This is a genomic window from Aquabacter cavernae (assembly GCF_003993795.1).
Lineage (GTDB): Bacteria > Pseudomonadota > Alphaproteobacteria > Rhizobiales > Xanthobacteraceae > Aquabacter > Aquabacter cavernae.
This window is the reverse complement of record NZ_RWKV01000017.1, coordinates 172,339-502,704: the sequence shown is the minus strand read 5'-3', so window position 1 is coordinate 502,704 and position 330,366 is coordinate 172,339. Positions and strand designations below refer to the sequence as shown.

Genomic DNA, 330,366 nt, shown 5'->3' with positions numbered 1-330,366 from the left:
GCGCCAACGCCATCGAGTTCGGCCTCGGCGCGGCGCTCTGGACCACGGATATCGCCAAGGCGAAGCAGCTTGCCCGGCGCATCGAGGCGGGTGCGGTCTTCATCAACGGCATGACCGCCTCCGACCCCCGCCTGCCGTTCGGCGGCATCAAGAAGTCCGGCTATGGGCGGGAGCTCGGCGTCTACGGCATCCGGGAATTCGTGAACATCAAGACGGTCTGGATCGGACCGGCAAGAGCCTGATCCGATCAGGTCGAACCGACCTGATCGGTGAATCAGTCTCTAAACCATTGGATAGAGACCGCGTTTATCCAATCAGCCTGCGAAGCTGGCTGATTGGCGCGGGCTCAAGCGTGAGGGAGCCTATCCATGTCTGACCGCAAGGCCGTGATCCTGCGCCCGTCCGAAATCCCCGCGCGGGTGCGGGGCGGGGGCGCCAAGACCATCCCGCTCGTGACGCGCAAGACCGGCGCGCGGGACTTCATCAACGGCATCACCATCTTCGAGCCCAACGCCGCCATCCCGCTGCACAGCCACAATTGCGATGAGAGCGTGCTGATGCTGGAGGGCAACGCCATCGCCGAGATCGACGGTGTCCGTCATGAGGTGACGGCGGGCGATGTCACCTTCATCCCCGCCAACATCCCCCACCGCTTCATCAACCGCTCCGACAGCGAGGGCATGAAGATCCTGTGGACCTACGCCTCCATCGACGCCACCCGAACCCTCGTGGAGACCGGAGACACGCGCTCCATCGATGAGGAGCACAAGGCACCAATCGCCTGACGCCAAGATCAATCCATATCAATCCTAGGGAGAAACCATGAACCTCATGTCCAAGGGCCGATCCGTTCGGCCGCATTCCATGACGCGCCGGGCCCTCGGCCTTGCCGCGTTCGCGACCCTGGCCGCCGGCATGCTGCCGGGGACGGCGAGTGCCCAGTCCTATCCGGCGCGCGACGTCACCTTCGTGGTCGGATATGCGCCGGGCGGGACGGGCGACGTGATCGCCCGCATCATTTCCGAACGCCTCGCGAAGAAGCTGGGCAAGCCGGTTGTCGTGGACAATCGGCCGGGCGCCAGCGGCTCCACCGCCGCCACCTATGTGGCGAAGGCGCCGGCGGATGGCCTCATCCTGCTGGCGGGCCAGACGGCTGAAATCTCCATCAATCCCTTCTTGATGAAGCTGAGCTACGACCCGCAGAAGGATCTTCAGCCCATCGCGCTGGCCGCCATCGTGCCGCTGGGCCTCGTCACCCCGGAGAAGGCGCCGTATTCGACCGTTGCCCAAATGCTCGAAGTGGCGAAGGCGACGCCGGGCGGGCTGACCTTCGCGTCTTCGGGAATCGGCACGCCCAGCCATTTCGCCACCGAGCTGCTGAAGCAGAAGACCGGCGCGAACTTCACCCATATCCCCTACAAGGGCGCCGGCCCCGCGCTCAATGACATCCTGGGCGGGCATGTGGACCTGTTCTTCTCGGGCCTTCCGGCGGCGCTCCAGAGCGTGCGGGCAAACCGCATGAAGCTGATGGCGGTCTCCTCCGTCAAGCGCAGTGCCGCCGCTCCCGACGTCCCGACCATCGCCGAGGCCGCCAATATTCCCGGCTTCGATATCACCCTGTGGGTCGGCTTCTTCGCGCCCAAGGCCACCCCGACGGAGGTGATCACCCTGCTCAACAAGGAGATCAACGAAATCCTCTCCTCCACGGAGGTGAAGGAGCGCTTCCTCGCCGAGGGCGCTGATATTTCCGTCCTGTCGGTGGAGGAGACGAGCGCCTTCACCAAGGCCGAGAGCGCCAAGTACAAGGCGCTGATCGATCAGATCGGCGTCAAGCTGGAGTGATCGGGTATATCTTTCAGTGCTTTAGGCCCCGGTCGGCGTCCCGCCACCGGGGCCTTTTCGTTTCTGCCTCCTCCCTCGCCGGAGCGGCGCGCGGCGGTCTGCCCGGCTTCCGCCACGCCGAAGATGAATGCCTCCTGTCCGGATTATTAAGAGTTGGCCATGTTGCTTCGCAGGCCAAAGTTCACGCTTGACCCAATTTAGAACAGGACTAAGTTCCCGCCATCGAACGACGAGCACACGTCGAACAAAATCTCCGCAACGAACCGATGCGGATTGTTGAATTCTCATCCGGGTCTTAATAATCTGAGTTGAATGCGAGCGCTCGCAGTCCTCGCCGGATGAAATAGAGGGCCATAGCTACATGGTCCGGTATGGAGGCTTAAAATGGTTAGCGCGAAGCTTGAAGCCAAACTCAACGAACTCCTGAACGGTGAGATGGAGGCTCATCACATCTATCTGCAGTGCGCCGCCTGGGCGTCAGAGCAGAAGTTCGAGGGTGCCAAGGCTTTCCTTCTGGTGCACGCTGCCGAAGAGCGGACCCATATGATGAAGTTCTTCACCTTCCTCGATGACCTCGGCGCCCCCATTTCCTTCAAGGCGCTGCCGAAGCCGGTGGTCGATGCCAAGACGATCCGCGAACTTTTCCTGCGTGTGCAGGAAGAGGAGCGGAAGGTGTCGAGCCACATCTTCGAGGCCATCGACATGGCCCGCGCCGAGCACAGCTACGAGGCCGACCAGTTCCTGCAGTGGTTCGCGGCCGAGCAGCACGAGGAAGAGAAGCTGTGCCGGACCATTCTCGACAAGATCGACCTGATCGGCGAGGGCCCGAACTCGAACTACTTCGTCGATCTCGAATTCGGCAAGCTGGCCAAGGCCGGCTGATAAACGACAGGCTGATAAAAGACCGGCCGATGCAAGGCTGGCTAAAGCCAAGTTGATTAATGTCATGAAGGCCCGTCTCTCCACGAATGAGAGGCGGGCCTTATTCATTGGAGCATGTGCCTGAACGCTGACCCTTCACCGTTCCGTCGCGCTTTTCGTCTCGCATCTGGCGGAATGATATCTGGGAAAGTTTTTAAAGTTTCACTAAATAACAGGCAGAATAGAATTCGCTTAGATGGCGGTTTGTATTTAAATCGTTAAATTTAGAATTTCTCTAGATATTTTCTATATATAAAAAGATCACATCTCCTCAATCTCTCTTGCCGCGCGAATTTACACGCTGCATTCTAAGTAGATTGAATTTTGGGGTTGTGGAATGTCGAACACTGCAAATGGCGCAAGTCCGGGGGCGCCGAAGCGCTCTGCTCTTCTCGTATACCTTGCCATCATGGGCCCCGGGCTGGTGGTGATGCTGGCCGACACGGATGCGGGCAGCCTTATCACCGCCGCGCAAAGCGGCGCGCAGTGGGGCTATTCGCTGCTATCGGCCCAGATCATACTGATCCCCATCGTCTTCATGGTGCAGGAACTCACCATCCGCCTGGGCGTCGTGACCGGGCAGGGTCATGGCGAACTGATCGAGTCCCATTTCGGCCGGGGCTGGGCGTGGCTTTCGGTCTCGACCCTTATCGTGGCCTGTGCCGGCGCCATCGTCAGCGAGATGAGCGGCATTGCCGGCGTGGGGCTGATGTGGGGCGTCCCCATGTGGGCCTCCACGGGCGCCGTGACCGTCTTTCTCGTTGGGATGGTCGCCACCGGCTCCTACTTGCGGGTGGAGCGGATCGCCATCGGCATCGGCCTGTTCGAACTGGTGTTCCTCATCACCATGGTGATGTCCAACCCCGATCCGAGGCAAATGGCCGAGGGGCTGGCCACCTTCCCCATCTCGAATCCCAGCTACATGCTTCTGGTGGCGGCCAATATCGGCGCCGTCGTCATGCCGTGGATGATCTTCTATCAGCAGTCCGCCACGGTCGATAAGGGCCTGACGGTGGAGCATATCAAGCAATCCCGATGGGACACGGCCATCGGTTCCGTGGTCACCCAGTTGGTCATGATCGCCATGCTGGTGACCACCGCGGCGACGCTGTGGGCCAACCAGGAAGGCGGCGTGGATCTCAACACGGTGGAGCAGATCAGCGACGCCATCACCCCGCATCTGGGCTATGACGCGGGCCGGATCCTGTTCTCGCTCGGCATGGTGGGCGCCTCGCTGGTGGCCGCCATCGTCGTCAGCCTGACGGCGGCGTGGGGCCTGGGTGAAGTGACCGGCTATCGCCGCAGCCTGGGCGATGGCGTGAAGTCGGCGCCCTGGTTCTATGTGGTCTACATCCTGGTGCTCGCGGTGGGCGTCGGCATCGTCCTGTCGGGCGTCAACCTCATCGACGTGAACATCGCGGTGCAGGTGCTGAACGCCCTGCTGCTGCCGGTGGTGCTGGGCTTCCTCGTGATGCTGTCCATCAAGGCCCTGCCTGAGCAGCACCGCCTGAAGGGTCGCTACATGTGGACCGTCATCATCGTCTCCACCATCATGTGCGCCTTGGGTGTCTATTCAGGCATCATGGGCATCTTCCAGTCCTGAGATGCCTGCGGGCCGGTCATCCGACAGGGGTGACCGGCCCGCCGGCCGAAATGTCCGTGCTCCCGGCGCACGCCCCGGCTATTCTGCACCTGCAGAAGTCTCCGAGAGGGTGGAATGGCACGGCCCGCCGATCTGAAAGTGATTGTCCTCGACCATCTGAATATGGCCGTTCCGGACGGATATGCCGGATATGGCTTCTATCTGGTGGATGACGAGATGCGGATCCACGCGGGCCCCTTTCGCACCCGGGGCTTGGCCAGCGAATTTCTCGAAGACCTTTGGGACCTGCCCCGGACAGGATGAGTCCTCTTAAGATGCGGCAGGACGGTTCGTCGTAGCGACGGCTGAGGGCGGCTTCCTGCCGGCTAGTCCTGCGCGGCATCCAGCGTGAGCGGGCCCGTCACCTCCAGGCGAACCCGGCCCCGGCCGATGCGAACGATCTGGATGGGTGCCTGCTTCTCTTCGAGCCGGCGGCGCAGCAGCAGGAGCCGGGTTTCGAGATTGTCCTTGATCTCCGGCATCCGGCCGCCCAGGGCCAGCCGCATCTCCCGATTGGTGAAGGCGTCGCGCCCGTCCTTCAGGTGCCATTGGAGCAGCAGCCGAAGCAGGGCACCCGCAACGCCCTTCACGATATAGGTGCCATCCACGAACACGCTGTCATCGACCCGGTGATGGACGACCCGTATCTCCCGGCCGCCGATGGCGGACCGGGCGGGGGGCGCGGCCTGCGCCGGCTGGGCCGCCGCATGTTCGCTCAGCCGCAAGGCACTGGTCGCGTGGCCCGCCAGGATTTCCAGGACCGCCTCATCTTCCTCCCGGAAGGCGAGCCGTTCCGTGCATTCAATGAAGAGCACCCCCGTCACGATGCCGCGCACGATCATGGGGACGGCGATCTGGCTCATGGCCATGGGCAATTCCGGAAAGGCGACGACGCGCGTGGCGTTTTCCGACGTCTCCGCCTCCAGGCCGATCGCTCCGCCAAAGCGGCGCACACGGCTCATGTCGTTCACCTTGATGGTCTGCCCGCTGGCTGCCGCGGCACCGATCAGCCCATCGTCGCCGGCAATTTCCGACCCCAGCCCCGAGCGCTCGTAGCCCATGCTGCCGGTGGTGACGAGGCTGCCGCGCGCGCCATCCCGGATCAGGACCAGCGCATTGCCGTATCCGAGCACGCCACGGACGCCGGAAAGCAGGCTGTCGATGATCCCGCCCGCCTCGCTCTGCCGCTCGATCGCTCGTATGGCCTCGGAAAGGGCCGGCAGGCTGACGGGATCGCGGCGGCGGGCCGATGCGGTTTCCACGGGGGAGGGCACGGGCTCGATCCGGTGCACGCGGAAAATGTCGGCGCTCCGCAGCCGCATGACCTCGGACATTCCCACCTGGGCGCTGCTCGCCTTCAGTTGAAGCGCGATCCTGTCGAACAGGGGGCCGGTGTCCACGGAGCGCACGAAGGCGACGTTGAGCAGGAACTGGTCACCCGTGAAGCCATCCACGACGATGAGCGTGACATGGCTGTTGGCGCGGATGTTTGCCGCCGTCTTGGCGAAGAACTGGTTGGACAGCGCCACATGGTCTTCGTCCACCCGCACCACATGGGAGAGATAGGAGATGTTCGGCATCCCATCGGCCGCGGCGGTGGCGATGATGGACGGGATGACGCCCTCGAAGCAGGCGGACAGGTTGGATAGCCGCAGGCTCATCGCGCTCTCGCACCGGCCAGCATGCCGGCGAGCGGCCCGGGCGTCTGGATATAGATCTCGCTCACGGTGATCCGGGTGACGCGCGCGTCGCGGGCGGTGAGCCACGGCCCGATGATCTGCCGGGGCACGCCGAGGGATTGAAGCTCGTTCGTCGCCGCGCTCATGAAGCGCTCCGCGCGATCAAGGTCGTGCGCCCCGGTGTCCAGCAGGCTGGCGGTGCCCTTGAGCTGGAAGCTCACATAGTCCGATGGGCTGACGAAGGTGGCGGCGACCCGCCCCGTCTGCCGGATGTCCGCTTCCAGGCGCGGCCATTGCCAGGCGGAGAAGATGACGTCGATGGTCTGCCTGTCGTCCAGCACATCCAGGCCCACGCCGCGCCCCGCCGACGGGCGTCCGTCCGCGTCGGACCCGGCGATGATGCACATCAGCGGCCGTTTGAAAAACGCAAGAAGCGTGTCGTCGAGCTGCACCGCAATCCCCGTCGCCCGCGCGAAGTCTGCTTAGTGAACTTTTAGGATATCGGGCGCGCCTTGCACATTCATTTAGGAACGCCCGCTTTTCCGCGTCGCTATAGAGACCTCGCTCCGGGCGGGCAGGATTGGCGGAAAATAAGGCTGAATATTAGCCCGTCTCAGCCGCGAAAGTCCGTCATCCGCAGCAGCATCGAGACTGCGATCGCGGTCCACCATAAGGAGCGAAGGATGACGGACGTACCCGGAAGCAATGAAGAGATGACCCTGACCGCCGATCAGATCGCGCTTTATCTCGCAAGGGTCGGCATGGAGCGACCCGCCGCATGCGACATCGGCAGCCTGACACGGCTTCACCGTGCTCACCTCATGAGCTTCACCTGGGAGGCGCTGGACGCCTTCATGGGCTGGCCGGCCTCCATCACCCCATCCTGCGTCTTCACCAAGATGGTGGAAGGCCGGCGCGGGGGATGGTGCTTCGAGATGAACGGCCTTTTCGGTGCCGCGCTCGCGGCTTTGGGCTTCCGGGTGACGCGCCTCTGCGGCGGGGTCAATCGCGAAAAGCTTGGCGATGTTGCCATCGGCAACCACCTGACGCTGCGCGTGGATCTCGACCGGCCCTATCTCGCCGAGGTCGGCGCGGCGGATGCGATCCTTGATCCCGTGCCGCTTGAGGTGGGGGCCATCAGCCAGCGCGGTTTCGACTTCTCAATCACGCCGGTGGGCGGCGGCTGGATGCGGTTCAACAACCATGCCCACGGTCTTGCGAAAAGCATCGACTTCCGGCCGGACCATAGCGACGAGGCAGCGATGGCGGCGGCGCATGGCTGGCTGATGCAGGATGCCGGCTCGCCCTTCACCCATGCGCTCGCTGTGCTGCGCCACACGGAGGAGGGCTATGTGGCCTTGCAGAATGACTGCCTGCGCCGCGTGACCGCGAACAGCATCACAGAGCAGCGCATCATGAGCGCCGATCATCTCGCCGATACGTTCGCGACTGTCTTTGAGATCGACGTTCCCCAGGTCGGACATGTCTGGGAGAAAGTCCGCAGCATTGGACGCCAGAAGGCCGCCTGAAACGGCGCGGGGCGCTAGAGTGCTCCGCTCAGGACGGGGACGTGGGTGTTCAGGAAACGCGGCACGTCTTCCGCCTGCATGGGCTTGGCGAAGCAATAGCCCTGGCCGAAATCACAGTCCACGGAGTTGAGATACTTGGCCTCGGCGGCCTTCTCTATGCCCTCGGCGGTGGTGGAGATGCCGAGGCTGCGGCTCAGCGCCAGGATGCCGGAGATCAGCTTCTTCGCGTTCGCGTCGGTGTTCATGGAGCGCACGAACGACTTGTCGATCTTCAGCTTGGTGACCGGGAACGTGCGCAGGTTCTGAAGGCTGGAATAGCCGGTGCCGAAATCATCCAGGGCAACGTCGATGCCCATGGCCCGGAAGCGCGTCAGGATCGCATTGGCGGTCTTGTCGTCGTCCACCAGTGCCGTCTCGGTGATCTCGATCTCCAGCCGTTGGGGCGGAAAGTTGTGGCTCTTCAGCGTCCGCAGGATCTGGTCGGGCAGCGCGGTGTCCTTGAGCTGCATGGCCGAAAGGTTCACGGCGATCTTCAGCCGCTCGGGCCATTGGGCGGCGTCCTGGCAGGCCCGCTTCAGGATCGATTGGGTGAGCGGGCCGATGAGGCCCGTATCCTCGGCGATGGAGATGAACACTTCCGGCGAGATGAAGCCCTGCATGGGGTGGTTCCAGCGGGCGAGCACCTCGAAGCCCACCACCGCCCCGTCCTTCAGCCGCACCAGGGGCTGATAATGGGGGACGATGGCGTTGGAGGTAATGGCGCTCTGCAGGTCGCGCTGGAGCCGCCGGGACTGCTTCAGTTCCTGGTCCAGGGCCGGCTCGAAGAAACGGTAGGAGCCCGCATTGCGCTTGGCGCGGTAAAGCGCGGTTTCCGCCGAGCGCATCACCTCGCCCTCGTCAGTGCCGTTCTCGGGCGTCACCGCGATGCCCACGGTGGCGCCCAGCCGCACCTCCAGGCTTTCGAACTGGTAGTTCGCGGACAGGTGGGAGATGAGCTGCTGGGCCAGCTTGCCGAGCGGCTCAACCGAGCGCGGGCGCGGCATGAAGACGGCGAACTCCTCTCCGCTCACGCGCGCCGCGACGGCATCGGAGGGCAACAGGCGCTTCATGCGGTTGGCGATCTCCAGCAGCAGCTTGTCGCCCATCTGGAGACCGTGCAGGTCGGTGATGATCTTGAAGCGGTCGATGTCGATCAGCAGCAAAGCGTAGCCGGTGCTTCCCGCCGACACGGCGAGGCGCTTGCGCATATGCTCGCGCAGCATGCGGCGGCTCGGAAGGCCGGTGAGCGGGTCGTACCGGGCAAGCGCATCGGCCTCCTCGCGCGCCTTGATGACGTCGATCCGCGCGCGGTCGAGGCGGCGTATGAGGCGAAACAGCAGCAGCGCCGGCCCGATCTGGCTCAAGGCGGCGAACGCGACGGCGGTGATGATGAAGCGCCAGCGCGACGGCTCGCCGCCTCCCGCGTCCACGGGAATGCCGAACCGGGGGAGAATATGATCCTGGAGCGCGAACTCCCACCAGGTGGATGTGATGCCCATGATCGCCAGCATGGCCGCGAAGGACAGCAGCACGGAAACCGGCGTCACGAGAGGGCGCGCGCGGCTAGTACTCAAGGCGACCTCCCTCCTTCGAGTAGGCATTTCGGATCGGCATTGCGTTCATATCACCCTTTCCCGCAGGCCAGAGGGAGTGAACGCAAAGCCTGTTCCGCGCGACGGGTAAAACACTGTCCCGTCTTGTCAGCCTTCATTGAGCCAGGCGGGCTCATGGGACATTGATCCAGATGCGTATGGGTGTGCGATTGTCGGCGGCGATGGTCGTGAAGCATAGCACAAGCCAACGGCACCCATCTGCTTGATGGGGCTGGAAAAGCGTTCGATTTGGATCCTTTGGCCACACGACCGGGGGGAAAGGCGGGAGGTTGTGGACGGGGGAGGTACCAGCCCGCCGTCGACAGGGCTTTTCCGATGCCGAGGGCAGCATGGCGTGCAGGCCAACCGGCTGTCAGGAAAGCCGTTGGACGATGTGACGCGCGCGTGGACCGGAATGGGCTTGCCCGCGGGATCGTCGCTGACCGGGAGCGGGGGTCGAAGACACCGGGAAAAGACGCCGGCTGATCCTGTCGCGAACCGGCCTGCGACAGGGCGGCAGGCGCGCCGGTGGCGCGCCTGCTTAAGCCTGCTCAGGCGGCGGGGGCCGCGAGGGAGGCCATGTCGATGACGAAGCGATACCGCACGTCCGCCTTCTCAAGACGCGCGAATGCCGCGTTGATCTGGTCCATCCGGATCATCTCAACGTCGGGCAGGACACCGGTCTTGGCGCAGAAATCCAGCATTTCCTGCGTCTGCGCGATGCCGCCAATGGGCGAGCCCGCGATGCGGCGGCGACCGAGCAGCAGGGGCACGGTGCTGGGCTCCGTCAGCGGGCCGATCTGCCCGACGATGACCAGTGTCCCATCGATATCCAACAGGGGAAGATAGGGATTGATGTCGTGCTTCACCGGCACGGTGTCGATGATCAGGTCCATGCCCGATGCCGCCTGCGCCATGGCTTCCGGGTCGCTGGACACAAGCAGCCGGTCGGCACCCAGGGCCAATGCATCCGCTTCCTTGTCCTTGGTGCGGCTGATGGCGGTGACGTCGGCGCCCAGCGCCGCGGCCAGCTTCACTGCCATATGGCCGAGCCCGCCGAGCCCGATCACACCGACGCGGCTGCCGGGACCGACCCCCCAGGTGCGCAGCGGCGAATAGGTGGTGATGCCCGCGCACAGGAGGGGCGCCGCCTTCGACAGGTCCAGCCCTTCCGGCACCCGCAGCACGAACTCCTCGCGGGCCACGAGATGCTTGGAATAACCGCCATAGGTGGGAGAGGTGGGCTCGCAGGAGAAGCGGTCCGTGTCGCTATAGGTCTGGACGTTCCCCTTACGGCAGAGCTGCTCCAGCCCCTTCCGGCATTGATCGCAGTCCTGGCAGGAATCCACCATGCAGCCGACGGCCACGGCATCACCGACCGCGTGCTTCTTCACATCGCTGCCCACCGCGATGACCCGGCCGACGATCTCATGGCCGGGCACGAGGGGATATTGGCTCCAGCCCCAGTCATTGCGGGCCTGATGCAGGTCGGAATGGCAGACGCCGCTATAGAGCACCTCCATGGCCACGTCGTTTGGGCGCAAAGCGCGGCGCTCGAAGTCGAAGGGCGCGAGCGGGGAGGTTGCGGAGCCGGCCGCATAGCCGATGGTCTTCATCGCTTTTTCCTTTTGTCGGTCGCGAAGCCTGCCTGCCGGTGGCCACGGGGACCGGCGGCGCCTTACTGAAAAGGGAGCTTCCCAGTTCATGTCTATCAGCTTCGGTTTTGTGAATTAATCGTCGCAAACGGCATGAAGCTATGTCCCGAATTCATGAATTCGGGTCGCTCATGATGCCGGACCAAATCCCGCTGCGATCGCGGCGGTAACAGGGCAGCTCTGGAGACCTGCCTGACGGTCGCCGCCTTCTGTCCTGTCATGGCGGCCCGCGGGTTTGCCCGGCAGGGCAAGTCCTGAGATGGTGGGCGGGATTGCGGATGCCGGGCCGGCTTAGAGCCTGGCAATCCCTCGTGCCCGGAATAAACATGGGCCGAGCGGATATTAATATTGCAGGGCGGGGTGTGTGTTGTTTGTGACGTATAATTTCAAGGAACAGGTGTAATGGGGATATTTTTTATTGTCTCCAAGCGGCGTCCAGCGATTTTCTCTCCTGAAGGTTTCCGACGGGCGTGGGCGCTTCTGGGCGTTTATGCTCTCCTGGCGTCCCTGGCTTTCTGCGCGGGTGCTGCCGCCACTCCGCTGCTGCTATCGACGGGCGACGAAACCGCCGCCGCGTCCGGGCATCTCTCGGTGTTGCGCGATGACAGCGGAACCATGACGCTGGACGATGTGATGGCGCGGCGCGACGCCTTCACGCCCATTCCCGGCACCTTCAATGCGGGCCATTCGCTGAACGCGGCATGGTGGCTGCGCCTGAGCGTGGAGACGGGGGACGACAGCGGCGGCATGTGGCTGATGCAGATGTCCGCGCCCTATACGGACTATATCGACGTCTATGTCCCCACTGCCGCCCAGGATGGCAGCCCCCGCATGGCCCGGAAGAAAACCGGCAGCCTGATCCCCCTGTCCGAGCGCGAGTTCTTCTCCCACGTCTTCGTCGTGCGCATCGACCTGGAGAACCGCGACCGCAAGGACATCTATATCCGCATGGCAGGGTCTCGCTCCCTGTCCGCCGCGCCGGTCCTGTGGCGTGTCTCGCCGTTCCTCAGCCAGTTGACCTTCAACCTGTTCCTGGTGGCCTACATCGTGGGCGCGGCCAGCCTCACCGCGCTCGGGGCGGTGATCTTCGGGGTCTGGCTGCGCTCGCCGCCCTTCATCTGGTACGGAGCCTATCTCGGTTGTGCCGCCTTGGTGATCCTGGGCAATACGGGGTTCGCTACCCTGCTGCTTCACCCGCTCTCGCCGGCCATCGTGCTGCGCATGCAGGGCATATGGGGGTGCTGCGCCATCATGACGGCGGCCTTCGTGGTGCGCGCCATCTTCTGCGCCGAGGGGGAGCATCCCGTTCTCGGCCGGGTGGTCACGGCCACCGGGCTGTTGTCCGGCCTTTACGTGATCGCATCCGCCTTCGGCTATTACGGCTCCATCTCGCCCTATCTGCACATCAACCTGCTGATCCTTTGCGTCATGCTGCCCTGGCTGGCGGCCATGCGGGTGAGGCGGGGTGAGCCGGCGGCATGGTGGTATTTCTTCGGCTTCACCACCTATGCCCTGTCCGGCGTCTGGTTCACCCTCATGGTGCTGGGCGTGTTGCCCGCCAGCGGCATCGGCGTCAGCGGCTACCAGATCGCCAGCATCTTCAACATGGTGGCCATTCTGGTGGGCCTCGCCACTTCGGTGCGGGCGGGAGCCCGCGAGCGGCGCGACCTTCAGGCGGAAGTGCTGCGGGCGTCACAGCGCAAGGAGCGCGAGTTGGAGGAGGCGGTGGCCCAAAGGACGCTGGCGCTGGAAGGGGAGGTGGAGGCCCGCCGCTCGGCGGAGGGCGCGCTGCGCGTTGCGCTGCGCGAGCAACGCCACTTCCTGACCATGGTGAGCCATGAGTTCCGGACCCCTCTGGCGGCCATCCAGGTGGCCATCGCCATCGTGGAGCCGAAGGTGGCCGGGCTGGAGGAGATGGTCCGGCGCGAGGCGCGCAAGATCGCCCGCACGGCGGCGCGCATGTCGCACCTCATCAATGCCTTCCTCACCGAGGAGGTGCTGGACAAGAGGGTGATGCAGCTGCGCTGCGTGCCCACGGACATTTCCGCTTTGGTGGTGGAGGTGGTCCAGGACTGCGGCTTCCAGGGGGAGCGCGACATCCAGGTGTCCCCGGCTTCGGACGATCCAACCGACACCCTGCTGGACGTGGACGACACCCTGCTGCGCGCGGCGGTGGAGAACCTGCTGACCAATGCCGTGAAATACAGCGAGGGCGCGATCCACATGGGCGTGTCCGCAAGCTCCGGCGGCCTCTCCATCACGGTCGCCGATTGCGGCCCGGCGATCCCGGAGGCAGATCTGCCATTCGTTTTCGAAAGGTATTATCGTGGGGAAAGCGTGGGGTCGCAAACGGGTCTAGGCATCGGCCTCAGTATCGTCCAGAGGGTCGCCTCTGCCCATGGGGGAGAGGTGCGGGTTGAAAGCAAGGCCGGTGTAGGGAATACATTCACAATCTGGCTTCCCTACGCCGCCGGGGGTGAATTATATCCCTCGGGTGCAAACTGACGCCTCGGCGCTCGATGGATCATCGGATACCCGGCCATGTCGATTCGTGTTCTGCTGGTTGAAGACGACATCGATTTCCGCGTCGGGCTGGAGAGTTTCCTCACCAATTCCGGGCATGCGGTGCGCGCCGTTGCCAGCGTCCCGGAACTGGCCCGGGAACTGGAGGCACATCCTCCGCACATCGTTGTGCTGGATCTGAACCTGCCGGGGCCGGACGGATTTTCGGCGGCCTTCACCATGCGCGAGCGTGCCTCCATCGGCATCGTGGTGCTCACGGGCCGGACGGGACGCGAGGACCGCTTCCGGGGCTTGTCCATCGGCGTGGACCATTATCTGACCAAGCCGCTCGATCCGGCGGAGCTGGATCTCATCATCCGCAATCTCCACCGCCGCCTCCAGGGCGAGGGGACGGGCCCAGCCCGGCGGGATGGGTGGGCTCTCAATTCCGCCCAGTGGGCCCTGGTGAGCCCGGCGGGTGCGAGGCTCCGCCTCTCAAGCGCCGAGTACCTGCTCATTGCGCGCCTTGCCGCGCGGCCGGGCAAGCCGGTGCCGAGGTCCGAACTGCTGCATGACAACGAGCACCGGGATCCTGCCAATGGGGGGCGGAGCCTCGATGTCCTGGTCTTCCGCCTGCGCAAGCGAGTGGAGAGCGAGTGCGGCTGCAAGCTGCCGGTCTTTTCCGTGCGCGGCGTCGGCTATGTCTTCGACGAGGGCATCGAAATTCTCACGGACTGAGATCCGCGCGTCCGTGGAGCCGCGAATCGTGCGGAGCTGGGCGTGGCATGCATGCAGCGCGCGCTGCTTATAGATGCCGGCTTTTAGATACCGGCTTTCCTTGGCTACCGTTCCGTTCGCGAAAAACTCCGCCGCGCCTCTCATTTGAAGCGTTCGTGAATGCGTGTTGTCTTGATTCCGTTGCGTTATGTTGCCAGAAAAGTTTTAGGTAGAAACATTCATAAACAAAATTTGCCTCTGAAAGAATTGTAAGGAAGAATTCGGTGGAGAAATATACTCAAAAATACTTTTCTTTCACCGGGCGCGGAAATCGCTTTCTGAACGGGGTCTGCACGGCGGCGCTCCTGAGCGGGTCTGCCCTGCTGGCCAATGGAGCGCAGGCGGGCGAAAAGATCATCGATCAGGTCCATGCGGGCAAGGACGGAGAGGCTTGGCATTGGGTCACCAATGCGGATCGCTCACGCACCGCGGTCAACCCGACGCCCGGCGAGGATGCGCCGGGTGTCTCAGTCACCGACCAAGGCATGGCGACCACCTCCGCGACCTCCATGGCGGTGGATATCGGCGCACGGGGCGGGATCGGCGCCATGGGGGGCTCCTACCATTTCAGCATGGGCGGCCGGGAATATTACCTGCCGGGCCAGAAGGGCGGCAGCGCGGGCGATGTGGACGCCACCCTCGCGGGCACCGTCTCCGGCAAGGGCGCGCAGACCACCGGCACGGCGCTGTTGTCGATCTATTCCATCGGTGGTGACGGTCGCGTGGGCTATCTCGGCGAGATCGGCACGGGCGGCAGCGCGGGCAAGGTGACGCTGTCCGCCACGGGTGCGTACTCTACCGAGGGCGCGAATTTCTCCGCCATCTGGGCGCGCTCCACCGCCGGCCAGACCGGGCGGAACGAGAAATATCGCGATATGGGCGACTACCGGATGGGGACCGGCTCCTATCTCCAGACCGGCGTGGATGCGGCCTATGCACACCTCTTCCCCGGCGCCACTGCGGGCGAAGTGAGTGTTTCGATCCGGGGCGAGGACACCCGCGTTTCCACGGCCGGTGCCACCGCGCCTGCGGTCATCGTGGAATCCATCGGCGGCGCGGGCATCGACGGCGCCACCGTGCGGCGCATCCTGCCGGGTGCCGGTGCGGCGGGTCCGGTGTCCTTCTTCAATGAAGGCACGATCACCACGGACGGCGCGAATTCGGCGGGCGTGCTCCTCCAGTCCGTAGGCGGGCGCGGCGGCACGCAGCTGTTCGGCGCCAGCGACGACAGCGCCACGGTGGGCGCGACCGGCGGCGGGCGCGGCGGCAATGGCGGCAATGCGGGGTCGGTGGAGGCCGTGCAGAACGGCACCATCGTGACCCAGCAGGACTATTCCTTCGGCCTTGCCGCCTATTCCATCGGCGGTGCGGGCGGCGACGGCGCGCTCGGCTATCGGCGGGATGGCGGCAGCGGCGGCAATGCCGGGAATGGTGGCTCCGTCTTCGTCGATCACAACGGCAGCATCGAGACGCACGGAATCGGCTCCATCGGCCTTCTGGCGCAGAGCCTGGGCGGCGGCAGCGCCGTCAATGCCTTCCAGACCAGCGCCGTCAAGCCCGGTACGGCCGCGTCCGCCGGCAAGGGCGGCGGCAGTTCGGGCGTCATCTTCGCCGACAAGGGCGGCCGCGGCGGCGCGGGCGGCGACGGCAAGGCCGTGAGCATCAGCCAGTCCGGCGACATCGTCACCTACGGGGCCGGTGCCTTCGGCCTGCTCGCCCAGAGCGTGGGCGGTGGCGGCGGCAAGGGCGGCAATTCCAGCAATACGATCGGCTGGCAATTGGGCACGGCGGCGGGCGGCGATGGCGGCGGCGGCGGAAACGGCGGCGATGTCCTCGTGATCCTCAGTGCGGACGAAACGTCCGACACGCCCTCCATCACCACCTTCGGCAAGTCCGCCAGCGCCCTCATCGCCCAGAGCATCGGCGGCGGCGGCGGGGCGGGCGGCACGGCCAAGACCACCACGGGCGGCGGCCTCGCCATCGCCTTCGCCATCGGCGGGTCGGGCGGCGATGGCGGAAACGGCAGCGCGGTGCGGGTGGATAGCGCGGGCGCCATCGTCACCGAGGGCCGCTCGGCCATCGGCATCGAGGCCACCAGCATCGGCGGCGGCGGCGGCAAGGGCGGCGACGCTTCGGCCTATGCCATCGCCGCGACCCCGCCCAAGACCGTCCCGGCGGTGGCCGTGAGCTTTGCCGTGGGCGGCTCGGGCGGCAAGGGCGGGAGTGCTGACACGGTGAGCGTGACGAACAGCGGCAGCGTCGCCACCCATGGCGACCTGGCGCTGGGCATCCGGTCCATGAGCGTGGGCGGCGGCGGCGGAGACGGGGGCGTGGCCACCTCGGTGGCCGACATGCTGGGCGTCTACCAGAACGTTTCCATCACGGTGGCCTTGGGGGGCACGGGCGAGGCGGGCGGCGATGGCGGGACCGCCAGCGCCATCAATAGCGGCCAGATCTACACCACCGGCCAGTTCGCCACCGCGCTCCAGGCCGTGAGCCTGGGCGGGGGCGGCGGCGAGGGGGGAATGGCGTCCGCCACCACCTCCAAAGGGGTCTCGGTGGATAAGTCGTTCTCCTATCTGAACAGCGTGCTGCCCACCGCGGAAATCTATTCGGTCAAGGCGACCATCGGCGGCAGCAGCAAGGGCGGGGGCAGCGGCGCGGCCGTTGAACTCACCAATTCGGGTGTCATCCAGACCACCGGCACCGGATCGCGCGGCATCCTGGCCCAGTCCATCGGCGGGGGCGGCGGCAATGCGGGCGGCTATCTGGGCGGCTCCAGCGGCGATCTCAACGTCCAGGTGTCCCTGGGCGGTTCCGGCGGCGCGGGCGGTGCGGGCAGCACGGTGAATGTCCGCAACGAAAGCCGCGGCGTGATCGTCACCCAGGGCGACGGCTCGGTCGCCATCCATGCCCAGAGCATCGGCGGCGGCGGCGGCACGGGCGGCTCGGCCAGCAGCACCAAGGGGGCGAAGGCGACCGTCGCGCCCACAGTCAGCGACTACATCTTCAAGGCGACCGACGCGATCTTCACGGCCAACAAGGTCCTGGCGGGGCAGTTCGCCAACGAGGTGGACCTCTTCAAGAAGGAGGGCAACACCCAGAAGGGCGTCGGCTATGCCAAGCACGCCTTGAAGGGCCTCAAGGCGGCCATCGAGACCGGGACCAAGAGCGGCTCCGGCACCGCTGCGGCCATCGCCGAGGCCTATCTCCAGGGAACCGCCGTCGGGGGGCTCAGCTACGTCACCAGCGAGTTCAATTCCAGGATCAAGGCGCTTCTGAAGGACAGCTTCAACGTCAAGCCGGGCTCGGTTCCTGCCTCGGCGACGGTGGACGTGAAGATCGGCGGCAGCGGCGGGAGCGGCGGCTCCGGCAACACCGTCACGGTGTTCAATGCGGGCACCCTGCTGACCTATGGAAACGTGGCGCACGGCGTGCTCGCCCAGTCCATCGGCGGGGGTGGGGGAACCGGCGGCGGGGCCGTGACCATCAGCCCGGACATACTGAACCTGAAGATGGACGTGGGTGCCAAGGGCGATGCCGGCGGAGGCAAGGGCGGCGATGCGTTCGCGGAAAATCGCGGCCGGGTGGAGACCTGGGGCGGCGCTGCGTTCGGCTTGTTCGCCCAGAGCGTGGGCGGCGGCGGCGGCGTCGGCATCGCGGCGGCCAATGCCTCGGCCGGAAACGTCTCGCTGACCACCGTGTTGGGCGGCACCCCCAGCCGTTCGGCCTCCGGCAGGTCTGTCGGGTACATCGTGCGGGCGGAGAATAGCGGCGAGCTGAACACCCATGGCAAGGATGCCCACGGCATGGTCGCCCAGAGCATCGGGCTCGGCGGCGGCGCCTATATCCTGAACCGCGAGAACCCCTATACGATCGATGCCATCGCCGCCACGCAGGACGACAAGGATGCCCTGCTCGATCTCACCTACCTGCTCGAGCAACTCGGCATTTCCAACCTGCTGACGGCGGGGACCAAGAATCCCGACACGGTGCCCGTCGTGTCCGTGACGGCCAGCCTCGGCGCGGTGGGCAAGGCGGAGAATACCGTTGTCGGCGACGGCGGCTCGGTCACTCTAAAGAATTCGGGCTCCGTCTCTACGGAGGGTGCCGGCGCCGTGGGCATCCTCGCCCAGAGCATCGGCGGCGGTGGCGGCCTCGGCGCCATCGCCAATACCGGGACAACCACCAACACCATGCTGAAGCTCGGTGGGAACGGCAGCGTGCAGGGCAGCGGGGGGACGGTGAGTGTCGCGCTCGCCGAAAATGCCTCCGTCACCACCCTTGGTGCGGGTGCTGCGGGCGTGATCATCCAGTCCATCGGCGGCGGCGGCGGGTTCGGCGGCAGCAATCCCGACGGGGTCATCACCTCCCGGCTGGGGGGCACGCTGACGCGCCCGACGGTCAGTAACGGCACCACCACCGTGGTGCGCGAAGAATTGCGCGGCAATGGCGGGAGAAGCGAGGTGCATTTCGGCCGGAATGCCAGCGTCACCACGTACGGCGCGGGCGCGGTCGGCGTGCTCGTGCAGTCCATCGGCGGCGGCGGCGGGTTCAGCGGCTATGGCGGCACGGGAAGCTCCACCATTCTCGGCGGCGCCATGGGCTATTACGGCAATGGCGGGCCAAGCCTGAATGTGAGCGGGAATGGCGGCGCCATCAACGTGAACTTCCAGCATGACGCGAAGATCCAGACGGCCGGCACCGATGCCCCCGCGCTCCTGCTGCAATCCATCGGCGGTGGCGGCGGTCTCGGCTCTGGAAAGTTGCATGTCTATGGCGTGAACGACGAGACCTCTTCGATGCGCAACACCTACCGGAATGTGGCCGCCAGCCTCGGGACGGGCGGCGACATCACGGTGAAGACGAGGGATTTCGGGCACCTGTCGATCCAGACCACCGGCGCACGCTCCCACGGTATCGTGGCGCAGAGCCTGTCGGGTGGCGGCGGCTATTCTCTGGGCGCCTCCATCCCGCTCGCCAAGGGGCCGGATTCCTCCACTTACCGGCCTTCGAGCTGGGGGACGCGGGCCTATGAGAGCGTGACGCCCAGCGGCACGATCCTCATCGAGATCGAGGGCCGGATCGTTGCCACCGGCGCGGATTCCTACGGCATCTTCGTCCAGAATGGGCGGCAGAACACGGACGGGTCCATCCTGTCCCTGTTCCACCTGCCCAGTTCCAGTGCCTATGTTCCCGGCCTGACGGATCCCTACAATTCGCCCTCCCGTGTGGCGACGCCGTGGAGCGGGAAGACCTATGTCACCCATAGCGGGGTGTTGTGGGGCGGCTCGGGAGAGGGCGCGGCGGTGCGCATCGACGGCGGCGACAGCAATATCCACTTCCTGCGCGGTGCCGTGGTGGGCGCTGAATCCGGCAAGGCGGTGGTGACCGCGTTCGGCAATGACCGGCTCGTCAATGACGGCCTGCTGGTGGGCGACATCAATCTGGGCGGCGCGCAGTCCAAGAACGAGTTCACCAACGAGGAAACCGGCATCTATCAGAGCAAGGCCGGGACGGGTACGCTCACGCTGTTCGCGAAGGGCACCAGCAGCGCCTACGGGCCCATGCGGAACATCGTCCAGGAGACGAGCGTGTTCACCAATAAGGGCACGCTTTCCATCGGTGGGATCGACACACTTGGCACGCTCCAGGTCAAGGGCGGCGAGACGCGGCTTGGCGGGACCATGGTGGTGGACATTCAGGATATCGGGCAACGGGGCGTGCAGAAGGCCGACCTGCTGCGGTCGGACGGCACCGTGCGCATCGACGGCGTCACCTACAGGCCCAATGCCACGGCGATCACCAACAATGGCTATGTGATCATCGCCGCGCCGAACGTCGTCGTGGATCGTGCCGCGACGGTGGCCTATAACCCGGCGAGCCCCATCCGGTGGCTGATCAGCGACTGGTCCGTGGGCGTCGCGATCCAGCCGGTGGCCGATTTCGGGCGCGGCGCGGCCGGCCTGAACCTCTCGACCACCGATCGCTCGCTCATCACCTCCCTGCAGAAGGCCTGGGACACGCGGGTGGACGACCCCGTGGTCGCCGCGCTGTTCGGTTCGTTCGCGGGCATCTCGTCCCAGCAGGACTATCAGGCGGCCCTGGGCTCGCTGTCGGCGGAGGGCCAGCAGCAGCCGGCGGTCCTGCAGACCGTGGGTGCGCGCGGGTCGCTCTCTGCGGCGCAGAGCTGCCCCATCTTCATCGATGAAGGGGTGACGCTGGGCGAAACCGAGTGCATCTGGAGCCGCATCACGGGCTCGCGCACGACCCAGACGGAATCCAGCACGAGCATGGGCTTCTCCCAGGACGGCGTCAGCTATCGCATGGGCGGCCAGTGGGAAGTGGCGCCGGATTGGTTCCTCGGGGCCACCGCCGGCTATGGCATGACCTGGGGCCAGAGCAGCGACGGGTTCACGCGCTCCAACGGCAATGCCGGGGACGTCTCCGTCGCGGTGAAGCATCAGGCCGGGCCGTGGTACTTCTCGGTCGCGGCGCATGCCGGATATGGGCGGTATGAGTTGAACCGCGTGTTCGACATCGGCGCGGACACCTGGATCGCGCAGACCGATTCCGACGTGTGGACCGGGGCCGTGCGCGGGCGCGTGGCCTATGAGTTCGGGTTCGGCACCTGGTATCTGCGGCCCTATCTGGACCTGGACGCCATCTACACCCACGTTCCGGGCTATGCCCTCTCGGGCGAGGGAGCGACGCTCAGCGCGGCGAGCGTGAGCGACTGGACCTTCGCGGTCTCGCCCATGCTGGAGATCGGCACCCGCGTGGATCTGGGCACCACCGGCTGGCTGCGCCCCTTCGCCAGCATCGGCATGACCTATTATGCCGAGCGCGACATGACCCAGAGCGTCAGCTTCGGTGATGGCCAGGGCATGGAGCTGGACTTCGAGTCCGTCTCCACGGTGCCGGAATTCCTGCTCGACCTGGGTGCGGGCCTGCAATTCTTCGCCATGGACAAGTACGAACTGCGCGGCGAGTACAAGGCGCAGATCGGGGACAATTTCCTGAGCCAGGAAGGCAGCATCCGCATGTCCGTGCGGTTCTGAGGACGGGTCCATATGGACTGCCCCGGCGCCGTTGCGCGCCGGGGCAGTCCGCTCACGCGCTTTCCGGAGCGCCCGCGTCGGCCTCGGTGCCCAGCGCGCCGGCGAAGCTGGAGAAGAACTGGTCCGCCAGTTTCTTGGAGGTGGACTGGATGAGGCGGCTGCCGAGCGAGGCCAGCTTGCCGCCGATCTGGGCGTCGGCCACATAGGTGAGGACCGTTTCCTCCCCCTCGCTCGCCAGCGTCACCTTCGCGTCGCCCTTGGCGAAGCCCGCCACGCCGCCATTGCCCTGGCCGACGATGCGCAGTCCCTCGGGGGGCACGATGTCCTGAAGCTCGACGGTGCCCGCGAAGGTGGCCGAGACCGGCCCCACCTTCAGTTGCACCTTCGCGGTGAAGGTGTTCTCACCCGTCCGCTCCAGCTCCTTGCAGCCGGGAATGCAGTGGCGGAGCATCTCGGGGTCGAGAAGGGCCGCCCACACGGCCTCGCGGGGGGCGCTGATGCGATATTCGCCGGAAATGTCCATGGGGTCTCCGATAGGTCACACCGCGCAGTAGCGGTCCTGGATGTCCTTGTCCGCGAGCAGCGCCGCGGCCGAGCTTTCGTGCACGATCTCGCCCTGGTCGATGATGATGGCCCGGCTCGCGAGCTTCAGCGCCCATTCCACATTCTGCTCCACCAGAAGCAGCGTGGTGCCCTGGTCGCGCAGGCGGCGGAACAGCACGCCCATCTCCTCCACCAATACCGGCATGATGCCTTCGGACGGTTCGTCCAGCAGGATCATCTTCGGCTTCGAGATCATGGCGCGGGCGATGGCCAGCATCTGCTGCTCGCCGCCCGACATGGTGGTGCCCTGCTGGTTGAGGCGCTCCTTGAGGCGCGGGAAGCTCTCCGCGATCTCGTCGATGGCCGCGCGCTCGTCGGTGCGTCCGGCGGCCACGAGGCCGAGCTGGAGATTCTCTCGCACGGTGAGGCTCGGCACGATGCGCCGTTCCTCCGGCACATAGCCGAGGCCCATGCGGAAGCGCTCATGGGAGCCCTTGCTCAGAATCTCCTGCCCGTCGAAGCGCACATTGCCTGTGGCGCGGGGCATGAGGCCCATGACCGAGCGCAGCGTCGAGGTCTTGCCCGCGCCGTTGCGCCCCACGAGGGCGACGATCTCGCCCGCCTCCACCTCGAAATGCACGCCGTGCAGGATATGGCTCGCGCCGTACCAGGCATTGAGGCCGGAAATCTCAAGCATAGCCATCGTTCTGTCCCAGATAGACGCGCCGAACTTCGGGGTCGGTCTGCACCGCCTGCGGCGTGCCGTCGGCGATCAGGCGTCCGTGATGGAGCACCAGAATGCGGTCGGACAGGCCGAGGATCATCTTCATCTTGTGCTCGACCAGCAGGATGGTGCGCTCCGTGGCGAGCCGCTCCAGCAGCGCCACCATCTCCTTGGTCTCTTCCGGCCCCATGCCCGCCGTGGGTTCGTCCAGCAGCAGAAGCTCGGGATCGGCCACCAGCGCGATGGCGATCTCCAGCGCCCGCTGCTCGCCATGGGCAAGGTCGGAGGCGACGCGCTCGCGCTTGGCATGGAGGCCCACATGGGCGAGCGCGGCGTCCGCCTTTTCCACCAGTTCCGGATAGGCGGAGCGGTTCATCACCAGATTGTAGCGGGTGCGCAGCGCCTGGGCGGCGACGCGCACATTCTCCTGCACCGACAGCTTCGGGAACAGGTTGGTGATCTGGTAGGAGCGGGCGATGCCCAGATGGGCGAAGCGGTGCTGCTTGGTGCCCGCCAGTTCCTGCCCCTTGAAGCGGATGGACCCGGTGGAGGGGGGGAGCACGCCGGAGAGCACGTTGAAGAAGGTGCTCTTGCCCGCGCCGTTGGGGCCGATGACGGCCGTCACCTTGTTGCGCTCGAAGGACGCGCTCACCTCCGCCAGGGCGACGAAGCCGCCGAAGGTGCGCCCGACATTTTCAACCTGCATGAGTGCGGTTGTTTGCGTTGTCATGGGCGGTTCCTCCAAGCAATGAGCGTGCCCCAGATGCCCTTGGGCAGGAACAGCACGAACAGGATGAAGACGACGCCCACGATGAGCTGCCAGTGGGAGGTCCAGAGCGAAGCCACGTCCTCGATGAGCAGGAAGACAAGGGCGCCCACGAACGGCCCGAAGAAGCTGCCCGCGCCGCCCAGCATGGTCATCATCACCACGATGGAGGAGGTGTGGTAGTGCAGCGCGTCCAGCGGCACGATGGACAGGTGGATGGCCGACATCGTGCCCGCCACGCCGCACAGGGCGCCGGAGAGGATGAAGGACAGGAGCTTGGTGCGCTCCACGTCATAGCCGCAGGCCCGCGCCCGGGTCTCGTTCTCGCGCACCGCCTCGATGGCGGCGCCGAACGGCGAGTTCAGCACCCGCGAGACGAACCACAAGGCGAGCGCCGCGAACACCATGAGAAAATAGTATTTCTGCATGGGGTCCAGCAGGTTCACCGTGAAGCCCAGCACGTCGGCCTTGGCGACGGTGAAGCCGCGCAGGCCATTCTCGCCGCCGGTCCAGTTCGAGGCCTGGAGCGCCGTGTAGTAGACGAGCTGGGACAGGGCCAGCGTCACCATGCAGAAATAGATGCCGCGGGTGCGGATGGACAGCGCGCCGATGACCGCCGCGAGCACGCTCGACCCGGCCACTCCCACCAGCATGGCGGGGAACCAGCCGAGGCCGAAATGGGCGATGGCCATGCCGGTGATATAGGCCCCTCCGCCGAAGAAGGCGGCATGGCCGAAGGAGAGCAGCCCGGTATATCCGAACAGCAGATTATAGCCGACGGCGAACAGGCCGTAGATCAGCACGTTCACCGCGAGGGCCTGGGAGGGCAGCACCCAGGGCAGCACGCACAGCACCGCGATGGAGAGCGGCACGCGCCAGCGGCTGAGGAAGCCCGCCTCGCCCACCGCCTGCGGCGGGCGCAGGGCGGCGGGAGCGGCGTGGGAGGTGGAGGACATCTTGGTTTCTCCGCTCACGCGCCGACGCCGGGCCGGCCGAACAGCCCCTGCGGGCGGACGAGAAGAATGAGGGCCATGAGGCCGAACATGACGATGGTCGCCATTTCCGGGGCGAACAGGGCGGTCATGGAGACCGCGACGCCCACCAGGAGCCCGGCCACCACCGCGCCGAGGAGAGAGCCCATGCCGCCGATGACGGTGACGACGAACGCTTCCGCCAGAACCAGCGTGCCCATTTCCGGGCTCACATTGCGCATGGGCGCCGCAAGCACGCCGCCCAGCGCGGTGAGGCCGACGCCGAGGCCGAACACCAGCAGCCAGAGGCGGCTCACGTCCACGCCCAGCACCCGCATGATCAGCGGATCGCGCGCGCCGGCCCGCACCACGAGGCCGAACCGGGTCTTCTCCAGCGCCACCCAGAGCAGGACGAGGATCACCGCCACCACGCCCAGCACGAACAGCCGGTAGAGCGGGAAGTAGCCGATGCCGAGATCCACCACGCCCTGGAGGCTTTCAGGGGCGGAGAAGGGAATGCCGTCCGTGCCGAAGGTGATGCGCACCGCCTCCACCAGCACATAGCCGAGGCCGAAGGTGAGCAGCAGCGGATCGTCCGGCGTGCGCTTGTAGAGCGGGCGGATCAGCACCCGCTCCACCAGCATGCCGAAGGCGCCCACCGCGATGGGGGCGATGAGCAATGCCCACCAGAAACTCCCGGTGAGCGAGGCCACCCACAGCCCGGCATAGGCACCCACCATGAACAGCGCCCCATGGGCGAAGTTCACGATGCCGAGCATGCCGAAAATGATGGTCAGCCCCAGGGCGACCATGACGAGGATCGCCCCCAGCGCGAGGCCGGAGAAAAGCTGCATGAGAAAGAGTTCAAGGTCCATGGTCAGCTCTCCGGCTGTCTCCTCTGGAGGCTGATCAGTGAATCAGCCTCTCAATCACTGATGGAGAGCGGTCCGCGCGCCGCGAAGCAGAGCCTGCTTCGAGGCGTGCGGACCGCGCTCCGGGGAAGCGTCAGGTGGGAAAGCCCAGCTCGGCGCAGGAGCGCAGCATGTCTTCCGAGCCGGGATCGTTGGCGACGATCTCGAACAGGTCGTCCGCGCCCTTCATGTCGGCCTTGGCCTTGGAGCGCAGCACCAGCACCGACTGAACGGCCTGGTGGTCGCACTTGCGGAAATATTGCGGGCCCTTGGCCACGTCGTATTTCAGCTCCTGGAGGGCGGCGATCACCTTGTCGGTGTCGGTGCCCCCGGCCTTCTGCATGCCCAGCAGCAGGGCGGTGACGCCCGTGAAGCCGTAGGCGCCGTAATCGGTGGGAATGGCGCCGCCATACATCTTGCGGAAGGCGTCGTTGAACGCCTTTGCGGTGGGCACGCTGTTCTCCAGCTCCCAATAATAATTGGCGCCGCCCACCACGCCCTCGAACACGTCGGGCGCCACGGCGATGCGCTGGTTGTGGAGCAGCACCGGCACCACGATCTGCATCTGCTTCTTCAGGCCGAAATCGTTGGCCTGCTTGATGGCGTTGGCCTGGTCGCGGCCGAAATTGCAGATGGCCAGGATGTCCGGCTTCATGGAGCGGATGCGCGGCATGAGGGTGGAGTAGTCCGGGGCGCCGAACGGGTGGAGGATCTCGCCCACCACCTCGGCGCCGATGGCCGCCGCCGCGCGCTTGAAGCCGCGCAGCATCTCGTGGCCATAGGCATAGTCGGCCACCAGGAAGGCCACCTTCGAGCCCTTCTTGAAGGTCGCCTTGGCCACCGCCGCGGTGGTCATGTGCGGGTTCAGCGCCTCATGGAAGGTGTAGCGCGAGAAGTCCTTCACCTCGTTGATGGTGTCGGACTGGCTGATGGAGACATAGAGCATGTTGCGGGCGCGGGTGACTTCGTTCACCGCCAGCTGCACGGCGCTGGAGAGCGCGCCCACCACCGCATGCACCTTGTCCTTCTCGATGAGTTCGAGGGTGCGGGTCGCGGCCTCGCCGGCATTGAGCTTGTCGTCGCGCACCAGCAATTCCACCTGGCGCCCGGCAATGCCGCCCTTGTCGTTGATGAGCTTCACCGCCAGTTCGGCGCTGCGCACCTGGTCCTTCGCCTCGGCGCCGAACGGGCCGGTGAGGGGCGTGGGGAAGCCGATGCGCACGGTCTCGGCCTGGGCCCGTACGATGGCCGGCATGGCCAACACGCCGATGCCGGCGCCCATGCCTGCGAGAAGGGTGCGTCGCGAGACGCTGAAAGTCAGTCCGTCTTTCCTGTCCGTCATGGTTTCCTCCCGGCAGTGGTCTGCCTTTGCGTTTTTCGGTGTGGTCGTTTTCGGTCGGCGTCAGAAGCGCCCGAGCGCCTTCAGGATGCGCGCGGGGGTCATGGGAACCTGGGTGAGGCGCGCGCCGAGCGGGCCGAGCGCGTCATTCACCGCGTTGAGCGCGGCGGCGGATGCGGCGGCGGTGCCCGCCTCGCCGCAGCCCTTGGCACCAAGCTCGGTGTCGAGCGTCGGCGTCTCCACATGGTCGATGAGGATGTCAGGCATCTCGCACGACATGGGGACCAGATAGTCGGCCAGCGAGCCGTTGGTGAGCTGGCCGCCCTGGTCGTAGAGGCATTCCTCGAAGAAGGCCGCGCCCAGGCCCTGCACCACGCCGCCGCGCACCTGCTCTTCCACCAGCAGCGGGTTGATGATGCGGCCGCAATCCTCCACCACGAAGTGCTTGAGGATTTTGACCAGGCCCGTCTCCGCATCCACCTCCACATGGCAGCCGTGGATGCCGTTGGTGAAGGCGAAGGGATAGCCCTTCGGTGCGAAATGATGGGCCACCGTGAGCTGCGCTTCGGCGCCGTCCGGCAGGGTGTCGGAGCGGAAATAGGCGATGCGCGCCACCTCCGCGAGGCTCATGCGCACGGTGCCGTCCCGGTCCACCACTTCCGCGTTCACGAGGTCGAGGTCGGCGGGCTTGGCCTGCAGGATGCCGGCGGCGAGGCTCAGCACATTGGTCTTCAGCTTGCGCGCCGCCTGCAGCGCGGTTTCCCCGCCGATGCCCGCGCCCCGGCAGGCCCAGGTGGCGCCGCCATGGGGCGTCACGGCGGTGTCGCCGGTCATCACCCGGATGATGTCGCGCGGCACGCCCAGATGGTCCGCGATGACCTGGCCGACAATGGTCTCCGTGCCCTGGCCCTGCTCGGTCACGGAAATCTGGCAGCGCACCTCGCCGGAAGGCGTCACCGCCAGCACCGCGCCGTCCTGCGCGGAGATGCGCGCGCCGCCGATGCCGTAGAAAGCGGGCGTGGGATTGGTGATCTCCACGAAGGTGGCGATGCCGATGCCCCGCAGGATGCCCCGCGCGCGCAGCTCCGCCTGTTCGGTGCGCAGCCGCTCATAGTCCATGAGCGCGCGCAGCTTCGTGAGGCATGCCTCGTGGGAGAGCTTCTCGAACTTGTAGCCGCTCAGCGAGGCGCAGGGATAGGCCGTGTCCGGGATCACGTTCTTCGCCCGGATCTCCAGCGGGTCGAGGCCCGTGACGCGCGCCGCCTCGTCCACCAGATGCTCGGTGACGGCGCAGGCGATGGGATGGCCCACGGCCCGGTATTGGCTGGTCTGCACCTTGTTCTGGAACACCACCTTCAGCCCGGCGCGATAGCCCTCCAGCCGATAGGGTGCGCCGATGAGGCGGATGACCTGGTTGCCTTCCACCACGCTGGTGCGGGGATAGGTGGAGAAGGCGCCGATGCCGGTCTCGTCCTCCACGTCCATGGCGAGCAGCGTGCCGTCCGCCGCGACCGCAGCGCGGGCATGCACCCGGTGGTCGCGGGCATGGATGTCGGAGACGAACGCCTCCAGCCGGTCGGCCACGAATTTCACCGGGCGGCGGCACAGGATGGAGAGGCCCACCACCGCCATGTCCTCGTTATAGACGTGCAGCTTCACGCCGAACGAGCCGCCCACATCCGGCGCCACCACGCGCACGCGGGCTTCCGGGATGCCGTAATGGCGGGAATAGAGGTCCTGGAACTGGAACGGGGTCTGGGTGGCGTGATGCACGGTGAGGCGATGCTCGCTGGCATCGTAGTCCGCGATGATGGCGCGCGGCTCCAGGGGCACGCCGGTATGGCGGCCGAACAGGAAATCGGCCTCCACCACATGGGCGGCGCTCGCGAACACGGCGTCCACGCCGCCGGAATCCAGCGCCGAGCGGAAGCACAGATTGTCCGCGAAATCCTCCGTCACCTTGGGGGCATCGGGGGCAAGGGCGGTGTCGAGATCGGCGAGGACGGGCAGTTCCTCGTAATCGATCATCACCAGTTCGGCGGCGTCCTCCGCCTCGGCGCGGCTGTCGGCCACCACGGCCACCACGGCCTGTCCGCTCCACACCACCTTGTCTACGGGAAGGGGAAGCTGGGGGGCGGACTTCATGCCCTTGAAATGGTCGAGCGTGCCGGTCCAGGGCGTGCAGAGCTTCGCGATATCCTCACCCGTCGCCACGAGGCGCACGCCGGGCGCGGCGCGGGCGGCCTCCACATCGATGGCGCCGATGCGGGCATGGGCATGGGGCGAGCGCACGAACGCCGCGTGCAGCATGCGCGGCAAGGCGAGGTCGGTGACGTAATTGCCCTTGCCGGCCAAGAGGCGCTTGGCATTGGGACGGGACATGCCACGGCCCACATGGGCGGGGCGATCGAAGGCCGTGGAGCCGTGGACGGGCGCGTTCATGCGCAGCCCTCCCGCTCGCGCAGGGCGCGCTCGATGGCATCCACGATGGCTTCGTAGCCGGTACAGCGACAGTAATTGCCGGACAGGGCGTCGCGGATGTGCTCGCGGTCGGGCAGGCCGCCCTTTTCCAGGATGGCGTGGCCGGTCACCAGCATGCCGGGGGTACAGAAGCCGCATTGGAGCGCGTTGCGCTCATGGAAGGCGCGCTGCAGGTCTTCAATGGCGCCGCGCTCGGTGAGGCCTTCGACGGTCTCGATGGCGGCGCCGTCCGCCTGGATGGCGAAGACGAGGCAGGAATGCACGGGCTCGCCGTTCATGAGCACGAGGCAGGCGCCGCACGCGCCCATCTCGCAGCCCGTATGGGTGCCGGTGAGCTGGAGGTCGGTGCGCACGAAGTCCGCCAGCGTGGTGCGCGGGGCCACCATGCGGCTGACGGCGGTGCCGTTCACGGTGAGGGTGACGGGCAGGAAATCGCTCATGGGGGATGCGCTCATGGGGTTTCTCCCAGGCGCTGGAGCAGGCGGCCCAGAAGGACGCGGGCGAGGTGGCGGCGCATGGCGGCGGGGATGTGCTCGTCGTCCGGCGGATCAAGGTCGTCGTCGAGGGCGCGCTGGGCGTCCGCGATGGTCTTGGCATCCAGCAGGCGACCGGCGAGGGCGGCTTCCGCGCCCGGCGCGCGCACCGGGGTGGAGCCCACGGAGAACAGCGCGATCCGCGCGCTTTCCACCAGTGCGCCGTCCATGTGCGCCAGGATGCCCGCACCCACCATGGCATAGTCGCCGCGCCGCCGGGCCAGCTCGTCGAAGGCCCAGCGGTGATGGGGGCCGACGCTCGGTACATAAAGGGCGGTGAGGATGTCGCCCGGCTCCAGGGCGGTCTGGTAGAGGTCGATGAAATAGTCGTCGGCGGGCACGCGGCGGAAGCCGTCCTCGCCGAAAATCTCCATCTGCGCGCCCATGGCCAGCATCATGGCGGGGAATTCAGAGGCCGGGTCGGCAAGGGAGACGGAACCGCCCAGCGTGCCGCGATTGCGGATGGCGGGATGGGCCACGAAGGGCGCGGCGGCGTTCAGAAGCGGGGCATGGCGCGCGATGAGGGGATGGGTCAGCGCGTCCGCATGGCGGGTCAGCGCGCCGATGCGCAGGGTCTCGCCCTGCAGCTCCACGCCGCGCAGGTCCGCAATGCCCGACAGGTCCACCAGCACGGCCGGCGCCTGCAGGCGCATGGCCAGCGCCGGCACCAGGCTCTGGCCGCCGGAGATGTAGCTCGCGTCGCCATCCACCGCGAGGAAGGCCGCACGGGCCTCTTCCACGGTGCGCGGACGCTCATAGCTGAAAGCGCGGGCCTTGATGTGCCCCTCCCGATGTCTCTTCCCTGCGGCATTGTTTTGTGACCGCTTGGTTACAAAATGGGTGGAGAAGTTCCGAACTGTCAATAGGCTTGAGTGCGATCGCCCCACCTCGAAGCACTTCGGCGCTTCGAGGTGGGGCGTGAATCGCTCTCAATCAATCAGTTGGAGGCTGGTTCACCTCTCATCAGGTTGGTTCAACCTGAGAGGATCAGGCTCCTGGAGGGATTCCATGCTGCAAAGCAAATCCCCGCTTGGTCGCTCTTCGTGGTTGCGCTATCGCAGACGGACAGTTGAGACACCCGTGCGCGTCGAAGAGGTCGAGGTTTGGACGACACAACCGGTGCCCCCGCAGAGCGCCCCAGGCGCCGTCACATGCGCGCGGCGGATCGAGAGCAGGCCATCATCGAGGAAGCGGTGCGCTTCTTCGCCGAGCACGGTTTCGAGGGCCAGACCCGCGAGCTGGCCAAGCGCATGGGCATCAGCCATTCGGCCATCTACCGGCACATTCCCAGCAAGGAAGTGCTGATCGAGCGGGTCTATGAGCACGTCTATCTCAGCCGCTGGTCGCCCGGCTGGGGCGCGCTGGTCACCGACCGGACGCGCACGCTGGAAGCCCGCCTCACCCAGTTCTATCTCGAATATGTGGAGCGGGTGTTCGACTATAACTGGGTGCGCATCTTCGCTTTTTCGGGCCTGAAATCCTTCAACATCACAAGCCGTTACCTCGTCATCGTGCGCGATCAGATCATCCTGCCCGCCTGCGCGGAGCTGCGCCACGAGCTGAAGCTGCCGCCCCCTTCCGAAGTGCCGGTGAGCGAGCGGGAGGCCGAGCTGTTCTGGGGGCTGCACGGGCGCATCTTCTACCTCGCCATTCGCCGCTACGTGTACGGCACGCCCACCCCTGACGACCTCACGCCCATGGTGCGCGACGCGGTGCGCCAGTTCCGGCGCGGTGCCCCGGCGGTGCTGAAGGACATTCTGGCCGAGGGGTGAGGTCAGCCGGTGAAGTGCGCCCGGTTGGCGCGCACCTCACCCGCGATGAAGCGGTCGGTCTCCGCGATGCGCCGCAGGTCCCGCATGTCCGCATGCACCACCAGCCAGTAGGTGCGCTCGAACCGCATGTCGGGGAGGATGCGCACCAGATCGGGATGGGCTGCGGCGGCATAGTCGTGCAGGATGCCGATGCCCGCGCCCGCCTTCACCGCCTCCAACTGGCCCACCGCGCTCGCGCACTCGAACCTGTGCCCGGCCACGTCCGACAGCGCGTCCATGTAGTCGAGGCCGGAACTGTAGGCGAGATCCTGTACATAGGTGATGAGGGTGCGCCCCGAGAGGTCCGCCTGCGTGTGCACCGGGCCGGTGGCGTCCAGATAGGTGCGGGAGGCATAGACGCTGAGCGAATAGTCCGTGAGCTTGCGCCCGAACAGCCGTCCCTCGTGGGGGCGGTCCAGGATGATGGCGATGTCCGCCTCGCGCTTCGAGAGCGAGAAGGTGCGGGGCAGGGGCACGAGCTGGAGCACGAGGTCGGGGTGTTGCCCGGCGAAACGGGCGAGGCGCGGGGCGAGGAAATAGGTGCCGAAGGCGTCCGGCGCGCCGATCCGCACGGTGCCTTCCAGCCGCAGGTCCGTGCCGCCCAGCGCAGACTGGGCTTTGAGCATCTCGCTTTCCACCCGCTCGGCCACGGGCAGGAAGCGCTCGCCCACGGCGGTGAGGGTGCAGCCGGTGGGGCGGCGCTCGAACACCTTGGCGCCGAAGTCCGCTTCCAGCCGGTTCAGTCGCCGCGTGACGGTGGCGTGGTCCAGGTCAAGGCGCTGGGCGGCCTGGAGAATCTGCCCGGCGCGCGCGACGGCGAGGAAGATGCGGGCATGGTCCCAGTTCATGGCACGCCTTTTTCCGCGGAATGACTGCTCCTTGGTAGGCGTTGATCCGCGCTCTTTCCAGAGCTTTTGTGCCTGCCACCTCAGGGAGGATGTCATGCAGACCATCGGCCACTTCATTTCCGGCAAGCCCGTCAGCGCGCCCGGCGGCGCGTCCGCCGCCACCTTCAATCCGGCGACCGGCGAGCAGGCCGGCACCGTGCTCCTCGCCGACGCCGCTCTGGTGGACGTGGCGGTTTCCGCCGCTGCCGCGGCCCTTCCGGCCTGGGCCGCGCTGCCGGCGCCCGCCCGCGCCCGCGTCATGTTCCGGTTCAAGGACCTGCTCGAAAAGCACATGGACGAGCTGGCCGGCATCATCACCCGCGAGCACGGCAAGACCTTCGACGACGCCAAGGGCGAGCTGGTGCGCGGCATCGAGGTGGTGGAATTCGCCTGCGGCATCCCGCATCTGCTGAAGGGCGAGTTCTCCGACCAGGTGGGCCGGGGCATCGACACCTTCTCCATGCGCCACCCGGTGGGCGTGTGCGTGGGCATCACGCCCTTCAACTTCCCGGCCATGGTGCCGCTGTGGATGTTCCCGGTGGCGCTCGCCTGCGGCAACACCTTCGTGCTGAAGCCCTCCGAGAAGGATCCGTCCTGCGGCCTGCGCCTCGCCGAGCTGCTGGCGGAAGCCGGCCTGCCCGCGGGCGTGTTCAACGTGGTGAACGGCGCCAAGGAGGCGGTGGACGCCCTGCTGGCCCATCCCAAGGTGGCGGCCGTGAGCTTCGTGGGCTCCACGACGGTCGGCGAATATGTCTATCGCACCGCCAGCGCCAACGGTAAGCGCGCTCAGGCGCTCTGCGGGGCGAAGAACCATCTGGTGGTGATGCCCGACGCCGACCTCGACAAGACCGTGGATGCGCTGATGGGCGCGGGCTACGGCTCGGCGGGCGAGCGCTGCATGGCGGTGTCCGTGGCGGTGGCCGTGGGCGGCGTCGGCGACGCGCTCATGGAGAAGCTGGTCCCGCGCGTGCGCGCCCTCAAGGTGGGCCCGGGCATGGACAAGGACAGCGAGATGGGTCCGCTCGTCACCAAGGAGCACCTGGCCAAGGTGACCGGCTATGTGGCCGACGGCGTGGCCGAAGGCGCGGACCTGGTGGTGGACGGGCGCGGCCTGAAGCTCCAGGGCCATGAGGGCGGCTATTACATCGGCGGCTGCCTGTTCGACAACGTGACCCCGGACATGAAGATCTACAAGGAAGAGATCTTCGGCCCGGTCCTCGCGGTGGTGCGCACCGACACGTTCGACGAGGCTCTGAAGCTGGTCAACGACCACGAATACGGCAACGGCGCCGCCATCTTCACCAATGACGGCGGCGCGGCCCGCGCCTTCGACTATGGCGTGGTGGCCGGCATGGTGGGCATCAACGTGCCGATCCCGGTTCCGATCGCCTATCACTCCTTCGGCGGCTGGAAGCGGTCCATCTTCGGTGATCGCAACGTCTATGGCCTGGAAGGCGTCGGCTTCTACACCCGCGTGAAAACCACCACGGCGCGCTGGCCGTCCGGCGTGCGCACGGGCGCCGAGTTCGTGATGCCCGTCCTGCGCTGATCGCGCGGCGCTGAAATAAAAAAAAGCGAGCGCCGGAAAGTCTCCGGCGCTCGCTGCGTTTCAGGGCCCCATTCAGGGCAGGGGCATGGAATGGGCGATGCGCCTCAGGCGCCTTCGCCCTCCGGCGCGGGGGCGAGGAGGGCGGTGCTCTTTCCGCCCTTCTTGGCCACATACATGGTCTTGTCCGCGATGCGGACCAGCTCCGCCTTGTCGCTGGAATGGAACGGATAGACGGCGACGCCGATGCTTGCCCCCACGGTCACCGTGACCTTCCGGTCGTCCGACGACACCGTGTAGGGAATGCTCAGGGTCTGAACCAGATCCTCGGCCTTGTGCAGGGCGATATCGGGCGCCGGTATGGCGGTGATGAGCACCGCGAACTCGTCGCCGCTGAGGCGGGCGATCACGTCCTCCTGGCGCACCGTGGCGCGCAGGCGATGGGCGATCTCCACCAGCAGCATGTCGCCCACCGTGTGGCCGAACCCGTCATTCACCTGCTTGAACCCGTCAATGTCGATATAGAGCAGCGCGAACTGCCCGCCATGGCGGTCCGTGAAGGCGGCCTCGCGCCCGAGATGGTCGAGGAAGAGGATGCGGTTGCCGAGGCCGGTCAGCGCGTCGTGCGTCGCCATGTGGCGGATCTGCTTCTCGATCCGCCGCCGTTCCTCGATCTCGTTTTCCAGCTGGCGGTTGCGCTTCTCCAGCTCTTCCAGCGCGGCGGTGAGGCGCAGCTTGCTCACATGCAGGTCGAGGAAGACCGTGACCTTGGAGAGCAGCACCGCGTCATTGATGGGCTTGGCGATATAGTCCACCGCGCCGAACGTGTAGCCCTTCAGCCGGTCCAGGTCGTCCAGATAGGCCGCGGTCACGAAGATCACGGGGATGGAACAGGTCCTGGGATCATCGGCCAAGTGCTTCGCCACCTCGAACCCATCCATGTCGGGCATGTGGGCGTCGAGCAGGATGAGCGCGAAATCATGGTCGAGGCATAAGACGAGGGCATCGTTGCCCGAGCTTGCCACGTAAAGGTCCGCCTTCACATGAGCCAGCAGTCGCCGCATCGCCGCGAGGTTCGCGGAGATGTCGTCCACCACCAGGATCTTGGGGCGCGGGGAGGTATCAGCAATGGAGGATGTAGGTAAGTTCATGGCCGGACATAAGAATTGATATGGGCTGCAAGGATGGCCGTGGGCGCGCAGATGTCGGCCCCGGCCTGTTCAATAGCGGCGAGCGGCATCGTGGGAACGATGGCCTCGTTCGGGTCCTGCACCAGAGCGAGCCCGCCCAGGCGCCGGATGGTCCGTAATCCCTCGGCGCCGTCGGCATTGGCGCCGCTGAGGACCACTCCGACCAGCTCGTCCCGATAAACCTCCGCCGCGCTGACGAACAGCACATCGATGGACGGTCGGGAAAAGCGGATCCGTTCATCGACAGAATAGGCGAAACGGCGATCCGGTTCGATAAGAAGATGGTAGCCGCTTGGGGCAACATGTACGACGCCCGGTTCCACCGGCATGCGCTCTGCGGCGATACGGACCGGAAGCGTGCAGGTGCGGGCAAGTCCTTCGGTCAAAAGGTCACCCATATTCTCCCCCACATGGCTCACGATGATGAGCGGCGCGGCAAGGCCGGGCTTCAGCAGGGGGAGCAGGTCATGCAGGGCCTGGGGGCCGCCCGCGGAACTGCCGATCACAATGACTGTCATGGCGGTTCGACCGGGCTGCGGAGGCGGAAAACGGATGGCGCCCCTTCCACGGGGCGGAACAGCGATGCACCCGCGACGCGCAAATTCTCGCGGTCGCCGACGCAGAGGAAGCCGCCGCGCACCAGCGTATCCGCAAACAGATTCAGCACGCGGGCCTGCAGGCGGTCGTTGAAATAGATCATAACATTGCGGCACAGGATCAGATGCGCCTCGCAGAATACACCGTCAGTGACCAGATTGTGCTCCGCGAACGTGACATTGTCGATAAGGCCCCGGTCAAGTTTCGCCCGCTCGTAACGGGCGTGATAATGGGCCGAGAGGCTCTGGGTGCCGCCGCTCTCAAAATAACGCCGGCTGGCATCGCGCATGTCCGACAGGGGGAAGATGCCTTCCTGGGCGCTGGCGAGCGAGGTTTCGGAAATGTCGGTGGCGAAGATCCGGCTCTTTTCGTAGAGCCCGGCTTCCTTCAGCAGGATCGCCAGGGAATAGACCTCTTCCCCGCGTGCACAGCCCGCCTGCCAGATGGTGATGCGGGCATAGGAGGCCAGAACCGGGAACACATGGGCCTTCAGGGCCCGGAAGATGGCCGGATCGCGAAAGAAGTCGGAGGCGGGCACGGACAGGCCGCCGATCACCTCGCCGATGCGCTCGGGCGAATGGAGAACGAGGGCGGTCAGCGCGCTGATGGTGCCGGTGCCGAACTGCTGCGCCAGATTGCGCACGCGGCGTGTCAGCGAGGTCCGGCCATAGTCACGGAAGTCATAGCCGTAGCGCCGGAGCATGGCCTCGATGAAGAGGTCGACCTCGATGGCTTCCAGCGCCAGATGGTCGTCTTCCTCGGTCATCTGTTGGGCAGCCAGGCGCGGATCATGGACAGAAGGCGCGGCACGTCGATGGGCTTCGACATATAGTCGCTCGCCCCCGCCGCGAGGCATTTCTCGCGGTCATCCTTCATGGCCTTGGCGGTGAGCGCGATGATGGGCAGCTTGGCGAAGATGCCGCCGCGCTTGCGGATCTCGGTCATGGCCTCATAGCCGTCCATGACCGGCATCATGATGTCCATGAGCACGATCTCCAGCTCGGGATGGGCATCGAGCTGCGCCAGCGCCTTGGCGCCGTCCTGGGCCAGGGTCACCACCATGCCCTTGCCGCGCAGCACCTTGGCCAGGGCATAGATGTTGCGCATGTCGTCATCCACCAGCAGCACCTGGCGGCCTTCCATGTCCCCATCGGGATTGGCGGGCAGGGCCATGGGCTCGTGGCGGACGCTGTGCAGGAACAGGCTCACCTCGTCCAGAAGGCGCTCGGGCGAGAGCGCGCCCTTGATGACGATGCTGTCCGTATAGCCCCGCAGGCGCAGGCTTTCCTCATTGGTGAGGTCGCGGCCGGAATAGATGACCACGGGCACCTGCCGGGGGCGCTCCGCGAGGCGTTCCAGCACATCGAAGCCGGACATGCCGGGCAGGCCGAGGTCGAGCACGATGCAGTCCAGATCGGTGTCCTCGATGCGCTCCACCGCTTCCTCGCCGCTGGCGGCGAAGACCACCTGCGTGCCGTCGCGCGACAGCAGCTTCTGGACGGCGATGCGGGAGGTCTCGTCGTCATCCACCACGAGGACGCGGCGCTGCCGGTCGGCGGCGAAATGGGTGAGGGCGGCCAGGGCCTCGGAAAGCTGGTCGGAGCTGACGGGCTTGGTGAGGAAGCCGATGGCGCCCATCTGCCGTCCGCGCGGGGCCTCCTCCAGCGCGGAGACGATGTGCACGGGAATATGGCGCGTGGCCGGATCCTGCTTCAGGCGCTCGATGACCGTCCAGCCGTCCATCTCGGGCAGCATGATGTCGAGGAGGATGCCCGTGGGCTTGTAGGCGCGCGCGAGGTCGAGCCCGCTCTGGCCGTCTATGGCCGCCAGCACCTGATAGCCCTTGCGCCGCACGATATTGGTGAGCGTGCGGGCGAAGACGGGGTCATCCTCGATGACGAGGATGCGCGCAACGTCGTCTTCCAGCACGTCCCGGTCATCCGCCACGGCGCGGACGGTGCGGGGCAGGAGCGGCTTCGGCGCGGGCCCCGTGGACGGGGCGGAAGCAGGGTGGTCGAATGCGTGCGCGGCCATGCCCTCCACCGATCCCACGGGCAAGGTGAGGCGGAAGGTGGTGCCTTCGCCCTCGGTGCTCTGCACGGTGAGGGTGCCGCCCAGCAGGGTGGCGAGGCTGCGGGAAATGGCGAGCCCGAGCCCGGTTCCGCCGAACTGGCGCCGGGTGCTGGCATCCACCTGCTCGAACGCCTCGAAGACGGCGTCGAGCTTGCCCGCGGGAATGCCGATGCCGGTGTCTGTCACGTCGAGCGCCAGGCCCTTTCCGTCGTCGGCGGCGGAGAAGGTCACTTTCACGAAGCCCTGGGCGGTGAACTTGAAGGCATTGCCCAGCAGGTTGTTGGTGATCTGCTCCAGCTTGCCGTCGTCGGTGATGATGGTGTCGGGCGTCCCGTCGGTGGATTGGATGGAGAAGTCGATGCCCTTCTCCTGCGCCACATGGCGGAAGTTGCGCTCCATGCGCTGGGCGAAGGCGGAGATGCGCACGGGCTCGCGCGCCAAGTCCATCTTGCCCGCCTCCACCTTGGACAGGTCGAGGATCTCGTTGATGAGGCGTAGCAGGTTCGAGCCGCTGGAATGGATGATGGAGGCGGATTCCACCTGCTCCTCGTCCAGGTTGCCGGAGCGGTTCTCGGCAAGGTCCTGGGAGAGGATGAGCATGCTGTTGAGGGGGGTGCGCAACTCGTGGGACATGTTGGCCAGGAACTGGGACTTGTACTGGTTGGCCCGCTCCAGGTCCGCTGCCTTGGTCTCGGTTTCCCGCTGGAGGGCCTCCAGGCGGCTCTTCTGCTCGGTCACCGCATCCGAATGCTGCTTCAGATCCTCGTTGGACTTCTGCAACTCCTGGGCCTGGACACGCAATTCCTCCTCGGAGGCGATGAGGCGCTGGGACTGCTGCTGGAGCTGGTCGTTGGTGACGCGCAGCTCTTCCTGCTGGACGCGCAACTCCTCCTCGGCCGCCTGCAGCTCCCGGGCCTGGCGCTGGCTGCTGTCCAGCAGTTCCCGGGTGCGCAGGGCCCGCATGAGATTGTCCATGGACAGGCCGACGACGATGGAGGCTTCCTCCACGAGGCGCTGGCGCACCGCGTCGAACGCCTCGAAGCTCGCCAACTCCAGCACGCCCAGCAGGCGGTCCTTCACCAGGACGGGCACCACCAGGATCGCGCGCGGGCTGGCCTCGCCGGTGCCGGAATGGATGCGGACGAAATCCTCGGGCACCGGCGAGAGGAGGATCGGCTTGCGCTCCAGCGCGCACTGTCCCACCAGCCCCTCGCCGATGCGATAGTCGGTGGTGAGGTGGCGCCGCTCGCGATAGCCGTAGGTCCCCAGCAGGTTCAGCTCGCCCTTGGTCTCGTCATGGGAGAAGAACACGGCCACACCCGCCTTGAGGCGGGGCGACAATTCCTGGAGCAGCACATTGCCGAAGGTCCGCAGGTCATCCGCTTGCTGGACCTTTGCGGAGAGGGCGGCGACGCCCGTCTTCACCCAGTCGTCATTGTAGGTGGCGACCGACATGTCCTTGAACACGCCGAGCGCGCGGCTGATGGTGCCCACCTCATCGCTGCGGTTCTGGTAGGGGATCTCGATGGAATGGTCGTGCCCGGCCAGCCGCTCCATCAGTTCCGCCAGATGGCGCAGCGGGCGGGCGATGAAGGCGCTGGCCATGAAGAAGGCGGCGATGCCGGCGATGAACATCAGCACGAGCGCGATGACGTTGATGTAAGTGAGCTGGGTTTCGCGCTCCTGGAGTTCTTCCCGCGCCGTCTTGAGGCGGGCATCCGCCACCTTGATCACGGTGTCCAGCGAGGCGACGATCCTGCGGCTGCCTCCCTCCTGAGTCTCGGCCATCAGGAAGGCGGCCAGGGACAGGTCGCGCTCGCTGGGATTGGCCACGCCGGCGCGCAGCCGCTCCGCCAGTTGCAGCAGGGGCAGGGCGGCGCCGCGCGACCATTGCTCGTTCGCGGTGGAGGCGCGCTCCACGGGCTGGTACAGCGCCGGGTCGTTTTCCAGCATATGGCGAAGCTCGGCAAAGGCCGTGCCCACCTCCACATTCGCGGCATCGAAGGTCTTCTGCGAGGTTTCGGTGCCCTCGAACACGAGCCGCAGCAGGGCAACCTGCCGGCGTGAGATGGTGCGCGCCGTGATGTTGGTCTGGTTGATGGCCTGGGCGAGATATTCGCCTTGCCGCTGGGTTTCCATGGCGGTCTGCACCGCAAGGGTGCTGTAGCCGAGGACGACCAGCAGAAGCCCGATCAGAAAGGCGATGACGACGGCCAGCTTCCACTGCACAGGCAGGTTGGCCATCCAGAAGCCGCGCGATTGTGTCTTCTGCATTTCCCTCTCCGGCCTCTCGCAACCGTTGGACGCTGTCGTTTTCCGCACCCCCTGCCCATCTGCCGGGGTGCCGGGCGCAATGTGTAGAAAAAAGGTTCCGGCAACGCGCACCCCGTTGCCGTGGGGCGCACTATGCCTGGATTTCTTCGGTGTATCCAACGAACCATGTCGGTATGATTTAAATCCGCTTCCTGCGGCTTTCAGGCGAATATTTCCGTGTATTTAATCCAGGATTGCATGTGCGGACACGCCAATGCCGCCCCGCTCCCGGCCGCGTGGGCGGAAGGCTAGGGGGCTGCATGTCCGGGGTAATTCCGGCCCGGAGAAGATCGGCGGCGGGGCTTGCGTCAGCGTGCGGTACGGGCCGACGGTGCGTCGGCTTCAGCCGGGGAAAGAGCGCACATTGTAGCCGGGCGGCTGCGCGCGCTCATAGGCGGCTGCGGCGCGCACCACGTCCGCTTCGCTATAGGTGCGCCCGACGATCTGCAGGCCCACTGGCATGCCATCGGCGGCGATGCCCGCGCACACCGCGCCCGCCGGCTGGCCCGTGAGGTTGAAGGGATAGGTGTAGAAGACCCACGAGACGAGGTTGCGGTCGGGCAGGGAGGGGGGAATGTCCAGTCCCGCATCCAGTGAGGTCACGGGCAGGACCGGCGAGACCAGCAGGTCGTAGCGCTCGAAGAAGAGCCGCATCTTCTCGCGTAGGGCGTAGCGCTCGAACACGCTGGTGTAATAGGCCCGCATCTCCTGGGAGAGGGCGCCTTCCAGAACATCAGCCACGGCGGGATCCAGCAGGTCGCGCTGGGTCTCCACGAAGGACCGTAGGCGGATGCCGACGCCCGCATAGAATTCGGCGGTCCACAAATCGGCGGGGTCGGTGTCGAAGACGGTCTCCACCTCCTCCACATGGCAGCCGAGATCCTGGAGCGTGCGGGCCGCCCGGCGGGTGATCTCCACCACTTCCGGGTCGGGGCGGGCGTAGCCCAGCGTGGGGCTGTAGGCGACGCGAAGCCCCGCCACCGATGCCTTGGCCGCGCCCAGCACGTCCGGCACCGGCCCCGCGACGCCGAACGGGTCGCGCCGGTCATGGCCGGCAATGGCCGAGAACAGGAGGGCCGCATCCTCCATGGAACGTGCGATGGGCCCCACATGGGCAAGGGTCGGGGTGGCGGAGGCGGGCCAGACGGGGACGCGGCCGAAATGCCCCTTCAGCCCGGCAAGGCCGGTGAAGGCGCAGGGGATGCGGATGGAGCCGCCGCCGTCCGTTCCCAGCGCGAAAGGGGTGATGCCCGCCGCCACGGACGCCGCCGCCCCCGCGCTCGATCCGCCGGGGGTCTTTGCGAGGTTCCAGGGATGGCGGGTGATGCCCGTGAGGGGGCTGTCGCCCACCGGCTTGCAGCCGAATTCGCTGGTGGTGGTCTTGCCGATGAGAATGCCGCCCGCCGCCTTCGCGCGTTCCACGGCGGGGGCGTCGGCGGCGGCCACGTTCCCGGCCATGGTTTTCGAGCCGGAGGCATAGGGCTTGCCGCCCACCGCCATGAGGTCCTTGGCCGAGAAGGGCAGGCCGTGGATGAGGCCGAGGGGAGCGCCCTTCATCACCGCATCCTCCGCCACGCGGGCGGCAGCCATGGCTTCCTCGGGCACGAGGAAGAAGAAGGCGTTGAGGCTGTCCTGCGTCGCCTGCGCCTTGTCCAGCGCGCGGCGCGTGAGGTCCACCGGGGAGATCTCCCGCGCGGCGATGCGGCGGCGCAGCTCCATGGCGCTCATGGTGTCGAATTCGGCGGACATGGCAGCCTCTCCGGCGTGTTCGGATGGATCGGGTCTTAATCCGTCTTCCCGTCGGTGCCGGGGCCGGATGGCGGGACAGTCCGCCACCCGGCCCCGGATTGCGCCGCCGTCAGGGCATGAGGCGCAATCCGACGGAAGGAAGGTCCGCTCAGGACTCCAGCAGGGCGAAGGCGCGGACCGGGGAGCCGGAGCCGCCCTTGAACTTCAGCGGTGCGCCGAAGAACTGGAACTCGCCCTTGCCCACCAGCTCTTCCAGGTTCACCAGCCACTCCCAGTGGCTCATGCCGAGGTCACGGCACAGGCGGTGCTGGGCGAAGATGTTGTCCGTGGGCTTGTCGGTGGAGGGGCCTTCCACGCCATGCATCTTGGAGCCGCGCTCATGCAGCCACTTGGTGGCCTCGGCGGTGAGCAGCGGGTTCTTCCAGACGGAATCCAGGGACGGATAGTTGCGGTTGTGGAAGCCCGTGCACAGAAGCACGATGTGCCCGTCCACCTTCACGCCGGCCGCCTTCTCCGCCGCTTCCATGTCGGCCACGGTGATATCGCCGAGATCGGGGATGTGGCGCAGGTCGAAGCACACCGCCTTGCCCATGAACATCTCCAGCGGCATCTCGTCGATGGGCGCGCCATCGGGATTGACGTGGCGATAGGCGTCCACATGGGTGCCCACATGGTCGAGCATGGCGATGAAATTGGTCTGGAAGGTCATGGCGTCGCCGGGCACGCCGAGGTCGAACGACTTGGAGCTTTCGTGGCTGAGATGGGTGGTGATGACCGGCCGCTGAAACATCTTATGGGCCGGCATGTTGTCCTCGATGAGGAGGGAGAGGTCGATCACTTTCTTGGCCATGTCAGGCTCCTTTGGGCAGGCTTGGGGTGAAGAAGGCGAGGGGGGTCGTTCGCCCGGAAGGGACGTTCCGGCGGCAGGGCCGCCAGGGTTCGGGATCAAGGACCCGGCGGCTGGCCGCCGGGCGGATCGCGCTTTGAGCCGGATGTGTTGAGATGGAATCGCTCTGCGATCCCGTCTCAACACTGAATCCGCCTCATTTCAAAAAGTGAGAGAGCGATTCACCGTTCAGGTGGAAGCAGACTGCTTCCATCTGAACGGATCGCGCTCTAGGCGGCGCGCGGAGCCTTCTTGCCGAGGAAGGCGGCCATCACCTCCGGGTCGCGGGCCAATTCCGCGGCGGGGCCGGAGCGGGCGACGCGGCCATTGGCGATGACATAGGCCGCGTCGGCGATGGCGAGGGCATAGGAGGCGAGCTGCTCCACCAGCAGGATGGTGAGCCCGGCCTTGTTGAGGTCGGTGAGCACGCCCATGAGCTGGTCCACGATCTTCGGCGCGAGGCCCAGCGACAGCTCGTCGATGATGAGTAGCTCGGGATCGCCCATGAGGCCGCGTGCGATGGCGAGCATCTGCTGCTCGCCGCCGGACATGGAGCCCGCCTGCTGGGCGAGGCGTTCCTTCAGGCGCGGGAACAGGGTGAGGACCCGCTCCAGCGCCGCGCGCGCCTTCTCGCCCTTCAGGCCGCCATGGGCATAGGCGCCGAGGATCAGGTTGTCCTCGACGCTCTGGTCGGGGAAGAGGAGGCGGCCTTCGGGCACCATGACGAGGCCGCGCGCCACCTTCTTGTGGGCAGGCAGGCGCGTCGTGTCCTCGCCCTTGAAGGTGACGGTGCCGCCGGAGGGGCGCACGAGGCCGGAGGCGCCGCGCACCAAAGAGGACTTGCCCGCCCCGTTATTGCCGATCACCGCCACCAATTGCCCGCGCCGCACGGTGAGCGAGATGTCGCGCACCGCCACCGCCGCGCCGTAGCGCAGTTCCAGGCTCTTGATGTCCAGAAGGGTCTCGCTGATGGGTCCGCTCATGCCACCTTCTCCCCTTCCGCGCCGTGGAGCGAGGTGCCGAAATAGGCCTCGATCACCTTGGGGTCGTCCTGCACCACGCTGGGCGTGTCGCTGGCGATGACCTGCCCGTAGTCGAGGACGGTCACGGTGTCCGCCACCGCCATGATCAGGTCCACATGGTGCTCGATGAGCAGCACCGAGATGCCCAGCGACGCAATGCGCCGGATGACCGCCTCGAGGTCGTCGATCTCTTGGGTGGTGAGACCGGCAGCGGGCTCGTCCAGCAGCAGCAGGCGAGGCTTGGCGGCAAGCGCGCGGGCGATCTCCAGCCGCCGCTGGAGCCCGAAGGGCAGGAAGCGGGCAGCCTCGTTCGCGTAGTCTTCCAGCCCCACGAAGGCCAGCAGGCCGATGGCCACCCGGCGCGCCTCCGCCTCCTCGCGCCGCATGCGCGGGGTGCGCAGCACCGCATCCACCACCGAATAGGTGAGGCGGCGCTGATAGCCGGCGATGACATTCTCCAGCACGGTCATCTCGCCGAACAATTCCGTGTTCTGGAAGGTGCGGGAGAGGCCGACGCGGGCGATCTGGTGGGACTTCAGGCCGGTGAGCGTCACCCCGTCCAGTTCACAATCGCCCTCCGCCGGACGGTAGAAGCCGGAGATGGTGTTGACGAAGGTGGACTTGCCGGCACCGTTCGGGCCGATGAGCGCATGCACCTCGCCGCCCTTCACCCGCACGGAGGCGTTGGACAGCGCGGTGAGGCCGCCGAAGCGCACCGTGAGGCCGCGCGCCACCAGTTCCGCGGCCAGCGCCTTGTCCGGCTGGCGCAGGCTCTCCTCGGCGGGCACCGCACCGACGATGGAGACGGCCCGGGCGGTCGGCCGGAACCGCTTCACCAGTCCGGCGAGGGTGCCCAGGATGCCCTTGGGCAAAGCGAACATGACCAGCAGCAGCAGCGCGCCATAGGCAAACTTCTGCCAGAGGGCGAATTGCTGGAGCAGTTCCGGCAGGTAGGTGAGGAGATACGCCCCCAGAACCGGCCCGAACGTGGTGGCCGCGCCGCCCAGGATGACCATGAGCAGGAAGCGCACGCTGTCGGAGAAGGTGAAGATGTCGGGGGAGATATAGGCGTTGAGGAAGGCGTAGAAGGTGCCCGCGAGGCCCGCCGTCACGGCCGCCACCACGAAGGCGAGGGTGCGCACGCCGGTGGCGTCGATGCCGAGCGCCCGCGCCGCCGTCTCGCTCTGCGACACCGCCAGCATGGCGCGGCCGAAGCGCGAGGTCTTCAGGTTGTGGGTGGCGAGGGTGGCGAGGAACAGCGTCACCGCCAGCACGCCGTAGAAGGCGTAGCCCGACAGGCGCCAGCCGAAGGCGTTGGGGGCGGGGATGGAGGTGATGCCCGTGGTGCCGCCCGTGAGCGACTGCCACTCGATGGCGACATTCTCCACGATGATGCCGAAGGCGATGGTGACCACGGCGAGATAGACGCCGCGCACGCGCACCGTGGGATAGGCCAGCAGCACCCCGAACAGCCCGGCCACCACGGCGGCGGCGAGCGAGGCCGAGATCATGTCGAACCCGGCGCGGGTGGCGAGGATGGCGCCCGTATAGGAGCCGAGCGCGAACAGGCCGGCCTGGCCGAGGGAGACGAGGCCCGTGAGCCCCACCAGAACGTTGAGCCCGACCGCGATCACCCCATAGATGAGGAACAGCATGAAGAGCCGCAGCTCGTATTCGTTGCCGGCCATGACCGGCACGGCCACGAGCCACGCCGCGAAGGCGAGGAAGCCGAGAGTATGGAGGTGTTTCATACCTTCATGACCTCCTTCTTGCCGAAGAGGCCCTGCGGGAAGGCGAGCAGGACCAGGATCATGACGGAGAAGCCGATGATCTCGCGGGCCGCGGTGGAGATGTAGCCCTCCACGAATTTCTCCATGACGCCGAAGGCGAGGCCCGCAATCACCACGCCGGGGGCCGAGGTGATGCCGCCGATGATGGCCACCGCGAAGCCCTTCAGGCCGATGAGCGCGCCCATGGTGGCGGAAGCCTGGATCACCGGGGCCACCAGCACGCCCGCCGCCGCGCCGAACAGGGCGGACAGGCCGAAGGAGAAGGCGACGATGCGGTCCACGTCGATGCCCACCAGCGCCGCTGCGCGCTTGTCATGGGCCACCGCCTGCATGGCACGGCCGATGAGGGTGCGCTTCTGCATGAGCTTCAGGCCCGCCATGGCGATCAGCGCCACCACCGGGATGAGCAATTCCTGCGGATAGACGCCCGCGCCGAAAATATGCACCGCCTGCGCCACGCCGGGGGAGGGCAGGGCGCGCGAGAAGCCGCCGAACTGCATGGTGGCGAGGCTCTCGATCATGATGCCGACCGCGATGGTGGTGAGCATCCAGCCGATGGAGGTGGCGCCGCCCAGGAAGGGGCGCACCGCGAAGCGCTCCAGCAGCACGCCGAACACGCCGCCCGCCACGATGGCGAGGAGGCAGGCGAGCCAGAGCGGCAGCCCCACGTCGATCCCGATCACCGCCAGGACGGCGCCGATCATGAGCGTGTCGCCATGGGCGAAGTTCACCGCCTTTGCCGCGCTCCACATGATGTGGAAACCGAGCGCCACCAGGGCATAGATGCCGCCGATGGCAAGGCCCGAGAGGGTATATTGAAGGAAGGTTGTCATCGCGCCGCCCGTGTGATGGCTGCCATGGATGTGGGGTTGGGGGCGCCCGCCGGGCGAGGCCCCCTCCCCACCCCTCCCCCGCAAGCGGGAGAGGGAGCAGGGCGCTCCGGCAGGCAACATGGTGCCGCGCCGAGGCATATGTGTGAGGACTTCCGATACCGCGCGACCGGTTCCCTCTCCCGCTTGCGGGGGAGGGATAGGGAGGGGGAAGGCGAGGTCTCGGAGGTGAGCGGGAGGGCCGGAGCGGCCCGCCCCCTCAGTTCGCCTTGCCGTACTTGGTCTGCTCCAGGGGCAGCAGCTTGCCGTCCACCCACACCGTCAGCTTGTAGTATTTGGGCAGGATGGCGTCCTGGCGCTCCGGGTCGGAGGCAACGAAGGCGGGTTTATATTCCGCGACGATGCCGTCCATGTTCACCGTGTAGAGGGCGTCATGGACCTTCTTCCAGTCGAAGGCGCCGGCCTTCTTGATGGCGTCGGCCAGGATATAGACCGCGTCATAGGCGTTGGCGACGCCGGAGGGCATCTTCACCTCGGACGGATCCTTCAGGTTGTACTTGGCCTTCAGCTTGTCCCAGAGGGCCTTCTTCTTGGGATCCATGTCGCCCATGAAGGTGAAGGTCTGCACCACCTGCACGCCGTCTGCCAGCGGGCCGGCCAGTTCGCCGAGATTACCGGCGATGCCCCAGGCGCCGATGACGGTGGGCTTGTAGCCGACCTTGTCCATGGAGCGCAGGATCTGGTTGCCTTCCCGGTCCAGGGCCCAGAACAGCACCACGTCGGCGCCCGCGTCACGGGCGCGGATGACCTGGGGGCTCATGTCCGGGTCGTTCCAGTTGAAGGTCTCCAGGGCCACCAGTTCCTTGCCGGCCTTGGCCATGGCGTCCTTCACGTCCGGCACGGCGCCGTTGCCCCAGCCGGTATTCTCATAGAAGAACGCGATCTTGCCGGTCTTGGAGGCTTTCAGCGCCTGCTCCACCAGGAAGCGGGCCACCCACTTGTCCTTCGCCGAGACGCGGAACATGTAATTGGGGTTGGCGCCGTTCTCCACGGCCTTGGTGTTGGCGGCGAGCACGCCGAGATAGGGGATGCCGATCTCGTTCACCACCTGGGCCTGGGCCACCGCCACCGTGGAGTGGTAGCCGCCGAGGATGGCGACGCACTTGTCGGACATGGCGATGCGGCGGGTATTATCCACGCCGCGCGGCGGGGCGCCGGCATCGTCATACTGGACGAAGCGCAGCTTCTGCCCGAGCACGCCGCCCTTTTCGTTGATCTCGTCGATGGCGATCTCGGCACCCATCTTGATGGCCATGCCGCCGAAGGCGGCGGGGCCGGTGATGGCGGCCGAATTGCCGATGCAGGGTTGCTGCTGGGCAAGGGCCGTACCGGACGACAGGGCGAGCGCGAGCGTTGCGGCCAGGACGTGGCCGCGCAAAATCTTATCCGGAAGCATTGTGTTCCCCTGCTGGTCTACAGGATTTCTGACCGTGGTTCGGCCTATTCGTCTCATCTGCGAAGACAACGCTCGATCATAAGGGGTGCGATGACAAAGACCGAATTCCAATCATTGATATAGGTAGAACCTATTGATTGGCATGATAGGCAATTCGTATCTCTGGAATTATGATATAAATATATGATTTTATTAGATAATTTTTTCCGACATGCGCATAGTTTGTGCACATGATGATTATTCAAGCAAGTTGACAAATTCCTCCGACCTTCCAAATGATGCGGCATCAGACAGGTGGCGTATGGACTTTCGACAGCTCAAATACTTCGTTCAGATTGCAGAGAACGGAAATTTCTCGCGGGCGGCGGAGGTCCTTCGGATCTCGCAACCATCCCTCAGCCAGCAGATGAAGCATCTCGAAGAAGAGCTGGGCGTTGACCTTCTGGTGCGCCACGCGCGCGGCGTGACCACCACCGAGCTTGGACAGCAATTTTACGACCATGCCCGCCGCATCCTGCAGGAGGTGGACCGGGCGAAGGACGTGATCCGCTCCCAGTCCACCAATCCCTCGGGCCGGGTCTCCGTGGGCCTGCCCACCTCCGCTTGCCGGGGCTTGTCGCATCCGCTGTTCCAGGCCATCGCCCGGCGCCAGCCCAACATCACGCTCCATCTGGTGGAGGCCATGACCTCCTATCTGGACGACTACATCCAGGCCGGGCGCCTGGACGTGGCGCTGCTCTATGACCACAAGGCGTTCGAGCATGTGGCCTGGACGGAGATGATGAGCGAGGACCTCATGCTCTGCGTCGCGCCGGACCATCCTTTGGCCAGCCGCGATGCCATCGGCTTTGGCGAGTTGCTGGAGCATCTCGTGGTGCTGCCCGGCCGCCCCAATGTGCTGCGCACGGTCATGGAGCAGCATGCCGCCCGGCATAACGGCACCCTCAACGCCATCGATTGCGACAGCCTTCCGGCCATCGTGAAGATGGTGTGCTGCTCGGGGCATGCGGCGGTGATGCCCCATTTCGCCTTCACCGAGGAGATCGGCCACGGGCAGGTGGTGGCGCTGCCCATCGTGGATCCCACGCCCTCCTGGCGCCTCTCCGTGGTGGTCTCCCAGCGCACCATGAATGTGCGCGGCAGCCAGGCGGTGGCCGAGGTGCTGGCGGACGTGATCGCCGGCATGGTTGAAGCGGGCGCCTGGCGTGCGCGCCTTCTGGGCGGGAAGACCCGGGCCGAGCTGATGCGCCATTCGGCGCGATAGCGCCTGCCTCTCCTCTCCCCTTCTGGCGCCCGGCGCCGTTCTGCGGAAAGATGCCGGAATCAGGGAGCCAGAGCCTTGGGGCCGCAGCGCCTCGGAGGCAGGAACGGAGGGGTCGGTGTCGGATAGCCTGCGGGGCATCCGCCTGTTTGTGGCGGCCTATGAGGAACGCTCCTTCACGGCTGCCGCCAAGCGCGAGAACGCCACCCAGTCGGGGGTATCCCAGCATATCCGCAAGCTGGAGGAGGGATCGGGGGTCCGCCTGTTCATTCGCGGCGCCTCCAGCGTGAGCCCCACGCCCGCGGGCGACGGCTATTACCGCAAATGCCTGGACATTCTGCGCGTCCATCAGGAAGCCGAAACCGCCCTGCATGCCTACGACGAGGGCTTTTCCGGCGAGATCCGCGTGGGCATTCCCCCCACCTTGATCCGCCGGGCCATCGCGCCCGCGCTCTCGCGCTTCCTCGATCTCAACCCCAACATCATCGTCGATGTGACGGAGGCGGAAAGCGCCATCCTCACCCGGCAGGTGCTGGCGGGCGAGCTGGACTTCGCGGTGGTGCCCGCCTTGCCCAATCCGCTGGGCCTGAAGGTGGGGCGTTTCCTGCGCACGCCGGAGGTGCTGGTCTCCTCCAAGCAATCGCGCCTGGAGCCCCTGGTGCCCATCCGCCTCAGGGATCTCGGCCCCATCCGCGTGGTGCTGCCCAAGCCGCAGAACACGCGGCGCACCACCCTCGACACCTATTTCGTGTCCGCCGAGGCCCGCATCCAGCGCTATGTGGAGCTGGACGCCATGCTCGGCACCCTCGACATGGTGCTTTACGGCGACTGGTTCACCATCCTGCCGGGGGTGATGTTCACCCCGCTCAACAACCAGGACCGCTTCAAGCTCAATCCCTTGTGCGATCCGCCGCTGTTCACGGAACTGGTGGTGATCGAGCCCGCCCGCCGTTCCCTGGCGCCGGCAGCGGAAGCCTTCTGCGCGCTGCTGAAGCTGGAGAGCGAACGCATCAACGCCATCTGGACCGAACCGGCCGCCTGACAAAAAAAAGGCGGCCGACGGGCAAGGCCGCCGACCGCCAGGAGGACACGAGGGAACCTGCGCGTCAGACGACTTCCGCGAGGCGGGCCTTGAGCCCCGCCACATCCTTGGCCTGGTTGTAGTCCTGGCTCAATTTTCCGTCGCCCACGGGGCTCTTGCAGGCGAAGAACACGGCGGGCGCTTCCACCACTTTCAGGCCGTGTTCCACATTGCGCGGAATGTGCACGATGTCGCCCTGGCCGATCACCTTCGCCTCGCCGCCGAGGATGAAATTCACCTTGCCGGAGAGCATGAGGATGAACTGCTCCTCATTGGGGTGGAAATGCGGGTCGGGGCCTTCGCCCATGCCGTAGGTGACGATGCCGATCTTGATGAACTCGCCGGCCACCATCTTCTTGGGCGGGCCGAACGTGTCCTCGGAATTGTCCATGTTGTCGATGCTGTAGAAGGGCATGGAAGCCTCCGTGGGTTGGAAATGCGCCGGAGGCGTCAGGAGATGTACTTGATGCCGTGCAGGCCGTGGGAGCTGTCCTTGCAGGTGAAGAACAGCGCATCCTGGCCGGGGCTGGCGCCGCCCTGGTGCACGGTGTTGGCGGGGATGTAGATCACATGGCCCGGCCCCACCTTGTGGGTCTGGCCTTCCAGGCGCATCTCGAACTCGCCTTCCACCACGAAGATCCACTGCTCGTTGGGGTGGGAGTGGGGCTCGCCCATCTTGCCCGCGGGGGCCCGCATGAGGGCCACGATCATCCGCTCGCCCTCCACGCATCCGCCATAGACCGGCGAATAGTCGGGGCCGCCCATGATCTCGTTCACGCGGCGCATGTCGAAGACGAATTCTCCGTCACGGGCACGGTGGGCGCCGGGCGTGCGGGCGCTGGTGTCCTTGGTGGCGACAGCCTGTTCCATCGGTTTCTCCTTGAGATGGGGTGGGGATCGGAAAAGCGGCGCCCATGCCGGCGGCTCCGGTTCGGTGCCGCTCAGGTCAGGCATCGCCGCACGGGCTAGGCGTGAGGCCATGAGCCGGGCTCATGGCCGCGCCGGGATCAGTCCAGCGCCACCTTCACGTCGGTGACGATGCGCCGCCACTTGGCGAACTCGGCCTTCTGCCAGGTCTGCGCGTCGGCGAGCGACTTGGAGGTGGAGATGATGACGCCCGCCGGCTGGAGGATCTTGGCCGACTGCTCGGAATGCATCACCGAAGTGGCCGCCTTGAAGAGCGTATCCACGATGGGTTCCGGAGTTCCGGCGCGCACATAGAGCGCCTGCCACTGCATGGTGCCGATATCGGCGAAGCCGATTTCCGCCATGGTGGGCACGTCCGGCATGGTGGGCAGGCGCTTGTCCGAGACAACGGCCAGGGCACGCAGGCGGCCGGCCTTCACCATGCTCTCGGCGGTGGCCGCATTGACGAAGCCGTACTGGGTCTCGCCGGAAATGAGGCTGGTCACCATTTCCGCGGCGCCGCCCTTCAGGGGCACATGCACCACGTCGATGCCGGCGGCCCGGTTCAGGATCTCGGTGTCGAAATGAGGATAGCTGCCGAGGCCGCTGGTGGCGTAGTTCAGCTTGCCGGGATTCTTCTTCGCATAGGCCACCAGTTCGGCGAAGGTCTTCGGCTCAAAATTGACCGTGGTGGCGACGAGCGCTCCGGGCACTTCCGCCAGCTTCGTGACGACCCGCATGGACTCGTCATAGTTGAAGGTCATCTTCTTCGAGAAGAGCAGCGGCGTGATCGTGTTGGTGGAGACGTTGCCGATGAACAGCGTGTAGCCGTCCGCCGGCTGGCGCACCACGTCCTGCATCCCCGTCAGCCCGAACGCGCCGGGCTTGTTCATGACCACGAAGCTCTGGTTCAGCGTCTTGCCCAACTGGTCGGCGAGGGTGCGCCCGACAATGTCGGTGGCCCCGCCCGGCCCGTAGGGCACGACGATGGTGACCAGCCGGTCGGGATAGGTCTGCGCGCTTGCCGCGCCGGCAGCGAAGCTGCAGGCGGCGATGGCGACGGCCGCATGTGTCAGGCCCTGTTTCAGGGCGCGGTGAATGGCGTTCATGTTCCCTCCGTTGCGCCTTATCTTGTCTCGCCAGGCTTTGAATGCTCCGGCGCGAAGGCGTCATCTTGAAAATGATCTCGAAAGACATAGGGGATACACCCGTTTATCAATCGATCATTGGTTGTGACGGTAGGAATTTTGAGGAAGAAGCGCCAATTATATTTTTTGGCTCTGCCGATCACGGATGGTTATGCTGCGCAGCGGAAAAATCGCTGCCCGCGACACGGCAATTAGAGGGGCCTCGCTGTGGGGCGGGCCATCATGGTGCTTGCAGGCGCGCGGCTGCGGCTGCGAAGTGAAGCGCCGGGCGCGGTACGATTCCCGCCGGGCAGCAACGGCAAAGGCAGGCGGCATTCCATGCGCACCATGAATCTCCAGACCGTGAGCTTCCTCACCGTGGTGGTGCTGGTGACGGTGCTCTTCTTCTGGCTGCTCGTGCCCTTCTACGGCGCGCTCCTATGGGCGGTCATCCTCGCCATCCTGTTCAATCCGCTCCAGAACTGGCTGGTGCGGGTGCTGGGCGGGCGGACCAATCTGGCGGCGGGCCTGAGCGTGCTCGCCTGCATCTGCATCGTGATGATCCCCGGTGCGTTCATCCTCGCCTCCCTCGCCCAGGAGGCGACCTCCCTCTACAACCAGATCGCCACCCGCACCTTCGATCCGGCGCAGATGGCGGATCGTTTCCGCGGCGCCCTGCCGGAATTCCTGCGGGATCTGCTGCCGCCGTTCAGCCTGGACGGGTTCCGCCAGATCGAGGCGCGCCTTGCCTCCATGCTGGGGCAGGCGTCGCAGGTGGTCGCCGCCAGCGCGCTGAGCATCGGCCAGGGGACCGCCCAGCTCTTCATCAGCCTGGGGGTGATGATCTATGTGCTGTTCTTCCTGTTCCGCGACGGGACGGGGCTGGCGCAGCGGATCCGCGAGGCGAGCCCGCTGAGCCCGCGCCACACGGACGACCTGCTGGGCAAGTTCTCCGACGTGATGAAGGCCACGGTGAAGGGCAATGTGATCATCGCCGTGATCCAGGGCGCCATTGGCGGCGTCGCCTTCTGGATGCTCGGGATCGAGGCGGCCCTGCTGTGGGGGGTGCTCATGGCCATGCTCTCCTTGGTGCCCGCCGTGGGCGCCTTCCTCATCTGGGGGCCGGCGGCGCTCTACCTGCTGGCCACCGGGCAATATCTGAAGGGCACCATCCTTCTGTGCATCGGCCTGTTCGTCATCAGCCTCATCGACAACCTGCTGCGCCCGCCTCTGGTGGGGAAGGGGACGCGGCTGCCGGACTATGTGGTGCTCGTCTCCACCCTTGGCGGACTGTCGCTGTTCGGTATGAACGGCTTCGTGGTGGGCCCCCTGATCGCCGCGCTGTTCGTGGCGGTGTGGTCGCTGTTCGCGCAGGATCAGGGGCGGGCTGGGCAGCCCTGAGGGCCGCGCCTCACCGGATTTGCGGGCGGCGGGCGGAAAACCAGCCGATCAGGATGGCCGCCACCAGCACCACGATCTGCGCGGCGAGGAAGGGCGGTTCGCTCTGGGTGGGCGCCAGCGGCTGGAGCGCGGGCAGCTTCTGGAAGGACTGCACCACCAGCACCACCAGATTGAGATACAGCGCCAGCGTCGCGGTCACCGCATAGAGGATGGTGGCGATGCGGCTGCGTCCGCGTGCCGGCAGGGCGGCGAGGGCCGCGGCCAGCAGCACCAGGGAGACCACGCCGAACACGAAGGCGGGCGTGACCACGCTGAACGGGAACAGGAAGCCCGTGATGCTGGTGAGCGCGGTGGTGATGAGGAAGGCCGCCTGCCAGCCGGGCAGCCAGCGCCCGGCGGCGAGGGCAGGCATGGCCACGAGACCGGTGGCGATGCCCAGCAGGCTGACCGCCACATGCACGGTCAGCAGGGTTTCGATGGAAAGCCCGGGGATCATGGGAAATCTCCTTCCAGATATCGCCGCATGCGGCGCGTTCAGCCCTTGATGAAGGCGAGCAGGTCGGCGTTGAAGCGGTCCTGGTGGGTCTGGGTGAGGCCGTGGTCGGCGCCCGCATAGACCTTGAGTTCCGCATGGGGGACGAGCTTGGCCGTGGCCAGCGCCGAGGCGCCGATGGGCACGATCTGGTCGTCATCGCCATGCAGGACGAGGGTGGGCTTGTCGAAGCGCTTGAGGTCCGCGTGGAAGTCGCTTTCCGAGAAGGCGCGGATGGAGTCGAGCTGGCCCTTCAGGCCGCCCATCATGCCCTGCAGCCAGAAGCCCTCGCGGATGCCCTCGGACACCACCGCGCCCGGCCGGTTATAGCCGTAGAAGGGGATGGTCAGGTCCTTGAAGAACTGGGAGCGGTTATCGAACGTGCCCTTCCGGATGCCGTCGAACACCTCCAGCGGCAGGCCGCCGGGATTGGCCTCGGTCTTCAGCATGAGGGGCGGCACCGCGCCGATGAGGGCGATCTTGGCGACCCGGTCCGTGCCGTGGCGGCCCACATAGCGGGTGACTTCGCCGCCGCCCGTGGAATGGCCCACCAGGATCGCGTCCTTCAGGTCGAGCGCGGTGATCAGCTCGGCGAGGTCGTCGGCATACTGGTCCATATTGTTGTTGTCCCACACCTGGTCCGAGCGGCCGTGGCTGCGGCGGTCATGGGCGATGGTGCGGAAGCCGTGGGCGGCGAAGAACACCATCTGGGCGTCCCAGGCGTCTGCGCTCAGCGGCCAGCCATGGGAGAAGACGATGGGCTGGGCGTCCTTCGCGCCCCAGTCCTTGAAGAAGATGCGGGTGCCGTCCTTGGTGGTGATCGTGGCCATTGTGGTGATCCTTCAGGTGCTTGTGATGTCCGGGGGAACCGTTCGTTCCATGCTTGAAGGATTACGCGGCCTGCCTGATCATCGGGATTGGCGGAGCCGACATTAGGCGGGCCAAAACCGACAATGGGGGTTGGGATGGGCGAAGGCGGGCAGGCGATGCCGAAGGCCGAGGTGGGCATGGTGCTCTATCCGGGCTGCCAGACCGCCATGATCCACGGCATGACGGACCTTCTGGACATTGCCGGCTATTTCTCCGCCCAGCGCGGCGGCCCGCGCCTGCGCATCAGCCATTGGCGCATGGAGGGCGACGGGGACTGGAGCCGCGCCCACGACACCCATCCCGAACTCGCCGCCACCGAGACGCGCGCGTCAGGCCCGGCGGTCCTGGTGGTGCCCGGCCGCCTTACCGGCCCCATGGAGGCGGAGGAGGCGGCGCCTTATGCGCGCTGGCTGCTGGACCGCCACGCCCAGGGCACCACGCTGGCCGCCAATTGCGGCGGCGTCTTCGCGCTGGCGGCCACGGGGCTCCTGTCGGGGCGCCCGGCCACCACCCACTGGCTGTTCGCCGACACGTTCCGCGCCCGCTTTCCGGACGTGCGCCTCGACACTGACCGGATGGTGGTGGAGGACGGCGACATCGTCACGGCGGGCGGGCTCATGGCCTGGACCGATCTCGGCCTGCGGCTGGTGGACCGGCTGCTGGGCTCCACCGTCATGGCGGAGACGGGCAGCTTCATGCTGATCGATTCCGCAGGCCGCGAGCAGCGCCACTATTCGCGCTTCGCCCCGCGCCTCACCCATGGGGACGAGCCGATCCTCAAGGTGCAGCACTGGCTTCAGGCGCGTGAGGCGAAGGGGGTGAGCGTGCCCGAGATGGCCGGTATCATCGCCATGGAGGAGCGCACCTTCCAGCGCCGCTTCAAGGCCGCCACGGGCATGAAGCCCACCGAATATGCCCAGCATCTGCGCATCGGCAAGGCGCGCGAATTGCTGGAATTCACCCGCCGCTCCGTGGAGCAGATCGCCTATGCGGTGGGCTATGAGGATGCCGCTGCCTTCCGCAAGCTGTTCCACCGCATCGTCGGCCTCACACCCGGCGACTATCGCAGCCGCTTCGCGGCTCTGGCGACGGGGTGAGCCGGAGCCTCAGGCGAGCACCGGAAGGTCGATGCGCACCGCGCCCGGCAGGTCGCGCACCTCAGTGTCCCGCAGCGGCCCCACCCAGGTGGCCATCTGGAAGCGGCCGGGCCGGTCGAGGCTGGTGAGCCCCAGGTGCCAGACGCCCGGCGCGTAGCATAGCCCCTGGTCGGGCGCCGCGATGAAGGCGGCAAGGCTGGCCATGTCCATGTTCCCGTCCGCCAGCGTTCCCGCCACCACGATCAGCGCGCGACAAGGGGAGAGCGGCAGGAAGACCTGCGCGGAATAAGGATGGCATTCCAGCGCGCGCACCAGGATGGGCGCGGGCCGCACGTCCACCTCGAACACCGAGAGACACAGGCGCGCCTGCGGATCGCTGACGGGCAGGTCGAGGTGGGTATCCCGGCGCACCGCGAGCCCGTCATTCACCACCGCCGGAGCGCCGGGCGCGAACACCTGCCCATAGGGGGCGAACGCGGCGGCGGTGAGCGGCCGCGCCGTAAGGGACAGCGTGTCGGAGGTCGAGGCGAGGGGATCGGTCACGGGGCGCCTTTCTGTGTCGCCCCAGGGGTGCGCGGGCGCGGGGGCCGCGTCAAGCCACCGCCACCACCGCCATCATGCCCGTGGCCATGTGGTAGAGGTGGTGGCAGTGCAGGAACCATTCGCCCTTCGGCCCCGCATCGAAGGCGATGGTCACGGGCATGTGGGGCGGCACCACCACCGTGTCCCGCATGGCCCCCGAAAGCCTGCGCCCGCCGATGCCCACCACCTGGAAATGATGGCCGTGCAGATGCATTGGGTGGCTCATGCTGGTGGGGTTCATGAAGGTCATCTCCACCCGCTCGCCCTGGCGCACCGCGAACGGGGCGCCTTCCCCATAGATTTTCCCATTGAGGGTCCAGCGATAGCCCGGCTCCTCTCCCAGCAGGATGGGGAAGCTGCGGTCCGCCTTGCGCGGGGCGAGGGGCTGGGTGGCGGCAAGGCGCGCCTCGAAGGCGAGATCCACAAGGCCCTGCGCCCGCTCCGCTTTGTCCGAGAGCCGGGCGATAGAGGCGCCCGCGCTGGCCAGCACGACGCCCGTGCGCTGGTCCGAGGCTTCCACCTGCGCCAGGACGGGGAAGGCGCCCCCGCCGGCCGGAACATCCACCAGGAGGTCGATGCGCTGGCCCTGGGCGAGGGGAAAGGCGTCGGCCGTCACCGGCGCGCAAGGCGTGCCGTCCACGGCGATGCAACGCGGCGCGAGGCCGGGCACGGAGATGAAGAAGGCGGTAGCCGTGCCGCCATTGATGATGCGCAGGCGCACCCGACCGCCCTTTTCCACGCGCACCACCTCGGGGTCCGCGAGGGTGCGGCGGTTGGCGAGGAAGGCGTCATAGGTGACATCGTTGGCGTGGGTCGTCATGCCCCCGCCCGCCATTGCGCCATGGTTCATGGCGCCGCCGCTCATGGCGCCCATGCCCGGCATGGAATGGCCGGAATGGTTCATGCCCGCCATCCCCTGTGCGGGCGATGCGTTCCGCGTGCCTTGCGCGGGGGCCATGCTGTGGCCCATGGCCCCGTGACCGGCATGGGGGTCGGGCGCGGCCGCCGCGCCATGGGCGCCGTGGGCATCGGCTCCGCCCAGCCCCGCCAGGATCTCCTGCGGGCTGCGGAAGGAGAAATCGTGCAGCATCACCACCACGTCCTGCACGTCTCCCGCATCCGCTTCGCGCGTGACGAGGGGAGCGGCCAGCAATTGCTGTTCGCTCAGGGTGTGGGAGTGCATCCAGTGTGTTCCGGGGGTGAGCACGAAGTCCACGCTGTCCGTGCCGCCGGGCGCCAGTTCGCCGCCACCGGGACGGGCCCGGTCCTGGTCCGGCGGGGCCAGAAGCTGGCCGTGCCAGTGCATCACCAGCGGCGTCTGCGTCCCGTTCAGCAGCGCGCCGGAGAGACGGTCCCCCGCCTTCGCGAAGATGCCTTCGCCGGAGGGGCCGTTCACGGCGAATACCTTGGCGGCCTTGCCGTTCACGTCGAGGGTCACGCTCTCCACCGCCAGCAGGGGCGCCGCGACGGCCCGTCCCCACCCGCCCGCCAAGGCGAGCGCACCGGCCCCCGCAGCCAGGACGGCGCGGCGGGAGAGAGCGGGGGAGGGGATGTGCGGGGTGAGGGGGCGTGTCATGGGAGATGTCCTTCGCCGGTTCACGGCGTGGTTCCAAAAGGGGCGGCGGTCAGGAGGCCGGTGGAGAGCAGCGAGCCGTGCGTGCCTCTGGCCTTGGGGGGCTGACACGAACAGGTGGGCATTCAGCCGGCTTCCGTCGAGCAGGGGCAGGCCGAGGAGGGAGAGGTGCTGAGCGCCGCCCGCGCCGCCGACGACATCGCAGCGGCGAAGGTCGGGTCGAGATCCAAGACGGGCGCTGTCCTCTCCCGACGCGCCGTTCCGGGACGCCAGAGGGTTCATGGCCCCCATGGGCATCGAGACCGCCGCCGGACAGATGGTGCGCCGCGTCCTTCCGGGCCTCCGGCGGCGGCGGCGCCACGGCGCGCCGCAGGGACAGGATCTGCCCGGCAAGGTGGGGGACATGGCCCGCGTGGCGCTCATGCTTCATGGTGTGCTCGTAGGTCCACAGGCTCAGCGCATGCACTCCGGCAATGCCCGCCGCCGCCACGGTAGTGCGTGCGGCGAGGGTGTCCAGAGGGCGGAAGACGGCACCGATCGTCGCCGCTCCGCCGGCGGGGCGAACAGATAGCCCGCGCCCGCTTGTTGCACCGCGGGAACCCATCCCCGCCGGGACTGTTGGTCCGGGGGGAGGGGCGTGACCGGGAGATCCCATGGACCGCTTCCAACAGACGCTCGATGCCCTGGAGGGGGCGCTCGCCTGGGTGCCCAGTTGGGCGGTGAGCCTCGTCCTGTTCGCCCTCGCCGTCCTGCTGGCCTATTGGGTGCACCGGTTCGTGTTCCGCATCCTCACCCGCTGGGTGGGCGGCATGGACCTGTTCTGGCGCTCTCTGGTCTCGCGCACGGAGGGGCCGACGCGGCTGGCGGCCATTACGGTGGCGCTGGGCATGGCGGCCAATGCGGCCCCGCTCAGCTTCCGCGAGACCGGCATCGTCCAGCAGGGCCTGCTGCTGTGCTTCATCGCGCTGGTGGCCTGGACGGCGAACACGGTGCTGCACATCTGGGTGACGGTCTATCTGCGGCGCTTCAAGCTGGACGCCGAGGACAATCTGCTCGCCCGCAAGCATGTGACGCAGACCCGCATCCTGCGCCGGGTGGCGGGCACGCTCATCTTCACCATCGCTCTGTCCGCCGCGCTCATGTCGTTCGAGGATGTGCGCCAGTACGGCGTCAGCCTGCTGGCCTCTGCGGGCGTCGCGGGCCTCGTGCTGGGCCTCGCGCTGCAGCCCGTCCTGAAGAACCTGTTCGCGGGCATCCAGCTCGCCGTCACCCAGCCCATCCGCATTGATGATGCGCTGCTGGTGGAGGGCGAGTGGGGATGGGTGGAGGAGATCACCTCCACCTATGTGGTGCTGAAGCTCTGGGACTGGCGGCGCCTCATCCTGCCGCTCAGCTACTTCATGGAGAAGCCGTTCCAGAACTGGACGCGGGAGGGCTCGGCGCTGATCGGCACGGTGATGATCTATCTGGATTATGCGGTGCCCATCGCGGAGGTGCGCCGCAAGGTGGAGGAGATCGCGGCGGGCTCGCGCCTGTGGGACCGGCAGGTGGTGAACGTGCAGGTGACGGATTTCCGCGAGAGCGTGATGGAGGTGCGCATCCTGGTGAGCGCGAGCAATGGCGGGCGGGCGTTCGACCTGCGCTGCGAGGTGCGCGAGAAGCTGATTGCCTTCCTCCAGGAAGCCTATCCGCAGGCCCTGCCGCGCCTGCGCACCGAATTCGCGCCCGCCGAGGCCGCGGCCTTCGGGGCGGCGTCAGCCATGCGCGGCTGAACGCTCCGTCGCCCGCATGCGCGCGGCCGGAGCGGCGCCGGTGGAGCGACGGATCACCAGCTCAATGGGCAGTTCCACCCGCGCCGGCTGCTCCTGGCCCTTCAGCCGCGCCAGCAGATGGGCGGCGATGGCGCGGCCCAGCTCCGTTGTGGGCAGGTGCACGGTGGTGAGCGCGGGATTGAGGTGGGCGGCGATCTCCAGATTGTCGATGCCCGCGATGGACACGCGCTCAGGCACGGGAACACCCTCCGCCTGCGCCTCCAGCAAGGCGCCGGCGGCCAGCAGGTCGTTGCCGCAGATGATGGCGGTGGGCGGCTCGGCGCGGGCCATCAGCTCCGCGAGGCCCGCGCGCCCGCCGGTGAGCGTGAAGGAGGTCTCGATGACGCTGGAGGGAGGCAAATCGAGCCCGCGCGCCGCCAGCGCCGTGCGTACGCCCTCGACACGCATGCGGGCGCGATCATTGGCGCGGGTATGGCCGGAAATCATGCCGAAGCTGCGGTGGCCGAGATCCAGCAGATATTCGGCCACGAGCCGCCCCGCGCGCAGATTGTCGAAGCCGATGGAGGGCACGCGCGGATCGAACGACCAGCTCAGGACCACGGGCACGGGCGCGGTGGTGAGCAGCGACCATGTCTCGTCCAGATGGTCCGCGCCCACCACCATGAGCGCATCCACGCCGCGCGCCAGCATGGCCCGAACCGCCGCCGCCTCCAAAGCGGGGACATAGTCGCCGGCGGCCACGAGCAATTGGTAGCCGCTGGCGGCCAGCTCCGTCTGCATGGCCTGGATGGCGCGGGCGAAGATGGCGTGGTCGAGGGTGGGCACCACCGCGCCGATGGTCAGCGTCTTGCCCGAGGCGAGCGCGCGGGCCGCCCCTCCGGGCACGTAATTGAGCCGGGCGATGGCGCCCTGGACGCGCGTGAGCGTCTCCTCCTGGAGAAGGTCGGGACGGGACAATGCGCGCGAGACGGTGGCGGTGGAAACGCCCGCCAGCCGCGCCACATCTTCGAGGGTTGCCTTGGTCCGCCGGTTCATGAGCGCCGTTCTGCTTGGGTCTTAGGGCCGGGTCCGACCGGGAGAGTGTGCCGATCTTTGCATGCGCTTTCAATCGGCCATTACACCAGCCTTTTCATTGGGTGCCGGGAAAACCCCGCTTGACAGGCAGGGTTCCGATGATAGCTTTCATGTAAGCGCTTTCATCGCGGTTCTCACATGAGCCCCGACGCGCCAACGCTCCCGCAGATGGAGCGCGCAAGGATTAGGGAGGTTTCATGCCGCTCAGCCGAAGATCGGCGGTGGGAGTGACGACGCTTGCCGTCGTGGCGCTCGCCTGGGTGCTGCTCACGGGCGTTTCGGGCCTCGTGTCGCCCGGCCGTTTTCCCACCCCCGCAGACACATGGGCTGCCGGCATCCAGGCCATGATGCGCGGCTATGGGGACGCCACGCTCGTGGTGCATGTCCTCCAGTCGCTCAAGCTGGTGGCCCTGGGCTTCCTCGCCTCCATCGCCGTGGGCGTGCCGCTGGGCCTGCTCATGGGCTGGAGCAAGACCGCCGAGGCGGTGCTGAACCCGGTCTTCATGCTGCTGCGGCCCATCCCGCCGCTGGCCTGGATCCCGCTCGCCATCCTGTGGTTGGGCCTGGGCGACGGCGCCAAGATCCTGGTCATCTTCTTCGCGGCCTTCGTGCCCTCGGTCATCAATACGCAAGTGGGCGTGAAGACCATTGAGCGCCCGGTGATCGAGGCGGCGCGGATGCTGGGCACGCCGCGCTGGCGCTTCGTGCGCGAAGTGCTGGTGCCCGGGGCTTCCCCCATGATCTTCACCGGCCTGCGCCTCTCGCTGCAGGCGAGCTGGACCACGCTGGTGGCCGCCGAACTGGTGGGCGCGCTGGCCGGGCTCGGCCACATGCTCAACCTCGCCCAGCAGGACCTTTATCCCGGCATGATCCTTGTCGGCATGGTGTGCGTCGCCATCTTCGGCGCGCTCACCACGGCGCTGCTGGGCGCCGTGGAGCGGCGGGCCCTGGCGTGGAAAAGGACGCGGGGAGGGGCGGCATGACCGACGTCATGGATCCCGCCCGCCGCCTTCTGCTGGGTGCGTGCGGCCTCATCGGCTTCTTCGGCCTGTGGGCGGCCATTTCGGGAAGCGGGCTCGTGGCCCCCACCTTCTTGCCCGGCCCGCTGGATGTGGCCCGGCGGCTGGTCTTTCTCCTCACGGAGAGCTTCGCGGGCGGCACGCTGCTGGTCCATCTGTGGTCGAGCCTCCAGCGCTTTGCGGCGGGTTACCTGCTGGCGGCGGCGGTGGGCGTGCCGCTGGGCCTGCTCATGGGGCGCTTCCGCACCCTGGACGACATCGTCTCGCCTTTGTTCGACGGCCTGCGCTTCATCGCCCCCATCGCCTGGGTGCCGTTCGCGGCCCTGTGGTTCGGCACGGGGTTCGGCGGGCCGGTGCTGATCATCTTCTCCGGTGCCTTCCCGCCCTGCCTGCTCAACGCCTATCGCGGCGCCAAGCATGTGGACCCGCGCTATCTGGAAGCCGCCGAGATGCTGGGCACGCCCAGCGGGCGGATCATCACCGAAGTCCTGCTGCCCGCCTCTGTGCCCTCCATCATCGCCGGTCTGCGCATCGGTGCGGGGCTCGGCTGGCAGTCCCTGGTGGGTGCGGAGCTGATCGTCGCCTCCACGGGCGTCGGCTACCTCATGGTCCAGGCGCAGAGCGCCGTCTCCACCACCACCGTGATGGTCGGCATGGCCGCCATCGGTTTCATCGGCGTCCTGATCGACGTTGCACTGCGCACCATCGAGGCGCGTATCCACCGCCGCCTCGGCGGAGCTTGAGAGGACGAGATGAGCAGCATCCGCTTCGATGCCGTGGGCAAGAGTTTCGGCGGCGGGGTCCTGACCCTGCAGGACATCAATCTCGACGTGGCGGACAAGGAGTTCGTCGCCATTGTCGGCCCCTCCGGCTGCGGCAAGACCACTTGCCTGCGCATGGCGGCGGGCTTCGATTTCCCCACCAGCGGCCGCGTGCTGGTGGGCAATAGCGAGGTCACCAAGCCGGGGCCGGACCGGGCCGTGGTGTTCCAGCAATTCGCCCTCTTTCCCTGGAAGACGGTGACCGAGAACATCGAGCTGGGCCTGCGCAACAAAAGCGTGGCGCGGGACGAGCGCAAGGCGCGGGTGGCGGACGCGGTGGCCATGATCGGCCTTGGCGGATACGAGAATTCCTATCCTCACCAATTGTCCGGCGGCATGCAGCAGCGCGTCGCCATCGCCCGCGCCTATGTGCTGGACCCCCAGGTGCTGCTCATGGACGAGCCCTTCGGGGCGCTGGACGCCCAGACCCGCGTGGTGATGCAGGAAGAACTGGTGCGCCTCGCCCGGCTCAATCCGCGCACCGTGCTCTTCATCACCCACGGCGTGGAGGAGGCGGTCTATCTGGCGGACCGTGTGGCCATCATGACCCGCCGTCCGGGGCGCATCAAAGAGATCGTGGACGTGAAGTCGGTGCGCATCGCCGAGCGCTGGGACAGCCACAGCCGCATCGAGGACGTGATGGACCTGGAATCCTTCGTCCATCTGCGCACCCACATCTGGAAATCACTGCGCGAGGAAAAGGCGGGCGCCGACCATTGAGGCGCCTGACCAGAACAGCCGGAAAAATCCGGCACACCGGGAGGAAAGAAAGATGAAGCTGTTTTCGGTCAGGCATTTTGCCGCCAAACATGTCGCCGCCACCTTCGTGTCGGCGGCCCTCGTCCTCTCCCCCGTGGCGGGTGGGGCCGAGACGCTGAAGAAGATCAACATCTCCTACCAGCCCTCGCTCTATTGGGCGCTGCCCTTCTACATCGCCGCCGAAAAGGGCTGGTGGAAGCAGGTGGGCCTCGACCCCACCTTTGTCACCTTCCCGGCGGGCGCGCCCCAGGTGGCCGCCGCCCAGGCAGGGTCCTGGGATGTGGGCGGCACGGGCTCCGTGCCCGCCGTGCTGGGCGCGGCCCGCTTCGGCCTCGTGACGGTGGGCATCACCAACGACGAATCCAAGACCAATGCCATGATGACCCGTGCCGACAAGGTGGAGGCCATCAAGAAGGACCCCGCGTCTCTCAAGGGCCAGAAGCTGCTGCTCACCACCAATTCCACGGTGGATTACGCGGCCCGCAACTGCCTCGCCAAATGGGGCCTGAAGGCGGGCGAGATGCAGTTCGTCAATCTCGGCCAGGCGCAGATCATCTCCGCCATGATGGCCAATAACGGCGACGTGGTCGGCGTCTGGGCACCCCACACCTACACGCTGGAAGAGAAGGCGGGCGCCAAGGTTCTGTGCTCGGGCGCGGATGCGGGCGCCATGGTGCCCGGCGCCCTCGTGGCGCGGCCCGCTTTCGCCAAGGACAATCCCGAGGAGGTGGCGAAGGTGCTCGCCGTCTATGTGCGCGGCTGGAGCTGGGCCAAGGCCCATCCCAAGGAGGCCCGTGAGATGGCCAAGCGCTTCTATGCGGCCGGCGGCGTGGAAGCCTCCGACAACGCCATCGACCAGGAATTCGCCCTGCGCCCCACCTATAGCCTCGCCGAGGAAAACCGCCTGATGGACCGCGCCAAAGGCGCCTCGGAACTGGACGGCTGGCTCTCGCGCATCGGCGGCTTCATGGCCGAGGTGGGCACCATCCCGGCCTCGCCCGATCCCAAGACCTATGTGGACGACAGCTTCATGAAGAAGGTCGCCGCCGCCCCGAAGCTGAAGGCGTTCGCCACCGAGTTCGACAAGACCAACTGACACCCGGGACCCGCGCGGCACCCATCGACCCCGGTCGAAGGCCGGAAGGTCGATGGGACGGGCCCCCGGACGGCATTTCAAAACACCGAGCGCCTGCGCGCGATGGACGCGATGGAGAGGTCAAGATGACCATTGAGTATCTGAAGCGAGCGACCAAGACCCCGGAAACGGAGACGGGCACGGCGCGCGAGGTCGTCACCGCCATGCTCGCGGAGATCGAGCAGCGCGGCGAGGATGCGGTGCGTGACTATGCCCTGAAGCTGGACAAGTGGGACGGCCCCATCATCGTCACCCGCGAGGAGATGGAGCGCCGCGCGGCGGAGGTTCCGGAAGGCGTGCGGCGGGACATCGAGTTCGCCGCCGCCCAGGTCCGCCGCTTCGCCGAGGCCCAGCGCGACAGCGTGAAGGACTTCTCGGTGGAACTGGTGCCCGGCCTCACGGCGGGCCAGCGCCTCGTGCCCTGCAACGTGGCGGGCTGCTATGTGCCCACCGGCCGCTATGCCCATATCGCCTCGGCCTACATGTCCGTCGCCACCGCCAAGGCGGCGGGGGTGGAAACGGTGGTGGCCTGCTCCACCCCGTTCCGGGGCGGCAGCATCCATCCTTACGTGCTCTATGCCATGAAGGTGGCGGGCGCGGACGTGGTGATGACGCTGGGCGGCGTGCAGGCCATCGCCGCCATGGCCTTCGGCCTGTTCACCGGCAAGCCGGCGGACATCATCGTGGGGCCGGGCAACAAGTTCGTGGCCGAGGCCAAGCGCATGCTGTTCGGCCGTGTGGGCATCGACGTGTTCGCCGGTCCCTCGGAAGTGGCGGTGATCGCCGACGAGACCGCCGATCCCATGATGGTGGCGGTGGACCTGGTGGGGCAGGCCGAGCACGGCCATGAGAGCCCGGCCTGGCTGTTCACCTCCTCCCGCGCCATCGCCGACGAGGTGATGCGCCTCGTGCCGAAGCTCATCGCCGACCTGCCCCCCACCGCCCGCGACGCGGCCGGCGCCGCCTGGCGGGACTATGGCGAGGTGGTTCTGTGCGACACCCGCGCGGAGCTGGTCGAGGTGTCCGATCGCTATGCCAGCGAGCATCTGGAGATCCATGCGGCGGACCTCGACTGGTGGCTGGCCAACCTCACCAATTACGGCTCGCTGTTCCTGGGCGAGGAGACCACGGTGGCGTTCGGCGACAAGACGTCCGGCCCCAACCACATCCTGCCCACCAAGTTCGCCGCCCGCTATTCGGCGGGGCTTTCGGTGCATAAATTCCTGAAGCCCCTCACCTGGCAGCGCATGGACCGGGAAGCCTGCAAGTCCATCGCCCAGGTCACCGTCCGCATCTCGCGGCTGGAAGGCATGGAGGCCCATGCGCGCACCGGCGACCACCGGCTCGCGAAATATTTCCCGGGCCACAATTTCGATATGGGCGCGGCGGTGGACGCCTGAGCCATGTTCGAGATCTCCTCCCTTTTCGACCTCTCCGGCCGCACCGCTCTGGTGACGGGGGGAAGCTCCGGCATTGGGCTCGCCATCGCGCAGGCGCTGGCGGGGGCCGGGGCGGGCGTGATCCTGGCGGCCCGGCGGGTGGCCGAGCTGGAAACGGCGGGCGCCGCCTTGCGTGATGCAGGGGCCGACTGCCGCTGGCTGGTGGCGGACCTTGCCGCGCAAGGCGCTGCCGAGGCTCTCGCTACAGAGGCGCTTGCCGGAGGGCGGGTGGACATCCTCATCAATGCGGCGGGCATGAACCTGCGCCAGCCCTTCACGGACGTGACGCCGGAGGCATTCGACCTGCACCACGCCGTGCATGTGCGCGCGCCCTTCCTGCTCACCCAGAAGCTGGCGCCCGCCATGGCGGAGCGGGGCTGGGGGCGGATCATCAACATCGCCTCCCTGCAATCCTTCCGCGCCTTCCCCAACTCGGCCCCCTACGGCGCCGCCAAGGGGGCCATCGCCCAGCTCACCCGGGCCGTGGCCGAAGCATGGTCGCCGCGCGGGATCACCTGCAACGCCATCGCCCCCGGCTTCTTCCCCACCGCCCTCACCCAGGCGGTGTTCGATGACGAAGCCCGCGCCGCCCACAATGCGGCCCAGACCGCCATGGGGCGGAACGGACGGCTGGAGGATCTGGCGGGACCGGCCGTGTTCCTGGCTTCGGATGCCTCCGGCTACGTAACCGGCCAGATCTTGGCCGTGGACGGTGGATTTACGGCGAAATAAGCGGAAACAAGCGATGAAAGCCCTGGTCTATACCGGTCCCAACCGGCTCGAACTGCGCGAGGCGCCGGAGCCGGTGCCGGGCAATGACGAAGTGCTGGTGCGGGTGGAGGCGGTCGGCATCTGCGGGTCAGACATGCACGCCTATCACGGCCATGATGCCCGCCGCCCGGCGCCGCTCATCCTTGGCCACGAGGCGGCCGGGCGCGTCGCCACGGGGCCGCGGGCGGGCGAGCGGGTCACCGTCAACCCCTTGGTGACATGCGGGTCTTGCCCCTCCTGCGAGGCCGGGCGGCCGCATCTGTGCGCCTCGCGGCAGATCCTCTCCATGCCCCCGCGCCCCGGCGCCTTCGCCGAGCTGGTGCGGGTGCCCGAGCGCAATCTCGTGACCGTGCCGGAGCATTTCCCCATGGCCCACGCGGCGCTGGCGGAGCCGGTGGCGGTCTCCTATCACGCGGTGAAGGTGGGCTCGCGGCTTCTGGATTGTCCTTTGCCCGCAGCACGTTGCCTGGTTCTGGGCGGCGGCGCCATCGGCCTTGCGGCGGGCCTCGTGCTCGCCATGCAGGGGGCGGCGGAGATCTTCGTGGCCGAGCCGCATCCCGGCCGCCGCGCCACGGTGGAGCGGGCCGGGCGCTTCCTCTGCTACGCGCCCCGCGAGGCGGGGGAGCCCGACGACGGCTCCATGGACCTCGTCATCGACGCGGTGGGGGCGGTGGCCACCCGCGCCGCCGCGAGCCGCCTCGTGCGGCCGGGCGGAGTCATTGTCCATGCGGGTTTGCTGCCGGGCGAGGACGGTTTCGACGTGCGCAGGATCACCCTCCAGGAGATCATCGTCACCGGCACCTATTGCTACACGCCGGCCGATTTCCGGGCGACCGTGGGGGCGCTGGTCTCGGGCCGGCTGGGGGATCTCTCCTGGATCGAGGAGCGCGATTTCGCCGATGCGGTCGGGGCTTTCGCGGACATCGATGCGGGGCGGACCGACGCGGCGAAGGTGGTGCTGCGTCTTTAGTGTCTGAGCGGGAGCTTGTGGAGCGGGCCGCGCGGCGATACGGATTTGCCTCGGAACTGGGCCGGTGTTACCGCGTCGGCCGCTTTTGTCTCTCCAATTCCGCCGGCTGTTCCCATGAATTCCTCCGAATTCCTCTCGCGCCTGTCGTCCCTCCTCGATCCGCGCGGCCTCCTCACCGCGCCCGACGACATGGCCCCCCATCTGGTGGACTGGCGCCGCATGTTCCACGGCGAGGCGCTGGCGGTGGTGCGGCCGCGCACCGCGCAGGAGGTGGCCGCCGTGGTGGCCGCCTGTGCTGAGGCGGGGGTGTGCATCGTTCCCCAGGGCGGCAATACCGGCCTTGCCGGCGGGGCGGTGCCGGCGGGGGAGGGGGGGCAGATCGTCCTCTGCCTGTCCCGCCTCAACGCCATCCGCTCCGTGGACAAGGTGGGCATGCTCATGGAGGTGGAGGCGGGTTGTGTCCTGCAGACCGCCCAGGAAGCCGCGACCGCCGCCGGGCGCCTTCTGCCGGTGAGCCTCGCGGCCGAGGGCACGGCGCAGATCGGCGGCATCGTCTCCACCAATGCGGGCGGCATCAATGTGCTGCGCTACGGCATGACGCGCCAATTGGTGCTGGGGCTCGAAGTGGTGCTGGCGGACGGCACGCTGGTGAACGGCCTGCGCCATCTGCGCAAGGACAATGCGGGCTATGACTGGAAGCAGGTCTTCATCGGCTCGGAAGGCACGCTGGGCATCGTGACGGCGGCGGTGCTGCGCCTCGTGCCCGCGCCTCGCCACAAGGTGACGGCGCTGCTCGCCGTTCCCGGCCCCGAGGCGGCCCTTGCTTTGCTCTCGCGGGCGCAGGATGAGATCGGCGACCAGGTAAGCGCCTTCGAGCTGATCTGCGCCCTCTCCTTCGATCTTCTCGCCCGCAATTGCGACCTGCGCTCGCCCATCGGCGCCTCCCCTTGGGTGGTGCTCATGCAGGCGGATTCCTGCCTCTCCGGCATCGACGAGGCCATGGAACAGGTGCTCACCGGCGCGCTGGAGGCGGGCGAGGCCACGGACGGCGTGGTGGCCTCCTCCGAGACCCAGGCCCGCCAGCTCTGGGCCCTGCGCGAGCACATCACGGAAGCCGAGCTGCGGGAGGGCGTGAGCGTGAAGCACGACGTGTCCGTGCCCATCGCCGACATGCCCGCCTTCCTCGCCGAGGCCGAGGCCGAAATGGCCCGCGCCCTTCCCGGCTGCCGGGCCAACATGTTCGGCCATCTGGGCGACGGCAACATCCATTTCAACGTGCTGATCGCCGAGGGCACGGACAAGGCGCTGGTGAACCGCACCGTCCATGACGTGGTGGCGAAATATGCCGGCTCCATCTCCGCCGAGCACGGCATCGGCCGCTACCGCGCGCCGGAACTGGCGCACTACAAGCCGGCGACTGAGCTCGCTCTCATGGGCCGGCTGAAGACGGCGCTGGACCCCGAGGGGCGGATGAATCCGGGGAAGGTTTTGGGCTGAGGGGATGCTTTACTGAGCACGGCTTCTTCCCGGCCTTTCCGTTTCCCGCTTCTAACCCTTGCGCGACAGCCCCCTCCCAACCCTCCCCCGCAAGCGGGAGAGGGCTTTTCCGTGCGTGACGTGACGCGCGTTTGTCCCCTGCGCGGCGAAGTCCCCTCTACTGCGCCTCATGGACCGCCTGAAGACGGCGTTGGACCCTGAGGGGCGGATGAATTCGGGGAGGGTTTTGGGCTGAGGGGAGAGTGGCGCTCGGCCTTTCCGTTTCCCTCTTCTAACCCTTGCGCGATAGCCCCCTCCCAACCCTCCCCCGCAAGCGGGAGAGGGCTTTTCCGTGCGTGACGTGAGGCGCGCGCTCATCCCCTGCGCGACAAGGTCCCCTCTCCCGCTTGCGGGGGAGGGCTAGGGAGGGGGAAGTCCAGGGGAGGGCTAAGGAAGCGGGAAATGGGGAGAGTTTGAACGGTGCTTCCGGGACAGGACCGGGCGCCCGGTCATGTATCCCGTCGCTTAGCCCGCTCCGCGCGGACGCCCCCCCATCAAACCCCCGCCACCGCCTCCAAACTCCGCCGCAATGTCGCGATGGCCGGGTTGGTGTTGGCGGGGCGCCAGATGGCGTGGAGTTCCACGATGATGCGCGGGGGCAAGGCGATGGGGCGGACCACCACGCCCCGGAAGCCGAGATTGCCCGCCGCGCGGGGCACCAAGGCAAGGCCCAGCCCCGCGCGCACCAGTCCGAGGATGGAGTGGATCTGGCTGATGTGCTGCACATAATGCGGCGTCACCCCGGCCTGGGTGAAGATGGCCGCCGCCAGATCGTAGAAATAGCGGGATTCATAGGGCGAGTAGGTCACCATGGGCTGCCGGTCGAGATCGGCGGCGGACACTTCCGGTGCCGTGGCGAAGGGGTGGCCCTCGGGGGCGGCCAGCAGCAGGGGTTCGCGCACCACGCACAGGCCCTCGAACTCCCGCCGGTTGAAGGCGGGCCGCACGAGGCCCACGTCGATGCGGCCCGAGGAGAGGGATTCCAGCTGGTCCGTTGAGACCATCTCCTTCAGCACGAGATCGATGCCCGGCGAGCGTGCCCGCACATCCTGGATGAGGCGCGGCAGGAATTCGTAGCCGGACGCGGCCGTGAAGCCGAGCGTGACAGAGCCGCCCTCGCCGCTGGCGGTGCGCCGGGCCGCCAGCGCCGCGCCTTCCGCGAGGCGCAGCAGGCGGCGCGCCTCGGGCAGGAAGCTGTCGCCCGCCCGCGTCAGCGCTACCGAGCGGCTGGTGCGCTCGAACAGGCGCACGTCCAGCGCATGCTCCAGAAGCTGGATCTGCCGGCTCAAGGGCGGCTGGGTCAGGTTCAGGCGCTGGGCCGCACGGCCGAAATGCAATTCCTCGGCGACGGCGACGAAGCAGCGGAGATGGTTGAGTTCGAACATCGATACAAAAATGGCATCGATCCATCCAGAGAACAACTCAAAGGTGCATCAAACCGTGCCTAACATGCACGCTGGATCGTAAACGATGCGTCCCAATTCCAAATCATGCGTGCGCAATGCACCACCCGGGAGAAACGCCAATGACCCTTCGCCTTTTCAAGGCCGCTGCTGCGGCCGTGGCTCTGTGCGCCGGCCTTGCCGCCGCGCCCGCCTTTTCCCAGTCCTTCGAGCGCCCCGTGCGCATCGTGGTGCCGTTCGCGCCCGGCGGCACGTCCGACATCCTCGCCCGCCTGATCGCGCCCAAGCTGCAGGAAGCGGTGGGCCAGCCGGTGGTGGTGGAGAACAAGCCCGGTGCCGCCGGCAATATCGGCGCCGACGCGGTGGCCAAGGCCCGTCCGGACGGCCACACCTTGCTGCTCATGGATATCGGCTCCCTGGCCGTGGCGCCGAGCCTGTTCCCGGACCTCTCCTATAATGTGGAGGCGGACCTCGCCCCCGTGGGCATGGTCATGTTCGGCCCCTATGTGCTGGCGGTGAACCCCTCCGTGCCCGCCAAGAACGTGGCGGAGCTGGTGGCCTATGCGAAGGCCAATCCCGGCAAGCTGGCGGTGGCCAATTCCGGCGTCGGCGCGCTGAACCACATTACCGCCGTGGCGCTCGCCCGCTCGCTGGGCATCGAGTGGAAGAACGTGCCCTATAAGGGCGGCGCCGCCGCCTCCCGCGCCGTGGTGTCGGGCGAGAGCAACGTCATCATCAACGGCGTGACGGCGACCCTTCCCTTCGTCACCAGCAAGCAATTGGTGGGTGTCGCGGTGACCGGCGAGAAGCGCCTGCCCGCGCTGCCGGACGTGGAGACCTTCAAGGAGGCCAAGCTGCCGCTGGATGACGCCGGCACCTGGCAGGCCATCCTCACCACCGGCAAGACCCCGCCGGAGGTGGTGGCCAAGCTCAATGCCGAACTCCAGAAGATCCTGGCCCTGCCGGAAATCCAGGAGAAGATCGCCGAGCAGGGCGGCATGGTGCGCCCCGGCACGGCGGATGCCGTGAAGACGTGGCTCTCCACCAACACCAAGGCGTGGGGCGAGATCATCCGCGCCGCCGACATCAAGGTGAACTGAGGCGCCTCGACGTGACCCAGCGCCGGATCGACTGGCCGGACCTTCTGTTCGGCCTCTTCCTCATCCTCGTGGCGGCGGGCACCTTCGCCGCCACGAGGAAGCTCTCCCACGGCACGGCGGCGGACATGGGGCCGGGCTACATGCCCCGCGCCATCGCCCTCGGCCTGCTCGGCTTCGGCCTGTTCTTCGCCGGGCGGGGGCTGGTGCGCGCCCATGCGGGCATCGCGCGGGTGCATCTGCGCCCCATTCTCGGCATCGCGGCCTCGGTCGCGGCCTTCTCGGCCCTGGTGGAGACGGCGGGCCTCGCGCTCGCCTCCTTCGCGGCCATCGTCATCGCCGCTTTGGCGAGCCGGGAGAGCCGCATCGTGGAGGTGCTGCTGTTCGGCATCGGCGTTTCGGCGGGGGCGGTTCTGCTGTTCGTGAAGGCGCTGGCGCTGCCGGTGCCCATCTGGCCCTGGTAGGCGCCCCATGGAACTGTTCGACAACCTTCTTCTGGGCCTCGCCACGGCGCTCCAGCTCAACAATCTCGTCTATTGCCTCATCGGCGTGGTCATCGGCACCGCCATCGGCGTGCTGCCGGGCATCGGCCCCATTCCCACGGTGGCGCTGCTGCTGCCCTTCACCTTCGGCCTGGAGCCCGCCTCCTCGCTCATCATGCTGGCGGGCATCTTCTACGGCGCCCAATATGGCGGCTCCACCACGGCCATCCTGGTGAACGTGCCGGGGGAAACCTCCTCCGTGGTCACCTGCCTCGACGGCCACGAAATGGCGAAGCAGGGCCGTGCCGGTCCCGCGCTCGCCATCGCCGCCATCTCCTCCTTCTTCGCGGGCACGGTGGCCACCATCGTCATCGCGGTGCTCAGCCTGCCGCTGGCGGCGCTGGCGCTGAAATTCACGGCGGTGGAATATTTCAGCCTGCTGGTGCTGGGCCTGTTCGCGGCGGTCATCCTGGCCCACGGCTCGGTGTCCAAGTCGCTCGCCATGGTGCTGCTGGGCCTGCTCATCGGCACGGTGGGCATCGACGTGAATTCCGGCGTGGCGCGCATGACCTTCTCGGTCCCCGCGCTGGCGGACGGGCTGGACTTCGTGCCGGTGGCCATGGGCCTGTTCGGCCTCGCCGAGATCATGGCCAACCTGGAGCGGCCCGAGACGCGGCAGGTGGTGAGCCAGAAGCTGCGCGACCTCGTGCCGTCCTGGACCGACCTGAAGGCGGCCTTTCCCGCCATGGTGCGCGGCACCTTCATCGGCTCCGCGCTGGGCGTGCTGCCGGGCGGGGGCGCGGCGCTGCCGCCTTTCACCGCCTATGCGGTGGAGAAGAAGCTGGCGCGCGATCCCTCGCGCTTCGGCAAGGGCGCCATCGAGGGCGTGGCGGGGCCGGAGGCGGCCAATAATGCGGGCGCGCAGACCAGCTTCATCCCGCTGCTGACCCTGGGCATTCCCGCCAATGCGCTGATGGCGCTGATGATCGGCGCGCTGATGATGCAGGGCATCCAGCCCGGCCCGCAGGTGATGACCGAGCAGCCCCAATTGGTGTGGGGCGTCATCGCCAGCATGTGGACCGGCAACCTCATGCTGCTCATCATCAATTTGCCGCTGGTGGGGGTGTGGGTCTCCATGCTGAAGATCCCCTATCGGCTGCTGTTTCCCGCCATCGTCCTGTTCTGCTGCATCGGCACCTACGGCATCTCCAACAGCGTCTTCAATGTCTGGCTCATGCTGGGCTGCGCGCTGGTGGGCTACTTCTTCATCAAGGTGGGCGTGGAGCCCGCCCCCCTGCTGCTGGGCCTCGTGCTGGGGCCGCAGCTGGAGGAGAATTTCCGCCGGGCCATGCAGCTCTCGGATGGCGACCCGAGCGTGTTCGTCACCCGGCCCATCAGCGCCGTCCTCTTGGGCATCGTGGTGCTCATGCTCGCCGCCATGCTTTCCCCCACCATCCTGCGCAAGCGCAAGCAGGCGCTCGCCGAATAGGCCGCTCCTCAGAAAAGGACACTGCCCGTGGACCTGCCCGTCAACACGTTCAAGCACGCCATCCATGCCGGCCGGCAGCAGATCGGCTTCTGGAACAGCCTCGCCACCCCCACCGCCACCGAGATCCTGGCCGGGTCCGGCTTCGACTGGCTGCTGCTGGATGCCGAGCACGCGCCCAATGACGTCGCCTCCATCCTCGGCCAGCTCCAGGCGACCATGCGTGACACGACGCACCCCGTCGTGCGGGTGCCGCAGAACGATTCCGTCGTGCTGAAACGCTATCTCGACATCGGCGTGCAGAGCTTCCTCATACCCATGGTGGACACGCCCGAGCAGGCGGCGGCGGCGGTGGCCGCGACCCGCTTTCCGCCGGACGGGTTCCGGGGCTTCGCCGGGGCGAGCCGCGCCTCCCTGTTCGGGCGGGTGAAGGATTATCACCGCCGGGCGCACGAGGAGATCTGCCTGCTGGTGCAGGTGGAGACCCGCCTTGCCCTCGACAATCTGGAGGCCATCGCCGCCGTGCCGGGCATTGACGGCGTGTTCATCGGCCCCGGCGATCTCTCCGCCGATCTCGGCCATCTGGGCGACCAGGGCCATCCCGACATGGTGGCGTTGATCGAGGCCACGATCCGCCGCATCGTGGCGGCCGGGAACCGGGCGGGCATCCTCACCGGCGACGAGGCGCTGGCGCGCCGCTATATGGCGGCGGGCTGCGTCTTCACCGCGGTGGGCATCGACACCGGCCTGCTGGCCCGCACGACAGAGGCGATCGCGCGCAAGTTCAAGGCCTGATCATCGGGCGACAGACAAGGATAGGAAATCGCATGAAGGTGGGTTTCATCGGGCTCGGCATCATGGGCGCGCCTATGGCGGAACATCTTATCGCCGCCGGCCACACGCTCTATGCCCAGTCCCGCTCCGGGGTGCCGCAGGCCCTCGTCGAGAAGGGCGCCATCGCCTGCGCCGATGGCGCCGAGGTGGCTGGGCATGCCGAGATCATCTTCCTCATGGTGCCGGACACGCCCCATGTGGAGGCGGTTCTGTTCGGCGACAGCGGTGTCGCGAAGGGCCTGTCGGCGGGCAAGATCGTGGTGGACATGAGCTCCATCTCGCCCGTGGCCACCAAGGAGTTCGCGAAGAAGATCAACGCGCTCGGCTGCGACTATCTGGACGCCCCGGTCTCCGGCGGCGAGGTGGGCGCCAAGGCGGGGTCGCTGACCATCATGGTGGGTGGGCCTGAGGGTGCGTTCGAGACCGTGAAGCCGCTGTTCGAGAAGATGGGCAAGAACATCACGCTGGTGGGCGGAAACGGCGACGGGCAGACCACGAAGGTCGCGAACCAGATCATCGTCGCGCTGACCATCGAGGCGGTGGGCGAGGCGCTGCTGTTCGCGTCCAAGGCGGGCGCGGACCCGGCCAAGGTGCGCCAGGCGCTCATGGGGGGCTTTGCCAATTCGCGCATCCTGGAAGTGCATGGCGAGCGCATGGTGAAGCGCACCTTCAATCCCGGCTTCCGCATCGAACTACACCAGAAGGACCTGAACCTCGCTCTGGACGGCGCGCGGGCGCTGGGGCTCTCCTTGCCCTCCACGGCGCTGGCCCAGCAGCTGTTCAGCGCGGTGGCCGCCCATGGCGGCGGCGGGCTCGACCATTCCGGCATGGTGAAGGCGCTGGAACTGCTGGCCAACCACACGGTGGCCCCGGACGCCTGAGGCGTCCTAAGCCTTCAGGCGATAGCCGACGCCGGGCTCGGTGATGATGAAGCGGGGATCCGCCGCGTCGTCGCCGAGCTTGTCGCGGATGTGGCCCACCGCGATGCGCAGATAGTGCGTGTCCTCCACATGGGCCGGTCCCCACACGGTGGTGAGGATCTGGCGATGGCTCACCAGCCGCCCCGCATGGCGCATGAGCAAAGCGAGAACGTCGAATTCCTTGCGGGTGAGCTTCACCTCCGTGCCGTCCACCGCCACCGTGCGGGCGGAGAGGCTCACGCGCAGGGCGCCCGCCTCCAACTCTGAAGGCTCCGCCTTGCCCGCCGCGCGCTTGCGCAGCAGCACGCGCAGGCGCGCCAGAAGCTCGCCCGTGGCGAAGGGCTTGGTCACATAGTCGTCGGCGCCCGCATCCAATGCGGCGATCTTCTCGGTCTCCCCGTCGCGCACCGACAGGATGAGGATGGGCACCTGCGACCAGTCGCGGATGGCGGCGATCACCGCCTTGCCGTCCATGTCCGGCAGGCCGAGATCCAGCATCACCGCATCCGGCGCCGAGGTGGCGGCGCGCTCCACGCCCAGGCGCCCGCGCTCGGCCTCCAGCATCTCGTAGCCCGCGCTGGCGAGCACGATCTTCAGGAAGCGCCGGATGGGCGCCTCGTCCTCGATCACCAGGATGCGCGGGGCGGTCTCGCTCACGGGCCGTCCTCCCCAAGCGGGGGAGGCGCCAGCGGCAGGCGGATGGCGAGGCGCGTGCCGTGGCCGTTCGGACCCGGCCCCGCCGTGACGCTGCCGCCATGGGCCTCCACGAGCCCGCGCACGATGGCGAGCCCCATGCCGGTGCCCCCCGGCGCCCCGTCTCCGCGCGCGGCGCGGTGGAACAGGTCGAACACCTTTTCCCGGTCGCCCTCCGGAATGCCCGGCCCGTCATCGCTGATGCTGACCACCGCCTGCATCCCCTCCACCTCGGCGCCGATGGTGATGGCGCTGCCCTCGGGGGCGTATTTGGCGGCATTGTCCAGCACGTTGGCCAGGGCCTGGCCGATCAGCACCGGGTCCACGTCGATCATGGGGAAGTCGCGGGCGATGCGGATGTCGATCTCGTGCCGCCGCAGGATACGGGCGAGGTCCGTGCGCACCCGGCCGATAATCTCCTTCAGGTCCACCGCCGCGCGCTTGGGCTTGAGGTCGCCATGGCCGAGGCGGGTCATGTCGAGGAGGTTCTGCACATAGCTGTCGAGGCGCCGGGCCTCGTCCAAGGCGGTGAGCGCGAGCGCCTGCCGGTCCTGTGGGGCCAGGGCCTCGCCCCCTTCCGCCAAAGTGGAGGCGGCGCCGATGATGGAGACCAGCGGCGTGCGCAGGTCGTGGCTCACGGAATTCAGCAAGGCGGCGCGCAGCTTGTCGCTCTCGGCGGCGATGCGCGCGGTGGCGAGGTCATCCGCCAGCCAGTTGCGCTCGATGGCCACGGCCACCTGATCCTCCACCGCCAGCAGCAGGCGCTTCATTTCCGGGTCGGTGGCGCGCTTGAGGTCGAGGAAGCGCACGCCGATGACGCCGAAGGGCTGCGCGGCGGTGGCCAGCGGCACGAACAGCCACTCACTGTTGGGCAGCGTGCCGGTGCCCGCGCCCGCTGGCTCGGCATGCGCGAACGCCCAGCGCGCGGCGCCCAGCGCGGCGGGGTCCAGATCTTCCTCGATGGAGGGATGGCCCTGCACCTGTTCCAGCGCCCCGGCGGCGTCCGGGGTCATGATGACGATGCGCGCCTCCAGCACCTTGGCGCTGTGGGCGGCGGCGGCCCAGAGCACATCGTCGGACTTGGTGGCGGAGGCGATCTTGCGGGCGAAGTCGAACAGGGTTTCGGTGCGCTGCTGGGCGGCGCGCATGCTCTCGATCTGCGCCCGCAGGCGGCTCTCCAGGAGGCCCGTCACCACCGAGGAGATGACGAACACCATGAGGCCCAGCACCGCCTCGTACTGCTCCACGGCGAAGGAGTAATAAGGCTGCGTATAGAAGAAGTTATAGGCCAGGAAGCCCAGCGCGCTGCCCAGCAGCGCGCCCGTCAGCCCGTGGCGGAACGCCACCACCTGCACCGCCACCAGATAGATGACGGCAATGGAGGCCACCGGCAGCAGGGACCAGAAGGGCCATGCGAAGACGGTGGCGAGGGTGATGGCGAGACATGCCTCCAGGGTCGCGGCGCTGAAGCGGGACACGGACGGAGGTGGAGAGAAGGCGGGCGCGGCGCGGCGCTTGGCCTCGGTCTTCGCACTGGCCGTGACCACCACCACCTCGAAGTCGGTGGCGCCGTCCAGCAGCTTTTCGGAAACCGGCTCGCGCAGCAGCGACATGAGCTTCTGCACGATGCCGCGCGGCCAGCGGGCCCGGCCGATGACGAGGCGCGTCACGTTGCGGGTGCGCGCATAGCGCAGGATCTCGCCCGCCGCGTCGGATTCGGCGCGCAGCGTCACCGTTTCCGCGCCGAGCGTCTCGGCCAGGTGCATGGCGTCCTGGCAGGCATGGCGGGCGGTGGCGTTGAGCCCGTCATGGCGGGGGGTGAGGACGGTGGCGACGATCCAGGGGATCTTCATGCGGTCGGCCATCTGCTTGCCCGCCCGCACCAGGGTCTTGCCCACCGGCGCCTCGTTCACGCAGACCAGCAGCCGTTCCTCGGCGGGCCAGGGGCCCTGCACCGCATTGTCCCGCATGAAGGCGAGCATGTCCGCGTCCACCCGCCCGGCGGTGGTGCGCAGCGCGATCTCGCGCAAGGCGGTGAGCTTGCCCTTGTTGAAGAAATTCTCCAGCGCCCGGCCCACCTGCTGGGGCAGGTAGACCTTGCCCTCCTTCATGCGCCGGATGAGGTCTTCCGGCGGCAGGTCGATCAGCTCGATGGCGTCCGCGCGGGCGAGCACCGCATCGGGCACGGTCTCCTGCACGCGCACGCCGGTGATCTGTGCCACCGTGTCGTTCAGGCTCTCGATATGCTGGATGTTGAGGGTGGTGAGGACATCGATGCCCGCATCCAGCACCTCCATCACGTCCTGCCAGCGCTTGGGATGGCGCGAGCCGGGGGCGTTAGTGTGGGCGAATTCGTCGATGAGGGCGAGGCGGGGCTTGCGGGCGAGAAGGGCGTCGATGTCCATCTCGCCCAGCGTCTGGCCCTTATAGTCGATGCGCCGGCGCGGCAGGATTTCCAGGTCCGCCAGCAGGCCCGCCGTCTCGCTGCGCCCGTGGGTCTCCACCAGCGCCACCACCACGTCGAGGCCCGAGCGCTTCTGCGCGCGGGCCTCCTCCAGCATGGCGAAGGTCTTGCCCACACCCGGCGACGCGCCGAGGAAGATCTTCAGCTTGCCCCGCGAAGAGGGCGTCGGATCTTCCGCGTGCGCCGCTTCCAGGAAGGATTCCGGCGACGGGCGTATGTCGGGCGTGCTGACCATCGTTTACGAACCGGCGCCTCCGGGCGGGAGCTTGTCGAGCGCGAGATTAAGCTCGAGCACATTCACCCGTGGTTCGCCGAGGATACCAAATTCCCGGCCTTCCACACGGCTGTCCACCAGGGTGCGCACCGCGGCGGGGGCGAGCTTGCGGGCCGTGGCCACCCGCTCCACCTGCGCATAGGCGCCGGCGGGGCTGATATGGGGGTCGAGGCCCGAGCCGGAGGCGGTCACGAGGTCCGCCGGCTGGCGGCCGGGGCCCAACGCCTGGGCGCGGGCGGCCACCGCCTCCGCCAGCGACTTGCTGGTGGGGGCGAGGTTGGAGCCCGTGGAGGCGGCGGCGTTATAGGGCTGCTCCACGGTCTTGGACGGGTCGTTGGGATCCGTGCCCGAAGTGGCCGAGGGGCGGCCGTGGAAATAGCGGTCCGAGGTGAAGGACTGGCCGATGAGGCGCGAGCCCACCACCGTTCCGTTGACCTCGACCAGCGAGCCCTTGGCCTTCGCCGGGAAGACCGCTTCGGCGATCCCGGTGATGGCGAGCGGGTAGGCGATGCCGGTCAGCAGCGTGAATACGGCCAGGAGAACCAGGGTGGCCCGGATCTGAGACATGTCTCTCTCCTCAGACGAGGTGGAGCAGATCGACGATGAGGTCGATGAGCTTGATGCCGACGAAGGGAACGATGAGCCCGCCCACGCCATAGATGGCGAGGTTGCGCGAGAGCAGCGCCGAGGCGGAGGAGGGCTTGTAGGCGACGCCCTTCAAGGCGATGGGGATCAGCGCGATGATGACCAGCGCGTTGAAGATGATGGCGGAGAGAATGGCCGACTGGGCCGTGCCCAGCCCCATGATGTCCAGCGCCGCGAGGCCCGGATAGGCGGCCACGAACAGCGCCGGGAGGATGGCGAAGTATTTCGCCACGTCATTGGCGATGGAGAAGGTGGTGAGCGCCCCGCGCGAGATGAGCAATTGCTTGCCCACCAGCACGATCTCGATGAGCTTCGTGGGGTCGCTGTCGAGATCGATGAGGTTGCCCGCCTCCTTGGCGGCCGGGGTGCCGGAATTCATGGCGACGCCCACGTCCGCCTGGGCGAGCGCCGGGGCGTCGTTGGAGCCGTCGCCGCACATGGCGACGAGGCGGCCGGACGTCTGCTCCTTGCGGATCAGTTCCAGCTTGCGCTCCGGGGTGGCCTCCGCGAGGAAGTCGTCCACGCCCGCCTCGGCGGCGATGGCGGCGGCGGTGAGGGGATTGTCGCCCGTGATCATCACGGTGCGGATGCCCATGCGCCGCAGCTCCGCGAACCGCTCGCGGATATTGGGCTTCACGATGTCCTTCAGATAGACCACGCCCATGATGCGGGTGCCGCTGGCCACCACCAGCGGCGTGCCGCCGGCCGAGGCGATGCGCTTGATGACGCCTTCCACCTGGGCGTCCAGGGGCACGCCCGCCATCTTGCGCATGGCATCGCCCGCGCCCTTTCGGATGGCGGTGCCGTCCGGCAGGTCCACGCCCGACATGCGGGTCTGGGCGGTGAAGGGCACGAAGGTGCCGGAGGTGGCCCGCCCGTCCTCGGCGAGGCCGAACTTGCGCGCGGCGAGATCCACGATGGACTTGCCCTCGGGCGTGTCGTCGGCCAGCGAGGCGAGCCAGGCGGCTTCCGCCAGTTCCTGCTCGGTGACGCCGGGGGCGGGCTCGAAGGCATCCGCCATGCGGTTGCCGAAGGTGATGGTGCCGGTCTTGTCCAGCAGCAGCACGTCGATGTCGCCCGCCGCCTCCACCGCGCGGCCGGACTTGGCGATGACGTTCGCCTTCACGAGGCGATCCATGCCCGCGATGCCGATGGCCGAGAGCAGGCCGCCGATGGTGGTGGGAATGAGCGTCACGAACAAAGCGATGAGGTAGATGGTGGGAATGGTGGTTCCCGACCACGCCGCGAAGAAGGGCAGCGTCACCACCACGAACAGGAACACCAAGGTGAGGCTCGCCAGCAGGATGTTGAGGGCGATCTCATTGGGCGTCTTCTGCCGCTTGGCGCCTTCCACCAGCGAAATCATCTTGTCGAGGAAGGTCTCGCCGGGACGGGCGGTGACCTTCACCACCAGCCAGTCGGAGGCGAGCGTGGTGCCGCCCGTGACCGAGGAATGGTCGCCGCCGGATTCGCGGATCACCGGGGCGGATTCGCCCGTGATGGCGCTCTCGTTCACGGAGGCAACGCCCTCGATCACCTCGCCGTCCGTGGGGATGGTGTCGCCCACTTCCACGAGGATGATGTCGCCGGGCTGGAGCAGGTCCACCTCGCGCAGGGTGAACTGATCGCGCCGGGCCGGGTCCGCCAGGAACTTGGCGCGGGCGGTGGACTTGGTGGCGCGGAACGCATCCGCCCGCGCCTTGCCGCGCCCTTCCGCCACCGCTTCCGCGAAATTGGCGAACAGCACGGTGAACCAGAGCCAGACGGCGATCTGGAAGCCCACCCAGAAGGCCGGGCCGCCCCGGATGCCTTCCTGGATCACCAGGAAGGTGGCGAGCACCGAGACCAGCGCGGTGGCGAAGATGACCGGGTTTCGGGCGAGGCCGCGCGGGTCGAGCTTGCGGAACGATTCCACGATGGCGGGCTTGAGGATTTCCGGCGCGAACAGGCCGATCTCGTTGGGAGCATGCTTGGACATGGGTGCGCTCCTCAGAAAGTGGTGCCGGCGAGCATGGAGACCTGCTCGGCGATGGGGCCGAGCGCGAGCGCCGGCAGGAAGGTGAGGGCGCCGACGATGAGGATGGTGGCCACCAACAGCACCACGAACACCGTCCCGTGGGTGGGGAAGGTTCCGGCGGTGGGCGGGGCGGGCATCTTCGTGCCGAGCGAACCGGCGATGGCGAGGATCGGCAGCATGTAGCCGAACCGGCCGAGCAGCATGGCGAGCCCCAGGAACGTGTTGTGCCAGGGTGTGTTGGCGTTGAAGCCGGCGAAGGCCGAGCCGTTGTTTCCGGTGGCGGAGGTGTAGGCGTAGATCAGCTCCGACAGGCCGTGGGGCCCTGCGTCCTGCACCGAGCTTTGGGCGGTGCCCACCGCGATGGCGAGCCCACCCAGCACCAGCACGCCGATGGGCATGATGAGCAAGGTGAGGGCGGCGAGCTTCACCTCCTTCGCCTCGATCTTCTTGCCCAGATATTCCGGCGTGCGGCCCACCATGAGCCCGGCCAGGAACACCGTGATGATGACGAACAGCAGCATGCCCGTGAGGCCCACGCCCACGCCGCCATAGACGATCTCGCCCAGCTGCATGTTCAGCATGGCCACCATCCCCGCCAGCGGGGTGAGGGAATCATGCATGGCGTTCACCGAGCCGTTGGAGGCGGCGGTGGTGGTGGCGGCCCAGAGCACCGAGCCGATGAGCCCGAAGCGCTGCTCCTTGCCTTCCATGTTGCCGGTCACCGGCTCCACAAAGGCCGCATGCAGCGGGTTGCCCGCATGCTCGGCCGCATAGAGGGCGGCGAAGCCCGCCACCAGCAGCACGCCCATGGCCGCGAACAGCGCGAGGCCCTGGCGCCGGTCGCCGATCATGCGCCCATAGGTGAAGCAGAAGGCCACCGGGATGACGAGGATCGCCAGCATGGAGAGATAGTTGGTGATGGCGAGCGGGTTCTCGAACGGATGGGCGGAATTGACGTTGAAGAAGCCGCCGCCGTTCGTGCCCAGCTGCTTGATGGCGAGCTGCGAGGCCACCGGGCCGATGGCGATGGTCTGCTTGGCGCCTTCCAGCGTGGTGGCGTCCACCGAGCCCGCCAGCGTCTGCGGCATGCCCAGCGCGGCGAACACCACCGCCAGCACCAGCGACAGGGGCAGCAGGATGTAGAGCACCGAGCGGGTCATGTCGGTCCAGAAATTGCCGACCGTGCGCACCTGACGCCCCGCAAAGCCCCGTGCCACGGCGGCGGCGAGCGCCATGCCGGTGGCGGCGGAGAGGAAGTTCTGGGTGGTCAGGCCCACCATCTGGCTGAGGTTCGACATGGTGGTCTCGCCGCCATAGCTCTGCCAGTTGGTGTTGGTGACGAAGGACACCGCCGTGTTGAAGGCGAGGTGCCAGGACAGCCCGTCAAAGCCCTGCGGGTTCAGCGGCAGCACGTTCTGGAACATGAGGATGGCGAGCAGCAGCGCGAAGCCCGCCGCGTTGAACAGCAGCAGGGACACCGCATAGGTGCACCAGGACTGCTCCCCGCCGCCCCCCGCGGCGCCCAGAAGGGTCTTTTCCACGGGCGCGAGGAAGGTCACGTCCCCGGTATAGACACGCGCCATATAGAGGCCGAGCGGAACGGCCAGCGCGACGAGAACGACGGCATAGAGCGCCGCCTGCAACAGGTCAGCCTGCATCGCGACCTCCTCAGAAGCGTTCGGGCGCGAGCAGCGCGGCCAGGAGATAGAAGAAGAGCACCGTGGCCAGTCCCAGGCCCAGGGCGATGTCGAGTGTCATGAACTGCGAACCCTCGCGTGGGGAATAACTTCATACCTACGTCCACCGATCGTAAAGCTGCCATGACGAAACGGGGAGAGGGACGTAAAGCCCGCATAAAAAAAGGCTGCGCCCCATCTTGAGCGCAGCCTTTCAGCTCGTTTGAGGCGCCGTCAGACCGGCACGATTGCAGGGGCGTCGGCGGGGAAGCGGCCGACCGTGGCCGGGTCGATATTGAGGTGCTGGGCCACCATGGGCCAAGGCGTGTGGGCGAGCCACTGGGAGAGCGACACGTTCTGGAACTGGGGCGCGCGGAACACCTCCAGGAAGACGAGGTCGGTGTCTCCCGTATTTCGGATGAAATGGCCGAGCGATTTCTTCACATAGCCGATGTCACCGGCCTTGAAGTTCTGCGTCACGGCCTTGGGGCCGGTATTGAACACCGTCATGCTGGCCTGACCGGCGATGTAATATTGCCACTCGTCCGCATTGGGGTGCCAGTGCATCTCCCGCATGCCGCCGGGATGCACCCGCACCAAGGCGGCGGCGATGGTCAACGACGCCTTGAAATTGCTGCTGTCGGCGATGCGCACCTCGCCGCCCTTGGTCTTCTTCACCGGCGCGAGGCCGGAGAGGGAGAAGACGCTGGGATTGGGCATGGCCCCGGTGCCCGCCTGGGCCTGCGCCCGGTCCTGGGCGAGCGGGCCGGGCATGGTGCCCTGGAAGATGTAGAGGTCGTGCAGCGGGATCTTGGCGAAGGTGTCCGCCGGCACGCCGAAATTCAGCGCCAGCACCTCGGGCGGGGTGTGGGCGAACCACTCATTGACCAGGAGCGTGTTGTATTCCGACGCCATGCCGTCGTCGAAGCACAGGATGAACTCGGCCCCGTCCTCGCCGATGCCCTGGAGCGAATGGGGCAGGCCGGCGGGGAAATACCACAGGCCGCCTTCGCCCACGTCCTCCACATTGGCGCGGCCCTGGCCGTCGATGGTGGTGATGCGCACCGCGCCGCGCGTCACATAGGCCCATTCCGCCGCCTGGTGCCAATGCAGCTCGCGGATGCCGCCGCGCGTGAGGCGCATGTTGACGCCGGAAATCTCCGTGGCGATGGCGAAGTCCGACTGGGTCACCTGGCGCGCCCAGCCGCCATTCTGCACGCGGCGCGGGGCATTGTTGAAGGAGGCCCAGAACATGGGCATGTCGCCCACATCCGTGGGGGGCGGGGAGAAGGCGTCGGGAAACTGCGAGGCGAGCGCCGGGTTCTGGGGACCGGGATCCGTGGCGCTGGAGGGATTGCCCGTGGTGTTGATCACGCCCTGGGGCGGCTCGTTGGGGTTGCCGTAGCTTGCCGCGTGGGCCGCGGCGCCCGCCGCCACCAGCCCGCCGGCCGCCAGAATGCTGCGTCTCGTGATCCCGTCCATCTCGCCCGTTCCTTCCGGCTGAATGCGTAAGGCGGATTGAACCGCGAACCGGCGTCAGGCGGAAGACGGGGCGCGGGACAGGGTCGTGTGCCGGTTAGGCAAGGGTAAAGACGGGTAAAAGAGTGCGGCCACCACCATGAATTCTCCCGAATTGGCCTGCATCTCCGTTCCCATGCCCGACGATGCCCTTTCCTCCCTGAAGCGCGGCCTCGACCGCATCCTCCCCGCCGCCTGGCGCTCGGACGTTCCGGTGGTTCCCGTGGTGCGCCTGTCCGGCACCATCGGCATGGGCGGCCCGCTGCGCCCGTCCATGACCCTGGCGAACACGGCCAAGCCCCTGGAGCGGGCCTTCGCCGTGAAGACGGCGCCCGCCGTGGCGCTCCTCATCAATTCGCCAGGTGGGGCGGCGGTGCAGTCCCGCCTCATCCACCAGCGCATCCGGTCGCTGGCGGAGGAGAGCGGCAAGCACGTCTTCGCCTTCGTGGAGGACGTGGCGGCCTCCGGCGGCTACATGATCGCCTGCGCGGCCGACGAGATCGTGTGCGATCCCTCCTCCATCGTCGGTTCCATCGGCGTGGTGAGCGCGGGCTTCGGCTTCGAGCGGCTCATCGACAAGATCGGCATCGAGCGCCGCGTCTACACCGCCGGGACCCGCAAGGTGATGCTCGATCCCTTCCAGCCCGAGCATGCGGAGGATGTGGAGCGCCTGAAGGCGATCCAGCGGGAAATGCACCAGATCTTCGCCGGGCTCGTGAAGGCGCGGCGCGGCGACACGCTCACCGCCGACGACGAGACGCTGTTCTCCGGCGAATTCTGGGTCGGTACCCAGGCGCTCGGCCTCGGCCTCGTGGATGATCTCGGCGACCTGCGCGCCGTGCTTCGGGCGCGCTATGGCGCGAACGTGCGCACGCCGGTCATCTCGTCCGGCGGCTGGTTCTCCCGCCGCCTCGGCATAACGTCGCTGTCCGGCGGCTCGCCGGGCGGGTCGCTGGGGGCGGGGTTTGCCGAAGGGCTGGTGTCCGCCGCCGAGGAACGGGCGGTGTGGGCCCGCTATGGTTTGTGAGGCCGGAAAGGCCGGGGAGGAGAGAATGCCGCCGTTTCTGATTGCCGCCGCCGGTCTTATGGGGGCTGTGGCCCTGACGCGCTTCGTCCTGCGCGAGAGCCGTCGGGTGAGCGCGAAGGTGGATATCTTCCGCACGCCTCCGGGCACGCAGGAGGACACCGGGATTCGTCTGGAGCGGGATCCGGTGACGGGCGCCTATCGCCCCCGCGCCGGGAATTGACGCCGGAGCCCGCGACATGGGACGGCGCGGCGAGGAAACAAAAGATTACAGCGAATTCACTGAAACCGGTGCCCGCCCTGGATTATTCTCGGGGCGGGTAAGGCACGGATTTTCGCTGAGATGCTGCAGAAGCTCGATCCGGGGGGCACGGCGGTGATGCCGCCGAAGAAGCGCCTCTCGCGCGCACGATTTTACTGGGCGACGGGCGCGGTTCTCGCGGCCCTGGCCGGAGGCGGCGCCTATTATCTCTATGGCGGGGAGGCCGGCAGCACCGGGGCGCAGCTCTCCACCGCGCCGGCGGTGAAGGGCGATATCGAGCAGAACGTCACCGCGCTGGGCACCATCAAGCCCAAGACCTATGTGGATGTGGGCACCCAGGTGTCCGGCCAGCTGCGCAAGGTGATGGTGGAGATCGGCGACACCGTGAAGAAGGGCGACCAACTCGCCCAGATCGACCCCACCGTCTACCAGACCCGCGTGCTGGGTGATCAGGCCCAGCTTGAAAACCTGAAGGCCCAGCTCTCCCAGCAGAAGGCCCAGCTGGACCTGGACAAGCTGCGCGACAACCGCGCCACCCGGCTGCTCGCCTCCCAGTCCGGCAGCCAGGACACGGCCGATGCCGCCGCCGCCACCGTGCGCATCGGCGAGGCCAAGGTGCTGGCGCTGGAAGCCCAGATCAAGCAGACCCAGGCCACGCTGGACGGCGACCTCGCCAATCTCGGCTACACCAAGATCTTCGCGCCCATGGACGGGGTGGTGGTCTCCACCTCCGCCACCGAGGGCCAGACGCTGAACGCCAACCAGACCGCGCCCATCGTCCTGCGCCTCGCGGACCTCGACACCATGCAGGTCTGGGCCCAGGTGGCCGAGGCGGACATTCCCAAGGTTAAGGTGGGGATGTCGGTCTATTTCACCACGCTCGGCATGCCCGACCGCCGGTTCCAGGCGAAGGTGGTGCAGGTGCTGCCGACCCCCGAGACCGTCAACGACGTGGTGCTCTACAACGTCCTCATCGACGTGCCCAATACCGAACGCCTGCTCATGACCTCCATGAGCGCGCAGGTCTTCTTCATGCTGGGCAGCGCCAAGGACGCCATCATCGTTCCGTCCGCCGCCGTGCGCCCTTCGCGCACCGCCCGCCGCGAGGTGCGCAACGAGGCCACCGTGCGCGTGCTGGTGAACGGGCAGGTGGAGACCCGCCAGGTGAAGACCGGGCTCGCGGGGCGCAACCAGATTCAGATCACGGACGGGCTGAAGGAGGGCGACCTCGTGGTGACCTCGCCCGACCCGGCGGCCCAGCAGGCGAACCGGCCGCCCATGCCGCCGAGGATGTTTTGACCCTCGCCGACACGCGCGAGGGCGCGGCCCGCGCCGCCCCGGCAACGGCCGAGCCGCTGCTGGACATCGCCCATGTGAGCCGGGTCTATCCCTCCGGCGACAGCGTGGTGCGGGCGCTGGACGATGTCTCGCTCACCATCATGCCAGGCGAATACGTGGCCATCATGGGCCAGTCCGGCTCGGGCAAGTCCACGCTGATGAACATCATCGGCTGCCTGGATCGGCCCAGCATGGGTCGCTACACGGTGATGGGCCGCGACGTGGCGGACCTGGACGCGGACGAACTGGCGGCGCTGCGCTGCCGCACCTTCGGCTTCGTCTTCCAGCGCTACAATCTCCTGCCCTCCATCACGGCGGAAGAGAATGTGGAGATCCCCGCCATCTATGCGGGGCGGTCCAAGAGCGAACGTGTGGATCGCGCCCGCGCGCTGCTGGACCGGCTCGGCCTGCTCTCGCGCGCCGAGCACACGCCCTCCCAGCTCTCGGGCGGCCAGCAGCAGCGCGTCTCCATCGCCCGCGCGCTCATGAACGAGGCGCCCGTCCTTCTGGCGGACGAGCCCACCGGCGCGCTGGACAGCCATTCGGGCGCGGAAGTGCTGGCGCTGCTCGCGGACCTGAACCGCGAAGGGCGCACCATCATCCTCATCACCCATGACCCGGAAGTGGCCGCCCATGCCCGGCGCGTGGTGCGCCTGCAGGACGGGCGCATCCTGTCCGACGAGCGCAACGATGCGGCGCCGCCCGCTGCCGCACTGGCCCAGGCCACCAGGCCGAGCCTGAAGGTGCGCAACAATTTCCTCCCCGATCTGGGCGAGGCGGTGAAGATGGCGTTCCGCTCCATGCGGGCGAACCTGTTCCGCACCATCCTCACTTTGCTGGGCGTCATCATCGGCGTCGCCGCCGTCATCGTCATGCTGGCCATCGGCCAGGGCTCCAAGCAATCGGTGCTGGACCGCATCGCCTCCATGGGCACCAACCTTCTGGTGGTGCGGCCCGGCGCGCCGGGCATCCGTTCCACCGGCTCCAACGCTTCGCTGACGCTGGAAGATGCGCAGGCCATCGAGGCGGAGATCGGCAATGTGGTGGCGGTCTCGCCCGAGCGGTCCACCACGGCGACGGTGCGGGTGGGCGCCATCGACTATGCCACCTCCATTCAGGGCACCGGCCCGGGCTATGTGACGGCCCGCGACTGGGGCCTTGCCGACGGCACCATGTTCACCGACCGGGACGTGGACGGCTACGCCCCCGTGGTGGTGCTGGGCAAGACCGTGGCGCGGGTGATGTTCCCCGATGGGCGCAGCCCCGTGGGGCGCTACATCCTTATCAAGAGCGTGCCCTATGAGGTGATCGGCGTGCTCGCCCCGCGCGGGGCCAACGCCTTCGGCATGGACCAGGACGACGTGGTCCTCATGCCCGTCACCACCGGCTTCATGCGGGTGTTCGGCCGCCGCTTCCTCTCCGCCGCCACCATTGCGGTGGCGGACACGACGCAGATCGACCAGACCCAGCAGGATATCGAGGTGCTGCTGCGCCAGCGTCACCGGGCGGAGGATTTCCAGATCCGCAACACCTCCTCCATCCTGGAGACCGCCACCGCCACCGCCGATACGCTGACGCGCCTTCTGGGCTCGGTGGCCGCCATCTCGCTGCTGGTGGGCGGCATCGGGGTGATGAACATCATGCTGGTGAGCGTGACCGAGCGCACGCGGGAGATCGGCATCCGCATGGCCACGGGCGCGCGGCGGGCCAATATCATGCTCCAGTTCAACACCGAGGCCCTGGTGATCTGCGGCGCGGGCGGGCTGGCGGGCGTGCTGCTGGGGCTCGGCGTGGCGCTGCTACTGAAGCATCTGGGCGCGCTGGTGGTCTTCACCCTCGGCCCGCCCTTGCTGGCCTTCGGCTGCGCCTTCCTCACCGGCCTCCTGTTCGGCTATCTCCCCGCCCGCAAGGCGGCGGGCCTCGATCCGGTGGCGGCCCTCGCCTACGAGTGAGCGCGTTTCCCGACACGGCCGCTCGATCTCCCTCTCCCGCCCGAACTCGGCTGTTGTCGAGTTCGGATAGCTAACGTGCCGAAGTCGGAAACATCCGACTTCGGTGCGGGGGCGGGGCGGGGAGGGGGCATAGCCGCTTGGCACGGCCCCTTCAGGCATCCCACGTCGCCCACGCCCTGCACGCAGGGAAGACTGTCGATCAGCAGATCGGGAAACCCGCAGCGCCGCGCGTCAGGAGCGCGGCGGGGAGCAGGTGACGGGGGCCGAGAGCGGCGCGCCCGAGGGGGCGATGGCCGCGGCGGCCGCGCGGGCCCGCGCTTCCTGCTGGCCCCGCATGGCTTCCTGGCGGATGGAATAGAGGCCCGCGCCCACCACGAGGATGGTGCCCGCGACGCCCCACATGTCCGGCAGGTGGTTGAAGATCACATAGCCGTAGAACAGCGAGAAGGGCACCAGCACGTAGCGCAGCGGCGAGATGGCGGCCACCGGCGCATTGCGGAAGGCGAACACCATCAGGATGTTGCCGAGCGCGAAGGTGAGGCCCGAGCCCAGGATGCACAGGGCCGGGAACAGGTCCGGCACGCGCCAGGTCTCCCACAGGGCGAAGACCGCGCTGGCGAGCGCGAGGCAGACGGCCGTGGAGAAGGCCACCACCGTGCCCGGCACCACCATGGAGATGCCGCGCGTGGAGATATCCCGCAGCGAGCCGCAGAAAGCCGCGAGCAGCGGCAGCAGCGCGAACACGTCGAAGGTTGACGGGGAGGGGCGGGTGACGATGAGCGCGCCCGAGAAGCCCACGAGGATGGCGATCCAGCGCCGCCCGCTCACGCTCTCGCCCAGCAGCGGCACCGCGAGGGCCGTGGTGAGCAGGGGGGCGGCCATGTAGATGGTCGTGCTGGTGGAAATGGGCAGGACACTGAGCGCCAGCACATAGGTAAAGGTGGTGACCCCGTCGAGGCCGGAGCGCAGCGCCACCCGGCGCTGGCCCGCCAGGAGGATGGCCCGTCCGTCGCCCATGGCGATGATGACGACCAGCAGGACAAGGGCACCCGCCGCCGAGCGCAGGCTGATGATCTCGCCCATGGGCAGCTCGGCGAGCGCCAGCTTGATGAGCACGTCATTGGTGATGAACATGCTCATGGCACAGATCATCGCGACGATGCCGCGCAGGGGACCGGCGGGGATCACGGGCGGGCTCCGACGCGGCCAGGAACGCGGCGCGCGGAAGAAGGCGGGAAGGGGAGGGACACGGGCTACAGGTCCGTCACAGGTCGGCCTGCGGTTTTTAACCGATTTATCGCGCAACCCGATTTGCGGATTTGGCTGGGCGGAAAAATGAGCCCGGCGCGAACCGCATGGATGCGCCCCAAGTCCGCCGCATTTCCAAATGGCAGGTTAATGTAGGGGTGCCGGGGTTTCCGCGTCCGCTTCCCCATCCCGTGTCGCGGCACTGTCCCGCGTCCGGGTGCTGCCGCGCGGCGGGCGGCCGAACCGGGCGATGGTGGCGAGATTCTCGGCCATGCCCAGCAGGCGGGCGCCCCGGCGCAATTCCTCGTCGAGCCGCGCCATGGTGCGCGATAGGCCGGGATCCTCGTCCTTCAGCCAGATCTCCAGCAGGCGGGCGAACATCACGGCGAGGCCACGCGCCTTCAGGTCTCCGCGCAGGCCGGTGGCGTCGATGCCCGCCGCCGCCAGCATCCAGCGTTGCGAGCGGGTGGACGCGGACAGGAGCCTGAGTGCGAGGCGCGGATCGTAACGGGCCGAGCGCAACAGCGAGGCCACCGCCTCCCGGTGGGGCTCCAGCGCGTCGAGGCGCCGCATCAGCACCTCGAACAGGCGCTCATGGGCGGGTTCGCCCAGGTCCAGCCCCTCGTCCGGTCCCCCTTCCGCCAGCACCTGCCGGTCCGTGTCCCGCAGGAAGGCGTCCAGGAGATCGTCCGTGGTGGCATAGGCCGCCCGCAATTCCGAGAGCGGCAGGCCCGCATGCTCGGCGAGCTGGGGAAAGCTGATGCGCTCCAGGGGCGTATAGGCCAGAAGGTCGAGAAAGGCGCGCAGGCTCGCCTCGCGCAGGGTTTCGGACGCCATGGACGGGCTCCTTGCCACCTTGGGACGTGTGCGGTCCGCCCCCTTCGAGCAAGTGGGCGCTCAGCCCGACACCCGCAAGGGCCGGCCCGGCGGGCGGTCTTCAAAGAGGGACAGGCCGCCCGGACGTTTCAGCCCGGGCGGCGTCCGGTCAGTAGGCCAGTTCGACCGAGCGGCGGGTGGCGGCGGCCACGGCATCCGTGAGCAGCGGGCCGAAGCCGCGCGTCTCGTCCATCAGCACGCCCAGCGCCGCAGCGGTGGTTCCGGCGGGGGAGGTGACGTTCTCGCGCAAGGTCGCCGCCTCGGTGCCGGACTGGATCATGAGGGCGCCGGCACCGGCCACGGTGGCGCGGGCAAGGCGCTCGGCAAGATCGGCGGGAAGGCCCGCCGCCGCACCCGCCGCCGCCAGCGCCTCGGCCAGCAGGAACACATAAGCGGGGCCGGAGCCGGAGACGGCGGTGGCCGCGTCCATGAGGGCTTCGTCCGCGATCCATTCCACGGGGCCGAGCGCGGAGAGCAAAGCGTCGGTCAAGGCGCGCCCGTCCGCCGTCACCTGCGCGTTGGGCACTGCGACCGTGATTCCCTGGCCGATGGCGGCGGGCGTATTGGGAATGGTGCGCACCACGGCGGCGCCATGGGGCAGGGCTTCGGAGATGAAGTCCAGGGTGCGGCCGGCCATGATGGAGACCACAAGGGTCTCAGGCCCCACCAAAGCGCGCACGGTCGCCAGCACCACCGGCGCCACCTGCGGCTTCACCGCCAGCACCACCACGGCGGGGGTGCCGATCTCGGAAAAATCGGGATTGGCCCGCGCGCCCTTGGCGGTCAGGTCGGCCGCGACCTCGGGCCGCAGGTTGGGGTCGAGCACGACGGTGTGCTTGGGCGGCAGGCCGAGCTTCAGCCAGCCCTCCAGCATGGCACCGCCCATCTTGCCGGCACCCACCAGGACGACGGGACCGTTCAAGCTCTCAAGGGATCGAATGGGCATGGAACAGCCTGGATGAACGCGGGCGCCGCCATCAGGCGGCGCCGCGCGTGGGGAAGGATGTTCCTTCTTAAGCTTCTCCGACGGTATCGAAAAGCGCCGTCTCCATGGCTTCGCGCGCGGTCTTGCCGGCCCAGACCACGAATTGGAACGCGGGATAAAAGCGTTCCACCGCGTCCATGGCGGCATCGAGGATGGCCTCGCACTGCCGGTCCGAGGCGGTCGCCCCGCCCGCCAGCACAAGGGCGTGGCGGAACATGATGACCCCTTCCTGGTCCCACAGGTCGAAATGGCCGACCCACATCTGCTCGTTGATGAGGGAGAGCAGCTTCAGGACCTCCGGCCGGCGCCCTTCGGGCACCTTGAAGTCGAAGGCGCAGGCGAGATGCAGCGACTCGATCTCGCCCATCCACTGGAACGAGACATGGCAGTCCGTCCAGCGGCTGTTGAGAGAGAGAGTGATCTCGTCCTCGTCGGAGCGCTCGAAGGACCAATCATGCACGGCGGCGAGCCGTTCGACCAAATCGACGGGATTGGCCGGTGCTTCGGCTTCGATGTCTTCGATGTCAATGAGAGACATGCCTCGACCTCGCGGTTGGAGGGGCGCGGAGACGGTCGAACGGCGGTACTCGACGGCACTCAAACCAGGGTCGGCCGGCCAGGCTTCATGCGACCTAGAACGTGCGACCCGTAACTTGCGCGACGCAGCGTACCCGCGGCTCCACCGCCCCCAGGGGCCGGTGTGCCGTGACGACCTGCGCCCCGTCGCGCATCGCGCGACGATCCGGCTCCGAATCGCCACCTAATCACTATATCGCGCCGCAACGCCGTGCCACTACGACATATTGCGGCGCCCGCATCTTTCCCCAGAACAGCTTAAGATCAGCTGACCTCGGGGGGCATGCCCGGAACGGGGGCGGGGGAGCCGAGGCGGGCTTCCAGCTCGGCGATGCGGGCGGCGAGGCGCTCATTCTCCAGCCGCGCCTCGGCCACCATGTCCTTCACCACGTCGAATTCCTCGCGCTTCACCAGGTCCATGTCGCGCAGGAAGCGCTCCATCTGGGCGCGCATGGCGGTCTCGGCTTCCCGGCGCACGCCCTGGGCCACGCCCGCGGCGTCGTTCACGAGGCGCGCCATCTCGTCGAAAAGCTTGCCTGTGGTCTGGGTCATGGGAGCCTCGCTCGGGCGGTTGGTTGAGATGGGCTGGAGAATGGGGGCGGGGCCTGCGGATCGCAAGGGGCGGGGCGCCGCAGCGGCGGCGGCATCCCCTGCCCAGAATTCTGTGCGGCGCATCCCGGCCGGGGAACGCGCAGACCGGCCCACATCAGGCGCGCGGCGCCGCAAGGTCTCCCAGCGGCCCGGCGGCGAGGTTTGCCGTGAGGCGGCGCAGGAGCCAGGTGGTTTCCTCCAGATGGTCCATGGTCTGCCAGATCTTTTTCTGCTGGTCCGCCGGCAGGTCCGGGGCCTCCTTCAGGATGTCGTCGCGCATCTGGCGCAGCGCGTCGGAGCGTTCGGAGGTCAAGGCGCGGATCGCGGCAAGGGAACCCGCATCGAAGGTCTCCAGCCGGGCGATGACGGCGGCGAGCATGGCGTGCGTCTCGTCCGCCAGCCGGGAGGCGATGGTCGTGAGCGCGGGCGCCTTTGCCAGATCCTCCAGGTTTCCGGCCATGGTGCCGAGGGCGGCGTGCAGGCCGTGCAGGAGCTGGTTGGAATTCCACAGGCCCATCAGCGCATCCTGCTCTGCGGGCGTTCCGGGGTTCTGCAAGGCGTGCTTCAGGAACACATCCAGGTCCCGCGCCAGTTCGGTGCCAGCCTGGCGCAGGTCCTTGGGCGAGGCGTTCGCGGCGGTGGCCGTGGTCTCGTCATCCGCCGGCGTGACGCCGGGATTGTGGCGCACGCGGTCGAGGAAGTGCGGCAGCCGGCGCACGAGGCGCCGCTGCTCCTGCTCGGCCAGCTTCAAGGCCGTCACCGACAGGCTTTCCGCATAGGCCGTGATGAACATGGGCTTGCTGAGGTTTTCCGCCTCCGTGGGCGGGCTCAGCCGCTCGATCAGGGCGAAGAGGGGGCCGTTAATGGTGGAGGCCGCCACCGCCGAGGAGATCTGGAACATCCAATGCACGGCGGTCACCTGCAAAGCGGCATCGGCCGTGATGCTGGTGACGAAGGCGAGAAGGAGGGGGATGCCCGTATAATGCTCGATGGTGAACAGCGGCAGCAGGATCGCCGCGCCCAGCGATTTCAGGACGAATTGGTAGAGGTTGAGCTGGCGCGCCGTGCCCTTCAGGCCGGACCCTTGCGCCAGCGTCATGAAGCCGGTGCCGAAATTGGCGCCCACCACGATCAGGCAGGCCTGGTCCATGGACAGCACGTTCGCCGCCGCCAGGGCCACCACGACCACCGCCACCGTCTGCCCCTGCACCACGGCGGCAAGGACCGTTCCCGCCAGGAAGCCCCAGAAATAGAACTGGTCGGCGAAGGCCAGGACCGCCTTGAGCGTTTCGGACTCCCGCAGCGAGCCGGAGGCGCCGGTTATCAGCTGCACGCCGTAGAGCAGCAGGAACAGGCCCAGTATGGCCGCGATGAAGTTGCGATAGCGGGCGTCCCGGTCATAGCCCAGCAGATAGGCGAGGCCGATGAGGGCGATTCCGCTCATGACCACGAGGCCGATATCGAAGGAGGCCAGGAGCAGCCGCAGGGTCGATCCCGCGGAGGACCATGTCACGATGGGCATGGCGGAGCGGACCGTGGCCGCGCCTGCCGAGACCAGCCCGATGACGATGAAGGTCACCGCATTCGTGCTCTGGATGGTGGCGCCCGCCAGGATGCCCACCAGCGAGGCGCGCAGCGGATGGCCGGTGGCCCGCGCGACGAGGCGCTGAAAGCCGGGGCCGACCACCTGTTTCATGTTGGCGGTGAGAAACTGCGTTCCGATGAAAATGAAGCCGAGCCCGCACAGCAGCCCAATCACCACAGCCATGTAAAACCCCGCCCCCATGCGCGTGAGCGCCCCAGGCATCACGCCAACCGGCCCGTGCCCCTGAGGGACGCGATCCAAGGCCGATGCATTGTCGGCGCTTCGGCGGCAAGTGAAAAAGCAAGGTTCAGGAAAAGGCAGGGGTCAAGAGAAGGCAGGGGTCAAGGGAAGGACGGGTTTCAGCGCGCAGGCCGCCTCATCCTGATCGGCCCCTTGGGTCCGTATCCAAGACGGATCGGCGTTGAGGGGGGACTCTCTCCCATTGCGTACGGACCCTACGGCTTCATGATGTCCCCGTCATAGAGCATCCGGTAATGCAATTGCCCGCCGCTCTTGAAGGGCTCGAAGCCGTTTTCGAGAAAGGCCGAGACGAGGTTGGCGCTCACCAGCAGGATGAAAACAGCCGAGACCGGGCCTGCGCCGGGCGGTCGCCATGTTGGGTCCTCGCATGCCCGCGTCCGGCCTGAGGCGGCCTGGAAGGCGAGGGCGAGCACGCAATAGACCAGCGCACCCGTTAGGACCACATAGGTCCAGTCATACATGTGGAGCCCGAAAAACGCGGTTCCCGTGGGCGGCGTGCCCGGAAGGACATGGACGAAGACCTGGAGCAAGGCGGTGAGGCTGCCGAACAGGGCGCCGACCGCGCTCAGCACATGGTTCCATGGGCTCGTGCCGAACCGGACGTTGAGGAGCAGCCCGGCCCCGAACACCATGAAGCCGAGGCGCTGGAGATTGCACAGCGCACAGGGCAACTCCCCCAGCACGATTTGGTAGTAGAAAGCCATCACCAGCGTGAGGCAGACGCCCGCGAGGGCCAGCAGGTCGAACGTGCGCGCGGTTCGCATCACCAGGCCCCATAGGTGGAGAGGACCGGCATGTGGTGCGAGCCGTGATAGACGGCCCACACCGCCAGCAGGAGCGCGGTCGCGCCCCAGGCCGCCCGGGCCAGGCGCTCATGGCGCAGCGAGAGCAGGGCGGCCCCGAACGCCACCAGGAACGGGATGAAACCCATGAACATCGCGGCGCCTCCCTCCATGTGCCGGGCTTCTGCGCGCTGGCCTGGGAATGCGGGCCCACGCGGCATGCTGTGAGACAGAGTGTTCGCCGTGCCTCGCGGCCCCGATCCTGCCGCCGCTCCGGAAGGGGACGATCAGGCGAGCTTAAGTTGCAGCTTAATCCGGTGGCTCGCCAAGGTCGATTCACCTCTCGCCTCCGCAAACACCGGGTGGGCGTGGCGTCTCCATTCAACAGCGACACGGGACGCGGCCTCGGGGATGCGGCGCGGGCGCGCAAGAAAGCGCGCGGTGTGAAGGGCTGGGCAATCGGGAAACACCCGTTTACGATCCGCGCCCTTTCCAAGGTCCCGCAGAATCAGTTCGAGGTCATGAAGTATCGGTCAGATATCAGCGGCTTGCGCGCTCTCGCGGTTCTCCCGGTCGTTCTCTTTCACTTCAACGAGCAGTGGCTTCCCGGCGGCTTCGTCGGCGTGGACATCTTCTTCGTCATATCGGGTTACTTGATTACCTCCATCCTCGCGGCGGATCTTCGCGAGGGGCGGTTCAGCCTGCTGCGCTTCTACGACCGGCGACTGCGGCGCATCGTGCCCGCCTTCGCGGCGGTGGCACTGGTCACGGCGCTCATCAGCCTGTTCATCCTGCCGCCCGGATTGCTGGAGGATTTCGGCGCCTCGCTGCGCTCGGCCTCCATCTTCTTCGCCAACCGCTATTTCCTGTCCGTCACCCATTATTTCGGCGCGGCGCCGGACGAACTGTTCCTGCTGCACACCTGGTCGCTCTCGGTGGAGGAGCAGTTCTATCTGGGCTGGCCGCTGCTGCTGGCCGTCCTGTTCCATCCCAAGCTGCGGCGCTTCCTGCCCTATATCCTCGTGGTGCTCATGCTGGTGTCGCTATACGTGGCGACGCGCAACGCGGTGCTGCGGCCGGTGGCGGGCTTCTACAATTCCAACGGGCGCTTCTGGGAGCTTCTGCTGGGCGCCTTCCTGGCGCTCGGCTATCTGCCGCGCCTCAGGAGCGCGCGGGTGGCGGAAGGGGTGGCGGGGCTCGGTCTCGTGCTCATCCTCGTGTCCCTCGCGCTGTTCGATCCGAAGAAGATCCTGTTCCCCGGCGTGAGCGCGCTCGTGCCCACGCTGGGTGCCCTGTTCATCCTCTGGGCCGGAGAGGAGGGGCGCACCACCCTGGTGGGGCGGCTCCTGTCCTTCGGGCCCGTGGCCGGCATCGGGCTCATCTCCTATTCGCTCTATCTGTGGCACTGGCCGGTCATCGCCATTCACCGCTACCTCACCTTCCGCGCGCCCGGCCCCTTGGAGTGCGTGCTGCTGTTCGCGGTGATGGTGGCCGTCTCCGCCTTCTCCTGGCGCTTCATCGAGGCGCCGTTCCGGCGGTCCGGGCCGTCCACCACGCGCGGCGAATGGGTGAGCGTCGGGGTCGGCGTGGGCGCTCTCGCCGTCCTGGTGGCTATCGGCACCCTGTTCACCGCCACGGGCGGCCTGCCGGGGCGCGCGAGCGCGAGCTTCCTGAAGACCGAGGCCATCGTGAACACCTTCTGGAAGGGCCGGGAGGCGTGCCTCATCGGGCGGACCAAGGATCGCGAGACGGCGTGCCGCTTCGGTGATCCGCGCCCCGATGCGCCCTATTTCATCATGTGGGGCGATTCCCAGGGCGACCAGCACGGCCCGGCGCTGGACGCGGTGGCGCAGAAGATGGGCATGGGCTTCCTTCAGTTCTCCCGCGCGGGCTGCGCGCCGCAGGCGCCGGACCCGGAGGGGAGCGGATGGCAGAGCAATGCCGTCCAGCAATGCAATGCCTCCCGCGCCGAGGCGATCCGGCGCATCGTGGAGGATCCCAAGGTGGCCTTCGCGGTGATTTCCGGCCGCTGGACCAATGAGACGTCGCTGGATGTGGCCATGGCGCGCCTTGCCACGGCGGTGGAGGCCATTACGGCGGCGGGCAAGCCCGTATTGCTGGTGGCGCCGCCCGGCACCTTCCCCAATGGCGGCGGGCGCTGTCTCGTCCGGCGCGCCTTCATGGGCGCGGATGACAGCATGTGCGGCACCACCCGCGCCGCCTCCGACGCGGAGGGCCGGGCGACCGAGCAGGCGCTGGAGGCGCTGGCGAAGGGCCACAAGGACGTGGCGGTCTTCATGCCCCGCGCCCTGTTCTGCGACGAACAGAGCTGTCATCCCCGCACGGGCGACGTGCCGCTTTATTATGATGGCGGCCATCTGAATGTGGAGGGCTCGCTCTTCCTCTCCAGGGCCTTGGAAGAGGCGCTCGGCGCGCTGCGCAAGGCGACGCCCTGACAAGCTGAAGGCAGCGTGCGGCCACGACGCAGGCCGTGGCCGATGGTGGACTCCTTAGAGTGCTCCAGCCTTTCATGGCAACGCTGGAGCACTCTATCTCTTTGTTTTTGCACGGTTCCTTTACGCGAACCGCTTCACACTTCGCTCGGAAGCGCTCTAGCGTCCCTCGCGCACCCAGCTCAGGGCCAGCAGGCCCAGGAGGAGCAGCAGGCCGGAGAGGCCGGCGAACAGCGGGAACAGGCCGACGCCCGTCACCACGCTCACATCCCGTGTGCGCAGGCCCATCCAGTCGGCGCCCGCAAGGCGCTCGCCGGAGGTCACGGGCACCACGCGCGGCACGGAGCCGGAGAGGTCCGCGAGCCGCCACAGTCCGCCGCCGGTGGCGGTGGCGACCGGGGCCAGCACGTCCTTGGTGCTGGTGACCTCGGCGAACTCCTTCGGGTTCAGCGGGCCGATATTCACCAGGGCGTTCAGGTCCCCGTTGGCGGCGCGCCACAGGCCGAGCTGGTCGGCGGGCGTGGTGGCGCGCCATAGGCCCGGCTCCACCTGTGTCAGGGTCAGCGTGCGCTCGGGGCCCACCGGCGGGGTCACGCGGGCGGGGGGCACGCTGTCGCCCATGGTCTGGCGCTCCACCACCAGGTCGCGGCCGGAGGTGGTGAGCTTGAGGCGTTCTTCCTCCAGGTCCGGCTCCTTCATGAGCCAGTGGGAGAGGCGGCGCAGCAGGTCGATATAGGGTCCGCCGCCCTCATAGCCGCGCGCCCAGAGCCAGAAATGGTCGGACAGGAGCAGGGCCACGCGGCCTTCGCCCACCCGGTCCAGGATCAGGATGGGCTTGTCGCCCGGCGCGGACATGACGGAGACGCCGGAACGGGCATCGGCATCGATCACCCGGAAGAAGCGGCTCCATTGGGGCGGCTCGGCCTGGGCGCCGGGCAGGGAGCGGGTGACGGGATGACGCTTGCCGGGATCGGTGAGGCGGGCGTGGAACGGCACCTGGGTGGTCTCGCCCGTGGGCATGCCGGGCAGGATCTCTTCCAGCGGCGTGTTGTAGAGCGAGCCGGGCTCCACATAATCGGTGCCCGCCGCCACCAGCACCGCGCCGCCATTGCGCACATAGCGCACGATATTGTCGAAATAGACCTGCGGCAGCACGCCCTGCTGGGAATAGCGGTCGAAGATGATCAGGTCGAAGTCGCGGATCTTGGTCTGGAACAACTCGCGCGTGGGGAAGGCGATCAGCGACAATTCATTGATGGGCGTGCCGTCCTGCTTCTCCGGCGGGCGCAGGATGGTGAAGTGGACGAGGTCCACATTCGCATCGCTCTTCAACAGGTTGCGCCAGGTGCGCTCGCCCACGTTGGGCTCGCCCGACACCAGCAGCACCCGCAGCTTGTCGCGGATCCCGTCGATGGAGACGGCGATGCGGTTGTTGACCGGCGTCAGCTCGCCTTCCAGGCCCGGCGCCTCGATCTCCACGATGTTGGGGCCGGCATGGGCGATCTCCACGTCCACCGTGGCGTTCTGCCCGGCAGTGACCACGGGGCGGGCGATCACCTCGCCGTCGCGCCGCACGGTCACGCCTACGCGGGCGCCGGGAGGGGCGCCTTCGTCGGTCACGCGGAAGGTGAGGCTCTGCTTCTGGCCCACGATGCCGAAGCGCGGGGCCTTCTCCAGGCTCACGCGCCGGTCGCGCTCGCCCGCGCGGCCGCTGATGAGGCCGTGGACGGGGGCGGAGAAGCCAAGCGCGTTGATGTCGGCGGGCACGTCGTGCACGCGCCCATCGGTGATCATGACGGCGCCTGCCACCCGCTCGGGCGGCACGTCGGAGAGGCCCGCCGAGAGGGCGCTGAACAGGCGCGTGCCGTCGGTCTCGCCGTCGCGGGCATTGGCCTCGATGTTGCGCACCTCAAGGCCCGGAATGCGCGCCAGCCGTTCGGCCAGCGCGACGCGGGCGGCTTCCGTCTGGGCGGTGCGCTCGCCGAAATCCTGGCTGGTGCTCTTGTCCACCACCACCGCCACCACGGAGGAGAGCGGCTGGCGCTCTTCCTGTGTGAGGGAGGGATTGGCGAGCGCCGCAAGGCCCGCAACCAGTGCCAACGCCCGGAAGACCGCGCCGCGGGTGCGCGAGGCCAGCAGCAGTCCGGCCAGCACCGCCGCGACGGCGGCGGCGGCGGCCAGGACGGGCAGCGAGACGAAGGGGTCGAAAGCGAGGCCGTAGGTCATGGGCCGTCCTATTGTCCGAGCCGTTCGAGCAGCGCGGGAACATGCACCTGATCGGCCTTGTAATTGCCTGTCAGCACGTACATCGCGATGTTCACGCCGGTGCGGAACGCCATCTCGCGCTGGCGGGGCTCGCCGGGCGTGAGCGGCAGAAGCGGCTCACCGGTCTCGTTCACCGCCCAGGCTCCGGCAAGGTCATTGCCGGTGATGATGACGGGAGAGACGCCGTCGCCCGCGCGGGCGGGGCGCTCGTCGCCGTCGCGGGCGGCGGGCAGCGCTTCCACCCAGGTGGGCGCGCCGGTGAAGCGGCCGGGGAAGTCCTTCAGGAGGTAGAAGGCCTTGGTGAGGACGTGGTCGCGCGGAACGGGCTCCAGCTCGGGAATGTCCAGGGCCGAGAGGATGTCCCGCAGGCGGCGGGCGGCGGGGGTGAGCGGCGCGTTGGGGCCGCCGGAGGTCTCCAGGGCATCGCGGGTGTCGAAGATGACCGTGCCGCCCTGCTTCATGAAGGCGTTCACCCGCGCCAGCGCCGCCGCCGAGGGCATGGGAGCGTCCGGCAGGATGGGCCAGTAGAGGAGGGGGAAGAAGGCCAGCTCGTCGCGGGTGAGGTCCACGCCCATGGGCTCGCCCGCCTGGAGGGCGGTGCGCTGGCCAAGGAAAGTGGCAAGCCCGCCGAGCCCCGCGCGGCTGACGTTGTCCACCTCCGTGTCCCCCGTCACCACATAGCCGAGGCGGGTCTGGCCGGTGGCTTCGAGGGCGAAGGGATCGGCCGCCTTCTGGGCATTGGACTGGGCGAAGGCCGGAGCGGGCAGGCCCGTGACGAGGAGCCCCGTGCCGACAGCCAGGGCGGCGATGAGCGCGGCGGAGGCGGCCCGGCGGCGGCCGAGGCGGGCGAGGCCGCCGGCCAGGAACAGCACGGCCAGGGCATCCAGCAGCAGCAGGAGCATGGCGGCGATGAGGACAGGCCCGCGCAGGTCGCGCGGCTCCCCCACGCGCAGCGGCTCCACCGTGCCGCCGAGCGGGGCAAGGTCCAGCGGCACCAGGCGGTCGGCTGGCAGGAGGGCATTGAGCGCCACCATGCCGTCCGGCGGGCCGTAGAAGCCGGGCGGATGCTCGGCCGCGGCGCGGCCCGCATAGCCGGAGGCAAGCGGGCGGGCGAAGGGACCGGCGGGCTCGAAGGCGCCGAAGCCGTTCAGCAGGCGATTGGGGGGCAGGCTCGCCTGTGTGGCGGGCGCGGGCGAACCGGCGGCCGGCGCCTCTTCGGCGAGGGCGGCCGTGTCGGCAAGGGCGATCACACGGCGCAACATCTCCACGAATGTGCCAGAAAGCGGCAGGTTCGACCAGGAGGTGTCGGCGGTGACGTGGAACAGGACGAGGCTGCCCTGTCCGCGCCGCGTGCCGGTGACCAGCGGCGTGCCGTCCGTCAGCGTCGCCCAGGTGCGTTCGCCGAGCGCGCCGTCCGGCTCCGCCAGAACCTGACGGGTCACGGTCACGTCGTTGGGCAAGGGCACGTCATGGAAGGGGCCTTCCGCCGTGAGGCTGCCCAGCGCCTGGGGGGTCTCCCAGGAGAGCGAGCCGCCCAGCACCCGCCCGCCGCGCCGCAGGCGCACGGGCAGGAGGTCGTCCTGGGCATTGGCGAGGCGCGGCCCGGCGAAGCGCATGAGCACGCCGCCATCCTCCACATATTTCAGCAGCCTCTGGCGGGTGGCGGGCGGAATGGTGCCCACGTCCGTGAGGACGATGACCGGCACGCGCTGGTCGATGAAGCGGTTGATGGCTTCGCTCGGCGCGCCGCCCTCCGCCTGCCGAATGTCCGCGAACGGCGCGAGCGCGCGGGAGAGATAATAGGTGGGGGCGAGCAGCGGCTGGCCGGTATCGGCCGAGGCGCCGGAGACCAGACCCACCGCGCGGCGGCGCCACCTCTTGTCGAGCAACTGCACCGCGCCGGCCGAGGCTTCCCCGGTGATTTCCAGCCGGGCGATCTCGTTGCGCAGTTCCACCGGCATGTCGAAGCGCGCTTCCGCTTCCGTGGCGCCGGGCTCGAAGGCGAAGGGCGCGGTGCCCAGCGGCAGGCCCTTGAGGTCGCGGGCCTCAACATGGCCGGCACGGGCACCGCCCGTATCGGGGCGCAGCACCTTCACGGTGAGGGCGCCGGCGGCATTGTCGGGGGCGGTCAAGGCGAGGGGCGTGGCAAGGCCGCCCACCAGCACCACGGGCGGGGTGGCGGGCTTCAGCGCGCCCAAAGCCTCGGTGAGGGCGGGGGCATCCTTCAGGTCGGCGCCGTCGCTGAGAAACACCAGCCCGGCCTGCGGCTCGGCCGCCAGATGCCGCGCGGCAAGGTCCAGCGCCTCCCGCCGGTCGGGCAGATAGGCGACGGGCTTCAGCGAGCGCAGCCGGTCGCGGGCCTGGGCGGGCAGCAGCAGCGAGACATCCTTGGGCACGTCGCCCGTGGGAATGAGCGCCACGCCGCGCCCTTCGGTCTCCGCTTCCATCACGAGCCCGGTGGCGGTCTCGATCCGGGCGTCCCAGGTGGCGGCGGCGGCCCATCCCTGGTCGATGAGCAGCACCAAGGGGCCGCGCGGCCCCGGCGCGGCGGTGGGCGGGTTCCAGATGGGCCCGGCGGCGGCCAGGATGACCAGGGCCGCCAGCAGCAGGCGCAGCACAGTGAGCCACCAGGGCGTGCGCGCGGCGGTCTCTTCCTTCGGGGGAATGTCCAGCAGCAGCCCGGTGGGGGGGAACACCACTTCGCGGGGCTTGGGCGGCACCACGCGCAGCAGGAACCAGAGCAGGGGCAGAGCGAGGAAGGCGGTGAGGATCAGCGGCGTCGCGAAGCCGAGGGGAAGCCCCATCATGAGGCAACATCCTTCATGGGCGGTGTGGCGGCGCCTCCGGCGCCCATGCGCGCGTGCAGGGACAGCAGAAGCTCGCTGGCGGGCCGGTCGGTGCGATGCACGGTGAAGCCCCATCCCATGCGCTGGGCTTCCTGGCGCATGGCGGCGCGGTGGTCGGCGAGGCGGGTCTGGTAATCGGCGCGCCACGTCTCGGCGCGGCCCACGGTCAAGGCCGCCGCCTGGCCGGGCGCGCGGAATTCCACGCGGCCGGAGAAGGGGAAGGCCTCTTCGGACGGGTCCACGATCTGCACCACATGGCCGTGCGCGCCGGTTCCGGCGAGCCGGGCGATGGCGGCGCACACCTCCTGCGTGGGGCTGAAGAAGTCGCCCAGAAGCACGATCTCCGACAGCGGCGAGGGCGCGAAGCGGGGCGGCAAGGCGGGGGCGTTCGCCACATGCATCACAGATTCGGCCATGCGCTCCACGATGCGGCGGGAGGCGGAGGGGCGCATCAGGTCGGGAATGCCGACACGCTCGCCGCCCTTCACGAGAAGGTCCGCCAAAGCGAAGGCGATCACCAGCGCGCGCTCCAGCTTGGGCGGGTTGCGGCCGGAGGAATAGTCCATGGAGGCGGACAGGTTCGGCCAGATCCACACCGTGTGGGCGGCCTCCCATTCGCGTTCGCGCACATAAAGATGGTCGTCCCGCGCGGAACGGCGCCAGTCCACGCGGGCGGCGGGCTCGCCATCCACGAAGCGGCGGTATTGCCAGAAATTCTCGCCCGTTCCCACGCGACGGCGGCCGTGCAAGCCATGCTGCACGCTGGAGGCGATGCGCCGCGCCTCAAGCACGAGGCGGGGCATGGCGGCGGCGAGCGCGGCGGATTGCCGGGTCGCGCTATCGAGCGTCTGGCGGGCCTCGTCCACCATGCCGGCCTCAGCCGAGCCGGTCCGCGAGGCGCCGGATCAGGGCGGGAACGGTCTCCCCTTCCGCCCGCGCGGCGAAGGTGAGCGCCATGCGGTGCTTGAGGACAGGCTCTGCGAGGGCGGCCACATCGTCCAGCGAGGGCGCATAACGCCCGTCCAGCAGAGCGCGGGCGCGCACCGCCAGCATGAGCGCCTGACTGGCGCGCGGGCCGGGGCCCCAGGCGATGAGGCGGGCTTCCGGCCCTTCGCCGCCGGGACGGGCGGAGCGCACCAGAGTGAGGATGGCTTCCACCACCGATTCGCCCACGGGCAGGCGGCGCACCAGGCGCTGGGCGGCCAGAAGATCCTCCACGCTCAAGGTGGCGCGGGGGCGGGTCTCCTCCGCGCCGGTGGTATCGAACAGGATGCGGCGCTCCGCGTCCCGGTCCGGATAATCCACGTCGATTTCCATGAGGAAGCGGTCCAGCTGGGCTTCCGGCAGGGGATAGGTGCCTTCCTGCTCCAGCGGGTTCTGGGTGGCGAGGACGTGGAAGGGCTTGGGCAGATCGTGCCGCTCGCCGGCCACCGTCACATGATATTCCTGCATGGCCTGGAGCAGGGCCGACTGGGTGCGCGGGCTGGCGCGGTTGATCTCATCAGCCATGAGCAATTGCGCAAAGACCGGGCCGCGGATGAAGCGGAAGGCGCGCCGTCCCTCGGCGCTCTCTTCCAGCACTTCCGCGCCCAGGATGTCCGAGGGCATGAGGTCCGGCGTGAACTGCACGCGGCGGGCGTCAAGGCCCAGCACGGTGCCCAGCGTTTCCACCAGCTTGGTCTTGGCAAGGCCCGGCACGCCCACCAGCAGCGCATGCCCGCCCGCCAGGATGGTGATGATCGCCCGGTCCACCACCGCCTCTTGCCCGAAGATCACGGCGCCGATGGCGGCGCGGGCCGCCGCGATGCTGGCCGCAGCCGTTTCCGCATTGCGGACGATCATCTGGTCGAGGTCGAAGGTTTCGCTCTGGGCCGACATGCACATCTCCCTTGAGGAGCCCGACGCTGCCGCCGAAAGACGGCAGGACGAGGTCCGACCGATCCATGCAAGAAACACCGCATGGAGCCGGATGGGCAGCTTACGCTATGTTCGGGGTGCGTCGAGACGCCCGAATGCCTATCTGGAAGGCGGTACGCTCAACTCCTTGCGAGGTTCTGATTGTGGCGGACGGCGAGAGCGGGGACACATCCGGGGCTGCGGCCGGGGGGCGAATGGACAGCCTGATGGCCGCCGTTGCTGCCGCCGGCGGGCGCGGCCCGGCGCCCGTGGAGCGCTGGAACCCGCCTGATTGCGGGGATCTCGACATGCGGATCGCCCGTGACGGCACCTGGTTTTACGGCGGCACGCCCATCGGCCGGCAGGCTTTGGTGCGGCTGTTCGCCTCCGTCCTGACGCGGGAGGGGGAGCGATTTGTTCTGAAGACCCCGGCCGAGAAGGTGGGCATCCGGGTGGATGACGCCCCTTTCCTGGCTGTGGATATGGCGCGGGAAGAGGGAGAAACGGGCGCGACCCTGGTCTTCCGCACCAATCTGGATGACCTCGTGCGGTGCGGGGAGGGGCATGATTTGCGCTTCGCGCCGGGGGAGACGCCGGGAGAGGTGATTCCCTACCTGCATGTGCGGCGGGGTCTGGAGGCGCGCCTGACGCGCGCCGTTTTCATGGAATTGGCGGAGGCGGGCGAGGTGCGATCCGTGGAGGGGCAACCCATGTTCGGGGTCGCGTCGGCCGGGCGTTTCTATCCCATGATGCCCGCCGCGCAATTGGAGGTGTCATGAGCGAGGCGACCCTGATGGGACCGCTGGAGGATTTTCTCGTCCGCGCCCGGCGTGGGCTGCGGCAGACGCCGCCCACCAGCTTCGCGCGGGCGCGCGTCCAAGACGTGAATGGCGACCATGTCCTCGCGCCCGATCCCGCCGCCGAGGTCTTCGAGCGGGAGCCGCGCCATGCGGCGGTGCTGGTGCCCGTGGTGGCGCGGCCGGAGCCCACGGTGCTGCTCACCCTGCGCGCCACCACCCTCTCCACCCATGCGGGCCAGATCTCCTTTCCCGGCGGTCGGCTCGACCCGGAAGACAAGGACGAGATGGCCGCCGCCTTGCGCGAGGCCTGGGAGGAGGTGGGCCTCGGGCCGCAGAGCATCGAGCCCCTGGGCTTCCTGGACGGCTATCTGTCCGGCACCGGCTTCTGGATCACGCCCGTGGTGGCGCGGGTGGAGGCCGGCTACAGCCTCACCATCAATCCGGCCGAGGTGCAGGAGGCGTTCGAGGTGCCGCTCTCCGTCCTGATGTCGCCGGACAGCTATGAACGCCATTCGGCCATGCGCAACGGCGTCATGCGCCATTTCTATGCGGTCCCCTATGAGGGCCGCTTCATCTGGGGCGCCACTGCGGGGATGCTGCGCAATATGTATGAGCGGATGTACGCGGCATGATCCGGACCATTCTCATCGAAGGCGCGCTGTTCCTGGCGCCGTTCGTTTTCTACGCGGTCATCCTGCTGGCGACCCGTGGTTCGCTGGTGCCCGCCAACTGGTCGGCGCGGGCGATGGGTGTCTGCGCCCTGCTGGCGGTGGCCTTCATGGCGCTCGGCCTCGTCCTCTTCGAAGGGGAGGGCAGCGCGCCGCCCGGCAGCCGCTATGTTCCGGCGGAGATCCGCGACGGGGTGTTCCAGCCCGGCCATTACGAATGAGTGACGCGCCTCTGCCCTTCCTGGCGGATCCGCGCCTTGCCCGCGTGCTCGACGCGCTGAACGGGGCGGGCGAGGAGACGCGGGTGGTGGGCGGGGCGGTGCGCAACGCGCTTCTCGGCCTGCCGGTAAGCGACATGGACCTCGCCACCACCGCGCTGCCCACGGAGACCATCCGCCGGGCGGAGGCGGCGGGCCTCAAAGCGGTTCCCACCGGCCTCGCCCACGGCACGGTGACGGTGGTGACGGAGGGCACGCCCTTCGAGGTGACCACCCTGCGGGAGGATGTGGAGACGGACGGGCGCCACGCGGTGGTGCGGTTCGGCCGCGACTGGGCGCGCGACGCGGCCCGGCGGGACTTCACCATGAATGCCCTGTTCGCCACCCGCACGGGCGAGGTGATCGACCTCGTGGGCGGGCGGGCGGACCTCGATGCCCGGACGGTGCGCTTCATCGGCGTGCCCGAGCAGCGCATCCGGGAGGATTATCTGCGCATCCTGCGCCTGTTCCGCTTCCATGCCGCCTATGGCGCGGGGGAGCTGGACCCGCCCGCTCTGTCCGCCGCCATCCGGTGCCGGGCGGGGCTGGCGGGGCTCTCGCGGGAGCGGGTGGGCGCGGAGATGCTGAAGCTGCTGGCGGCAGGCCGGGCGGCGACGGTGCTGCGCGACATGAGCGATGCGGGGCTGCTGGTCCCGGTCCTGGGGGGCGTTCCGGCCCTCGGCGCGCTGGAGCGCCTTGTGGAGATCGAGCGCGATCTCGGCCGGTCGCCCGATGTGGTGTTGCGTCTCGGTGCGCTGGCGGTGCGCGTCACGGAGGATGCCGACCGGCTGCAGGCGCGCCTGCGCCTCTCCAAGACAGCGCACCAGCGCCTCGCACGGGCCGCGCAGCCGGGCATGTCCGGTCCCGTGCCGGAGCGGGCCTTGCGCGTCCTGCTGTATGAAGTGGGGGCGGACGGCGTGGTGGACCGGGCGCTTCTTGCGGCGGCACGCGATGCCGGCCCGGTTTCGCGGGCATCCCTGCGGGAACTGGTCGCGGCCGCCGAGCGCTGGAATGAACCGGTCTTTCCGGTCCGGGCGCGCCATTTGCAGGCGCTGGGCCTGGAGCCGGGGCGCGTTCTGGGGGAAGCGCTCGCCCGCGCGAAGCAGGCCTGGATCGCCGCGGATTTCCCCGAGGGCGAGGCCGTTGCGCTCGACCTTGCCCGGCAGGCCGTGGCCGGAGCGGACCACACGCCCTGAAGAAACCGCCCCACCCATAGAGATGGGGCGGCGGGGTCAGTGCGCCTCTTCTTCGTTCTCGTCCTCGTCTTCATCCTCTTCGTCGAGGTCGAACTCTTCGAGCTCCAGCGTATCGAGGGCGACGGCCGGGATCTTCTGCGTGCGGAACTCCGAAACATCCTCGGCGAACCACACCACTTCAACCACATCGCCGTCCACGGCGATGACGGTGAGGGCGGGGCTGCCGGACTTCAGTTGGACGATCTCACCCGGTGCAATGGCCATCGTCTCGTCTCCTGCGAGAGCGCACCGCGCCGGGCCCGATCACCGGGCCGCGCGCGTATGCTCCCCGACGCATTAGACCGCTTGCGTGACAGGGTGATCACACCCTGCGCATGCCGGACTTGTTCCGGCGAATCAGGGCGTTGCCGCCGCCGTCACCTTGAAATCGCGCACCAGGGTCAGCGGGTCGGCGGCGAGCAGGTCCATGGCCTTCACCTCGCCCAGCGGTGTCAGGGTCACGGTGAGGGTGCCGGGCTTCTCCACGAAGCTTGCCAGCGTGTCCCCGATCGTCCCGGCCTCGGGAAACAGCGGGGCCAGTTCCTTCGCATAGGCGCGGATCTGCGCCACCGTCTCCGCCCGCAGGGCCTCGGGGGTGGTGTTGGCCTGCGTGGCCCGCTCCTTCAGGATCACGTCGGCGATCCCGAGATTGGTGACCACCAGCTTGGCGGGCCCCACCGCGATCTGCTGCGCGGCGGTCAGCGCGGCGATGGGATCCTCGAACGCCTCCGGCCGCACCTTCGTGAGGGTGATGTCGAAATCCACCGCCAGCGCCGTCTCGATGCGCGTGGAGGCGGGCGAGAGGCGCAGGGTCTGCGCCGCCGGGTCGAAGGCGAGGACCGTGTCGAAGCCGAGCGTCGCGTCCTTCGCGCCCGCCGCCGCGAGATAGGAGAAGGGCGGGCCGTCCGCGTCGCTGATGGGGCCGGTAATGCCGCTGCCGGAGAAGGAGAAGCGCGTCGGCACGAGGCCGATGAACTGGCCCCAGTCCAGCTTCATGGCGCCGATGGCCACGGGTGCGTCGCTGTCCGCCATGAAGGCGCGCAGCCCGGCGATCTCGACGCCTTCCAGCGCGCGGAACAGAGCGAGGGCGCTATCCAAGGTGGGCGCGGCCTCGTCGGCGGGGGCGCGGGCGGACAATTCCAGCACGGGCAGCAGGTTGAGGCCGCGCAGCGAGAGGCGGTCGAGGCTGAAGGGCTTCTCCCCTTCCACCTGCCCGGTCAGGGCTTCCATGTCGAAGCGGTCGAGGCGGGCGTCCTTCTGGCCGGTCAGGCGCATGAGGCCGACGCTCGCCTTGCCGGTGGGCTCCGTCACGCTCACGCCCTTGAGGCTGATCTCCGAAAAGCCGATGGCCCGCACGATGTCGCCCGAGGCTTCCATGAGGCGGCGGGTGTCGTCCTCGTTCAGCGGCGGCTGGATCTGGCTCAGCGTCTGCAATTCGTTGAGGCGGGCGAAGCTGAGGCGCGAGGGGTCGAGGGCGAGGCCCCGGGCCTCCACGCTGCTGACCGCCATGGTGGAGGCGTCCGCGCGGGTGAGGCTGTAGCCGCGCGCCACCACCTGCTCATAGAGGGTGACGAGGCCGGGCTTCGGGTCGGGCTCCAGCAAAGCGCGGACGGGCGCGGTGTCGATGCCGGTGAAGGCGAGGCCCTCCACCCGGCCCTTCATGGCCAGTTCGGGCGCATTGGTGGGCGCGATGGTCTCGAACGTCATGGAGGCGAAGCCGGCGCGGGCGATGCGGCCCTGGTCGAGATTTTCGAACACCACGTCCTTGTAGGTGGAATGGGTGGCGACGCCGTCCTTCCCGGCGGCGTCGATGCGCACCACGGCTTCCGGCAGCGTGAGGCGCTCCGCCCGCGTGGCGGCGAGCTGCTTCAAGACGAGGCGCAGGGCCACATTCTCCCGGCCCTCCTGGGGCAGCAGGGTGTCCGGCCCCTCATAGCCTTCCAGCACCGCGCGCGGCACGCGATAGCGGGCGCCCACCCGGCCCGGCGTTGACGGGATCTCCACCACTATGTCGCTGGCCTCGATGGTGCGCACGCCGATCCGGCCCTTCACGGGATTGGACAGGCCCGCCGCGATGATGCGGCCCACCCGAACCGAGGCGCCGTCGGGCTCAAGGATGGAGATGTCGGGAATATCCAGGGTCTTGGCGAACAGGTCGAAGCCCACCGGCCCGTGCTGGGCGGTGCGGCCGGAGGCGCGCAGCCCCTGGAACACGGCCTCCACCTCGGACTGCGCCCGCATGTGGGCATAGGAGGTGACGCCCCAGAAGCCGGCCCCGGCGAGGACGATGAGGGCAACGAGGCCGACGAGGAACTTCTTCATGAGGTCTTCTCCGGTGCCGCATCCATTCCGCCCAGACCCGCAGCGTGCATCGGGCGGGCGGGAAGCTCAACCACGCCTTATCGGACGCGCGTTCCAAGCTGTGGCTCGGCCGCGATCCCGCCGGGCGCAATTGCTGCGCGCTTCTGTCCAGACATATCCCGCTCTAAGCCATGCGCAGAAAGGATGACAGCACTACGTCCTGCCGCTACCGTGCGCCCCCGTTTCGCGTTAATGCCAAGCCCGGCCGATTTTCGTGGTCGAGGCGGCCAAGCAAGGTTGGGGGAGGGACATGGCGTCGAACATGTCGAATATTTCCGAGGATCTGAAGTCCGGCGCGCTGGTGTATCACCGCCTGCCGCGTCCCGGAAAGCTGGAGATCCAGGCGACCAAGCCGCTGGGCAACCAGCGCGATCTGGCCCTTGCCTATTCCCCCGGCGTCGCCGCCGCCTGCGAGGCCATCGTGGCCGATCCGCTCCAGGCGGCTGAACTGACGACCCGCGCGAATCTCGTCGCTGTGGTGTCCAACGGTACCGCCGTGCTCGGCCTCGGCAATATCGGCCCGCTGGCCTCCAAGCCGGTGATGGAGGGCAAGGCGGTCCTCTTCAAGAAGTTCGCCGGCATCGACGTGTTCGACATCGAGGTGGCCGCCACCGAGGTGGACCATGTGGTGGAGACGGTGGCCGCGCTGGAGCCCACCTTCGGCGGCATCAACCTTGAGGACATCAAGGCGCCGGAATGCTTCGAGATCGAGAAGCGCCTGCGCCAGCGCATGAAGATCCCGGTCTTCCACGACGACCAGCACGGCACCGCCATCATCGTGGGCGCCGCCGTGCGCAACGCGCTGGAAATCGGCAACCGCAAGATCGAGGACCTGAAGATCGTCGCCTCGGGCGCGGGCGCGGCGGCCATCGCCTGCCTCAACCTGCTGGTGAAGCTCGGCGCCAAGCGCGAGAATATCTGGGTCTGCGACATTGAGGGCGTGGTCTATGAAGGCCGCGAGACCCTCATGGACCCGTACAAGTCCGTCTATGCCCAGAAGACCGACGCCCGCACCCTGGGCGAAGTGATCGACGGCGCGCACATCTTCCTCGGCGTGTCCGCCGGCGGCGTGCTGAAGGCGGACATGGTGAAGCGCATGGCGGATCGCCCGCTGATCCTGGCGCTCGCCAACCCGAACCCCGAAATCATGCCCGAAGAGGCGCGCGCCGCGCGCCCCGACGCCATGATCTGCACTGGCCGCTCGGACTTCCCGAACCAGGTCAACAACGTCCTGTGCTTCCCCTACATCTTCCGGGGCGCGCTGGATGTGGGCGCCACCGACATCAATTCCGAGATGAAGATGGCCGCCGTGGAGGCCATCGCCGCGCTCGCCCGCGAGACGCCCTCCGACGTGGTGGCCCGCGCCTATGGCGGCGAGACCCGGTCTTTCGGTGCGGATTCCATCATTCCCTCGCCGTTCGATCCGCGCCTCATCCTGCGCATCGCGCCGGCGGTGGCGAAGGCGGCCATGGAGACCGGCGTCGCCACCCGGCCCATCACCGATTTCGACGCCTATGTGGACAAGCTGGACCACTTCGTCTTCCGCTCCGGCTTCATCATGCGTCCCCTGTTCCAGCAGGCGAAGCAGGACAAGAAGCGCGTCATCTATGCCGAGGGCGAGGACGAGCGCGTGCTGCGCGCGGTCCAGGCCGTGGTCGAGGAAGGCATTGCCCGTCCCATCCTGGTGGCGCGCCCCAATGTGCTGGAGACCCGTCTCCAGCGCTTCGGCCTGTCCATCCGCCGCGACGTGGATTTCGACGTCATCAATCCCGAGGACGATCCGCGCTACCGCGACTTCGTGCGCTCCTATGTGGAGATTGCCGGCCGCCGTGGCGTGACGCCGGACGCGGCGCGCACCCTGGTGCGCACCAGCGCCACGGTCATTTCCGCGCTGGCGGTGCGCAAGGGCGAGGCGGATGCCCTGCTCTGCGGCATCGAGGGGCGCTTCTCCCGCCATCTGCGCCATGTGCGCGACATCATCGGCATCGCGCCGGGGGTGCGGGAGCTTGCGGCCCTGTCGCTGCTCATCACCTCCAAGGGCAATTTCTTCATCTGCGACACGCAGGTGCAGACCGAGCCCACCCCGGCGGACCTCGCCGAGATGACCATCCTGGCCGGCGCCCATGTGCGCCGCTTCGGCATCGAGCCGCGCGTGGCGCTGCTGTCCCATTCCAATTTCGGCAGCAACGAGACCCCGTGCGCCCGCCGGGTGCGGGCGGCGCTCGACATCCTGAAGGAGCGCGAGCCGGACCTGGAAGTGGACGGCGAGATGCAGGCGGACGCGGCGCTCCTGGAGGAGATCCGCGAGCGCATCTACCCGCATTCGCGCCTGAAGGGCGTCGCCAACGTCCTGGTGATGCCCGACCTCGATGCGGCGGATATCGCCTACAACATGATCAAGGTTCTGGGCGATGCGCTGCCCGTGGGCCCCATCCTGATGGGCACGGCCAAGCCGGCGCACATTCTCGGCCCGACGGTGACCGCGCGCGGCATCGTCAACATGACGGCCGTGGCGGTGGTGGAAGCCCAGGGCGCCATGTGAAGGCCCGGCGGCGCCCCGGCCGCATGCGGCCGGGGCGGATGGCGTTCAGGAGAAAAAAATGCCGTCGCTGCCGCTGGTGTTGGAATTGGCCGTTTCGTGCACCCATAGGACCTGACGGCAGGTCGGCCGGACCCACGGACGCTTCGCTGCCGGGGCGTTTTGTGGTGTCGACTGTAGCGCCTCGCCCGCAGCGGCAGGGGGAAACCCTGTCTCTACGCTCATGAAAACCTCCACGTATCCAAGTTTCAGCGCTTACGCTTAAGCTCTTCGCGTGCCCGGGACAAGCTGCAACTCTACCATTAGTTGAGCCTGCGATAATGCTGGCTATCACGGCGCCGTGCGGGCCTGCTGCGGCAAATTGCGCCTGAAGGTTGTGTTTTTGGGATTCGTAACTTTGAACTAATGTTCATGAAATGGGGTAAACGGTTGGGGGGAGCGCCATGGTGGCCAATCTCGGCGAAATTCGACTTTTTGCTTTCCCTCAAATTCCCGGCGGATGGTTGGTCTGTGACGGCAAGATCTACAGCCGCGCTGAAAACACTCCGCTCTTCAGCCTCCTCCTAGACACCTATGGGGGCGACGGTAAGACGACATTCGGTGTGCCGGATCTGCGGGGGCGCGTCATCCTGGGGGCGTCTTTGCACGCGGACCGAAGTGCGACGCCTGCCACGCGCTACACGCTGGGCGAGAGGGGGGGACAGGAAACGGTTTTCCTGACGGAAGAGGAACTGCCCACCCATCATCATATGGTTGTCGCGACCGACCAGCCGGCGAGCGTTCCCATTCCCAAAGGTGGTGTCTTCGCTGCGCCCGCGGTTATGGCCTCCCAGGCGCATTCCCCCATTCCGATCTATGGTGACCCGCCCATCCCGCTCCGGCTCCGGGAACTGGCGCCCGGGACGGTTCTGCCGGCAACCGGGCGACAACGCGGCCACGGCAACATGCAGCCGTCAATTGTTCTCAACTACTGCATATGCGCATCTGGGCAATATCCGTCTAAGTAGCGTGTTCGGATATTTTTCTCGGTATCTCACAGGGGTGGAAGATGCTGAATGCGACTTCTGATGAATTTGTTGGAGAAATCCGTCTCTTCGCTGGGCAGTACGCTCCGCGCGGCTGGAAGTTCTGTAACGGCGCAGCGGTGCTTAAGAAGGAATATAGCGATCTTTACGAACTGATCGGCTCCCATTGGGGCGAGTTGGACGACAGTTTCTTCCTTCCGGATTTGCGTGGGCTCGTGCCCGTCTGCCAGGGGGCAGGCCCAAATCTGACGCTGAGGCGGTTCGGCGAAAAGATGGGGCAGGAGAAGGAAGTCGCCGAACTGGCAAGCCACACCCATGCAATGCGCACCTCCGATCGCGTGGCCAATTCGTTGAACCCGCACGGAAAATTGCTGGCCCGGGTGAAGTCTACGGCTTCCGCGAAAGGATTGTATCTGGACAGTGGAGCGTCGGGCCGTATCGAGGTGGAGTTCAATCGGGAAAGCGTGACCTCAGAGGGTGGGGATGCGGCCCACGACAATTACATGCCGTCGCTGGCGCTTAACTACATCATTTCGGTTGGAGGGGACTTTCCGGAAATCGCAGGCGTCACTCCTCCGAACGACCCCCATCGCACCTATGGATCGATCTATGGTGGGTATCCATTTGCCGGAGAGATTCGTTGCTTCGCCTTGGGCTGGCCAAATATCGGCGAGGAATGGATCCCTTGCGATGGCCGATTGTTGCAGGGCTCGCGATACCCGAACCTGGAAGCCGTGATCGGCTACGCTTTCGGAGGAAATGACAGTATGCGTTACTTCAATGTTCCAGACCTGCGGGGGCACGCGGCCGTAGGTGCGAATGCCATGGCCCCACTAACCTCGCACCAGGTCGGCAATACTTGGGGCAGCGATCATGTGAGCCTGACGGTGGAGCAGATGCCGAGACATTTCCACCCGATTCTGGGAGCGTATACGAGCGTAGCCGGGCAACTCGAGGATGAGCCATCCAACCGCAAGATCATTTCCCGCACCAATGGCCAGTTCAACTATGTGCGGGGCGTCCCACAGCAGCGGGTGAATATGCATGACGCCAGCCTTCAGCCTACGGGTGCTGGCAGGGCGCACGAAAATCGACAGCCTTTTCAGGCCCTTGGCTATTATATCTGCCGGCAGGGCGAATTCATCGGCAAGGGTGACTGAGAGCTGGTGAGGCCGCCTCAGCCATCGCCCCAGCGGCGCGGGCGGTAGAAGGTGTGGACGCCGATCTTGTCCAGCTTGCGCATCTCGCTGATCCAGTTCGGGCGCACCCAGTAAGCGTGGTAGTGGGTGGCGTGGCCGACGCTTTCCAGCCAGAGCTTGCCGTCCAGCATGTCAGAGGAGATCTGCTTGGCCTGCACCCACATGTCCGGCTCGCGGATCACGTCCTTCACATTGTCGCAGGCGAAGGTGAACTGGCAGGCCAGGTGCCGGTGCGCGTTCTGGTACACCGCCTTGCAGACATCGTTGGGATAATAGCCGGAGAAGACCCGGTTGATGATCACCTGCGCCACGGCGATCTGGCCGCGCTTGGTCTCCCCCCGGCTTTCGAAATAGATGGCTTCCGCCAGGCATTTTTCCGCGCGCGCCCGGGCCGGGCCTTCCAGTGACAGGCGCACGGCGGGCGAGGGGAAGATGCCGTCGGTCTCGGCATCGTCGGGCGGCGGCGGGGGCGCGGCCGGCAGGGGCATGATGGTGACGCTCTGCGGCAGGGCGGCATATTCCAGCGCAAGATGCAGCGTGCCCACCGTCTCCGCATCGAAGATCATGGATGGGTCGCGATAGAGCGGCCCGGCCTCTGGATCGCCGAACACGATGCCGGCGCCCATGTCGAGGCGCGTCACCTGCGAGAGGTCGAACAGTTCGGTGGGCGCGGGACGTGTGGCGGGCGTGTGGGCCATGACGTTGCCCAATTGCTCCGGGCCGCCGAGGTCCGGGCCGAACAGAGGCAGCTCGGGCTCGTCGGCGAGCGCCGCCTGCCGCGTCTCCTCGTCGATGCCGGGCAGGCTCATCACCATGTCCAGCGCCAGTTCGAGATAGGCAAGCTCCGAGGTGGGGGTCGGGCCGAACACGGCGGGGGCGTCGGCAATGTCCGGGGTGGCCGTGGTGTGCGCGGCCAGGACCAGGGGCGCGGGATAGGCATAGGCGCTCTCGCCGGTCACGTCCGCATGGGGGGCGGCGTCGGTGAGGCCGGGGGCGGGCCATTCCAGCGTGGCGATGCGCAGGGCGCGGGCGGGGGCGCCCAGCAGCGGGGGCTGGGTGCGCTCGGCGGCGGTGCGCGAGAGGAAGGCGTCCGAAGGAAGCGTCTGGCCGAGCGCCGGCAGCGGGCCGAGCAAAGCGGCGAGGACGAAGGCCGGCCACAGGCCGGAGGGACGGACAGCCATGGCAGCGCCTTCAACGCGGAGGCGGCCGGAACGCGGCCGCCTGCGAGGCCCGGCTCCGCCACCCGCAAGGGGAGGCCGGGCCGGACGCTCCGGGATGTTCGAGCGGTGGACATCCCGGCGAGAGCAGCACCCAAAGGGCAATGCACCACGGGACATCCGGTCCCATGGTTTTCGCCCATTAAGCTTACGGGGAGGTTAAACGGGCCGCGATCCCGGCCTCGCGGGTGAACGGGCCGGAGGCGTCGGCGGCGAAGGCGCGGGAGCGCCGCAGGCCGTCGGTGCCGAACCGCACGCGGATCGCTTCCTCCACCCAGCGCCTTTCCTGCTCCGCCCGCCGCGCGGCACCGCGCCCAGATTGCGACAGGTGCGCCTGGTGATCGGAGGCGGCGGCGGCGAATTCGTCGAGGCCCTCGCCGCTGGCGGCGGACAGGCGGATGACCGGCACGCGCCAGTCCGCAACGCCGCCCGCGAGCGACAATGCCCCGCTCACATCGGCGGCGGCGCGGCGTGCGGCCTCGGCCATGTCGGCCTTGGTCACCACGATGATGTCGGGCAACTCCATGACGCCCGCCTTCATGAATTGCAGGCTGTCGCCGGACGCGGGCTGGATGCACAGGACCACCGTGTCCGCCACGAGGTCGATGTCGGCTTCCGACTGGCCGACGCCCACGGTCTCCACGATCAGCAGGTCAAAGATGGCGCGCAGGAGGACAACGGCCGCCACCGCATCGTCCGAGAGGCCGCCCAGCCGGTCGCGCGCGGCCATGGAGCGGATGAAGACCTGCCGGTCGTCCGGGTCGGTCTGGATGCGCGCCCGGTCGCCCAGCAGCGCACCGCCGGTGCGGCGGGAGGAGGGGTCCACCGCCAGGACGGCGACGCTCTGTCCGTCTGCGCGGGCGCGGCGCACCAAAGCGTTGGTGAGGGTGGACTTGCCGACGCCGGGCGGGCCGGTGAGGCCGAGCACATGCGCGCGCCCGGCGCGGGCCGCTTCGTCCAGCAGCGCCACCAGGGGCGCTTGGCCGCGCATGGATTCGATGGCGGCGAGGGTTTGGGCGACCAGCCGTTTGCCGCCCGTCCGCAATTCGGCAAGGCTCGGGAGCCCACGGCGCGAGGCGCTGGAAGCGGCGGTGGATGGCGGCGCGGGGATGGGCTGCGGCATGTCACAGGCGTAGCACGACCGTGGCCGGTGAATGAAGAGAGCCGCCGCCACGGTGGGGCGCCACGGCGCACGTGAGGACGCCCAAATGAAAAAGGCGTCGGCTTGCGCCGACGCCTTTCCACTGACCGGAACCGTGCGGGGGAACGAAACCGATCAATAGACCAGGAAAGGGACCGTGCGGATAATGCGGGGGAGCTTTCCGACGATCCCTCGAGACGTGCCACCTTTGATAGAGGAGCGCGCCTCAATTTGTTGATTAATTCATACCAAGCCCAACATGAACGGCAGATGAGCGAGAACGTGGCCTCAGGCGTTATGGTGGTAATATATTAATATCATTTGCGGTTCGATCTGAAGTTCGGCCCGGGAAAGGCGCGGGATAACGCCGGTAACCCCATAGATTGCATGGTTTTTTTCTCAGATGATAAAACTGTAGAAATTCGAGCCGGCTGTCATGTGTGCTTCACAGGATTGTGCGCGATCCAGGGGCATGCGCGGCCCAGAAAATGGGCGTGGCGCGGACCGTCCTGAACGGATGGAGAGATTTCATCAACCTGTGCGTGCAATGCGGTCATTCATATAATGGCCGCGGCAGGTACGGTCCCGTCGTGCGCGGACAGCGGGCAGCGCGAAGAGCGACAAAGCGGCCGGTGCCGGTGGCGATTCCGGTTTCATTGAATAAGTTAGGACGCGAATCGCAATCCGCCGGATGCCGGTCCATTGCACGCTGAGGAGATGACCCCATGAGCGAACCCAATCCATTCGGCGGGCGGATCACCCACCTGACCCCGCAGGAGGTGGAGGCGGGCCTGGAGGACGGAACGATTCTCCTGGTGGATGTGCGCGAGCCCGACGAGATCGCCGCCGAGCGCATTCCCGGCGCCACCGCCGTCGCGCTCAGCACCTTCGATCCCGCCAGCCTGCCGGATCCCGAGGGAAAGCGCCTTGTCTTCTCCTGTCGCTCGGGCCAGCGCTCCCAGCGCGCAGCCGCCATGGCGCAGGCCGCCGGGCTCGATTGCGAGGAGCATATGCAGGGGGGCATCCTCGGCTGGAAGGCTGCGGGCTTCCCCGTGGAGCGCGGATAGGGCGAACGCAGACGGCGCTCAGGGCGCCGCGAAGGTGAGGCTCACCCGCGTGCCCGGCTGCCCCGGCGCGAAACTCAGCGTCGCGCCGAGCTTCGTCGCCATGGCCCGGACGATGCGGTTGCCCAGGCCCGACGTAGGGGATTCCAGCGTCTCCGGCAGGCCGATCCCGTCATCCTCCACCATCAGCAGCACATGCGTGCCGTCCGGCTCCTCCTGCGGGCGCAGGGCGATGCGCACCGGGCCGCTTCCGCCGGGATAGGCATATTTCGAGGCGTTGATCACCAGTTCGGTGACGATGACCCCGAGGGCCACCGCCCGGTCGGGATCGATGGCGAGGGGCGCGGCTTCAACCGTCAGGGCGATGCCCGTCGTGCCGTTGCGCGCCGACACCTGCAGGTCGTCCACGAGGGAGACCAGATACTGGTCCAATGCGACGCTGCCCACCTGTTCGGAGGTGTAGAGGCGGCGGTGCACCTGCGCGACAGCCGCCACCCGGCCCCGGGCGGCGTTCAGCGCGTCCTCCACTTCCGGATTGCGCGTGGCCGCCGCCTGAACGTGCAGCATGGACATGATGATCTGGAGGGAATTGCCCACCCGGTGGTTCATCTCGCGCAGCAGCAGCGCGCGCTCGGCGGCAAGCGCCTCGAACCGGTCGCGGGCGGCGCGGATCTCCTGCTCGGCCGCCTCATGGGCCTTGCGGATGCGCACATTCTGGATGGCGCCGTCCAGGGCCGAGCGCAGCAGCTCGATGAAGTCGCCCTCGACTTCCTTGATGACATAGTCCGCCGCGCCCGCCTTCAGGGCGGCGACCGCGATGCGGCTCTCCTGGGTGCCGGTCACATAGACCACGGGCGGGGGATCGGCCATGGCGCGGATGGCGGCCAGGGTCTCCAGCCCGTCCTGGCCGGGCATGAAATGGTCGAGGGCCACGGCGTCGATGCCGCCCGCTTCCAGCAAGGCGAGGCCCTCCGGGCCGCTGGTGGCCAGATCCACCGCATAGCCGATGCGGGCGAGCTTGCGGCGCACGAGGCGTCCGAGGCCCGGATCATCGTCGATATAGAGCACGCGCACGCCGGCGCCCGCCGACGGCGCTTCGCTGCCGGGCACGCTGTCCACGGATGCGGGATCGCCGCTGTCGGGCACCATGGGTCTATTTCGCCTCTGGCACCTGGATGACGGAGAAGAACAGCCCGAGCTGCCGGATGGCATTGGCGAAATTCTCGTAATTCACCGGCTTGGTGACATAGACGTTGGCGCCGAGATCGTAGCAGCGCTGGATTTCGGTCTTGTCGTCGGTGGTGGTGAGCACCACCACCGGAGACCGGCGCAGATGCTCGTTCTCCTTGATGCGTTTCAGGATCTCCACGCCGGTCATGTCCGGCAGGTTGAGGTCCAGCAGCACCAGCAGCGCGCGCCCGGCATTCACCGCCCCGCTTCCGTCCGGCCCGAACAGATGGGCGAGCGCCGTGGTGCCGTCCTTGAAGCCGACAATGTCGTTGAGGACACCCGCGCGCCGGATGTTCTTCTCGATGAGGCGGGCATGGCCCTCGTCATCCTCGATCATGACTATGGTGACGTGGTTGACCATCTCACTCCTCCCCCTTGCGTTGGGCCGCCAGGGTCTTCGGCAGCGTCACCTTGAATGTGGTGCCCTTCCCCAATTGCGAATCGAGCAGCACCGAACCGCCGAGCCGGCGCACCAGGGTGCGCACATGGGCGAGCCCGATCCCCTCGCCGGGGCGGTCCTGCGGACCGGAGCGCCGGAACAACTCGAACACCCGGCCGCGATCGCGGGGATCGATGCCCCGCCCATTGTCCGAGACGCTGAACAGCACATAGGCGGAGGTTTCCACTGCCTGAACCTCAATGCGGCCCGGCACGTCCGTGCGCAAGTACTTGACGGCGTTATCGATCAGATTGGTGAAAATCTGCTCCAGCGCCATGCGGTCGGAGACGATGGCGGGCAGCGGGCCGATCTCGATGCGGGCCTCCCGCTCGATGAGCTGGTGGGCGACCGTGGCGGCGATGCCGTCCACCAATCCCCGCATGTCCACCGGCACGGGCTGGAGTTCGGAGCGCCCCTGGCGGGACAGATCGAGGATGGCCTTGATGAGGCGGTCCATCTTGATGATGGAGGCCTTGATGAAGCCGAAGGCTTCGTCGAAATCCTTCGCGAGTTCCTGGTCCTGCGCCGCGTCCGTGTCGCCCGCGCGGGTGCGCAGCGCTTCCAGCCGGTGGAACAGGTCGGTGCGCAATTCCTCCAGCTCGCTGGTGAAGCCCATGATGTTCACCAAAGGCGAGCGCAGATCGTGGCTCACGATATAGGCGAAGGTCTGGATCTCCTGGTTGGCCTCCTGGAGGTCGGCGGTGCGCTCCTCCACCCGCTTCTCCAGATCCTCGTTGATGACGGAGAGGGCCGCATGCGCCTGGCGCAGGGCGCGGGTGTTGCGCTGGGACAAGTGGACCGCGATGGCGGCGACCGTGATGATGGCCACCACGCCGAACAGGTTCACATAAAGCAGCCAGTTGGCGGACTGGGTGGCGGAGGCCGTGCGCAACGTCAGCAGCCGGCTCTCCTCCACTTTCATGCCCTGCACGGTCTGCGCGAGCGAGCGCATGAGGTTCTCGCCTTCGTCGCTCGCCACCACCCGCAGGGCGTCCTCCCATTGCCCCTGAAGCCCGAAATCAACCGTGCGCTGCATCTCCGCCATCTTCTTGCCGGCCATTTCCGAGATGGTATCGACGGTGGCAACTTGCGCCGGGTTGTCGGCGACGAGCTTGCGCAACTGGTCGATCCCCGGGCCCAGGGAAGACGAGGAGGCGCTGAAGAGCCGGAGATAGCTCTGGTCGCGGGTCAGCAGGAAGCCGCGCTGGCCGCTTTCTGCGCGGCGCAGGAAAAGCTGGACCGACGACAGGGTGTTCTCCACCTCCAGCGTATGGGCGACAGCCGCGGCATCGCCGCGTGCCTGGTTGACCAGCCAGATGGAGGTGCCGCTAATGGCGATCAGCAGCGCGAACCCCACCGCCAACAGCGTCGGCTGCCCGAAATGCGTGAGCCGGGGCCCAGCGGACGAAAGTTTGCTGATCATTCTGGCGTGCGGCTCCGGAGCAAAGAACGGGGGAAGACGGCCGACCCGCCTCCGGCGCGCAGGCCCGATTGTGACGTTTCGCGGCTGCGAATTCACTGACTGAACAACATTCCAGTAGAGCGCAAGCAAAAAAACCATCCATAAAGGCATAGCTGTAGCTTGTGGCCGCGCCCGGAACGCGCTTGGATAGAGAGCTGGAATTTTTCCGTTGGAGTATCATGCAGGCACACGAACGCGAGCCGCGCACGCAAGGCCCCTCGCAGGGCACGGAGAGCGAGGAGACCGTCGCTTTCCTCAAGGCTTTCGGCCTTCCCGAAATCGTTGAGGTCCTCCTCCCGGATACCTGCGGCGTGCTGCGCGGCAAATGGATCCCCGGCAGCGCCATGAGCAAGATCTGGAAGAGCGGCGTGCCGATCCCCCTCTCCATCTTCGGCCTGGACATCTGGGGCTGCGAAGTGGAGCAGACCGGAATCCATATCGAGACCGGCGACAAGGACGGCCTGTGCTGGCCCATCCCCGGAACGCTGAAGCCGGTGCCCTGGTCGCCGCGCCCTTCCGCCCAGGTGCTCATGACCATGCACCAGCCGGACGGCGCCCCCTGGATGCTGGACCCTCGCCAGCAACTGGCACGGGTGGTGGACCGGCTCGCCGCGCGCGGCCTCTCGGCCTGCTGCGCGTTCGAGCTGGAATTCTACCTGCTCAAGCCGGGCGAGGACGGGGCGCCGCCCCGGCCGGTCTTCTCCACGGAGGGACAGGCGCGGCAGAACATGTATTCCATGTCGGACCTGGACGCCTTCGCGCCCCTGCTGCACGACATGCGCACCGCCGCGGCCGCCCAGGGCCTGCCCACCGACACGGTGATCTCGGAAGCGGCGCCGGGCCAGTTCGAGGTCAACCTCTACCACAAGGACGACGCGCTCGGGGCGGCAGATGACGCCATCCTGCTGCGCCGCCTCATCGACGGCGTTGCTCGCCGCCACGGCCTGCGCGCCACCTTCATGGCCAAGCCCCTGCTGGATTTCGCGGGCAATGGCATGCATGTGCATGTCAGCCTGCAGGACAAGAGCGGCACCAATGTCTTCGGCGTGCCGGGCGAGGGCGAGCGGCTGATGCGCCATGCGGCCGGCGGCCTGCTCTCCACCATGGCCGATTCCACCTTGCTGTTCGTGCCGAACTTCAACGGCTATCGGCGGCTGGTGCCGGGCTCCTATGCGCCCACGGGCATCACCTGGGGCTTCGACAACCGCTCGGTGGCGGTGCGCGTGCCCAATGGACCGCCCGAGGCGGCGCGCCTGGAACACCGCATCGCGGGGGCGGATGCCCACCCGCATCTGGTGCTCGCGGCCATTCTCGCAGGGATGCTGGAAGGGATCGAGGCGGCCATCGAGCCGCCGGAGCCGCTCACCGGCAATGCCTATGACCACGCCGCGCCCAGCCTCTCGCCGTCCATGGCGGATGCCATCGCGCGTTTCGCGGGCTCGCCCTTCATCGAGCGGGCGTTCGGCGCGGAGTATCGCCGCGTCTATGCGGTGATGAAGGAGGAGGAACTGGCCGCGTTCTCGCGCACCATCCTTCCCCTGGAATACGAGACCTATCTCTGATCTTCGCCCGTCCGGCGCAGGGACCGCTTCACCGCTCCGGCTCATGCAGCCCGAGCGGTGAAAAGCGTCCCGCCTCCGGACGGGGTGTCAGCCGATGCCGCCCGACAGCTTGATCTTGCGGTCCGGTCCGTCCGGATTGTGGGCGGAGATGCCGCCGGTCATGCCGAACGAGGCGCCGGGGGCGCCGCCCGTGAAACCGCCCGAGGGCGCACCGGACATGGACCGGGGCGCCGGGGGGGCGCTTTCCTTTTGGGCGGTATGGGGTGCGGCGGAAGCGGAAGCCGCAGTCTCGGCGGCCGTGTGGCCCTGGCGATGGAATGCAACGGACATTTCGTCCTCCCTTTTTTACTTATGAATTCTACATGGGGAGGCAATGACGGCTTTTCCAGGGTGCGCGGCCTTGAGCCAGATCAAGGCCGGGCGGGCCGGGCGGTGGTGCTCTTCCTAGAAAGGGGAGACTTCGCCATGCCCACCGACACCGCCATCGTCGTTTCGGCCATCGTCATCCTGTTCGCCGGCTTCGCCGTCGTCCTGGCCTGGGCCGACCGCTACACCGCCGCCAAGCGCTGAGCCGCCGGGCGCACTGAGACTCCCGGCACTGAACCGCCGGGCCGTTGCCCGGCCGGCCTCAATGGTCGGACATCTCGCTGCGCGGATCGGGCATGGTGTTGGCGCGCGCCGTCTTGGGCGCGGCCATTTCCGCGCCCGCATCCTTGGGCAGGCGCAGGAAGCTGAAGACCGACAGGGCGCTCACCGCCGCCACCAGCAGGAAGGCGGGGGTGAAGTCCGACAGGATCAGTTCGGTGGAGCCGCGCGACGACCGCATGGTCTCCAGCACGATGCCCGCCAGCGCCACGCCCATGGACAGCGAGACCTGCTGCGCCACGCTCGCGAAGGAGGTGGCGCGGCTCATGTCGTGCTGGCTCACATCCGCATAGACGATGGCGTTCAGCGCGGTGAATTCCAGCGAGCGGAAGAAGCCGCCGATCAGCAGCACGCCGGTGATGGCGAGATGCGGCGTTTCCGGCGTGAACAGCGCGTTGGATGCGATGAAGGCGGACGAGATCAGGCTGTTCACCACCAGGACGCGCTTGAATCCGAACCGGCGGATGATGGGTGCCGCCGTGGTCTTCATGATCATGGCGCCCGCCGAGGAGGCGAAGGTGAGCAGGCCCGAGGCCAGCGGCGAGAGGCCGAAGCACAATTGCAGCATGAGCGGCAGCAGGAAGGGCAGCGAGCCGATGCCGATGCGGAAGGCGGAGGCGCCGATGACGCCCGCGCGGAAGGTGGAGAGCCGCAGCAGGCCGAGATCCAGCACCGCATGGGGCGTCTTGCGGGCATGGAGCACATAGAGGGTGAAGGTGACGGCGCCCACGCCCACCGCGCTCAGCGCCATCCAGAGCGGCGTCTGTTCCTCGCCCAGCAGCGCGAAGCCGAAGACGAGGCCCGCAAGGCCGACACCCGACAGGACGAGGCCCTTCAGATCCAGCGGGGGCACGTCCTCCTCGCGCACATTCTCGATGAAGCGCGTGGCCAGGATCACGCCCAGCACGCCGATGGGCACATTGATGAAGAAGATGAGCCGCCAGTCGAAATAGGTGGTGATCAGCCCGCCGATGGGCGGCCCCAGGACCGGCCCCAGCAAAGCGGGCACGGTGAGCCAGGCGAGGGCGGAGACCAGTTCGGACTTCGGAATGGAGCGCAGGATCACCAGCCGGCCCACCGGCACCATCATGGCGCCGCCCATGCCCTGGATGATCCGGTAGAGCACGAAGTCCGACAGGCTGGTGGACAGCCCGCACAGGATGGAGCCCAGGGTGAAGATGACGATGGCGGCGCGGAACACGGTGCGCGCGCCGTAGCGGTCCGCCGCCCAGCCGGAGGCCGGGATGAAGACCGCGAGGCTGAGCAGATAGGAGGTCAGCGCCAGCTTCAGCGACACCGGGTCCTCGTTCAGCGATTCGGCGATGGCCGGCAGCGAGGTGGAGATGACCGTGGAATCCACCTGTTCCATGAACAGGGCGCAGGCGACGATGAGCGGGATCAGCACGTGCCGGGGCAGGGAAGGCGAGGGCATGGAGTGATTTCTGTCCGTGCAAAGCCGGTGGGCTGCGGCAAGGCCGGCATGTGCCGCCCCGCGCGAACCCTTCCCGGCCTGCTGTAACACAGTCGGGCGTCTCTGGCAGGCTTTGGCGCGGCGGCGGGCCGCACCTCTACCTCCTCCTTGCCCTCTGCGCGGAAATCCACGACCTTGCGCTCCCTTGGTGGACGATGGTCCTCCGGGACGGGTTGGAGACGGATTTTCCGGGCAGGTCGGTTTCCTTCGCCCGGATCGCGCACTGGGCAGGGCGCCGGGCCATGGATTTCTATTCACTCTACAGCCACGATTTCATCCGCATCGCCGCCTGCGTACCGCGGGCGCGGGTGGCCGATCCGGACTTCGCGGCCGCCGAGACGCTGCGCCTCGCGCAGGAGGGGCACGCGGCGGGCGTCGCGATCCTGCTGTTCCCGGAACTGGGCCTGTCCTCCTACGCCATCGACGACCTGCTGTTCCAGGACGTGCTGCTGGATGCGGTGGAGGCGGCGCTGGGGCGCATCCGTGAGGCGACGCGCGCGCTCGATCCCGTCCTGGTGGTGGGCGCGCCGCTGCGGCGGGGCGGGCGGCTCTATAATTGCGGCGTTGTCCTGCACAAGGGCACCATTCTCGGCGTCGTTCCCAAGACCTATCTGCCCAATTACCGGGAATTCTACGAGCAGCGCCACTTCACGGGCGGCGCCGACACCTCCGGGGTGATCGGCGTGTGCGGCGCCGAGGTTCCGTTCGGCACCGACCTCCTGTTCCGCGCCACAAGCGGGGTGAAGGTCACCTTCCATGTGGAGGTGTGCGAGGACGTGTGGGTGCCGCTGCCGCCCTCCACCCGCGCGGCGCTGAACGGGGCGGAGCTGCTGCTGAACCTGTCGGCCAGCAATATCACCATCGGCAAGGCGGAGACCCGCCGCCTGCTGTGCGCCAGCCAGTCGGCCCGCACCATCGCCGCCTATGCCTATTCGGCGGCGGGGCCGGGGGAATCCACCACGGACCTCGCCTGGGACGGCCATGCGGCGGTGTTCGAATATGGCGACCTCCTGGCCGAGACGCCGCGCTTCCCGCCCCATGCGGTGATGGCGCAGGCGGATGTGGATCTCGGCCGCATCCGCCAGGAGCGCATGCGCGTGAACAGCTTCGGCACCTGCATGCGGGAGGAGGGCGAGCGTGGCCCGGCCTATCGCGAGGTGGTGTTCGCGCTCCCCGCGCCCGACCGCCCCGTGCCGCTGGAGCGGGCGGTGGAGCGCTTCCCCTTCGTGCCCTCCAATCCCGCCCGGCTGCGGGAGGATTGCTACGAGGCCTACAACATCCAGGTGCAGGGCCTCGCCAAGCGCCTCGCCTCCTCAGGGGCGGAAACGGCGGTGATCGGCGTCTCGGGGGGGCTGGATTCCACCCAGGCCCTCATCGTCGCCGCCCGCGCCATGGAATCCATCGGCCGCGACCGGAGCAAGGTGCTCGCCTACACGCTGCCCGGTTTCGCCACCTCCGACGAGACCAAGGCCAATGCCTGGGCGCTCATGCGCGCATTGGGCGTCACGGCGCAGGAGATCGACATCCGCCCCGCCGCGCGGCAGATGCTCGCGGACCTGCGCCATCCCTTCGCGGCGGGCGATCCGGTCTATGACGTGACCTTCGAGAATGTGCAGGCGGGCCTGCGCACCGATTATCTGTTCCGTCTCGCCAACCACCATCGCGGCATCGTGGTGGGCACGGGCGACCTCTCCGAACTGGGGCTCGGCTGGTGCACCTTCGGGGTGGGCGACCATATGAGCCATTACAACGTCAACGCCTCGGTGCCGAAGACGCTGATCCAGCATCTCATCCGCTTCGTCGCCGCCTCGGGGGACGTGTCGGGCGACACCGCCCAGGTGCTGCACGCCATCCTCGCCACGGAAATCTCGCCGGAACTGGTGCCGGCGGAGGCGGGCAAGCCCATCCAGTCCACCCAGGCCATTGTCGGCCCCTATGCGCTGCAGGATTTCACCCTCTTCTATCTGACGCGCTACGGCTTCCGCCCCTCCAAGATCGCCTTCCTTGCCCACCATGCCTGGAGCGAGGCGGCGCGCGGAAGCTGGCCCGTGGACCTGCCGGAGGCGGAGAAGCGCGCCTATGACCTGAAGGAGATCCGCCACTGGATGGAGGTGTTCCTGCGGCGCTTCTTCACCAGCCAGTTCAAGCGCTCCACCTTGCCCAACGGGCCGAAGATCACCTCCGGCGGCTCGCTTTCCCCGCGCGGCGACTGGCGTGCGCCCTCCGACGGGGATCCGGGGCCCTGGCTCGCGGAGCTGGCCGCCAACGTGCCCGAAGCGTGAGGCGTCTGGCGATTTTCGCGGAACGGTTGCATTCTGATCGTCCGGGGGAGGACGAATGCAAGGGTTGCTCAGGCGGTGCGCCGCGTTCGGCGCCGATGTGGCGCGCCATGCGGGCGGAGCGGGCGTGGTTGCCGCTTTGCTCGTGGGGCTCGGCGCGATGCTGGACGGAATCGGCATCGCGCTGCTGGTGCCGGTGCTCGCCACCCTGTTCGGTGCCGCCGATCCCGGCGGCCCGCTCGCCGCGCTGGTGGGGTTTCTGCCGCCGGGCCTGACCCCCGCACATCGCCTCGCCGTGTTGCTGGGGGTGTTCGCGGTGCTGATGGTGATCCGCGTCGCGGTGCTCTGGCTGCGGGACGTGCGGCTGTCCGCGCTCCAGGTGGGCTATGTGGAGGCGCTGCGCGCGGGCCTCGCGCAGCGCCTTGCCGCTGCCCCGTGGGAGGCGCTCGCCCGCATCGGCCATGCCCGGGTGAACAGCCTTCTGGGCGGGGACGTGCAGCGCTGCGGGGCCGGCGTGCATTTCCTGCTCCAGGCGGGCACGGCCTGCGTGATGATCATCGTCCAGGTGGGCGTGGCGGTCCTGCTTTCGCCGGTCCTGGCCGTGGGGGCGTTCGTGCTCATGGGCGGCGGCGCGCTCCTGCTGGGCGGCCTGATGCGCCATGCCCACCGGGCCGGGCGAGGCGTGACGCTGGCAAATCATGCGGTATTGGACGAGGTGGGCCGCTTCCTCTCCGGCATGAAGATCGCCCGCAGCCAGAATCTGGAGGCGCGCTTCGTCGCCGCCTTCTCCCGGTCGCTTGAGGCGGCCCGGCGCGACCAGACCGCTTTCATCCGCCAGCAATCCCTGATGCGCGGGCTGTGGAGCCTCATGGGCGCGCTGGTGGCGGTGGCGGTTGTGTGGGCCGGCTTCGCCTGGCTGGCCTTGCCCGCGCCGGTCCTGCTGACGCTGCTGGTGGTGCTGAGCCGTGTGGCCGGCCCCGCCTCCCAGCTCCAGCTCGGCCTCCAGCAGATCGCCTACAGCCTGCCCGCCTGGGAGGAGGTCCGCGCGCTGTCCACGGAACTGGAGCGGGACACGCAGCCGCCCCCGCCCGCCGCCGAGCCGCCTCCGGAGGGGGCGGTGCGGCTGGAAGGCGTCACCTATCGCCATGCCGGCGGCGGAGGCGTGCGAGGCGCTTCGCTGGTGCTGGCGCCGGGCGAGGTGGTGGGTCTCACCGGCCCCTCGGGCGCGGGCAAGACCACGCTGCTGGATCTTCTGAGCGGCCTCGTCCGACCGCAGGAGGGGCAGGTGCGCGTGGGCGGGGTGGTGCTGGATGCGGCGCGGGCCGCCCGCTGGCGGGAGCAATTGGCCTATGTGGCGCAGGACCCGGTGATGTTCAACGACACGGTGCGGGCGAACCTCGCCTGGATGCGGCCCGATGCGGACGCGGAGGCCATGGCGCAGGCCCTGCGCCGTGCCGGGGCGCTGGCGCTGGTGGAGCGGTTGCCCCACCGCCTCGACACCGTGGTGGGCGAGCGGGGCGTGCTGCTCTCCGGCGGCGAGCGCCAGCGCCTCGCGCTCGCCCGCGCGCTGCTGCGTGCGCCGCGCCTGTTGCTGCTGGACGAGGCCACCAATGCCATCGACCCGGAGGGCGAGCGGGAAATCATGGCGGCGCTGCGCGCGCTCGATCCGCGCCCGGCCATCCTCGTGGTGGCCCATCGCGCCGAGACCCTGGCCTTGTGCGACCGGGTGGTGACGCTGGAGCAGGGCACGCTCCGCGCCCCGGCGCCGCTGCGGGCGGCGGCGCCGTGACCGAGGTTTGTGCCGAATTCGCCTTGCTTGCCGCCTGCTGCCGGCCGCCGACGGATGGCGCGCGTGCGGCGACCATCGCCGCCGCGGCCGCCCGGCCCCTGGACTGGGCGCGCTTCGAGCGTCTGGTGGTGCGCCACCGGGTGGCCGCGCTTGCCGCCAATGGCCTTTCCGCCTGCCCGGCGGCGCCCGCGCCGGTGCGGGCACGCCTGTCTGCTGCTGCAGTCGCCGGGGCGGCGGGCACCCTCGCCATGGCCGCCGAGGCCCTGCGCCTCCAGAGCCTGTTCGACGGGGCGGGCCTGCCCGCCTATGTGGTCAAGGGCATTCCGCTCGCCCGTCTCGCTTATGGCAACATCGCCTTGAAGCATGCGCGGGACATCGACCTTGTGGTCCCGCGCGCCCATCTGCGTGCCGCTGCCGCGCTTCTGGAAGACGCAGGCTATGCGGCGGCGGAGGGGGAGGCGCCGCTGACCGACGCGGAGATGGCGCTGCTGGACACCTTCGCCAAGCACCGGGCCTTCCGCCATTCCACGTCCGGCCACCTGGTGGAACTGCATTTCAGGCTTCACCGCAATCCGGCGGCCCTGGCGGCCTGGGGCGAGCAGCCGCCTTTGCAGGCGGTGCCCCTGGGCGGGGGCGTGGTGCGCACGCTCGCGCCCGAGGCGCTCTACACCTATCTGTGCGTGCATGGCGGCGGCCATGCCTGGGAGCGGCTGAAATGGCTCGCGGACCTTGTGGCGCTGATCGGCGCCACGGGCGCGGACGTGGCGGCGCTGCATGACGGGGCGCGGGCGCTGGGCGCCGGGCGCGCCTCCGCGGTGGCGCTGGCACTGGGCCATGCGTTTCTCGGCCTGAGCGTGCCCGAGGCGGTGCTCAGGCAGGCGCGCGGGCCGTTGGCGGCGCGCCTGCTGCTGGCATTCTCGCGGGCCGCTCTGCTGGAGGAAAGGGAGGATCTCAGCCAGATGGAAGGGATCATCTTCCAGCGGAGGGCCAGCCGGGTGCTTCTCCTGCAAGGGGGCGGCTATGCCCGCAAGGAGCTGGTCTCCCTGTTCGTCTCCGAGGCCGACGCGCGCGCGCTGCACCTCGCGCCGTCGCTGCACTTCCTCTATCCGCTGCTGCGGGTGCCGCGTGCGCTGGGAAGGGTGGTACGGCGCAGGGCGGGCGGCTAGAGCGGTTCCGGCCCTCAGGTGTTGCGGCGGGCGGCGCGCAGGGTGGGAAGGCCGATGCCGGCGGCATCGAAGCCGCCATCCACCGCCAGTTCCTGGCCGGTAATGTAGCTCGCCCGGTCGCTGCACAGGAAGAAGATCGCCTCGGCCAGCTCCTCTTCCAGCCCGTAGCGGGCCAGCGGGATGGCGTCGTGATAGTCGGCGCGGATTTCCGGCGAGTGCACGGCCTTCGCCATGGCGGTCTCCACCGGCCCGGGGGCCACCGCATTGACCCGGATTCCGTAGCCCGCAAGCTCCACCGCCAATTGCCGGGTGAGGTGGGCGAGGCCCGCTTTGCTGGTGCCATAGGCCGCGCGCAGGGTGGAGGCGCGCAGGCCCGAAATGGACGTGATGTTGACGATCGCCCCGCCGCCTTGCGCGCGCAGGAGGGGGACGGCAGCCTTGGTGCACAGGAAGGGGCCGGTCAGGTTCACCTCCAGCACCCGGCGCCACTCGTCGTCCTCGGTCTCCAGGATGGGCTTGAACACCGCGACGCCGGCATTGTTCACCAGGGCGTCGAGCCGTCCGAAGCGGGCCTCGATGGCCTCCAGGGCCGCCGCCACGCTTGCCGCCTCCGAGACGTCGCAGGGGAGTGCCAGCACCCGTTCGGGCGCCTCAAGGCGCGCGGCGGCGTCCGCCAGAAGGTCGCCCAGAATGTCGATGAGCGCGACGCACCAGCCTTCGGCCAGGAAGCGGCGGGCGACGGCGAGCCCGATGCCGCGCGCGGCGCCGGTGATAAGGGCAACTTTCGGGGAGGAGGTGGCGTCGGAGGTGGAGGCGTCGGAGGAGGACATGGCGTTCGCCCGTTTCTTGATTCTTCGGTCCGCCCTCATATCCCGGCTGGGGATGGCGTGAAATCCCCCGGGTCCGCCGACATCAACACCCCTTGCGTCGGCGCCCGGGCAGGCGGCGACGACTTATCGCCGGATGGAGCACAGGCCCTGGTCTTCCAAAGCGGTCCAGGCGGCTTCGGCGTCGTCGGCGAAGCGGAACAGGGCCACTTCCTCCGGCGTGACCATGCCATGCGCCACCAGCGCGTCGAACTTCACGATGGAGCGCCAATAGGCTTCGTCGAACAGCACGATGGCCACGGGCGGCGACTTGTCGGTGGCGCGCAGGGTCAGGATCTCGAACAATTCGTCCAGGGTTCCGAACCCGCCGGGAAACACCACCAGCCCGTTGGCGCGCATGGCGAGGTGCATCTTGCGCATGGCGAAATAGTGGAACTGGAAGGTCAGTTCGGGGGTGGTATAGGCGTTCGGCGCCTGCTCGTGGGGCAGGGCGACATTGAAGCCGATGGACGGCGCCCCCGCCTCCATGGCGCCCCGGTTCGCCGCCTCCATGAGGCCCGGTCCCCCACCCGTGGCGATCACATTGTCCCGGATGCGCTCCTCCTGCCGCAATGCGCCGCCGCGCTCGGAGGCGATGCGGGCGAACCGGCGGGCTTCCTCATACCAGCGGGCCTGCGGTCCCGGCCCGTTCTCCCGCACCCGCGCCGAGCCGAAGACCACGATGGTGGAGCGCACCTGCCAGGCCCGCAGGGCCTCTTCCGCCTTGGAATATTCCAGCAGGAAGCGCACCCCGCGCATGGAATCGCCCAGCAGGAAGTCCTGGTCCAGGGCCGGCAGGCGATAGGAGGGGAAGGTGGCGATGTCGCGGGGCTCGGGCATGGACGAGGGCACTCCGGGGATAAGGGCGGGCGGGAGAATGGCGCGCGGGACGGGCAGGGGGCAATGCCCGGCATCCCCCGAGGGCGGGCCGATGATTTGCATCAATGCCGGGGCGATGCGAAGCTCCAGGATAAGGGCGTCGTTGTTCATCATAGTGACCGGAGCAAGCTGTTGCGCCGCGTGATCGGACTTTGCCTCGCCAGTGCCGCTTTGGTGCTCGGCCCCTGCCTCCCGCTTTCTGTCGCTTCTGCGCAGCCGGCCCAATCCACCCCATCCCAGCCGCCGCAGGAAGCCCCCGACGGGCCCAAGGGCCCGGCCGCCGCTTTGCGCGCCATCTGGAAGCATTTCGCGGGCGAGCGCCTGCCGGCGGATATCGTCTCCACCAATGGGCGCCTGGAGGCCGAGCAGGTTCTGGTCTCCGCCAAGTTCGCCGGCCGCGTCTCGCAGGTGCTGGTGCAGGAGGGGCAGACCGTGGACGAGGGCGCCGTGGTGGCGCGCATGGACACGGCCGAGCTGGACGCCCAGCTTCTGGGTGCGCAGGCGCAGGTGCGCCGGGCCGAGCGCGCCGCCGCGGAGGCGGAAGCCGCCATCGCCCAGCGCGAGAGCGAGCGCATCCTCGCCCGCCAGGAATTCGAGCGCGCCTCCAGCCTCGCCCAGAAGGGCTACGGCACCGTGCAGCAGCAGGACCAGCGGCGCAGCCAGCTCGACGCCTCCGAAGCCGGCTACCGGGCCGCCTCCGCCAGCCTCGACGCGGCGGAAGCCTCCGCGGATGCAGCGCGGGCGGACGTGGCGCGCATCCAGTCCCTGCTCACGGACGCGGTTCTGGTGGCGCCGCGCCGGGGGCGGGTGGAATACAAGCTGGTCCAGTCGGGCGAGGTGGTGGCGGCGGGCGCGCCCATCGCCACGCTGCTGGACCTCTCCGATGTCTACATGACCGTGTTCCTGCCCGCGCGGGTGGCGGGGCGCCTCGCCATGGGGGACGAGGCGCGCATCGTGCTCGATCCCGCCCCGGACCTCGTGGTGCCCGCCACGGTCTCCTTCGTGGCCACCCAGGCGCAGTTCACGCCGAAGACGGTGGAGACGACGGACGAGCGCGAGAAGCTGATGTTCCGCGTGAAGCTGCGCATCGCGCCCGCGCTCCTCAAGCAATATGAGGCCCTGGTGAAGGTGGGCGTGCGGGGCCTTGCCTATGTGCGCACCAATGCCCGGACGCCCTGGCCCGCCAATCTGGCGGTGAAGCTGCCGCAATGAGCGAGCCCGCCGTCCGGCTTGCCGGGATCGTGCATCGCTATGGCGCCGTCCATGCCCTCGACGGCGTGGACCTGTCCGTGCCCGCCGGGGTGCTGGCGGGGCTCATCGGGCCGGACGGGGTGGGCAAGTCCACCGTGCTCGGCCTTGCGGCGGGGGTCACGCGCATCCAGCAGGGCAGCGTGAGCGTGCTCGGCGGGGACATGGCGTCCACCGCCCATCGCCGCGCCATCTGCGCGCGGGTCGCCTACATGCCCCAGGGGCTCGGGCGGAACCTCTATCCCACGCTGAGCGTGGAGGAGAATCTGGACTTCTTCGCCCGCCTGTTCGGCCAGCCCAAGGCGGAGCGGGCGGCGCGCATCGACGACCTGCTGGCGGCCACCGGGCTTGCCGCGTTCCGCGACCGCCCGGCGGGCAAGCTCTCCGGCGGCATGAAGCAGAAGCTCGGCATCTGCGCGGCGCTGATCCACGATCCCGACCTCGTCATCCTGGACGAACCCACCACGGGCGTGGACCCGCTTTCGCGCCGCCAGTTCTGGGAATTGGTGGAGCGCATCCGCGCGCACCGGCCGGGCATGAGCGTGCTGGTGGCCACCGCCTATATGGACGAGGCCGAGCGCTTCGACTGGCTGGCCGCCATGCATGACGGCAAGGTGGTGGCCTCCGGCACCCCGGCGGAGCTGAAGGCGCGCACCGGGGCGGACAGCCTGGAGACCGCCTTCGTGCGCCTGCTGCCGGAGGCGCAAGGCACCGTCGAACCGCTGACCGTGCCGACCCGCGTGCCGGACACCGGCCCGCCCGCCATCGAGGCGGAGGGCCTGACGCGCCGCTTCGGCGCCTTCACCGCCGTGGACCATGTGAGCTTCCGCATCGGCCGGGGCGAGATTTTCGGCTTCCTCGGCTCCAACGGCTCGGGCAAGAGCACCACCATGAAGATGCTCACGGGGCTCTTGCCCGCGAGCGAGGGCGAGGCGCGGCTGTTCGGCCAGAAGCTGGACGCCGGGGACATCGAGACCCGGCGGCGTGTCGGCTACATGTCGCAGGCCTTCTCGCTCTATGGCGAGCTGACGGTGCGCCAGAATCTGGTGCTGCATGCCCAGCTGTTCCAGCTTCCGCCGCAGGACATCCCGGCGCGCGTCGCGGACATGCTGGCGCGCTTCGACCTTGCCGAGGTGGCGGATGCGCGTCCCGAGCGCCTGCCGCTGGGCATGCGCCAGCGCCTGCAATTGGCGGTGGCGCTGATCCACAGCCCGGAGATCCTGATCCTCGACGAGCCCACGTCCGGCGTCGATCCCATCGCCCGCGACGCCTTCTGGCGCATCCTCATCGGCCTGTCGCGGGAGGAGGGGGTGACCATCTTCCTCTCCACCCACTTCATGAACGAGGCGGAGCGCTGCGACCGCATCTCCCTCATGCATGAGGGCAAGGTGCTGGCGGTGGATTCACCCGCCGCGCTGCGGGCGGCCCATAATGGGGCGAGCCTGGAGGATGTGTTCATCGGCGTGCTGGAACAGGCGCAGGTGGCCACCATCGCCCCCGCGCCCGAGGCAGCGCCCGTGGCGGTCGCGGCGGCAAGCGGGCCGCCCCAGCGCTTCGACCCGCGCCGCCTGTGGGCCTATGCGTGGCGCGAGATGCTGGAGATCCGCCGCGACCCCGCGCGCCTCACCTTCGCGCTGCTCGGCCCCGCTCTGCTGCTCATCACCTTCGGCTACGGCATCTCCTTCGACGTGGAGCATCTCGCTTTCGCCGCCTATGACCAGGACCAGAGCGCCCAGAGCCGCCAATTGCTGGAGAGCTTCCAGGGCTCGCGCTATTTCGACGAGCAGCCCGCCATCACCTCTCCCGCCCAGATGGACCGGCGCCTGCAGAGCGGCGAGCTGAAGCTCGCCATCGAGGTGCCGCCGGACTTCGGCAAGCATCTCCTGCGCGGCCTCACGCCCGAGGTGGGGGTGTGGCTGGACGGCGCCATGCCGTTCCGCGCCGAGACCACGCGGGGCTATGTGACGGGCCTTGCTCAGTCCTATGTGGCGGACGAGACCTTGCGCCAGCAGGGGCGGGCGGTGGAAGCCTACCCCATCGGGATCGAGCAGCGCTTCCTCTACAATCAGGCCTTCAAGAGCGCCAATGCCATCGTGCCCAGCGTCATCATGCTCATGCTGGTGCTCATCCCCGCCATCACCACCGCGCTCGGCATCGTGAAGGAGAAGGAAACCGGCTCCATCGCCAATTTCCAGTCCACGCCGGTCACCAAGCTGGAATTCCTGCTGGGCAAGCAATTGCCCTATGTGGGCATCGCGGCGGTGAGCTTCGTCACGCTGGTGCTTATCACGCTGTTCCTGTTCGGCGTGCCGCTGAAGGGCTCCGTGCCCACCCTGGTGCTGGGCTCGCTCGCTTATATCCTCGCCACCACCGGCTTCGGCCTGTTCGTCTCGTCCTTCGTGGGCAGCCAGGTGGCGGCCATCTTCGCCACGGCCATCATCGCCATCATCCCGGCGGTGAATTTCTCCGGCCTCATGGTGCCCGTCTCGTCGCTCACCGGCAGCGCGCGCCTCATCGGCCTCGCCTTCCCGGCGGCCTGGTATCAGCCCATCACGGTGGGGGTGTTCGCCAAGGGGCTCGGCTTCGCGGATCTCTGGCCGCAGATCATCGTGCTGTTCCTGTTCGCCATCGCCTTCATCGCCGCCTCCGTGGTGGCGCTGCGCAAAAGGAGCGCCTGACATGGGAGCCCCTGACATGGCGGAGCAGGCACCCGGCGCGCCCCAGACCACCCGCGAACGCATGCGGCACGGCCTTCTCGCGCGGGCCATGCGGGTGTTCCGGCTGGGCATCAAGGAGCTTTACAGCCTCAAGGCGGACCCGGTCCTCATGGGGCTGATCATCTACACCTTCACCTTCGCCATCTATTCGGTGGCCACGGGCGCCAAGTTCGAGGTGGAGAATGCCTCGGTGGCGGTGGTGGACGAGGACCGCTCCATCCTGTCCGCGCGCCTGCGGGACGCGCTCATCGCCCCCTTCTTCAAGCCGCCCGCGCTGATCGCGGCGACCGAGGTGGATGCGGCCATGGATGCGGGGCGCTATGTCTTCGTGCTGGAGATCCCGCCCAAGTTCGAGCGGGACGTGATCGCCGGGCGCCATCCCACCCTGCTGCTGAACATCGACGCCACCGCCATGTCCCAGGCGGGCAACGGCGCCTCCTATATCCAGAACATCGTGATGAACGAGGTGCTCGCCACCTATCCCGCCTTGGCGCCGAAGGAGAATATCTCCGTGGTGGTGCGCGCGCTGTTCAATCCGAACCTGAAATCCTCCTGGTTCACGGCGGTGATGCAGGTCATCAACAACGTGACCATGCTCTCCGTCATCCTCACCGGCGCGGCGCTCATCCGCGAGCGCGAGCACGGCACCATCGAGCATCTGCTGGTGATGCCCGTGACGCCCATCGAGATCATGCTGGCGAAGATCTGGGCCAACGGCTTCGTCATCGTCGCGGCCGCCACCTTCTCATTGGTGGTGGTGGTGCAATGGCTGCTGGGGGTGCCGGTGGCGGGCTCGCTCGCCTTGTTCGTGGGGGCGAGCATCCTCTACCAATTCTCGGTGACGGCACTCGGCATCCTGCTGGCCACCTTCTCCAGCTCCATGGCGCAGTTCGGCCTCATCGCGATGCCCATGCTCATCATCATGAACCTTCTCTCGGGCAGCACCACGCCCATGGAGAGCATGCCGGTCTGGCTGCAATATGTGATGCAGCTTTCCCCCGCGCCCCATTTCGTGGCGCTCTCCCAGGCCATCCTCTATCGCGGGGCGGGCCTGGGCATCGTGTGGCCGCAGCTTCTCGCCTTGCTGGCGGTGGGCAGCGCCTTCTTCGCCTATGCGGCCATCCGTTTCCGCAAGACCCTGCTCTCGTCCTGAGGGGCGGGCTGGCCGGGCGGCGGGGCTGTGGATCCGGCGCGCCGGTTAGGGATGATCTGCATGAATGCCCATGACTAAGTCTAGAATGGCGTCATGGCCGGGCTTGTCCCGGCCATCCACGGGGTTCCGCTAAGTAGATATTTAATGGAAGTCCGTTGTGTTTGCTAAATTCTTGAATTTTGATTGATCTTAGAGTATCGGCGGAGATCCACCAAGCGAGATGATGCGGCTTTCAATTTTCCGAACCAAGCCTGCCTGATCGCCATCAGGCGTCGTATCATGGCGCATCTCTATAAGAGCGTCGATTAGAACGTCTATTGCCTTTTTGTTGTTACCCTTTGCGACAAAGGCATCCGCCTTCTTTTGCAAAAGTTTGACCTTAAGCAGATCTCGTTCGCTACGAAGATCCAAAATTGCCCGCTCGAGCTTCGTCACATCTGAGACAAGCCCCATTGTACTAACGAGGCGCTCAACGGATTTGGCATATCCGCCCAATTTTCCCGCATCCGTCGATGCATCTTTTGCTTTCATTCGTGCATCAAAGAACATATCGGCGATGAGTTGCTGAATAGCGTTTTTTAAATCGCTATCTAGGTCTCTGTGAATTCCTAGCGCATCTATTTCGTGTGGAAGTAATCCTTCTTTTTTTAATTTAATTAATTCATTACATTCAGAAATAGCTGAAATTATATTTTGTATTTTATAATTTATGCTTACTGGCTTGCCTGCGCTCTCAGCAAAATATTTCAATTTTGCTGCGATATCTCTGATGTGAATGTCGTGATCCGGTGCGCAAATTTGGCACAGACTGAGATCGTTGACCTTCAGAAACCAACCGGACTTGCCGCACAACTTACACGTCGCCATCACCAACCCCATGCCGTGGTATGGGGGAGCGTAGTACAACCGGTGCGGGATTTGAATGAGGTGCGACACTGGCACCTCATTGCGTAGTCATGACAATTTCTGAAGTTTCGGCTCGCGTTCCAAGAATGACTGAGCGCAATATATTACCGTCCGGCAATTCCCGATATACATGTCTATCAATTCACTGTTGCACAGCGGGGCGTGGATGGCCGGGACAAGCCCGGCCATGACGTATTTATGAAGCTGGCCTCGCTCGTGAAATGCCGCCAAATCGAGAGCAGTTCCGAGCAACGGGCCTAAGGCGTCAGCCGTTCCGGCGCTTCACGTCCGGCGGGGTCGCTTCCGCCGCCAGCAGGGCCAGGGCCTCGTCCAGCGGCAGGACGGTCTGGTCGTTGGAGCCCAGGCGGCGCATGGAGATGGTGCGCTCCGCCGCTTCCTTGCGGCCCGCTACCAGGATGACCGGCACCTTGGCCAGCGAATGCTCGCGGACCTTGTAGTTGATCTTCTCGTTGCGCAGATCGAGGTCCACCCGCAGGTCCAGCGCGCGGGCGGCGGCGGCCACTTCCGCCGCATAGTCGTCGGCTTCCGAGGTGATGGTGGTGGACACGATCTGCACCGGCGCGAGCCAGAGCGGGAAATGGCCCGCGAAATGCTCGATCAGGATGCCGGTGAAACGCTCCATGGAGCCGCAGATGGCGCGATGGATCATGACCGGCGTCTTCTTGCTGCCGTCCGTGTCCACATAGAAGGCGCCGAACCGCTCCGGCAGGTTGAAGTCAACCTGGGTGGTGCCGCACTGCCATTCCCGGCCGATGGCGTCCGACAGGGTGTATTCAAACTTCGGGCCGTAGAAGGCGCCTTCGCCCGGCAGGATGCCGGTCTTGATCTTGCCGCCCGACTGCTCCTCGATCTGCGCGAGCACGCGGGTCATCACCTCCTCGGCATGGTCCCACACCGCGTCGGAGCCGACGCGCTTCTCGGGCCGGGTGGAGAGCTTCACCACGATGTTCTCGAAGCCGAAATCGGCATAGGTCGAAAGGATCAAATCGTTGATCTTCAGGCACTCGGCCGCCATCTGCTCCTCGGTGCAGAAGATGTGGGCGTCGTCCTGGGTGAAGCCGCGCACGCGCATGAGGCCGTGCAGCGCGCCGGAGGGCTCATAGCGGTGCACCGCGCCGAACTCGGCGAGGCGCAGCGGCAGGTCGCGATAGGACTTCAGGCCGTGCTTGAAGATCTGCACATGGCCGGGGCAGTTCATGGGCTTGAGCGCGAACACGCGCTCGTCGTCGGTCTCGTCGCCCGCCGACTGCACCTTGAACATGTTCTCCTTGTACCAGCCCCAGTGGCCCGAGGTCTCCCACAGGGACTTGTCCAGCACCTGGGGCGCGTTCACCTCGTCATAATCCGCCTTCAGGCGGCGGCGCATGTAGGAGACGAGGTTCTGGAACAGGGTCCAGCCCTTGGGGTGCCAGAAGACCGTGCCCGGCCCTTCCTCCTGGAAGTGAAAGAGGTCCATCTCCCGGCCGAGGCGGCGATGGTCGCGCTTCTCGGCCTCTTCCAGGCGGTGGAGATAGGCATCGAGCGCCGCCTGGTCGTGCCAGGCGGTGCCGTAGATGCGGGTGAGCATGGGATTGTTGCTGTCGCCGCGCCAATAGGCGCCCGCCACCTTCATGAGCTTGAAGGCGGTGCCGATCTTGCCCGTGGAGGGCATGTGGGGGCCGCGGCACAGGTCGAACCAGTCGCCCTGCTTGTAGATCTTGAGGTCCTGGTCCTCGGGGATGGCGTCCACCAGTTCCACCTTGAACGCCTCGCCCTTCTCGGCGAACACGGCCTTGGCCTGGTTCCGGCTCCACACTTCCCGGGTGAAGGGACGGTCGCGGGCGATGATCTCCTTCATCTTCGCCTCGATCTTCGGCAGATCGTCGGTGGTGAAGGGCTCGTTGCGGGCGAAGTCGTAATAGAACCCGTTCTCGATCACCGGGCCGATGGTGACCTGGGTGCCGGGATAGAGCGCCTGCACCGCCTCCGCCAGCACATGGGCGGCGTCGTGGCGGATGAGTTCCAGGGCGCGCGGGTCGTCGCGGGTGACGATCTCCAGGCGCGCATCCTTGGTGATGGGCTCGGCAAGGTCGGCCAGTTCCCCGTCCAGGGTCACGGCGACGGCCTTCTTGGCCAGGGATTTGGAGATGGCGGCGGCGATGTCCGCGCCGGAGGTCCCCTCGGCATAGTCGCGCACGGCGCCGTCGGGGAAGGTCAGGTGGATCATGGCTTTTCTCCTGCCCACTCCTGCGTACCACGCAGGTAGGCGTTTTTGACGGGCCTCCTTTAGGCCGTGGCCCCGCGCTCGTAAAGCCGCAGCCCCGCGCGGGGCTTGCAGGTTCTCAGGCGCGCGTCTCGTCCAAGGGCCCCTCATTGGCGGTGGTATAGAGATTGGTCAGCCGGGCCACGAGGATCGCCACATAGAGCACCCCCACCATCTGCTCCACGATGGCGAAGGACTGCACCTGATGGGTGTTCGGGACGATGTCGCCATAGCCGGTGGTGGTGATGGTGGCATAGCTGAAATAGATGAAATCGAAGAACGGCACCTCGGACCGCTGGATGCTGCTGTCGAAGCGGAAGGAGGTGGGGTCGAAAACGAAGAGGATGCGATAGATCAGCGCCCAGAACAGCGCCATGGTCATATAGGCGGTGAGCGACGCGAAGAGGCGGTCCAGCGTGATGCGGCCCGGCAGCAGCACGTATCTCAGCATGCTGTAGATGGCGTAGGCATAAAACACGCAGAAGAACGCGGACGACAGGATGATGGAAAACTCGTTCGGCTGCAGAGCCGTATAGATGTCGAAAATGATCGCGCCGACGCCGCAGAAGATCAGCATCAGGCGCCGGAGCTGCCGTTGCCGGGAGGCGAACGTGACCATCTGCATGGTCATCATCATCATGACCACATCCACCATGACGATGGCCGCGACGCCCGCATGGATCTTATGGATGGCGGGGAAGATCAGGATCGACACCAGCATGACCACGGTCATCTTGATGTAGAAATGGCTGTAGAGGTGATGCTTCAGCCGCTGCATCATCGTCCGCGCCGGCTTGTGTGTCTCCACCACCGTCATCCCCGATCGCCTCCTCCTTGATGGTGGGTTCTATCCCGTGTCCCGCGGGCCGCGCCAGTCGCCGTAGCGCCACGGCCGGTTCCAGCGCGCCTCGGCGGGCGTCGTGTCCGGCACCGGGTCGAAGCCGTGCCCGCCCCAGGGATGGCAGCGGCAGATGCGCGCCCCCGCCATCCAGCCCCCCGCCCAGGCCCCGTGCCGGGAGATGGCCTGGTCCGCATAGTCCGAGCAGGTGGGCAGATAGCGGCATTGCCGCCCCATGAAGGAGGACAGGGTGTAGCGGTAGAAAAGGATGGGCGCGCGCAGCAGCAGGCGCGGCAGGCGGGCGAGGGGGCCGGGCGCGCGCTTGTGCCCTTGCTTGCAGTCGGCGAACGATGCCATGACCGGGCTCACGCCATCGGTACCGGGGGGCTCGTCACATGGGTCGCGCTGCATTCGCGTTCGTCGTCCTCGTTCTATCCCTGTGCGGGGCGCACGCGGCGGACCCCTCTTATATCGGCCCCGCCGACATCGATCTCACCACGCTTCTCGCCCCGGCGCCCGCGCCCGATTCCGCCATCACCCGCGAGGATGTGCGCGTGCTCCTGGACCTCCAGGCGGTACGGACGCCTGAAATGGTGGCCATGGCCAATGCGGACGTGCCGCGCACCCTCTCCCGCTTCTCCGAGGTCACGGGCACGGACCTGTCGCCGGCCCGCGCGCCGGTGGCCAATGCCGTCTTCGACAAGGTGGGCTCCGATGCCGCCGCCATCATGGCGCTGGCCAAGAACCACTGGAAGCGCACGCGGCCCTATCTCGCCTTTCCCGAGGTGAAGGTGGCGGTGCCGCCCGAGGCCACCTTCTCCTATCCCTCCGGCCATGCCGCCTTCGGCATGGAAACCGCCATCCTTCTGGCCCAGATGCTGCCGGAAAAGGCCGAGGCCCTGTTCGCGCGCGGCATCCAGTTCGGCTTCGAGCGCGCCATTGCGGGCGTCCATTATCCCAGCGACGTGGAGGCAGGGCGCCAGGCGGGCATCGCCATCATCGCGGTGATGATGAACAGCCCCAAATTCCAGACCGACTTCGCGGCCGCCCGCACGGAACTGCGCGGGCTTCTCGGCCTGCCGGAGCTTCCGCAGGTGGCCGCGCCGCCGCTCGCGCCCGCGCTTCCCGCCGCGAGCCCGGCTCCGGCGCGCTGATCAGGTCTGCGCGGCGGCGAGCGTCGTCGCGCGGGCGTCGATCTGGTCGAGCGCGTCCACAACCGCATCGAAGGTGAGCAGGGTGGAGGCGTGGCGCATTTTGAAGTCCCGCACCGGCTCCAGAACGGCGAGATCCGCCCAGCGCCCGCCGGGCGGCGTGCCGTTCTCCTTCAGCATGCGGCGCATCTCCTCGCGCACCGCCCGCAATTCCTCAATGGTGGAGCCCACCACCAGATGGCCCATGATGGAAGAGGAGGCCTGCCCGAGCGCGCAGGCGCGCACCTCATGGGCGAAGTCGCTGACCCGGCCGTCCGCCACCTTCAGGTCCACGGTGACGGTGGAGCCGCACAGGCGCGAATGGGCGGTTGCGGTTGCATCCGGCGCATCGAGGCGGCCAAGCCGGGGGATGTCGGCGGCGAAGGCCAGGATGCGGGTATTGTACATCTCGTTGATCATCGCGGACGTTCCGGTCCCTGTCCCACGTGCTTGTCCCGCTTGCCGGTTCCATCGGCCTCTCGCCGGTGTTTCCGGCGAGCGCCATGCGTCCCGCACTGCGGTGGTCGGCAATTCGCGCATTTGCCGCGCGCTATGTCCCTCTTATATAAGGGACGGACGGCGCGGCAAAAGAGGCTGCGCCCGGATGTTCCCATAGGCTTGAACGGCAAGCGTCGGGCTCCGGCATGTGCACCCCCGGCGGGGTGCGGGCCGGATCGCTCCGCGCTTATCGAAGCCGACGCCGGTGACACTCCCCGCCGGAAGGCGGGTCGGACGGAGTTGGGCATGGACGCGGTTGTGACGAGTTTGAAAATGAATGCAGCGGTAACGGAGCCGCAGGCGGGCGAGGCTGTGCCGACCCGCCGCCCCAGCCGCGCGGAGGCGGAAGACGCCATCCGCACCCTCATCGCCTATATCGGCGAGGACGTGACCCGCGAGGGTCTGGAGGATACCCCGCGCCGGGTCATCCGCGCCTATGACGAGCTGTATGCCGGCTACGGGCACGATGCGGAGGAAATCCTCGACCGCACCTTCGGCGAGATCGGCACTTTTGATGACTTCGTGCTGATGCGCGACATCCCCTTCTATTCCCATTGCGAGCACCACATGGTGCCGTTCGTGGGCAAGGCCCATGTGGCCTATTTCCCGGTGGACCGGGTGGTCGGCCTCTCCAAGATCGCGCGGGTGGTGGATGTCTATGCCCGCCGCCTGCAGACCCAGGAGCATTTGACCTCGCAGATCGTGCGCGCCCTGGACGAGACGCTGAAGCCGCGCGGCATCGCCCTGATGATCGAGGCGGAGCATATGTGCATGTCCATGCGCGGCATCGCCAAGGCCGGGGTCACCACCCTCACCAGCCAGTTCACCGGCGCGTTCCGCGACGACCCGGCCGAGCAGGTGCGCTTCATCTCCATGGTGCGCGGGCGCTGAGCCCGTCCACTGCGAGCTTGCATGTCATGAGCGACGTCACTTCCTTCGGCGCGGCCGCCGATCACCATGAGCTGGAAGAGGGCACGCGCCTCGCGCCGCGCTTCGACGCGGCCGGGCTCATCACCGCCATCGCGGTGGATGCGGCCAGCGGCGACGTGCTCATGCTCGCCCATATGAATGCCGAGGCGCTTGCCCGAACCATCGAGACCGGCGAGGCCCATTATTACAGCCGCTCCCGCAAGGCGCTGTGGAAGAAGGGCGAAAGCTCCGGCCATACCCAGAAGGTGGTGGACCTGCTGGTGGATTGCGACCAGGACGCGGTGGTCATGAAGGTGGAGATGGGCGGCACGGGCGCGGCCTGCCACACGGGGCGCCGCTCCTGCTTCTATCGCCGGATTCCCGTGGGCGTGCCCGCCGCCGAGGCCCGTCTCTCCTTCACCGGAGATACCCCGCGCTTCGACCCTGCGAAGGTCTATGGCAAGGGCTGAGAGCCCGGCCACGCTTCCGTCACCAAAAACAGGCACGTTCGCTGCTAAGGCTTGATCTTGTCCGGTTGGAACAACCGGGTCGGGAAAACGGTCTTAAAGCAGTGGGAGCGCGGTTCGCGGGGCGTTTGGAGCACGGGCGTGCTGCCATCGGCGCGCGAACGCACTCCGGGTGCCCCCGGCTTTCGCCTCGCGGCACCCGATGCGGCGCGGAGGCGTGCATGATGCAGGGTTTCTCATTCTTCGGCCGGGCGGCGGATCTCTCGGGCGGCGGGCAGGCCATCGCACCCGAGGGGGACGGCCCCGTTCCGCCGCCACCGGAGCCCACGCCCCATCGTCCCTCCGTCGCGCTGGCCCTGGGCGGGGGGGCGGCGCGGGGCTTTGCCCATATCGGCGTGCTGCGCGTGCTGGAGCGCCACGGTTTGCGGCCCAGCATCATCGCGGGCACCTCCATCGGCGCCGTGGTGGGCGGCCTGTGGGCGGCGGGCAAGCTGGACGCGCTGGAGGACTGGGCGCGGCACCTCACCAAGCGCGGCATCCTGCGCTATATCGACCCGGTGTTTCGCGGCCCCGGCCTCATCAGCGGCAAGCGCCTCTCCGACCGCCTGGCCAATGAGCTGAGCGGCGTGGATATCGAGCAATTGCCGGTCACCTTCGGCGCCATCGCCACGGAGCTGGGTACCGGGCACGAAATCTGGCTGACGCGCGGCCTGCTGTCGGAGGCGATCCATGCCTCCTATTGCCTGCCGGGCATTTTCACCCCGGCCCATGTGAGCGGGCGCTGGCTCATGGACGGGGCGCTGGTGAACCCCATTCCCGTCTCCGCCGCCCGTGCGCTGGGGGGGCGGGTGGTGATCGCGGTCAATCTCAATTCAGAGGTGTTCGGGCGCGGCACCGTGATCCAGGATCACGGGGGGCCGCTGCTGGAAGAGGAGGAGCCCGTCGTCGCCATGCGCCGCCCCATGGGGCTCGCCCGCATGCTCCGGCCCGACCGCCTGCTGCGGGGAACGCCGCTGACGGGCGCTGCCGCCACCGGCCCGCGCGCGCTGTCGGGGGTCATGATCGACGCCTTCAACGTGATGCAGGACCGCATCGCGCGTTCGCGCCTCGCGGGTGATCCGCCGGACGTGCTGGTCTCGCCCAAGCTGGGCAAGATCGGCCTGTTCGACTTCCACCGGGCCGGAGAGGCCATGGAGGCGGGCATGGAGGCCACCGAGCGGATGATGGAGGACATCAAGGCCTCCATCACCGCCCTCGGCTAACGCCCGGCCGGCATCCGCTCCACGGACGGCTTCGCGCCTCTCACGGCCCGTCATGCCCGGGCTTGTCCCGGGTATCCACGCCTGTGGGTCGAGCGTGCACCCAGCGGAACCCCGTGGATGGCCGGGACAAGCCCGGCCATGACGCTGTTCCATAAAAGACCGCTTGAAGGTCGATCCGTTGGCGCCCGATCGGCGAAACGCTCGGCGGGCTGTGCCTGCTCTCAGGCAGTCATGATGTAGTCGCGCAGTTCCGCGCTCTCGCGCTCCATTTCCTCCACGCGGTGTTTCACCACGTCGCCGATGGAGATGATGCCGATCATCCGGTCATTCTCCACAACGGGAACGTGGCGGAACCGCCCGCGGGTCATGCGCTCCATGATGACCGGCACGGTCTCGTCGGGGGTGCAGGTGACCACGGCGCGGGTCATGACCGAGGAGACGGGCGAGGACAGGATGTCCGTGCCCTTCTCGGCCAGGATGCGCACCACGTCACGCTCGGAGAGGATGCCTTCCAGGCGTCCCGTGGGCGAGACCGCGACGATGGCGCCGATCCTGTGTCCCGCAAGGCTGCTCACCGCCTCGGTGAGGGGGGCGTCGGGAGAGATGGTGACGAGGGAACCGGACTTCTTCTGCAAAAGCTGGCGCACTGTCATGACGATATCTCCGCTCCCTTATGGCGAGGACCACCGGGCGCACACGCTCCGGCCGTTCGGTCCTTCTTGTCGGGCCGGATAGAAGCGGCACCCGCCGGCGGTCCTGGGACCACCGTGGGAGACGGGAAGCCGCCTGTGCCGCATCACACCGGCCGTTAGGGAATGATCCTCCCAAGGGGCCCGGTGCGCAACCCGCAATTGTTGCGAGTCTAAAGTGGAAAGGCGGTGCGGTGTGCCTCGGGGGCGGGCGGGTCGAACAGGGAGAACAGGAGGAGGCCCGCGAAGAAGCCGCCCAGATGCGCCTGCCACGCCACTTCCGCGCCTTCCGTGCCCGGCAGGCTGACGGCGACGCCGAACAGGAAGTTCAGCCCCACCCACACCGCGATGAACACCAGCACGCGCGGCTCGCGCAACGCACGCACGAGGGGCACGGCGGGCAGGTGGCCGGAGCGGCCGAAGCCGGACCGGCCATAATTCATGGGGCCGAGCGGGCCGCCGGGTGCGAAGGCGAAGCGCACCGCAGCCGCCATGGCGCCGGACACCACGGCGGAGGCGCCGATCATGGGCACCATGGCGCCGGGATAGGACAACAGATGGGCGAGCGCACCCGCCGCCGCCGTCACCACGCAGAAAGCGAGGAAGCGCGCGGTGCCGAAGCGCCGTGCCACGGGCGTGCCGAACGCCAGCAGCCAGACGAGATTCATGCCCAGATGCATCCAGCCGCCATGCAGCAGGGCATAGGTCACGAAGGTCCAGACCTGCGCGCCCAGGCCGCCGGGCAGGGCGAATTCCGGGATGCCGGAATAGCGGGCGGGGATGAAGGCGAAGAGGGCGAGGATCTCGATGTCCGCCATCTCGCTCAGAAAGCCGCGGATCAACTCGATGACGGCCATGACCGCGGAAAGCCCCGTCACCACGCCGGGGACGTTGAGAACCGGCTGTCGGTGCGGCGCGCGGCGCAATTCGTCGGGATTAAGCACCCTTCGGACATAGGACGCAGCCGCAGCGCAGGCAAGGACAAACGGCGGGAGATCCGGCCCGCAGCTGAAGCGCTGCCGCAATCACGAAAACGCGACCCCGGACGTTAAGGTTAAGGAGTGGTTGACGGCGCAAATGCGGCGGCGATGGGGCATTATCAAATTGTTAACCGAGACCCGATCGCCGCCATGCCGCTCCCCACCCGCCTGCTCCTGACCCTCGGCCTGCTCCTGGCAGGTGCGACGGGCGTTGCCGCCGGAGAGACCCGCACCGCAGCGCTTTCGCCTGCCAATGGCGGTCTGTCCGGAACCCAGCCCGCCCATCTCACCGCCATCGGCGGCACGACCCCGCCCATCGGCTATGTGCGCTTCTGTGCCGATCACGGCACCGATTGCGTCGCGTCCGGCGAGATGGTGTTCGAGATGGAGCTGGACAAGGCGCGGCTCGGCCAGCTGGAAAAGGTGAATACCGGGATCAACGAGGCGGTGGATCCGGTCACCGACATGGAGCATTTCGGCGAGACCGAGCGCTGGGCCTATCCCACGGACGGGAAGGGCGACTGCGAGGATTATGTGCTCGCCAAGCGCAAGGCGCTGCTGGGCATGGGCTGGCCCGCCTCGGTCCTGCTCATCACCGTGGTGCGCGACAAGGACGGCGACGGCCATGCGGTGCTCACCGTGGTCACCGACCATGGCGACCTGATCCTGGACAACCAGGCGGCGGAAATCCTGCCCTGGAAGGAAACCGGCTACCGCTTCGTGAAGCGCCAGTCCCAGGGAGATCCGGCGCTCTGGGTGTCGCTGGGCGACAGCCGCTCTCCCCCGGTGGTGGGCGGCGGGCGCTGAGCGCCCGCCCCGAAAGCGTTTCCAGGCGACGTGTGAAGCGGTTCGCGCGGAGGAAACGCTAAAAACGCCCTAGTCGATGCGCTTGAGGCCCTTGGCGAAGCGCTTCCAATTGGCCTGATAGCGCAGCGCCGTTTCCTTGAGCCGGGCAACCGCCTCATCGTCCAGCGTACGCACCACCTTGGCGGGGGCGCCGACGATCAGGGAATTGTCGGGAAACTCCTTCCCTTCCGTCACCAGCGCATTGCTGCCCACCAGGCAGTTGCGGCCGATGCGCGCGCCGTTCAGCACGGTGGCGCCCATGCCGATGAGGCTGTCATCGCCCACCGTGCAGCCGTGCAGGATGGCCCCGTGCCCCACCGTCACATTGGACCCCAGCGTCATGGGGAAGCCGGGATCGGTGTGGAGGATGCAGTTTTCCTGGATATTGGTGCCTTCGCCCACCACGATCGGCTCGTTGTCGCCGCGCAGCACGCTGCCGAACCAGATGCTCGCCTCGTCCTTCAGGACCACCCGGCCGATGACCGTGGCGTCGGGCGCCACCCAGTAGTGGCCCTCCTCGGGCAGTTCGGGCGTCGCGTCGTCGAGGGCATAGATCGGCATCAGGTGGATCCCCGCTATTCGTCCTGGATGCTCACTATAACGTGGTCCGCCCCTATGCTAGAGGCGGCGTGATCGGCGATACGCCCGCCGGGCTCGACCTCTCGTTGCGAGAACCCGCTTGTCCCGGACAGATGCTGCCCCACCCTTGCCGCCGGACCTGATGAAACTGCTGCAGGACGGCTATCAGGCCCAGATGCGCGGCCAGCTGGAGGATGCGGCGCGCGCCTATCGCAAGCTCCTCCAGAAGGCGCCCGACGCCGTCGACGCGATCCACTTGCTGGCCATGGTGCGCGGCAAGCAGGGGCGCTACGAGGATTCCATCCGGCTCTACCGGGATGCGCTGCGGCGGCGGCCGGACGATGCCAAGCTCTGGTACAATCTCGGCCTCATCTGCAATGCAGCCGATCTCTCCCACGAGGCCGGAAACGCCTATGCGGAAGCGGTGGCCCGCGACCCCGCGACCCCCGAATGCCTCGGCCTGTGGTTTGCCGCGCGGCGGCGCCTGTGCGACTGGAGCGACCATGCGCGCCTGACGGCGGCGCTGGAAGCCGGGGCGGACCCCGCGCATGCGCCCGCATCCCCGTTCGACACGCTCATGCTGGACGATCCCGACCTCCAACTCGCCGTCGCCCGCCGCCGCATGGCGCGCAGCACGCCCGAGCGCGTGGACGCCATAACCGAGCGGGCGCCGGGTCGCCTGCGCATCGGCTATCTGTCGGCGGATTTCCGGGAGCATCCCGTCACCCATCTCCTCGTTCGCCTGCTGGAGCGTCACGACCGCTCGCGGTTCGAGGTGGTCGCCCTGTCGGTCGGCATCGATGACGGGTCCACCTATCGCGCGCGCGTCCGGCAGGCGGCAGACCGTTTCATCGATTGCGCGGGCGATGATCTCGATGCCCTCGCGCGGCGGATCCGCGATGCGGGCATCGATATCCTCGTGGACCTCATGGGCCATACGGGCGGCAATCGCGTGGATCTCTATTCCCGCCGCCTCGCGCCGGTGCAGGTGAGCTATCTCGGCTATCCCGGCACCACGGGCGCGGCGGGGATGGACTATGTGATCGCCGATGCGGCGACCTTGCCGCTGTCGGACGCCGCCACCTTCAGCGAGCAGGTGGTGCATCTGCCGGACACCTACCAGCCGTGCGACCCGGACCTCGTCCTTCCTCCGACGCCGGACCGCGCGGCCTGCGGCCTGCCGGAGGAGGGCGTCGTCTTCTGTGCCTTCAACAGCCCGCAGAAGATCGATCCCGCCATGTTCGATGTCTGGATGGGCCTGCTGCGGCAGGTGCCGGGCAGCGTGCTCTGGCTTCTGGCCGCCCCGGCGGCGGAGGCGAATGTGCGGCGCGAGGCGCAGGCGCGCGACGTGTCGCCGGAGCGGCTGGTGTTCGCGCCCCGCGCGGGCGTGGCCGAGCATCTCGCCCGTGTGCCCCTGGCCGACCTGTTCCTGGACACCTTTCCCTACACCGCCCACACCACCGCCAACGACATGCTGCGCATGGGCGTGCCGGTGGTGACGCTGCGCGGGCGCACCTTCGCGTCGCGCGTCGCCGCCAGCCTCGTCACGCTCATGGGGTGCCCGGAACTGGTGACGCAGGACGCCGAGGCCTATGTGGCGCTCGCCCTGGACCTCGCCCGCGACCCCGCGCGCCGGGCTGCGCTGCGCGCCCGCCTCGCCGATGCGCGGGCGACCTCGCCCTTGTTCCGGCTCGACCGCTACAGCGCCCATCTGGAAGCGGCTTATGAGGAGATGGTGGACCGCTGGCAGCGCGGGCTTCCGCCCGCCGCCTTTTCCGTCCCGCCCGTGGCTTAGCTTTTCTGTTCCGCGGTGGAATTGCCGTCCGTCGCCTTGCCGTCCGCCGCCGGCGTGCAGACGTCGCTGAAACGCCGGTCCGGCGTGGAGATCTCGGCGCCTTCCCCTTCCTCCTCCTGGGCAATGTCCGCGAGCCGGGCATAATCGGCCCGCAGGCGATCCAGGGTCTCCTCGTCCAGATCCTCCAGGTCCAGCAGCACGTTGCGCGGCCCCTCGGTGCGCGCGATCAGTTCGTCCAGCTTGATCTGGAGCGCGGCGGTGTCGCGGTTCTGGCTGTTCTGGATCAGGAACACCATCAGGAAGGTGACGATGGTGGTGGAGGTATTGATGATCAACTGCCAGGTATCGTTGTAGCCGAAGAGGGGGCCGGTCAGCCCCCAGACCACGATGACGGCAACGGCCAGGAAGAAGGTGACGGGTTTGCCGGCGGCCTTCGACACCGCCTGCGACACACGGGTGAACAAGGGGCGATGCGCAGGCCCCTCGCTTGCGGCCCGCAGGGTGGGGATGGGGTTCACGTCCGGCATGCTGTTGTCTCCGATGGTGGAACGCATGCCCGAGTTCAAGGTTCCTGTATCCGGAACCTGATGGAGGGAGACCACCTTGACCGCAGCCATGATCCTCGCCCCCACCTTTGCCTTGGTGGCGCTCATCTTCATCCTGCTGTTCTGGCTTGGCCCCATGCGCTGGGGCGCGGTGGCGCGCGGGGAAGTGGGGCGCGAGGCGCCGCTCGATCCGCGCGCCTTCCCCGAGCGCTGCCAGCAGGCCGCCAACGCCTTCGCCAACCAGTTCGAGCTGCCGGTCCTCTATTTCGTCCTGGCGATCCTGGCCTTCGTCACCCGCAAGGCGGACATAGTCTTCGTGGTGCTGTCCTGGGTGTTCGTGGCCACGCGCTATGCCCATGCCTTCGTGCACGTCACCTCCAACGACGTGAAGCTGCGCTTCCCGCTGTTCGCCGTGGGGGCCCTGGTGTTGCTCATCATGTGGGTGCTGTTCGCGCTGGCCATCCTGCTCAACATCTGAAGACGCCATTGACACGGGGCGCCGCGCGGCAGAGGAACGCGGGCGAAAATTCCGACGGTGCCTCGCATGGAAGACCCCCGCCGCCACGTCCGCTCCATCGGCGGGCTCGATATCCTGTTCGTCATGGCGACGGCCATGGAATACGGGCCCCATCTGCGCAGCCGGATCGAGCCGCTCATCACCGGCGTCGGCCCGGTGGAGGCGGCGGCGTCCACGGCGGCCGCTCTGGCATTCCTGCGCCATCTGGGCGTGGTGCCGGACCTCGTCTTCACCCTGGGCTCCGCCGGCTCGCGCAACCTCGACCATGCGGGCGTCTATCAGGTGGAAAGCGTCTCCTATCGCGACATGGACGCTTCCCCGCTGGGCTTCGAGCGCGGATGCACGCCGTTCTGCGACCATCCGGCGGTGATCGCGCTGCCGCACCGCATCGCGGGCGTGCCCTCCGCCTCACTGTCCACGGGCGGCGCCATCATTTCGGGCGGCGCCTATGATGCCATCGCCGCCGACATGGTGGACATGGAGACCTTCGCCGTGCTGCGCGCCGCCGACCGCTTCGGCATCGCGCTGATGGGCCTGCGCGGCATCACCGACGGGCGCACGGAACTGTCGCGCTACGAGGATTGGTCGGACTATCTCCACCTCATCGACGAGAAGCTCGCGCTCGCCCTCGACGCCTTCGCCGCCCAGGCGGAGGCCGGACATCTCCTGCCCGCAAGGCCGCGTTCATGACCCCTGCCGCCCGCCTGTCCGCCGCCATCGAGGTCCTGGCGGACCTTGCCGCCCGCCGCCGTCCGGTTGCTGAATGCCTGAAGGAGTGGGGCCTCAAGCACCGCTTCGCCGGATCGGGAGACCGGGCCGCCATTGCCGGGCTGGTCTATGACACGCTGCGGCGGCGCGCCTCGGCCGCCTATGTGATGGGCTCGGACGAGCCGCGCGCTTTGGTGCTGGGCATGCTGGCGGTGGTGCGCGGGCTCGATCTCGACGCCATCACGCGGTTGGCGGACGGCGCCCGCTTCGCGCCCGCCGCGTTGTCCGCGGACGAGAGCGCCCGTCTCGCGGCCCCCGATCTCTCCAGCGCCGCGCCGTGGGTGAAGGGGGACTATCCCCAATGGCTCGATCCCTATTTGTCCGCCGTGTTCGGGGATGAGCGGACGGAAGAGGGCAGGGCGCTTGCCTCCCGCGCGCCGCTGGACCTGCGGGTGAACAGCCTCGCCGGCACCCGCGAGGCGGTGCTGGAGGATCTGGCCCATCATGCGCCCGTGCCGGGAAGCTGGTCGCCGCTCGCCCTGCGCATCGCGCTGGATGCCGAGGGCAAGGCGCCCCCGCTGGTGGCCGAGCCCGCCTTCCTGAAGGGCCTCGTTGAGGTGCAGGACGAGGGCTCGCAGATCGCCGCCATCCTCGCCGCGCCGGTTCCCGGCAGCCAGGTTCTGGACCTGTGCGCGGGCGCGGGCGGCAAGACGCTGGAGCTGGCCGCCCTCATGGACAATAAGGGCCAGATCTATGCCCATGATTCCGACATCCGCCGCCTGAAGCCCATTCATGAGCGCCTTCAGCGCGCCCATGTGCGCAACGTGCAGGTGCGCGCGCCGCGCGGCACGGCGGACGTGCTGGGCGACCTGGAAGGGCATATGGACCTCGTTCTGGTGGACGCGCCCTGCACGGGCACCGGCACCTGGCGGCGCAACCCCGACGCCAAATGGCGCGTGCGCCCCGGCGCGCTGGCCGAGCGCACCGCCGACCAGGCGAAGATCCTGGCCGATGCCGCCCGCTTCGTGCGGCCCGGCGGGCGGCTTGCTTACATCACCTGCTCGCTGCTGGACACGGAGAACGGCGCGCAGATCCGCGGCTTCCTGGAGCGCCACGGCGATTTCGCGGTGGTGCCCCCGGCCGAGGCGGTACTGGCGCTGGGCGCGCGCGGGCTGGACTTGCGGGCCGCTGCCCTGGAGAGCCCGGAAGGGCTGCTCATGACCCCCCGCCGCACGGGGACGGACGGCTTCTTCGTGAGCGTGCTGACCCGCACGGCGTGAAGCTTGGGCCGGGCATGATCTGCCCGGCGGGAACGGAATCGGCTGTGGGCGCGTCTTTGACATGACGGGGCTCGCCCCATGCCGAGGACTGCACCCATGTTCATCATCCGTCTGTTGGTCCTGCTGGTGGTCGCCGTGGGCAGCTACTGGGCCTATTATGTCTTCGCCGCCGGTTCGCCCTACGACCAGATCGGCTCCACCATCAATTCCCACCTGCCGGATCAGGCGCGCGCCTATGGCTGCGCGGAGCTGAAGAAGCGCCATGCGGGCGCGCAGGCGGCGCCGGAGGGCTGCGAGGGGCATTGGACGGCCACCTGATACCAACGGCCCCGATCTTTGACCGGTGCCGAGTGGGTTTCGCTCAAGCGCCGCGTGGGCTTGACCAAGGGTCCGTGAGCAACGCTCACGGACCCTTGGTATGAGCCGTCCCCCCTGCCCAATGCATGAGAGGTCTGCGCGCCGCGACGCGGGCCTTGCTTTTGGAATCGCGACTTTCCCGCTAAAGGAAGGGCCACCGCCGACAGGAAGGCCCTTTCCATGCAAGACACCGTCCTCATCATCGATTTCGGCAGCCAGGTGACGCAGCTCATCGCCCGCCGGGTGCGCGAGGAAGGCGTCTATTCGGAAGTCGTGCCCTTCCAGAAGTCGGCCGAGGCCTTCGCGCGCCTGAAGCCGAAGGCGGTCATCCTCTCCGGCGGCCCCGCCTCGGTCATCGAGGGCGAGAGCCCGCGCGCCCCGCAGGAAGTGTTCGAGGCGGGCATTCCCGTGCTCGGCATTTGCTATGGCGAGCAGACCATGGCCGACCAGCTGGGCGGCAAGGTGGAAGGCGGGCATCACCGCGAATTCGGCCGGGCCGAAGTGGAAGTGAAGCGGCCGAGCCCCCTGTTCGAGGGCGTGTGGCAGCCGGGCCAGCGCTATCTGGTGTGGATGAGCCATGGCGACCGGGTGACCGCGCTGCCTCAGGGCTTCGAGGCCATCGCCACCTCAGACAATGCCCCCTTCGCCGCCATCGCCGATGAGGCGCGCAGCTATTACGCCGTGCAGTTCCACCCGGAGGTGGTTCACACCCCGGACGGCGCCAAGCTGCTGCGCAATTTCGTGCGCCGCATCGCGGGCCTTGAGGGCACCTGGACCATGGGGGCCTTCAAGGAGGAGGCCATCGCCCGCATCCGCGCCCAGGTGGGCACGGGCAAGGTCATCTGCGGCCTGTCGGGCGGCGTGGATTCCGCCGTGGCGGCGGTGCTGATCCACGAGGCCATCGGCGACCAGCTCACCTGCGTGTTCGTGGACCACGGCCTCATGCGCCTGGGCGAGGCGGAGCAGGTGGTCTCCCTGTTCCGCAACACCTACAACATCCCGCTTGTCCATGCGGACACGTCCGACATGTTCCTGAAGGAGCTGGAGGGCGTCACCGACCCGGAAGTGAAGCGCAAGACCATCGGGCGCCTGTTCATCGACGTGTTCGAGGCCGAGGCGAAGAAGGTGGGCGGCGCGGACTTCCTCGCCCAGGGCACCCTCTATCCCGACGTGATCGAGAGCGTGTCCTTCACGGGCGGTCCCTCGGTGACCATCAAGAGCCACCACAATGTGGGCGGTCTGCCCGAGCGCATGAACATGAAGCTCGTGGAGCCGCTGCGCGACCTGTTCAAGGACGAGGTGCGCGCGCTCGGCCGGGAACTGGGCCTGCCGGACAGCTTCGTCGGCCGCCATCCCTTCCCGGGTCCCGGCCTCGCCATCCGCTGCCCCGGCGAGATCACCCACGAGAAGCTCGAAATCCTCCGCAAGGCGGACGCCATCTATCTGGAGGAGATCCGCGCGGCGGGCCTCTATGACGTGATCTGGCAGGCCTTCGCGGTCCTCCTCCCCGTCCGCACCGTGGGCGTGATGGGCGACGGGCGCACCTACGACCACGTCCTCGCCTTGCGCGCGGTGACCTCCGTGGATGGCATGACGGCGGATTTCTATCCCTTCGACATGACCTTCCTCGGCCGCACGGCCACCCGCCTCATCAACGAGGTCCGCGGCATCAACCGCGTGGTCTACGACGTGACGAGCAAGCCGCCGGGGACGATCGAGTGGGAGTGACGGGCGGCGTACTCTGGAGGGCCAGAGCGTTGCTGTTTTTGACTGAATCGTTTGGGATTCCCGATCCGTTCGGATTGTGATTCAAGATGCTGGCTGAGCGGAAGCCAGCATCGCATGGCCCGACCTCTTTCGAACGATTTGCGCGAACGTGTTGTCGCTGCGGTTCTGTCCGGAGAGGCGAGCCGCGCGGTTGCTGCCCGTTTTGGGGTTGCGGTGTCCTCTGTCGTGAAGTGGTCGCAGCGCCACCTGGCGACGGGCGCGGTGACGCCGGGCCAGATGGGCGGCCGCCGCAAACGGGTGCTGGCACCCCACCGGGCTGCGGATCGCTCAGACCCCGCACCTGACGCTGCATGGCCTGAAGGCCGAGTCAGCCGCGCGCGGGATCTTCGTCTCCCACGCGCGGCTTTGGGTCCTGGCCTGCTCCCTGCGCGTGCCGCAAGGACGTGTCGCGCGGCCCATGCCGTATGGAGCACGGCGAAAAAAAACCGGGCGTTGGCGCCCGGTTGGAGGTGAAGTCTCAAAAACAGAAACCGTCCCACACGCGGACCGGAGGAGGCGCCCCTCCTCAGGAAAAGAGCGAGTCGATGTCGTCCTGGGACACCACATTGTTGTCGGACGACAAAGCAGGGCCGTTCAGCAAGGCGGCATCGCCTTCGCGCTCGCGCTCCTTCTTGAGGTCGCCGGCCATGCGGTGCAGGTCTTCCGGGCCGCCCCAGATGGCGATCATGCGCGAGATGTGATGCTCGACGAACTGCATCAGCCCCACCACCTTGCTGATGCGCTGGCCGGTAATGTCCTGGAAATTGCACGCCTCGAAGATCTGCACGGCATTGTCGTGGATCTGGTGGGCGATGTCCTTCTGCTCGCCGGTCAGGTCGCGGCCGAGCCGCTTCACCAGGTCGTCGATATTCTCGGCGGCGGACAGGATCACCTCGGTGGCCGCCTCGGTGTCGCTCACCACGGCGCTCAGCTCATAGGTGGCGCGGTCCAGATTGGCGCCGCTATGGTGGCCCGCCTGGATGGAGGCTATTTCCGACTTGGTGTTGGCGATGGCCTCGCGGATGGTCTCCAGGCCCTGCCAGAGCACGCCCTTGCTGTCTTCGGTCTCGATCTCGGGGGAGAGGCGGGTGGCTCGCGCCAGGTCGGCCCGAAGGGCGGCGAGTTCCGTGAGGATACGGTCAAGCTGGTCGAGCGGGATGGTCGCCACCACGTTGGAAGTCCCTGTCTTGGAGTGGACGGCGTTCTCGATGCGAAACGGACGCATGCTCGTCGGCATCCGTGCCTCCTTGTCCGGGTTTAAGGCGCATATCACGAATTCTTAGACTAAACTTGGATGGGAGGAAAAGACCCCGCCAATTGGCTGCGCAAGCTCCGCGCAAGCTCGCGCGGACTAAAAGACCAAGGATAACGGGAGTAGAACTCCCCGAAGCACTACTTGCTGCCTTCCGAAGGAGTGGGACATGGCGGTTGATTTGTCGATGCCGGTTCTCGTGGTCGATGACTACAAGACCATGGTCCGCATCATTCGCAACCTGCTGAAGCAGATCGGTTTCGAGGATGTGGACGAGGCGTCGGACGGCACCGAGGCGCTGACCAAGCTGAAGGAGCGGCAGTATGGCCTTGTCATCTCCGACTGGAACATGGAGCCCATGACCGGCTACGAGCTGCTGAAGCGCGTGCGTGACGATGCGGACCTGAACGGCCTGCCCTTCATCATGGTGACCGCGGAAGCCAAGTCCGAGAACGTGATCGCGGCCAAGAAGGCCGGCGTGAACAACTATATCGTGAAGCCCTTCAACGCGCAGACCCTGAAGAGCAAAATCGAGAACGTGTTCGAGGCCTGAGCCCACGGGGCTGGGCCGTGCTGAGAGTGCCATCGATTTCCAGGTCAGAGGCGCCGCCGGTCATTTCCGGACGGCGCCTCTTTCATGTTGCGATTCCCCCTATGCGCGATTCCGAGATGCGAGTCCAAAAAGCGCCAAATTGGACCGAATCTGCCCGTCAAATCCGTAGTAACTCGCGTTGAGTGGAGGGAAGCCAAGTCTTAATTGTTGCTTACCGGCGGCGAGCACGGGGCAGGGAAGTGAAAAACTCCCTGAAAAGCTCGACGTATCCCAGGTGCTGTAAGGTAAGGGGGATGTCATGTACGTAATCGTTGATCATAGAGAAGCTGTGGCCGGCAGTTACGTCTCGGGTTTCATGCGCGAAGGCTTTTCGTCCTTGGGGCTGGGGGAAGGTGAGTTCAAGGAGTGGCTCCAGGCTGCTTCGGAGAATGACCTTGAGGCCGTCGAAGGCTTCCTTCTTGGCGATTTCGAGACCCGCCCCAACTATCCGGAGATCATCCGCAGCCACTGCCAGGCGCCCATCATTGCCCTCAGCGACGTGAAGTGCCTCTCGCAGACGCTGGAACTCTTCACCGCCGGCATCGACGACGTGGTCCGCAAGCCCGTCCATATCCGCGAGATCGTGGCCCGCTCCGAGGCCGTGCGCCGCCGCACGGTGGTGACGCCGAAGGCGCCCAGCAGCGAAGGCAAGCTGAAGGTCTTCTTCGACGGGCGTGACCCCGAAGTGAATGGCGATCCGCTCCCGCTGCCGCGCCGCGAGCGCCACATCCTGGAATATCTGGTCAAGAACAGCCGCCGTCGGGTGACTAAGACTCAGATTTTCAACACGATTTACGGCATCTTCAACGACGACGTGGACGAGAGCGTCGTGGAAGGCCACATGAGCAAGCTGCGCAAGAAGCTGCGCCAGCAGGTCGGTCACGACGTGATCGATGCCAAGCGCTATCTCGGCTACCAATATGTCGGCTAGAGCCCCCGCCGATCGGCCTGCGCAGCAAGTCGACCGGATCTTGCGGTCCCTCTGAACGGCTCAGGGCCGGCCTTGTCAGGCCGGTGACGCCTTCTCCTCCCAGGTTTCATGCCCTGGCCCGGTCCTGTCGCCTCAGGCGCGGCCGGTCAGCTCTCATCTCCTAGCGTCGGGCGGGCCCCCGCCCGCACCCCCAATCCGACGCCATCTTGGGACGGCAAGGCAACTTGTCCGTCCCTTTTCTTTTGCGCGTTCGGATATGGCCCGCCGTCCCATTCCCTTCCTGTGCGCGGGGGGGAGGGAGCCTTGCGGCTCAAGAGGGCATCGGAGCCTCGGGAACACCCGATCTCGCTTCATCGGGACCTGTGGACATCCACGGGCGCGGCGGCGCCTTCCAATGGGTTCCAGCGGAGCCTGCAGAAAAAGTCCCATACCGGCCGGTATCGGCACTTTTGTTAACCATGTTTTAGGTTTTCATCGGCCCGCGGAAGCATGACACTTCCAAATTGGATGGTTAATATCAGTCGATATTAATGCCAAGGCGGGAGGCTTGGCGCTGCACGAAGGCCTCCATGCGCTTGCGCCCTTCCTCGGTGAGGAGGACGAGAACGCGGCGGCGGTCCTGCGGGTCGGGGATCCGATCCAGCAGTCCGGCATCCTTCAGGTCTTCGATGCGGCGCAGGGCGGTGGTGGTCGGGGCGCCGGACGCGATGCACAGGCTGGTGACCGAGATGGGGCGGCCCGTGGCCTCCGCCATGGCAAGGTCCAGCAGCATGTCCCAGGCGGGATCGGAAAACAGGCCCGCCTGGAAGATGGCGTCGCGGTCCGCACGGGCGGCCACCAAAGCGCGCAGATAATTGGGGCGGGCCGTCGTCACCGTCGTGCGGGTGGGGCCGTCCTCCTCCGCGATCTCGGATTCCTCGTCGGCCAGCAAGGCGAGCGCGCGCTGGATGGCGTGCGCCACTTCCTCCGGCAGCAGGGGCTTCTGGAGGAAGTCCACCGCCTTCAGGCGCAAGGCGCCCACCGCACGGTCGAGGGAGGCGTGGCCGGTGATGACGATGGCGGCGAGCGGGCGCGCGCGTTTGCGCATGGAGAGCTTCTGGAGAAGCTCAATGCCGTCGATGCGCGGCATCTGCAGGTCGGTGACGATCACCTGCAACTCCTCGTGCCGATGCACAAGGTCCAGCGCCTTCACCGCGGTGTCGGCGGTCCGCGAGATAATTCCGAGCGAGGCCAAGCCCTCGCTCAGTTCCACGAGGATATCGGGGTCGTCATCAACAAGAAGCACCCGGGGCGCTTCCGACGCCTCTTCGCTCATGTATCAGGCCACTCCTGCAACGGCTCGACCGAAGGTTCGCGAGTGCCGCCAAGCACGGCCTGCATGGCGAGCAGCTCATACAGGGGCCGCTTCCGCGAGACGAGATGGACATGAATGTAATCCACACCGGCACCGCGCGCTAGCGTCAGGTCAGCCATATGCAACACCCCATCGCTTTTCCGGAACTGGCCCAAGCGCTCGGGTGTGCGCAGAGGAGATGGAAATCCCCCTGTTTCCCCGCCGTTATCAAGGGCGGTGCGGGTCCGAGCGGCGCCTGTCCATCCTGCCCATGGGGACGTGGGAAACCGGAAGGAGGCCGCTCCGGCGCTGGCCCTTGTGGTCCGTCCAGCCGCGAGGACCCATAGACGGGCGAGGGGGTGGGCGGCCGGGACGCCCCGAGGCGTTTCATCCTGGCATGCTCGGCCGCTCCCGATGCGGGCAGGGCGGTGGGGACATCTCCCGGACGGCGATGCGCGAAAGTGTCTCAGCCACGCCGCGACCGTCGGGCATCTCGGGCGGCAGATTGAGGCGCGCTGTTCCACCGTCGGTCGCGCTTCCTGCAGGCATCGACCCGCACGCATCGTTTCGGCCGTGCTCGATCACAGGTGGCCGAACGGTATCCCGGCTTGCGCGCCGGGAGCGATCCACCTTCGGGCCGTGGACCAGGAGAACAGTGTCCGGACCGCCGGTACGGGCGTGATCCGGGCCCCAACCTCGTCCCACAGGTACCGATCCAGGACAGCTCCGTGAAGAGCAGGCGCGCGTATGTCTCCGGGTTCCGCCCAGTGAGATGATCGGGGCCATGGCCGATCCACGCCTGGCCGTGGCGTGCCTCCCGGGCGTGGCACGGGCATGAATGGAGAGCCGTCCTGAAGCGGTCTCCCTCCGGGGGGAGACTGCCGCCGCCGCAGGGAGCCCGATGGGATCAGGTCCCCGTGGGAAGCTTGAAAGTATCTTCCAGGAATGACTGGATATCGCTCAGCACCAGATCGGGATCGATGGGCTTCAGATACAGCAGATCGACGCCGAAATCCTTGGCGGCGGTTGTATCCAGCACGTGCCCGGTCATGATGCAGTAGATGAGCGGCTGAAGCTGGTTGGGCAGGCGGCGGGTGGCGGAGACCAGTTCGGCGCCGCTGAAATGGCCGACCCGCAGGTCGGTGAGCAGGCATGTGGGCGCCGCGCCCGCATGCAGCGCTTCCAGCGCGTCGGGCGCGCTGGTGTGGACCATGGCACGCCATCCGCAGGCGGCGAAGAACTCGCCGAGTTCTCCCGCGAGATCCGCCTCGTCGTCGCAGATCAGGATGGACGGCTCGCGGATCATGCGGCCTCGCGTTCTGCCGAGGAGGCCGCCGCCGGCGCGAGGGGAAGGACAAGGGTGAAGCATGCGCCGTAGCGCATGTTCTCGGCCATGATCTGGCCGTTCATGTCGCGCACCACGCTGCGCGCCAGGGCGAGGCCGAGGCCGGTGCCCTTCTGGGCGACCTTGGTGGTGGAGAAGGGCTCGAAGATGCGCGACATCAGGTCGTCGCTGATGCCGCCCGCCGCATCCTCCACCTCGATGACGGCGCGACCTTCCTGGGCCTGGGCGCGCAGCCACACGGTGCGCGGGCGCGTGTCGTCCTGCAGGGCGAAGGCGTCGCGCGCATTCACCAGCAGGTTGACGATGACATGCTCCAGCATGGCCCGGTCGCCGCTCACGGTGTGCTCGGGCGGGAGGTCGAGCTGCAAAGCGAGGCGGATGCCCGCGGACCGATACTGTTCGGCGACGGACCCGGCCGCCAACTCGATGGCCTGTCCGAGCGGGAAGATCTCGGCAGTGCCGCTGGGCAGGCGCCCATAGTGCCTGACCTGCTCAATGATGCGCTTGGCGCGATCCACCTGGGTGGAGACCCGTTCCAGCTTGGCCGCGACCGCGTCCCGCGCGCCTTCCGTCTCCAGGTGGCGATGAGCGTTCGCCACCGCCATGCGGATCACCGCCAGGGGCTGGTTGATTTCGTGGGAGAGGGCATTCGCCATCTCGCCGAGCGCGGCCAGCTTGGCGGCCTGGAGCGACTGCAGGTCCGCATGCTGCGCGCGGGTCGTGTCGATCATGACCACGAGAACCTGCGGGCGGCCTTCCCAGGTCACCGGACACAGATGGCCCCTGAGGGAGATCACGTCGCCATTGGCCTTGGTGAGGGCCATCTTGACCGTGGCGCCCTCGGCATCGCCGGTCCGCACATCCTGGGCCGCGACTTCGATCAGGCGCTTCCAATCGGGATGGTCGAGCGAGCCGGCCACCATCTGCGCGGCCGCCGGATTGACGAAGCGCACCGCATTGCGGCTCGGGTCGATGACGGCCATGGCGGTTGGGGCCGCCTGGATCACCCCCCGCAGGTTTCCCTCCATGTCCGCGATGGCCCGGCGCGCCCGCTCCACTTCGGCAATGCGCGCGGTGTCGCGGCGGCTCTGGAGCAGCAGCATGGCCACCAGACTCGTACCGGACAGGAACAGCAAGGCGAGCGGCACGATGGCGAGCTGCGTGGCGAGGGTGCGCTCGCGCTCGAACAGCGAATTGTTATAGGCGACGGACGCCATCAGCACGGTCTGAAGCTCGGGTCCCAGCGGGGCGAGGGCGCTGGCCCAGCGGGCAAGCATTTCGGGAGTGCCGGCGTCGGGCGGATGCAGCGCGGGCAACTCGTCGATCATGCGGTCCAGCAGGCGCTCATAGGCCTGCAAAGCGGGCTGCATGGCGGCGATCTCGGGCAGGATGCGCCCTTCCTCGGAGGCATAGAGGATCGGCAGCCGCGAGCGCAGGATTTCCAGCCGCAGGGCGAGATCCGCCACCACCTGCGGGGTGAAATGGTCTTTCGCATGCTCAATGGCGGCGGCCGACTTCACATGCTCAAGCTGCGCCTGATAGGCGACCCAGCCGGAATTGGTGACGGTCTGCGAGAGAACGGCGCGGTGCTTGTTCTCCCAGATGTAAAGGAGCGTCGTGGCCACGAACAGGCAGAAGGTCACCGCGCAGAGCGTGGCCGACCAGGAGCGCAAGGGGGCGCGCATCTTATTCGACCACGAAGTCAAGGCTTTTCACCTGCCAAACCATACGGGCCTTATAGTAAGCCTGACGAAATTTGGCGTCGCTGTCGATTGGATACATGATCCAAAACGGCCCTTTATCTTTTATGCGGATGACGTTTCCATCAATCCTGGTCGAGAATAAGGCGCCGTTGTGTCTCCAATCTTCCGCAGGGATGGACATTCTGTAGTCATTGAGCGCGCCCACCTGCACTTCGCTCGGATCGCGTCCGGAGAGCGTGGCGATGGAGGCGAGGAGGGGGCCTGTGAAGTGGCGGCGGCCATCCTCCCAGGGGGTCGAGGTTTCGATGCTGGCCTGGGGCAGGGCATCCAGCGCCGCAAGCGTCAGCTCCTGCTGGCTCAGGACCTTTCCGTCCTTGCCCGCCCAACGCACGAGCACCGACTGCGCCGCAGCCGGAATACTCAGCCAGGCGAGAAGCAGGCTGGCGATGAGGGCGGTGCGAGGCATGCTTCGGCTTCATCCTCTCGCGAGAGGGTGCAGGGAGACGGCGCGAATCAAAACTTAAGACGATGTTAATCTATCGCGTAAGTTGCCATAGCAATGGGTGGAAAGCGCTTGGCACCCGCTCCATTTTGGCGCTGACCAGGAGGTGATGGCACCAGTTTGGATGCAATCTCGCCTTATGCGGGTATGTTAAGTTTTTATGCATCCCCTGGTAGGTTTCGCGTCGTCAGCGACAATGCGCTTGCAGCTTGAGGGCGGATCGGACACGCTAATAATGGGGTAGGCTGCGGTTTCTCATGGGGCGATCGGAAAACAACGAAACAACTGGAGGTCGGCCACAGTCCCGCACGCGGGCGATCTTCGTTTGGCTCGTGCTCGCTGTAGTGTGCTGTGCGCCGCCGAGCCTGGCGATCCTCACGTATAAACTGCACGTCCGCCAGGCGGAGAAGGAATCCGTCGATACATCCCGGCGCCTTGCCTATGTCCTGATGTCCCATCTCGATCGTACCATCGAGGCGATCGACAGCTTCATGATCAATTTCGGGACCTACCTGGGCGACAAATGGAGTTCCGACGACATCTACCGTGAGTTGCGGAATGCCCCGCTTCCGGCCTCCGTCATTCAATTGTCCCTGGTGGATGCGGGCGGCCGCTTCATCGCCAGTAATCTGGCGCCGCCCGGAAACCCCTTCGACCTGTCGGACCGCGATCATGTCCGGGTGCATCTGGATGGGCTCGCCGGCGACAATGTCTTCGTCAGCAAGCCCGTAAAGGGCCGCGTGTCCAAGGTCTGGACCATCCAGTTCAGCCGCGCGGTGCGCAACGAGCATGGCCGGCTGCTGGGCGTGCTGGTGGCGTCCTATGAGATCGCGGACCTGATGGAATTCTACAGCCGCCTGCGCACCGACCCCAATGTACTGGTGGTCCTGGTGGGCTTTGACGGCGTCATCCGCGCCCGCGCGGCCGGTGCGGGGGCGGGCGATCGCGTGGGCCAGGACATGAGCAACTCCGCCGCCTTCCAGCTCATGCGCGAAAGCCCGGAGGGCGTCTATCAGTCCGTGAGTCCGCTCGATCAGGTGGAGCGCATCGGCTATTTCGTCTCGTCCAAGCGCTTTCCCCTGACGGTCCTCGTGGCCTCCGACCGGACCTTTGTGCGCCGGCAGAGCGAGGAGTTCATGGTGGCCACCGGCGCAGTTTCCGCCGGTCTCGGCGTGGCGCTGCTGGTGCTGGGCGTGATGGTCATCCGCAACAACCGGCTGGAGCAGCGGCTGCGCACCAAGGAGTTCCATGCGGGCGCGCGCCAGCGCGAGGCGCAGTTCCTGCGGGCCTTCGGCAACATGCCCGGCGTCAGCGTCGTGCATGTGAGCGGGGACGTTGCGAGCCCCATCGGCGCCAGCAGTTCCGACGATGCCTCCCCGGTGGCGCGCTATGTGCGCGGCAGCCAGTTCGTGTCGCGGCTCGCCGCCAGCGACGCCTCCTCCGTGAATATCGAGCATTTCACCCAGGATGGTGAGGAGCACGAGATCCAATATGTGGTCGCGCAGATCGGCAATCTGGAGAATGCCGCCGCGCCCCAGGGCGAGGTGCCCGAGCGGGAAATGGTGGTGTTCGCCCTCGACCGAACGGCAGCGCGCACCGAGGAGAACAACCTCTACCAGATGTCGAAGATGGCGGCCCTGGGCGAACTGGTCACCGGCCTTGCCCATGAGATCAACCAGCCGCTGGGCGTCATCCGCCTTGCGGCCGCCAATGCGCTGAGTGGCCTCAAGCGCGGCCTGCCGCCCGAGCATACGGAAGAGAAGCTCAACCGCATCATCCACCAGACGGGCCGGATGAAGGCGATCATCGACCATATGCGGATATTCGGGCGCAAGAGCGAATTGCGCCGCGAACCCTCCTCGGTGGCGGCGGCCATCGAAGGCGCGTTGCAGGTGGTGGGCACGCAGATCCGCCTCGACGACATCACCCTCACCGCGCCACTGCCCACGGGTCCGGACGTGAAGGTGCTGTGCCGTCAGGAGCAACTGGAGCAGGTGCTCATCAATTTGCTGCTCAACGCCCGCGATGCCGTGCGGGCCCGGCGCCAGGGCACGCCGGGCTATCGCGGCGCCATCGACGTGACCTGCGTGAGCGAGCCGGGGGAGGGGAATGCCTGCACCGTGCGCCTGGTGGTGCGCGACAATGCGGGCGGCGTGCCGGAGAGCATCATCGGCAAGGTCTTCCAGCCCTTCTTCACCACCAAGGCCGCCGGGCAGGGCACGGGGCTCGGCCTCTCGGTCTCCTTCGGCATCATCCGCGACCATGGCGGCAATCTCAGCGTGGCCAATGATGCGGACGGCGCCGTCTTCACCATCATCCTGCCGGGGCTGATGCCGGAGGGCGACCCGCTGCTGGACGCTCCGGCCTGAACGAGGCCGGGCCTTCCCGCCCGCCATCCGCTTCAAGGATGCAGTGCGCGGTCGGGACCGGGCTCCGTGGGCGGGTGTGTCGTCTCAAGCGTTTGGACGCGGCGCGCTCTGCCCGCGCGACGCCCCCTCGGCATCACGTTTGGCCTTGCGGGCTACACCCAGGCAGGCGACGTGACCGTGCAGGCGCGCATCGATGTGGCCTATGAGGCGCTCGGCGGGCGTGCCTTGAGCGTTTCCGCGAAACGCTGGAACAGCCTCGGGAGGGGCATGCGGCGCGCGGCCTCGCGTCCGCTTTTCCGTGCGGCATCGGCCCCCTATAAGGACGGACTATGCCGGCTCCATGCCGCGCTGCTGAAATTAAAGGACGCCGCGTGATGCGCGGCTATTGTGGGAGAGGGTGATGAACGCCACCGACACGATCATTTATTTCGGGGTGTTCTTCATCTGCTATGCGGTGCTGCACGCATTGATGGCGGCCTTCGCCATCCCGAGCACCACTTGGTCGGGCGTCATCGTCGCCCTCATCAGCGCCTTCACCGCCTACGGCCTGCGCGAGTATCGCAAGCGCCGCAGAGGCGCCTGAGGGGAAAGCCCCGCGCGAGCCGCGCGGGGCGTCGGCATCAGGGCTTCGCCGCGACGACGATGATTTCCACCTTGAACTTCGGGGCGGCCAGCTTGCCCTCGCTGGTGGCGCGCGCCGGGGGATTGTCCTTGTCCACCCAGCTGTCCCACACGCTGTTCATCTCGGCGAAGTCGGCGATGTCCGAGAGCCAGATGGTGGCGGAAAGGATGTTGGCCTTGCTGGAGCCGGCACGCTCCAGGAGCGCGTCGATGGAGGCGAGCACGCCGCGGGTCTGGGCGGCCACGTCCGGCCCCTCGGCCACCTGGCCGGCGAGATAGATGGTGTTGCCGTGGATGACGGCCTCGCTCATGCGGGCGCCCTTGTCGAGGCGGACGATGGTCATCTGCGAATTCCTGCTGCAGGCCCGCGCGGGCGCGGGCGGGGAGTAAGGAAGGCGCCAGCGCGCGCGGGCACCCCGCGCAGGGCGATAGACCGCTTCCACCCCCCGTTCAAGCCTGGAAGGCGCTCCGCGACGTGGGGCTGCACCATGTACAGGCGACGCAGCCGTGCGTTCGGGGCCTGTGTGCAAGTTGGTGACGTATCGGGAAAACTGGTGCTGCGAGAGAGGATTGAACTCTCGACCTCTCCATTACCAATGGAGTGCTCTACCACTGAGCTACCGCAGCGTCCGGGTCGCGCCTGGTGCCGGAAGCCGGCTCGCGCCGTCGAAGGGCGCTGTCAGGAGCGGAAGCGGCGGGAGGTCCGCCGCGAGTGCGCCGTTCCTGCCACAAGCCGGCGGAGGGTGCAAGCCTCCCCCAGCCCCTGTGCGCCGAAAAGGTGCGGCTTCTCCACCGGAGCTTCGTTCGGCAGGAGTGAATCACCCTGGCTGCTCAATCGGGCGTCTTGATCACCGGTGGAGGGCCATGCGCACCCGCCGCGAAGCCTGAAGATGCTGCGGAGAAGGCCGGTCGCAGCTTGGGCGTGCCGCATATTGATGCGTCCGTGGTGCGGTGCGCTCTTTTTTTGCGCCTGCACAAGGCTTGAGCGTTGCGCGGGAGACGGATAGCCTCTCACTAAGAACAACGAGGGGATAAGCGGGGCTTCATGGCCAAAGCGCGGACGCAGACCATCGGCGCCGTCAGGCGCACCTTCTCGCCCTGGACCGATCCCTCCGCCACGCCGCTGATCCGGTTCGAGAATGTGGTGAAGAGCTTCGGCGCCTTCACCGCCGTGAACCATGTCAGCCTGGACATTTATGAGCGCGAGTTCTTCGCGCTGCTGGGGCCGTCCGGCTGTGGAAAGACCACGCTGATGCGCATGCTCGCGGGGTTCGAGGAGCCCACCGAAGGGCGCATCACCCTCGCCGGCCAGGATCTTACCGGCGTGCCGCCCTATGAGCGGCCCGTGAACATGATGTTCCAGTCCTATGCGCTGTTCCCCCACATGAGCGTGGCGGACAACATCGCCTTCGGCCCCAAGCAGGCGGGCATGGGCAAGGGCGAGATCGCGGCGCGGGTGGAGGAGATGCTGGCGCTGGTGAAGCTGGAATCCTTCGCCAAGCGCAAGCCGCACCAGCTTTCCGGCGGTCAGCGCCAGCGCGTGGCCCTGGCGCGCGCGGTGGCCAACCGCCCCAAGGTGCTTCTGCTGGACGAGCCGCTGGGCGCGCTGGACAAGAAGCTGCGCGAAGAGACCCAGTTCGAGCTGATGGACCTGCAGCAGAGCCTCGGCATGACCTTCCTGATCGTGACCCACGACCAGGAAGAGGCCATGACGGTGGCGGATCGCATCGCCGTGATGAATCACGGCGTGCTGGTCCAGGTGGATCCGCCCGCGACCATCTATGAGCAGCCGGCCACCAAATACGTGGCGGACTTCATCGGCGACGTGAACATCATCGCCTGCAAGGTGGAAGGCTGCTTCGGCAGCGACCTGCGGCTCGCCACCTCCCTCACGCCCCATCCGCTCCAGGTCACCCATTCGGGCGACCAGAAGCCGGGGGACGAAGTGTGGCTCGCCATTCGCCCCGAGAAGATGCGCATCTCGCTGGATGCGCCGGACGCGGCGGCGGGCAATTGCTTCGAGGGCGAGATCTGGGACATCGGCTATCTGGGCGACCTGTCCGTCTACCATGTGGAGCTGCCCTGCGGGACGCGCATCAAGGTGTCCCAGCCCAATCTCTCGCGCGTGGTCGAGCGGCCCATCACCTGGGAAGACAAGGTCTATGTCACCTTCACGCCGCATGCCGGCGTGGTGTTGAGCCGATAGGAGGGACACCATGGCCCTTCCTGGATCACGGGGGATCGGTCGCCGACTGGTGATCGCGGTCCCTTTCTTCTGGCTGCTGCTGCTGTTCGTCGTCCCGTTCCTGATCGTGCTGAAGATCAGCCTGTCGCAGGACGTGATCGCGCAGCCGCCCTACACACCGCTCCTCGACCTCTCCCAGGGATGGGCGGGCCTGAAGGACTTCTTCTCGCAGCTCAATTTCGACAATTACGGCTACGTGCTGGACTGGAACAACGAGTTCCTCAACGCCTACGGCTCCAGCCTCATCATCGCCGGCGTCTCCACGCTGCTTCTGCTGCTGGTGGGCTATCCCATCGCCTACGGCATGGCCCGCGCGCCGCGCTCCATCCAGCCGACCCTGGTGATGATGGTGATCCTGCCGTTCTGGACCTCGTTCCTGATCCGCGTCTATGCCTGGATCGGCATCCTCTCCCAGGACGGCCTGCTCAATCAGGCGCTGACGGCGCTCGGCATCATCGACACGCCGCTGGAGATCCTCAATACCGACCTCGCCGTCTATATCGGCATCGTCTATTCCTACCTGCCCTTCATGGTGCTGCCGCTTTATTCCGCGCTGGAAAAGATGGACGGCACGCTGCTGGAGGCGGCGGAGGATCTGGGCTGCCCGCCCATGAAGGCCTTCTGGCTGGTCACCTTCCCGCTCTCCTTGCCGGGTGTGGCGGCGGGCGCGCTGCTCTGCTTCATCCCCGCCGTGGGTGAGTTCGTCATCCCCGATCTTCTCGGCGGGTCCGACACGCTCATGATCGGCAAGTCGCTGTGGACCGAGTTCACGGTGAACCGTTCCTGGACTGCGTCCTCGGCGGTGGCGGTTCTGCTGCTCATCGTGCTGGTGGTGCCCATCGTCATCTACCAGAACATCCAGGCACGCCAGCTGGAGGCGGGAAAATGAATCGCGGCCCCACCTGGTTCAACGTCACTTCGCTGGTGCTGGGATTTGCCTTCCTCTACATTCCGATCCTGCTGCTCATCATCTATTCCTTCAATGGGTCGCGCCTCGTCACCATCTGGGGCGGCTTCTCGACGGAATGGTATGTGGCGCTGCTGCATGACGAGCAGTTGCTCGACGCGGTGTGGGTCACGCTGCGCGTTGCGGCCCTGTCCTCGCTGGTGGCGACCGTGCTCGGCACCCTGGCCGCCATCGCGCTCACCCGCTACGGGCGGTTCACCGGCCGCTCGGTCTTCTCGGGCATGACCTATGCGCCCCTCGTCATGCCGGAGGTGATCACCGGCCTGTCGCTGCTGCTGCTGTTCGTGGCCATCGGCTTCGAGCGCGGCTTCTGGACCATCATGCTGGCCCACACCACCTTCACCATGTGCTTCGTGGCGGTGGTGGTGCAGTCGCGCCTCGTCACCTTCGACCGCTCCCTGGAAGAGGCGGCCCTGGATCTCGGCTGTTCGCCGGCCAAGACCTTCTTCATCATCACCTTGCCGCTCATCCTGCCGGCGGTGATCTCCGGCTTCATGCTGGCCTTCACCCTGTCCATGGACGATCTGGTGATCGCCTCCTTCACGACGGGCCCCGGCGCCACCACGCTCCCCATGCGCATCTATTCGCAGGTCCGCATGGGCGTGACGCCGGAGATCAACGCCATCTGCACGGTCATGATCGGCTTCATCGCCATCATCGTGCTCATCGCCTCCATCGCCACCAAACACCAGGAGACCGTGCGTCGGCGCGAGGAGCAGGCGGCGGCGCAGTAGAGTTGGACCCCTCGAGTTAAGTCAGCCTGAGGGGCTTATCCGCCTCTAGACCTTTGAGAGGACGGGCGCGGCCACCCCTGCGTCCCGGCCCTCAGCACCAGCAGCATCAGGACATCTCGTGGCCTTGATCCAGGTCGAGACCCCGTTCCGCTGGGTGCCGGTCGGTAAGGGCCGGGATGCCGGTGGCCTGGTTAGGCTCGTCGCCTGATGCGGCGCGGAGATTCGGGGTTCGCACGACGCGCCTGCCCTTCCGGCGAAGAGGCTCACAAGGGGCGCAAAGGCACCGGCTGGCGCCATCCCGTTGAGAAAAAGCCCGCCGGACAATTATCCGGCGGGCCTCGTCATCATCGCTTTATCTGCGGGCCGGCTCGAATGAGTTCCGGCCCTGGAGCCTGACCCTTACCTCTGCATTCCCCATTTTTGGATTGTCTTTGCCGCGATTGCTCTGAAGATGACGGATTCGACGAGCAGTCCGATGAGGATGACGGTGAAGAGGCCGGCGAAGACCTTTGGGGTTTCGAGCTGTGCGCGGGCCTCGAAGATGTACCAGCCCAGGCCCCCTGAGCGGGAGGAGACGCCGAAGACCAGCTCGGCGGCCACCAGGGTGCGCCAGGCGAAGGCCCAGCCGATCTTCAGGCCCGCCAGGATGGTGGGGAAGGCCGCGGGGATCAGGATCAGCGCCACGTAGCGGATGCCCTTCAGCCCGTAATTGCGTCCCGACAGGCGCAAGGTCTCGGGCACCGAGCGGAAGCCGGTGAGGGTGGAGAGCGACACCGCCCAGAGCACCGAGTGGATGATCACGAACACCAGCGATGGGATGCCCAGGCCGAACCAGATGAGCGCCAGCGGCAGAACCGCGATGGCGGGCAGCGGGTTGAACATGGCGGTGAGCGTGGTGAGGATGTCGGCGCCGATGCGGGAGGAGACGGCCAGCGATGTGAGGATGGCGGCCAGCACGATGCCGCCCACATAGCCCAGCGCCAGGGGATAGAGCGAGGTGCGGGTGCGGTCGAGGAGGGTGCCGTCCAGGAGGTCGTGGACGAAGGTCTCCAGGGTGGTGGTGAAGGTGGGGAAGAGGAGCGGGTTGTCGGCCCAGCGGGCATAGAGCTCCCACACCACCAGCAGCGCGATGAGGACGCCCGCGCGGCGCACCGCATCATTGTTGAGGATGCGCTCGATGGGCGAGAGGCGGCGCTCCACGTCGCCGATGCCGCTGGCATCCAGGGGCTCGCACTCGAAGTCGGGGCGGGGGCGGGCAGGAACTCCCTTGAAGGGATGGGTGACGGACATGGCTGGCCCTCCTTCAGCGCGGGGTTGCGGCGAGTTGGAGCTTGGGCTCCGGGGTGAGCGCGGACGGTGCCGCATGCTCCTCGAACAGCAGGGAATGGATGCGCTTGGAGAGGGCGCCGAACTCGGGCGTGTCCACGTCCGCATAGGAGAGCGCCCCCGCCTCCAGCTCCGCGCGCACCCGTCCGGGATGGGGGGAGAGGATGAGGATGCGCGATCCCACCACGATGGCCTCCTCGATGGAATGGGTGACGAAGAGGACGGTGAAGCGCAGGCTGTCCCACAGCGCCAGCAACTCCTCCTGCATCTTGCGCCGGGTGAGGGCGTCCAGCGCTGCGAAGGGCTCGTCCATGAGCAGGACGTCCGGCTCCAGCGCCATGGCGCGGGCGATGGCGACGCGCATCTTCATGCCGCCGGAGAGCATGTGGGGATAGACGCCTTTGAACTTGGCGAGGCCCACCTTCTCGATGGCGGAGAGGGCACGGTCCCTCGCCTCCGAGCGCAGATATTTTCCGGCCGCCAGCATGGGGAACATGACGTTCTGGAGGACGGTCTTCCAGGGCATGAGCTGCTCGAACTCCTGGAACACCATCATCCTGTCCGGCCCGGGCTCGCGGACCTCGCGGCCGTTGACGACGATGGAGCCGCCGACGGGCTTGATGAAGCCGCCAATGGCCTTGAGCAAGGTGGACTTGCCGCAGCCCGAAGGCCCCAGGATCACATAGCGGTCCCCCGCCTCCACCTGACAGCTCACCTTGTAGGTCGCCGTCACAAGATGCTCAGGCGTCTTGTACTGAAGTGTTACGTCGCGAACGTCCACAAGCGGCCGCGCCTCTATACGTGTCATCGATTGTCCCTCCTCCGGCGCACTGGACCGCGGCGCGGCCGGCTGGCGCCGGCCGCGCGTGTCGGGCGCTCAGTTGCCGGGTTGATCGTGGATGTAGGGGAGGAACAGGTCCTTCCAGTCGGTCGGCGCGGTCTTCAGCGTGCCGATGCTGTTCAGGAACTTGGCGAAGGCCATGAACTTCTGGGGCGTCAGGCTGTAGACGGTGGTCGGATCGCTCAGCAGCTCCACCACCTCGGCCTTCGGCGTGTTCTTGGCGTTCGACATCTCGATATAGATGTCCGCCGCCTTCTCCTTGTCGGCAGTGATCAGCTTTTGCGCATCGTCCAGCGCCTTGACCAGTGCCTCGATCGCCTTGGGATTGTCCGCGTCGAACTTGGACGTGGTGAAGAGCAGGTTGAAGGTGGAGGGGCCGCCCATCACCTCCTCGGAGGTGAGGATGGTGCGGATGCCCGGCGTCTTCACTTCCATGTTCTGGAACGGGGGCGAGGTGAAATGCGCGGTGATCTCTGTCTTGCCCGACAAGAGGCTGCTCATGCCGTCCGGGTGGGAGAGCGACACGGTCAGGGGATCGAGCTTGGCGAACTCGGCCGGGCCGTATTCCTTCGCCGCCGCCATCTGCAGCAGGATGGCGGGGGTGGAATTCTTCACCGCCGTCAGCGCGATCCGGTCCTTCTCGGTGAAGTCCTTGATGGACTTCACGTTGGGATCACGGGTGTTGAGCCACATGGACTGGCTGAGCAGCGGCGCGATGCCCTTCACCTCGTTGCGGGTGCCCTTGGTGCGCCCCCAGAAGATGAGGAAGCCGGGCGGCCCGTTGGTGATCACGTCGAGATTGCCCGAGATGAGCGCCTCGTTCGCCGCCGTGTTGTTGCCCAGCGTGAGATAGACGGGCTTGGTGGGGATGCCGAGCTCAGCCGCCCGCTTCTCGTAGAGCTTTTCCTTCTCCATCACCATCAGGGGCAAATAGGCGAGCCCATATTGCTTGGCGATGCGGATCTGGTCCGTCTCGGCCCGCGCGGCGGGGGCCGAGACAGCGCCAATTCCGGCTGCGAGCGCCAGTGCAAAGGCGCGGCGTGATAAGATGTGCATGCAAGTTCCCCTTATTGGATTGGTTCACGTCTTGCGGGCGTTGCCTCGTTTTTCTGGAAGGTGTTTGTCTTCATTCGCAGCCCGTGTTCGTTTTATTTCGGGTTCTGCGCGGCGATGGCGTCGATCTCGACGAGATATCCGTAATGGAGGTGCGGCACCGGCACGACGGAGCGTGCCGGACGGGCGTCGCCGAGGATCTCGGCATAGACGGCGTTGAAGGCCGGCCAGTTCTCCACGCCGACAATGTAGACCGTCACCTTCAGCAGGCTCTCGGGGCCGGACCCGGCCGCCGCGAGCACCGCGAAGAGATTGGCCAGGGCCCGGCGCGCCTGCGCCTCGAACGGCGGGGCCGCATCGTGCGGCTTTCCGGCCTGGACCGGGAGCTGCCCGGACGCATAGACGAGCCCGCCATGGGTGATGGCCTGGGAATAGTGCCCGCCCGGCGGCGGCGCACCCGGTGCGGAGACGGCGACGATGTCGGAGGCGTTTGCAGGGGCATCGGTTTTGGACATTGGTGTCACCATCCGTGGAAGCGCGGCCAGAAGCCGTGGGTTTCGGCCGAGCCCTCCCGCACCAGGACGTAGCCGTCGTGCTGCGTGGCCGTGGCGCAGGCATGGTTGGGCAGCACGCGCACCTTGCTGCCCACCGGCAGGTCCGGCAGCGAGCCGGTGCTGCCGGGGCGCAAGGCGAGGATGCCGTGCTCCTGGCTCGCGCTGACCATGATGAGGTCGCCATAGGGCGTGCCGTCGAGGTCGCAGACCAAGCCGTATCCCTGGTTCACCGCCTGTGCCGACGTGCCGAGGTCCCGTGACATGGCGGTCCAGCCCGCATCCACCACGATCCAGCCCCGGTCCCGGCGATGGCCGATGACGGTCGCGAGAACCGAGATGGCGATATCGTCGAACGTGCAGACGCCGATGCCCGCCTGAGCCAGATCGAAGAACATGAAGACGCCGGCCCGGACCTCGGTGAGGCCCTCGAAATTGCGCCCATAGAGCGCGGTGGGCGTGGAGCCGACGCTCACTGTCGGGCATGGCAGGCCCGCCGTCTCCAGTGTCCGCGCAACGCTCACCGCCGCAGCCCGCTCACGCTCGGCATGGGCCTCGTATTCGGCGACGGTGCGGGCGGAATAGCTGCCGCCCGCATGGGTGATGACGCCGCGCAGCGCTCCGCAGGCATGCAGCATCTTGCCGAGTGCGACGATGGCCTGCGTATCCTCGGGGAGAAGCCCGGCCCGCGTGCCGTCGGAATCGATCTCGATGAGCGCGGGGATGGGCGGGCCAGCGGCGGCGGCGATGGCTGCCGCCTGCGCCTCGCTGTCGAGGATCACCGCGATGTCCACGCCCGCCTGGCGCAGGGCCTGGACGCGGGGCAGCTTCGACGGGGCGATGCCCACCGCATAGATGATGTCGGTGACACCGATCCCGGCAAACACCTCCGCCTCCTTGAGGGTGGAGACGGTGACGGGGCCGTGCGGCGTGCCCGTCAGCGCCCGCCGTGTCACGTCAACGGACTTCGCCGTCTTCAGGTGCGGCCGGAACGCCACGCCACTATGGGCGAAGCGGGCGCGCATGCGGGCGAGATTGGCGTCGAGCCGGCCTTCGTCCAGCAGCAGGCAGGGCGTATCGAGGGCGTCGATGCGCGTACCTGCGGGGGGGATGGCGTGTTCCTGTGTCATGGGCACCTCATGCAGATCGGGGTCGCGGCGCGCCGGTCAGGACGCATCGCTCTCCTTGAAATCATCGATCATGAGGCCGCTGATCCGCAGGGTCTGCCAATAGGATTTATCGGCATAATGGACGATGGTGCATTCGGGGCTCCGCGCCAGCACCTCGCCTTCATAGGAATGGCCGAGCGCGATCTGCGCCACTTCCTCGGGCAGGCCCACCGTCAGGCAGATATGCATGCCGTAGGGCGGGTGGCGGAAGATGGGCCAGCCGGCCTTGCTCGGCTGCGCCTTGCGGGCGGCCCGCTTCACCGGGTCGTACTCGTAGGGCTTGCCCACGTCGTGGCACAGGGCGCCGGCCACCAGGATGTCCTCGTCCACCGGCAGCTCCGGGAACTGCGCCTTGAGCACGCGCGCGATCTGCAGCGCGATGGCCGCCACGCCGCGCAAATGGTCCGCCTGGGTGCCGCGCACCAGCCGGTCGGTGTTCCACATGCCCGAGGCGCGCAGATCACTGATGCAGGAGAAGGAGGAATGGGCGATGGCCACGGCCCAGGCCTCCACCACCTGATCGCGCATGGTCTCGCTGCGGATCGCATCGAGTTCGGGCTGAAGCTCGGTGCGGACGGTGGCGCGCAGCGCGTCGGGCACCTCGCGCTGGGCAAGGTCGCTGGCGGAGGCGGCGGTGAAGGGGTCGTTTCTCGTCATGGCGGTCTTCTTCATTGCCTCGAGGGGTGAATGGGCAATCGACAGTGCTGTGCCGCCCGGCTGGCGGGTTGCAGCCGTCATGGCCGCGATGCCGCGCCAGAGACCCTGGACAGCGGCCGGTCATGACGCACGGCGCCGCTGCGTGCGGGCCGTATGCGGAAAAAAGCTGCGCTCGCCGGGCACGGCCCGGGGTGTTCAAACTCTGGATTTTGGTCTGTGCGGGCGGCTCTTTGGTCGCCTCAGGATTGAACTCTAGATGAAAAAATTCTCAAATCTATTTTGAATATTTGAGGTCTTACGATAGGAATTTCCAATCATGAGATTCACGCTTGCCCAGCTCGAAGCCTTCTATTGGGTGGCGCGTCAGGGCACCGTGCGCGATGCCGCGCAGCATCTGAACCTGTCTCAGCCCTCCGTCTCGCTGCGCATCCGGGAGCTGGAGATCGCGCTCTCCGCCACGCTCTTCGAGCGGTCGCGGACCGGCATGCGCCTCACCAATGCCGGCACCGAGCTGATGGAGCGGGCCTTCCTGGTTCTGGGAGAGGCCGAGCGCATCCAGAGCCTGTCGCAGAGCGAGACCGCGGTGCGCGGCACCCTGCGCATCGGCATGCCGGAAGTGTTCGCCGTGTGCTGCCTGCCGGTGCTGCTGGGGAGCCTTGGGACTGTGCATCCCTATCTGCGGGTGGAACTGCACATTTCCACCAGCGCCGACCTGCTGGAGGATCTGCGCGAGCGGCGCATCGACCTCGGCTTCATCATCGAGCCGGCACGGCCCCAGCATCTCCAGATGGTGCCGCTCGGCTATCTCGAACGGCGCTGGGCGGGCGGGCTGAAATCGGGGCTGAAGCAGCCCCTCGTCGCGGAGGAGATCCGCCACATGCCCATCCTCACCATTCCCCCGCGCGGCGGGTCACCGGAAACGTCGGTGACGCGGTGGTTCAACAGCTGCGGGGTGGAGCCCACGCGGCTCATTCCGTGCAACAGCGTCTATGTGATCGCCCAGCTCATCAAGCGGGGCATCGGCATCGGCACGCTGCCCCGTCCGCTGATCGATGCCGAGAATGCGGACGGGCGCCTGTGCATCCTCGAAGCCCATCCGCCGGTGGAAAGCTCCATGATGTATGCGGCCTATCGGCTGGAGGCCACCTCGGCGAACATCGAGGCATTGATCCGCCTGACGAAGCATGCGGTGAAGGAGACGCGGTTCCTTCAGAACCCGCTCTATTGAGATCCGCCTCTATCCCAGTTGCGCAGCAGGCCAGGGCGGGGCGATGGCGAGGCGGGTGGGGCTGGACCAGCTCGCCAGCAGCGCCGTGAGGGCTTCCTGGCATTTCGTCAGGACATCGAAGGCGCGCGGATCATCCAGCCAGTCGAACAGAAGGCCGATGAAGAACCAGTCGTAAAGGCGCGCGGCCACGCCCGGCTGCCAGATGGCGTTGAGATGGCCCTTGGCATGGGCCGCCTCGAACAGGCGGATGGTCTGGGAGTGGTAGCGCTCGTTGATTTCCTGCTTCCACTTGAGCAGTTCCGCAAGCTCCCCGCGATAGTCGCTCCGCAGCAGGACGCTGAAAATCCGCTGTCGCCGATCATCGGTCGCGATCAGGCGCATGGCCTCCAGGGCCAGGTTGCACGCGAGGCCGAGCGGGTCGGGGCTGTCCTCCTGCAGGGCCTGCTCGAAGAGGCGCTCGATATCGACGGACGCCTGGGCGTCCAGGGCGCGGAGAATGTCGGCCTTCTTGGGGAAATGGTAGTAGATCGCGCCACGGGTCACGCCCGCGGCGGCGGCAATCTTTTCCAGCGTCACGGGCGAGACGCCGTGCTCAAAAAAAAGCTGCTCGGCAATATCGAGGAGGCGCGTGCGCGTCTCCTCGGCTTCGGCTTTCGTCCGTCGCATCGCTCCTGACCTCTGCTCGGGTCTTATTCATCACCTGGATCGTGATCGACGCACCGTATCGCCCGGGCCCGGGCTCCGTCATTGCCTGACATCACTGTGGAGGCTGCGGCACTTCCGCCGGTTTGGCGCGGCTAAAGCGTGCGAACAGCTTCATGACGAAGACGAAGAAGACGGGCACGAAGAACACCGCAAGAACGGTCGCGGAGATCATGCCCCCCATCACGCCCGTGCCGATGGCCTGCTGGCTGGAGGCGCTCGCGCCCGAGGCGATCGCCAGGGGAACCACGCCCAGCGTGAAGGCCAGCGAGGTCATCAGGATCGGCCGGAAGCGCAGATGGCAGGCCTCGATGGTGGCTTCCGTCAGCGACTTGCCCTGTGCGCGCAGATCCTTGGCGAACTCGATGATGAGAATGGCGTTCTTCGCGGCGAGGCCGATGATGGTGATCAGGCCCACCTTGAAATACACGTCATTGGGCATGTCCCGCAGCATCACCGCCACCACCGAGCCGATAATGCCGAGCGGGATGACCAGCATCACCGAAATCGGGATGGACCAGCTCTCGTACAGCGCCGCGAGGCACAGGAAGACGAGGATGCACGACAGGGTGAGCAGCATGGGCACCTGGGAGCCCGACTGGATCTCCTGCAGGGACTGGCCGCTCCACTCATAGCCGAACCCAGGGGGCAAGGTGGCGGCGATGCGCTCGACCTCCGCGATGGCATCGCCCGAGGAATAGCCGTCCGCCGCCTGGCCGGTGAAGCGGATGGACGGGTAGCCGTTATAGCCCACCGCCTGAGACGAGCCCCGGCTCCATTCCAGCGTGGCGAAGGCCGACATGGGCACCATGCCGTCATTGGCATTGCGCACGTTCAGCTTCAGCAGATCGGGGGCCTGCATGCGGCTGCGCTGGTCGGCCTGCACGGTCACGCGCTGCATGCGGCCGGCATTGGGGAAGTCGTTCACATAGGCCGAGCCGAGCGCGGTGCTCAGCGTGGTGTTGATGTCGGCGAAGGTGACGCCGAACGTGTTGGCCTTCTCGCGGTCGATGACGAGATTGACCTGCGCCGCATCGGGCATGCCCTCCACCATGACGCCCGCGAGGACCGCGCTCTTGGCCGCTTCCGCAAGGAATTGCTGCTCGGCGGCCCGAAGCGCCGCGGGAGGCTGCCCACCACGATCCTGCAGGCGGAAGGAGAAGCCGTTGGAGTTGCCGAGCCCCTGGATGGGCGGCGGGGAGAGGGCGAACATGATCGCATCGCGGACGCCGGCGAACGCCATGCTGAGGCGGCCGGAAATGGCGCCGGCGGAATCTTCGGCGCCGCGCTCGTCCCAGTCCTTCAGGGTCACGAAGGCCAGGGCCGCGTTGGAGCCGATGCCGTTGAAGCTGTAGCCCATGATGGCCACCGTCTCGCTCACGGCCGTCTCGCCGGCAATGGTCTTCTCCATGCCCTCGATCACGTCGAACGTGCGGTTGGCGCTGGCTTCCGAGGGGGCCTGCACGTTCACCAGCACGAAGCCCTGGTCCTCATTGGGCAGGAAGGAGGAGGGCAGGCGCACGAACATGTAGGCGAGCGCGCCCACCAGCACGAGATAGATAAGCATGACGCGCCCGGAGCGCTTCAGCAGCCAGCCCACCGAGTTGCCGTAGCTGCGGGAGGACCGATCGAACACGCGGTTGAACCAGCCGAAGAAGCCTTTCTTCTCGTGATGGTGCCCCTTGGCGATGGGCTTCAGGAAGCTGGCGCACAGAGCCGGGGTCAGCGAGAGGGCGAGCAGGGCCGAGAACAGGATCGAGGTGACCATGGTCAGGCTGAACTGGCGATAGATCACGCCCACCGCGCCGGGGAAGAAGGCCATGGGCACGAACACCGCCACCAGAACCAAGGTGATGCCGATCACCGCGCCAGTGATCTGCTTCATGGCCTTGCGGGTGGCTTCCTTCGGCGGAAGGCCCTCCTCGGCCATGATCCGCTCCACATTCTCCACCACCACGATGGCGTCATCCACGAGGATGCCGATGGCGAGCACCATGGCGAACATGGTGAGCACATTGATGGAGAAGCCCGTGGCCAGCATCACCGCGCAGGTGCCGAGCAGCGCAACGGGCACGACGATGGTGGGAATGAGCGTGTAGCGGATGTTCTGGAGGAACAGGAACATCACCAGGAACACCAGCGCCATGGCTTCCAGGAGCGTGTGCACCACCTTCTCGATGGAGGCTTCGATGAAGGGCGTCGTGTCGTAGGGCACCGTGTATTCGACGCCCGCCGGGAAGAAGCGGGCCAGCTCGGTCATGCGCTCGCGCACCGCCGTCGCGGTCTGCAGCGCATTGCCCGAGGGGGTGAGCTGCACACCGATGGCCGCCACCGGCTTGCCGTTCAGGCGGGTGGAGAAGTTGTAGTCCTCACCACCCACTTCCACCCGCGCCACGTCGCGCAGGCGCACGGAGGAGCCGTCTGGATTGGCGCGCAGCACGATGGCGCCGAATTCCTCGGGTGAGGTGAGTTGGCCCTTCACCAGAACCGTTGCCGAAATCTGCGTGCCGACGGGGTTGGGCAGGGCGCCAATGCGGCCGGCCGCCACCTGCGCGTTCTGGGCGGAGATCGCGCTGGTGACGTCGGCAGGGGTCAGGCGAAGCCCGACCATCCGCTCGGGATCGATCCAGATGCGCATGGAGCGCTGGGTCGAGAAAAGCTGCGCGCGACCGACGCCGGGAATACGGCGGATCTCGCTCAAGACGTTGCGGCTGGCATAGTCGCCAAGGCCGATGGCATCCACGGCGCCATCGGTGGAGGTGATGGCGACCACCATCAGGAAGCCCTGTCCGGCCTCCTCCACCTGCACGCCCTGCTGGGTCACCGCCTGGGGCAGGCGTGATTCCACGCGCCGGATGCGGTTCTGCACTTCCACGGCGGCCTGCTGGGACGAGGTGCCGGGGGCGAAGGTGACGTTGATCTCAACCCGGCCGGACGTGTCCGAGGTCGATTCAAAATACAGCATCCCGTTGATGCCGTTCAGTTCTTCCTCAATGAGCCGGGTGACGCCCTGGTAGATCTCCTCCGGCGAGGCGCCGGGATAGGCGGTCTGCACCGTGATCTGCGGCGGGGCCACGTCCGGATATTGCGAGATGGGCAGCATGGGCAGGGTGATGAGACCCGCCAGCGAGATGAGGATGGCGACGACCCAGGCGAAGACCGGCCGGTCGATAAAGAAGCTCGGCATGGATCAGGCCTTCAGTTGACGGGCTTCGTGTCGCCGGGCGCGGCATCGGCCTTGGCGGGCGTCCAGTCCTTGGGCGTGACCTTGGCGCCGGCGCCGATCTTCTGGAAACCGTCCACCACAACCCGGTCGCCGGGCTTCAGATTGGCATCGATGACCCAGCGCTCACCGACGATGCGGCCGGCGGTGACGGTGCGCCGCTCGATGGTGTCGTCGGGCTTCACGATGAACAGCTGGGCAGTTCCGGCGGTGTCCCGCTGCACGGCCTGGACCGGCACCGCGAGGGCATTCTTCTGCACACCCTGGTCGATCTCCACGCGCACATACATGCCGGGCAAGAGGTCTCCGCTGGGATTGGGGAATTCGCCGCGCAGCACCACCTGGCCGGTGGAAGCGTCCACGGCGGCTTCGGAGAACAGCAGCTTGCCCGACACGGGATAGCGCGTGCCGTCCTCCAGGATGAGGTTGACGCGCGCCTCGTCGGGCGCGACCTCCTGCAGCGTGCCGTCCTTCATGGCCCGGCGCAGGCGCAGCATCTCGGTGGCCGACTGGGTGAAGTCGGCATAGACCGGATCGAGCCGCTGGATGGTGGCCAGGGAGCCGGTGGAAGAAGAGACCAGCGCGCCTTCGGTGATGGTGGCGCGGCCGATGCGGCCGGAGATGGGCGCGGTGACGCTGGCATAGCGCAGGTTCAGCTGGGCTTCGTCGAGGCCGGCCTGCGCCGCCGCAACGTCCGCATCCGCCGCCGCAAGCTCGGCCACCGCATTGTCGAGCGCCTGGGCGCTGTTGACGTTGCGCTCCCGCAGCTCCTTCTGGCGGTCCGTCAGCTGGCGGGCCTGGAGCTGCACCGCCTTGGCGCGCTCCAGCGTCGCCTTGGCGCTCGCCACCCGCACCTGGAAGGGGGCGGGGTCGATGCGGTAGAGCACATCACCTTCCTTCACCATGGTGCCCTGCTCGAACACGCGCTCCAGGATGATTCCGGTCACGCGCGGCACCACCTCGGCGATGCGCGTGGGCGCGATGCGGCCGGGCAGCTCATTGGCGAAAACGATGGGCTCAGGAGCAGCGGTGACAATGCCCACATCGGGAGGAGGAGCGCCGGTCTGAGCGTGAGCAGGCGCGAACACCGATGCTGCGGCGAAGACGATGGCGACGCCAAGGAAATGCGTGCTGGACGGCATGATGGGACCCACTGGATTGGCGTTGGACTCCGCCGCTCAGAAGCGAACGTGCCCAATGAAATTCCGGATCCGAGTAACATACAATCTGATTGAATGTAAATATGAGCGGCCGAGTGGTTTGATTTCTCCGGGACTCCACACCTAGCGGCTGACGAGGCGTGCCTCCAGCAGGTCAAGCGCCATGACGAGGCGCCGGGCGTCCTCTTCGCTGACCCTGCGCTTGCGCGCCGCCTCGAAATAGACGCCGCGCTCGGCGCGCAGCGCCGCGATGTGCATCTCCCGCTCCATCTCGCCGGTTCGGAACAGGGCGTCGGCCTGCGCCTCGTCCTGGCTGTTGGCCTCGATGCGGCGACGGTAGATCTCGATCAGGTGGGCCGCCGCCTCCGCGCTCAGGGGCGCACCGCCGTCCTCCCCTTCGGACATCTTGTGTCGGGCGGCCTCGATGGCGCGGATCGCCGCTTCCGAGGCGTCCACCTGCACCGCGCTCAGCGCCTTCGTGGTGCGCATGGCGCGCGGTGCGCTTGCGCGGGGCACCAGCAGCGGCAGGCCCGCTGAGGCCAGCACCAGCGAGACGATGATGACGGCGGCGGCCAGGAACACCGCGAGGTCGCGGGCCGGGAAATGGGTGCCGTCCGGCAGATGCAGGGGCAAGGTGAGAACGCCCGCGAGGGTCACCGCGCCGCGCACGCCGCTCAAGGTGGCGGCGCCCACATGGCGCTTGTCGGGAGACTGGTAGGATTGTCCCCTGTAGCGCGCCCAGGCCGCCGCGAGCGACAGCGAGACCCACACCCAGGAATAGCGCATGACCGCCAGGAGGCCGACGATGGCGACGGTGTAGAGGGCCAGCCAGGACAGGTCGAAGCCGTTATTGTCCCGCACGAGATCGGCGGCCCGGCCGATGACCTGGGGCAATTGCTCGCCCAGCAGCACGAAGACGATGCCGTTGGCGGTGTATTGGATGATGTCCCACACCACCTTGCGATCGAGCCGCGACACCGCCTGGAGATGGCCGCTCTGCTCCAGCCCCGTCATGGTGAGGCCCGCCGCCACGGCAGCCAGGACCGGGGAGCAGCCGATCTGCTCGGCCAGCAGATAGGCGCCGAAGGGAATGAGGATGCTGATCAGCACCTGCGCGCCCGGATCCTCACCGAACTTGTCCGAGATCCAGTTCTTGGCGATGCCCGCCACCACCGTCACGGCGATGCCCACGGCGGCGCCGCCCGTGGCCAGCCACACGAACTCCTCCGCCGCGGCGGTGAGCGAGAAGGCGCCGGTCATGGCGGCCGCCACGGCGAACTGCATGCAGACGAGGCCGGAGGCGTCATTGAGGAGCGATTCGCCCTCCAGCACCCGCATGAGCCGCTCGGGCATGGCCCGCCCCGACAGGATGGCGGACACGGCGAGCGTGTCAGTGGGCGAGATGATGGCCGCCAGCGCGAACGCCACGGGTAGCGGCATGATGGGGATCATCCAATGGATGAAGAAGCCCAGCCCCACCACGGTGAACACCACAAGCCCGAAGGCGAGGGCCATGATGAGGCCGAAATCCCGCGCGAGGCCCTCGCGCGGCGTGCGCCACCCGTCCAGGAACAGGAGAGGCGGCAGGAACAGCAGGAAGAAGAGCTGGGGGTGCAGCTCCACCCCGAGATCGGTGAAGACGGCGATGGCGGTGCCGAGCGCGATCTGGATCAGCGGGCGGGGGATGCGCAGCGGCAGGATCCGCTCCAGCGGGCCGCTCACCACCACCGCGAGCAGGAGGACGAGTGTGATCCCAATGGTTTCCAAGCTCGGCTCCGCCCCCGCGTCCCCCCTGTGTCACGCAGCTTTGAACCATGCCTGGAATGGGCTGAACAGGGGGGCGGGCGGTCGGCCGGGGGGTGACGCGCGTGGCCGCTTCGTGCGGCCCGCCTTGACGCCCAGGCACCCAGCAGGCACATGCGGAGGCCTTGCCCCGGCTGGAGGACGGCTTCCCCGATGATGCTCGCGCTGCCCTTTCCCGCCATCGACCCGGTGCTGGTCGCATTGGGCCCGTTCGCCATCCGCTGGTACGCGCTCGCTTATATTTTCGGCCTGCTGATCGGCTGGCAGCTCGCCCGCATGATCGCCGCGCGCCCCGGCGTGTGGGGCGGCACCTCGCCCATGCGGCCGGTGGATTTCGACGATGCGCTGTTCTGGGCGACGCTGGGCGTCATCCTGGGCGGGCGGCTCGGCTATGTGCTGTTCTACAATCCCGACTATTTCCTCCAGCATCCCGCCGAGATCGTGATGGTGTGGAAGGGCGGCATGTCCTTCCATGGCGGGCTGGCGGGCACGCTGGTGGCGCTCATCCTGTTCGCCCGCAAGCGGGGCATTCCCGTTCTCTGCCTGCTGGACGTGGCGGGCGTGGTGGCGCCGGTGGGCCTCTTGTTCGGGCGCATCGCCAATTTCATCAATGGAGAGTTGTGGGGCCGCCCCTCGGACGTGCCCTGGGCGGTCATCTTTCCCTCCGGCGGCAACGTGCCCCGCCATCCCAGCCAGCTTTACGAGGCCGCGCTTGAGGGCGCGCTTCTTCTGGTGGTCATGTTGGTGAGCGTGCGGCTCGGCGTGCTCAGGCGGCCGGGCCTCGCGGCGGGCATTTTCGGCATCGGCTATGGCCTGGGGCGGATCACGGGCGAATTCTTCCGCGAGCCGGACCCGCAGCTCGGCTATCTCGCCTTCGGCACCACAATGGGCATGCTCCTGTCGCTGCCGTTGGTGATCGGCGGGGCGCTTCTGGTGCTCCATGCCGTCAAGAGCGAGCCCCGCGCGTCATGACCGAACAGATGACCGCGCTGGAGCGGGAGATCCGCGACCTCATCGCCGCCGAAGGGCCGATGCCGGTCTCGCGCTACATGGCCTTGTGCCTGGGCCATCCCGTGCACGGCTATTACATCACCCGCGATCCCCTCGGCGCGCAGGGCGACTTCACCACCGCCCCCGAGATCAGCCAGATGTTCGGCGAATTGCTGGGCCTGTGGGCGGTGGCCACCTGGCAGCAGATGGGATCGCCCGAGGGCGTGCGGCTGGTGGAGCTGGGGCCGGGGCGGGGCACGCTCATGGCCGATGTGCTGCGCGCCGCGCGCGTGGTGCCCGCCTTCGGGGAGGGGGTGAGCGTCCATCTGGTGGAGACGAGCCCCGCCTTGCGCGCCCGCCAGAAGGCGGCGCTGCCCAAGGTGTCGCCTCAGTGGCACGACCGGCTGGAGGACGTGCCGCCCGGTCCCGCCATCGTGCTGGCCAACGAATTCTTCGACGCCCTGCCCATCTCCCAGTTCGTGAGGGGGGCGGAGGGCTGGCATGAGCGGCGCGTGGGCTTCGGCCCGGACGGGCGGCTCGCCTTCGGGCTCGATCCGCGTCCCGCTCCGCTCGGCGCCGCCTTGGCGCGCTTCGTGCCCGGCGCCCATGCCGAGGGCGCGGTGCTGGAGCATCTGGAGAGCGGCGCGGCCGCCACGCTGGCCCGGCGCATCGCCGAGCAAGGCGGCGCGGCGCTCATCATCGATTACGGTCCGGCCCGCCCCGGCGTCGGCGACACGCTCCAGGCGGTGCGGGCCCATCGCTATGCGGACCCGCTGGAGGCGCCGGGGGAGGCGGACCTCACCGCCCATGTGGATTTCACCGCTCTCGCCCGCCGGGCGCTGGTGGAAGGGGCGGCCGCCTATGGCCCGCTGACCCAGGGGGACTTCCTCATGCGGCTCGGCATCGTCCAGCGGGCGGAGCGGCTGCAGCAGAGCACCAACGCCTCCCAGCGCAAGGCCATCACCGCCGCCCTCTCCCGCCTTGCCGGACGGGGCGAGGGGGAGATGGGCGCCCTGTTCAAGGTGCTGAGCCTGTGCGATCCAAAGGCAGGCCCGCCGCCGGGATTCGCGGCGGAGGAAGCGGTCGCGGAGCCGGACGCATGAAGATCGAAGCCCCCTCCCTCGCCGCTTTGCCCGGCATCCGCCATGCCTTCTTCACCCGCCGGGGCGGCGTGTCGGAGGGCCTCTATGCCAGCCTCAATGGCGGCATGGGCTCGCAGGACGACCTTGCCAAGGTGAGCGAGAACCGCGCCCGCATGGCCGGGGCGCTGGGCATCGAGCCGGCCGCTTTGGTGGCCTGCTGGCAGGTGCATTCCCCCGACGCGGTCATCCTGGAAACCCCCTGGACCCGCGAGGACGCGCCCAAGGCCGATGCGGTGGTGACCGCCGTGCCGGGCCTCGGCGCCACCATCACGGTGGCCGATTGCGGGCCGGTCCTGTTCGCCGATCCCGTGGCCCGTGTGGTGGGCGCGGCCCATGCGGGCTGGAAAGGGGCCTTCGGCGGTGTCATCGAGGGCACGCTCGCCGCCATGGAGCGGCTTGGCGCCCGGCGCGGGGACATCCATGCCGCCATCGGCCCGCTGATCCGGCAGGACAGTTACGAGGTGGGCGAGGATTTCCTGGCCCGCTTCCTCGACACGGACCCCGCCTTCGCGCGCTTCTTCAAGCCCGCCGAGCGGCCGGGGCATGCCTTGTTCAACCTGCCGGGCTTCATCGCCCACCGCCTGCGGGAAGCGGGCGTGGAGCGCATCGAGGATCTGGGCCTCGACACCTATTCCGACGAGGATCGCTTCTTCAGCTACCGCCGCTCCACCCACCGCAAGGAGCCGGATTACGGCCGGCTGGTGGCCGCCATCACGCTGGCGCCGACCACACAAACATGACCGAATAGTTAAGGGCCGCCGGAAACCCGCGCCAAAGCGCCCTCGAAGGGCGTCCGGCCCGGCGCGCGAGCGCCTTGGAAAGGCCCGGAAATCCGTCGCTCCTTAACAGGTTCTTAACGGCACTCTGGACCTGCCGGTTAATAAACGGTAACCCTCCTCTCATCGGACATCTGACGAGGGGAAGCCGCATGAGCGATGCGACGGTAAGCCGGGGGCGCGGCCTCTTTCTTATCGCGGGCCGTGTGGTCCTGTTGGGGATGGGCCTTGCGCTCGCCGCCTGCCAGACCGACGGCACCGGCTACGCCTCGGCAGGCTCCAAAAGCCTCGCATTCGAATCCATCGACGGCCCGCCCAAGGCGACCTTCGAGAAGCTCGTGACCCAGCTCACCACCGAGGCCCAGACCCAGAAGGTGTCCGTGGTCTCCCGCTCCGAGCCTGCCGCCTACCGGGTGCGCGGCTATCTGGCGGTGAACAGCACCAAGGACAAGACCGCCGTCACCTATGTGTGGGACGTGTTCGACGCCAACAAGCAGCGCGTCGCCCGGCTCACCGGCGAGGAAGTGGTGAAGCGCGCCAAGGGCGATGCCTGGCAGGCCTGCGACGAGGACGTGCTGAACCGCATCGCCGGCATGTCCATGGCGGCCCTTGCGGAAACCGTTGGCGCGCCGCCGCCGGCTCCGTCGGCCGCCCCTGCCGCTCCTGCGACCGCCGCTGCCCCGGCCGAGCCGGCGCCCGCCGCGCCGCAGCCGGCCGCGCCGCCGGTGAACGGCGACGGCCCGCCCGTGGCCGAAGCGCCGCACTCCAACGCTCTCGCCTACGCGGCGCAGTAACAGGCTTTACAAAGGCGCCGCGCGCCGCCAATCAATGCCGCGCGGGGCGGCTGGGGCCAGCCTTCGGGCGGGGATAGTATGTCGAGCGAGAACGGATCCATGAAGCTTGTGGCCGGCAATTCCAACCGGGCGCTTTCCGAAGCCATAGCCGCCTATCTGGAGACGCCGCTGACCAAGGCGGTTGTCCGGCGCTTTGCGGACATGGAGATCTTCGTCGAGATCCAGGAAAATGTGCGCGGGCAGGACACGTTCGTGATCCAGTCCACGTCCTTTCCCACCAATGACCATCTCATGGAGCTGCTCATCATCATCGATGCGCTGCGCCGTGCCTCCGCCAAGCGCATCACGGCGGTGCTTCCCTATTTCGGCTATGCCCGCCAGGACCGCAAACCCGGCCCGCGCACGCCCATCTCCGCCAAGCTGGTGGCCAACCTCATCACCCATGCGGGCGCCGACCGCGTGATGACGCTGGACCTGCATGCCGGGCAGATCCAGGGCTTCTTCGACATCCCCACGGACAATCTCTATGCCGCGCCCGTCATGGTGCGCGACATCAAGGAGCGGTTCGACACCTCGAACCTCGTGGTGGTCTCCCCGGACGTGGGCGGCGTGGTGCGCGCCCGCGCGCTCGCCAAGCGCATCGACGCCCAGCTCGCCATCGTGGACAAGCGCCGCGAGCGGCCGGGCGAGAGCGAAGTGATGAACGTGATCGGCAATGTGGAAGGCCGGTCCTGCATCCTGGTGGACGACATCGTCGATTCCGGCGGCACGCTGGTGAACGCGGCCGAGGCGCTGCTGGCGCGCGGCGCGCTGGAAGTGCATGCCTACATCACCCACGGCGTGCTCTCCGGCGGCGCGGTGGCCCGCATCACCGCCTCCAAGCTGAAGGAATTGGTGATCACCGATTCCATCCAGCCCACCGAGGCGGTGCGGGTGGCGCGCAACATCCGCGTGCTTTCCATCGGCACCCTGATCGGCGAGGCCATCGCGCGCACGGCGCACGAAGAATCGGTCTCCTCGCTGTTCGACTGATCGCGAGGATCGCCAGGCGTTCCCAGGGCCGTTACGCGCGGGGCTTTGCCCTGTGGGTTGATCGACGCCGCCTGGAAGCTACCGCGTCCCCGCAACCTTCCTCTGTTTTCGCCGGTTCCTGTTCTTCCCTGCAAGCGGAACAACAACCTGTCGTAGAACGTGCGGTTCGCAGCGCATGAAAAGCCCTCTCCCGCTTGCGGGGGGGGAGGGAGGACGGGTGGTCGCTCCGAGAGTGCGCGACCTTGCCCGTTCCAGAGCCTTCACTCGCAAGCCGGAGCGGGGAGATAGCGACGCTCCTCCGCTTGGCGCGCGCCAGCGTCAGCCGCGATTGCCCACGGCGGGCGCATCACCCTCGGTGGGCACCTTGCCTTCCGGCTCCACTTCGCCGCGCATCTGCAGCCAGAGCAGCACCAGCCAGCACAGGCACGCCCAGCCCGCTCCCAGCGCCCAGCCGCCCAGAACGTCGGTGGGCCAGTGGACGCCCAGATAGATGCGGCTGATACCCACGATAACGGTGACCGCGACGGCGAGGCCCAGCAGGAAGACCTTCACGCGCCAGCGCGGCTCGGTGCGGGCGAGGAGCGCGCCCAGCGTCAGATAGACCACGGCCGACATGGTGGAGTGGCCGCTGGGGAAGCTTGCCGTATAGACCTCCATGCCGTGGGGCACGAGGTCCGGCCGCGGGCGCCCGATGCCCCATTTCAGCGCGCTGGACAGGATGGTGCCGCCGGCCACCGAGAGGAACACCGTGAAGGCCGTGAGGCGTCGGCCGGTGAGCAGCAGATAGGCGAGCACCGCCAGCGTCACCAGGGTGAGGATGGTGGTGCCCCCGAGCGCGGTCAGGTCGCGCACCGATTCTTCCAGCCAGCTGGGGCCGATGGGGTCGGCGGTATTGCCCGGCTCGCGCAGCATCAGGAGGATGCGCTCGTCCAGTTGATGGGTCTCGCCTTCCATCACCTCGTCCGCCAGGACGAGGAAGCCATAGAAGGCCAGGGCCGCCACGGCGATGATGGCCAGCGTCAGCCATTCCAGCCGCACCACATGGGACAAAGCAGGGCCGATGACCGGGAGTTTCCGGAGCCAGGCTCCGAGGCGCGAATTGGGCTGCGTCATGGGGGGAATGAAGCCTTGGCGGGGCGTCCCGTCAACTCTCCCATTGGTTGGGGGCGGCGGGCGAATGGCGTATGAAGGGGCATGTCCTTCCGTCCTCCGGCGGCCGTTCGTGCCGCGCCCATCGTCCTCTATGTGGATGGCGATGCCTGCCCCGTGAAGAACGAGGTGTATCGCGTGGCCGAGCGCCACGGGGTGCATGTCGTGCTGGTGTCCAACGCGCCCCTGGCGGTTCCCCGCGACGTGCAGGTGGAGCGCGTGGTGGTGCCGAGCGGCCCGGATGTGGCCGACGATTATATCGCCGAGCGCGTCTCCAAGGGCGACGTGGTGGTGACGGCGGACGTTCCGCTGGCCCATCGCTGCGTCACTGCCGGGGCCGACGTGCTCTCGCCCACGGGGCGCGCCTTCACGCCGTCCACTATCGGCGACGCGCTGGCGACCCGGGATCTCATGGATTCGCTGCGCTCGGCGGGCGAGGTGACACGGGGGCCGCCGCCCTTCTCGGCGCGGGACCGCTCGGCCTTCCTCTCCGCCTTGGATCTCGCCTTGGTGCGCCTGAAGCGCGCCGGCTACGTGACCACCCCGCCGAAGGAGCCTGCCGATGACCGTTGAGCTGGTTTATCTCGCCTTGAGCATCGTCCTCGCCTTCATCCAGCTCCTGCTGCCCATCGGCATCGCCACCCGCGCGCGGGGCCTCGCCTGGAATGCCGGGCCGCGCGATGTCCCCATGCCGCCCCTGGACGGGCTGGGCGGGCGGCTGGAGCGGGCCCATCGCAACATGATGGAGACCTTTCCCCTGTTCGTGGGCGCGGTGGCCGTCGCCCATTTCGCGGGGGCGCACAATTGGCTCTCCATGGGTGGCGCCGCGCTCTATTTCTGGGCGCGCCTCGCTTATGTGCCGCTTTATGCGTTCGGCGTGCCCTATGTGCGCTCTCTGGTCTGGACCGTGGCCATGGCGGGGATGTTCCTGGTGCTCTTGTCGCCGCTGGTCTGAACGCAAAAAAAAACCGCCCGGGCCTGGGGCTCGGGCGGATTTTTCATTTGGGAAGCCGGCGCGGTCAGGCCGTGGCGGGCTTCAGGCCGGGGATGAGCGCGGTGGAGCGCAGGGCGAAGGCGCCCTCGCCGGCAAGGCCCACCGAAAGGGACGAGACGATGAGGAAGGCGGGATATTCCCAGCCGCCGCCGGGCACCGAGAACAGCCAGCCATTGCCCAAATGGGCCGACATGGCGCCCAGCATCACCGGGATCATCAGCACCGCCACCGGGCGGGCGAAGACGCCAAACAGGATGAGCAGGCCGCCCACCAGTTCGATGAGGATGACCGGGCCGGCCAGGAAGCCGGGCATGCCCAGCGAGGAGAGATAGCCGGCGAAGCCGGTGATGCCGAACGCGAAGAGCTTCATCAGCGCGTGGGAGATCCACATCAGCCCGAGGGCGGCGCGAAGAAGGAACAGGCCGTAGGGAGCGGTACGAAGGTCGATCATTTCTGCCTCCATGAGGTTCGTTATGGCAAAAGATGTAGCGCCGCCCCATTTGCAATGCGATAAGTGATAATGCCGAGTTTTATTTGCACAGGTGCAATCGATGATCGCCTGGGATGATTTCCGCCTCGTGCAGGCGGTGGCGGACACCAAGTCGCTGGTGGGGGCGGCGGACGCGCTGGGCGTGAACCATTCCACCGTGTTCCGGCGCCTGGGCGCGCTGGAGCGGCAATTGGGGGCCCGTCTGTTCGAGCGCTCGCGCACCGGCTATGCGCCCACCGCCACGGGCGAGGAGATGGTGCGCCTCGCCGAGCGCATGGCGGAGGAGATCGCGGCGGTGGAGCGGCGCATCACGGGGCAGGACCTGCGCCCCTCCGGCGAACTGCGCATCACCACCAATGACACGCTGCTGGTGCATCTGATGACGCCGATCCTGGCTTCGTTCCGGCGCGCCTATCCCGAGATCCAGCTGGACGTGCTCATCTCCAACCAGTCCCTGAACCTGACCAAGCGCGACGCGGACGTGGCCCTGCGCGCCAGTGACCGGCCGGGCGACACGCTGGTGGGGCGGCGCCTCGCCACCATCGCCTGGGGCATCTATGGGCGCGCGGACGCGCTGGGCGGGGCGACGTTCGATGCCGCCAACATGCGCGCCCATGATTGGGTCGGGTTCGCCGATGCGCTCTCCGGCATCCGCCCGGCCAAATGGCTGCGGGAGCGGGCGGGCGACGGGCGGGTCTGCTACCGGGTGAACACCATGCTGGGGCTGGCGGATGCGGCGGCGGCGGGCATCGGCCTCGCCGTCCTGCCCTGCTTCATCGGCTCCATCACACCCGGCCTCGTGCGCCTGTCGGGGCCGCTGGAGGATCTGGATTCCAGCCTGTGGCTGCTGACCCATCCGGACCTGCGCACCACGGCGCGGGTGCGGGCCTTCATGGACCATGCGGGGCAGGAGATTTTGCGCCGCAAGGGGCAGATCGAAGGGCGCGAGGAGGCACCGTCCGACCTCGCGCCGTGAGGCGTCACGCTGTGACGCCTCGTGCGGCAATCATTCGGCGAAGGGGGATTACTCGGCGGTGGTCTCGGAGGCGACCTTGCTGGAAGGCGCGCGGGTCTTGCGGCGGCTCGCCACCTGCTGGCTTTCGGTGCCGAGGCGGGTGAAGTCGCACCACATGGTCTCCACGCCCGCGAGCTGGCCGCGGAAGGTGGTGGGGCCCGTCTTGACCACTTCGAAGCACGGCTCGAACGTCATGCCTTCCACGAAGCCGCACACATTCTCGGTGCGCACCCGCACCGTATTGGGCGGAAGGCGGACGAAGCGCGCGGTCCCCTGGGACTGCATGGTGATGGTTCCGGCCACCGACCCGTCAGGGAAGATGCGGCCGGCGCCCGTGGAGCCCTCAAAGCAGCTGAAGGCGAAGGTGCGGCCCACGACAAAGGCCCGCGCCTGTTCGGGAGTGAGATTTTGAGCGCTGGCCGCCCCAGTCCCGAAGAAGGCGATGCCGGCTGCCGCGAGAAGAATGCTTCGCATGACCCCTACATACGATGACGATGGTTAACAAATACGATGCGCGGCTTGGGCGGGGCGCGCAAGCGCCGGGGTGGGGCGGAGGTGCTTTCCCGCTGCCTGTGTCCCCCGCGCCGCGCTTCAGAGGTTGAAAGGTAGCTTTCAATGCCAAGTTCAAGGTTGATGCGTCTAGAACGTTAACTCGGCCTTAAAATTACGGATGCCCTCCTCTCTTCGGGTCTGATTCCTGAACAGAGGAGAACATGATGCTGAAAAGAGCAGTCCTTGTTCTATCGATGGTCTGCGCTTCTGCGACCAGTTATGCCGCGACACCGCAGGTTGCGGGATCGTTCAACGATTGGAGCGCCTGGACCTACCAGGAGGGCGGTCGGAAGAACTGTTATATTTATGCAACCGCCAGCGCCAAGACGCCTGCCCAATTGGACCATGGGGACGTCTCCTTCTTCGTGCGCTCCGTGCGCCAGCCGGCGAACCGGACCGAGGCGAATTTCAGCGTCGGCTATGATTTCGCCGCCGATTCCAAGGTGCGCGCGGAGATCGGCGATGCGCGCTTCGAGATGATGGTGAGCGGCGGCAATGCCTGGCTCGCGGCGGCGGAGCAGGAGCGGGAATTGCTGGAGGCCATGAAGGGCGGGGACGAGATGTCGCTCACCGCCACCTCCCGGCGCGGCAACCGCACCAGCTATGTCTTCTCGCTGGACGGCGTGACGGCGGCGGTGCGCCAGCTCCACAAGGACTGCCCCTGACAGGGCATGGCCCGGCCGCCCGCTTCACCGCGCGGCGGCCGGGGCTGAAAGCGTTTCCAACCGAAGTGTGAAGCGGTTCGCGCCACGGAAACGCGGAAAAACAAAGAGATAAAGTGGCTTTCAGCCTGTCCTTGAAAGGCTGAAAGCACTTTAGGTCAGCCCGCCTGCAGCGCGGGGCGCTCCACCGGGCGCTCGCGGATGGGCAGGTTGATGGCGGCGGAGGCGAAGGAGAGCGCCACCGACAGCCACCAGACGATGTCGTAGGAGCCGGTGCCCTCATAGAGGATGCCGCCCAGCCACACGCCCAGGAAGCCGCCCACCTGGTGGCTGAAGAAGGCGAAGCCGTAGAGCATGGCCATGTAGCGGGTGCCGAACATCAGCATCACCAGCCCGGACGTGGGCGGCACCGTGGAGAGCCAGAGCAGGCCCAGCGACGCGCCGAAGATCAGGCAGGAGAGCGGCGTGATGGGCAGCAGGATGAACACTGCGATGGCGACGCCCCGCAGGGCATAGATCACCGCCAGCATCCATTTGCGGGAGAAGCGGCTCGCCAGTGCGCCCGCGCTCAGGGACCCCACGATATTGAACAGGCCGATCAGCGCCAAAGTGGAAGCCCCGATGCCCGCCGTGATGCCCTTGTCGGCGAGGAAGGCGGGCATGTGGACCGTCACGAAGGCGAGCTGGAAGCCGCAGGTGAAGAAGCCCAGCACCAACAGCACATAGCTGGGGTGGGCGAACGCTTCGCGCAGGGCGCCGGCGATGGACTGGTTGGGCACGTTGGCCGCCGACACCGCCTGGGTGCCGCGGGTGGCGAGCGCCAAGGAGAGCGGGAGCACCAGAAGCAGGATGGCCGCGAACACCAGCAGCGTCTCCTGCCAGCCCACCTGGGCGATGAGGCCGGTGGCGAGCGGGGGGAACAGGAACTGGCCGAACGAGCCGGCCGCCGTGCCCGCGCCGAACCCCAGCGAGCGCCAGCGCTCCGGCAGCAGCTTGCCGAAGGCGGCGAGCACGAGGTTGAACGAGCAGGCGGAAAGGCCGAAGCCCACCAGCACGCCCGCCGACAGATGCAGCAGAGCGGGGGTGGAGGCGCTGGCCATGAGGGCGATGCCCGCCGCGTAGAGCAGGGCGCCGACGCACAGCACCCGCACGGTTCCAAACCGGTCGGCAATGGCGCCCGCGAAGGGCGAGCCCAGGCCCCACAGCAGGTTCTGAAGCGCCAAGGCGAGGCCGAACACGTCGCGGCCCCAGCCATAGGTGTTGGACATGGGAATGAGGAAGAAGCCCGAACTGGCGCGCGGACCAAAGGTCAGCATCGCGATCAGGCACCCGGCCACGAGAATAAGCAGGGTCGAGGCCGAGGCGGCGGTGGACTTCGTCATGAGGGTATTTCCGTGCGGGTCTCGGTCTGGGCCGAACCGTTTCGGATGTCACCATAAAGAACGAAAGGGCACCGTAGAAATCAAACTTCGTCACGCTATCCATGAGGAAACTTCATGCATGGCGCAGAAGCGTGCGCCTGCGGACCACCGGGGGCGTGGTCCGCAGGCGACGGAAGGCGCCGGGCTTCAGGCGGTGGGGCCGTTGCGGGGCGGGGGCCCGCTCAGGCTAGGCCGCCCGGAGCCGGGAGGCGCCTTGTACCAACGGCCCCGGTCTTTGACCGGTGCCGCGTGGGTTTCGCTCAAGCACCGCGCGGGCTTGACCAAGGGTCCGTGAGTGACGCTCACGGACCCTTGGTATCAGCCTCGGTGCGGACCCGGTCCGCCCTTGCCGTGCGGGCCGCCCTGCGGACCGCCCATGGGCCGGAACTCTTCCCGCAGAAGGATCTGCAGGCGGTGCTTCTGGCTGTCATTGAGGGTCTGGTAGAGCGGCTGGGCGGCATCGGCGATCTTGGTGAGATCGGCGGCGCGCTGGGTCATCATGTCCGCCTGGACGCGCAGGCGGGCGATGGCGTCGGGCTGCTGGGGCGGTCCGGCGCGGCGCTGCTCGGCCATCTTCTGGCGCCGGGCGGAGGCGTCCTTGGAGACATCGCGCAGAGCGGTCTCCACGGCGGGCCACAGCTTCTCCTGGTCCGGGCTCAGGGTGAGGCCGGTCTTCAGGGCGGCGATGCGCGCGTCGGTGAGGGCGGCGCGGTCTTCCGCAGAGGGTTTCCAGCGCTCCTGCTTCTCAGGCCCACCAGCCGGCGGGCCGCCCGCTGGGGCGGGATTGGCGGCGTAGGCGAACACGGAGCCGGACAGTAGAGCGGCGGTCGTAGCGGCGATGAGGGCTTTCTTCATGTATCATCCTCCGTTGATGTTCGGAGGATGGGGCCAGGAAGGATCAGGCTCAACTTAAACTTCTGTAATTGATCTCCCGTTCATCTTTGAAAATCTGAACAGAAATTCAGGTACATTGCAGATAGTTTAGATATGAATCTTGGACTTGAGAGGTGATCTGGTCTCGTCAGGCGCCGATGAGGACTTTAAGCCCGCGCTCCGCCACGCGGCTCTCGCCGGGCGCGTAGCCCCGGTTTTCCATCTCGCAGCGCCAGGCGCCGGGCGTGCCGGAGATGCGGTAGAGATTGTACCGGCCCGCGCCGCGCGCATCGTCCGGCCCGGCGGAGGCGGAGGGCACGCCCACCACCGGCACCTGCCCATCGGGGGAGGGGAGCCAGCCCAGGGAGGCGCGGTGGTCGTGGCCGTGCAGCACCAGTTCGGCGCCCGCCCGCTCGATGACGCGCTGGAAGGCTTTCGCATCCCTGAGGTCGCGATGAAACGGCCGCTCGCCCACGGGCGGGTGATGGATCATCACCACCCGGAACAGGCCCTCCTGCTTCAGCTCCACCAGGAGGCCCTCCAGGCGCTTCAGCTGGGCGCGGCCCGCCTCGCCGCTGGCGAGGAAGATGGCGGTGGGAATGGCGGTGGAGACCCCGACGATGGCCACCGGCCCGCGCCGGCGCACGAAGGGAAACGAATCCCGGTCGATCGGCGTGCCGGGATGGGTGTTGTCCCCGGACAGGAACGGAGCCCAATGCTCCAGGTGATAGGCCAGCGCCGAATGCACATAGGCGTCGTGATTGCCCGGCACCACGGTCACCCGGTCCGGTGCGCCCAGCGAGGAAAGGAAGGTGGCGCCGGTGTCGAATTCGGCCGGGAGGCTCACATTCACGAGGTCGCCGGTCACCGCCACATGGTCCACCCGCTGGGCGAGCAGGTCTGCCTGCAGGGGGGCGAGGGTCGCGGCGCCGAAATTGCGCCGCCGCGCGCCGATCCAGTTCATCATGCCGAAGAAGCGCTTGCCCAGGAGTTCCGAAATGCGGGCCTCCGGAATGGGCCCGAGATGCGGGTCGGACAGATGGGCGAGAACGAACATGCGCCAGACAGCCTTTTGCGAGACGTGCGACCGGGACTGTAAAGCGCGGAACGGGCCGCGGTTCCAGTCCCCTCATGTCACAGGACCGCGCGCGGCCTGAGCGGAACCCCGCTCCGGCGCCGGTCCGGTGGGTTGACGGGAGGGGCCTGCGCACCGGGTGGAGGCCCCTTTTTGTTGGTGTCAGGCGGTTTTGCGCTGCTCGGGTGTGAAGGCGGCCTCCATCTCCCGGCGCACGCGCACCGTGTCGCTTTCGGCGATCTCCACCTCCGCCCAGCGCACCGGCTCGCCCCGGCGGACCGGGGCTTTCAGCCGCACATGATGGGCAAGGCCGATGGGCAGGACGCCCTTCGCCAGCGAATCTTCCGCCCGCATCAGGCGTCCATAGACGGTGTAACCGCCTTCCCCATCCAGCATTTCGCCGGCCGCGAGGTCGCGCTTGGCGGTGGCGGCCACGTCGCTGAAGAAGCCGATGGCGCTGCCCGACGCTTCGTGCCGCAGCGCCGCCGCCGCCACCGAGATGCCCAGCTCCATGCCGATGAGGTGATAAGGCCGGTAGAGCGCCGTGTAGCGGCCCGACGGGTCCGTCACCATGCCGTACTCCTTGAAGCAGCGGCGGGAATAGTCGCCGCGCTGGGACGGGTCCGCCGCCAGCACCACATAGACGCCCCAGCGCAGGTCGCGGAACACGGGGCGCCCGTCTGTCTCCTGCGAGGAGACCACTTCCACCATGCCCTCCTCCTCCAAGATGCCGCCGTCCGCGCGGGGACGCAGGATGCGGGGCAAGTCGTCCACGCCGCAGGGCGGGAACAGCAGGCCGTCGCGGGGTGCTTTCAGGCCGGTCATGTTGGAAATGGCGGCCATCTCGATGGCGGATTTGGTGCCGTCCACGAAGGAGTTGAACATTTGCGGGTTCATGCCGCCCGCCGCTGCCATCTCGCGGGGGATGGCGAGATTGTCCCACACCGTCTCGGGGGTGGACTGGTGATAGGCGGGCAGGTGGCGGGTGCCCTTTCCGGCGGCCACCACGCGGAAGCCGCAGGTCTCGGCCCAGTCCACCATGTCGCAGACCAGCGCGGGCTGGTCGCCATAGGCGGCGCCGTAGACCACGCCTGCCGCGTTCGCCTTGCGCGCCAGCAAGGGGCCGGCCAGCACGTCCGCCTCCACCGTCACCATCACGATGTGGCGACCATGGGCGATGGCGGCCAGCGCATGGGCGATGCCCGCGCCGGGGCTGCCGGTGGCCTCCACCACCACGTCGAGCCCATCGGCGGCGATGAGGGCAGCGGCATCTTCGGTCAGCACCGTGCCGCCGGTGCGGCGGGCCGCGTCGAAATCGGGGGCGATCACCGCGTCCGCGTCCCAGCCGGTCTGGGCGAGGGCGGCACGGGCGCGTTCGGGAGAGAGGTCGGCGATGCCCAGCAGGTGCATGCCGGGCGTGGTGCGCAACTGGGCGAGGAACATGGAGCCGAACTTGCCGGCGCCGATGAGGCCGACGCGCACCGGCCGCCCCTCGGCGGCACGTTGGCGAAGCTTGCGGGCGAGATTCATGACGTGTCCTCCCATGCTGCTCTCTTCGAGGGCATCCATGGCCCGTACGGCGGCGGGCGCCGGTCGGGGCAGGCTGGACCCCCTCGGGGAGCTATTGTTCGTCCGGCGACGTGCGCCGGACGAGCGGGCACAATATGTTCACGTTCTTGCGTTTGTCTCCCCCCTCGCTTTTGGGCGTGCCGTGTCCGAAAAGGCGCCCCGGGGCGGGGGCTTTGCGTTTCAGGGATCATCCCATGAGAGTGACCGTGTGGTGCCGTTCCTGGCCGAGGGTGGTTGTGACCCTGGGTCTCCTCCTGTCCGCGGCGGGCGCCAGCCTGCCGGCCGCCGCCTCGTCGGTGACGGTGCGGGGCACCGAGCTGATGGTGGACGGCGTGCCCTTCGTGGCCAATGGCGCCTCCGGCCTCGACCGGCTGGGGGATTTGAGGGGCACCGGCGCGGGCGTGCTGCGCACCTATGGCGAGGAGCCGGGCGAGATCCTGGATGCCGCCCAGCGGGCCGGGCTGAAGGTGATCGTCGGCTTCTGGATGGAGCATCCCCGACGCGGCTTCGATTATGGAAACCGGCAGGCGGTGGAGGCGCAGCTCGGCGAGTTGCGCAAGATGGTGGAGCGCTATCGCACCCATCCCGCGCTGCTGGCATGGGGGGTGGGCAATGAGGTGGAGACCGAGCTGACACCCGAACAGGCCGCCCCCGTCTGGCCGGCCATCGAGGAAGCGGCGAAGCTGGTGCATACCCTGGACGGCGCCCATCCCGTCATGGCGGTGCTGGCCGATACGGGCACCGACAAGGTGACGCGCCTCAAGCAGCAGGCGCCCTCGGTGGACCTGCTGGGGCTCAATGTCTATGGCGACAGCGTGCTGAGCATCCAGGCCCGCGCCCGCAGCCAGGGCTGGACCGGGCCGATCCTGGTGACGGAGCTGGGCGCGCTCGGCCAATGGCAGGCGGGCATGACCGCGTGGGGCGCGCCGGTGGAGCTGACCTCCACGGAGAAGGCGGACAAGATGCGCCGCTATCTCGGCGTGCTCGCCCAGGCCAAGGTTGCCGCCATGCCCTTCTATTGGGGCCAGAAGCAGGAGGTGACGCCCACCTGGCACAGCCTGTTCCTGCCCACGGGCGAATGGACCGAGCCGGTGGAGGTGATGGCGCAGACCTGGGGCGGCAAGCCGCCGGGCGGCGACAATCACGCGCCGCGCATCCTCTCCTTGCGCCTGGACGGCGTGCCGAGCCTGCCGCGCGGGGGAACCGCCAAGGCGGTGCTGTCGGCGAGCGACCCGGACGGCGATCCGCTGAAGGTGGAATGGCAGATCATGGCCGAGCAGAAAGTGCGCGGCGTGGGCGGCGATGCGGAACCCGTGCCGCCCACCTTTGCCGTGCGCGCGCCGGGCCCCACGGAAGCCACCATCGCGGACCTTGAGCCGGGCCAGTACCGGCTGTTCGTGACGGTGAAGGATGGCCGGGGCGCGGCCGCCACCGGCAATCTGCCCTTCGAGGTGCGGTAGGCGCCTATCGCGGACAAGAAAAAGCCCGCCGGGGGAACCGGCGGGCCAGGATGCCTCGGGAGTGCGAGGCCAATGCGCGTCTGGTGGTCGCGCTCAGGCGGCGGCGAGCCGGTCGGCGGTGTCGCGCAGTTCCGCGATGGCCGCTTCGATCTCGCCACGCTGGCGCTCAAGCTGGGTAAGCTGGGTGAGGCAGCGCTCGCGGGTGAGGGCAAGGCCGCCCGCGCCGGTGGTGCCTTCATGGGCGGCGATGAGGCCGCGAATCTCCGCCAGGGTGAAGCCGAGGCGCTTGCCCTTCAGGATCACGGACAGGCGCTCGCGGTCCTTGGTTGAATAGAGGCGCGACAGGCCCTCGCGGCGCGGCGAGAGAAGGCCCTTGTCCTCGTAGAAGCGCAGGGCGCGCAGCGTGACGCCGAAATCGCGTGACAGGTCGCCGATCGTGTGGACCTCGTCCGCAAACACCACGGCGCTCAGGGGTGAGCTGTGGTGAACCATGGGCTCCCGCGCTCCGGAAATCGACACGTCCATCCGCATTACTCCTCGTCCGGGCGGGTCGATCGCCGCCGTCATGGAAACCTGCGGCGTTCTGCGGGAACCGACCGCTCAGATCGAAATAAGACGGGTTGGGGAAAAGGGGGAGAAGGTCGCGGGCTCCCTAAGGGAAAGTAACAGTTACATCGCCCGGAATTGCTGGGTTTTCGGCCGGGTCTTTGGAACTGCCGGATGGAATTAACGACCGGTTTACCAAAACCTCCGAATCTTCTCTGATCGATTCGCAGCGGCGCTTTGCGTCGCAGCTTGCGGTCAGGGGAGGCGGGCATGGAGCCCATGTACAACCCGGTGCGAGACGAGGTGGAACCCGCCTGGGCCGCTGGTGCGACCTTCCGGGCGCAGCGGCGCGCAACCCCCATGCCCGACGTGGTATATCCGGCGGCTCCCGCCGAGCCGCCCATCCCGCCCGCCTTCGCACCGGGCGCTCTGGATATACTGCGCGAGCGGGTGGCCCGGATGCGGGCGACCCTGCCGGCCGGCGAGCCCCAGCCCACCTCCACAGTGTCGGCGCCTGCCCCGCAGGTGCCCGCCGCTCCGGTGACAACGCCCATGGCGCTCACCGACGAGCTATCGACGATCCGCCTCGTTCTCACGCGCCTCGGCGGGCAGAGCCAGGCCGGCCAGCTTGAAGGCGCGCTGGAAGCGCTGGGCCGCAAGATCGACCTTTTGAACGCCAAGGCGCTTGATCCCGTGGCGCTGCGGCGCCTGGAGATCCAGACCGCCGAGCTGCGCGGCGCCGTGGAGCGGGCCCTGCGCCTCCATGAGGCGTCCGATGCTCGCGCGGACGCGGTGATCGTTCCCTTCACTCAATATGCCGGCGCGGTGCGGGACGCGACCCAGGCGACCCTGCACGGGCAGGAGCGGGTGGCGCGGGAACTGGACGGCCTGCGGGGGCGCCTCCATGGCCTGTCCGACCGCATCGGCACGCTGCCGGAGGAGTTTTCCGCCGCCCTCGCGGAGCAGGTGGACCTTCTTCTCGACCGCATGGACCGCCCCGGCATCGACGCCACGGCCCTGTCGCCGCTGGTGGACGTGATCGAGCGGCATCTGGTGACGCTTACCGAGCGCGTGCTGGCCTCCCAGCAGCGCCTGGAGCGGCTGGACGGCATCGAGATGACCCTCCACCGCATCTCCGACCAGATGGAAGACCTCCAGATGGCCTCCGCCGATGTGTCGGCCGAGGCGCTGCAGGCGGTGGCGCTGCGCCTTTCCGCGCGGGACGACGCCCCGGCGGTCATCGGCCTGAAGCGGGGCCTTGCCGCGCTGGAGGCGCGCCAGCGGGAGTTCGAGGCCCGCACCGAGGATTTCCTCACCCGTGAAGTGGAATTCGTGCGCGCGGCGGAGATGGAGCTGCAAGGGCTCGCGGATCTCGAAATGGTGCGCCCGCCGCAGGACAGCGCGCCGCGCGCGACGACGTCGCTCGGGACCGCGCCGCTCGGGCCGTCGCCGGACTTCGGCTCTTTCCCGCTCGATCTCGACCGCCCCATCTTCGACGGCGCCCTGGGCGACGACCATTCCGTCGCGGCCCGTAAGGCACGGGGCGACTGGCTGGCGGCGGTGGAACGCACCGAGCTGCGCCCCGCCCCGGCGGCGAACGTGAATAAGAGCCGGCGTGTGCTTGTGTTGGCCAGCCGCGCCGCGGTTCTGATGGCGGCGGTGGGCCTTGCGGGCGTCACCGTGCTGCAGATCGCGCGCCCCGCCGCTTCCTATGCCCGCACCACGCCCGGCGGCGTGGCGGTGGCGGCACTCCCCATGGCAGGCATGCCCGTGAAGGCGGCGGATGCGGCCAGCCTGCCCATGCCGCCCGTGTCCGACGCCCTGCGCACGGCGGCGCTGGCGGGTGATCCGCAGGCGGCTTACGAGGTGGGCATGCGCTTTGCCGATGGGCGCGGCGTGGAGACCAACCAGGCGGCGGCCATGAAGTGGTTCGCCCTGGCGGTGTCGCGCGGCTCGGTGCCGGCCGCCTACCGGCTGGGCACCATCTATGAATATACTGATCGCAATGCCGTGGAGGCGCGCCGCCTCTACGTCTGGGCGGCGGAGCGCGGCAACCTGCGCGCCATGCACAATCTGGGCGTCCTCGCCACCGAAGGCGCCCAAGGGCAGGCAGACTGGGCGGGCGCGTTGAAGTGGTTCCGCAAGGCGGCGGAAATGGGCCTCGCCGACAGCCAGCACAATCTGGGCGTCATCTATGCCCGTGGGCTCGCGGGCGAAACCAATCTGGCTGAGGCCTTCAAGTGGTTCGCCGTGGCCGCCGGCCAGGGCGACACCGCCTCGGCCCGCAAGCGCGACGAGGTTGCGCGGCGCGCCGACGAGCCGTCCCTCAACAAGGCCCGTGCCCTGGCAGCCGCCTTCGTGCCGGGCATGTCGGATGCGCAGGCCAATACGGTGCGCGCGAAGCCGGAATGGAACGGCGTGCCCACCGCCCAGGCGATCGCGCCCCACGGCCTGGCATCCCAGGGCCTGGCTCCCCAGGGCCTGGCTCCCCAGGGTCTTGCCCCTCAAGGCCTTGCGCCGCAGGCAGCGGCCACCCCGGCTCCGGCTCCGGCCGCTGCGCCTCCCGCGATGGCGCCCCAGGCCGCGGCTTCTCCGCCCGCCCCGGCGGCGCCCCAGGCTGCCGCGCCCAAACCCGCCGCCCCTCAGGCCGCCGCGCCGCAAGCCGCTCCGGCCCGGGCCTCCGGCACCTGATGCACATGCGGGGCTTGGTGGCCGCGTCCGCGCGGCGCACCCTGCGCCCATGACACGCGCGATTCGTATTATCGGCCTCGACCCCGGCCTGCGCCGCACCGGCTGGGGCGTGCTGGAAGCCGAGGGCTCCCGGCTCGTCCATGTGGCGTGCGGCACCATTGTGCCGCCCGAGACCTTGCCCATGGCCGAGCGCCTCGCCCGCCTGCATGAAGGCCTTGTGGAGGTGATCCGCCGTTTCGCGCCCCATGAGGCGGCGGTGGAGGAGACGTTCGTGAACATGAACCCCGCCTCCACCCTGAAGCTGGGGCAGGCGCGCGGCGTGGTGATGCTGGCCCCCGCCCAGGCGGGCCTGCCGGTGGCCGAATATGCCCCCTTGCTGGTGAAGAAGACTGTGGTGGGGGCCGGGCGCGCGGAGAAGCAGCAGATCCGCATGATGATCGGCATCCTGCTGCCGGCGGCCGACCCGAAGACCGAGGATGCGGCCGACGCACTGGCGGTGGCGGTCACCCATGCCCATCACCGCACCGCGCCCGGTGCGCGGCTCGCGGCCGCACGGTGAGTGGGGCCGGTCCCACGCGGCAACCGATGATGTACGGTGACACGGGTGGCGTCGGGGGACGCGGCCGCCGGATGGCAGGCGAGTGGGGGCGAGGATGGGCTTCGGGCTTCTCGGACTGGTCGTGGCGGCGCTGTTCACCGGCGCGGCGCTCTATATCAACCTTGTGGAACATCCCGCCCGCGCCATGCTCGATCCGGCCGCGCAATTGCGGGAATGGAAGCCGTCCTACCGGCGGGGCTTCGCCATGCAGGCCTCGCTGGCGGTGCTTGGCCTCGTGCTGGGCATTGGCGCCTTCTTCGCCACCGGCCAGTGGCGCTTCCTGGCGGGCGGCGTGCTCCTGGGGGGCAACTGGCCCTATACGCTCATCGCCATCATGCCCACCAATGCGCGGCTGATGGCCATGTCCGATGCCGAGGCGGGAGAGGACAGTGCCCGCCTCATCGACAATTGGGCGCAGCTCCATATGGTCCGCACGGGCCTCGGCGCCCTTTCCACTCTCGTTTTCGCCTGGGCGCTCGTGTGATGATCGGAAAACTCAAAGGCACCGTGGACAGCTATGGCGAGGATCACCTGATTCTCGACGTTCACGGCGTCGGCTATCTCGTCCATTGCTCCGGCCGCACGCTCCAGGCGCTCGCCCCCGTGGGGGAGGCGGCGGTGCTGTTCATCGAGACCTTCGTGCGCGAGGACCAGATCCGCCTGTTCGGCTTCCAGTCCGAGGCGGAGCGCGAATGGTTCCGCCTGCTGCAGGCGGTGCAGGGCATCGGCGCCAAGACCGCCCTCGCCATCCTCTCCACCCTCAGCCCGGCCGAACTCGCCCAGGCCATCGCGCTGGGCGACAAGGCCATGGTGGCCCGCGCGCCGGGCGTGGGACCGCGCGTCGCAACGCGCATCGTCACCGAGCTGAAGGACAAGACGCCGAGCCTCGGCCTGGGCGATCCCCTGGTGGCGCAATTGTCCGGCACAACCCCGGCGGCGTCCGGCGGGGCGGCGTCGGACGCCGTCTCGGCCCTGACCAATCTCGGCTATGGCGTGCCCCAGGCCACCGCCGCCATCGCCGCCGCACTGCGCGGGGCCGGGGAGGACGCGAGCGCGGAGACGTTGATCCGGTTGGGGCTTAGGGAGCTGGCGCGGTAGGCGAGGTCTGCATATTGCAGATCTGCGACGTATGGCGTATTTTTTACGACAAGTGTCGGAGGTGCGCATGTCTCGAATGGATGACCCATGGCTGGGTCAGTCGCAGCAGGAAGGCGCCACTGTGCGTCAACAGCTCCAAGCCTTGATGCGACAGCAGGAGTGGGCGCAGCGGGACGAGAGAAACACGGGCGATCCTTTCCACCAAATCTCAGAGTTGCTGGGCGGGCCCAACCTCCTGAACGGACCTCTCCGTTCAGCGCTCGATGCGCATCGGATGATCCGCGAAGGGTTTCCGGGCGAGGCATTGCAGCACCTCGTGGGCACGCTGGAAGTCCTGAAGGACAGCGTCGTCCTGGAGCAGGGCATTGGCATCAGCGTGCGCACCTATCAGCGCCAGAGAAATGAGGAGGGCGGGCGCCTCAGCCTTGAGCAAAGCAGCCGCACCTACAAATTCGCTGAGATTCTGACCAAGGCCATCCTGGCGTTCGGCTCGCGCGCCGACGCGGAAGCCTGGCTCATGCGGCCCGCCTTGGGTCTCAACCAGAACGCGCCCATTGATCTGATGGAGACGTCCGCCGGCCTTGAGCTGGTGGAGACGTATCTCACCCAGATCGAATACGGCGTCTATGTGTGACCCCACTTCCCGCGATATTGGGCGGTGGCGAACTCACCGGCTGGCGGCTCGATCTCGCGCGCCATGGAGCAACCTGGGACAGCGGAGAGGGCGCTTTCCTGTCCGGGGGGCGCTGGAACAGCCCTGGTGTGCGCGCAGTCTATTGCGCGCTCGATCCTGCCACGGCGATTCTCGAAGTGGCGGTCCATAAAACCTTTCGCATCCTCGACACGGTTGCCCATACGCTCACCCGCTTCACGGTGCTTGAGCCTGCCGCTGTCCATGTGGTGCAGCCCAGCGACGTGCCCAATCCCAATTGGCTGCATCCCGGCATCCCCAGCCCCGGCCAACGGCAGTTCGGCGACGATCTGCTGGCCCGGCACAAATTCGTGGTGTTTCCCAGTGTTGTCTCCAGCCATAGCTGGAACCTGCTGTTCGTCGCCTCGCTTGCGGCTGGTGCCTATGGCGACGTGGAACAGGAGCGCTTTGCGCTGGACCCGCGCCTGCATACAGCCGCGCCTTGACGCACCCTGTCCATTCCCGGTCTGGACTCTTCCCAGCGTCGATCGCACAAAGGCCCCATGAACACCCGCCTCATCACCCCCGACAAGCGCACCGAGGACGAGGATACGAGCCTGCGTCCCCAGCGGCTCGCCGATTTCGTCGGGCAGGCGCAGGCGCGGGCCAATCTGGAAATCTTCATCAAGGCGGCCCGCGTCCGGCAGGAGGCGCTGGACCATGTGCTGTTCGTCGGCCCGCCGGGCCTCGGCAAGACCACGCTCGCCCAGATCATGGCCCGGGAGATGGGCGTGGGCTTCCGCTCCACGTCCGGCCCGGTGATCGCCAAGGCGGGCGACCTTGCCGCCATCCTCACCAATCTGGAGGAGCGGGACGTTCTGTTCATCGACGAAATCCATCGTCTGTCCCCGGCGGTGGAGGAAATCCTCTATCCCGCCATGGAGGATTACGAACTGGATCTGGTCATCGGCGAGGGGCCGGCGGCGCGCTCGGTGAAGATCTCCCTGCCCAAATTCACCCTGGTGGGCGCCACCACGCGCTCGGGCCTGCTCACCACGCCGCTGCGCGACCGGTTCGGCATTCCCGTGCGCCTCGCCTTCTATACGGTGGCGGAACTGGAGCTGATCGTGACCCGCGGCGCGCGGGTGCTGGGCATCGGCATCGCGCCCGACGGCGCCACGGAGATCGCGAAACGGGCGCGCGGGACGCCCCGCATCGCCGGGCGCCTGCTGCGCCGGGTGCGCGACTTCGCCTTGGTGGCGGATGCCGAGCGCATCGACCGGGCCATCGCCGACCGGGCCCTGTCCGCCCTGGAGGTGGACCATGCGGGCCTCGATGCCATGGACCGCCGCTATCTCTCCATGATCGCCATGCATTACGGCGGCGGGCCGGTGGGCATCGACACCATGGCGGCGGCGCTTTCTGAGCCGCGCGACGCCCTGGAGGAGATCATCGAGCCCTTCCTGGTGCAGCAGGGCTTCATACAGCGGACGCCGCGCGGGCGCATGCTCACCGCCGGGGCGTTCCGCCACCTGGGGCTCGCGGAGCCGCAGCGCCCTCCAAACGCCTTGCCTCTCTTCGACGAGGGGGAGTAGGGCTTTTCCCCTTCAGCAAGTGGGACCGGCATGAACCACGATATTTCCGGCGAGCGGGCCCTCGCGCCCGGCGAGCGCGAGCAGCATCCGCATCTGGCGGGACGCCTCATTTCCGGCGGCCACAGCCTCGCCTTGCGCGTCTATTACGAGGACACGGACTTCTCCGGCATCGTCTATCACGCCAACTACCTGAAATTCATGGAGCGGGGCCGCTCGGACTATATGCGCCTCTTGGGCGTGGTGCAGGGCGAGCTGTTCGCCCAGGCCGCCGAGGAGGCGCCGGGCTTTCACTTCGTCGTGCGCGGCATGCAGCTGGATTTCCTGAAACCCGCCCGCATCGACGACGTGCTGGAGGTGGTGACGCTCTCCAAGGAGGTCCAGGGCGCCTCCATCATCCTGGCCCAGAGCGTGCGCCGGGCAGGGGAGGTTCTGGTCTCCGCCACCGTCCGCGTGGCCTTTGTTTCCCAAGGGCGCGCGCGCCGCATCCCCGATGCCCTGCGCCAGGCGACTTTGGCCGACGCTCACGCGGCGAACGGCACTGTTGCACCGCAGCGATAACGGTGCATTAACCCTGTTGGTGTTGTTGTTGGGACACGGCGGACGGTGCACCGCCGCGGCCTGCCGCCAAAGTTTGGACAGACTCAGCCGGTTCAAGACCGGTGCGTTTGGGCCTCGGCAGGTTGCGGGCCTGCGTGCGCCGTGGAACCGGCGTCACTCTGCGCGGCCATTTCGGACGCGGCTAACTGGGACCGACTCATGATTTCCCACAGGACGGGCCTGATGACGCTGGCGAAAACGTTTCTGGTGGCCCTGGCGCTGCTCGTGTCCGTGTCCCTCGGCGCGCCTGCCTTCGCCCAGTCCGGCCCTGCGGCGCCGACCGCCCCGGTGACGGCGGCTCCCGCTTCCCCGCCGCCTGCCGCCGTCGCGCCGTCCGGCCAGGTGGGGTTTGCCGCCGACAATGTCCCGGCCGCAGATGTCACGCTCATGGGCCTGTTCCTCCAGGCCTCCTTCATCGTGAAGCTGATCATGGTGGGCCTGCTGGTGGCCTCCATCTGGGTCTGGGCCATCGTCATCGACAAGACGCTGCTGCTGGGCCGCACCCGCAAGGAGATGGACCGATTCGAGCAGGTGTTCTGGTCCGGCCAGAGCCTGGAGGATCTGTACCGCTCCCTGTCCGGCCGCCCCAATCAGGCCATGGGCGCCATTTTCGTGGCCGCCATGCGGGAGTGGAAGCGCACCTATGAGAGCGGCACCCGCTCCCTCGCCGGCCTCAACCAGCGCATCGACAAGGTGATGGACGTGACCATCTCGCGGGAGGTGGAGCGGCTGGAATCGAAGCTTCTGGTGCTGGCCACCGTGGGCTCCGCTGGCCCCTTCATCGGCCTGCTGGGCACGGTGATCGGCATCATGACCTCGTTCCAGTCCATCGCGGCCTCGAAGAATACCAGCCTCGCCGTGGTGGCGCCCGGCATCGCGGAAGCGCTGCTCGCGACCGCGATCGGCCTTATCGCGGCCATCCCCGCGACGATTTTCTATAACAAGTTCAGCACCCAGGTGAGCCGGCAGGCCCAGCGCCTGGAAGGCTTCGCCGACGAATTCTCCGCGATCCTGTCGCGCCAGATCGACGAGAGGAGCTGAGCGCGATGGGCATGTCCGGCGGAAACGGCGGCGGCTGGCGCTCGCGGCGCTCCCGGCGGCGGGGCGGCGGGGCCGTCATCTCAGAAATCAACGTGACGCCCATGGTGGATGTCATGCTGGTGCTGCTCATCATCTTCATGGTGTCGGCGCCGCTGCTGACCGTGGGCGTGCCCATCGATCTGCCGCAGACGTCCGCCAAGTCCATGGACCAGAACAAGGATCCGATCACCGTCTCGGTGAACGACAAGGGCCAGATCTATATCGGCGACGCGGAAGTGGCCTATGCGGATCTGGTCACGAAATTGCAGACGGTCACCAAGGGCAACATGGACGAGCGCATCTTCGTGCGCGGCGACAAGAAGGTTGACTACGGAACGGTCATGCGGGTGATGGGACGGCTCTCGGGCTCCGGCTTCAAGCGCGTCGCCCTTGTCACTGAAGCCGAGCAGGGGGGCTGAGAAGGAAAGGGATGCGCGTCGGTCTTGTCGCATCGTCTGTGCTGCACGGGAGCATCCTGGTGCTCGCCTTGGTGTCCTTCGCGGTGCCGAGGCAATTCGACATGCCTCCGGAAGCGATCCCCGTGGAGGTGGTCTCGGCCACCGATGTCTCCAAGGTCACCAAGGGCAATGAGAAGGGCAAGAAGGAAGAGCCCCCCAAGGTGGTGGCCGAGAAGGTGGATGCCGACAAGCCCACGCCCGATCCGAACCTGAAGGTGACCGAGAAGCAGGAGGTGGCGCCCACCGCCCCCAGCCCGCCGCCGCCGCCCACGCCCCAGCCCAAGGCCGAGGAGCAGAAGCCCGCGCCAGCGCCCGCAAAGGCCGAGCCGCCGCCGCCCAAGGCCGACGAGGCGCTGAAGTCCGAGCCCAAGAAGGACGAGCCCAAGCCCCAGCAGCAGGCACAGCCGACGCCGCTTCCGCCCAAGAAGCCGGCGCCCCCGGTGCAGACCGCCACGCCGCAGCCGCCCACGGACCAGAAGTTCGACGCGGACAAGATCGCCGCCCTGCTGGACAAGCGCGCGCCCCAGCGCCAGGCCGCGACCGCGCCGCAGGTTTCGCAGATCTCCTCCCAGGGCGCGCCCAAGGGACAGTCGCAGACGCTGAGCCTCTCCGAGCAGGACGCCTTCCGCGAGAAGGTGAAGCAATGCTGGAAGATGCCGCACATCAATGACGACAAGATCTTCGCCTACATTCTGCTGAAGCTGAACCGGGACGGCACGCTCGCCCAGCCGCCCGTCATCACCGACGGCATGATGAACCCCGACCAGCGCGCGCTGTTCGACGCCTTTGCCGCCAGCGCCATCCGGGCGCTGATCCAGTGCCAGCCCTACACGATGTTCAAGCCGGAGAAGTACGACCTCTGGAAGGAACTCGAACCCCGCTTCTTCCCCAACATGTTCGGGGGAGCCTGACGAACATATCGCGCGCGAGGTGCCTCGCCGCAGCGTTTGGCACGGGCCGTCACAGGCCCTGGCCGCAGAGACAAGAAGAGGACACCGTGACCAACGCCTCCGATCTCGCCAAGCCCTATATCAGCCGCCGGGGCCTCATCCTGGCCGGCGCGGCCGGCCTTGCGTCCACCGGCCTCGTGGCGGGTCCGGCACGCGCCGCGCTGCGCATCGACATCCAGTCCGGCGCGCCCCAGCCCATCCCCATCGCCATCACCGACTTCGTGGGCGCGGTGGAACAGGGGCGTGCCATTGCGGGCGTCATCAGCAACGACCTCAAGCGCTCGGGCCTGTTTGCGCCCATCGACGCCAAGTCGTTCCCGGAAAGCATCCAGAACCCGGACCTCGCCCCCCGCTTCCCGGACTGGCGCACGGTGAATGCGCAGGGCCTCGTGACGGGTCGCGTGCTGCCCCAGGGCGACGGGCGGCTGAAGGTGGAATTCCGCCTGTGGGACGTGTTCGCGGGCCAGCAGCTGCTCGGCCAGCAATATTTCACGCAGCCCGCCAACTGGCGGCGCGTGGCCCACATCATCGCCGACGCCATCTATGAGCGCCTGACCGGCGAGAAGGGCTATTTCGACACCCGCATCGTGTTCGTGGACGAGACCGGCGCCGCCAACCGCCGTGTGAAGCGCCTCGCCATCATGGACCAGGACGGCGAGAATGTGAGCTATCTCACGCGCGGTGACGAACTGGTGCTGACCCCGCGCTTCTCGCCCACCAGCCAGGAAATCACCTATATGTCCTATGGGCGGGGCGAGCCCCGCGTCCTGCTGCTGAACATCGAGACCGGCCAGCGGGAGGTGGTGGGCAATTTCCCGGGCATGAGCTTCGCGCCGCGCTTCTCGCCAGACGGGCAGAAGGTGATCTTGAGCCTCCAGCAGGGCGGCAATTCCAACATCTTCGTGATGGACCTGCGCTCCAAGGCCACCACGCGCCTCACCGACACGTCCGCCATCGACACTTCGCCCTGCTATTCGCCGGACGGGCGCCAGATCTGCTTCGAGAGCGATCGCGGCGGCTCCTCGCAGATCTATGTGATGAATGCGGACGGCTCCGGCGCCAAGCGCATCTCGTTCGGCAATGCCCGCTACAACACGCCGGTCTGGTCGCCGCGCGGCGATCTCATCGCCTTCACGCGCCAGTCGGAAGGCAAGTTCGCCATCGGCGTGATGAAGCCAGACGGCTCGGGCGAGCGCGTGCTGACCGAGGGCTATCACAATGAAGGCCCGACCTTCGCGCCGAACGGCCGCGTGATCATGTTCTTCCGCGATCCTCCTGGCGCGGGCGGACCGAGCCTCTTCACCGTGGACATCACCGGCTACAACGAATTGCGGGAGCCGACGCCCGGCTATGCGTCCGATCCGGCCTGGTCGCCGCTGCGCTCCTGAGACCGGCTGTGGCAGGAAGGTCACGGTGTGGGCGGGCTTCGGCTCGCCCTTCCCGTGCCATGATCCTGCCACGGGGCATGTCCAGTAAGGGCAGGTCCAGTTACGGGCAAGTCGGCGCTCGCGCCGTATACAATTTGGAAACCATAAGCAGGACTTCCGCTTGAAGGCGGTCCGATCAGGCGCGTGCCGTGCGCTGCGGAACCTTCATTTAACCAAGTCCCTGCTACATGGAGACCGCCGGTTCGCGTTGAGAAGGGATTTACCGGATGCGTGATTTTGGTTTTGTCCGCGGCTTCCGGTTCGCGGCCCTGTTCGGCGTCATGCTCGCCTTGGCGGCTTGCGCCAACACGCCGGATCCCAATGCCCAGAGCGGTGCCGCCGGCCCGCCCGGTTCGCCCCAGGAATTCGTGGTGGCGGTGGGCGACCGCGTGTTCTTCGAGACCGACCAGACCGACGTGTCGCCCCAGGCCCAGGCCACCCTCGACCGTCAGGCCCAGTGGCTGCAGCAATATAACCGCTACACCTTCACCATCGAAGGTCATGCGGATGAGCGCGGCACGCGCGAATACAATATCGCGCTGGGTGCCAAGCGGGCCCAGAACGTGCGGGACTATCTGGTCTCGCGTGGCATCGATCCGGCCCGCATGCGCACCATCTCCTACGGCAAGGAGCGCCCGGTGGCGGTGTGCAACGACATCTCCTGCTGGTCGCAGAACCGCCGCGCGGTCACCGTCCTGAATACCGGCGGCGCCTGATCTCGTCCGCTGAGAGACACGAAGAGCCGGTGCCCCCGCGGCGCCGGCTTTTTCGCGTGAATCTCCCCGCGGGCAAGGGCCGGAGGGGTCACACTTTGGACGTGATCCCCGCTCTAATTTCTGGTCGCGCCGTGCCCGCGCGCCGTGCCCTACGTCCCGACCGAATGGGGATCATGCCGAGCTTTCGTCTCCGTCCGCGCCTGCGCGCCTGCATCCTCGCCGTCCTCCTCGGCGCCGTCTGCGTTCCGGCTGCCCAGGCCCAGTCCAGCGGCAACATCTTCACCGACATCTTCAAGCCGCCGGGCTCCGTGCCCCAGCAGCAGCAGGTGGACCCCACCGCCACCGCCCAGGCCGAGATGGTGCTGCGCATGGAGCGGCTGGAGAACACCGTGCGCCAGCTCACGGGGCAGGTGGAGCAGCTTCAGTACCGGCTGCAGCAGATGGAGGCGGCCAGCGGTCGCCCGGTGGGCGGCACGCCCGCACCCGCTCTGCCGCCCCCCACCGCCAATCGCGCGCCCGTTTCCGTGCCCCAGAGCGCGCCCTTGGCGCCGCCGCCCGGCACCGCGCCCACCGGCGCGGGCAAGCGGTCCGATGCATTCGACCCCGCCATGATCCCCGAAGCGCCCGGCGCGCCCCAGCCTCTGGGCTCGCCCGGCTCCTCGTCCGCGGGTCTCGGCGCCCCGGCCGACATCTCGCCCGCTGGCGTCGCCCGGCCCGGCACGCAGGTGGCGGCGCTGCCGCCCTCCAACGGACCGAAGGACATGTTCGACCTCGGTACCGGTCAAATCCAGCGGACGGATTATGTGGCGGCGGACCAGACCTTCCGGCAGTTCCTCCAGACCTATCCCTCCGACCGGCTGGTACCGGAGGCCACCTATTTCCTCGGCGAGAGCCTGTTCCTGCGGCAGAACTACAAGGATGCCGCCGAATATTATCTCCAGGTGTCCACCAAATTCCCCAACGCGCCCCGCGCGCCGGAAGCGCTGCTGCGCCTCGGCCAGTCCCTGGCGGGGCTGAGCGAGCGGGAGGCGGCTTGCGCCACCTTCGCCGAGGTGGACCGCAAATATCCGCGCGCCAGCTCCAGCGTCCGCCAGGCGGTGGAGCGCGAGCAGAAGCGTGCCGGCTGCTGACCCGCATCCGGATTTCGCGGCGGCGGAGCTGCAGGGCCTTTTCGCGCCCTTCGAGACCCACGACCATGTGCTGATCGCCCTTTCGGGCGGTCCCGATTCCACCGCTCTGCTGCTGCTGGCCCAGGACTGGCTGATGGCGCGAGGGGAGGGGCCGCTCTTAAGCGCCGCCACGGTGGATCACGGCCTGCGCCCTGCCGCGCGGGTGGAGGCGGAGGCGGCCGGAGCGGTATGCGCGCGCCTCGGCGTGCCCCATGCCATCCTGGACTGGGTGGGGGACAAGCCGAAGAGCGGTATCCAGGAAGCCGCCCGGATAGCACGCTATGACCTGCTGCTGGCCCATGCCCGCGCCGTGGGTGCGGGCGCGCTTGCGGTGGCCCATACGCTGGACGATCAGGCCGAGACCATCCTGTTCCGCCTCGCCTGCGGCTCGGGACCGGCGGGGCTGGCGGGCATGCGCCCAAGCTCCGTGCGGGCGGGCGTGACGCTGCTGCGCCCGCTGCTGGAGGTGCCCAAGGCGCGGCTGGTGGGGCATCTGGATGCGCGCGGCATCGCCTATGCCCGGGACCCTTCCAATCTCGACCCGCGCCACGCCCGCCCGCGCCTTCGGGCGGCGGCGCCGCTGCTGGCCGCCGAGGGGCTCACGCCCGCCCGCCTCGCGCTTCTGGGACGTCGTCTCGCCCGCGCCGAGGCGGCATTGAGCGCGGCGGCGGTGGAGGCGGCGGCCCGCTGCCTGCTGGAACGGACCGTGTTCCGCCTGCGGCTCGACGCCCACAGCCTGTTCGCCGAGCCGGACGAAATCTCCCTCCGGGTGCTGGTGGACGCGCTGTCCGCTTTCGCCCTGGAAAAGGAGGTGGAACTTGCCAAAGCCGAGCGCCTGCATGGGCTTATGGCCGCTGCCGTCCGGGTGGGGGAGGGCCGGTCGGGCACGCTGGCGGGGGCGCTCGCGCGGATGGACAAGGGGGTGCTGAGCATTACCAGCGCACCGCCCCGGGGGAAAAAGGCGGCCCTGATCGCGGCAAATTCAACCCGATAGAGCCCCGCATCCTTGGCAAGGGAGGGAGGGCCACCTAGATTAGGCACCGGACGCAACGGGAGCGATCGCGTGCGAGGCGCGGCCAATTGGCCGGTGAGACCGCGCGTGGGCGTGTCCGATGTGGTCCCCGTGAGGGATCAATGAACGCCAATTTACGTAACTTCGCCCTTTGGGTGATCATCGTTCTGCTGCTGCTCGCGCTGTTCTCGCTCTTCCAGAGCCCCGGGCAGCGCACGAGCGCGAACGAAATCTCCTTCTCCCAGCTCCTGTCCGACGTGGACCAGGGCCGCGTGCGCGACGTGGTGATCGAGGGACCGAATATTTCGGGCGCCTTCACCGACGGCCGCCAGTTCCAGACCTATGCGCCCAACGACCCCTCGCTGGTGCAGCGGCTCTATGGAAAGGGCGTGTCCATCACCGCCCGCGCGCCTTCGGACAACGTGCCGTGGTTCGTGAGCCTGCTGGTCTCCTGGCTGCCCTTCATCGCGCTGATCGGCGTGTGGATCTTCCTGTCCCGCCAGATGCAGGGCGCGGGCGGCAAGGCCATGGGCTTCGGCAAGAGCCGCGCCAAGCTGCTCACCGAAGCGCACGGCCGTGTGACCTTCGAGGACGTGGCCGGCATCGACGAGGCCAAGAGCGATCTCACCGAGATCGTGGACTTCCTGCGCGACCCGCAGAAGTTCCAGCGGCTCGGCGGGCGCATCCCGCGCGGCGTGCTGCTGGTGGGCCCGCCCGGCACGGGTAAGACGCTGCTGGCCCGCGCCATCGCCGGCGAAGCCAACGTGCCCTTCTTCACCATTTCGGGCTCGGACTTCGTGGAAATGTTCGTGGGCGTCGGCGCCAGCCGCGTGCGCGACATGTTCGAGCAGGCGAAGAAGAATGCCCCGTGCATCATCTTCATCGACGAAATCGACGCGGTCGGTCGCCATCGCGGCGCCGGTCTCGGCGGCGGCAATGACGAGCGCGAGCAGACCCTCAACCAGCTCCTCGTGGAGATGGATGGCTTCGAGGCCAATGAGGGCATCATCCTCATCGCCGCCACCAACCGTCCGGACGTTCTGGACCCCGCGCTGCTGCGCCCCGGCCGCTTCGACCGGCAGGTGATCGTCCCCAATCCGGACGTGGTGGGCCGCGAGCAGATCCTGAAGGTGCATGCCCGCAAGATCCCCGTGGCGCCGGACGTGAACCTGAAGGTGATCGCCCGCGGCACCCCCGGCTTCTCGGGCGCGGATCTGGCGAACCTGTGCAACGAAGCCGCCCTCATGGCCGCCCGGCGCAACAAGCGCATGGTGACCATGAGCGACTTCGAGGACGCCAAGGACAAGGTGATGATGGGCGCGGAACGCCGTTCGCTCGTCATGACCGAGGACGAGAAGGCGCTGACCGCCTATCACGAAGGCGGGCACGCCATCGTCGCCCTCAATGTCCCGGCCACCGACCCGGTGCACAAGGCCACCATCATCCCGCGCGGCCGCGCGCTGGGCATGGTCATGCAGCTCCCCGAGCGGGACAAGCTGTCCATGTCCTACGAGCAGATGACCTCGCGCCTCGCCATCATGATGGGCGGCCGTGTCGCCGAGGAACTGGTGTTCGGCCACGAGAAGGTGACTTCCGGCGCCGCCTCCGACATCGAGCAGGCCACCCGCCTCGCGAAGATGATGGTGACGCGCTGGGGCTTCTCCTCCGAGCTCGGCCAGGTGGCGTATGGCGATAACCAGGACGAAGTGTTCCTGGGCATGTCCATGCAGCGCCACCAGAACATCTCCGAGGCCACCGCCCAGCTCATCGACAAGGAGGTTCGCCGCCTTGTGGACGAGGGCTATGCGGAAGCGACCCGTATCCTCACCGAGCGGCGCGAGGAGCTGGAAGCCCTGGCGCGCGGTTTGCTGGAATACGAGACCCTCTCCGGCGACGAGATCGTGGACCTGCTGGACGGCAAGCCCCCGGTGCGCGACACGGTCATCGAGCCCGCCAATCCGCGCGGCTCGGCTGTGCCGACCGCCGGCAAGAACCGGCCCCGTCCGGGCGGCACCGGCACCATCGAGCCCCAGCCGCAGGCGTGAAGCCAGCGGCGCGCGGCGCCGCTGCCGATCGTGTCCAACCCTTTCAAGGACCCGCCCCGCCATTCGGCCGGGCGGGTCTTTTCATTTGCGGGGGCATTCCGGCACGGACGGGCGTATTCTGGGGACTTCAAGACCCGGATGACGCAGGCGTGCGTGGCGTCATGTGCCGTCCTCGGCCACGCCTTCAAGAGTGCGCCCGTTCCCCTGCGCGGCGTGGCCAATTAAAGAGGTTCCATGTTGTTGCAACGCAGCATTCGTCATAGTCGATCCCATGTCCGGCCTGGGCATTCATCTTCAGAAATTCGTGTATTCCGCTCGCGCCTTCTCCAGTCATCCGGGCGCCCGGTTTCGGGGCGCACGTTATGATTCAGATGACCGACGCAATTGACCGCCACGGACAACAGGGATTGCCCTGAGTAAACGGATATGTCCGGCCGCCTTCATCAAGGATCGCCGCAGGGTGCGGGCAGTAGCGCACGCAAGTGTGCTTGAAGCTTATTCTCTGGTGAGCTAAGGGTGCCCCCAAGGCCCCCGAGTCAGGTTTGCCGGATGAGCGGTGTGAATCAGAAGCAGGACGTGCTGTATCGCCTCGGGATGGTTCATCCGCTGGTTTTGGGAGAGCCCGAGCGCCTCGGAGGCGACACCTCGGCGTGGCTGTCCCATGTGCCTTTCGCCTTCTGGCTTGCCTTGGTGCTGCGCCCACGCCAGTTCGTGGAACTGGGTACCCATACCGGCGTTTCCTACTCTGCCTTCTGCCAGGCCTTCCGCACTCTCGGGCGTCCGGCGCGCGCTTTCGCCGTGGACACCTGGCAGGGGGACGAGCATGCCGGCCACTATAGCGAGACCATCTTCCGCGAGCTGAACCTCTATAATGAGGCGCGCTATGCCGATTTCTCGCAACTGCTTCGCTGCACGTTCGACGAGGCGGTGGAGCGGTTCGAGGACGGCTCGATCGATCTCCTGCATATCGACGGGCTGCACACCTACGAGGCCGTCCGCCACGATTTCGAGAGCTGGCTCCCGAAGCTGAGCGCCGATGCGGTGGTGCTGTTCCACGACACCCAGGTGCATGATCGCGGCTTCGGGGTGTGGCGCCTGTTTGACGAACTGCGCCAGCGCTACGCCACCTTCGAGTTTCACCACGGCCACGGCCTCGGCGTGCTGGCCATTGGCAAGAAGATGCCGGCGGGCCTCGAAGGGCTCTTGATGCCGCCCGGCCAGGTGCTGGATCCCGGTGCCGACACCGCCATCCAGTCCTATTTCGCCACCATCGGCGCCAATCTAGTGCGGCGGGGCCTGCGCGAGGCGGAACTGCAGCGCATGGCCCAGAGCCTGGAAGCCCAGCTCGAAAACATGGCGCGCGACCTTCATGCCCTGAAGGACAATACCAAGCGCATGGGGATCGAAGCCTCCATGGAAATGTCGGCCGGGCGGGAACCGGTTGCATTTCCTGGGGGTTCTCGTCCTCAGGCCGAGATCGTGGCGCGGCTGAGCGGCGAACTCGCGACGCAGCGCCGGCACAATGCGGAAGAGGTCGCCGGCTTGGCGGAGGAGGTTCGCAGGCTGGAAGCGCAGGTCGAAGCCGAGCATGAGCGTCGGGTCCGCACAGCCGAATTGGCGTCGGCCCATATTTCCTGCGCGCGTCGGGGTTTCAAGGGCGCGGTGGGCGCGCTGGTACGCCGCTATGGCTCCAGCCCCCTGATCGACCAGTGCGGGATCCTCACGCGATCCAGCCTCTTCAATCGGCGCTACTACATCTACAATTACAAGAACGACATGCTCGACAATGTCGAGCCCGTCGTCGATTACATGCTGCTCGGCGCCTATGAGGGGCGGAATCCCAACCCGCTCTTCGACAGCGAATATTATCTGCGCAGCAATCCCGATGTGAGCGCGAGCGGCATCAATCCGCTGCTGCACTACATCACCATCGGAGAGCCGCAGGGGCGGCGGCCGAGTCCGGTCTTCGATCCCATGGAGTATCGGGCCGCCCATCCCGAGCTGGGCGCGGACGAGCTGGCGCTCGCTGATTATATCGAGAAGGCCCATCCCAGCCTGCCCATCAAGGGCGGGAGCCTGTTCACCCGTTCATGGCGCCGCTGGATCGCGTCCACGGTTCACCAGGAGGCGAACCGCCCTCTCATCACCAAGGGCGGCCCGCGGGCGATGTCCTCCAAGTATCTGTGCAAGGTGAGCTTCGTGCCGGACGCCGATGCGCCCGCCGACGCTCCGGCGGACCAGTGCGGTACCTATGGCTGGTCGGTGGAGGGTGCCTATACCTATATTCCGCCCGCGCCGCCCACTGACCTGCAGGCGCGCCTCGACGGCCTTGTCCGCAAGCCGCTCTTTTCCATCGTCGTCCCGCTCTACAACACGCCCCCGGACCTGCTCTCGCGCCTCGTCGCCTCGGTGCGTGCCCAGTGGTACGACAGGTGGGAGCTGGTGCTGGTGGACGATGCGAGCCCCAGGGACGAGGTGCGCACCGCCCTGTCCGCGCTGGATGATCCGCGCATCGTCAAGCTGCTGCAGTCCCAGAACAGCGGGATCGCCGGGGCCACCAATGCCGGCATTGATGCGGCGCGCGGCGATTACATCGTGTTCCTGGACCATGATGACGAACTCACCGAGGACTGCCTCTACGAGCTGGCCTTGTGCGTTGACAGGGAAGACGCGGACTTCATCTATAGCGACGAGGACAAGATCACGCCCGAGGGGCATTTCGTGGAGCCGTTCTTCAAGCCGGACTGGTCTCCCGATACGCTCATGAGCCTGATGTATACGTGCCACGTCAGCTGCATCCGCAAGAGCCTGTTGCTGCGGACCGGCCTGCTGCGGCCCGAATATGACGGCTCACAGGATTGGGACCTGGTGCTGCGCGTGACCGAGCAGACCACGAAGATCGCCCACATCCCCAAGGTGCTCTACCACTGGCGCATCATTCCGGGGTCCACCTCCGGCACTTATGACGCGAAGCCCGCAGCCCTGGTCGCGGCCAAGGCGCTGCGGCTCGATGCCATGCGCCGTCGCAACGTTTCCGGCACGGTGGAGGATCTGGGACCGGGCGGCGCCTATTCCCGGGTGCGTTATTTCGTGGCCGGCACGCCGCTGGTCTCCATCGTCATTCCCTCGAAGAACAATCCGGCGGTGCTGCGCAAGTGCCTGGATTCCATCTTCGCCAAGACCACCTATGACCATTACGAGGTGGTAGTGGTGGACAATGGATCCACCCAGGAAACGGCGCTTTCCTACCTCGCCACGCTGGCGACCCATCCGCGTGTGCGGCTCGTGCCCCATGACCGGCCGTTCAATTTCTCCGAATTGTGCAATGTGGGCGCGCGCGCGGCTGCGGGCGAGATCCTGCTGTTCCTGAACGACGACACCGAGGTGCTGAACGGCGACTGGCTCGAACGCCTTGCGGGCTTCGCCCAGCGCGGCCATGTGGGGGCGGTGGGGGCCAAGCTCCTTTATCCCAATTCCCTGCGCGTCCAGCATGCGGGCGTGGTCAATATCGCTCCGGGGCCAAGCCACGCCTTCCTCGGTGTCGCCCGCAACGAGCCCGGCTACTTCGCCCGGACGCTGCTGGAATATAATTGGAGCGCGGTGACGGGCGCGTGCCTCATGGTGGAGCGTTCCAAGTTCGAGCGCGTGGGCTGGTTCGATGAGAGCTTCCCGGTTGCCTATAACGACGTGGATCTCTGCTACAGGCTCATCGAGGCGGGATATTTCAACGTCCTGTGCCCCGCGGTGGAGCTGTTGCACTACGAGTCTCTCAGCCGCGGAATCGACCATATCAATCCGGAAAAGCGCGCGCGCCTGCGGCTGGATAAGCAGCGGCTCGATCTCGCGCATCCGGGATTTTATCTCAAGGATCCGTTCTTTAACGAAAACCTTCATCCGAACGATGTAGGTTTCAAGCTTCAGGTATAGGGCCGGATATTTCTGGCCCGTCTGGGCCTCCTGATCGTTTTGCGGGTGGTCGGCGATGTCTGGAAGAGGAAGAGGTTGGGCGGGGTGACCAGTCTGAACGATCCGTTAGTTTCGGCGCGCGATGTGGGGCGGGCATATTCCGGCCCGGCGCTCGCGGCTTACCTGCAATGGGTGCGCTCCGAGGTCGAGTGCTATTCCATCGACTTCGTGCTGTTCATCGACCCTTCCTGCGGCTGGGTGCGGCCGGTTTCCCAGGCCTTTCCCGCCGCCAACGAACTCTGGATCCACGGGTCGGAAGGGCGCTTGCGCCTCGCGGAACTATCCCATTCCATGATCGAGGAGGGGCTCGTCTCGCTGGCCGTGGGGTTTCACGGGCTGAATGCGCGAGAGGTGTTCGCCAAGTTCGGAATGGCGACCCCGGCGGACCATGTCCTGTCGGATCTGGGCCTGACCGACGACCGGCGGTTCGGCTTTGGGCAGGAAGAGCTGACGCACCGCTTCATCCGCGCCTTCAAATGGGAGTTCTTCCGCGTCGCCAACCGCACGCGGTCCGAACTCTTCAGCCTGCTGGCCCGTGCGGGCTTGCGCCCCGGCATGCAGGTGGCCCTGGTGGGCATGGGCTGGACCGTGGATCTGGTGGATAGCTGCGAGCGCGTGATGCGCAGCATGCTGGACGTGAACGTGCAGGGGTTCGGCTTCCTGCTTACAGAGGCGGAGGAGAAGCGCGCGCGGGATTCGCGCTTCTTCTTCAAGAGCTTCCTGGCTCAGGGCAACCTGCCTGCGCCCGTCGCGACGCGGCTTGCCGGGCGACTGGACCTGCTTGCGGACACCCTTCTGCCGCCCACGGCCCATGCCGGGAAGACCGAGGTGCGTGCGGACGTATCCGCCGCGCTGGCCGAAGGTATTGCCGATCATGCAGCCACCCTTGCGGGGCAGGGGCGGCTCGCCGGCTCGGTTCGGCCGCTGCTCAATCTGGTGGGGGCGGAGGATGATGCCCCGGCGCGCCAGCTACTCGGGCTGCCCGCTCAGGCGCACGCCTGACGGCAAGCGCGCGCGGGGGCCATGGCCGGCAGGCGTGAAGGTCCAACGCCGCGCCGCTTTCGCCCCGGTCGAAGACCGGGGCCGCGGGCTCAGTGCAGGCTCACCATCATGAGGTCGTGCTCGCTGGCATTGGCGAAGGCCGCCTCGCGATTGTCGGTGAGCAGGATGGGCGTGCCATCCGCCGCATGCAGGGTGAACAGCGTCAGGCCCGGCGCGATGGCGGGCGCCTGGGGGAACAGCCGCTGCACGTCCTCCGAACGGATGGTGCGCATATAGGCGAGATGCCCGCCGCCGAGGCCCGCAAGGGCTTCGGGAGTCATGGTGGAGGTCTGGGTGTCCACCGGGGTTTCAGCTTCGGTCTTGGCGATCATAATCATATCCTCTCTGTCCGCTAACGCACCGCACCGCACCTTCGGTTCCCTCACGAGAGGGATACGATGTCGATGCGCCGGGCCTGCCGTGTGGGCTCGGGCCTCGCGAGGTCTATGGACAGAAGCCCATTGCGCAGTTCCGCACCGAGCACATTCATGCCCTCGGCGAGAACGAAGGTGCGCTGGAACTGGCGGGCTGCGATGCCTCTGTGGAGGAAGACACGCTCACCCGGCTCTTCGACCTGGCGGCCGGAGATGGTCAGCTCCCGCTCTTCAAGCGTGATTTCAAGCTGCTGCTCGGTGAAACCGGCCACCGCAAGGGTGATGCGCAGCCGCAGAGGCGATCCGTCTGCGAGATCGATCCGCTCCACATTGTAGGGCGGATATCCCTCGGATGCCTTCGTCACGCGGTCGAGTGCCCGCTCGACCTCGTCGAACCCGAGAAGGAAGGGATTCGACAGCGAAGAGATACGCGACATGAGCCAAAGTCCTTCATCAAGCGACTTTGCGGAACCGGAGCGGCGGTTTCGCCGCTCCCTCGGGACCCTGTTCGGCATCCCGTTCCGGCTCGATATGGGGGCTCAGGCGCCCCTCGACAAGAGGCGCGTCCTCAGGCCGCCCGGGCGGGCCCCACGCTGCTCAGCGGCGTGAAGCTGTCGGCGCTCGCCGCCGCCCATTCGGCCGCGTAGGGCGTCTCGTCGGGGGCGTCCAGCAGGATGCCCTTGGCGAGGAAGGGGTAGAGACGGTCCAGGGGCTTGGCTTCCACGGGCGTCAGGCGGTGCCAGATGTGGTGGGGCTCCAGCTCCGTGGGATGGGCGAGGCCCGCCGCCGCCACCAGATCCGCCAGCGCCTCCACCGTGTGGCGCTGGAAGCGGGCCACGCGCTCCGCCTTGTCTTCCACCACCAGGCCGCGCTGGAGATGGGGATCATTGGTGGTGATGCCGGTGGGGCAGTCGCCGGTGTGGCAGCGCATGGACATGACGCAGCCCAGCGAGAACATGAAGGCGCGCGCCGCGTTGCACCAGTCCGCGCCCACCGCCATGTTGGCGGCCATGCCGAAGCCGGACGTGACCTTGCCGGAGGCGGCGAGCCGCACCCGGTCGCGCAGGCCCGCGCCCACCAGAGCGTTGCGCATGAGGACGAGGCCCTCGCGCAGCGGCATGCCCATATGGTTGGTGAGTTCCTGCGGCGCCGCACCGGTGCCGCCCTCGGCTCCGTCCACCACGATGAAGTCGGGCGTGATGCCGGTCTTCAGCATGCCCTTGGCGATGGCGAACACCTCGCTGGGATGGCCGACACACATCTTGAGACCCACCGGCTTGCCGCCGGAGAGTTCCCGCAGCCGCGCCACGAATTCCATCATCTGGGAGGGGGTGGCGAAGGAGGGATGGCGTGCGGGTGAGATGCAGTCCTCGCCCATGGGGATGCCGCGGATCTGGGAGATTTCGGGCGTCACCTTGGCGGCCGGCAGCACGCCGCCATGGCCGGGCTTGGCGCCCTGGCTCAGCTTCACCTCGATCATCTTCACCTGATCGTCCGCCGCCTTTTCGGCGAACAGCTCGGGCGCGAAGGTGCCGTCGCGGTTGCGGCAGCCGAAATAGCCCGAGGCCACCTGCCAGACGATGTCGCCGCCATGGATGCGGTGATAGGGCGAGAGGCCGCCCTCGCCGGTGTCGTGATAGAAGCCGCCCTTCTGCGCGCCGAGATTGAGCGCCTCGATGGCGTTGCGCCCCAGCGAGCCGAAGCTCATGGCGGATACGTTGAGCACCGCCGCCTCATAGGGCTTGGCGCAGTCCTTGCCACCCACCCGCACGCGGAAGGGCTCGCTCGCCACGGGCATGGGCGCGATGGAATGGGTCATCCATTCATATTCGGGCGCCCCGGTGTCCAGCTCGGTGCCGAAGGGCTGGCGGTCTTCCTCGCCCTTGGCGCGGGCATAGACGAGGCTGCGCGCCTTGCGGTTATAGGGCGCGCCGTCCAGGTCGCCCTCCACGATGTACTGGCGCAGATAGGGCCGCACCGCCTCGAACATCCAGCGCACCGAGGCCACGATGGGATAGTTGCGCAGCAGCGAGTGATGCTTCTGCGTGACGTCGAACACGCCCACGAAGGCGAGGGGAAACAGCACGCAGAACACGAACAGCCAGAGGTGCCCGCCGCCGAACGACAGGATGAGGCTGAACACGCACAGGATGACGACGGCGGCGAATACGCCGTACCGCCGGATGAGCTTCTTTGTGCTGGGATCGAGCAGGCCTTGCATGGGTTCCCCTCCGCGCTTCTCGCGCTTCTTCTCCGATGCGCTCCGGCCGCACATTAGAGCCTGATCCCGTCAGGTTGAATCAACCTGGCGGGTGAATCAGTCTCTAACTCATTGATAGAGAGCGATTCACGCCCCATCCCGAAGCGCTCTGGTGCTTCGGGATGGGGCGATCGCACTCTAGAATGCGATTGATCTGCATGGAAGCGCGTCCGCGCGGGCCTGCGGATTGGAAATGGCGCTTCCTCAATGGGTTGGATGCGCAGCGCCGGTTCGGCCGAGGGCGCAGGAAAAACAACCCGGCGGAGCCCTCAGGGCGCCGCCGGGACATGCCTCACACGGGACGGATGGATCGGCTGTCCGCAGGCGCCGGTCAGGCCGCGCGGGGCAGCGGCGCGCGCCCGGTCAAGGCGCGCAGCATGTCGATCTGCGCCGGCAGCTCGCTCCAATAGCGGCCATGCAGTTCCAGGTTCAGGATCGCCCCCGCCTCGGGCGTGAGGCTGGCGGCCAGCGTCTTCCAGGGCAGGCTGCCCCAGCCGATGGGCAGGTGCAGGTCGCCCTCGCCCAGTCCCAGCCGCTCGGCCTCGTCCATGGCCCAGCTCACCGAGGGAAGGCCGAAACTGTCATGGGCGTGGATGTGGCGCGCATAGGGAGCGAGCGCCGCGATCTCCGCCACCGGGTCCAGCTTTCCGTCGGCGCAGCGCAGATAGGCGTGGCTCACATCCAGCGTGGCGCGCACGCTTGGGTGGGCGATGGCGTCGATCTCGCTCGCGAGGCGCGAGGGGCTGGCGGTTTCGCGCATGGGGGCGAAGCGGAAGATGTTTTCCACGCACAGCGTCACGCCCGCCCGTCCGGCCCGGTCGCCGGCCCGCTGGAGCGCCTCGCGCTGGCGGGCATAGCCCACGGCGAAAGTCTCGTCGGGATCGCGCACGCAGCCGGTATGGATGACGAGATGCTCCGCTTCCACCGCCTGGGCCACGCCGATGGCGGCATCCAGCAACGCGGCATGCGCGCCGATTCGCGCGGGCGTCTCCATCAGGTTGATGGCGAGCGGGCCGTGGGCTGTGTAGCCGAACGGGCGGCCACGGGTGGCTCGCACGAGCCGCTCTAGCGGCTCCCGCATCACCTGCCCATTGGCAATGAGGGTCCAGCAGAACAGCGGCAGCTCAACGAAATCGACACCCAGCGCCTCGGCTTCGTCCAGCTTCGCAGGGAGGTCGGCGAAGTTCGGATCGGTGGACCGGATGGAATATCCGATGCCACGGATCGAACGGGCCAAGGTGGTGTTTTCCATGTGGCTGATCTCCCGCCCCCGAGAAATGAGCCGGCACTGTGCCGCCTCTGTCTGAAGGTGATGTGTCAGCGAAAGAAAGGGCCCGGTTCGCTCCCCGGGACGGGTTCCAGACGGGGCGGGCGTCAGGCCAAAGCGGCAGTATGAAGCGCGCGGATGTCCCGCGCCAGCGTCATGGGGTCGAACGGCTTGGCGATGACGCCGATGGCGCCCAGATCCTTGAACAAAGCGATCTCATGGGCCTGGGTCCGCGCGGTCACGAACACCACGGGCACGGGCGGGGTGAGGTTGAGGCCCTGGAGGGCGGCGAAGGTGGTGCGCCCGTCCATCTGGGGCATCATCACGTCCAGCAGGATAAGGTCGAGCCCGCCCTGCCGCGCCCGCTCCACGGCCGCCTGCCCGGAGGCGGCGGTCTCCACGGCGATGGCGGGGTCGAGGCCGAGGGACAGGGCGGCGATCTCCCGGATATCGGCATCATCGTCCACATAGAGTACGTGCAAGGTCATGGCCCCTTCCGCTCCGGTCCGCCGGTGCGCGCCGTGTCGCGCCACTCCGCGAGAGTTGTCAGATGCGCGAGGCCGCCCGCGCCCTTCGCCATGAGGTCCGCCAGCATGCGCGCCTGGACCGCGTCCAGATCGGCGGGCGAACAGCCCACCAGCGGCGGCAGGGTGCCCGGCGGCTGCCGGACCAGCGCCTCAAGGTCCTGCGGGGACAGGGCGGCATCGTCGAACTGGACCACGAGGAAGTCGCATGGCCGCAGCGCCAGAACGGCATGGGCTTCCGCGAGGTTGCCTGCGGGAATCACGTCTGCGCAGCCGCGCGCCGCCTCCGCCATGGCCCGGCGGGCAGGCCCGGACAGGCACAGATGGAGCAGGACCGGCGGGTGATCGAGGCCGGCGGCAAGGCTCGTGATCCGCGCCCGCTCCGGCGGGGAATCGAGCCATCCCGCCACGGGCAGGGCCATCAGCGGGCGGGGAGCGGTTTCACCCTCCGCCTCTGCCTCCGTCTCCGGGGTCAGGGGAAGCGTCACCATCATCAGCGGCGTGGTCCGCGTGCGCTCGGTCCGGCGCAGGGAGCGCACCAGGGAGATGCCGTCCCGGTCGCGCAGCAGGGGCGCGATGAGGATGGCGCGATAGGCCCGCAGAACCGAGCGCCCCTCGCACTCCGCAGCCGTCTCCGCGCGTTCCGTGGCGATGCCTTCGCGGGCGAGGTCGGCGGTGAGCACCTTCGCCGAGGCCGTGTGGCTCTCCACCAGCAGCACGGGGGCGGGCTCCTTCTGCCGGGGCGCGGGGGTGCTCATGAGGCGGGCGGGCAGGTCCACATAGAAACTGGTGCCCACCCCCTCTTCGCTCTCGAAGGAGATGCGTCCGGCATGGCGATCGACGATTTCCTTGACGATGGCGAGCCCGAGGCCGGTGCCGCCGCGCTGGCGCGTGTCGGTGGTGTCGGCCTGGGCGAAGCGGGTGAACATGCTGGCCCGGAAGGATTCGGGGATGCCGGTCCCGTGGTCCTGCACGCAGACCCGCACCACGTCCTCCCGCCGCTCCACGCTCAGCGCGACCACGCCGTCGGCGGGGGAGAATTTGACCGCGTTGGAAATGAGGTTGGTGAGCACCTGGATGAGCCGGTCCTGGTCGCCCACCACGGACGTGTCGGCCTCGTCCGCATGGAGCGTGAGGCGCACCCCGTGCTCGGCCGCGAAGCCCGTATTCTGCTCGATGGCGAGCCGCGCCACCTCTTCCATCACCACCGGCTCGCGCGCGAAGGTCATGGATGCCGACTGCATCTTCTGGATGTCGAGGATGTCGTTGACGAGGCGCACGAGCCGCCGGCTGTTCTCATGGGCAATGAAGACGAGGCGCTTGGCGGGCGGGGGCAGTTCGCCCACCGCCCCTCCGTTCAGCAGCCCGAGCGAGCCGGCGATGGAGGTGAGCGGCGTGCGCAATTCGTGGCTGACCGTGGAGACGAACTCGTTCTTGATGATCTCCGCCCGCTTGCGCTCGGTGATGTCGTGGAAGATCGCCACGAGGCGGTTGCCGTCGCTGGACTGCATGCGCCCCACCACCACGTCCACCGGCAAAGGGGAGCCGTCCTTGCACAGGCCCTCGAATTCGCGCGCCGCGCCGCCGTCCGCCGCCTGGGCCACCAATTGGTCCAGCATGTCCGGGCGGCGCGCCGCGGTCTCGCCGGGGGGCAGGAACAGCCGGGCGACGGGAGCCCCCGCCAGTTCCTCCAAGGACCAGCCGAACATGCGGGTGGTGGCGGGATTGGCGGTCTCGATCTGCCCCTTGTCATTGACCGTGACGATGGCATCCATGGCGCTGGCGAGGGTCGCGCGATGGCGCCCCAGCGTGTCGGCCAGCACCATCTCCGCGCGCCGCCGGCCCATGAGATGGGCGATCATCACCAAGGTGGAGCCCACCACCACGGCGATGGCGGCGGACAGGAGCAGGAGGAGGGTCTGCTTGGTCCTCTGGCTGGCGAGGCGCACCTGGAAGGTCTGCTGTTCGGCGGCGGCCACCTCGGCGGCGGAGATGTCCATCACCACGCGGCGGATCCGGTCCATCACCGCCTTGCCGCGCCGCGCCTCCATGACCGTGGAGGCGGCAAGCCCGCCTGCCTTGTTGCGCGTCTCCGCCATTTCCAGGAGGAGGCGGATCTCCTCCTCCGCGAACCGGCTCAGTTCCGTCAGGGCGACGCTGTGTTCCGGGCGCGCCCAGGCGAGGCGGCTCAGCGCCTCGATGTCCTGGCGCACGTTTTCCTGGGCGCTGGTGAGCGGGTCGAGGAATTCCTCCCGCCCGGTCACTACATAGCCGAGCGTGCCGCTTTCGGCGCTCAGCAGGTCCTCGAAGATGTGCTGGAGATGGTCGCGGATGAGCGAGGAATAGAGCAGCTCTTCCCGCAGCCGGTTGGCGGAGGCGAATTCGCGGAAGCTGGCGAAGCCCACCGCCAGCACGATGGCCACCGCGATGCCCGCGCTCAGGAGGCCGATGGCCATCACGCGCCGGATGCCGCGGCGCCAGCCCCGCCGGTCCCGCCCGGTGCTCGCGGCGCCGTCCCCTTCGGGGTTCCGCGCCATTCCCAGGTCCGTCATGCGTCGGCCCTCTGCGCACTGCACATGGCGCGTGGTTGTCCTGGAGCGTGGTTGTCCTGGAGCGTGGTTGTCCCGGAGCGTGGTTTCCTGGCGCGCGATCCGACCGGATTGCCGGGGCAAGCCGATCGCGTCACGCAGTCTCTCGTGCGGCACCGCGCGGTTTCAAGGGCGGCGGAGAGCGGCCCCTGCACACGGCAGCGTCACGCCCATCTTATCCGCCGGGCAAACGGGGTCGGCAAGCGGGCGACGGCGGGCGCGCGCTACACCGGCAGGCGCAGATGCAGTTCCCAACGATGGTGGACGCGCTGGACCCGGAGGTCCGGCGTAAGCTTGGAGATGAGATAGCCGGTGAGCTGGGCCGCGCGGTTCGGATCGTCGAGCAGTTCCTCCGCCGTGGGCGGGCGGTTCGCCAGCGGCGGCGCGATGCCCTCGTAGCGCAGGATGATATCGAACACGAGGTCGTTATAGCTGGTGGCCACTTCGATGGTGGGCTTCTCCGCGTCCACCAGATCGCGGCCGATGAGGTCGATGGCCTGCCAGGCGGCGAAGGCGCCGCGCTGCACCACGTCCACCCGCGCGCCCCAGCGCCCGCCCTCGGCCTCGATGAAGGTGGCCACCTCGTCATGGCTCGCCTGCCCGGCCGGGAACTGGCGCACGCCGCGCCGCGTCACGCCGATGCGGAACAGCGCCAGCAAGGTCACCGTGACCAGGATGGTGACGGCGAAGGAGGAGAAGGTGACGATGCGCAGTTCCGGCGCCCGCCCTTCCAGCAGATGGCGCAGGGGCTCGTAGGAAATGGCGGTGACGAAGCCCATGCCGATGGCGACCACCTTGCGCGCATCCAGCACGCGGCTCGCCACCAGTTGCAGGCCGTTCACGGTGGTGAAGGTGGCCAGGAACAGGAACAGGGCGCCGGTGACCGAATCCGGCATCATGAACCAGAAGCCCATGAATTTCGGCAGCAGCGAGAACAGGATCAGCAGGCCGCCGGTCCAGAAGGCGAGGGTCCGCGCCGTGCAGCCCGAAGCGGCGGCGAGGGCGACCGCGCCGCCCGAGGCCACCATGGGCAGGGCGTTGAGCGCCGCCGCCAGCATGTGCATGACGCCCTCGGCGCGGATGCCCTTGCCGATGGAGACGAGGTCCGGCGCTTTCCAGTCCTTGTCATTGTTGCGCTGGGCAATGGTCTGCACGCCCATGGAGGTGAGGGCGAAGACGAAGCCGGTGACGGCGAAGGCGGTGATGGCGCCGGTGTCGAACGACCAGCCGAACAGCGGCAGGGAGGGGAAGTTGACCCAGGCAGCCGCCTTGAACTGCGCCACGTCCGCCGGGTCCAACTGGCCCAGGATGGCGCTGACGGTGAGGCCGGCCGCGAGCCCGATCAGGTTCGTGAACAGCCGCATGCGGTGGCGCACATAGACGTGCAGGATGATGAGGGTGGCGAGGGTGAAGGCGGCGGTGCCCAGATGCATCACCGCATTGGTGTGGCCGGTGGGCACGTCGAGGATGAGCACCAGGCCCTGCTGGCCGAGCCCCACGCCGATGAGGAACACGGCGAGCCCCGCCACCTCCACCGTGAAGATGCCGCGCAGGCGGTAGATGATGAAGGAGAACAGGATCTGCGAGAGGCCGAGAACCCCCACCATGGTGAAGTTCTGGGCGAGGCTCAGCCCTTCATCCGAGGCGTAGATCAGGGCCGGAATGGCCGCCGTGGTGCATTGGAGCGGGTAGAACAGGCCCGCGCCGAGCCCGAACCGGCCGAAGCCCTGGATGATGCAGACCACCCCGGCGCAGAACAGGGTGGTGGCGGTCAAGGATAAGAAGATCTGCGTGTCGAGCCCGAGCCGCATGGCGGCCAGGCCGGGGACGCCCAGCAGCGCGGCCAGGAAGGCCACCTGCTGGAGCGAGGCAAGCAGCGCCACCCGCGCGGGCGGCAGGTCGTTCACGCCATAGACAAGACCGTCCGGTTTGCGCATCCCCGTCCCCGTCAGGTGACGGGGAGCAGCGGCGCGCCGGGCGTGTCGGTGACCCAGAGGTCGCCACTGTCGAGGTCGAACCACCAGCCGTGAAGCTGGAGGGTTCCCGCCTCCACGCGCTCGCGCACCCAGGGATAGGTCATGAGATTGTCCAGCGATCCCAGGATGGAGGCCCGCTCGGCGAGGAACGGCACTTCCTTCAGGTGATCCAGCGACATCTCGCGCTTGCCGCCTTCCACGGTCTGGTCCGGGATATGAAGGCGGCTGGCCTTGAGGGCCATCTCGACCCAGGGGCCGACGAACTCGCGCGGCGGGCGCTCGCCCCCGGCGGTGGAGAGCATGGCCTTGATGCCACCGCAATGGGCATGGCCCAGCACGACGATGTGATCGACCTTGAGGTCGCGCACCGCATATTCCAGCGCCGCGCCGGTGCCGTGCAGCCCGTCATCGGGCGCATAGGCGGGCACGAGATTGGCGACGTTGCGCACCACGAACAGCTCGCCCGGCTCGGCGCCGGACAGGATGGCCGGATCGACGCGCGAATCGGAGCACGAGATCATCAGGGTGGCCGGGGCCTGTCCCTTCTGGGCGAGCCGCGTCATCAAGGACGGCGCCTGCTCGTAGAAGCGCGCCTTGAAGCGCTGGACGCCTTCCACCAGATGGCGGATGTCGCGGCAGGTTTCGTGGCCGGTATGGTCGTGATGGGAATGATCGTTTTCGTCAGTCACCGGCAACTCCTGCGATGAGTGTCTGCGGCTGGCGGCCGTCATGCGAGGCAGCGGCGCTTCCTCTGCGTAGCGGAAAAGCCGTGCCGCGAAAAGGGGATACAAGACCCCTCAAATGAAACAGGCGCCCTTTCGGGCGCCTGTCCTGCCAAATGCATCAAGAGTGCGATCGCACTCTATCAACGAGTTAGAGACTGATTCACCCGTCAGGTTGGTTCAACCTGACGGGATCAGGCTCCAGGTCAGCGGCGGAACCGCTCCCCGCCGCCGCCGACCCGCGCGCCGCCGCCGCTGAAACGGTCTCCGGCGCTGAACGAGCGCTGGGCCGAGAAGTCGCGGGCCTGGCGCTCATTGTCGAGTTGCTGGCTGTTGAAGGAGTGGTCCACGGGCTGCCAGCCGCTGCTGGTGGCGCGGTTCCACTGGCCGTTGTCGTGCTGGTAGACGTTGCCGTCATGGTCCGCATAGACGTTGCCGTTGTTCCAGGCCACCGAATTGCCGGTGCGCTGGTTGGTGGCGACGCCCTTGCTGTCCACGCTCAGCTGGCCGTCTTCCCGGCTCACCGAGGTGGTGGATGCATGGGCGGTGCCGGTGGTGGGGTTGGCGCCTGCCGAGGAGCGTGTGGCGTCGAAATTGCCGGTATAGGCATTGCCCGTCACCGAGGCGGAGGAGGCCCCGCGCGCGCCGGTATAGGGATTGTATCGGCTGGTGTCGCGGGCGCCCGCATAATTGCCCGTATAGGGATTGAAGCCCCCCGCGGCGCGGCCGGCCACGTTGGTGCCGCCCGCCGTGGTGCCGAAGCCCGAGCGCGCGCCCCATTCCGTGCCGTTCCAGGTGGTGCCCCAGGCCTGGGTCACGGTGGCGGAGCCGCCCCAGCGACCATAGATGTTGGCCTGGTTCACATTGGTATAGCCCCAGTGCCCGTAGGGCGCGGCGCCCCAATAGGGGCCCCAGAACGGGGTGACCGCGGCGCCCCAGGCCCAGCCGGCGGCGAAGCCGAAGCCGAAGCCGACCGTGGAGCCGAGCGCGAAGCCCGCCCCGTAGCCGTAGGTGGCCGGGCATGAATACCAGTAGTTCACGCCCGCCCAGCCCGTGCAGCTATAGCCGGTTCCGTAGACCACGGTGCCGCCGGGGGCGACCATGACGCCCATATAGCCGGGCGTGTAGCCCACCACGACCGTCTCGGGCTGCACCGAATAGACCCGCACATAGGTCACGTAATGCACCGGGGAGGCAACGGGAATGGTGTAGATGGCGGGAGGCACCTGCGCCGCCACCACCCAGGGGCCGGTGGGCGTGCGCGCGGTGAACCACACGCCGTTCACCGCCACGTAATAGCTCTCCGGCCCCACCATGATCACCGGATTGGGGGTGTTGACGGCGTATTTCAGTGCCGTCCCCTCGATGGGGGCGAATTGCGGCGCGCCGCCGGAATAGGTCACGCTAGTGGTGGCGTTGCGCTGGACGGTGGAGGTCTGCGGGATGGTGGCGGCGATGGCCGCTTCCTTGGCCTGCGGGGTGCCCGACACCGAGACCAGCACGTTGGCCTGCGGGTCCTTGGGCGAGATCTTCGCGAAGTCGGCGGGCAGGGCGTTCGAGGCCACGAAGGTCCAGGGACCATCCGTGCCCGGCGCCTTGAACCAGCGGCCCGAGATCAGCACGTAGAAGGTGTTGGTGGCGGTCTCCATGAAGACCGCGTGGTCGGCATTGCTCATGGAGAGCAATTGCGTGCCCGCCACCGGCAGCATCTGGGCCGGGCCGTTGGTCTGGACCAGCTCGGTGGGCACCATGGACACCAGGATGGCCGGCGGTGGCACCACGGGCTTGCCGTCCTTGTTCAGCAGCGGATCGGCCGGGGTCTGCTTGAGCGCGGCCTTGGTGGCCGCCTGCAACTCGTCCGAGGCGTTGGGGTTCGCCACGAAAGTGCCGGTGAGCTGGCCGGTCTGGTACCAGGTGCCGGCCGCCTGGAGGTGAAACACGCCGTTCGAATCCTGGAGGATGAGGGCGCGGCTGTTGATGACGCGCTGATAGGTGGGGGCACCGTCAACCGAGCGCATGGAAGGCTCGCCGGAGACCGGCACCAGGATGGTGGCGGTGTCGGTGAACACGATGCGCGGGGGCGTGTTGTCCACCGGCTGGGTGCGCAGCTCCGCGATCTTCTGGTTCACCGCATAGCTCGCCTGCAACTGGTCGAGCCGCACCACCAGCCCGGTCTTGGGCAGGCGCTGGTCGATGGCGGCCTTCACGGCCGCGGTGACCACTTCCACCTTGTCCACGGTGATGTTGGAGAGCTGGACGAGGCCCGCGGCCTTGTCGATGGTGGCGGTGGCCACGAAATGGGCGAAGCCGTAGGTGGGCGTCCCGTCCTTGGGGCCGATGGCCAGCGCGGAGCGGCCGGAAATGCTGTTGCCGTCCCAGGTCTCGATCTGCGGCTGGTAGATTTCAAGCCGGCTGTCGCCGAGGTCGAAGGTGCGCGGCCAGGCGATGCCGGCGGCGCCGAGGGGCGCGTTCTGGTTGCCCTGCTGCGCGGGAGGGGCGGGCTGGGCATAGGCCGCGAGGGGCAGAGCCAGCCCGGAGACGGCCAGTGCGACCATTGCGGTGCGTCCCGCCAGCCGACCCTGTGCCAGTAATCGCGCGGTGTCCATGTGTGACCTCCTTCGGCCCTCAGCCTGGGCGGAGCACTACCACCTTCCCGCACCATCGTCAGCGTGACCACGGGGAAGATGGACAAATGTTTAGGACACTTTTTGACCTATCGCAGGCTGCGTTCGGTGGGCTCTTTCCGTTTTGCGCGCAGGCAGGGATGTGTGGGAGCCGGGCGGATCGGAGCGGCGGTCACGATGCCGAGCCCGCTCCCGTCCCAGGCGAAGGGAGCGCCGGAGCGGGTAATATTCGCCCGTCCACGCGCGCATTTTGGGCGTGACGGGCTGGAATGCGCTGGCCCGCCTTGCCTCCCGTGTCGTTCGCGGTTAAGCCGCGCGGAGGATCGGAAGGACACCATGGCGCAGGACGGCCTCAATTATCGCGACGCGGGCGTCGATATCGACGCGGGCAACCGGCTTGTGGATCTCATCAAGCCTTTGGTGAAGGCCACCGCGCGGCCCGGCGCCGATGCGGATATCGGCGGCTTCGGCGGCGTGTTCGACCTGAAGCGGGCGGGCTTCTCGGACCCGCTGCTGGTGGCCACCACGGACGGCGTGGGCACCAAGCTCAAGATCGCCATCGAGACCGGCAAGCACGACACGATCGGCATCGACCTCGTGGCCATGTGCGTGAACGACCTGGTGGTGCAGGGCGCCGAGCCGCTCTTCTTCCTGGATTATTTCGCCACCGGCCATCTCTCGCCCGAAGTGGGCGCGCAGATCGTGCGCGGCATCGCGCTCGCCTGCAAGGAGAGCGGCTGCGCGCTGGTGGGCGGCGAGACCGCCGAGATGCCCGGCATGTATGCCGAGGGCGACTATGATCTCGCGGGCTTCTCTGTGGGCGCGGTGGAGCGCCCCGACCTTCTGCCCAAGCCGGATGTTCAGGCGGGTGACGTGATCCTCGGCCTCGCCTCGGCGGGCGTGCATTCCAACGGTTATTCCCTGGTGCGCCGGGTGGTGGAGCGGGCGGGCCTCGGCTGGCACGACCCCGCCCCGTTCGCGCCGGGTGAGAGCGTGGGCGTTGCCCTGCTGACCCCCACGCGGCTTTATGTGAAGAGCGTCCTGTCCGTCATCCGCTCCACCGGAGCGGTGAAGGCGCTGGCCCACATCACCGGCGGCGGCATCACGGAGAACCTGCCCCGCGTGCTGCCCAAGGGCACCGTGGCGCGCATTGATCTTGGCAATCTGGTGGTTCCCCCGGTCTTCCGCTGGCTCGCCCAGACGGGCGGCGTCGCGCCGGAAGAGATGCTGCGGGCCTTCAATTGCGGGATCGGCATGGCCGTTGTGGTGCCCGCCGAGGCAGAGGAGACGGTGGCCGCCGCCTTCGCCGATGCGGGCGAGACCGTGGTGCGCCTCGGCGTCATCGAGCCGGGCGAGGGCGCGGCCCATGTGGTCTATGAGGGCAGCCTCGGCCTGTGAGCGGCCGAAGCGGTCCGGGCGGCGGGCGGCTTTTGCATCCGCCGACCGGGCATGGTCTAGATGAATGGACAAAGCGGGGCGTTGCGGCCCCGGCACTGTGTGCCGATCAATAGGGGAGAGCCTGATGGCATCAGGCTCTGGTGGCGTGGCTGGGGTTGAAATGCAGAAGAAGCGCACGGCGATCCTGATTTCGGGCCGCGGCTCCAACATGTCCGCCCTCCTGTCGGCGGCGGAGGCCCCCGATTTTCCCGCCGAGATTTCCCTCGTCATCTCTAACCGCCCCGATGCGGCGGGCCTCCAGGTGGCCGAGGCGGCGGGCATCCGCACCCTGGTGCTCAATCACCGGGATTTCGCCGACCGCATCGCCTTCGATGCCTCGCTCGACGCCCATCTGCGCATCGAGAGCATCGACATCGTCTGCCTCGCCGGTTTCATGCGCCTGCTCACACCCTGGCTGGTGGAGCGCTGGCGCAATCGCATGATCAACGTCCATCCCTCGCTCCTCCCGGCTTTTCCGGGCCTGGACACCCATGGAAGGGCGCTGGAGGCGGGCGTGCGCTTCCATGGCTGCACGGTGCATTTCGTGCGCCCCGTGATGGATAGCGGGCCGATCATCCTCCAGGCGGCCGTCCCGGTGCTGCCGCAGGACGATGCGGACGGGCTGGCGGCGCGGGTGCTGCGCCAGGAGCACGCCATCTATCCGGCGGCCCTGCGCCTGCTGGCGGGCGGGCAATTGAGCGTGGAGAATGAGCGGGTCGAGATCACCGGCGCCCGCTTCCCCACCGAAGTGATGATCTCGCCCGAGGCCTGAGCGGCTTTCCGGCCTGTCCGACCGTCACACTCTCCGAGCAGGTATGTCTGCTGCCGCGCCGAGGCGTTGCGCGAGCGGGCCGTTGGCGACTTCCCCCTCTCCGATTTCCCCCTCCCTAGCCCTCCCCCGCAAGCGGGAGAGGGGACCTTGTCACGCCTGAGGGGATACGGACGCTTAGTTTCTCGGACCGGCGGGAAAGCCCTCTCCCGCTTGCGGGGGAGGTTTGGGAGGGGGCAACGGGACGAATTCAACAGGACGAATTGTGAGGAAGAGGCGGGGACAGGTCGCCCTCCAACCGAGCCTCACGCCGCCTTTTCGATCCGCACCCGGTTGTCGTGGAAGGCGGCGCCGCCCGCAGGCGCCACCGGGTCCGCGCCCGTGAGCGTGTTGATGCCGTGCCCCTGTTCATGGGCATGGTTGGGCTTGATCTGCTCGGACACCACAACGCCGCGCCGCAGGCCGTCGAACAGGCGGGCTTCCAGCACCACCCGCCCGCGCGGATTGGACACCAGCACCCGGTCCCCTTCGTTGACGCCGAGCGCCGCCGCATCCTCGGGATGAATGAGGAGGGAGGGCGCGCCCTCGCGGCGCGAGGAGGTGGGGGTCTCGGTGAAGGTGGTGTTGAGGAAATTGCGCGCAGGCGCCGTGACGAGCCGGAACGGATGCTCGGGCGTCGCCTCCTCGATGATGGCCCAATGATCGGGCAAAGGCGGCATCTGGTCCGCCGGGCCGAACGTGCCGGGGGTGGGGATGGGGATGCGGCTCCAGTCGGGCTTCAGGCGGAAGCGCCCGTCCCGGTGGCCGAAGCCCTTCAGATAATGGGCGGTCTCGAAATCCGGCTGCACGTCCAGGAAGCGGGCGGCTTCAAGCTCCGCCAGCGTTCCCCGGTTGGAATCCTGCAAGGTGCGGTCGATCAGCTCGCGGGGTGAGAGGGCGAAGCCCGGATGCTCCGCGCCCAACCGCGCGGCCAAGGCGCGGATGACGTCGTGGTTGGAGCGGCATTCGCCGGGCGGGTCGGTGAGCTTGGGGCCGAACAGGATGTGCTGGTGCCCGCCCGCCGTGTAGAGGTCGTCATGCTCGGTGAACATGGTGGCGGGCAGTACGATGTCCGCATAGCGGGCCGTGTCGGTCATGAAATGCTCGTGCACCGCCACGAACAGATCCTCGCGGGCAAAGCCGCGCCGCACCTTCTCCTGGTCCGGCGCCACCGTGAGGGGATTGGTGTTCTGGATGAGGAGGGCCTTCACCGGCGGCCCGCCCGCCAGCGCGTCCTCTTCCCCGCACAGGATGGGGCCGATGCGGGACTGGTCCAGGGCGCGGGTCGCGGGGTTCCGCAGGTCCAGGCCCTCGATCATGGATTTGCGCAGGCCGTAAATGCCGGAATTGGAATGGAAGGCGCCGCCGCCCTCATGCTGCCAGGCGCCCGACACCACGGGGATGCAGGTGACGGCATGCATGTTCACGGCGCCGTTGCGGCTGCGGGACAGGCCGTAGCCCACCCGGAAATAGGCGCGCGGCGTTTCGCCCACGAGGCGCGCGAAGGCTTCGATGTCCGCCACCGACAGGCCGGTGATGGCCGCCGCCCAGGCGGGATCGCGGGTGGCGAGATGGGCTTCCAGCTCTTCCGCGCCCGAGGCGAAGCGGGCGAGATAGTCCCGGTCTGCCAGCCCGTCGCGGAACAGCACATGCATGACGGCGCAGGCGAGCGCCCCGTCCGTGCCCGGCCGCAGCAGCAGCGGGATGTCCGCCTGCTCCATGGTGGGGGTGCGATAGACGTCCACCACGGCGATCTTTGCGCCGCGCTCTTTGCGCGCCTTCACGGCGTGGGTCATCACGTTCACCTGGGTGGCCACCGCATTGGTGCCCCAGATGACCACGAGGTCGGAGCGCCCCATCTCGCGCGGGTCCGCCCCCGCGAGGCGCCCGGTGCCGACCATGTAGCCGGTCCAGGCGGGATTGACGCAGATGCTGGAGAAGAAGCGGGAATAGCCCTTGGCATGGGTGAGGCGGTTGATGCCGTCGCGCATCACATGGCCCATGGTGCCCGCATAGAAATAGGGCCAGATGGACTGCGCTCCGTGGGTCCGCTCGATGGCGAGCAGCGCATCCGCGATGCGGTCCAGCGCGTCGTCCCAGGAGATGGGGGCGAATTGGCCGGAGCCCTTTGGGCCGGTGCGGGCCAGCGGCACGGTGAGTCGGTCGGGATGATGCGCCCGCTCCGCATAGCGCGCCACCTTCGCGCAGATGACGCCTGCCGTGTAGCTGTTGTCGGCCGCTCCGCGCACCCGGCCGATGCGGCCGTCTTCCTTGATCTCCACCTCCAGTGCGCAGGTGGAGGGGCAGTCATGGGGGCAGACGGAGGCGCGGATCGCCACATGCTTCGTCATGGAATCGAGAACTCCCGGAGCCTGGTCCGCGCCTGAAGAGGCACCCGGAGCGGTTCAGGCTCGAACAACGGATCGTGCCTGATCATAGAAGGGTTCTTAAAATGCGTCATGGCCGGGCGATGCCCGGCCATGAACATTTGCTGACAGTCTCGAACGGCGCGTCAGGCGGCCTGTGCGCGGTTCCTCTGGCGCAGGAACCAGCCCAGGCCCACGACGAACACGGCACCGATGGTGCTGGCCAGATAGTGGGGCAGATGGGCGGGCTTCATGCCTATGGGCGAATCCGGGTCCGGCTTCACCAGTTCGGGATCGTAGCCCTGCATGTACTGGAGCGAGATCACGTCGCTCACCACCATCTCGCCGGCGATCCAGCCCAGCAGCGCGGCACCGGCCCAGACCAGGATCGGGAAGCGCGTGAGCAGGGCCATGACCAGCTGCGAGCCCGCGATGATCAGCGGAATGGTGAGCAGCAGGCCGAAGATGAACAGTTCGGGGTGGCCGCGGGAAGCGGCGGCGATGGCCACCACATTGTCCAGGCTCATGACCGCGTCGGCGATGGCGATGGTGCGCACTGCCTTCCAGAGGCTGTCCGAGGCTTCCACATGATGGGCCTCGCCGTCACCGTCGGTGACGAGCTTCACGGCGATCCAGAGCAGCAGCAGGCCACCCGCCACCTTCAGCAGGGGCACGCCCAGCAGGTAGGAGACCGCGAGGGCGAACATGATGCGCAGGCCGACCGCCGCGCCCGCGCCCAGCAGGATGCCCCAGCGGCGCTGCTTCTCCGGAAGGGAGCGGCAGGCGAGGGCGATGACGACGGCATTGTCGCCGGACAGCAGCAGATCGATCCAGATGATCTGCAGGAGCGACAGCCAGAAGGTGGGTGAGGAGAAATCCATCGCGGTCCTCTTGGTATTCGTGGCCGGGCTGCGGCTCGAACATCTGAACGAAGGTCAGGGAGCGTGGTTGTATTGTTCCGCAGGGTAAAGCGGAACGCGAAGAAAAAGGGCCGCGAACGTCCCTTTTTCTGTTCCGGGCTCAGGCTTCGCCGTGCGCCTTTGCCTTTCGCAGGCGCCCGACGCCATAGGCGATGCCGACGACCAGAAGGGCGCCGAGCGCGGCCACCGGATATTCCCAGTGATGGGCCACGTCCGCGCCGCCGATGCGGTCCATCACGGCCACGTCCGTGAGCAGCATCTCGCCGGCCACCCAGCCGAGCAGCGCGGCGCCGGCCCAGACGAGCAGCGGGAAGCGATCGAGGACCGCCATCACCAACGAGGAGCCCGCGACGATGAGCGGGATGGAGATGGCGAGGCCGAGGCCCAGAAGCAGCCAGCTACCGTTGGCCACCGCCGCCACGGCCACCACATTGTCGAGGCTCATGACGATGTCGGCCACGGCCACCGTGCCCACGGCCTTCCAGAGGCTGTCGCTGGCTTCCACCGCCTCGTCATTGCCGTCATTGGGCAGAGCGAGGTCCACGGCGATGTACATGAGCGCCAGGGAGCCGATCAGCTTCAGCCACGGCAAGGCGAGCAAGGTCGCCACGATGCCCGTGAACAGGATGCGCAGCGCCACCGCGACGCCCGCGCCGGTGATGATGCCCCATTTGCGGGTCTTCTCCGGCAGCGACCGGCAGGCCATGGCGATGACCACGGCATTGTCGCCCGAGAGCAGGATGTTGATCCAAATGATCTGTATCAGCGCCAGCCATAGCGCCGGAGAGTCGAGCGACATCGTTCCCCTTCCTCGCCTTCGCGTTTCCTCAGGCATACAGGCGTCTGGTGCGCCGTATTATGGATGCCGGAAGGAAAGCTACTGGACGCTTTTATTCGTCACAACCAAAACCGGACAATGCAACGCGCAAAAAACATATTGCGGCGCGGCCGGCCGAAGCCGCCCGCGCACGTTGTCGAGGGAGCCTGGATCAACCAGGCCCGGATCCGCCGGCCTGAGCAGGCCGGGCCGGGATCAGCCGACGATCTCGTTGCCCGAGAAGAACTGGGCGATCTCGATGGCCGCATTCTCCGTGCTGTCCGAGCCATGGGCCGAATTGGCCTCGATGGACTCGGCGAAGAGCTTGCGCAGGGTGCCTTCCGCCGCGTTGGCGGGATTGGTGGCGCCCATCACTTCGCGATACTTCGCGACCGCGCCTTCACCTTCCAGAACCTGGACCACGACGGGGCCAGAGGTCATGAAGGCGACGAGGTCCGCGAAGAAGGGACGCTCGCGGTGCACGCCGTAGAAGGTTTCGGCCTGGGCGCGGGTCATCTCGATCCGCTTCTGGGCGACGATGCGCAGCCCGGCCTGTTCGATGACGGCATTGACGGCACCGGTCAGATTGCGGCGCGTCGCGTCGGGTTTGATGATCGAGAAGGTGCGCTCGATCGCCATGATCACCGTCCTATTATGTTTAGAAAGTCGCAGAACCGCGCCGCAGCGCGGATCGCGGCTCTTAGCAGCGATGCCCCGCCACGGCAAGCGAGGGGGCACCGATATCACGCCGCGCCACATGGGTGTCGGTGCATCACCTTCCCGGAGCGGCTTCAAGCCAGGCCCGCGGCCTCGCTGCCGGCGTCCGCGAACACCCGCGCGAGGCGGGTCATGAAGGGCTCGTCGGTCTGGTCCACCCGCAGCGGCGTCACAGAGATGCGGCCCTCGTCCAAGGCGCGCAGGTCCGTGCCGGGGGAGGTGGTGTGCACGCGCCGCTCGAAGGCGATCCAGAAATAGGGATTGTTGCGCCCGTCGCGCCGCTCGTCGATGCGCATGAGCTTCTGGTCGCGCTTGCCCTGGGCGGTCACGGCGATGCCGCTCACCTCGTTCGGCAGGCGGTCGGGGAAGTTCACGTTCATGACGATGCCGGCGGGAATGCCTTCCGCCAGCAGCGTGCGGATGACGCCCGGCCCATGGGCCTCGGCGGTCTCATAGCTGGGATTGTCGCGGGTCGCCGGGCCAAAGGCCTGGGACAAGGCGATGGAGGGAATGCCCAGGATGGTGCCCTCGATGGCGCCCGCCACCGTGCCCGAATAGCTCACGTCCTCGGCGATGTTCTGGCCGCGATTGACGCCGGAGAGGATGAGGTCCGGCGGCTGGTCCGCCAGCAAATGACGCACCGCCATGATGACGCAGTCCGTGGGCGTGCCCTTCACCGCGAACCGGCGTTCCGCCACCGGGCGCAGGCGCAGCGGGTCGCTGAGCGAGAGGGAATGGGCGACGCCGGACTGGTCGAACTCCGGGGCCACCACCCACACATCGTCCGAGAGCGCCTGCGCGATGCGCATGCAGGCATCGAGGCCGGGCGCGTGGATGCCGTCGTCGTTCGTCACCAGGATGCGCATGTTTTTCTGTCCTTCACATCTTCGCCGTCGCGACCTGCCCCCGCTCCCCTCGCGGGAGAGGGATGGGGTGAGGGGGCGTTCGCGTGGGCTTGGGATGCTGCGCTGGACGGCGCCGAACCCCTCACCCGCCTCGCTTTGCTCGGCACCCTCTCCCGCAAGGGGAGAGGGATGTTCCGCCTCAGTTCGCCTTCTCGATCAGGCTCAGGCCGCCCATATAGGGCTTGAGCGCGTCGGGCACCGCCACGGCGCCGTTCTCCTGCTGGTAGGTCTCCAGCACCGCCACCAGAGCGCGGCCCACCGCCACGCCCGAGCCGTTGAGCGTGTGCAGGAAGCGCGGGCCCTTGCCGTCCTTGGGGCGGAAGCGGGCATTCATGCGCCGCGCCTGGAAGTCGCCGCACACGGAGCAGGAGGAGATTTCCCGGAAGGCATTCTGTCCCGGCAGCCAGACCTCGATGTCGTAGGTCTTCTGCGAGGCGAAGCCCATGTCGCCGGTGCAAAGCGTCACCACGCGATAGTGCAGGTCCAGCTTCTTCAGCACCGCCTCGGCGCAGGCGAGCATGCGCTCATGCTCTTCCAGCGACTGTTCCGGCGTGGTGATGGAGACCAGTTCCACCTTGGTGAACTGGTGCTGGCGGATCATGCCGCGCGTGTCGCGCCCGGCCGACCCGGCTTCCGCCCGGAAGCAGGGCGTGCAGGCGGTGAGGCGCAGCGGCAGCTCGTCTTCCGAGAGGATGGCCTCGCGCACCAGATTGGTGAGCGGCACCTCGGCGGTGGGGATGAGCCAGAGGCCGTCATTGGACAGGACGGCGGCGTCCGCGCCCTCCGTCTCGGGCACCCAGCGGGTGGCGAAGAACTGGTCGTCGCGGAACTTGGGAAGCTGCGCCGTGCCGAACATGACTTCGTCGCGCACCAGCAAAGGCGGGCTCACTTCCGTATAGCCATGCTCGCCGGTGTGGGTGTCGATGAAGAACTGGCCGAGCGCCCGTTCCAGCCGCGCCATGGGGCCCTTGTTCACCACGAAGCGGGCGCCGGAGAGCTTGGCGGCGGTCTCGAAATCCATGAGGCCCAGCGCCTCGCCGATCTCGAAATGCTGCTTGGGCGCGAAGGCATAGGCGCGCTTTTCGCCCACCACCTTCAGCTCCACATTGTCGTGCTCGTCCTTGCCCTCGGGCACCACGTCCAGCGGGGCATTGGGGATGGCGGCGAGGGTGGCCAGAAGCTCGGCGTCCACGGCCTTCACCTGGGTTTCCAGGTCCGGCACGTCGGTCTTCAGCTTCGCCACTTCCGCCATGAGGGCGGCGGCCTTGGCCTCGTCCTTCTGCGCCTTCGCCTGGCCGATCTCCTTGGAGGCGGCGTTGCGGCGGGCCAGCAGGGTTTCCAGCGTGGTCAGGTTGCTGCGGCGCTGCTCATCGAGCGCGAGCAGGCTGTCGCGCAGGGCAATCGCCTCGGCCTCGGGCATCTGGCGGCGCGTCAGCGCGCGGACGAGGCCCTCGGGTTCGTCGCGGACCCATTTGATATCGTGCATCTCGAACCTGCTCCGGCAGGACGATGGCCCCATATGCCGCCATGCCCGGGCGTGTCCCAGGCATCCACGGGCGCGCCTGGACCAACCCCGTGGGCGGCCGGGACAAGCCCGGCCATGACGGGCGCGAGGAGGGAGCCCCGTCCCAGAAAGACGTGGCGCGCGCGCGGCGCAGACGCCTCAGGCTTCGGACGATTCAGCCTCGCGGGCCTTCTCTTCCGCCGCCCGGCGCCTCTCGACGATGCGCACCAGATAGACCGAGACCTCGTAGAGAAGCAGGGTCGGGAGCGCAAGGGCGAGCTGCGAGATCACGTCCGGCGGGGTGAGCACGGCCGCCACCACGAACACCGCGACGATGGCGTAGCGCCGCGCCTTCACCAATTGGTCGGCGGTGAGCACGCCGATGCGGGCGAGCAGCGTGAGGATGACCGGCAGCTGGAAGGTGAGGCCGAAGGCCAGGATCAGCGTGGTGATGAGGGAGAGATATTCCGACACGCGCGGCAGCAGCGCGATTTCCGCCCGCCCGTCGCCGCCCGCCTGCTGCATGTTCAGGAAGTAGGTCATGGCCAGCGGCATGGCGGCGAAATAGACGAAGGCCGCGCCCGCCAGGAAGCAGAAGGGGGTGGCCACCAGATAGGGCAGGAAGGCCTGCTTCTCGTGCTTGTAGAGGCCCGGCGCCACGAACATGTAGACTTGGCTCGCCACCACCGGGAAGGAGATGAAGGCCGCGCCGAACATGCCCAGCTTGATCTGGGTGAAGAGGAATTCCTGGGGCGCCGTGTAGATGAGCTTCACGCCGGAGGAGAAGCCGGACGCGAACTCATAGGGCCACAGCAGAATGTTGTAGATCTGCTTGGCGAACAGGAAGCACAGGAAGAAGGCGAGCAGGAAGGCAATGACCGACTTGATGAGTCGGGACCGCAACTCCACCAGATGCTCGATGAGAGGCGCCTTGGAGGCGTCGATTTCGTCCTCGCTCATACGGGCGAACCACTTTCCGGCGACGTCTTGGTCTCGGCGTTCTGCGCGGGCGCCGGCTGCGGGTCAAGCACCAGTTGGGCGGCAGGCTCCGGCAGAGGGACGAGAGGCTCGGGGACGAGAGGCTCGGCGATGACCGGCGTCGTCGGCGCGGCGGGGAGCGGCTCGGCCATAACGGGCGCTGCCGAAACGGGCGCTGCTTGGGCGGCGGGCGCGAAGCCGGACAGCTCGGAGGCGATGGCGGCAGCGGCGGCGGATGCCGCGGCGGCGGAGGCGGGCGGAATGGCCGCGGCCTCGGGGGCAGCCACTGGGGCGGCGGCGGTCGCGGTCGCGCCCTCTACCGTGGAGCGGATCTCCTCGCGGATGGAGCGCAGCGGATCCAGCACATCCATGCCGGCGAAATTCTTCTTCACGGTGTCGGCGGCGCCGCCGGCGATGTCGCCGATTTCCTTGCGGATTTCAGACAGTTCGGCTTCCCTAAGGGCATCCTGAAACTGGCCTTGAAACTCGCCGGCCATGCGGCGCAGCTTCGTGATCGTCTTGCCCACGGTGCGCAAGACGCCGGGCAGCTCTTTGGGACCGATGACGACCAGCGCAACAACGCCGATCAGCATCAGCTCGGACCAGCCGATGTCGAACATGACCGCCTGTTTCCTGCGGCTCAGCCGCCGCTATCCGATGGGTCGTATCGCGCTGCCGGTCGAGGGGCCGGGCACGCATGTGCCGCCCCCTCCCGTCGCGCGCCGTTTGGGTGGTGTCAGACCGGCTTCTTCTCGGCCTCGGGAGCCGGGGAGGCCTGGTGCTGCAGGGGGCGCGGCGCCTCGGGCGCCGTGGAGGCGGCCGGAGTCTCGTCCTCGGCCATGCCCTTCTTGAAGGACTTGATGCCCTTGGCCACATCGCCCATCAGGTCGGAGATCTTGCCGCGACCGAACAGCAGGAGCACCACGGCCAGCACCACGATCCAGTGCCAGATGCTCATCGAACCCATCACTCGCCCTCCGTCGGGATTTCTTTTCGGCGCGCGCAGGTGTTCCCGCTGCGCCATCTTCGTCCGGCGACACTAGGACCCGGACAAGGCGAAAACAAGGACTTCCGCTGCGTCCACACGGAGCGTCACGTCCTGGCCCGCCGCAATCCCCGAGCGCGGCTTGAGCCGCGCGGTCAAGGGCCGGTCGAGCCCCGGCAGCGCCACCCGCGCCAGATCCACTTCCCCAAGGGAACGATATTCGATGACGCGGCCGGAAATGCCTGTGCTGCCAAGGCTTCCGCCCACAGGCTGGAGGGAGATCCCCTGCGGGCGCACGGCGCACACGGCCGGCCCGTCCGCGACGCCGGGGGCGGGGAAGGCGCCGAGCACCGTCTCTGCGCGCCCGGCTTGCACCATGGCGGGAAGCTCGTTCAGTTCACAGAAGAAGCGGGCGACGTAGAGGTCCACGGGCGCGCGATAGAGCTGTTCCGGCGGCCCCGCCTGGGCGATGCGCCCGGCCCGCAGCAGCACGATCCGGTCCGCGAGGCGCATGGCCTCCTCGGGATCGTGGGTGACCATGATGGCGGTGGCCCGCACATCCCGCAGCACATCCAGCGTATCCTCGCGCACCTGGTCGCGCAGGCGCCGGTCGAGGCCGGAGAAAGGCTCGTCCATGAGCAGGATGCCGGGCCGGGGCGCCAGCGCCCGCGCCAGGGCCACGCGCTGCTGCTGGCCGCCGGACAATTCATGGGGATAAGCGCCCGCATGGTCCTCCAGCCCCACCCGCGCGAGGGCGGCGCGCGCTTCCATGTCGGCGGCGGCACGGGGCACGCGGGCAAGGCCGAATTTCACATTGTCGAGGACGGTGAGGTGGGGAAACAGCGCATAGTCCTGAAACACCAGCCCGATGCCGCGCCGCTCCGGCGGCACGAAGGCGGACGGGCCCGCCACCTCCTGGCCGTCAATGGCGATGCGCCCGGAATCGGGCATCTCGATGCCCGCCGCCAGCCGGAGCAGGGAGGTCTTCCCGCAGCCGGAGGGGCCCAGCAGGCAGATCACCTCGCCGGGCTCCACCTGAAGGCTCACGCCCCGCACCGCCTCCACATCCCCATAGCTGAGGCGCACGTCATCGAAGACGAGGCCCTGGGCGGAACCTTGGGCGCGGGCGGGGAGCGCGTCCTGGCGCAAAGCCATGGTCATGCGTCCTCCTCTCCGGATTCCGCCTCGGGCTCGGGCGTCAGGATCAGGTCCAGAAGTTCCGGCTCCAGGGGCTCCTCGTCCTCGCGCAGGCGATCGTCGTCGGAGGGCAGCGGGATGGCGAAGCCGGAGGGCACGCGCGGATCGATGAGCCCGGCGCCCTTCATCTCCTCGATGCCCGGCAAATCGTGGATCGCATCCAGCCCGAAATGCACCAGGAAGGCGGAGGTGGTGCCGTAGGTGACCGGGCGGCCGGGCGCGCGGCGGCGTCCGCGCAGGCGGATCCAGCCGGTTTCCAGCAGCACGTCCAGCGTGCCCTTGGAGGTGGAGACGCCGCGTATGTCCTCAATCTCCGCGCGCGTCGTGGGCTGGTGGTAGGCGACGATGGCCAGCACTTCGGTGGCGGCGCGGGAGAGCTTGCGCACCTCGGGGGCGGCCTCGCCCGCCACGTCCGCCAGATCCGGCGCGGTGCGCAGCATCCAGCCGCCGGCCGCGCGCACCACGTTCACGCCGCGCCGCGCATAGTCGGCGGTGAGCGTGTCCATGAGAGCGGCGATATCCGTGCCCTTGGGCACATGCCGGGCGATGGCGGCGGCATCGATGGGCAAGGGCGAAGCGAAGATCAGCGCCTCCACCACGCGCAGGTCGCGCACCAGAGCGGCTTCGCGCTCGTCCAGCGGGCGGGCGTCGAACAGGTCTATGCGGGGCGCGGCACGGGTCACAGCAGCGTCTCCTGCGTCTCGCGCGGCCGCAGCCAGAGCGGGGCGAAAGGGGCGTCCTGGCGGATGTCCAGCACGCCTTCGCGCACCATTTCCAGCGTCGCAGAGAAGCTGGAGGCGAGCGCGGTGGCGCGCTGGGCGGGCTCGGCCAGATAGTCGATGAGGAATTGGTCGAGCCGCATCCAGTCGCCCGCCGAGGCGCCCACCATCCGCTCCAGCCGCGCGCGCGCCTCCGCCAGTGACCAGACGGCGCGGGTCTTCAGCGTCACATAAGACAGCGCGTTGCGCTGGCGCTGGGTGGCATAGGAGGAGAGCAGGTCATAGAGGCTGGCGTCATGCACCACCCGGCCGGGCGGCCGCGCGTCGCCGGGCACGGGCGCGCGGGGGAAGACGTGAAGGCCGAGGCGCGGGCGCGCCATCATCAGTTCCGCCGCCTTGCGGATGCGCTCCAGGTGCCGCAGGCGCCGGGCGAAGGCGTCCGCCATTTCCTCGGCTGTCGGGCCATCCTCCTTGGGGGCGGGGGGCAGGAGCAGGCGGGATTTGAGGTAAGCGAGCCACGCCGCCATCACCAGATAGTCGGCGGCCAGCTCCAGCCGCACCTTCCGCACCGCCTCGATGAAGGCCAGATACTGGTCCGCCAGCGCCAGGATGGAGAGGCGCGTCAGGTCGATCTTCTGGGTGCGGGCGAGGGCGAGGAGCAGGTCCAGCGGCCCCTCGAAGCCGTCAATATCCACCACGAAGGCGCCATCCCCCGCTTCGGCCGGGATGTCCTCGGCAAAATCGGGGGTTTGGGGCGTCTCGCTCATTCTGGCGCCTCGTTCATGGGATCAGGCCGGCGCGCCCACCAAAGCGGCGAGCGTGCGCTCGGCCTCGCTCCGGTCGAAGGGCTGGGGCGAGAGGCGCGCGTCCAGCGCCCGGTCCGCCCGCGCGGCGGCAAGGCCGGACAGGAGGGGCGCCGCGCCCGCCACCATGCTCATCTCGTCCATCTTGCCATTGCAGTGGAGCAGCATGTCGCATCCGGCGGCCAGCGAAGCCTCCGCGCGGGTCGCCACCGTGCCGGAGAGCGCGCCCATGGAGAGGTCGTCGCTCATGACGAGGCCGGAAAAGCCTATGAAGCCGCGCACGATCTCGTCCATCACGCGGCGAGACGTCGTGCAGGGGGCGTCTGGGTCGATGTCCGCATAGACCACATGGGCGGTCATGGCGAGCGGCAGGTCCGCGAGGGGGCGGAAGGCGGCAAAGTCGGTCGCTTCCAGCACAGCGCGGGGCGCGCGCACTTCCGGCAGGCGCTCATGGCTGTCCACGGGGGCGCGGCCATGGCCGGGAATGTGCTTCACCACCGGCAGCACCCCGCCTTCCAGCAACCCTTCAGCAGCAGCGCGGGCCAGCGCTGAAACCTGCTCCGGCGTCTCCCCATAGGCACGGTTGCCGATGATGCCGTGGCCTTCCGGCAGGCGCAGGTCCGCCACGGGCAGGCAGTCCACGTCGATGCCGAGCGCATGCAGGTCGTCGGCCATGAGGCGGGAATTGAGGCGCACCGCCGAAAGGCCGGCCGCACGGTCGCGGGCATAGAGCGCGCCGAAGGCTTCGCCCGGCGGATAGTCCGGCCAATGAGGCGGTCGCAGGCGCTGCACGCGCCCGCCTTCCTGGTCGATGAGCACGGGCGCCTGCCAGCCGAGCACGTCGCGCGCCGCGTCCACCAGGGCGTGCACCTGCGCCGGGGTCTCCACGTTGCGGGCGAACAGGATCAGGCCCCAGGGCGCGGCTTCCTTCAGGAAGGCGCGCTCCGTCTCCAGGAGCGTCGGACCGGCAAGGCCGGTGATGAAAGCGCGCGAGGTCATATATCCGGCCTATCGGCGCCCCCGCACCGCGTCAAGGCGAGGGCGGGCGCCGGGCGGGATTGTCCCGTAAATCCGCGATTCGGCCAATCTCTGCCGCTGGTGCTTACCGTCCGCATGGCCCAAAACCAGGGATCATCTTGCGGGGGGAAGGTGGCATGGTCGGGCTCAAGCGGAATCTCGGTCTGTTCGAGGCCATCGGCCTGTCCCTGTCGGTGATCGCGCCCACCATGGCCATGGCGCTCAACGTGACGCTGGCGGTGGGTGCGGCGGGTGTGGCGGCGCCGCTGGGGTTCGCGGTGGGCACCGTCATGGTCGTGGTGGTGGGCCTGTCCTTCGTCTTTTTCTCGCGCCGCGTGGCGCGCACCGGCTCGGCCTACGCCTATATCGGCGACACGTTCGGTCCCAAGGCCGGCTTCCTGGCGGGCTGGTGCATGCTGCTGCTCTATACCGCGGCGGGCTCGGGCAGCGCGGCGCTGGTGGGAGACTTCCTGCGGGCGGCGCTGGAGGATCACGGCATCCGGGTGGGCGGCTATTGGCTGGTCATCTCCGTGGCCGCCCTGCTCCTGGCGGTGGTGTTCGCCTATCGGGAAATGTCCGTGGCGGCCCGCCTGATGCTGGTGCTCGAACTCTCGTCCGTGGCGGTCATCATCTATCTGGGCGTGAAGATCCTCATGGCGGTGGGCGCTGAGGGCGGGCTCACCGCCGCGCCGTTCCGGCCAGATCCCGCCACGGGCTGGTGGGGCGTGGGCTATGCGGTGGTGTTCGCGGTGCTCTCCTTCGCCGGCTTCGAGGCGGCCACCACCCTGGCGGAGGAGACGGGCCAGCCGGGCCGCGCCATCCCCCTCGCATTGGTGTGCACGGTGGGCCTTGCGGGCCTGTTCTTCGTGTTCGCCTCCTATATCCAGGTGGTGGGCTTCGGCCTCGACAACATGAAGGCGCTCGCCGCCGACGAGGCGCCGCTCAACACCCTGGCGCTGAAATACGGCACGCTGCGCATGGCGACGGTGCTGGACATCGCCGCCGCCGTCTCCGCCATCTCGGCCGTGCTGGGCACGCTGTCGGCGGGCGCGCGCATGCTCTATGCGCTCAGCCGGGCGGGGCTCTCGGAGCGGGCGGCGCAGGTGCATCCCGTCCACGGCACGCCGGCGGTGGCGGTGTGCGTCATCGGCGTCCTGATGCTGGCGGGGCTGCTCGCCTGGGCGCCCTTCATCGGGCCGGCGAACTATTACGACGATGTGGGCACCATCGGGGTGCTGGCGCTCATCCTCGCCTATCTCGGCGTGACGGCGGCGGCCATGCTGCACGGCGCGCGCGGGGCGGGGCGCATCTGGCTGGTGATCGGCGGGCTCGGCACGCTGGCCATGGCGTGGCCGCTCTACAATTCTGTCTATCCGGTGCCGGCCTTCCCGGACAATCTATGGCCTTATGTGGTGGTGGCCTGGGTCGCCATCGGCACGGGCCTGCTGGCCCTGAAGCCCGGGCTCGGCCGCGACCCGCTGGCGTGAGCGGGCGCCCTCCCACAGGAGGGCGCCGCGCGGATCACAGAAGGACGGGCATCCAGTTCACCGGCACATAGCCGTAGGTGGAGCCGGTCTTCTCCACATAGGCGGCGGCGGGGAAGGGAAAGTGATAGCCCGCCACCATCATGCGGTCGGCCGAGACCATGTCGTAGACCTTGCGGCGGGTCTCCTCCGCCTTGGCCGCGTCCATGTCGAACATGACGTGCCAGCCGGGGTTGCGCAGGAACAGCGCGGGGATGTTGGTGACGTCGGACTGCACGAACAGCGTCTTGTCGCCCGAAGCGAGGCGGAAGGAGGTGTGGCCGGGCGTGTGGCCCGTGGTGGCCACGGGGGTGAGGCCGCTCACCACTTCCTTGTCCCAGCCATAGCGCTCCACCTTGCCCTCGAAGGGCTTGAAGACGCGGCGCACATTCTGGAATGCGCCCTTCATGGCCTCGGGGGCGCGGCTCATATTGCCGTCATCCATCCAGAAGGCCCATTCGGCCTCCGGCACCATCACCTGCGCATTGGGGAAGGCGGGGGTGCCCTGGGCGGTGAGCAGGCCGTTGATATGGTCGCCGTGGAAATGGGAGATAACCACCGCGTCCACATTCTTCGGGTCGGTGCCGGTGGCGGCCAGCGTGCCCTGGGTGAGGCCCACCGTGCCCTGGGGGGCGCCGTTGCCGGTGTCGATCATCACCAGCTTGCCGCCGGTATTCACCAGCAGGGTGTTGAAATTGATGGTGACCTGATTCTCGGGAAGATAGGCCGCCTTGAGCGCGGCATTCACCGCCTCGCGCGGCTGGTTGCGCACGAACGTATCAGCCAAGGGCATGGTGCGGATGCCGTCGCTGATCACCGTCACTTCCGCATCGCCCACCTTGTAGCGATAGGCGCTGGGCACCTGGGTGGTGGCGATGGGGGCGGCGGCGTGAGCGGTCCCGGCGGCGGGCAATACGGAGCCGGCGGCGGCGGCGGTGGTCACCGCGAGAAAGTCGCGTCGCGAAAAGGCAGGCATGTCACCTCCTTGAAAATAGGCGGGCGAACCTCAGAGCCTGATCCCGTCAGGTTGAATCAACCTGACGGGTGAATCAGCCTCTCACTCATCGATAGAGAGCGATTCACGCCTGTCGCGAAGCACCGGAGTGCATCGCGACAGGCGATCGCACTCTAAGGCGACGCTACGTCAATGCCGAGCATGGAAGGCCGGCACCCCCTCACGTTTCTGCGAGGCGCGCGAATGGGGCAAAGGGGGGAGATTTCAATCTGCCCTAACGTCATGCTCTCGCCCGCCCGAAACGCCTCGCCCAAAAGAAAACGGGGGCCGAAGCCCCCGTTGCACGCGGATGGAAGAAGAGGTGTCGCGCTCAGCGGAAGGGCGGGGCGTACTGGATGCCGCCGAGGCTCCAGAGCTGGTTGATGCCGCGCGGGATGGCGAGGCGCGAGCCGGTGCCCACGTTGCGCTCATAGACCTCGCCGTAATTGCCCACGGCCTTCACGATGCGGGCCGCGAAATCCTTGGTGAGGCCGAGCTGCTCGCCATAGGCGCCTTCCTGGCCCAGCAGGCGCTTCACGTCCGGCTTCTGGGACTTCAGCCCCTCGGCGAGGTTGGCGGTGGTCACGCCGAGTTCCTCGGCGTTCAGCATGGCGTAGTGGGTCCACTTGACGATGTTGAACCACTGGTCGTCGCCCTGGCGGACCACCGGGCCGAGCGGCTCCTTGGAGATCACGTCCGGCACCACGATGTGGTCGGACGGCTTCTTCATGACGAGGCGCAGGGCATAGAGCTGCGACACGTCGGTGGTGAGCGTGTTGCAGCGCCCGTCCTCATAGGCCTTCACCAGCTCGTCCGTGTTGGGCACGGTCACGAGTTCCAGCTTCATGGTGTTGGCGGTGAAGAAGTCCTGCGTGTAGCCCATTGCGGTGGTGCCGCTCTGGACGCACACCTTCGAGCCGTCCAGCTCCAGGGCCGAGACGATGTTGCGCTTGGTGGGCACCAGGAAGCCCTGGCCGTCATAATAGGTGATGGCGCTGAACAGCAGGCCGAGCCCGGCCTCGCGCTCCACCGTCCAGGTGGAATTGCGCGAGAGCACGTCGATCTGGCCCTTCTGAAGGGCCGGGAAGCGCTCGTCGGCGGAGAGGGGGAAGAAGGTGACCTTGCTGGGATCGTCGAACACGGCCGCCGCGATTGCGCGGCAATAATCCACGTCGAAGCCGGTCCAGACGCCCTTGGCATCCGGCGCGGAGAAGCCGGGCAGGCCGCGGCTGACGCCGCAATTCAGCGTGCCGCGATCCTTGACGGTCTTCAGCGTCTGCGCGGACGCGCCGTGGGCGGCGAGCGCGACGGCGGCGCCGGCGACCAGGGCCAGGAAGGTCTTCATGGGAAGCCTCGTTCCGATAAGGAAATCAGGAGTTCGGGATCACCGCCCGGAGGACGGCGCGCAGATAAAAGGAAGGCCGCCCCGGGGCGGCCTTCGTCGAAATCAGAGGGTCACGGCCTGTCGGACGATGACCTTGGCGCCAACCGGCACGCGGCTGTAGAGATCGATGATCTCGCTGTTCACGAGCCGGAAGCAGCCGGAGGACACCGCATAGCCGATGGTCTCGGGCTGGTTGGTGCCGTGGATGCGGTAGACCGTGCCGCCCAGATAGAGCGCGCGGGCGCCCATGGGATTGCCGGGGCCGCCGGCCATGAAGCGCGGCAGATAGGGCTGGCGCTGGATCATCTCGGCGGGCGGGGTCCAGTCGGGCCACTCGGCCTTGCGTTCCACCTTCACGAGGCCCTGCCAGGTGAAGCCGTCGCGGCCCACGCCGATACCGTAGCGCAGCGCCCGGTTGTTGCCCTCAACCAGATAGAGAAAGCGGTCATTGGTGGAGATGATGATGGTGCCCGGCGCCTCGGTGGTGCGGAAATACACCGGCTGGCGGCGATAGGCGGGGTCGATGCTCACCTCGTCGTCGGCAGGAGCCTCGCGGCCCGGCTGGTCGCCGATATCCATGGTCGCGCCCATGCCGCGCGGGGGCACCGGCGTGGACTGGGCCATGGCGATGGAGCCGAAGGTGAGCGCGCCGAAAGCGAATGCGCCGACCCGGAGCAGCATGGTCCGCGACAGGATCTTCAAAGTGAAAGCCATTTCAGCCGGCCTCTATTCCGTTGCCCCCAGGGCGGCATGCGCCGCCCGCGCGCCATCCCCAGCAGCGCGCTTTCAGATTCGATTATCCGAGGCGGAAGCGAAGGAAAAGTGAAAAACCTTGTGCGTCGCAGTGCGGCGGCGATTTCCGGTTCACCTTTTCGCGTCGGCGGCGATGAGGTCGGCGGCCTTTTCCGCGATCATCATCACCGCCGCCGCCGTGTTGGCGGAGACGAGCGTGGGCATGACGGAGGCGTCGGCGATGCGCAGGCCGTCCAGGCCCAGGAGGCGCAGGCGGGAATCCACCACGGCGGCGGGCCCCGCGCCCATGGCGCAGGTGCCCACCGGGTGATAGATGGTCTGGCCCGTGCGGCGGGCGAAATCCAGCCATTCGGGGTCGGTGTTCACCTCGGGGCCGGGATTCATCTCGAAGGCGCGATAAGGGTCCATGGCCGGCTGCTCGATGATGCGCCGGGCGATCCGCATGCCGCCCACCAGCGCGTCGCAATCCTCCTGCACCGCGAGGAAATTGGGACGGATGGCGGGGGGCGTGAGCGGGTCCGCGCTCTTGGCGTGGATGGAGCCCACCGACTGCGGCCGCAATTGCGTGACGCCGATGGTCATGCCGGGCAGGCGATCCAGCGCCCGGTCGGCGGCATTGGCGTAGCTGGCGTGCATGAAAAAATACTGCACGTCCGGCGTTTCCAGCTCCGGCCGGGTCTTCACGAAGCCGAAGGCGAGCCCGGTGCCCAGGGTCAGGATACCCCTGCGGGTCAGGTAATATTGCGCCACCGAGCGGGCGAGCCGCCAGCCGCGACTGGTCTCGTTGAGGGTGATGGGCTGGGACACCCGCCAGTTCATGCGCGTGGCGAAATGGTCCTGGTAATTGTTGCCCACGCCGGGAAGCGCATGGACGAGGCCGATGCCCGCCTTGGCCAGCACATCGGGATGGCCGATGCCCGACACTTCCAGCAGATGCGGCGACTGGACCGCGCCCGCCGCCAGGATCACCTCGGCGCGTGCTGAGACGGTCTCCTCCACGCCCGCGCGCCGGAAGCGCACGCCGGTGACGCGACGCCCCTCCAGAACGAGGCCGGTCGCCTGCGCGTGGGTGATCACCTTCAGGTTCGCCCGGCCCAAGGCGGGGCGCAGATAGGCGTCCGTCACGGTCCAGCGACGCCCGTTCTTCTGGTTCACCTGATAGTAGCCGACGCCTTCCTGATCGAGGCCGTTATAGTCCGGGTTCTGCGGCAGGCCCGCCTGCGTGCCGGCGGCGATGAAGGCTTCGGCGAGCACCGCCCGCTCGCCCACCCGCACGATGTTCATGGGGCCGGACGTGCCGCGCACGGCCGGGTCCGCATCGGGGGCCTGGAAGGTCTCCAGCTTCTTGAAATAGGGCAGCACGTCGTCGAACGACCAGCCCTTGGCGCCCATCTGCGCCCAGCCGTCGAAATCGCGCGGCTGGCCGCGCACATAGATCATGCCGTTGATGAGGGTGGAGCCGCCCAGCCCCTTGCCGCGCGGCACCACGATGGTGCGGTTGCCCGTGCCGTCTTCCGGCTCTGTGGAGAAGCGCCAGTTGAAGTCGCTGCCCGAGAGCAGCTTGGAGAAGCCGGCGGGGATGGGGATCCAGAAGCCGTCATCCCGGCCGCCCGCCTCCAGCAGCAGGACGGAGCGGCGCGGATCTTCGGAGAGGCGGGCGGCGAGGATGCAGCCGGCGGTGCCGCCGCCCACGATCACATGGTCGAACGTCTCCATCACTCGGCCGCCACGGTGATGGGGGTGCCTTTGGCGGCCATGGCCAAGGCGAGGCCCGCCATCACCTCTTCCGTCCCGGCGAAGGCGGCGCGCTCCAGCACCTTGGAGATGGTGGGCGAGGCCACCTTGCCGGACACGCGCTGCACCGGCTGGTCCAGCCAGTCCATGTAGCGGCGCTGGATCTCGTCGGCGAGCAGGATGCCGTAGGCGGTGGAGGAGGAGCCCTGCTCGCACACCACCACATTGTTGGTCTTCATGAGGGAGGCGCCGATGGTCTCCCAGTCCAGCGAGGCCCGGTCGAGGCTGCGCAGGTCGATGATCTCCGCGTCCACGCCCAGCCGCTCCACCGCCTCCAGGCAGCGATGGACCATGGCCGAATAGGTGAGGATGGTCAGCTCCCGCCCCGGTCGCGCCACCCGCGCCTTGCCCAGCGGGATGATGTAGTCGAGATCACCGGCCGGAATGGTGCCCTGGGTCTGGTAGAGGTCCACATGCTCGATGACGAGCACGGGATCGTTGCAGGCCAGCGCCGCATTCATGAGGCCCACATAGTCGAAGGGCGTGGAGGCGGCGACGATGCGCCAGCCGGGGGAGGTGGCGAACATGCCCGCCGGGTCCAGCGAATGCTGGGAGCCGTAGCCGGTGCCCATGGCGATCTTGGTGCGCAGCACGAGGGGCACGTCCACGTCCGCGCCGAACATGTGCCGCGCCTTGCCGATCTGGTTGAACACCTGGTCGGCGGCCACCCACATGAAGTCGGGATACATGAATTCCACGATGGGCCGGTAGCGCCCGTCCATGGCGATGCCGCCCGCCAGCCCCGCGAACGCCCCCTCGCTGATGGGCGTGCCGAACACCCGGCCGGGATAGGCGGCGGCAAGGCCGCGTGTCGCCCCGTTGGTGCCGCCCTTCAGCTTGTGGATGTCCTCGCCCATGATGACGAGGCGCTCGTCCGTCTCGAAGCGCCGGTGCAGCACGTCGGCGATGGCGTCCACGAACTTGCGCTCCACCAGCGGCCCGGCGAAGGCGTCCGCCTCGGCGGAATGCGCGCCGGACAGTTCGGAGAGATCGCCCCTGATGCCCTGGTCCACGAAGCCGGTGTCCGGCCACAGGCTCGGCTTGATGCGGCGGCGATTGTCCTGGGGCTCCACCAGCCGCGTGCCCACCTCGGTCATGAGCGCCTTGCAGCGCTCCGTCATGTCGTCGAACTGGCCCTGGGTCAGCAGCTTGCGCGCGATCATGGCGCGGGCGACGCGCATGATGGGATCGCGGGCGCGCCACGCGGCTTCCTCCTCCTTGGTGCGATAGCCGAAGGCGGAGCCGGGCAGCGGGCCGTTCTGGTGGAAATAGCGGTAGACCTCCGCCTCGATGACGGCGGGGCCCTGGCCGGAGCGCATCACGGCCAGCGCCTCCTGCGTGGCGAGGTGCACCGCCAGCGGGTCCATGCCGTCCACCCGCCAGGAGGGGATGCCGAAGGCGGGGCCGCGCCCGGAGAGGCGCGGGTCGCGGGTCGCCTCCTCCACGGTGGTGGCCACCGCATATCCGTTATTCTCGATGAAGAAGAGCAGCGGCAGGTTCCAGGCGGCGGCGAGGTTCATGGTCTCCAGAACCGCGCCGATATTCACCGCGCCGTCGCCGAAATAGGAGAGGGCCACGTCCCCCGTCCCGGCCAGCTTGTGGGCCATGGCCGCGCCCGCCGCCAAAGGCACGCCGCCGCCCACGATGGCATTGGTGCCGATGGCCCCCGCCTCGCCCCAGCGCAGATGCATGGACCCGCCGCGCCCATGGCCGAAGCCGGGCTCCAGGCCGCAGATCTCGGCCAGCGAGCGATAGAGCAGGGGCTCGATGGGGGCGGGGAAAGCGGCCTTCGGATCGAGGCCGGGCGCCACATAGGACAGGGCCTTGGCCAGGAACTGGTGGTGGCCGCGATGAGAGCCGTTCACATGGTCGCCCGGCCGCAGGCCGACGATGGAGCCCGCAGCTCCCCCTTCCTGGCCGATGGAGGAATGGGCCGGGCCGTGCACCAGCCCTTCGCCCGCAAATTCCAGCACCGTTTCCTCGAAGGCGCGGATCAGGCTCATCTGGGTGAGGAGGTCGCCCAGCAGCTTCGGGTCCGCCGCCGCCCAGTCCGCCTTGGTGGTGGAAAGCTGGATCCAGGGTGCCGCGGGTGAGAGTTCGGTCCGGTCCGCCATGTCTTCCTCCGGGCGCGGGGCGCCGTCTTTTTCTTGCGGGCGCAGGGCGCCCTTCACTGTTGCGAGCGCCGGGCGCTCAGACGTAGCCGTAGGCGGTCCAGCCGCCGTCGATGCCGAGCACATGGCCGGTAATGGCGGCGCTGCCGTCCTCCGCCAGGAACACGGCGGCGCGCGCCACCTCCTCCGGCGTGATGAGCCGGCCGATGGGGGTGCGGGCCTTGAGCCGGGCGGGATCGAGCCGCCCGCGCGCGATGAGGTCGGAGAGGAAGGGCGTTTCCACATAGCCGGGGGCCAGCGCATTCACGCGCACGCCGCTGGCGGCCCATTCCACCGCCAGCGCCTTGGCCATCATCACGACGCCAGCCTTGGAGACGCAGTAACCGAGCCGTTCCGGCGCGGCGAGGAGGCCGTAGAGCGAGGCCATCATGAGGATGACGCCGCTGCCCTGCGCCGTCATGCGCCGCCCCGCCTCCTGGGCGGTGAGGAAGACGCCCGTGCAATTCACGTCCATCACCCGCTGCCAGTCGGCATCGGTCACATCCAGCGTCGGCTGGTTCTGGGAGACGCCCGCATTGGCGAGCACGATGTCCAGCGAGCCCTCGGTGGCGATCACATCGTCATAGGCGCGCACGAGGTCGGCGCGGACGGTGACGCTGCCCTCCAGCGCGCGCGCGTCCGGAAGGGTCGCGGCGGCCGCCTCGGCGGCGGCGCGGTCCCGGTCGAACAGGATGATGCGGGCGCCTTCGTTCGCGAAGGCGCGGGCGATGGCGAGGCCGATGCCCGAGGCGCCCCCGGTGATGAGCGCGCTCTTGCCCGACAGGCGTCCCTGCGCGGCCGATGCCATCACCGGATCCCCAGGAAGTCGCACATGAGGGCCACCTGTTCCGCGAGCATGGGGCGGCCGGGATGGGTGCAGCAGCCGCGCGCCTTGGCGGCGGCGAGGATGGCGGTCTCCTCCGGTTGCATGATGATTTCGGCGACGATCTGGTCCGGCGTCAGGCGCTCCGCATCGAAGGGGAGGGCGTCGCCGTCCTTCAGGCCGAGCGAGGTGCCGTTCACCACCAGATGGTGGCCGGAGGGGTCGGGCGTGCCGATCTCCACGGGCAAAGCGGGGAAGGCGTCCGCCAGCCGGGCCTTGAGGTCATCCGCCTTGGCGCGGGTGCGGTTGGCGATGGTGAGGGACGAGACGCCCGCCCCGGCCAGCGCGAAGGCGATGGCGTTGGCCGCCCCGCCCGCTCCGGCGAGATAGGCCCGCATGCCGGACGTGTCGATGCCGTTCACCTGCAGCCCGCGCACGAAGCCCGCGCCGTCCAGCATCTCGCCCACGAGCCGCCCGTCCGCCTCGCGGCGCACGGCGTTCACGGCGCCGATGCGCCGGGCGCTGGGGCTCAGCTCGTCGCACAAGGCGGCGATGGCGGTCTTGTGGGGCACGGTGACGATGACGCCGCCCAGATTTTCCATGCGCCGGAGGCCGTCCACCACGCTCGCGAGGTTTTCGGGCTTCACATGCATGGGCACGAGCACGCCGTCATAGCCGCGCGCCTGGGCGGCGGCGTTCACCGCCTGGGGCGTGCGCACATGATGGATCGGGTCCGCGAGGATGCCGAACAGGCGGGTGGTGCCGGTGATCTCGGCCATGGTTCAGATTCCCAGATAGACGGTCTTCACATGGGGGTCGGCCAGCAGGCCCGGCCCGGTGTTTTCCAGCGCGATGTGGCCGTTCTCGATCACATAGGCGCGGTCGGCGATCTTGAGCGCGTGGAACGCCTTCTGCTCCACCAGGAGCACCGTGGTGCCCATCTTGCAGATGCGGTCCACCACATCGAACATCTGCTGCACGATGAGCGGGGCGAGGCCGAGGGAGGGTTCGTCCAGCATGAGCAGCTTGGGGCGGGCCATGAGGCCGCGGGCGATGGCCACCATCTGCTGCTCGCCGCCGGAGAGGGAGCCCGCGAGCTGGGTCAGGCGCTCGCGCACCCTGGGGAAGATGTCCAGCACCTCTTCCAGGCGCTGGGCGGAGCCCTCGCGCACATTGGCGTGGTAGCAGCCCATCAGCACATTGTCCTTCACGGTCATGACCGGGAAGAGCTGGCGTGCCTCAGGCACCATGATGAGGCCGCGCCCCACGATATCGGCGGGCGCCATGCGGTCGATGCGCTCGCCATTGAAGGTGATGGTGCCCGACTTCGGCTTCACGAGGCCCGATATGGCCCGCAGCAGCGTGGTCTTGCCCGCGCCGTTGGCGCCGATGATGGTCACCACCTCGCCCTGGCCCACCTGGATGGAGATGTCCTGGAGGATGACGGTCTGGCCGTATCCGGCGGTGACGTCAGAGACCTTGAGCATCGACGAAGTCCTCTCCGAGATAAGCCTCGATGACCCGGCGCTGGCGGACCACCTCCTGCGGCGCGCCCTCGGCGATCACCTTGCCGGAATCGATCACGATGATCCGGTCGGACAGGCTCATGATGGCCTGCATGTTGTGCTCGATGGCGATCACCGAGACGCCGGTGTCGCGGATGGCGCGGATGAGCTGCACCATCCTCACGGTGTCCGCCTGGCTCTGGCCCGCCATCACCTCGTCCAGCAGCAGGATGGAGGGCTCGGTGGCCAGCGTGCGGGCCACTTCCAGGCGTTTCAGGCCGCCGATGGGGAGCGTCGCGGCCTCCACGTCCTTCACGTCCTCCAGCCCCACCAGGCGGGCGACGCGCAGCGCCGAGGCGCGGGCATTCTCCACCGAATGGTGGCGCAGGAAGGCGCCGATCATGATGTTCTCCAGCACCGTCAGCTTGCCGAACGGCTGGACGATCTGGAACGTGCGGCCGACGCCGAGGCGCGCGAAGCCGTCCGGTGTCGTGGGCTGGTGGCGGGTGCCCGCCGCGTCGATCACGTCCACGGTGCCGGCGTCCTGCTTCAGGAAGCCGGAGAGCTGGTTGAAGACCGTGGTCTTGCCCGCCCCGTTGGGGCCGATGACGCCCAATATCTCGCCGCGCTTGAGGGTGAGGGACACGTTGTCGGTGGCCGTGAGGCCGCCGAAGCGCTTCACGAGGTCCTTCGCCACCAGGATCGGCTCGCCGCGCGTGCCGCCCACCTCGGCGAGGGCCGGGGCGGCCACGGGCTCGGACTGCGCGCCGCCGGGCAAGGCGTCGATCCAGCGTGTGACGCGGCGGCCGAACGTGCCCACGAGGCCGCCGGGCAAGGTGAGGGTGATGAGCACCAGCACCGAGCCGTAGACGAAGCCGTGCAGGCCGTTGGCGGAGGCACCCAGCCAGCCGCGCGCCAGTTCCGCCAGCGGCACCACCAGCACCGTGCCCAGAAGCGGTCCCATGACCGTGCCGAGCCCGCCGATGAGGGCGAACATGGCGATCTCCACCGAGGTGGCGAGGGAGAACATGGTCGCCGGTTCGAGGAAGGTCAGGTACATGGCGTGGAACGCGCCCACCAGCGCGGTGAGGGCACCGGAGATGGCGATGGCGATGAGCTTCACGCTGGTGTCGTTGATGCCCGCCGCCTGGGCCGCGCTGTCGCGCTCGCGCACGGCGGTCAGGTAATAGCCCAGGCGCGAGGAGCGCACCGCCCACGACACCACCATGGTCAGGCACAGAAGCCCGAAGGCGATGTAGAGGTAATTGACCTTCTCGCGGAAGATCATCCAGGTCCAGCCGAGGTTCAGCGGCACGATGAGGCCCGCCGAGCCGCCGGTCACCCCGTTGAAATGGATGGCCAGCAGCCGCACCACTTCCAGGAAGGCGATGGTGGCCAGCGAGAAGAAAGGCCCGCGCAGCCGGAAGCAGGGATAGCCGATGCCGATGCCCACCAGCGCCGCCAGCGCCGCGCCGAGGATCATGCCGATCCAGGGCGTGAGGCCGAAATGGGCGATGAGCAGCGCCGTGGTGTAGCCGCCGACGCCGTAGAAGACAGTGTGGCCCAGCGAGAGCTGGCCCGCATAGCCGCCGACGATGTTCCAGGCGGTGGCGAGGGCGGCGAACACGCAGATGGTCACGAAGACGTGGACCATGAAGGTGGAGCCGGACGCCAGCGGAATGGCGAGCAGCAGCGCCAGCAGGATCACCGTGCAATAGAGCCGCGGATGGGTGAGGCGGGCGAGGAAGCCGGGGCGGCGCGTGGCCGCGACGGGAGCCGGATTGGCTTTTGCGGTCATGGACTTACTCCGTGCCACGGCCGAGGCCGAACAGGCCCGTTGGCTTGAAGATCAGGATGGCGATGAAGATCGCGAAATAGACCACTTCCTTCAGGTCGGGCGCGATGTAGTAGCCCGAGAGGCTGTCCACGAGGCCGATGATCATGGCGCCGAAGAAGGCGCCGTACATGGAGCGCATGCCGCCCAGCACCACCACCACGAAGGCGGTGAGCACGAAATAGGTGCCAATGGTGGGCGACACCGGGTAGAGCGGCATCACCAGCGCGCTGGCAAGGCCCACGCACGCCGCGCCGATGCCGAAGGAAATGACGTAGATGCGGTCCACCCGCACGCCCATGAGGAGGGCGGCGGTGCGGTTCTGGGCGGTGGCGCGGATGGCGCGGCCGAGCGGGGTGGACTGCATGAACAGATGCAGGCCGCTCACCAGCGCCAGGGCGCAGACGAACATGACGATCTGCCCGATCACCAGCGAATAGCCGCCCACCATGACCGAGCGCTGCACCGTGGAGGGCGGCACCGAATAGAGGTCCGCGCCGAACACCAGGAGCGCGAGGTTCACCAGCGCCGTGGAGAGGCCCACCGTGGCGAAGATCTGGATATGCTCGTCGGCGGAGAGCAGCGGCTGGATGATGAAGCGCTGCACCAGCGCGCCCATGGCGAACAGCAGCAGCACGATGGGCACCACCGAGGCATAGGGGTGCAGGCCGAACTTGGCGGCCAGGAGGTAGGCGGCATACATGCCCACCATCAGGAATTCGCCATGGGCGAAGTTCACCACGCGGACGATGCCGAAGATCATGGTGAGCCCGACGCTGATGATCGCGTACATGCTTCCCAGAAGGATGCCGTTGATCAGGAGCTGGATGAAGACGTCCATCGCGCTGTGATTCCGTGCGGACTGTGAGGTCTGGGCCGCGCCGTCTCGGCGGGCCGGGAGCGGACAAGGCTCAGGCGTCCGGCCGCCGCGCGCGGCGGCCGGGATGTGCGCAAAGCCGTGTCCGGTCTTGGGTGGAGCGTCAGTTCGTGCCGACGCCGGTCTTCATCTTCGCGACCGCCGCGTCCGGCGGGAACACGGTGACGAGTTCTCCGCCCTGCCACTGCATCAGGAAGGGGACCGCGCGGGTGTTCTGGCCCTGCTCGGAGAACTTGGCACCCCAGCCGGTGGGGGTGGCGCCCACGGGGATGTCCACCTTCATGACCTCGGCGCGGATGGTGTCGGCCTTCAGGTCCTTGGCGGCGGCGATGGCGTCGAAGAAGACGCGGGCGCCCATGTAATTGGCGAGGCTGTGGCCCGAGCGCGGCTCGGAATTATACTTCGCCTTGTACTTCTTCAGGAAGTCTTCCATGCCCGGCGCGACCTTGGGATTGGTCTTGTACTGGGTGAAGTCCACGTCCAGCGCGCCTTCCATATTCTCCGGGCCCACCGCCAGCATGGTGTCGCGCAGCGAGTAGCCGCCGCCCGCGCCGATGATGGCCTTGGGCTTGAAGCCCTGGTCCTTCATCTGCCGGAAGAACAGCACGGTGTCGTTCTGGTAGGAGGTCTGGAGGATGACGTCCACGCCCGCGCTCTTGAGGCGCAGGACCACGGGGGTCAGGTCCACGGACTTGGCCGAGTAGGGCAGCACTTCCGCCACGTTCAGCTTCTTCTCGGCCGCCCGGGCCTTCTGGTAGCCCGCCATGGTCTGACCGTAGAGGGAATCTTCATAGATGATGCCGACCTTCAGCTCCTCGGGCTTCTTGCCCAACGCCGGGGCGATGGCATTGGGGATGGCATCCACCATCTGCACCGAGAAGTCCTTCGCCGTGGCGTTGGACCGGAAGACGTACTTGAACCCGCGCTCGGTGATGGGATCGGAGACCGCGCCCAGCTCGAAATAGGGAATGCCGGCCAGCTCGGCCACCTGGGTGGCGGCAAGCGAGAGCGAGGACGAATAGGTGCCGAAAATGACCGAGACATTTTCCACCGAGGTGAGGCGCCGCGCCTCGCCCACCGCCTGATTGGGATCGACCGCGTCGCCCTTCACCAGGGTGATCTGCTTGCCGTTGATGCCGCCCGCCGCGTTGCGCTCCTCGGCGGCGATCTCAAGGCCGCGGAAGCTCTCGTCGCCCAGCAGCGCGAGGCCGCCGGAGAAGGGATAGAGCGCGCCGAATTTCAGGGTCTGCTGTGCGGCGGCGGGGCCCGCCATCTGGGCAGCGCCCAGCATGAACGCGGCGGCAAACGCCGCTTGTGCGACCTTCCTCATTGTTTCCTCCCATTGGTACCGTTGACCGGTGTCCGTGCCACCCTGGCGGGCAGTCTTGGGGCGGATAATGCAGATGACCAAGTTGCCTGACAAGTAGAAAATCGCTAACGTTCCCCCATCGCCAAACCTGTCCGGCGGGCGCTGCGGCGCGGCCGGGAGGGAATAAGACAAAAGGGAAGAAACGCCTCGCCCGCCGGTCCGTGCCCGCCTTCAGCGGAGCCGGAAGCGTGTGCGCGGGCGCGGGTCTTGCCTTGGACAATGAGGAGGACCGACGCCATGCCATCCCTTCCCGAAACCATGCGCCAAATTGTGTTCGCCGGCAGCGGCGGTCCCGATGTGATCGGTTGGGAGACCGCTCCCGTCCCCCGTCCGGGTCCCGGCCAGGTGCTGGTGGAAGTGGTGGCGGCCGGCGTGAACCGGCCCGATTGCCTCCAGCGCGCGGGCGGCTATCCCCCGCCGCCCGGCGCCACGGCGGTGCCGGGCCTGGAGATTGCGGGCCGCGTGGTGGCCTTGGGCGAGGGCGTCACCAGCCCGGCCCTGGGCGACGAAGTCTGCGCGTTGGTGATCAGCGGCGGCTATGCGGATTATTGCGTGGCGGAGGCCCCGCTCTGCCTGCCCATTCCCAAGCCCCTGTCGCTGCTGGAGGCGGCGGGCCTGCCGGAGAATTACTTCACCGTCTATGACAACGTCTTCACCCGCGGGCGGCTCGCCAAGGGGGAGACCATTCTGGTGCATGGCGGGTCGAGCGGCATCGGCTCCACCGCCATCCAGCTTGCCCACCATGCGGGCGCGCGGGTCATCGCCACGGCGGGCTCGGACGAGAAATGCGCCTTCTGCACGGAATTGGGCGCGGACGAGGCCATCAATTACCGCGCCGCCGATTTCGTGGAGGAGGTGAAGCGCCTCACGGACGGGCGGGGCGCGGACGTGATCCTCGACATGGTGGGCGGCCCCTATGTCCAGCGCAATCTCGCCTGCCTCGCCTTCGAGGGGCGCCTTGTGCAGATCGCCTTCCTCCAGCCGAGCCGGGTGGATGTCGACCTTCTCCCCGTCATGCTGCGGCGCCTCACCTTCACCGGCTCCACGCTGCGGCCCCGCTCCGTGGCCCTGAAGGCGGCCATCGCCGACCATCTGCGCCGCGATGTGTGGCCGCTGCTGGAGGCGGGGACCATCCGCCCGGTCATCCACGCCACCTTCCCCCTGGAAGAGGCGCGCGCCGCCCATGAGTTGATGGAATCCTCGGCCCATTCCGGAAAGATCATGCTGGAGACCGGCAAATGAGCAGCCATGCGGGACATGTGGCCTTCGTCACCGGCGCGGGGCGGGGCATCGGGCGCGCCATGGCGGACGCCCATGCGGATGCGGGCGCGGCGGTGGCCTATGTGGACCATGACCTCAATCTGGCGCGGGAGGCGGCGGACGCGGCCTCCGCGCGCGGTGCGCGGGCTGTGGGCCTCATGGCGGATGTGGCCGATTTCGCGGCCCTGGAGCGCGCGGTGGAAGTGGCGCGGGTCGCGCTCGGCCCCATCGACATTCTCGTGAGCAATGCGGGCATCTCCCCCAAGAGCGGGGCGGACGGGCGGCGCGCCGACACCTTCGCCATGGACCCGGACGAGTGGCGGCGGGTCATCGACGTGAACCTCACCGGCACGTTCAACTGCGTGCGGCTGGTTGCCCCCGGTATGGTGGCGCTGAAGCGCGGGCGCATCGTGTCCACCTCCTCGGTGGCGGGGCGCACCTTCTGCGACATTGTCGGCGTGCATTATGCGGCGTCCAAGGCGGGGCTCATCGGCCTCACCAAGCATCTGGCGGGGGAGCTTGGCCCCCACGGCATCACCGTGAACGCCCTCGCGCCGGGGCGCATCGACACGCCGCTCATGCGCGGCACGGCCTCGGAGGCCAACGAGGCCGCGCGTCTCGCCACGCCGCTGCGCCGCCTGGGCACGCCGGAGGATGTGGCGGGCACCTGCCTGTTCCTCACCTCCCGCGAGGCCGCCTTCGTCACCGGCCAGGTGGTGGATGTGGCCGGCGGCTGGCTGATGACGTGAGGCGCGCCATGTTCGACTTTTCCGGCCGCACCCTGTTCCTCACCGGCGCGAATGGCGGCATCTCGCGCGCCATCGCCCGCATCTTCTTCGATCTCGGCGCCAATTGCGTGCTCACCGACATCGATCTCGCCGGGGTGAGCACCTTCGCTCGGGAATTGGACCCTTCCGGCACTCGCACCCTGGCCCTGCGCCAGGATGCGGCCAGCGCCGCCGATGCGGACGCGGCGCTCAGCGCCGCACAGGCGCGGTTCGGGGCGGTCCATGCCCTCGTCACCTCCGCCGGGCTCTATCGCGAGCGGCTGGTGGCTGACATGGACGACGCCCATTGGCGCAGCGGCATCGGGGTCAATCTGGACGGCGTTTTCTACACCTGCCGCGCGGCCATTCCCCATATGGCGCAGGGCAGCGCGGTGGTGAATGTGGCCTCCATGGCCGGGCATCGCGGCAGCTACAGCCATGCGGATTATGCGGCGGCGAAAAGCGGGGTGCTCGGCTTCTCCCGCTCGCTCGCCATCGAGCTTGCCCCCAAGGTGCGGGTGAATGCGGTCTCTCCGGGCCTCATCGACACGCCCATGGTACAGGCCCTCATGCGGACGAAGGGCGAGGTGCTGCTGGACATGACGCCCATGAAACGGCTCGGCACCAGCGAGGAGGTGGGCCGCGTGGTGGCCTTCCTGTGCTCCGATTGGGCGGGGTTCGTGACGGGCGAGACCATCCATGTGAATGGTGGCCTGTATATTGCCAGCTAGAGTCTGACTGATTGATAGAAGCGATTCACGGCCGAACGGGTGTTTAAGGGGTTCGGCGCAGCAAGGATTGAGGAGAATGGCGCGACGCGCGGGAAACGGAACCGGTCTGGCACAGGACGTGATCGGTCGCGGCCCTTCGCTGGCGGAGGTGGTCGCGCAGCGCCTGCGCGAGGAAATCGCGTCCCAGCGCCTGAAGCCGGGCGAGAAGCTGCCCACCGAGGTGCAGCTCTCGGAGACCTTCGGCGTGAGCCGTCCCATCGTGCGCGAGGCCGTCGGCCGCCTGAAGCATGACGGGCTGGTGCATAGCCGCCAGGGCGCGGGCGCCTTCGTGGCGGAGCCGGGCGCCGTCTCCACCTTCCGGCTGGATATCGCGGATTTCTCCAACAAGGACGAGATCCGCAACATCGTGGAACTGCTCATGGCGGTGGAGGCCAATGCCACCGCCCATGCGGCGGTGCGCCGGACGGACGCGGACCTCGCCCATATCCAGGCCCAGCTCGACGCCATGCAGGAGGCCATCGAGCGCGGCGAGCCGGGGGTGGACGAGGATGTGGCCTTTCACCGGGCCATCGTGGAGGCCACGAAGAACCCCTTCTTCCGCGACCTATCGGACTTCCTGGACCGGCGCGTGCGCAGCTTCATCCGCACCGCCCGCTCCAATTCCGCGCGGCTCCACGGCCTGACCGAGGCGGTGCAGCAGGAGCACCAGGCCATTTTCGAGGCTATCAGCCGGGGCCACGCCGCCGACGCCCGCGCGGCGGCCGAAGCCCATCTGAAGAACGCCGCCGCCCGCCTCGCGCTCTATCTGCACCCGTGAGGGGGGTGCTCTTCTGAGGGATCTGCGTCCATCCGGTTCTCGCCTGTCATCTTCAGGCCGGCCGCGACGAGAACCTGCATGCCGTCCGGCAAAGATGTATATGGGGGCCTGTCAGTGCATCTCTTTGCACATGAAGGGGTTTCCTGCTGTGGACATTCCGCGGATTTTCAACGTTACCGAAAGCGCCCACCGAATCCATAACCCCTTCACGCCGGACAAGTTCGCCACGCTCGGGGAGGCGTTGCGCCTGGAGGCCGGAACCTCCGTGCTCGATCTCGGCAGCGGTTCGGGCGAGATGCTGTGCACATGGGCACGCGATCACGGGATCGTCGGCACCGGCATCGATATGAGCCGGCTGTTCAGCGAACAGGCGAAGCACCGCGCGGAAGAGCTCGGTGTCGCCGATCGTGTCACCTTCATTCATGCAAACGCTGCCGGGCATGTGGCCGACGAAAAGGTCGATGTGGCCGCCTGTGTGGGCGCCACATGGATCGGCGGGGGCGTTGCGGGCACCATCGCGCTTCTGGCGAAAAGCCTTCGCCCCGGCGGAATCATCCTCGTCGGAGAGCCCTACTGGCGTGTGTGGCCGACCGAAGAGATCGCGAGGGGATGCGGGGCCGGTGCGGTGGCGGATTTCCTGGCACTGCCCGACCTGATCGCGTCTTTCGGCAAGCTTGATTACGACGTGGTGGAAATGGTGCTGGCGAACCAGGATGGTTGGGACCGCTACGAGGCGGCCAAATGGTTCACCATGCGCCGATGGCTGGACGCCAATCCCGACGACGATTTCGCGGCGGAGGTCCGCGCCAAGCTGACCTCCGAGCCCTGGCGCTACGCCACCTATACGCGGGACTATCTGGGCTGGGGCGTGTTCGCGCTCATGGCCCGCGCTTAGCGCATTTCCGGCGAACTCCGGTTCGCCGGAAATGCTCTAAGGTTTTGTTTCTACGCATTTTCTTCACGCGAACCGGAGGCCACTTCGCTCGAAAATGCTCGGGAGTCCGATCCGCTGAGGTCGGACGGGGCTCCAAGCTGGCGCCGGGCTTCAGCCTTCCGGCGTCATGAAGCTGCGCAGGCGGGCTGCGGCGGCATCCGACAGGGGGCGGGAGCGGCGGGTGGTGGTGTCCACCATCACGATCACCGTCTCGCCATTGGCCACGCGCTTGCCGTTCTGGAAGATCACCTGCTCCATGCGCATGGAGCTGCGCCCCACTTCCAGCACCCGGCTGCCGATCCATACGTCGCCGGGCCAATGGACCTCGGCGCGATAGTCCAGCAGCAGCCGGGCGAGCACGAAGGCCGTGCCCGGCTCCACGATGGGCTCCTCGGGATCATAGAGAAGGGCGGTGCGGCCGGTTTCCAGGAAGGTGGCGAACACCGCATTGTTCACATGGCCCTGCCGGTCCGTGTCCGAATAGCGCAGCTTGTCATGGGTGCGGATGGGGAAGTCTTCCAGGGCAAGGTCGCGCATCTTCACTTGTATCTCCGGTTCACTTGGGTCTCCGGCAGGGAGTGTGCGGGGCGGGCGGGTCAGCCGCGCCCGACGAAGGGCATCTTGGTGGCCATCACCGTCATGAACTGGACGTTGGCCTCCAAAGGCAGGCCCGCCATGTAGACCACGGCGTCGGCCACATGCTTGGCGTCCATCACCGGCTCGGCCTTCAGGGTGAGATCGGCCTGGGGCACGCCGGACTTCATGCGCTGGGTCATCTCGGTCTCGGCATTGCCGATGTCGATCTGGCCGCAGGCGATGTCATAGGCGCGCCCGTCCAGGGAGGTGGACTTGGTGAGGCCGGTGACGGCGTGCTTGGTGGAGGTGTAAGGCGCCGAATAGGGGCGCGGGGCGGTGGCGGAGATGGAGCCGTTATTGATGATGCGCCCGCCGCGCGGCGACTGGTCCTTCATGAGGCGCATGGCCGCCTGGGTGCACAGGAACGGGCCGGTGAGGTTGGTGTCCACCACCTTGCGCCATTCCTCATAGCTCAGCTCATACATGGGCACGGGGCGCGCGCCGGTGCCGGCATTGTTGAACAGCACGTCGAGGCGGCCGAACACGTCCTTCACGCGGTCGAACAGGGCCTGGACCGAGGCGGGGTCGGTGACGTCGGTGGGCACGCAGAGGAAAGTGGCTCCGGGGCGCCGGTCGGCTGTGTCCTGCAGCGCGTCGGGGCGTCGCCCGGCCAGCACAACCGCATAGCCCGCCTCCGACAGGCCGAGCGCCACCGCGCGGCCCACTCCGCTTCCGGCCCCGGTGACGAGGGCGATCTTCTGCTGAGGCGCATCCTGGCTCATGGCGTCTTCTCCGGCGTGTTGTTCTTTCGCGGGCGATGGCCTCGCCCGTGATCACGCTCTAGCTCAGAAGACGGGATTTGAGAACGCCGGGACGGGCGGGCACGTGCGGAATGCCCCGCGCCCGCTGCATGCGGCTATTCGGAGATGCGGGCGGCCAGGGCGTCGAAGTCGATATGGTGGCCCGCCCGGTCGCGCTTGGCGGCGAGGTAGCGCACATTCTCCTGGGTGGGGCGGCCCAGAACCCTGGCTTCCGCCGCCACCGTGAGGCCGGCGGCCTTCAGGGCGGCGATCTTCTCGGGATTGTTGGTGTGCAGTTCCACCTTCTCCACCCCCAGCATGCGCAGCATCTGGGCGGCGAAATCGAAGCGGCGCTGGTCGAGGCCGAAGCCCAGCACCTCGTCCGCGTCATAGGTGTCCATCCCCTCGGACTGGAGCTTGTAGGCGCGCATCTTGTTGGCGATGCCGTTGCCCCGGCCTTCCTGGTCCAGATAGAGCAGGATACCGCCCGCGCCCGCCGCCATGCGGGCGACGGTGTCGCGGAGCTGGTCGCCGCAATCGCATTTCAGCGAGCCGAACAGGTCGCCGGTGAGGCAGGCGGAATGCAGGCGCACGGGCACCGGCCGCGAGAGGTCCGGAGTACCCACCACCACCGCCACCTGGTCGCGCAGGCCCTCGCCGCCGCGGAACACCACGAATTCGGTCTTCGGCGCGCCGTCCAGGGGAACCGGCGCGCGGCCGACGATGCGCAGGGAGCGCGCCTGCCGCCCGCGATGGGCCAGCACGTCGCACAGCGAGACGCGCAGCGCGTCCGAGGGCGGCGTGCCCGTTTCCACCGGCGCCACCACGGCGGCGGGCAGGACCAGCGCGAGACGCAGAAGCTCAAGCGCCCCCGCATCCAGGGGCTCGGCGCCCGAGACGGGCGCATCGATGCGGGCATCCACCTGCAGCGCCAGCGTCTCCACCCGCGCGGGCGCGATTCCGGGCAGCGCGATGGTACCCGGCTGGGTGCGGGGCAGGCCGAGATGGGTGAGGCGCGGGGCGGGCAAGGCGAGGCGGGCGCGCAGCGGGGCGACGGCGGCAAGGCGCGCGGCGCTCTCCGTGTCGATGGCCTCCGCGCCCAGGACGAGGGCGCGCGCCTCCCCGTGCTCCAGCAGCACGGCCCGGCCCGAACGCAATTCCGCCATCGCCCGCTCCACCGCGACGTGACCTGCACGTTCCTCGGGGCTCAGGGGCTGCGGGCTCAGGGCTTGGCTGGAAACTGCAGGACGCTCAGAAGACATGCGAACCTCTTGACCAGTCGCTACATGTGCCGTTCCACGGTCGGTTTCAAGACGCTCTCCACCTTGTGACAGGTCTTCCGGCGGGCAAAGAGCGAAATTAGACTGAAACCTCCAACCTTGCATTGCGTTCCCGCAAGCGTCGAGCCAGACCCGTGCATCATGGACCATGACGCATCTTACGCACCAGCGGCAGGCTTGGATCTCTCCGCTCGCTCGCTCGTGATCGGCCAGCTCGGCCAGTCGCTGGACGGGCGGGTGGCGACGCTGTCGGGCGAGTCGAAATATATCAGCGGCTCCTGCGCCCTGGACCATCTGCATCGCCTGCGCGCGGCGGTGGACGCGGTGCTGGTGGGGGTGGGGACCGTGGTCGCGGATGACCCGCTCCTGACGGTGCGCCGGGTGGAGGGCCGCAGCCCGGCCCGCGTGGTGATCGACCCCTCCGGCCGCGTGGACCCTGACGCCCGGTGCCTCGCCGATGACGGGGCGCGGCGCTTCGTGGTGCGCACCCCGGCGGCGGGAAGCACCCTCCCGCCAGGCGTGGAAGTCCTCGTCGTGTGCCCGGACGCACAGGGGCGGATCGCGCCCCGGGCGATCCTCTCGGCCCTTGCGGCGGCCGGGTTATCGCGCATTCTGGTGGAGGGCGGCCCGGCGACGCTCGCCGCCTTTATCGAAGCCGGCCTGCTGGACCGGCTGCATGTGGTGGTGTCGCCGGTTATCCTGGGGTCGGGCCGAACCGGGCTCGATCTCACTCCCATTGCCGGGCTGGGCGACGCTCTGCGCCCGCCCGCTTGCGTCACTTTGTTCCCGGACGGCGACGTTCTATTCGACTGTGACATGCGCCACGGGGCGCGGGAGGAAAGCCATGCTCGACAGCGCGAGGATTCATTATTCGGTGCCGGCTAGGTGGATCCACTGGATCACCGCGCTCTGCGTCCTGCTGGTCATTCCCTTCGGTTTCGTGATGATGCGCCTGCCCTCCGGGCCGGGGCAGGACCAATTGTTCGACCTTCACCGTTCCATCGGCTTCACCATTCTGTGCCTCGCCGTCCTGCGGGTGGCGGTAAGGGTGGCCTATGGGGCGCCGCCGCCCGCGCCGGGCCTTGCCCCCTGGCAGCGCATCCTGTCGACGGCGGTGCACCACCTGCTCTATGTGCTCATTTTCCTCATGCCGCTTCTGGGCTGGGGCGCCTCCTCGGCGTTCGGGGCGAAGGTGAGCGTGTTCGGCCTCTTCACCTTGCCGGATCTGGTGGCGAAGAATGAGCACCTGTCGGATCTATTGGGGCAGGCCCATGGGCTTCTGGGCTTCGTCATGACCGGGCTGGTGCTGCTTCACATTGGCGGGGCGCTCATGCATGCGCTGAAGGGGGACGGGGTGCTCTCCCGCATGCTCCCGGCTTCGTTTCGACGCTGAGGCCCGGCCTCAGGGCGTATCCCACGCATCCGGCACGGCCAGCAGGTCGCGATGGCCGATCTCGCAGGCCGCGCTGCTGCGTGCGGCGCCCCAGGCGCGGGCGTGGTCGGGCGCCATCCGCCCTCCGGCTGCGGCCGCCGCGGCGGTGCCGTTCGCAAGGGCCCGGATCAGTGCAGCGTCTTGGGCATCCGCCGGATCGAGCCGCCAGGGGCTGTCGGCGCAGCGCACATGGTAGAGGTTGGCCCGGAAAGCGGTTTCGAGCCTGTGCGTGGCCGCATTCCCCAGCGCTGGGCCGAATCCCTTGTCCCGCCCCTGGTCGGCCAGGAAGGCGGCCGCGACAGTGTCGTCGTCCCCATGGGCGGGCGTCCAGGCATCGCGCCCGTCGCAGGTGAGCACAGTGAAGAAGGCGGCCCGCAGCCGCGCGCATTCCGCCGCCAGCGCATCCGCGAAGCGGCCGGAGACCAGATCGAAGAAGGCGGAGGCGGTGACCAGATGCGGCGCGGCCGCGCTGATCGCCGCCAGCGAGCGCGACAGGTCCGTGAGCACGAGGGACACCGTGATCCGCTGCCCGTCCTTCACCAGATCCAGGCCGTCCGCCGTGGGTGCCGCCGTGTCCGCCCAGGCGCTGAGGGTGGCGCGGGCGGCATCCGTGAGGTCCGGCGCATGGTCCAGCAGGTACCAATGCTGGTCCATATGGAGAAGCGGCGCGGTGGCCCGCAGATTGGCGCCCGTTCCGGCGCCCAGGTCCACCACGCGCAGCCCCTCTTTGCCTGTCGGCACCCGCGCCAGCCTCAGCGCCATGTCCCGCGCGAGATCGCCATTGCGGGCGCGGGCGTCGGCATGCTCACGCAAGGCGAGCCAGGAGGGGGAGAACCCGCTTGCGGCCACGTCGCTCATGCCGCTACCCGCCCGGCAGCAGCGTGCAGCACGCTTGCAATGATGGCGGCGGTTGTGTCCCAGCCGGGAAAGGCTTGCCCGGCCGCATAGGCCCGGGCGGCGAGGCTGCGCCGGGCATCGGGGTCCGCCAGGAGCGGCGCCAGCGCGGCGGCGAGGGCCGCCGCATCGCCCGGCGGCACCTTCACGCCCGCCCCGTCCGGCACCGTCTGCGCCGCCGCCCCGCCCGTGGTGCAGACCACAGGCAGGCCGCGCCGCAGCGCTTCCGCCAATACCATGCCGTAGCCTTCATAGAGGGAGGGGTGGACGAACAGATCGCTCTCCAGATAGGCGGCGTCCAAAGCCTCGCGCGCAAGCGCTCCCGCCAGATGCACGCGCTCTTCAAGGCCCGCTTGCGCCAAGGCGGTGCGCACCCGATCCGCTTCCGCTGGGTCAATCTCCAGGCTTCCCACGATGGTGAGGCGCCAGGGCAGGTGTCGCAGGCTGTCCAGCGCCTGAACCAGCACGCCATGGGCCTTGCGAGGAATGACGGTGCCCACGCACAGGAGGCGCGGCGGGTCGCCGTCCGCCGGGCTGCGGGGGGCGGGGGCGAGGCCGGGCTCGGCCACGCTGATGCGCCCGGCGGCGACACCGTAATCCCGGGTGAGGGTGTGGGCCGTGGGATGGCTGGTGGTGACGATATGGCGGCAGAGGGCGAGCGCCTCGGTCTCGCTTGCCTTGAGCCGTGCAGCGTCCGTGGGGCTCAGCCCCGCCTCCAGGGCCAGGGGATGATGCACCAGGGCCACCAGCCGGTCGGCGAAGGGCGCCAATCCCTCGGCGGGCAGCGCGCCCAAAGCGAGGCCGTCCACCAGCAGCACGGTGGACGGGTCGGCAGCCGCCAGACGGCGCAGCGCCTCCCGCACGGCGGCCGGTGTTGCCAGAGGAAAGCCTTCCGGCAGCGCCAGGGGCGCGGCGTCCACATTCTGCGCGGGCAGATGGGCGAGCACCTCCCGGTCATAGGCATAGCCGCCCGTGGGGGTGTCGAGGGCGCCGGGAAAGGCCAGGACGGCGCGAATGGGGAAGGCCCGGCTCATGGCGTGATCTGCCCTTCGAACCAGGCGCGGGCCACATGGGATTCGTGCAGCGTGATGCGCAGGGCGGTCGGCGGGGTCTCGCCCAGCTCGCCCGCTCGCACCGCCGCGGCGATGCGCTCGAAAATGTGGTGGCAGAGCACTTCCGTGGTGGTGTTGCGCCCGGCGAAGTCCGGCAGTTCGTCCAGGTTCCGATAGGCGAGGGGCGCCAGAACGGCTTTCAGCACCTCATGGGCCTTGCCCATGTCCACCACCACGCCCTCGGGCGTGAGGCGCGGCGAGATGAAGGCCGCATCCACCACGAAGGTGGCGCCGTGCAGCGCCTGGGCGGGGCCGAACAGGGCGCCTTTGAAGCTGTGCGCGATCATGATGTGGTCGCGCACCTCGACGGCAAACATGGGCGGCTCCAGGGGGTTGGGAAAGGGGTTCGGGAAGGGAATGGATCAGGCGGGATAGCGCACGAGGGTCGCCACCTCGTCCGGCGCGCCGGTGAAGATGCGGTCCAGCGCGTGGGGCAGGTCGTCGAACGCCACCTCGCCGGTGATGAGGGCATCCAGCGCGTCGTCGGCCAACAAGGCAAGGGCCTTTTCCAGGCGGCGGCGCCGGGTCCAGCGCGGCCGCCGGGACGGGGGCAGGGCGCCCACCTGGGAGGAGATCAGCTTCAGCCGCTTGCAATGGAAGGGCCCGCCGAGGCCCACGGTGACGTCCTCGTCGCCATACCAGCTCACTTCCACGAGGCTCGCCTCCGTGCCGCAGCAGGCGAGGGCGGTGCGCAGGCCCTGCGAGGTGGCGCTGGCATGGAAGACCACGTCCGCCTCCCCCACGGCGGTTGGATCGTCCGTGAACCGCGCGCCGAAGCGTTCCGCCAGGGGGCGGCGGGCAATATTGGGGTCGAGGGCGGTCACCTCCGCGCCGGGCAGGCGGGCGGCCAGATAGGTGATGAGCAGGCCGATGAGCCCGGCCCCCACCACGACGATGCGGTCGCCTGCCCCGGCGCCGGAATCCCACAGCGCGTTGAGGGCGGTTTCCATATTGGCGGCGAGCGTCGCGCGGCGGGCGGGCACGGTGTCGGGCACCGGCACCGCATCGGCGGCGGGAAGGATGAAGGCATCCTGGTGGGGGTGGAGGGCGAAGACGAGGCGGCCCACGCTCTCCTCCGGGCCGATCTCCACCCGGCCCACGGCGCAATAGCCGTATTTGACCGGGAAGGGGAAATCCCCCTCCTGCATGGGGGCACGCATGTGGTCGCGATGCTCAGGGGCGGTGAGGCCCTGGTGGACGAGGCGCTCCGTGCCCCGGCTCACCGCGCTCCACAGGGTGCGCACGAGCATTTCGCCCGCCGCCGGAGCCGGCAGCGCCTGGGGCAGCAGCCGTGCGCTGGAGGGGGCCACATGCCAGAGCGCCCGTGCATCGGGCGCGCCGGGCTTGGTGTCGGCAATGCTGTGGCGTTTCGTCGCGGCAGGAAGGTTCATGGTCCCGGCCTCGTGATTGCCCGCAGGCCCGCCCCATGACTTAACGTCCCCGGCGCGTCTTCACGCGGAGCTGCCATGACCCTGCGCATCGACCCGGCCTCCATCGCGCCGCCTCCCCCCGAGGAGCAGGCGCGCCTTTTGTCGCGGCGGCGCCGGCTCATGCTCGCATTGAACCTTGCGACGGTTTTCATCATTGCGACAGTCGCCGCAAGCATCGCGGCCTCCGGGGGCTGGACAGGGGCAGACATCATCCTGGTCCTCTGCGTCATAGCCATAACGCCGTGGCATGCCATCGGGTTCTGGAATGCGTTGGTGGGTCTCGTCCTGCTCCATGGCACGCGCGACGGCGTCGCCCGCGCCGCGCCCTTCCTGAGCGGAAGCGACAGCGATGCGCCGGTCCTGGTGCGCACCGCCCTTCTTATGACGCTCCGCAACGAAGATCCCGAGCGGGCGCTCTCACGTCTTCGTGCGGTCAAGGCCGAGCTGGACCGGACCGGCTTCGGGGGCATGTTCGACTGCTTCGTGCTCAGCGACACCTCCCGCCCCGATGTTGCGGCGGCGGAGGAGGCGGCCGTGGCCCGCTGGCGCGCGGACATGGGCGGACGCGGCCTGTTCTATCGGCGCAGAAGCGAGAATACCGGGTTCAAGGCCGGAAATGTCCGCGATTTCTGCGAGCGCTGGGGCGCGGGCTATGAGCTGATGCTGCCGCTGGACGCGGACAGCCTTATGGGCGCCCCGGCCATCCTGCGCATGGTGCGGATCATGCAGGCACATCCGCGCATCGGCATCCTGCAGAGCCTCGTGGTGGGCCTGCCGAGCCGGAGCGCCTTCGCGCGGCTGTTCCAGTTCGGCATGCGGGCGGGCATGCGCTGCTACACGCTCGGCGCCACCTGGTGGGCGGGCGATTGCGGGCCCTTCTGGGGGCACAACGCGCTGGTGCGCATCGCCCCCTTCCGCGCCCATTGCACCCTGCCGGACCTGCCCGGCCCGCCGCCTTTGGGCGGGCCCATCCTCTCGCACGATCAGGTGGAGGCGGTGCTCATGCGCCGGGCGGGATACGAGGTGCGCGTGGTCCCCGTGGAGAGCGAGAGCTATGAGGAAAACCCGCCCGCTCTGCCGGACTTCCTCGCCCGCGATGCCCGCTGGTGCGTGGGCAACATGCAATATCTGAAGCTGCTGCGCCTGCCGGGCGCCCATCCCATGGGGCGCTTCCAGCTGGCCTGGGCGGTGCTCATGTTCGCCACCATTCCCGCTCTGCCCCTGGCGCTGCTGGCGCTCCCCTTCGCCGCGTACGCGGCCCCGGAGGGTGTCGCGGGACCGGCGGCGGCGCTCTATCTCGGCCTGATGGTGCTGAGCCTGTTCCCGAAGCTCGCCGGTTTCCTGGACGTGGCCCTTACCCCCGGCATGGCCGCGCGCTATGGCGGGGCGGGGCGGTTCGCGCTGTCGGCGGGGATCGAACTGGCCTTCTCCTTCCTGCTGAGCGCGGTGAGCGCGGTCGCCACCACCGTCCTGCTGCTGCGCCTCGCGCTCCATGCGGGGCGGGGTGGGCGGCGGTGGGAGTGGGGCGGGCAGGCGCGCGATGCCCATGCTTTGTCCTGGGGCCGGGCGGCGCGCGACCTTGCGGCGCCCACGCTGTTCGCTTTGCTGGTGGCGGGGCTGACGCTCGCCCTCGCACCGGGGTTGCTCGTCTGGATCCTGCCGCTGATCGCGGGCGGGCTGCTGGCCATCCCGCTGGCGGTGGTCACGGCGGACCCCCGTCTCGGACGGGCGCTGGAGCGCTGGCGGATCTGCGCGCTGCCGGAGGAGCAGGCCCCTCCGGCGGTGCTGGCGGCTCTCACCCAAGGGAAGGAATCTCTCCATCGCGCCGCGTGAGGCGGCGTCCTGTTGATGGTTTCATGGTGCCTCTCATTTAAACGCCCTGGATTGCATCTCCCGTTTCCCTCGCCTGCCTCACATGGTATCCAAGAACCCAGGGGATCCTGACGCCGGGCGGATATGCCCTGCGCGCGCATGGCTGGGGGGCGGCGTTGAAGGAACGGGCGGAGCCGAGGGCTACGAGTGTCTATGGTGCGTCCGCGGCGCGCCTCAACCAATCCACGGCCCTGACCACGACGCTCTGTGCCCTGGCCTTCATGGCCGCCGCCGGTGTCTCCTCCCCCTCGCAGGCACAGGCCCTATGCGCCGGCAGCCCGGTGATCCAGGTCTCCGGCAGCAATGGCAGCGGCGGGGCCAATACGGACGATCAGACCGCGGGAACGGGTGGCATGGGCGGTAATGCCGCGTCCTTCAACACGTCCATGTCCAACGGCGTCGCCTGCGCCAATGGCGGCCTTGGCGGCAGTGGCGGCCAAGCGACCTATATGGGGATCTACGGCCAGAACGTGACCGGCGGAACCGGCGGCATGGGTGGCGGCGGCTCGCCGTCTGGTACCATCGTCATCAGCGGCACCGTTTCTTCCGGTGGTAATCCCGGCGCCACCATCTATGCCAATGGTGGTGCGGGCGGAATGGGCGGTACCGGCGACGCCCAGGCAACTTATTTTCTTTTCACCGCTCCTCGCGCCTATGGCGGCACGGGCGGCACGGGCGGCACCGGCGCGGCGCTGACCATTACCATTACCAGTGCCCTGTCCAATGCGAGCGCGCCGGCTTTCGTCGCTTATGCCAATGGCGGCGTGGGCGGCACCGGTGGCGTGGGTGACGGCAGCCTCTTCAATTCGGCCCATGGCGGCACGGGTGGCGTGGGCGGTGCCGGCGGCAATCAGAACGTCACCTTCTCGGGCGCCTTGTCCACATCGGTCACGACGACCACTGCGCTGACGGCCCGCGCCGCCATCACCATCACCGCCAATGGCGGGGCGGGCGGATATGGCGGCGCCGCCACCACCTCCACGGACCTGCATGGCGGCGATGGTGGCCTGGGCGGGGCGGGCGGCATCGCGCGCCTGTCCATCGCGGCGGGGTCGCAGATCGTCACCTCGGGCAACGGCATGGGCGCCATCGTCGTCCAGGCCAATGGCGGCACGGGCGGCAATGGACGCTCCGCCTTCGGAATCTATACGGAGGGCGGGTCGGCCGGCGCCGGCGGCAGCGCCTATGGCAGCCAGCAGGTCTATGGCGCCTCAGCCCTGATCGCATCGAACGTCGCCATCACCACATCCGGCAGCTATTCCACGGCCGTGCTCGTGCAGAGCAATGGCGGGGCGGGCGGCGGCGGGGCGGATGGCTACAGCCAGTTCTTCTCCAGCGGCGGCAATGGCGGCACGGGCGGCGCGGGCGGTGCGGCCTATGTGGGGTCGAGCGGCGCCATCGTCACCAGCGGGGTGGGGTCCGCGGGCATCCTCGTCCAGTCCATCGCGGGCGGCGGCGGTGCCGGCGCGGGCGGCTCCGGCCTTGTGGGGCTGGGCGGCAATGGCGGCCAGAGCGGGGCGGCGGGCCGCGCCACCGCCGTGAACGTGGCGGGCGGCAGCATCGTGACGCGGGGCAATTATGCCCAGGGCCTCGTCGCCCAGTCCGTGGGCGGCGGCGGCGGCACCTTCGTCAATGGCAGTTCCCAGGGCCTCGCCATCGGCGGCACCCCCGCCATGAACGGCAATCCGGCCGTGGGCGGCGAGGGTGATGCGGGCGGCGCGAAGGTCACGAATGCGGGCAGCGTGCGCACCTATGGCAGCCATTCCGACGGCATCCTGTCCCAGTCCGTGGGCGGCGGCGGCGGCAATGGCGGCAGCGCGTCGGGCATTCTCGCCATTGGCGGCCAGGGCGGGGCGGCGGGCAATGCGGCCAATGCCAGCCTTGAATCCAGCGGCTCGGTCATCACCTCCGGCACCGATTCCGTGGCGGCGCTCGTGCAGTCCATCGGCGGCGGTGGCGGGCGGGGCGGCGGCGCCATCAGCATGGGCGTCGGCATCAGCGCGGCCATCGGCGGCGCGGGAACGGCGGGCGGCAATGCCGCGCAGGCCTATGCGAACATCTCCGGCAGCCTGACCACGTCGGGCGGCTATTCCTCGGGCGTCATGGTGCAGTCCATCGGCGGCGGCGGCGGCGCGGGCGGCAATGCCACCAGCCTGACGCTCGGCGCCTCTCTCGCCATCGGCGGCACATCGGGCACGGGCGGCTCCGGCGAGCTGGCCAGCGCGGTTATCGGAACCGATGCCGTGATCCGCACGGCGGGTGCGCATTCGGCGGGCGTGGCGGCGCAGTCCATCGGCGGCGGCGGCGGCAGCGGCGGGGCGGCGGGCGCCTATTCGGCGGGCCTGCTGGTGTCCGCGAGCGTCGCCATCGGTGGCTCGGGCGGCAATGGCGGCTCGGGCGGCAATGCGTCCGTCACCCAGGCGGGCACCATCGCCACCACCGGGCTCGATTCCATCGGCATCCTCGCCCAGTCCATCGGCGGCGGCGGCGGCACCGGCGGGTCCTCGGCGGCGCAGTCCGCATCGGTGGGCTTCGGCGACATCCCCTCCATCAGCATCAGTGCGTCGCTGGGCGGCAAGGGCGGCAGCGCGGGCGGCGCGCAGGGCACCAGCATCACCAATACCGGGCGGGTGGAGACCCACGGCGCGGGATCGGACGGCATCCTCGCCCAATCCATCGGCGGCGGCGGCGGCAATGGCGGGGATGCGTCGGCCATCGCCTCGGCCTATCACCTCGGCCCCTCCATGGCCCTGTCCGTGGGCGTGTCGCTGGGCGGAAACGGTGGCGGCGGCGGGTATGGCGGCGCCGTCATCATCACCAATTCGGGAAGCGTCACCACGGGCGGCGACTATGCGGACGCCATCGAGGCGCAGTCCATCGGCGGGGGCGGCGGCACCGGCGGCGTGGGCGGCTCCTCGGCAGACACGGCGGCGAAAGGCACCGGCCTCGATATCTCGCTCACCTTGGGCGCGGGCGGTGCCGGCGGCCAGGGCGGCACCGGCAACACCGTCACGGTGAGCAATGCCGGCACGGTGCGCACTGAAGGCGCCACCTCGCGCGGCATTCTCGCGCAATCCATCGGCGGCGGCGGCGGCGATGCGGGCGGCGGCACGGCCAATGCCTCCTCCGGGCAAGTGTCGTTGTCCGTCTCGCTGGGCGGCCAGGGCGGGCCGGGCGGCGGCAGCAACACGGTCACGGTCACCAATACCGGCTCCATCCTCACCACCGGCGGCGACGCGGACGGCATCCTCGCCCAGTCCATCGGCGGCGGCGGCGGCGCGGGCGGTTCGGCCAGCGGCCACAGCAAGGTTTCGGGCGGCAGCGGGGCGGTGAGCGCGGGCAGCGCCAGCTTCACCCTCACCGCCACTCTGGGCGGCGCGTCCGGCTCCGGCGGCAGCGGCGGCGCCGTGAACGTCTATTCCATTCCCAGCGCCACGGTGATCAGCACCACCGGCGACCATGCGGCGGGTATCGTGGCCCAGTCCATCGGCGGCGGCGGCGGCAAGGCGGGCGCGGCAGCGGGCTCGGCCACCGGCGGCAAGGTGGCGCTCACCTTCACCCTCGGCGCCACCTCCGGCTCCGGCGGCTATGCCAGCACCGTCACCGTCGTCACCGGCGGCAAGATCTCCACCGCCGGGTCGGACGCGGTGGGCATCCTCGCCCAGTCCGTGGGCGGCAGCGGCGGCATCGCCGGCAATTCCAACGCCGCCACCACCTCCCATATCTCGCTGGGCGCCGCCATTGCGGGGTCGGCGGGCGGCGGCAATACGGGCGGCGCGGTCTATGTGACCACCGGCGGCGGCACCATCAGCACCCAGGGCGTGCTCTCGGACGCCATCCTCGCCCAGTCCGTGGGCGGCGGCGGCGGCGTGGGCGGCACGGCGGGCAGCGATGCGCACGCCACAGGCCAGGGCGCGGTTTCCGCCAGCCTCACGCTGGGCGGCGCGGGCGGCGTGGGAGCCGGCGGCGGCTATGTCACCGTCACCAACGGGGCGGCCATCTCCACCTCCGGCGACAGCGCCAACGGCATCGTGGCCCAGTCCATCGGCGGCGGCGGCGGCAAGGCGGGCTCGGCCACCAGCAAGGGCAGCGGCGGCAGCTATGGCATTTCCGCCGGGCTCGGTGGATCCGGCGGCAGCGGCGCCACGGGCGGCCTCGTCACCGTGCTCAGCAGCGGCACCATCAGCATTGCGGGCGCGCAGTCCAACGGCATTCTCGCCCAGTCGGTGGGCGGCGGCGGCGGCCTGTCCGGCGCCTCTGCCGAAACCTCGGCGGCCAAGACCGCCAGCCTCTCGCTCTCGCTCGCCGGAAACGGCGGCTCGGGCAATGACGGCGGCAAGGTCTATGTGTCCGTGGGCGCCTCCATCTCTACGGGCGGCCAGAATGGCGCGGGCGTGCTCGCCCAGTCCATCGGCGGCGGCGGCGGAGCCTCCGCCAGCGCCACCAATGCGGCCACGGCGAAGATCGCCCTCGGCGCCTCCGTGGGCGGCACGGGGGGCAGCGGCGGGGCGGGCGAGAAGGTATCCGTCACCCTCGACAGCCTCTCTGCCGCCTCCATCATCACCTCCGGCGACGGGGCGGACGCGGTTCTGGCCCAGTCCATCGGCGGGGGCGGCGGCAGCGGCGGCGTGGGCACCGGCAAGGCGGACGGCGTGGGCGGCAGCAGCGTGTCGCTGGACCTCGCCATGGGCGGCACGGGGGCCTCGGGCGGCACCGGCGGGCGGGTGGAGGTGCGCAACGGCACCAGCACGTCCGGCCTCATCATCGTTACCACCGGCATCGGCGCCAACGGCCTCGCGGCCCAGTCCATCGGCGGCGGCGGCGGCAAGGCGGGCGCGGCCACATCCAGCAGCGGCGGAACCAGCAGCGTGGCCCTCTCCGCCAATCTGGGCGGCGCGGGCGGAGCGGGATCGGGCGGCGGCCATGTGACCGTCACCAATGCCAACACCATCTCCACCTCCGGCCACCATGCCAGCGGCATCCTCGCCCAGTCCATCGGCGGGGGCGGCGGCGCGGCGGTGAGCACCCATGCGGCGGCATCCGACACCAAGGCGAGCGCGGACATCTCCGCGAGCCTGGGCGGCACCGGCGGAAGCGGTGGGACCGGCGGGACGGTGGACGTCACCCATGCCGGGGCCATCTTCACCGCCGGCTCGGGGGCGTTCGGCATCCTCGCCCAATCCATCGGCGGGGGCGGCGGCGCCTCGGGCGCAACAAGCGACGGGGCCACGGGCAGCCAGACCAGCGTCACCCTCACCTTGGCGGGCGACGGGGGCAGCGGGAATACGGGCGGAGGCGTGTCCGTCACCAGCACCGGCACCGTCGCCACGGCGGGCCTCGGCGCGAGCGCGGTGCTGGCCCAGTCCATCGGCGGCGGCGGCGGCGCGGGGGGATCGGCCAACAATTCCGCCACCGGCAAGCTCGCCATCGGCGCCGCTTTGGGTGGCGGCGGCGGATCCGGCGGGGATGGCGGCCGGGTGGTCGTCACCGGCGGCACGGGTGCCCGTTTCTCCACCACCGGCAACATGGCGGAGGCCATCCTCGCCCAGTCCATCGGCGGGGGCGGCGGCGCCGGCGGCTCGGGCAATAGCGGCGTGGACGGGGCGGGCGGATCGAGCCTCGCCCTCTCCGCGGTGCTGGGCGGGGGCGGCGGTTCCGGCGGCACGGGCGGCCGGGTGAGCGTGAGCGTGGACACCGGCACGGACGGCGTGGTGCATCTGTCCACCACCGGCAGCGATGCGGCTGCGATCGTCGCCCAGTCCATCGGCGGCGGTGGCGGCAAGGGCGGCCTTTCCTCCTCCACGGCGTCCGGCCACGGCGCCACCACTCTGTCGGCAAGCCTTGGCGGCGCGGGCGGCGCGGGCAGCCATGGCGGCCAGGTGGATGCCATGGTGAAGACCAACATCCTCACCATGGGCGATGCCTCCGACGGCGTGCTGCTCCAGTCCATCGGCGGCGGCGGCGGCAATGCGGCGCTCGCCAACAGCACCGCCACCGGCAGCAACAGCGCCATCCATGCCAGCCTCACCTTGGGCGGTTCGGGCGGCGCGGGTAGCCATGGCGATGCGGTCACCCTCGAACAGGGCGGCCAGATCGTCACCAACGGTGCGCAGGCCAACGGCATCGTCCTGCAATCCATCGGCGGCGGCGGCGGGCGGGCCTCCACGGTCAATGCCAAATCGGGCGGGGGCGAGTTCAGCGGCAGCGTGGGCCTCGGCGCCTCCGGTGGCGCGGGCGGCCATGGCGGCCGGGTGACGGCCACCGTGACCGGCAACGTCTTCACCTATGGCGAGACGGCGGTGGCGCTGCTCGCGCAATCCATCGGCGGGGGCGGCGGCGTGGGCGCCACGGCGGCCGCGCAGGGGCAGGGCACGGCGTCTCTCGCGGTGACACTGGGCGCCTCGGGCGGGGCGGGCGGCAATGGCGGGGCGGTGGACGTGACCATCGGCGCCAACGCCCAACTGGTCAGCCAGGGCGTGAACGCCCATGCGGCTGTGCTGCAGTCCATCGGCGGCGGTGGCGGCATGGCGGGCACGGACAAGGCCAACGGCACGGTGGGCGTCACCTTCGGCGGCGCCAGCACGGCCGGGGGCAGTGACGGCGGCGCGGTGACCGCGCAGGTGGCGGGTCTCCTCCAGACCGGCGCGGACGGCGCGGCTGCATTGCTCGTCCAATCCATCGGCGGCGGGGGCGGCCTTGCGGGCAGCGCGGCGCGCACCGCCTTCTCGGTCTCCTCCACGGCGGTGGCGAGCGGCGGCGGGAACGGCTCGGGCGGCGCCGTCACGGTGACGCTGGCGGCGGGCTCCACCGCCACCACCACCGGCACCAATGCGGGGGCGGTGAACCTCCAGTCCATCGGTGGCGGTGGCGGGCAGGTGGAGACCGGCACCGGCGTCGCCATCGGCACGGCAGGCGGCACCGGCACGGGCGGCGCCATCACCGCCACCATCGGCGGCTCGGTCTCGGCCACCGGCCTGAACGCGCCGGCTTTGTTCGCCATCAGCACGGGCGCGGGTGGGGCGGGCGACATCGCCATTACGGTGAGCGGCACGGGCAGCCTGGTGGGCGGCCGGGGCGATGCGGGCGCGGGCATCATGGTGGCCGGCGGATCGCAGAACACCATCCTGGTCCAGTCCGGCGGCGTGGTGACCGGCCTCTCCAAGATCGCGATCCTGGCGGGCGGCGGCAGCGAGCAACTCACCAACGAGGGCACAATCTCGGGCTCGGTGGACCTCGGCACCGGCGCGGACAGCTTCACCAATGCGGCGACCGGCCTGTTCAATTCCGGCGCGCGGGTGAATTCCGGCGCGCTCATGCTCAATGCCGGCACCCTCAACCCCGGCGGGCGGGGCGTGACCTCCAGCACCGCCTTCACGGCGGGCTTCACCTCCACCGGCACCTATCAGGTGGACCTGGACGCGCTGAACCAGGTCTCCGACCAGATCAACGTGGCCGGCACCGCGCTTCTGGGAGGCACCGTCTTCGCGCTGCCCTCCTCCATCGCGCCCAATACCAGCTTCACCATCCTCACGGCGGAGAGCGTCACTAACACCGCCCAGACCCAGGACGTGTCCATCCCCTATTCCTGGGCCATGACCACCACGCCCACCACGGTGAGCGTGTCGCCCAATGCGCAGTTCTTGGCGCCCGGCGTGCCCCTGACGCAGAACCAGGCGGCGCTTGCCACTCATCTCCAGAACATCTGGGATGCAGGCGGAACACCGGCCATGATCCCGGTATTTTCGTCCCTGATCGGGGCGACAACGGCGGCGCTCTACCAGCAGGACCTGAACAACCTGTCGCCCCAGGCGCTCCAGTCCTCCGTCGCCATGCGCACCGTGGACAGCCGCGCCTTCCTGAACCGGACCCTCTCCTGCCCGGTCTTCATCGAGGACAGCGTCCAGCTCCACGAGGACCAGTGCGCCTGGGCGCGGGTGATCCTGGGCCGCACCACCCAGTCCACCACCGCCGACACGCCGGGCTTCACGGCGGACTCGGTCACCTTCCATGCGGGCATCCAGCGCGAGCTGGCCACCGACTGGTTCTTCGCCGCCTCGGCGGCCTATCACCAGGCGAGCGTCTCCGGCGCGGGCGGTCTCTACCAGGCGGACGCGGACGGCGCGGACGTGGGCATTGCGGTGAAGCGGCAGGTGGGCGCCTGGCTGTTCTCCGCCGCCTTCGACCTCGGCTGGGTCTCCTACGACAATGTGCGCGTCGTGCCCGGCATCGGCGCACCCACCTCCTCGTCGCAGGTGATGAACGCCACCGCGCGGCTGCGCGCCTCCTATGAGTTCGCCTATGCCTCCTGGTATCTGCGGCCCATGGTGGACGTGGACTATGTCTATGTGAACATTCCCGGATTCACCGAGCAGGGTGCCTCCGGCGCCGAGATGCAGATGAACGCGGCGAGCCAGGGCACCTTCATCCTGACCCCCGCCGTGGAGTTCGGCGGGCGGTGGGATTTGCCGGACGGGACGGTCTTGCGGCCCTACCTCACGCTGGGCGCGTCCTTTGCGTCCAATGACAGCTGGACCTCCACCTCGTCCTTCGTGGCGGCCCCTCCGGGTACGCCCAGCTTCTCGGTGACGACGCCCATGCCCGCGATCCTGGGGAATCTCGATCTCGGCGTGCAGGCGCTGACCAAGGACAATCTGGAAATCAAGCTTGAGTACGGGCTGAGCGTAGGTAACGACTATACCTCCCAAGTGGGCATGGCGCGATTCGCCGTCCACTTCTGACGACGCATCCAGAGGGCGGGGGAACAGGTGACCGGTCTGGCGCGACATGCGGGGCGAGTCCGCCCGTTTACGGGCCTCGCGGCGGTGCTCCTCTCGGCGACGGCGCTGTGCGCGCCGGGCCGGGCGGAGGACCTGTATGTGGGCGGCCAGCGGCTGGTCCTGACCCATGAGACCTATGACGCTGTTTACGTGGGCATCCCCGTCGAGAATTCGGGTGTCGCGGGCTATCTCACCATCCAGAATAACGGCGTGCTCACCTCCACGACCGCCACGTTCGGCGTTCCGGTGGGCCTGAGCACGGTCCTCATCTCCCAGACTCCGGGCTATGGCGTGCCGAGCTGGACCGTGAGCGGAACGGCGCAGGTGCCGCAGAATGCCAAAGCCCAGGTGACCCTGGCCAATGCGGGCATCCTGTCGCTGGGCAGCGTCTCCACGCCGGGGACCCTCACCCAGGCGAGCGGCTCCACTTTCTCCCTCGTCATCGGCAGCGCCAGCGGCGCGGCGGTGGCGCCCGGCTTCCTCCAGAACACGGCGGCCATCCAGACAGAGGGCGTCTCCACCAGCCTCGTCTTCAATCACACCGCTTCGGGCTACACGTTCGACACCGACATCAGTGTGGCCGCGAACCGCTCCACGGCCGTGAACCTCACCGCCCAGGCCGGGAGCACATTGTTCACCGGGTCGGTGACGGGCGCCTCCAACGGCACGCTCTCCGTGGCGCAGGGCGTGACGCTGACGGTCTCCGACAGCGCGGGCGGGGGCATCCTCGACGGCCTCACCGGCGCCATCGGCGGCACGCTGGTGCTCAATTATGCGGGCAACGTGACCAGCGCCCTGGCGCTCGCGGGCAGCGGAACCGTCCTGAAGACCGGGGCGGGCACGCTGACGCTCACCAAGGCCGAGCAGACCGACATCACCGTCCAGAGCGGCACGCTGGGTTTCTTGGTTTCGGGGGCCAATACCTCTGCGGCCTATGCCAACACCTTGTCCGGCGCCGGAGCCTTCGTGCTGTCCGGCGGGGGCGCCCTCTCTCTGGAGGGAATTCTGGCCGTGACGGGCGGGGCCACGGTCTCGGCGGGTGTGCTCCAGGTGGGCGGCCCGAACGGGGCGGGCACGCTGTCCAGCGACGTCACGGTCAATGAGGGCGCGACGCTGCGCTTCCTGGACATGTCGCCGGGTCCCTATTCCGGCGCCATTTCCGGCGCGGGTGTCGTGGGCATCGACACGCAGGGCGTCGTCAGCTTGACGGGCACCAACAGCTATACGGGCGGCACCATCGTGCGCGCCGGAACGCTGGAGATCGGCACCGCCACCGCCCTTCCCACGGGCAGGACGGTGAATGTGGAGGCCGGCGCGACGCTCGATGTGAGCGCGGCCACGCTGTCCATCGGCAACTTGACGGGCGGAGGGACGGTGACGCTGGACGGGACCGCCCTGACGGTGACGGCCAGCGGCACCTCCGCCTTCACCGGCACCATGACCGGCGGCAGCCTGACGGTGGCGGGAACGGGAACGCTGGCCCTCACCGGCGCCAGCAGCCTCGATGCCGTCACGGTGTCGGCGGGCGCGGCGCTGGAGCTGGGCGAGGGTGGCGGGCTCGGGGTCGGCGTCACCAATGACGGCACCTTCATCTTCGATATGTCCGGCTCCACCCTCTATTCCCGCCACATCACCGGCTCCGGCCTGCTGTCCGTGATCGGTGAAGGCACGGTGACGCTCGGGGCCGCCAACAGTTTCGGCGCGGGTGTCATGGTCTCGAACGGCACGCTCGTGGCCGCCGCCGCCGGGTCGCTGGGAAGCGGCACGCCCGTGACCGTGGCGGCGGGCGCCACGCTGCGGCTCGGCGCGGCCGCGGGTATCGGCGCGCTGTCCGGCGCGGGAACGGTGGACCTTGCGGGGACCGCCTTCACGGTGGGCCTCAACAATGCCACCTCCAGCTTCACGGGCACCCTTTCGGGTGGCGGCACGCTGGCGAAGACCGGCACGGGCACGCTGACGTTCGAGAGCGCGACCCTGGGCATCGACGGGCTCTCCGTCGGCGCGGGCACGCTGGTGATCGAGGACGACACGCAACTGGCGAGCGGCGCCGGGGTGATGGTGGCCGGCGGCGCCACGCTGGCGCTCCGCCAATCCATCGCCATCGGCACGCTGACGGGCGCGGGTGTCGTCGAGACCAGCGGCCCCAATGTGCTGGACCTGACCGGCCCCGGCGGCGTCTTTTCCGGCTCCATCACGGGCAGCGGCAGCGTGACCTTCGCGGGCAGCGGCACGACGACGCTCTCTGGCGTCAACAGCTATGTGGGGGCCACCACCATCGCTTCCGGCACGCTGCTGCTCACGGGCGGGTCGGCCCTTTCCGATGCGAGCCCGGTCTCGGTGTCCTCCGGCGCCGTGCTCCAGCTCGGGGCCAGTGAGACTCTCGCCAGCCTGTCCGGCTCTGGCACGGTGGTTTTGGGCGGAAACGTTCTCACCGTCGGCGCGAACGGGGCGAGCACCGTCTTCCAGGGCACCATGAGCGGCGGCAGCCTCGTGAAGGTCGGCGGCGGCACCCTGACCCTTGCCGGGACCACCGACCTGACGGGCCCGGGCCTGACCATTTCGGCGGGCACGGTGCAGATCGGCAACGGAACGACGCCCGGCGCCTTCCAGGGCGCCATCGTCAACAATTCCGCGCTGGTGGTGGTCCAGGCCGGGCAGACAGTGCTTTCCGGCCCCATCTCCGGCTCCGGCTCCCTCACCGTCACGGGCGGGGCGGGAACGGTGGTCCTCACGGGCACCAATTCCTATACGGGCGGCACCACCATTTCGGGGGGCATCCTCGCGGTGGGCGCGGGCGGCGCCTCCGGCTGGATCGTGGGCGATGTCGCCATCGCCTCCGGCGCGACGCTGGCCTTCGACACCACGGCCACCAACACGGTGGGCGGGATCTTGTCCGGCGCCGGATCGGTGCTGCTCCAGGCGGGTAACCTCACCTTCTCGGGCGCCAATACCTATGCCGGGGGAACGGTGATCTCCGGCGGCGCGACGCTGCATGTGTCGCAGGACAGCAACCTGGGCGCCGCGCCCGGCACCTCCCCGACCACAGGCGCGATCGGGCTGGAGGGCGGCACGCTCGCGGCCGATGCCAGCTTCACGAGCGCCCGTGCGGTCATTCTGGCGTCCCAGGCGCCGAATAACATTGCGGTGGCGGGCGGCGCGACGCTGACCCTGTCGGGCACCATTTCGCAGATCAATCCGTCTGCCTTGCTGGTCTCGGGGGCGGGCACGCTCGTCCTGTCCGGCGCCAACACCTATTCCGGCGGCACGCAGGTGACGGGGGGCACGCTTTCCGTGTCGGCGGACGCCAATCTCGGCGCCACGTCCGGCGGCGTGTCGCTGAATGGGGCGACGCTTGCGGCCACCGATAGCTTCACCTCCGCCCGTGCCGTCTCGCTCGGCACCTCCGGCGGGGCCATCGCGGTGTCCGGCGGCGAGACGCTGACGTTGTCGGGTGCTCTTTCCGGCGCCGGCGCGCTTTCCCTCACCGGTCCGGGCACGCTGGCACTGACCGGGACCAGCGCCATTTCCGGCACCGCCACAGTGGCGAACGGGACCCTCGCGCTCTATGGCGGCACGCTTTCCAGCGCCGGGCTGACGGTGGCGTCCGGCGCGACACTCACCGGCTACGGCACGCTCTCCAGCGATGTGTCCGTCCTCTCCGGCGGCACGTTGCGGGGCGGGGTGACGAGCACGGACAATCCCACCCGCGCGCCGCTCACCACGGGCGATCTCACCCTCGCGGCGGGCTCCAGCTCCATCCTCACCCTGGGCATCCTCGCCAATTCCGGCGTCGCCCATGTGTCAGGCGACCTGACCGCCGCCGGCACGCTCACGGTGACCGGGGATGCGGTCCACGGCGCGGGCTATTACCGCGCCTTCACCTATACCGGCGCGCTGGCGGAGACGCTGGTTTTGGGCTCCGTGCCGGTGGGCTATGTGGGCGCCATCGATGCCTCCAATGGCGGCCAGGTGAATGTGCTCCTCACCGACGAAAGCCCGTTCCAGATCTGGACGGCCAATGGCGGGACCAGCCTGGGCGGGTCGGGCCTCTGGTCGCACACCTCCGTCACCTGGAACGAGCCTGCGGCGGGCATCACCATCCCCTGGGGCGGGGAGATCGGCATCTTCACAGGCGCGGCGGGCATCGTCACCGTCTCCGGGCGCCAGACGTTCGAGAAGCTGGAATTCGTCACCTCCGGCTATGTGCTGCGGGCGGACGGGAGCAACCCGGAGTCCGGCCTCGCCTTCGCGGATGGCGGCACGCTCTGGGTGGAGGGGCACGATGTCACCGCCACCATCGCGGCGCCTGTGTCCGGCACGGGCGGTCTCACCAAGATCGGTGCCGGGCAACTGATCCTGACGGGCGCCAACACCTATCTGGGCGGCACCACCGTCTCGGGCGGCGTGCTCGCCATCCAGGCGGACAGCGCGCTGGGCGCGGCGGATGGGGGCCTGACGCTGAAGAGCGGCACGCTGGCGGCGCTCTCCAGCCTCTCCAGCGCCCGCTCGGTGACGCTGGAGACGCGCGGCACCTTCGACGTGGCGGATGGCGCCACGCTCACCTTGTCGGGCGCCATTGCCGGCAGCGGCAGCCTGCGCAAGGAGGGCGAGGGCCGCCTGACGCTGACCGGCACCAACACCTATGGCGGCGCCACCGACATCGTGGCTGGCATCCTCCTGACGCAGGGCGGCAGCGCCATTCCCGACACTTCGGCGGTGAGCGTGGCCGCGCCCGCCGTGTTCAGCCTGGAAGCGAGCGAGACCATCGGCTCCCTGTCGGGACAGGGGCGGGTGGATCTCGGCAGCAACACGCTGACCATCGGGGGCAATGCCGCCACCCTGTTCGCCGGGCGCATTTCGGGCGACGGCGGGTTGGCGCTCACCGGCGGGGGCACCCTCGTGGTGACCGGGGACAACCGCTATACCGGCGGCACCTCCCTGACCTCCGGTACGCTCATAATGGGCGAGGGCGGCACCAGCGGCGCCATCCGGGGCGACGTGGTGGACGATGGCCGCCTCGTTTTCTACCGCTCCGACACCGTGGTGTTCGACGGCGCCATTTCCGGGGCTGGCGATGTCGCGCAGATCGGCAGCGGCACGCTGGTCCTCACCGGCCGCAACAGCTATTCGGGCACCACCTTGGTCTCGAACGGCGGCACGCTCCGGGTATCGGAGAATGCCAATCTCGGCAGTGACGCGGCGGAGCTGGCCCTTCAGGGCGGCACGCTGTCGGTGACCGGCTCCTTCACCTCCGGGCGGCGCATCGACATCAGCGGGATCGGCACCATCCATGTGACCGAGGGCAACACTCTCATCTCGCGCGGCGCGGTGGAGGGCGGTGCCCTCACCAAGAGCGGCGCGGGCACCCTGGTTCTCACCGGGGACAACCTTTATTCGGGCGGCACAGTGATCGCGGCCGGGCGGCTCCAGGTGGGCGATGGCGGGCGAGACGGCACCCTGCGCGGCGACGTGGTCAATCACGGCGTGCTGGCCTTCGACCTGTCCTCCGACTTTCTGTTTGCGGGCAACATCTCCGGTAGCGGCACGCTGGTCCAGGCGGGCAGCGGCACGCTGGGCCTCACGGGTGACACCCGGCTGACGGGCGGCGCGCGCATCGAGCGCGGCATCCTCCAGGTGGGTAATTACGGGACGCAGGGCTCCCTGTCGGGCCCGGTGGTCAATGACGGCATCCTGCGCTTCGCGCGCACCGACGACATGGTGTTCGACCATGTCATTTCCGGCAGCGGCGCGGTGCAGCAGGTGGCGGGCGTCCTTACGCTCACCGCCGCCAATACGTATGCGGGCGGCACGACCATCGGGGCGGATGCCACGGTGCGCGTGTCCCGCGACGACAATCTCGGCCGCGCCGACGGCGCGGTGCGGCTGCAGGGCGGCACGCTGTCGGCCACGGCCAGCTTCGAAAGCGCCCGGCATGTGGCGCTGGCGGGCGGCGGCGCGGTCCATGTGACGGACGCCCGCACGCTGACCCTCACCGGCCCGGTCTCGGGCACGGGCGGCCTCACCAAGGATGGCGGGGGCACGCTGGTTCTCGCCGCGAACGCCGACTATTCCGGCGGCACGGTGATCGCCGCAGGCACGCTCCAGCTTGGTACGGGAGGTACGTCCGGCTCCATCCAGGGCGACGTGGCCAATAGCGGCACGCTGCGCGTTGAGCGCTCCGACAGATGGACCTTCTCCGGCGCCGTTTCCGGTTCCGGGCGCCTCGTCCAGGCGGGCACGGGCACCCTCGTGCTCACCGGCACGAACACCTATCAGGGCGGCACGCTCATCTCGGCGGGCACGCTGGTGGTGGGCGACGGCGCGTCCTCCGGCTCCATCGTGGGAGACGTGGCGAACACCGGCACGCTGGTCTTCGACCGGGCGGGCAGCATCGTCTTCGACGGCACCATTTCCGGCTCCGGCGCCCTGGTGCAGACCGGGGCGGGCATTCTGCAACTGACGGCAGCCAACAGCTTCACCGGGGGCGCGACGGTGCAGACCGGGGCGACCCTTTCCGTGGCCTCCGACGCCAATCTGGGCGGGGCGGCCTCGGACGTGTTCCTCATCGGCGGCACGCTGCTGGCCACATCCTCCTTTTCCAGCGCGCGGGACGTGGTGACGGCCACCGGCACGGTGGATGTGGCGGCGGGCGCGACGTTGACGCTGTCCGGCGCGGTGACCGGCGAGGGCGGCCTCACGGTCACGGGACCGGGCACGCTGGCCCTCTCCGCCGCCAATGCCTATGCGGGCGGCACGCGCATCCTGGGCAGCACGCTCTCCGTGGCGTCGGACGCGAGCGTCGGTGCTACCGGGGGCGGGCTGTCCTTCAATTCCGGCACGCTGCTGGCCACGCAGGGCTTCACGTCCGACCGCGCGGTCACGCTGGATGCGGGTGGCGGCGGGTTCAACATCGTCACGGGTCAGACGCTGACGCTGTCCGGAGCCATTTCCGGCTCCGGCCTGCTCTCCAAGGGCGGCTCGGGCGTGCTGGTGCTCTCCGGCGCCAACAGCTATGGCGGCGGCTTCTTCATCGCCGAGGGTGGCGTGGTCGGCGACAGCCGCAGCCTCGTGGGCGATATCCTCAATAACGGCACGCTCACCTTCAACCAGGCCACCGCCGGGCTCTATTCCGGCACCCTGGCGGGCACGGGCAGCGTCACCAAGACCGGCGCCGGCACGCTGGTGGTGACGGGCGTGCTCGCCCCCGAGGGTGGCACCACCATCACCGAGGGCGTGCTCCAGGTGGGCAATGGCGGCCGCGCGGGCTGGGTGAGCGGGCCGATCCGCAATGCGGCGAGCCTCGTCTACGACCTCTCCGGCACCTATGTCTTCCCCGAGCTGCTCTCCGGCTCGGGCGGCGTCACCCTCACGGGGGGCGGCACGGCGGTGTTCGCGGGTTCGTCTTATGGCGGCACGGTCACGTTGTCGGGCGCGAACCTGCAGCTCGCGGACGGCGCCTCCAGCTCCGCCAGCTTCGTGGTGAACGGGGCGAGCACGCTGAGCGGAACCGGCACCATCGGCGCCCTCACCATCGGCGATGGCGGCACGGTTTCGCCGGGCTATTCGCCCGGCACGCTGGCGGTGGCGGGCGACGGGACGTTCCAGTCCGGCTCGCTCTACCGGGCCGAGGTGCAGCCCGGCGGCGTCCACGATCTCATCGCCGCCGGGGGCGCCGTCACCATCGCGGACGGCAGCGCGGTCGCCATCATCGGCAGCCGCGGCACCTATGCCAATTCCTGGACCTTCAACATCATCACGGCAGACGGCGGGATCACCGGGGCCTTCTCCTCGGCCACCACCAATTTCGCCTTCCTGACGCCGGTGCTCACCTATGGCGCCACGTTCGTGGACATGACATTGGTGCGCAACACCCTCGCCTTCGCCTCCGAGGCGCATACGCTGAACGAGCGCTCCACCGCCATGGGCACGGAGACGCTGGTGGCGGGCAATGCGGTCTATGACGCGGTGGCCTCCCAGCTCCAGGGCGAGGCATTCGCCGCCTTCGATGCGCTCTCGGGCGAGATCTACGCCTCCGCCGGAACCGTGATGCAGCAGCAATCCGCCTATGTGCGGGACGCGGTGGGCGGGCGTTTGCGCCAGTCGGAGGCGGCTGCGGGCACCGCGCCGCTCGCTTATGGCGCCGGCGGCCCGGCCACCGCCACACTCGGCGCGGGCTGGACCCCGGTTCTCTGGGCGCAGGCCTTCGGTGGGTGGGGCAGCAGCTTCTCGGACGGCAATGCGGCCACCATCTCCTCCTCCATCGGCGGCGTCATGGGCGGCGCGGACGTGGCGCTGGGCGATGTGTGGCGGGTGGGCGCCTATGGCGGCTTCAGCCAGTCCTGGTTCAACGTGTCGGACCGGCTCTCCTCCGGCTCCATGGACACTTACGATATCGGCCTCTATGCGGGCGCCCGCAGCGGCCCCTGGTCGCTGCAACTGGGCGCGGGCTATTCCTGGCACGATGTGGGCGTGTCGCGCACGGTCTCCTTCCCGGGTTATCTCGGCACCAACAGCGCCGACTACACGGCCGGGCTCGCCCAGGCGTTCGGCGAGCTGGGCTATGCGGTGGCGGCGGGGAGCGTGACGGTCCAGCCCTTCGCGGGCCTCGCTTATGTGCACCTGGATGGCGGCTCGGGCACCGAGGCGGGCTCCAGCTCCGCCTTGGTCTTCTCGTCGTCGGCCATGGACACGCTTTACACGACGCTGGGCGTTCGCGCGGGGGCCGACATCGCTGTCGCGGGCCGCACCCTGTCGCCGGGCCTCACGCTGGGCTGGCGCCACGCTTTCGGGGACACCACGCCACAGACGGTGATGGCGTATGCCAGCGGCTCGGCGGCCTTCCCGATCTGGGGCGTTCCCATCGCCGCCGATGCCGCCGTGCTGGGGGCGAATTTGACCTATGCCCTGACTTCACAGGCGTTCCTGAGCCTGCGCTATGACGGCCAGATTGCCGCCACGGCATCGGAGAATGCCGTCTCGGGCGCGCTCCAGATCCGCTTCTGAGGACGGGTCGGGGCCTCCCGGCCATGGATCGGGAGGCCGTGCGCGCCATCTCCCGTGGCTGCTCCTTCCCTCACATCCGACGCCCGTTGAAACGCCCTCCGCGCGGCGGTGCGGCCATGCCCGCTTGCCGGGCGCGGATCGTGCGGGCGCGCCACGCGATCTATTTAGTATATAAATTTGATAGAATTTATTGACTGTACACTTCAGCGGTGCCTATCCTTTCCGAAATCCCGTCCTCGGGCGGAAAGGAGCATTCCATGGCCCCCGCGCCGCAGCGCCAATTGACCCTCAACCTGTTCATCTATCCCGGCGGTCATCACGAGGCGGGCTGGCGCTATCCGGGGGCGCGGCCGGAGCGGCTGCTGGATATCGGCTTCTATCAGGACCTCGCCCGCTCGGCGGAGGCGGCGAAGCTGGATGCGGTGTTCTTCGCCGACAGCCCGGTCCAGGCGGACGACATCCGCTTTGCCTCGCGCTTCCGGCTGGAGCCGCTCACCTGGCTTTCGGCGATCGCGGCGGCCACCAGTCATATCGGTCTCATCGGCACCGCCTCCACCACCTATTACGAGCCCTATAACCTCGCCCGTCTTTATGCCTCGCTGGACCATCTCAGCGGCGGGCGAGCCGGGTGGAACATCGTCACCACCGCCGTGCCCCAGGCCTCCGCCAATTTCGGCCTGTCCGACGTGCCGACCCATGCGGACCGCTATGCCCGCGCGGCCGAGTTCCTGGATGTGGTCACCAAGCTCTGGGACAGCTGGGAGGATGACGCGCTCATCGCCGATGCCGCCTCCGGCGTGTTCGCGGACGGCGCGAAGATCCATCCCATCGACCATGTGGGTCGCCATTACCGTGTTAAGGGACCGCTCAATTCCCCGCGCAGCCCGCAGGGGCGGCCGGTCTATGTGCAGGCGGGCTCCTCCGATGACGGGCGCTCCTTCGCGGCGCGCTATGCGGAGGCCATCTTCACCGCCCACCAGACCTTGCCCAGTGCGCGGGACTTCTATGCGGACATCAAGCGGCAGGCCAAGGCGCTCGGCCGCAACCCGGACCATGTGAAGATCCTGCCCGGCATCAGCCCCTATATCGGCTCCACCCAGGTGGAGGCGGATCGCCTGTATGACGCCTTCAATGCCCTCGTGCAGACCGACTATTCCCTCAACCAGCTCCGGCAGATCACGGGGATCGACTTCTCCGGCCATCCGCTCCAGGCCGAGGTGCCGCAGGATGCCTTCGAGGCCGCTCCGCCCGCCAAGAAGGCGGCGAGCCGCTATCAACTCGTGCTGGACATCGTGCGCCGCGAGCGGCCCACGCTGCGCCAGCTCATCGACCGGCTCGCGGGGGCGCGCGGCCATTATGTGTCGGTGGGGACGCCCGAAAAGATCGCCGACGAGATCCAGCTCTGGTTCGAGAGCGGGGCGGCGGACGGTTTCAACGTGATGCCGCCCTGGTATCCGGCGGGGTTCGACCTGTTCGCGTCGGAAGTGGTGCCGATCCTGCGGCGGCGCGGGCTGTTCCGGAGTGAATACCGGGGCCGCACCCTGCGCGACCATTTCGGCCTGCCGCGCCCCGAGAGCCTCTATGCCCGCGAGGCCCGCGTGACCGCGTGATGCCCCAAGCCCGGCCCGCCCTGTCGGTGTGCCGGGATCGGGAGAGGTGTGTTCCAATCTTTAGTTTACTAATTCAATAAAATTAATTCTATTAATCCCAGAAGCAGGCTGGCGGGGTGCCCATTGGGGGGATCTCGCGGCCCCAAACCGATGGACATCCCATGACCTGGTCCCTGCGCTCCCGCTTCCTCACCTTGGCCGTTTCGGCCTTCGCCGCCGTGGCGCTCGCGGTTCCCGCCGGTGCCCAGGCGCCTGCGGCTTCGCCCGCCGCGCCCGCCGCTTCGGACAAGCCGCTCAAGATCGGCGTGTCCGCCGGTCCCTATGGGGATGTGCTGCGCGAGGCGGCGCGCCTGTCCGCGCCGCAGGGCGTGACGGCGGAGATCATCGAATTCAGCGACTGGAACCAGCCCAATGCGGCGCTCCAGGCGGGCGATATCGACCTCAATAATTTCCAGACGCAGCCCTACCTCAACAACCAGATCAAGACCCGCAACTACCAGCTCACGGCGCTGGACACCTCGCTTCTGGTGCCGGGGGGCATCCATTCCAAGAAGTACACGAAGGCCGAGGACATCCCGGTGGGGGCGAAGATCGCCATCCCCAACGACCCCACCAATGGCGGGCGGGCCTTGCTGCTGTTCCAGAAGGCGGGGCTCATCAAGCTGCGGCCCGGCGCGGGGCTCAATGCCAGCCCGCTGGACGTGGCGGAGAACCCCAAGAAGCTCCAGATCGTGGAACTGGACGCGGCCCAACTCTCCCGCTCTTTGGATGACGTGGCGGCGGCGTTCGTCTCCTCCAACTATGCCTATCTGGCCGGTCTCGACCTCAACAAGGCGCTGGTGGCGGAGACCTCCCTTGAGGAATCCAAGCCCTATTTCACGCTCTATTTCGTGGCCCGCACGGACCGGAAGGACGATCCCCGGATCCTCAAATTCATCGAGGTTTACCGCTCCCAGCCGGTGAAGGACTTCGTCGATGCCCGCTTCAAGGGCAGCATCCTGCCCGCGTGGTGAGAGCGTCGTCGGACCATCCCTGAAGGAGCCGCTTCCATGACCCGTTCCTCCGTCCTACCCCTCGCTTCGGCGCGCTCCGCGCCGGTTATCGACTGGGCCGCCATTGCCGGGGCGGTGGCGGAGGCGCTGGCGGTGGATGCGGCGGACCGCGACCATGCGGGCGCCGCCCCGCTCCGGGAACTGGCGCTGCTGCGGGAGGTGGGGCTTCTCGCTCTGCTGAACCCGGCGGCCCATGGCGGGGGTGGGGGCAGCTTCACCGACGCCTTCCGGGCGACCCGCATCGTCAGCCGGGCGGACACCTCCATCGCCCAGCTTCTCTCCTATCACTACCTGCATCTCACCAATGCCCTGTGGCGGGCGGATGCGGGGCAGGCGGAGCACCTGTCCCGCGCGTCCGTGGCGGGGCGCTGGTTCTGGGGCGGGGCGTCCAATCCGCGCGATCCGGAATCCGTTCTGGTGCCGGAGGGAGACGGCTTCCGGCTTTCGGGCCGCAAGACCTTCGCCTCCAATGCGTCGCTGGCCGACCGCATCACGCTGCGTGCACAGCTGGGCGAGGGCTTCGCCGTGCTTGTGGTGCCCGGTGACAGGGCGGGCGTGACCCATGCCAATGACTGGGACGCCTTTGGCCAGCGCCTGTCGGAGAGCGGCACCGTGACCTTCGACACTGTGCGGGTGGAGGCGGACGAGGTGCTGGGTGGCATCGGTGCCGCGCCGCCGCCGCGCACCAGCCTCGTCGTGCCCTTCCACCAGCTCCTGATCGTGAATTTCTATCTGGGCACCGCCGAGGGGGCGTTGGCCGAGGCGAACCGCTATGTGCGGACCGTCTCGCGCCCCTGGGCCACGTCCGGTGTGGAGCGGGCGAGCGAGGATCCCTACATCCTGGAGCATTACGGCGCGCTGGACGTGGAACTGCGCGCGTCCCTCGCGCTGGCGGACGTTGCGGCGGCCAGCTTCGAGGCGGCGGCCGCGCGGGGCAACGACATCACGCCCGGCGAGCGGGATGTGGCCGCTGCCGCCATCTATGCCGCCAAGGTCCATGCGGGCCGCACGGCCCTTGAGATCACGTCGCGCATCTTCGAGCTGATGGGCGCGCGGGCCACCGCCGGGCGGCACGGCTATGACCGCTTCTGGCGCAACATCCGCACCCACACTTTGCATGACCCGGTCTTCTACAAGGCCCGCGAGGTGGGCAATTACGCCCTCAACGGCCGGATCACCGCGGTTCCCCTCTATAGCTGAGGCGCGCCGCGCCGGAGACCCTTCATGAGCCGTCCGAGGCAATTGCGTTTCAACGCCTTCAACATGGCGGCGCCGAGCCATACCTGGGCCGGCCTATGGGCCCATCCGCGCGACACCGCCGCCGATTACAACACGCTGGACTACTGGGTGAAGCTCGCCCAGACCGCCGAACGCGGCCTGCTGGACGGCATCTTCATCGCCGACGTGTTCGGCATCTATGACGTCTATGGCGGCGGCCCGGAGACGGCGCTGCGCACCGCCGCCCAGGCGCCGCAGATCGACCCGACCCTGCTGGTGCCCTCCATGGCCGCCGCCACGCGGCATATCGGCTTCGGCGTCACTGCCAACCTCACCAACGAGCATCCCTATCTGTTCGCCCGCCGCTTCGCGACGCTGGACCATCTGACCGGCGGGCGGGTCGGTTGGAACATCGTCACCGGCTATCTGGAGAGCGGCGCCAAGGGCATGGGGCATGGCCAGAACCGCGCCCATGATCTGCGCTACGAGGCGGCGGAGGATTTTCTCGCGGCGCTCTACAAATTGTGGGAGGCGAGCTGGGAGGAGGGCGCGGTGCGCCGCGACCGGGCGGCTGGCATCTTCACCGACCCGTCCAAGGTCCACCGCATCGTCCATGACGGGCCCTACTACCAGGTGGACGGCATCCAGCTCACGGAGCCCTCGCCCCAGCGCACGCCGGTTCTCTACCAGGCGGGCACCTCCGGGCGCGGTCGCCTGTTTGCCGCGCGCCATGCGGAGGCGATCTTCCTGAACGGTCAGACGGTGCCGATCCTGGGCGAGGCGGTGCGCGGCATTCGCGAGGCGGCGGTCGCGGCGGGCCGCGACGCCTATGACATCCGCATGTTCGCGGGCGCCACCGTGATCGTCGCGCCCACCCGCGCGGAGGCGCAGGACCTGCTGGCCGACTATGCCCGCCATGTGGACACGGCGGGCCAGCTCGCCTTGCTCTCCGGCTGGACCGGCGTCGATCTCTCCCAGGCGGACCCGGACGAGGCCATCGCCTATGTGAAGAGCAATGCCATGCAGTCCGCCCTGGAGAACCTCACCTTGCGCAGCACCGTGCCGCTGAAGGTGCGGGACCTCGCCACCCTCTCCGCCACCGGCGCCCGCGCGCCCTTCCTGGTCGGCTCGCCCTCCGAGGTGGCGGACGGGCTGGTGGCCTGGGCGCGGGAGGCGGATCTCGACGGTTTCAACCTCAACCGGCTGGTCTCGCCCGAGACCCTGGAGGCGTTCGTGGACCTTGTGGTGCCCGAGCTTCAGGATCGCGGCGTCTACAAGACCGCCTATGAGGAAGGCACACTGCGGGAGAAGCTGTTTCCCGGACGCGGCCCGTTTCTGGCGGACACCCATCCCGGCGCCGCCTTCCGCGCGCGCGCCGGCGCCCCGGCCTGCACTGAGCGCGTGAGCGGCGGTCGCTCTTGCCCGCAAAACGTGTGAGGCGCGGCGGGCCGCGACCTGCCACAACTTCACCTGATCCGGCCGGGCCGAGCCGATCCCGGTTATGACTTTCCATGGCTGGGGTCGGGCGTGCCTCGGCCCTTCCGTCCCCGTCCCGCGGTGCCGCCCGGCACGCCGCCTCAACCCGTGGACCGCCTTGCGCGGGATCCGCATCCTGGAGACCGCATGAGCGTTCCGTCTTCCGCCCCGGCCCCCGCGCACGATGTCGCCGCCCTTCTGGATGCGCGCTACGGTGCCGCCGATGCGCCCGCGCGCCTGATCCTCAACGACACCATTGCGGGCCTGCTCGCCCATCGCTCGGTGCGGGCCTTCTCGGACCGGCCGCTGCCCGAAGGGCTGGTGGAGACGCTGGCGGCGGCGGCGCAGTCGGCCGCCTCTTCCTCCAATCTCCAGACCTTCAGCGTCGTGGCGGTGGAAGACCCGGCCACCAAGGCGCGTCTGGCGCAGGTGGCAGGCGGACAGAAGCATGTGATCGAGGCCCCGCTCGTCCTCGTCTGGCTGGCGGACCTCGCCCGCCTGGAGGAGATCGGCCGTCGCGCGGGCGTGCCCACCGATGGGCTGTCCTATCTGGAGACCCTGTTCGTCGGCATCATCGATGCCGCGCTTGCCGCGCAGAATGCGGTGGTGGCGCTGGAATCCCTCGGCCTCGGCTCGGTCTATATCGGCGCGCTGCGCAACCGGCCGGAAGAGGTGGCGGAGCTGCTGGGACTGCCGAAGAACGTGCTGGCCGTGTTCGGCCTGTGCGTGGGCTATGCCGATCCGGAGCGGCCCGCGGACGTGAAGCCGCGCCTGCCGCAGAGCCTGGTTCTGCATCGCGAGCGCTATGATCCCGCGCTCGCCGCCGCCGCGCTCGATCAGTATGAGGCAGCGCTGACCACCTTCCAGGAGGGCCAGAAGATGCCGCCGCTCGGCTGGTCGTCCGTCGTGCTGAAGCGCGTGAAGGGGCCGGAATCCCTGAGCGGGCGGGACCGCATGCGCGCGGCCCTGGAAGCGCTGGGCTTCGGCCTGCGCTGAACCAGATCCCGGCCGGTCCTCCCGGCCGGGATTGGGTCAGAAGAAGCCCTTGGAGGGCAGGGGTTCGCCCGTCACCAGAAGCGCCCCGATGGCCTTGGCCTTGTAGCTGGAGGGGTTGTGCGAGGCGATGGTGCGGGCATTGCGCCAATGCCGGTCGAGATTGGCCGCGCGCTCCGTCGCCGAGGCGCCGCCCACGTCGAACAGCAGCGAGGCGGACTTGAGGGCGAGGTCGTCGATCACCAGCTTGGCCTGGGCGGCCACCTTCGCGGCCTCGGCCGACAAATCCTCCGCCGTCTCGCCCCGCTCGCGGGCCTCGCTTGCCCGGTCGATGGCGTCCGCTGCGGACAGGATGATGGCTTCCGCGGCGAAGGCATTGGCGGCGAGCCGGCCGATGGCCTCGTGAAGGAGCGGGTCGTCTGCCGGAACGGGCGTGGGGGCGTAGTAGAAGCTGCGCTTGCGGCGCTGAACCAGGGCCACCGCATCGGTGAGCGCGCCCTTGGCGATGCCGGCCACCACGGTGGTGAGAAAGAGCTGGGCCTGGGTGTTGGAATAAGCGAGGCCATAGCCGCGCTCGGGCGTGTCGAACACCGCCTCGTCCGCTTCCACCCGCACCCCGTGGAAGCGCGTGGTGCCGGAGGCGGTGAGGCGCTGGCCGGCACCGTCCCAGTCATCCACGATCTCGATGCCCTCGCGCCCCGTGGGGATGATCACCGCCGCCACACGCCCGTCCGGTGTGGCGGCGCGCACCAGCATGGAATCGCCGAACAGCGTGCCGGTGCTGTAATATTTCACGCCCTCCAGGCGGAAGCGGTCGCCCTCCGGCAGGAGCCGCGTATCGGGCGCGAAGCCGCCCGCCGGGTTCGACCCGGCCTCGCTAGAAGCGAGCCCGAACACCGCCCCGCTCCGCACCGCCGTCTGCCACTGGCGGCTGCGCGCATCATAGGGGTGCCGGGCAAATTGCTCGGCCACCGTGAAGTGGTTCCGGAAGATGTGCGCCACATTGGCGTCCACGGCCGCCAGCTCCAGCGTGAGATGATAGAGCTGGCGGAACGAGGCGCCCGCCCCGCCGTCCGCCGCTGTCAGCCGCAACGCGCCGAAGCGGGCCTGCTTCAGCAGCTTCACCTGCGCGAAGGGCAGGATGCGCTCCCGCTCGCGCTCGGACGAACCCGCGCCGATCTCATCGAAAAGCGCCCGCCAATGGGCAAGCTCCGCGCTGGGCGGGAGGGAGGCGGCGAGCGCCCCGTGAACCGGCGCCCATGAACCAGCGCGCAGAGGAGAAGACGTCATGGTTTTTCCAAAATGATTCAATCAATAGAAATTATAGAAATATGAACTTGTCAATCGGATCGCGGGGCGGGGGCGGGGGCATCGATGGCGCTCGGCTGGGCGTGATCTGGCGTGACGTCTGTCTGATGGTCGCTGGAGCCGGTTCCATCCGAAGCCGCGTCAAGCCTGCCAATACCACCTGCGTATTGGCCGTCACGGCCTCGAGGATGCCGAGCCGGTGTTCCCACAGGCTGTTCGACGCCGGATGACAGAAATGCTTCCGGAGATGACTCCAGCCGATGCGCGGGGCACGCTACAATCTGCGTGCATATATGAATTTCAGATATCGGTTTCGGCTACCGCCTGGGCACGTTTTCCTCAAGAAGCTCAATCAGTCGATCCACGATCGTCGGATGTTTCTTGTTGATCCGCACTGCAACGCCGATTTCCCGGTAAAGGGACGCATCTTCCATCGGTATGACGCGCACGCTCTCGGGAAGGGGGATATGCGTCGTCTTCAGCGGCACGATGGACAGGCCGATGCCCAACTCGACCGCGCGGATCAGGGCGTCGATCTCGTCCACCTCCATGGCTTCCTGCACATGCAGGCCCGCCTTGCGCAGGAATTGGTCCACCACGCGACCGCCGAAGGAGGTGCGCTCGTAGCGGATGAAGGGCCGGGAGCGTATGGCCTCCTGCCAGTCGTCGCCCTCGAAGCTGGAGGGCACGAGCAGGACGAACGGCTCACGGGCCAGCGACAGCCAGCTGAGTTCGCTCTGAAGCCCGAAGGGCGGGCGCACCATCACGGCGAGGTCGATCTCGCCCGCATCCACCTGCCCCAGCAGACGGAAGGAATCGCCCGGTGTCACCCGCACGCTGATGGTGGGAAATTCCCGGCGGATGACGGCGATGGCGTCGATCAGCCAGGATTGCTGGGCCGAGGTGATGGCCCCGAGAACCACCACGCCGCGCGCCGTGCTCTCCGATGCGGCGGTTCCCAGCTGCAGGATGGAGGCGACGATATCCTCGGCGCGCGAATGAATCTCGCGCCCTTCCGGCGTCAGCGCGGCGCGCCGGCCGGACCTGTCGAACAGGACCACGCCGACCTGCTCTTCCAGGCGGCGGATCTGCGCGCTCACCGCGCCTTGCGTGAGCCCGATATTGTCGCCCGCCTTGGCGAAGCTGCCGAAGCGGACCACCGCCAGGAATGTGCGCAGTTCGGAGAGCATGGCAGTCCCACATGGCACCCCTGAGAGGGCGTGGAGGTCTCAGGCAGTGGGCTAACGATTAATCAAAATTTTCAATCAGTCATCATAAAAAACATCGCTTTTCATCAAAAATTTCTTCTCTCACTATGTCGGTAACAAGAACCTTCCGACGTTGAAAAAATGACCAAGAATCCAGAGGGTCACGACGTCGTCTTCGCCGCGTTTCTCACGGTTTTCGCCGTGGGCGCGGAAGGCGAGCGCGTGCAATTCGATCGTCTTCCTGCCATGGGCGGGCGCTGATATGCGTCGCGTGCTCATTGCTAATCGTGGCGAGATCGCGTGCCGGGTCATCCGGGCGGCGAAGCAACTCGGCAAGCAGACCATCGCGGTCTATTCCGAGGCGGATGCCGACGCGCTTCATGTGCAGCTTGCGGACATGGCCGTGCCCATTGGCCCGCCGCCCGCCGCCCGCAGCTATCTGGACGCGCAGCGTGTGCTGGAAGCCGCCCATTCCCATGGCGCGGAGGGTGTGCATCCCGGCTACGGCTTCCTGTCGGAGAGCGCCGACTTCGCCCGCGCGGTGGAAGAGGCGGGCCTGATCTGGATCGGCCCGTCGGCCGATTGCATTTCCCGCATGGGCGACAAGAACCGCGCCCGTGAGATCGCCCAGGCCTGCGGCGTGCCGGTGCTTCCGGGCAGCGGGCGCGTGGAGACGGGCGACGTGGATACGCTCGCCGACATGGGCGCGCAGGTGGGCTTCCCGCTGCTGGTGAAGGCCATTGCGGGCGGCGGCGGCATCGGCATGCAGCGGGTGGATCAGCCGGAGGCGCTCGCGTCCACGGTGACGAAGGCGCAGGCCCTGGCGCAGAAGGCGTTCGGCGACGGCGGCGTCTATCTGGAGCGCTTCGTTCCCAAGGCGCGCCACATCGAGATCCAGGTCTTCGGCTTCGGCGACGGCACCGCCATCCATCTGTTCGAGCGGGATTGCTCCATCCAGCGCCGCTTCCAGAAGATCATCGAGGAAAGCCCGGCGCCGGGGCTGCCCGACAGCGTGCTGGAACGGATGTGCGCGGCGGCGGTCGCCATCGCGTGCCACCAGCGCTATTCGGGGCCGGGCACGGTGGAGTTCCTGGTGGATGCCGCCAGCTTCGCGTTCTTCTTTCTGGAGATGAACACCCGCATCCAGGTGGAGCACGGCGTGACCGAGATGGTCACGGGCCGCGACCTGGTGGAGATGCAGATCCGGCAGGCGGAGGGCACGTTGGCCCCGCTGGCGCAGGCCGACATCGTGCGCCGGGGCTGCGCCGTGGAATGCCGTATCTATGCGGAAAACCCCGCCAAGAGCTTCATGCCCGCGCCCGGCGTTCTCGATGTCTGCAGCTTCCCGCCGCAGGTGGCCAATCTGCGCGTGGATACCGGCGTGCGGCAGGGCGACCGCATCACGCCCTTCTACGATCCCATGATCGCCAAGATGATCGCCTGGGACGAGACCCGCCCGCAGGCGTTCGAGCGGCTGCTCGCGGCGCTGGGCGAGGCGCGCGTGGAGGGGATCCACACCAATATCCCCTTCCTGACGCGCCTGCTGCGCCACCCCGCTTTGTGCGCGGGACAGCTCGACACGCTGCTCGTCACCCGCGAACTCGGCACGCTGCTGGGCGATGCGGCCGGACGCGATGCGGGGGCCGCATGATGGTGGACGCGCCCGAGCCCATGTCTCCGACCTGGAGCCTGCATCCCTCCGGCGACCGCTCGCTGGTGATCCTGTGCACGCACGAGGATCCCAAGGTGGCCAATGGCTGGTGCCGGGCGCTTGCGCGGGCTCTGGCGGATGACCTGCCGGCGGGCATCGACGGCGTCGTTCCCGCCATGGTGAGCGTGGCGCTCCATTATGCGCCCGACCGGGTGCTGGATGCGGCGCCCGAGCCTCTGCGCGATGGCAGCTCGCCCTATGCGATCCTCGCCGAGCAGGTGTGGGCGCGCATGGCCGCTTTCGATCTCGACCGGGTTCCGGCCGGGCGAGAGATCACCATTCCCGTCTGCTATGGGGGCGATTACGGGCCGGACCTCCAGGAGGTGGCCGACATAAGCGGCCTCACCCCGCAGGAGGTGATCGCGCTCCACACGGCGGCGCCGGTGGATGTGCTCGCCGTGGGGTTCGCGCCGGGCCATCCCTATGTGGGCTATTTCGATGCCCGCCTGTCGCCGGGGCGCCGCTCGTCTCCGCGCTCTGATGTACCGGCCGGCACCATCGGCCTCGCCAACCGCCAGAGCGTCATCTACCCCACGCGCCTGCCCGGCGGCTGGAACCTCATCGGACGCACGCCGCTGGTCCTGTTCGATCCCTATCGCGCGGAGCCCTCGCTGCTGGTGGCGGGGGACAGGGTCCGCTTCGTCGCCATCGACCCGGCGGCGTTCGAGACCCTTGCCGCAGGGCAGGAGGGGCGGCCATGAGCGGTCCCCTGAGCATCGAGGTCGTCAAGCCCGGCCTCCTGTCCACCTTCCAGGATCTTGGACGGCGCGGGCAGCAGCATCTGGGTGTGCCGCTGAACGGCGTCATGGACGAGCGCGCCCACCGCACGGCCAATTGGCTGGTGGGCAATGCGCCGGGTGCGGCCACGCTGGAAATGACCCTTCTCGGCCCCAATCTGCGGTTCGGCGCGCCGGTGCGCATCGCTTTGTCGGGTGCCGACCTGTCGGCCACACTGAACGGCCAGCCCGTGCCCCTGAACGAGGCGGTGCAGGCGGCGGCGGGCGATGTCCTTGCCTTCGGTGCGCCGAAGCGGGGCATCCGCGCCTATCTCGCCGTGGAAGGCGGCTATGCGCTGGAGCCCGTCATGGGCAGCATGAGCACGAATGTTCGCGCGGGTTTTGGCGGCCTCGGCGGCAAGCCGCTGCGCAAGGACGTTTCCATTCCCCTGTCTCCGGCGCCGGGCCGCACCTTGCCCGTGCGCGGCGCTTTGCCCGCCTTCGCCGCAGACATCATGCGGGAGCCGGACGCGCCGCTGCGGGTGATGGCAGGCCGCGAGCACGACATGTTCACGCAGGAGAGCCTGCGCGCCTTTGGTGCGGAGGCCTACCAGATCACCCCGCAATCGGACCGCATGGGCTATCGCCTGAAGGGCCCGCCCCTTGAGCGCCGCCGCACCACCGAGATGCTGTCGGAAGCGGTGACGGCCGGCACCGTGCAGGTGCCGCCGGACGGGCAGCCCATCGTCCTCATGGCCGATTGCCAGACCTCCGGCGGCTATCCGCGCATCGCCCATGTGGCCTGGGTGGACCTGCCGCGGCTGGCGCAGTGCGCGCCCGGCGCCCGGCTGCGCTTTGAATGGATCGACCTCGCGGAGGCCCAGCGCCTCGCGGTGTCGCAGGCTCGCGTCTTCGGCGCGATGGAAAACGGGACCGCCTGACGCGGCGCGTGCCGGCTCCGGCCGCGCGCGGTGCTCATGAGAGCCCGACAGGAGAGTGGTGAGATGGACGTGAGGGCTGAGATCGGCGCGGTGGTGGCCAAGATTGCCGTGGGCGTCGGCGACACGGTGGGGGCGGGGGAGGCGCTCATGGTCCTGGAGGCCATGAAGATGGAATTCCCCGTCGAGGCACCCGTGGCGGCCACCGTCTCCGCCATCCTGGTGAATGAGGGGGACATGGTGGAGGAGGACCAGATTCTGGTCAGCCTCGAACCCACGCCCTAGCTCCGGCCCACAGTCGGGCAAACGGGATTTGAAGTCGGGAAACGTCAGTTTTTCAAGAAACGAAGCGCAAAAGCACAAGGTTGAGACCATGGACCTCTTGGGTCAAAAATTCGCGAAGCTGGGAACCGCCGATGCGCCGGGACAGGAGGTGCGCCTGCGCATCTCCGAGGCCACGCTTGCTTTGCGCGGTGACAAGCTCGAAGGCCGCCCGGTGGACTTCTCGCACGGCGACGTGGATGCGTTCACGCCCATCCCCGCCGCGCTCGATGAATTCCTCGCGGGCTACGAGGCGGGCGGTGCCCAGGCCTATACGGAATATCTCGGCAGCGCCGAGATCCGCGCCGGCGTTGCGGAGCGGCTGGCGGCCTTCACCGGTGGCAGCATCACCGGCGACAACCTCATCATCAGCAACGGCACACAGGGCGCGCTCTTCCTTGCGGTCGCCTCCACCGTGGCGCGCGGCACCAAGGTCGCGATCATCCAGCCGGACTATTTCGCCAACCGCAAGCTGGTGGAGTTCATGGAGGGGGAGGTCGTTCCCATCGACCTCGCCTATTTCGGCAATGGGCAGGGCGCGGGCCTCGATCTCCAGCAGCTTGAAGACGCCTTCAAGGGCGGCGTGCAGGTGATGCTGTTCTCGAACCCCAACAACCCCATCGGCGCGATCTATTCCGCCGAGGAGGTGAAGGGCATCGCGCAGCTTGCCGGGCGCTATGGCGTCACCGTCATCGCCGACCAGCTCTATTCGCGCCTGCTCTATAGCGGCGAGACCTATCACCATGTGAGCGCCGAGGACATCGACCCCGCCCAGGTGCTCACTGTGATGGGGCCGTCCAAGACGGAATCCCTGAGCGGCTTCCGCCTGGGCGTGGCCTTCGGCGCGCCGCGCATCGTGGAGCGCATGGAGAAGCTGCAGTCCATCGTCTCGCTGCGGGCCGCCGGCTACAATCAGGCCGCGCTGCGCACCTGGTTCGCCGAGCCCGAAGGCTGGATCGAGGAGCGCATCGCCCTCCATGAGGCCATCCGGGACGGTGTGGTCCAGCGCTTCGCCGCCGCCGAGGGCGTGCGGGTGCGCCGGCCGCAGGGCGGCAGCTACGTGTTCCCGCGCCTGCCCGCGCTCAACCTGTCGCTCGGTGATTTCGTCCACGCCTTGCGGCTCCAGGCGAGCGTGATCGTGGCGCCGGGAAGCCAGTTCGGCACGAACTCGGGCGACAGTATTCGTCTCAACTTTTCCCAGGATCGTGATGCCGCTCTCGCTGCGGTGGATCGTATCGTTGCAATGGTGGAGAGATATCGGAAATGAAAAAAAATCTAACCTTCCAGAACAGTTCTTCCACGCTCCTGTCCCGTCGCCGGGTCCTCCAGGGCATGGGTGTGGCCGGTGGGGCATTGCTCGCCCCCGGCTTTCTCGGTTCCGCCGCCGCGCAGCAATATAGCGGCGAACTGGTCGTTTCCAATTGGGGCGGCGACTGGAACGCGAACGTGGTCCGCGCCTTCGAGGAGCCGGAACTCGAAGCCAAGGGCATGGTCATCAAGCGGGATCTGGCCTCCGCCCCCGCCCGCAAGACCAAGATCATCGCCGAGCGCAACCTGCCGCGCGGCACCATCGACGTGGCGCAGTTCACCGATGCGGACGCCTATGAGCTGAACCTCCAGGGCGCGCTGGAGGAGATCGACTATTCCAAGATCCCCAATGCGACGCACCTTCTGCCGAACATGAAGACGCCTTACTTCGTGCCCTTCAACATCAGCGGCATGGTGATCATCTACAATCCCGAGAAGATCAAGACGCCGCCCACCTCCTATGCGGACCTGCTCAATCCGGAATATGCGGGCAAGGTCGGCCTGATCGACCAGATTTATTTCAACTACTTCTTCGCCTTCGCGCTGCTGAACGGCGGCTCCATGAGCGATGTGACCCCGGCCTTCGAGAAGCTGAAGGAGCTGAAGAAGGCGGTTCAGCCGCGCATCTATCCCTCCCACCAGCAGGCTGCCGCCGCGCTGCAATCCGGCGAGATCTGGATCACCGCCAACTACAAGGCGCGGGCGGCCCAGTGGAAGAAGGAAGGTATCAAGGTGGAGCCGGCCTATCCCAAGGAAGGCGCCATCGCCTTCAAGGGCGGCGTGGTGGTCCCCAAGCGCGCGCGCAACAAGGACAATGCCTACCACTATCTGAACGCGATGCTCACGCCGCCGGTGGCGCTGCGCCTTGCCGAATACACCTTCTACCAGGTGCCCATCGACAATGCGAACCTGCCCCCGGCGCTGGCCGCCGAGGTCGCCTTCACGCCCGAGGAGCAGAAGCTGCTCCGGCATTTCGACCTGGAATACACCGCCAAGAACCAGGCCGCCTGGCTTGAATGGTGGAACAAAGAAATCAAGGTCTGATCGGTGGAACCCCAGCTCGGTCCGCTTCATCCCAGAGGTCGTATGGCGGCAGGTCTCCTGTCGCCATCGATCCTCGCCATCGTGCTGCTGCTCGCGTTCCCGCTGATCCTGCTGGGCCGCTACAGCCTTAATCCGTTCGTGCCCGGGGAGTTCGCCACCGAAGGCGTGACCCTGGAGAATTTCACGCGCTTCTTCTCCGATCCCTATTATCGGGACGTGTTGTTCCGCACCATCGGGATCAGCATTGTCAGCACCATTTGCTGCCTGCTTCTGGGGATCGCGCCGGCCTATTACATCGCGCGGGTCCGCTCGGCGCGGCTGAAATCCATCCTCATCATCTGCGTGGTGCTGCCGCTGCTCATGGGCAATGCGGTGCGCGTGGCGGGCTGGATGGTGCTGCTGGGCGATCGCGGCGTCATCAACGCCTTCCTGACCTTCACGGGGCTCACCTCCGCGCCGGTGGAGCTGCTCTATACGGGCAAGGCGGTGCTGATCGGCATCATCTCGGTCAACCTGCCCTTCATGATCATCACGCTCCAGAGCGTCATCGAGAATATCGCGCGGCCTCTGGAAGAGGCGGCGCTGGGGCTCGGCGCCAGCCCGCTGCGCGCCTTCTATCGGGTGGTCCTGCCGCTGATGATGCCGGGCGTCATCGCGGGCACCGTGCTGTGCTTCATCCTGGCCATGAATTCCTACGCCACGCCGCTGCTCATCGGCGGTCCGAAATTCCAGATGATGGCGCCCGCCGTCTATGAGCAGATCACCCGTGCCAGCAACTGGCCCTTCGGCGCCGCTTTGGCCTTCGTGCTCATGTTCACGACGCTGGTCCTCACCGTTCTGTCGGCTTGGCTCCTGGGGCGCTACGACCCGCAAAGCGGGGGGAAACGCACATGAAGGCCCACATCTCCTCCTGGTCCTATCGGGCGCTGGTGTTCGGCACCATGCTGTTCGTGGTGACGCCGCTCATCACGGTCATCTGGGTCAGCTTCTTCAGCAACAAGCTCATCAGCCTGCCCCCGCAGGGTTATTCCTTCACCTGGTATCTCAATGCCTGGCGGCTGGACGATTTCCGGGGCGGGTTCCTGCTCAGCCTGAAGGTGGCGGTGGTGGCCACCTTCATCGGCCTCGTCATCGCGGTGCCTGCCTCGCTGGCGCTGGTGCGGGGGCGCTTTCCCGGAAAGTCCTTCATCAGCACGCTTTTGCTGTCGCCGATGATGATCCCCGGCGTGGTCGCGGGCAGCGCGGTCTATATCTACTACATCCAGTTCGAACTGCTCACGAACGTCCAGCTCGCGGCGACCTTTCCGGGCCTCGTGGCGGCCCATGTGGTGCTCACCATTCCCTGGGTGGTGCGCCTCGTGACCGCCTCGCTGGTGGGTGCCAATGAGAGTATCGAGGAGGCGGCGCTCAATCTCGGCGCCCATCCCTGGCGGGTGTTCTGGCGCATCACCCTGCCGTCCGTGCGGCCGGGCCTGATCGCGGGCGGGCTGTTCAGCTTCATCATGTCGTTCACCGACCTGGAGAAGTCGATCTTCCTGATCGGCCCGGGCAGTACAACACTGCCCATCGCCATCATCAATTACCTGGAGTGGAACCTCGACCCGACGGTGGCGGCTGTCGCTGCGGTGCAGATCTTCCTCATCGGCTTCATGCTGATCATCTCCGATCCCTACATCAAGCTTAGCCGCGCATTCTGAGGACCAGCGGAATGTCCTATCTGAAATTCAACGACGTCCAGAAAGACTATGAAGGCGTGCGCGCCGTCAGTCATTTCGACCTCGGCATCGAGCGCGGCGAGATGGTGGCCCTGCTGGGCCCGAGCGGGTGCGGGAAGACCACGTCGCTGCGCATGCTCGCCGGCTTCGTCTCCGTCACCAGCGGATCCATCTTTTTAGACGGTCGGAACATCACCGCTGTGCCCGCTTATTCCCGGAACACGGGGATGGTTTTCCAGGGTTACGCCTTGTTCCCGCACATGAGCGTGGCGCAGAACGTGGCGTTCGGGCTGGAGATGCGCCGCCTGCCCAAGGCCGAGATCGGCCGCCGCGTCACCCGTGCCTTGGAGCGGGTCCGGCTGTCCGCTCTGGCGGATCGCCTGCCCCGCCAGCTCTCCGGCGGCCAGCAGCAGCGCGTGGCTTTGGCGCGGGCCATCGTCATCGATCCCGCCGTGCTGCTCCTCGACGAGCCGCTCTCGGCTCTGGATGCGCGGTTGCGGCATGAGGTGCGGGCGGAGATCCGGCAGGTGCAGCAGGAGACCGGCCTGACCACGCTCATGGTCACCCATGACCAGGACGAGGCCCTCAGCATGGCGGATCGCCTGGTCATCATGAACCAGGGGCGCATCGAGCAGATCGGCCAGCCGGCGGAAGTCTACGAGAACCCGGCCAATCGCTTCGTGGCGGAGTTCATGGGCAAGTCGAACTTCATCGGCGGCACGGTGGTGGAGGCCGGGCGGTTCCGGTGTGCGGCGTCCGACACGGTCTTCTCCTGCGACACCAGCCGCTTCACGCCCGGCGCGGAAGCGCTCCTCAGCTTCCGTCCCGAGCGCGCCCGGATCACGGCCACTCCACCCGACACCATCTCGGGCGCGAATGTGCTGGCGGGGGAATTGAAGACGGCCACCTATCTCGGCCAGTCCATCGAGGTCTCCATCGCCACGGCGGGCGGGCAGAGCTTCAACATCCTGCTGCCCAACAGCGATGCGGGCCTCGCGGCGGGGCTCCAGCCCGGATCGGCGCTCCATGTGTCCTGGGCGCCCGCCGATACCCGCCTGCTTCCGGTCTAGCCATGAGCGCCGCCGCGCCCCGTTCCGCCGCCTTGCCGGACGCCTTGCCCTGGCTCGCCGATGCCTATGAGGGCCGGTGCTTCACGGCGGATGTGAACCCGCCCGGTGCGGTGCATGTGGCGTTCGTCCGCTCGCCTTATGCCCATGCGGAGATCGTCGCCATCGAGGCGCCGGCGCCGGCGGACGTGCTCGGCTTCTGGACCGCACGGGACCTGCCGTCCCATGCGCCCATTCCCTGCATCGTGCCCATCGTGAACCGGGACGGGACGGACCGGGCGGACCCGCCCCATGTGCTGATGGCCGCATCGCGCTGCCGCCACGAGGGCGAGATCGTCGCCATGGTGGCGGCGCGGACCCAGCGCGCGGCCAATCGCGCGGCGGCGGCGGTGCGCGTCACCTATCGCGTGCTGCCCGCCGTGACAGATGGCGCGGCGGCGGTGGAGGCGGGCGCCCCCGAACTGTGGGACGAGGCCCCCGGCAATGTCTGCTTCGACTGGGAACTGGGCGATGCCGCCGCCAGGGACGCGGTCCTGCGCGGGGCGGCCCATGTGGTGCGGCGGAGGCTGCGCAACAACCGCCTCGTGATCGCGCCGCTTGAGACCCGCAGCGCCATCGCCGCGCCCGTGGACGGCACGGACGGCTTCGTGCTGGTCACCGCCACCCAGGGCGCCAACTGGTCCCGCGACATCATCGCGCGCGACGTGCTCGGCTGGGATCCCGGCCGCCTGGAGGTGGTGACGCCGCTGGTGGGCGGCAGCTTCGGCTGCAAGATCTTCGTCTATCCCGAGCAGGTGCTGGTGCTCATGGCCAGCGCGGCGCTCAATGCTGCCGTGAAGTGGGTCTCCACCCGCAAGGAAGCCTTCCTCACCGACGTGCAGGGCCGCGACAATCATACGGACGCCACCCTCGCGCTGGATGCGGACGGGCGCATCCTCGCCATCACCACCGACACCATCGCCAATCTCGGCGCGCATCTGTCCAATTACGGGCCGTTCAGCTCCACCAATTGCGGCACGCCGCTTCTGTGCGGCATCTATGATGTGGGCCTCGTCCATGCCCGCGTGCGCGGCGTCTTCACCAATACCACGCCCATGGATTCCTATCGCGGCGCCGGGCGCCCCGAGGCCCATTATGTGCTGGAGCGCATGATCGACGAAGCCGCCCACGAACTGGGCCTCGACCCGCTCGCCCTGCGCCTGCGCAACGCCCTGGACGAGACGCAGCTTCCGGCCGTCACCGCCACCGGCATCCGGCTCGATTCCGGCATGTTCCGCGCCAATATCCGCCGCGCGCAGGAAGAGGCCGATTATGCGGGCTTCGCCCATCGGCGCGCGGCCAGCGCCGCCAAGGGGCTCATGCGCGGCATCGGCATGGCCAATTTCCTGGAGACCAATGGCGGCTTCGCCCTCGCGAAGATCATGGAACGCCACAATGGCAGCCTGCCGCTGGAAACCGCCCGCATCGCCTTCACCGGCCAGGGGCGCGTGCATCTCGACATCGGCACGCAGGGCAGTGGCCAGGACCATCGCGGCGCCTATGCGGACATGCTGGCGGCGCGCCTCGGCATGTCGCCGGAGGCCATCGAGGTGTTCCAGGGCCGTTCCGATCGCCTGCGCCAGGGCACCGGCACGGGGGGCTCCAAATCCATGCTGTCGGGCTCAACGGCCATCATCGAGACGGCCGAGGCGGTGATCGCGCGGGCGCGGGCATGGCTCGCCTCCCGCACGCAGCGGCCGGAGGCGGAGGTGGTGTGGGAGGATGGCGCCTTCCGCCTGGACGGCACGCCCGTGCCGCTCATGGAGGCGGTGCGGATGGCGGAGTTCGAGGCCGCCGATGGCCATCCCTTCGATGCGCAGGTGACCTCCACCATCCGCTCCGGCACGTTCGGCAACGGTTGCCATGTGTGCGAGGTGGAGGTGGACCCCGCCACCGGCATGGTGCGCGTGGACCGCTACACGGCGGTGTCGGACTTCGGCACCATCATCCGCATGGCCGATGTGGTATCCCAGCAGGAGGGCGGCATCACGCAGGGCATCGGGCAGGCTTTGACCGAGTATTGCCGCTACAATGCGGACGGGACGCTGGCGACGGGCGACCTCGCCGCCTATCACCTGCCGCAGGTCTCCGACATTCCGCAGATGAAGCTGGTGTTCCAGGGAACCCCCTGCCGAACCAACACGCTCGGGCTGAAGGGCTGCGGCGAGGCGGGCATCAGCGCCTCGCCCCCCGCCGTCATGAATGCGCTCCACCATGCTTTGCGGGGCGAAGTCGATGGCATGATCCAGATGCCCGCGACGCCGCAAGTGGTCTGGGCGGCGCTCCACGCCGAGGGGAGGCGATGACCATGCAGGCAACTGCGACCAGCCCCGCGGGAGCGGGCGGCACCCTCCGCGTGAACGGCCGGGATGTCGCCCTGCTGCCGGACGATGACCGCACGCTGCTGGAATGGCTTCCGGAGGCCGTGGGGCCGGTTTCTGCCCGCTCCGCCTGCGATGGCGCCCATTGCGGCTCCTGCGCCGTGGTGCTGGACGGGACGCCCGTGAAATCCTGCACCGTGCCCGTCGCCTCCCTGGATGGCGCGGAGATGCGGACCCTGGACGCCTACCAGCAGGAGGCGGGCGCGCTGGCGCCGCTCATGGAGGCGCTGGCAGGCCCTTCCGTGTTCCAGTGCGGCTATTGCCGGTCCGCTTTCTTCTTCGCCGCCAAGGCGCTGCTGGAGGAGACGCCGGAGCCCGGCCGGGACGACATCCAGGCGGCTTTCGCCGGCCTGCTGTGCCGCTGTACGGGCTATCAGGCCATCGTCAGCGCCGTGGAAGGCGCGGCGCGGGCCATGGCGCAGGCGGCCCACGCGCCGCACGGCGCGAAGCCTGTTCCGCGCGTCTCGGCGCACGCGCCCCGCACCGTGGCGGCGGCGTGCGCGGCGGCGCAGGCGCGGCCGGGTGCCTATTGGCTGGCGGGTGGGCAACATCTGGTGCCCCTGCTGCAGCATTCCGCGCAGGCCGAGCCGTCCTTGCTGGAGATCGCCGGTATCGCGGAATTGGGCCGCATCGAAGTGGTGGGGGACCGGCTGTTCGTGGGCGCGGGATGCACCCATGGGCAGATCGCGGCCTCTGAGCCGGTGCGCTCAGCCCTGCCGGACCTGGCCGGGCTCGCGGGCAAGGTGGGCGACATCTATGTGCGCGCCCGGGGAACGCTGGGCGGCGCCATGGTGAGTGCGTGGCGCAACGGCAGCTATCCGTCCTTCCTCATGGCGACCGATGCAGATGTGCTGGCCGCAGGGCGCCGTACGTTTGCGCTCGACTGGTTCGCGGAGCGGGCGGAAAACCGGGATCGGCCGCCTGCCGAGTTGATCCTGGGCGTGGAAATTCCGACGCATTGGCAGGTGTCCCATCAGGCTTTCCGCCCGCGCCCGGCACGCCCGGCGCTGGTGAGCGTCACGGGCGCGCGGGACGTGGCGGGCGATCTTCGGATCGCCGTGGCGGGCTATGGCGCGCGGCCCTTCCTGGTGCGCGACGCCGACACGCTCCTGGCCGCCGCGCGGGGCTCTCTCCCCGACGTGGAGCTTGCCGCCATGTTGGATGTGCTGCCCCTGGATGACGGGGAGGCCAGCGGCGCCTACCGTCTGGCGATCCTGCGGCAACTCCTCCAGCGCCTGCCGTTCCATGGCGCGTGAGGGGAGGGGCCTGGGGCCGCCCGCCGCGCGCATCGTCTTCTCCTTCCGCCGGACGGCGGCCTGATCCGGGACCATCCCATGACGCGGACCATCGATCTCAATGCGGACCTCGGCGAGGGGTTCGGCCCGTGGCGCATGGGGGATGATGCCGCGCTTCTCGACATCGTCACCAGTGCCAACATCGCCTGCGGCGGACATGCAGGCGACCCGGCCACCATGGTGGAGACGCTGGAACTCGCCCGTGCACGCGGGGTGAGCGTCGGCGCCCATCCCGGCTTTGCCGATCGGGAGGGCTTCGGCCGCCGCCTCATCCCCCTGTCGGGCCGGGAGGTGGAGCAATTGGTGGCGACGCAGATCGGCGCCCTCATGGGTGCCGCCGCCCTCGCCGGGGCCGTGGTGCGCTACGTGAAGCCCCATGGTGCGCTGGGGAACTGGGCGGCCGCCGATCCGGCCGCCGCCACAGCCGTGGCGCGCGCGACCCGCGCCGTCTCGGCCGATCTCGGGATCCTCGCCATTTCCGGCACCGCGCTGGAGGGCGCGGGACGGGATGCGGGGCTCGCGGTATTCAGCGAGATCTTTGCGGATCGCGCCTATCTGGCGAACGGCCAGTTGGTGCCGCGCTCCCGGGAAGGGGCGGTGATCCATGATGCGGAGGCCGCCGCCCGCCGTCTGGTGGACTTCGTTTCCACGGGGCTGATGCCGACCGTGGACGGGCCGTCCATCCCCCTCGCGGCGCAGTCCGTCTGCGTCCACGGCGACACGCCGGATGCGCAGAAGATGGCGCTGAAGATCCGCGCCACGCTGGAGGGCGCGGGCATCACCCTGGCGCCGTTCCTTGCGGGCGTCGCGACGTCCTGAAGACGGGTCGCACGCCGCGCTGTCGCGCGACAACACTCAATGGAGATGAGGAGAACACCATGGTGGATTTGCCCACGCCCCCGAAGCCGAGAGGGCGCTATCGCCCGGTCATCGTCCACCGGGGCGTCGCCTATGTGAGCGGCCAGGTCTCGCGCGACGAGAATGAGGTGACCTTGACCGGCATCGCGGCGGGCGAGGCGGATATTCCCGCCGCCCAGGAAGCGGCCCGGAGGTCCATGCTGCGCTGCCTGAGCGTGCTTTCCGACGCGATCGGCGGGCTGGATGCGGTGGAACAGGTTCTGATGGTGCGCGGCTTCATCCGCTCCGCGCCCGATTTCATCCACCATCCCAAGGTGATGGACGCCGCCTCCGACGTTCTGATCGATGCCCTGGGCGAGACGCGCGGGCAGCATGCACGGGCGGCGGTGGGTGTGGCGAGCCTGCCGAGCGGTGGCATGCTGGAGATCGAACTGAGCGTGGCGCTGCGCGCGTGATCCTGCGGACGGGGGACGGCTGAGCGGTCCCCCGGCCCACGATGAAGGCGGGGCCTATTCGGCCGCCTGCGGGTTCGCGGAGAAAGCGTGCGGCGTTTCCTGCGGGAACAGGTGCTGCGCGTGCGCGATGACATTCTCGCTGGTCTCGCGGATGTGCCGCTCGATCAGGCGGAGCGCCAGATCCTCGTCGCGCGCCAAGGCGGCATCGACGATCATCTTGTGCTCCACATCCTTCTTGCGCCACTTCTTGCGGAACTGGGAGGACATGCGCCGATAGCGCTGGGCGCGCTCGAACAGCTTGTCGCGCAACTCGATGAGGGTGGGCGACCGGCACTCGGACACCAGCGACGCATGGAAGGCGCTGTGCACCGCCGCCCATTCTTCCGAGAGATAATATTCCCGGCCGAGCCGCTTCTGCATCTTGTCCATGCGGTGAAAGCTGGCGAGGATATTGGCTTCCCAGTCATCGTCGCCATAGCGCATGGAGCGCCGCAGCATCTCGTTCTCGATGAGGACGCGCGTGTCCGTGAGGTCGTTCAGATCCTCGATGGAGACCGGCGCCACCATGAAGCCGCGCTGCCCTTCCGCCACCACGAGGCTTTCCGCCGCCAGCCGCGACAGCGCCTCGCGCAGGGTGGAGAAGCTGACCGTGTAGCGGGCGCGCAGGGCCTCGAACCGGAGCTTTTCGCCGGGCTGCAATTCGCAATTGATAATGTCGAGCCGCATGCGGTGAAGGACGTCGGCCGCGCGGGTCTCGCCGGGCTGCTTCTGCTTGTCTGCCATTCCGGGCCCCGCTCTCACTGGCTCGCCTCGCTCGTCCTCTCGCGATCGGCTGGGAGCGTTTGGATACCCTATTGGGAATTTCGAAAAAATCAATATTTTCCGCTGTTCACGCGCCAGTCGAGGAAATGGACGAACCCGTCCGAAATGTCCGACATGATCTGTTTTTGCGATAAATCTGATTTTTTCGAAAATTATTGAATCCCCCTCCCGTTTGCCGTATCACCGCCGGCAATGGCTCCGGCGACAACCGAGCCCAAGGGAGAGGAAACGATGGCGCATATCGTCCATGCCGTGGGGCATATGAAGATCAATGTGAGCGACCCGGCGGCGGTCATTCACGATGCCACCGAGATACTGGGCCTGCGCGTGACCCATCAGGAACAGGGCCAGACCTGGCTCAGCTCCAACGGGCGCGCCGCCGAGCTGGTGCTGCTTCATTCGGACGAGAACGCCACCCACACCATCGCCCTGGAAGCCCTGACCGTGGACGCGGTGCGCGCCGCCGAGGCGCGGGTGGAGGCGGCCGGCTGCCGCATCCTCTCCAGCGCGCCGAGCCTGGATTGCATCGCGGCCGGCGTCACCTTCGCGACGCCCGAGGGGCTGCGCTTCGAGATCCATACGCCCATCCGGGACACCCTCTATGACCGCCGCCATCCCACCCACGGCGTCGGCCCCAACCGGATGGACCACGTCAATCTGATCACCCCCGATCCCGCTGCCACGCGCGGCCATCTGGAAGCCATCGGCGGCATGAGGCTCTCCGAGCGGCTGGTGGATGACAGCCTGAGCTGGATGTATGGCGGCAACCGCCAGCACCACATTCTCGGCCTGGTGAAGGGTGCGGTGGGCCTGCACCACTATTCCTTCGAGTTCCGCGAGTTCAACCAGTATCTGCGCCTCGGCGATACGCTCGACCGCTTCGGAAAGCAGATGATGTGGGGTCCCGGCCGCCATCGTCCCGGCGACAATACCTATGCCTATTACACCGACGCATCGGGCGCGATGGTGGAATGTTCCGGCGAGATGGCGCTCATTTCCGACGACGAGACCTTCACGGCCAACGTCATCACCAATCTGGAGCGGCCCGGCAATGTCCGGCAGATGAATGTGTGGGGCACGCCCGCACCGCTGGAATGGCGCACCTTCCACTTCCCCTTTGCGGCCATCAGCTGATGTCGAGCCGGGAGTTCTGAGATGCAGGAAAAGCTGACATTCATGTCGGACGGCCTGAAGCTGTCCGCGGTGCTGCATGTTCCCGAAGGCCGCAAGAGCGGCGAGCGGCTGCCCGCTTTCATCGTGCTGCACGGCTTCGTGGGGTCCAAGGACGAATCCCACGCCGAGATCCAGGCGCGCATGCTGGAGGATTTCGGCTACGTGGCGCTGCGCTTCGACTTCCGCAGCTGCGGGGAGAGCGAAGGCGAGCGCGCCCAGGTGCGCTGCTTCGACCAGGTGGCCGACGCCAAGAACGCGCTCACCTTCCTGGCCGGCCGCGAAGAGGTGGACCCGGCGCGCATCGGCGTGGTCGGGCATAGTTTCGGCGCCGCCGTGGCGGTCTATTCGGCGGGCGTGGACAGCCGCTTCGCCTGCGTCATCTCCTCCTGCGGCTGGGGCGATGGCGAGCGCAAGTTCCGCGGCCAGCATCCCACCCCGGAAGCCTGGGCGCGCTTCACCGGCCTTCTGGAGCAGGGCCGCAAGCACAAGCGCGAGACCGGGACGAGCATGTGGATCTCCCGCTTCGACGCGGTGCCGATCCCCGAGCCGCTGCGCAAGAACCTCTCACCCAAGGCGATCATGGAGATCCCGGTCGAGACCGCCATCAGCATGTATGAGTTCCGGGCCGATGACGTGGTGGGCAACATCTCGCCCCGTCCCGCTCTGTTCTTCCACACCGCCGATGACGGCATCACGCCCACCGAGCAGTCCATTCGCCTGTTCGAGAAGGCGGGACAGCCGGCGGAGCTGATGCTCATCACCGGCACCTCCCACTTCCCGCTTTCGGCGCAGGATGCGCCCCGCACCAAGGCGATGATCAAGGGGTGGCTCGACAAGTTCTTCCCCTCGCCGCTGGCGGTCTAGGCTATGGCGAGCGCAACACGCACGGTGTCGCCGCAGGCTCTGCGCGACTTCGCCGAGCGCCTGCTCACCGCAGGCGGCTTCCGGCCCGAGGACGCGGCCAAGGCGGCGGAGCTGCTGGTCTGGGCCAATCTGCGCGGCGTGGACTCCCACGGCGTCCTGCGCATTCCCCGCTATGTGGAGATGGTGCAGCAGGGCTTGATCAACCCGGCGGCGACCCCGAAAGTCGTCCGGGAATCCGGGGCGGTGGCCCTCATCGATGCGGGCCTCGCGCCCGGCGCCACGGGCATGGAGAGCGTCACGCTCAAGGCCGTGGAGATCGCCGCCCGCAGCGGGGCCGGTTTCTGCGTGGGGCGGAACGTGACCCATGCCGGCGCCATCGGCTATTTCGCGCACAGGATCGCGGATGCGGGCCTGGTGGGCATCATCATGACGGCCTCCAAGCCGCTCATGGCCTATCCCGGCGCGCGCGGCGAGGCGGTGTCGTCCAATCCGCTCGCCATCGCCGCCCCCTCGGCGGACGCGGACGCGCCTATCGTGCTCGACATGTCCACGGCCGCCGTGGCGCTCGGCAAGATCCTGGCGGCCCGCGATGCCGGGCGCGCGATCCCTGAGGGGTGGGGCATGGACGGCGAAGGCCGCTCCACCACCGACGCCGCGCAGGTGAAGGCGCTCCTGCCCATGGCCGGGGCCAAGGGCGCGGGCCTCTCGCTGATGATCGAGGTGTTGTGCAGCCTGCTGGCGGATAATCCCATCATCGCCCCGGCGCTGGGCGGTGCCGATCCGGTGGGCTTCAACGGCCTTGCCATCGCCATCGATCCCGATGCCTTCATGGGCCGCGAGCGCTTCCTCGCCAATGTGCAGGCCCTGGCAGTGGCCATCCACGGTCTCGAACCGGCGGCCGGTACGGAAGCGGTGCTGCTGCCCGGCGAGCGGGGGCGGCGCACGGCGGCGGAACGCAGCCGGTCGGGCATTCCCTTGGCGCAGGGCACGGCCACCAAGCTTGCCGAACTCGCCGCGCGCCTCGGCGTCGAGGCCCTGCCGGTTTGAACCGGATTTTCCGCAGCGCTCCGGCGCTGCGGACACTGCATGAAGATCACCGCGCTATTGGTCGAAAAATTTCGAAAATCATTCCGCCTCGGGCGCAACCATTGGACGGCAAACCGTGAAGCTCCTGTCTTTTTCCGTGGGGCCTGTGGCCTCCTGGGGCGCTGTGGTGGGCGACAGGGTCGCCGACCTCGGCAAGGCCCTGCCTGAACACGCGACGCTGGCGGACTTCCTCGGCAGCGCGGATTTCGCGGATCGCGAGGCCCTGCTCACAGCCACCCAGGCGGAGATTCCCCTCTCCGACATCACCTTCCTGCCGGTCATCCCCCGGCCGGAAAAGATCGTCTGCGTGCTCCGTAATTATTTTGAGCCCGGCCAGGATGCGGCGCCCGATGGCGCGAAGCGCGAGGGGCCGGCCTTCCCGCCCATTTTCCTGCGGGTCTGGCGCTCGCAGGTGGGGCATGAAGCGCCCGTGATCCGGCCCAAAGTGTCCACCCAGCTGGATTGGGAAGGCGAGCTTGCGGTGGTGATCGGCACGGGCGGCCGCCATATCGCGGAGGCCGACGCCATGGCCCATGTGGCCGGCTATTCCATCTATAACGATGTCAGCGTCCGCGACTGGCAAAAGCACGCCCAGCAGGTGGCTTCGGGCAAGAATTTCGTCGGCACCGGCCCGTTCGGGCCCTGGCTGGTCACGGCCGATGACATCCCCGACCCCAATGCTTTGACGCTGCGCACGCTACTGAACGGGGAAGAGGTGCAGGCCTCCGACACATCCCATCTCATCTTCAAGATCCCGCAGCTCATCAGCTACGCCTCCACCATCTTCGATCTGGTGCCGGGCGACGTGATCGTCACCGGGACACCCGCCGGTGCGGGCTTCACCCGCAAGCCGCCGGTTTTCATGAAGGCGGGCGACGTGGTGAGCGTCGAAATCGAGCGCATCGGCACGCTCCGAAATCCAGTGGTGGACGAGTGATGTCCGCCCGGGCTGGGGCGTCCCGGGACCGGGCAAGTCCAGCCGTCTTCGACACCAAGATCAAAACCAAAAAGCAAACACGGCAAACAACATAAGGGAAGGAACGAACCATGAGGCGCACCATCATCGGCATCGTTGCGGCGCTCTGCACCATGGGCGGCGCGGCACAGGCCGCCGACTATCCAAGCCGCGCCATCATGCTGATCCAGGGCTATGCCCCCGGCGGCAGCGCCGACACCATCTCGCGGCTTCTCGCGCAGCCCATGTATGAAAGCATGGGCGTGCCCGTGGTGGTGGAGCCGAAGCCCGGCGCCGGGGGCACGCTGGCCGCCAATACCCTGGCGCGGGCCAAGCCGGATGGCTACACGATCGGCCTCGTCACCGGCGGTCACGCCGTGGCCAAGGGCCTCTATAAGACCCTGCCGTTCGATCCCGTGGATGACTTCGAGCCCATCTCCAACGTGGTCGACTACAGCTTCGTGCTCGCGGTGCCCGCCAACAGCCCCTACAAGACCCTCGCGGAGCTTCTCGCCAAGGCGAAGGAAGATCCGGCCGCCATCAATTTCGGATCGGCGGGTGTGGGCTCCACGCAGCATCTGGCGGGCGTTCTTCTCGCCAACGCGGCGGGCGTGACCATCACGCACATTCCCTATCGGGGCGAGGCCGCCGCCGTGACGGGCATCCTCAGCGGCGAAATCCCCATGATCGTCGCAAGCCCCGTGACGCTGGAATCCCAGATCCGCAGCGGCAAGATGCGCGCCTTGGCGGTGTTCTCCGACAAGCGTCTCGCCGCCTTCCCGGACGTTCCCACCATGGGTGAGGCCGGTATCAAGGACTTCTCGGTGGTGACCTGGGCGGGCCTCGTGGCGCCGAAGGGCACGCCGGAGCCCATCGTCAAGCGCCTGCACGACGAAGTGGTGAAGGCGCTCGCCAACCCCGAGACCAAGGCCAAGATCGAGGCGGCGGTGGGCGGCGAGGTGAAGACCAGCACGCCGGCGGAGATGCGCAAGCGCATCGCCACGGAAGCGGACCGCTGGGTGAAGGTGGTCAAGGATGCCGGCATCGAGCAGCAGTGATCCTGTGCGCCTCATGGGACGCGGTGGCATCGCCGCGTCCGCAGCGGCGCACAGTGATCCAGACGCCCCTGCGGCGAACGGCTTGGGTGCAGGCGCGCTGAATTGCATGCGGGGGATAGGCGTTTTCCTGGCGGGCGCTTAGAGTGCGGTCGCCCACCGTGAAGCACTCTCCATCAATGGCTTAGAGCCTGATTGGATCAGGCTCTGGCCTTGCGGCTGAGCGTGAAAGGAAACGCCGTGTCGGATACCAATCTGCCCCCGGCCGCCGCGCATGCATCCACCCATGGATTGCGCGGATGGCTGCATGAGCTGCCCTATGTCGTGATGCTCGGGCTCACGCTGTGCGGCGTGGCCTATTCCGCCATGACGCGCAGCCCGCTCCAGCATTATTGGGAGCTGGTGGCACTCTTCAATTGCGCCGCCTGCATCTATGAGGGCTGGCGCCGGGATGAAGGCCGCCGCTGGCGGCTGATCTGGACGCAGGTGCTCCATTGGGGCGCCTTCCTCGCCACCATGACGCTCGCCTTCCTCCCAAGCGTGCAGGCGGTGGCGGATGCGGATTCCACCAGCCTCGTCATCCTGCTCCTGCTGGCGCTCGGCACCTTCGTGGCGGGCGTCCACACGGTGTCCTGGCGCATCGGCCTGAACGGCGTGGTGATGGCGCTGTGCGTGCCGGTGGTGGCGTGGCTCGACCAGTCCGCCCTCATCGTGTCGCTGGGCATGGTGGCCGTGCTGCTGATCGGGGCGCTGGGCGTCGCCGTCTGGCTGCACAAGCGCGCCTGACGTGCGGCAGCGTCGGCCTGCCCTCCACAGGCGTGGGCCTGGGAGAGACGGCCGGGTCGTTGTTCGCGCAACGCCGTCCGTAAGGCGTGCGCGCGGGGCACAGGCGCGCTAAGGAGGTCCTTCCACGTGCGTCGGGCGTCGCTTCAGGGGTGCCGGTCGGGCTGAATTGGGAGGCCCGGCGGGGCGCGTCATGGACATCACTCTTCTGATCTTCCTGCTCGTCTATGTGGCCATGGGTTTCGGGCGGATACCGTGGCTCAAGGTCGATCGGACGGGGGCTGCGATCATCGGCGCGATGGCCATGATCGTGGTCGGCAGCATCAGCCCCAAGGCGTCGTGGGACTCCATCGATTACAGCGCCGTGGGCATGCTGTTCGGCCTCATGGTGGTGTCGTCCGCTCTGGTGGTGTCCGGCTTTTATGCCTATGCGGCGCGCAAGATGGCGTCGCTTCCCGTGACGCCGCCCGTGCTGCTGGCCGTGCTGACGGTGACGGGCGGGCTGCTGTCCGCCGTGCTCACCAATGACGTGGTGGTGGTGGCCATGACGCCGCTGCTGGTCGCCGTGACGCTGACGCGCGGGCTGAACCCCGTGCCGTTCCTGCTGGGCTTCTGCTTCGCGGCCAATGCGGTCTCTTCGGGAACATTGATCGGCAGCCCGCAGAACATGATCATCGCGCAGGGCCTGGACCTGTCCTTCATGGGCTTCCTGCGCGCCACCGCCGTGCCGGCGCTCGCGTCCCTGCCCATCGTGTGGGGCATTCTGGTGCTTCTGTATCGCGGGCGCTGGACCTTGCAGGCGCCCGCCGCCGGAGCCGCGCAGCCCGCTGCCGCGCCCGTCCCGCTGGATGTGGGGGAGACCCTCAAGGCGGGCGTGGTGACCATTGCGGTGGTCCTGGCGTTCATCTTCAGCGATTGGCCGCGCGAGCTCATCGCGCTGGCGGCGGCCGGCCTGCTACTCATGAGCCGCCGCGTCTCGTCCCATGATCTGCTCAAGGACGTGGACGGCAATCTGCTGCTGCTCATCATGGGGCTGTTCGTGGTGAATGCCGCCATGGCGGCCACCGGCCTGCCGCAGATGCTGCTGGCGGAGGCGCGCGACCTGGGCCTCGATCTGAACAGCCCCTTCACGCTGTTCTGGGTGGGGGCGATCCTCAGCGACGTGGTGAGCAACAACCCCGCCGTGATGCTGCTGACGCCGTTCCTGAAGCCCGGCGCGGACGCGGAGGCGCTCGGCGCCGCGCTGGCGCTGGGGACGGGCTTCTCCAGCAACCTCATCGTGTTCGGCAGCCTTGCCGGCATCATCGTGGTGGAGCAGGCGGCGGCGAAGGGCGTGAAGATCTCGTTCGGCGAATTCGCCCGCGCGGGCGTGCCCGTCACCCTCGCCTGCATGGTGGTGGCGGCGGGTTGGATTCTGCTGCTGAGCGCGTGAGCGGGGGAGGCTTTATCGGCGCATGGCCGGCGCCGCGCCGCGCTTCATCGAACCTCAGCCTGCCGCAACGCCATCCCCCACGCTCTGGGGAAGGACGAACGGCCCGGCCGGGACGGCATTCACCCGCGCCGGCACCCCGAAGGCGTCCAGCAGCAGGGCCGATGTCATGACCTCGGCGGGCGGCCCCGATGCCAGCACGCGCCCTTCCTTCATCATCACCAGATGATCGGCGGACATGGCCGCCAGATTGAGATCGTGCAGCACGGCGAGAACCGCTCCGCCCGTCGCCACATGGGCGCGGGCCACCTGGAGCACCAGCAATTGGTGGGCGAGGTCGAGGCTGGCGGTGGGCTCGTCCAGCAGCATGAAGCCGGGCGCTTCGCTGCCGCCGGTCCGCAACTGGGCCAGGATCCGCGCCAGATGCACACGCTGGCGCTCGCCGCCCGACAGGGATTCATAGCGCCGGGCCGCGAAGCCGGGCAGGTCCACCGCCGTCAGAAGCTCCTCCACCCTGCGGGTCGTCTGCGCTGCGCTGGCGCCGGACAGGCCGAGGCTCACCACTTCGGCCACGCTGAAGGCGAAGGCCACTTCGGTGTGCTGGGCCAGCACCGCGCGGCGCTGGGCGAGGGCGCGCGGCGAGAAGCCGGAGAGCGGGCGGCCATCCAGCATCACCTCTCCCGCGTCGGCGCGCATCTCTCCCGCGAGTACCTTGAGCAAAGTGGACTTGCCCGCCCCATTGGGCCCGACCACCACGGTCACCCGGCCGGGCTGGAGGGCAAGCCCCACGTCCGACAGGAGCTTCCGGCCGCTGCGCTCGACCGTGACATTGCGCATTTCGTACATGGTTCAGCCCAGAATGCCGCGACGGCCGCCCAGCAGCCACAGGAAGAAGGGAGCCCCGATCAGGGCCGTCACCACGCCCAGCGGCAGTTCCGCCGGGGCGGCCACGAGGCGGGCGGCCACATCTGCAAGAAGCAGCACCGCCGTCCCCAGCAAGGCCGAGCCCGGCAGCAGGAGGCGATGGCCCGCGCCGAGCGTGAGCCGCACCAGATGCGGCACCACCAGCCCCAAAAAGCCGATGACGCCGCAGGCGGCGACGGCCGCACCCACGCCGCAGGCCACCACGATGATGGCGATCCGCTTCAGCCGCTCCACGGCGATCCCCATGTGGAAGGCCTGCGCCTCCCCGAGGGCCAGCGCATCGAGCCCGCGCGCCAGGAAGGGCGATGCCACCAGCAAAGCGAACACGAAGGGCGCGGCAAGGGCGGTCTTCAGCCAGGTGGCCCCGCCGAGGCTTCCCAGCGTCCAGAACAGGAATTCCCGCGACTGCTGCTCGCTGGCCATGAAGACGAGGACGCCCGTTCCCGCGCTGGCCATGGCGCCGAGCGCGAGCCCGGCGAACAGCAAGGTGGCCATGGAGGTGTAGCCGTCCCGCATGGCGAGGCGCGCGATGAGCAGGGTGGTGAGGAGGCCGCCCACGAACGCGGCCAGGGACAGGCCCACCGCCGCGAGCACCGGCGGCAGGGCCCAGTGGAGGCTGCCGCCGAGCACGATGAAGGCCACCGCCGCCAGCGCCGCGCCCGGTGAGACGCCTACGAGGCCGGGATCCGCGAGCGGATTGCGGAACACGCCCTGCATGATGGCCCCCGCAAGGGCCGTGCCCGCGCCCACCAGGGCGCCCAGCACGGCGCGGGGCAGGCGCACATCCAGCACGATGACACGTTCGCGCAGTCCCGCTCCGGCCCCGGAAACCGGGCCGGTGAGAGCCTCGACGAGGACCTGCCACACGCGGGCGGGGGGAATGCTGACTGGCCCCAGGCAGAGGGCGGCGAAGAAGGCCAGGACCACAAGCAGCGCGAGCGTGCCGAGCCCGACCACGGCCCGCGAGCGCACCCATCCCATGCGTCCGGGCGCCGCGTGAGAGGTGGCGAGGCTCACGGGTTGGGCTCCGCGCTCCAGGAGCGCGACGGCAGGGCCGGCAGGGTGATGCCGGGATGGAGCGCGACGGCCAGATCCCGCACGGCTTGCGGCGTGCGCGGGCCGAACCCCAGGAGATAGGAGCCGGGCAGAGCCAGCAGGCGCTGGTTCTGCGCGGCGGTGGTGCCCTTGAAGGCGGGGAGGGAGAAGAGCATGTCGGCGGTGAGCACCTGCCCCCCGCCCTGCATGACCACCACCACCTCCGGATCGGCGCTGAAGGCGGCTTCATCCACGGCGGGCTTGTAGCCCTTCAGGCCCTTCATGGTGTTCGTTGCCCCGGCAAGGCGCAGCATGGCGTCGGCGGATGTCTCATTGCCGCCGACCACCGCTGTGCCGTTGGCGGCGGAGAGCACGAAGACGGCGCGCGGCGCCGGCTTCAGGCCGGACACGCTCGCTTCGATGGCGGCGAAGTCGGCCCGCACCGCTTCGGCCAGCGCGCGCCCTTTCGCTTCCTCGCCCACGGCGGCGGCCACAGCCTCGATCTTGCGCACCACGGCCTCGGGCGATTGCGCATCGGGAATGATGACCACCGGCACGGACGCCCGCTCCAGCACGTCGAGCGTGGACCGCGGGCCGGCCCCCTCGATGGCCAGGATGAGGCTCGGCGCCACGGACAGCACGCCTTCGGGCGCCAGCGTGCGGGAATAGCTCACATTGGGCAGCGCCCGCGCGGCGGCGGGGTAGACGCTGGTCTGGTCCACCGCGATGACGCGGTCGCCAAGGCCGAGAGCAAACAGTATCTCCGT

Annotated in this window: 280 protein-coding genes, 1 tRNA gene and 1 pseudogene (1 of these 282 only partly in view); 138 read left to right on the top strand and 144 right to left on the bottom strand. The window is 68.1% G+C overall.

The features are described from left to right. From EJJ38_RS20205 to EJJ38_RS20180, 6 genes are all read left to right on the top strand, one after another. Positions 1–242, top strand: a 242-nt coding sequence (locus EJJ38_RS20205) for an aldehyde dehydrogenase family protein (RefSeq protein ID WP_127092215.1), incomplete at its 5' end; no start/stop codon positions are given. Between the two features lie 126 nt (positions 243–368). Further along, complete coding sequence (locus EJJ38_RS20200; RefSeq protein ID WP_127092214.1) at positions 369–785, top strand: cupin domain-containing protein; 417 nt, start codon at positions 369–371, stop codon at positions 783–785. Positions 786–822: 37 nt separating this feature from the next. Continuing rightward, positions 823–1,842 carry a Bug family tripartite tricarboxylate transporter substrate binding protein gene (locus EJJ38_RS20195; RefSeq protein WP_127092213.1) on the top strand — a complete coding sequence of 340 codons (1,020 nt, stop codon included), beginning with the start codon at positions 823–825 and terminating at the stop codon, positions 1,840–1,842. A 384-nt stretch (positions 1,843–2,226) separates the two neighbouring features. After that, positions 2,227–2,724: a ferritin gene (locus tag EJJ38_RS20190; protein WP_127092212.1), complete on the top strand. Its 498-nt coding sequence runs from the start codon at positions 2,227–2,229 to the stop codon at positions 2,722–2,724. A gap of 448 nt (positions 2,725–3,172) precedes the next feature. Beyond that, entirely contained in the window at positions 3,173–4,366 is a 1,194-nt protein-coding gene (locus EJJ38_RS20185) for an NRAMP family divalent metal transporter (protein ID WP_245454349.1), read from the top strand. Between the two features lie 114 nt (positions 4,367–4,480). Beyond that, positions 4,481–4,669, top strand: a complete 189-nt coding sequence (locus tag EJJ38_RS20180) for a hypothetical protein (protein ID WP_127092210.1) — start codon at positions 4,481–4,483, stop codon at positions 4,667–4,669. Positions 4,670–4,731: 62 nt separating this feature from the next. On the opposite strand, the gene EJJ38_RS20175 is transcribed toward EJJ38_RS20180, so the two are convergent. Together EJJ38_RS20175 and EJJ38_RS20170 are read right to left on the bottom strand one after the other, a co-directional pair. Continuing rightward, on the bottom strand, positions 4,732–6,066 hold the full coding sequence (locus tag EJJ38_RS20175) for a GAF domain-containing protein (RefSeq protein WP_127092209.1): 1,335 nt from the start codon (positions 6,064–6,066) through the stop codon (positions 4,732–4,734). After that, the gene (locus EJJ38_RS20170) at positions 6,063–6,536 is read right to left on the bottom strand and encodes a pyridoxamine 5'-phosphate oxidase family protein (RefSeq protein ID WP_127092208.1); all 474 of its coding nucleotides are present in this window, start codon (positions 6,534–6,536) and stop codon (positions 6,063–6,065) included. Before EJJ38_RS20170 ends, EJJ38_RS20175 begins: the two co-directional genes overlap by 4 nt. 60 nt (positions 6,537–6,596) lie before the next feature. On the opposite strand from EJJ38_RS20170, the gene EJJ38_RS20165 reads away from it, so the two are divergent. Next, a complete protein-coding gene (locus EJJ38_RS20165; protein ID WP_245454348.1) occupies positions 6,597–7,613 on the top strand; it encodes an arylamine N-acetyltransferase family protein in 1,017 nt (338 codons plus the stop codon). Between the two features lie 14 nt (positions 7,614–7,627). Here the strand turns inward: EJJ38_RS20165 and EJJ38_RS20160 are convergent, their stop codons facing one another. Then, positions 7,628–9,226 (bottom strand): putative bifunctional diguanylate cyclase/phosphodiesterase, encoded by a 1,599-nt coding sequence (locus EJJ38_RS20160; RefSeq protein WP_164738597.1) that lies wholly within the window; start codon positions 9,224–9,226, stop codon positions 7,628–7,630. A 569-nt stretch (positions 9,227–9,795) separates the two neighbouring features. Continuing rightward, positions 9,796–10,860, bottom strand: coding sequence for an NAD(P)-dependent alcohol dehydrogenase (locus EJJ38_RS20155; RefSeq protein WP_127092206.1), 1,065 nt, complete (start codon positions 10,858–10,860; stop codon positions 9,796–9,798). A gap of 441 nt (positions 10,861–11,301) precedes the next feature. Between EJJ38_RS20155 and EJJ38_RS20150 the strand changes: the two genes are divergently transcribed. The 3 genes from EJJ38_RS20150 (at position 11,302) to EJJ38_RS20140 (ending at position 21,239) form a co-directional block, all read left to right on the top strand. After that, positions 11,302–13,404, top strand: a complete 2,103-nt coding sequence (locus EJJ38_RS20150; RefSeq protein WP_127092205.1) for a sensor histidine kinase — start codon at positions 11,302–11,304, stop codon at positions 13,402–13,404. A gap of 36 nt (positions 13,405–13,440) precedes the next feature. Then, the gene (locus EJJ38_RS20145; RefSeq protein ID WP_127092204.1) at positions 13,441–14,139 is read left to right on the top strand and encodes a response regulator transcription factor; all 699 of its coding nucleotides are present in this window, start codon (positions 13,441–13,443) and stop codon (positions 14,137–14,139) included. Between the two features lie 263 nt (positions 14,140–14,402). Then, positions 14,403–21,239 (top strand): autotransporter outer membrane beta-barrel domain-containing protein, encoded by a 6,837-nt coding sequence (locus tag EJJ38_RS20140; RefSeq protein WP_127092203.1) that lies wholly within the window; start codon positions 14,403–14,405, stop codon positions 21,237–21,239. A gap of 52 nt (positions 21,240–21,291) precedes the next feature. On the opposite strand, the gene EJJ38_RS20135 is transcribed toward EJJ38_RS20140, so the two are convergent. The 9 genes from EJJ38_RS20135 to EJJ38_RS20095 form a co-directional block, all read right to left on the bottom strand. Beyond that, the gene (locus EJJ38_RS20135) at positions 21,292–21,762 is read right to left on the bottom strand and encodes an SRPBCC family protein (RefSeq protein WP_127092202.1); all 471 of its coding nucleotides are present in this window, start codon (positions 21,760–21,762) and stop codon (positions 21,292–21,294) included. Between the two features lie 15 nt (positions 21,763–21,777). Further along, the gene (locus EJJ38_RS20130) at positions 21,778–22,479 is read right to left on the bottom strand and encodes an ABC transporter ATP-binding protein (protein ID WP_127092253.1); all 702 of its coding nucleotides are present in this window, start codon (positions 22,477–22,479) and stop codon (positions 21,778–21,780) included. Beyond that, positions 22,472–23,236: an ABC transporter ATP-binding protein gene (locus EJJ38_RS20125; protein ID WP_127092201.1), complete on the bottom strand. Its 765-nt coding sequence runs from the start codon at positions 23,234–23,236 to the stop codon at positions 22,472–22,474. Before EJJ38_RS20125 ends, EJJ38_RS20130 begins: the two co-directional genes overlap by 8 nt. Then, positions 23,233–24,228 carry a branched-chain amino acid ABC transporter permease gene (locus EJJ38_RS20120; RefSeq protein ID WP_127092200.1) on the bottom strand — a complete coding sequence of 332 codons (996 nt, stop codon included), beginning with the start codon at positions 24,226–24,228 and terminating at the stop codon, positions 23,233–23,235. The genes EJJ38_RS20125 and EJJ38_RS20120 overlap by 4 nt, the downstream gene beginning before the upstream one ends. Positions 24,229–24,242: 14 nt before the next feature. Next, positions 24,243–25,118: a branched-chain amino acid ABC transporter permease gene (locus tag EJJ38_RS20115; protein ID WP_164738595.1), complete on the bottom strand. Its 876-nt coding sequence runs from the start codon at positions 25,116–25,118 to the stop codon at positions 24,243–24,245. A 130-nt stretch (positions 25,119–25,248) separates the two neighbouring features. Beyond that, positions 25,249–26,496, bottom strand: coding sequence for an ABC transporter substrate-binding protein (locus tag EJJ38_RS20110; RefSeq protein ID WP_127092198.1), 1,248 nt, complete (start codon positions 26,494–26,496; stop codon positions 25,249–25,251). Positions 26,497–26,556: 60 nt separating this feature from the next. Further along, positions 26,557–28,935 carry a xanthine dehydrogenase family protein molybdopterin-binding subunit gene (locus tag EJJ38_RS20105; RefSeq protein ID WP_127092197.1) on the bottom strand — a complete coding sequence of 793 codons (2,379 nt, stop codon included), beginning with the start codon at positions 28,933–28,935 and terminating at the stop codon, positions 26,557–26,559. Continuing rightward, a complete protein-coding gene (locus tag EJJ38_RS20100) occupies positions 28,932–29,429 on the bottom strand; it encodes a (2Fe-2S)-binding protein (RefSeq protein ID WP_420836896.1) in 498 nt (165 codons plus the stop codon). The genes EJJ38_RS20105 and EJJ38_RS20100 overlap by 4 nt, the downstream gene beginning before the upstream one ends. Further along, on the bottom strand, positions 29,426–30,286 hold the full coding sequence (locus tag EJJ38_RS20095; RefSeq protein ID WP_127092251.1) for an FAD binding domain-containing protein: 861 nt from the start codon (positions 30,284–30,286) through the stop codon (positions 29,426–29,428). Before EJJ38_RS20095 ends, EJJ38_RS20100 begins: the two co-directional genes overlap by 4 nt. 372 nt (positions 30,287–30,658) lie before the next feature. Between EJJ38_RS20095 and EJJ38_RS20090 the strand changes: the two genes are divergently transcribed. After that, entirely contained in the window at positions 30,659–31,279 is a 621-nt protein-coding gene (locus EJJ38_RS20090; RefSeq protein WP_127092196.1) for a TetR/AcrR family transcriptional regulator, read from the top strand. Positions 31,280–31,281: 2 nt separating this feature from the next. Here the strand turns inward: EJJ38_RS20090 and EJJ38_RS20085 are convergent, their stop codons facing one another. Then, a complete protein-coding gene (locus tag EJJ38_RS20085; RefSeq protein ID WP_127092195.1) occupies positions 31,282–32,166 on the bottom strand; it encodes a LysR family transcriptional regulator in 885 nt (294 codons plus the stop codon). Positions 32,167–32,260: 94 nt separating this feature from the next. Here EJJ38_RS20085 and EJJ38_RS20080 point away from each other — a divergent pair, with 94 nt between their 5' ends. Then, complete coding sequence (locus EJJ38_RS20080; protein WP_127092194.1) at positions 32,261–33,754, top strand: CoA-acylating methylmalonate-semialdehyde dehydrogenase; 1,494 nt, start codon at positions 32,261–32,263, stop codon at positions 33,752–33,754. A 104-nt stretch (positions 33,755–33,858) separates the two neighbouring features. Here EJJ38_RS20080 and EJJ38_RS20075 read toward each other — a convergent pair whose 3' ends face one another. From EJJ38_RS20075 to EJJ38_RS20030, 10 genes are all read right to left on the bottom strand, one after another. After that, complete coding sequence (locus tag EJJ38_RS20075; protein ID WP_127092193.1) at positions 33,859–34,902, bottom strand: diguanylate cyclase; 1,044 nt, start codon at positions 34,900–34,902, stop codon at positions 33,859–33,861. After that, positions 34,899–35,459, bottom strand: coding sequence for a chemotaxis protein CheB (locus EJJ38_RS20070; RefSeq protein WP_127092192.1), 561 nt, complete (start codon positions 35,457–35,459; stop codon positions 34,899–34,901). Before EJJ38_RS20070 ends, EJJ38_RS20075 begins: the two co-directional genes overlap by 4 nt. Beyond that, positions 35,456–36,304 (bottom strand): CheR family methyltransferase, encoded by an 849-nt coding sequence (locus EJJ38_RS20065; RefSeq protein ID WP_127092191.1) that lies wholly within the window; start codon positions 36,302–36,304, stop codon positions 35,456–35,458. The genes EJJ38_RS20070 and EJJ38_RS20065 overlap by 4 nt, the downstream gene beginning before the upstream one ends. Beyond that, a complete protein-coding gene (locus tag EJJ38_RS20060; protein WP_127092190.1) occupies positions 36,301–39,885 on the bottom strand; it encodes a response regulator in 3,585 nt (1,194 codons plus the stop codon). Before EJJ38_RS20060 ends, EJJ38_RS20065 begins: the two co-directional genes overlap by 4 nt. A 381-nt stretch (positions 39,886–40,266) precedes the next feature. After that, the gene (locus EJJ38_RS20055; protein WP_127092189.1) at positions 40,267–41,673 is read right to left on the bottom strand and encodes an amidase family protein; all 1,407 of its coding nucleotides are present in this window, start codon (positions 41,671–41,673) and stop codon (positions 40,267–40,269) included. 148 nt (positions 41,674–41,821) lie between these two features. After that, entirely contained in the window at positions 41,822–42,523 is a 702-nt protein-coding gene (locus tag EJJ38_RS20050; protein ID WP_127092188.1) for a cyclase family protein, read from the bottom strand. Between the two features lie 266 nt (positions 42,524–42,789). Beyond that, a complete protein-coding gene (locus EJJ38_RS20045) occupies positions 42,790–43,542 on the bottom strand; it encodes an ABC transporter ATP-binding protein (RefSeq protein ID WP_205666224.1) in 753 nt (250 codons plus the stop codon). After that, positions 43,539–45,332, bottom strand: a complete 1,794-nt coding sequence (locus EJJ38_RS20040; RefSeq protein ID WP_127092187.1) for a branched-chain amino acid ABC transporter ATP-binding protein/permease — start codon at positions 45,330–45,332, stop codon at positions 43,539–43,541. Before EJJ38_RS20040 ends, EJJ38_RS20045 begins: the two co-directional genes overlap by 4 nt. After that, positions 45,329–46,204, bottom strand: a complete 876-nt coding sequence (locus tag EJJ38_RS20035) for a branched-chain amino acid ABC transporter permease (RefSeq protein WP_127092186.1) — start codon at positions 46,202–46,204, stop codon at positions 45,329–45,331. The genes EJJ38_RS20040 and EJJ38_RS20035 overlap by 4 nt, the downstream gene beginning before the upstream one ends. A gap of 256 nt (positions 46,205–46,460) precedes the next feature. Beyond that, entirely contained in the window at positions 46,461–47,657 is a 1,197-nt protein-coding gene (locus tag EJJ38_RS20030) for an ABC transporter substrate-binding protein (protein WP_127092185.1), read from the bottom strand. A 301-nt stretch (positions 47,658–47,958) separates the two neighbouring features. On the opposite strand from EJJ38_RS20030, the gene EJJ38_RS20025 reads away from it, so the two are divergent. Both EJJ38_RS20025 and EJJ38_RS20020 read left to right on the top strand, forming a co-directional pair. Next, positions 47,959–48,921, top strand: a complete 963-nt coding sequence (locus EJJ38_RS20025) for a LysR family transcriptional regulator (protein ID WP_127092184.1) — start codon at positions 47,959–47,961, stop codon at positions 48,919–48,921. 115 nt (positions 48,922–49,036) lie between these two features. Continuing rightward, positions 49,037–49,960, top strand: a complete 924-nt coding sequence (locus EJJ38_RS20020; RefSeq protein ID WP_245454347.1) for a LysR family transcriptional regulator — start codon at positions 49,037–49,039, stop codon at positions 49,958–49,960. A gap of 64 nt (positions 49,961–50,024) precedes the next feature. On the opposite strand, the gene EJJ38_RS20015 is transcribed toward EJJ38_RS20020, so the two are convergent. The 3 genes from EJJ38_RS20015 to EJJ38_RS20005 all read right to left on the bottom strand — a co-directional run bounded on the left by EJJ38_RS20015 (position 50,025) and on the right by EJJ38_RS20005 (position 52,014). Continuing rightward, entirely contained in the window at positions 50,025–50,414 is a 390-nt protein-coding gene (locus tag EJJ38_RS20015; protein WP_127092182.1) for a cupin domain-containing protein, read from the bottom strand. 35 nt (positions 50,415–50,449) lie between these two features. After that, positions 50,450–50,869: a cupin domain-containing protein gene (locus tag EJJ38_RS20010; RefSeq protein WP_164738594.1), complete on the bottom strand. Its 420-nt coding sequence runs from the start codon at positions 50,867–50,869 to the stop codon at positions 50,450–50,452. A gap of 137 nt (positions 50,870–51,006) precedes the next feature. Then, positions 51,007–52,014, bottom strand: coding sequence for a Bug family tripartite tricarboxylate transporter substrate binding protein (locus EJJ38_RS20005; protein ID WP_127092180.1), 1,008 nt, complete (start codon positions 52,012–52,014; stop codon positions 51,007–51,009). A 366-nt stretch (positions 52,015–52,380) separates the two neighbouring features. On the opposite strand from EJJ38_RS20005, the gene EJJ38_RS20000 reads away from it, so the two are divergent. Further along, complete coding sequence (locus EJJ38_RS20000; protein ID WP_127092249.1) at positions 52,381–53,433, top strand: AI-2E family transporter; 1,053 nt, start codon at positions 52,381–52,383, stop codon at positions 53,431–53,433. A 10-nt stretch (positions 53,434–53,443) separates the two neighbouring features. Here the strand turns inward: EJJ38_RS20000 and EJJ38_RS19995 are convergent, their stop codons facing one another. Both EJJ38_RS19995 and EJJ38_RS19990 read right to left on the bottom strand, forming a co-directional pair. Beyond that, positions 53,444–53,929 (bottom strand): hypothetical protein, encoded by a 486-nt coding sequence (locus EJJ38_RS19995; RefSeq protein WP_127092179.1) that lies wholly within the window; start codon positions 53,927–53,929, stop codon positions 53,444–53,446. Positions 53,930–53,967: 38 nt separating this feature from the next. Further along, positions 53,968–54,795 carry an alpha/beta fold hydrolase gene (locus EJJ38_RS19990; RefSeq protein WP_127092178.1) on the bottom strand — a complete coding sequence of 276 codons (828 nt, stop codon included), beginning with the start codon at positions 54,793–54,795 and terminating at the stop codon, positions 53,968–53,970. A 135-nt stretch (positions 54,796–54,930) separates the two neighbouring features. On the opposite strand from EJJ38_RS19990, the gene EJJ38_RS19985 reads away from it, so the two are divergent. Continuing rightward, positions 54,931–55,932 carry a GlxA family transcriptional regulator gene (locus EJJ38_RS19985; protein ID WP_127092177.1) on the top strand — a complete coding sequence of 334 codons (1,002 nt, stop codon included), beginning with the start codon at positions 54,931–54,933 and terminating at the stop codon, positions 55,930–55,932. 9 nt (positions 55,933–55,941) lie between these two features. Here EJJ38_RS19985 and EJJ38_RS19980 read toward each other — a convergent pair whose 3' ends face one another. Beyond that, a complete protein-coding gene (locus EJJ38_RS19980; protein ID WP_127092176.1) occupies positions 55,942–56,475 on the bottom strand; it encodes an ureidoglycolate lyase in 534 nt (177 codons plus the stop codon). A gap of 49 nt (positions 56,476–56,524) precedes the next feature. After that, on the bottom strand, positions 56,525–58,090 hold the full coding sequence (locus EJJ38_RS19975; protein ID WP_127092175.1) for a multicopper oxidase family protein: 1,566 nt from the start codon (positions 58,088–58,090) through the stop codon (positions 56,525–56,527). 277 nt (positions 58,091–58,367) lie between these two features. On the opposite strand from EJJ38_RS19975, the gene EJJ38_RS19970 reads away from it, so the two are divergent. Continuing rightward, positions 58,368–58,658, top strand: a complete 291-nt coding sequence (locus EJJ38_RS19970; protein ID WP_127092174.1) for a hypothetical protein — start codon at positions 58,368–58,370, stop codon at positions 58,656–58,658. A gap of 82 nt (positions 58,659–58,740) precedes the next feature. Continuing rightward, a complete protein-coding gene (locus tag EJJ38_RS19965) occupies positions 58,741–59,859 on the top strand; it encodes a mechanosensitive ion channel family protein (RefSeq protein WP_127092173.1) in 1,119 nt (372 codons plus the stop codon). Here the strand turns inward: EJJ38_RS19965 and EJJ38_RS19960 are convergent. Continuing rightward, positions 59,842–60,894 (bottom strand): LacI family DNA-binding transcriptional regulator, encoded by a 1,053-nt coding sequence (locus tag EJJ38_RS19960; RefSeq protein ID WP_127092172.1) that lies wholly within the window; start codon positions 60,892–60,894, stop codon positions 59,842–59,844. The genes EJJ38_RS19965 and EJJ38_RS19960 overlap by 18 nt on opposite strands. A 266-nt stretch (positions 60,895–61,160) precedes the next feature. Between EJJ38_RS19960 and EJJ38_RS19955 the strand changes: the two genes are divergently transcribed. The 8 genes from EJJ38_RS19955 to EJJ38_RS19920 all read left to right on the top strand — a co-directional run bounded on the left by EJJ38_RS19955 (position 61,161) and on the right by EJJ38_RS19920 (position 69,344). Next, the gene (locus tag EJJ38_RS19955) at positions 61,161–61,916 is read left to right on the top strand and encodes an ABC transporter permease (RefSeq protein ID WP_245454345.1); all 756 of its coding nucleotides are present in this window, start codon (positions 61,161–61,163) and stop codon (positions 61,914–61,916) included. Next, positions 61,913–62,695: an ABC transporter permease gene (locus EJJ38_RS19950; protein WP_205666223.1), complete on the top strand. Its 783-nt coding sequence runs from the start codon at positions 61,913–61,915 to the stop codon at positions 62,693–62,695. The genes EJJ38_RS19955 and EJJ38_RS19950 overlap by 4 nt, the downstream gene beginning before the upstream one ends. A 9-nt stretch (positions 62,696–62,704) precedes the next feature. Beyond that, a complete protein-coding gene (locus EJJ38_RS19945; protein WP_127092170.1) occupies positions 62,705–63,493 on the top strand; it encodes an ABC transporter ATP-binding protein in 789 nt (262 codons plus the stop codon). Between the two features lie 52 nt (positions 63,494–63,545). Next, positions 63,546–64,628 (top strand): ABC transporter substrate-binding protein, encoded by a 1,083-nt coding sequence (locus EJJ38_RS19940; protein WP_127092169.1) that lies wholly within the window; start codon positions 63,546–63,548, stop codon positions 64,626–64,628. A 125-nt stretch (positions 64,629–64,753) separates the two neighbouring features. After that, positions 64,754–66,067, top strand: coding sequence for a sulfopropanediol 3-dehydrogenase (hpsN, locus tag EJJ38_RS19935; protein WP_127092168.1), 1,314 nt, complete (start codon positions 64,754–64,756; stop codon positions 66,065–66,067). A 3-nt stretch (positions 66,068–66,070) separates the two neighbouring features. Further along, positions 66,071–66,838, top strand: a complete 768-nt coding sequence (locus tag EJJ38_RS19930; RefSeq protein WP_127092167.1) for an SDR family NAD(P)-dependent oxidoreductase — start codon at positions 66,071–66,073, stop codon at positions 66,836–66,838. 13 nt (positions 66,839–66,851) lie between these two features. Continuing rightward, on the top strand, positions 66,852–67,847 hold the full coding sequence (locus EJJ38_RS19925) for an alcohol dehydrogenase catalytic domain-containing protein (protein WP_127092166.1): 996 nt from the start codon (positions 66,852–66,854) through the stop codon (positions 67,845–67,847). A gap of 114 nt (positions 67,848–67,961) precedes the next feature. Next, positions 67,962–69,344, top strand: coding sequence for an FAD-binding oxidoreductase (locus EJJ38_RS19920; protein WP_127092165.1), 1,383 nt, complete (start codon positions 67,962–67,964; stop codon positions 69,342–69,344). Between the two features lie 533 nt (positions 69,345–69,877). Here the strand turns inward: EJJ38_RS19920 and EJJ38_RS19910 are convergent. Further along, on the bottom strand, positions 69,878–70,768 hold the full coding sequence (locus tag EJJ38_RS19910; protein WP_127092164.1) for a LysR family transcriptional regulator: 891 nt from the start codon (positions 70,766–70,768) through the stop codon (positions 69,878–69,880). A gap of 140 nt (positions 70,769–70,908) precedes the next feature. On the opposite strand from EJJ38_RS19910, the gene EJJ38_RS19905 reads away from it, so the two are divergent. From EJJ38_RS19905 to EJJ38_RS19885, 5 genes are read left to right on the top strand one after another with little or no spacing between them, the layout of a single operon-like run. Continuing rightward, positions 70,909–71,886, top strand: a complete 978-nt coding sequence (locus tag EJJ38_RS19905; RefSeq protein ID WP_127092163.1) for a Bug family tripartite tricarboxylate transporter substrate binding protein — start codon at positions 70,909–70,911, stop codon at positions 71,884–71,886. An 11-nt stretch (positions 71,887–71,897) separates the two neighbouring features. Next, entirely contained in the window at positions 71,898–72,347 is a 450-nt protein-coding gene (locus EJJ38_RS19900) for a tripartite tricarboxylate transporter TctB family protein (RefSeq protein ID WP_245454344.1), read from the top strand. Positions 72,348–72,354: 7 nt separating this feature from the next. Beyond that, positions 72,355–73,854, top strand: coding sequence for a tripartite tricarboxylate transporter permease (locus tag EJJ38_RS19895; RefSeq protein WP_127092162.1), 1,500 nt, complete (start codon positions 72,355–72,357; stop codon positions 73,852–73,854). A 27-nt stretch (positions 73,855–73,881) separates the two neighbouring features. After that, positions 73,882–74,646: an aldolase/citrate lyase family protein gene (locus EJJ38_RS19890; RefSeq protein ID WP_127092161.1), complete on the top strand. Its 765-nt coding sequence runs from the start codon at positions 73,882–73,884 to the stop codon at positions 74,644–74,646. A gap of 32 nt (positions 74,647–74,678) precedes the next feature. Continuing rightward, positions 74,679–75,566 carry a 2-hydroxy-3-oxopropionate reductase gene (locus EJJ38_RS19885; protein ID WP_127092160.1) on the top strand — a complete coding sequence of 296 codons (888 nt, stop codon included), beginning with the start codon at positions 74,679–74,681 and terminating at the stop codon, positions 75,564–75,566. 6 nt (positions 75,567–75,572) lie between these two features. Here EJJ38_RS19885 and EJJ38_RS19880 read toward each other — a convergent pair whose 3' ends face one another. The 7 genes from EJJ38_RS19880 to EJJ38_RS19850 all read right to left on the bottom strand — a co-directional run bounded on the left by EJJ38_RS19880 (position 75,573) and on the right by EJJ38_RS19850 (position 84,856). Continuing rightward, positions 75,573–76,262, bottom strand: a complete 690-nt coding sequence (locus tag EJJ38_RS19880) for a response regulator (protein ID WP_127092159.1) — start codon at positions 76,260–76,262, stop codon at positions 75,573–75,575. Continuing rightward, positions 76,259–78,997, bottom strand: coding sequence for a sensor histidine kinase (locus EJJ38_RS19875; RefSeq protein ID WP_127092158.1), 2,739 nt, complete (start codon positions 78,995–78,997; stop codon positions 76,259–76,261). The genes EJJ38_RS19880 and EJJ38_RS19875 overlap by 4 nt, the downstream gene beginning before the upstream one ends. A 3-nt stretch (positions 78,998–79,000) precedes the next feature. Beyond that, positions 79,001–79,603: a potassium-transporting ATPase subunit KdpC gene (gene kdpC / locus EJJ38_RS19870; RefSeq protein WP_127092157.1), complete on the bottom strand. Its 603-nt coding sequence runs from the start codon at positions 79,601–79,603 to the stop codon at positions 79,001–79,003. A gap of 10 nt (positions 79,604–79,613) precedes the next feature. Continuing rightward, positions 79,614–81,659 (bottom strand): potassium-transporting ATPase subunit KdpB, encoded by a 2,046-nt coding sequence (gene kdpB, locus EJJ38_RS19865; RefSeq protein WP_127092156.1) that lies wholly within the window; start codon positions 81,657–81,659, stop codon positions 79,614–79,616. An 11-nt stretch (positions 81,660–81,670) separates the two neighbouring features. Beyond that, positions 81,671–83,356 (bottom strand): potassium-transporting ATPase subunit KdpA, encoded by a 1,686-nt coding sequence (gene kdpA, locus EJJ38_RS19860; RefSeq protein WP_127092155.1) that lies wholly within the window; start codon positions 83,354–83,356, stop codon positions 81,671–81,673. A gap of 10 nt (positions 83,357–83,366) precedes the next feature. Beyond that, positions 83,367–83,456 (bottom strand): potassium-transporting ATPase subunit F, encoded by a 90-nt coding sequence (locus EJJ38_RS19855; RefSeq protein ID WP_127092154.1) that lies wholly within the window; start codon positions 83,454–83,456, stop codon positions 83,367–83,369. Between the two features lie 152 nt (positions 83,457–83,608). After that, positions 83,609–84,856 carry a cupin domain-containing protein gene (locus EJJ38_RS19850; protein WP_127092153.1) on the bottom strand — a complete coding sequence of 416 codons (1,248 nt, stop codon included), beginning with the start codon at positions 84,854–84,856 and terminating at the stop codon, positions 83,609–83,611. Positions 84,857–84,992: 136 nt separating this feature from the next. On the opposite strand from EJJ38_RS19850, the gene EJJ38_RS19845 reads away from it, so the two are divergent. The 4 genes from EJJ38_RS19845 (at position 84,993) to EJJ38_RS19830 (ending at position 89,468) form a co-directional block, all read left to right on the top strand. Beyond that, positions 84,993–85,919, top strand: a complete 927-nt coding sequence (locus tag EJJ38_RS19845; RefSeq protein WP_420836895.1) for a S49 family peptidase — start codon at positions 84,993–84,995, stop codon at positions 85,917–85,919. A gap of 25 nt (positions 85,920–85,944) precedes the next feature. After that, on the top strand, positions 85,945–86,139 hold the full coding sequence (locus tag EJJ38_RS19840; RefSeq protein ID WP_127092152.1) for a hypothetical protein: 195 nt from the start codon (positions 85,945–85,947) through the stop codon (positions 86,137–86,139). Positions 86,140–86,259: 120 nt separating this feature from the next. Beyond that, positions 86,260–87,477 (top strand): efflux RND transporter periplasmic adaptor subunit, encoded by a 1,218-nt coding sequence (locus EJJ38_RS19835; protein ID WP_127092151.1) that lies wholly within the window; start codon positions 86,260–86,262, stop codon positions 87,475–87,477. Continuing rightward, complete coding sequence (locus tag EJJ38_RS19830) at positions 87,474–89,468, top strand: MacB family efflux pump subunit (RefSeq protein WP_127092150.1); 1,995 nt, start codon at positions 87,474–87,476, stop codon at positions 89,466–89,468. Before EJJ38_RS19835 ends, EJJ38_RS19830 begins: the two co-directional genes overlap by 4 nt. 231 nt (positions 89,469–89,699) lie before the next feature. Here EJJ38_RS19830 and EJJ38_RS19825 read toward each other — a convergent pair whose 3' ends face one another. The 8 genes from EJJ38_RS19825 to EJJ38_RS20400 all read right to left on the bottom strand — a co-directional run bounded on the left by EJJ38_RS19825 (position 89,700) and on the right by EJJ38_RS20400 (position 96,527). Then, positions 89,700–90,656, bottom strand: a complete 957-nt coding sequence (locus tag EJJ38_RS19825) for a DMT family transporter (protein WP_127092149.1) — start codon at positions 90,654–90,656, stop codon at positions 89,700–89,702. A gap of 207 nt (positions 90,657–90,863) precedes the next feature. Beyond that, positions 90,864–91,553, bottom strand: coding sequence for a TetR/AcrR family transcriptional regulator (locus EJJ38_RS19820; protein ID WP_127092148.1), 690 nt, complete (start codon positions 91,551–91,553; stop codon positions 90,864–90,866). Positions 91,554–91,701: 148 nt separating this feature from the next. Further along, positions 91,702–92,538: a pyrroline-5-carboxylate reductase gene (gene proC / locus EJJ38_RS19815; RefSeq protein WP_205666222.1), complete on the bottom strand. Its 837-nt coding sequence runs from the start codon at positions 92,536–92,538 to the stop codon at positions 91,702–91,704. Positions 92,539–92,605: 67 nt separating this feature from the next. Continuing rightward, positions 92,606–93,115 carry a type III secretion system chaperone family protein gene (locus EJJ38_RS19810; RefSeq protein ID WP_127092147.1) on the bottom strand — a complete coding sequence of 170 codons (510 nt, stop codon included), beginning with the start codon at positions 93,113–93,115 and terminating at the stop codon, positions 92,606–92,608. A 302-nt stretch (positions 93,116–93,417) separates the two neighbouring features. Beyond that, the gene (locus EJJ38_RS19805; RefSeq protein ID WP_127092146.1) at positions 93,418–93,705 is read right to left on the bottom strand and encodes an accessory factor UbiK family protein; all 288 of its coding nucleotides are present in this window, start codon (positions 93,703–93,705) and stop codon (positions 93,418–93,420) included. A 154-nt stretch (positions 93,706–93,859) separates the two neighbouring features. Next, complete coding sequence (locus EJJ38_RS19800) at positions 93,860–95,512, bottom strand: Na/Pi symporter (protein ID WP_164738593.1); 1,653 nt, start codon at positions 95,510–95,512, stop codon at positions 93,860–93,862. 272 nt (positions 95,513–95,784) lie between these two features. After that, complete coding sequence (locus EJJ38_RS19795) at positions 95,785–96,354, bottom strand: disulfide bond formation protein B (RefSeq protein WP_127092144.1); 570 nt, start codon at positions 96,352–96,354, stop codon at positions 95,785–95,787. Next, the gene (locus EJJ38_RS20400; RefSeq protein WP_164738592.1) at positions 96,354–96,527 is read right to left on the bottom strand and encodes a hypothetical protein; all 174 of its coding nucleotides are present in this window, start codon (positions 96,525–96,527) and stop codon (positions 96,354–96,356) included. The genes EJJ38_RS19795 and EJJ38_RS20400 overlap by 1 nt, the downstream gene beginning before the upstream one ends. Before the next feature lie 393 nt (positions 96,528–96,920). Here EJJ38_RS20400 and EJJ38_RS19790 point away from each other — a divergent pair, with 393 nt between their 5' ends. Next, positions 96,921–98,828 (top strand): SGNH hydrolase domain-containing protein, encoded by a 1,908-nt coding sequence (locus EJJ38_RS19790; protein ID WP_164738591.1) that lies wholly within the window; start codon positions 96,921–96,923, stop codon positions 98,826–98,828. 156 nt (positions 98,829–98,984) lie between these two features. On the opposite strand, the gene EJJ38_RS19785 is transcribed toward EJJ38_RS19790, so the two are convergent. The 4 genes from EJJ38_RS19785 to EJJ38_RS19770 are packed head-to-tail and all read right to left on the bottom strand — an operon-like array spanning position 98,985 to position 105,814. Next, complete coding sequence (locus EJJ38_RS19785) at positions 98,985–101,051, bottom strand: hypothetical protein (RefSeq protein WP_127092142.1); 2,067 nt, start codon at positions 101,049–101,051, stop codon at positions 98,985–98,987. An 8-nt stretch (positions 101,052–101,059) separates the two neighbouring features. After that, the gene (locus EJJ38_RS19780) at positions 101,060–103,897 is read right to left on the bottom strand and encodes a DUF4159 domain-containing protein (protein WP_127092141.1); all 2,838 of its coding nucleotides are present in this window, start codon (positions 103,895–103,897) and stop codon (positions 101,060–101,062) included. Beyond that, entirely contained in the window at positions 103,894–104,805 is a 912-nt protein-coding gene (locus EJJ38_RS19775) for a DUF58 domain-containing protein (protein ID WP_127092140.1), read from the bottom strand. The genes EJJ38_RS19780 and EJJ38_RS19775 overlap by 4 nt, the downstream gene beginning before the upstream one ends. 7 nt (positions 104,806–104,812) lie before the next feature. After that, positions 104,813–105,814, bottom strand: a complete 1,002-nt coding sequence (locus tag EJJ38_RS19770) for an AAA family ATPase (RefSeq protein WP_127092139.1) — start codon at positions 105,812–105,814, stop codon at positions 104,813–104,815. A gap of 245 nt (positions 105,815–106,059) precedes the next feature. On the opposite strand from EJJ38_RS19770, the gene EJJ38_RS19765 reads away from it, so the two are divergent. The 4 genes from EJJ38_RS19765 to EJJ38_RS19750 are packed head-to-tail and all read left to right on the top strand — an operon-like array spanning position 106,060 to position 108,753. Next, complete coding sequence (locus EJJ38_RS19765; RefSeq protein ID WP_245454343.1) at positions 106,060–106,611, top strand: DUF1285 domain-containing protein; 552 nt, start codon at positions 106,060–106,062, stop codon at positions 106,609–106,611. Then, entirely contained in the window at positions 106,608–107,264 is a 657-nt protein-coding gene (locus EJJ38_RS19760; protein ID WP_245454342.1) for a CoA pyrophosphatase, read from the top strand. Before EJJ38_RS19765 ends, EJJ38_RS19760 begins: the two co-directional genes overlap by 4 nt. Beyond that, positions 107,261–107,521, top strand: coding sequence for a DUF6111 family protein (locus tag EJJ38_RS19755; protein ID WP_127092137.1), 261 nt, complete (start codon positions 107,261–107,263; stop codon positions 107,519–107,521). The genes EJJ38_RS19760 and EJJ38_RS19755 overlap by 4 nt, the downstream gene beginning before the upstream one ends. Continuing rightward, positions 107,518–108,753, top strand: coding sequence for a CCA tRNA nucleotidyltransferase (locus EJJ38_RS19750; RefSeq protein WP_127092136.1), 1,236 nt, complete (start codon positions 107,518–107,520; stop codon positions 108,751–108,753). The genes EJJ38_RS19755 and EJJ38_RS19750 overlap by 4 nt, the downstream gene beginning before the upstream one ends. 36 nt (positions 108,754–108,789) lie before the next feature. On the opposite strand, the gene EJJ38_RS19745 is transcribed toward EJJ38_RS19750, so the two are convergent. After that, positions 108,790–109,017 carry a DUF2158 domain-containing protein gene (locus tag EJJ38_RS19745; protein ID WP_127092135.1) on the bottom strand — a complete coding sequence of 76 codons (228 nt, stop codon included), beginning with the start codon at positions 109,015–109,017 and terminating at the stop codon, positions 108,790–108,792. Between the two features lie 132 nt (positions 109,018–109,149). Beyond that, a complete protein-coding gene (locus EJJ38_RS19740) occupies positions 109,150–111,114 on the bottom strand; it encodes a hypothetical protein (protein ID WP_127092134.1) in 1,965 nt (654 codons plus the stop codon). Between the two features lie 301 nt (positions 111,115–111,415). Between EJJ38_RS19740 and EJJ38_RS19735 the strand changes: the two genes are divergently transcribed. The 3 genes from EJJ38_RS19735 to EJJ38_RS19725 all read left to right on the top strand — a co-directional run bounded on the left by EJJ38_RS19735 (position 111,416) and on the right by EJJ38_RS19725 (position 115,877). Continuing rightward, positions 111,416–113,695 (top strand): NADP-dependent malic enzyme, encoded by a 2,280-nt coding sequence (locus tag EJJ38_RS19735; protein ID WP_127092133.1) that lies wholly within the window; start codon positions 111,416–111,418, stop codon positions 113,693–113,695. A gap of 440 nt (positions 113,696–114,135) precedes the next feature. Beyond that, positions 114,136–114,699: a phage tail protein gene (locus EJJ38_RS19730; RefSeq protein WP_127092132.1), complete on the top strand. Its 564-nt coding sequence runs from the start codon at positions 114,136–114,138 to the stop codon at positions 114,697–114,699. Positions 114,700–114,740: 41 nt separating this feature from the next. Next, entirely contained in the window at positions 114,741–115,877 is a 1,137-nt protein-coding gene (locus EJJ38_RS19725) for a phage tail protein (protein ID WP_127092131.1), read from the top strand. 17 nt (positions 115,878–115,894) lie between these two features. Here EJJ38_RS19725 and EJJ38_RS19720 read toward each other — a convergent pair whose 3' ends face one another. Then, positions 115,895–117,097 (bottom strand): cell wall hydrolase, encoded by a 1,203-nt coding sequence (locus EJJ38_RS19720; RefSeq protein WP_245454341.1) that lies wholly within the window; start codon positions 117,095–117,097, stop codon positions 115,895–115,897. A gap of 184 nt (positions 117,098–117,281) precedes the next feature. Then, positions 117,282–118,256, bottom strand: a complete 975-nt coding sequence (gene meaB / locus EJJ38_RS19715; RefSeq protein ID WP_127092130.1) for a methylmalonyl Co-A mutase-associated GTPase MeaB — start codon at positions 118,254–118,256, stop codon at positions 117,282–117,284. Between the two features lie 743 nt (positions 118,257–118,999). Here meaB and EJJ38_RS19710 point away from each other — a divergent pair. Next, positions 119,000–119,341: a rhodanese-like domain-containing protein gene (locus tag EJJ38_RS19710; protein ID WP_127092129.1), complete on the top strand. Its 342-nt coding sequence runs from the start codon at positions 119,000–119,002 to the stop codon at positions 119,339–119,341. An 18-nt stretch (positions 119,342–119,359) separates the two neighbouring features. Here EJJ38_RS19710 and EJJ38_RS19705 read toward each other — a convergent pair whose 3' ends face one another. The 3 genes from EJJ38_RS19705 to EJJ38_RS19695 are packed head-to-tail and all read right to left on the bottom strand — an operon-like array spanning position 119,360 to position 122,430. Further along, positions 119,360–120,484 carry a sensor histidine kinase gene (locus EJJ38_RS19705; protein ID WP_420836900.1) on the bottom strand — a complete coding sequence of 375 codons (1,125 nt, stop codon included), beginning with the start codon at positions 120,482–120,484 and terminating at the stop codon, positions 119,360–119,362. 7 nt (positions 120,485–120,491) lie between these two features. Next, a complete protein-coding gene (locus EJJ38_RS19700) occupies positions 120,492–120,929 on the bottom strand; it encodes a response regulator (RefSeq protein ID WP_127092127.1) in 438 nt (145 codons plus the stop codon). A 1-nt stretch (position 120,930) separates the two neighbouring features. Continuing rightward, on the bottom strand, positions 120,931–122,430 hold the full coding sequence (locus EJJ38_RS19695) for a sensor histidine kinase (RefSeq protein ID WP_127092126.1): 1,500 nt from the start codon (positions 122,428–122,430) through the stop codon (positions 120,931–120,933). Between the two features lie 218 nt (positions 122,431–122,648). Here EJJ38_RS19695 and EJJ38_RS19690 point away from each other — a divergent pair, with 218 nt between their 5' ends. Then, entirely contained in the window at positions 122,649–124,031 is a 1,383-nt protein-coding gene (locus tag EJJ38_RS19690) for a glutamine synthetase family protein (RefSeq protein WP_127092125.1), read from the top strand. 87 nt (positions 124,032–124,118) lie between these two features. On the opposite strand, the gene EJJ38_RS19685 is transcribed toward EJJ38_RS19690, so the two are convergent. Together EJJ38_RS19685 and EJJ38_RS19680 are read right to left on the bottom strand one after the other, a co-directional pair. Further along, a complete protein-coding gene (locus EJJ38_RS19685) occupies positions 124,119–124,361 on the bottom strand; it encodes a hypothetical protein (RefSeq protein ID WP_127092124.1) in 243 nt (80 codons plus the stop codon). Positions 124,362–124,659: 298 nt separating this feature from the next. Continuing rightward, complete coding sequence (locus EJJ38_RS19680) at positions 124,660–126,108, bottom strand: MFS transporter (protein WP_127092123.1); 1,449 nt, start codon at positions 126,106–126,108, stop codon at positions 124,660–124,662. 281 nt (positions 126,109–126,389) lie between these two features. Between EJJ38_RS19680 and EJJ38_RS19675 the strand changes: the two genes are divergently transcribed. Genes EJJ38_RS19675 through EJJ38_RS19665 form a run of 3 tightly spaced genes read left to right on the top strand, consistent with a single transcriptional unit; the run spans position 126,390 to position 131,381 of the window. Beyond that, entirely contained in the window at positions 126,390–128,429 is a 2,040-nt protein-coding gene (locus EJJ38_RS19675) for an NAD(+) synthase (protein ID WP_127092122.1), read from the top strand. 55 nt (positions 128,430–128,484) lie between these two features. Beyond that, positions 128,485–130,215: an ATP-binding cassette domain-containing protein gene (locus tag EJJ38_RS19670; RefSeq protein WP_127092121.1), complete on the top strand. Its 1,731-nt coding sequence runs from the start codon at positions 128,485–128,487 to the stop codon at positions 130,213–130,215. Continuing rightward, positions 130,212–131,381 carry a nucleotidyltransferase family protein gene (locus EJJ38_RS19665; protein ID WP_164738590.1) on the top strand — a complete coding sequence of 390 codons (1,170 nt, stop codon included), beginning with the start codon at positions 130,212–130,214 and terminating at the stop codon, positions 131,379–131,381. Before EJJ38_RS19670 ends, EJJ38_RS19665 begins: the two co-directional genes overlap by 4 nt. A 14-nt stretch (positions 131,382–131,395) precedes the next feature. Here EJJ38_RS19665 and EJJ38_RS19660 read toward each other — a convergent pair whose 3' ends face one another. Both EJJ38_RS19660 and EJJ38_RS19655 read right to left on the bottom strand, forming a co-directional pair. After that, entirely contained in the window at positions 131,396–132,211 is an 816-nt protein-coding gene (locus tag EJJ38_RS19660; protein WP_127092119.1) for an SDR family NAD(P)-dependent oxidoreductase, read from the bottom strand. A gap of 123 nt (positions 132,212–132,334) precedes the next feature. After that, on the bottom strand, positions 132,335–133,087 hold the full coding sequence (locus EJJ38_RS19655; RefSeq protein WP_127092118.1) for an LOG family protein: 753 nt from the start codon (positions 133,085–133,087) through the stop codon (positions 132,335–132,337). Positions 133,088–133,255: 168 nt separating this feature from the next. On the opposite strand from EJJ38_RS19655, the gene EJJ38_RS19650 reads away from it, so the two are divergent. The 3 genes from EJJ38_RS19650 to EJJ38_RS19640 all read left to right on the top strand — a co-directional run bounded on the left by EJJ38_RS19650 (position 133,256) and on the right by EJJ38_RS19640 (position 138,244). Next, entirely contained in the window at positions 133,256–134,338 is a 1,083-nt protein-coding gene (locus EJJ38_RS19650; RefSeq protein WP_420836899.1) for an HlyD family secretion protein, read from the top strand. Beyond that, positions 134,335–137,052 (top strand): ribosome-associated ATPase/putative transporter RbbA, encoded by a 2,718-nt coding sequence (rbbA, locus tag EJJ38_RS19645; RefSeq protein ID WP_127092116.1) that lies wholly within the window; start codon positions 134,335–134,337, stop codon positions 137,050–137,052. Before EJJ38_RS19650 ends, rbbA begins: the two co-directional genes overlap by 4 nt. A 61-nt stretch (positions 137,053–137,113) precedes the next feature. Then, the gene (locus EJJ38_RS19640; protein WP_127092241.1) at positions 137,114–138,244 is read left to right on the top strand and encodes an ABC transporter permease; all 1,131 of its coding nucleotides are present in this window, start codon (positions 137,114–137,116) and stop codon (positions 138,242–138,244) included. 189 nt (positions 138,245–138,433) lie between these two features. Here the strand turns inward: EJJ38_RS19640 and EJJ38_RS19635 are convergent, their stop codons facing one another. From EJJ38_RS19635 to yidD, 4 genes are all read right to left on the bottom strand, one after another. Continuing rightward, a complete protein-coding gene (locus EJJ38_RS19635; RefSeq protein ID WP_127092115.1) occupies positions 138,434–139,180 on the bottom strand; it encodes a hypothetical protein in 747 nt (248 codons plus the stop codon). Positions 139,181–139,415: 235 nt separating this feature from the next. Then, on the bottom strand, positions 139,416–141,377 hold the full coding sequence (gene thrS, locus EJJ38_RS19630; protein ID WP_127092114.1) for a threonine--tRNA ligase: 1,962 nt from the start codon (positions 141,375–141,377) through the stop codon (positions 139,416–139,418). A gap of 115 nt (positions 141,378–141,492) precedes the next feature. Then, positions 141,493–142,230 (bottom strand): potassium channel family protein, encoded by a 738-nt coding sequence (locus tag EJJ38_RS19625; RefSeq protein WP_127092113.1) that lies wholly within the window; start codon positions 142,228–142,230, stop codon positions 141,493–141,495. Between the two features lie 30 nt (positions 142,231–142,260). Beyond that, a complete protein-coding gene (gene yidD / locus EJJ38_RS19620; RefSeq protein ID WP_127092112.1) occupies positions 142,261–142,608 on the bottom strand; it encodes a membrane protein insertion efficiency factor YidD in 348 nt (115 codons plus the stop codon). Positions 142,609–142,646: 38 nt separating this feature from the next. Here yidD and EJJ38_RS19615 point away from each other — a divergent pair, with 38 nt between their 5' ends. Next, on the top strand, positions 142,647–143,405 hold the full coding sequence (locus tag EJJ38_RS19615) for an acid phosphatase (protein ID WP_127092111.1): 759 nt from the start codon (positions 142,647–142,649) through the stop codon (positions 143,403–143,405). Here the strand turns inward: EJJ38_RS19615 and EJJ38_RS19610 are convergent, their stop codons facing one another. Then, positions 143,406–143,861, bottom strand: coding sequence for an iron-sulfur cluster assembly scaffold protein (locus EJJ38_RS19610; protein WP_127092110.1), 456 nt, complete (start codon positions 143,859–143,861; stop codon positions 143,406–143,408). It abuts the gene before it with no gap. A 351-nt stretch (positions 143,862–144,212) separates the two neighbouring features. On the opposite strand from EJJ38_RS19610, the gene folE reads away from it, so the two are divergent. From folE to EJJ38_RS19595, 3 genes are all read left to right on the top strand, one after another. After that, complete coding sequence (gene folE, locus EJJ38_RS19605; RefSeq protein WP_245454340.1) at positions 144,213–144,830, top strand: GTP cyclohydrolase I FolE; 618 nt, start codon at positions 144,213–144,215, stop codon at positions 144,828–144,830. 26 nt (positions 144,831–144,856) lie between these two features. After that, positions 144,857–145,318: a phosphoribosyl-AMP cyclohydrolase gene (gene hisI, locus EJJ38_RS19600; RefSeq protein WP_127092108.1), complete on the top strand. Its 462-nt coding sequence runs from the start codon at positions 144,857–144,859 to the stop codon at positions 145,316–145,318. A gap of 218 nt (positions 145,319–145,536) precedes the next feature. Next, positions 145,537–146,577 (top strand): patatin-like phospholipase family protein, encoded by a 1,041-nt coding sequence (locus EJJ38_RS19595; RefSeq protein WP_127092107.1) that lies wholly within the window; start codon positions 145,537–145,539, stop codon positions 146,575–146,577. Positions 146,578–146,798: 221 nt separating this feature from the next. On the opposite strand, the gene EJJ38_RS19590 is transcribed toward EJJ38_RS19595, so the two are convergent. Continuing rightward, complete coding sequence (locus EJJ38_RS19590) at positions 146,799–147,230, bottom strand: CBS domain-containing protein (RefSeq protein ID WP_127092106.1); 432 nt, start codon at positions 147,228–147,230, stop codon at positions 146,799–146,801. Between the two features lie 209 nt (positions 147,231–147,439). After that, entirely contained in the window at positions 147,440–148,144 is a 705-nt protein-coding gene (locus EJJ38_RS19585) for a rhomboid family intramembrane serine protease (RefSeq protein ID WP_338021904.1), read from the bottom strand. A gap of 252 nt (positions 148,145–148,396) precedes the next feature. Here EJJ38_RS19585 and EJJ38_RS19580 point away from each other — a divergent pair, with 252 nt between their 5' ends. Then, the gene (locus EJJ38_RS19580; protein ID WP_127092105.1) at positions 148,397–149,053 is read left to right on the top strand and encodes a transglutaminase-like cysteine peptidase; all 657 of its coding nucleotides are present in this window, start codon (positions 148,397–148,399) and stop codon (positions 149,051–149,053) included. Between the two features lie 69 nt (positions 149,054–149,122). Here the strand turns inward: EJJ38_RS19580 and EJJ38_RS19575 are convergent, their stop codons facing one another. Then, on the bottom strand, positions 149,123–149,653 hold the full coding sequence (locus EJJ38_RS19575) for a gamma carbonic anhydrase family protein (protein WP_127092104.1): 531 nt from the start codon (positions 149,651–149,653) through the stop codon (positions 149,123–149,125). Between the two features lie 160 nt (positions 149,654–149,813). Between EJJ38_RS19575 and EJJ38_RS19570 the strand changes: the two genes are divergently transcribed. Continuing rightward, positions 149,814–151,466 (top strand): O-linked N-acetylglucosamine transferase, SPINDLY family protein, encoded by a 1,653-nt coding sequence (locus tag EJJ38_RS19570; protein ID WP_127092103.1) that lies wholly within the window; start codon positions 149,814–149,816, stop codon positions 151,464–151,466. On the opposite strand, the gene EJJ38_RS19565 is transcribed toward EJJ38_RS19570, so the two are convergent. Beyond that, positions 151,463–152,020: a low affinity iron permease family protein gene (locus EJJ38_RS19565; protein ID WP_245454339.1), complete on the bottom strand. Its 558-nt coding sequence runs from the start codon at positions 152,018–152,020 to the stop codon at positions 151,463–151,465. The genes EJJ38_RS19570 and EJJ38_RS19565 overlap by 4 nt on opposite strands. Before the next feature lie 49 nt (positions 152,021–152,069). Here EJJ38_RS19565 and EJJ38_RS19560 point away from each other — a divergent pair, with 49 nt between their 5' ends. From EJJ38_RS19560 to EJJ38_RS19535, 6 genes and pseudogenes are all read left to right on the top strand, one after another. Then, on the top strand, positions 152,070–152,489 hold the full coding sequence (locus EJJ38_RS19560) for an MAPEG family protein (RefSeq protein WP_245454338.1): 420 nt from the start codon (positions 152,070–152,072) through the stop codon (positions 152,487–152,489). 66 nt (positions 152,490–152,555) lie between these two features. Next, positions 152,556–153,218, top strand: a complete 663-nt coding sequence (locus tag EJJ38_RS19555) for a 5'-methylthioadenosine/S-adenosylhomocysteine nucleosidase (protein ID WP_127092102.1) — start codon at positions 152,556–152,558, stop codon at positions 153,216–153,218. Beyond that, positions 153,215–154,516, top strand: a complete 1,302-nt coding sequence (locus tag EJJ38_RS19550) for an RsmB/NOP family class I SAM-dependent RNA methyltransferase (RefSeq protein ID WP_127092101.1) — start codon at positions 153,215–153,217, stop codon at positions 154,514–154,516. The genes EJJ38_RS19555 and EJJ38_RS19550 overlap by 4 nt, the downstream gene beginning before the upstream one ends. Positions 154,517–154,612: 96 nt before the next feature. Beyond that, positions 154,613–154,834, top strand: a complete 222-nt coding sequence (locus EJJ38_RS19545; RefSeq protein WP_127092100.1) for a hypothetical protein — start codon at positions 154,613–154,615, stop codon at positions 154,832–154,834. Between the two features lie 219 nt (positions 154,835–155,053). Next, the gene (gene guaA / locus EJJ38_RS19540) at positions 155,054–156,601 is read left to right on the top strand and encodes a glutamine-hydrolyzing GMP synthase (RefSeq protein ID WP_127092099.1); all 1,548 of its coding nucleotides are present in this window, start codon (positions 155,054–155,056) and stop codon (positions 156,599–156,601) included. Between the two features lie 114 nt (positions 156,602–156,715). After that, positions 156,716–157,010: pseudogene (locus EJJ38_RS19535) on the top strand (IS630 family transposase); the annotation flags it as partial. Positions 157,011–157,166: 156 nt separating this feature from the next. On the opposite strand, the gene EJJ38_RS19530 reads toward EJJ38_RS19535, so the two are convergent. Beyond that, entirely contained in the window at positions 157,167–157,877 is a 711-nt protein-coding gene (locus EJJ38_RS19530) for a protein phosphatase CheZ (RefSeq protein ID WP_245454337.1), read from the bottom strand. 184 nt (positions 157,878–158,061) lie between these two features. Here EJJ38_RS19530 and EJJ38_RS19525 point away from each other — a divergent pair, with 184 nt between their 5' ends. Beyond that, positions 158,062–158,445 (top strand): response regulator, encoded by a 384-nt coding sequence (locus tag EJJ38_RS19525; RefSeq protein WP_127092098.1) that lies wholly within the window; start codon positions 158,062–158,064, stop codon positions 158,443–158,445. 298 nt (positions 158,446–158,743) lie between these two features. Then, positions 158,744–159,415 carry a response regulator transcription factor gene (locus tag EJJ38_RS19520; protein WP_127092097.1) on the top strand — a complete coding sequence of 224 codons (672 nt, stop codon included), beginning with the start codon at positions 158,744–158,746 and terminating at the stop codon, positions 159,413–159,415. Between the two features lie 517 nt (positions 159,416–159,932). Here the strand turns inward: EJJ38_RS19520 and EJJ38_RS19515 are convergent. The 5 genes from EJJ38_RS19515 to EJJ38_RS19500 form a co-directional block, all read right to left on the bottom strand. Then, positions 159,933–160,730 (bottom strand): response regulator, encoded by a 798-nt coding sequence (locus EJJ38_RS19515; protein WP_127092096.1) that lies wholly within the window; start codon positions 160,728–160,730, stop codon positions 159,933–159,935. Continuing rightward, positions 160,727–160,888 carry a hypothetical protein gene (locus tag EJJ38_RS20395; protein ID WP_164738589.1) on the bottom strand — a complete coding sequence of 54 codons (162 nt, stop codon included), beginning with the start codon at positions 160,886–160,888 and terminating at the stop codon, positions 160,727–160,729. Before EJJ38_RS20395 ends, EJJ38_RS19515 begins: the two co-directional genes overlap by 4 nt. 767 nt (positions 160,889–161,655) lie before the next feature. Next, on the bottom strand, positions 161,656–162,054 hold the full coding sequence (locus tag EJJ38_RS19510) for a response regulator (protein WP_164738588.1): 399 nt from the start codon (positions 162,052–162,054) through the stop codon (positions 161,656–161,658). After that, positions 162,051–163,778 carry a sensor histidine kinase gene (locus tag EJJ38_RS19505; protein ID WP_127092094.1) on the bottom strand — a complete coding sequence of 576 codons (1,728 nt, stop codon included), beginning with the start codon at positions 163,776–163,778 and terminating at the stop codon, positions 162,051–162,053. Before EJJ38_RS19505 ends, EJJ38_RS19510 begins: the two co-directional genes overlap by 4 nt. Position 163,779: 1 nt before the next feature. Further along, positions 163,780–164,262 carry a putative pterin-binding protein gene (locus EJJ38_RS19500; protein ID WP_127092093.1) on the bottom strand — a complete coding sequence of 161 codons (483 nt, stop codon included), beginning with the start codon at positions 164,260–164,262 and terminating at the stop codon, positions 163,780–163,782. A 485-nt stretch (positions 164,263–164,747) separates the two neighbouring features. On the opposite strand from EJJ38_RS19500, the gene EJJ38_RS19495 reads away from it, so the two are divergent. The 3 genes from EJJ38_RS19495 to EJJ38_RS19485 all read left to right on the top strand — a co-directional run bounded on the left by EJJ38_RS19495 (position 164,748) and on the right by EJJ38_RS19485 (position 167,250). Further along, positions 164,748–166,667 (top strand): ATP-binding protein, encoded by a 1,920-nt coding sequence (locus EJJ38_RS19495; RefSeq protein ID WP_164738587.1) that lies wholly within the window; start codon positions 164,748–164,750, stop codon positions 166,665–166,667. A 171-nt stretch (positions 166,668–166,838) separates the two neighbouring features. Further along, a complete protein-coding gene (locus EJJ38_RS19490; protein WP_127092091.1) occupies positions 166,839–167,042 on the top strand; it encodes a hypothetical protein in 204 nt (67 codons plus the stop codon). Between the two features lie 25 nt (positions 167,043–167,067). Further along, a complete protein-coding gene (locus EJJ38_RS19485) occupies positions 167,068–167,250 on the top strand; it encodes a hypothetical protein (RefSeq protein ID WP_127092090.1) in 183 nt (60 codons plus the stop codon). Positions 167,251–167,287: 37 nt separating this feature from the next. On the opposite strand, the gene EJJ38_RS19480 is transcribed toward EJJ38_RS19485, so the two are convergent. Together EJJ38_RS19480 and EJJ38_RS19475 are read right to left on the bottom strand one after the other, a co-directional pair. Then, positions 167,288–167,632: a RidA family protein gene (locus tag EJJ38_RS19480; RefSeq protein ID WP_127092089.1), complete on the bottom strand. Its 345-nt coding sequence runs from the start codon at positions 167,630–167,632 to the stop codon at positions 167,288–167,290. A gap of 208 nt (positions 167,633–167,840) precedes the next feature. Further along, a tRNA-Thr gene (locus EJJ38_RS19475) sits at positions 167,841–167,915 on the bottom strand. A 418-nt stretch (positions 167,916–168,333) separates the two neighbouring features. Between EJJ38_RS19475 and EJJ38_RS19470 the strand changes: the two genes are divergently transcribed. The 3 genes from EJJ38_RS19470 to EJJ38_RS19460 are packed head-to-tail and all read left to right on the top strand — an operon-like array spanning position 168,334 to position 171,234. Then, complete coding sequence (locus tag EJJ38_RS19470; RefSeq protein WP_127092088.1) at positions 168,334–169,494, top strand: ABC transporter ATP-binding protein; 1,161 nt, start codon at positions 168,334–168,336, stop codon at positions 169,492–169,494. 10 nt (positions 169,495–169,504) lie between these two features. Next, positions 169,505–170,422: an ABC transporter permease subunit gene (locus EJJ38_RS19465; protein WP_127092087.1), complete on the top strand. Its 918-nt coding sequence runs from the start codon at positions 169,505–169,507 to the stop codon at positions 170,420–170,422. Further along, positions 170,419–171,234, top strand: a complete 816-nt coding sequence (locus EJJ38_RS19460; protein WP_127092086.1) for an ABC transporter permease — start codon at positions 170,419–170,421, stop codon at positions 171,232–171,234. Before EJJ38_RS19465 ends, EJJ38_RS19460 begins: the two co-directional genes overlap by 4 nt. A gap of 399 nt (positions 171,235–171,633) precedes the next feature. On the opposite strand, the gene EJJ38_RS19455 is transcribed toward EJJ38_RS19460, so the two are convergent. The 6 genes from EJJ38_RS19455 to EJJ38_RS19430 form a co-directional block, all read right to left on the bottom strand. Beyond that, a complete protein-coding gene (locus EJJ38_RS19455) occupies positions 171,634–172,524 on the bottom strand; it encodes an ABC transporter permease (protein WP_127092085.1) in 891 nt (296 codons plus the stop codon). A gap of 13 nt (positions 172,525–172,537) precedes the next feature. Next, positions 172,538–173,368 carry an ABC transporter ATP-binding protein gene (locus EJJ38_RS19450; protein ID WP_127092084.1) on the bottom strand — a complete coding sequence of 277 codons (831 nt, stop codon included), beginning with the start codon at positions 173,366–173,368 and terminating at the stop codon, positions 172,538–172,540. A 69-nt stretch (positions 173,369–173,437) separates the two neighbouring features. After that, positions 173,438–174,457: an ABC transporter substrate-binding protein gene (locus tag EJJ38_RS19445; RefSeq protein WP_127092083.1), complete on the bottom strand. Its 1,020-nt coding sequence runs from the start codon at positions 174,455–174,457 to the stop codon at positions 173,438–173,440. A 92-nt stretch (positions 174,458–174,549) separates the two neighbouring features. Further along, on the bottom strand, positions 174,550–174,969 hold the full coding sequence (locus tag EJJ38_RS19440) for a RidA family protein (RefSeq protein ID WP_127092082.1): 420 nt from the start codon (positions 174,967–174,969) through the stop codon (positions 174,550–174,552). A gap of 5 nt (positions 174,970–174,974) precedes the next feature. Next, positions 174,975–176,135 carry an alanine racemase gene (locus tag EJJ38_RS19435; RefSeq protein ID WP_127092081.1) on the bottom strand — a complete coding sequence of 387 codons (1,161 nt, stop codon included), beginning with the start codon at positions 176,133–176,135 and terminating at the stop codon, positions 174,975–174,977. 36 nt (positions 176,136–176,171) lie between these two features. Then, positions 176,172–176,831, bottom strand: a complete 660-nt coding sequence (locus EJJ38_RS19430) for an HD domain-containing protein (protein WP_127092080.1) — start codon at positions 176,829–176,831, stop codon at positions 176,172–176,174. A 316-nt stretch (positions 176,832–177,147) separates the two neighbouring features. On the opposite strand from EJJ38_RS19430, the gene EJJ38_RS19425 reads away from it, so the two are divergent. Beyond that, complete coding sequence (locus EJJ38_RS19425) at positions 177,148–178,059, top strand: LysR family transcriptional regulator (RefSeq protein ID WP_127092079.1); 912 nt, start codon at positions 177,148–177,150, stop codon at positions 178,057–178,059. A gap of 9 nt (positions 178,060–178,068) precedes the next feature. Here EJJ38_RS19425 and EJJ38_RS19420 read toward each other — a convergent pair whose 3' ends face one another. The 4 genes from EJJ38_RS19420 to EJJ38_RS19405 form a co-directional block, all read right to left on the bottom strand. After that, positions 178,069–178,725, bottom strand: coding sequence for a TetR family transcriptional regulator (locus EJJ38_RS19420; RefSeq protein ID WP_127092078.1), 657 nt, complete (start codon positions 178,723–178,725; stop codon positions 178,069–178,071). 91 nt (positions 178,726–178,816) lie between these two features. Beyond that, complete coding sequence (locus EJJ38_RS19415; protein ID WP_127092077.1) at positions 178,817–181,948, bottom strand: efflux RND transporter permease subunit; 3,132 nt, start codon at positions 181,946–181,948, stop codon at positions 178,817–178,819. Positions 181,949–181,959: 11 nt separating this feature from the next. After that, positions 181,960–183,126: an efflux RND transporter periplasmic adaptor subunit gene (locus EJJ38_RS19410; protein WP_127092076.1), complete on the bottom strand. Its 1,167-nt coding sequence runs from the start codon at positions 183,124–183,126 to the stop codon at positions 181,960–181,962. A gap of 141 nt (positions 183,127–183,267) precedes the next feature. Continuing rightward, a complete protein-coding gene (locus tag EJJ38_RS19405; RefSeq protein WP_127092075.1) occupies positions 183,268–184,911 on the bottom strand; it encodes a Na+/H+ antiporter in 1,644 nt (547 codons plus the stop codon). Between the two features lie 189 nt (positions 184,912–185,100). Between EJJ38_RS19405 and lgt the strand changes: the two genes are divergently transcribed. The 5 genes from lgt to EJJ38_RS19380 all read left to right on the top strand — a co-directional run bounded on the left by lgt (position 185,101) and on the right by EJJ38_RS19380 (position 189,681). Continuing rightward, positions 185,101–185,919, top strand: coding sequence for a prolipoprotein diacylglyceryl transferase (gene lgt / locus EJJ38_RS19400; protein ID WP_205666220.1), 819 nt, complete (start codon positions 185,101–185,103; stop codon positions 185,917–185,919). After that, positions 185,916–187,040, top strand: a complete 1,125-nt coding sequence (locus tag EJJ38_RS19395) for a class I SAM-dependent methyltransferase (protein WP_127092073.1) — start codon at positions 185,916–185,918, stop codon at positions 187,038–187,040. Before lgt ends, EJJ38_RS19395 begins: the two co-directional genes overlap by 4 nt. Beyond that, positions 187,037–187,819 (top strand): peptidoglycan editing factor PgeF, encoded by a 783-nt coding sequence (pgeF, locus tag EJJ38_RS19390; RefSeq protein WP_127092072.1) that lies wholly within the window; start codon positions 187,037–187,039, stop codon positions 187,817–187,819. The genes EJJ38_RS19395 and pgeF overlap by 4 nt, the downstream gene beginning before the upstream one ends. 188 nt (positions 187,820–188,007) lie before the next feature. Then, the gene (locus EJJ38_RS20390) at positions 188,008–188,649 is read left to right on the top strand and encodes a hypothetical protein (protein ID WP_164738586.1); all 642 of its coding nucleotides are present in this window, start codon (positions 188,008–188,010) and stop codon (positions 188,647–188,649) included. A 78-nt stretch (positions 188,650–188,727) separates the two neighbouring features. Beyond that, positions 188,728–189,681 carry a ribose-phosphate pyrophosphokinase gene (locus tag EJJ38_RS19380; protein WP_127092070.1) on the top strand — a complete coding sequence of 318 codons (954 nt, stop codon included), beginning with the start codon at positions 188,728–188,730 and terminating at the stop codon, positions 189,679–189,681. A gap of 318 nt (positions 189,682–189,999) precedes the next feature. Here EJJ38_RS19380 and EJJ38_RS19375 read toward each other — a convergent pair whose 3' ends face one another. Then, positions 190,000–190,794: a phosphatase PAP2 family protein gene (locus EJJ38_RS19375; protein WP_127092069.1), complete on the bottom strand. Its 795-nt coding sequence runs from the start codon at positions 190,792–190,794 to the stop codon at positions 190,000–190,002. Positions 190,795–190,875: 81 nt separating this feature from the next. On the opposite strand from EJJ38_RS19375, the gene EJJ38_RS19370 reads away from it, so the two are divergent. After that, positions 190,876–191,403 carry a YaiI/YqxD family protein gene (locus EJJ38_RS19370; RefSeq protein ID WP_127092068.1) on the top strand — a complete coding sequence of 176 codons (528 nt, stop codon included), beginning with the start codon at positions 190,876–190,878 and terminating at the stop codon, positions 191,401–191,403. Continuing rightward, positions 191,393–191,785 (top strand): MAPEG family protein, encoded by a 393-nt coding sequence (locus EJJ38_RS19365; protein ID WP_127092067.1) that lies wholly within the window; start codon positions 191,393–191,395, stop codon positions 191,783–191,785. The genes EJJ38_RS19370 and EJJ38_RS19365 overlap by 11 nt, the downstream gene beginning before the upstream one ends. Before the next feature lie 64 nt (positions 191,786–191,849). On the opposite strand, the gene EJJ38_RS19360 is transcribed toward EJJ38_RS19365, so the two are convergent. Beyond that, the gene (locus EJJ38_RS19360; protein WP_127092066.1) at positions 191,850–192,275 is read right to left on the bottom strand and encodes a DoxX family protein; all 426 of its coding nucleotides are present in this window, start codon (positions 192,273–192,275) and stop codon (positions 191,850–191,852) included. Positions 192,276–192,375: 100 nt separating this feature from the next. Between EJJ38_RS19360 and EJJ38_RS19355 the strand changes: the two genes are divergently transcribed. Beyond that, positions 192,376–193,290 (top strand): LysR family transcriptional regulator, encoded by a 915-nt coding sequence (locus EJJ38_RS19355; RefSeq protein WP_127092065.1) that lies wholly within the window; start codon positions 192,376–192,378, stop codon positions 193,288–193,290. A gap of 48 nt (positions 193,291–193,338) precedes the next feature. Here the strand turns inward: EJJ38_RS19355 and EJJ38_RS19350 are convergent, their stop codons facing one another. Continuing rightward, positions 193,339–193,803, bottom strand: a complete 465-nt coding sequence (locus EJJ38_RS19350; RefSeq protein WP_127092064.1) for a hypothetical protein — start codon at positions 193,801–193,803, stop codon at positions 193,339–193,341. Between the two features lie 239 nt (positions 193,804–194,042). Between EJJ38_RS19350 and EJJ38_RS19345 the strand changes: the two genes are divergently transcribed. Next, positions 194,043–194,546 (top strand): invasion associated locus B family protein, encoded by a 504-nt coding sequence (locus tag EJJ38_RS19345; protein ID WP_127092063.1) that lies wholly within the window; start codon positions 194,043–194,045, stop codon positions 194,544–194,546. Positions 194,547–194,701: 155 nt separating this feature from the next. Here the strand turns inward: EJJ38_RS19345 and EJJ38_RS19340 are convergent, their stop codons facing one another. From EJJ38_RS19340 to EJJ38_RS19325, 4 genes are all read right to left on the bottom strand, one after another. Further along, positions 194,702–195,925: an MFS transporter gene (locus EJJ38_RS19340; protein ID WP_127092062.1), complete on the bottom strand. Its 1,224-nt coding sequence runs from the start codon at positions 195,923–195,925 to the stop codon at positions 194,702–194,704. A 357-nt stretch (positions 195,926–196,282) separates the two neighbouring features. Beyond that, on the bottom strand, positions 196,283–196,819 hold the full coding sequence (locus EJJ38_RS19335; protein ID WP_127092061.1) for a Spy/CpxP family protein refolding chaperone: 537 nt from the start codon (positions 196,817–196,819) through the stop codon (positions 196,283–196,285). 166 nt (positions 196,820–196,985) lie between these two features. After that, positions 196,986–197,894, bottom strand: coding sequence for a metallophosphoesterase family protein (locus EJJ38_RS19330; RefSeq protein ID WP_127092060.1), 909 nt, complete (start codon positions 197,892–197,894; stop codon positions 196,986–196,988). Between the two features lie 180 nt (positions 197,895–198,074). Beyond that, positions 198,075–199,442, bottom strand: coding sequence for an NAD(P)H-dependent oxidoreductase (locus tag EJJ38_RS19325; protein WP_127092236.1), 1,368 nt, complete (start codon positions 199,440–199,442; stop codon positions 198,075–198,077). 233 nt (positions 199,443–199,675) lie between these two features. Between EJJ38_RS19325 and EJJ38_RS19320 the strand changes: the two genes are divergently transcribed. Further along, positions 199,676–200,941 carry a glycoside hydrolase 5 family protein gene (locus EJJ38_RS19320; protein WP_127092059.1) on the top strand — a complete coding sequence of 422 codons (1,266 nt, stop codon included), beginning with the start codon at positions 199,676–199,678 and terminating at the stop codon, positions 200,939–200,941. Positions 200,942–201,034: 93 nt separating this feature from the next. Here the strand turns inward: EJJ38_RS19320 and EJJ38_RS19315 are convergent, their stop codons facing one another. Beyond that, on the bottom strand, positions 201,035–201,466 hold the full coding sequence (locus EJJ38_RS19315; RefSeq protein ID WP_245454336.1) for a MerR family transcriptional regulator: 432 nt from the start codon (positions 201,464–201,466) through the stop codon (positions 201,035–201,037). Between the two features lie 291 nt (positions 201,467–201,757). Between EJJ38_RS19315 and EJJ38_RS20835 the strand changes: the two genes are divergently transcribed. From EJJ38_RS20835 to EJJ38_RS19215, 18 genes are all read left to right on the top strand, one after another. Beyond that, positions 201,758–204,178: a sel1 repeat family protein gene (locus EJJ38_RS20835; protein ID WP_164738584.1), complete on the top strand. Its 2,421-nt coding sequence runs from the start codon at positions 201,758–201,760 to the stop codon at positions 204,176–204,178. Between the two features lie 49 nt (positions 204,179–204,227). Continuing rightward, positions 204,228–204,737, top strand: a complete 510-nt coding sequence (ruvC, locus tag EJJ38_RS19295) for a crossover junction endodeoxyribonuclease RuvC (RefSeq protein ID WP_127092058.1) — start codon at positions 204,228–204,230, stop codon at positions 204,735–204,737. A 94-nt stretch (positions 204,738–204,831) separates the two neighbouring features. After that, positions 204,832–205,260, top strand: a complete 429-nt coding sequence (locus EJJ38_RS19290) for an anthrone oxygenase family protein (RefSeq protein ID WP_127092057.1) — start codon at positions 204,832–204,834, stop codon at positions 205,258–205,260. After that, a complete protein-coding gene (ruvA, locus tag EJJ38_RS19285) occupies positions 205,260–205,874 on the top strand; it encodes a Holliday junction branch migration protein RuvA (protein ID WP_127092056.1) in 615 nt (204 codons plus the stop codon). Before EJJ38_RS19290 ends, ruvA begins: the two co-directional genes overlap by 1 nt. A 67-nt stretch (positions 205,875–205,941) precedes the next feature. Then, positions 205,942–206,508, top strand: a complete 567-nt coding sequence (parS, locus tag EJJ38_RS19280; protein ID WP_420836894.1) for a type II RES/Xre toxin-antitoxin system antitoxin — start codon at positions 205,942–205,944, stop codon at positions 206,506–206,508. Continuing rightward, positions 206,505–207,011 carry an RES family NAD+ phosphorylase gene (locus tag EJJ38_RS19275; protein WP_127092055.1) on the top strand — a complete coding sequence of 169 codons (507 nt, stop codon included), beginning with the start codon at positions 206,505–206,507 and terminating at the stop codon, positions 207,009–207,011. Before parS ends, EJJ38_RS19275 begins: the two co-directional genes overlap by 4 nt. Positions 207,012–207,068: 57 nt before the next feature. Further along, the gene (ruvB, locus tag EJJ38_RS19270; RefSeq protein WP_127092054.1) at positions 207,069–208,100 is read left to right on the top strand and encodes a Holliday junction branch migration DNA helicase RuvB; all 1,032 of its coding nucleotides are present in this window, start codon (positions 207,069–207,071) and stop codon (positions 208,098–208,100) included. A gap of 30 nt (positions 208,101–208,130) precedes the next feature. After that, positions 208,131–208,658 carry a tol-pal system-associated acyl-CoA thioesterase gene (ybgC, locus tag EJJ38_RS19265; protein WP_127092053.1) on the top strand — a complete coding sequence of 176 codons (528 nt, stop codon included), beginning with the start codon at positions 208,131–208,133 and terminating at the stop codon, positions 208,656–208,658. A 426-nt stretch (positions 208,659–209,084) separates the two neighbouring features. Beyond that, positions 209,085–209,738 (top strand): protein TolQ, encoded by a 654-nt coding sequence (gene tolQ, locus EJJ38_RS19260; protein WP_127092233.1) that lies wholly within the window; start codon positions 209,085–209,087, stop codon positions 209,736–209,738. A gap of 5 nt (positions 209,739–209,743) precedes the next feature. After that, positions 209,744–210,196, top strand: coding sequence for a protein TolR (tolR, locus tag EJJ38_RS19255; RefSeq protein ID WP_127092052.1), 453 nt, complete (start codon positions 209,744–209,746; stop codon positions 210,194–210,196). A gap of 11 nt (positions 210,197–210,207) precedes the next feature. Continuing rightward, positions 210,208–211,146, top strand: coding sequence for a cell envelope biogenesis protein TolA (locus EJJ38_RS19250; protein ID WP_127092051.1), 939 nt, complete (start codon positions 210,208–210,210; stop codon positions 211,144–211,146). Positions 211,147–211,232: 86 nt separating this feature from the next. Then, positions 211,233–212,573, top strand: coding sequence for a Tol-Pal system beta propeller repeat protein TolB (gene tolB / locus EJJ38_RS19245; RefSeq protein WP_127092050.1), 1,341 nt, complete (start codon positions 211,233–211,235; stop codon positions 212,571–212,573). 266 nt (positions 212,574–212,839) lie between these two features. Beyond that, positions 212,840–213,328, top strand: coding sequence for a peptidoglycan-associated lipoprotein Pal (pal, locus tag EJJ38_RS19240; RefSeq protein WP_127092049.1), 489 nt, complete (start codon positions 212,840–212,842; stop codon positions 213,326–213,328). Positions 213,329–213,501: 173 nt separating this feature from the next. Beyond that, on the top strand, positions 213,502–214,458 hold the full coding sequence (gene ybgF / locus EJJ38_RS19235) for a tol-pal system protein YbgF (RefSeq protein ID WP_127092048.1): 957 nt from the start codon (positions 213,502–213,504) through the stop codon (positions 214,456–214,458). Continuing rightward, positions 214,445–215,491 (top strand): tRNA lysidine(34) synthetase TilS, encoded by a 1,047-nt coding sequence (gene tilS / locus EJJ38_RS19230; protein WP_127092047.1) that lies wholly within the window; start codon positions 214,445–214,447, stop codon positions 215,489–215,491. The genes ybgF and tilS overlap by 14 nt, the downstream gene beginning before the upstream one ends. A gap of 140 nt (positions 215,492–215,631) precedes the next feature. Next, the gene (gene ftsH / locus EJJ38_RS19225; RefSeq protein WP_127092046.1) at positions 215,632–217,554 is read left to right on the top strand and encodes an ATP-dependent zinc metalloprotease FtsH; all 1,923 of its coding nucleotides are present in this window, start codon (positions 215,632–215,634) and stop codon (positions 217,552–217,554) included. 549 nt (positions 217,555–218,103) lie between these two features. Further along, positions 218,104–221,481, top strand: a complete 3,378-nt coding sequence (locus EJJ38_RS19220; RefSeq protein ID WP_127092045.1) for a glycosyltransferase — start codon at positions 218,104–218,106, stop codon at positions 221,479–221,481. Between the two features lie 84 nt (positions 221,482–221,565). Further along, the gene (locus tag EJJ38_RS19215) at positions 221,566–222,522 is read left to right on the top strand and encodes a hypothetical protein (protein ID WP_127092044.1); all 957 of its coding nucleotides are present in this window, start codon (positions 221,566–221,568) and stop codon (positions 222,520–222,522) included. Between the two features lie 89 nt (positions 222,523–222,611). On the opposite strand, the gene EJJ38_RS19210 is transcribed toward EJJ38_RS19215, so the two are convergent. From EJJ38_RS19210 to EJJ38_RS20380, 9 genes are all read right to left on the bottom strand, one after another. Further along, entirely contained in the window at positions 222,612–222,893 is a 282-nt protein-coding gene (locus tag EJJ38_RS19210) for a BQ00720 family protein (RefSeq protein WP_127092043.1), read from the bottom strand. A gap of 50 nt (positions 222,894–222,943) precedes the next feature. Further along, a complete protein-coding gene (locus EJJ38_RS19205) occupies positions 222,944–223,372 on the bottom strand; it encodes an Hsp20 family protein (protein ID WP_127092042.1) in 429 nt (142 codons plus the stop codon). Positions 223,373–223,503: 131 nt separating this feature from the next. Continuing rightward, positions 223,504–225,156: an FMN-binding glutamate synthase family protein gene (locus tag EJJ38_RS19200; protein ID WP_127092041.1), complete on the bottom strand. Its 1,653-nt coding sequence runs from the start codon at positions 225,154–225,156 to the stop codon at positions 223,504–223,506. Between the two features lie 370 nt (positions 225,157–225,526). Continuing rightward, complete coding sequence (locus tag EJJ38_RS19195) at positions 225,527–226,447, bottom strand: sugar phosphate isomerase/epimerase family protein (protein WP_127092040.1); 921 nt, start codon at positions 226,445–226,447, stop codon at positions 225,527–225,529. 122 nt (positions 226,448–226,569) lie between these two features. After that, positions 226,570–226,950, bottom strand: coding sequence for a response regulator (locus EJJ38_RS19190; protein WP_127092039.1), 381 nt, complete (start codon positions 226,948–226,950; stop codon positions 226,570–226,572). After that, positions 226,947–229,538 carry a sensor histidine kinase gene (locus EJJ38_RS19185; protein WP_127092038.1) on the bottom strand — a complete coding sequence of 864 codons (2,592 nt, stop codon included), beginning with the start codon at positions 229,536–229,538 and terminating at the stop codon, positions 226,947–226,949. The genes EJJ38_RS19190 and EJJ38_RS19185 overlap by 4 nt, the downstream gene beginning before the upstream one ends. A 260-nt stretch (positions 229,539–229,798) precedes the next feature. Further along, on the bottom strand, positions 229,799–231,511 hold the full coding sequence (locus EJJ38_RS19180; RefSeq protein WP_127092037.1) for a solute carrier family 23 protein: 1,713 nt from the start codon (positions 231,509–231,511) through the stop codon (positions 229,799–229,801). Between the two features lie 11 nt (positions 231,512–231,522). Further along, entirely contained in the window at positions 231,523–232,239 is a 717-nt protein-coding gene (locus EJJ38_RS19175) for a carbonic anhydrase (RefSeq protein WP_205666218.1), read from the bottom strand. A 239-nt stretch (positions 232,240–232,478) separates the two neighbouring features. Then, entirely contained in the window at positions 232,479–234,878 is a 2,400-nt protein-coding gene (locus EJJ38_RS20380) for a carbohydrate-binding family V/XII (protein WP_164738583.1), read from the bottom strand. A 354-nt stretch (positions 234,879–235,232) separates the two neighbouring features. On the opposite strand from EJJ38_RS20380, the gene purM reads away from it, so the two are divergent. Together purM and purN are read left to right on the top strand one after the other, a co-directional pair. Next, entirely contained in the window at positions 235,233–236,294 is a 1,062-nt protein-coding gene (gene purM, locus EJJ38_RS19165; RefSeq protein WP_127092035.1) for a phosphoribosylformylglycinamidine cyclo-ligase, read from the top strand. 124 nt (positions 236,295–236,418) lie between these two features. Next, positions 236,419–237,105, top strand: a complete 687-nt coding sequence (gene purN, locus EJJ38_RS19160; protein WP_245454335.1) for a phosphoribosylglycinamide formyltransferase — start codon at positions 236,419–236,421, stop codon at positions 237,103–237,105. A 302-nt stretch (positions 237,106–237,407) separates the two neighbouring features. Here purN and EJJ38_RS19155 read toward each other — a convergent pair whose 3' ends face one another. From EJJ38_RS19155 to nagZ, 13 genes are all read right to left on the bottom strand, one after another. Beyond that, positions 237,408–239,492 carry a molybdopterin-containing oxidoreductase family protein gene (locus EJJ38_RS19155; protein WP_127092034.1) on the bottom strand — a complete coding sequence of 695 codons (2,085 nt, stop codon included), beginning with the start codon at positions 239,490–239,492 and terminating at the stop codon, positions 237,408–237,410. A 161-nt stretch (positions 239,493–239,653) separates the two neighbouring features. Then, complete coding sequence (locus EJJ38_RS19150) at positions 239,654–240,388, bottom strand: TerC family protein (RefSeq protein ID WP_127092033.1); 735 nt, start codon at positions 240,386–240,388, stop codon at positions 239,654–239,656. A 139-nt stretch (positions 240,389–240,527) separates the two neighbouring features. Further along, complete coding sequence (locus tag EJJ38_RS19145; RefSeq protein WP_127092032.1) at positions 240,528–241,226, bottom strand: TerC family protein; 699 nt, start codon at positions 241,224–241,226, stop codon at positions 240,528–240,530. Positions 241,227–241,460: 234 nt separating this feature from the next. Next, positions 241,461–241,883, bottom strand: coding sequence for a nucleoside-diphosphate kinase (ndk, locus tag EJJ38_RS19140; RefSeq protein WP_127092031.1), 423 nt, complete (start codon positions 241,881–241,883; stop codon positions 241,461–241,463). Positions 241,884–242,035: 152 nt separating this feature from the next. After that, positions 242,036–242,827 (bottom strand): 5'/3'-nucleotidase SurE, encoded by a 792-nt coding sequence (surE, locus tag EJJ38_RS19135; RefSeq protein WP_127092030.1) that lies wholly within the window; start codon positions 242,825–242,827, stop codon positions 242,036–242,038. Positions 242,828–243,005: 178 nt separating this feature from the next. Next, a complete protein-coding gene (serS, locus tag EJJ38_RS19130) occupies positions 243,006–244,352 on the bottom strand; it encodes a serine--tRNA ligase (RefSeq protein WP_127092029.1) in 1,347 nt (448 codons plus the stop codon). 177 nt (positions 244,353–244,529) lie between these two features. Continuing rightward, positions 244,530–245,330, bottom strand: a complete 801-nt coding sequence (gene tatC / locus EJJ38_RS19125; protein WP_127092028.1) for a twin-arginine translocase subunit TatC — start codon at positions 245,328–245,330, stop codon at positions 244,530–244,532. Then, positions 245,327–245,968, bottom strand: coding sequence for a Sec-independent protein translocase protein TatB (tatB, locus tag EJJ38_RS20725; protein ID WP_245454334.1), 642 nt, complete (start codon positions 245,966–245,968; stop codon positions 245,327–245,329). Before tatB ends, tatC begins: the two co-directional genes overlap by 4 nt. 116 nt (positions 245,969–246,084) lie before the next feature. Then, complete coding sequence (locus tag EJJ38_RS19110) at positions 246,085–246,315, bottom strand: twin-arginine translocase TatA/TatE family subunit (RefSeq protein WP_127092027.1); 231 nt, start codon at positions 246,313–246,315, stop codon at positions 246,085–246,087. A gap of 72 nt (positions 246,316–246,387) precedes the next feature. After that, positions 246,388–247,494 carry an ABC transporter ATP-binding protein gene (locus EJJ38_RS19105; RefSeq protein ID WP_245454333.1) on the bottom strand — a complete coding sequence of 369 codons (1,107 nt, stop codon included), beginning with the start codon at positions 247,492–247,494 and terminating at the stop codon, positions 246,388–246,390. After that, the gene (gene scpB, locus EJJ38_RS19100) at positions 247,491–248,213 is read right to left on the bottom strand and encodes an SMC-Scp complex subunit ScpB (RefSeq protein WP_127092026.1); all 723 of its coding nucleotides are present in this window, start codon (positions 248,211–248,213) and stop codon (positions 247,491–247,493) included. Before scpB ends, EJJ38_RS19105 begins: the two co-directional genes overlap by 4 nt. After that, positions 248,210–249,016 (bottom strand): segregation and condensation protein A, encoded by an 807-nt coding sequence (locus EJJ38_RS19095; RefSeq protein WP_127092025.1) that lies wholly within the window; start codon positions 249,014–249,016, stop codon positions 248,210–248,212. Before EJJ38_RS19095 ends, scpB begins: the two co-directional genes overlap by 4 nt. Positions 249,017–249,037: 21 nt before the next feature. Continuing rightward, positions 249,038–250,051 (bottom strand): beta-N-acetylhexosaminidase, encoded by a 1,014-nt coding sequence (nagZ, locus tag EJJ38_RS19090; RefSeq protein WP_127092024.1) that lies wholly within the window; start codon positions 250,049–250,051, stop codon positions 249,038–249,040. 155 nt (positions 250,052–250,206) lie between these two features. Here nagZ and EJJ38_RS19085 point away from each other — a divergent pair, with 155 nt between their 5' ends. After that, a complete protein-coding gene (locus tag EJJ38_RS19085) occupies positions 250,207–251,556 on the top strand; it encodes an APC family permease (protein ID WP_127092023.1) in 1,350 nt (449 codons plus the stop codon). A 34-nt stretch (positions 251,557–251,590) separates the two neighbouring features. Here the strand turns inward: EJJ38_RS19085 and EJJ38_RS19080 are convergent, their stop codons facing one another. The 11 genes from EJJ38_RS19080 to EJJ38_RS19030 form a co-directional block, all read right to left on the bottom strand. Continuing rightward, on the bottom strand, positions 251,591–252,568 hold the full coding sequence (locus EJJ38_RS19080) for an MBL fold metallo-hydrolase (RefSeq protein ID WP_127092022.1): 978 nt from the start codon (positions 252,566–252,568) through the stop codon (positions 251,591–251,593). 349 nt (positions 252,569–252,917) lie between these two features. Continuing rightward, positions 252,918–253,931: an amino acid ABC transporter substrate-binding protein gene (locus tag EJJ38_RS19075; RefSeq protein WP_127092021.1), complete on the bottom strand. Its 1,014-nt coding sequence runs from the start codon at positions 253,929–253,931 to the stop codon at positions 252,918–252,920. 102 nt (positions 253,932–254,033) lie between these two features. Next, positions 254,034–254,594, bottom strand: a complete 561-nt coding sequence (locus EJJ38_RS19070) for a L,D-transpeptidase (protein ID WP_127092229.1) — start codon at positions 254,592–254,594, stop codon at positions 254,034–254,036. 240 nt (positions 254,595–254,834) lie between these two features. Continuing rightward, on the bottom strand, positions 254,835–256,439 hold the full coding sequence (locus EJJ38_RS19065; protein ID WP_127092020.1) for a GMC family oxidoreductase: 1,605 nt from the start codon (positions 256,437–256,439) through the stop codon (positions 254,835–254,837). Then, complete coding sequence (locus tag EJJ38_RS19060) at positions 256,439–258,631, bottom strand: alpha-ketoacid dehydrogenase subunit alpha/beta (RefSeq protein ID WP_127092019.1); 2,193 nt, start codon at positions 258,629–258,631, stop codon at positions 256,439–256,441. The genes EJJ38_RS19065 and EJJ38_RS19060 overlap by 1 nt, the downstream gene beginning before the upstream one ends. A 76-nt stretch (positions 258,632–258,707) precedes the next feature. Then, on the bottom strand, positions 258,708–259,475 hold the full coding sequence (locus EJJ38_RS19055) for an SDR family NAD(P)-dependent oxidoreductase (protein ID WP_127092018.1): 768 nt from the start codon (positions 259,473–259,475) through the stop codon (positions 258,708–258,710). Next, on the bottom strand, positions 259,475–260,269 hold the full coding sequence (locus EJJ38_RS19050; protein ID WP_127092017.1) for a shikimate dehydrogenase family protein: 795 nt from the start codon (positions 260,267–260,269) through the stop codon (positions 259,475–259,477). Before EJJ38_RS19050 ends, EJJ38_RS19055 begins: the two co-directional genes overlap by 1 nt. Positions 260,270–260,272: 3 nt before the next feature. Next, a complete protein-coding gene (locus EJJ38_RS19045) occupies positions 260,273–260,977 on the bottom strand; it encodes an ABC transporter ATP-binding protein (RefSeq protein ID WP_127092016.1) in 705 nt (234 codons plus the stop codon). Then, positions 260,961–262,793 (bottom strand): branched-chain amino acid ABC transporter ATP-binding protein/permease, encoded by a 1,833-nt coding sequence (locus EJJ38_RS19040; RefSeq protein WP_127092015.1) that lies wholly within the window; start codon positions 262,791–262,793, stop codon positions 260,961–260,963. Before EJJ38_RS19040 ends, EJJ38_RS19045 begins: the two co-directional genes overlap by 17 nt. A 4-nt stretch (positions 262,794–262,797) precedes the next feature. Continuing rightward, entirely contained in the window at positions 262,798–263,670 is an 873-nt protein-coding gene (locus EJJ38_RS19035) for a branched-chain amino acid ABC transporter permease (RefSeq protein WP_127092014.1), read from the bottom strand. Positions 263,671–263,809: 139 nt separating this feature from the next. Then, positions 263,810–265,036: an ABC transporter substrate-binding protein gene (locus tag EJJ38_RS19030; protein ID WP_127092013.1), complete on the bottom strand. Its 1,227-nt coding sequence runs from the start codon at positions 265,034–265,036 to the stop codon at positions 263,810–263,812. A 276-nt stretch (positions 265,037–265,312) separates the two neighbouring features. On the opposite strand from EJJ38_RS19030, the gene EJJ38_RS19025 reads away from it, so the two are divergent. The 5 genes from EJJ38_RS19025 (at position 265,313) to EJJ38_RS19005 (ending at position 269,545) form a co-directional block, all read left to right on the top strand. Further along, positions 265,313–266,317, top strand: coding sequence for an NAD(P)H-quinone oxidoreductase (locus EJJ38_RS19025; protein WP_127092012.1), 1,005 nt, complete (start codon positions 265,313–265,315; stop codon positions 266,315–266,317). Further along, positions 266,314–267,084 carry an SDR family oxidoreductase gene (locus tag EJJ38_RS19020; RefSeq protein WP_127092011.1) on the top strand — a complete coding sequence of 257 codons (771 nt, stop codon included), beginning with the start codon at positions 266,314–266,316 and terminating at the stop codon, positions 267,082–267,084. Before EJJ38_RS19025 ends, EJJ38_RS19020 begins: the two co-directional genes overlap by 4 nt. Positions 267,085–267,092: 8 nt before the next feature. Beyond that, the gene (locus tag EJJ38_RS19015; RefSeq protein ID WP_127092010.1) at positions 267,093–267,833 is read left to right on the top strand and encodes an SDR family NAD(P)-dependent oxidoreductase; all 741 of its coding nucleotides are present in this window, start codon (positions 267,093–267,095) and stop codon (positions 267,831–267,833) included. Positions 267,834–267,909: 76 nt separating this feature from the next. After that, on the top strand, positions 267,910–268,650 hold the full coding sequence (locus tag EJJ38_RS19010; protein WP_164738582.1) for a FadR/GntR family transcriptional regulator: 741 nt from the start codon (positions 267,910–267,912) through the stop codon (positions 268,648–268,650). Positions 268,651–268,744: 94 nt separating this feature from the next. Next, the gene (locus EJJ38_RS19005) at positions 268,745–269,545 is read left to right on the top strand and encodes an SAM-dependent methyltransferase (RefSeq protein ID WP_245454332.1); all 801 of its coding nucleotides are present in this window, start codon (positions 268,745–268,747) and stop codon (positions 269,543–269,545) included. Positions 269,546–269,695: 150 nt separating this feature from the next. On the opposite strand, the gene EJJ38_RS19000 is transcribed toward EJJ38_RS19005, so the two are convergent. From EJJ38_RS19000 to ribA, 3 genes are all read right to left on the bottom strand, one after another. Continuing rightward, a complete protein-coding gene (locus tag EJJ38_RS19000; RefSeq protein WP_127092226.1) occupies positions 269,696–270,121 on the bottom strand; it encodes an acyl-CoA thioesterase in 426 nt (141 codons plus the stop codon). A gap of 59 nt (positions 270,122–270,180) precedes the next feature. Further along, a complete protein-coding gene (locus EJJ38_RS18995; RefSeq protein WP_127092009.1) occupies positions 270,181–270,942 on the bottom strand; it encodes an SDR family oxidoreductase in 762 nt (253 codons plus the stop codon). A gap of 134 nt (positions 270,943–271,076) precedes the next feature. Then, positions 271,077–272,222, bottom strand: a complete 1,146-nt coding sequence (gene ribA, locus EJJ38_RS18990) for a GTP cyclohydrolase II RibA (protein WP_127092008.1) — start codon at positions 272,220–272,222, stop codon at positions 271,077–271,079. A 195-nt stretch (positions 272,223–272,417) separates the two neighbouring features. Here ribA and EJJ38_RS18985 point away from each other — a divergent pair, with 195 nt between their 5' ends. Beyond that, the gene (locus EJJ38_RS18985; protein ID WP_245454330.1) at positions 272,418–273,125 is read left to right on the top strand and encodes a RibD family protein; all 708 of its coding nucleotides are present in this window, start codon (positions 272,418–272,420) and stop codon (positions 273,123–273,125) included. Then, positions 273,085–273,633 carry a cytochrome b gene (locus tag EJJ38_RS18980; RefSeq protein WP_127092006.1) on the top strand — a complete coding sequence of 183 codons (549 nt, stop codon included), beginning with the start codon at positions 273,085–273,087 and terminating at the stop codon, positions 273,631–273,633. Before EJJ38_RS18985 ends, EJJ38_RS18980 begins: the two co-directional genes overlap by 41 nt. Before the next feature lie 9 nt (positions 273,634–273,642). Here EJJ38_RS18980 and EJJ38_RS18975 read toward each other — a convergent pair whose 3' ends face one another. From EJJ38_RS18975 to EJJ38_RS18960, 4 genes are read right to left on the bottom strand one after another with little or no spacing between them, the layout of a single operon-like run. Further along, positions 273,643–274,530: a class I SAM-dependent methyltransferase gene (locus tag EJJ38_RS18975; protein ID WP_127092005.1), complete on the bottom strand. Its 888-nt coding sequence runs from the start codon at positions 274,528–274,530 to the stop codon at positions 273,643–273,645. Next, a complete protein-coding gene (locus tag EJJ38_RS18970) occupies positions 274,527–275,600 on the bottom strand; it encodes a glycosyltransferase (protein WP_127092004.1) in 1,074 nt (357 codons plus the stop codon). The genes EJJ38_RS18975 and EJJ38_RS18970 overlap by 4 nt, the downstream gene beginning before the upstream one ends. After that, positions 275,597–275,995, bottom strand: a complete 399-nt coding sequence (locus EJJ38_RS18965) for a 6-pyruvoyl trahydropterin synthase family protein (RefSeq protein ID WP_127092003.1) — start codon at positions 275,993–275,995, stop codon at positions 275,597–275,599. The genes EJJ38_RS18970 and EJJ38_RS18965 overlap by 4 nt, the downstream gene beginning before the upstream one ends. Before the next feature lie 45 nt (positions 275,996–276,040). Then, positions 276,041–277,069 carry a zinc-dependent alcohol dehydrogenase gene (locus tag EJJ38_RS18960; protein WP_127092002.1) on the bottom strand — a complete coding sequence of 343 codons (1,029 nt, stop codon included), beginning with the start codon at positions 277,067–277,069 and terminating at the stop codon, positions 276,041–276,043. Between the two features lie 75 nt (positions 277,070–277,144). On the opposite strand from EJJ38_RS18960, the gene mdoH reads away from it, so the two are divergent. From mdoH to EJJ38_RS18920, 8 genes are all read left to right on the top strand, one after another. Further along, positions 277,145–278,941: a glucans biosynthesis glucosyltransferase MdoH gene (gene mdoH / locus EJJ38_RS18955; RefSeq protein WP_127092001.1), complete on the top strand. Its 1,797-nt coding sequence runs from the start codon at positions 277,145–277,147 to the stop codon at positions 278,939–278,941. Between the two features lie 155 nt (positions 278,942–279,096). Next, entirely contained in the window at positions 279,097–287,718 is an 8,622-nt protein-coding gene (locus tag EJJ38_RS18950) for an autotransporter outer membrane beta-barrel domain-containing protein (protein ID WP_164738581.1), read from the top strand. A gap of 27 nt (positions 287,719–287,745) precedes the next feature. After that, positions 287,746–296,760, top strand: a complete 9,015-nt coding sequence (locus EJJ38_RS18945; protein WP_127091999.1) for an autotransporter-associated beta strand repeat-containing protein — start codon at positions 287,746–287,748, stop codon at positions 296,758–296,760. 257 nt (positions 296,761–297,017) lie between these two features. Further along, the gene (locus EJJ38_RS18940; RefSeq protein WP_127091998.1) at positions 297,018–298,370 is read left to right on the top strand and encodes an LLM class flavin-dependent oxidoreductase; all 1,353 of its coding nucleotides are present in this window, start codon (positions 297,018–297,020) and stop codon (positions 298,368–298,370) included. 161 nt (positions 298,371–298,531) lie between these two features. Then, positions 298,532–299,383 carry a MetQ/NlpA family ABC transporter substrate-binding protein gene (locus EJJ38_RS18935; RefSeq protein ID WP_127091997.1) on the top strand — a complete coding sequence of 284 codons (852 nt, stop codon included), beginning with the start codon at positions 298,532–298,534 and terminating at the stop codon, positions 299,381–299,383. A gap of 36 nt (positions 299,384–299,419) precedes the next feature. Beyond that, complete coding sequence (locus EJJ38_RS18930) at positions 299,420–300,622, top strand: acyl-CoA dehydrogenase family protein (RefSeq protein WP_127091996.1); 1,203 nt, start codon at positions 299,420–299,422, stop codon at positions 300,620–300,622. 24 nt (positions 300,623–300,646) lie between these two features. Then, the gene (locus EJJ38_RS18925) at positions 300,647–302,077 is read left to right on the top strand and encodes an LLM class flavin-dependent oxidoreductase (protein ID WP_127091995.1); all 1,431 of its coding nucleotides are present in this window, start codon (positions 300,647–300,649) and stop codon (positions 302,075–302,077) included. Between the two features lie 186 nt (positions 302,078–302,263). Beyond that, on the top strand, positions 302,264–303,112 hold the full coding sequence (locus EJJ38_RS18920; RefSeq protein ID WP_127091994.1) for an NADPH-dependent oxidoreductase: 849 nt from the start codon (positions 302,264–302,266) through the stop codon (positions 303,110–303,112). A gap of 36 nt (positions 303,113–303,148) precedes the next feature. On the opposite strand, the gene EJJ38_RS18915 is transcribed toward EJJ38_RS18920, so the two are convergent. Both EJJ38_RS18915 and EJJ38_RS18910 read right to left on the bottom strand, forming a co-directional pair. Beyond that, positions 303,149–304,399 (bottom strand): acyl-CoA dehydrogenase family protein, encoded by a 1,251-nt coding sequence (locus EJJ38_RS18915; RefSeq protein WP_127091993.1) that lies wholly within the window; start codon positions 304,397–304,399, stop codon positions 303,149–303,151. Positions 304,400–304,734: 335 nt separating this feature from the next. Continuing rightward, positions 304,735–305,607: a LysR family transcriptional regulator gene (locus tag EJJ38_RS18910; protein ID WP_127091992.1), complete on the bottom strand. Its 873-nt coding sequence runs from the start codon at positions 305,605–305,607 to the stop codon at positions 304,735–304,737. A 280-nt stretch (positions 305,608–305,887) separates the two neighbouring features. Here EJJ38_RS18910 and EJJ38_RS18905 point away from each other — a divergent pair, with 280 nt between their 5' ends. From EJJ38_RS18905 to EJJ38_RS18845, 13 genes are all read left to right on the top strand, one after another. Beyond that, the gene (locus tag EJJ38_RS18905; RefSeq protein WP_127091991.1) at positions 305,888–307,276 is read left to right on the top strand and encodes an acetyl-CoA carboxylase biotin carboxylase subunit; all 1,389 of its coding nucleotides are present in this window, start codon (positions 305,888–305,890) and stop codon (positions 307,274–307,276) included. Further along, complete coding sequence (gene pxpB, locus EJJ38_RS18900; RefSeq protein WP_127091990.1) at positions 307,273–308,037, top strand: 5-oxoprolinase subunit PxpB; 765 nt, start codon at positions 307,273–307,275, stop codon at positions 308,035–308,037. Before EJJ38_RS18905 ends, pxpB begins: the two co-directional genes overlap by 4 nt. Then, entirely contained in the window at positions 308,034–308,993 is a 960-nt protein-coding gene (locus EJJ38_RS18895) for a 5-oxoprolinase subunit C family protein (RefSeq protein WP_205666217.1), read from the top strand. Before pxpB ends, EJJ38_RS18895 begins: the two co-directional genes overlap by 4 nt. A gap of 63 nt (positions 308,994–309,056) precedes the next feature. Next, positions 309,057–309,275, top strand: a complete 219-nt coding sequence (locus EJJ38_RS18890) for a biotin/lipoyl-containing protein (RefSeq protein WP_127091989.1) — start codon at positions 309,057–309,059, stop codon at positions 309,273–309,275. An 88-nt stretch (positions 309,276–309,363) separates the two neighbouring features. Continuing rightward, entirely contained in the window at positions 309,364–310,578 is a 1,215-nt protein-coding gene (locus tag EJJ38_RS18885; protein WP_127091988.1) for a pyridoxal phosphate-dependent aminotransferase, read from the top strand. After that, complete coding sequence (locus EJJ38_RS18880; protein ID WP_127091987.1) at positions 310,575–311,663, top strand: ABC transporter substrate-binding protein; 1,089 nt, start codon at positions 310,575–310,577, stop codon at positions 311,661–311,663. The genes EJJ38_RS18885 and EJJ38_RS18880 overlap by 4 nt, the downstream gene beginning before the upstream one ends. Before the next feature lie 42 nt (positions 311,664–311,705). Next, the gene (locus EJJ38_RS18875; RefSeq protein WP_127091986.1) at positions 311,706–312,557 is read left to right on the top strand and encodes an ABC transporter permease; all 852 of its coding nucleotides are present in this window, start codon (positions 311,706–311,708) and stop codon (positions 312,555–312,557) included. Next, entirely contained in the window at positions 312,554–313,360 is an 807-nt protein-coding gene (locus tag EJJ38_RS18870; RefSeq protein WP_127091985.1) for an ABC transporter permease, read from the top strand. Before EJJ38_RS18875 ends, EJJ38_RS18870 begins: the two co-directional genes overlap by 4 nt. Positions 313,361–313,371: 11 nt before the next feature. Next, positions 313,372–314,448 carry an ABC transporter ATP-binding protein gene (locus tag EJJ38_RS18865; protein WP_127091984.1) on the top strand — a complete coding sequence of 359 codons (1,077 nt, stop codon included), beginning with the start codon at positions 313,372–313,374 and terminating at the stop codon, positions 314,446–314,448. A gap of 2 nt (positions 314,449–314,450) precedes the next feature. Further along, the gene (locus tag EJJ38_RS18860; protein WP_127091983.1) at positions 314,451–316,790 is read left to right on the top strand and encodes a xanthine dehydrogenase family protein molybdopterin-binding subunit; all 2,340 of its coding nucleotides are present in this window, start codon (positions 314,451–314,453) and stop codon (positions 316,788–316,790) included. 2 nt (positions 316,791–316,792) lie between these two features. Next, on the top strand, positions 316,793–318,121 hold the full coding sequence (locus EJJ38_RS18855) for an FAD binding domain-containing protein (protein WP_164738580.1): 1,329 nt from the start codon (positions 316,793–316,795) through the stop codon (positions 318,119–318,121). Positions 318,122–318,199: 78 nt separating this feature from the next. Then, the gene (locus tag EJJ38_RS18850; protein WP_127091981.1) at positions 318,200–318,979 is read left to right on the top strand and encodes a LamB/YcsF family protein; all 780 of its coding nucleotides are present in this window, start codon (positions 318,200–318,202) and stop codon (positions 318,977–318,979) included. Between the two features lie 59 nt (positions 318,980–319,038). Further along, on the top strand, positions 319,039–319,473 hold the full coding sequence (locus EJJ38_RS18845) for a RidA family protein (RefSeq protein WP_127091980.1): 435 nt from the start codon (positions 319,039–319,041) through the stop codon (positions 319,471–319,473). Between the two features lie 54 nt (positions 319,474–319,527). Here the strand turns inward: EJJ38_RS18845 and EJJ38_RS18840 are convergent, their stop codons facing one another. Continuing rightward, positions 319,528–320,256 (bottom strand): FCD domain-containing protein, encoded by a 729-nt coding sequence (locus EJJ38_RS18840; protein ID WP_127091979.1) that lies wholly within the window; start codon positions 320,254–320,256, stop codon positions 319,528–319,530. A 270-nt stretch (positions 320,257–320,526) separates the two neighbouring features. Between EJJ38_RS18840 and EJJ38_RS18835 the strand changes: the two genes are divergently transcribed. The 7 genes from EJJ38_RS18835 to EJJ38_RS18805 all read left to right on the top strand — a co-directional run bounded on the left by EJJ38_RS18835 (position 320,527) and on the right by EJJ38_RS18805 (position 327,643). Further along, on the top strand, positions 320,527–321,429 hold the full coding sequence (locus EJJ38_RS18835; protein ID WP_127091978.1) for a VOC family protein: 903 nt from the start codon (positions 320,527–320,529) through the stop codon (positions 321,427–321,429). A gap of 21 nt (positions 321,430–321,450) precedes the next feature. Further along, the gene (locus tag EJJ38_RS18830) at positions 321,451–322,332 is read left to right on the top strand and encodes an alpha/beta hydrolase (protein WP_127091977.1); all 882 of its coding nucleotides are present in this window, start codon (positions 321,451–321,453) and stop codon (positions 322,330–322,332) included. A gap of 3 nt (positions 322,333–322,335) precedes the next feature. Next, entirely contained in the window at positions 322,336–323,379 is a 1,044-nt protein-coding gene (locus EJJ38_RS18825) for an Ldh family oxidoreductase (RefSeq protein WP_127091976.1), read from the top strand. 115 nt (positions 323,380–323,494) lie between these two features. After that, entirely contained in the window at positions 323,495–324,355 is an 861-nt protein-coding gene (locus EJJ38_RS18820) for a fumarylacetoacetate hydrolase family protein (RefSeq protein WP_127091975.1), read from the top strand. 110 nt (positions 324,356–324,465) lie between these two features. Further along, complete coding sequence (locus EJJ38_RS18815) at positions 324,466–325,431, top strand: Bug family tripartite tricarboxylate transporter substrate binding protein (RefSeq protein WP_127091974.1); 966 nt, start codon at positions 324,466–324,468, stop codon at positions 325,429–325,431. Positions 325,432–325,668: 237 nt separating this feature from the next. After that, positions 325,669–326,214 carry a hypothetical protein gene (locus tag EJJ38_RS18810; RefSeq protein ID WP_127091973.1) on the top strand — a complete coding sequence of 182 codons (546 nt, stop codon included), beginning with the start codon at positions 325,669–325,671 and terminating at the stop codon, positions 326,212–326,214. A 190-nt stretch (positions 326,215–326,404) separates the two neighbouring features. Further along, positions 326,405–327,643 (top strand): ArsB/NhaD family transporter, encoded by a 1,239-nt coding sequence (locus EJJ38_RS18805; protein ID WP_127091972.1) that lies wholly within the window; start codon positions 326,405–326,407, stop codon positions 327,641–327,643. 54 nt (positions 327,644–327,697) lie between these two features. Here EJJ38_RS18805 and EJJ38_RS18800 read toward each other — a convergent pair whose 3' ends face one another. The 3 genes in view from EJJ38_RS18800 to EJJ38_RS18790 are tightly spaced (at most 32 nt apart) and all read right to left on the bottom strand, a layout consistent with a single transcriptional unit that may run on beyond the window. After that, positions 327,698–328,486, bottom strand: a complete 789-nt coding sequence (locus tag EJJ38_RS18800; protein WP_127091971.1) for a heme ABC transporter ATP-binding protein — start codon at positions 328,484–328,486, stop codon at positions 327,698–327,700. A gap of 3 nt (positions 328,487–328,489) precedes the next feature. Continuing rightward, positions 328,490–329,545 (bottom strand): FecCD family ABC transporter permease, encoded by a 1,056-nt coding sequence (locus EJJ38_RS18795; RefSeq protein WP_127092224.1) that lies wholly within the window; start codon positions 329,543–329,545, stop codon positions 328,490–328,492. A gap of 32 nt (positions 329,546–329,577) precedes the next feature. Beyond that, positions 329,578–330,366, bottom strand: partial view of a heme/hemin ABC transporter substrate-binding protein gene (locus tag EJJ38_RS18790; RefSeq protein ID WP_164738579.1) — the 3' portion only. Its footprint extends 48 nt past the window's final position; the window shows 789 of its 837 coding nt (coding positions 49–837); its start codon lies off the right edge, out of view; its stop codon occupies positions 329,578–329,580.

What these genes read in the sequence shown, in the direction of transcription:
- EJJ38_RS20200 (WP_127092214.1), top strand. Translation starts at nt 369, where the DNA reads ATGTCTGACCGCAAGGCCGTGATCCTGCGCCCGTCCGAAATCCCCGCG.
- EJJ38_RS20195 (WP_127092213.1), top strand. Translation starts at nt 823, where the DNA reads ATGAACCTCATGTCCAAGGGCCGATCCGTTCGGCCGCATTCCATGACG.
- EJJ38_RS20190 (WP_127092212.1), top strand. Translation starts at nt 2,227, where the DNA reads ATGGTTAGCGCGAAGCTTGAAGCCAAACTCAACGAACTCCTGAACGGT.
- EJJ38_RS20185 (WP_245454349.1), top strand. Translation starts at nt 3,173, where the DNA reads ATGGGCCCCGGGCTGGTGGTGATGCTGGCCGACACGGATGCGGGCAGC.
- EJJ38_RS20180 (WP_127092210.1), top strand. Translation starts at nt 4,481, where the DNA reads ATGGCACGGCCCGCCGATCTGAAAGTGATTGTCCTCGACCATCTGAAT.
- EJJ38_RS20175 (WP_127092209.1), bottom strand. Translation starts at nt 6,066, where the DNA reads ATGAGCCTGCGGCTATCCAACCTGTCCGCCTGCTTCGAGGGCGTCATC.
- EJJ38_RS20155 (WP_127092206.1), bottom strand. Translation starts at nt 10,860, where the DNA reads ATGAAGACCATCGGCTATGCGGCCGGCTCCGCAACCTCCCCGCTCGCG.
- EJJ38_RS20150 (WP_127092205.1), top strand. Translation starts at nt 11,302, where the DNA reads ATGGGGATATTTTTTATTGTCTCCAAGCGGCGTCCAGCGATTTTCTCT.
- EJJ38_RS20145 (WP_127092204.1), top strand. Translation starts at nt 13,441, where the DNA reads ATGTCGATTCGTGTTCTGCTGGTTGAAGACGACATCGATTTCCGCGTC.
- EJJ38_RS20135 (WP_127092202.1), bottom strand. Translation starts at nt 21,762, where the DNA reads ATGGACATTTCCGGCGAATATCGCATCAGCGCCCCCCGCGAGGCCGTG.
- EJJ38_RS20130 (WP_127092253.1), bottom strand. Translation starts at nt 22,479, where the DNA reads ATGCTTGAGATTTCCGGCCTCAATGCCTGGTACGGCGCGAGCCATATC.
- EJJ38_RS20125 (WP_127092201.1), bottom strand. Translation starts at nt 23,236, where the DNA reads ATGACAACGCAAACAACCGCACTCATGCAGGTTGAAAATGTCGGGCGC.
- EJJ38_RS20120 (WP_127092200.1), bottom strand. Translation starts at nt 24,228, where the DNA reads ATGTCCTCCACCTCCCACGCCGCTCCCGCCGCCCTGCGCCCGCCGCAG.
- EJJ38_RS20115 (WP_164738595.1), bottom strand. Translation starts at nt 25,118, where the DNA reads ATGGACCTTGAACTCTTTCTCATGCAGCTTTTCTCCGGCCTCGCGCTG.
- EJJ38_RS20110 (WP_127092198.1), bottom strand. Translation starts at nt 26,496, where the DNA reads ATGACGGACAGGAAAGACGGACTGACTTTCAGCGTCTCGCGACGCACC.
- EJJ38_RS20105 (WP_127092197.1), bottom strand. Translation starts at nt 28,935, where the DNA reads ATGAACGCGCCCGTCCACGGCTCCACGGCCTTCGATCGCCCCGCCCAT.
- EJJ38_RS20100 (WP_420836896.1), bottom strand. Translation starts at nt 29,429, where the DNA reads ATGAGCGCATCCCCCATGAGCGATTTCCTGCCCGTCACCCTCACCGTG.
- EJJ38_RS20090 (WP_127092196.1), top strand. Translation starts at nt 30,659, where the DNA reads ATGCGCGCGGCGGATCGAGAGCAGGCCATCATCGAGGAAGCGGTGCGC.
- EJJ38_RS20085 (WP_127092195.1), bottom strand. Translation starts at nt 32,166, where the DNA reads ATGAACTGGGACCATGCCCGCATCTTCCTCGCCGTCGCGCGCGCCGGG.
- EJJ38_RS20080 (WP_127092194.1), top strand. Translation starts at nt 32,261, where the DNA reads ATGCAGACCATCGGCCACTTCATTTCCGGCAAGCCCGTCAGCGCGCCC.
- EJJ38_RS20075 (WP_127092193.1), bottom strand. Translation starts at nt 34,902, where the DNA reads ATGAACTTACCTACATCCTCCATTGCTGATACCTCCCCGCGCCCCAAG.
- EJJ38_RS20070 (WP_127092192.1), bottom strand. Translation starts at nt 35,459, where the DNA reads ATGACAGTCATTGTGATCGGCAGTTCCGCGGGCGGCCCCCAGGCCCTG.
- EJJ38_RS20065 (WP_127092191.1), bottom strand. Translation starts at nt 36,304, where the DNA reads ATGACCGAGGAAGACGACCATCTGGCGCTGGAAGCCATCGAGGTCGAC.
- EJJ38_RS20060 (WP_127092190.1), bottom strand. Translation starts at nt 39,885, where the DNA reads ATGCAGAAGACACAATCGCGCGGCTTCTGGATGGCCAACCTGCCTGTG.
- EJJ38_RS20055 (WP_127092189.1), bottom strand. Translation starts at nt 41,673, where the DNA reads ATGTCCGCCGAATTCGACACCATGAGCGCCATGGAGCTGCGCCGCCGC.
- EJJ38_RS20050 (WP_127092188.1), bottom strand. Translation starts at nt 42,523, where the DNA reads ATGGCCAAGAAAGTGATCGACCTCTCCCTCCTCATCGAGGACAACATG.
- EJJ38_RS20045 (WP_205666224.1), bottom strand. Translation starts at nt 43,542, where the DNA reads ATGAGCGGACCCATCAGCGAGACCCTTCTGGACATCAAGAGCCTGGAA.
- EJJ38_RS20040 (WP_127092187.1), bottom strand. Translation starts at nt 45,332, where the DNA reads ATGAAACACCTCCATACTCTCGGCTTCCTCGCCTTCGCGGCGTGGCTC.
- EJJ38_RS20035 (WP_127092186.1), bottom strand. Translation starts at nt 46,204, where the DNA reads ATGACAACCTTCCTTCAATATACCCTCTCGGGCCTTGCCATCGGCGGC.
- EJJ38_RS20030 (WP_127092185.1), bottom strand. Translation starts at nt 47,657, where the DNA reads ATGCTTCCGGATAAGATTTTGCGCGGCCACGTCCTGGCCGCAACGCTC.
- EJJ38_RS20025 (WP_127092184.1), top strand. Translation starts at nt 47,959, where the DNA reads ATGGACTTTCGACAGCTCAAATACTTCGTTCAGATTGCAGAGAACGGA.
- EJJ38_RS20015 (WP_127092182.1), bottom strand. Translation starts at nt 50,414, where the DNA reads ATGCCCTTCTACAGCATCGACAACATGGACAATTCCGAGGACACGTTC.
- EJJ38_RS20010 (WP_164738594.1), bottom strand. Translation starts at nt 50,869, where the DNA reads ATGGAACAGGCTGTCGCCACCAAGGACACCAGCGCCCGCACGCCCGGC.
- EJJ38_RS20005 (WP_127092180.1), bottom strand. Translation starts at nt 52,014, where the DNA reads ATGAACGCCATTCACCGCGCCCTGAAACAGGGCCTGACACATGCGGCC.
- EJJ38_RS20000 (WP_127092249.1), top strand. Translation starts at nt 52,381, where the DNA reads ATGAATCTCCAGACCGTGAGCTTCCTCACCGTGGTGGTGCTGGTGACG.
- EJJ38_RS19995 (WP_127092179.1), bottom strand. Translation starts at nt 53,929, where the DNA reads ATGATCCCCGGGCTTTCCATCGAAACCCTGCTGACCGTGCATGTGGCG.
- EJJ38_RS19990 (WP_127092178.1), bottom strand. Translation starts at nt 54,795, where the DNA reads ATGGCCACGATCACCACCAAGGACGGCACCCGCATCTTCTTCAAGGAC.
- EJJ38_RS19985 (WP_127092177.1), top strand. Translation starts at nt 54,931, where the DNA reads ATGGGCGAAGGCGGGCAGGCGATGCCGAAGGCCGAGGTGGGCATGGTG.
- EJJ38_RS19975 (WP_127092175.1), bottom strand. Translation starts at nt 58,090, where the DNA reads ATGACACGCCCCCTCACCCCGCACATCCCCTCCCCCGCTCTCTCCCGC.
- EJJ38_RS19970 (WP_127092174.1), top strand. Translation starts at nt 58,368, where the DNA reads ATGGCCCCCATGGGCATCGAGACCGCCGCCGGACAGATGGTGCGCCGC.
- EJJ38_RS19965 (WP_127092173.1), top strand. Translation starts at nt 58,741, where the DNA reads ATGGACCGCTTCCAACAGACGCTCGATGCCCTGGAGGGGGCGCTCGCC.
- EJJ38_RS19960 (WP_127092172.1), bottom strand. Translation starts at nt 60,894, where the DNA reads ATGAACCGGCGGACCAAGGCAACCCTCGAAGATGTGGCGCGGCTGGCG.
- EJJ38_RS19950 (WP_205666223.1), top strand. Translation starts at nt 61,913, where the DNA reads ATGACCGACGTCATGGATCCCGCCCGCCGCCTTCTGCTGGGTGCGTGC.
- EJJ38_RS19945 (WP_127092170.1), top strand. Translation starts at nt 62,705, where the DNA reads ATGAGCAGCATCCGCTTCGATGCCGTGGGCAAGAGTTTCGGCGGCGGG.
- EJJ38_RS19940 (WP_127092169.1), top strand. Translation starts at nt 63,546, where the DNA reads ATGAAGCTGTTTTCGGTCAGGCATTTTGCCGCCAAACATGTCGCCGCC.
- hpsN (WP_127092168.1), top strand. Translation starts at nt 64,754, where the DNA reads ATGACCATTGAGTATCTGAAGCGAGCGACCAAGACCCCGGAAACGGAG.
- EJJ38_RS19930 (WP_127092167.1), top strand. Translation starts at nt 66,071, where the DNA reads ATGTTCGAGATCTCCTCCCTTTTCGACCTCTCCGGCCGCACCGCTCTG.
- EJJ38_RS19925 (WP_127092166.1), top strand. Translation starts at nt 66,852, where the DNA reads ATGAAAGCCCTGGTCTATACCGGTCCCAACCGGCTCGAACTGCGCGAG.
- EJJ38_RS19920 (WP_127092165.1), top strand. Translation starts at nt 67,962, where the DNA reads ATGAATTCCTCCGAATTCCTCTCGCGCCTGTCGTCCCTCCTCGATCCG.
- EJJ38_RS19910 (WP_127092164.1), bottom strand. Translation starts at nt 70,768, where the DNA reads ATGTTCGAACTCAACCATCTCCGCTGCTTCGTCGCCGTCGCCGAGGAA.
- EJJ38_RS19905 (WP_127092163.1), top strand. Translation starts at nt 70,909, where the DNA reads ATGACCCTTCGCCTTTTCAAGGCCGCTGCTGCGGCCGTGGCTCTGTGC.
- EJJ38_RS19895 (WP_127092162.1), top strand. Translation starts at nt 72,355, where the DNA reads ATGGAACTGTTCGACAACCTTCTTCTGGGCCTCGCCACGGCGCTCCAG.
- EJJ38_RS19885 (WP_127092160.1), top strand. Translation starts at nt 74,679, where the DNA reads ATGAAGGTGGGTTTCATCGGGCTCGGCATCATGGGCGCGCCTATGGCG.
- EJJ38_RS19875 (WP_127092158.1), bottom strand. Translation starts at nt 78,997, where the DNA reads ATGGTCAGCACGCCCGACATACGCCCGTCGCCGGAATCCTTCCTGGAA.
- kdpC (WP_127092157.1), bottom strand. Translation starts at nt 79,603, where the DNA reads ATGTCTCAGATCCGGGCCACCCTGGTTCTCCTGGCCGTATTCACGCTG.
- kdpB (WP_127092156.1), bottom strand. Translation starts at nt 81,659, where the DNA reads ATGTCCAAGCATGCTCCCAACGAGATCGGCCTGTTCGCGCCGGAAATC.
- kdpA (WP_127092155.1), bottom strand. Translation starts at nt 83,356, where the DNA reads ATGCAGGCTGACCTGTTGCAGGCGGCGCTCTATGCCGTCGTTCTCGTC.
- EJJ38_RS19855 (WP_127092154.1), bottom strand. Translation starts at nt 83,456, where the DNA reads ATGACACTCGACATCGCCCTGGGCCTGGGACTGGCCACGGTGCTCTTC.
- EJJ38_RS19850 (WP_127092153.1), bottom strand. Translation starts at nt 84,856, where the DNA reads ATGGACGGGATCACGAGACGCAGCATTCTGGCGGCCGGCGGGCTGGTG.
- EJJ38_RS19845 (WP_420836895.1), top strand. Translation starts at nt 84,993, where the DNA reads ATGAATTCTCCCGAATTGGCCTGCATCTCCGTTCCCATGCCCGACGAT.
- EJJ38_RS19840 (WP_127092152.1), top strand. Translation starts at nt 85,945, where the DNA reads ATGCCGCCGTTTCTGATTGCCGCCGCCGGTCTTATGGGGGCTGTGGCC.
- EJJ38_RS19835 (WP_127092151.1), top strand. Translation starts at nt 86,260, where the DNA reads ATGCTGCAGAAGCTCGATCCGGGGGGCACGGCGGTGATGCCGCCGAAG.
- EJJ38_RS19820 (WP_127092148.1), bottom strand. Translation starts at nt 91,553, where the DNA reads ATGGCGTCCGAAACCCTGCGCGAGGCGAGCCTGCGCGCCTTTCTCGAC.
- proC (WP_205666222.1), bottom strand. Translation starts at nt 92,538, where the DNA reads ATGCCCATTCGATCCCTTGAGAGCTTGAACGGTCCCGTCGTCCTGGTG.
- EJJ38_RS19810 (WP_127092147.1), bottom strand. Translation starts at nt 93,115, where the DNA reads ATGTCTCTCATTGACATCGAAGACATCGAAGCCGAAGCACCGGCCAAT.
- EJJ38_RS19805 (WP_127092146.1), bottom strand. Translation starts at nt 93,705, where the DNA reads ATGACCCAGACCACAGGCAAGCTTTTCGACGAGATGGCGCGCCTCGTG.
- EJJ38_RS19800 (WP_164738593.1), bottom strand. Translation starts at nt 95,512, where the DNA reads ATGGCTGTGGTGATTGGGCTGCTGTGCGGGCTCGGCTTCATTTTCATC.
- EJJ38_RS19795 (WP_127092144.1), bottom strand. Translation starts at nt 96,354, where the DNA reads ATGCGAACCGCGCGCACGTTCGACCTGCTGGCCCTCGCGGGCGTCTGC.
- EJJ38_RS20400 (WP_164738592.1), bottom strand. Translation starts at nt 96,527, where the DNA reads ATGTTCATGGGTTTCATCCCGTTCCTGGTGGCGTTCGGGGCCGCCCTG.
- EJJ38_RS19785 (WP_127092142.1), bottom strand. Translation starts at nt 101,051, where the DNA reads ATGACCTACGGCCTCGCTTTCGACCCCTTCGTCTCGCTGCCCGTCCTG.
- EJJ38_RS19780 (WP_127092141.1), bottom strand. Translation starts at nt 103,897, where the DNA reads ATGATGGGGCTTCCCCTCGGCTTCGCGACGCCGCTGATCCTCACCGCC.
- EJJ38_RS19775 (WP_127092140.1), bottom strand. Translation starts at nt 104,805, where the DNA reads ATGGTGGACGAGGCCCGCCAGACGCTCGATAGCGCGACCCGGCAATCC.
- EJJ38_RS19770 (WP_127092139.1), bottom strand. Translation starts at nt 105,814, where the DNA reads ATGTCGGCCCAGAGCGAAACCTTCGACCTCGACCAGATGATCGTCCGC.
- EJJ38_RS19765 (WP_245454343.1), top strand. Translation starts at nt 106,060, where the DNA reads ATGGCCGCCGTTGCTGCCGCCGGCGGGCGCGGCCCGGCGCCCGTGGAG.
- EJJ38_RS19760 (WP_245454342.1), top strand. Translation starts at nt 106,608, where the DNA reads ATGAGCGAGGCGACCCTGATGGGACCGCTGGAGGATTTTCTCGTCCGC.
- EJJ38_RS19755 (WP_127092137.1), top strand. Translation starts at nt 107,261, where the DNA reads ATGATCCGGACCATTCTCATCGAAGGCGCGCTGTTCCTGGCGCCGTTC.
- EJJ38_RS19750 (WP_127092136.1), top strand. Translation starts at nt 107,518, where the DNA reads ATGAGTGACGCGCCTCTGCCCTTCCTGGCGGATCCGCGCCTTGCCCGC.
- EJJ38_RS19745 (WP_127092135.1), bottom strand. Translation starts at nt 109,017, where the DNA reads ATGGCCATTGCACCGGGTGAGATCGTCCAACTGAAGTCCGGCAGCCCC.
- EJJ38_RS19740 (WP_127092134.1), bottom strand. Translation starts at nt 111,114, where the DNA reads ATGAAGAAGTTCCTCGTCGGCCTCGTTGCCCTCATCGTCCTCGCCGGG.
- EJJ38_RS19735 (WP_127092133.1), top strand. Translation starts at nt 111,416, where the DNA reads ATGTCGAATATTTCCGAGGATCTGAAGTCCGGCGCGCTGGTGTATCAC.
- EJJ38_RS19730 (WP_127092132.1), top strand. Translation starts at nt 114,136, where the DNA reads ATGGTGGCCAATCTCGGCGAAATTCGACTTTTTGCTTTCCCTCAAATT.
- EJJ38_RS19725 (WP_127092131.1), top strand. Translation starts at nt 114,741, where the DNA reads ATGCTGAATGCGACTTCTGATGAATTTGTTGGAGAAATCCGTCTCTTC.
- EJJ38_RS19720 (WP_245454341.1), bottom strand. Translation starts at nt 117,097, where the DNA reads ATGGCTGTCCGTCCCTCCGGCCTGTGGCCGGCCTTCGTCCTCGCCGCT.
- meaB (WP_127092130.1), bottom strand. Translation starts at nt 118,256, where the DNA reads ATGCCGCAGCCCATCCCCGCGCCGCCATCCACCGCCGCTTCCAGCGCC.
- EJJ38_RS19710 (WP_127092129.1), top strand. Translation starts at nt 119,000, where the DNA reads ATGAGCGAACCCAATCCATTCGGCGGGCGGATCACCCACCTGACCCCG.
- EJJ38_RS19700 (WP_127092127.1), bottom strand. Translation starts at nt 120,929, where the DNA reads ATGGTCAACCACGTCACCATAGTCATGATCGAGGATGACGAGGGCCAT.
- EJJ38_RS19695 (WP_127092126.1), bottom strand. Translation starts at nt 122,430, where the DNA reads ATGATCAGCAAACTTTCGTCCGCTGGGCCCCGGCTCACGCATTTCGGG.
- EJJ38_RS19690 (WP_127092125.1), top strand. Translation starts at nt 122,649, where the DNA reads ATGCAGGCACACGAACGCGAGCCGCGCACGCAAGGCCCCTCGCAGGGC.
- EJJ38_RS19685 (WP_127092124.1), bottom strand. Translation starts at nt 124,361, where the DNA reads ATGTCCGTTGCATTCCATCGCCAGGGCCACACGGCCGCCGAGACTGCG.
- EJJ38_RS19680 (WP_127092123.1), bottom strand. Translation starts at nt 126,108, where the DNA reads ATGCCCTCGCCTTCCCTGCCCCGGCACGTGCTGATCCCGCTCATCGTC.
- EJJ38_RS19675 (WP_127092122.1), top strand. Translation starts at nt 126,390, where the DNA reads ATGGATTTCTATTCACTCTACAGCCACGATTTCATCCGCATCGCCGCC.
- EJJ38_RS19670 (WP_127092121.1), top strand. Translation starts at nt 128,485, where the DNA reads ATGCAAGGGTTGCTCAGGCGGTGCGCCGCGTTCGGCGCCGATGTGGCG.
- EJJ38_RS19660 (WP_127092119.1), bottom strand. Translation starts at nt 132,211, where the DNA reads ATGTCCTCCTCCGACGCCTCCACCTCCGACGCCACCTCCTCCCCGAAA.
- EJJ38_RS19655 (WP_127092118.1), bottom strand. Translation starts at nt 133,087, where the DNA reads ATGCCCGAGCCCCGCGACATCGCCACCTTCCCCTCCTATCGCCTGCCG.
- rbbA (WP_127092116.1), top strand. Translation starts at nt 134,335, where the DNA reads ATGAGCGAGCCCGCCGTCCGGCTTGCCGGGATCGTGCATCGCTATGGC.
- EJJ38_RS19640 (WP_127092241.1), top strand. Translation starts at nt 137,114, where the DNA reads ATGCGGCACGGCCTTCTCGCGCGGGCCATGCGGGTGTTCCGGCTGGGC.
- thrS (WP_127092114.1), bottom strand. Translation starts at nt 141,377, where the DNA reads ATGATCCACCTGACCTTCCCCGACGGCGCCGTGCGCGACTATGCCGAG.
- EJJ38_RS19625 (WP_127092113.1), bottom strand. Translation starts at nt 142,230, where the DNA reads ATGACGGTGGTGGAGACACACAAGCCGGCGCGGACGATGATGCAGCGG.
- yidD (WP_127092112.1), bottom strand. Translation starts at nt 142,608, where the DNA reads ATGGCATCGTTCGCCGACTGCAAGCAAGGGCACAAGCGCGCGCCCGGC.
- EJJ38_RS19615 (WP_127092111.1), top strand. Translation starts at nt 142,647, where the DNA reads ATGGGTCGCGCTGCATTCGCGTTCGTCGTCCTCGTTCTATCCCTGTGC.
- EJJ38_RS19610 (WP_127092110.1), bottom strand. Translation starts at nt 143,861, where the DNA reads ATGATCAACGAGATGTACAATACCCGCATCCTGGCCTTCGCCGCCGAC.
- folE (WP_245454340.1), top strand. Translation starts at nt 144,213, where the DNA reads ATGAATGCAGCGGTAACGGAGCCGCAGGCGGGCGAGGCTGTGCCGACC.
- hisI (WP_127092108.1), top strand. Translation starts at nt 144,857, where the DNA reads ATGAGCGACGTCACTTCCTTCGGCGCGGCCGCCGATCACCATGAGCTG.
- EJJ38_RS19595 (WP_127092107.1), top strand. Translation starts at nt 145,537, where the DNA reads ATGATGCAGGGTTTCTCATTCTTCGGCCGGGCGGCGGATCTCTCGGGC.
- EJJ38_RS19590 (WP_127092106.1), bottom strand. Translation starts at nt 147,230, where the DNA reads ATGACAGTGCGCCAGCTTTTGCAGAAGAAGTCCGGTTCCCTCGTCACC.
- EJJ38_RS19580 (WP_127092105.1), top strand. Translation starts at nt 148,397, where the DNA reads ATGCCGCTCCCCACCCGCCTGCTCCTGACCCTCGGCCTGCTCCTGGCA.
- EJJ38_RS19575 (WP_127092104.1), bottom strand. Translation starts at nt 149,653, where the DNA reads ATGCCGATCTATGCCCTCGACGACGCGACGCCCGAACTGCCCGAGGAG.
- EJJ38_RS19570 (WP_127092103.1), top strand. Translation starts at nt 149,814, where the DNA reads ATGAAACTGCTGCAGGACGGCTATCAGGCCCAGATGCGCGGCCAGCTG.
- EJJ38_RS19565 (WP_245454339.1), bottom strand. Translation starts at nt 152,020, where the DNA reads ATGCGTTCCACCATCGGAGACAACAGCATGCCGGACGTGAACCCCATC.
- EJJ38_RS19555 (WP_127092102.1), top strand. Translation starts at nt 152,556, where the DNA reads ATGGAAGACCCCCGCCGCCACGTCCGCTCCATCGGCGGGCTCGATATC.
- EJJ38_RS19550 (WP_127092101.1), top strand. Translation starts at nt 153,215, where the DNA reads ATGACCCCTGCCGCCCGCCTGTCCGCCGCCATCGAGGTCCTGGCGGAC.
- EJJ38_RS19545 (WP_127092100.1), top strand. Translation starts at nt 154,613, where the DNA reads ATGTTCATCATCCGTCTGTTGGTCCTGCTGGTGGTCGCCGTGGGCAGC.
- guaA (WP_127092099.1), top strand. Translation starts at nt 155,054, where the DNA reads ATGCAAGACACCGTCCTCATCATCGATTTCGGCAGCCAGGTGACGCAG.
- EJJ38_RS19530 (WP_245454337.1), bottom strand. Translation starts at nt 157,877, where the DNA reads ATGCCGACGAGCATGCGTCCGTTTCGCATCGAGAACGCCGTCCACTCC.
- EJJ38_RS19525 (WP_127092098.1), top strand. Translation starts at nt 158,062, where the DNA reads ATGGCGGTTGATTTGTCGATGCCGGTTCTCGTGGTCGATGACTACAAG.
- EJJ38_RS19520 (WP_127092097.1), top strand. Translation starts at nt 158,744, where the DNA reads ATGTACGTAATCGTTGATCATAGAGAAGCTGTGGCCGGCAGTTACGTC.
- EJJ38_RS19515 (WP_127092096.1), bottom strand. Translation starts at nt 160,730, where the DNA reads ATGAGCGAAGAGGCGTCGGAAGCGCCCCGGGTGCTTCTTGTTGATGAC.
- EJJ38_RS20395 (WP_164738589.1), bottom strand. Translation starts at nt 160,888, where the DNA reads ATGGCTGACCTGACGCTAGCGCGCGGTGCCGGTGTGGATTACATTCAT.
- EJJ38_RS19510 (WP_164738588.1), bottom strand. Translation starts at nt 162,054, where the DNA reads ATGATCCGCGAGCCGTCCATCCTGATCTGCGACGACGAGGCGGATCTC.
- EJJ38_RS19505 (WP_127092094.1), bottom strand. Translation starts at nt 163,778, where the DNA reads ATGCGCGCCCCCTTGCGCTCCTGGTCGGCCACGCTCTGCGCGGTGACC.
- EJJ38_RS19500 (WP_127092093.1), bottom strand. Translation starts at nt 164,262, where the DNA reads ATGCCTCGCACCGCCCTCATCGCCAGCCTGCTTCTCGCCTGGCTGAGT.
- EJJ38_RS19495 (WP_164738587.1), top strand. Translation starts at nt 164,748, where the DNA reads ATGTCCCATCTCGATCGTACCATCGAGGCGATCGACAGCTTCATGATC.
- EJJ38_RS19485 (WP_127092090.1), top strand. Translation starts at nt 167,068, where the DNA reads ATGAACGCCACCGACACGATCATTTATTTCGGGGTGTTCTTCATCTGC.
- EJJ38_RS19480 (WP_127092089.1), bottom strand. Translation starts at nt 167,632, where the DNA reads ATGACCATCGTCCGCCTCGACAAGGGCGCCCGCATGAGCGAGGCCGTC.
- EJJ38_RS19470 (WP_127092088.1), top strand. Translation starts at nt 168,334, where the DNA reads ATGGCCAAAGCGCGGACGCAGACCATCGGCGCCGTCAGGCGCACCTTC.
- EJJ38_RS19465 (WP_127092087.1), top strand. Translation starts at nt 169,505, where the DNA reads ATGGCCCTTCCTGGATCACGGGGGATCGGTCGCCGACTGGTGATCGCG.
- EJJ38_RS19460 (WP_127092086.1), top strand. Translation starts at nt 170,419, where the DNA reads ATGAATCGCGGCCCCACCTGGTTCAACGTCACTTCGCTGGTGCTGGGA.
- EJJ38_RS19455 (WP_127092085.1), bottom strand. Translation starts at nt 172,524, where the DNA reads ATGTCCGTCACCCATCCCTTCAAGGGAGTTCCTGCCCGCCCCCGCCCC.
- EJJ38_RS19450 (WP_127092084.1), bottom strand. Translation starts at nt 173,368, where the DNA reads ATGACACGTATAGAGGCGCGGCCGCTTGTGGACGTTCGCGACGTAACA.
- EJJ38_RS19445 (WP_127092083.1), bottom strand. Translation starts at nt 174,457, where the DNA reads ATGCACATCTTATCACGCCGCGCCTTTGCACTGGCGCTCGCAGCCGGA.
- EJJ38_RS19440 (WP_127092082.1), bottom strand. Translation starts at nt 174,969, where the DNA reads ATGTCCAAAACCGATGCCCCTGCAAACGCCTCCGACATCGTCGCCGTC.
- EJJ38_RS19435 (WP_127092081.1), bottom strand. Translation starts at nt 176,135, where the DNA reads ATGACACAGGAACACGCCATCCCCCCCGCAGGTACGCGCATCGACGCC.
- EJJ38_RS19430 (WP_127092080.1), bottom strand. Translation starts at nt 176,831, where the DNA reads ATGACGAGAAACGACCCCTTCACCGCCGCCTCCGCCAGCGACCTTGCC.
- EJJ38_RS19425 (WP_127092079.1), top strand. Translation starts at nt 177,148, where the DNA reads ATGAGATTCACGCTTGCCCAGCTCGAAGCCTTCTATTGGGTGGCGCGT.
- EJJ38_RS19420 (WP_127092078.1), bottom strand. Translation starts at nt 178,725, where the DNA reads ATGCGACGGACGAAAGCCGAAGCCGAGGAGACGCGCACGCGCCTCCTC.
- EJJ38_RS19415 (WP_127092077.1), bottom strand. Translation starts at nt 181,948, where the DNA reads ATGCCGAGCTTCTTTATCGACCGGCCGGTCTTCGCCTGGGTCGTCGCC.
- EJJ38_RS19410 (WP_127092076.1), bottom strand. Translation starts at nt 183,126, where the DNA reads ATGCCGTCCAGCACGCATTTCCTTGGCGTCGCCATCGTCTTCGCCGCA.
- lgt (WP_205666220.1), top strand. Translation starts at nt 185,101, where the DNA reads ATGATGCTCGCGCTGCCCTTTCCCGCCATCGACCCGGTGCTGGTCGCA.
- EJJ38_RS19395 (WP_127092073.1), top strand. Translation starts at nt 185,916, where the DNA reads ATGACCGAACAGATGACCGCGCTGGAGCGGGAGATCCGCGACCTCATC.
- pgeF (WP_127092072.1), top strand. Translation starts at nt 187,037, where the DNA reads ATGAAGATCGAAGCCCCCTCCCTCGCCGCTTTGCCCGGCATCCGCCAT.
- EJJ38_RS20390 (WP_164738586.1), top strand. Translation starts at nt 188,008, where the DNA reads ATGAGCGATGCGACGGTAAGCCGGGGGCGCGGCCTCTTTCTTATCGCG.
- EJJ38_RS19380 (WP_127092070.1), top strand. Translation starts at nt 188,728, where the DNA reads ATGTCGAGCGAGAACGGATCCATGAAGCTTGTGGCCGGCAATTCCAAC.
- EJJ38_RS19375 (WP_127092069.1), bottom strand. Translation starts at nt 190,794, where the DNA reads ATGACGCAGCCCAATTCGCGCCTCGGAGCCTGGCTCCGGAAACTCCCG.
- EJJ38_RS19370 (WP_127092068.1), top strand. Translation starts at nt 190,876, where the DNA reads ATGTCCTTCCGTCCTCCGGCGGCCGTTCGTGCCGCGCCCATCGTCCTC.
- EJJ38_RS19365 (WP_127092067.1), top strand. Translation starts at nt 191,393, where the DNA reads ATGACCGTTGAGCTGGTTTATCTCGCCTTGAGCATCGTCCTCGCCTTC.
- EJJ38_RS19360 (WP_127092066.1), bottom strand. Translation starts at nt 192,275, where the DNA reads ATGATCGACCTTCGTACCGCTCCCTACGGCCTGTTCCTTCTTCGCGCC.
- EJJ38_RS19355 (WP_127092065.1), top strand. Translation starts at nt 192,376, where the DNA reads ATGATCGCCTGGGATGATTTCCGCCTCGTGCAGGCGGTGGCGGACACC.
- EJJ38_RS19350 (WP_127092064.1), bottom strand. Translation starts at nt 193,803, where the DNA reads ATGCGAAGCATTCTTCTCGCGGCAGCCGGCATCGCCTTCTTCGGGACT.
- EJJ38_RS19345 (WP_127092063.1), top strand. Translation starts at nt 194,043, where the DNA reads ATGATGCTGAAAAGAGCAGTCCTTGTTCTATCGATGGTCTGCGCTTCT.
- EJJ38_RS19340 (WP_127092062.1), bottom strand. Translation starts at nt 195,925, where the DNA reads ATGACGAAGTCCACCGCCGCCTCGGCCTCGACCCTGCTTATTCTCGTG.
- EJJ38_RS19335 (WP_127092061.1), bottom strand. Translation starts at nt 196,819, where the DNA reads ATGAAGAAAGCCCTCATCGCCGCTACGACCGCCGCTCTACTGTCCGGC.
- EJJ38_RS19330 (WP_127092060.1), bottom strand. Translation starts at nt 197,894, where the DNA reads ATGTTCGTTCTCGCCCATCTGTCCGACCCGCATCTCGGGCCCATTCCG.
- EJJ38_RS19325 (WP_127092236.1), bottom strand. Translation starts at nt 199,442, where the DNA reads ATGAATCTCGCCCGCAAGCTTCGCCAACGTGCCGCCGAGGGGCGGCCG.
- EJJ38_RS19320 (WP_127092059.1), top strand. Translation starts at nt 199,676, where the DNA reads ATGAGAGTGACCGTGTGGTGCCGTTCCTGGCCGAGGGTGGTTGTGACC.
- EJJ38_RS19315 (WP_245454336.1), bottom strand. Translation starts at nt 201,466, where the DNA reads ATGGACGTGTCGATTTCCGGAGCGCGGGAGCCCATGGTTCACCACAGC.
- EJJ38_RS20835 (WP_164738584.1), top strand. Translation starts at nt 201,758, where the DNA reads ATGGAGCCCATGTACAACCCGGTGCGAGACGAGGTGGAACCCGCCTGG.
- ruvC (WP_127092058.1), top strand. Translation starts at nt 204,228, where the DNA reads ATGACACGCGCGATTCGTATTATCGGCCTCGACCCCGGCCTGCGCCGC.
- EJJ38_RS19290 (WP_127092057.1), top strand. Translation starts at nt 204,832, where the DNA reads ATGGGCTTCGGGCTTCTCGGACTGGTCGTGGCGGCGCTGTTCACCGGC.
- ruvA (WP_127092056.1), top strand. Translation starts at nt 205,260, where the DNA reads ATGATCGGAAAACTCAAAGGCACCGTGGACAGCTATGGCGAGGATCAC.
- parS (WP_420836894.1), top strand. Translation starts at nt 205,942, where the DNA reads ATGTCTCGAATGGATGACCCATGGCTGGGTCAGTCGCAGCAGGAAGGC.
- ruvB (WP_127092054.1), top strand. Translation starts at nt 207,069, where the DNA reads ATGAACACCCGCCTCATCACCCCCGACAAGCGCACCGAGGACGAGGAT.
- ybgC (WP_127092053.1), top strand. Translation starts at nt 208,131, where the DNA reads ATGAACCACGATATTTCCGGCGAGCGGGCCCTCGCGCCCGGCGAGCGC.
- tolQ (WP_127092233.1), top strand. Translation starts at nt 209,085, where the DNA reads ATGGGCCTGTTCCTCCAGGCCTCCTTCATCGTGAAGCTGATCATGGTG.
- tolR (WP_127092052.1), top strand. Translation starts at nt 209,744, where the DNA reads ATGGGCATGTCCGGCGGAAACGGCGGCGGCTGGCGCTCGCGGCGCTCC.
- EJJ38_RS19250 (WP_127092051.1), top strand. Translation starts at nt 210,208, where the DNA reads ATGCGCGTCGGTCTTGTCGCATCGTCTGTGCTGCACGGGAGCATCCTG.
- pal (WP_127092049.1), top strand. Translation starts at nt 212,840, where the DNA reads ATGCGTGATTTTGGTTTTGTCCGCGGCTTCCGGTTCGCGGCCCTGTTC.
- ybgF (WP_127092048.1), top strand. Translation starts at nt 213,502, where the DNA reads ATGCCGAGCTTTCGTCTCCGTCCGCGCCTGCGCGCCTGCATCCTCGCC.
- ftsH (WP_127092046.1), top strand. Translation starts at nt 215,632, where the DNA reads ATGAACGCCAATTTACGTAACTTCGCCCTTTGGGTGATCATCGTTCTG.
- EJJ38_RS19220 (WP_127092045.1), top strand. Translation starts at nt 218,104, where the DNA reads ATGAGCGGTGTGAATCAGAAGCAGGACGTGCTGTATCGCCTCGGGATG.
- EJJ38_RS19210 (WP_127092043.1), bottom strand. Translation starts at nt 222,893, where the DNA reads ATGATCGCCAAGACCGAAGCTGAAACCCCGGTGGACACCCAGACCTCC.
- EJJ38_RS19205 (WP_127092042.1), bottom strand. Translation starts at nt 223,372, where the DNA reads ATGTCGCGTATCTCTTCGCTGTCGAATCCCTTCCTTCTCGGGTTCGAC.
- EJJ38_RS19200 (WP_127092041.1), bottom strand. Translation starts at nt 225,156, where the DNA reads ATGCAAGGCCTGCTCGATCCCAGCACAAAGAAGCTCATCCGGCGGTAC.
- EJJ38_RS19195 (WP_127092040.1), bottom strand. Translation starts at nt 226,447, where the DNA reads ATGGAAAACACCACCTTGGCCCGTTCGATCCGTGGCATCGGATATTCC.
- EJJ38_RS19190 (WP_127092039.1), bottom strand. Translation starts at nt 226,950, where the DNA reads ATGACCTTGCACGTACTCTATGTGGACGATGATGCCGATATCCGGGAG.
- EJJ38_RS19185 (WP_127092038.1), bottom strand. Translation starts at nt 229,538, where the DNA reads ATGACGGACCTGGGAATGGCGCGGAACCCCGAAGGGGACGGCGCCGCG.
- EJJ38_RS19180 (WP_127092037.1), bottom strand. Translation starts at nt 231,511, where the DNA reads ATGCGCAAACCGGACGGTCTTGTCTATGGCGTGAACGACCTGCCGCCC.
- EJJ38_RS20380 (WP_164738583.1), bottom strand. Translation starts at nt 234,878, where the DNA reads ATGGACACCGCGCGATTACTGGCACAGGGTCGGCTGGCGGGACGCACC.
- purM (WP_127092035.1), top strand. Translation starts at nt 235,233, where the DNA reads ATGGCGCAGGACGGCCTCAATTATCGCGACGCGGGCGTCGATATCGAC.
- purN (WP_245454335.1), top strand. Translation starts at nt 236,419, where the DNA reads ATGGCATCAGGCTCTGGTGGCGTGGCTGGGGTTGAAATGCAGAAGAAG.
- EJJ38_RS19155 (WP_127092034.1), bottom strand. Translation starts at nt 239,492, where the DNA reads ATGACGAAGCATGTGGCGATCCGCGCCTCCGTCTGCCCCCATGACTGC.
- EJJ38_RS19150 (WP_127092033.1), bottom strand. Translation starts at nt 240,388, where the DNA reads ATGGATTTCTCCTCACCCACCTTCTGGCTGTCGCTCCTGCAGATCATC.
- EJJ38_RS19145 (WP_127092032.1), bottom strand. Translation starts at nt 241,226, where the DNA reads ATGTCGCTCGACTCTCCGGCGCTATGGCTGGCGCTGATACAGATCATT.
- ndk (WP_127092031.1), bottom strand. Translation starts at nt 241,883, where the DNA reads ATGGCGATCGAGCGCACCTTCTCGATCATCAAACCCGACGCGACGCGC.
- surE (WP_127092030.1), bottom strand. Translation starts at nt 242,827, where the DNA reads ATGCGCATCCTGGTGACGAACGACGACGGCATCCACGCGCCCGGCCTC.
- serS (WP_127092029.1), bottom strand. Translation starts at nt 244,352, where the DNA reads ATGCACGATATCAAATGGGTCCGCGACGAACCCGAGGGCCTCGTCCGC.
- tatC (WP_127092028.1), bottom strand. Translation starts at nt 245,330, where the DNA reads ATGAGCGAGGACGAAATCGACGCCTCCAAGGCGCCTCTCATCGAGCAT.
- tatB (WP_245454334.1), bottom strand. Translation starts at nt 245,968, where the DNA reads ATGTTCGACATCGGCTGGTCCGAGCTGATGCTGATCGGCGTTGTTGCG.
- EJJ38_RS19110 (WP_127092027.1), bottom strand. Translation starts at nt 246,315, where the DNA reads ATGGGTTCGATGAGCATCTGGCACTGGATCGTGGTGCTGGCCGTGGTG.
- EJJ38_RS19105 (WP_245454333.1), bottom strand. Translation starts at nt 247,494, where the DNA reads ATGACCATGGCTTTGCGCCAGGACGCGCTCCCCGCCCGCGCCCAAGGT.
- EJJ38_RS19095 (WP_127092025.1), bottom strand. Translation starts at nt 249,016, where the DNA reads ATGAGCGAGACGCCCCAAACCCCCGATTTTGCCGAGGACATCCCGGCC.
- nagZ (WP_127092024.1), bottom strand. Translation starts at nt 250,051, where the DNA reads ATGACCTCGCGCGCTTTCATCACCGGCCTTGCCGGTCCGACGCTCCTG.
- EJJ38_RS19085 (WP_127092023.1), top strand. Translation starts at nt 250,207, where the DNA reads ATGGTCGGGCTCAAGCGGAATCTCGGTCTGTTCGAGGCCATCGGCCTG.
- EJJ38_RS19080 (WP_127092022.1), bottom strand. Translation starts at nt 252,568, where the DNA reads ATGCCTGCCTTTTCGCGACGCGACTTTCTCGCGGTGACCACCGCCGCC.
- EJJ38_RS19075 (WP_127092021.1), bottom strand. Translation starts at nt 253,931, where the DNA reads ATGAAGACCTTCCTGGCCCTGGTCGCCGGCGCCGCCGTCGCGCTCGCC.
- EJJ38_RS19070 (WP_127092229.1), bottom strand. Translation starts at nt 254,594, where the DNA reads ATGGCCCAGTCCACGCCGGTGCCCCCGCGCGGCATGGGCGCGACCATG.
- EJJ38_RS19065 (WP_127092020.1), bottom strand. Translation starts at nt 256,439, where the DNA reads ATGGAGACGTTCGACCATGTGATCGTGGGCGGCGGCACCGCCGGCTGC.
- EJJ38_RS19060 (WP_127092019.1), bottom strand. Translation starts at nt 258,631, where the DNA reads ATGGCGGACCGGACCGAACTCTCACCCGCGGCACCCTGGATCCAGCTT.
- EJJ38_RS19055 (WP_127092018.1), bottom strand. Translation starts at nt 259,475, where the DNA reads ATGGCATCGGCCGCGCAGGGACGCCTGTCGGGCAAGAGCGCGCTCATC.
- EJJ38_RS19050 (WP_127092017.1), bottom strand. Translation starts at nt 260,269, where the DNA reads ATGGCCGAGATCACCGGCACCACCCGCCTGTTCGGCATCCTCGCGGAC.
- EJJ38_RS19045 (WP_127092016.1), bottom strand. Translation starts at nt 260,977, where the DNA reads ATGCTCAAGGTCTCTGACGTCACCGCCGGATACGGCCAGACCGTCATC.
- EJJ38_RS19040 (WP_127092015.1), bottom strand. Translation starts at nt 262,793, where the DNA reads ATGACCGCAAAAGCCAATCCGGCTCCCGTCGCGGCCACGCGCCGCCCC.
- EJJ38_RS19035 (WP_127092014.1), bottom strand. Translation starts at nt 263,670, where the DNA reads ATGGACGTCTTCATCCAGCTCCTGATCAACGGCATCCTTCTGGGAAGC.
- EJJ38_RS19030 (WP_127092013.1), bottom strand. Translation starts at nt 265,036, where the DNA reads ATGAGGAAGGTCGCACAAGCGGCGTTTGCCGCCGCGTTCATGCTGGGC.
- EJJ38_RS19025 (WP_127092012.1), top strand. Translation starts at nt 265,313, where the DNA reads ATGCCATCCCTTCCCGAAACCATGCGCCAAATTGTGTTCGCCGGCAGC.
- EJJ38_RS19020 (WP_127092011.1), top strand. Translation starts at nt 266,314, where the DNA reads ATGAGCAGCCATGCGGGACATGTGGCCTTCGTCACCGGCGCGGGGCGG.
- EJJ38_RS19015 (WP_127092010.1), top strand. Translation starts at nt 267,093, where the DNA reads ATGTTCGACTTTTCCGGCCGCACCCTGTTCCTCACCGGCGCGAATGGC.
- EJJ38_RS19010 (WP_164738582.1), top strand. Translation starts at nt 267,910, where the DNA reads ATGGCGCGACGCGCGGGAAACGGAACCGGTCTGGCACAGGACGTGATC.
- EJJ38_RS19005 (WP_245454332.1), top strand. Translation starts at nt 268,745, where the DNA reads ATGTATATGGGGGCCTGTCAGTGCATCTCTTTGCACATGAAGGGGTTT.
- EJJ38_RS19000 (WP_127092226.1), bottom strand. Translation starts at nt 270,121, where the DNA reads ATGCGCGACCTTGCCCTGGAAGACTTCCCCATCCGCACCCATGACAAG.
- EJJ38_RS18995 (WP_127092009.1), bottom strand. Translation starts at nt 270,942, where the DNA reads ATGAGCCAGGATGCGCCTCAGCAGAAGATCGCCCTCGTCACCGGGGCC.
- ribA (WP_127092008.1), bottom strand. Translation starts at nt 272,222, where the DNA reads ATGTCTTCTGAGCGTCCTGCAGTTTCCAGCCAAGCCCTGAGCCCGCAG.
- EJJ38_RS18980 (WP_127092006.1), top strand. Translation starts at nt 273,085, where the DNA reads ATGCTCGACAGCGCGAGGATTCATTATTCGGTGCCGGCTAGGTGGATC.
- EJJ38_RS18975 (WP_127092005.1), bottom strand. Translation starts at nt 274,530, where the DNA reads ATGAGCGACGTGGCCGCAAGCGGGTTCTCCCCCTCCTGGCTCGCCTTG.
- EJJ38_RS18970 (WP_127092004.1), bottom strand. Translation starts at nt 275,600, where the DNA reads ATGAGCCGGGCCTTCCCCATTCGCGCCGTCCTGGCCTTTCCCGGCGCC.
- EJJ38_RS18965 (WP_127092003.1), bottom strand. Translation starts at nt 275,995, where the DNA reads ATGTTTGCCGTCGAGGTGCGCGACCACATCATGATCGCGCACAGCTTC.
- EJJ38_RS18960 (WP_127092002.1), bottom strand. Translation starts at nt 277,069, where the DNA reads ATGAACCTTCCTGCCGCGACGAAACGCCACAGCATTGCCGACACCAAG.
- mdoH (WP_127092001.1), top strand. Translation starts at nt 277,145, where the DNA reads ATGACCCTGCGCATCGACCCGGCCTCCATCGCGCCGCCTCCCCCCGAG.
- EJJ38_RS18940 (WP_127091998.1), top strand. Translation starts at nt 297,018, where the DNA reads ATGGCCCCCGCGCCGCAGCGCCAATTGACCCTCAACCTGTTCATCTAT.
- EJJ38_RS18935 (WP_127091997.1), top strand. Translation starts at nt 298,532, where the DNA reads ATGACCTGGTCCCTGCGCTCCCGCTTCCTCACCTTGGCCGTTTCGGCC.
- EJJ38_RS18930 (WP_127091996.1), top strand. Translation starts at nt 299,420, where the DNA reads ATGACCCGTTCCTCCGTCCTACCCCTCGCTTCGGCGCGCTCCGCGCCG.
- EJJ38_RS18925 (WP_127091995.1), top strand. Translation starts at nt 300,647, where the DNA reads ATGAGCCGTCCGAGGCAATTGCGTTTCAACGCCTTCAACATGGCGGCG.
- EJJ38_RS18920 (WP_127091994.1), top strand. Translation starts at nt 302,264, where the DNA reads ATGAGCGTTCCGTCTTCCGCCCCGGCCCCCGCGCACGATGTCGCCGCC.
- EJJ38_RS18915 (WP_127091993.1), bottom strand. Translation starts at nt 304,399, where the DNA reads ATGACGTCTTCTCCTCTGCGCGCTGGTTCATGGGCGCCGGTTCACGGG.
- EJJ38_RS18910 (WP_127091992.1), bottom strand. Translation starts at nt 305,607, where the DNA reads ATGCTCTCCGAACTGCGCACATTCCTGGCGGTGGTCCGCTTCGGCAGC.
- EJJ38_RS18905 (WP_127091991.1), top strand. Translation starts at nt 305,888, where the DNA reads ATGCGTCGCGTGCTCATTGCTAATCGTGGCGAGATCGCGTGCCGGGTC.
- pxpB (WP_127091990.1), top strand. Translation starts at nt 307,273, where the DNA reads ATGATGGTGGACGCGCCCGAGCCCATGTCTCCGACCTGGAGCCTGCAT.
- EJJ38_RS18895 (WP_205666217.1), top strand. Translation starts at nt 308,034, where the DNA reads ATGAGCGGTCCCCTGAGCATCGAGGTCGTCAAGCCCGGCCTCCTGTCC.
- EJJ38_RS18890 (WP_127091989.1), top strand. Translation starts at nt 309,057, where the DNA reads ATGGACGTGAGGGCTGAGATCGGCGCGGTGGTGGCCAAGATTGCCGTG.
- EJJ38_RS18885 (WP_127091988.1), top strand. Translation starts at nt 309,364, where the DNA reads ATGGACCTCTTGGGTCAAAAATTCGCGAAGCTGGGAACCGCCGATGCG.
- EJJ38_RS18880 (WP_127091987.1), top strand. Translation starts at nt 310,575, where the DNA reads ATGAAAAAAAATCTAACCTTCCAGAACAGTTCTTCCACGCTCCTGTCC.
- EJJ38_RS18875 (WP_127091986.1), top strand. Translation starts at nt 311,706, where the DNA reads ATGGCGGCAGGTCTCCTGTCGCCATCGATCCTCGCCATCGTGCTGCTG.
- EJJ38_RS18870 (WP_127091985.1), top strand. Translation starts at nt 312,554, where the DNA reads ATGAAGGCCCACATCTCCTCCTGGTCCTATCGGGCGCTGGTGTTCGGC.
- EJJ38_RS18865 (WP_127091984.1), top strand. Translation starts at nt 313,372, where the DNA reads ATGTCCTATCTGAAATTCAACGACGTCCAGAAAGACTATGAAGGCGTG.
- EJJ38_RS18860 (WP_127091983.1), top strand. Translation starts at nt 314,451, where the DNA reads ATGAGCGCCGCCGCGCCCCGTTCCGCCGCCTTGCCGGACGCCTTGCCC.
- EJJ38_RS18855 (WP_164738580.1), top strand. Translation starts at nt 316,793, where the DNA reads ATGCAGGCAACTGCGACCAGCCCCGCGGGAGCGGGCGGCACCCTCCGC.
- EJJ38_RS18850 (WP_127091981.1), top strand. Translation starts at nt 318,200, where the DNA reads ATGACGCGGACCATCGATCTCAATGCGGACCTCGGCGAGGGGTTCGGC.
- EJJ38_RS18845 (WP_127091980.1), top strand. Translation starts at nt 319,039, where the DNA reads ATGGTGGATTTGCCCACGCCCCCGAAGCCGAGAGGGCGCTATCGCCCG.
- EJJ38_RS18840 (WP_127091979.1), bottom strand. Translation starts at nt 320,256, where the DNA reads ATGGCAGACAAGCAGAAGCAGCCCGGCGAGACCCGCGCGGCCGACGTC.
- EJJ38_RS18835 (WP_127091978.1), top strand. Translation starts at nt 320,527, where the DNA reads ATGGCGCATATCGTCCATGCCGTGGGGCATATGAAGATCAATGTGAGC.
- EJJ38_RS18830 (WP_127091977.1), top strand. Translation starts at nt 321,451, where the DNA reads ATGCAGGAAAAGCTGACATTCATGTCGGACGGCCTGAAGCTGTCCGCG.
- EJJ38_RS18825 (WP_127091976.1), top strand. Translation starts at nt 322,336, where the DNA reads ATGGCGAGCGCAACACGCACGGTGTCGCCGCAGGCTCTGCGCGACTTC.
- EJJ38_RS18815 (WP_127091974.1), top strand. Translation starts at nt 324,466, where the DNA reads ATGAGGCGCACCATCATCGGCATCGTTGCGGCGCTCTGCACCATGGGC.
- EJJ38_RS18805 (WP_127091972.1), top strand. Translation starts at nt 326,405, where the DNA reads ATGGACATCACTCTTCTGATCTTCCTGCTCGTCTATGTGGCCATGGGT.
- EJJ38_RS18800 (WP_127091971.1), bottom strand. Translation starts at nt 328,486, where the DNA reads ATGTACGAAATGCGCAATGTCACGGTCGAGCGCAGCGGCCGGAAGCTC.
- EJJ38_RS18795 (WP_127092224.1), bottom strand. Translation starts at nt 329,545, where the DNA reads ATGGGATGGGTGCGCTCGCGGGCCGTGGTCGGGCTCGGCACGCTCGCG.